This is a genomic window from Paenibacillus sp. FSL H7-0714 (genome assembly GCF_038003765.1).
Taxonomy (GTDB): domain Bacteria; phylum Bacillota; class Bacilli; order Paenibacillales; family Paenibacillaceae; genus Paenibacillus_AQ.
In genome coordinates this window covers 3,286,927-3,748,299 of record NZ_JBBOPT010000001.1, presented here as the reverse complement: position 1 = coordinate 3,748,299, position 461,373 = coordinate 3,286,927, and the positions used below count along the sequence as shown (strand labels likewise).

Below are 461,373 nucleotides of genomic sequence, written 5' to 3'. Positions count from 1 at the left end.
GAGTCCAAGAATCGTGACGTTGCATTGCCGTTTGCTTTTACTTTAAATGTATCATTTAAAGTCGGGGACAAAGCCGCATCATTGCTTGTTGCTGCAATCGGGCTTCCTTTAGCCACTCCATTACTGAAGAGTTGAACCGAATAGGCAGATGCGTTAGCGACGCGGTCCCATGTAGAGTATGTGCCGTTCCATCTGACATTTACCGGTACAGGCAATTTCTCGATCTTTAATATTCCGGATGCTGCAACTTCTTCACTGATGTCCCCCGCATTATTAATGACAATGGCTGTAACCGTGTAGTTGCCCACTCCCAGTGCCCTTGCATAGGGCAGAACATGATGCCTTTCGTGATTGTTAGGCTGGTCGGGTCCTCCATTTTTCGATAAATAATAACCAACAGGTCCACCGTCTTTGAACAGTGTTACAAGGGTGTCACCGTAATTGGAAGCGCCACTATAAATGCCCGTGTCCGAGTCAAGCGTCGGTTTAATTGGCGCATTCACCTGTGTATTGGTGGTTATCAACAACGGTGCAGCATTGGATTTCACCACAATTCCGTCTGCCGAAGACACTTCGCAATAATAGAAATTGCCTTGTTGTGAAGCTGCGTCCACATTGGGAAGCGTTAATAGCGCCTTATCAGCTCCGCTGACTTTTGTCCCGTTCAAGCCAGACTCGTCGTCAGATACATACCATTGATATGCTGAAGCAGCGGCTGATGCCGCAACGCTAAATGTTGCTGTCTCACCTTGTTTCACTTCTGCCGCTGTTGGCTGAGTGATTATTTCTAAATTTGGCAATCCACCGGGAGGTACCAAATTCAATGTTAATGTTCTGGTTCCTGTTGTTGTAGCCACATCTTTAACAACATAAAAATCGTCGATTAGATGTTTATTTTTAATATAAGCTTTGTTGCCTGACTGGTTGTTCCATCCTCCAGCTATTTTAGGCTGAATGGTTGTACCGCTCTTCATAGCTTTGTAAATATTACTTTGCGCTGAATCGGATATTAATGTTCCGTCTATTTGTAAAGTCGCACCATTCGGTGTAATGAGCCACTCGAATTTATGCCAGCCTGTGGAACGTAAAGCCCCGCTATCTTTCCAACGGTTGCCTGCTGTACCCGCTGATGATGGTGCATATGCCCAAGTATATCTAGTCGGGTTATGAATAACATCAGCCTCTGAACTTTGATAGAATGTCCCGGCAAAGGTGGCATTTTTGCCATCTACAATAGCAAATTGAGTTCTATCCGTCGCTGTCTTCTCCTCATCAGGATACGGGTCAAAATACCATGCCGTCATCTTATAATTGCTTCCTGCCGGCAATGCCACGTCTTGGGCTACATTTTCATTATTCGTATCATTCGAAGGTGTAATCGCTTTCAATCCAGAACGGGACTGAGCATCGGAAAGCGTGTATGACGAACCTAATTTGCCAGTTGATGTCATTGGACCATTGTTGTTCTCGAAATCCTCCATGAATAATACATCTGAGTCATGGTAATAACTCGCCGCGGCCGTGATTGTCACCGGGATGCCTGGAGCATCTGGCAACGCAAATGTATAACCGCTAGCTAAAGTAATGTTCCCCTGATTATTAACAGTTAAAAGATTCGCATTGCTGGAATCATAATTAACCTCGTCAATAACCGGTCCTTTCACGAGACTGCTTAAAGGCGAACCTTTATAGGTAAGATTCACCCTGCCTGCCTGACCTGCCGCTTGTGTCAATTCTAGTACAACAGAGTCAAAAGATTCGCCCCCTCCCGCAGCTGACACTTCAGATGAAGGCGCCAAACCGAACAGACCAGGGAACACCAACGAAGTTGCCGTAATCATCGACAAAGCTTTTTGCATCCATTTCGATCGTATCATCCCAAAACTTCCTCCCTTTGAAATTAATAATTTAATACTTTATAAAAAATCTCCATCTATGGAAGCCTCAATAGACATAGATTTTTATAAACTTAAAAACATAACTATTCTAGTTCACTACTAATTCACTAAATCGATTACCGTTATATACGATCTTCAACTTATTCGTATTTGCAATTAACGCTCGCAAGTCAGACTCCGCCGATCCGTATAGAATGGAATCTTTCACTTCTTCCAGTTTAAGCTTGGTGATTTCCGGTTTTGTGGTTAATGTGGCAACGACATCCTCGCCCATATATTTACCGATTACTGTCTCACCTACAGAAGCAGCAGCTAAAGACTCCCAGAACTTAAGAGACTCGGTTTCTTCTTTGGATATATCCAAACGGTTTAGCACTTTCTCTTCCTTGGCCTGTCCCGCTGTCGCTAACGCAGCCGTCAATTCATTTGCAACACGAACATATTCCGCACTTTTTGATGCATACTCAACTTGCAACTCTGCTTCGCTCATTTTCGTTTTTTTAACCTGCGTTTCTACCAAATCCGGCCAACGGGCGCCACTTAAATATTGCATGTATTGATTTAAATCAAACTGAGGCAATCCATAGTAAGTCCCTTCTGAATCTTCCATCTTAGCTCGCTTAACATTTTCATCTTCCATGTCGGATTTTAGCTCATCAAAGCTTTTGTAAGGGGCGATCCCCCGCTCATCTGCAATAAATTGCTCCTGCTTGGTCTTTAGCAATGCAGTCATTGCAGATTTTTTGGCGTATTCAGTTGGGGTTTCATGGTTTTCTCCGTATTGACGTGTCCAGAAGCCCTCATCTACTTGGACCCCATAAATTCTGAAGAAATAGTCTGCCGTTATAGCTCTTTGCTCCTTGACATAAAATTGAAATTCGTCCTCTGTTACGGCGTATCCATCTACAGTAAATATCCAATCTTCAGGTAGCTCCGCCTTTTTGTTAGTTAAGCTCAACACGAGTAAAGCAAGAACAATCAGAGTGGTAAACAAAATAATCACGGTTGCTTTTCGTCTAGTAAGCCCCATGACGCCCCCCCTTTCAAATATTCAACCTAGCTTTGCAAGAAAGCTTATGACAGTGAAATTCATCGCCGTTGCTGGAGAAGTTCCCAAATTTAAATGGTTAGACATAATTGTAAGTTTAGCTGCCCTCTAATGTAAGCGCTTATTTAGACTGAATTAAAACAAATTTGACTAATAAAAAAACAGTTCTAGTTCGCAATTTTGTGTATGCTAGGGGATTAATATCTTATAAAGGAACTGTCGTTTTGACAAAGTAACACCTCAATTTTGGTTTTCAAAAGACAGCCTAAAGCGAGCTGTCCGTTATAATCCCCAAAACACTAATGGCTTCGCCCTCTGAAAACAAAGGACGAAGCCATTAGATATTAACGTTTAAATGTAATTATGGGTGATTATTTTAATGTTGATATTTCGTTCTGATTCATTACTCCAGGAAAAATTGCATCGTCCGGTCGGACGAACCTGGTAAATACTCATGTCCAAAGTCAGGATAAATAACAAGCTGCTTCATCGTGTTCATTTTATTGTATGCTGCAAATTGCGTAGATGGCGGGCATATGGTATCTATTAGCCCGACGCTCATCATGACCTCGCCACGAATTCGATCAGCTAGAAATTGTATGTCAATGTAGCCGAGCTTCTCAAATACATCATGTTCGCGTTGATGAAGCACATCATAGTAGCGAAAATACGTACGCAGCTCGCCATAAGCTTCTTGATCTAAATCCATGTCCCATGTACGCTTGTAATCACTAAGAAAAGGGAAAATCGGTGCAAGCTTCTTCACTCTCGGCTCCAATGCAGCACAAGCTATCGTAAGTCCACCTCCCTGAGATCCCCCTGCAGCGTAAACGCGTTCAGGATCGACTTCAGGCAGCTTCATCGCTATTCCGGCAAGCTGTGCAGTATCTAAAAAAATGTGACGAAATAGCAGTTCATCCGGGTGATCATTTAACCCGCGGATAATATGTCCGTGATGCGTATTTCCCTTTACCCCTCCTACATCCTCCGAGGTTCCCCCCTGGCCGCGGCAATCCATGGCAAGAACAGAGAAGCCTAACGATACATAAGCCAGTTTCTCGCTCCAATCCCCGGCATGGCCGGAATAGCCGTGAAACATAACGACAGCCGGATGAGGGGTTTCCATATTCTTGGGGCGCACGTACTTCACATGAATTCGCGCTCCCTTCACGCCCGTGAAATACAGGTCAAAGCATTCGGCATGGGGTACTTGAAAGCTGCTAGGCACCAGCTCAAGCTGCTGATCAACAGTCCGCATCTCTGCCAGAGCACGCTCCCAATATTCATCGAAATCCGCTGGGCGTGGATTCGTTCCTTCATAGGTTTTCAATTGTTCTAACGGCATATCAACAAGTGGCATAGTTCTTCTCCTTATTGCTTATTGGGTCGGCATCATCCACTGCATGGAGCGGAATAAACTCGGTCTTTTCTCGGAACCGATGCCGCTTGCCCATTCGATCCAGCCTCGTCGTCCCTGTCCGTCATTCTCATTCACGAGCAGCGAGAAGCTCATCACATCTCCATGCTGAGGTGCAATCGGTGTCAGCTCCGACCAAGGCAGAGCTAGCTTATAAATCGTCAGCTTCTGTTCCTCATTCCTGGTTACCGATGCTTCACCATGTTGCACCAGCCCTACTGGCAATCCCCCCAACGCCGTCCAGCGATAGACTTGCGGACCATTAGGAGAATCCGATATGCCATACTCATACCATCCCCGGCTCTCACCCGGAATTCCCGGAGATAACGCAAACTGAATGCTGTCATTATTCCATATATTAGCATCGGAAGCTGCAGCCGAATGAACATTATCATTAATTTTGGCCGTCAGGTACAGGTGATCCTGATCAAAGTGAAGCCAGGCTTGACCGCTCACGCCAATGGTTCCGCTATGGCCGGAGAGCAAGACAGGCTTACCCTGCGACAAATCGATTGTAGGCGCCAAAGCTTCAATTTCCGGTTCGATATGGTCATTGACCGCAATCGTCCCCCGGTTGACCGGATTAAAACTAAAATTCCCTTTATAGACGTATGGCTCCTGCTCCGCAAACTCGACGCGGATGGACGTCGGCTGATCTCCTCCTAGCGCGATCGGACTAAGCGGGATACTGAATTGCTGTTTGCTGCCTGGGAGTACGACCGTGTTGATAAGCTCTTGATCGGACTGTTCCCCAACCTGCCAAGTCACCCTGTCGACAGTAAGACCGGCGGCCTTTCTGAAGTTTTCTACATCGATATTTAGCGTTTGACTGTACTGTCCTTCCTTCTGTTGCATCGCAGGTCTGACCGTAACCTTGTGTGGTACGCCGGTTGCAACGCTATGCTGTAGCTTGCCTATCTTGTTGCCAGCCTCGTCCAACAAGTGAATGATTACCGAACGGAAACCTTCTCGCGTCTCGTTAATACTTAGAGTAAGCGCTTCTGTTTGACCTTGCACCGCTTCAATCGGATAGCTATTCTCCTCCATCTTCGCTGTTATAGTCAGGTTAGGCAGATCATCGTTATTAATCGTTAAGTTGAACGCATGCGGATCTCCTACTGCTGTTTGCCCTCCAGCGATTGTAAATGTGCCGTCCGTAACGATCCGGTTGATGCTTCCTTTGATATAGAATGGCTCTCCCGTTATCGTTATATAGATCTTGCCATGATGCGGGGAGTAAATTTCTGTATTTCCCATAAAATCAGTAATTTCTAGGTTGTTATCCGTTTCGATAACGGCTTGAGTGTCACTCTGCGCCCAGACAACTCTTAGATTTTCGCCACCTTTTGTGAATAAATTGCTTCTGATCGGATCTCCGAATTGCTCAATTTCCTCAAATACTGCACCGGCAAGTTGTCTGCTCATTGCGGCATAACTCGCATAGGCCGGCTTCGGTGTATAGGCCCCCATCGGGTCATTCTTATGTCGGACCAGTCCGAAATTATCCTCATTATAATCATCTCGAAGTCCGTCATTCATAAAATCATACCAAGACATCCGCTCTACGCCGAGACTCAATCCCGATACAAAACCACGCGGCAAATAATTGGCCTGGGTCTTCTCATCGACGCCTTTTGTAGATTGGTGTGTCGGTGATCCGAATTCTGTTACCCAGATCGGTACCAGATTGCCGTTATTGTATTGCTTAATCAAGGTTTTCAGACCTTTCAATTTTGCAAATACGTCGTCAGGTGCGTTCGGGTCCATATAGGTCTGTACAGAGACAGCATCCAGATATTTCAGTCCTGCGTTTTTGTCCTCGCCTTCTCCTACGCCTTTCAGTACACCTTCAATCCAGTTCAGGTCGACGCCTCCTGAGACGATACCGACAACCGGCACATTCGGATGGACCGGTTTAACGACATTATAGGTCTCTTTCATCAGATTGAAGTAATAGTTCGGCTGCGAATTGGCAGGACTGTTGCCCCTTTTGCCGAACCCGCCATTGAACTCATTGTATACATTGAAACCGATGAGCTGATCCTTGTACTGCTCTATATAAGCTTTAGCGTATTCCGCAAGTCCCCTTCTTCCTATATCCGTGTAGGGTGTTGCATTATTATCGTAGAATGGGTTGTTAAATGCCGCCACAAAAAGCAGCTTAAGATCATTCTCCGCAAGCTTCTGCATATAATCATCCGGTGAAGGGGCGAAGGTATAGATGCCTTTTTGTTTCTCGATGCTGCTCCATTCCATGCCATCCCGAACGAAGGATGCGCCCATATAACGGATCAGTTTACTCAGCTCTTTGCTCCATCCGGAGGCAGTCCAGTTCAAATGCGTGCTGACACCAAACGGTGACTCCCCATTACCGGGTGGCAATGCTGAAGAAACAACGGCGTAAGCTGTACTTCGGACCAGTGGTTCACTGCCGGGTCTCTCCGCAGTAACTTCAAGCGTAAAATAGCCCAATTTGCTGAAAGGCACCGTGATCTGAGCTTTCCCGGCGACCGGACTCTCGCTTCCCGAAGTAATCTGTGCGCCATAAATATCATATGTGGCCCAACTTACTGATGGTCTGCTTGTTCTTACAATAAAAACGTTCGGTTCAGAATCCAGGAAAATATTGCCAAGTGCTGTTTGCTGAATTTTCAGCTCTGGCTGCCAATCACCCATCTGAGCCGTCATGTGGTCAACCAGGATAGTGGCCGGTAACGCGGCGTTCTTCATATCAAATCGGTCGAAAAGGATTGTGATGGCGTTTGCCGGTTTATGCCATACACCGTCATTTGCTCCATTCCAGTAAGTAAATGTGTTCGATCCCATCTGACTTACGACAACTTGCTGCCAATCCGATGTATTTTGCAATGTAATGCGCTGTTGGAATGTTTGCCCTGTCGAATCTGTCGTTCGGATTCGCAGTGATTTCAAGTCCGAGGTTTTGACCCAGAATGTTAGTTGTTCAATATCTAGCTCATCCACCTCTTTTTTTATGGATGCAAATGGCGATCCCGTTGGTCTTAGGCTGAAATCTGCTTTTATTTGTCCCATATGGGCTCCGTTGTAACTCTCAGCTGATTCGATCCGATTGAAGCTTCCCTTCACTTCAGGCGAATCCCCCATAGCAAAAATCCAGTTATCGTCTCCTTGCTCAAAATCACTCAGTACATGATTAAAATCCGCTGCTGCATGCGCAGGACTGTAGAACAATACCAGATTGGACAATAAAACCACGACAATCACAATCGATATCCTCTTCATACAGACGAAATTCCTCCTCAAACATTTTTGTATGCGCTATCATAAATCATTTTGAATGGACCCCGAGGCGTCTTTAATCTCCGTCTATCTCTATTGTTCGTATCGTTGTTTATCCTTTGACAGCAGAGCTTGAGAAGCCTTGAATAATATACTTTTGGCCCATGAAGAAGACAATGAGAAGCGGCACGACTCCCGCTGTAGCGGCAGCCATCATCATGTTATAATCCACTCCCGCTTCCAGCATGAAATTCTGCATGCCTAGCGGTACCGTGAACAATCTTTTGTCTAACAGGAAGATCAAGGAATTCTCGTAATCGTTCCACGTCCATGTAAAATCAATAATTGCGAAGGTTGCAAGCACTGGTTTGGATAGCGGCAGAAACAGTTGAAAGAATATCCGGAAATGACCGGCTCCGTCAATGAAAGCCGCTTCCGATATTTCATGGGGAATGCTCATGAAAAATTGCCGAATCATGAAGACGCCGAATACCGTAAATAAGCCTGGGAGGATGAGCGCCCAATGGGTATTATAAATTTTCATCCAATCAAACATGATGAATTTCGGGACAAACAACACTTGCTGTGGAATCATCATCAGACACAGATACAGCAAAAAGATGGCGTTCCTTCCCTTAAATGGAATCCGACTGAAACCATATGCGGCAAAAGCGGCCAACAAAGGAGCTCCAATCATCAAAATCAAAGATATTTTCAAGGAATTGAAATAAAAAAGCGAAAATCCGTCTCCAGTCGTCCAAACCTTAAAATGGTTGGTCCATACAGGATCGTGCGGAATCCACTGAATCGGATAGTTAAAAACGTCCTTCGGCTTCTTAAACGAAGTGCTGATCATCCAGATCATTGGTGACAGCAGCAGCAGACTGGCAAGCGCCATGATGATCGTATTGAAGGTTCTCATCACCCGTGTTCTGATTACTCTTACATTTCTCCTAGCCATTGTGCGTCTCCCCTCTGTTAGTAATGGACCCATTTTTTCTGACCAACCCATTGAATAAGCGTGATGCACAGGATGATCAGGAACATAGTCCACGAGACAGCCGACGCGTACCCCATTTCATAGAAGTTGAAGGCTTTTTTATATGCAAAAATCGAGAAAACCGTCGTACTATTGCCCGGCCCGCCTTGGGTAATCGCATAAATCATGCCAAATCCCTTGATCGAGCCGATAAAACCAGTAATCATTAAGAAAAACGTCGTTGGACTCACTAATGGAAAAATAATGAGATGCAGCAGTTGCCCAAATGTTGCTCCGTCTATCTTCGCGGCTTCCAGTTGCTCGGCGGACAATTCCTGCAAGGCAGCTAAATAAATGATCATGTTATAGCCAATGCCACCTGCGGTCATCATAATCAGCACTGCATACATTGCTGTATCCGGGGAAGCAAACCATTGTGGAGGATCAGTTATACCAATGGAGTGCAGGAAGGCATTTATCGGACCACTACTAGGCTGAAATAGTACCATCCAGACGAAAGCAATGGCTATGCCACTGGTAAAATACGGAGCGAAAAAGAACGCTCTAAGTGTCTTTTGAAAATACGTCCGATTATTAAGCATGACAGCAATCAGAAACCCAAGCATGATAGAAATCGGTACAGGGATCAGTAGCAGCAAGGTGTTTTTGACCGATACTAGGAATAAATCGTCTCTCACCAGCATCCTGAAATTATCCAATCCAACGAAATGCGGGGCTTCCCCACTAGCGAATACCCAATCCGTAAACATTAAATAAAAGGAGAACAGGGCTGGAATGAGCATAAACACGGTCATTCCGATAAGATTGGGAGCGATAAACACATAACCAATCAGCCTCTGTCGCTTCATCCAGCTCACGATCGGTCACCGCCTTTCTCTCTAAATAAGGTAACTTGCATCATCAGGCAGCTAGCGGTGTATAGAGGGATACGGTACGAATCACCCGCCCCTCCTTGGCCAGGTTGTGCTATTTGGATGATGCCTGCAAATTCTTGTTATGCACCCGCGCTAATTCTTTCGCGCCATCTTCAGGTGTCAGCTTCCGAGAAAACACGTTGTCATAGATAGCTTGTTGCTCGCTTCCTGTCTTCCGGTCCAAACGGCTCAGACCCAGCGGCAGATCACCGAACATCACCCGTTTGATTGAATCCAGATCATACGTGTCTTCCACACCTTTGAACATTAGCGCGACAGCCTCATCGACCGGGAAGTCCTTGGAGGAAGGTACTCTTCCGCCCGCCGCCATCGGCAGCATCCCTTCATCCGCATACCACTGTATAAATTTCCAGGCAGCTTCCTGATGCTTGGAGCTCGGATTGATGGAAATCACATCTCCCAGGCCACCGGCGTTAATATAATCGGTCTGATCCTTGTTCACTTTGGGAGCTGGTGCCGCTGCCACCTTGAACGACCGGGGAAATTCAGCTATATTATTCGTCGTGCGGAAGATCTGGTTCGTGGAGAACAACATTGCGGCTTCTCCTTTCACGAACATCTGGTCCAAGGCAGGCTTCGAAGTGATCTGCTCCGTATGAGGCATCAGGCTCTTATCGGTGAACATCATGTCCGAATAGACCTGAAGCGTCTTGACCGTTAGCGGGTTATCAAAAGCGGAAGTTCCATCGTCTTTGGTCAGTTGCAAACTTTGCTTCTGTAAGGACCCGTTGATAGGCACGGTGAAGTAATAATCGCTCTGTGCCAATCCCCATACCTTGTCACTCTTCAGCTTGGCAGCGTAATCTCTGAACTCTTCCAGCCCCCAATCCGTCGGAACCGGCAGTCCTTTTGCATTGAGCATATCCTTGTTCAACCAGACAAAAGACAAGCCTTTTTGGGTAGGCAGACCATAATACTTGTCGTCTACTTTCCATAGCGCAGCGCCTTCCCCCATCTTATCGTCCACGTTGTAATCGGAGAATTTGCCCAAATCAAGTGCGTTGCCTGCTTTAATCCGCTTCTCGTAAAGGCTGAAATCATAGTTGACGTACATGTCCACGGGCTGATTAGAGATGAGAGCTGTATCCAGCTTCAGGTTCCCAGCATCGTCATTGACGAACCGCACATACTCCACCTGAACATCCGGATGTTGCTTATTCCAGTTGTCTACGACCTCTTGTGGGCCATTCTCGGATGGTACCGCTCCCCACAGGGTAAGTTTGATCGGCTCACTGCTGGTCTTAGTTGCCCCAGGAGAAATAGCTCCCTCTGCTTGCTTCCCGCCCCCGCTTCCACCACAGCCGGCGAGTGCCAGAGGCACGGTCATAAACAGAGCAAACCCTGTCATCATCCATTTTCTGTTTCTCATCTTCCCTGCAACCTCCCTTTGATTGGATTGTTTGATTCCACCCAACTATACCAATCAATCCCTTGCTTCATCAGGGTTGAAACTTACAGATGAATAGTACAAAACTTAGGTATTATTCTCACGCCTGAAGGAGCTAGGCGTTTGTCCAACCATGCGCTTGAACACCTTAATGAAGTATGCATCATCGGCAAAACCTGTCTGAAAAGCGATCTCCCCCATATTCAGTTTGGAATGCAGCAGAAGACGCTTCGCCTGCTCGATCCGGATGTTTTGCAAATAGGCTATCGGTGTCAGTCCGGTTTTTTTACCAAAAACGGTGCTTAGATAATCGACGTTAATGGATACCAGCTTGGCTAAATCCGCAATCTTGATATTTTCTTTGAAATGCTCCAGCATATATTGAATCACTCGATTCACCTCAGGATGATCTGTAAAACTTACATGTTCTTCCTTCATTTGCTGGATTAGCTTATGTATGACTTGCTGTACATGAACAAGGAGCGACGCATGGCTGATGGCTGAGTCAAGTTCCTGCCGGTACTCCGATTTTCGTCCTGCTAGCATGGCTAGCATATGAACAAGATGGGCAGCCAGTATTTTCACTTCTACATGGGAGAACGAAGAGGCTTCCATGCTCTTCCACATTAAAGCTGTCACTTCGGTGCATTGGCGTTCGTCGCGTACTTCGAAACGCCGGATCAGCTCTGCTTCCAGCTCTGCGATCGGCGGCAGTTCATGCCGCTCCTTCACCTGACCTCCCATTGAGCCGTACCAATATCTGTTCAACTGATTCAGTGCTGAGCGCCAATCCTGGGACAGCTGGCTCAGACTGCTGCCGGAAGCCATTCCAATCGAAAGGATATGTTTGTGTCTGTTCGCACACGTTGCCTTCTTTCCAAAGCCCCAGCAAAAGAAAGTTGTCAGTCCTCCTTCATGGAAGGGTTGAACCAACAGATAATCCTCTGTCTGAATATTCATCTTTTCCGCAGCAGCGGGTACAGCTCCACTCAGTATGGTATAAATTTCAAGTTCTAAGCCGTGGAATTTCTCCGTTACCGCAATTGTTCTGGTCTGATCTTGATCGGCCGCTGCGACCGTTCCCCGGATACCCGACCAAATACGGTGAAAATAAGGATAAAGTGCCTCACTAGCTACGCTAAGCTCCTCAAGCAGTTCTCCCTTAATCCGCGCCAGATTCTCGAGCAAAACTTCATCATTCAAGGAAAGCTTCAAGAGATAGTTGAAGGCCCCGTATTGAAGGGCATCCCGGGCATATTCAAAATCGCTCATAGCCGTCAGCATAATAAACCGGCTGCGGATTCCCGCTTTCCGTGTCTCCTTCAACAGTTCAATCCCGTCCATCCCCGGCATAACAATATCCGCGATCACGACGTCAGGCTTAAGCTCCAGAATAGCCGTAAGAGCTTCCTTACCGTTCCCAGCCTCACCCACAACGTAAAATCCGTGCCGTCCCCATTCCACCGTATCTCGTAGGGTCTCCCGGACAAATGCCTCATCTTCCACTAGTAAAATCGCCCACATGCCCATCGCCTCCTTCCTGTGAATAAGGTGTTGCTATCAGTAAAGGCAGCCGGAGCCGGACAAGGGTCCCTTCCGCGCCTGAAATAATCTCCATGGAACCTTCCCGCTTAAAAAGCAATTGTAGCCTTTCTCTCAGATTACTCAGTCCGATGCCATGACCGCTACGTCTTCCCGGTTTTAGTGCGGCCGCTTCCATGCCGATACCATTATCCTCCACCTCCAGGATAAGTTCTCTACCCTCCGCTCTCACCCTCACCCAAATCGTGCCACACCCGTCCGTCATGTCAAAGCCATGGACGATAGCATTCTCCACCAGAGGCTGAAGACTAAGTTTGGGAACGAGAGCATGTTGAACCGGCTCATCCAATTCATAGCGGACGATGAAATGATCCCTGAAGCGAAAGGACTGAATGGATTCGTAGGAACGCAGCAACTTCATTTCTTCTTTAAGGGGAATCAGCTCTATTTCCGAGTTCAGGCTGGCCTCCAGGATTAGCCCCAAAGAAGTGCAGATGCCAGCGATCGCTTCCTGCTTTTCTTTTCTGGCGATCCATTTGACCGTATTCAAGGTGTTCAACAGAAAATGCGGGTTCATTTGGGAGAGCAGCATTTGAAAACGTACCGCCTGCTTCTGCCGCTCCTCCAGCTTAAGCTTGTTAATGAGTGCGATGACATCATCTATCATGTGGTTAAAGCTGTCACCCAGGGAACGCACCTCGTCAGTTGCCCCCTTTCCGATACTGATTTTGACATTCAGCTTTTTGTCCAATGCCTCCTCCATGCTCCGCTCTAAGACAACCAACGGCTTCGTCATACGAGCCGATAGGATGATGGTTACTAGCACGTAGACGATGACCAGAATCGTCAAAAAGAGGAATGCGATAAACCTTAATTGCCGGATTTCCTGCTGCAGTTCGCTTAACGGCATTTGACTGACTACATACCAATCCAGATCTTCAAGATAGCTGTAATTGACTAGGGATGAGGAACGTTTATCCTCATAGTGTCCTTCCTTTGCCTGTAGCGACGTAATTCTATGTAACATATCCATACTGAAGGTTGTTTTCTTACTTTGGAGAATAGTCTCTCCTTGTCCCGTAAAGATGGTCAAATCCTGGTTAGCCGGACTATCCTTTAATGTGCTCAGGAACCATTCCTGAATATTGATGCTGATGCGAGCCAGTCCGAAGTTTCCACGCAGTGGGTCATCCAGGACTATGTACAGGCTTAAAACCTTGCTTCCTTTACTGCCTATTACGTCATTCCAATCATCAGCCACCCATCGGTATGAATGTGTCCCGCTATGTAGCTTATCCTGCCAATCTTGTAAGGTTTTGAGCTCGTTAGTCAACCGGCCGGCAGGTGCATAGGAGGTGTATACATTGCCCTTCAGGTCGATGAATCTAAAATACAGTTCTGTCTGATGGAAGAAGAAACTGTTGTTGATGCCAAACATCTTACTCTCGATGACTTTCTTTCGCTCAAGGGGATCGTAATTGTCCGGATCGTGCATAATTTGGATCAGGCTCTCGTCCTGGCTCAGCATAATATTCGCCTTATAGGCGAATGCCATCATATCTGTCAAGGACACATGAACCTGCTGCATGTGCTCGGACATCCGATCCATCATATCCTTCTGACGAATCGATTCAAAATGCTGGAACAGATAAAAAATAGCTATGCACAAAGGAATCATTAGAAGGGTGATATAAGCCATGATTAGCCTGTACTTCAATTTGTTCGGAAGCAAATAGCGCCAGTTGAACATCGTGTAGGATCCACTCCCAAAAATGTAGTTGAATGTTCTTATCGTCTGAAGAGTTTCCAGATTTCTCGAATAGGCAAAAAAAACCTCTGTTTCAAGAGGTTTTTTTCCACAGTCAATCGTGGGTATTGGTTTATGGAGTATGGTTAACAATACTAGCCTTGCAGAGCCAGTTCCGATACTTAAGTCAGGCTCATTCATTGATCTTGTGATGAATCTTTCTTTATTCATTCGATTATATCATCTTAAAACGAATCCATAAGATATAAAACTTGTTGATTCATATAACGATTCTTGGGAGTTGCAGAACTGCAGACAGGTCTTTGTTGTCTGCTATTCGTATACGCGAATCTCGAAGATCTCGGCTCTCGGGCAACCGTTCGTCGCTTCTACCACAACGCGGAGACGATCAGAGGAAACCAGCTGATCTAATGAATGGACAACTCTTCGTTTACGGTTGTTTTTGCCTTCGGCAACGGTAATCCATTCGCCATCCACATCAACCTGCAAAAGGTAATCCTTGACCAGTTCAGGAATTGTTTCGAACGGTGTACGGTGATGATGAAGATTGATCAGATCCTCGTTCACATCGTCGTTAAATGTGATATGCACCGTGCTAATGTTAACTGGTGCTGGCCAATTGAGCTCCAGCCACTCCGGAGAGTCTTTCCGAAGCGAGTCTGACGACCACAGATGCGGCCCAGCAAACGGTCGGTGATATCCGTCGATTACCTTTTCCGCTGCGTATGCTTGCGTTGGCGAGAGGAGGCGGAAGCAGATCGGTTTGCGGTTAAATGGACGCATATTCCACTGCACGACCGGCTGACTTGGCTGTTGATCCCCGAGATTAGGGGAAACAATGGGGCGCTGCCCTTTCGCAAACGCAAGTACACCAAATTGTTGCTCATTAGACAGATGTAAGGCAAGCCGTTCGTTGGCTTTGACCACGAGGAATGCGTTTTGTGGGGTGGCCGGCTTCCAATGGAGGTTCATGCTCACATATTGTCCTGTGCCTTTTGCTACCGGAGTCAATGTCGCCAGTTGTTTCGTATGCGGGACATAGTTTTCACCGCGACCGGTGTCCCATAGCTCCAGTTCCAATGTCGTGTTCTCTGCCGCATCGACGAGTAGAGCGATTCCTTTCAGCTCCGGGTCGACCGGCAAAATCAGGCCGGTGTCGGAAGCAAGTGGATAGGTTTCGATCGGCTTCTCCACAACTAGTTGCGTCAATGTACTGGAAGCTTTTAATTTTGCGCTCCGTGCCAAATCGGTCACATCATCATTGCGTAGACCGATGATGGACGCACCTTGGTGAAGCAGTGTTTGCTGAAGTTCACGTAGATGAGTCTGGTATAGCTCACGTGGGACGACCCCTTTCTCAGCGCATAATGCAGCCCCAGTGCCGGCAGCCTCGCCGATGACGGCACATGTAGCCATGACACGGGTCGTTCCGAAAGCCACGTGCGATGCGCTGATGTTGCGGCCGGCCATGATCAAATTGTTCACGTTGACAGAATACAGGGAACGGAACGGAATATGATAGACTCCGTCTGCATGCAAATGCTTGGAGCCACTTTCAGTCGAATACATCCCTTGTGGCGGGTGCAAATCGATAGACCAACCACCGAAGGCCACACCGTCTTCAAACTCGCGCTGAGCAACGATATCGTTCTGGTTGAGCATATAATCACCAATGAAACGACGGTACTCCCGCTTGCCTGGAATCGAGCCCACCCACTCCAGCGTCATGTTGTCGGCATTGAAGTTGCCGGAATTTTTAATATAGTCCCATAAGCCATAGATCACCGCCCATAACTCGTCACGGATACGTTCGTTGTCGAGAACCGTATCCATTTCACCGCCCCACTCGATCCACCAATAAGCGCATCCATTATCGCCACTGCGGATGACGCGCGTCATCGGAATGGTCGTCTTCGTGATATCCTTCGCAAAACTTGGCGGTATAAACTTGACCTGATGGCCTGCATCCTTCGTATAGAAGAACATTGTACTTCCCAGTGTAATGTCATCCGCAACGGGCGGTGCCCAATCCTCGTTGTACTCTTCCCTCGCTTCTCGGCCGATACGATGCTTGGCCCCGGCCAGAAATCCAACCAGTCCGTCGCCCGAGCAGTCTAGAAACATGCCACTTTCAAAACGAATACGCTGCTCTGACCCCATCATCCAACCGGTAACTGAACGGATGACCCTATTGTCTGTATCGCCGTCAGCTTCCACCTCATGAACATCGGTATTCAAAAACAAGCGGATATTGGGCTCTGCGCGAACCGTTTCAAGGAGAACCATATCCCAAATATATGGATTCCCGTCGATATTGCAGTACTGGTTTTCAATTAAAAGCTCACCCATTATGCCGGTTTCTCGCGCATACCGATTCGTTCCGTGAGCGGTAGCTCCGCACACCCATACACGTACCTCGCTGCTTGAATTTCCGCCTAGCACAGGACGATTCTGAATAAGTGATACGGACCTTCCCAAACGGGCTGCAGCAACAGCTGCACTTACTCCCGCCAAGCCGCCGCCGACGACTGTAATATCTGATATGATAACTTCCTGCCTCATGATTGAACATCTCCTTTTAAAGAACTATAATATCCATGATTTCATCGTATGTTATCAACTTTTCAATTTCCATACACCATGTTACGATAAGGCATATACTTTATTTCATAACATTGGTGGCGATAAAATGCGAAGTGACTTTGCGATCCGGCTAGTGACTCACTTTTATTGGGACAAGAAAGAGTCGTTTGCTCTCGACCGGGATATTTATTCCTATTGGACAATATTGGCTGTGGAAGAAGGCCGATTCACTTACCGCATTGAAGATCAAGAAGGCGAAGCAGGGTTCGGCAGCTTGGTGGTCTGTCCTCCAAACACCTGGTTTCATAGGAAGACACTTGAGCCTTTGACCTTTCACTTTATTCATTTCACATGGAACACGGAGCCTTCGCTTGAAGAGCAGCGCTCGTTGACTGGCAATCTGATGATCGCGGACATCGAACGCCTTTGCTCCGACTACCGCTACTTGCGACTAATTGCGTTGGAACAGGATAAGGCCGCAATAGAGCGAAAACAACACCTCGTAAGCGATATGTGGCGTTTGTACGAGCTGGAGAGGAACGTGCCGAAGGAAATAGGGTTAACAGTGGTGATTGCTGATGAGGAGATGCGGAAGGCGGCCCACTTCATCACCGCCAATATTTTCGGTCCGGTCGATATGAAGAGCTTAGCGCTCTCGCTACAGCTTACCCCGGTGCAGTTGACGAGACGTTTTCGTGCGGCTTACGGAATGACCCCCTCTGAATATATGACTCGGCTACGGCTGGACAGGGCTAGCAAATTGCTGCTAGAAACAGAGTTTAGTATCGACAAAATTGCGCAGCTGTGCGGATATGAGAACGGCTTCTATTTAAGTCGTATATTCCGGAACAAACGGGGGATGCCCCCTTCACAGTATCGTAGCCTGCCTCGCGTCTAGGCTTAGATCCGACGGATGAATTCTCTTGCACAAGCAATTTAGGGTATATGGCGATAATGAATACAATGCAGTGGTAACATCAGTTAAAATAAGAACGACAATCGGACCATAATCTTGGCTCTTTTCGATTGAATAAAAAAACCGCGATTTACGCGGAAATTAATCGGTATATGTTGTTGCCGCTCGACACTCGGATCTTGTTAGGTTGTTTCTCTTTCAACTATCCTGCCCTTGGGACTTGATCCCGAGCGCCATAATGTTCACCTCTACTTCTCATGACCATAAATAAAACGGACCGCCTTCAGTAGACAACACTGGAGTTGGTCCGTTCTCCATCTAATATCCGACGCCTTCTCCCTCATCCGGGTGCAATCCTGCTTGTTTCAATTCCTTAGCTAGGATTTCTGAAGCACTACTACCTGTTCGTGTAAATATCACTCAGTTGAGAGCCTTGAAAGATTAGCATTTTGCATAGTTCAATACTAAATTCCAAGAAATAAAAAAGCCGAATGGATCGTTCTCATCCACTCAGCTCATAGGTTTATTTTACAATAATCTGTATAGTATCACTTTCCGTTGTTCCACTTCCATTCATAAACTCACAGCGATATTGATAGATGCCAGGCGATTTCCCTGAAATTTGTGTAGTGGCCGATTGAGCATTTGGTGTTTGTGAAGATAAAGATTGCGTTTCAATAAGTTCGCCATTTTCATATAATCGATACTGTGTTGCGTTCGTGCCCCACCACATATTAGCAGCAATGTTATAGTCCCCATCTTGATCCCAGTTGTCACTAGACAAAACAGGTTTGCCGGGCTTCGCATCAGTCACGGTGACGGTGTGTGGATCACATGAAGTCGTTCCATACAAATTCGATAACTCACATGTATACACATAGGTTCCATTCGGCTTTCCTTGAATAGGAATAATGGAAGTCTGGGCAGCTGGCGAAACATCGGCGAGTGACTTCGTTTGGATCAATTGGTCATTCTCGTACAACTTATACAATGTGCCATTGTTTCCCCACCACATATTCATCGTAACCTCATAATTACCATCACGTAAGCCTGTCGCAACACCGCTATTATTCGATAGTGTCGGTTTATCTGGCACCCCATTTGCAAGCAACGGCAGACTACTGGAATGCCGTTCGAACTTGACTGCATCAGCCCTGGTATAAATCATATCGGCAGGTAGAGTTGGCGGATCTACCGTTGTCGGAGTAACCCTTGTTAAACGAACATACTCGCTGCCGTCTCCAGTAAAGTCGAACGTTCCTAGATTAACCCAACCCGACGAGCCAACGGTTGCATCGATATACGTGACCTCGGTAACCGACTGATGCTTCACTTCCACTTTGACATAATTATCGTTTGCCGTCGTATGGACGAGCTTGTAGATGGAGAGCGTATATTTCCCCTCTGGAAACTGGCCTTTCCACGTCGCTGAAGATCCTTGAACGGTAGAGTAACGGGACTTAACCCCAATTTTGTATCCGGCTAAATTGCTTTGGCTCCAAGACCCTTCTGTCGTGTACAACCCAGTCGTATTCGTGCTGTCGACAATAACCGTTAGGTCCCTGATCGCAATTGTCAAAGGCGGTGTTGTTAAGGTCACCCCGTCAATCGTTACAGTGGCCCATACCTCAATGTGATCCGTTTCTCCGTCGAGACTTAGAAGGGTCAACAAACCGCTACTGTCCACTTTAGCCAGATCGGTTCGATCAACGAAATACTGCACATTTGCCTGTGATAGATCACCAATCAGACCGTTATCCAAATAGCCGGTTACGCTTAGTTGTGCGGTTTGAGTCATCTGCAGTTCGTTCCGATCCGACAGGATCACCGCAGACTCCAATTGCGGCATCTTGTTCGGGTCCACCCACATCATCGCATCGGCAACTACCCGTGACTTATTGGCCTTATTGGTTAATTCCACGTACCCACTATCGCCTGCTGCAAAAGGATAAGCACCCAGGTACACCCAAGTCCCATTGGCCGCTGTCTCATCTACTGTAACCGTCTCGGAGCCTCCGCTATAATAAACGGTAAATGAGGCATTCGTTGCCCAATTTTCACTGGCAGCGGTTATTTGCGGAAGCTTATAGTAGACACTGTAAGTAACACTTTCCGGCAGCTCAGGTCTCCATTTAATTCTGCTTGTCGCTGTGCCGGCAGTCGATTTGGCATACACATAGTTATCATAGTAATAGTCGTTAGCCGTTGTATCCCGTATCCAGACGCCTGCTGTCTCTGCCTCCGTATTATCCACAATGATAGTTGAACCCTCCTGCCAATCCGGTTGAACTGGAGTTTCGGTTACCTGATCAGGCAGATAGAGTGTCCGCTTGCGGGTCTGTTTCCCGTCCGATTCCACATAATAAGTGAAGGTTTGGGATAAATCGTTTACCCGTATCGACCATTCCATCGGATAGATCTTATCTGGAATGGTTGTATACGTAGCCCCGCCATCCAAGGAATAATGGATCGTCGCTGGTTTCGTCGTTTTTGCCTGCACATAAGCATCGTAGGCCGTTTCGTCGGGCTTGACGATCAGCATGCCTTTAACCGCATCTATTGGACTGTGGATATCGAAGAAATAGCTTGCATCCGATGTATCAGTAGTTCTGACCTGGTGCAGCGGCACTTCAATGTTGAGTCCTTCCACAATGATAGCGGTTATTCCCTTGCTTGAAACCGTGGCTTGAATGATTCCGCCACTCATAACCGCTTGCTCTGGTGTGCCATTGTCGCGGATGATGGTTACGGTATAATCTTGTGCCGGGTTGAACCCAATGATTTGCGCATTCAATTCGATCGGAGTCTGGACTTCAGCTGCCGATTCGTTGCTTAACCCGATGTAGAATTTATTCCCGCTCTCTCCCGTTATCCAGTTCAATTGAGGATGGTTGGTCTGAATTATCCCCTTAGGCATCCAGAGCCAAACGTCGGAATTACCGTAAAAATTCCCTGGTTTATTTCCATAGAGGTGATATTTGAACCATAAAAAATTAGTTTCAAATACAGAAGGAAATGTAATACTTCCATTCGATTTCAACGATTGCTCGCTGATCAAATAATCCATCGTTTGCCCGAGCTGTCCCGGTATATGGTGATAATAGATGGATGTAGCCCCGCTTGGGCCTTCCAGAGGAAACTCCGGTTCAAGTTGACTAACGGCGAAGCCCTTATAGTAATAACCTGGATAGCTCGAATATCGACCAATAACCGCATTATGAGCAATATCCTGCAGTAGTTTATCACCTGTATAGAGCGACAATCTCAGCATGAATGGAGCTTCCTGAGCATTCATCCGATAATAACCAGTTGTACTTCCCGCTTCAAACGTCAATCCATTGGGAGAGACAAGCCAACTATCCGCTTGTACGCCTCCGGCTACATCTTCTGGGAGCTTGATCCGAGGATATTGATATTTACCACTTTCCGGCCAATGGAACGACTCCGCGTAATTATACGTCTCAGGCTGCGGAATCGTAACGGCACCTTCAGGAACCGGACGAGCAACGAACATAGTTGCATATCGTTTGGCTTCCTTATAAGCAGCATTCAAGTATTTGGGATCCTGAGTTTCCTCGTAAAGCTCCAAGATCTCCATCCACAGCTTGCTATAATAATAAATGAACTCATTTTTACTCACATTTACGGATGCAGGCGTATCAATATGCTGCATGATATAGCTGTCGGCTGCATCCTTGGCAGCCTGTAAATACTGCGTATCTCCCGTCATACGATACATCATCAGGGGCTGAATGACAGGACCCCGGTCTTTCTGGTCAGGATCACGCACGAGGTACTCTTCCTGTGCCAGCGCTCCAATTCCTGCCGTAGTCCCCATCATCTGATTGACAGCGGCTACGCTAGAAAAATCAAATGGCAAGGTTGCCATTTTCCATAACGACGGCACACCGTATACTGGCTTCTGCGTCGGCGACCAACCTATACCATTTCGCGATAAGCCGTACTGGACGGACGGCAATGCTCTCGTATCGTAAAGCTGGTCATCCCCAGTCAAATAGTAAGCCCCCAAAAGAACCGCATTCGAGCTTGTTCGAATACTATCCTCGTTTTCGATGTCAATAAAGCCCTTGGCACGGCTCCACCATCCGCTGGGTGACGGGACATAATCAACAGAGTCATCCCCTTGCGGCTCTATCTTAAGTAAATCGATCATATTGAACATCGCGTCAGTAAGCGACTGATCTGATACATTTTCCCGGTATGCGGAATAACCATACTCATTGCGAAGAATATCCGCGTAGGACTCATACAAATTGATTTTTTGAGCGATTAGTCCCATATGAAATTGATAAGTGCTTTCTGCGGCCATTTGCGAATAAGTCCCTAATTGAGGAGCATACAAGATTGGCTGCACGCTGCCTTCGTTGTTGACAAGACTCATGCCAAGCCTTTGTTTCGTAACACCTCCCGTCGGTTCAAATTCAACCGGAAGCTCATCCGAAGGTACAAATACCCCATACGTCAATGGATTGCCCGAACCGTCATTCTTTTCAACCAGACTCATTGGAGCGCTTAGCTCCCTTAAGCTTGTTGATTCCACCGAACCTACCATTTTGGCGTGTGACCTGAAACCATTTAATACTTCATTGACGCCAGAGATCTGCTCTGTTGTGAAAGACTGATAGCCGATCACGTAATTGCCATCCCGGCGGGGTGTAAAAGCGAAGGAAACATCAGGTTTGTCCCCTGACATGGACCAGTTCACTTGTAAATCGTAATCGCTTCCATGTGAAGAATCGGTTAATATCGCCGTGTGGCTGTCAGGGAAATCAATCTCGTCGAATGTAATCCAGCGTTTGTTCATCGTATCGTAGTAATTGGTTAGACTCCCCGCATTTCCATCCATTAAGACCCATTGCTCTTCAAGTCTTTCCGCCACATTATTGACAGGCACCCAGTTCCCCGTATCCGTGTCCTTGTAGAACATATCACGAACGATGGATTTGCCACCATCCCAAGCTGCTTCATAGAAGGTTACTTTGTAGCTGGCATTCTCGATGCTGCCTTTTTCCGTGTAACTGAGATTCGCCAATGTACGGCTGCGCAGCGGAGGCAACGGCGGAGCTTGCTGCCGGATATTCCCTTCAAACTTGACCGCATCGGCCCGCGTAACGATCTTTCCGGTCGTAGGTTGCGTTCGAGTCAGTCTGACAAATTCGCTATCATCACCACTGAAATAATAGGACCCCAAATCAACCCATCCGGCCGATGGGCCCGACGAGGGCCTCAGATCCATAAACATGACATCCGTAATCCCATTGTGAACAATTTCAATTTTAACATTACTGTCTGCTTTATCCGCCCAATCAAGCTTGTTGAATGAAATTTTCGCCGTCCCTGCTTCCAATCGCGGATTCCATGTGATGCTTCTTCCTACTGCATCGGTAAATTTGGAACTGGAATTATTATATCCCTTCACTCCCGTACTTGTAGTCCAATAAGGAGCGGAGAACCCGTTATTTGCGTTATCTACATCAGTGGTGACGACATCATCAATCGTGATGCTTCCATCATCAATGATGATCGTCTTATGCGGCTCTTTTTGCTGAATATTCCCTTCGAACTTGACTGCATCAGCTCGCGTAATTATCGTGCTGGTTGTGCTGGTAGACCGAGTTAATCTAACGAATTCTTTACCAACTCCGGAAAAATAGTACTCTCCCAAATCAACCCATCCCGCAGGAGCACCAAATGAAGGCCGCAAATCCATATAGAGAACATCGGTCGTTCCATTGTGGACGATTTCAATTTTTACATTGCTATCTGCTTTATCTTCCCAATTAAGTTTGTATAACGAAATTTTCGCCGTTCCCGCTTCCAATCGTGGATTCCAGGATATCGCTCTGCCTGCTGTACTCGTATATTTAGAACTGGAGTTATCATATCCCTTCACCCCTGTACTTGTGGTCCAATTCGGAGCTGAATATCCGTTGTTCTCGTTACCCACATCAGGTGTCACAACATCATTGATCGTGATGCTCCCGTCATCGATGATAATCGTCTTATACGGTAAGGGCTCCGCGTATGCGGTCCTTATTCCGACTAGGCTGAAAGGAACTAATATCGTCACGATGAAAACGATTAAGAAAAACAGCTTCCTTTTTATCATATAACTCACAGCCTCCCTTGTGTTGATAACGCTTTCAAAATAATGTTGCCCTCCTTTGTTCGAAGATCGTATAAAAGCAATTAGCCTTATCCTTCTGACTAAGCCCGCTCTGTCGGTTTTATCATAGCATGTTACAGAACTGTGAAATTTCTTTAATTTTAAGAATTTCTTATAAGATTTTAAGCAAGAAGAAACGACTTTGTCGTCCTTTAAAAAAGAGACCTACATCATAACTGTCCGCTCAACTGCAGTCAGTTATGATGTAGGTCTACCAATTGTACAAAGCCTAATGATTAATTATAATGGCGGCTGCACTAATAACAACTTCCCAAGCTGAATCACCGTTTGATCATACCAATCTGGATGCTGCCTAACGTGCTCTCTACTTCGTTCATTGCCGCATGCCTCAAACACGGCCGCTTTGTCTGTCTTCTCGGTATCGATTTCAAAGCGAACCGTATGTTTTCCATTCGGGAGCTCCGGCAAGAATACATACTGATTTCGATTATGATCGTTGTGTAGTGTGAATCGATCGATAATAAAGGGTTCCCCACCATCCACCGACACCTTCAATCTGCCAGAATCAGGCCCCCCGATATCGAATAACCCGATATGGGTGCCCTCGAACTGCACCGTGATAGCCTCTCCAGGATCGACTGCTCGCCATAGGCCGGGGAACAACCAATTGTACTCGCGCACTAAAGCAAAATCATCGGGCGTCATGTAAGACCATCCTGCGGAAAAAGTAGTAAGACTATCCAGTGACAGCATGGTCGCATACTCCCAAGGATTAGCCGGAACCAACGGATTCTGAGGTAAGTGATGTACTAACCTTCCCTGATGACCTCTGAGTTCGATAATTACCTCAAATGACCGGGTGATCGTATCCGTGTAAATCTGGTGTCCTTCGGGAATAGTCGGATGGATCGAATCATGCGTAAAAACAACTGCTCCAGAAATGGACACGTCTTCCCTTGAGGTAAAAACGAGTTTTCCCTCCGACACCAAGTGACTGACCGCTACGCCCAGATGAATCGAAGGAATACCATAATAGTCGGCCACTTCCTCTTGCATTAGAGCCCCCTTCTGGTATTCCCCAGACTGAAATAAGGCCACATCCCGCTCCTTCAGCGTATAAACGAACAGGATATCGGTAAACCGGCTCCGCTTGCGGATCTGACGGACAATCCCTTCGATCCGCGCCTTGGATTCGGGATCTCCGCCATCGTTACCGACAAATTCAACAAATACTAGATCAGGCCGATGACGCAGTACATCTGTCTCCAAACGTGCACAGCCCAAATCCGATCCTGTTCCATTAATGCCTGCATTCACAGAGCGGATATCAGCCTTAGGGTATTTCTCACGAAGCCAATCCGCTGTCATAACCCTGTAGCCTTCAGAACGGGTATTACTGCCGCCGAAATAGACGATTGTTACGGTATCCCCATTTTCCAATTTCTGAATTATATTGGGGAGCCCATTACGCGGGAATAATTCCTTCATCGTTACTTCACCTGACCTCATTTATCAATTTTAGGAGCAAACAATTTTACTGCAAACACTTCAAAATAAGGCGAACCATACGTTGCGCAGAAATTAATCCGGATTCGGGTTACATGTTTCGCATCCACCTTATGTTTATTCAACGTGAGATAATTCCCACGAGTTATGATTGTCCTCTCGGTTCCGTCTTCTAAGGTCAAGGTCATATCATAATCTTGGATAAGGGACTCGATCGGGTCGTTGAAATGCTCCAAATCCAACTGTGAATTGAAAACAAGATGGATTTCGTCTACATTTTTGGGGCTTGCAAAACAGAATTCCAACCATTCCTGTTCTTCCGTACGTTCAGAAATCCAGCCGTTCGGTAGACCATAAGGTCTGGAGAAGCCGTTGACGACATTCTCGGGATTATACATACTCTGGGACGGTAACAGATCCTTGAAGCAAATGCTCTTATTGAATTTCTTCAGCCTGGACGGCTCTTCCGGCCTATAATGGAAGCTGACCGCTCCTGTTATTTTTTCTTCATTGCCGTAGACGGCAAGGCTCGCCGTACCTTCCAATACGATGTAGATTTTGTCGTCAGCCGGTTTCTTGCAGCCCAAATTTAGCGTAATCCAGTCGTCATGACCGGCTGCAATATCCAAGCGGTAATCTTTCAACTCGCTGGTGGGAATGTAGTTTTCCTTCCGTTCCCCGGCAAACAGCTTTACATGCAAAGTTTCCGAATGCTCGGACCTATTTTTAATTTTGATCCGTACACTTTCAGCCACGGATGTCTGAATCGGCAAGACCAAACATAACCCTTTCTCCAAGGGAATCTCTTCAGTTGGATGAAGATTATCATAGCTGCGCTGAGACGAGGCACGAATAGTTAATCCGTCAGCGAAGTAAAGATTCAATTCCTCTTGAAGCCCTACAATCGTTTGGCCATCTCGAAGCAGCAGCGCCTGCAGCTCCTCCATATGAGATTCGACTATGGCCGCAGGGTCTATCTCATATTTCAAGCATAACGAAGCTGCCGTTCCAACCGCCTGCCCCATACAACCGCAGGTTGCCATTACCCTAGTAGATCCGAAAGCCACATGGGTAGCACTTATATTGCGACCAGCGAACATGAGATTAGGAATATTTCGTGAATATAAACTGCGGAAAGGGATATTGTACAATCCAGGCACGAAATTCCATGCTGTAGCTGGCCCCTCATCGTAGATGCCCTTATTCGCATGTAAATCCATATACCATCCACCGACGGATACAGCATCTTCGAAATGCGGCTTTGCTGTAAGATCGTTCTGAGACAACATGTGGTCCCCTATGAACCGCCTCGACTCCCGCTTTCCAGGAATCGGGCATACATAATCCAAGATGAGATTGTCTACATCATCAAATTCGCCGCTATTTTTGATATAATCCCAAATCCCGTACACCAATTTCCGCAGTTCCAATGCGATGTCTTCATTATTCTTGATAATATCCATATGTCCACCGTATTCCAGCCACCACAATCCGCCAAGCCCATTGATTTTTCTTGGTAAAGCCCGATGGTTTAAGCCTTTTCTGATACTATCGAAAAAAGCCAACTTCGTAATATCATACGCAAAGCCAGGCCTTTTGAATGGAACGGAATATTCTACGTCACGGGCTTGAAACAGGATCGTATCGCCCATGGTGTAATGGTCCGCCACTTCAGGAGCCAATTCTTCCATGTATTCATGCTTCGCTTCTCTCCCCCAGCGGAAGAGAGCACCTGCTTGAAATCCGACAACTCCATCTCCGGAGCAATCAATGTAGGTTCGGCTTTCGAAACGAAATTTTCTTTCGGAAGCCAATTGAAGGCCCTCCACCCATTTAATTCTGCCGTTCTCCATGCCCGTTTCATGCACGCATGTATTCAGAAATAGAGAAATGTTAGGCTCAGCATAAACCATATCCAACAAGACCGTATCCGAAAGCGAAAGCATAAGCTTCTTGTTGTATAACGGATTATAGTGAAAAATCTTCAACTTGAGTTCTTCCACCAATCCGCCCTCGCGTGCATAATAGGATGGACTGTTTCCGAGATATGCTGACCCGTTGATATGAACCCGGACCTCGCTGCTCGCATTTCCTCCAAGAACCGGCCGATCATTAATAAGTGAAACCTTCAGCCCTTGGCGTGCGGCAGCAATGGCAGCGCATATCCCAGCAATACCTCCGCCTACGACGGTTACATCTGCTTTAATAAGCTCCATTTTGATAACCTCCATGATTAGATCCTTCTATCATGGTAAGCCTTTTGATGCCCTTTTTTTTACATGATTTCGCGAGAAATTTATACATTTTTTGCAACCTTATTTGGATTCATACCGTGTCATTTTTATCCGATATTGCTTAGGCGTATCACCCGTATATTCTTTAAATAATTTGCAAAAATAACCTTCATTCACAATTCCTACTTCCTCGCACAATTCCAATAAAGAATAATCCTGAACATTTAACAGCTCGAGAGCTAAGTGAATTTTTTTGCGGTTGATGTAGCTGATAACGCCCTCGTTCATTGTTTTTTTGAATAAGCTGCTAAAATACGATGGAGCTAAATTCACTTCCTCAGCAATCGCCTCCAGCGTTAATCTCTGTTTCAGGTTTTTCTCTATAAACCGCATAGCACTCATGATTTCTATACGATGTAAAAGTTGGCCAGCGTGTACATATTCGAAGGTGAAGTCGCCAATATAGGCAAGCTGCTCCCGAAATGTCATGAATTTTATGGGAAACTCTGATGCATCCGTGGTCAACGAGTTCCCCGATTTAAATTTCGCAGTAATGTCTCTGTACAAGCCTTGAAGCATAGGTGCCATGATGGACTTATGAATTTTATAATCCGTCACAAATTGGTTTAAAGCAGAGAGTTCTTTTTCCAGCTCTTCCTTGGAAACTTTCCTTTGTACCCATGTGAGAAAATCAGCCAGTTTCAGCTGAAAGTCCTCCTTTTTTTCATTACGGTAATGGAACCGATGCATGGGTGTTTTGACTACTTTCTCTTCATGATAATAGAAATCCTCACTCACGATATTAGCTTCCATGTATGCTTGTTTGATAGATTCCCAGCCTCGGTGCGGACCTCCAAAAGCGACGGATACCCTTTGATTCAAATATTGATGTAAATGGGAGACGATCTGACTACCCAATGAATGGCAAGCATATTCCGTGTCCATATCGCTGCGATTATTTTCCCAGGAAAGAAAGCCAATGAAACGATTATCGGATAGATCCGCTGCTACACCTCTGCCACCATTCACCACAGTTTCTTCGATTATATTCGTAATCGCATATTTCAAGATGTTTTGATCAGACGCTGAATAATCGTTTCGGAAACTTTCATACAAATTCATTTCAACAATGAAGCAGCAATAGTTGGCTTGAAAGAAATGGAATTGCATGCGATTGGCAAAATCCGATGCCCGATGAGAAGGAATTTCGCCTCTGATAAGCTCATTAAAAAATTGCTTGCGGACTCTATATTTATTTTCAAGTACGGATACGTTTAACGATTGAAATTCCGCTTCTTTTTTCTTAACCTCATTTAAAATCCCGGCTGCCTTATCTAAAGCACGATCTAAATCCTTTTCCCTGAGCGGAACCTTAACAATGTACTCCAAGACGTTGGCTTGAATAGCTCTCTGGGCGTATTCAAAGGATGAATAAGCGGTCAAAAGAATGTATTGGGTATGGGGAAGCTTTGGTTTTAGCTGCTCAATCATGGAAATTCCATCCATTCGCGGCATAACGATATCAGATATCACGATATCCGGCTTAAGCTTCTCTATCTCCTCTATCCCCTCCAGACCATTTTTTGCTTTTCCCACTAAATGAAATCGCTTATCCCTTTGGGAGAGCTCGTTAAAAAACAATTCCAATCTCTGAATGATTAGATCTTCATCGTCAACAATGAAGCAGGTGTAGTCTCTCACCATCATGCATCTCCTTTAAACGAGCCTGCTGGGAATAAGGCTTGAACACGGGTTATTTCCTTAGGTATGCTTATGATTTGAAGCCCGAATTGTTCTCCGTAGTGAAGTTTTATTCGGTCATGAATATTATTCAACCCGATTCTTTTCCTTTTCAATTCCACATCACTCGGTTCTGAAATCAAAATATGCTTTATTTTATCAGTTGGAATTCCCTCGCCTAGATCAACTACTTCTATGATGACGATGCCGCCCTCCCTGTACGCATGAATAGTAATAGGGCCTTCGATCCCCCCTCCGTTATAACCATGGAAGATACTATTCTCCACAAGGGGCTGCAGCAGCATTCGAAAAACTGGGAAATCTATTAAATCTGCTTCGATATTTTCAATCAAGTGGAAGTTCCTGTTATAGCGGATGTTCTGGATCGAGATATAGTCCGATACATTTTGTAATTCCTGACGCAGTGATACCTTCTCCGAAGCATCAGCTATCCCATATTCCAATATTGAAATGAGAGACTCGATCACCACATCTACTTTCTCTATTTGTCCGAGTCGTATGACATTGCTGATAGAACCAAGCGTGTTATACAGAAAATGAGGGTTTATTTGAGACTGAAGCACTTGGATTTCCAGCTTCCGCTCAAGTTCATTATGTAGCTCTGCTCCCCGTATCAGTTCCACAATTTGCTGAAGCATACGATCGAATGCTCGGGAGAGATCTCCAAACTCATCGTTTCGGTTAATCGATATTGTAGTTGTGAGGAGGCCTTGCTCCACCCGCTTCATTTTTGTTTTGAGCGCATAGAGAGGGGTCCTTATATATTTGGCAATAAAAAAGGAAATGAACAGACTTAAAAGAAGACCTGCAGCTAAAAGCCCGATATAATAGGTTTCCAATCTGGACAAAGCAGCTTTCAAGCGTGATTCATCGTTGATCGAGATGATGGTCCAGTTGAATTTCTCCGTCGGTTTTTTCAGAAGGGAGACTGGAATACCATCCTTGGTATGTAGTTGAAGGTTTGTTTCTGCAGTATCCAGAATTTGTTCCGCCGTCGTTTCACCGATTGAAAAAGTATGATCTTGAATATTCATGGGTCCTTTATTTTCCGAGAATCCGGCAATGATTTTTCCCGATGCGGTGATTAGAGCCAAATCCATTTGTTCTTTTTTATTAATCTTGAACAAGGTTTCTTCAATGGCATTTAGATCCAAATCTACAGCAATGGCCATAGGAAACGGAGCACTGTTCAGATATCGAACCATCGTAACTGTCCAGCCGGAATATTTAGATTTGTAAGGATCACTGACAAATGTAGTCCTTCTGTTCTTGTCAGCCGCATCAAACAAAGGTTCTCTTTCAGCTAAAGGTTCATCGAATATTCGGGTAGGTGTACTCCCGCCTAGAATGGATAAATCGCTTTTGATCAAATAAATATTACTGACGTAATTACTGTTGAGTTCATACAGCTCTCTTAATTGCTTTTTAATCACTTCTGTATTGTCAATGTTGGCTTTCACCGATGTTTCGACCGAGAACAGGATCGTCTGGAAAGAGGAAAAATTAACTGTGAAATACTGATCTACCTTGTCTAGTATTTGGTTGGTGTAATAAATGTCAGTTTTTCTTATTTCCTTTTGGACATAGTGATAAGACAATTGACTTATCAAGATTATGCAGCTTAATACAAATGCAAACACGATAAAAAATAATTTTAAAGGCAAGCTGATTCTTCTACGCATCTATCATCTTCCTTTTAAATCTCTATTAAACAAATAATATCATATGATAAGAAGAAACGCCTTCGGCGTCCTTTTTAAGGACGATAAGCGTTTCTTCGAAAAATAGAAGGATAAAGTATAAAGTAAAACTTATACTTTCTTATATTTCAATAAAGAGAGGGGCTATTTATAGCCTCTCTCTTTATTGAAAAGATAAGAATTTATATGCTTCGCGCATAAATGTTCCTTATCTTTCTCGCTGAAACGGTACCGTCCTTTAAAAGGACGGCGAAGCCGTTTCTACTTGATTTACTTGATTAAGCCCGCTTCTTTAAATTGCTTGATTACTGTGTCCTTATATTTCTGCATGTCAAACTTGGTATCCAACGTATTGAGGAAATTCTCCCAGTTAGAAAGAGGATCTTTGCCGGTCATAAATTTGACCAAACTTTCATTAATGAAACGTTGGCGGTCAGCTGCCAATGTATCGTTCGGGTCTTCAGTCAATAAATTCCCGGGCAAAGTAGGCGCCACGTATTTCTGATTGTTCTCAAAAGCTTCTGCCGTCTTAGGATTCTGGAAGCTGAAGTACTCAGCATCATCACCACGACGCGGCATTCTATAATGGTCAACCCATAGGTACTTTTCTTTCATTTCCTTTGATAATTCGGAGGTTTTATTCTTGATCTTGCCGTCCACTAAATCCCAATGAATTCCTTTAATTCCGTATGCAAAATTCGGATATGCTTCTTTGTCCGTAAAGAGATAATTCAGCATGGACAAGATCCGAATGATTTTGTCCTTATCCGCTTTCTTGGATATGGCCCATGAATTGCCTTGGAACGATTTTCTCTCTACAATTTGATCACCATAAGGACCTATCATTGGAGGAATAACGATCCATTCTGGCACCTCTCCACTGATTTCTTTCATTTTCTGCTGATAATCCGGTTCCAGCCTGCGTGCATCTCTTATCATGAAGCCAACTTTACCCTTAAATAACTTTTGGTCCAACAAATCGGGAGTATTCATTGTCACCCAGTCTGGATCTACAACTTTGGCTTCCATCATTTTATTGATATAAGCGAGCGCCTCTTTCATTTTTGGGTCGGTATACAAGAACACCGGTTCATTGTCTTTCACATCAATGGCTGATGGAGGATTGACGCCAAACATCCACATCAAACTATCGAAGCCGTAGGTTTGCAGATTGCCTTCTTTATTCATGCCGCCTATGAATCCGTAAGTATCGTTTTTGCCATTACCGTCCGGGTCTTTCTCTGTAAAGGCTTTCATAACTTCGAATAACTCGTCAGGTGTCGTTGGCACTTCCATATTCAGCTTTTTCAGCCAATCATTGCGAATGAAGAAGCTTCGACTGATACCATTTACATTATCATAACCTGGAACCCCAATGGTTTTTCCTTGATAGGACATCGCCTCCCAGGAGTCGTTGCTAAAACGTTTCTGTAATTCAGGAAATTGATCCAGATACGGTGTCAAATCCGCAAGAACGCCTTGGTCATAATATTGCGCGAGATCAGCCCGGCTTTTCAAGAAAATCAAATCTGGAATATCTCCTCCAGCAATGAGCGTATTTAATTTAGTCGTTGCTTGACCTGATTGAGGAATCATCATTTCCAAGTCGATATTTACTGCTTTCTCCAACATTTGGCGTTGGATATCTTCTTCACGGGGAGGAATCGGAGCAGCAGCATTGAAAGTGCCTTGGTTAAACATCGAAATTTTCAATTTTTTTTCAAAGGGACTAGACTGACCTTGTGAATTACCCGTAGCTGACGATGTAACCTCTTTTTTGTCCCCACATCCTGACAATACCGTTCCCACACCGACCATTGCTGTCAGAATAGCAAATGTAATCGCTTTACGTTGCATAATGACCTCTCCTTTGCTTCTATATTATCACGGTTTCCCCGTAACAACTCAGGTTGGAATTTCTTTTTAACCTTTAACAGATCCCAAGAGTACACCTTTGGTAAAATGCTTTTGCATAAATGGGTAAACGATCAAAATCGGAACTGTAGTCACGACAACTGCTGCCATTTGTATAGCGAACGTACTAACAGCTCCGGTATTGGCAAGCGAATCAGCACTTTGGGTTGCGACGTTAAGCAGGATGTTGCGCAAGATCACTTGAAGCGGTATTAAGTTGGAATCATTGATATAAACAATAGCATCGAAATAACTATTCCAATGCCCGACTGCGTAAAATAAGGAAATTGTGGAAAGGACGGGCAAGGACAAGGGTAAAATGATCCGCCATAACGACTGAAGCTCACTTGCACCGTCTACCCTCGCTGATTCCTCGATTTCAGCAGGCAATTGCTCGAAAAAGCCTTTAATGATCACCAGATTAAATGCACTAATGAGATTTGGAATAATCAATACCCATGGACTGTTTAGCAATCCCAGAGAGCGGACTAGTAAATAAGTCGGAATTAATCCTCCCCCAAACATCATGGTAAAGACAATGAATAGTAAAAATGGGCTTCGACCCGGCAAATATTTTTTGGATAACGGATATGCCGCTATTACCGTAAAGAACACATTGAGAGCAGTGCCTACTATCGTTCGAAACAATGTAATTTTATACGCCTGCCCGATACCATGAGAAATGAATACTTCTTTATAGGCTAGAAAGGTAAAGGTTTCAGGTATAATAACAATTCCTCTTCTTAACACTTCCGATTCTGGCGTCACTGAAACAGCAACCACATATAGAAAGGGTAGTAAGCAAAGTAGAGCTAGCAAAATAAGAATAAAATAAACGACTGCTTGCCAGACTTTTTCTCCGATTGTCAAATTGATCATATTGATAACCACCTCACCAAATTTGCCCATCGAATTTTTTGGCGAGCTTATTCGCTGCCAACACTAAAACAAATCCGATGACCGCTTTAAACAATCCCACAGCAGTAGCCAAGCCAATCTTAAGTCGCTCGAGCCCTTCACGGTATACCCATGTGTCGATAATGTCGATCTTCTCCTGATTAAAGCTGTTGGCAAACATGAATATTTGGTCAAAACCAGCATCCAGAATATGGCTTAATTTAAGGATCAGCATCAGAATCATCACACCTCGAATGCCGGGAAGTGTTACATGCCATAGCTGTCTCCATTTTGAAGCGCCATCAATTCTAGCTGCTTCATATAAGCTTGGATCGATTCCTGCTAATGCTGCAAGGTACAATATCGCTCCCCATCCAATATCCTTCCATATTTCAGATAAGATGATCAGCAGTCTGCCCCAGGCAGGTTCCGTTAGGAATGAGATTGGTTCAACTCCAGCTTCCTTCAAAATCATGTTAAAAAGACCATCCCCTGGGGCTAATAATGCCACCATCATTCCATAAACAATGACCCATGATAGAAAGTGGGGTAAATAAGTGATCGTTTGTACGATTTTCTTAAACCATTGGGTATAAACTTCATTGAGCAGCAAAGCAAGTATGATAGGAGCTGAGAAACCGAACAATAGCTTATACAGCGATATGATTATCGTATTTCTCATGATGTCCCAGAAATAAACGCCGTTCATAAAATCTGTAAAATTTCTAAATCCCACCCATGGACTATCCCATAGTCCCAATGCTAGGTTATAGTTTTTAAAAGCAATAATGATTCCCGCCATAGGAACGTATTTGAAAACGGCAAAGTAAAGTAATGCCGGGAACAAGAGAGCGTACATCACTTTATACTTTTTTATCGTTCTTATCCATGAATTTCGCTTTTTGGTGAGGGGAATGGCGTCCGCTGCCAATTTTGCTTGCATATCATCACCTCGTCTTTATTTATATTTGTATAATAGCATCCCACTACCCCAATAAATTTCTGTGATTTCAAGAATTTCTTATAAGATTTTAAGTAAGTACAGCCTTGGATAATTCCAATACAATAGGCATGATTGTCTTGATTTAAAGCTGTACAATAACTCTGACTCGAAAGTTTGAGTATAGACCAAATACAATCCTGAGGTCCCAAACAAAAAAAGCCCTAGAAAAAATTGGGCTTAATTTAATGAGACATGTTTTTTATATAATGCATCCACGTATTTTATTTTCCATTACTAAAAACTACATTCATGAGCAAAAAAGGCATCCTCCAGCGTGGAAGGATTACCTTTTACTTCTCCAATGTTCCATCTGCAACGATTGTTCCATGCTTAATAATCATCACATCATCAACCGTCGCTGCATGCTCTTCCATTAGATGAATGGATAGTAACACCGAGTTTCCAGCCTCAGCCCGTTCTCGTAAGTTTAGACTTCTCATTAAATAAATCAATAGTGCTTATGACTGAGCCAAAATTCCTTTAACAAACAATGAGACACTGTGCTTGTAGAACTCTTCCTCGGTGACGAGTTGGGATTGATATTGCCGGTGAATCAGCTCGCTCATCTGAAATCCGTAGCACATCGAGAGAAAAGACATTGCGACAAGACGCTCATCCTGTCTGGCTATAACTTTTTTATTCTGCAAGCGTTGAAAATATTCAACCAGCAAGGAGTGAAGCTTCGCCGGCGGATCGGCTAGCACTCTGTCTAATTCGGGAAGCATTCCTTTGTCGCGGATGCCAATCAAAATGATGTCCGCATTTTTATGGAAAAACATACGGTACTGCTGGCTTACATTCAGCAGATCAACTTCCGGATTATCGGTCGCGTCCTCTTTTAACAGCTTCTCAAATTGCGGGATATCCGAATGTCTTTCAATGATGGCTTCCAATATGCCTTGCTTGCTTCCAAATTGCCGAAAAATCGTAGATTCATTGACTTTAGCTTCCGTTGCAATGGCTTTGGTGCTTACTCCCCGATAGCCATTCTTTTTGATGAGCTGTGTCGCGGCTTCAATGATTCTGTCTGAAGTTTGCATTGTACTTCTCCTTTTGCATATGTTAATCCTATTCTACTACAAGTTTTGCATATGCAGCAGGGTCGGGGTTCATCATTTTGATAAACGTTTTTTTAAGGCAAATCACTTCTTTTTTCCCAGCGGCTTGGTTCCGTAATCTTGACATGATCAGGCACCAATTGCGTGAGCGTGCCTAATTTATCAAATGTAATCTGGATTCGGTCAGAGGGCAACAGCCATTCTTCGGTCTCGATTGCGCAGCAATCCGGTATCGTCCCCATTCCTATAATTGTGCCCGGGAGTGGCGTGAAAACTTTGAGAACCTCCTCCATCACTTTTGCAGGGTGTGCAGAATACTCGGATGTGCTTCCCTTCCAGTGCAGTCTCTCCCCGATGCGTACATCCACATCCAGTGCCAGCGGGTTGTCGATTTCATCCGGCGTTACCAGAAATGGTCCTATTCCTTTGCTGCGATCGAAATCTTTGCAGCGCGTCGGTCCGGTCATCGCCTGGAAATCCGGCCACTGCACATCGCGGACAGTACTGTCGTTAAAAATAACATAACCTGCAATGCAGTTCCCCTTCCCTGTAACAAAGGCCAGCTCCGGCTCGATATCCAGGTAGGAAGAGTACGAAGGCCAATGAATCGTATCCCCATCGCCAATTAATGCATTATGGTTACACTTATAATAACTGAAAGTTACTTTATTCAGATCTTGCTGGAATTTTTCGGAAATTTTACGTGTAAGCTCTTCTCTTTCCGGCCCTGTATATTCTCTTTGCAGCAGATTTACGCCAGCATTTCTCAGATGTCTTGGCGTCAGCCCGAAATCGATAAGCGCAGCCGGATTCGGAACCGGCGGTAGCAGGTTTACCGCTGCAATCGGGCTGATTTCATTTTCATTGAATTGATGCAACTGTTCGACAGCATATTGCATCATTTCCTTAGCGGCATCATAACTTGCCGGCAAATAATGAAGATAGCTGTCCATACTTTCAAGACTGTCAACGAATGTTCCCTGTTTTTTCATGATTGCGGCAAAAGACACGACAAATTTCTCGTTAATTACAAGCCCAAACAAAGGTTCCTGGGATATTTTGGTTTGAAAGGTTACTAGCTTCATGTTGCAGCGCCTCCATACATGTAGTGTGATGTTGTTCTGTTACATCATATTACATGGAGCAAATGCATGCAAGTACTTGCTTGCAATTATGTTTTCCACTCTCTATAATAAAGGCATGCTTTACCCCAAAAACATATACGCAAAGGAGAATTTTCATGAAGTATGGACGTATTATCCAAAAACCTCGCGTTAAATTTTTTGAAGTCGCAGATGGCGTCTTTGCCGGTATTTCGCCGTATCGCGGCATCAGTTGGGCCAATGCCGGGTTCATCAACAAGGGTGAAGGGCTGGTGTATGACACGTTCTTCGATTTGTTCCATGCACGGGAAATGCGGGAGGCTTTTAAGGAAGTAAGTAACGGTGGCTCTCCCGAATATGTGGTGAACTCGCACTATAACAGTGATCATGCCTGGGGAAACAAAGTGTTTGAAGATGCTTGCATTATTATGCACAAGGAAGCGTCCAGAGAGCGTCTCACCGAAAATATCGCCTGGATGGATAACGTCATCAGAAGAGGAAAGGATTCTCCGGAATCGACTTCGGGCGAGCGGTTTTTTGCAGCAGAATTTGAAGGATTCGACCTGGAAGGCGTAGAATGGGTGCTCCCGAATATTGAGATAAAGGACGATATCAACATCCGTCTTGGCGATACGGAAGTTATGATTTACAACGTAGCTCCGGCCCACTCTGACAGTGACTTGCTGCTGTGGATGCCAAAAGAAAAAGTGCTGTTCGCCGGCGATGTCGTGTTTAACGGGTGTACGGCATACAGCGAAGAGGGAACCCACAATTGGGTTAAAGTGCTTGACCGCATTATTGATGAAATTAAACCCGAAATCGTTATTCCAGGACATGGCGCCATCTGCGGCCTGGACTTCGTGAAGGAGCAGAGAGACTACCTCCTGAACTTGATCAGCGAGTTCAACAAGCATTACAATGACGAAATTGATGCCTTGTCCCTGACCAAGCAAATTGATATTTCCCGCTTCCTTCATTGGATTCAGCCAGAACGCTTGTATGTTACAGTGGATATCCTATTGAAAAGCAAACGAGGGTTACCCCCCTTTCCAATTTGGAACGAAGTGCCTGCTAAGCTGGAAGACATGAAAGCTTTTTTGGCTGGAAAATATGGCAATCAGATCAAGCCATGGGACCCTATGAGTGTTTGGCAAGAATAGCAATTTACAGCTAACCTATGAAAAACAAAAAACGGCCCTGTCGCAAACGATGCGAACAGCGGCCGTTTTTTTGAATTGTTCAACGGAATTAAATGGGCGCTTAGAACCGATTATGATCAACCCCAACTAGATTTGGAGATGATTCCCGTTGTTTTAGAATTATTATTCCAAATAGCCTTCGGCAAGTTTCATTAAAGTATCTTTGCTTACTTTATTTATGTCTCCACGTAAAGTATAGGCGTATTTCACCTTTTTGTCTGGGCTCTCGTATACCCATTTCAGCTCGTGCGTCTGCGAAGGAGCAAATTCTGTATGCAGCATTTCTACTCCCTTCACTTGAACCTTCTCCTGCTTAAATTCAACCTTCTCGTCAATATACATTGTAGGATCGCTCTTTCCACTCAGATTAGTGATATTAACCCCGATTTTATCTTCGCCATTTTGATACGTAGCAAAGAGAAGGAAAAACTGATCTGTCATTTCAACCGGCATCATGGCATATCCCTGATTGGATTCTTCCGCCTGCTTTCTCAGCTTTTCTGCCATTTTCTTTTTTTCTTCCGAAGAAGGAGGATTCACTTCCTGAGCATTTTTAAAGATTACGTCCGCCTTTTGGAATGTATAATTTCCATTGACTTTGTCTGCGATCTTAATGGATTTATCCGTAATCTTATCTCTCAATTGAGAAAGATCTTGGAAGATAGTCACCTTCGTTCCAAGAATTGTTTCATGATTCGGATTATTGGCAACCATATAGAACAGCCCAGCTTCCCCGTTCTTTAGCGCCTTATCCTTAAGTTCATAAAATGCCTTGTAACGCTCTATCTCATCTTTCGATTCTGTTTTTCCGTAATCTTTCGTCGATTTAGTCTCATATACGACTTCGCCATCCTTATTCGTCAAAGAATGATATTGAACTGCCGCATAACCTGTGGAGGCCATTAACATCATCCCTACACACGCAGTCAAAACAACTTTATATTTCATAAAAAACCTCTCCTTTTCTTTTGGCTTAGCATGTAATATTCTCATTACTTTTCCTGTCAAGTCGGCGTCGGGAATGCGCGGGTCATCAAACAGTTTTTTCAAATCCCGATCCCTGTCCATATTCATACACTCCCACTCCCTTCACTTGAGCATAATACTTTCGAAATTTTGCAGATGCACGTTCGTATTTTTTACGAAGGCTGGCACTGTTTTTGCCGAGAATCAATCCGATCTCCTGGTAGCTTTTATCCTCGACACAACGTAAGATTAACAAATTACGCTCTTCCGCCGATAATTTTGCCATGGCTTGATGTACGGATTCATCAAAATAGTTGGCTTCAATATGCAAGTCGACTTCATTATTTTCTTTCTCATCCTGGTAAAAGAAAGGCAAATATTTCACCAACTTTCGCTTACGGATGATGTCGATACATTGATGGTAGGCAATCTTGTATACCCAGGCGCCAAAATCTATTTGATATTGGGTATATTTCTTCAAGGTGCGGAATGTCTTCAAAAATACTTCCTGTGCGTTATCCTCGGCTTCGGCGTAATTGCCCAGCATATGATAACAGTAGAGAAAAATCGGCTTTTGATAAACCTCCATGATTTTTTCGAATTTTTCTGTGTCCCCATCCAACACATCTGCAATGATCTGACTTAACTCCGTATCATTCAAGCTGTCTCCCCCCCTTTCACTCTATACAACGAAGAGCTCGACCCAAAATGTGACAACACCAAAAATCACTCCCATCTAAATCGAGCTTCGCAAGGAGCTTGTTCATCCTTTTCCGTAAACCGACCAAGTGCTCTACGTCTTGATTTCGAAACACTACACAGTCAATCACTCATTCCTTCGGTATTTTGGACAGTATCCTCGCTAGAGTCAAAGAACTATCTGTTTAGCGATGTTGGATGACTGTTTCTGGCACGGACCAAGTTTTTGTCTTTTACGGCAATAGTACCATGTCCTTGTCCATCATCGCGCTAAAATAAAAAATCCGCGCTCAGCGCGGATTTCAAAAGGACTATATTCTTGACACTTACAATTTTTCACTATACAACTATCGCCAATCGGACAATGTTCTTGTCCCCCGGCAATTACATTTGGTGATCTATTCCATTAAAACCAAGTTAGAGGCGGTACTGATCTGTGTTGGTCAAGTTCGAAACTTTGTGGCTTCACACCATAAATGATCTCATTTAATTCTTCCATCTGAGCAATTGAATGTTCATCACTATGTGAATGTACCGGCCCATCCCATGGGCGATCATTTAAAACCCATTTATCACTTTTGAACCACGGGACACCATCAATCTGTATTCTTTCAATCTGCCCTTTATGAACAGTTTCATGAGCTTCAAACCAGTCATTTATTCTATCGTCCACCCAACCGTGTAGTCTCCAGAAAACAGGGTTTACGTGAGCCGAATAAGTGTCCCCTAAAAAATCATAACTGGTTCGATCCCATTTTAATGCGTTTATATCGCGCTCATCACGGCCAGTTGGAATCGGAACTAGATCTTTGTCACTAGGAACTGAAGCCCATCTTATGTGCATGTCGTTATGCACTGACCACTCAATTAATGAGCCCAGTTCATAAAGTGTCAAAGTTGCAAGATATTGCGGATTTTTAAACTTCCGATCCCACCATTTCATTCTTGACCAATAATGTCCATCACTTTTTAACTGTGCGTTGCGTCTATCGAACTCTTCGTTTCCTGTAATCCATAATGGTGGAACTGTGAACCCATTCGGATTACCTGGTGGAAAAACAGAAATGTTACCGTTATCAAATTTCGGTTCGATCAAGTAAGGACCAGGGGCAGGAATAACGCTCCATCCTTTTATTGGTTCTGTCATCATCGAGTTAACATGCATAATCATTTTGCGATGCATGAACAGAAAATCCTCACCGGAACCATTTAACACAATAGGATCTTCATATGGTGTTATGGATGGCCGTTCGTCATCTATCTCACCAGGTTGCCATCCTCTTTTTCTAATTTCATTTTTCTTTGTTTCATCCAGTCTGGTCCATCTGTCTCTTACGCTGTGCCAAACACTATGATGTAATCTGTGCATTCTTGTTGAAAGCATAGACAGCACATTCTCCGGTAAGGGAATTACTTGGCTAGGCTCTAAAAACTCACGCTTCACAGCAATAAATGAACCAACTACTCCAGCAGGCTTTCCATCATGAGGTACACTCCGAATAACTGTACCAGTCATTATCGTTTTCTTCTCTGTCCCGTCTATCCAGTTTGGTGTAATCTCTCCATTATAATCATAGACCCAATCTTCAGCATCAGTTTTTTTAACCCCTGTACCTTGGAATCTAAAATTACTTTTCTCAATGTAACCATAAATAAATAACCTTGCATCTTTCGGGTCCGGTTTCTCAGATCGAAAGGCTAACTGGCCACGAATCGTGCCTGGTTCAGACTTCATTTCGAACACTAGTTCACCTTCGCCAAATTTTATTTTGTTAAAATCTCCAACTTCTTCAGGAACATTAAGAAAGCTACGGTATGTCCATACTCCTGCAAGCTGTTCATTTATCATTTTTATAGCATCCCTTCTCGTGAAAGATAATAAACCTTTTTATATCCTTATTGTGCTGTCGGATGCGGTTGTCAAAAAGGCTCACTCAAACTTAAGTGAGCCATTTTTCATGTAAGCCAAGGGACTGTTTAGATATTCTGTGGCAGTTCAAAATCTGCAGCTATTCCATTTAAGGTCGCTCCATTACTTCTTGCATTAGGACCCATACCAAATTTACAAAAAGCTTTCCAGGCACATTGATTTGCTGTTATAAAATCATCTTCACTGAGTTGATTAATTAATCTTAGGTCTCGAATAGCATTTAACATATTATCTCGTGCATCGATTAGACTTGGGTTTGCACGAGAAATTTTTAAACTGTCAATTACAGTTCTCCAAGTCAAGTTATAACCTTTATCCTTCCCAAATTTTTCTACTAATCTTCGATTTAAATACATTAAAGTAGCGCACCAGATTTCACCAATATTATGTTCGTCATCTTCAGTGTACCGTCCCGTTCCGAGATCGCCAAAGTGATCGGGAAAATCATCATCATACTTAAATTCACGAATTCCTCTATTATTATTAACTACCCAAGCTCCTGTAACCACTTTTTCTTGTGTACGACTGAAATTTTGGATTGTAAGAGCAAAGTAATCACTCCAACCTTCACCCATTCCACTACTTTGTGCCATATCCAAAGAGTTTTGATCCAACGGTCCCCCAACAAGTCTATTCGTTACACCATGAGTGTACTCATGGAATATAACATCAGCGTCTAGCGCCGTATGGCGATTAGTAGAAGACACGACACCTAGGTTCATTATCGGATTTCTTCCATCAGCAGGTGTTCTCATGTTAGCTGTCCCGAATACAGGTCCAGAAAATACATTTACTTTAACATGGTCTTTCTCCAAACCTAATTCAGTAAAATTTTCATCTTGAAAATTCCCTGATTTTTCATCGAAACCAAGTATATAAAAAAAATCATGCATGTAGTTGCAAAAATAGAAGGCATTTAGTATTTTCTGATCATCTCCAGAATCATCAGAAGGAATAAATGTAACCTTTTCATGGTCTAGCTTTCCTTCCATTGGTACAGCCGGCGTGCATTCAGCGGTTGAAACGTTTGAATCACACATCAGTGTCTGCGTGCTGTTTCCAATGGTCTTGGTTTCCTCTACCCAATCAACAGGAAACGTATTAGGAAGTGCTGATGATGGTTTGACTGGATATTCAGTTATGGGTCTCGGGAATGGAAAGAGTCTTCGCTGTTCCCCACCGTTAAACTCGTAGACACTTCCTTCAGCCTTCATATGAAAACTTTTCCTTTGACAGAGTAAAACCTCGCTCGATTGTTTCTGATCAGCTGCTACAATGAATTCATACTGCTCCATAGTATCTTGAAGGGTAATTGCAAAGTGCCAAGCTAAACGTGATTTTGGATACTGTGGGAATATCGTTAAATGTGCTGTGATGTTTTCTTCAAACACTCCTTTGTCTAATACCGTGTACTGTGCAGGGGATGGAAACGTAGTTAATACTTTAGGGGAATATCCTGCCGTATTAATTTTTACATTTGGAAGTGGTTGCCCCCACCCATCAACTTGACCTTCAGTTGAAGTCTGGTTAGCAATAATATACTCATTTGCTGCTACTATTGCTGAATCCACATCAGTTTCAGGTATGAGGTTGATTTCTTCATTTAAACTCACATTATCCCCAACAATGTCTTCAAGAGTGCCATTTTCCTTAAAACGACAGGTTCTAGACATTTGATAAACCGGTACCCCGCGATAAACCTGATGCAAATGAACAACAGATGTATTTGCACTTGTTTTGATTACCCTAGGATCCGGAACAAATTCCATTCCTTCCGTTACTGAATCCCTAGAAAACCCCAAGACAGAAGAATTATGATTAACCGCTTCTATTGCCCTTGTTATGAATGACTCATCAGTATTCGACGCCTCAAGATTCAACATTACAAATTTAACATTCCCTGTTAGCGGATTTATTGTGGATTTTGAGGTGTCTTTCTTCAACTCGGGATCACTGAAAGATTCGTCCGGTCGATTAAGATGCGGCTCGTTAGTAAAGTGGTAAATTCTTTTATCAATTTGTTTAATCATAATTCTATTATCTCCTTAAGCGATATATTGTTGTTTAATCATCGAACCTTATTTTTTACAAGTACTTACAAAATAACCGATGAAATGAAATCCAATTAGACCACTTTTTAATTATCATAAATATGAATAAGGTTTGAAATATTAATTGCGAATACATATTGAAAGGGGATAACTTAATGTCAACGAATATAAGATCAATTATTTTTTTGTTTGACCAATCATTCGGCATGCTTCGTTTTAGTGAGAAGAGTGAAGTAGTTGGAGTTGATTTTTTACCGGGGATCATTACATTGATGGAAAGTTTACAACGTTTTGATGTAGAAATGTTTTTGTTCTTGCCTGAAGCATCTGAATCTGTGGAAAATTTGAATAATTATTTTCCTCAATTCAATCGAATTGTCATTTATCAAAATAAAAACGTGCTTCAGCAAGAGTTAAACCCATATCTTGTACATGCTAATTCAACGATTTTAGTTTCTTCCGATCGTGTCTTGAGAAGTTTAGCTGCTGAATTAGGTTTTATATCCACTCCCCATCCCCAAGTAGCCTTAAATATATTGAATAATAAGATATCTGAAATGGTTCTGATTTTTGGATCAAAAGAACAATGTAGAAGTATAAGTGACGGGTTACCCTATTTTTATTACAAAATTGAAGATAATCGTTGGTGTATGCTTTCAGTTATGGTGGAGGAGAATTTTTCAGAATTACAAAAAAATGGGATTAGAGTAGAAAAGTTATCTATAGATTTGTCAACTGAAGATCCGATCTTCGTAGAGATTGAAGAATGGAATAAGGAAACGGTGGAAATTCTGAAGAAGCATAAAGTACTATCCATCGAGGGTAGAAAGATCATTGTTGCGTTAGGCCCCACTGAACTCAATGAATCCCTACATGTACATGGGCCGAACGGTCATGCACATCCACAACTGCTTTTACCCAGTCCAGAAATGTTGTATCCAGTAAACGACTTTAGGAATGATAATAAAGTTGTTAATAATACCGATTTTAGTGAATTGAACATGGAGAACATTACAGCTTCTACTCCAGAATCCTTTGAAGCTATAGTAAAGCGTTACAGTGGAAAACTAGACATAGACCATGACGGACCCATTAAATCTCGTCATGTTTTACATCCTGATAATGTCAGAGTAATTAATGCACTTCAACAGGATTTATCTGAACTCGGATTATGTCCAACCGTACATCGTTTTAACCTCAATGGGATTTCTTTAAATAACGTAATTGCTGATTTACCCGGTATCGTACCTTCCTCTTTTGAACTAAATGTTAAAGAAAAACTAAGAGAACTGTTTCAACAATACCCAAACCCTATGCCCATTGAAAATTGGTTACCTTCCGTTAAAAATATTGTTGGAAACGAATGGTTCACATCTAAAATCACAAATGATGCGAATCCAATTGCTCTAAGAAGATCAATAGAGGATTCGGTTGGGCTAAGTCCTTGGTATCCTTGGTGGTTACAATCTTGTGCCCTTCCAGACTCTGCGGCTAAATTAATTATTGTAGGATGTCATTTGGATTCTACAGCTGCTAATGATAGCATCTACCATCCTGATTCTGATCCCGCGCCTGGAGCAGATGATGATGCTTCTGGAATAGCAGCTGTTTTGTCAATTGCTAAGTGTCTATTGGAGTATAAGGAGCGGCTAACTCATACCGTCCGATTTTGTTTTTTTAATGCTGAGGAGTCAGGACTTGTTGGCAGCAAGGTATATGCATCTATGCTTAAAGCGACAGGCGCACCCGTCAAAGCTGCAATATGTATTGATATGATTGGCTTCAACAGTGATCAAAACCATCTGTTTGAAATCCATGCAGGTCATATTGATGCAGATATTCGGAATGCTTCTTTACCTATAGCTCAAACTATAGCAAATCATGTTGTTGGAGTACCATCTCTGTCCCCACCTCAAATCTATCAAGGGACAAGTACTGATACTAACCCCGACCGAACTTTATTCGATGGTGCGATCGGTAGAAGTGACCATGCATCTTTCCATCAACAAGGGTATCCGGCTGTTGTTGTTTCTGAAGATTTTTTTATCAATTTTCCATCTGAACCTGTGGATGACCCAAATCCAAATTATCATCATGCAAGCGATTTGTTTATCGATGCTTCTTATGGGTCGAGCATAACAAATGTGTTAGCCAATGCAGTTTTAGAACTCGCCAGAAAATAAATGAGGGAGTGTTTTTATATGGATCAAAACTCAACTATTTACGTTATTCGACACGGTGAGGCAAGTTCTAACGAACCAGATGCACCGCTGACTGAAGTTGGCCAGAAGCAGGCTCAACAATTGGCTGAATTTTTATCTCGGTTCACCAATATTGAAAATAGTCGATTAATTAGCAGTCCTTATTTGAGAGCAAGCAAAACGGCTGAAATTGTTGCGGCACGAATAAACCAAACTTTCTCCAAAGATAAAAGACTACAAGAACGCAATATAGGCGATTACCAGGGAAGTAACTTATTTGAAGATCTAAAAAATCACTTTTCCGATACGAATCATAGATTTCCAAATGGTGAATCTAACGGAGAAGTACGTGTTCGTGCAACCAGCCTAATAGATGAAATAAGGCATGATAATCAACATCCCACTTTCTTGTTTACCCATCGTTTGACAATGATGATCTTGTTTAATTATTACGATCAAAATTGGGATTTTGATAAGGGAGTGTCAATAACGAACCCTGATGTGTATGAATTACAATTTGTTGATGAAAGACCTAGCATTAGACGAGTTTGGAGTATGTAATTAATTTTTAGAAGGAGCAGAATTTACTTTCACATTAATTCTGCTTCTTCTTATCCTACTATGAACGATTAACCAGTAATATGAAGCGTAAGTCATGTAACTCTTGCTCCATAGATCCTGCTCCCCGAATTGAATCGAAGCTGGAGAACTCAACACGATTGTGCCCTTATCTCCGAATATATCCATTTTAAGTCCAGTCTGATGTTTGAATCCACCTTGAAAATGAACGCTGGCTGCTGCAACGTTAGTTAATTTTCCTGTAATCATTATTTGATCATCCGTCGTTTTCTAAATGAATTTATGAATATCCACCAATTTGAATTTAGGAAACTGTTGTACTGTGACAGCAGAGAGTTCTGTAAAGTTCCCAAGCATGTATGTAAATGCATCAAGATTATATATCTTTAAATTGGCTGACAAACTTTTCCAACATAGCCTTCCACCAATTGACCATTCTCTGATATGTATTTTATGAAGGTGAAACTGTTGTTTCATTTATAGGTTCGTAAAACAGAAAATCCAGTATCTTTACTTTCCCTTTCGATTTTCACCTCGATATGGATAATATCAAAACTTCTTCCCTACTTCACCTAGCTGAATTTTTCATGAGAGGTTGTATATCCTCTCCCTTCCCTCCTAAGAATGCTGAAGATGAGCCAGAGCGTTGTAGAATATTTTGGTATATTCTTCTTGCAAGTGTAGAGTGTTTTTTGACAGAAAACTGGTTTTGTCCGTTTACGATCAAGCGCTTACATTCTATTATAGCTATAGAAAGAAGTGAGTGAAGCTTACTAATCAATGGAAAACATCCATAAAAGGAGGAAAAATGTGTGATCAAGAACACTTTCTACACATCCGAACAATTTCAGGGGAAGTACGAGACTTATGAGATCGGCAGTCTGGAGCTTGAAGAAGGCGAAACGCTGCACGGCTGCAAACTAGCCTATCGTACGTTTGGTCATCTTAATGCTGCCAAAGACAATGCGATCCTTGTGACCACCTGGTTTTCGGGCACCGGCAAAATCATGGAGGATGTTTATGTGGGCCCTGAACATGCGCTCGATCCCAACAAGTACTTTATCGTCATCGTGGATCAGATCGGCAGCGGCACTTCTTCCTCACCACAGAACACGCCTGCTCCTCAGTCGATGGCGAAGTTCCCGAAAATCCGAATCGGAGACGACGTGCGCGCACAGCACAAGCTTTTGACCGAAAAATTCGGCATTACCCAGCTCGCTCTGGTGACCGGCGGTTCGATGGGTGCACAGCAGACGTATGAATGGGTCGTACGGTATCCGGATATGGTCAAACGCGCGGCGCCTATTGCTTCGACCGCTCGAATTTCGCGGCACCAGATCATTTTCACCGAAACCTTGCAAGAAGCCCTGATGTCGGACCCCGCTTGGAAAGATGGATGGTACAAAGACGGAATGCATGTTCGAAGAGGCATGGATCAGATGGCAAAAATTGTGGCTCTACAGGGATGGAGCCAAGAGTTTTATCAAGAAGAACGCTTCCGCACCATCTTGGGCATGTCTTCGCTCACGGATTTCATGAACGGCTTCATGAAGGCCTATTTTGAACCGATGGATCCAAACGCCCTGCTGTGCGAAGTATGGAAATGGCAGCGGGCCGATATCTCGCGAAATACCGGCGGCGACCTTGAAACAGCCCTGAAAAGCATCAAGGCTAAAACCTTCGTGTTGGCCATCAGCCATGACATGTTTTTCCCTCCGCATGAATGCGAAGCCGACCAGAAGCTGATTCCCGACTCCCAATTCAGATTGATCGAGTCCAAGGAAGGTCATTTCGCGTTGAACGGATTAGAGCCGAAATACATGGAGCAAGTCGACGCCTGTTTGCGTGAGTTGCTGTCTTTGTAGGCGCGTGAGCGGTACGCGGATCGAAAAATCTAAAAAATAAATGGGAGACTGAAACTATGACAAAAGGAAAGTTTTTCTGGATCGCATTTTTTATAGGAGCCCAAGCTTTCTTACTCCAAATCATCGATCAGGTGCTGGCTCCGCTATGTCCACCGGATGGAAATGTGGGTTTTGGCTGGATTGCTTTCCAGGCGTGGGCAATGTATTTTTTGTCCGGGTTAAATGTTGTTGGAGCCGTCAAGGCGTTTTTCAGCTACGGAATCGGAATTTTAGCTTCTGTAGCGATCATGGTTAGCGGCGGAATGCTATCGGTTCTTGGATTTTTCACAATACCTGTTATGCTTCTGATCGTTGTGCCGATTGTCATTTACTTTGAGCTTGCACCGTCCCCACTAAGTTATGTGCCTGCCATGTTTGTGGGAGCGGGCGTATACTTCGGATTTATGAGCTATATCGAAGCCGCTACCTATACCGGCGCGGCCATCACCGAATTAATCTATTGCGCTCTCGGACTCTTATTCGGATATGTCACCATCACGTTCAGAGGCTGGTATGAAAAGCACTTTGTAAACAATAAAACAAACGGAATCCAATTTAATTGAAAAAAACCAATATGTAAGCGCTTGAACAGGGTTGTAAGCGCGTGTATGATTCAAATCTCCTATGCTGCGGTTAATCGCCGTGTCCTAAGCATAGGAGATTTTTATTTACCCATCGTGAATTGAGTCTTCCAACTACCAGCTTGATACGCAAACATCCGCCTTCAACCATTTTTCCCAGTTGGGATCTTCGATCTTTAGCAGACTTAAGGAAATCCCCTTCATATCCATGGATGTCAGGTGCGAACCCACTTTGAAGAATCTGACATCGATGCTTTCTAGTTGTGTCAGACGCCTGATGTCATTGGCAAAAATATACTGTTCCATCAAGGGTGTTGCGCCTAATCCATTGATTAAGAAGGCAAACTTGTCTCCTTTTTTCCAACGGTAAATGCTTTTCAGCTTGTTCATCAATTCAATCGCCAGTTTTTCGGATGAATCGAAAGTCTCTTTGCGGTATCCTTTTTCGCCATGAATTCCGACGCCAAAATAAACTTCGTGATTCTCCAGAGTAAACGAAGTCTCTGTTTGAGTAGGGTTGTTGGCAGGGGTCAGCGCAACGCCCAAGGTATGCAGATTGCTAACGACAGAAGAGCCAATCTCCTTCAGCTCCTGCAAAGAATAGTCTTCCGTTGCTGCCGCACCAACTATTTTATGCACAAAAACGGTGCCGGCTACCCCTCTTCTTCTTTTGTTAAACGTTGCGTCATTTTCAATGGAAACATCATCGTTTACAAGGATATGATCGACAGATCTGCCTTCTTTTTGGGCGATGGATTCGGCAGTTAAGAAGTTGTCTACATCCGCTTTGAAATTTTTCACAACCATCAGGACGCTTTTATTTTTGTCTGCCTTTCGAATCGCAGCCAATATTTGTTCCGGTGTAGGCGGAATAAATATTGGTCCGCTAACCGCTATGGAGAGCATTCCGTCTCCAACGTAACCGAAATGCGCGGGTTCGTGGCCACTCCCCCCACCGCTTAAAAGAACGACGTTTTGTTGAATGTCTTCCAAGTCTTTCCGATAAATAATGTGATGTTTCGAGTCATAATAAACCCTGTCTTTATGTTCAAAATAAAAACCGTGCAACATATCTCGAACTATATTTTGAACATCGTTTTTAATCGTTTTCATCGTTTCTCCACCTTATGATTTGCTGATTGCCGCAGGGATAATATCAATTGATCATGAATCATTGTTTTCATCAAAGACGACATGACAGACGGATTGACCATGCAAGCATTCTGGATCCAATCTTTGATCGTGCCCCCAAACCCGTGACTATAAAAAGAGGCCAATAAACTTTTTTTCTCTTCGGAAACGCTAATTCCAAAACCCAACGACAGTTCATCGATAATTTTTAAATATAAGTTCTTTGTATGTTCATATAAATACTCGTTAAACGAATTTTGCTCGACAACTTTAAACGCATTTCGATAAAAACGCTGATTTTCATAAAAATACCCGAATAACTGATTAAAAATATTTTCCCACTTCTCATATTCAATAAAGTCGGTAATATTCTCCTTCGTTTCTTCTTTATAGATCCAACCCAGCAATTCGTATTTATCCTGAAAATGATAATAAAACGTTTGCCTCCGCATCTGACAGTTTATCATGATGTCGCTCACTGAGATTTTTTGGAACGTTTCCGTCTCCATTAGATCTTTTAATGATTTTGCAATCATTTTTTGTGTAATGATCGATGAGGTCATCCCAATCATCCTTGTCACCATATTCATTCTATCCTTATAATAACAAAATCTGTTAGTAAAGATAAACAGGTTCGTTTTTGACAGATGCGCTTTTTTGTCCGTTTACCATGAAACGCTTACACTCTAATATGAGTATTGACAATAAGCATTCATTCGGACTTCGTCCATGTTTAAATAAGGGGGAAACGCAAGTGAAAAAAATAATGAACAAACCCGAAAATCTCGTGGTGGAGATGTGTAACGGAATGGTGATGGCGCATCCGGAACTGGAGTTTCTGAAAAAGTATAAAATCATCAAGAAAAAAGCAATCAATGTAAATAAAGTAAGTCTGATCAGTGGCGGCGGCAGCGGACATGAACCAGCTCACGCGGGATTTGTGGGGAAAGGCATGTTGGATGCTGCTGTATGCGGCGACGTATTCGCTTCTCCATCGCAGATCCAGGTGTATCAAACCATCAAGGCAACTTCCGGCCGCAAAGGCGCTCTGATGATTATTAAGAATTACAGCGGCGATATGATGAATTTTAAAAATGGCGCGGCATTGGCGCAAGAAGAAGGCTTCCAGGTAGAATACGTTCGGGTGGATGACGATATCGCAGTCGAAGACAGCTTGTATTCCGTTGGGCGCCGCGGTGTTGCCGGAACCGTGCTGGTTCATAAAATCGCCGGAGCTGCGGCGGAAGAAGGCAGAGATCTCGGGCAGGTTAAGGAAGCAGCGGAAAAAGCGGCCGCAAACGTACGAAGCATTGGCGTCGCCCTTACTTCCTGCACCGTTCCCGCCAAAGGATCGTCTACATTCGCGTTGGGTGTAGACGAGATTGAATATGGGGTCGGCATTCATGGAGAGCCGGGAATTCGAAGGGAAAAGATGATCTCCGCCGACGAATTGGCAGAACGAATGACGAATGACATCCTTGAAGATTTAGGAATAGACGGCGACGAATCGACGGAAATTGTCATCCTGGTCAATGGCTTCGGCGCAACTCCGCTACAAGAGCTCTATTTGTTTCACCATTCGGTTATGCGAGAAATGCATCGCAGAACGATCCGAATTCACCGCTCCTTTGTCGGAAATTATATGACAAGTATCGATATGGCAGGCGTTTCGTTAACCGTGATGAAGCTGGACGAAGAATTGAAAACGCTGTTATCTCGAGAATGCATGACGCCTGCTTTTAGAGTGGATGGTCCGGTAGAGAGTACTGCGTACGTCGAAGTTTTAGATAGCGATGAAGAACCTCCCGTTGTCTTTGAGACAGAGACACCAGAAACATACGCTGTCATCAAAGACGACGTGCTTTCTCTGGAAAATATGATCTATCTTGTCGATAAAATGAGCGAAGTCATTATCAAAAATGAAGTACCGTTCTGTGAACTGGATTCACATGCGGGCGACGGAGATTTCGGCATGAGTCTCGCCAAAGGATTCAAGCAATTAAAGCGGGAGTGGAGCGAAATACTGGGCCATCCTCAATTAAACATCGGAACTTTCCTTCATTCTTGTTCGATGGTCATCATGGAATATTGCGGAGGCGCGTCCGGTCCCATCTGGGGTTCGGCCTTCCGTGCCGCCGGTAAAGCTGTCGACGGTAAACTTGAATTGTCTGTCGGAGAGTTTGCCGATATGCTACAGGCTGCTGTCAAAGGAATACAGGCTACTGGAGAACGCTCTTTCGGGAGGGGAGCAGTGGTGGGTGATAAAACGCTTGTGGATGCGCTAGTGCCTTGTGTTCACTCGTGGTTGGAAAGCGAAACGGCGGGTGATCATTTTAAGTCCGCCTTTGAAAAAGGAGCGGCGGCGGCTGTCGAAGGTGCAGAAAAAACAAAGGGAATCGTGGCTCGAATGGGACGTGCCGGCACTGTAGGAGAAAGAAGTCTGGGTTATCCTGACGCAGGGGCTTACAGTCTAGGAGTTATTTTCACTGAGCTCTCACGTTCTCTAAAATAAGTTTAATTGGGAATTTAAATTAGTACTCAAAAAAGATATATATGGAGGAGCGGGCATGATTCGGGGTTGCGCTTGTTAGACTTCGCTTAACTTATGGCCGCTTCCTCGAACTCCTTCTATTCATATCATTTCGGATGAGGCTGAGAACACTCCTCTCGTAATTCAAGCGAAACTTTGCCTTCAATGATTTGTTTCGATTCACTTGCCTTTTTGGCTTATCTGAAAAGTTTCTCACTACCATCCCGTCCGTCGTATAACTGCTTACCTTCTATCCTCCTGTCTTCGTCTTCTTGACTTTGACCAAAGTTTACCTTCGTACGAAGGTAATTAGCCCTCCCTTCCCCGTTTTTATGGCGGGTCGCCGACATAGCCGACACCTCTGGTTCACTGCATTTCGGTTTGGACTTTACCTGCAGGCCCTTCAGATTCTTCCTCGTAGAAGACACCCTGCCTATCCGTCAATCTTCGATTATAGGATGTCTGCTTCGGCTACGGTACTTTATAGGGTAAAGTTACCGGGTGGATTTGAACCACCTAGATAGTGCGACTGTGAGGCGAACATAAAAATCCACGTTTAGCACGGTTGCTTTCGATATATATTCATGTTTTTTATATTACTGATTTTACTTAATTCTTAAATCTGGAATCATCAGGAAAATTCCTGGTTATTCGTGATGGAATGTGTGCAACATTATAGTTAGGTCTTATCTCTTGATCCCTGAACATCAAATCCAGAGGTTTAAGGATGCCTTCTTTAGCTGTGGGTTCGTCAAGCAAAAGGATACTTAAAATAGTGTTGTCATCCAAGTTAGGACCCTAATCATTATTTTGGGTCTTTTCATCTCACACTCCATCCTTCGAGTGTTAAAAAAAAGATCTCCAAAATTCGAATTGGATAGATCGAGCATAAGAAAGTTGCCCGGCAAGGTGGGTAAAATAGGTAGGGTTATTAAACCTTTGCGAGGCTTACAGAAAATGTTATTTTGAAAAACAAGGCTAGGGTATAGTATACGGTAACCAAGATGATGAACCTAGCAAATTTAAAAATCATCAGAAGCAACCTGGAGATATGTTTCCTTCGGGTTACTTCTGATTTCTTCAAGTAAGATAGTTATAGGAGGTTATCACACTCCAACTTCTCCGATCATTTGCTGTTCGATTTGTTTCATCTCATAAAAATAGCCTTTTTGCCCCATCAACTCCGAATAGGAACCCGTTTCGACTACCTTGCCTTGGTCCATGACCACAATCCGGTCCATCTCTTCCAATCCGGTTAGCCGATGACAAATCATGAGAAGCGTATCATTAGCCGCCTGTGCGTAGAGATGCTTCAAAACGTGATGCTCTGTCACATAATCCAGCGATGAAGTTGGTTCGTCCAGAAGCCATACCCGTCCTTTGCGGAGCATCGCTCGCGCCAGAGCCAACCGCTGCTTCTCGCCGTCTGACAGATTCTCTCCTTTTTCATACACCATATCGGTCAACGATGTATCGGGCAGCTGCATTTTAGCTAGCACATCCAACAATTGTTCGTCAGTATGTTCTTCTCCATTTAGCAGCAGGTTTTCCCGGATCGTTCCCCGGAAAAAATGACTTTGCTGAAACACTACATTAGCCGTTTGCCAAATGCTCGTCTCATCCAGTTCCTTCACCGAAGTGCCGTTTAATCGTATATCTCCAGCCGTTGGTGTTCGCAGTTTGAGCAGCAATTCGATAATTGTTGATTTTCCTGACCCACTCGGCCCGACAATCGCCGTTTTGGAGCCAGGTAAAATGTGCAGGGAAACATCCCTGAGCGCCGGTCTCCACTCCCCTTCATATTGAAACGTAACATCGGATAGCTCCATCGTAACGGCATGTTCAACTGACAATGTGCCACTTGGCTGCGAAGACTGCTCATCAAAGGTCTGAACTGTTTCCGTCAGTCGTTTGGCTGCGTGTTCGCTATCCTCTTTATACGCGGGTAATGTGGCCATAGCCGTCGCTTCTTCAAATACGGTTTGTGATGCCATAACCAACATGGCAAGAAATACGCCTGCAAGCGCTCCTTCCATAATTAAATAGGCGCCGAGCGTCAGCACTCCCCAGGAAACGAGAAACGTAACAAAAGTGTGCATCGATTGCCCGCGCAACAAGTGCCCGGCTGCTCGTTGCTGTTCAGTTGCCAATACAGCGGAAGCGTGCTGAAGCTGCTCCTCCCGCTGTGCCAATTGACCGTATACTTTTAAATCCCGGAAACCGTACAACACTTCTGTAACTTCCGTGGACAGCTGCGCCCTCTGCTCACGAACGCGTCCATGTATTCTCCGCTGCCCGAGTAACACAATTCCCGGTACAACGAATGCCGTTATCAGCATACCTAATACAAACAAAACGGCAATCCAGATCGAATAGGTAGAAGTAAACAGCACCGTAGCCAAAAACACCATGACGACCATGATCGGAGGATAAGCGACTCGCAAGAAATAATTTTGTAAACTTTCGACATCCCCAACGATCCGCGCAAGCAGATCCCCGCTTCGATTTTTGTTCAATATACCAGGCGTTAAAGGAATAAGCTTGGCAAAAAAGGATGTACGTAAACGGCTAAGCATGGAGAATGTCGCCCGGTGAGAATATAAGCGTTCTCCATAACGACTCGCCGCCCGAAGCAGACCAAGCAGTTTGACCATCGAGGTGAGTACAATTAAAGTATAAAGCGGCGGCGCAAATACCGTTTGCGAAATTAGATACCCGCTCGCAGAAAAGAGTGCCACACCGGCTATGCCGGCGATAAATCCACCCAAAATCGAAAGAATGATATCCTTACGCTCCTGAATCATCGCCTTTGACAGAACGGCCAGTTCATTCATGAGGATATCCCCCCTTTCCGCTCTACATCAATCATCTCGGCATATTGAGGCAGGCGCCCCAGAAGCTCTTCATGCCGTCCGGAGTCCACCAACACTCCATTGTCCATAAACAAAATCTTGTCGGCTTGTTGAATCGTATATAATCGGTGAGCCACCGTAATCATCGTAGCCGTTTTTGCCAGTTTGGCTATGGAGCGTTGCAGTACCCGCTCGGTGTGCAAATCCAGTCCAACTGTGGGTTCATCAAACAAAATGATAGCAGGACGCTTCAAAAAAGCGCGTGCTAAGGCAAGCCGTTGCTTTTCCCCACCAGACAGTCCCCTGCCTCCTTCACCAACAAAGGTATCAAATCCATGCTCCAATTGGGCTGTAAGCGCAGTGAGTCCTGCTTCCTCCCCCGCCCGCTCAATTTCTGCCCTGGAGATGCTCCCACGAGCACCAATCGCAATATTTTCAGAAAATGTGCCTGCAAAAATATACGGATGCTGTGTAATGTAGCTAACATGTTCGAACCATTCAGTTTCATCGTATTGCGAGAGTGGACTACCATTCACCAGAAGCGTTCCAGATTCTGGTTTTAGCAGACCGGCAATGAGATGGAGCAAAGTCGTTTTACCGGAACCACTTTTACCTACAATCGCAATATGTTCTCCCGGTTTAAACTGGATCCGACCCGTCTCAAGCTTGAATGAATCTGGAGCATATTGAAACTGAAGATGATTTATTTCCATGGATGGCGGTACTGAAAGATCATTGGAATTTGCAATTTCCAATTTGCTTCCCCTGTCGACTCTATCCATGCTGTCGATCTCGTCGAGTCCATCGGTTGTTAATGCTTCTTCAACGCTATTCGCGTCCCTGCTCTCCCCTGCCGGTTCTTCAAGCATCTGTTCCACCTTACGAACCGCACCCATACTTGTCCGGCCACTGTGAAAGGCCGTTCCCGTATTCTTTAAAAGGTTGTAAAACTCGGGAACGAGCAACAACACGAGAAAGGCGGTGTGGAACGTCATAGATTTGAAAACAAGCAATTGGATGGCCAGCTCAAGAGCGACAATGCCAATGCTTAGCATCACGATCGATTCCAGCATGAAGGTATTCGTAAACGCAATCTTCAAAATGCCCATTGTGGCATCACGGTAACTAAGGCTACTGTGTTCAATTTTCTGTTGCTGACGGTGTGCCCGTCCAAATATTTTTAACGTCACCAGCCCTTGAAGAGAATCCAGAAAAGTACCTGAAAACTCGGCCAGCTGCGCATATTTTTCTTCGGATTTGTTCTTCGTTTTCAGCCCTACCAAAATCATGAATAGCGGGATGAATGGAGCTGTAAATAATAGAATGAAACCTGTGTTGGCATGTTGGATAAATGTAACGACCAAAATCAGAATCGGGATGATAGCAGCTTCCATCATACGCGGCATGTACTGACTGAAATAACTATCAGCCTCATCCACAGCATCAAGAGCAATACTGACCTTGCCTCCCGTCTGTCCACGAAGGGTGGAAGGCATGGAAGCATGGGTCAAGTTTTGCAGCACGGCTGCGCGCATATTTGTCTTGGCAGTGGCAGCCATACGCAAGCCAACTTTACCGTTTCCATATGACAACAATGTGCGTACAGCCATAACAGCCAGAAGAATGCCGAGCAACAGGATAACCGATGAAAATGAAGCTCTCTCCACAAAAATCCGTTGGACTGCTTCAGCAAGCAGTCCAGCCTGACTCACAATAGCTGTACCAAGCGCGAGCGAAAGGATCGCGAGGAGGGCCATATTTTTTCTTTGTGAAGACATTTGTTGAGAAATCAGACTGGATTTCCTCGGCACAGATCACACCTCCTTTATATATAGGCTTGTAGAGAAACCTCATACACGCCGTAATGGATCAATTAGCTTTATTTTTTCCCTTTTACATAATCCGCATCAAACAGGAAGAGCTTGAAGACCAGAATAAGGGATGGGATCAACAGGCACAGACCGCCGATAAACACAACAACTAACGCTAAGCCCATTGCTGGTGAAGTTGCACTGCTCTGAATCGTGATATACGGATCGAGAATATAAGGGTATTGCCCAATCCCATAAGCGAAAAAGGCACAGAAAAATTGCAGCATGATGCATATGAAAGCTAATCCGTAACGGCGTCCGTTATATAACAGCCACATCGCGATCATGAAGAAAGCAACGGAAAGTGCCAAGAGCCACCATAAATCCATCATATTTTGAAAATGCCGCTCATTGTGTTGACCCAAATAGATAAATGCTGTCAGTGCGAGAATTATCGTCGGTGTGCTCCAAAACAGGGCGTAGTTCCGCATCAGCTTCAACGCGGAATGATCCTCTGCACGAGATGCGTAAAAAGTCAGAAATGAGCCGCTTATGAACAAAACGGACACGATTGCCAGTCCAACGATGCTCCACGATAACGGATTGGTAAACAGCGCCCAGTAATCCAGAGAAACCGTCTCAGCCTGCTTCACAATAAAGCCGCCTTCAGACAAAGTAAGTGCCACTGACAACGAAGCCGGAATAAGCAGACCTGTAGCTCCGTACAAAAAAAGATATACTATGTTTTTCTTGGAACCATAATTTTCAAAAGCGTAGAACGAACCGCGAATCGCAAGAAGAATAACTGCAATACTTCCCGGAACAAGCAGCGCGGAGCCATAATAATAGGCTGTGTCCGGAAAAAATCCGACGATGCCAATATAGAAAAAGATAAAAAATACATTTGTAATCTCCCATACGGGTGATAAATATCGGGAAATCAGACGATTAATGAGATGATCCTGCTTCGTCAAACGGGCATAAAAGGCGAAGAATCCCGCTCCGAAATCAATGGAAGCTATAATTAAATAGCCGTACAAGAACAGCCAGAGCACCGAGATGCCAATTATTTCGTAACTCATCATTCAGTGCCCCCCTTTTCCACAGATTGATTAGGATGTTCCTTCATCCATTTCTCCATCTCAACTTCTGCCGGATTATTGTTGAACAAACGTCTTAGCACGATTACACACATACTGCCGAGTACGATGTACAAGAGCAATAAGGCGAAGAATATAATTCTTACATTCGGTGAAGTCGTGGCAGCCTCCTCTACACGCATATATCCACGGATAATCCACGGCTGTCGCCCAACCTCTGCATAAAACCAGCCCAGCTCTACAGCTAGAAAAGCGAGCGGTGCGATCAGTGCGATGATGCCAAGCATCCACTTGTTAAGCACATTGCGTTTTTTCCAGAACACAAACAGGAAGTACAGGACCGAAATCGCGAGCAGAGCAAATCCGATTCCAGCCATTAAATCAAACAGGTAGTGAACAAGAAGCGGTGGCCATTCTTCCTTGGGGAATTCCTCCAGCCCCGTTACCTCCGCATTAAAGTCTCCAAAGGCCAGGAAGCTGAGCACTTTCGGCAAATGAAGAGCCCCTATCACTTCATGCTCTGCATTCAGCCATCCCATTAGAACCAAGTCCACACCGCTACCCGTCTCAAAATGCCACTCTGCCGCTGCAAGCTTCTCTGGCTGATGCTCGGCCAAAAACTTGGCGGACACATCACCAGCTAATGTGTTCAGCAAGCTGAACAGCAAAACGACCGCCATCATGAGATTCAAGGATTTTTTGTGGTATGCGGACACTCCTTTTCTCAGCATCGCAAAGGCTGCAATCCCGGCTAACAAGGCAGCTCCTGTCAAATAGGCCGAGCTTAATACATGGAACACCTTGGAGAAGGTCGCCGTATTCAGCATCGCTTGCACCGGGTCAATCGCTGTGAATTGGCCCGCTTCCATGACAAAGCCTCCAGGCTGGTTCATGAATCCGTTCACCGTCGTAATAAAAACGGCAGACATGCCTGCCCCGGCGACAATCGGAATCGTCAACAGCCAATGGATATACGGATTTTTAAACCGATCCCACGTATACAAATAAATGCCCAGGAAGATGGCCTCAAAAAAGAACGCGAACACTTCCATGAATAACGGAAGTGCAATAACATTCCCAGCCAGTTTCATAAAATTCGGCCATACCAGGGCTAATTGTAGTGATATGGCTGTACCGGTCACGACACCAACCGCTACAGAAATGACAAATCCCCGAGACCATCTCTTTGCCATAAGTGTATAATGGGGATCCTTTTTGCGGATCCCGATGAACTCTGCAATAGCGATCATTAGCGGTATACCGACGCCAATCGTCGCAAAAATAACGTGGAACCCGAGAGTCAAGCCTGTCACCAGCCTGCTCCATAGCACCGTATCAATTGCCATTCTTTACTGCTCCCTTCAAACGCTGTTCATTTTTCGTCATAACTTGATGCTTATGATTAGGCCGGCTAATTCTGGGGCTGCATTCAATATCAGGTTTAGCAGGGCTCAGCGACATCGTTGCCTGTTCGTTTTAGTATGACGTTCCTCGTTCTTTGCTATGTAAAAAGAGAAAAATTTCACAAAGCAAGAGTTGGCGAGCCTGATTTACCTGATACTGAGCAGTCAAATTAATAACGTGACCTAATGATTAAAATCATCTTATCTTAAATTGCAAGTAATTCAATCACAGATATCTCTTAATCCCTAAATGTTCAAGAAAGGGTCAAATCTTTCTGACAACTCAGTGAATAACATAAAAAGAACCCAAAAGAGCTATTGATTCAATAGCGTATATATGATTTCACAAGTCTCCTCCTACTTCGATGTTAGAAAAAAACAATATTTCCTCATTTTAACCTCTAATATATACCCCCTTCTGCAACAAAAAAAACACTGACTCAAATCATCAGTGTTTTTGAATTAAAGCTAATGTCATCTTCGTCATGACAAATCTTTCTCCATTTCATATTGCTCGATGTATACGTCAAGACCAACACTTTGAAGGAAACGTATAGAATTTGTATCTCTTTTGTCTACATTATTGACGGTGATGATAGAATGTCTCTCTCCCATCCAATGAAATAAGGAACGCCCAAATCCCTGGTTTCTTTCTTCTCGCAAAATACCGAACTGTACAACTGCTCCGTTGGCCGATTTTATTACCGCGTATCCACAAATCTTATTCTCTTCCCTTATCGTGACCACATCGTATAAATGCGGATTTCGTAAAATTGCATGAACAGATTGTTCCCAAGAAGGTTCAAAATTCCAATAAGAATGTACCGATGTCCAATCGAATTCTTCCAGTCGAACCATAGTAATGAATGTATGTCTATGATCGTCCGGAAGGGTGACATCAATACGCCCCTTGAAACAAGCCAATTCTCTATGAATTTGAAATCCTATGGCGGTATACGCTTTTATAGCTTTATCATTCGTTTGAATTACTTCAAGCAAACACTTTTGAATATGAGCTTCTTTAAGGATGGGAAGAGCATGACGATAAATTTGTTCGACTAGCCGTCTCCCTCTATATAAAGGAACGACTCCTGTACCAGTATTAAATGCAGTACTTTCGCCGTTACGATCCCCGATGCCATGCATAACAAATGCAACCAGCTTCTCTTGATCAAAAGCACCAAACGACATCTGATAATTAACTCCCGCACCTGCAAATTTATCAGCTAAATACTCCGAAGAAACATGAAATGGAATTACATAATCGGAGAAGGCTTCGTTAAAGCAAGTTGTAAACTCTTGTAATTCAAGATCCTTAACACTTTTGATCAACATGTAGTTTTTTTCTCCTTTTTTTTGGTACTAAGTTCTTCATCATCAGCCAATCTCCAATTCATCATTTAGTACGGCCATAGAAAAAAGAATACCCATCTGACTTTCCAAGCTTAGTCGTCTCCGTTCCGTCCACTATCTTGACCGCTTTCAGTAACGATATAATTTGTGTATTCATGAGCTTTGCATCAAATTTGCCCATCTCTCTGTCTTCACTATCCACGAGCAGATAGTCGGGCATTGGAATGAAGCCAATCACCGGTATCCCTGCTTCAAATAAAGGCTGACTCTCTCCAAACTCAAACTTGTTATGTCCACGTAATAATACAGTACGTGTGCCGTCGGACTTTTCAATAGCTTTCAGCCATATGGACGCCATCATTTCATTGCCCGCATAGGTATATTCTGTACTTATTTTTCCAGTTGGTCTATAGTGACCCGTATCATCGTCCTTCCACTCCATACTGCCTAAATGCTCAACCGTAATTCCAGCTACAGCTTTCATATGGCCTTTCTTGCCATCCCAGAGCTCTCGATGCCCCTCCATCCAAGTGGAAGTCGCCTGAGAAGTTCCTTTGAAATCCGGTAATCTAAAATGGCCTGTCACAAAGGTGAAAATCATCGTACGTTCCGGCTGCTCCTGCTGTAAGTAACGAATCATGGACAGCATGCCCACAGCACCATTTTCCTCCACCACATTTATCCCATCCGTATGGGTATTTATGATAATCGCTTCATCTTTATTTTTCCCGTCAATTTTCACATAAAAGGATTCTGTTGGAGCATTTTTTTGTATTTCCGCTTCTAAAATAACCGTACCTTCTTTGTGTTCCTGGGCTGCACTGATCACCTTTTTCCCTTCCGTTTCATTGACCCAGATCGCAGGAATTCCAACATAAGCTGTAGTAAAAGGCACATACTGCTTTTCAACCTTATCGTCGGATACCCCTTTCCAGACAACAACAACAGCTTTCACACCCATTTCCTTCGCTTGCTCCAATTTAGCTTCTTTTAAAGCTGTAGTGAGGACTAGATCGCCTTCATTTGGGGCAATTTGGCTTTCCATTGGAGAGGAATCCCGCATGTTCATAACGATCCCACTTGGGAAATTTCTGAAATTCTCAATTTCAATGACAGCAATTTTTCCGCTGGCCTGGTCATACTCACCACGCTTCGTATATACCAGCTCCCCTGTTACCCCATTTTCGTCAGTTTCCCCGGAATAAGGAAAAGCTGAAGAGACATGAATTGACTGCTGATCAATCATTAAAGAGCTGCTCTTTTCTTCCCATCGGTCAAAAGTATAGTGATCACGATAAACTTTCAGCCCCATATCTGTTACCTGTTGCTCCAGCCATGAAATAAATTGATTATGACCCTCAGAGCCGGTTGTACGGCTTCCAAAAGAATTCATTACTTCAATATCCTTCAGCATCACTGCTGCAGAATCCAATTTACGTTCATCGATCGTCACAGCCGCATCAGCTGCTAATGCCACAGGTGTTGTAATAGGTTTTGAATAGATTCCAATACCCCAAAGTGCAGTAACGATAAGAGCAGCAATGCTGAATAACACTTTACGAACCACTATTAATGGAGTGACTCTTCTGCGCACCTTTTGTCCAAAGAGTCCTCTCCATATGCCCGCTACGATCAGCAGCAAGATAGAAAGCGCAAGCAGCCAAAATTCTCTTGTCAGTAAGTACAACCCTTCTGCCACCATCGCACTAATTAACACCACATGTAACTTTTCACGCTTCTTTAAAAGTAAAAAAGAGATGCCTAATTCCGCTAACAAAAGGGTAATGGTCACTATCGAGATTACCGTTTCTTTGCCAATGAATACCGTAGCACAAAGTGCTAGGATCAAAAGCAGCCCCGCTGACAATCGTCTATATAAGTTTTCTAACATGACGCCCTCCCATTTTATCTACTACTATTTTGACATTACATTTGTAATGCCTTATGGTTTTAGCATATTGAAAAGACTCATGTAAAACAATAAAACGAACACCAGAATGTACAAACGGAGGGGATATGTCATCTCAAATCATGAATTATACAGTCCGAATACCTCTCAGCATCGTTCCAATAAAGAAACCAACCGTTTGACAAGAGAAGCCATCTGCACGGCATTAGTATACTTGATCCAGGAACAGCCTTTTAACAAAATCACCATCACCGATATTGTGAAGCGTGCAGGGGTCTCTCGAACGGCCTATTACAACAACTATTCCTCCAAGCAAGAGATCCTGGTGGATTTGGTCGATTCGCTTATTTTCGAAATTAATCAAAAACTCTTACCTTACACCAATGAATTAACAGGCAAAGCTAAAGAACCTCAAAAATTTATCAGAGTGCTTTTTGAAGTTGTTTTTCAGCAGCGGAACATCTACAAAGCACTTCAAAGCGCAAAATTTGATGATGTGATTCTGCATTGCTTGAATGAAATGATGCTCTCTACTGCTCACGACAAAAGCGATGAAAATGTGTACCGAATATACTTTAAAGCGGGGGCCCTCTATAATGTTCTCCTCAAATGGATACAATCCGACTTTGCAAAATCCATTGATGAGATGACCAAGATTTGTCTCGATGTATACCAAACACCAATGTCCCAGGAATAAGGGGTATTATCAGCAAAAAAACGTTCACTCATCAATCGATGGGTGAACGTTTTTTATACTCTGTAACGCAATGGGCATAATGAGGTGTAAGAGTGCCTTTAGCTTACTGGCATCAGGTCTTGCTCATATCCTGTTGACGATACGAACACTATCCCCAATCTCTTCCATTGAAAAAAAACAAGGCCGTTCAAAACTCACTGTATTGGGTTGGTGAATGGTTAGCATTAACTCGTCTTGCCAGGTATAAAACAGCATCCCGTGGCCTCCGTCCTGTGCAAACAGCGGTTGAGGCTCATGAATCCAAGGTCCCTGGATATGACCACTTTGCGATCTAGCAAGCCCGATTGCATATCCTGAGCTTGAGTAGCTTGACCACAGCAGCAGAAGTTTCCCGCTCAGCGTTCGATGTAAGAAAGGTCCATCTGTGACATAGTTTTCACCTGAATGAACAATAACATCCCCTGTATTAGATACGCTCCAGCCTGATTGTGATGCCGTAAACATATACTGCGGCGGTGCTAAGGCATGACGTAAATCGATGGATAACGGCATGCAGCAAATCGCACCATCTGATATTTGAGTCCATTCATGCGAGAAGACTATCCACGGTTGTTGATCTTCGTCGATATGCAAGGTTCCATCCAGACATTCCCAGTCCGGTGGTGTGATCGGTGTTTCACTGATGGGAACGAACGGACCCAAAGGTGTTTGTGCTTTTAGAATTTGAACGCCACGTGGCTTGTTTTCTGCCTTGAAGCTAGCGAGCATGTAATATGCATCCTGGTATAGATGTACCTCTGGTGCCCAGAATTGTTGTTCTGCCCAAAATCCAGGTGGTGGCGTAAACACGGAATACGGTCCTTCCCATTCCTCTAAATCATGACTTCGATAGGCTTGAAATCCTTGAGCCTTCCCAGTCCAAGGATTTGCATCGGTTGTTCCGTAAAGATAATATAGCTGCTCCTCGTCCACACGCAAAATAAACGGATCCCGTATTTGAATTTGTGTCGTATGCATATGATGTTCTCCTTATCTATCGTATTCATATCGCTAGTGGTTCAATCTATGAAAGTAATCTCAGGTGTCCACTTGGTCGAATCGTAGTCGGTTGTTCCGCGCTTATCCACCCGAAATGATATCACATCGCCTTTATTCAAGATCGTAGAGGCCGCTGTTTCATGTCCCATATTGTCATTGTACTCAAGGACTTGCCACTGACCATTGGAAGGCCAAATCATTTGGTTGTTCTTCCAAATGCTTACCGTCACCCCATCTCCACCATTAACGACCGATTTCTTAACGATCCCGTTAATCTCAATCTTCCCTGCACGTGGAGACACCCAATCTAACAGAATCTGCGTTACATCCGGATGAAAATAGAGCTCTCCATCCGCTTTCCATATCGCATCCCAAGCTTTTGGACCGTGCCAATGCATTGAACCATCTAAATTCCATACCATATCCCTTGTACCAACACCTGCCTGCCAAGTTCGATAAAACCAATGGTTCACTCCCTGTTCCATGGAAAACTGTTCAGCCGCATGATGAGTGGAACCATCAGGGAGTATCGGGCCGTCTGTCGTAATTCCATTTGGGTTCTCCGGTGAGTACAACTCCAGATTACGTGCAAATGAATTGACTCTGAAATATGCACTTTGGAAGGCTGATACGAATTGATCGCCTATTTGGATATTTTCAAATGTAATGTTTTCAATAAGGTGTGCTGCATCTCTACCATAAATACGAATCTCGTTCGAACCATCCGACATCGATGTTATATTTTTATAATGAACGTTGCGGATGACTCCAGGCCATTGCCAGTTTCCTGGTAAACTACCGAACCAGAAATCGTCTTCCATTGTAATATTAATGAGACGTTTGGCTTTCTCCACACGGATATCTTCGAACGTGATATTCTGGATCGTAGTCGCATTCAGCGCGCAAATATTGATTGCCGCCCGCTCTGTAAGCTGATCCGGGTAATTGATATCATCAAAATTTCGTAAGATATCGATATTTTTAAATTTGATATTGTCAAAGGTACTTGCTAGTGTTTCCGCCCCGATACCGATGGCATTGTTCGCATCACTCCAGAGCTGAGAATTTTGATAAGTTATATTGTAGGTCGGTGGTGCTGTTGCAGGATCCACAGCCGGATCATAGCCTGCATTACCTGTACCTTTGATCGCTACGCTGTCATCACTTGTATGAATAAAAGCATGGTCAAACAATACATCATGACTGTTTGCGATATTAAAGCCATCCGACGAAGCATAACGCGCATTAATCGCTTTGTAATTAAGCACATCTACTTGTGCGGACTTCCACATAAAAGCCGTCCACGCATTTTGGTCACGTGCTACGATCAGGTCGCGAATTTCTATATTTTTGCTATTTTTCAAAGCAAGTGCGACTTCGTCAAACCCATCACCGCTCACGTAATCGTTCAGCAATATGCCGCGTCCGCGTATCGTTACATTCTCAGAACCCTGCACGAGAAAGCGCCCCCGCACAATAGCACCCCCTGAAATATATACAGTCTGACCTGAAGTGATTTGTACGGGTCCTTGCGCAGACAGATCATAGTATCCAGGTGGGTAATAGATCACATGGCTATCCTGCATCGAAGGGATATTGGTTTCAGGTGAACGAACAAATAAATGAAGTACACGACCGTTATAATCACCATCCAGCAGTAACGTAACGTCGGTGTCAGGATTAACTTGTACAGATACGCTATTACCATTCCGTGTCCCTGAAAGCCCGAGCGAATGTGGAAGTAACTGATAGGAATTAAAAGGAAAATGTACGTTGATATTCACGTTGGTCAAACCCGAAGTATCCAATGCTGCATAGGAGACATTGTTGCCCCACGCGTTTTCTCCAGAAACATATACTGGAACAGATGTATTCCCCGCAGTTATCGTAAAATCAGAAGAAACATATTTTGACGGCAGACCACTTGGTACAGGGTAGGCCGTAACCATAGCATCCTCGGACGCCTGTGCGTAGCCAGCTGGTATGTTTGCGCTAAACAATACAATGAACGACAAAGAAAAAAACAGTACAAAAACAGCTTTAGGTAAATGAAACTTAGAATGAGCCATGATGATCCTTCCTTTCTTTGATGTGTATGTTGTTTACGTATGGATTTGTTTCTAGCCACAGTGTATCTGACGTGTGAGCAATGCCATCAGGTGTGTAGATGTGATCAAATAATATATCCTCTACCCGATGTTCTTCATCATAGCCCCATAACCGAACCGGCGCATTGGACGGTATACGTATATTTCGAAAACAAACCCTTTTGATTTGACCTGCATCGTTGTCAGTTGACCAGCGGTCGCGCATCAAAATGCAGTTCACCACACTGGAATCCTCCTGGTGAATCGTAATATCTTCAAACAGAATATCGGATATGGTACCACTGTCACAAAGTGCGATACACAACGCACCCAACTCATACGCCCAGCGAGCAAAGCTGTGGAATACCGTGCAATGGCGGAATGTCACGTTTCGAATATCACTCTTCGATTCGCCTGCAATGCCAAGTCCTCGTACTTTGTCATTCCACACCTCACAGTACTCTACGACAATATCATCACCACCTAGGATCGGAGCCGGTAACATTGCTTTCACGCAAATCGCATCGTCACCCGTACGAACAAAGCAATGACGAACACGAACATGTTGAGAACTGACGATATCAATGCCATCACTATTCTCGCGATAGCCAAACAAGGAAAGATGTTCGAACAATACATTTTTACAATGGAACGCCTCTACAGTCCAATGCGCAGCTCCAACCAGGATCGGCCCATCTACGATAACGTCTTCACAATCTGTAAAACACATCGTCCGGCGCGCATGCCAATCTAGTGCTGATGTATCAATGATCCCGCGGCCCAGAATACGAATACCTTGTTTGCCTTTAGCGAAGATAAAATCGTTGAAATTCGGCTTGCCAGCCCAATCAACACCCAGGATAGGTACCTCATCATTCTGAGGTGGAACAGCTCTTATTATAGCGCCTCCAGCGATATAAACCGTTTGATGATCACAAAGCTCCAAGTAACTAACCTCATGCACGCCCGGTCCAAAATATAGAACATGAGGTGACGCCAGATCGGGTATGCGGTTTTCAGGTGGCATTACAAAAATCGATAGAGGCGTATGGACCCGTCCGTTCACTTCCACAAGCAAATGACATGCTCCAACGACGGAACAATGAACCTGATTCTCCTCAACACGGTAGGTAACACCTTGTTCTTGTGAAAACACCGTCGCAGAGTGAAGTTTCCCTTGAAAAGTCATGCATAAATCAATGGCAACGTCATCGCCTAGTAGCTCGATGGTACAAAAGCTGTGCGGGCCACCAGACGTGACGGGTACTGCATATACAGGCACCTTTTGACCTTGCACATGAACATCCCAATCCAGAGAAAGTGCTAGACTATCGGTATAGGCATTGTAAGCGTCAGCGCCACGACGCATAAAATCTAAACGATTCTTAATGGGCTTAATTTGTGATGGCACTTCGAAAATGCGAAATGCTGTTTCCATACTCTAACTCATCCTTTCACTGCCCCAGCCGTCATCCCCGAAATAATCTGCTTTTGGGCAAGAAAATAAACGATAACAACGGGAAGCGATATGATAATGACATTCGCGAACACAAGATTCCAATCCGAGCTGTGCACACCGAAAAAATTAAAGATCGTAAGCGTTAATGTGAAATTTTTGGTACTGTTCAAAAAATAGATCGTTGTTCCAAAGTCATTCCAAATCGCCATAAAGGTAATGATAAAAAGCGTGACTGTGATGGGTTGAAGCAACGGAAAAATTATTCTGAAAAACAGCTTTATCGGATCACAACCGTCGAGTATTGCAGATTCATCAATTTCTGCCGGAATACTTTTACAGAAGCCCATATATAGAAAGACGCCCATGGGAATATTCGCTGCAATCAAGACGAGAGCAGCTGCAGTGAACGATGAAATATTTAAGTAGTGACAGATGAAATACGTAGGAATGATCTGCCCTGGGATAAAAAGTCCTAGAATAATGAGTGAAGACATGATCGATGATACCCTATGTTTACGTCGTTGCAACACAAACCCGGTCATTGCACACAAAATGATGATTATAAGAACACTCGGTACGGTGAGGAGCATGCTGTTTTTAAACGCTGTCCCAATTCCGCCCTCTTTGAACATCGTTGTATAGTTTGATATCGCTTGCCATTGCGATGGAAAGTGCAAGTTAATCAGCGCAGCGTCCTCTTTATTCTTAAACGAGTTGATAAGGATCATATAGAATGGAATGATGACGACAAGACTGAACAAAAGTCCGAGTGCTTCGACTCCCCAGTGTCCTTTTTTTCGCTGCATCACATTTCCACCTCCTTGGTGGACAAAAACTTATAAACTGGCAATACAACAAGAAGCACGACGATACACAAGATAATACTTGCTGCAGAACCCTCGCCGTAGCGGCCGCTACCAAATGATTTGTACACGAGTGTACCAAACACTTCGGTTGCCGAACCAGGCCCTCCTTGCGTCACGGACTGTACAATATCGAACGCTTTTAGCCCACCAATTAGATTAACGACCATTGCATTAGTAAAGGCAGGCATTATCAGTGGGAAGGTCACATATTTAAATTTCATCCATGCCGTTGCACCATCAATTTCTGCCGCCTCGTAATAACTTTCAGGTATGGTCTGCAGTCCTGCAAGTAAGATCACCATCGTAAAGCCTGTCCATTTCCATACCTCAATGAACGCGACGGAGAATATAGCGATTTGTGGATTCGTCAGCCAATGTTGTGCGAATACATCCAGCCCAATGGTATCCAAAAAGACATTCATGATACCTCGAGTCGGATGCATGATCGCTGTAAAAATAATACCCACAGCAACACTGCTAAGCACAGCAGGCAAGAAAAACACCGTACGAAGAAAATTGGTTGTTCTAAGTTTGTTATTTAAGAACACAGCCAATAACATACCAAATACGACTTTTAATGCTGTGGTGACAAAGGCAAATATAAATGAATTTTTAATCGCAATATTCAGATAACTGTCCGTAAACACATTGATATAATTCTGCAACCCCGCGAAGGAGGCTGCAGAAAATTCAAAGTTACGTATATTTAAAAAAGAGAATCCAAATCCCATCATGGAAGGCAGTAAAAAAAACAGTCCATAGATCACAAAACATGGGATAACCATCCAGTAAGCATAGATATTTTTGAGTTGTTTTGGCATTAGATCACCCATTTCAAGTATTTCGATATCAGTTACGTTTATTTCCAGTTCGGATCTTGGGCTGCTGTTGCGTTTCTCGTGGTTTCTTCATCCATTGATTGGAGAACTTGATCTACGGTTTTAGAGCCCACGTAATAATCTTGCAGAAACTTGTCGTAAGAGCCGTAACCATAGTTATTTCCTGTTCCTTGCCATAAGGCTATACTCTTACCTTCTTTCATCAGATTCAAGAGATCTTGGTGTCCTGGTGAAAGATTTACTTTTACATTTTTATTAATATAAATACCTGTTTGAGCATCAGCATAAATTTGCTGTCCTTTGGTAGAGCTAATAAAATCAATTACTTTCTTCGCAGTGTCAACATCTTTTGCGCTGGTCGTAATATGAAGGGAGGCTGGCAAAGAAGAGTCCGTGAAATTTTCACTCTCATTATACAAAGGCAATGCAAACGCCCCGATATCCTGTACTGCATCCGGATACTTACTTGAAATTTCATCAATTACCCAAGTTGCATTGACATACATACCAGCATCGCCCTGTGCCAATGCGGTCTGAGCCATATCGTATGTATCCGATAGGTAAGTTTCATTAACATAACCTTTATCTATCATTTCTTTAGACTTTGCTATGGCATCAGCAAAATGTTTATTTTCCGCATAATTACGTTTGTTCGTATTCATTTCACCCCAAAATTGACTATATGATTTTCCACTTTCAAATACTTCTTTATTAAATCCAAAATGTGTGAAGGACTGAAGTGTCCACGCATCCTTACCGGAATAATAAAGAGGTATTTTTTTGATCGTTTTTATCTTTTCAGAAGCAGCTAGAAATTGCTCCCAGTTCGTAGGGATTTCTGTGATACCCGCTTCTTCGAATACTTTTTTGTTGTAAAACACACCTAATAGGTTGGTTGTATCGATTGGCATGCCGTATAGTTTACCGTCGTAGCGATATCCACCTTCTTCAAGTGTAGCAGCGTCATACTCCGATTCACTAGAAAGTGAGCCCATATCCACGATTTTATCCAGTGCGTTTACCTGTGTATCAATCCACTTTGCGCCATAAGTTTGAATTATGTCTGGTAAATCTCCTGTGGCAAACCGTGCTTTGACCACATCTTCGCCTTGAGAGCCTCCTGCTATTTTTTGAATATCCAATTTAAATCCAAGCTCCTGAGAGTTTTCATTGACATAGCTTTCAAGCGCTTTCCATCCATCCTTATACCATTCTGTAAATGTAAGAACGGTAACAGTTTTCACATCATTTGTTGCGTTTGGACTAGGATCCGATGATTTGGATGAATGAGCCCCCTGCTGTCCGCAACCAACCATGGATAGCGCCATGACGGATGTAAGCAGGATCACAAACATTTTTTTGGATTTCATTTTGTAACCTCCCTTATGTAATGTACTTTCATCTTATCAGCATCTGTCATGCGAGGAATTGTTCTTTTTTAAACTGAACTGTCCTTTTTTAACTGATTTTCACGTTCTGCTCTACCATCAGGGATTATGCATTGACTTCTTGAAAGATGGAGTGATAAGTTCGGAATACGAAGTTCAATCATCACATCATTCGCTTCAAGAAAGGGAGATACAGCCCGTGCATAAACTTCTACGACATACCTTACATAGCCTGCAATTTAAGATAATAGGTGTAACATTGACGCTGTTTTGTATATTTACGACGGCTACGACTTATTATTGGTACGATAGCTTGACCAAACAGGCCACGACCACATCTGTAAATAACTTGTATGCCATGCTGCAAATATCCAACAACAATTTTGAAACCGCTCTCAAGGATATTGACCGCGTGACAGCACTCATTTCCAGTAATTTTGGGAACAACCTGAATAGTCGGATTTTTAATTATTTGAAGTATAAGAATGTTGGGGATGCTACCTTGTTGCAATACCGTCGCGAAGCTGAAGACTATATGATTAGCTTGTGTAATTTTAAATCTTACCTTAATGGGATGGCGGTGTATGATCTGGAAGGCAATAGCTTGTCCTATGGACCCACCATGAATGGAAAGGAAGTTTTGAAGCAAGATTGGTACGAAGAGTTGAAGGCATCAGATACTGCAGTGAAGTTTATACCGCCTCATTTCTATAGTTCATATCGTAGGCAGGACTCTGATCTTGTATTTTCAATTGCACGCCCAATCAAGTACCATGGAGAGTTGATAGGTCTTGTGATCGCCGATATTAAGATATCCATGCTTAACGACATGTTTGGTATTGATAATATCAATGATTATGCGGTGTTCGTAATGGATGAGGAAACCGGTACGCCTATCTTTCCTGCTGGGTCCGATGCCCACAAGCTCAATGATACGGAAATGAGCTCACTAACAGACAAAGCGTCTGTAAGTGACGGACGGTTTGTCACTATGTTACGTGGAGAAAATAGTCTTGCCGTTTCACAGAAAATGTTCCTAACAGGATGGAGAATCATTGGTTTCGTCCCATTTAACGGAATACTAGCTGATTTTCTCAATACACGCAGTCAAGTCGTTATCATTGCCTTACTGTGTGGCGTAATGTTTATATTATTGGTTTCATTGTTTACATTTTTTCTGTCCCGTAATTTACGTAAGCTTTCTCGTGCAGTCACAACAATTGACCATGAGAATCTAAATCTCGACGTAGATATCCGTTCAAAGGACGAAGTTGGGCAGCTCTACCAGCAAATCCGTATTATGATTATGCGTATTCGCGAATTAATCACAGGTATACATAATAGTGAGCAAGAGAAAAGAAAATCAGAAATGCGCGCCCTGCAAGCACAGATCAACCCGCATTTTCTGTACAATACTTTAAACACGATTAAATATCTCGCTACGCTGCGTGGCGCACAAAATATTGAGAATGTATCCATTGCACTTTCCGATATGCTACATGTGAATTTGAGCAACGATCGTTTTATTACGGTTAAAGAGGAAATTCATTATTTACAGCAATATCTTGAAATCCAAGAATATCGTTACAGTGGAAAATTCACATGTTATTTTTCGGTGAGTGAAGATGTTCATGATAAGATGGTTCCTAAGCTCTTACTACAACCAATTGTGGAAAATGCTTTACTCCATGGTCTTGTGCCACAAAATGAAGTTGGAATTCTTCAAATACGTGTATTCACTGAGGACGATTTGTTACGAATACGTATTAAAGATAATGGGAAAGGGATGACAGAGGACGATCTCACCGCGTTACTCGCTTTCACAGCTTCAAACACAACTCATATCGGACTTGCCAACGTCCGTGCCAGGCTTCACCTACTCTTTGGAGAACTTAGCAGCTTTACCATGTGGAGTGAGCCTAATCTATATACAACCGTTGAAATTGGAATTCCAATGATCACAAAGGGGGTGCAATATGATTAAAGTGATGATTGTGGAAGACGATGTCCTTGTACGCAACAATCTCAAATACATGCTCAGTACGGAGCTGGTGAGTGCGGTAGGCAGTGCTGAATACATATTATGTGGTGAAGCATGTGACGGCCAAGAAGCTCTCGATAAAATCTCGAAGTGTTCGCCTGATATCATACTCTCAGACATGAAAATGCCGAATATCGATGGGCTTGCCTTGTGTGAGAGACTACATATCGAGCATCCTCATATTCAATTTATTGCGCTTAGTAACTACGATGACTTTAACTATGTGTATGGTACACTGCAAAATGGAGCCGTCGATTACATTCTCAAACATAAAATATCAGCTGTCACGTTGAAGGAAGCGTTGAATAAGGCAAGTCGTTCGCTGACACAGAGCCCCAAACAACCTGACCACATGCTTGACACCAACAATATCAATGCGTTGAAACAAGAGTTTCTTATTCAGTTGCTGACATGTTTTTATATCGATGATGATGAGATCGCCGCACATATCCAAACCCTTAAGCTCAATTTAGATCTCTCTCAAGTGTTAGTTATGATCATGTGCATCGACGACTACCAATCCATGGATCTGAAAAAAACTACACTGTTGCGTTTTTCTGTTAACAATATTATTTCCGAAATTCTTGAAGATCAGCAGAACGGAGCGGTATGCCCTATTGTCAATGAAAAGTATGCTGTTTTTCTCTCATTCGCGAATATCGTTAGCCAAAAAAAGATTCAGGATATTATACAGAATACGATGACACGAATCTCATCTTGCATGAAGAACTTTCTGAATCTTTCGGTCAGCTTCAGCATCGGCAACATATGCAGTCACATCCAGCAACTTCCGCAAAGTTATCAGCAAGCCGAGAAAAAGCTGAAAACCAAGTTTTATTACGAGGCTGGAGCTGTATTCACTAGCTCGGATGAACAGCAAGATGCGGCGATGCTGAACTACTTTGACATCCAGAAAGAATCAACGCTCACTCATCTGATTTCTATTCAGGACCGTGAAGGAATCTGCACCATGCTATCTCATTTATTCAGCGAAATTCGAGCAAATAAACCACCGCTTGCGATTGCACAAATGGTCTTCACCGATTTACTCAGTCTTATTAACAAGATTTGCAAAAATCATTCGATCGATCTACGTGAGGTTTATGCAGACCCAATTTTGCCTGATAAGCATCTGAGTGATTTTTCATCTCTGTCATCCGTACAGGAATGGCTATTATCGCTATTCGACAAGCTCTGCGATGCGCTTGCGATGCATGAAGCATTGCCAACCTCAATCTATGTAAAAGAAGCACTAGCGTTTATCCATGTGCATTATACAGAAGATATTTCACTAAGCCTGATCGCTGACAAAATAAATATTAGCAACGTTTATTTGAGTAAGCTTTTCAAACAAGAGATTGGTATTGGCTTTGCTGAGTATTTGATAAAATACCGATTAAAGCTAGCACAGACACTCTTGGATCAGCATAGGCTCTCAATTCACGAAATTGCCACGGCAAGCGGGTTCAAAGATTATATCTATTTTTTAAAAACATTTAAAAAGCACGTTGGTGTCACGCCGACTGAATATATAAAAAAAACCTGCAACATTTGATCGATGATTATCAAACTCAAAAATAAACTAAAACGCAGTCACAGCAGCTGCGGCAGAAGCCCGAATGCTCAACATGTTGAAGACGCCAATACCACGTGATGTATTGGCGTCTTTGTGATTTAGCGGCTAAGGATTATTGCACGTGTACGGTGATCGTATTACTCGATGTCACGCCAGCTTCGTTCACAAGCTCGCATCGATATTCATACATGCCCGCCGGTAGATCACGGATCTCCGTTACTGCCGATTGCGCTTGAGGTGTCTTATTGGTGAGCGTCTGGGTATCGATGAGCACGCCGTTCTCATAAAGCCGGTACGACGACCCATTTGTTCCCCACCACATGTTCATGCTCACTTTGAAGGTTCCATCCCCATTCCAGTTATCATGTGAGAGAACTGGTTGGCCTGGATCAGCATCGGTCACGCGCACAGTTAGTATGTTGCTTCGCGTGGTACCGAATGCATTTGTCAGTTCAGCGATATAGCGGTACGTACCGTTTGCCTTGTATGTCACGGAGGTGACTGTGGATTGGGCTTGAGGTGATGCGTCTTTGAGTGTTTGTGTATCGATGAGTGCATCATTCTCATATAATTTGTAAGTTGTACCGTTGTTTCCCCACCACATGTTCATCTTTACGTCATAAGTTCCGTCAATTAAGCCTGTATTATGGCCGTTATTGCTTGATAGTTCGGGTTTACCGGGACCCCCAGAAGCATTCGCCACGATGTTGCTTACCTCCGCTTTCGCCGTACCCGTGTTCCCTGCTGCATCAACGAATTCGAATGTGAAGATGCCATTCTCCTTAAACGTATAGCTATCTGCTCCCTCATTGTTCGTTATCGTAACCGGCTCACTTGCCGTCATTGTAGCGATGACCTCTTGTTTGGTCGGTTCCGTAGTGCTGTATACAATTGATGCCGTTGGTGTAGTCTTGTCTATGCGGAAGGTGATTTTCTGGTTTGCCTCCACATTTCCTGCTCGATCCATCGATCGATACAGTAGGGTATACATACCGTCTTGTTCAAAAGTCAGAGGAATCGTGTACGGCAGCCATATTTTCCCGCCATCTAAACTGTATACCACGGATGCTACATCGGACTTGTCATCGGTTGCGCTCAGTGTCGCTTGTACGCTGCTCATATACCAACCGTTACGTTCCGTCCCTTCGAGTGAAGCGATCGTCGTCGGAGGGGTCATGTCAGTAACAATCCACTGCATGGAACGAAACTTGGAAGATAACTTCCCGTCGCCGATTCCTCCTCCCCATTCAATGAACCCTTTTCTGCCGGATCCGTCATTGTCATTAACAAGCAACGAGAAGCTGATGTTCCCGTTCTTCTCCGGCTTAATCGGTGCGACTTCCGACCAAGGGAGAGATAGTTCGTAGATCGTATTCTGCTCTTGATCTCTTGTAATAGCTAGCTGACCATTGGTGATGGGTCCTTTAATCACGCCCGGAGGGGCATTCCAACTGTATATTTGCGGACCATCAGGTGTTTGAGAAATTCCGATTTCGTACCAATACGGTTCTTCACCCGGAAGGCCATTCGCAATGGCAAACTGAATGCTGTCGTTGTTCCAAATATCGGCACCCAGGAAAGAAGAATAATGCACATTGTCCTTTACTTTCGCAGATAGATAGAGTTGGTTTGTATCGTAACTGATCCAGACATTTCCGCTTAAATCTCCTGCACCTTGATAGCCTGTCATTTTGACCGTACCCTTCGACAGATCGATCGGAGATGCGCTGGCTGCCGTGTCCGGATCCAGCACTCCATCTACTGCAACAGACCTAAGGGGCACAGGATTAAATTCGGCAGATCCCGTGTAGGTATACGGATCAAAACCATCGACATTAACTGTCACTTTAATTGTACTACTAACACCAAGGCTAATGGCAGATAGGGGGAATTTCACGGAGGTAGATGCATCAGCTGGAATCGAAACATTCAGAACCTCCGATCCGGATTGGGTTCCGAATCTCCATTCCACTTTATTAATCTGAATCGGCTTGGTTGTGGATTCGTTCTTAATTGTAACCATAAGTGCTTTGCTGCTATCCGATTCATTAAGAGTAGGTCGTACCTGAACGTTATACGATGGAAGTGTCGATGCCGAACTTCTCAACAGGCCGACTCTCTCGCTCCCATTCATCAATACGCCTGTAATAAGACGAGTACCCGGTTCGTTACCACTCGGCACGCTGATTGTTTCCGTCGTTTTCTGACCGCTAGGTGTAGACACCGAATAGTGCTGTCCTTCTACAACTAGATTGAAATCAAAGTCATCGGACATCTTGTTATCCGTCTCAAGGGCGAGTGACATCGAATCACCTACGTGTGATGACTTACTTGTTAACGTAAATGTGGAATCCTTCTCAATACCTCTAACTTCTCCTGCCACAAAAAAGGGTTCATTGCTTAATGTCACAAATACGTTGCCATTATACGGCGTGTATGTGTGCGTATTTCCCATCATATCCGTGATCTGAATCGGACTCGGCGTACGTATGACGACTGGCGTCGATGTGCTTGTTGTCCATAAGACACGAACCGGTTCACCATTTTTATCGAACGTATAGCTTCGAATATCTTCTTCCGTGACATCCCGCGCAACGAACTGTACGTTGTTCAGTATCCTTGTCATAGTCGCAAAACTCGTATAGGCGGGCTTTGGCGTAAGGCTCCCTAACGGATCGTTCGGATTTCGCAAAAGGCCGAAGTTATCTTCATTAATATTTTGGATCCCGTCATTGATCAGGTCGTACCATACAACCTGATCCACACCATTCGCGATTGCAACGACATAAGCGCGAAGCAAATAATTGGCTTGGGTCTTCTCATCCACGCCGCGGGCATCAAGCTGGGTTGGCCATCCGGTCTCATTAATCCAGATCGGCTTCAGATTTCCGTTGTTGTACTTCAGAATCAAATTTTTCAAATCAGCAATCTGGGTTTCATACCCTTCCGGCGCACCGGGATATAGATAGGGATGAATCGAGAACCCATCCATATATGACATGCCGCCCAGCTTAAGCACATCTTCAATCCATTTGAGATTACCCACTGTCGATGTGCCAAGAACAGGCAGTTCAGGGTACATAGGTTTGATCGTCTCATACGTTTTCTTCAAGAGTGGATAATAGAATTCTGGTTTGGAATCGGCTGGCCCATTGCCGCGATCTCCGAAGCTGCCATAAAATTCGTTGTATACTTCAACGGCATCCATCTGGCCTTGGTAATGATCGACGTAAGCCTTCATATAATTGGCGAATCCTGTCCGCCCGGCATCTGTATAAGGGGTACTGTTATTGTCGTAATTGGGGTTAGTGTATCCGGATACATAAAGGAAATCAAAATCGTCTGAATCTAGCATATTCATGTAATAGTCCGGCTGAGGGGTAAAGGTGTAGTTCCCCTGCTGTCGCTCGATGCCAGGCCACTCATAGCCGCCCCGCACCATGCGGATGCCGGCATCCTTCATCAGCTTCACGATATCAGGAGTCATGGCCTGTGGAAAACGATGCAAATGAGTCGATACTCCGAACGGAGCATGTTCATTTCCCGTTGCATCACGAGTGGCAAGTACAGTGAATGGTGTTTTAATTAATACAGGATCGCTCCCTGCAAGATCGGCTCTGACATGCAGTGTGAAATATCCATACGTGGAATGTGGAACAGTCCATATGGCTTCGTTATGAACCGTTGGTGCCACGCCTTCCGATACAAATGCTCCTTGATAATCGTAAACAGACCATGCGACAGATGGCCTCGCCGTTCGGACTTTGAACTGAATCGGCTCACTGTTCGTATAGACATTCCCTGGACGGGTCTGGATCAGCTTCGTCGTTGGTGTCGCTGCTGTAACATACGGACCATCATTGCTCCATTGATTCTGGGCGTTTCCGGCTTCCACTTTGAACGTATAATTCTGACCTAGCTGCAATCCCGATACGGTGTAAGAAGTCGTTGTTCCATTCACCGTCCCTAAGATGCTGCCATTTCGATACACCGTATAACCGGTCACGCCAACTGGGTCGGTTGCTGTGGACCATTCGAGCTGTAGACCAGACTCCGTTATATTGGTGACGCTCAGTGCTCCACCACCTTGCCAACTCGGTGCATTTGCATTCGTCCTATTGGAAGAAATGTCCAGGTAGGGCTGGTTGACGATGTTCTCCCTGCTGTTGATAGAGACCGAATGGCCTTGCGCCGCCTGCTGTATCAATGCTAGGCTTGCTATACCGTCTGCAGCCTTTTGCTGTTTGACAAAGGCCGTTACATCCCATTCTTGCCAGCTTGCCGTCTTACCGACATTAGCGGAGGACAAATAATGATTGATGTCAGGTTTATTGTTCCAGGTCACTGACTGCTCTTCCCAGGTGTCGTCCTCCATGCCATACGCTTGAACGCCGATCGTCGAATTCTCTGTATCGATTGCATATACCTTTATTTTGGCCGTGCCAATCTCTCCGGTAATGGAGCTAAGATCGAATTTTAAATACGTTTGCCGATTTAAATTAATATCCGCGTTATAATTTTTGACAATGAGCTGATTAGAGGTCCCATAATTTTTACTCGCATTCCCTCCAGCATTGACATAGGTATCTTCGAGCGGATTCAACTGGACAACCGTGGGAGCAGTATTAGCAGAGGCGATAGAAGACGTTACGAACATCGGTGCGGGCCATGGCAGTACAAGACTATGAAGCAAGGCTAACGACAATGCTAATCCCAAGATACGATTGGAGGCTTTCGTTGAGCTCTTATTGAACACCCTTCTCACCTCAATTATTTATTGTTAATCTACTTGATTTCACGTTCACAAACTTCAGAACTTACGTCCTCCTTATTTGTTAATTATGAAATAATACGACCCGTTCGGATGGCTTCTTCGCTAGCTTCAATGTTAGTGATTGGTCAGGCGACTCCAACGATGTTTGAACTTCATGTTCCGAGATAGAGAGCGACGACCTTCTGTCGGAATCCTCGTCCGGTCCGCAAAGCGTCAATGCAAACATGAACAACGCTTCGTTCATCGCATGGAAGTCAATCATCGAAGGTTCTCCTTTGTAGAGGACGTAATCCAAGCTAACAACCGGACCCTCTTCGACCAATTCCCAATGAAACGCACTGAATTCATCCATCGCGCCATATAAAGCCTTGACCGATAACGTCATCTCTCCAAGATACGTTTGGAATGCATCTTTGCCGATCTGTTTCCATGCAGGTACATCACCAGTACTGCCAATTTCAAGCCGGATTCGCAGATCTGACGCCGTCATTCGACCGTGGATAGGATCCAAATTCACATGTGTATCTCCGCCGTCCAGAGCGAATTGGATGCCATATAGTACGGAAGCTTGCTCCTGTACACTTGTATACACCGCCGAACAGAAGTCGTAACCGTCATGCAGCACCCGAAGCTGGATATAACTTCGCCCCTGATTTCCGGTGTGAACGTAACCCAGCAGATTTCGGCACTGCTTCCACATCACATTATGATTGAACGTGCCAAGCGTGAACTCAGAAGTCATGTACGTATAAGCCTTCCGCGTCCGGAACTCGTGATAAGAAGGCAAATCCTGCCTCAGTTCCCGCTCAACAATACTGGTGAACAGTCCATACAGCCGCTCCGGACAGACGATGCCTTGCGCATACCATTCCAGTCCATATACGAATTCGTCATTGCTTACAAATGACACGTCACCTTTACAGGCCATCTGAAGGAATGAGAGATGCGAATTACTTAGGAATGTCTGGTATGAACGGGCGTGGGGTCCGGACCATTGCTTCAGCAGCGGGTGGAAATGCTCGGCAACCATCAGCCAGGTCGCCTCTAACATCTCGTTCGCCAACCGCTTGGCCTCTGCTGTATTCGAATACATCACAAGTGCGGATAGTTCCAGAATGGCTACCGTACTGTACGCCGGGCTATTATATTCGAGGAATGCGCCGGTCTGCATAGAATAATCGTATAGGCGCGTGAGTCGTTCCAAGCCATACTCGAAATAAGTGCGGTTCTTTAAGCGTTCGCCTGCAATCAATGTAACGAATGCCCCCATAATCGCAATATTCGTGTAATCAGGTCCGACATTTCTTTTGATGATGGCTTCGCAGCTATGGGAGATCGCCTGGCTTGTTAATTGCTCAAGATCGCCCGGAAGTCGGTTGCTATGACGTATCAACACTTGCAGTAGTCGCCTCCCGATGAAATCAGCCCAGTTCCAATCCGGCGGTGACATCATGGACAGAGGCTCCTCAAAGTACCATGACCATATTCCGAAGGTAGGCGAATCCAGCTGCTGATCCTGAAGGGATAGAATCGTTCGCAGTATTTCGAACGCCCGATCTTTATAAGCATCTTCATGGCAATCCAGAATGGCCAGGGCATAATCCAGAGACTCCCGGATGGGGTGAACATTTTCTACATTTCTAAGCTTCGTATGATACCCTGGACTCGTAAACGGTGTGCGAAGCAACTTGATCTCATCATTGTAATTCACATGTTTGGGTTCCAATGCTTTCTTGAGGAAGGGAAGCCACTGGGTTTCCTCTTCGTGTATTCTGCTGAATTTCGTGCTCGACATGTTTTTCCTCCTTAGCTTTACCTGGTTACGGTATACTTCTGATCCTTTAGGCAATCAGAAGTATACCTACCGAGTGTTTCAACAGCGTTCTAATTCAGATTATCTTTGTTTGCGTCATACCACGCTTGCGCGAGCCTCTCCACATTGTCGCCGCCAAGACGCTTCCATTCTTTCTGTAACTCGTTCAGACCTTGTGCAGGCGTCATCGAGTTTCCGCCGGTCACAACCTTCGCTTCAATCTGTTGTGCGATCGGATTAAATGTCGCGATTAATTGGGTCAATTCCGGGAAATCAGGATTAAAAGGGATATCTCTGCGGTATTTATTTTTCATGACCAGTTCAAGCGACTTACCCTTCTCTTTGGCATAATTTTGTGACTGCTCATCCTTGGCCGCCATAGCGAGGAACGTCTCTGGACGTAACACATTATCGAGCATGATCGCATATTCAGAAGCATAGGCAACTTCATTCTTGAATTTATCCGGGTCGGTTTTCTGCCGGACGCCGTCGACTATGTTAAAGTGGACGCCTTCTTCGCCATACCTGAGCGGTTCCCAACCATCCTGCAGCATCCAATCGATAAATTGAATTGCTGATTTAATCTGATCTTCATTCATTTTGCTATTGAACGCGGTGAATACGCTCGGCGGTGCCTCTTGATACAATCCGTTTTTGCCATATTTGCTGCTGATCGACTCCAATGGAACTAGCTTTGCTGTGGGATCATTTTTTATTAAGTTATTATTCAACTCTTCGATATCCCAGTTGGCAAGGTAGATGCCAGCTTTGCCTGTCGTCAGCAGTTGACCTGAGCGCTGGAAATTCGTATCCGTGATATATTCCTTGTCGATTAATCCTTCGTCGAAGAGCTGCTTCTGGAAGGATAACGTATCCACATACCGATCTAGCGTTCTGCCGAATTGCAGTTTGTCATCCTCGACGTACCATTGGTTCTCGCTTGTAAAAAAGAAAGCTTGATCAATCGAGTTGGAACTCACGCTTAATGCGATCGGTACGGTGTCTGCTTGACCATTGCCATCCGGATCCCCCTCCTTGAACTTTCGGGCAACATCGATGAACTCTTCCACGTTTGTCGGCGCTTTCAGTCCAAGCTTATCCAACCAGTCTTGACGTATCCACATCCCGTGGTTGGCAAGCGTTTCCCGTGCGAACGACACCGCATAAATTTTTCCGTTAAAATTCAAGTAGGGCAGTAGCTCAGGATGCTTCTCTAGATACGCTTTGTACGTCGTACTATATTTGTCGATATAATCGCCAATCGGTTGGATTGCGCCTTGATTTGCCAACTGACTGATGTAATTCCGATCGTATTCCCAGATTAGATCAGGTGCTTCCCCAGCGGCGATGAGTGCGTTCAACTTCGGCTGTGCTTGATTCCGCGCAATAGGAACCCATTTCACATGGACGGGTGATTTCTCATTGATCCACTTCGTCCAGCGATTATTCTCATACGTCCCTTCCTCTGTCGGCACTTTCCCACGATCAAACATCGAAATGCTGATTTCTTTCTTGTTTTCCTCATTTACTGTGGTAGCTGTGCCCGATGAATTAACCGGTTTCTCTGATACAGTTTTGTTCGAGCTGCATGCGGCCAACATCGTCACGGACATCGTGATCACCATCATAGTCATCATGGCTTGTTTCAGCTTCTTCATCGTTTCATCCCCTTTTTCCTATTGAACTATATCAAGAGCCTTCAGCCCTGTGATATCAGTCGTCAACCCTTGACCGACCCAATAAGTACACCTTTAACGAAATGCTTTTGTAGGAATGGATACATACATAAGATCGGCGTGACAACGATGACGACGGCAGCCGCCTTCAGCGCCTCTGGTGTCAGGAGTACCTGCTCCAACGCCTCATTTCCCCCCATGTTGTTCAATAAGTTACTGTCCACCAGACTAATCATCTGATATAGCTTGACCATAACGGTCAGCTTCGTTGATTCTGTGATATACAGCATCACGTTGAAATAACTGTTCCACCAGCTGACAGCGTAGAACAGAGACAACGCCGCCAAGATCGGCTTGCACAGCGGCAAATAGATTTGTAAAAGGATCCGCCAGTCGCCCGCGCCATCGATGGATGCCGACTCCTCAATTTCCTCCGGCAAGCCTTCCATAAACGTCTTCATCACGAACATGTTATACGTACTGATCAAGCCTGGAAGCCATACCGACCAATATGAATTCATAAGCCCAAGCGACTTAATCAAAATAAAGTTTGGAATCAACCCAGCGACAAAGAGCATTGAAATTGTAATGAACATCAGCAATACGCTTCTTCCCACCAATCTCTTCCTTGAGAGCGGGTATGCTGCCATAATTGTCATTACTACGTTTAATATTGTTCCGATAATCGTAACGACGACGGTATTTCCCATCGCTTTGATGAGCTGTCCATCATCGAATAGCCGACCATAAGCAACGGTATTGAATTCAATTGGCCACAAGAACACTTCACCGGACGTAATTGCCCTGCTGCTGCTGAAAGAAGCCACGATTTCGTACCAGAAGGGGAATAAGGTTAACAACGAAATAACACCTAGGATTGCGTAAGCGCTTACCATTGCGAGTTTATTTAAGAGTCTTTTTTCGGTTCGTATCATTGGATCACCACAACCCCCGTTCCCCGAAAAGTCGGATCAGTCGATTGACGCTGAGAATAAGAATGACACCAATGATGGATTGAAACAAACCGATGGCTGTCGTGTAGCTGTAGTTCATGTTCTGAAGCCCTACCCTATACACATAAGTACTAATGACATCGGCCACATCCAGTACGGAATTATTCTGGAGGACAAGGGTCTGCTCCAATCCGACATCCATCATTTGTCCCATTCGGAGAACGAGCAAAATGGCTATAGTACCGCGAATGCCGGGCAATGTGATATGCCAGATTTGCCGCAGTTTGGCGGCGCCGTCGATTTTAGCTGCTTCATAGAGTTGAGGATCAATCGAAGCCATGGCCGCCAGATAAAGAATGGTTCCCCAACCAGCTTCTCGCCAAATCCCTGCAAGGGTATAGGCAATAGGCCACCAGAACGAATCTGCCATAAAATAGATGCTTTCCCCGCCGGTTATTTTCTTCAATAGAAGATTCACGATTCCCGTACTCGGCGATAGCGCAGCAATAACAATGCTCCCTAGCACTGCCCACGACATAAAGTGGGGAATGTACAGCATATTTTGCACGATCCGCTTATACCAGTTACGACGTACTTCATTTAATAAGAGAGCTAGTAGTATCGGAACAGGAAAGCCGAACACCAGACTATACAAGTTAAGAACAAGCGTGTTTCTTAGAATCCTCCAAAAATCTGAGCTTGCGAATATCATTTGAAAATGTTTGAATCCAACCCAAGCGCTGCCGAATACACCGTCCGAGAATCTGTAATCTTTAAAAGCAATGACCTCTCCGACAATCGGCACGTATTTAAATAGAAAATAAAATCCGATGACAGGCACAAGCATTAGATATAAATGTTTGTCCTGCAGCATTCTACTCCAGATCGACCGCCTGTGTGTTCCGCTTCGTACTACATGCGATCCGGCCTGCGATTTCGCTGTCGCTAACCTCCCTTTCATATGTTCTCATCCTTTCATATCATCTCGCCTCACCCTTTCGCATGAAAACATGCGACTGATGAATGCTACGATTCAAATTGTAGGATAAGAAGCCTTAACCCGGAAAGAGACGCCTTATGCTATGAGTGACTTTTCTTACAAGATGTCGGGTCGCATTTTTTATGCTTCGTTCATTTTTTTGTGATGAGTTTCGTAAAAATCTTATTCCACGGTGATTTCGGCATTCGTATCTAGCATCCAATCCCGATGTTCCGAAGGCGTCATGCCTGTATATTTCTTAAATGCCCGTAAAAAGCTTCGAGTATTGTTATACCCAACCTCTTCGGCAATATCGTTGATTTTGCGATTCTTATCTATGAGCAAACCAACAGCAGCTTTAATCCGTGTCTCAATCAAGTAATCAATGAAGTTCTTCTCGGTATGCTCTTTGAACAATTTGCTGATGTACGTAGGAGTGAGCTCAAACTGATCAGCCAACTGTGCAAGTGAAAATTCGCTTTCTCTATAATGCTCCTCGATATAGATCAACATGGCCTCGATCAATTTATTACTGCCCCGCTGCTCCCGCTTCTCTTTTACTTTGCTTGCTATCTGCGTAAGCACGTCCAGCACGATCTGCTCCAGTACCTTCCAATCATGACAACGGTTCATTCGTTCGTGTAGATTGCCCATGCTATCTAGTACTTCGTCTGTTTCAATGCCTGTCACAGCAATGGCCTGCAACGATTTTATCACCAGCTCATAGGATAAATGCCGGATGAGTTCCGGGGACAGACTGTTCCCAATCGCCTCCTGGTATAAGAGTGCAACAGTTATCCTGATTTTCTCGATCTCCGTGTGCCTAAGCGCTTCAATAATGCGCTCTGTCATTTTAATGAGCCGGTAATAATATTGATTATCCGAGCCGATCAAATCTTCAAATGAGATAACGGCATGGCTGCCGAACACCATGCGATATTGCAGTGCTTTTTGTGATTGCTCATACGATGTCGGAATATCCTTCATATCGAAATAACATCTACCTACCCCTGCCGTTACGCATAGTCCGAACTGATGCTTCATAATGTCCAGAATGAGTTCAAGAATCGTTAGGGCATGCAAATGGTTCTGTTCCACATCTCCTTCTGCGAAGCTAAAAATAATGGCAGATCTACCTGAACCTAAATCGATTGCAATGCCGGCGGTCTCCATATTGATCAACTCTTCGGCGACATTACAGAACACATAGGTATATAGCGTCTCATCCTTGGAGCTCATACTGCCTTCTTTCTCAATCTCAGCTGTACAGACGACAAACATGCTCGGATGCAATGGAAACCCAGTAAATTCTAACTGGATGCTTACGGACGAATACTCAGTTCGATAACCCGCTAACATATCCATCACGATTCTCCATTTCAGGATCGGCTTGGAGTCCCGAACTCGCTGCTCCAACTGCTCGCGATCCATGAACATTTGATCAAATACCGTCTCTAAATAATCAAGTCTGGCGGCGTGCTCCGGCTTCATTGGTTTGAATGCGCCAGTCATTTTATTTGCCAAGCGATCCAGCGGTCTAAAGGTTCGACGGTTCACGTAGAACAGCACGGATAATGCGAGTACGACCATCAAGACAACAATCCCGATCATAAGATTTCGAATCGATGCTAATGGATGGTACAACTGAGTCTCAGGAATAACGCTTACAATTCTCCAACCCGTATAATTGGACTTCGTATAGAAGATGGACTGCTTGCCTCCATTCCATTCGACTGCGAATTGCCCACTCCCCTTCTCACCTAGTATCCGGTTGATGTAAGGAATGTCTGTCATATTCTTATATAATTGTGATTTGTCATCATGCGTCACGATGTTCCCTTTGTCATCGATGATGAACGTATGTATTCCTTCTTGATTGCCATCGAACACATCGCTAATCATGCGGTAGAGTACCTCTTCATTAATATTGACAGCTACAAGACCTTTCCGGTAAGCCGGACTACTAATTAGCGGATAGGGTCGGATTAATGTGACGACATCCTGCATTTTCTCCCCATCCCATATCTTGTGCGTCGCGATCCACTTCGTATAACCATCCATATCTAGATAACTTCCTAACCAATGATCTTCTGACTCGTTTTTGTTGATATAAGCTTTATCCGTTAATACATCACCGCTCGTATTCGAGTAAATAAAGACGGAGGAAAATTGATTGTTGGCATGAACCATCGTTTTCAATTTGTTCGATAAACCGAAGAAATTCGCATACTTCTGTGAGACATCATCGTAACTGTCATACATGAAATACACGTATTCAAGTTGTTCAGATAAATTCAGCAAATCTTTCTCTGTTGAGCGAAACACGAGTTCGATCTTATCGTCGATCTGCTTGAGTAGCGCAATATGTGTATCTTTCAAATCGCTACGCAGACGTCCTACCATCCCGAAATAAGACAAGCTAAAGGTAAGGATAATAACGATGATAAAGATCGATCCATAAATCATCATAACTTTCCCCGAAATACTTAAGCGCATAACATATCCCTCCCTCAGCAGATGATTGGATGTCATTCATTTCGTCGTGAATTCCTATATCACTCTTTAAAATTCTAGAAATAGAAAAACTCCCTCCTGTTCCATCGTTTCTCTCTAGTTAAGAGCCTTGATGGACAAAAGGGAATCTATCTTGATTACGAATTCGTTGTTTGCGTGGTCAGATTACCGTACCAGTATTATTTGACTTCCGCCTTTCACTTCAATGACTTCACCATTCACTTCCAGCCATATCGAATGATAAGAGGGATTGTATACAAGATCCATCGCAGCAGAAAATCGTAGGCTCTGATAGATTCGCATGTAATCTACGATTTCGATGTTCGTCGCGTACCATATATCCTCACGACCACTAACCGATTCACAAAAGCTCTCGATTAGTTCCCAATTACTGTCTTGATCGAACTCGTAGCTGTGTCCCCAGATATACATCAAATAAAGATGCTGTCTTCGACCAAGCTGCTTGAATGTCTCGGTCAACGCAAGAAGGTTTTGGTTGTGGTGACAGGTCGGGTTCCACGCGAAGTAATCATCTGGCAGGTGAAAATTCCCATGACTTAGGACGTTTCTGGCATATTCGATCCCGAGGTGTGGGAGCATCTCTTGGATCTGGCGGTTGAATGAACCGTTGGGATAGGAAAACCCTCTGATCGGGTAGCCTGTGACTCGTTCTATAGACTTCCTGTCTTCAATTATCTCACCAACGATTTGCTCCCTTGAACATCGTGTTAGTGTCGGATGCGTAACCGTATGCACCGCGATTTCATGGCCTTTGTACAGATCCTTGACTTCTTCCAAAGGAATTCGTTCGTGATGTCCGGCCAGGCCTGAATTTAAATGGAAAGTTCCTTTAATGCCATATTGATTGAATAAGTGCAACAATCGTCTATCGGCTGATCTTCCGTCATCATAACTCATCGTGAGTACCTTATGTTTCCCCTCAGGGAACGTCAGTTGTACATTAGGCATAGAATTTTCCACAGTCTGCGTGTGCGAGTGATAACAGAATAAGAGTTAGCCCTTGGCCATACAGGGTCGGAATGCACGGAATTTCATCATAGGCCGCAATGCTCGGCATAACTGGCGTTCCTCCAGATACCCCTTGTACTGTACCGTCAGGGTCAATCCGATCTATAACGCCATGCAATGCCAGATTAATGGCTTTCTTGTATGAATCATCCAGCCAACCTAATCGCATACCAGCTAACCAACCCGCCGCGATGCCTGCGCTCCCGGATGTCTCCTTATAAAATTCGGATTGATCCATGACGGTACTCCACATGCCAGATACCCCTTGGAAATGCCGTAGTCCTGCTGCAAGCCGCTGGTATCGTTCTACAATCTCATCTGAAAATGGCGTCGTGGTACCAATCTCCTCCGCAATCCAAGGAATTGCGAGGATGACCCATGCATTCGCACGCGTCCAACGAGCGGAGGACATATGATTCTTCTCCTCACAATTCCAGCCATGGAACAATACACCCGTTGACGGATCCTGAAGCACACGTAAATGGCTAAGTAGTTGGAATTCCGCTTCTATCGCGTATTTGTGATCACCAGTTAGCTTTGCAAGTCGAGCCAGAAAGAGTACGGTCATAAATAAGCTGTCCGCCCACACTTGTTCGGAAAACTGAACATTCTCCGTGACTGTATGCTCAAAAGTACCTTCCCGCGTGCGTGGTGCTTCCGTTAGCATCCAATCCCCGACATTGAGCGCGGTATCCAAGTACCAATGTTCGCCCCCCAGCCGATACAAATCAGGGAAGATCGCATACGGCGCCATGGAATTGATGACATTTACTTGTTCACTCAATTGTTTATTTCGAGCCGTCCATTGAAGCAAATATTCGATGGCTTCATGATTGTTCATTAATTTGCCGTAAGCCAGAATTGAAATGACGCCGACGCCCGGAACCCAATCCCAGCTATCGATACCCATTCCCCAATCATTCGTCGTCTTATCGATCATCCGATGATAGACGCGATCCGCTAGTTCAGCTAGTTCATCTTTTCCCAACATCTAGATCCTCTCCCCTGAACAAGAATCATACTTTTGTTGTTCCCTTTCAAAAGGCTCTATTGTAAATGTAAAGGATATCCCCCTTAAAACTTGAGTAAATGTTCAGGTTTTATGGGGAATTTCCAAAATAGCAAGAAAGCATTGGAATAACACATGGTAATATTCACTTACTGCTCATCATTCCTTTTGGAACAGAAGCGCATATCATGGGTTTGTTTTCCGTGACGGGTTTATTGGACAAAACAAGATGTTTTTGCCTGGAAGGTGAGGGCAAGCTGCTAGTTGCGCCGATCGCATGTATTCTTTACATCCTGGCTCCATTGTCATCATCAATTTATTACACTTGATAAGCCGATACCTTCAAAACAGCACTTTTTTCATAAAACGTTCGGATTGCCGCTGTCTCTACCTCCGTCAGTTGCTTTAGCGGCTGCCTTGCTCTGTACGAGCGGATAATGCCCTGTGCATAGCAAATATACTTCTCATAAGGGATCACATCGAAAGACACCATATTCGCAATGACCTCATTCGCCTCGCCCTGCAGTTTTGAAAGACTTGACCAGTTCCCATGTTCCGCTTCTTGATACATCTGAACGAATAACGGAGCCATCATATTATAGGTGCTGCCTATAGCGCCGTCGGCTCCAGTGAGCGCGCCAGCCGCATACACCTCATCATGTCCGTTAAAGATTAGAAAGCGGTCTCCGCAGCGGGCACGAATTTGCTGCATCTCGAACAGGTTGAGGGATGTGAATTTGACGCCGATGCATTGGGGATACTGGGCCATCTCTTCGTAGAAATCCATCGATAATTGGACGCCTGTCGCTCCCGGGTAATGATAGATAAACATCGGCAGCGGGACAGCGGCCATAATTGCAATATAGTGTTCCTTGATCTGTTCAACTGTCGTCTTGTAATAAAACGGCACCACTGCCGACATCGCATCGACGCCCTGCCGTTCGGCATGACGCGCCAACTCGATTGAAGCTTCCGTACCTATGGCTCCGACGTGGGCAATGATCGTTGACTTCCCCTCCGCCGCGCGGACGACTGTCTCCAGCACCTCTTGCCTCTCCACCGTATTCAGGATGAAGCCCTCACCAGTACTTCCGCCTACATAAAACCCTTTAACGCGCTGGCTTTGCAAATGTCGAACTAGACGGGCAAGTGACTCATGATCAATACTACCGTCATCGTGCATCGGCGTAATAAGCGCGGTATACACGCCTTTGAAATCATAAGAATTAGTCATCTCTATCGGCTCCTTTTTTTAAAAAAACTATCAACCCTTTACGCTCCCTGCGGTCATTCCCTCGATCAAATATTTCTGAATAAATGCGAAAATGACGATAATCGGTAAAATAACGATAACCCCGCTTGCGAGCAATCCGCCCCAGTTGGTCGAACCCATGCTTTCCATCAATTCGGCGATGCCGACCTGAACGGTCTTTGCGTCGATAGAGCTGGTTAAAATGAGCGAGTACTGGTAGTCGTTCCATCCGAGAATAAATGCATATAGTGTGATTGACACCAACCCCGGCAAACTAAGCGGAATAATGACTGTGAACAGCGTCCGCCACTTGCCTGATCCGTCAATCGCCGCTGCTTCCTCCAGCTCGGGCGGTATGGTACGGAAAAACCCGCTCATAATCCACACACCAACAGGTATCGTCAGTGTCCCGTAAATTAAGACCAAAATCGCTTTCGTATTCAGCAGTGAAAACGCTGCCGCTATTTTGTACCAGGGAATCATGATCAACGGACCCTGAATCATCTGGGCCAGCACGATTAGCACGACGACCAGGCTAACGCCGGGTACCTTATAACGGGCCAGACCATAGCCGCTAATGCAGGCGATGGCTCCTGTAACCAGTGCGGTGATACCGCATACGATAATTGAATTGAGCAGCAGTCGGGGCAGCTGAAATCCTACATCGCCAAGCGCCCATCTGTAATGATCCCAAGTCAAATTGTCCACGATCCAGGTCGGAATCGTTGAGAACATTTCCGTGTCCGACTTCAGCGTCGTGACGATCAACCAAGCGAACGGCAGCAGCGTGAATACCATCAACAGCGCCAGCCAGACATAATTTGCCGTTCTTTGAGCAAAAGACTCTTTCATAAGTCGCACCTCGAATCATGCATCGTTGTTAGTGGTACTATCCTGCATAGTACAAGCAGGACCAAGACTCGTTAGAACATCGTTTTAATCGGGTATAATATCGTTCCTCTGATGCCTATTCTAGGTTTCGGCCGAACAGACGCGAGTAAATACCGACGAGAATCAATACTATCGCCATCGACAGCGTAGCGATGGCCGAACCTTTGCCGAGATCGAAGTAAACGAATGAATTCGTATATAAATACGTCGGCAAAATACTGGTCGAATAGCCCGGTCCACCGTTCGTCAGCGCCCATATCATTTCGAATTTTGTCCAGGAGGAGACAATGCTGACAAGCCCGGTCACGTACATGATCGGCTTGAGCATTGGCAGCGTAATCCGGGTAAACCTCTGCCACGCGGAAGCCCCATCCATATGCGCCGCCTCAATCATTTCTTGGGAGATGCCCGTGAGTCCAGATAGCATCATCAGCGTAATATAGGGGAATCCCTTCCACGCCGACGTTAGCAGCAGTGCGGGCCAGACCAGTTGTTCATCTCCAAGCCAGACGATATTTTCCGAAATCAAGTGAAACATTTTTAAATAATGATTGAATAGTCCGTAATGACCGTCGTAAATCCACTTCCAGACAATGCCGATAATGACGACCGGCGATACCCATGGAACCATCATCAATCCACGCCACAACCCTCTGAACCGTATCTTGCTGAACAGAATAATTGCGGCGGGTATTGCAATCGCGAATTGAAGGGCAGTGGAACCCAGAACCCAGATGAAGCTGTTCCAGAAAATTTGCCAGAAAGCTCCGTCATTCACGAGCAGCTCCTTGTAATTGCCGAAGCCGTTGAATGACATGCCACGTCCGGAGATGAGCGAATAGTCGTACAAGCTCAGCCGGATCGTTTCCACAAGCGGATAAAATTGAAATACCACAATATAAAGGACGACGGGCGCCAACAAAAAATACCCGAAGCCGAATTCCCGAAAAAACGCCGAAACGCGTCCCCGCTGTCGGTTGAGCGGCGGATCCTGCCTATCTAGCCTCAGTATGTCGGACATTTCTTACGCTTCCTTTCCTTCACAGGTCCCATAACATCCTGTGAAGCTGCAATGGCTCGGCATGCAGCTCCAACGGAGTCTGGCCTATTCCAGTTTTGCCTTGATTTTGTCAATGCCGTCTTTGATGGAGGCATATGCCTCTTCTACCGTCACTTTGTTGTTAAGCAGCTTGGCCATCTGTTCCTGAACGATGACTTCCATCTCGCTTTGTCCCGGAATTTTGTCCATCGGAACGCCGGATTCATCCAGCAGCTTGCTGAAGTCGTTCAGCATCGTCTTGTGTCCCTCTATCGCTTTTGGATAAATTTTTTCTGACTTCTTGATAATTTCATCGAGGCTTGTACTCTTGATCGCCGTCACGTTGACGACGGACGCTGCCGTGCTGTTGAATTCCTGGGATGACCATTCCTGAATGAGTCTCCAGGCGACTTCCTTGTTTTTACTGTCCTTGAACATCGCGATACCGACGTTCGATACCGGCGCTTTGGCTGATGTGCCTGAAGGCCCCTTCGGATACGCAATCGTACGGGAGACATTGACGATGTCTGGGTTAATGCTGTATACATTGGCTGTAAAGAACGTTCCCGCCGCAATCATGCCAACCTCGCCATTGCTGTATGCGCGAAACATTTCCGGGTACCCCCAGGTCAGATGCGCTTTCGGCTGATAAGGCTCCAGATTTTTGAAATGCTGAAGCGTTTCCAGGTATTTGTTTTTGCTCTCAGCTGACGTATCGCTCAGCAGCAGATTATTGCTATATGCGGCCGTGAACGGCACACGGAATGCGAACCGGGCTGTTCCAAGCGGATAGCCGAAACCGTACTTGCCGTCTTTCGTCATCGCCTTGGCTGCTTTCTCAACATCCTCCCACGTTTGCAAGTCCTCCAGCTTCATGCCTGCTTCGTTCAGCATTTTCTCATTGACGATCATCGTGAAGGAGTTCGCTAGATTCGGTACAGCGTACAGTTTGCCGTCCTCTTGGGCATATTCCATCGTACCCGGCAGAAAATCGTCCTTCTTCAAATGCTCGCCTTCTTGCTCAAAATAGGGGGTCAAGTCTTCCAAGCCGTTCAATCGAACCAAATTGGTGATGTCTTGCGTTTGTGTGAGATCCGGGACGTCCCCCGAATTTAACATGACGGATAGTTTTTTCTCCATATCGGCCCACGACAGATACATATACTCGATATTGACGTTCGGATATTTTTCCTTCATTCTCGCCTTGAACTGTTCAGCCAGCTCTTTCTCCGCCTCCGAAGTTCCCGGATAGACGAACCGGATGTCAGCCTTGACTGTGTTCCAGTCGATGGCCTCTCCGCTTGCCGCCGTCGATGGCGGCTGGCTGTTCTTTCCATTCTCTGCCGCGTTATTCCCGCCAGATGTTCCGCATCCGCTCGCTAACAGCGACAGTGCAACAACTACCGCGCCGAACCCAAATCTCTTTTTCCCCCTGCGCATATCTGATCATCCTCCCGTTTGGACTTGTCTTGCTTGTGCACAATCCCATCTTACCCGCAGATTCGATACGCAACAATGCGGCAATTTCAAGGTTTAGTGGACTTCGTCAAGTAACTGGTTTCGATCTTCTACCTCCATATTGAATGTAGAGAAAGGATTTGCTAATGTAACAGTATAAATTGCTTATAACATTATTTTCCTATGCGGATGATCAAGCGCCGCCTGTTGGGAGGCTTTCCATGTTCGTATTCAGACATCTGCAAACGAAACTGTTCGTATCCTTTGTATTACTCGTCCTCATTCCGCTGCTGACGCTCGGCTTCTTTTCGTTTCGGACCGCCACCTCCTCTCTAGAGAAGGAAACGGAGCAAAATCAAGCCCAGACGGTACGCTTGATCGGCAATAACATCAAGCTGATGCTAGACGACGCCGGAGACATTACTTCCTACATTATGAATAACGTTAGCTTACAAAGCTTGCTCAGTCGGGATTATAACGGACCGGTCAACACTGAACAGGCTGCCGCACTTGCTTATCTCGACAACATCAAAGCCGCCAAAAAATACGTTAGCTTCCTTGTTATCTACGGCCAAAACGGCTTTTTGTACCGCGATTTCAGCGAGTTTTTCCGGCAGGTCATCCCTTATTCAGACTTCGCTGAGATGCCGCTATACACCGCTGTTGCTTCCCGGGACGGCGAGGCATTCTGGACGTATTACAGCACCCCCCTATTTACATTCGGGCACAGCTACAATGAAATTATGATTGGACGGCGGATCGTCGATTTATATGACCCGGACAACAAGCTCGGCTTGCTTTTTATGGGTGTTAATCGTGACGCTATCGGCAATATCATTCAGGACATTGAGATTGTGCGCTCGTCTAACATCTTTATTTTTGATGACAACTACAATCTTGTATCGAGCAAAAGTCAGGACAACGGATTAAAAAAAACACTGATGGACGATCTGAAACTCAAGCAGCAGCTTTCACTTAAGTCGCATTCGGAGATCTATGATATTAACGGAAAGCGTTATTCCGTCGCCAGTACGGTCGTGGAACCATATCTTTGGAACATTGTGAGCCTCACACCGCTGGAAATTATCCGTAGCCAACACCGAATCATGCTAAATGTAACTCTCGCCCTATCGGTATCGCTGCTCGCTCTCGTCGGGTTCTGCTCGGTATTCCTATCGCGCAGTATTACAAAACCGATTAAGAAGTTACTCCGTTCCATGAACAACTTCAAACGGGGCGACTTCAACCAGAATGTCGAGGTCACCTCACGAGATGAGATTGGATTGCTTACCCAAAAGTACAATGATATGGTCATGGAAACGAACAGTCTCATTCAGAAAGTGTACATTAGTCAAACAAAACAAAAGATGATTGAACTTAAGACGCTTCAGACTCAGATCGAACCGCACTTTCTGTACAATACGCTGGACTATATTTTCCTTAAATCGAAAATGAACGGTGATGATAATACAGCCCAGGTAACGCAATCCCTGACTGAGCTCTTCCGTCTTTCTCTTAACAAGGGTAAAGATTATTATACGATTCGTCAGGAGCTGAGCCAGGTCAAGGCCTATATTCATATCCAATATGCCCGCTTTCCGAACCGATTCATTCCTTGTTATGAGATCGATCCTGACATCATTCACTTCTATATGATGAAGCTACTGCTGCAGCCATTGGTGGAAAACGTGATTCTACACGCCTTTAGTACAAAGCGGGCACAGCCCGGCACGCTCTCGATCAGAGGAAGAAAACTGGACGAGCAGCGGGTTGAATTCGTCGTCGAAGATGATGGATGTGGCATGAGCCCGGAGATGGCAAGTTCTCTGCTTGAAAGTGATACCAGCGGCACCGGTTATGGCATCCGTAACGTCAATGAAAGACTGACGATGATGTTCGGGCCGGAATACGCACTACGTATTGAGAGTGAACTGGGGCATGGCACGCGTGTTATGCTGGTTATCCCGCTCATATCAGACGAAAACCAATGGAGGCTGCTTTATGAAAATCATGGTCATTGACGACGAACCCATCGTACCTCAAGCCCTTCGTGCCCTTATTCCATGGGAGGAGCATGGTTTTACTTGGCTTCCGCCTGCCGATAACGGAGATGAAGCGCTGGAGCTTATCGAGCGAGACAAGCCCGATCTGCTGTTACTGGATTGCCGGATGCCGGGCAAAACTGGCCTGGAGCTGTTGCAGGAAATCCATGCGCGGGAGCTGCCGGTTAAATCGATCATCTTGAGCGGACACGACGAGTTCACGTACGCACAGCAGGCGCTCAAGCTAGGCGCCCTGGATTATTTACTAAAGCCACCGGATCTCGACCAGCTGCTGAATGTTGTCCTATCCATCCAACAGCAATGGAAAGATGAGCAAAAGCTCAAAAGTCAACTTAAGGACCATCTGCCGCTGATCCGTTTCCGTTTTCTTACTTCTTTGCTTGAGGGCGCCTGCTTCAACGACGATCTGTTCGTGGAAAAAACGGAGTTCCTACACATCCCTCTACGGATCGGTCCCGTATATCTAGCAATCATCGAGTTGGACGAAGATCCAGACTTTCCGAAAAACTACTCTTACGAAGATCAGCAGTTGATGAACTTTGCTGTTATGAATATAGCTGAGGAGACGCTTGCGGCATGGCCTGACAAATTCTTAATTTGTCCTGAGCACAACCGATTCATTCTGCAGGCCAATGTCACACCGTCGCAGAAGGCTCAGTTTCGGGAGGATTTGTGCAGACTGGTAAGTAATCTGCGCGAGGCGCTTCACTATATGGTGATGATCGGGGTATCGGTGCAAGGGATGAGCCTCAATACGGAGGGCAAACATCTCTATCAATCGGCTCGGACGGCGTTGGAGTACAAATACTATACCGGTCAAAACCAGGTCGTGTTCGTTGAGGATCTGGAATGGGAAAATACCGTCTCACCGAATCAGAAGTTTCCAGCTTCCACTCCAGTTGACGAAGCGCTTCAACTTGCGCTCAAAGTCGGTAATCCCGATCAGCTCACCCGATGGTTAGAGGACTTTATCCAACATTTGAAGAGCCGCGACTATCCTGTACAAGTGACCAAATCCATTGCACTCCAGCACATGGTGGCAGCTGCGGACTCGCTGATGGGCATGCACCCGAAGCTGGCACTCGACGAACTGCTTCCCGCAGGTCAAATTACGATGTTCTTCGAGACGTCTACGCTGGAGCAGTTAGTGGAAGAAATGCGACGCTATCTGGACGTACTTCTGCGGCGGACCCTCGATTTTCGCAAAGTCGGTAAAAACGCTATCGTGGAAAAGACAAAGCGATTTATTGAGGATAATTTTAGGGAGTATGTGACGCTGGAGACAGCAGCACAGGCAGTCTACTTGTCGCCCGTCTATCTAAGCTTTTTGTTCAAGCAGGTCCAAGGCATCAACCTGTCGGATTACTTGACCGAAATACGGCTTGCCGAAGCGAGACGATTACTTGCGGAAACCTCTCTGAAAACCTATGAGGTGGCACTCCGCTCCGGCTACCAAGACGAGAAATATTTCTGCCGTCTGTTCAAAAAAAGGACTGGCCTGACACCGACCGAATACCGCAATCGCCAAAATTGATCAGCCATACCGCTCAAAAGATTAATATAATCTACCAAATCTAGACTCTATCCAATAGGTTAGAAAGAGTTGATTTGGTATGATTCTTAATGTAAGCGCTTTATATTTTATGTCCAAGGAGCTGATGATTCTTTTGAAACAAGCTGTTTCCTGTTTGCTGCTCGTTTGTCTTATGGCGGCTTTGGCTGTGCCAGCAGCCGCTACTGGTTACCGTGTCGATCCGAAACGGATCTATGCAAATGATGGCACCAATGATTTCTGGTGGTCTCATACGCGTTGTGCCACCCTGCCGGGACAAGGTCAAAATGGCACTCCGGCGATATTGTGCACGGCATCCAAAGATTTGAACGACAACCACTCTGACGTGTTTTATGACATCGCCTACACGGTCAGCACTAATCTTGGTGACAACTGGACGCCTTACAACGTTATCCCGCAATACGATTGGAAGACACTTCCGAATGGCTACAGGGGCATGCTCATCGATCCCGTTCCTGTCTATCATGCTGCAACCGGCAAGATCATACTGCTTGGCATGGCGCAGTCGTACGACGCCAATTTCGGCAAAAAGCAAACCTATCCGGCATACGCCGTATTCGACCCAACTATCGAAGCCTGGAGTGCAGATTGGCAACTCTTTGATTGGCCACAAGTATTCGGTCATGCGGGAAGCTCTTATCCACACATAGACGAGCAGACGGGCAAGGTGTTATGGCCGATCCATTCGACCTCCGGCTCTGGCGCGCTGCAAGTTGTGACCGCCTCCTTCGACGGGACCTCGTTGATATACGAAAGCATGAGCGGTACGGTCCCGAACACCGGCGTACACGGCAATCGTTCAGGTATCGAGGCTTCGCTGACCATGTTCGGCGGCGAATACTTCCTGACGAGCCGTGATGACACGAATAATCGTTTGACCAAGAGCGTCAACGGTATCGACTGGCAGCCCGCCGTTGATCTACAGTGGGAAGACGGCACTCCCATCGTCGGTAGCATGAATACGCAGATGCATTGGATTACGCGACCGGACGGCTTGTATCTCGTTTATACTCGGCAAGATTCCGTCAATTCGGATGTGTTCCGATATCGGGCGCCTCTATGGATGGCCAAGATGAATCCGGAAACGCTTAGGCTTAAGAAGGAAACAGAGCACAACGTGATGCCGAACACGACCGACCGTGCGCAGCTCGGGAACTTTGGCACGCTGGATGTTACGCCAGAGCTGAGTATTGTGACCAGCAATGAGTGGAATTCGCTCCAGCCTAACAGTACCATCGTGTCGCGTATCTGGTGGAACCGTTCATTGCTCGGGAGCTGGCCGCTGAACGAAACAGCCGGGATGACGGCCGTCGATACATCAAGTGCAGGACACGACGGCTCGATCTCAGGTGCAGTACCGGGCGCGGAAGGGCACTTTGGTCCAGCACTGAGCTTCTCCCAAGCTGGCGATCACGTCAACCTTGGCCATTCTGCGGACGGCTCGTTTGACTTCGGCTCGACGCAAGACTTTACTGTCTCGGCATGGGTCAAGACAAGCCATACCGGATCGATCCAATATATCGTGAACAAAGGCGATACCAACGGCTCCTTCTGGCTTCGCTTCGAAGCGGACGGCTCACTCCGATTCTTGCTCGATTACGGGAATACGTTCGATGCAGTACAGTCCGCCGTTTCCTTAGCGGACGGTAAGTGGCATCATGTCGCTGGCGCGGCAGACCGCGATGCCGGACTACGGCTGTACGTCGACGGATTGATTGTCGCGCAATCGTCTGCGTTCCTGGGAGGCGACATAGCTAGCAACCTCCCCCTGACGATTGGTTCTAATTCAGCTTTGACGTTAAAGGGGCTGATTTCTGAGGTTAAATTATTCAATTATGTCTTAGAAGAACATGAGATGCTTGCTCTTGGTGGTGTCGCTGGCAGCTGGAGCTTTGACGAACCGACGGTGGGAAGCGGCATTATCACAGCCAACGATATAAGCGATTACGAATACGGGATGCTTTTGAACGGCGTGGCTCACAGCTCATCAGGTAAATCAGGTGGAGCTGTCCAATTCTCGGGAAGTGGACAATTCGTCAAGCTTGGTGATCCGGATTCCGGCTTGTACGACTTCGGCACAGATCAAGACTTTAGCCTGACCGCTTGGTTTAGAACCAATGTTGTCGGCACGCCGAAATACATCGTAAATAAAGGGGATACTAACGCTTCCTATGCCCTGCGAATCGAGAGCAACAATACAATTCGATTCTGGCTCGATTACGGTAGCACCGCCGATGTCGTACAATCGACGCAGACGTATACAGACGGCAACTGGCATCATGTCGCGGCTGTAGCGGATCGGGACACGGGACTGAGACTGTATGTAGACGGTATATTAGTTGGAGAAAATAATTCGCTGCTCGGAGGTAACATCTCGAACAAACTGTCGTTGACCGCCGGACATAACTCGTCCTCCACAATGAACGGCCTAATCGACGAGGTTCGGCTGTACCGCTATGCGTTAACGGAAGAACTTTTACTGAACGAAATTGTAGGTGATTAAATCGGTGTACAGTTCCTTGTAGGACAAGTACTTGGACCTTAGCGCTGATTCTCTCTTGATCGGCAGATGTGACACAAGAATTGGAATCAAACAAAAACACCCTAATGCATTATGAAGTGCACCCCTTAGAATAGACATCGGATAAACCCCCTGGTTTATCCGATGAAATTCTAGAGGGTGCACTTCAATTTCGGCTCCGCAGTTCAATTATTAACCCTACAATTGGATTTGTTTCATGTAAGCTTTGAATTCCTCAGCGATTTCTTTGTATTTTGTATGATGCAGGTAATGAGAACCTTCCATCGGGATCATTTTTCCCTGTGCGGATTGTTTGACTTGCTCTTCATGAAGCGGAATCCACTGTTTATTGTGCTCATTATTCGATTGAACGAAGAGAAGCAACGGCAAGTCTTTTGGCATTGTGAGTTTTTCTCCATTTTTAAAATTGGAACCGAGGTGGCTCAGTTCATTCATCAACGTTGGATTGGTCGCGACTTGATTCGAAATCAAACGCATCTGTTCTTTGGTATGCTCATCGAATGCAAGCGATTTATACGCATCTCCGCTCACTTTTTGGAACAATCTCATCAGACCTGATTTTTGAAGAAATTGCATGGATTTCAAAGGTAATTTGACATCCATCCCGGGTTGATTGGGAACGCTGCTATCGATGCCGACAAAAGCAAGAACTTCATCCGGATAAGTGTTCACATAGGTCGCTCCGTAAAGTCCCGCGATGGAATGTCCCATTAGAATGTAACTGTCAAGACCCAGTTGCTGCAGAGCTTCGTGAACCTCACTTACTATATTCTCCGTCGTTCTTTCCTTCTCGGTTTCATCGCTCAAACCATAACCGAAAGGCTCGACCAACACGACTTTATAATTAGGGGTAATTTCATCGATCAGCAATTTGAAATCAAGTGCAGGCGACGGGGTTCCTTGTCCTGGTAGAAGTACAACGGTTTGTTCTCCGCTGCCTTGAATGAGCACATTCATCTTTTTCCCATCCACATTGACATACTGGCCATAGGATTCGATTTTCTTTTTCTCTACTCCATCGCTGATTGCATCAACGATAAAAACGATGCCCATGAACAGCACGAGCGCCCCTACAATACCTCCGATTATTTTTAACCATAGGTTCCGTTTCTTGTGGCTCTTAGTCCCAGTTGTTTTTATTTCTACCTTATTTGCCACGTTCATCTCTTCCCTTCCTTGTCTCTGTATCTGAAGTGCCGCCTTGACGACATATTCAAAGTGTAATCAACTAAGATGTACTCATCGTGACGACAATATGAACGGAATATGAACAAGTCAAAAAGGAGGCGTTATATCTGAAAGATATAAGCACCTCCTGGAGACATATTTAGATCAACAGCAAATCGGAATGCAACACCTTGGAATACTTCTTACAAGATTTAAAACGCTCATCGTATTATTTGTTGACGGTTACCTTGATGATATCACTTAGGGTCTCTCCCGCTGCATTAACCAGCTCCGCCCGGTATTCATAATTGCCGGAAGCGCGACCAGTGACGTCAGTTGTAGCGCTCTGCGCCGAAGGCGTGTTGGCGTTTAGCGCTTGCGTGTCGATCAGTTGCCCGTTCTCATAAAGGCGGTACTCTGTGGCATTAGTGCCCCACCACAGATTCATCGTAACTTTATAAGAGCCATCTCCGTCCCAGTTGTCATGGGCCAGGACCGGTTTGCCCGGTGCGGCATCGCGGATCGTCACCGTGAGCGGCTGGCTCTTGGTTGTGCCGTATTTGTTGGTTAGCTCCACTGTGTATATATAGGTGCCATTCGGCTTACCGTAAAGCGCTGTGCTTGCCGTCTGCGCGGAAGGAGATACATCCTTCAGAGACTTGGAATCGATCAGTGTGCCATTCTCATAAAGCTTGTAGCTGGTAGCGTTATTGCCCCACCAGAGGTTCATGGTGACGGTAAAGTTACCGTCACTGAGTCCATAACCGTAGCCGCTGTTCGAAGACAACACTGGCTGTCCAGGTTTGTCAGTTGCAAGCGCCGCTCCGCCAGTAATTTGGAACGTGTAGCTCTTTTCGGCAGTGTTGCCTGCGGCGTCGGTCACGACGTAGTTTACAGTATGGGACCCGGCACCCAGCTCCGCAGCATTCAGGGTCTGTCCGTCAGCTACGGGCTGTCCATCCAGCAGAAGCTGCTTGGAGGTGACGCCAGACAGATTATCTTCGGTAGCCAATACAAACTTAAGCTGGGCCTCCTCCTCCACATCTCCGACCGCATGACCGGACTCCGTCAGCTCGGCTGTCGGTGAAACCGTGTCGATATTAAGGCTCAGTGTCTTAGTTTCTTCCGCCTTTCCCTTGCCCGAAACCGCATGATAAGACAGCGTATGCCGTCCATCTTTGCTTACGACCAACGGAGTGCTGTATACGCCTTCCGCACCGCCGTTCAGCGAGTAATAAACTTTAGCTGTATCGGAGTCGGCCTTCAGGGTTACTTCGGTGGGCTGGTTCAACCAGCCGGCAGCGTTCGGATTTGCCGACAGGGTTGCCGTCGTTACCGGAGCCCCCACTTCTTCCACAATGCTGAAGTCTCCGAGACTTCTAGGTTTTAGTTGGTATACGTCTTTGAAGATCGCGGCTACGCCCGTAATATCGAGCTTCTGTCCTTCCGCATAAGGGAAGCTGTCTTTCGTGATGCCCGTCCGGGCATCCACCCGGATGTGATTGCTTGTCCCGTCATCGGCGATGGCGTCAAATTCAAAGGAACCGCTTGGAGTGGCTGTGATAATATTCGTCACTTTCACGTCTTTAAGCTTGAGCAGCTGACCTTGATTGGTATCGTTCACAGCCGGCACGTCAACGGACTCGGGCAGCTTCGCAGTGCCGCTCTTCTCGATCTGCACAACTTCGGTCAACTCTAGCTCCGAATTGTACAGCGCCGTGGACGCTGTTACCTTGACCGTGTCGCCGGCATGGAAGCCACTTTGGCTCTGGTAGACATAAAGTCCGCCGGTCTCATCCTGCAGATAAAAGGTTTGCCCGCCGAAAATACCCGGCTCAGTCGTTACGATCCCCTCAACCGTCACCAAGGATCCAACAATCTTGGTCCGGGCTTCGCCGATGGAAACGGTCGCTGGAATCGGATCTTCCTCGTCCGGAAGCGGTTCTGCTGGGACGTTACCGAGCGTTACTGATTCGGTCTTCAGGTTCGTTCCGTTCTGGCGCAGACGCAGATTGGATGCAGCCGTGGTGCCCGGTTTGATCTGTACGGTCAGATCTTTGTAGGCATGGCCGTTCAAGTCTGAAGTCAGGCTAAAGTTGGCGCTGTAAGCATAGCTACTCGGCCAAGTGCCGTCACTGTTCTGGATCTTGGCGATCTGGGCACCGCTACTCACCTGGTAGATACCCAATTGGAAGCCTGATACGCTCGTATTGGCAGGGAGATTATCTGCGCTGACACGAATCTGGAAATCCTGCGCGTTCGGCAGCACCGTTTGGTGCGTGAAATTGTACACCGCACTTGCAGTAGCTGCCGGTCCGCCGTAAGAGCCCGCCTTGTAGCTGGTGCGGTCAAACCATTTGTAGCCGGCATTCGGAGCGGCCCATGGCTCTGGCTGAGGCTCAGTGGAAAGCGCCGGCTCTTCGAACGGCAGCAGCTGCGTCGGCTGATCCAGCGTCAGGCCACTTACCTTGGTGAAATCCGTATAGCTCTCTTGTTCGGCGAGCCAGTTAACCGTGTTCACCAGGAGCTCAGCATCGTCAGCCTCCTTGAAGCCATCGTAAGTCGTTTTTTTGGCACCGGTATCCTCGCGCAAATACTTCGGCGTGGCATCCTCGACTGGGGAGGAGTCGCCGAGAAAGGCGGCTTTGCCGGCACCTTTTTTCGCCACGGCCACATAAGGACCTTCCGCTACGCCGCCGCCATTGTAGACACCTTGGTCCACCGCGTTGCCCCAAGCATTGTTGGTTTTCGGCAGATAGACGATGCCCTTCGCTCGGGTCGGGTCGAGGATTGCCAGCGTGGAGCCGGCATGCATGGCTACACTTGATACTCCTGATGTAATACCGAAGGCCTGATCGGGAGCCACGATGTTGGTGGCGTTAATGTCACCAAGCGCATTGAAGCGGAACCGGACACCGAACTCTTCCGCCAGCCAGTCGGAGCTGACCACGCCTTGCATTGCCGCGGAACCGGCCTCTTCAGTGCTCATGCCTTTGGCCGGGTTGTCCCAAGCTCCGCGGCGGTAACCGTTGAATGCCTCATTGCCGTCCCAGCGGTTCTTATTGCGGTCCGCATTGTAATGATCGCCGATGAAGAAGATGCTGCCGCCGTTCTCCACGTATTCCGCCATAGCTGCCTGCTCGCTGGATTTATATGGAATGTTAGATTCGGCCACGACGAAGACGTCATAGCTGGAAAGATCGCCTAGCGTAATCGGAGTGGTCTTACGAAGCTCTTTGACGTAATAGCCTTCTTGCGCAAGCGCATTACCAAAATCGGAAAAAGCGCCATCAATAACCCAGTCGGCCGCTCCGGCCGTCTGCGCGTGGGTATTGTCAAACAGAATTTTCTGGCCTGCATGCTCGTTGACCACTTTGGCTTCAATGAATGGGGCGGGGTCGCTTGGCCCCTCAGCGTATATTGCCGAGCCGGCTCCGAATGCGAACAAATGCAGGGGTACGGCAACAGATGCAACCAGCATGCTTTGTAGCAGCTTCTTATTCCAACCTGAACGCTTCTCCTTCATATTCATCCTCCTTAAGATATAGATCGGTGGATTTTTCCATAATTGTCCACCGCTTTCGTCTAATATGCTATCTCATAAGGATTAGGAAAAACATAGATTTTTGTAAAGTGTTGTAAATTTATACTTTCGGCCTATACAGTGGGTGAAAACAAGGTCGAATCTTGGAAATAAGCTATGAAAAAAGTCTTAGTGATACTGGAGTTTAGGTCCGGAACGTCCTAAGTGATTCTACAAAAATATAACAACTTTCAGCGGCAAGTAAAGTAATAGACTGACCCTAGAATTAAAACAGCGACAAAACAGCGACAGCAAAGGACGAAAAATATAGTCCTAGACTGTCGCTGTTTAATTGAACTAACGTTTCATGTTAGTTTAGCACTATTTGATATATTAGCCCCTGAATGATTCAAATTATTGGAATCAGAAAATATAGAAGATGAGACCTTTGCCCTTCGCTACAGTTTGACTGTAGAAACGCCGGATTTCGTTAAAATGCTGAAGCATGTAAGCAAAGAACTCGTCCTTATCCTCGTCTGAAACAGTATCAGGATCTAGAGGATATACCTCGTTCTTGACCATGGCCGGGAAATTATACCGCAAACGGAGCTGTGCTTCAACCAGCGTAGACATAGCCTGAAGCGCTTCTGCAACTTGCTCGGCACGTAAGGAAAAAGCCCCGTATGAGCCAAAATCGATGGCTCTTTCTGACGTCAGTGGAACAACATAGCCAAGAGGCGCATCTCCATCGGAGATATCTCCACAAAGCAAGTAGTGAATCGCCTCCCAGGATCTATCAATGTCCAGTCCGGGATAATCGTCTATTTTCAAACTCTTCAATGCAATGTCTCCTACTGCGATTTTCTGCACCAGATTGTCATCCATTGCAAAGTAATAACCACGCATTCCCATGTTCTCAACCTTCTTTCCATTTTTAACCCCATAAATTTCCATGCACTGTTATTGTAAACTGCCTGTTAGCTGAGTGAAACATCGTCTATTGAAAAACGGTTATCACAACCAATATATAAAATCCCACTTTTTTCTCTTTTGAATGTACTTATAACAAATTTTACTGTGCTGAAGTACTGATTCATGAACTGTGTCCTACACTAGACACTAAAAAATCCCCCCATGTATACAGGAAGAGTTCACAATCACGTGATCTCATATATTCCTGACTATCATGAAGGGATTTTTGGCTAAAAAGTAGGCTCTGCTTGATGGAGCACATACTTCATTCGATTATTTATTGAAAGTAATCTTCTCCGAACCGTTCTCAAGAATGATCGAAGTGTCCCGCGGCTTTGTTTCCGCGATTTTGCGGCCGGCTCTGAACGAATAAAGTACTCCGGCCTGTTTACGAATGGTCTCATACTCGTTCTCTGCTTCAAGAACGATGAAGTTGGCAGGTTTACCTACTTCAATGCCATAGATATCCTCGATATTCAACGTTCTTGCGCTATTTTTCGTAATAAGATCGATTGAATTTACGATTTGATCGTATCCGAGCAACTGAGAAGCATGAATACCCATGTGCAGCACCTGAAGCATATTGCCTGTGCCAAGCGGATACCATGGATCAAAAATGTCATCGTGACCGAAGCATACATTAAGTCCCGCTTCCAGCAGTTCTTTGACGCGAGTTAACCCTCTTCTTTTCGGATAAGTGTCAAAGCGTCCCTGCAGATGGATGTTAACCAGAGGATTGGAGACGAAATTTAGGTCAGCCATCTTCAGTAATCTAAACAATTTGTACGTATATGCGTCATTGTATGACCCCATCGCCGTCGTGTGGCTTGCTGTCGTACGGGAGCCAAGCCCGCGTTCGTAAGCTTCTTTGGCTACAACTTCCAAGAAACGGGATTGCTCGTCATCGATTTCGTCGCAATGGATATCGATCAGACGGTCGTATTTTTCAGCGAGGTCAAACGCAACCTTCATCGAGTCAACGCCATATTCTCTTGTGAATTCGAAGTGTGGAATACCACCCACCACGTCAACGCCCATTTTCAGCGACTCTTCTAGTAATTCCACGCCGTTCGGGAAGGAGTGAATACCTTCCTGTGGAAAAGCGACAAGCTGGATGTCAATGAACGGTGCCATTTCTTCTTTTACTTCAAGCATCGCTTTTACGGCGGTCAAGCTTGGATCAGTAACGTCTACATGTGTTCGTACATGCTGGATACCCTGCGCGATCTGCCACTTCAATGCAGTTTTGGAACGCGTTTTGACGTCTTCATGCGTCAGGAAGGCCTTGCGTTCTGACCAACGCTGGATGCCTTCAAACAGTGTTCCGCTCAAATTCCATTCCGGCTCACCTGCTGTTAACGTTGTATCCAAGTGAATATGAGGTTCAATGAACGGTGGCAGCACAAGTGAGCCGTTAACATCAATTACTTCCTCATTCGCAGTTAGTTCCATTGATTGCGTGATAAGCTCAAACTTCCCATCTTTCACAACAATATTCCATAAACCTTCTTTACCCCGCAATTTTGCGTTCTGTATAATCATTTTTATTCCCCTTTTCTTTGGATTCTTTCTTAGCAACGATCAGCATTATCACGGTGTATACAACCGCTGTTCCAATCAGTGCATTAAGTGGTGTTATTCCTGGAGCCAGCTGGGCGAAGGCCACGCCGATAACCCAAGCTACCATCGCGATCCAGTTTACATTTTTGAAGGTCATGTCGGCAAATGGTTTATAGTTTCTGCGCTTCACAATAAAATAGTCTGCGATGATGATGGCGCCGATGGACGGGATCGCCGCGCCCAGCACATTCAGGAAACCAACGAAATTGTTGTACATCCACATGGCAAATACGGTACCCACGATGCCGTTAACGATAACGAAAAACTTTTTCGAAATTTTAGTGATATTGGCAAAGCCCAGCCCGGAAGCGTAAAGTGCGTTATCGTTAGTTGTCCAGATGTTCAGCCCCAGTACGATGATCGCAGGAATGAGCAATCCTTGCAAGAACATGACCTCCGAGATATCTGCCAAATTATAAGCCATTGCGCCGACTGCACCGAAGAGAAACATAAGTGAGTTCCCTAAAAAGAACGAAATGACCGTTGCAGTAACCGCCTGCCGGGATGTTCTGGCAAACCGGGCAAAATCGGGCGTCAACGTTCCGCCGCTAATGAATGACCCGATACAAATGGTCAATGCTGCTGCTGCGGTGAGCGACTCTGTTGGTGAGTAATCGAGCAACCCTTGCATACCACCCAGCGTGTTTACTCCTTCGAACACGGAGTAACCACCGAGAATAGCAATGGCCGGAACTGCTATATAACCCAGAATGACGAGCGACTTCATGCCGAAGATGGCTGATGCCGTCATTGCGAGACCAAACACGAAGATCAAAAGGTACACATTCCAGTCCATCGCTCTGGCGACCGGTACCGCGAACATGGCTACACCGACACCGAACCATCCGACCTGTGTGAAGCCCAGCAGGAAAGAAGGAAGGTACGAGCCTTTTTCACCGAACGCATATTTTGCAAGCAAATGCGTGGAAAGACCTGTTTTGGCAGCGATATGTGCCAGTGCTCCGGTATAGATGCCGAGTGCCAGATTACCGGCAAGCACGATTCCAATGAACTCCATGAATGTCAAACTGACCCCTAACGTTCCCCCTGCCAACATGCTTGCGGAAAAGAAAGTGAATGCTAACATGACGGAGAACGTCTTTCCAAAATGATTTCTCTGCGTTTTCGGCACCGCTTGCCACGAAAACTCTTGATCTTGTTTACTCATCAGAATACCCCCAGTATAAAGTGTCCTGATACCAAAAAAGCAGAAACAAAAGAGGCTACTCGTCAGATCAAACTGACAAGTAGCCTCTTTTGTTCATCATAATCCGCGCTAAGACACAGAGCATCCCTTGACGGAATATGCCCTGCTTCTCACGTGATTATAAAAATCCGCTGTCCTTGTCAGCCTCTCTGGACTGAATTAAAGGTACCAGTATTCAATTACATTCTATTATTTTAGAAAAACCTATAGATGTCAATGTCATTAATATCCATTGATATAAATCCTCTTTTGAATGCTGCGCTTGGAATTATTATGTGGATGAGGTCGACCAAGGCACTTGCTCATAGTACAAAGCCTTATGTGGTACCGGACAACCTCACTCTCGGAGTTCCTCCACTTCCTATCAGGAACGGCCTGATCCACAGTCCAAACGGAGCGGTTATTTAATTTATTCAGGAGGTGGATTCCGTTTCGCTCAGATGTGCCATATCTATTAAATTATTTAGTAGTGCCAAGTAATAAATTAACAATCGTATCCAGCTGAAGCTCTAATGAAAAAGGATCCTCCATTACGAATTCATCATGATAATTATCGCCATACAAATAAACTTTGCCATTTTTCACTGCAGGGATGCCTTTCCATATGTTACTTTCCATTGCTTTATTGGTTGCATCCGCATCGCCATTATATACAAAAACATAATCACCTAAATATTCTGGAAGCACTTCAAGTGAAATGGATTCAAACCCCTCTGCCATATTTTTGGCACTTTCTGTTGGAGGCAGCTGCAGCATATTGTATATAGTGGAAGAACCATAATTTCCGCCCTTTGCCGCTAAGACGTACACGGCCTTTTGTGAAAACTGAACAATCGAAACGGTTTCCCCTTCCTTGATAACCCCGGTAAGTTTCGACTTTGCTTCAGCTACTTTCTGTTCATATTCCGTAATCCATTCTTCTGCTTCTTTTTCTTTTCCGAATATTTTGCTTACACTCCTAAATTTATCAAGCGGCCCTGCGGTTGTTAACCCCTCCCAATAAGGCAGAAAAACAGTCGTTCCAATCTTCTCATATTGTTCTATGTTCTCATCGATTGAACCGATAATTAAGTCCGGATCTAGCATCGTTAATTTTTCCAGGTTTAAAGGAAAATCCCCTAAATCTTCAATTTTCTCGATCGTTTCTTTCGGTATGTCCGCCTTTTCCATCCAGCCTTCATCCAGCATAAACGTTCTTGCTCCGATGGGTACAATTCCTAATTTCAATAAATGTCCCATATATTGGTCAGCCGCTACTCTTTTCGGCTCTGCAGGTACTTCCACATCTCCCTTTGGCGTTGATACTATTCGAGTCTTCGAACTTTCTTCTAATACTGTTTGATTAACGGTTCCATTCCTAGTACTCTGCTCCTTCGCAGCTGTGCCCGTCCCGCTTGAGCAAGCGCCTAATAATAGAGAACCGCAAAGCAGCAAAGCTGCCGTCGTCTGAGATTTTGTCATTTTAAACATATGTAATTCCCCTTTTTCCGTATTATGATAATGATTATCATTATTAATATACTGTTGAACGATGTGTTCAAAAATAGAGGATGTGGGGAAGTTTGATGGACTTTCAGCAACTTTATGTGCCTGTAACTCTCTTGTTCTAAAATGTGCAGGGGATACACCTTTTCTTTTCTTAAAAATTCGGCTGAAATAATAAACGTCTTTATAACCAACGCTTCCTGCAATTTCCCCGACAGAAGCCTCTGTTGTCATTAAAAGCTCTGTTGCCCGTTCAAGCCTAAAACGAATTAAGTAATCAATCGGACTCATACCTGTGTACTCTTTAAACAATGATGACAAATGATAAGCACTGAAATTAAATACTTCCGCAAGAGAATCTAATGTGATTGGCTCCGCATAGTATTCCTGGATATAGGTGATGACTTGGACTGCAACACTTGTTTGTTTCACCTCAGTCTCTTGTCTATGTAATTCTTTTAAAACCTGATCAATGAATTGATAAAACAGTGATTTAACATGGAGTCTCTCTTCTTGCCTGTTCCATTTTTGATGCATCATTTGAATTTTGTTATAAAGTAAAATGGGTGCATCAGGGGAAAAACAATATTGTATTTGGAAGGGATCCTCTTCATGAATCCATGCACGGTAGTAAATGATATAGTAAACAAATTTTTTGCTTGTCGGAACAATATTGAGGGTCGCCCCTTTCCCGCTATGGAGGATTTGAAATCCTGTAAAAGAAAATTCGGCCTGATCTAACTGAACTTGAGCGCTCCCATGTACCGAAAGTAAAAAAATACTGGCAGGAATCTTATATTTTTGAAGAATTTCGCCTTGAACCATTTCAATTTGGCGTACATCCAATAACTTGACGGTCGCTTGATCCCAAAGAAATATTTGATTGTTGATGTGCATAATGACTACCCCTCCGTTATCTGTCTAATGATCATCATAAATGATAACCATTATCAATAACAGTTGTCTAAAGATAATAAAGGTCTAGACTGAAGAAAACTGCTAAAATGTAGTTAATGTATAGTGTAAATATCACTCATGAACAAAGGAGAACTGAAAATGAGAAAACTCGTTCTATTTCTTCACGCATCGCTTGACGGTTTTGTAGAAGGGCCGAATGGTGAAATGGACATTGGCTGGGTTTCCTATGATGCTGATTTGGAGAAACATGCGAAAGAAATTCTGAGTACTGCCGACACTGTCCTTTGGGGACGTGGGACTTATCAGATGATGTATAGCTACTGGCCATCTGTGCCTTCGAACCCATCAGCTTCGCAGCATGAACGGAATCATGCCGAGTGGATCGAAAAGACAGCTAAAATCGTTTTTTCCACGACGCTGGAGAAAGTCGAATGGAATAATTCCAGACTCGTGAAAGAAGATGTCGAGAAAGAGATCAATAACCTCAAACAGCAGCCAGGCAAGGATATGGTTATCCTCGGCAGTCCTAGGTTCGCACACCACCTCATGCAGCTTGATTTAATTGATGAGTATAAAATTACGGTTTCTCCCGTTCTGATCGGCAAGGGATTGCCGTTATTCCAAGGTCTCAAGGAGAAGATCAATCTTAAGCTAATCGAAAACAAAACCTTTGATTCTGGAGCCATAGGCCTCGTTTACCAGACGGTAAGATGACCTTGTCGCTTAAGGTGATTATGCTAACGGGGAACGTTATTGGAACGACAACAGCTGCAATCTAATATTTTATTTTCACCAAACAACAGGTCAAGATATTTATCTAAATAACAAAAATCCGATTGCGCCCAGCAGCGTCAATCGGATTTTTGTATAATAAATTATTGTTCAGCCGCCAATTGCAGGAAATGATCTGCAGCTAAACGGACAGCCAGGATACTTGCGCTGTTTAGTGAATTATCAAAGATAAGAACATGATTGTTTTTTACTGCTTCCAGTGAGTTCCACGCTTTTGAAGTTTCCTTCTCCTTGATGGCCGCCTTTGCGATATCCATATCATGCTGGATAATAATATAATCGGGATTCATGCTGTATAGACCCTCCAGAGAAAGAGCCCCGCCCTCCTCGGGATATCCCTTTGGTGGCAACAACCCAAAGCCCACAGTTTGATTGTAGTACATCGTGTTTTTAGAGCCTTGAGCATTAAAATTGGCTTTTCCATCGACCCGTAGCAAGGCAAAGGTCTTATTTTCAAGACTATTTAACTGTTTTTTCGTATTGGCTATCATTTCTTGTGTTTCCTTAATGGCTTGTTCTGCTAACGTCTCTTTTCCAACAATCTGAGCACACAGCATCGTCGTTTTTTCCCAGGTATCGGTGTAGTCAATTAAGATGACAGGTGCAATCTTATTCAACTCATCATAATTGCTATCAACAGAACCCTTGAAGGTTACAATCACATCAGGCTTTGCATCCATGATCATTTCCAGATTCGCATTGCTATTGCCCAAATCAATAATCTCAGCAGTTCCGGCATAAGGCTGTAAAGTAGCGAAATCTTTCATTGCTTCTGCTGCGTTAGTTGATGCGATTGGAGGCGTATCTAGAGCAAAAAAGTAATCCAAATACAAAGGATGAAGAACCGCTATCCGCTCAGGTCGTGTCTTGAGCACCACTCCATTGTCGCTGGCATCTGTAATTGTTCTTGGCCATCCCGCTTCCTCGATCTTGCCGACTTCAGGTGCAGATGTGACTGAAGTTTCGGAACATCCAGCCAGTAATCCTGCTATTATAATTAAGGATGCAATCCATCCAAATAGTCTATTCATTTGGCTCCCCCTTGAGTTGTTATCATTACTATCTGTATAAATGCTTCATTAAATCACGATTTTTCTGTATGAACAGGTCATTGTGCGAAGACACCATCCCGGTCGAATTTGCCTCCGGCGTGATGTATTGTTTGGCCTGGTTTACTGCATTGGCAGAATCCTGGAACGCTCCCGCTATCAGGTGCAGCTTTCCTTCATGATGCAGAACATCACCTGCCGCATAAATGCCCGGCACGGATGTCCCGCTCATTGCTGATCCTGAAATCCGATGTTCCCACAGATCAATTTTAATTTCACTGTTCACCAGCAGTTCTTTGTCGCGTTCATAACCGTGATTAATGATGACCTCATCAACGGACAGCTCAAATGCTTCTCCGTTGTCATTGCTTTTTAGCAGTACTGTCCCTATTTTTTCGTGATCCGGTGTGGCAATCAATTTTTCGATTGAAGTATTTAACAAGCACACTACGCCATTGTTCGCCAAGCGTGAAATATCGGCTTCATGCCCCTTTAAGTTCTCTTTCCGGTACGTTAAATACACCTTCTTGGCAATCAGGGCCAGTTCGTTCGCCCAGTCAACAGCAGAATGTCCGCCACCCGATATTAGAATAGTCTTCTCTTTGAAGCGGGCAAGTGACTTCACCGTATAATGCAAATTTGTAATTTCAAATCTTTCGGCACCCTCGATTTCAAGCTTGATCGGCTTCAGAATGCCTCCTCCAATGGCCAATATTACAGTTCTAGTGAAATGCTTCCGGTTTGCGGCCGTGTGCAATATAAAGTAACCTGCTTCATCTTCCGAGATGGATGTGACCTTTTCATTAAAAGCAACCTCCGGCTGGAACGTCATCCCTTGCGCAACCATTTGTTCAATAAGCTGCGAGCCAAGAATAGGTTGTAAGCCTCCCACATCCCAGATCATCTTTTCCGGATAAACATGCACCTTGCCGCCAAGTACAGGCTGAAATTCAATGATTTTGGTCTTCATTTCGCGGAGTCCACTATAAAATGCAGCAAATAATCCGGCTGGACCGCCGCCAATAATCGTAACATCAAACATTTCCTCTTCATGCATCGTTCAATCGCCTCAACTCTCTTTTTTATATCCCTAGATGCTCACGAAAAGTGCACCCCGTATATTCACTTCGGAACAAGCCTCTCTCAACCAGCTTCGGTACCAGCTTCTCAAAAAACAGTTCCATAGATTTTTCTGAACCGCCCGGCAAGGCGATGAAGCCATCCATAGCCCCCGCTTCAAACCGCTCAATAATATCGTTCAGTACATCCTCGACTGTCCCGACAGATACCCAATGAGCAGATCCGACAACCTCCGGCCTGTCCAGGATCTCTTTCACTGTAGGCTGGTTTTTGATAATATACCGCCGCAATAGTTCGGCATGTGTCCGGCTGCGGACGGCCTGATTTGAATCGGGTAACATATCAGCAGTTACGCGCCTATCTATGGAATAATCGGTTAAATCAAGACCTAACACCGATTTAAGCGAAGCATGTCTTCGCTCAAGACTTAAATTCGCATGTGCGGTCTTATGTAATTCAAGCGCTTCTTCGCGCGTATCAGCCAGGAAAAAATATAAGCCCGGCAAAACTCTGATGGCATCCGGATCACGTCCCTGCTCTGCCGCTCTTTTTCTCAGATCATTTCTTAGCTCCACTCCTGATTCGATATCCGGCATTGCTGCAAAAATAGCATCTGCAACGGAAGAAGCGAAATTCCGTCCAATATCCGAAGCGCCGGCTTGAAATAGCGGAGGCGTTCCTGACCTGTGAGCAGGCAAAGTAAGCGCTCCTTTTACACTGAAAAATTCACCGGAATGATTTATAGCAGTTACTTTATCCTTATCCGAGAACATACCCGACTGACGATCGATAACAATCGCTTCATTCGGAAAACTCTCCCACAGCTTGCATACAACATCCGTGAACTCTTTTGCCTTGGCATATCTCTCTTCCGGTGAAGGCATAGGTGAATCGCTGAAATTATCGGCGCCTTCAATAGAAGTGACAATATTCCAGCCAGCACGTCCATTGCTCAGCCAGTGTAAAGACTGAAGCTGTCTTGCTACAACATAAGGCGGATTAAAAGTGGTAGAAATCGTCGTCACTAGTCCGATCCGCTCGGTTTCACGGGCTATCGCTGCAAAAAACAATGCAGGGTCCGGACTGCCGAAATTAGAGGAATCCCCTAACATCTGCGGGCTAACATACAGATAATCAGCCCTGAATAGAAAATCGAGCTTAGAATTCTCCGCCATTTTTGCCAAATCAATATAATATTCGATAGACCCCATCTTTTCGACTCCGCTATCCGGGTGCCGCCAGCCGTCTCCTTTCATCCAGGTTGCATTTAAGGACAACCCAATACATAATTGTCTGTTTCCTGTCATATCTACCAGCCTTTCATTTATAAATCAATTTACTGATAATGATTCTCAGTTACAAGGGTGAGTTTATCAAAAATTTAAATAAATTCAAATGTACAAATCTTAAATTCTACATGCATCATTATTTAATCTAAATAAAAAAGTCTGCACTTCTGGTTCATCACCAGTAGCTGCAGACTTAATTCAAGTATAAGAAACTCGATATGTATATTATCTAATTATCTATAGGCAGATGGAGCAACACCGAATTTCTTTTTAAATAATCGGCTGAAATAGAGCGGATTGTCATAACCGACACGGTCCGCAATCTCGTGAATAGGAAAATTGCCTGCTTTGAGTAAGTCACAAGCTCGTTCCATACGATAATTAACGACATAGTCGATTGGACGCAGCCCCGTGTATTTGTGAAAGAAGTAAGAGAAGCGGTTCGTACTCATTGCATGCCGTTCCGCTAACTCACCGAGTGTAAGTGAATTCATATAATGGAGTTTAATGTATGCAAGGGCTTCATCAACCATCTTTTGATTCGGTGAACTGTCGTTCTCTCTGTAACTGCAAGCAATCAGAACCTGATGCATTAGGCTTAAGAACAGCTCTTTGATACGCAGCTTTCCAATTTCTCCGGATGGATGGGTATTCTGATGAAGCATGATTAGTAATTCAATAATTTTTAGATTGGCTCCTGGCTCCAGCTTGAAATGAGAGTCAAATTCGGTAGTACAATTCATTTCTTCTGGCATATCCAATTTATAAAAAAGGGAGTAATACTCAAGCTCTGATTGTCCTATAACCTGCGAATCCATTTGCATACCTGGAGCCGCATGAAAAACTGACCCTGGCCGTAATTCATATACGGTTCCATTCACACGTATTCTGGCTCCCCCGCGAATGATAAACAGAAATCCATGCTTAACGGTGGTAAATTCACTTAATAAACTTTTCGGCTGGATGACTAATCTGCTTCTATCTTCTATATCATAGACACCTTTAGTAAATGCCTTTGCTAATTTGTCCAAATTTATCAATGTTCTGCACCTGCTTCTGTTAAAATCAGATCCCATTCTGATATTTATTTAAAATAGTATAGACAAAAGCGTGCGAAATTGCTAGAAGTGTAGTAGATATTCTACTGTACATTGCACTCAAGAAGATGCTCAGGAGATTTTGGTTGAAAATATGCCGTCTTCATTACAATCAATTTGAAGAAGTTCATCCTGTAAAATCCAAACATCAGTGTTTTCAACAAAGAAATGAAATCCGCTAATAGATTGAACCCATGCGGGATCGATCGGTGTAGCACTTGCATTAATTCCAACAGTGAAGGCATCTGAACCTCCACCGGAATATTTTGCATAAATTCTTACATATTGGCCCTCTTCCAAACCCCATTCATTCTTAAATGAATCCAATGCTTTTTCGGATACTGCAAATGATATCATTCCTCTTCTCTCCTTTCTGCTGTTTAATCACATTTTTTTATTTCGCCACGATAATTGGCCATTCTGAAACTGGCTCCGCATCCACATGAAGCTTTTGCATTAGGGTTATTCATAGTGAATCCGCCTACCATTCCACTCTCTTCATAGTCAATTTCAAGACCGTCAATATATGGGATACTATTCGGGTGAACCAATATACTAAAATCCTTTTTATTTAATACAATGTCCTCTTCTGCCTGCTGTTCATCTACGACTAGGGTGTAGGATAATCCACTGCATCCCCCTTCATCAACACCCACTCTAAGGAATGGATTTCGGATATTCGCACTTAATAAGATTTCGGCGATTTTTTCTGATGCCTTATCACTGACCTCGATGATCATTGTGAACTCCTCCTTCGGTTATTTGTTTTTCAAACCTAAAGATTGGATACCCGTTCCTATCTTGGTATACGTATTGCCTGATGTTGCGGCAGCGATCAGCCCAATGATAATCAAAAGAAGTGCGATAGTGTACGGTACTGCAGGTCCTCTTCTATCTATGATTCGACCGACGACCAGAGTCCCGATAATCTACGCAAGCAGATACGTACTTAATATCCAGCCAAACATGCTAAGGCCGTTCAAATCTACAGCACTTGAAGGGGCAATGGTGGTTACACAGGCCTTCGAATCCAATGGCCATCACTGACAGAATAATACCTATGGATAGTACAAAATAACGTGGGCTGAAAATGCTTTGATGATTAGACGGCATGAAATGTGACTTCCAAGAAAATTGGTATGTATACATCGTATCCGGACACTTAGTAAACATTTTTGTTTATAATGTCTAAGCTACAGTTCAGCTTTGACTTTGTCAACATTTTTGTTTAAAATGTAGTCTGTGATGTAGATTTAGTAGCTTCAAAAGGAGGTGCACCTTGAGCCGGAATCATACCAAAAAGGATGTCTCAACCAAGACCCGAAGAGCGATCATTGATCTATTAAAGCAGCAAGGGGGAATGGATGTTATGGCACTCTCCTCCCAGTTTTCGCTATCTGGAATGGCTATTCGTCAACATTTGAATGATCTGAAAGAAGAAGGGCTGGTTACTAATAAAGAAGAGTCCCGTCCCATGGGGCGACCCACCAAGCTATGGATCTTAACACCTGCGGCCGATCGATTTTTTCCAAGCGGATATTCGGATTTATCCATCAGTTTGATCAATTCCATGAAAGAAGCTTTCGGAAATGAGGGGCTGGACAAGCTGTTGGCTGTTCGAAATAAGAATATGCAAGAACAATATCTTCGGCATCTTGGTGATACAGCAGACGTTAGAGTGAAGCTGGAGAAACTGGCCGAGATTCGAACAAATGAAGGTTATATGGCCGAGGTTAAGGAGCAGGATGATGGCAGTCTTTTATTCATTGAGAAACATTGCCCGATCTGTGAAGCTGCTGCTGTATGTACCGGGTTATGCAAGAATGAGTTACATCTATTTAAAACTGTTCTAGGAAATAATGTTCATATTGAACGGGGGGAGTACATTTTAGCGGGAGGAAGAAACTGTGTATATACGGTTAGGCAAAATAAGCTGCTGTTTTAGCGACTTTTAAAGGGACTATGTTCTTGTCCCTCGATCTTAAAACCAGCGGTACGACGGATGAAAGAACCAGCCGCCTATGAGATTTATGGGAAGTATCTCATTTTTTCAGATTATCGAATACACTACCCCAATGTCCCAGGAATAAGGTGTATAATCAGCAATCACGACCCTCAGATACAAACCCCAAAATCAGCTTCTTCCTTACCGGAAGAAAGCTGATTTACTGGCAATCTCTAAAGATAAGGGTTCCTTGTTAACCCTGCTACCGGTATGCGTTCTTCTGCTGCTGCCCCGCTGTTGCCTTCTTTCTTCTGCAGTACAATCGTGAATTCACCTATGCCCGGAACGTAGATACGTGCTACAGAATGCTCTTTGTCCATGCTCGACAACAGAATCATGATTTCTTCTGCCGATGTTATTTCCATCGTATAATTCACCCCCTGCGGTAAGATGAAGAACAGAATTTAGAGTGTACTAAATTCTTTGTCCTTGCCTCCTACGGATTGACACCGATTGAGAACGGACGTGCACCTACAGGAATAACACTAATCACAGCCTGGGTAACCCCATCAATGACCGATACCGTGTTATCATCCTGATTGGTGATATAGATGCGGTTGGTCAATGGATTAACTCCTGCACCATTTGGGTTATTCCCGACCGGAATGGTAGTAATCACCGTATTCGTTAATCCGCCAATCACCGACACATTGTCGTCATCCCGGTTTGGCACATAGATGGCATTGGTTGATATGTTCACTCCCAATTCAGCAGGAGTCGTTCCTACAGGCAAGTTAGTTATCACTGTATTGGTGGCTCCATCAATGACTGAAACGGTGTTACTGGTGAAGTTCGAGACATAAATCCGGTTCGTTAAGGGATCAACACCGACCCGGAACGGGTTAACCTGAACGGGAATCTGTGTAATAACCATATTCGTAGCCCCGTCAATGACGGTAACAATATCCGAGTTGAAATCAGCTACATAAATAGTATTGGTTAAGGAATTCACGCCGATCCCCGTTGGAAAAGGAGAACCGCCGGCGGGAATAATGGTAGTCACGACAGTGTTGGTTAATCCGTCAATGACAGTAACAGTATTATCATTAAAATTGGCAACATAGATAGCATTGGTAGAGGTATTGACCGCGACTGCACCTGCTCCATCCCCGGCAGGAACGGTGGCCAGCACCGTATTGGTCTCTCCGTCGATAACGGATACGTTGTCGCTGTTCAAATTAGCAACATAAATACGATTGGTTAACGGGTTTATGGCTACTCCCGCAGGATTCACGCCTACAGGGATGACTACTATCACCGCACCTGTTACTCCGTTGATCACAGAAACATCATTGCTATTGAAATTGGAAACATAAATGCGGTTAACGGAGCCTGTGGCTCCCCTATTTTCAGCTCCTAGCAGCTCGGATGAGACAAGACGGTGGGCGGTAACCAGCTCCCCGGCTGAGTTTTTGCCCCACACGGAGATTTCCGTTTGCAATTCAGCGAGACCTTCCGTTGTAAAGACAAACTCAAAGGCATCCAGATTGGCAAAGTAATTTCTTGTGATCACCTCGTCTGGAGAAGCCGTAATAAGCTCGCTTACATACAAAGTCCTTGTGAGGGTTAAATTGTACCCTTGGATCAGAATAGCGGACTGATTCAGCGCATCCCGGTTATCGATCTTGACCGTCACCTGCTCAGTAGGCCTGACACCGCTCACAGCACTATTATCAATAGGTCCTGATGATAAAATTGCCATTCTAACGAATCCTCCCTTAATTCCCATAATTAAAGATTTAAAAAACTACCAGTCTCTCTTTAACGTATGTATGAACTGTAGTTGGGATTGGACTATACTATAGCTAGAATTTAATTTCAGCAAAATTGATCTGTTCTCCCATGGAAGAAAACTACCAGAGGATTATTTTGACTTTGTTTATTCGATTTATGCTATAAGCTGGACAACCGACCTTTAGCCGGAGTGCTTCTTACCTTAAAAAAAGATGGTCTCACCCTATACACAAATGTGTTTATACAGAAAATGAAATGCTAGTTTTTAAAAATTGTTATTTCGATGAATCTTGGTATTCAGTATCTCTTGACGAAAGTACGTTAACATTATCGGATCCATTTGTCATTGAGCAAATGATTGAGCAATCTGATGATAACTTATGCAGTCGCGGGACGATAAAAGCGATTTTTCAAAAAAAAGCAAAGATGCTTCCTGTAACTTCTGTAATTAAAGCAAGAAAACTCTAGCATCCGATACCTATTGAAACAACACCTTACAACGTAATAATTATAAAATAAGCCGATCCAGAAAAGGATCGGCTTATTTTATAGTTTTTTCATGGTCAATCTTGTCTGTTCTCAACAGATTTCATGCGGTTTTGATCGTCAGGCACTCGGTCATTACTGAATTCCTGGCCTGCTTCTATTTCACCATGACCGGAAGCACTTCGGGCAAAATTTGTGAACTGCCTTTTTTGCTCATCTAGCTTGTGTTTACTCTTAAGAAGCTCCTGCGGATCCTGATTTGTCATATTGTTATCCTCCCAAAATGGAATCATGCAGTTTATTCGCACTACAGAAGTTTTCCATAATAGAGCGGTGCTTATGCAAGAATTTCAAATACTTTATTCAAAACAATGTATTCTAAAACAACGATCCCAACACAAAGAATAATAAAAAACTGAAGTCTTGCCGTATTCATTCTATCCTTCCAATACTCTCCTCGGAATAATGAAACGATGTTAGGTGTAAAAGTATGTCTAATCGATTCGTTATAATCATCATTATCCACAAAGAACACGCGAAACAATACTTTATATACTGGAATATTTAAGAACAGTAGAAAAAGGATCATCACAAGATCGAGACTCAATTTACTCGCCTCCCAAGATTCACTTATCCTAATTTTACCACATAAATAACTGTAGACATTGGAGGTCGATGACATTTTTATAATTGCTCTATTCAAAAAAGCCCTTCCTTATATAGGAAGGGCACTCATCGCTAATCTCCTTTGTCTACCATACTTCCATCATTTTTGCTGTCAAGTTTGCAGAAGATTGCTTATCTCGTTCAAGTTTTCAGAGAAACCAACGAACACCTTGTCTTGAATGACAATGGTCGGTACGATCTGCTTACCTGTCAGCTCCAGCACTTCCTTCGCATAATTCACATCTTCTTCGCAGTTGAATTCGATGTAGGGAATTTGATGCTCATTAAAGTAGCGCTTGGCAAATCGGCAATCGCTGCAAGTTGGAATCGTGTAAATTTTGATCGGTGTTTTCGAATCGATTTTCAGCATAAATGTTCGCTCCTTTACACGTTAATTTGTTTTAACTGCTCGATTTAATTCGGTCCACAACATGCTAAACTTTTCTTTCCCTTTCGCCTGCTCCTTGTATAAATCGATCGCGTGGATACGACAGGAACAAATCATAACTATCTTGGTAAGCAGATTCAGCGTAAAGCGACTTCCCCCGACTTGAATAGCAGATGATACCGCCAGCATCGTCTTTTATCCCATGATCATTCGCCTTACCTCACATCAACGACGAATGGTACGGTGAACACTTCCCCGTTATGCTGAAATTGTCCCCATAATTTATACGTCCCGCTTTGCGGAAAAGAAGTCGCGAATTTCGCATCCGGTCCCGTAGCTTTCTCATCGATTGGATGAACATGAAGATATTGATTCGCATCTTTTGATAGAATCACAACATGGCCGACCGCTCCTAAATAAGGCTGCAGGTTATCAATCACCTTCTTCGTCTTCGCATCGCGAATGTTGAAGGTCAATGTCACTTCTTCGTTTGGTTTCGTATCACTCAAGGCCAGTTCAATTTCCTTGACACCCACTTCTTTCACCAGTTTCCCTTCGGGCGTAATCGCGGCATGTTTGCTTTCCTTGCCTTCCACCTTCACCCACTCGCTAAGCGTGGAATTGGCACCGCCAGTAGGAATAAAGTCCGCAAACACCTTGTACTCACCTCCAGCCGGGAACGAAGTGTTCACTGTAAATGTGCCGTCTCCCTTAAACTCGGGATGAATGTGGTTAAAGAATGACAAATCGTGATTGACGATGATGAGATGAAGCAATTTCTCGTGATTGATATCATACTTATTGACCGTTTTCCCGTCCTTATCCGTAATTTGAATAGTCAATTCCGTTTCTTCGTTTGCTTTTGCGGCGCCTGTGGGGAAGGTAAACGATACGTTAAGATCCTCCAATGCAGGCTTCGCAGCTGCGCTATGATCACCGTGGCTGCCTCCGTGCTCCATGTCTCCCGCCTCCTCTTTCTCATTTCCTGTATGCTTCTCGGCGTTCTCTTGCCCGCTTGCTGCATGCCCGGCATGGTTATTTCCGTTTGCTGGCTTCTTGTCCTCCGCTTTGCCGCATGCAGCCAATACGCTAAAAGCGACCACCGCAGCAGCGACGAGGAGTATCTTCTTCTTCATGGTTATAGCAACTCCGTTTCAATCTAAATTCGAAGATGCAGAGCGCATCTTGACACGCTGCAGCCGCAAAGCCTCCCCTTACCCTATAATAATGATGGCATAAAAGCCGTATCATTACTGAAAGCGGTCCGACCTTTATTTCATCAGTTTATTGATCGTCTTCATGAATTCCGTTAATACTTCCGTATCCCCTACTTGAATCCGTTCGATGACACAACTTTTCATATGATATTCAAGTACTAGCTTCCCGACATCATTCAATGTTGCTTGCACCGAAGAGATCTGATTCAACATATCGTCACAGTAAATATCTTTCTCAATCATGTCTTTAATGCCACGGACCTGTCCTTCGATTTGATTCAATCGGTTGAGCAGATCGCTATTGGCTTGATCGGAATGATGGCTCTTGCGCTTATCCTCTCCAGGTGAGCAAAAGCCCGGATCTTGCTGTATCACTTGTTCAAAGAGTATCGATTCTTTGCTCATCGGAATCCCCCTTTCTTTTAAAATACTCCACACCCCTATATACATAAAATATAAGTTGTTAATTCGATGGAGTCCTGTCAACTCCGTTGATTAGGCACTGGAGCTCGATTCATTGGTTACATAGCTACCTTGTCACTTGCTTCACCCTGCTTAGGTGAACGGATAAATAGAAACGCTAGCACAGCACCTGCAAGAGCGACTATACCGGACCACATAAAAGCTTGTTGAAAGCCTTCGTTTAGCACGGAGACCGGGTCAATACCGGTTTGGGAAGCAGTTGTTGAACCCGCAATCGCAACCATGATGGCCAAACTGATAGCTGACCCAATCTGGTAGCTCGTATTGGCGAGACCCGATGCAAGCCCTGCTTCTTCGGGTTTAGCACCCGACATGGCGGACATCGTAGCCGGAATATAGGCAAGTGACATGCCAAGTGCACCAAGCAAGGAAGCTGGAAGCACGTTGGCGATAAAGTTTCCATCAACCGGCGTATTGCTAGCGAACAGAAGCATCGAACCCCCGAGTGCAATCAATCCAATGACCAAGTTTGTTTTTATTCCGAATTTTCCGATTAATTTACCGGTAATCAAAATCATGAAGATAGTAATTAGGACCGTCATCGGCAGTAAGCCGACTCCGCCGGCAAAAGCAGAAAACTTTAGCACCTGCTGCATATAGAGATTGAGGAAATACCACAGCGGAATCCAACTCCCTGCCAGCATAATGAGCGCGATATTGCCTGCAGCCAGATTGGGTGTTTTAAAAATCTTCAGTGGAACAAGCGGTTCTTTTTTAGTTGCCTGAACGATCAGGAACAGGATAAATAACACGATTCCTGAAATAAGCGTCCACAACGTGGATGGCGCTCCCCATCCATTGTGTTCCGCAGTAACAATGCCATATACCACCAAAACCAAAGCCGCTGTGACGAAGATGGAGCCAATGACGTCAATGCTGCCTTTTCTTCGCATTCCCTTGGCTAAAAGTCCAGGCGACAGGAGTAATGCAATAATGCCAACGGGTACATTGATGAGGAAGGTCCATTGCCAGCTGAGCCACTCGGTAATGACCCCGCCAAGAAACACGCCGGCTGAACCGCCAGCAGCAGCTGATGCGCCCCAGAAGCCTAATGCTTTCCCTAGTTCTTTGGGGTTGCCACCGAAGAGCATCATAACAATCGTTAACGCGGATGGGGCTATTAACGCGGAACCAAATCCTTGTAGGGCGCGACCAACATTAAGCGCTTCCTCGTTCCAAGCGAGTCCTGCCAGCAAGGAAGCTAACGTTAGAATGGAAAATCCCCACATGAATATGCGGCGCTGACCAAATAGATCGGACAATCGACCACCAAGTAACAATAATCCGCCAAAGAATATGACATACGCATTAAACACCCACTGTAAACTTGCCTGCGTATAGCCGAGCGCTTCTTTGATGGCTGGCAGTGCAACGCCGATAATGGATGTGTCCATGATCACCATAAAATTGGCAAGACATAGTAAGGCCAACGCCATCCAGCGTTTGGGATCGGCTTGCGGTAAAGTCTGTGCTTGATTATTCATAACTTTCTTTCTCCTCCTTTGGTAACCAATAATTAAAATTTTTAATACCAACGTAGCAATACTATACCCCCCTACCCTATAATGTCAAGAGTGGATTTTCGTATTCTCCTCAGTACCAGAAGAATTTCAAAACTGAACTAGGAAAATGTTCATTACAAGGCTGTTTATTGGCACCCAGAAGACGATTCATGGTTTTGCCTTCAACCATAAGAAAATTGAAATCAACTTTCCTTATCCACGTCATTACGATTTAGGCGTTTTGTTGTCTCTATCCATCTACCTCATTAAGAGAAAGACTGAAATAAATCTCTCTTCCTCTTATTTTTCACAGAAGCGATTAACTATAATTATCATATAAAAATATGAGAGATGCTTTATGAGTAATGAGGAATGAGGAATCGCCAGGGGTAGCTTGTTGTTTAGAACGCCATATAAAAAAGCTGCCTCTGAGGGCAGCCTTTTTCTTAATATATCGTTATTTGCGAACGTAGGAATGAACTTCTCAAGCCTTCTTGTATCGGTAATATAGTGCCTTTTTGGAAAAAAAGGCGTATCCCAAACTGGGACACCCCTCTTTAAGCTTAGCTTAACGTTTCACCCTTCGAGCAAAATCCACGAACTGAAATTTATCCAGTCGATGCCTGGACTCGGTATATTGGAAAAGCACCGTGTTCTCCAAATAAACATAGTTTCGTACTACTACAATATGTGTGTAACTCTTCAAATCAAGCAGTCTATGATCCTCCTCGGTAGAAGGCTCAACGGATATCAGCTTCTTCGCATAACTGATTTTAAGCCCCAATTCCTGCTCCAGATATTCATAGAGTGAGCCTTCCGCGATTTCCTCGCTTAGGAATGGAACAATATCCGCCCGGAAATAATCCTTATCCAAAATGATCCGATCGCCTTCAATCTCTCTGGCACGAATAACTTTCCAAACCAGGGTTTCAGGCGGAATCTGTAGATGTCTGGCGAGCGTGGAGCCTGCCGGCTCATTTATCGTCCGCTCTACCAGTGTCCGTGAGGCAGTACCCAGTGTATCGGCCATCTCTTTAAATGAAATCAGACCGGTAACGGGGAAATCCATTCTCGTCATATCAAGCACAAAGGAGCCTCTGCCCTTAATTTTGTGAATGTATCCTTCACGGAACAGCAGGTTCAGCGCTTTGCGAACGGTCTCTCGTGAAGTGCTGTAAGCTTCAGCAAGTTCACTTTCAGAGGGCAGTTTGGTTCCCGGTACCAGTTGTCCAGAAAGAATTTGGTTGCTGTACTCATTATAAATTTGCAAATATTTATTTTCTCTCAATTTTGATCACCGCCCTTTATTGTATCACGTCATGCCTTTAGAAGCATCGATTCAATTGGAGGGGAATTTATAGCGTGGAACATATGAATTCTTATATTTACAGAAAGACAGCCCCCAGGGGCTGTCTTTCTGTAATATAAAGTCTTTACCAATATAGCCTGTATCAACCCTTGAGATGAATAGTCAGGATGCTAGATTGTCTAGCTGCAGCTGGTCCAGTCTTCTCCTCAATCTTCTCCACCATATCCTGACCTGCAGGAATGATGATTGGAGTAATCAAAGGGTAACCTGCTGCGCGGATAGCTTCCATATCAAATTCCAGCAGAAGCTCACCTGCCTGCACCTTGTCGCCAATATTCTTATGGGTGGTAAAACCACTGCCTTTAAGCGACACCGTATTAATTCCAACGTGGATGAGTATCTGTACACCACTGGCATGCTCCAATATAAGCGCATGTTTGCTCTTGATCACATGAGCTACTGTAGCATCAAAGGGTGCATATACTTTACCCTCAGAAGGTTCGATTGCAATGCCTTCGCCCATCTGCTTCTCGGCAAAGGCAGGATCAGGCACCTGTTCTAGAGATACTGCAGTTCCACTGAGCGGAGAGATAAGCTCCAGAATATTCACGGAGTCCTGTGACTCTTGAACTATAGGGCGGCTGTTCAAATTGTCTGTCTCGCTCACAGTAGTAGTAGCCTTTGTAGCTGTGTTCTTTTCGGAACGCCCCACCACAGATCGGCCGTAGAGTACAGTAGCGACAAATGGCACTATGAGAACAATAAGCATGCCAATGAAGAACACGCCCCACTGGTTCGGGAATATCGAAAGGAAGCCGGGAATCCCGCCTACGCCAATGGAAGAAGCGCGAACCTGATTAACGGTAAGAAGCATACCGGCAATCCCTGAGCCGATCATCCCGAAGATGAAAGGATAACGATAGCGGATATTCACTCCGAAGATCGCCGGCTCCGTCACGCCGAGGAATGCAGAGACGGAAGATGTAGCTGCTAAGCCTTTTGCCTTCTGTTCTCTGACTACGAACATCATTGCAAGTGCCGCGGCACCTTGTGCAATATTGGATAATGCTAACATCGGCCAGAGGAAAGTGCCGCCCTCGCTGCCGATGAGCTGCACATCAACCGCCAAGAAGGTATGATGCATACCAGTGATGACTAGAAGCGCATAGAATCCGCCGTAAATCAAGCCACCAAGAAGCGCAAAATGATCAAATACAAAGATCAGGCCGGAGGTGATGGCATTGGCAATGCCAAACGTAACCGGACCGATAACGGTGAAGGCCAGAAAACCGGTAATCAGTAGAGTCACTGGCGCAACAACCAGCAGTTTAATGGAGTCATGCACCCGGCGGTTGAGGAACTTCTCCAGCCTTGCCAGAATATAGGCCGAAACCAGCACTGGCAATACTTGTCCCTGATAACCGATCTTCTCCAAATGCCAGCCGAACAAATTCCAGGTTGGAACAGTACCCTCAGTGGAAGCACTTGCATAGTTATAGGCACTTAATAGATCTGGGTGCACGAGAATGAGACCCAAAACGATCCCGAGCAGAGGACTGCCGCCGAAACGTGTAACAGCTGCCCAACCGATAAGTGCTGGTAAAAAGGTAAAAGCTGTGCTGGCAATCGTATTAATAATCGCAGCAATGTCTTTCCATGCGGGATAGACATCCACCAGCGACTGATTATCAAAGAAGATACCAGGCCCGGTCAAAATATTATTGATCCCAAGCAGCAAACCTGCGGTTACGATAGCTGGAAGAATAGGAATAAATATATCAGCCAGCGTCTTGATCGCACGCTGCAGCGGATTCTGTTTTCGGGCAGCAGCGGATTTCACTTCATCTTTGGAAGAACGAGAACCGCCAGTGATCTGAATCATTTCATCGTATACTTTATCTACAGTTCCCGGTCCGATAACGATCTGAAACTGCCCTTGGCTAGAAAATTGTCCCTTTACTAGTTCGTTGCGGTCCAAGGCTTCCGAATCCACCTTGCTCTCATCATACAGCGAGAATCTCAGCCGGGTTACACAATGTGTCGCAACCTCTATATTCTCCTTGCCCCCAACTGCCCGTACAATATCCTCAACATTTTTGCGGTCTATAGCCATATTTTCACTCCTTACATAATTGATTTGTGCTCCTTCTCAAGTACACCTCGTTAGCGGATTAACCACATGTAGGAAGCATAAGGACTAAGCTGAAGCTCTTGTGTTAATGCAGGTGTTTCTGTTGTATTTCCAATCAGAAGCTCGTCTTTACCACTTGATGATAACTCTGCCCAGTGACTATCTTCAAAGCGGAAGGTAATCTCTTTACTGCTGAAGTTCGAGACCACTACAAGCGCCTCTCCATCACCTGTTCTGGCGTAAGCGAACACTTCAGGATGACCATCATCGAGTCTCTTGAATACACCTTCAATGAATATCCCATAATCCTTGCGTAGCGCAATCAGCTTGCGGTAATGATGGAAGATGGAATCGGGATTGGCTAGCTCCTTCTGCACATTGATGTCCGAATACCGCTCATCAACTTTCAGCCATGGAGTACCTGTGGTGAATCCGGCATTTCGGCTGTCATCCCACTGCATCGGCGTACGGGAATTGTCCCGTGAACGTTCCTGAAGAATACTCAGGGCAGTCTCAGGGCTTTTCCCCTGTTCACACAAAATACGGTACATATTCAGTGACTCAATGTCACGGAACTCATCGATGCTCTTCCATACCGGATTTGGCATCCCGATTTCTTCCCCCTGATACACATAAGGTGTTCCCTGAAGGCCATGCAGAGTTGTTGCAAGCAGCTTGGCACTCTCTACACGGTAGACCTTATCATCAGTGAATCTGGAGAGGGCACGCGGTTGATCGTGATTGTTAAAAAATAAGGCGTTCCAGCCCTGACCTTTCTGCATTCCGGTCTGCCACTCTGTGAACAAGCTTTTCATCGCCTCAAAATCATAGGGCATTAGCTCCCACTTCTGTCCATTCGGATAATCGACTTTTAAATGATGAAAATTGAAAGTCATGGAAAATTCCCGCTCTTTAGGACTCGAGTATCGGATGCAATGCTCCAATGTAGTTGAGGACATCTCTCCGACTGTCACCATCTCATACGGACCAAATACCTCTTCGTACATCGCTTTGATGTATTCATGAACCCGTGGACCGTCAGTATAGAACTTGCGTCCATCCCCCGGTGGAACACTCCCGTCATCGTTAGGGAAGCGTTGATCCTTGGAGATTAAATTAATTACATCCATGCGGAAGCCGTCGACACCCTTTTTAGCCCAGAATAGCATCATATCATTCACTGCTCTACTTACCTTCTCGTTCTCCCAATTCAGATCCGCCTGGGTTTTATCGAAGAGAGTAAGATAATATTGTCCCGAAGCTTCATCAAACTGCCAGGCAGGACCTCCGAACTTCGACTGCCAATTGTTGGGTAAGCCACCGTCCGGAGCGGGGTCCTTCCAGATGTAGTAATCACGATAGGGATTGTTCCTGCTTGAAATGGACTGTTTGAACCACTCATGTTCTGTTGAAGTATGGTTAACCACGATATCGATCATTAGCTTCATTTCACGTCTGTGCAGTTCCTGTACTAACTCGTCGAAATCCTCCATCGTACCAAAATCCGGGTTGATATTTTCATAATCCGCAACATCGTAACCGTTATCATGTTGTGGCGAGACATAGACCGGCTGTAACCAGACAATATCAATTCCAAGCTTCTGCAAATAATCTAATTTTTCAATAAGTCCTTTAATATCTCCTGTTCCGTTGCCTGTAGTGTCCTTAAAGCTCTTCGGGTACACCTGATACACCGTGGACCGGCGCCACCACTCCGAATACTGGGACTGACTCAAGTTGAACACCTCCAAAAGAATTACTTTATGTCAAATATTAAACCTGTATATACAAGTTCAAACACTTCACACAGTTTAAACCTGTATATACAGGTTGTCAATACTTTTGCTATCTGACTCGGAAAAAGAGTAAAAACTGGCGGTTCTTCTTTAATTAACCCATTTGATAATCAATTATTCTTTTTCCTATTTCCTATCTTAATCATTGTTCTATAATCACAACAAAAAAAGCCGCTAAGTAAGCGGCTTTTTATATACAAAGATGTCTTGTGCAGAATTCATAACGATGACGAAAATCCGCTAAGTTTAACTAAAAAATGATACCGATGATCAGAGCGGATAAAACGCTTACAAGTGTGGCGCCAAATAACAGTTTTAATCCAAATCGAGCCACAATATTCCCTTGTTTTTCATTTAAGCCTTTCACTGCACCCACAATGGTACCAATGGACCCAAAGTTAGCAAATGAGATTAGAAAAACCGAAACAATGGCTGTAGTACGCCCACTTAAACCATCTTGGATCTTAACAAAGTCAAGCATAGCAACGAATTCATTCGCAACAAGCTTTGTCGCCATGATACTGCCTGCATCAACAGCTTCATGCCATGGGACACCGATAAGAAAGGCAATGGGTGCAAAGACATACCCTAAAATTCCTTGAAACGAGATACCGAATACTCCGCTGAAGACCCCGTTAATTAATGCAATGATCCCAACGAAGCCAACCAACATTACACCAACTACTATGGCTACTTTAAAGCCATCCATAATATATTCGCCTAGCATTTCAAAAAACGTTTGTTTTTCTTCTACCTGAACTTCAACAATATCTTCTTCAGGTGTAACTTCATACGGATTAATGATGGATGAAATGATGAATCCACCAAATAGGTTTAATATCAATGCAGCTACTACATAACGAGGTTCTAGCATCGTCATATATGAACCAACAATTGACATGGATACCGTCGACATTGCAGACGCACATAATGTATACAAGCGATGTTTTGGTAATAATCCAAGCTGGTTTTTCACCGAAATAAACACTTCATTTTGTCCTACAATTGCGGCTGCAACTGCATTATAAGACTCCAATTTGCCCATGCCATTTATTTTACTTAGTACCAAACCAATATACTTGATAATGAACGGGAGAATTTTGTAATGCTGCAATATCCCAATTAATGCCGACATAAAAACAATTGGCATCAAAACATAAAGGAAAAATGTATGGGCCCCTTCATTTGCAATCCCACCAAAAACAAAGTCAGTCCCTTCATTGGCGTATCCAAGCAATTTTGCAAAACTATCGGCAAACCCTTTAATTAAGAATTCACCTATACTTGTTTTTAGTATAATTAATCCCAAACCGATCTGAATAGCAATCATTACAATGATTGGTCGATATTTAATCTTTTTCTTATTGTTACTTCCTAGCCATGCCAGTAATAGAACAATGACCAAACCAGCAATAGAAATTAGATAATGCATTTTTAGCCCTCCAAATTATCGGTTAATTTTCTTGGAATCCTCATATCGAAATGCATCTTTCCACATTAACCCTTGTTCCAAAATAATCGCCAACAGACTTCCGCATATTAATCCATTATTTAAAATGGCTATCACGATCGGAGATAAATGGGCCGTAGCTGATGAAGGGATAAACATTAATCCCACACCCACTAAAAGGGAAATTCCACTAACGATAAATGTTCGTTCTTCATGAATGACCTTCTTCAATTCCTTTAGCGCTAGTCCGACCATCTTCACAAAAATGACGAAGGTAACGGAATAGCCTATGGGAGCTGGAATCGCTGATATAACATTCATCATTGGCGGAAATAAGGATATTGAGATCACAAAGCAACATCCAATTAAAAATGATCTGCGCTCCTTCATCCCTGTTTGTTCAACATATCCCGCCGCTCCCGAGATAGGGACAGAACCGACCGCTCCTAAACCGCCACTAATAAGATGCGTAATTCCAGAAGTAAACCCGGCGCGCAAATAACGACGATGATCCACTTGCTTTTGTTTCATAACGGTCTCCATCAAACGGATCGATGCAACTGCATTGGTTATTAATAACAGCGTTAATAAAAATGCAGTAGTGATTGTCCCGGCATCGAATTGAGGTCTGCCAAATGGGAATATTTTCGGTAGCTTAAATAGAGTATCCGCATGAGAAAACACTGGTATATTACCGCAGATAATAAATAATAGGCAGCCTATCAATATACTGAAAATTATTGAAAACTGGCTGAGTACTACAAAGCGACTTTTTCCTAACCAAAAGGTAATGCAAACCACAATCACACTAAGGATGAATACTTTAACATCTAACGTGGTGTGGGCTATGGTAATCCCCATCATCCCTTTCATAAAAGATCCACTTAATTGAAAGATCAATAAAAGTAAATAAATAAAAGTGATGGTGGGAGTAAATAGACGAGCGATTTTATCCATTAGCTTAAATGCTGAAATTAGGATAAATAACACACCACTAATGATCATTGCCCCACTTAAAGCTTGTAAAGCACCATTGTTAGAAGAATAAAGTCCCCCCACTAAACTTGCGTAAATCGTAAAAATACTCCACCATAACCCTGCCGGACCTTCATGGATAGGGAATTTATGACCCATCAGGCCTTGTAAAAATCCAGCTATCCCTAAAGTAATCATTGTGCTCTGGATAAGCCCGGAAGTTTCAATGGGTGTTAAGTTATATAAATCTGCGATAGCAATGGGTGCAGCAATTGCACCAGCGATCATAAAAATCATCCACTGCAATCCTGACAGTATTACCTTCATTTCTTTCTCACTCTCTTTTCTAACAACACTGCTCTTATCCATAAATCAGCCATCAATGACTGTGTTAAGGGCTATTTCGACCATTTCATAAAAGGATTGTTCACTTTCTTTATGAGTCAGGTGTTCCTGTCTTAGCAATTGACTGCCGACTGTTAAAATCGATAACGCTTTTACACCATATTTAGCGGCTAAAGTGTATAGGGCTGTACTTTCCATTTCTACTGCTAATACACCAAAATCCATAAACTTGTGAAGTCGATCTAAATTTTCACGATAGAATTCATCAGAATTATAAATGTTACCAACAAAAACATTTGCATTCTTAGCTTGTGTTTGTTGATACGCTTTCATTAACAATGAGAAATCTGCTGTAGGTGCAAAATTACAACCATGAAAGATCTTCTCCGTCATATTACTGTCTGAAGACACCGCTTGGGCTATTATAATATCGCGGATATTAATTTCACTTTGCATCGCACCACATGTACCAATGCGAATCAATTTCTTAACTTCATAATCGACGATCAATTCTGTAGCATAGATACTCATCGATGGATTTCCCATCCCTGTCCCCTGAACTGACACCGGTACACCCTTGTATAATCCAGTGTATCCATACATCCCTCTTACTTCGTTATAACAATTAGCCCCCTCTAAAAAGTGTTCTGCTACAAATTTTGCACGTAAAGGATCTCCTGGGAGCAAAACGCGCTCTGCTATTTCTCCCTTATTTGCACCTAAATGCCTACTCATAGTTCTTCCTCCAACTTTTAATAGTAAACTGAGGTTTACCGAAATCGCTTTCCACTTGCCCTCAAGTAAAATCAGTTTCGAAACTAGATTGAGCATAAGGTTTTTTAACATTACAAACTAGACCAAAAACTTACGTAGGTAACGGAAAATAATTGGTCAAATTATAAAAGCAATTCTTTACGGATATTGTCCAAATCTCTTTTAGAAGGGATCGTAGAAATAATAACAACAGGCACGGTCTTTAGTGCAACCGGGATATTACTAATGACAAGATCAATATTATTTTGCTGCATGATCTCGTCGGTTAGCCCTTTCATAATGGAGGTATTAAGGATCAACTGATCCCCTATTTCCTTCTTTATCAAATCTGCTATGTAATGACGAATTGAAAATTCCTCTCCGATCACTAAGAAAGCCCTCTTACTCTTATAACGTAAACTCGAACGGACAATTAAGGTTAGTTTTGTTAAATGAAAATTATTGAAGAGAACGGAAGGGTAAGTTTTATTCCACGTTTGCATACAGGTTTGCATTTCTTGATAAATCTGCTGGCACTCCTGCTCTACATATGTAGTTAAATGACTTTTCGAAATCATCATCCATTCCGGAATGGCATTTTCGATTAATAACTTGTCAAAGAACCCGTAAATCTCCAAGATAAATCGTTCATGCATATCCAAGTTCGGGTATACCTTTGCCAACAACATTAGAAGCAGATTCCCCATTTGATATTCTTCTTTATTTTTGTGTAATTCGACTTCTTTAATCGGAGTGATCTCTGACCCTTCATAATAATGATATTGGCTGAGACTAACCATGGATTGCATAAAGAATATTTCACTCTTTGGAAATTCGATGGACAGCTTTTCTTCAAGACGCTCTGCTATGGCTCTCACTGGAATATAAAACATCCCCTTTTCCCAGGGGTATGCATTTTCGTCGATGGTTACACAATTTCCTTTCCCAGCTCTTTCTATTACAATTGCCAACAAAAAGGACAATTTCCTTTTGGAATTGATAAAATATACAATGTTATTCTCAATCTCTATATTTGTGATCAACTGATTTATATAAGCAAAATCGATATTCGCAAAGGGCCATCCTGTAAACTCATACGCATCACAATATAAATTCCAATAAAAATATCGAATATTCATTTCATTCCCTTTGATCACAGGTGTAGAGTAACTAATGCGTAACTTATACGCTTTTAGATCATTATTATTTAATTCCACAATCAGCTTCTTCAAAGACGAGGTACTCATAAACATGGCTTCAGAAAGCTCCTCCACAGACATTCGACCAGCATTCGTAAACAATAGATGCATCAGCCGATAAAAAATGGTTTGTCTGAACATAGAAGAAATCACTTCACTTATCGTACTTTGCCCATCACGTAGAAGAACGATTCCCTTACCTCTAGAAACTTCAATGGTTACAGTAGAGGGTAGTTGCTCGCTGATTTCCTCCACCATCTTCCGTATTGTCTTATCTGATATCCCTAAACTTTTTTCCACTTCGGCTAAGGTAAACCATCTTTGCTCCGTATCAAGCAGCGTTAGTAGTTGGCTAGCTAAATTAAATCCCTTATCCATTGTTATCCACCCTATTTCAATTTCATTTTAATTTTTATAGTATAAACAAATTCACATCTATAACCATATTATTTTTCAATAAAAAAAACTCGGGTTTCATTTACCCGAGTTTTAAATCACTTTATATTTGTGTTTTTTCTTCAATAGGGCTAATTGCTTTCAGCTGCATCGTTATGACGGCTGCTATAACGGCTTTGATGATGTCCCCCGGAAGAAAGGCTAACGCTCCGACAAGTCCAGCCCAGATCGACGTATTGGTTATTAATGCCATGACTGGTGCACCAATCAGACTCACTAGTAATACACCAAAGATTACGTTGATCGCTATCAGCTTCCAAGTTCGGACCTTCGGCCAGATTTTTTCAGAATACCAGCCGATAAGGCCGGCCGCGATCGGGAAGCTAAATATGTATCCTGCAGAAGGACCAATGAGCACTGCGATTCCGCCGCGGCCACCAGTCAGTACAGGCAGTCCAATGGCTACCAGAATGATGAAAATGACTAGACTGAGGGCGCCCATCCGTTTCCCCAGAAAACATCCAGCTAACATGACGCCAAGCGTCTGGGCAGTGATCGGAACGGGGATGAAGCCGAGGGGGATGGGTGGAATCATGCCCAGCACCGCGATAAGTGCTGCGAATAATGCAGCATAAATAAGTTCTTTTGTCTTCAAAAAATTGACCTCCATTGGATATAAATAATTGTATTCTGGTTAGTAAATACGTCCAGTAAGCTGAATTATAATGGAGATATTCATGATTGTAAACCAAAAATTAATTTATAGTTCACAATAGAATGAAATACCAAGCTTGAGTTTTTCCAATTGTTATATAAAATTAGAGTATTCAGTCGCAATCGTTGGATGTTATTATATTCAATGGGTTTTGGTCGGAGAGTTATACTTTTGGAGGTTTAAGTTCATGACAGTAAAAGAACATATTCTTGCCTTGCTCGACAGTAATAAGGGTGAATACTTTTCCGGCGAGGAAATAGCCGTTCAGTTATCCGTGACGCGCAGCGCTGTCTGGAAAGCCATAAAATCGTTACAGACAGACGGATATTCCATACAAGCTGTAACTAATAAAGGATATTCCATGTCACCTCAAACAGATATCCTATCTGCAAGTGCAATTTCAAAATATCTGGATACCCAGGGGCAAAAGTTACGTTTAGAAGTCTTTAAGACACTATCTTCAACGAATGAAGCCGTAAAAAGCCTTGCCTCAAATGGAGAAGCTGAGGGTAAGGTGATCCTTTCCGAAGAACAGACCGCTGGACGCGGGAGAATGGGCCGAAAATTCTTTTCTCCACCGGGAACGGGTATCTATATGAGTATCCTACTGCGTCCCAAGCTGTCAGCAACAGATTCCGCTCTGCTGACCACTTGCGCCGCTGTTGCAGTCGCCCTTTCCATCGAGAGCGTATCCGGTAAAGAAACGCAGATTAAATGGGTGAATGATGTCTTCATGGAAGGTAAAAAGGTGTGCGGGATTCTTACTGAAGCATCCGTGTCACTGGAAAACAGCTGGCTTGATTATGCCGTTCTTGGTATTGGTATCAATGTAGCGCTGCCGTTCGACGGCTTTCCTAACGACCTTACCGAGATTGCAACAACTGTAATTTCTGAAAACAATTCTTATGGTGATCTCCGCAACCGACTGGTAGCAGAAGTACTGAACAATTTCATGGGATATTATGAGCAATTAACGGACAGATTGTTTCTTTCCGAATATAGAAAACGGTTAATTTCACTTGGCAAACCCGTAACAGTGATAAAGAATAATGAACAGCTTAAGGCAACAGCCATTGATATCGATAACGATTGCCATCTGAAAGTCAGATATGAAAATGGTGACGAGGAATATCTTTCAAATGGAGAAGTCAGTGTTAAAATTTAGCTATTGTTCTTTTTAAGATAGGCTAGCTTATGACGTTTTTCGCAGAAGAAGCCACCTTGTAGGCGGCTTCTTTTGCGTATATGTTATTCGTGGTGATCGTCAAATTTAAACATGGAGAAATCATTTTTCAGTGGTTTATTATTGCAAATTATTTTTTATCCAGCTAAGCAGCGACTCTTCCTTCGGAGCCCAAGCAAGTAGATTTCTTGCATGGGTGGCACGCACACGGCTGTTCGAGGCGATAGCAAAACGCGCCCAGTCTCCAAGTTCTGCTATCGCTTCGTCTGCGGGCCAGCTTATGGTCTTGCCCCCAAAGCCTAACGCCTCGCTGACAGATTTGGCGATGTCCCCATAAGATTCCTCCCCATTTTCGGCAAAGAAATACGATGCAGACGGTGCTTTTTCAAGTGCCAATACATACAGTTGTACCAAATCTTTGATGTGGACATTAGACCAGCGATTTACGCCTTTACCTACGTGAACGCCTGCCTGCAGCTCTCTCGACTTGCGAATAATTTGCGGCAATTGATCGCTTTCCACAGGCAACGCTAGTGCATCACCATAAATCATAGATGGGACTATCACGATGCTTCTCACCCAATCCTCAATTCCAGCCTTGCGTACGAGGTTGTTTATCGCTACGCGGTTTTCCCTAATATCCATAGGTACAAATGGTGTTTCCTCGTCAAAAATTTGTTCGCTCGCCGTTTCGCCACGGGCATCATCTCCAACTACACTTGAACCCGATGTATGCAAAAATGGTTTTCCACTTCCACGTAGAGCAGCTATAAAAGTTTCAACTGCCAGCAAATGATCTGAATCGGCTGTGTGAATTACTGCGTCGCTGAGCTTAGCATATTTCGTTAGCGTATCCGTATCTTCCAACGTGCCGAGTATAGGCTCTATACCAATGTCCCTTAATGCTTCCACCTTATCGGGATTGCGAACCAGACCGAAGACAGTATGCCCGGCATCAAGTAAACCTTTAGCCACCGACCCGCCGATATAGCCTGAAGCTCCTGTGATAAACACTTTCATAATAATATTTCCTCCTCATCTATGCTGTTGATGCTTGTCCATTCGACAATGTGTGGTGCCAGTCTCAATTATTTATTAATTTTGCTGCTTCTTTATTGTAAGCTCCAAAACATAAATAAAACAAATTATGAAATAGCCACTTATTAATAAATAATTTTATAAATAATACTAGCTAATCCATCTTCTTTTCCCTTAGGACAGATATGATCTCATGAATCAGAGGCAAATGCTTATTCTTTAACTGATAAGCGATATATAACTCGTTTTTTACTTTTAAATGCTTAAAAACAACTTTTGATTTGCCTTCTTTTAACGAGTTTCGCAAGAGGTATGTAGGTATGACACTCAAGCCCACCCCGAGCTCAACTGCCTTCAGGATCATGTGTAAATTAGGAATGATATGAATAGGTCTAATTTCAGGACGTTTCTTAAAATGTTCTCTCCAAATTCTTCTTATTATCGGCAATTCCAAGCCATAGCTGATCCATTTCTGTTCAGAGAGCCATTGCTCTTCAAGCTTCAGAGTATCAAATTCAAGGATTTCATAATCGCTTGGAGCTACTATAACAAACTCTTCATCCATTAGTTTCAGATATTCGACACCGGGAGTTTGGAACCTTTTTGACATAATGAGGATGTCTAGCTTGTCTTCCTTCAGGAGCTCTAGCAATTGCTCGGCGGTTCCAAAATGCGAAATGGTGCAAGTATTAAATTCAGGAAGCAGTGGCAATATTTTTTCACTAAAAAACTCATGCGCCGCTCCCAGCTTGATTACACTCAGCGTAGGCAAAGAAGCCGATTTAAAGCTTATTGTCGTATTCTCTAATGATTCTATAAGTGGAGCGAGCTGGGAATATAACTCCTTTCCCCGCTCTGTTGGGGTGATTTTTCTAGTCGACCGAATAAATAAAGTTTCTCCCACCTCCGCCTCCAAGGCGGCTAAGTGCTGACTCATGGCTGGCTGCGTCATCATGCGGGTTTTTGCGGCTTCAGAAATCGATTGATACTTATATATTGTGCAAAAGCTTCTATACCATTCAAAATCAACCATACTCTAGGCTCCACCTTTATACTGTAAAATTTATATTAGAAGATGAACTTAATATATCAACTTAAGACTCTGTATTCTACTGTGCTAAAGCATTTAAATCCGGCTGCATCTTGTTCCGCAGAACATACAGCATGATGGCACCAACAAGGAACGCAACGGCATCCGAAATGACGAGCGACCAGACCACACCATGGAAACCATTCATTCGATTGGCTATATACAACACAGGAATCAGAGTAACTCCTTGAATAATTGACATTATAAATGCAGCAGTTCCTTGCGCTGTAGCTTGGAAGATCCCGGTAAACAACGAAGTCATTCCTGTAATGAACAAGGATAAGAATGTCACATGCAGAATGTAGCTGCCCATTTCAATTAATTGCGGGTCATTCGTAAATAAGCCAATTAAATGGTCGGAAATCAGATAGACGATAACGCCGAACACGACAGCTAAAGCTATTATCGCTTTGATCGTGAATCCGATGGTATGCTTCATGCGTAATTTATTTGCTGTAAAAGAGAAGGCAATGAGCGGCACGACACCTTCGCATAAACCCATCAGAATACACTCAGGTAATTGTAATAAACGGGATGAAATTCCGAACCCCGCTATGGCTTGGTCTCCATATTCGACAAGAAAATGGTTCAATACGAGTGACATTGCACCCAAGAAGATACTCATAATAAAGACGGGAATTCCGATTTTGAATACATTGCTCAGTATTTCCTTGGTAGCTTTGAACCATTTTAAAGAGACAGTTAAGAATTGGCTTTTATAACCCAAATGGTAGGCGTAGAATGCACTCGCAACCAAGTTAGAGATGACCGTAGCAGTCGCAACGCCAATCACGTCCCAATGGAAGACGAAGATAACTAGCGCATCGAGAATAATATTCACGACAACACTTAGAATCATCCCGATCATCGATGTGATTGCTGAACCTTCCGAGCGCACGATATTCTCCAATGTGAAGCATATTACAACGAATGGTGAGCCGATAAGCATAATCGTTACATAGTCCTTAGTAAATCCGAAGGAGTCGGGCGTCGCTCCCAGACCATGAACAATTGGATCAATCAACGGGAGGCCAACAGCCATCACGATAAGACCGATAACTAAACTGCTGTAAAAAGCGAATGAAGATACATGCTTAACATCATCATATTTTTTCTCCCCTAGCAAGCGGGAGATGAATGTACCACTGCCCATGCCAATCAAATTTCCTAGCGCCATAATGATCGCGAATAACGGCAAGGTTAGTGCAAGTGCGGTTAACATAGCCGTATTGCCCAGTGTGCCAAGGAAATAGGCATTCAAGATGGAATATATGACACTCATTGACATGCCTAACATCATCGGTATACCGAAGTGAGCTACAGCTTTTGAGATGGGTGCTTTTTCAAAGTAATGGAGGTTTTCTGCATCCATGTGGGTCACCACTTTCTTCATCTATTTAGTATTCAAATTACTTAGAATTCTAACTATTTGTTGAATATGAACCATGACGCAGCAACAAACAACCCCGTACCGTAACATCGACTTTACGGGGTTGGTGTGCGAAATTAACTGTTCTTCAGTTTCCAAGAAAGTACGTCATGCGCCGCCTTTGCCGTTCAGCTTTCCTTTGTAAAAGGCACGCCACTGCTACTGTTTGACGAAAAGACTTTGCTTACTTATCGTCCGGATCATGTGACTGGTCTGGTGACGAATTTCTTCCATCTCTGGAAGGCCAGCCGAATCCGCGCATATCACGATGCCCTTCCCCGCCAAAGCCAGGGAACCTTCCGCTAAAGCGTTCGTCCCTAGAATTCCCCCACATTTTTTGCATTTGTCCACGCATGGCCATTAGTTTTTCGAATTCCTCTGTACCCATACGCTCCTTTGCAGCCTCCATCCACATAGCCATTACATCACGTTCTCCGTCCGTTCCAAGCTCTTCTTCTAAAGCCATAATTACGCGGGTTAAGTAATCCCCGAAAGCAACCTGCTCTTCTGAAGATAGGCTAGAAAATATGTTGACGCTGTCTATCTCTTGCCCCTCTTCCTCTTGTCCTTTTTGGGTTAAGTAAATCAACATGATACGTTTGTCTGTTTCTGATGGCTTACGGGTGATATATTCGGCTTTTTCCAATTTTGCAAGCAATTCATTGAGGGATGATACACGGATGTCCAGCATATAGGATAAATCTTTGGTGCTGATACCATCTTTCATCCGGAGAAATGCCAGTATCCTGCCTTGCCCGCGGGATGTGTCGGCCATAGGGCCAACAGCAGCATGTGTTTTTAAGTGTTGTCGTTGCAGCAGCCATTGCAGTTTCGCGAGTTTTTCGTATAATTCAGTATTCATGTCCATATTGAATCCTCCATAAAGTTTGTATGGTACCTGTTAATCTTTGTGACGGTACCTGTTGGTTTTTATTATAACGGTACCTGTTAGATATGTCAAAATGTTTTTTACAGGTACCGTTAGTATATTTTTGATTTTTACCAGAACCTTTAATGACTCGTAGTATGTAGCGGGCAAAATTACTTACATCCTTATTACATTTTTTATCATATACTTACTGTAAGTTCGCTTGCACGATCGTCCAGCCCTCACAAAAGATCAAGTATTTCAGCAGAAAACGGAGTTTACAGCAGGTAATTATGGCGACTATTTAAAATATATACTAGTAGTGGGCAGGATTCTAAAATAAGTAAATACAATTCACGAAACGCAAAACGAGCCTAAAAGGGATTTTAGAGGCCCGTTTTTGTCTTATTTTACAAGGAGGGTTATTAATATATGAAACACCCCATTCTAAGTAAAAAATCGCTCATTCTAATAATTTTTTTGATATTCCTTATAGGAATATACTTTTTGTTCTTCGGATTACCATGGAAGTCCATAGCCCATAAAAAACAATTCGAAGTCTATTTAGAAGATAAATATCAAATTGACTTCAAGTTAAAAAAGATGGACTATGATTTTATGCACCGAACATACCTTACTTATGCATATCCCGTGAGTGACCCAACTTTAGTTTTTTTTGTAGGTCAAGATATTGAAAACAAAGAAATTCATGATCTTTATCTATATGAACTAGAAAAACGTATGTTCAAATAGGTTACCAGAATAATCGTTGAGCTGTGATCAGTTTTCTTTTTTTATATCTTCAAGCAATCCTTCAAACCATTGAACATTTACTATATGGTGGGAAAGTGAATTTTCTAACATTTTTTTAAAATAAGCAGTGATATTTTCATCGTTCTCAAGAGATAGCTGTATTAAAGAAATCTTATTTTTAGTTTGTTCGATTTGTATTTCTATTAATTTAGTTAGCTCTTCTTTTTTATATTTATCTGAAAATAACATTGCTACATAAAAAGATAGGTTTATATAGTCTGTCTTAGACCCATATTTGAACATCAACTTTTCAAACTCTTTTTCCCCTAATTCCGTGATGTTATAATTATGTGTCTCTCTGGTGCTGTCTCTTTGGTCAACTTTTACAATATACTTTTTCTCTACTAATTGCCCAAGATTATAATAAAAGGACCCTTTGGTGAAATTCACTATATATTTATAGTGTTTTTCTTCCATTAAGGATAACAATTCATAACCGTGAGCCCCTGGATTTTGTTTTAATAATCCTAAAATTAGTAATATTATCAACTCAACGCCTCCGTCAAAATGCTACTAGGTTTAATCATTGTTGATTTGTATGAACTTGGCTTGAAATTCGTCAAATGATATTTTCCCCAAAGCAAAATCCATACTCAATATATACATTTTTTCCGCTTTAGTGTGTGTTCTTGCATTATGGAGACTTAACAACTCCTGTTCATTAATTAGCGGCTCAAGTACATGTTGCTTATTAATAAAAGCTTCAAAATATCGCAACCCAAATTTTCTTTGAGATATTGCATCGATATGAATACCATCCGGATTAGAAGTTAAACCTGAAGCTGTAACAAAGTAACAATCATCTTGTTCAAAAGCAAATTTTTGTAACTCTTGATTCATCAACTCGTATTCAGTGCAATGTTTCCCAAATCCTTCTTTGCCTAAAAAATCCCCTAAGCCACCAATTATAAATGGAATATTTGGAGCATCTGACTCTTTTCTAAGGGCCGTAACCATTAAAAGTAATTTCTGATAATAGACTTTGTAGCTGCCATTACTACTATCACTTTCTCCTTGATGCCATAAAATCCCCGTTAATTCACTATTTTGCATAGCAAATTTAGTTTCTTGCAATGCATGTTTAAAAAGTGCCCCATCTACAGCCCATTCATCAATGGTGCTCCCACCCTCAGCACAAGGAATTAACCCAATGATGTCTTCTTCATTTTCACGACACCATGCATCCGCAAATGATCCTGCCAGACTTATTCCTGAAACAGGACGGTCATAATTAATAGGTTCAGCCATCATTTGCCATCTACCATTACGTAGCATTTGTATTCTCTCGTTATAAATTGGGGGTACTTCATGTATAAATCCTCGTCCAGCCATATTTGACTGTCCAATCATTAGAAATGATTTGATCATTATTCTCATCCTCTCTACAATAGTCTAATTAGACTGTTTATATTATTAGTCTAATTAGACTATTTGTCAACAAATACGCTTTTATTCTCTCCCTCTTTATGAAATCAAAAAAGCTGATCTTCAAAAAGATCAACCTTTGTATGAAGTATTAACATCTCAGAAGTGAGGTAATACCATCTAATTCTGATACGATTTCATATACTCGCGTCCGTCTGCCTTTCTTTGAATAGGGTTCCAAACCTGAGCAAAGAACGGTTCACGCTTCGCACGTTCTTTGTAATTCCAGCTTTCGAGCTCACACTGCGGGCAGAAATGTCCACCTTCTAGCATAAGCTTGGGGCTAGCCGTAAAGGTATGGTCGAACGCACATTTGAAATCAAGTTTGCCTGCCCAATTCCCCGTTTCCATATCTGTTGAAAGACATTCACCACCACGAAATTTCGCAGCACCCTTGATATCTTCAAGATTTAATTGCGATGTTGGCTTATTCTCATCATACCCGTGGTCAAGTTTGATGACTTTATCCCAATCTGCGAATTTCTTCATTTCAGACACCTTTGCAGGAATCGCCTCCCAGTTGTTCTTGCTGCCCCAATAAGCGTCTATTTTCTCAATGTCATTTTCCTCGATAAAACGTATCGTTCCTCGCTCTTTTACTGCTTGCTTTTTCATCGTCCGCTTAATCATCGCACCCATCAATTTTTGACCTCCGGGCAATTTAGTGATGACTTTCGCAACAGGCACAAGTGCGCCTAGATTATCAAGGTAGCTTTGATAGAAATAATCTATTGAATCTCGGCGAAAGTGAAAATACTCCTCCAGCTTATCAGAGTCCAGATAATATTGTCCGTGAAAATTCCGTGTTGCATACCATTTAGGATCTATCACATAATCAAGATTTGTTAAACCTAACTTACCATAAAGCACCTGATACATCTCAAGCGTGCTGACTCGACAGCTCTCGCCCCCGCCAATGTTGTAAATATGTTGCCAAAATCCTTCATTTAATTCTCCGTCTATATCCGAGATGCAGAGGTTTCGCATTAAACGTCCTGAATCCCGATCTGATACGTATTCAAGCACATTTTCTAGACAGTTATGGAACATAATAGGGTCTTCTATCTTGCTCATCGCTGGCCCCATAATACCTGTTTGGCGGAGGCTCACCCAATAGCGTAGTCCTGATTCAATTACCATACGCTCGGCGGCAATTTTCGAAACGGCATAGTAGTCATAAACACTTGGTTTGAGAGGGTCGCCCACACGTCCCCAATGGATCGGCGGCATACGGTCACCCGTTTCCGCAATTGTACCGATATTTACGAAACGCGTTACATGGGCACGATCGCTTTTCTTGATGGAATCGACGATGTTCTTCGCTGAACCATAATTAATCTGCATCGTTCGTTCGGGAAACTCATCTGCAGCAGGAGATACAAAGGCTGCTATATGAAGCACAATGTCGGCATCTTTCACACATTCATAGACAAGGTCGCAGTCTAGTAAATCGCCATAGACTACTTTAACGCCACTTAGTCTCTCATATTCTTTCAGCTTTTGGCGGCTGGTTGAATTGTCTAAATCAAAGAGTAACAGCTCGCATTTCGCTAAATCGTTTCTAAGAAATTTCAATGTTTCGCCACCCATATTGCCCGCTGCACCTGTTATCATGACTCGTTTTTTCTTTACCATATTCTTCACCTGCATTATAAGATTATTGACAAGTCATTCGTCTCCCTTCAGAATACAGACACAGTGTCTATTTCACAACCACCAGTTGATTATCAAACTGATGTAATATAGACAGTCGAAGATATTCTGTCCATTAGTTTTCAAAAATTTTTATAGGGGGTGAATCAACAATGAATCAACGTGAACGGTTAACCAAATTGCTGCTGAAGCAAAGCTTGATTCGTCTGCTCAAAGAAAAAAACATAAGCCAAATCAGCGTAAAAGAATTATGCGCTTCAGCAGGCATCAATCGCTCTACCTTTTATTTGCATTATGCAAATGCATACGATCTGCTTGAACATGTTGAGCAGGAGATTATTGATAACACAAATGCATATCTAGAAAAAATCGAAGCTAATGACAATGGCATCACTTATATATTGACCTTCTTAGACTACATCAAAAAGAATGATGATTTATTTGCCATCATGCTACTCAAATCAAATGAAAACGAGTTGTTTTCAAAACGTTTGCTTAATGAAGTACTGATGAATATTGACACTTTCCTTCAGCTTGACGTTCCCGAAAATATGAAGCGTTTTACTTACGCTTATTTGGTTAATGGAAGCTTAGCAATTATACAGGAATGGATATTAGAAAATTTCATTATATCAAGCGATGAATTGGCTCAACTTATTTTCTCTTTGGCGGATCATTCCTTATTAACGTTTAAGTCATCGGAAACTTGAAGTAATAGTCACCAGATCCAACTAGTAGTTTAAGGCCTTCTGACATTTGTTCCACACTGGATAGACCTATGACTTGTTCTATTGGTGTCCCAGACTCCAAGATACTGTCCTGATTCATCGTTGGAATAATAATCTCAGCTGTTGTATTGGATGGAATCAGCACTTGCATTTCTACTGAATCTTCGTTCTGTTTTTTCCAAGTTACCTTGATCGTTCCATGGACAGATTCAAGCGAAGCATCAACCCACGTCAAATGTTCCCCGATCTGCGGCTGGATCCGTATTTTTTTATAGCCTGCTTCTAATAGTTCGATGCCACCGGCAGTGCGATAGAGCCAATCTCCAATAGCACCGTAAGCATAATGGTTATAGGAGTTCATATCATCGCTCCAGAACGAACCGTCCTGTTTTATTCCATCCCAATGTTCCCAAATGGTTGTAGCCCCTCGGATTACAGAATATAACCAGGAAGGATACTCTTTCTGCAGTACCAATTGGTAGGCTACATCCGTATTACCAAATCTAGAGAGAACTAGACACAGATAGGGAGTTCCTACAAAGCCGGTCGTTAGGTGCACTCCATTTTCTTCGATATGGTCGGCTAGCATCTTGGCCGTCCGATGACGATCCTTTTCCTCTAATAAGTCAAACATAAGGGCAAGTGTATACGCAGTTTGTGTCGGTGAGGCCACCCGACCATTTGGCGTTACGAACTCTTGACGGAATGCCAGAACAATCTTCTCATGCAATGCTTCATATTTTAAGGCATCTTCGGGTTTTCCAATGACAGCCGCTGTCTTAGCTAGTAATTCCGTTGAATAAGCATAGAACGCAGTAGCGATCAACTCTTTTAGTGTTGCTCCGACGTAGCTGTTTTCTTTGGCATCCAGACCTAACCAATCTCCGAAGTGAAAACCTGTATTCCAAAGATATTCGTCTTCACCTTGGGCCCGAATATACTCGACCCATGCTTTCATACTTGGATATTGCGTTTTCAGCACACGAATGTCCCCATAACATTGATAAAGCGTCCAAGGACAAATCACTGCGGCGTCTCCCCAAGCAGCAGAGCCGTATCCTGCCGCTGGCACATCGGGAATAACATGCGGAACTCTTCCGTCTTCTTCTTGATCCGCGGCCAAATCCTTTAGCCACTTTTCAAAGAACGGGACGACATTCATGTTGTAGGCAGACGTGCGAATAAAAACTTGAGCATCCCCCGTCCATCCCAATCTTTCGTCTCGTTGAGGGCAATCTGTTGGGATATCTAGAAAGTTCCCCTTTTGTCCCCATAAAATGTTGTGCTGAAGCTGATTCAAGAGTTCATCTGAACAGTTGAAGTTTCCCGTTTGCTCCAAGTCCGTATGGATGACGCAGCCGATGAATTGTTCCAATAATTGATCTAGCGTTATGCCAGTCACTTTTACATAACGGAATCCTTGGAAGGATAAATACGGCTCAAACGTTTCTGCCTCCCCGCCATGGCATATATAAGTAACAGTCTGCTTTGCAGATCGTAAATTTCCGATGTAGAAATTCCCCTCGCGGTCCAACACCTCAGCATGTTCTAAAGTAATTATCGTTCCAGCTTCAGCATGAACCGTAAATCTTACCCATCCAACCATATTTTGTCCCATATCCAGCACGTGTTCGCCTTTAGGTGTAGTAATGACTGCAATAGGCTTGATGGTTTCTATAACCCTGGTCGGTTCGTTTTCCTGAGCAACCAATGAAGTCTCTGGACGGTCCTTGAGAATAGTCTTTTGCCACTTTACATCCTCAAAACCGGGAGAAGACCAACCTTCTACCTCGAGCCTCGCATCATACGTTTCGCCATGATACAATTCTGACATCAAGAGTGGACCTGTAGAAGTACGCCAGTTGTCATCCGATACAATGATTTGTTCAGAATTATCAGATAATGTGACGTGTAGCTGGATAAGCACAGCACGATCCTCACCAAAGATGTCTTTCTTTCCTTCCCAAGCTAAATATCCTTTATACCACCCGTTTCCCACCATGCAACCAAGAGCGTTATTGCCAGCAGCAATCAAAGAAGTCACGTCATAGGTCTGATATTGAAGCCGTTTATTATAACTGGTCCAGCCAGGGTTAAATAACGTGTTATCTGCTGGTTTACCGTTTATATATAAGCGGTACATCCCAAGAGATGTTGCATACACACGCGCTGATACAACATTATCAGGGATTGAAAATTCCGTACGAATATAGTCACAAGGATCAGCCCCATTCTCTTGATGACTCGGAGGTGCTGCTATCCATTTTGCCTGCCACTCATCTACCGATAACAATGCCGTTTCCCAGAACACAGGTTCACTCCATTCTGAAACTATCCCATGATCGTCCCAAGCTCGAACCCTAAAGTAATACCGAGTGCGGGATTGTAAGGCGGGACCTTCGTATTCAATATGCACATTGCTATCCGATTCTACCTTTTCAGAATCCCATATGATTTTTGAAAAGAATTTGTGATCATTCGCGACTTGAACTTGATAGGCTGATTGGATAAATCCCCGTATTTCTGTTCTGATCCACCAACTAAGCCGCGGATGTAAATCATCAATCCCCAACGGATTCTTTCTATAGTTCACTTTAAGATTTGTAACTTCAAAATTGGACATTTGTATCAACCTCCTATATTCATCCAGTAACCTGCCGGAACACTTTGAACTGTATTCATAGATCTTTGATCCGGCAGCTATTTCTATTGTATGAGTTGAGAGAATTTAGAATTGGGGGTGTTTCAGACATTTTTATAGGTGGATCTAGACATTCATTCATTAGTTTCGTACGATATGTCTAGCCTTAGCAATTTGAAAGGGGCCACGATTATGAGTATCAGACGCAGCACTTTTGTCATGTCTGGAGATAGCTTTTTCGAGCCTGGTGTGCCAATTTATGTGAACAGGGCTTACGAAACGTTCGAATTGAATGCGCATTCCCATGAGTTTATCGAAATTACTTATATCAGTGAAGGAGCAGGCGTTCACTACATTGACGATGAGGCTGTTCCTGTCGAGCACGGTACGTTATTTTTTATCCCCATTGGGCGCAGTCATGTATTTCGACTTAAGACCCCGATGAAAGACCGCCCGCTCATCGTTTATAACTGTTTATTTCCAGTAGAGTATTTATCAGAACTTCAGGCTACCTTTCCTCACGCTACAGATATTTGTGAATTTTTCACAGACATGCAATTGCTATGGTTCTCTATGAAAGATGTCAATGGCGCATACCATATTATGTTTCGTGAACTGTTTCGTGAATTCTCGGCAAAACCGCCAGGATATCTAGCTGTCCTCGATGCTCTTTTCGTACAAATATTAACAGGCTTGTTTAGACACCGGTTGCAGATTGTTGCGCCGTCAGGGGATAAGCCGCAATGGATGGCAGTGGATGATGCGATTGCATTTATAAATTACAACTATGCCAATGGGCTTAAACTTAGTGATCTCGCCAGTAAAGCGAACCTTAGCGAACGGCAATTCAGTCGCCTTTTTCAGCATCAGACTGGAATGAGCTTTACAGATTATACGCAAAGTATTCGAATGGATGCTGCATGTCGTATGCTTTCAGGAGGTCATAGAAGTGTAAGCGAAATTGCCGCTGCAGTTGGATATGCTGACCTCAAATTTTTTCACCAAATATTTAAAAAAAAGATAGGAATGAGTCCCCGACAATATAGTAATTCTATCCGAAGTGAGCACTAGCTTCTAACATTCAAGATAATAAAAGCTGCCTAGCAATTGCTAGGCAGCTTATCCTACTTATCACCGGCAAGTGTAAGCCACTTACGATTGTGATGCTCCTGAACTTCAACGGGGGTATCAAAGAAATCACTCAACACATCCGACTGCAAGCAGTTTTCTGTCTCATCCCCTTTATAGATTTCTCCGTTCTTCACCAGCAAAGTATGTGTAAAGCATGGTGTTATCTCCTCGATATGATGCGTTACATACAGCAAAGTTGGTCCGTTGGTTTGCTTCGTAATCTTCTCAATCATTTGCAACAGCTGTTCTCGGGCAAAAATATCGAGTCCTGTGCAAGGCTCATCAAGGATCAATAGATCTGGATTGGCCATAAGTGCGCGTGCAATGAGGACTTTTTGACGCTGACCTTGCGACAAGGTATCGTATGTACGAGCGGCTAAGGAAGAGCAGTCTAGAAATTCCATCAGCTCCTCGGCTTGCTTTTGATCCTCTTCATTCGTCTTGTCGTATAAACCGATAGTTGCGAATTTTCCGCTGAGGACGATGGTCAGCGCAGTCTGATGGCCATATAGCTTCTGTTGCAGCGAGGTGCTGACCCAACCGATTCGTTTCCGTAACTCTCTAAGATCCACATCGCCAAAGCGGTGGTCTAACACTTCGACTTGCCCAGTCGTCGGCCATATATAGCCGTTTACTACGTTCAGCATCGTCGTCTTGCCTGAACCGTTTAGTCCGACGATACACCAGTGTTGCCCTTGTTTCACTTCCCAATTCATATCGCGTAAGATCATTGTTGTATCACGTTGCCATGATACATTTTTGAGTGATATAATCATGCCCAAATTCCTCCTCTACATGAATGTCTATATTGAACTTAAAGCTCAGAAAGTGTTCCATTTAAAATTTTGAGCGTCAATTGTACTGCTTGATCTGAATCCCCATTTTTAATAGATTCATACACTTGTTCATGGTAATCGGATTGAGGATCATGGGAACTATAATTACGGTTTAATTTACTCATTGCATCTGACAAAATATGAGTAAACGTTCTATATAAGTCAATGATTACAGCGTTTTTACTTGCCATCGCTACAGCCATGTGGAATTCTATATCCGATTTGGCATACAGTTCACGATCATTCTGCTTTAGAGCCATATCTCTTGTATCCAAATGTTTTCGCATGTTGAATAAGTCAGTGTCATCATGCCGTAGAGCTGCTAATCTTGCGATTTCTAATTCAATCATTTTTCGAGCTTCAAAGACCTCAATCAATTCTGCACGAAGTAAACGATGGGTAAGTGGTTCTTGAATAATAGGACTGGATTTTAAGTAAGTTCCAAAACCCTGCTTTTTCTCCAATAGACCAGCATGAACTAACACACGGACTGCTTCTCTTATCGTTGATCGCCCTACATTAAATAATTTCATTAATTCAGGTTCTGGAGGTAATTTGTCTCCTGGCAGGATTGTTCCTGTTGAAATTTTTTGTTGTATTTGATTAACAACATCGTCCACTAACTTAGTGGCTTGAACGGGTTGGAACGACCCCTTTTCAAACATCTGATCATCTCCTCTTTTTGCAGAATAACATGATATTCTTTACTTAACAAGTAAGATTTTGAAGTTTATAACGGTCATTATGGGTATGAAAAAGCAGCTAATCATTTTGATTAGCTGCTGACGTAATTTATTTAACTATCCCCTTATTGCATGTTCATTCAATTTTATTGTCCTTTTTCCATTACAGCAAAGTAGTTATTTTCACCGTCTGCGAAATTGAATACTCTTCCACCAGGAATTTCTACAATATCTCCAACCGTAACATTTTTGTCCTTCAACTCTCGATTCAATTGATCAAAATTATCCGAAAAGAACATTAAAGAAGGTGTTCCGAGATTCATTTCAGGATTCATTTGGGCAACCAACTCTTTATTATGAAGAACAATGCTAGTCGCTGCACCTTTCGGAGCAAGCTCGATAAATCTCATAGGGCCATTTGTTTCGTCTAAAATCACTTCGAATCCTAGCTTTTCTGTCCAGAATTTTTTGGATTCCTCTTGGTTATTTACATATAACATAATTTGTCCAATTTTATTAATCATAAGTTATACTCTCCTTCTTAGTCGGGATAATTTATTGCTTTTACAATATACCTCATGAAGAATATTCACGTCAAGGAATATTAATTCGAACTCCCCTTTTGCAAATATAAGTTGGCTTTGTTTCCGGAGGTTGTCCATATCCCCATATTATTTACTTTCTTTTCCTACATTAAACCGAATTTCAGACCAGCGAAAGAGAACATCGATAATTATTTTTATTTTTAAATACCTCTACAATATTTCAATATAACCTTCTGTTCCATTCACACGAATTCGTTGCCCGTCTTTTATCAGCTTGGTGGCATTTTCCACTCCGACAACTGCTGGCAAGCCATATTCACGAGCGATAACGGCTCCATGGGTCATCAGTCCGCCAACTTCGGTGACCAGGCCTTTAATAGATACAAACAATGATGTCCAGCCAGGGTCAGTAAAGGCGGTGACTAATATATCGCCATCTTCCAGATCTGCCTCTTCCATGTTTAAGATGACACGAGCTCGTCCCTCTATTACTCCGGTAGAAACAGGGAGACCTATAATCGCGTTGTCTGGCAAATTTTCTCGTTTGTATTCACCTGTAATAATTTCACCATCAGATGTGATTACACGTGGCGGAGTAAGTTTTTCAAAAAAATTGTAATCGTCTTTTCGTTTACTGATGATCTGATCATCCAGTTTATTTGTGCGTACGACTTCGTGAAGTTCTTCAAAAGTGAGATAGAATATATCTTCTTTTTCATGAATAACGCTAGCTTGAACAAGTTGTTCGGCTTCTTTCAGTAAAGCCTGCTTATAAATGAAGTAGCGGTTAATCATTCCGTATTTTGGATATTCACGGTAACCGATATAATTCCGGATAAAACTGATTACTCGTTTTGTCTCTTCAGCTTTTAGTTCTCCATCCGGTAATTGCTTCAATCGATCTAATAACTCTTGTTCTTTTTCTAAAGCCTCCTGTCGGCCTTGCTCAAATTTTCGATTGCCAGCATTAGGCTCAAAGTTTTTGATATTACTGAGAATCATGGGGACAAGTGTAATCGGCTTTTCACTCCAACGAGTTCTCGAAATATCGATTTCACCGGCACATCGCATTCCGAATTTGTTGAGATAAGCATAGATTGCATCTTGAGTTGCCTGTCCACCATCAAACTTAACCAGTTTATCCAAAAAACCATCATCTTTTACATGTTGTAAATAATCAACTATTTCCGGGTAAGGACGAATCACATCTGCAACATCCAAAAGCGCCAGACCCATTTCTGAGGTAATGTTGTTTGGTACAGATTGAGAAAGCATATCTGCTGCGTTTTTTTCACCTAACCACTCGTACATTTTTTCATTAATCCATGACGAAGCGTTCATAGCAGTCATAAAAACCTTTGTACTTTGTGGGTCAGATAAGAACTTTTTTAATTCCTGGAGATCTTCAAGAATAAAATCAAATAGATCTGCTCCTGATTTCGTTCGGATGTTTTGTCTTAATTCTTCTATCGACGTTTGACTGTTCTTAATCAAATCAGAAACGATTGCCGGATCATTTTCGATTAATGCTTGAAAACCTTCTGACGAACTATCTTTACTGCTATTAACGGGACTCTGTTCTTTTCTATCGTCTGGTAACGATTTTATATATTCTCGTTCTATTAGGGTCATAAATGCGTCTTTTATGAGCGGATCGGATTTCCCAAGGGTATTTATGAAATTTTCTCTGCTGACAGGTGAAGCCAGCATATGTGTAACATCAACAAACAACCTTCCACCGGCCTTACGCATGGGTGCAGGAGTGATTAACAGGTAAAAAGACAATCCTAGTGGTTTCATGGGATCCGTCATCATTTGTTGATGACCGACAGATACGTAAACGTGATTTTCTTGATCATTTACTTCAGGGATCGGGTATAAAGTAGTGATTGGCCGGCTTTGAACAATATAAAAAGTATCATGATCCAAACACCATTCGATATCTTGTGGACAACCAAAATAAGCTTCAATCTCTCTACCTATGCGTGCCAGTTGTAAAATTTGTTGTTCGGAAAGGGTTTGAGTCTTTTGCTGATCGAGATCGATTTTCAGGGTCTCTGTTCCACCTTCTTTTAATCCATAGATAGCCAATTTTTTGGTTGCTATCATCATATCGACGATTTCCTCTTCCTGTACTTTATAACAATCGGCAGATACCAAGCCAGAGACCAGAGCTTCGCCAAGCCCAAAACTGGCATTAATAGATAGCAGCTTTCGATTAGAAGTCATCGGATCAGCTGTGAATAAAATTCCTGAAGCCTGAGGGAAAACCATCTTTTGCACGATAACAGATAAATATACCTGTCTGTGATTAAATCCATTTTGCATGCGGTAGATTACCGCGCGATCCGTAAATAGAGATGCCCAGCATTTGCTGATGTGCTGCATGATTGCTTCTCTTCCGATGATATTTAAATAGGTGTCCTGTTGACCGGCAAATGAGGCATGTGGTAAATCTTCAGCAGTTGCACTAGAGCGTACTGCATAAGCCTGTTCTTCACCAAGTTGGGAGAGATAGTGAGTAACTGCCGTCACAACATCGGAAGGAATTTCTACTTCCATGAGGAGTTGTCGAAGCTTCTTACTGATTTCACCAATTTGCTCTCGATCGTCTACGTTTAATATGGATAGTTGATCCAATAAAATATGATACTTTTCGTTCTTTTCGATGGCTTTTTGGTAGCCCACTGTTGTAACACAAAATCCTTCTGGTACTTTTATTCCTTCGATAGTTGATAATCGCCCTAAATTCAACCCTTTTCCGCCCACGAGCAAAAGCTGTGTGGTTTCTATTTCCTGAAAACCAAGAACCAATGAACGCATACAATATCTCTCCTAACCATTAAAATGAGAAAAAATTTGACAAGAGTTTAGCTGCATGGTATATTATAAATATAAGATGCATTTTCTATGCCTTTATATTTTTTTGTAGTCGTGATCCGATTATATCATCGTGTCTTTTTATATGCAATAAAAAAGAACCTGAAAGCTATTCAGGTTCTTTTTTTGTGTTTCCCGCTATTATTTGTTATTCAAAGACCATGGTTCGAACCGAACTACAACCCATAGACTTCAAACTCATAAATTCGTGCTGCTGTATCGGCTCCTTGTGTGGGCTTAAGAGTTATTAATTTTACATAGCGAGCTTTCACCAATGCAATCGCGTCTGTCGACTCAGCTGCCGAGTTTCCTTGCACGTTTACAACATCCGTCCAGTTCGTTCCGTCGTTACTCACCTGAATGGTATAATCGCTTGTATTAAACCCGGACCATTCTCCTCCACTCTGAGCATGCTTGATGATAAAAGTGCTGATTTGATGCTCGGCTCCTAGATCGACTTGTAGCCAATGAGGCAGATTTCCAAGTGCACACCATTTGCTATTATCCGTCACTTTACCGTCAACTGCGTTTGGTGCGCCTTCTTTGTCTCCACATGCATGATCGGCTGTTGCAGGTTTTCCAAGTGCTAAATTCCTCACCGCACCAGCTTCCTTACTCACTGTAATGAGCGCCTTTTTCATAATTGTGTCTTGGCCCGAACTGTTGGTTGCAGTTAGTGACACGTTATATATGCCCTCCTGATTGAACGTTACAACCGGGTTCTTCGATGTGCTGACAGCTGGGCTACCGCTTTCGAAGCTCCATGACCATTCTTCTGTCACTTCGGTCGACAGGTCGGTGAAGTTTACGCTTTCACCTGGAGTGACCAAGGTCCGATCAGCCTTGAACTCTGCAATCGGCTTCGGATAAGCTGGCCAGCTGATCTTCACGCTGGAGGCCTGACCTTGCTCGTATCTCCCATTGATTGCAACGACCTTTAATGCTGTGAGCGTTTCTTTGTCTATTCTTCTCATCTCAGGAACGTAAAACACATGATTTGGCGTTGCGCCCAATAATACCTCACTGCCATCTGGCAGTACTCGATAGATTTCGTATTGCTTCATCTGCTGGTCAAGTGGTTTCCACTCTAATCTAGCATCTCCATAAATTCCATCGCGGAAATCGGATTGGGTAACCTTCAGATCGCGAACCGCTGGTAGCGTTTTGATCGGGTCGTTGGCATTTTGGATGGAGAGCTGGCCAATTTGAATACTATAATTATTAATCGTATCCTTGGAATCAAAATAAAGTGACAATGCTACGATTCGTTTCCCTTTGTATGGGGTCAAATTCAAAGTTTCGGTTGTCCAGTCTGGTGCTGTCTTATCCTTCACGTTAAGAAAGATAAATTGATCTGGTTGGTCTGCAAAAGCAAGACCTACCTTCATGCTAGGCTTGTTCAGTGTTTTATAAGTAACCGATAGCTTTGTGCTTGCTTCGATTTTAAGGTCTGTCTTGTAGAGCTTCAGATGCGTTGCATTGTTATGGCTCAGATCACCTGAAATCTTCAGCGAACTGCCACCGTAATACGCATCAGACCAATCGAGCTCTGGAGTAAGTGAAGTTCCTTTGCTGTCTGCGATCCAGCGCCATGTTGGCAGGATATCCTGCAGGCTCCGGTTATTCCATCCCTTATCTCGTACCTGCTGCCCTCGGACATAATATTTCTGCCCGCTTCCTGTATTGAAATTGGTGATGAAAGGTAGCTTATTTACAGGGGATGATTCTACCACATTGTTCGCGATTCCTTTCCAGGCCTGATCGCTCACGGTGTTACCCGGATTCCCGTTTGGCCCCACCCAGAATTTGTTCTCGCGTGCGAAGAAATCCTCCATGCTTTCTGCGCTGTTGAAAGCCCAGTCTGGACGGTAGATACCAAGGGAAGTGACGGCAGGTTGACCATCCGGAAACAGCAGATTCCAGTTCACATTCGTATCGTAGCCCTTGGCTTCAACATCTATCCCTGCATACAGGTCATACGGACTTCTATCTAAACTTTTGGCCTTCTCTGCCGAGCTTTTAAGATCTTTCCACCAGAAGTTCAGGAACATATTGTCTGTTATTTTCTTATTATTGTCTTGCAGGAACATTGCATTCTTGTCATTTAGCGCATTTTGCCAACTGATACTGCCCTCCTTGGTCATGGAGTCGTACCATACGATTTGCATAGATGCAGATTTGTGCGATTCTAGATAACTTAGGAAAGCTTTCATTTTCTGGGCATCAGCTGGTGTTCCACCCTCAGTCTCCTGGTTAATAAACCAACCATCAAATCCGTAATACTTCGCAACCTGGATCAGCTTATCTGCGGCAGGAAAGGAACCGTCGCTGTTCTGCTGAAGCATTTGCTTCACCCATTCAAATTTCCCTCCATAAACAGTTGGCGGGAAGAACACCGTTCCGACGATCGGTACGCCGTTTTTATGTGCTGCGTCGATCGTATCAGCGCTTGGTGGTACGATAATTCCTTCACCGGCAGATCCGCCCCAATAGACCAGCTTGTCAACATATTGCCAATAAGTAAACGTATTAGCTCCAAATTTGTCTGATCCCTGTGATGGCACACCACTTGTTCCCGAGTTCAGTGCTGATAAAGCCATAACTTTTGGCGCTTTTGTCGCATGAGCATTGACTCCATCTGTCACAAAGCGGTCTTGCAACGGAATTGTACTTCGGTTGAATATCGCATCCGGGTCGGATGCAGGACTCCACTGAAGCAATTGCTCTGGAAACCAGTAGGATGAATAAGGCTGTTTAGCGAACGCAGTAGTGGATAATGCTACGCACATCACAAATAAGAATATAAAACCTGCACCAATCTTTTTCATGCCGTACTCCTCCAATCGATTATTTTATGGTTGCGCTTACATTTTATCAAGTTGGACAAAGCTCTAGATAGTGGATTAATGACAAGTCCAGGTGCAAATATTACAGATTGTAAACCTGAAGCTAGTATCAGACAGCACTCCATAAATAAAAGAGCCCTCATTTAAACAAATGGGGGCTCTCAATCTTTTTATGTCATTTAGAATCAATACTGGACTTGTTTGGGATTTCAAGTTATGTATCCTGACGTTAAGCATTCAGGTTTAAAAGAAATTGCCGTGTGTTCTGATAAGCATCGTTCCATCCCATTTTAGCATAGAAGCGTAGTCCGTCGAGCCCCTTGAAATAATAAGCTCCCATTAGTCGCTCTTTAAAATAAGGTATCTTTATGCTGGCTTTCTCTTGATTGATTTGATATGTCTTAATGACATCACTCCATGGCATATGCCGATCGAGAATCGCAAGGTCTATGAGAGAATCACCGTACATGCAATTCCCATCGATGATGCCGGTAATTCGTGTTCCATCGGACAAAATATTCCACTGTTGAAAATCTCCGTGTATAAAGCTTCTGTACGATTCATTATAGGGTACGTAGTCCATCAACCGACCGTATATTTCTTCATATACATCTCTCTCCAAGCAAGAAGTACGGAAGAGATCATGCCAGTTCTCCCAGAACGTTCCCCTTTGATCCTCCGCATTTACGGCAACGACGAAGTCTTTCCATGATACATAGGATCCGTTGCCATCAGCAGTGATCCACCCATAGCCGTTAGTTGACCCAATATCTGCTTCAGCCATTTTTTTCAAAATACTAATAATCTCAGGCAATTGATGAGCTTGTTCCTCTGCTGTGTAATCGGATAGATTCCGTCCTTCCATTCGTTCCATGATTAAATAGGTTAACTGGTTAATTCTCCCTAACGCCAAACATTTGGGGAATGGGATGCTTTGACCTGAGAGCAAATGGGATACATAGTGTTCCGTTTCATATGCTCCTTCCAGATCACTGAATTTCATAACATACCCCTTCCCTTCGTGGTTGAATGAAAACACATTACTTATGTTGCCGCCAGAAAGCGGTTTAATCTCAGTTGGACCAGGCCCAAGATGATTTTCTAATACTTTTTCAATTTCACTTATGGCCAATTTCGGTTTCACATACATCACCATTGCTTCAACTCCTATAAATCGAATAGTCTCAGATCTGTATCCTTTGAGGACTACTTCAAAATTTTCTTAGCCTTTCGTTTCCTAATACGATCAATTTACGTACAGCTTACCAGATAGTATTGATAAACTGGATAGTAAAAACAATTATAATTGAATTATCCGCAACTGAGCATTATTGAACAGAGGGGACATTTTTAGGGGACCAACTAGTTAAGTATTAGACTTAATTATATTTCTGGAAAATCATCCTATGGGTGTTCCATTAGGCAGTTTCATATCTGGCTTCAATAGAATTACGTCACCCTTTTCAGGTACACCTCCAAGGACTAATACCTCTGAATTAAAGCCTGCAATTCGTCGAGGAGGAAAATTGACTACCGCAATTACTTGTTCTCCCATGATATCTTCAGCCACATATCTTCTAGTAATTTGTGCACTAGATTTCTTTATTCCGATCTCATCTCCAAAATCAATCTCAAGCTTGATCGCAGGAACTTTTGCTTCGGCGAAGAATTCAGATTTAATTATTGTTCCAACACGAATATCCAGTTTCAAAAAATCATCAATAATAGCCATATAGCATTCTCCCTTTAAATGATATTTTCTTAATTTATTTGCTTATCTACTTTGATTCTGATATTTAACAGTAGTGTAATTGAAGGCTTTTACCCAGAAATACATCCCCATGCCGAGTAGAGTCATCATCCCTCCTATAAATTGAAAGCTAGTGATTGTTTCTCCCAAGAATAGATAAGCTAGTATTATGGCGAGAACAGGCTCACCAATAATCCCTACAGAAATAGTAGTTGCACCTAAAGATTTCAATAACATATTAATAATAGACTGTCCCAAAATAGTTGGGATTAATGCGAGTAAAAAGAAATAGATCCAGTCCGAAGAATTATAATCTATCAAAGAGAAATGGTTTGATAAATTGTAGATTAACAAGACGCTTCCGCCAAGGAAAAAAACAATAACACTGTATAAACTTGCTCCTATTTTATGACTTACTTTTTGTCCTGCCAGCATATACGCTGATACAAAAACAGTTCCTAATAATGATAAGCCATCCCCTATTAACGCCACTTTAGAAACTCCAAAGTCTCCCCAAGCGATAACTATTGAACCCAGAAGTGCAATCACTAAACAAAGAATGTTTACCACATTTACCCGTTCTCTGAAGATGAAGTATGAACCAATCATTACAAATAAAGGCTGCAATGATAATATCACCATAGAGCTTGCAACTGAAGTATAAACTAAAGACTCCATCCAAAATAAGAAGTGTAATCCAAGAAAGAGACCCGCTAAGAAAACAATACTCCAGTCTTTTTTACTCATCTCCAGACAGCGAAGCTTTTTCCATGATACAAAAGGAAGCAATAAAATTACAGAAGCAAACAATCTATACATGCCGGCTACAGAGGTGGGAGTATTTGAAAATTTTATCATGATGGAAGAGATCGAAATAGATAAAATACTAATAAAAAGCAAAATGTACGGATATGACGGTTTATTTGATTTCACATATAATCCTCCAAAATGTTCTATCTACTTCCTGTGCACAGAGTGATAAAATCAAGATTGGATATAATAATATCATCATCCTTGTTTAAATTGTGTCATTATATCGTTGTATTATATATAAATATCATCATTTTAGAAGGGACCTCATTAGATGTCAAAACTGCTGCACGAGAACATTCTTTTTCCTGATGCTTCATTTCCATACATTATGTACACAGCTAACTCTCGGAAAATTATCCCTGAAGGACGAGGATTTAATGACTTACATTGGCACGAAGAACTTCAGATCACTTTGGTTACTCAAGGTAAACTAGTTATACAAGTGAATGGTATTGATTATGAATTGAAAAATGGCCAAGCCATTTTCATCAATAAAGGTGCCCTTCATGTTACGACGCACCTGACTCCTGACGGTCAGTATGTGAGTTTCAATTTTCCTGAAAAGCTGTTGGTCTTTTATGCAGATAGTGCTATGGAAAAAAATTATGTATCACCTTATACGAACTCTTCCTTACTGTCTCTAGTAATTAAAGGAGATGCTGAATGGCAAAGAGATGTACTAAACATGCTTTTGGAGCTGAAGAATAGATTTGATATGCCAAAGAAATGGGGATGGGAATATGAGGTTTCTATCAGAACCGTACAACTCTGGTTAACCTTGATATCTAATATTTCTCTCTCCTTTGAGGACACAGCTAAATACGTAAAAAGGCAGCAAGAACGACTTCAACTCATGCTTACTTTCATCCATCAGCACTATGCAACTAATATAACTTTGCAAGATATTTCTGATGCTGCTCATTTAAGTGTTTCAGAATGTACCCGTAGTTTCAAAAAGACCCTTCATATCACACCGTATGAATATTTAATAAAGTACCGGATTAAGAAAAGTATGGAGCTATTAATTTCAACTGATTATACAGTAACTGAAATTGCCCATAGAGTTGGTTTTAATCATGTTAACAACTTCATTCAGTCCTTTAAAAAACATCAAACAAGAACACCTAAAGATTTCCGGAAATTAAGAAATGAAATCAAAATCCAAGATACTTTGCCAATAGATACTCCTGGACGGGGGCCGGAATTGTTTTAAACTATATAAAAAAAGTGGCAGTCACGAAGGCTTTTTTGCCCTGTTTGACTACCACTCACTGTTTAATATCCCATATCCTTTAATATTTTGGATAACGTGCTCAGACGCTCACCGATCATTTCATCGTCATCGCTAAGAACTTGATTAAACAGCTTAATATCTTCATTAATTCGCTCATTATCTGTACATACCGCTACAGTCATCGCATCCCCTTGCAAGCCAACTCTGTCGATGACGGGCTGCTCCGGGTCATATAAATTCTCATATCGATACGCTTCGCGGAAATGTTCTAACGACCGGCAAATTAGAATGGACAAATCAAGCACGCGATGAAGAGGCAGTTCCTCTGATTGTCTGGACCATTTTTCCCCGGTATATCTCCATACCTTAGCAGAAATATCGACCTTTCCTCGATCATTCCACTGCGCCAATCCTAAGGAAAGACCTTTCGCATCTGTGTTTCCAGCCATTCGGCCGTCAACCTTCTCATAATTCTCCGATACGACAACAGGCTTATGTTTTAAAGTTGTAGGTATTTTCATGTTTTTTTTCTTCCTTCCAGTTACTATTTTACTAATTTACTAAACGACGGTTTCATCTTATCTTGGATTTCATCGTTAGTCAATTCGTGGTTTGTTATAACCTTTATCTCCGTAGGGCTGTAACTTCTCTAACCATGGCTTTAAGATTTTCTTCCGTTCCCAGCGCATATCAGTTACCTTATCTATCTCCTTCTGTTCTAGTACCTCATAGGTAAACGCATCCGCACCGAATTCTTTCCAATCCTTCTGGAGCTGGGCATTTGCAAATCTCCCTGAATCCAACTGCATTTGCAGAGTAAGCCATTTGTTTTTCAAATTAGGATAGCTGTCGATAAATATTTTGCCGTTGATTTGGTTTTTGATTTGAGCAACACCCATATAAATCTTAATTTGTTTGTACTCCTCGATCAGCTCTTTGCGTTTATTCATATCCATATCTTTCTCTCCTTATCGTAGATAATAAATTCATGGAAATTGTAGTTGGATTTTCATTTTCCCAGCGATTTCAGCTCCACTTTACTTCTTTTCTTAACCACAATAGGAAGCAGAAAAAGCGCACCGATAATCACAAATACACCACTCGCCATAAATACGCCCATCAAGGAGAACGTATCCTTTAGGTAGCCGGAAATGAACATGCCAACCACCATCATTCCCATAAAAATAGGCATGATTGCTCCTGAAACTCGGCCAATAAAGGCCCCTTCGGTATTTCGCACAAGAAGTGTCTGAATCCCTCCTTGAATGCAAGGGTAAAACAAACCACTGATCACCAAGAAAATAATCGTCAGCCAAATTTGCTTAGAAGCACCCATTCCAACCGTACAGACGGCATTGACGAGTAAGCCTATCAAAAGCAATAGCTGTGGCCTTACTTTTTTGGCTATCCCGATTATTGCAGCTCCGCCTACTAACATGGCTGCCCCACTAGCCATCACAAGCCACTGAAGAAATTGTTTGTCCTTACCTAAGTTCTCGATGACAAGAAAAATCTGAAGTGGCTGAGTTAGTCCTGATGCCAAACCCACCGCCGAGAAAGTTAAACTAAGTGTTCTTAAGGGTTTACTCGACCCGATGTATCGCAAGCCAGCCGTTAACTCTTTGATGAAGCCGCTGGCTTTACCTGACTTCGGTTCTTCTTCATCCCGAGGAAGGGAAGACAATATAAGCGAAGAGCCCAGAAACATAACGGCTGTCAGGATCAGAGATACGTGAATTCCAAACTTAATAAAAATAAACGTACCGATAACAGGTCCCAAAACCATAAAGACAGCGACAAGGGTTTGGGACATCGCCATAACGCCTTGCAGCTGTTCAGCTTGCACATGTCTCTTGTACAGTTTCATCGCCGAAGGCTGAGAAAATTGAGATAAACTGGCAGATACAAAAGATCCGATAAGAAGCGCAATCCATCCGCCATTCATGACCGCAATCAGCACCACCCCAACGGACAAGCCAGATAACAAATCGCTCCATACCATGGTTCTCTTCGGCCGCCATCGGTCGGCAAAGGTCCCACCAATAAGACCAAAAAGAAAGATCGGTGCAAATTCGGCAACCGATATCAGAGATACATCTACCGGATTATTATTCGTCAATTCAGATACATAAAGAAGGACGGCATAATTCCGGATCCATATTCCGAGCTGCAATAACACACGGGAGAGGATAATTGTTCGAACATAACGATTAGAAAACATTTTAATTCCCCATATCCTTTACTATTTTTTGCACCTTCTCAAAACTCTCCAACATGACAACAGGATTATGTTTAAACGTTGTTGATATTTTCATTGCACCACTCCTATTTACTAATTTACTCATTTACTAATTTACTAAATCACTGCTTCATTTTATACAGGATAGTGTCGTTCGTCAAGCCGTTTTCAGTCTCGATATTCCACAATCCTTTTTTTAAAGGTGTTAATTGATTCTGTAAACAAATAAAAAAGTGGAGCAACTGCCGTAGCATTTGCTCCACTTTTTTACGTTTATCTAATATCAAAAAATTCTTTAGCGTATTCGACAACGCCATGGACATCTGAGAGACCGTCATCTATAAGCTCAACGGCCATAAAATTATCGTCTGAAACTTCGAAAGGTGCATCTATACCAAATTGACTAGCTTTTTTATAACCAAACTTCGGATAATACTTATCATGACCCAAAACGACAGAGCCTTTATATCCAAGCTGTGTTGCGATTTTGTGGCCTTCAGTAATCAGTAGCTTCCCTATACCCTTGCTTTGCATTTCTGGTAGTACTGCAACAGGTGCAAGCGCAACCAGAGTTTGATCACCCACTAGAATTTCTGTAAAAAGGATATGACCGACGATCTTATTCTCATATTCAGCTACAAGAGATAACTCCGGAATAAACTTTGTCGAGCTCCTTAGTCTATTTACCAAATTGTGCTCATCATGATCTGAATGTTCCGCATTTTCAAATGATTTTTGGACTACATGGTAGACTTCGTTAATATCTTGAGCTTTTTCTTGTCTAATGATAATGTTCATTAAATTAACCTCCTGATCATGGATTTGAGCTCATTGCTTTCTATTCTGGGTCTTGGATAACCGTTAATCGTTACCTGAATCATAGCTCGTCCCAATTGTTCCGATGTAATGACACTGTTTAACTTCTTTAGCATGGGATAAAGTGGCTTCATCACATCATAAAAAATCTGATACACTTTTGTTTTGGATTGTATGCCATATAGGGGTAGAATTACACCTGGTCTGAACATATAAGCGTCCTTAAAAGGTAGCTTCAACAGATCGTTTTCTGTCTTCCCTTTCACTCTTGCCCACATAGAGCGTCCTTTTTCCGAACTATCCGTCCCACTTCCAGAAACATATATAAAGGTCATTTGAGGGTTCAATCTTGCTAATGTTGTTCCGGCGGATAGCGCGATATCATATGTTACTCTTTTATATTCATCTTCCTTCATACCAGCAGAGGAAACCCCAAGGCAGAAAAAGCATGCATCATAACCTGTGATTTCATGTTCTATACTTGATAATTCAGCTACATTGGATAGTTGAATTTGTCTTAGTTTTGTATGTTGATGCTCTGTCTTTTTACGCCCAATCGTAAGTATTTCTTGAACTCTATCATCCATCAAACATTCACGCAACGCGCTTTGACCAACCATACCTGTAGCTCCAAAAATAATGACCTTCATATCATTGACTCTCCAATCTAAAAGATGATTCTATTTCCAATATTAACAGGCATTTCCGAAGCCAACAATCTTTTGACGTAATCATGGATTGTAACAATGTGCTTGCTTCTTCATCCTTTATAATCATGCAACGACAACAGAAGGATTCCCAATTTCCGCTTCACCTAATATAAAGTCCTAGAAAGCTATACTATAAATCTATTGAAGTTTGACCTTGTTTAGGATCAGTGAGACGAGCATATTCTATCGAGATTGATAATAGAATGAAAGAAATGAAACCCGCTCCAAGCCCTTCAACTGAACTATGATGCCCTAACCCCAGCTTGGTCTGGGGGGAATAAGTGAAACGATTAACGGAGGTGTTTTTTATATGCAATGTATTTTGTGTGGCCCTGCTCCAGCTATTACCGTATTTCATGAGTATCATTCGTTTACGTTGATGCGGTGTAGCAATTGTGGTCTTATCTTTAGAGCGAATATTGCGGAGGTTGATACAACCGGCTTAATCACAAATATTTATAATACAGAATGGATTGCAATGCGTGAAAAATATGCTCAAGCTACCTATTCTGATCATGCTCTGTTTAATTTAATGCTGCTGGAAATGTTCAGTCCAGAAAAAGGAGCATTGCTAGAGTTTGGTTCTGGAACAGGTGAATTTTTACATGCTGCTGAAAATGGCGGCTGGAGAGCGGTTGGCATTGAACCCTCACAATTGTCACGAGCCTATGCCAAATATAAATACGGTGTGGATCTGGTTAAAGATGAATGGAAAAGCACCCAAGACGATGACTCGGCTGAAAATCCTGATCTTCCTCGTTATGATGCGGTAGTGTTCTGGCATGTGCTTGAGCATATTTCCGATCCATTTGCATTTTTGAAGGATATTCGTAATCTTTTGACAACGCAAGGGACAATATATTTCAGTATTCCTAACAGCCATTCATTAACCAACGAAGTCTACGGACCTGAATCACCGTTATTTATTGAACCCGATCACCTGTATCATTACACGGACGCTAATGTGCGTGAATTACTCAATCAGGCTGGATTTGAGATCATTTCGATATTCACGCGGCAGCTGGTCTCTGTTTCGGATGTATTGATCGATGCACATCCTCACTATGGGCCGAATACTCCATTTGTAGAGCGAATGGCATTATTGGCCAAATGGCAAGGCGAACGTCGCGGACATGAGATATGTTGTGTGGCCAGCCTGAAGGAATAATTTATTATACTTGCAAGAAAAAAAGCTGGAGCCAAATACACTTGGCTCCAGCTCTTTTGTGATGATTACAATCCCATAATTCTATAAATCAAAGCAGCAGCCTCCGCACGGGTGGTCAGATTTAGTGGTCTGAAGGTTCCGTCGGAATAACCATCGATTATCCCTGACTGCTGCAGGTACTCAACTGCTTCCCTGGCATAAGCTCCGATTTGCTTCTGATCAGCAAATACTACGGTTTTGCTGAAGTAATCCGGCTGAAGAGCAGCTAAACTCCGAGCGCGAAACAAAATAACAGCCATTTCTTGGCGAGTAATCGGTTCTTTTGCGCCAAATAAGCCTTCGCTGCGTCCGTTAACAATCTTTAGCGCCTGAGCTGTTGAGACAGCTTGGTAATACCAAGCGTCTGGACTCACATCTTCGAAAGTATTGCTGTTCTCAGCCTGAAGGTCCAGTGCCGATACCAGCAGTTGAACAAACTCTGCTCTGGTGATTTGGCGGGCAGGCTCATATTTGCCATCGCCTGTGCCGTGAACCAAATCACGAGATGCCAACGCTTCTAGGATAGCAGCGAAGTCCGAATTGACATCAGAGAAGTGTATATCTCCATTCGCTGTAGCGTATAATCCGAAGTCCCGTGTTGTGAAGGTGATGCTCTCTGTACCTGAAACGTATTTGGAGTTCTTGACCACTTCCGCCAGCCCCTCGCGGGTAATAGAATAGACGATGGCTTGATTCGGCGCTTCACTAGGATTCAATTTATATCCAAACGATACCTTCATTGCCGCGGATTGACTTAATGTTTCTATTTGCTTTCCATCAACCATCAAGGAGATCCGGTACACGGCATGCGTTTTCCATTTCTCTTTTAATGCAACAGAAAGGGTTGAAGGATCAACAAAATGAATGGACAGCTCCAACTGCTTGGAACCCTCCGGAATATTGCTACCCCTCTTGTCAATTGGGAACGTTACGGTGGTTGCACCTGCTTTTATTGTAAGAGAGGTAACATTATCTTTCAGTTCGGTAACGGGCAATTGAAAGGTTACACCCTTAGCTGTGGCATCTAATTTAGTAAGCTCAAGTACCAATGCACCATCTTGCACACCCTTCATCGCTTTTTGAATTTCTCCAGTAGGAAGCTGTGCAAGGCGTATTCCTTCAGCATCAGGTGAAGCCTGAATCTGAATACGGCCGGCTGAGATTATATTCACTGGATTAGCTATTTTCCCTCCACTGTTACTATTGTTCCCGCCATTATTGTTGCCGGACGAACTGCCGGGCGTTTCTGTTCCCCCGCGGTCTTCACTCCGTACCACTTTCAAAGTGTAGGTCTTTGTTGTTGTTCCATTTGCGGCGGTAACTTTGATGCTGACGCTATTTTCTCCTACTTTTAGTTCACTTCCGCCAGTTACTGTTAATTTGGCTTTCGGATTTAAAGGTATCCCTATAACAGTCACGGCTGTTTTAGAAAAGGGTACATTTATTGTATAGGTCAATGTATTACGGTCAAACCCGGGAATATCTGTACCGTCCATACTCAAAAAGCTCAAATCAGCATTATCACTTGGTTGTGTCTCCTCCTCATCTTCGACATTCATAAACTGGAAGGTGCGGAAAAGTGCCGGATCCTTCGCAGCGCCTATGCCTGATCCCCACTCAATATACCCTTTTCGGCCAGCACCATCATTATCGTTAACCAACATCGAGAAGCTCAAGATATTGCCTAATGCTGCCCGAATTGGACTTACTTCACTCCAAGGTAGTGCCAGTGCATATGAGGTAATCTTAGTCGCTTCATCTCGGGTTACACTTAGAGTTCCTTTGGTCAACACTCCGGTAGCGGCACCCTTCATAGACAGCCAACGATAAATTTGCGGCCCCTCCGGCGTTTGCGATATTCCGTATTCATACCAGGATTGGCTATCGCCCGGTACACCGGGAGCAAGGCTGAATTGAATACTGTCATTTTGCCAAATATTAATCCCGGATGCATTATGGCTGAATACATCATCACGGATGTCGGCAGTCAAATAAATGTTATCCGCGTCCCAGCGTAATTGCGCTGTTCCGCTAAGATCATCCGTACCGTTATACCCGCTCAACAAAGGGGTTCCGTCTGCAAGATCAATCAGCGCGGGAGTTCCTGTGTCTGACTGATGCTTCATCCGGTTAATATCTATGTTTTGCTTGAGGTGAACTGTCTCATAGCCTTCAAGGTCAACGGTCAACTCTAGTGGATATTTAACGCTTTCAGAGAATCCCGGCAAAGGAATTGGATAAGTAAATCCGCTATTCGGAGCGATTTCAGCTAGTTGCGACTGGCTACCACTGAGCTGATCACTTCCTTCTCCTATTTTCCAGGAAATTTTGTTAATTCTCAGAGGGTCTACTCCAGAACTGTTTGTAAACTGAAGTTGAAGGGATATGCCTCCGTTTCTACCATCTGTAATATGAGGAGCAATTTTTAAGCCTTGAAAATATAATCGCAGATCATCCACAGGTGCTTCAGGCAGTGTGGCAGGATCAAGTCCGGGTCCATTATAGGCTCCGATATTCGGTGGATTTTCTGCTGAAACAGCATTTCCCCAATAGTCACGGCCTCCGTTGTCTGCAATGATTGCACCAGCCCCAAGCGCAGGGGAGCCTTCTCTTAACTTGTAACCGTCCACTGTATTCCAGCCAATTCCACCGCTGCCCTGAGCAACCAAGAGCGGATTCGCTGTGACGGGATTCGTATTTTCCGGCTCGCTTACTGGATGATTTCCATACAACAGGTTGTGGTCGAAGCTGCCATTTACCCCGGGCAGATTATAACCTCCCTGTCCAAGGTTGTAGACCAGATTGTTCCTGAACGTATAGGGAGCGTTGATATTTCCTGCGTCGTCCCATTCATGGTCGATTATTTTGGTGTTTTGCCCAGTGCCGATATAGATCGTATTGTTATAGATTTGCGTATCCGGCGTAACCCCACCTGCAAAATTAAACGTATGCGTCAGATCATTCTGGCTGATGTTGTATCTGACTACATTGTTAGAGGAGCCGGTCAGCACTCCTGGAGTTAAACGGGCATCGACAAAAAGCATGAATCCGCCCTTATTGCCATGGCTGTAATTATATTGAACTACACTGTCCATAGTATCAATATCCAGATTGAAGCCCTGACCATCTCCCTCTGGTTTATTTGTGTTAAAGGACTCATTAAACTGCACGATATTATTCTTGCCCCGGGTCGGCCAGATTGCGGCTGAGCCGTTAAACTCGCCTTCTTCGGAGTAGTTCCCACCTTCTTCTGCTATGTTATGCTCAATTAACGCTCCGTCCGCACCGAAGGTGAGAATGCCGTCGCTGTCTGCTTGTTTGACATAATTTCCGCGGATCGTAACATTGACCGTAGCATAGTCGGCTCCGTTGAAACGCTGATCCCATACGACAATTCCTGTCCGTCCAATTCGTTCGACCGTGTTGCCTTCGATCCATACCCCATCGAATTTGTCCGTGCCCGTCGTTCCGCCCACATATACGGAGATTCCACCGAACGCATGTGGACCCCCTTCTGCACCGGAAACTGTCGGATAACGGAAGCTGCTTGATACATCATGTATATAGTTATCCTGGATGCGGATATTTTTTAAAGTTCCTCCGTTTGCGTTCTCCACCATTATGCCTTCCCGGTAAACGGTTCCTCTCTCGGAAGCATAGTTAGTGACCTCCAGATCCCGAATGCTCCAGTTTGAGGCGTTGCGCAGGTATACAGCTGCTCCGGCCATGCCTCCACCATTGATAGTCGGTTTACTTCCGCTGCCATAGGCAGTGATTGTTATCGGTTTATCGTCTGTTCCGCTACCCTTAGGATATAATTGTTCGTTCCAGATTCCGCCCTTCTTTAACAAAATTCGGTCTCCAGCCTCAAAGGTAGTCTGGTTAACTACAGAGAAGGACTTCCAGGCGGTCTCCGGTGTTTTTCCATCATTGTTGTCGCTGCCCGCAAATGAATCGACGTAATAATCTCCGTCTCCTCCGCTGTTCCCTCCTCCTTCAGGCAAGCGGTTGGACAAGGAGACCGATCCTAGCTGCATCAGCCAGGGGGCGGAATCGCCGCTGAGCTCGATTTTTAAATAATGAATGCCGGAAGGAATCCCTTGTGCTGGGGTATAAATCGTCCCGGTCCAAGCTGCATCTCCTGTGGATTGTGGAGCTTCATGTTTTGCTGAAATCTCTGTCCAGGTGGATGCATCCGCCGATCCATAGAACTTGATGCTTCCGCTAGACCCGGCAAAGGAATGCAGACGGACGATGAAATGCTGCAAATTATGCAAATGGTACACAAGTGATTCTGCCGAATCTGCTGTTCTCACTGCACGAGAATGATCTCCGCCAAAAAAAGTGGGATTGCTTGTATCTAAAGACCAATTTGTACTAAATGCATAGAGCTGTGAAACGTCATCAAGCTCATCGTTAATCGTTTGGGGTGCAAGTGATACATTGGAGAGCGTAAGGTGTCCGAGCTGCATCAGCCAGGTGTCGAGGTCGCCGCTGATCTCGATTTTGAGATAATTGATATCATTCGGAAGTGCACCGGCGGGCGTGTATACTGTTCCATACCAACCAGAACCGGTTGCTGTGGGACTCTCATTAATGGCCGGAAGCTCCGTCCACGCTGTCGCATCACCCGATCCGTAGAACTTGATTATGGCTGTTGAGCCAGAGAAATAATAGGCTTGAAGCGTAAACGACTGAATTCCTGTTAATGAATAAACGGCATAACCGGTATCCGTGGATGTCCTGACCAACCGCGTAGCATCTCCGCCGAAGAATTGAGGATTGCTGCTGTCAATCAGCCAATTCTCCGAACGCAGCTCCGCTGCTGGCAGAGCAGAGAAATCATCGGCATACGTCTCTTCAGCATGGGCAGAAGCACCCATTACTGGGAACACTGTCGTAAAGATCAGAACCATCATTAGCAGTGATTTTGCAAGTTTTTTTAACATTGTTGTGTTATTCCCCCTTGAACATTTATTGAATGGCTTGGTTTGCGAGTCTTTCAGCCATTGGGTAATTCCATTCTGGGACAGCTTTGGATAGCTTATCGTCCACCATGGATCTAAACTTCTGTTGCGCCAAATGAAGTGTGATAGCATCCTTCACTTGATCGAAAGGTATAACTCCTGCATCCTCTACCGATAGACAGTAAAGTAGATGGATGGCCCCATTTTCAGCAAACAAGCCACTAATCTGTCCAAGTACAAGCTGATCTGCAGCAAGCAATACCTTAGGATTTTCCAGCGCTGCTGTTCGCCGGGAAGCACTTGTTATTTTTACTTCGCCGACGTTTATACCCAGCTCTTTTGCCTGCTGATGGATGCCTGCGTCTGATCTTATTTCTGCTGTTGCTGCTGCCCGGAGCAATTCCATTTTCTCCATGGCCTCCTGATGATCCTTGTATTCTGTTTCCGGACCAAAGGGCAGTGATGCCCATTCAAGATGTATAGCTCCCGGCCGAGAATATTTAGCAGCTTGCTTTGCTTCATATTCCAGCCTTACCTGTTCATCTGAAATCACGATGCCTCCGTTGCTGCGCATTGCTTCAATCGTGGCATCCTCAAGGTTGCTCATGTAATAACTGTAATAGGCCTGCGGTTCCATATGAAGAGGACCATACACCACTTCCTTATTCGCTACCGCCTGACTCCGCCGTTGATTCTCGTGCTCCATTTCTTTTAGAAAACCTTCATAGCTGATATCCGATACCACACCTGCTTCTTGAGCAAGCTGCAACTCCATCCGCTTCGTCAGTAGCTGCGTCTGGGATTCTTTTATCCACCTGTGGATTGGTTTTTCGCCGGAATAGTCGGTAGACCAGAATTTCTCTGAGTAGTCGGCTTCGTAGGTCTGTTTGAAGTAATCAGCAGTCAGTGCCCGATTCATTTGAAGATGCCAGTTGAACTCCGCTGCAGTGACCTCCTGTCCGTTAAGGGTCAGAAGTGGTTCTTTTGCTTGTGGAGCCTGCACATTCATCGCGCCAATCAGCAGCAGGCCCGCAATCAGAGCGAACAGTCGATTTCTTTTGGAATGAAGTCTTAAAGTCATAAGTTGATTCCTCCTCTCCGCATTCTTATTAAGCGCTTTCATTCTCTTCGATATTAGACATGTTACCCTTGAAAAAACAGGCGGGAATGCTGCGAAATGGTTTGCCATTTCACGATTTGACCAAAAAGAGCAATTTCACTCCATTCAAAAAACAAAAACAGCCCGAAATAATCCGGACTGCCTTGCATTGTTTTTAGGACGGGACTACCCCCGGACACATACTGAAGCTCAGGACGCCGCCTTTGATAATCTCTTCATGAGGCAAAGAGTGGTGCTCCCAAAGCGTGTGGTTCCAGTGGATTGATTTACTGTACACATTGGCGGGGCTGTTGTTTTGTGCTTCAATGACCCATTGCCGCCCATTTTCAAGCCGAATCGTTACTTTATCAAATAGTGGGCTGCCCAGTACATACTCGGGAATCCCGGGACTTAACGGATACAGTCCGATGGCGCTCCAAATATACCAGGCACCCATGCTGCCATTATCCTCGTCGCCGGGTAACCCATCCATTCCACAATTGAACAGTTTAGCCATGGTTTTGCGAACCCAGTACTGTGTTTTGGACAACGCCCCGAGTCTGGCGAAAATATAAGGAATATGGAAGCTGGGTTGATTGCTGATGGCAAACTGCCCTAGATCGGCCGCAGCCATTTCCGACATTTCATGAATTTCCAAGCCATAAGATCCCACTTTGAATATCGGTTCCTCGGCCATTAACTGGTCCAGACGCCGAACAAAAGCTTCCTCGCCACCCATCAGACTGGCTAATCCCGGGAAGTCATGGGGCACTGCCCAGCTCCCTTGCCAAGCTCCACCTTCACAAAACGGATCACCCCACGCCAAAGGATCAAATCCTTCCTGCCAAGTGCCATCCTCGTTACGGCCTCTCATAAACCCAACCTCGGGATCAAACAGCAGCTTGTAATTTTGCGCCCGGTCCATAAAACGCTCATAATCATCCATTTTGCCGAGTGCTTTGGCTATCTGGGCTATACAGAAGTCCCCGTATATATAATCCAGCGTGTTGCTTACACTTTCATGAAAACGATCATGCGGCAGATAGCCGTGCTGCAAATACAATTCTAGCCCCCGTCTACCCAGCTTCTCGTCTGTAGCCGGACGATCTGCATGTTTCAGCAAACCTTCATATATTAGCTCTACGTCGAAGCCGCTGATGCCCTTAACCACGGCATCCGCAGCTGCCGCATCGATCAGTGTGCCGGGCATGGCACTGCGTTCGCCTGGTGACAGCCATTTTGGCAGCCAACCACTTTCACCGTAAGCTAATGTCCAAGCCTGCATGATCTCACCGAGCAAGGATGGAAACAGGATACTGTATAACGGGAAGCTAGTCCGGTATACATCCCACAGTCCGATATCTGAATACATTGGACCCCGGCAAATGCTGCCGTTAAAAGGACTGTAATGAATTTGCTCGTCCTGCTCGTTATATTCATGCCATGTTCTAGGAAACAGGCAGATCCGGTACATACAGCTGTAAAAGGTACGGAGGTTCTCTTCATCCGCGCTTTCGACAACAATGCGGCTCAGCCGTTCTTCCCAGCCTGCCTCTGCTTTGCTCAAGATCTCTCCGAAGCTGTGCCCACCGACCTCCCGATCGAGATTCAATTGCGCTTGCTCCCCACTAATAAAGGAAGTGCCGCATTTCACTTCTATTACACCGGATTCCGGTATGTTTAATTCTACGTATGCGCCCAGCTTATCGCCGGTTCCTTCATACGTCCTTAGAGGTTGGTACTCCCCGTCAAAGATTCCCGAATCCTCCATGAGGATGTCTGTGTCGAATTGGAAGACGAAATACATCGCGAAATTATCGGGTACCCCGGCGGTATGGCCTCTTGTAAAGCCGATGATCCTGCGTTTCTCCGGTTGAAAGGTGAGTTGAGATTCGCCTTTTAGCGGTGCTATTATGAGCCTGTTCTGCTGTCCCTTAGCGTATGTTATTCTAATCACTGCACAGCGCTCTGTAGGGGTCAGCTCCAGTCGGGTACGATATCGCTGAAGAGACACACCGAAGTAGTGTGGGGACACTTGCATCTCTTCCGGTTTAAAGGAAGATGAGCGCGAATCAGGACTGAGTAATAACGGTCCAGTCTGCGGCAACAGTGTTAGATGTCCATAATCTCCGATCCAAGGACTGGGCTGGTGAGTTAGTCGTATGCCCTCCAGGTGGCGATGGTGCGGATGGAAGAACCAGGTCCCCCCTGCTTCGTGGGTTTGTGGGCTCCAAGCCGCCATGCCAAATGGCATCGCTGTAAGCGGCAGCGTATTGCCGTGTGAGTAGCGGAAATCCGACTTAGTCCCCTGTAATGGATTAACATAATCTAACAAAGCCAAATGGATACACTCCTTTGGCTGGCTTACACCAGCTCTATAATCTCCGACCTTAACTGCTGCCGGCTAAGATAATCGAAATACTTGAACATCTCCAGCTTCTACCCGTATAGACAGGTGAGTTGTTGAAGGTTCAAACGGATTTATTGGCTGAATTTTGGCATTCCCATCGTCAAACCATGGCTCTGCTGAAGTATAATTGGCAGGCAGCGTAACTTTGGCTTCTGCCAACGTCTTCCCTTCATTATGCACATAGAGGAACGCACCTCTGTCTTCTTCAACTTCCCACTCGGAAAGATCAGCGCGGACACCTCCGCTTACTTGCACATTCGGCTGTAGCTTCAATTCCTGCTGTAAAAGATCGCGCACCAACTGGAGCGTTCCGGTATGTCCATCCTGCCAGTAGGCAGCCGCAAGTAAGGTACCGAACCACACAGCACGCCCATTTCCATAAGCAGCGGCCGTCAACACAGGCATGTTGTCCTCGGCAAATTCGGCTAGGACCTTCACATGACTTTGCAGCGAAATATCTGATTTGTAATAGGAGCCGTGTGCCTTATCATCTGCGGCTGCTTCCCCTTCCTTGCTGTGCTCCATTACATTAAGGAGTGGGATCGCCGTCCGTGATTCGAATGCTACCTGATGATAGCTATGATCCAGATTCTCGGCAGAATGAATCCAAGTCTCCCGAACCCCAAAGACTTCATCAAATCCGTAACCGGGAACTGTATAGCTGTGACAGCCATTCTCTGCCTGAAGCGCGCCGAAGGAGCATTCCGAAATCAATATGCCTCCCTTTTCTACCCACTCACGCAGGAGGTCACACAGTTTACGGTTCAGATACAGTGGATAAGGCATCCACAGGCAGCGGTATTGCTCCAATGTCTTTTCCGTAACATCCGACTCATGCAGAAATTCCACTTTATAATTAAGATCATGTAGCAGTTTATGGACGCCTTGAAGGGAATCGTTATAGGTGTCCAAATGATCATGGGCAGCAAAGTTTGCGATTTGGTTCTGTGGGCTGAATAGAATAGCAATCCCGTCCCCACGCCGTTTTGCCTGTAAAAGCTCTTGCTTATTGTCTTGCACAAGCTTATTTAGTTGGGCCATATCCTTGTACCATGGGGTTGGACTGCCGTCCAAATACACACTACCCCAAGCCGGAGCCTCCTGTCCTAATACCTCCGGTCTATACTGCCAGAACAGATATCCCGTGATGCCACGGGCGAGCGGGGTCAGAATATGCTGCTTCATTTCTCGCAGCTCCGGCTGGAGCGGTTTCATTGCCGTATTGCCAGGCAGCGCATGAATCTCTGAGTTGATGATCGGTTTGCCTTTGGCGGCAGAGATCAGTAGATCAGCCGACCAAGCTGAGGACCCTAGGCTATTGCCTGTCAGGTCACAGGGCTCAGCCAGCTTAAAGTCGTCTGAACCTGCTGTAATCATATTAAAAATAGGAGCTGGCACAGTATGTGCCATAACAGGATGCAGCAGATCCAGTGACTTCACAGTATCTACCCGGCTCCGCAGCTCATCTGTTAAAGTACCGGACATGTACAGCCGCCAGTCCACCAAATCATTGAATACGCCTTGCCCACGCGGTGCCTCTACTTCCTCCCAGCTTCTGTAAGTCCGCTGCCATGATTCGTTCAGAGCTTCCAGAGCAATATATTTATTTTTCAGCCATTCTTGGAATGCCAGCACTGAGTGCTCGCAATAACATACCTGGTTGTCAAATGACAGCTTGCGCTTAATCCCTGTCGTCAGCTCAGGCTCATTCCATAAATCCCACACCCAGAGTGCAGGATGATCTTTGAAAGTCTTCACTGTTTCCGCCAGAAATTTCGCCTTCTCCGTGGCTGCAGCTGCATGGTGATAACAAGGTCCAGGAGCTCCGCCAATCTGGCGGCAGTTAATTGCCCTTGGTTCCAGAACGGAACCGTCTGCTGTGATCATTTTGGAATCAGGATGTTTTTTATAAAACCAGGCTGGCGCCACATCGAAAATCACGTTCAAAATGACCTTTAAGCCATTCTGTTCAGCAATATCCATCAGCTCCTGAATATCATCGAACTGGTAGATCCCTTCTTTGGACACGCTGGCGCGCCACTGCACCCAATACTTCACACAATTGAAGCCCTGCCCGGCAATATTGCTTAGGTCTTTCTCCCATTGATCCCGGAATGGGGTTGGGGAACGGTAATATTGAAACCCGAATGGAATAAATGATTTTTGTATCAAGGGTACTCCTCCTACAGCGTTCAATTTCGATGTCATGTATTTATAAAAGCGCTTACCGCTCTTTTACGGTTAAAGTCTATCACAGTACATTTTGCAAAAGTTAGGATGGAATCCTATGAAACGGTTTGTTAAGCTGTTGAAATGTTTAGAACTTCCGCTATGCGGACATTTTTGTACTTAGCCACCGGTGAACATACTGCGAAATCGTTTGTGATCCTGACAACTGAGAAATTACCGCTCCTCTAAAAGAGGTTTCATGTTTATAATGACTGTAAGACATATTAGAAACTACTTCGAGGTGAGGCCAATGTTGAAAGCGCTTATAGTAGATGATGAATATCTCGTCCGTATGGGCATCACCCAAACCATAGACTGGGCAGAATACAACGTCGAGATCATAGGAGAAGCCAGCAATGGTGAAGAGGGTTTGGAGCTTGCACTACAGCACCGCCCGGATGTGATTATTACCGATATCCGTATGCCGTATATGAACGGTCTTGAACTTATCGAGAAAATACGGGAGCAGGACATGATCGTAGGCATTGTCGTACTTAGCGGTTATGACGAATTTCAATATGCGCAGGCTGCATTACGTTATGGTGCCTCCACCTATTTGCTGAAGCCCATTAATATAGAAGAACTCGCAGATACAGTACGAAGCGTTGGCGAAGAAATTCTGGGGAAAAAGCAACTCTCCAAGCGATATTCACAGCTTAATGAGGAAATTGCCGCGATATCCAAACAATTCTGGCAGGATTTACTGCATGGCCAGCTGCATAGTGAGGAATTCATTACCAGCAAAATAAAGCTGCTGGAGCTGCAATTGGAACCAGGAAAAGCTATGCTGCCGCTGTCCATAGCCTTCCCTGCTGATAATGGTCTTCAAGGAACTGATGTAGGCAAAGCGTTGGAGGATGAAGCAGCGGTAATTCTGGAAGCATATTCTTTTGAACAGCTCTGTCTATTCCGCGATAGTCATCTGGAGTGGGTTATGATTCTCCGAACCGATGAACCTGAGCTTGCCGGTGATTCTGCCCGCAGATTAGGTAAGCAGCTATCGGAATGGAGCCAGCAGCACTTCGGCCAGGCTCTTAGCGTTGGCATCGGCAAACCAACTGAAAAATGGAACGGAATCGTAGATTCATACAAACAGGCTGTGCTTGCTGCGCAGCGTGCCTTGTCTGGTATTGAACGCGTGTTGTACGCTGAGGAAGAGGCCGGAGCTCGATGCCGGCGTGAAATCAGAGACGCCCTCGCTTTTATCCGGGAGCATTATTCTGGGAACATTACCGTGGAGATGGTTGCTGCTGCGGTGTTCGTCAGTCCAACCCATTTAATGCATCTATTCCGCAAAGATTTGAACAAGACGTTCTATGAATGTCTGACGGAATATCGGATTGAAGAAGCCAAACGTATGCTACGCAATCCGATGTACCGGGTCTATGAGGTAGGCAATCAGGTTGGTTTCACCGACTCCAAATACTTTAGCCAGATTTTCAAAAAGATGACGGGCATCCCACCGAGCGAATATGCAAAAACCTATGGTTAAACTAACGATGGCCAACCGGATGGATTCTTGGATGCGGAGGTTCAAGATCAAAAGTCGGATTGTTGTTGTCCTGTTAGTGGGATTGTCTCTGCATCTGGTGCTGATGCTTGTTATTTTTAACTTCTATTCCTATACCTATCTGCAGAAGGATCTGTATCGCCATGTGGTCCAGACTCAACGCCAAATTGGGCTCAGTGTGGAGTTGATGGTCGATGACATTCAGATGTTGTTCCTGCGATTTCTGGTGAACAGCGACATTTACCAGATCATTAATAACGATTCCCTGCCGGCAGCAGACAAGGAATTACGGATCGGGGCTATCATCGACGGTATGCTGGCACAGAATGATCTGGTGGGCAATGTAATCATCAACACCAATGATAATATGCTTTACTCTTATCAGTCCAAGGAGCAGATGCTCGAGGTTCCCGAAGCCTTGTTCATTAAACGTATACAGGAGAGCAGCATGCCTGTTGTCGGTGAAATCAAACGGGATGGGGACGGCAATGCCTATATCCCCTTCGGACAGCAATTCCGGAACTTCAATACGGGGCAAAATATCGGGGTCGTCATCATCTATGTCAGAGAAGCCGCCTTGGCAGATCTTTATTCCTCCAGTTTCACTGGCATTGGCTACTCCTTCCTGACTTCCAGCGACCGGATTATATCTCACCCCGACAAGCGGCTCTTGGGCAATTTTTTGGAGGAGAACGCCCCTCTTCGTCCGGGTCAGAAAGAAGGCTACCGCACCTGGTCAGATAACGGGAATTCCTATATCATTGCTACTTATCCTTTGAATCCTAGGTTGGAGACGCTTGGCGTTAGCTGGGAGTTCACCAGTGTGATTTCTAGCCACAAGTTGCTGGAGGGAATTGCCAAGGGTAACCGAAATGCCCTTCTTTTCGCCAGTGTTACCTTCATTGTCCTACTGATTCTTTCCTTTTATCTGGCGGCCAAAATCACCCGACCACTACTGAACTTGAAGAAGAAGCTGAGTCTGTTTGGCAAAAAAGACTTAGCAGCTGTCTATGAGCAGCGGGCACAGGTCGATGAGATTTTCCAGCTAGAGAACAGCTACTATCAGATGGTAGAACGGATCAGCCAATTAATGCTTGAAAAAGATGAGGAAAAAGAGAAGCAGCGCAAGGCGGAGCTGACTGCGCTACAGTCGCAGATCAATCCTCATTTCCTCTACAACACGTTAGATGCGATTGCCTGGATTGCCCGGCTGAAGAAGCAGCCCGACATTGAGCGGCTGATTTCTTCTCTGGCGACCTTTTTTCGGATTAGCCTGCATAAAGGCGATAAATTCGTTACTGTCGACGAAGAAATCCGTTTGGTGGAGAGTTTTGTGACGGTCGAGCAAATGCGTTTCCCGAATAAATTCGAGATTGAATACGATATTGAGGAATCGCTGCGCAAAGTCCGCATTCTAAAGCTGATTCTTCAGCCTATCGCAGAGAATGCGATCAAGCACGGCATCAGCGAGAAACGTGGCATGGGCAGAATCTGGATTAAAGGCGAGCTGCTGGAGGATGAGATTCGCTTTACAGTGACGGATGATGGAGTCGGCTTTGCCAACGGCGCGACACTTAGCCAAGCTAAGGAAGATGTGCTATTCCAGAGCGGATATGGGTTGCGAAATGTGGACGAACGGATCAAGCTGGAATACGGTCCTCAATATGGGCTAAGCATTTCCAGCACTCCGGGGCAAGGCACAACGGTTACGATTAGCTTGAAGAAGGAGCTGCCCAATTAACTAAGATTGTTAATGAATGCGGACACTATAAAGAAATCGATCTTTTTGAGAAATAGGTGGTAATTTCACTTTACTCATAAAGAGCGATTTCTTTTTTTTTACGTTTGAGTAGTGTAAATAGTTATTCTGTTCAAAACGGAGGAGAGAACGAACCGTCTGTGGGCTAGCGGTTCAGCAGAAAATAACGTAGTAGAATGCCCCTAGAAATAGAATCAGCGACAGCAATGGACGAGAAAATAAAGCCCTGGACTGTCGCTATTACGTTTTAGTAACGTTTCCCGTTTGCTCAATGCTGTCAATACTGGTTTAGTAAATAATATCGTGTTGTTCCCCGTCTTTGGGATCGTTAATAACAACCCACTGTTCCTCAACTATGTTTAGTTCCTCATTGCAGAATTCCATTGCTTCTTCTAATGTTTCATAACAATAGTCAGCATTTGCACCCTTATTTTCATGAGTTTCAAATAGAAATAAATAAACACGATACTTTGATTCATAAATCATTACCTTACTTATGTCCCCTATTGGTTCTGTAAGAAGAGCATACATTCTCATATTTTCACCCCATATGTTCTATTGCATTATCTTACCATAACGTTATCCAGCCCAATAGTTGAACAAGCCCCTACGAAGTAGATTCGCTGTGATCGGTTCCCACCCAAGTAGATATAAGCACTGCTAGCCAGTGACCTTTTGCAGATTTTAGCGGGTAACCTGAAATTCCAATGCTTCATAGATTCTGTCTGCCATTCTGCTGCCATACAGACTACCAATCTTAGTCTTTCATCGTGGAGTTAATTTTCAAGTACAACTGTTTCAGCGGATTAACAATACTGCCACTAAGCATTGAGATCAGCAACCAGAACACTATGAACACGACGATGTTTAAAACGATCATTAAATACTTAAATGTCCGCAGCTCTGCATTCATGCCGTCTGCAGAGATATAGGTGACGATCCGCTCGTCCGATTCGGGCAGCGGATAGAGCAAAATCAAGCCGTCGGCCGTTTCACGCTCCAACAAATCCATAGCACCGCTACTTGAACTATCTTGTTCTTCCGGCATAGCTGGATTATCCTTCTCCGGTGTGGCCAGCGCAGCTCTAATTTTTTGCAATCGCTTCATAGGAACATCCGCCGCACTCAGTAGCTTTCCGTTACTTGTCAGTAGATAAACTTCATTCTCTCCGTAGATCGTATTTTTGCCTGACAGGTAGAAGCTGTACAGCTTGTCAATCTCAACTTCGAGTGAGAGCAGACCTAAAATTTGCCCCTCCCCATTCTGAATTTTCACCTCAAGCAGCAGACGGTCGCGCAGATCAGAAGGTGCGTTCATTAGATGTTCCCGGTTCAGCACCGTCCAGCGCAAAGTCTGTTCCCGGTTATCCAGAAATTGTTCCATCCCCGGAACCTTCTTGATCTCTGTAAAGGGGAGAAGCCCGGATACATTGCTCGAGGAGTACGTCCCCCCTGCTTCACCCCAAATATAAATGCCGAGAATGTCACTGCTAGAGGAGCGAATGCCCTCAAGTATAGGAGAAATCGCTCCGTCGTACGCTGGTTTTTTCAACGCATTCTGTACCACCTGATTGTTGGAGATAAGCTTGGAGGTCTCCTCTAGCCAGTTCATGAACAAAAGAGTATTCTTATGCTGCTGGCCAGTGTATTGAACAGATAACTGCCGCAACATATCCAAGCTTCTATGCTCCATAGTACGGTACAAAATAAAACTTGAAGCAGCAATGTAAACGGTAATAAACAGCACCAGGACAAGGCGGATGTTGCGGCCGAATGATCTGAACATATAACTCCCCCATCCCCCTCCGGTGTATGAATCAACAAAAACGAAAATCAATTGAAATCAGACTATCAGCTAAAGTGACTAATGTCGATCTCCTTATAAAAAGAACCTGCATCTGTCAAAAGCACTTCAGTATTCGGCAGGATAATTGTAATCGCCGAACCGGCTGGCCAGTTAGCTTCAAAATGGAAGCTTTTATGTCCCGCTTCTGAATGGATTTTCCATTTTACATGTATTGGACCCAGACTTGTGCTTACGGTTCCACTGGCCTGTTGCAGTTCTCCGCAATGTGGCTTTATGGTTATTCCCTCTATCCCTTGCCGGACACCCAATATCCCTCTGGTGAACTCAGTGATCGGCAGCGCACTCCAGGCGTGACAGTCACTTCTGGTTCCAACAGAGTCCATTTCTGGGAGAGTAGTGAGGTTCAAATCCAGCTGCTTCATCCAGCGTACCCATAGTCCGAAGGAGCGGTCATACAATCCGCAATGCTCCAGCGCGCGGAATAAATAGTAGCTCATCGGCAGTGAAAGCTTAGCCAGCGATGTATCTGTCAACGTTGCTTTTAGCAATACCGCCCCCTCTACAGGATCTACCGTACCAGCTAAAACCGCCCAGACCTGCGTATGCTGGCTAAGCTGTGTTTCTGTAGTCGCCTCCGGGCTGTCGCGGAACATCATACTGTTCGTTTGGCGGCAGCAATCCAGTACCGCAGCATTGACCACGGCTTTGCGCTGACGTAATTCTATTGCAATCTGCGTCCACCCGCTGGCGGCAAGCAATTCAGCCGCTTGCTCCAACGCGGCCGCATACATCAAGCTAAGCACGGTTGCAGGTGCACCTTCCGTACAGTCTGGTGCACCGAGTGGCCATTCTTCCACCCAGTCAAAATAATTCCAATATTGGCGAGGCGTTCTGTCCACCAGACCTTGTGGTGTCAGTCGCTGATCGAACCAGTCCAATACGGATAACAGTGGCAGTCGGTACCGATTTACCAGTGCCAGATCTCCAAAGGATCTGTAGTGGTCATGAAGCATCCCGATCCAATATAAGGAGAAGGAGGGGATGACCTGTGGCAGTACGGAGGGGTAGCGGCTTTGCAACATACCGTTTGGCAGCTGCGAAGCCCTATAATCTTCCATTGCCCTCCGTGCCAATCGGTCGTCTCCTGATAACAGGTACGTAAATTCCATCATCAGTTTGGTATCCATGGTATATTGCAACTGTTCATAATACGGTGTATCCTCGTAGGTCTCATGCATGCAGCGTTGTAGTGTTCGGACACTCAGCTCCCAGAGCTGGTTATATCGTTCATCGTTGCAATGAAAGCTTCCTTCCGCCAGTAACGGATACCCAGTCTCTCGATAACTGAAGCCGGATATCGTCAAAGGTTCAGCTCCAGTATGCACCTCCAGTCGGACATACCGGAAGGTACGAAACCAGAACGGTTCATAGGTTTCCACCTGCATCGAGGTGCCATAACCGGCTGGGTGGTAGCTGTCATATCCGCCTCTTAGTACATGCTCCCGCATATCATCGCGGACAGCTTTGCGGCGGATCTCGTCATCCCCAGTCTCTTCTTCGTAGCACTCGGCGTAAAGCAGGGTGATCCGGCTACCTTTACCCCCAAGGAGCTTAAGCTGCGGATAAGCTGTGATTAGCTCACCTGCATCCAGCTCCAGCCAAAGCTGCTGCCCCGCTTCCACATGTATTCCTGCTAATGGCAGGGCAACCTCACTAGCTTCATTCCGCAGCTCCAGACAATGCCCTTTTTCAAATAGGGCATCTCCTTCACCACTGCTGCTCCGCATCAGCTTTAGGAAGAGCTGCTCCCGCTCATACAGCAGCGGAATCGGACGTTTGTCCAGTTGCCATGGGGTCAATTGGCCATAATCATCCCGCACCGGTTGTACAATACCTGCGGCTAGCCAGGCGCTGTCGTCATATTCCGGCAGTGTCCAATCCAGCAGCGCTACGTCCCCATCCACCTCTTCCAATCCGCCCATCCAGCGCATAATCGGAAACGGCTGAAGTCTGTAGCTGTGGTCCCTAATGCTTTTCCATGAGGTATCTGTATTCAGTTCCTGCACAAGCTGCCCATTGTTCATAACTTCCGCTTCTACAAGCAAGCCGCCTTTTTGCGAACGCCAGATGGATAGAGGTCCGTCTTCCCCCAGCTCAAAGGGAGATGTCCCTGCATAATGAACTACCACAACAGCAATCACATTTATACCTGGTTGCAAAACGTCGTCTAAACTGAATTCCTCATAATATTGTACATGGCCATGACCCTTACAAGGACCGGCCCATAAACGCTGCCCGTTAACAAAGAGTCTGTAGCGGCTGTCAGCAGTAATGGCCAAATTTAGACTATAAGCCTTCCCGGCTCCAGCTGGCAGCTCAAACACTTTGCGAAAATATACTCGCTCGTGTTGCTGTTCCCAACTAGCTGTTCCTTTCTCAACCAAAGGCCAGATCCAGCGTGCGTTCCAGTCTCCCCATTCTTTTGCTGCCATGTAATGCACATCTCCTTTATCAATTAGAGTAGATTTCGCAATCTACGCAGAAACGGCATCGCCGCCCTTCAGAAGGACGACGCCGCCGTTTGACTGTGCTTATTTCACCTTGTCGAGATAATCACGTTGGAATTCTTCAGCAGCCTTAGTCAAAATCTCCAGTGGGTCTGCGTTTTTGTCCGTAAGGACAGTTTGCAGTACAATATCCAGCTTCTGGTACAATTCCTGAGCGTTGACCGGCTCTTCTGCCCGCATGCCTTTGCTGCCGTTGTCCATATAATCACGGAACAAATCCAGGTTCACATTGTTGTATTTGTCGAGAATCTTCTGTTCTTCACCAATCCGTTTCTCATCTGTCCAAATCCGCAGGCCGTAAGGGCCTACGATCAGCCCCTGATCACTCAGTGTCTTTTTCTCGATATCCCAACCAGTTAATGCCTCTTCTGAGGACTCCGGTGTGAAGCCGTAGGTTTTTAGCCATTTGAATCCAGCATCAATCTGCTCAGGGGTTACATTAGGCGAGAACATATATAGACCACCGCCGAGCAGGGTTACAGGCTTCCCGATGGGCCCGATTGGAAGTGCGGACATTGCCACATTGTCTTTAGACATTTTGGTCTGCTGCTGGATGACTGGAGGCCAGTCATTCATGCCGAAGCTCATAGCGACTTGATCGGTTCCGAACATGCGGAACATGTCATTCGTAACATCCACCAGATTATTGTCCGGCAGGACATCATATTTCCATTTCAAGTCCTTCACATATTGCAGGGCCGCCGCTGCCTCTGGAGAATTGAACACCGCTTGCCATTTTCCATCCACCTGTTTCTCGAATTCCGCGCCGTAAGCCCAAGCAATGTTCATGAACATCCAGCCGCCCTGGCCGCTTTTGGTTGGCAGGAAGATTCCCGCCTTACCGGTCTTTTGCTTAATGATCTGCGCAGTTTGTGCCAGCTCTTCATATGTTTTAGGGAACTTTGGTATGCCCTTATCGTCCAGCAGTCCAGCTTCCTTGAAGAGATTCATATTGTACAGCATCCCCATCACGTAGCCGTCCTTCGGAATCCCGTAATATTTGCCGTCCTTGGTCACCATCTTCAGCAGATCTGGATTGATCGCTTTGTCATAGCCATATTTTTTCATCGTATCCGTGATATCTGCCGCGTAATTTGCCTTAATGATTTTGCTAGTTTCTGTAAAAAAGGTCTCGTAAACCGTTGGAAGCTGACCGCTGGCCGCTTTAGGCAGGAAAGAGCTGACGTCATAACCCCATTCATCCTTGTCCACAGTGATATCTGGATAATTAGCTTTCATCTTCGCCATGAGCTGCTCATACTGGGCAATTTTGGCTTCCTCATTCGGCTTCGGCCAGTTGCTGACCTTGATCGTCACCTGTTTGTTGCTCGCTTCCTCCGTATTCACTCCGGCGTTCTCTTCTTTGGAGCCTCCGCAGCCAGCCAGACCGGCCGTAAGGAGCAGCGTTAGCGCCAGTGTAGCTGTAATTTTTTTGGTGTGTTCGATTCTCAATGTAATTCCCCCTAGTCTTATTGTTAAAGCATTCTTCACAACATGTAAAGCGCTTTCTTTTAAATCTGAAATCATCTTACCACGCACCTTCTGCAGCACCCTACGGGGCAAAACTGTGAAATGGTTTGTGATCGGGTGATGTTACCCTTTAATGCTGCCGCCCATGGATTGTCCGTTCATAATGTACTTTTGGAAAAAAACAAACAGAATAATCGGCGGCAGAATCGCAAACGTCAGCGCAATAAACTGAATGTCCTGCGGCAAAGTCGCTTTCAGATTATAGATGGCCACAATGACCGACCAGGTCGATTTATCCTTCAGCACCATAAAAGGCCAGAAGAAGTCCTGCCAGACACTGTTCATCGTTAGTATCGTAATTGTGGCCATAACTGGTCCGCTAAGCGGGAGGATTATCCTGATAAAAATGCCGATGGTGCTCGCTCCGTCAATTTTGGCCGCTTCCAGCAGCGCCAGTGGGATGGTATCAAAAAAGTTCTTGAAGATCAGAATTACCACTGGATTCACGGCAGCCATAAACCACATCGGCCAGTAGGTATTGGTCAGATTTAAGTGCAGCAGTGGAAAATCAATCAGGTTTTTGAACAGCGGCACCATACCGACTGTATTCGGAACCATCATAGTCCACACGATCAGGGCAAACATCAGTGCACTCCCTCGAGGCTTCAGCTTAGAAAAAAAATATCCTGCCAGCCCGTTAAACGTAAGACAGAACAGTACAGAACCGACAGCTAAGTAAGCCGTATTCAGATAGTAACTGAGAAAGTTAAATTCCTGCCAGGTCTCCCATAGCTTGCTTACATTGAATGAGCGAGGAATCAGGGTAGGCGGGATCGCATAAAACTCTTTGATGTCTTTAAGACTCGAAACCATAATCCAGACCGGAGGCAGAATACAGACGGCGGCAAGCACAATCATCAGAATGAACATGCACCAATACAGCACGCGTACCCAAGGTGACCTGTATTCTATATTGCCGATAATGCCAAATGCTTCTTTTGTTTTCATAGCTTCTACTCCCTGTTCAATTTCTTATCCAGCCGGAAATATATAATAGTTAGCACCATCAGGACAAGGAAAGTAATAACCCCCAGCGCCATGGAATGGCCTGCTTCAAAACTCCGGAACGCATAGTAATAGCTTTGGAGCATTAACGTCATAGAGGCGTTGTTCGGCCCACCTTCGGTCATAACCAGAGGCTCGTTGAAAATCTGGAATACACCGCTGATCTGCAAAATCATCATCAATCCGATCATGCTGGAAATTTGCGGAATGGTGATGCTTTTAAATCTCCGCCATACATTCGCACCATCGATGGAAGCCGCTTCGTACAGATCATGATTAATGCTTTGCAGACTGGCTAGATAGAGCAGCACCGTTCCCCCGAAATTCCGCCAGGTAATCGTGAAAATAATCAGCATAATCGTCATGTCCGGGTCCTGAAGCCACTGCTGCACCGGGAATCCCAGAGCACTCAGCATAATATTCAGCACGCCGCCCTTCCCAGGCTCAAACAGAAACATCCATAACATCGAGGCAGCAATACCGGGAACCATGCTCGGAAAAAAGACCGAAAAGCGGAAAAACGATTTCCCATGCCTGAGCTCATTGATCACAACTGCGACTATAATGGGTACAGCAAAACCGATCAGCAGCGACCAGAACACATACACGAAAGAGTTGGTCAGTGTCTGCTGAAACGCTGAGTTCTGTATCACATCCTTGTAATTCTGCAGTCCGGCAAAGCTTACGGCATTATAACCCTCTGTATTGAAAAAAGAGAGCACAATGCCCTTGACCAGCGGCTGCCAGGAAAAAAAGAAAAAGGCAAACAGCGTAGGGACAATTAATATCCAAGATGACCAATCTCTAAATAGACGCCGCACAGGATAACCTTTCTTTTTCTTAGTCATTAAAGGATTTAGTTCAGTGGTTTTTCCAATCATGCTCCTGTCCTTCCTTCCTCCCGAAGCCAAGAATTCACTCCGGTCAGGCGTTGTATAGTTGTTATATTTAAATGATAGCGCTTCCTACAAAACCTCGAAATCCGGTAACCCTGCGAAAGCGTTTGTAAAGCTACTTATTTTGCTGGCAAGCAATCATGCGAGAAATATAAGAGATTGTGTATGGTATGAAACTTATACTTTCTTATATTTCAAAAAAAGCGATGTACGCACCGGAATGGTCGTACACCGCTTATGTTCAAGGTATGATGTTTTGTTTAGGCCTCACTTAGCCCTGAGCTAATGCATAGGACAGCTGCTTCCGCTCGAAATGCTTCGCTCGCCGGATTGGGCTGCTCCTCCAAAATGCGGAGTACCGCCTGCTGCTCCACGCCGGGCTGCGGCACACGGGATGGAGATACTACGTTCCAGTCCTGTTCACCCTTGAACCTGTAAGATAACTCATAGAGATAATAACCCGTATGCTGCCCGTCAGCGAGTTGACTTACCCCATCCTGCCACGAGCAGAGTTCAAGAGGATGCTGTTTGTCAGCTAAAACACCGGACGCGAGGGTAATGCACTCATTACGGACTACCTGCTGCTTCTGTTCCCAAGCCTGCTGATCTAGGATTCCCAGCCCTAGGCGGTATTCCATTCCCGGCTCTCCATAAAGAGTCCAAGCCACTGGACTACCCACCGCTACGAACTTCGGTGCCTCCAGAAAAACTGGCTGATGAACCGGAACAAAACGTTCCGTCTGCTCCCACTCGCCCGCAGCTGGACTGCGTCTGCGATAATGCACCGTCCCCGCGAATTCAAGCTCCTGATCCTGTAGTAGAGCTTTTAGACATAGCGCTGCCTGCTCGTAAAGGTCCGTGCAGTTGTTATGCCCGAAGCGGTAGCCGACCTCATGGCGAAGTGGAATGCCACGACTCCGGACCAAGGCTGCGAAGGCAAAGCTGAATCGGCTGAGAGTAAAGGCATCATGCGTGCCGTGGTTTATCAGCAGCTTAGTGCCGCTCGCTTTAAGGCCCTCAAGGAAGAAATCGGACTCCAGTCCGGTCGTTTCCTCCAAACTTGCGGAGTCACTAACACCCGTCAGAGTCTGTAGCAGAGTCTCGATACCTGATCTTCCGGTCTGTGGATGCCGCCAATCCTTCCTCCAAATGTCACGGTAACCGGAGTCCACCTCTGCCACATGCCAGATCAGCGGACAAGCCCCTTCCGCAAACTCACGGGTAAGCCCGTTCAGAATTAGCGGAGGTGCATAACACAATGTGTACCGCACCCGGTACGGCAGCCTGAGAGGATTGCCTCCCGCCAGCAACGCGGTCAGCCCACCGCGTGAGCCACCCACGGCCACAACCTGATCCGCATCACCAGCATAGCTATCTTGACCTTTGGCAATTGCCGCCCCAATGCCGGCGTAAATGGAGCTTTGCAGGGAGCGGCTGCCGATGTAACCTCCACCGTTCCAGAGAACACCAACAACACCTTTGCCTGTGCTGGCCAGAGTCTTTCCGATGATTTCCAGAAATGAGGGACCTACAGTGCTGAAGGTATTTTCATTGGCATCATAATAACCGTTGAATAACAGCGGATAGCCCTTAACGTTTTTCGCACTCCAATTGGGCGGCAAAATATAGGACGCAAGGCTATGCTGACCGTTCTTCGTAACTAACAGACTGCCGCTGATGAGCTGAAACACAGGCGCATTGCTTAAAAGAGCCCCATCGTCAGCGGATTCATTACAGAAGACCACCGGATACCCGAAGGTCTTCAGGATACGGTCGCTCAAGGAGATGGCAACTAAATCATCTACTGCATAGAGACTGTAGCGGTCACCAATATAGCGTTCAAATTGCGGGGTTTTAAGTTCTTTATCCCCTTCGTTACTGCCGAACAACTGATAATCTTCGGTATTGTATACATAAGGGCTATCTGGATCGTTATTATAGAGCCGTACATGCTCAGCTACAACCTTCTCTCCAGCTTCGTCCATCCGCAGGGTCCCGATGCCGTCGGTCCCACCATAACGGAAGCCGCCTTTCCCCTCAGCAGCACTGTTATCCCAGTGTGACACTACTGGAAGCGTATTGATCAGTAACGGACTGACCAATACGAACACTCCTTCCTCTGAATTCTGGGTTCCTTCCGCCTTTTCAGCCTCGACTGTATCCTCTCGCAGGGTTGACCAACCGGCTTTGTGATAAGTTACTTCACCGCTCCGCAAGCAGGCCAGTAGTAGTTCTGCATCGTGCATTTTTAAGTAATCGGCCACAGCCCTAGTAATGGGTAGAGCAATGGGTTCAGATCCGCCACTCAGAATAAAACGACTTAGCGGAACGTATTTCCCCGGTACAAAACACAATGATTTACTCATAAATTCCTTCTCCTTCATCTGGTATCGTATCGCCATGTGCTGTCAGAAACGAGCAAAATTTAATTTCTGGCAGACCGTCGGTACTACAGTAATTCTCCCCAGCCAGAAATCCTCCCGACAGTTTTGGTGTGCAAGTAACCGTCACCGTCCTTTTTTCTCCTGGAAAAAGGGTGAGGAACTGTTCTTCTGCTTCCATCCAGTAGCGGTCCCCCTTCTCCTCTGCATGTACATGTAACAGTACTTCACTACCAGTATTATGGAGAGTGAAGTGAGCTTGGTGACTTATCTTTCCTACACCAGTAGGTTGCCATAAGCTTTCCTGCCGCACCTGAAGGTTGCCACCTGTAAGATCAAGTGCTGGGGCATAAAGATGTTGGTTAGCGGTAGAGAACACATATAAATTTTGCTGCGATTCTTCTTCAATGTTCCGGAATGACAATCTGACAAAATATAATAGATCCTCAGGCTCAGGCACGCTGAAATTCAACTCCCCAACACAGACAGCACGATCTTTGTCTCCTTCTGCCTCGAAGGTTTGCCGATATAGGCTTCTGCCTGTTGCATCTAGCACTTCTGCATCAACCTTTACCTTGCCTCCATCCACACCATGCACGAATACATTTCCATGAAATCTAGTACCAGGCGTTAAAAGTAGGCTGCGATAATCTAGCGAAGCATGCTGTGGACGGAAGGCTTGTTTCACCCAGTGGTAGGCCATTTTAGTTTCACCATAATAATCTACAAGATTGGTGCAAGACACATTCGGCCATGGCTCGTTGAACTGCCAGACAATGCTGCCGCTGTTCCGGAATTTGCGGCGACGGTTAGCCTCCAGCACGAAGCGGATTCCTTCTGCCTGCATCCATTGGCTGCAAGCGGAAAACTGCTTCAAATCATTCATGCTACCGAACATTTCTTCTTCACGGCTTAGCGTATCCCACCACTCCCCGTGATGTCTCCATACGGCGCTGTTCTCCATCGAGACAGGCTGCTGGTTGGCTTCATTCAGAAATTTCTCTAGGCTTTTGAGAGAACTCAGACCGTCCACTCCAAATTCGCTATGCAGCAGATTATCGTTACTGCCATATAATTCGTAGTGATAGGGGTTGCCCATATACTTCCAGTAGCCATGAACATCATGACCCTGGCCCTTGGCTTCCGTAATATACTCCACCGGACCAGATGCCGAGGTCGGCAGAAAGAGCCGCTGCGGATCATACTGCTCTACCAGCCCCTTTAGCATAGCCAGATTGGAATCACTGAGGTCTGAAGGCTTGTTTGGTTCACTCATTAATTCATTTCCACCGCTCCATACCGTTAGTGATACATGATTGCGTTTGTCGCAGAGTGCGGTGCAAGCCGTCTTACGCAGCAGTTCCAGGAACTCAGGCTGCTTGGATGGAATATTATCAATGCCAGAACTCGATTGGATGAACTCCTGCCAGACCATAATGCCGTTTACATCACATAAGTCGTAAAACGCTTTCTTCTCAATGATTCCACCGCCCCATACCCGAACGAGGTTGATATGTGCCGCTTTCATCAGATGGATCATCTGCTGATACTGTTCGACCGTCACATTTCCGTAGAGATGATCCAAGGGTGTCATATTTACCCCTTTTATATAAATCTTGCACTCGTTGATCACAACCGTATAAGGTAGCGCGTTATCGGGGCTTCCTTCATTAAGGATATAATTAAGTTTGCGGATGCCTGTCTGTAAGCTTCGTGTATCGAGCTCCATATCGTCTTCGTCCATTAGCTTCAACTCAAGGCTGTAGAGCGGTTGTTCTCCGTAACCGTTTGGATACCATAGCTGAGGTTCAGGTATTTCGAGCTCCGCGTTCACAACTTCTCCCGCAAGAACCGAGTACGACTGAACCACCAGCGGATTCCCCTCCGGATCAGAACAAGTGATACTCGCTGTCAGCCTTCCTGTATGTTCAGGACCAGCCATCTGTTTGATGCTTGCCTGAATAGAAATTCGACCAGACACCTGCCCGTCATTTTCACCAAGCTCCGCATCTGTAGTGATTGATACGTCTTGCCAAGAACAATCCCGGTGAACCCTTAGTACCACATCATCCCAGATTCCGACGTTAACTAACCTGGTGGAGAAATCCCATTTATAATTAAAACGGCTCTTCTGCGTAAAGGTGGCCGAAGTTTTGCCGATTTGCCCCATTTCATCCGGTGCTTGCTTCAGTAGCACTGAGATTTCCAGACTCTCCCGCTCCGAGAGGAGATCTGTAACATCAAATACAGCAGGCTCGAACATTCCCTTATGTTCACCCAACAGGATATTGTCGGCGTAAACAGCTGCTTCATAGTCTAGCCCCTGAAAGACCAGTTCAACTCGGGATGCCTTCAGCTCAGGATGTTTCAAAGTCGTGCGGTAAACCCACCAACGGTTCTCTACCCATTCACAGCTTAAGCTGTTCAACTCTTCATAAGGATTGCTAATCCAGCCCTGTCTGTAGAGATCATAATGAACTCCACCCGGTACAGTAGCTGGCATCCAGTCTGTAACTCCCATCAATTCCTGCCCCAGCTCCATGCTGGTGCCCTTTAACGGCACCCAAGGCCAGTACCCTTTGACTTCCCACTTTAGATCGTTCAATAAAATTTGTTTCATGTCTTCTCCCGTTCCCCCAAATCCTGCTTAATTTGGCGCTGTTCATGACTAAGAACGGCTCTGGCGCCATCGGTTAATGCGCTTACAATTCTATTCATCTAGCTTCATTACCAATGATAGCATCGGGTTATCATTTTCGAAGGCCCCTAACCCTGTGAAATCGTTTGTTAATCTGCGCAGTTGCAGCTAAATACAAACAACCATTCTCGAACCAAGCCGTTTGTAGAACGCGAAAAAGGAGTTCCCTCAAGCCGTGAAAGGCCACCGGGGATCTCCTTTGCTTTTTGTTTGGACTGAGATTCAAGAACTCCTGCAACGACGTAGCACCTATCGGACTGAGATGACCCTAAGCGCAGTATTATTACACTTTTGGAATGCTAACGGACCCCGAGTCGCTATTCGCATAAAAAACTCTGTAATTGAGCCTCTTTCTGAGCAATAGGTTCACTGGAGTCCGAAACTCTCACAAGCTAGAGGATGATTACACTGTTGAAGTTGAAGTCTGCTCCCTAACTAGCACCAAAAGAGCAGCGGTTCTCTCGTAACTTAGAGAATCGCTGCTCTGCTGTTAAACGGTCCATCGTATATAAAGAAGCACTGTCTCTGTGTTCTGTACATCCATATGAAATACAATGAAGAGTCTTAGCAACCCCCTACTTGATTAACTCAAGAAGCTCGTTAACAGTTGCTTTGTATTGTGGTTTGAACGCTGCGGATTTCATGTAACCCGCAAGGCTTGATAAGAACTGTCTTCCTTCAGGCGTATCGCTTACCTTGTCTGCATCTAAAGCGCACACTAGTAAGTTGCCTGCTCCTACGCTGCATTCCACGAGGAAACTAAGCTTATGATTTCTTTCAAAATTGTCGATGGTCTGCACCACGGGATTCCAACTGCGATCAGCTTCATCCATGATAATGGATTTTGAGTGCTGAACGATATTCCACCATGGATAGGTTGAATACTCCTCGGTAGGGAACTCGTGGAATACAGGATGGCTGTTATCAATTAACAGCCCCATGGTACCCACAGGAACTGGCCGGTTCATGCTCTCTGAGATAGAGCGGAACATTGGGTAACACCAGAAATCTGTGCAGTAATAACCCTCGACAGCATTTTGGAGAGTTTCCGGTTTCGGCATCAGCAGCACGCTCTCACCTTGCTCCAGCAGTGCAAACGCATCACTAGACAGCTTGTCGAATACATGGATGCCTTCCAGCATATTGCCGCTCTTTTCTGGGTAAATCCATTGATCGTAGCTCTTGCGAATATCTGTCCCCTGTATCGAGAGAGACAATACGATTGTACTCATCCGGTCAACTACAGGCAGCGTTATTTCCAAATCGCAGATATCGATGTAATTCGTTCCTGCAGGAACGTTCACCTCGGTTGTCCCTTCTGCCAAAATACCATTATCCACAGTCAGTTCCCAACGTAATTCAAGTGTATCTTGCAAACCGCTGCGGAAGCAGCTTAGCTCTACATGAGCATCGAACGGTTCACCGGAGACATAGTTATACTTAGGAAATCTCGCCAGCAGAACGGCATCATTGCAAAAGGTTCGCCATTCCTCAGGGCTAATCATTCCTTTGGAATCCATAAAGGCGTCGAGGACACCTACTAATGCTGTTCCCTGACCGCTGAAATCCTGGAGATCCAGGAGCTGGAAGCCGGCAAGCCGCCGGGAGCGGAATGCCGCCTCGAGTTCCTCTTTGTAACAGGCTACAGCCAGCTGCCCTGAACATTCGAAGTATTTAGCGGCTAAATGCCCCAGTCCCTTACTTTCCAAGCGTTCACGGAAAATTTTGAAATTCTCGGCCTTGAGTGGTCCGTTGTATTTTTCGATCTCTTCAAAATTTGGATAGGTTGCGTATTGTCCAATCTCATGCGAAACAACAGGAATGTGCGGTATCCATTCTCCGGAAGCCTCATCTGCCTTCACGGTCTTTGCTTCGGTACCATACTGAATCTGGATCTCACCGCCAGCTGTATCTTCCATCTTCTCTCCATTCAAGAGATCCAAAGGTACGATTTGATCATCATAATCCTTCATTGTACTCGGCAAGGCAGTCTGTACATGTCCTAGTGGTGCATCACACATGGCATAAGAGCCTCTAAATAGTCGTTCTCTGGAAAAGCGTACCCCACTGAAGAAATCGTCATGTTCCAGAATTTCCGGTACCCATTGGTGGTTATTGGAGCCCTGTGTATAGAGAATCCGTTTATCGAACGCTTTATAGTCCTTCAGGAAAGAATCAATTTTAGCTTTACTGCCCCATAACTCATTACCAAGGGACATCATCACGAAGGAGGGATGATTGCCGAAGGCCTGGAGAATGGCATAACCCTCACTGATCAGATAATCCTGCTCTGCTTGATTATGGCCATCATCGGTTTTTTCCGTGATTGTACCCCAGAATGGAAGTTCTGGTTGCATATAGATCCCAAGCATATCCGCAGCGGTAAATGCAGCCTCCGGTGGACAGCAGGTATGGAAGCGATAATGATTGATACCGTAGGACTTGGAAATGCCAAGGATTCTTACCCATTCCTCGACATCAGTTGGGGCATAGCCGGTGAGCGGGAAGATCAGGCCGTCATGTTTGCCGCGGAGAAAGGTTTTCTCACCGTTGATTGTAAACTTGTCGCCCTCTGCTCGGAATTCCTTCAAACCAAAGATAAGCTCCTGTTGGTCAGTAATATGTCCATCCCTGTCTTTCAAAACAAGGGTTATATTATAAAGATTGGGAGCGCCTTCACTCCAGAGCAACGCGTTTTGTCCTAGCACATAATCGACGGAAAAAAGCCCCGGTGAAACAGGAAACTCACGCTCGTCCACCGCGTGTGTCTCTTCACTATTGAAGCTTTGAGCAGACACCGCAAGCGTAGTTTCACTGTTGCTGTCCAAGGTTGCTATAATACGAACCGTACGTGCAGCCAGATTCGACTCCAGTCGGATATTAGTAAGCTGCGATTCCCCATAGAACTGAAGCTCCATACGACCGGTAATTCCATTCCAGTTGGTCTGGGTATCCTGTGAAGTCAAATGTCCGCCTTTGGTTGGGTAATCGGTATTGTCCACACGGACGGTGATTGTATGAATTCCAGCTTGTAGCTTCGGCAATTCATATATATGCGGGGTGTTCAGACTGTTACGGCTACCGATCTCCGTATTGTCCAGCCAAAGCGTCGTAAGTCTCGTCCGTTCCAAAAATAGATAACAGAACTTTCCTGCCAGCTCATCCGGAATGAATACCTCTCTTGCGAACCAGACTTGCCCTTCAAACAAATATTCATCGGTTAGAGCGCTTACTAAAACTTCCTCGTTCTTTGGTCCTTTACGTGCGTATGACGTTGTTCCCGGCAGTGTGATAACATCTGTAAAAGGCAAGGTTAGTCCCTGTTTTGTCTCATCCAATTGCAACTTCCATTCGCCTTCAAGGTTGATCTTTGTCTGCAAAATATCACTCCTATTATGGTAATCACTGATCTCTAGCAGTATAATGCTCTACTATATAAAGCTTAGCATATTAAGCCAGATAATTCAGTAGAGTGGTTAACACTCATTTGAATGACGACAGGTCTAATCTTACAATATAGCCGGAGCATGAATGTGCCTGATGACAAGATTTAATAGTGATTTCAGAACAATAAAAAAAGCCGCAATGAGCGGCTTTTAAATATTATTTATTACACATTCTCCAGCATGAAATTCCCAATTTCAATCAAACTATCTTCCGCTTGCGGTGTGACGCCTACCTGATCGGCAAAGCCGTGAGAAAGTCCTTTGTACCGTACCGTTTTCACTTTGACACCCGACTCCTTCAGCTTTAAGGCATATGCATCATCTTCAATACGCAGAAAGTCATATTCGCCAAACAAAATAATGACAGGCGGCATCCCTTTCAGATCTCCTCGCAGCGGGCTCACATAAGGGATTGTATCATCGGACACGCCCAAATATTCGCCTAAGCCCACCGTTCCTAAACCACCGCTCAACAAATTCAGTATAGAACGAATCTCTTTATCCTGAGACGGGGATATTTCATAAACATCTCTGCGCTGCATATGTTCCTGCATACCTGCTGCGTCCACGCTTGGATATAGTAGTGCCTGTGCCTTTACCATCTGCGTTCCTTCATCCCGATCTTTCATTGCGCATACCGTGGCTAAATTCCCACCTGCGGAATCACCGGAAATACAGATGCGATTCGGATCACCATTAAATTCTTCGGCGTGAGCATATATCCATTTCAACACGGTATAACAGTCGTCGAGCCCAGCGGGGTATGGGTTCTCCGGAGCTAAGCGGTAATCAACCTGAATCGATACACAGCCCGTATTTGCAACCACAAGCTTGCACATCTCCTCTACTACTTCGGGTCCTCCTGCTACGAAACCGCCTCCGTGGATGTAATAGAACACTGGCTGCAACTCTCCACTCTTCTTCTGCGAAGTGTAAATTCGCACCGGGACAGCAACATCACCGTTTTGAACGGTAGCATGCCTCACATCAACACCTTCAGTAATCGGAATGCTGTTCACGCCATTCATCATCTTGCGCATTTGAGCTGCACTTTTTTGGATATTTTTCTTTCGGCTGCCTTTCAACATCATCTTAACCAGCATTCCCTTGAAACCTTTTAGGAATGACTCCATACTTTGATAAAAGCGAGGATCCAGCACACTAGGCTCATCGGTTTCAGGAATAGGCTTAATCAGGATATCCAGTCCATTTTCATTAATTACATGTTGCCTTTCAAGCATCGATGTAAGAAGCTGTTGCGAATATTTACGTTCCATGATGATTACTCCTTTTCAAATGTTGTATGGTAAAATGATTTGCGGCGATTTGTATTGATTGCCATAACTCAATTATAGGTTTGGGTTTGTAGAAAAAATATCGCATTATTTCTTTTGTTATATCCTTCTTTTATCATTATTATTGAAAGCGATTTCAAAAATGACGTCGAGAGCAAAAATACAATATGAAAAACAAAAAAGGACAACACTAAAGTCATCCTTGTTATACATTCTCTATTTAACGTGTTAACCTAATCACTTGTACCTCATGTGGTTGTACAACAGCATTTACCACAAAATTTGCTGTCACCTGCAGCGAACGCATTTGAAATAACGGCAGGGACCGACCTTCAAGATAAGACCATTCTTCTGGACGCATGTCCTTAGGTGCCCCCATATTCAACCATTCATCAAAGGCGCTTCCCCCAGCCGGACCTACTGAATACCTTCGCTCTGTATAAACACCCGGCGTTAAGCCGTCTAGACGAATGTGATACTGACGGGTATTGCGTATATTGAACACGTTGTAACGTTCGGTTTGAGTCAAGTGAGTGGTATGACGGTAGCGATATAGAGTATCATAATGACAATAATTATATAGAAATATCTGTATTTCACCTTTCGAGGAAGTTATAAAATACCCATCACCTTCAGCTATCAGACCGCTTCCTGCATAACGCAACAATTGTAGCGCCCGATAACAGCTTTTGGGCAAACCTCCGCGAGTGAATAAACCAAACCCGCCATGAAAAAGATCCGACGAAGGAATAATTTCCTCCATATGGTCACTAAGCGACCAGTATCCCATAGCCTCAAAGTGGTCGTAATTCTCCAGAATATTTTTGAAAAGAAAAGCAGATTTGTAGGAGGTATCATTACACAAATCACGCTGCCATATGTTATTACTCCACTCTTCAAGAATCACAGGCAGACTAGCGAAACCACGTTGACGCAACAGCTTTTTGACCTTATGTAACGCGTGTTTCATAAACTGTTCATCGCCGCTTACCGCAAGTGGAAAAGCTTCATCCTCTGCCATGAGCTGAAGACCAGTGTCTTCCTGACCCGGTAAGATGCTGTGATAAGCACGTAGAGCCAGAGAGTCGGGCAAACAATTCCCCTTACTGCAAGACACTAGGAATTCGCTGATAAAATTACTAGAATCAATGTTGCTTCCTGGACCAACAATATGTACCTGCGGATCGATAGCACGGATGGCGTGGCTGGTTTCACGGTAAAGCACCCAGTATTCTTCCATGGTAAACACACCATATCCTGAGAACTCTGGACTCACGAAAGGAGCAAACCTCCATTCCCGCACGGACTCAATCCCATACCGATCAATGAAATGCCTAACAAGGGAAGTCACAAGGTCGAGCCATTTTTCAAGATGCTCAGGCATAGAAAGGATGCTTGGCCTCTTAAATGGAAACACGGCTTCCCTCGCTAATGCAGAAGGCATATAACTAAATTCAACATAAGGCTTTAACTCGACTGAAAGCATGAAGTCCATTACCTCATCTACATAAACAAAGTTATAATCTGCGCTACCAGACATTTTCCTGACATACAGCATCATGTCATCGTCTAACAGACCTTTGCAGCGCATATAGCGAAAGCCAAGCTCCTTTTGCAGCTTTCGTATTTGCGCCTGTACCGCGCCATTCAACAGATCCTTGGCGTAACCTGCATTAATCAACGTCCGCCAGTTATGACTCAGCGTCCGAATCTTACGGCCAGTGTCCACATGAAGATCATATCCCTCATTGACCTGAGGTTGGACAATGGAGTGTTCGTTGTGATGCAAATGCCGCATTAGTGAAGTGAAATCGGTCGAAAATCCCGCTGTGACCATTATGTTCTCCTGTGGATCTGTCGCATCATGCTCATTTACTAGACGGTATTGCCCTGGTGTAACACCAAAGCGCCGTTTGAAGGCGTCGATCAAAGCGTTGGTACTTGGAAATCCAACTTCTGAGGCGATGTCCGTGATCGTTCTTTCACTACGAAGAAGTGCCACTGCCTGACTCAGTCTGACATTTGTAAGGTAGGCAGTAAAAGTAAGGCCTAGCTGTTTCTGAAATAAATGGGACAGGTAGGAGCTACTTAAATAGATAGTAGAGGCTAGTCCACTCAGAGTAATATTTTCCCGATAATGTCGGTGGAGATAGTCGGTTGCTTTGCGCAATCTTTCCTTACTTGAGGATTTGGAGGGATCCTTCTGCTTGTTCTGCTCCAGAAAAGTATGCACTAGACTGTTCAGCAGTACACCTACACGACTACGCATTAGTATAGGTAAACGAGATTCGTTTTTGTAATAGGCCTGGAATACACTGGCGAACTCACTTCGGATTACATTAAAGCGAGCTTGTTCGTCCTTAGGGTATAGAAAAGACTTACACTCTATAATTATACTTTCAATCTCAGGACAAAAAGCTGCCAAAAATGCCGGCGAGATAAACAGCGATAGCGCCTTGCCCGAACCTTTCATATTTAAAGCGTGCAGTTGGTAGCTATTCAATACAATAATGTCATCCTGCTGAACTTCATAGGTAAACTGATTGTCATCCAACTGTAGTCCCCCAGTTCCCTGCAAGATGTACATTACCTCAAGTTCTTGATGCCAGGAAGCGATAGCGTCTTCAGGGAGATTAATTGAAAACCTGAAATCCGATGCTATCAATGTATTTTCTTGCATACCCAACCTCCTATTCTTAATCTTAATAGAGCCTTGCCTCATCCAAAATCCTATCATATAAACCCATGAAATCAAGTTTACTGTCTTATTGATAACGAAGGTTCAGGTTGTTTTTAGTGTCTTTTTTACAATCAATATAAAAAGCACCAGACTAATAAACCCAGATATAGCACAAGTAATAAATACCATCTGATATCCCATAAGCTGTGAAACAAATCCAAGTAGTATAGCTCCTAAACCAATTCCTAAATCAAAAGCAGTAAAGAATGTAGCGTTCGCTACACCTCTTTTCGCTGGTGGGGCTAATCGAATCATCGCTACTTGAAGCGCTGGTTGAGCTGATCCGAATCCAATTCCGTACAAAATAGCTGTAATAACCACTCCAGCAATTCCTTTAGTCATTGTTAGGACGAATAGTGCGACTATCAATATGAAAAGAGCAGGTACAATAATGACCCCTTCCCCATACTTATCGGATATCTTCCCTGTAAGTGGTCTAATTACTGTAAGTGTGACTGCATACACTAAGAAAAAAGTACCCGTGTTAACTTCAATATTTGCCGCAAACAGTGGTAAAAAAGTTGTAATACCACCAAAAGTAAATGATAAGAAAAATGTAACGATAGCGATAGGTAAAACTGTTTTTTCATAAAATGATATTGTTTTTTTTGATGTGTTTTGTACTGTTGGAATTTTTGCACCAAATCCAAGTATGAATGCAATCAAAGCTAATGCTGTACATAGAAGAAATAGGTAATGAAATGAATAAGATTTTGTTACCCAAAGACCAATGATTGGTCCTAACGCCATACCTAATGTCATTGCTAGTCCATACCATCCCATTCCTTCTCCACGACGAGATTGTGGAATAACATCAGTCACAGCCGTTCCTATCGAAGTTGTAGCAACTGCCCAGCTGACTCCATGAAGGATACGTAATATTACTAAAAATATAATGCCTGTCACCCAATCATAAAAATACATGGTTATAGCAAAAAAAAGTAATCCGCTTATTATAAATGCACGTCGACCAAACCGATCCATTAATCCTCCAATAATAGGACGAAAAATTACTGCCGATATTGTAAACACTCCAATTATTAATCCAACTTGAGATTCACTTCCACCTAGTTGTTTGATAAACATAGGCAATGTTGGCATTAGTAAATAAAATCCACTAAATAGTAATAAAGCTGTAAGGGTCAGCATGATATAGTTTTTTGTCCATAAACGTTCCATTGTAATGTAATCCTTCTTTCTATCGACTTTACGTACTCCCCAAAAATAGTGAAATAGGCGAATAAAAAAGCAGCACCACCGCTATAAAAGTGTTGGTACTGCCCTATATAGACTGATACACGCTTGGTTAATTAGAACGTCCTTGATACTTTAACAGCTTTTTCAAGCCCTGCGACAATAATCTCTTCTGCCTTATCAGGGAATTGGCTGTGCCCTTCAATGATAATAGTCTCTATATTTTTCACACCAAAGAAGTTCATCATACTTGTTACATATTTAACAGCCATCTCTAAATCAACTTTTGGTCCCTCAGAATACACACCACCACTTGCGTTTAATAACACTATTTTTTTATTTCCAATAAGCCCTACTGGACCTTCTGGCGTATATTTAAATGTTTTGCCTGCGCGGTTTAAGTAATCAATATATGTGTGTAGTACAGCTGGGATGGTTAAATTCCATAAAGGGAACCCAAATACGACTTTATCCGCTGCAAGGAATGGATCTAAATACTTATCAGCAACAGCTACTGCTTTTGCTTCTTCTACTGTTAAATCTAATCCTCTACTAGACTTAAATGTTCCGTTAATCATATCTGCACCTACGTAAGGCAATTCCTCATTGTATAAATCCAGCGCTACTACAGTGTCATTTGGATGTGATTCTTTATAGCTCGCTAAAAAAGCTTCAAATAATCTAACACTTACCGACTGATCTGCTGGTCGATTGTTTGCTTTTACAAATAAAACGGTTGTCATTCCTTGTTCCTCCTGATGTACACTCTAATGTTGTTTATAATATTTTTTTGAAGCTATACTCCATTTCTCCAGCCATAGCTTCAGGAGTATCACCAGTTACTCTGTAATCATGTGTATAAATTTGTTCGAACGTTCCAAAGTTCACTTGTTTATAAAATTCAAAACAAGGAAATCCATCATGTGCTCCTTGCATATTGACAGTACCATCCTTTTGAATATGAACTATTAAAAGATAGTCAACTGGAGGTGCAAATGCATTTAATGGATTGCTAGCACTTGCACTCATTTGAAACCTAACGTCTTCAGAGCCCCACACAATATCAGTGCACAAAATACCTTCTGTAGTAGCTTTTCCTGTTTTTTTATTAACAGAACCATCTGGAGTAGTGACTCTTTCTGTTGTAATACCAGTATTTGCATATGTGAAAATATCTTTTTTGTAAAAATCTACAACTACTTCTTGTTCCACTCTGGAGCGCATAGCGTTGACAGCATAGGGTGTGAATTCACGTGAGTCACCTTCAAAATGGATTACGTTTCCTGTTGCTTCATCCTTCCTAGGATCAGTCCACGGTGTTGGAATAAATACACTTGCTCTAACTTTAACAATATTAGTCATGAGAACCCTCCATAATTTATTAATTCTGTTTCAGTGATTCCTTTTTCTTTCACAACACAAAATATAGTCAACTTGATTGACTACTTTTCGCATAGTACAATGTATTTCGTACAAAGTCAACTAAGTTGACTTTATTTAAGGAGGTTTTATGTATGACTCAGGAAGTCTTTAGTGAATTGGATCTGACAACACTTTTATCATTATCCTTTAGTACATCAATTAATGAACTACATGATAGATTGCGTGAATTAGGATTTGCAGATATTAGACCTGTACATGGTTTTATGTTTAAGTGTATTGCTCCAAACGGAGCAACAGGTATAGAATTAGCCGAATATTTAGGAATTACGAAGCAAGCCGTAAGTAAAATGGTAGATTATCTTGAGAAAAGTGGTTATGTAATTCGCGAAAATCATCCCACCGACAAGAGAGGAAAAATCATTGTTTTGACTGAGCGAGGTTGGTTAGCAGTGAAAGCAAAAGAAGAAATACTAACTGAGATTGAGCAACGTTGGATTGAAATCATAGGTACTGAACGACTGCAGATGCTCAAAGATGATTTAACAACACTTGTATATAAAGCAAATGAAGATAAATCTACTATGAGATCAAGACCTGTCTGGTAAGTGTATGGTGAAGATTTGGTGTATGCTGCGATTCATCAAACCAAAAAGGGTAGAAGACTTAAAGATCTGTCTTCTACCCTTTTTGAAAGCTGATTATCTGCAGCATACATTTAGTATTTGTTCTGGGAAATTACTACTCTAAATACCCTTTGACTAAGCCCAGCAGCAATGGCTTGGGCTGCTCGCAGCTGGTTACCAGTTGAGCATATTGCTTAGAATCGGAACTTGTATGGAATGCATGCATGATCTCAAGTACGTGATTGGCGAGTTCTCCGTTTGCACGAGGAGTCTCCCCCGTGTCGATGCAGTGTGCCATATCTGCTACTCCTATGCCTCTACTATTATCTGCATAATTGTAGATAAGTGGGATCTCTTGGAATTCCGAGCTGTGTGCTGGGCGTAAAAGGATCGGCCCTCCAAAGTTGTTAGGGTCCGGTACGATCAAGGTTCCTTGCGATCCGTAGATTTCGATCCTCGGTAAAGTACTGTGCCAAACATCAAAGCTGGTAATCATGGTTGCCACAGCGCCACTGTCAAACTCAATCGTTCCAGCAACATGTGTGGGCACCTCTACATCAATGACTTTGCCAAACTTTTTGTCGCTCGTGATCGTTCTATGAGCAAAGGAGGTTTTAGTGATGCCGCATACTGTTTTAGCTGGGCCTAGCAAAGATACTAACGCAGTTAGATAGTAGGGTCCCATGTCAAACATGGGTCCTCCACCGGCTTTATAATAAAATTCTGGATCAGGATGCCAGCTTTCATGTCCATGACAAAGCATAAAGGCAGTTGCTGCCACCGGCTCCCCGATATAACCATCCGCAATCAGCTTACTGCAGGTTTGTAGACCGCCTCCAAGGAAAGTATCTGGTGCGCAGCCAAGGAACAGGTTCTTTTCCTTCGCCAGACGAACTAGCTCAGTGCCATTTTCAAGGGAAAGGGATAAGGGCTTCTCCACATACACATGCTTGCCAGCTAGCAAGGCTTGCTTGCACACGTCAAAATGAAAATTAGGCGTTGTTAGATTAACGACTATTTCAATCTCTTCCGAAGCAAGTAATTGTTCTGTCGTCCATACATGAGGAACGCCATATTTCTCCGCCGCTTGCTCTGCACGACCTTTATCCAAGTCGGAACAAGCATAAACCTCAGTATTAACGAAAGTCCCGTTCAAATTTTCAAAATAAATGCTGCTGATGTTACCGCAGCCGACTATACCTACCTTCACTTTGCGCAAGATCATTCCCACCTTATCTCAGTTTTAGTTAGCCGCCCACAAAAAGCCTTTTCGCATCAGTTCCTTGGCTTCCGGTATATCGAAAACGTCTGCATGATGGCCAAGTGAATTATAGAAAACCTTCCCTTTTCCCCATTTCTTCGTATATACAACGGGCATCGTGATGACACCATTTGCTGAATGCTCACCCTCACTCATTACAAACGTAGTTGTTGCCAAGACATCCACTGCAGGATCTACATGTAAATAATATTGTTCCGATTTCACCTTGAAGTCTTGGATACCCTCCACAATGGGACTGGAGCCAGAATGTACGATATTAACTTCGTACTCTACCCCATCGTTAAATGGATGTGCTACCCATTGTGACCCGGTCAAAAATTGCCACTCTGTATTGTTACGGAAAGAGTCGCACATCCCTCCATGACAACCGGCAATTCCTACTCCAGAAGCTACTGCCTTCAGAACTGAGGATACCTGATCATTACTGATTTCTCCCATGGTCCATACCGGTACAATAAGGCTTAAATCCGTAAGCTTCTCTGCACTGTTGAAGCTCTCCAGCGTATCAGACACTTCAACTTCAAAGCCTTCAGCCTCTAAAATGCCAGCAAAAATTGCGGCTACTTCATTTGGTTCATGCCCATCCCATCCACCTTTTACAATCAATGCTTTCTTCGTCATCCTGCAATCTCCTTTTCCTTTATATATGTAATCAACCTTTCGTCCATCTGATGAAATTGTAATCCAGATCAGAGAGGTGTGCTCGCCATTTCACTTGTAGGAATGGTCATTTTTTGCTAAGTTTTAGAGGTGAACCTAAAATTCAAACCACATGAACAGGAGATCTCATGAAAGCCTTTCACGAAAATAGAACTTACCATTCGACTTTCCCCTTCACTGTAATAATGTCTAATGATATTGATTTTCTAGCCCACTGGCATAACGATCTTGAGATAGTCTATGTATTTGAAGGTTCAATTCGGATGGGAATTAACTCCGAAACGAGGATCTTGAAAGCGGGAGATATGGCTATATGCAGCAGCGGAGACATCCACTACTATGACAGTAAAGACAGCAGCTCCAAGATAATGATGGTGATATTCAATCCTTCATTAATCGGTTTTCCTGGTGGATGGCCTTTGAATGTGAGGCTGACTTCCCCATTTATGGAGAAACGAGCTATACGAGAAGAAGAAGTGCGTATCAACAACCGTCTTTCTCAGATCCTGCAGGAACTTATGGACGAATATAATCAGAAGCTGGAATATCATGAACAGGTAATCATTGGCCTTTTGCACGAGTGGAGCGGACTCATTTTACGGCATGTTCCCTTGGATAAGATTAATCCACAGAAAGATAAAAGGCGCATCACTAACATGAAGATTATGCAAGGGGTTCTTGAATACCTCGACGTCAACTACATGCATCCCATCACACTTGCTGACGCCGCAAGGCAAGCCAATATGAGCCTCTTTTATTTCTCCCGCTTCTTCAAGAGTCTTTCGGGTATGAGCTATATTGCATACCTTAGCAACATCCGAGTCAACCAAGCAGAACAGCTGCTGCTGACCACAGACAAATCCATTTTAGATATCGCACTGGAATGCGGTTTCACTAATATCCGTACCTTTAACAGAGTATTTAAACAGATTAAACAACGGACTCCAAGTGAATTACGTTAAGAGATACATGGTCCGTTATCTTATTAAGCAAACAAAAAACCGATGATCTTTTGGTTTAGATCATCGGCTTTATTTTAATATTCGAATGCACAAAGACGGCGAAAAGGTCTACGTTTAAGTGACAAGCTTAACAGTCTTCATTACTGAGCTCCAACTATTAGATGTGGAACATACAACTCTTCAAGGAATGAAATTTCTTCAGGTGATAATTTCACCGCTAGAGCATCTACTGAATCTTCGAGCTGAGCAATTTTCGTCGCGCCCACAATTGGAGCAACTACAGAAGCTTTTTGCAACAGCCATGCAAGTGCGATATGAGTACGTGGTACGCCTCGTTTCTCTGCTAACGACGCTACTCGCTCAACAATTAATCGATCTACATCAGCGGTTGAATCATACTTTGATTTTTGAATGAGATCGGTTTCGGATCTGCGTGTTGTTTCCGACCAATCGCGAATCAATCTTCCTGATGCCAGAGGACTATAAGGAGTTACCGCAATTTTTTGATCCTGACAAAGCGGCATCATTTCCCTTTCCTCTTCTCGGTAGATGAGATTAAGGTGATTTTGCATGGATACAAAGCGAGTCCAGCTATTTGTCTCGGCCACATGTAATGCTTTTTGGAATTGCCAAGCATACATAGCAGACGCACCGATATATCTAGCCTTTCCAGACTTCACCACATCATGCAAGGCCTCCATGGTTTCTTCAATGGGTGTGTTATAATCCCAGCGGTGAATGATATAGAGATCCACATAATCGGTCCCAAGTCTCTTCAAACTGTTATCTATTTCGCTCATAATAGCTTTTCGAGAAAGCCCACCACCATTAGGACGACCTGGACGCATCTGGCCCCAGACCTTCGTGGCAAGTACAATTTCATCCCGATTCGCATAGTCCTTAAGCGCACGTCCGATAATCTCTTCACTGGAACCACTTGCGTAAATATTAGCTGTATCAAAAAAATTGATGCCGAGCTCAAGCGCTCTTTTAATGATAGGACGACTGTTCTCCTCATCGAGCACCCATTGGTGCCCTCCAGGCAGCACTTTTCCAAAGCTCATACAACCAAGGCAAATCCGAGAGACGTCCATTCCCGTATTTCCAAATTTGATATATTCCATAAAGCAAGCCTCCATTTCTATGTTTAAATGAGTTTTAGTTCTTACAGTGCTTCAAACCATTCATCCTCGACAGCTTCAAACCATTCTGTTTCGCCTGGAGTCATAGCCAAGTGAACAAACCAACTATCCTTTGTCGCGCCATGCCAATGTCTCACATTAGCTGGAATGTTGACCACATCACCTATTTCGAGCAATTGAGCAGGTTTTCCTTCTTCCTGATACCAGCCATTTCCACCAGTGACTAACAGAACTTGTCCAACCTGATGAGCATGCCAGTTATTGCGTGCGCCTGGAGCAAAGGTTACATTACCAATTGCGGTATTATGCGGCTTCGGATCTGTAAACACCATTTGCAAATAAGCGTCACCCGTAAAGTTTGCTTTAACCTTTTCCCCTAAAGGAAAAATAGTGCTGCTACTAAGTTGTTCATTTTTCATCGTTCATTCCTACTTTCTGCCTATAGTTAATGTTTATTAGAGCCCTGCGATCCTCTTACTCTCCCGCTGGAAAATCAGTAGAAGCTGCCAGTTCAGTCTGCTTCTCATAGTCGGCAACACGAGCTTTGAGGGTCGAAATCGTGCTTGCCAGTACATGAGATCCAAGTATCATTCGTATCGGTGCCGGTTCTAATTCAACACTTTCTATGATTCGGGCAGCCATCCGCACAGGATCTCCAGGAGCTAAACTCTTAGAAGCGTCCAGCATGTTCAAAAAGTTATGCGCTGGGTTGCCTTCGTATTCTGTCATGAGTTTCGTTACCTGTGCGCTCCCATAACGGAACTCGGTACGGGCTCCTCCCGGCTCCACCAATGTAATACCGATGTTAAAAGCTTCAACCTCCTGAGCAACGGACTCACAAAAGCCCTCTATCCCAAACTTGGTCGCATGGTACATTGAATTTCCTGGGAAGGCGATCTGCCCGCCATAGGAGGAGATCTGAATAATGCGTCCACCACCCTGAGTGCGCAAATGCGGGATAGCTGAACGAATAAGCTGGATGGACCCCGTTAGATTCGTGGCAATGATATGATTAACCTCGTCGTCAGAGAGTTCTTCTGCAGCCCCGAAAAGTCCATAACCAGCATTGCTTATGATAACGTCGATTCGTCCAAACTTTTCAAAAGATCTATCGACAAGATTTCGAATGGCAGGAAAATCGGTCACATCTAGAATCTCGCAACTGAAGGTTTCGGGATAGTTCTCAATGAGGTCAGCGACCTTGCTTTTTTTACGAACAGTACCGATAACCTTATTGCCCTTTTCAAGAAGCTGTCTCGTCATCTCATAACCAAAACCACTGCTCACACCGGTGATAAGCCATGTGCGATTGTTCATAATCATTTCCTCCTAAACTTCATATTCCGATTTTGCTGCTGGAATACTTAGCACATGAGTAGTTGTGACGAATATTTAATACGCATAATTACAATAATGATCACATGTCTATTATTATAATCAGATTAAATTTGGTGCCAATTGTTAATTTGATGCGTTTTGTACATTAATAAACAAAACCATCGAAATTGTTTATTTCCTACTGCGTATTCGCGATTCTTTTATATAAATTTATAAACAGATGTCCCATTGATGAGCTCGTTATAGTATGTTATATAATGAATTCTTACTCTTTTGTTGATGAATAAAGAAAGTTCGGTGAGCAAATTGTCTAAAGTCGATCGAAGAATCTTAAAAACACAAGAAGCCTTGAAGACAGCAGTCATTGAACTAATGACTGTGAAAAATTTTGATGATATAACCCTCCAGGAACTCTCTGATAAAGCAAACGTGAGCCGTGGTACTATTTACCTTCACTATATGGATAAGTATGATCTTCTTGATAAGCTTATCGAGAAGCATATCAATGAACTTCGTGAAAGATGTGAAGCAGCCTCTGATTTGGATTTTGTAACGGGGTCTGTGATTTGGACGGAATACTTTGAGAGTAACTATGCCTTTTTCTCCATGATGTTAGCTAGTAAAGGAGCCCCTTTCTTCCGGAGTCGTTTTCTGGAATTTCTTATAGAAGAGTTCAAAGACGAAGTGGATATCACAAAGGGTAAAAACGAAGGTTTAAATAAGGATCTAGTCGTACAATTTGTAGCTTCTTCGTATGTAGGTGTAGTTGAATGGTGGTTCACGAACGAAAGACCAGTAACCTATCAAATATTAGCAGAACAGCTTGGAGCCTTATTGGAACGAAATTGTACAAATAACCCCTCATCCTAAAGGATGAAGGGTTATTTGGAAAATAGTAACTAGTTTGCGAAATGTTAGCCTATTTCGATCTTTCTTAGAAACCATATTTAGCTTCTTCAGCCTCTCGAATTTTGGCATAGGTCTCAGAGAGTACATAGGTATCTTCCACTAAGCGGTCTATACGGAATAGCACATCATCATTTACTATTTCTTTTCGATAAAAATCCTTCTCTTCTATAAATACATACGTTTGAACAATTTGCGCTTTCATATAGGCCAATATCGGTTTCAATTGCTGCTCAGCTACCAGATAGTGACGTGCAGAACCTGCCGTGACGAGCATACTTACAACCTTGTGTTGAAATGCTTTTTCGGGTGCTAAATCGAATATATTCTTTAGTGTTGCTGGGATGGAAGCTTGAAATATTGGCGTTCCGATTACGATTACATCTGCTTCCATGATCGTTTGAATTACGTACTTGGTGTCCCCTTCGTATTCCAGATAATTGCGACCATCACTGAATTGAACATCATACTCCGCCAGATCTAGAAGCGTAACTTCTGCATCTTTGTATTTTTCATGAAACGAATTTATTGTGTAATTCATAGCGATTCTGGTTTTCGATCCTATCTTTGACCCTGATAATGCTACGATTTTCATAATTCTGACCTCCTGGAGTTTATTTTTTTGCCGTATATTTTTTAATAGCTGGTAGAATTTCAGAACCGATTAAATCTATGTTTTTCATTAAATTTTCAAAAGGTACGCCACCAAAATCCATTTGTGCGATATATCGTTGATGGCCGAAGAGTTCATGTTGATATAGAATTTTTTCAATGATTTCCTGTGGGCTGCCAATATTCATAACATCGCGCGGATCGGCTCCTTGAGCAAACGCCTGTTTAGGAAAACCACGTCCATTGGTTAATTTCATTCCTTCGTTTATATATGGATAATAGGCTCTTTGTGCCTTCTGTGTTGTTTCATCCGCGTAAAAGAATCCAGCAGTCGCTACAGGCAGCTTCGACGGATCGAATCCGTTCTGGCTTGCAGCTTCACGATAAGCATCAATGGATCTTTTAAACAAGACTGCGGGACCCCCTAAATGGGCCAAAAACATAGGAACACCTGCAATGCCTGCTTTGATCGCACTGGCAGAAGTTCCCCCTACAGCTCTCCATATCGGTAAGTTTCCCTCAGGACGGGGGAGGATTCTTGCATTTTTGAGAGGGTTACGAAATTCTCCCTTCCAATTCATAACTTCGTTTTCATTTATCTTTAATAACAAGTCGAATTTTTCTTCAAATAATTCCTCATAATCATTAAGATCATAGCCCAATAGTTCATATAACCCCACTCTAGAGGCACGGCCAGCTATTATTTCAGCTCGACCATTTGAGATCAAATCAATTGTAGCGAAATCTTCGTACACCCTAACCGGATCAGAGGTGCTTATAATCGTAGATGAGCTACCTATTTTCATTTTCTTAGTAGCCTGTGCAATAGCTGACAGCACAACGGTATGCGCCTGAGTAGCAAAATACTCTTGATGACTCTCTCCTACACTAAAAAAATCAATTCCTGCTTGCTCCGCTAATTGAGCCAAGTCAATAATTTCACGTATGCGTTGTTTGGCAGATATTCGGCTCCCAGTTTCAGGGTTCGCTAGATGATCACCTAATGTATAAAGTCCAAACTCTAAGCCGTTGTCTGCATTGATCCGATATTGTTCCATGATTACCCTCTTTTCTTTAAGAAGTTAGAATTCATTTATGATTTGTCGATTCAATATATTTAAGTAAGTCACTATAATAAGTATAGTGAAGTGCTTGCATAATGTCAAACTAATGATCCTGTTAAGAAAAAACTACTCGATTTAAGCCTTGTGCTAAGAATCCCCTATACTAATCTCCACATGGTATATTTAGGATATTGATTTGATTATTAAAGTGATAAACAAAAAAAGGAGAATTGTATTCATGCACAACCGCCGCTTCATGAACGTATTACTTATTCTTTTCTTATCAGCTTCCAATTCGACTCCGATCTTCGCATCGGCTTCTGTTGTACCGAAGTTATCCGATTCTATCCAACGTTCTGCAATCCAACCCTCCGTTACAATTAATGGCATAAACTTTTCCTTTCAAGATGAGTTGCCTACTTTAATAGAGGGAAAAACCTTCGTTCCAACCCACATTTTTGAGCATCCCGACATTCAAGCCGATATTACGAAGTTTATAGATAACCCTTATCCACATGTGTTTATTTCACATTTTAATGGAGCACTTTCTATTTATCCGGATAAAAGTGATTATATGTTTAGCGATTACAACGAAGATATAGAGGATTCTGATGTTTGGATCAATTGGAAGAGTCCTACACCTTATCTCTCCGGCAGTGATATTATGGTTCCATTGCGTGCTATTGCCGAACGAATCGGGATCTCCGTTGATTGGGATGTAGCAACTAGAACAGCGATCATTACCACGGATGATGACTTTCGTGCTGAACTCGAATCTCCTGAGGAGTGGGAAGATTGGCTAGGAATGAAACCTATCGAGATGGATGATCCCTCAGGAGAGGCAATAACAGAGCAGGAGTTAACTGAATTTGCTATTTTGAGCGGACTCCCAGTTCTGGATTCTCGGATTATTGATAAATATACAGCTGTACTCTTACATATCGAAGAGGAAGATGGCGTAGAATCGCTTACGTTGAAATACGTCGATCGTTTAAAAAACGGGAGTTTGGACTGGAGTATGGATTTAGGCATGGGGGATGATGGAGACGACGTCCAAGTGAAGAGGAGCGGACAACTCGTTAGTGTCGGTATGTTCGATCAAGGTCTTAAGAAGCAATTCAGTCATTTCGAGGTAAGTTACAAAGTTCATGATAAGAGAGTAACTCACACCTATGATATCTCGGGTAAACAAGGCATGTTTTTTGACATTCCTGAGAGCGTGACAAGCGGGGAGATAACATTCTTTGGGAAAAACGGTTACACATTCGGAACGTATTTCTGGTGAGTTGACAAGCCTAAACAAAAGTAAAAGGTATCCCATTGGGGTACCTTTTACTTTTGTTTGCCGCTGGCCGATCCATTATGCTGTATTGCGAGTCTAACCAGTATCCTCGCACCATGACCTAGCATCGCTTCATCGATATTAAACTGTGGCTGATGGATAGCATGGAGAATTCCCTTCTCCTTATTGCCGCAACCGATAAAGGCGAAGGCACCAGGAACTTTATCAAGATACCAACCAAAATCCTCACCAGCCAGACTTGGCTGCTCCAGAAGTATTACCTGATCCTCACCTAGAACTGCACGGGCTGCATGAAGCACCTGCTGCACCGCTTCCGCATTGTTCACTACTGCAATTCCTTCACGCAGCTCCAGCTTGTATTTCCCTCCATAAGACTCAGCTATAGCTGAAGCATGGCGCTGTAAACCATTTGTAATTGCAGCTACCGTCGTCTTGGTAAACGCTCTGAACGTTCCTGTCAGTTCACTGTGTTCAGCGATCACATTAACAGCAGTACCAGCCTGCAACGTTCCGAAGGCCAACACCGCCGCCTCCTGCGGATCGATTCGATTAGCCATCATTCCGTTAATCTCTCCTATATATCGTGCCGCCATCTGGATCGCATCTACAGCTCTGTGCGGAGCACTATGATGACCGGATGTCCCCTGAAATTCCACCTTAAAATGGCTTGACGCTGCCATGGCATCATGAGGGTGAATACCAAGCGTTCCTACCAGAAGCTCTGGCATGACATGTAGCGCGTAGGCATAGTCGACACCTTCCAGCACGTTATCCTCAATGAGATCGCGGCCGCCTGAGAGTAATCTTCCATCAAGCGGACTCTTGACCGCGCCTTCCTCAGCTGGCTGGAAGACGAAAATGATCGTACCCATCAATCGCTCCCGGAAGGCTGCCAAGGTTCGGGCAGCCCCCAACAGCATAGCGGTATGGGCATCATGGCCACAGGCGTGCATGATGCCGTCATTGACTGACTTGTAAGGCAACTCATTGCACTCTTGTATCGGCAGGGCATCCATATCTGCCCTAAGAAGAAGAGTAGGCCCACTATTGCCATTGTCTGCTAAGCCTTGCAGGAGGCCGACCACTCCCATTCCGAAATGTTTGCCGACATTTCTCCGTACTGTGATCCCCCACTCCTCTAACAATTCTGCTACTTTATTAGAAGTGCGGACGACATCATACAGTAGCTCCGGATGGGCATGCAAATCACGACGGTATTCAATCATTTCATCCTGCAGCTGGCCGACGTAATGCATCATCTCCGCAATATTCGAGTTTTGGTGGATTGCGAATACTGGATCAACCGTCAAATTTGCCCTGCTGGCTGAGAAGCTTTGGAATAACGGTTCTCCGGCAACGGTATGCCGAGGTTTCCACGCAGCGTGTCACTTTCGTATTCAGTGCGGAACAAACCCCGCTCCTGCAGAATCGGCACCACCCGATCGATGAATTCCTCCAGTCCGTTAGGGACGGCAGCCGCGATCATAAATCCATCTGCCCCACCACTCTCAAACCAAGATTGAATCTGATCAGCTACTTGCTCCGGTGTGCCAATGAAGCTGCTGCGTGGTGTAGCCGATTGTAAGGCAACCTGTCGAAGCGTCAAGCCTTTCTCCTTCGCATCCTTTTTGATTTTATCCGTGCCGCTCTGAAAGCTATTGCGCCCCAACTCGCCAAGCTCAGGGAACGGCTCATCCAGCGGATATTGCGAGAAATCATGATGCTCGAAGAATCTGCCTAAGTAGTTCAGTGCATTCTCAATCGTTACAAGGCCAGCAACCTCCTGGTACTTGCGCTCTGCCTCCTCCGGCGTGTCACCGATGATTGGAGCAATTCCAGGGAAGATCAGCACTTCATCCGGATTCCGGTCAAACGAAGCTACCCGTTTCTTAACATCGTTATAGAATGCTTGGGCATCTTCTAGCGTTTCGTGTCCAGTGAAGATAGCATCTGCTTCCTTGGAGGCGTAATTCTTACCGACTTCCGAGGATCCTGCCTGAAATACGACAGGCTGCCCCTGTTTCGAACGAGCAATATTCAGCGGTCCCTTCACAGAGAAGAACTCTCCTTGATGGTCCAGGGTATGCATTTTTTGTGGATTAAAGAATACACCTGATTCCTTGTCTCGTACAAACGCATCATCCTCCCAAGAATCCCATAGTCCGCGTGTCACCTGCAAATATTCGGTGGCAATGCGGTAGCGCTTGCCATGGTCAGGATGCTCTTTTTTGCTGTAATTTGACGCAGAACCTTCCAGAGGTGAAGTCACCACATTCCAGCCGGCCCGGCCGCCGCTGATTACATCCAGTGAGCCGAATTGACGCGCTACGGTAAATGGTTCACTGTACGAGGTAGACAAGGTACCAACTAAACCGATGTTAGTGCTGACGGCTGCGAGTGCGCTAAGAATAGTCAGCGGCTCAAACCGGTTAAGGAAATGAGGAATGGACTTTTCATTAATGTACAGACCGTCTGCGATGAAGATCAGATCCAACTTGCCTTCTTCTGCCTTCTGTACCCACTCTTTGTATAATTCAAAGTTTACACTGGCATCTGGTTTGGCATCTGGATGGCGCCACATCGACGTGCTGCCTCCTACCCCATGCAGCAGTGCACCCAGCTTCAGTTGTCTTGGTTTGGTCATGTTCATTCCTCCTAAAAGTTTTGTGAGCATACGCTTCCTAGATTTCATTTCATGCAAAACTGACTTCGGAAGCAATCATTGCACAAACGATGCATTAGCTGCGCCTTGTTTGATTCGCTCGATCTGGCCAAGATGTCTCTCCACATGTCCAGTGAAGCCGTGCACGATATCGGAAATTTTCACGGTCTCCCCCTTGAAATTAATTCCGCTTTTCTCCCAATCTTCTTCGCTAAGCCGTTCAAACAAAAGGCTGTTATAGTAAAGCAGGCTGCGGAACAGCTCCAGATTGTCGGAAGCATTGCCGCTGTTGGCGTACTGACCGCTGACCCAAGCATCCTGATTGAAGACTGGAAGCTGTGCAGTCGTAGCAGCGAGAATATCACGAATGCGGAACGAAACTACGATGCTGTGATCAGCCAGATGAGTCAGTACTTCAGTCACACTCCAACTGGCGGGTTCTGCCTTCCATTTCAGTTGTTCCTCCGTTAACCCGGCGGTCGACTTTACTAATTGATGATACGTCCTTAGATAATCACTGATTTGAACTCTGCTCATTAAATCCCCTCCAATATAAGACTTGTTCGCGAATGATCCGGTGGTGCGAAACGAGATAACGAAAAAGGCTGGATGTTATGAGTTGTAACTCCGCCGATCGCTAAGTCAGCCAGTATTTCACCCACAACACTAGAAAATTTAAAACCATGCCCCGAAAACCCTCCAGCTATCAGCACATTGGAATGGAGCGGATGGCAGTCTATAATGAAATCTTCATCAGGCGTATGCTCATATTTACATGCAGAACCTTTTAGCAATCGACCAGCTGCACCGGGCATGTAAGACTCCAGTACCTTGCGGAGATCACCCTCATCGCTGGCTTCACTGCCGAACGGGGAAAGCTGTGTACCCGGCTTCCATTCCAGCCCTGTATCATGCCGGCCGATCTTCAGGCCAGCTCCATCAATGCTGGGAAATCCGTAATAGCCACCTTCCTCTGCTCCTAACGTAAAGCCAGGGAAATTACCAGCAGCAAAAGCAGGGGAGCTCTCAAACCAGCCCACAACTTTGCGGATTGCTTTAATCGGCAAATGTATAAAAGGTGCCAATTTGCCAAACCAAGCTCCGGCACTAAGAATAACTGCCGCTCCGTGATAATCGCCATTTGTCGTATGAACCGTAACGCTGCCTTCGCGAGCGGTGACATTCACTACTGGAGTGTTCGTCAACAGTTCCGCACCATGTCCAAGGGCAAGCTGACGGTAGGCGGAAATACAGCGTTCGCTGTACAAATATCCGGCATCTGGTTCATACATTGCCGCGAATGATTCCGGTATGTTCAATGCCGGCCAGCGCCGCCGGATCTCTTCGGCATCCATATGATGGACCAGCACCTTCCGTTTCTTCGCTTCTTCGAGTCGACCGTTGAAGGAATACACTGTGCTATCCGCGAGATTCAACACGCCTGAGCGGACAAGGAGTTCTGTTTCGCTCAACTGTTCCGCTTCTTTCCATAGTGTATCTGCCCGCAAAGCTAAATCAATGTAGGCGGGATCACCGCTGTAAGCATGCCGGATCAGCCGGGATTCCCCGTGATGGCTGCCCTGTGTATGTGGAGGATCGAAGGCATCCACTAGTAGCGTCTTCACTCCGCGCCTCGCAAGATTGTAACCAGCGCTCATGCCCATCGAGCCTGCGCCTACGATAATTACATCGTAACTCTTATGTTCAGCTATAATTCTGCACCTCCACCGGAATTGTAGTACTCAAGGGAACGTACAGCCGCATCCGCAAGGAAACGTGCTGCCGCAGGCAGTGCCTGTTCATCCAGATTGAAGGCTGGATGATGCCATTCTTGGCTTCCTTCAGTACCTATAAAGACGAATAATCCCGGTACCACGCGCTGATAGAAGGCAAAATCCTCTCCGGCCAGTGAAAGCTCTGGTTTGACCGCTCGGTAGCCAAGAGCTTCAGCCGACTCTACCCCTAACGCCGCTAAGGCGGCGTCGTTGATGACCGGAGGCGGCCCTTCGATCCAGCGGACAGTGGCTTTAGCTCCAAGAGCAGCTGCCACACCAGTCGCCACTTCCCGAAAGCGGTCAAGTACTTTGCTGCGCACCGTTTCATCAAAGGTACGGATTGTACCCTCAAGCACGGCTTTTTCGGGGATGATATTCCATGAATTTCCGCTGTGAATCTGCGTCACACTGACCACCGCACTTTGTAGGGGACTGACATTGCGACTTACAATGGATTGAAATGCAGTCACGATATGCGAAGCAGCTACAATCGGGTCTATCCCAGCTTCTGGAACGGCAGCATGAGAACTGCCACCCTGCACTTCAATCACAAACCCGTCAGCCGCTGCCATTAAAGGGCCCGCCGTAATACCGATCGTTCCGACTGGCAGTTCCGGCTTGTTATGCAGCCCGATTACTGCCCGGACTTCTTCTAGCGCCCCGCTAGCAATGATCCGCTGTGCCCCTTGCGCCTTCTCTTCAGCCGGTTGAAACAACAGGCGTACCGTTCCTAGTAACTGACCCTCTCGCTGCTTCAATTGATAGGCGGCACCGATCAAGGCAGCCGTATGGAAATCATGTCCGCAGGCATGCATTTTGCCGGGATACAACGAAGCATAAGCTGCTCCAGTTTCCTCCTGGATTGGCAAGGCATCGATATCTGCGCGCAGCGCGATGACCGGACCGGGCTGCTTGCCCCCAATTTCTGCGATCACTCCGGTAGACAGACCGTAATCTACGACCCTGACTCCTGCCCGCTCCAGCAGGGAAATAATATATTTTGTTGTCTCATATTCTTCGTTCGACAGTTCCGGGTGCCGATGCAGATGACGGCGTATCCCGATTAATTCTTCTCCAAGCGCTTCCACACTCAGCTCTTTAGCTTTACTAGTCATATACAGTCACCCTCCTTTAAACGATTTCCCGTGTGATCCTGATCCGCCCGCTTATGCCTCTGCCGGCACTTCAGCGATTGCTTCGCTCAGTAGCTCAAAGGAGCGGAACCGTTTGTCAAAAGGCTGCACATTCGTAGTTATGATGAACTCCTCAACACCGGATGCCTCTGAAAGTGCCAACAGCTGTTCACGTACAGAGTTCTTTGTTCCTTTGGTAATCTCTGGTTCCAACTCTTCAATCGTGTATGCTTCATTGCTCTGGCGGGCAAACTCCTCCGCCTGTTCCCGGGTTCCAACGGTTAGCTTCTTCCCGCTTGCCAGCTGAATCCGAATCAACTTATGTGCGCCCGCCAGTTCTTTCGCTTCCTCTTCGGTCTCAGCCACCACTAGTGCTAAAGCGATAATTGCTTGCGGTTGTCTGCCCTGTGAAGAAACAAAACCACTTCGGTAAGCACGAATAGCATCTAGCGCTACTGTCTTATCGCTATTAATAAATAGGGAGAACACATAAGGTAATCCAAGTTCAGCAGCAATCTCTGCACTGCCTACACTCGCGCCAAGCACATACAGCTCAGGCGGAATACCAGGAAGGGGACCTGCCTTCAACCCAGCCAGCGGGTGGTTTTCTTCGAGCCGGTTATGCACATATTTCTCCAACTCGATGATTTTGTCCGTTAAGCTAGGGGATTCGGTTCTTTCCTGCTGAAGCGCTTGTGTGCTGCGCGGGAGTCCACCGGGAGCGCGTCCCACTCCGAGATCCACTCGGCCAGGAGCCAGTGTAGACAGCACATTGAAGTTCTCCGCCACCTTGTACGGACTGTAATGCTGGAGCATGATGCCACCGGAGCCAATGCGGATGCGCTCTGTTTTGGCCAGCAGATGTGAGATAAGGACTTCAGGAGAAGAACCAGCTACCTGCTCAGAGTCATGATGCTCGGAAACCCAGAATCGATGAAATCCAAGCTCCTCAGACAGTTGTGCCAGCTTAATGGTATGCTGGAATGCTTCCTCTGGCGTTTCTCCCGGATAGATCGGACTTTGATCAAGTACGCTGATTGTAATTGCCATTGTTTTTCCTCCTATATGGAATAGTTAAATTCAGGTGTGATTCGCTTCAGGAACTGCTTCGTTCTTTCTTCGCGCGGATGATTAAACAGCTCAGTCGGCGTTCCTTCTTCAACAATGACGCCTCCGTCCATAAAAACCACATGATTCGCCACATCGCGGGCAAAGCCCATTTCATGGGTGACTACAATCATTGTGATGCCTTCCTTGGCAATTTTTCGGATAACAGCCAGCACCTCACCCACTAGCTCAGGGTCCAGCGCCGATGTTGGTTCGTCGAACAAGATAACCTCTGGCTCAAGCGCCAAGGCTCGGGCAATCCCTACACGCTGCTGCTGACCTCCGGACAGCTGACTCGGGTAAGCGTCCAGCTTGCTGGCAAGACCAACCTTTTCAAGCAGCGCTATGCTCCGCTTTCTCGCTTCGTCCTTCGGAAGCTTTTTGACAATTAACAACCCTTCCATCACGTTCTCCAGCGCGGTTTTATGACGGAACAAATTGTACTGCTGAAATACCATTGCCGTTTTTTGCCTAAGCTGATGAATCTCCTTTTTGCGGGCATGTTTGCAGTTCACTTTGAAATCGCCAATGACGATCTCTCCGCTGCTTGGCCTCTCCAGATAATTCACGCAGCGTAAGAGAGTCGTTTTGCCTGAGCCACTGGGGCCGAGAATGACGACAACCTCTCCCTTCGTCACCGTTAAATCTATATTGTTTAACACCTGATTCCGACCGAATGACTTCGAAATTTGCGCAAGTTTGATCATGCTACTCCACCTCGATTGTACAGATTAATCCTTTTCTCAATGACCGACGTCACGCGTTCGATCAGAAACGTTAGTGCCCAGAAGATCAGTGCTGCCGCCAGATATGCCTCGAAAAACTTCCAGTTCGTTGAAGCCACTATCTGTGCCTTAGCATTGATATCCACCACCGAAACCGTAAAAGCAAGGGTAGATCCGTGCAGCATACCGATTACTGAATTCGAAAGATTAGGCAGACTTGCCGCCAGCGCTTGAGGAAAAACAATCCGCTTTAGTGCTTGGGGCGTAGTCATACCGATAGAGTGAGCCGCTTCTAGCTGACCACGATCCACAGCGAGCAGACCGGAACGGACGACCTCGGACATATAAGCTCCAGCAGTAATCGAGAATGAAATATAAGCAAAACCGATCATCGGAATCGAAACCGACCTAAAGCTCCAGCCGAAATGCGCCGCCAGACCATCAATGAGCACAGGAAGCCCAAAATATATAAGCAGCAGATGCGTCAGCATCGGTGTCCCGCGGATGAACGTAACATAACCGACGGCCAGCGGATGCAGAAGTGGAACTCTGTATAGCCGGATCAAGGCTACAGCCACTCCAATCACAAAACCAATCAATACAGAGACAACTGTAATATATAAGGTCGTAGGAATTGCACTCAGAATTTGTACCAGAGCAGTCCATATAAACGAGGGGTCCAGTTTCATAATCCGGTGCCTCCTTTGCCCGATCCCAGTTCTGCAATGATGCGTCGGTAGGACCAGCTTTTGTTGATTTTAAACAATTTTTTCTCAGGCGTATTTCGTCTTTCATGCCGTAGCAGATGGTGTTCTGCTACAAGCAGCAGCTTCTCAATCGTAAAGCTGATAACCAGATAGATAAGCGCAAGCGCGATATAGGTTTCAATAAAATGCTGTGTTAAGCTGCCAAGCGTCTGAGCTTTACCTGACATTTCCATCACCCCGAGGGTAAAAGCTAATGATGTATCTTTCAGTAGTGCAATTACTAGATTAGAGAATACAGGAACTGATATACCTAGCGCTTGGGGCAGCACGATTCGTGTAAAAGCTTGAAACCCCGTCATCCCCGCAGCATATGCAGCCTCCACCTGCCCCTTATCCACCGCCATCACAGAAGCCCTAATCATTTCAGACATGTATGCTCCCGTATGCAGACCGTAGGTTAGAATAACAAAGACAAGTACTGGAGTTCGGGTCATATCCACATGGACCAGCTTCATGATTTCAGGCAGACCATAATAAAACAAGAAGAGCTGGATAAGAATCGGAGTTCCCCGAAAAAAAGAAATATAGATTTCGGAGAGGGTCTTTAACACAGGCACTTTATAAAGTCTTGGCAGAGCTACGAGAAAGCCGACAATAATTCCTGTCAGTAGAGAACAGGCGACAATCAGAAGCGTGGTGCTTAAAGTCCCTAGTAACTTAGGCAAAAACGAAAATACAAAACTGATATCAAACTGTGCGCCCATATATTCCCTCCCTTCCCGTGCTCACCGGCTCAATCATTTAACCGAATCCGCTGTAACATCCGCACCCAGCCATTCCGTGCTCAGCTTACCCAGTGTTCCGTCCGTCTTCAGCTCTTTAATCGCACTGTCAATCGCATCTGACAGCTTTTGTGAATCGGCATCATCCTTACGGAAAACATAGAGAATGTCCGCGGAGGACAGCTCGTCGCCCGTAGCTTTTAGCTGACTCTGCGGATCAATGATCGGCAGGACAAAATCTGCAGCCAGCGTAGCGTCCACACGCCCAGTACTAATCTGTGCGACGGTATCATTCGCTGCACCGTTCTGATACACGATATTAATCGCATTGTCATGCTCTTTATTGTAGTTCTCCAGAATTTGCGCTTGTGCGCTTGTCGCACCGACTAATACCTTTTTTCCTTTAAGATCATCCAGTGATTGGATCGAATTATTATCCTTCGCCACTACGATGCGGTTTCTCCAGTGGGCATAGGCTTCTTTGTTAAAAGAATATTTCAACTCCCGCTCTGGATTTTTCTCCATGACATGGGCAACCAGGTCGATTTTTTTAGTTTCCAGACTCAGCAGTAAATTGCTGAAATCCATGGTTTGAAACTCGAATTCATATTCAGGCAGCTGCTTATCGATTTCTTTGAGCAGTTCCACATCGAAGCCTGTAAGCTTGCCGTTCTCATCTATGAAGCAGACCTTCGGAAAAGCAGTACCCGTGCCTATGATGATCTTAGTTACCTTTGTCGAACTATTTGCCGTTGCCGAAGCTTCGGCTGCATTTCCATTCTGACTACTGTTCGTGCTGTTATTTCCGCAACCTGCTATCGCCAGTGTCAATAACGATGCAATTACTAATGAAATGGACTTTTTCATTGTTCTATCCCCTTTGAATGATTTGTGATTTATCTATAAGTGTTTTTTTCATCAGATACATAATGCCGTCACCATTCTGCTGATCCAGTTCCAGAAACCGTTCATACCCCCGGCGTTCATACATTTGAACTAACCATGGGTGCTTCTTCGCCGTTGCCAGCGTGACCGCAGCCGAACCCAATTGTCCAGCAATAATGTGCTCTTCCACCCAATCCAGAAGCTTTCCACCATAACCTCTGTTACTGTAATCCGGATGAGCAGCAAACCATTTAATAAAAGGCAGTGGGCTAATCTTCTTAATCTCTTCTTCTTTTGAAAGTGTTATCGTCGCAACTATCGTTCCATCAACTTCAAGCACATAACACTCATTCGTAGCAATATTGTCTTCAATAAGTGCCAAGTCAGCTGTAGCCGCCGGCCAATGCAGCCCGAGCTCACGAATCAGCTCATACGCACGATATGTAACCTCAAGCAAAATCTCCGTATCTTTCAGTTCTGCCAGTCTGTATGTCTCACTCATCGCAAGCCCTCCATCCTTCCGAAATTAAATTTATAATTCCTATCGAAATAGTCGTCATTATATGCAATTAACTTTATCACTGCATGTGTCCATGCGCTAATAGAGTTTTTTAATACATCTATACAATTAGTCGATCTCCCGTTTTACCAATCCCGAGTTCAAGTAGAGTTTCTATGAATTCAGCGTTCTCCCCATTTAGTGAAATCAGGCTGGTACGTAAGGAGATGCCTTCCGTCTCCGCAATATCCACCCGTACTAACGTCCCAGCTGCTACTTCCTCTTGCACACTAAGTGCCGGAAGGAAACAGATACCTGCTTTTTTCAACACCAGCTTCTTGGCTGTCTCCAGGTTATCCACCTGATATTCAATTTTCGGCGGCTGTTCCATGCTCTCAAATACACGATGCAGTCGCATCCAATCCAAAGACCCGCATTCAAAAAAGACTAACGTCTCCTGGCGAATATCCTCCAGCGATGTACGTTGTGCCTTAGCTAAGCGATGCCCCTTCTCTACATACAACGAAATGGGGTCTTCGCAGAAAGGAAAGGCTTGAATGGCTGGATTTACGACCTTACGAATAAAAGCCAGATCTAGCTCTTTCGATTTCAGCTTATCAATCAATACTTCCGTAGAAGCTGTCGTCAGCTTGATCGTGATATGCGGATACCTACGCTTCAAATGAAGCATCAGATGCGGCATTAAATAATTGGATACCGAGACAGTACTGCCGATCCTCAGTTCATTTGGAATAAGCCCCTTGGCCTGAACCTGATATTTACCGTTCTGATAGATCTGGAGAATCTGCTGGGCATAGGGAAGAAATTGCTTACCTTTATCCGTTAGGCTAATCTGCTTACCTAACCGATCAAACACTCTGCAATCCAATTCCCTTTCGAGCGATTGAATCCGTGCCGTAACTGTCGGCTGAGAGATATATAGGACTTCGGCCGCTTTATTGAAGCTTCCATAATGGTTAATGTAGACAAAAGCCTCAATATTTTCAATGTTCATCCCTAATCCCCCTAAACTAATATTATTTTTACTATTCCGATGAAAAAACAATGAAATAGAACGATGCTTTCCTATAGATTTTGTTTATATCTTATGCACCCCCCTATTTTTTGTCAACTTAAATTCCGTGTAAAATAATCGGATTTCCACAAAATTTCATTCATAAATGATTAATAATTTAAAATTCGAAACTACAGAAGCTATAGTGAATCCCTTTATAATCGACTGTTATGTTTATTTCATATAGAGCTTTTCTATTCATTTATCAAAATAATAAAATACCCCTTATATAACTCGGAATTATCGTTTATAATGACTTCATTCGTATGAACTATACATTAACTGAAAGGGGATCGCGAGATTATGTCACAAAAGATTATTATCCGTGAAGCTGAGAATAATGACCGTGATGCCATCGCTGAAGTGATACTGAACGCTTACCACCAATACTCGGAAATTATGCCCGAGCCGTTGTGGCTAGCGTACCGGAAATCACTTCTTGAATCTGTCCATGGCGATGCCCCGATTATGCGGATCATCGCTGAAATCGACAAGAAAATCATTGGTAGCGCACTCTTGTTTAGCTCCTCGGAAACGGCTTACGGTAAACCAGAGTTAGGCATTCACTCCCCTATCCTACGCCTGCTTGCCGTATCCCCATCCGCTCGCGGCCTCGGTGTTGCAACCCATCTAATTCACGAAGCTGCTAGGAGATCTCGTGAGTTAGGAGCCACCATTTTAAATCTGCATACCTCAGAAATGATGGCTTCAGCAATCAAGCTCTACTATCGCTTAGGCTTCAAACGGGCGTATGAGACCGATCTTATGAACGGGGAAACCCTGGTACAGGGTTTCCAACTAGACCTACTAACCTCAGTCCGTACAACAGCAGGATAAATATAAAATTCGAGACAGACTTACTCGATGAATATAACGTCTTCTTAACCGTTGTCTTGAAATTAAAAAAGAAGCCTCGGGAAGCTTCCCAATGATCTTATGTGATCATTGCGGCGAACTTCCGAGGCTCATTTAATTTCCTTTTTTATAGGTAATTTCTTTAAAACTCACAGTGATATTGCCTTCATTATCAGCATCATCCAGGCGATGATCTAAAATTACAGTTGCTTTGGCGGGGATGGACGAAAAGCTAGCCCCCTTCTGCTTCTTCTTTACATCATAGAGATAATAAGAAACATTCTTAACCTTCAGCCCTATAGTATCCTTGTACAAAAGTTCTACGGAATAGGATTTTATCACAGCTACATTAGCGTCCATCCATCCTACAACTTCAACCGCTGCATCTTCTTGGTCGCTTTCAGTCTTAATGGAGCCGATGGGAAGCCCATCCTGATTATAAAAATCAATTTTTTGGGGAGCGATTTTCAAATAATCGATATCGATGTCATGGATTCGGTTTTGGTTCATCTCTGCTGTATCCATCCAGGCAATCGTGCCCGCCGGGTTCCACTTTATTTTCTCAGAAGGTACATATTGCTCTTGTGGTAAAGCTACAGTGTGTAGCGAAGCTCCTTTATTATCGTAAAAGGTTAATTGGCCGCTCTCATCATCATGTACAAATCTCTTAAAGGTTGGTGAAAGAAACAGGGATGGCGCACCGGTCGTCGAGTGAGGGATTACCGGATATTTTAGAAGATGCACATCGTCCTTTCCTTTCCTCAGATCAAACAACCATACATTGCCGAGGTAACTTTGCATAAATAATATTTGTTCATCCGCATTCCACTGGAATTTATAGATATAGTCAGAATCATCAGAAAGCGGCCAAAAGTCTTCCCGAAGTCGCTCAATATCTCCTGTAACAACATTATAAGAGGACAAATGATATTTCCCAGCTTCTTTCGTCAGATCCGATTCCAGAAATAATAGATGATACTCGTCCAACTTGATTAGCATATTATAGTTGTTCATAAATGCATTGTTCCAACGGTTATCGGTATCGATCAGCTCATCGCTCCATTTCACCATCACCTCATCCGTAGCAGGATCATGGGCTAGTAAAGCGTTAACTGCATTATGGTCGCCATAGAAAAAATGAATGGTATGATATAAGATTCCTTGTAATTCAACCACTGCCCCACCGTTTAATAGATAGTTATTTTCGGTTATGCCAATTGGTTTAGCCACCAGTTCTCCATTTGAGCTCCGTACTGCATTAAACTCCAGCCCCTTAAAGTTTGCTTCCAAGAATATAAGCTTTTTTAACTCGATAGTTGATTCCATAGTAAGTGTGTAGCCTGTGCTTGTTTCGTTCACATTCATTAACATGCCTTGCTCGCTTGTTTCGTTAATCCATAGATGAAAGGCATATTTATTATTAGTTGAAATTAGAACAATATCATAGTTAGGCGTTGCGGTATTTAAATTTCCTGGTATTTGTACAGCGGTACGGATGGCTCGGACGAAAGTTTCTATGCTTTCATGATCTATGTATTCAGCCTTTATGTTAGCATTCACTGAACCATGTGCTAGAGATTTCGCTACTGTGATTCGCTTAATTTCCTCGTCAATTTTTAGATTATCGGCTTCTACTTGTTGCTCATTGGGTTGAAATAAATCAAGTAAAACTACTTTTTTTGTTTCCGGCAGCTTGTAATGACCATTTTGTCCTGATTTGGTGAAAAGACCATTATTCTCGCCATTAATCCAGAATGAGAACTTTTCGTTTTCTTTATTCTTCAATTCAACAGTAGCTTCATAATCGGGTGCTGCAATATCAAGCTTGGCGCTGTCATACTCAGCAGTATGTATGGCTTCATTGAATTGTTCTATTAAATTATTGTCCGTTATGGTCATGGATTCACCGCTATCGTTCTGGATTGTTATGGAATTAACAGAGCTCAGATCGATCAGGGTTTGATTCACTTTATCCTTATTCCCTGTATTGAAACATCCAACAATGATTACTGAAATGACTGCTAAAAGGGCTAGTAGATTTATCTTTTTCATATAGGCTCCCCCTTCGTATTCTCTCTTCTTTAACGCCAAATAGAGGATAAAGTTGCAATAAATGAGATTAGCAATTGGATCAGATTCTTATCCTGAACTATGTAAAATTGTTTGTAGCAATAAAAAAAGCCACCGTACAGGCCTGTTCTCCTGTAAGGCAGCTTCTCTTTTATCCCAAAGGTTGGATGAACTATTTAATCATTATTACTACCATGCTCAGACCCGAAAAGCCTTTAAAAAATTCACAGCCTGGCGGATATCTTCCTCTGGATTAGTGCCAACTTCCCGTTCTATGGTCAGGAAACCTGTATAACCGATGTCGTTCAGCGCTTGCAGATAATTGTTCCAGTCGACAGAACCTGCTCCAAGTGGAACTTCACGGAACGCCGAGCCGGTCTCGGCCATTTCAGCCATCTTCTCATGGTCTAATGCGGGTGCTTCATAACCATATTGACCGTAAACATCGCGCGGATCGATATCGGCAAGTTTGAGACCATCTTTAGCATGGGTGTGTACAATGTAGTCTTTTAGTGTATGAACACCTTGCACGGGATCATCACCAGTCACCATCACCATGTTGGCCGGGTCAAAATTAACAGAAACCCCTTTGGAACCCAAACCGTCGAGGAACGTCTTCAGACGCGCAGCGGGTTCTGGCCCAGTCTCAATCGCAAAGTAAGAATTCATCTCATGCGCGTATCTGCTTAGTTCCTCACAGGCGATGTGCATGGTTTCATAAATTTTACTGGTGTGGTCAGAGGGAACAATACCGATATGTGTAGTTACGATATCTGTACCTAGCTCCTTGGCCAGCTCCATAATGCGTTTGGACTTTTCGATTTTGGCACGGTTCTGTGCAGGGTCCTGAAATCCATGTCCGCCTAAATCTCCAACAAGGGCAGAGATTTCGAGACCCAGTGAAGCGATGTATTCCTTCCATTCACGGCGGGCTGAAGGAGAAAGGTTAGCGGGATCAAATTCACCTTGTACTGCATAAATCTGAACTCCATCAGCCCCTGCTTCTTTTGCCTTGCGCAACCCCTCTTTTACTCCGACCTGAAAACTGTCTACGATAACGCCGATTTTGTTAGTGATAATTGGTTTAACCATGCTATAATCCTCCTTTAAAATGAATTAGTTTTGGTTCCAAACCCGCTTGATGTATTGGAGCCCAAGTCTTGTCCCCTTACGGCACTCTTCCATTCCCTCAAATTCTACAGAGATATATCCGTCGTAGCCACTTTCTTTAACGGTTCGAATGACACTCGGCATATCGATGTCTCCTTGACCAACGATGGCACCCCTCAACCAGTTCCCACCAGTAGACTGGAACCAGCCTTCGCCAGGCTGGCGATCCTGCGGACGAATATAAAAATCTTTGAAATGTACCATCGAAGCAAGCTTAATATTGTTAGTCACAGCAATAAGCGGATTCTCATCTGCGCACAGGAAGTTACCAATGTCGAGTGTTGTACGGAAGTTATCTCTTCCTACTGCGTGAACCAACGCCTGTACACGATCGCTGTGCTGAATAAAGTATCCATGATTCTCCACACTGGTTGTGATGCCCAAACCTGCGGCATAATCGGCAATTTCCCGACAGGCTTCAGCTAAATGTGGAAGCTCTTCCAAAAAGTGCGTAATTGATAGATCATTTGACGAGGCTACATCATGCCGCATCCGCTGAATGCCTAATGCCGCACAGACGTCTACTTCCCGCTTTACCCGTTCGACTTCACGCTGTCTTTCCGCTGTCTCCAGCCCGGCAAAATTCGCCCCGATAGCATAATTAGACAACTCTAGTCCACGACCTGCTGCCGTACGTACAATCTGATCAATTAGCTCAGGATTCTCAACCAAATTGATGCCCAAGGGTACAATCTCCGCATGCTCCGCGCCCAGATCGGCGATCGTATCAATGACTCCTTCAAGCGTAAGCTCACCCGTTGAAAAAGCTGAATGCAAACTGTAGGTACTGATTCCTAGCTTCATAGTTTCACCTCTTCGCCTTTGGCAGCGGATTCATAGATCGCGCCGAGAATCTTCATGATTGTAACGCCGTCCTGCACAGGACTAATCGGTGTAGAGCCGTTGCTGATGTTGTTCGCAAAGTGATTAATCTCATTCTGGAATGCACTGTTGAACTCAAACCCCTTATGATCGGTCTGCGGATAGATATTGACGATCGTATCCGACTGTTCTTTGACGAGGACTATCTCAGGATCAATTTCAAACCCACCCTTGTCACCGTACAGGCGGACCGAGCGCTCGTCTTCTTTGGCATGCAATGTAAAGCTAACATCAACCATCAGCGAAGCTCCATTCTCAAAACGAATTAGTGCATTTGCTAAATCTTCCACCGTATTGTTCGCTGCGTCGTAATCAGCGGCTTTATAGAAAGAAAGGTTCTTGATATTGGAACGATTGCCGAGCTTCCGGTAAGTATTGGCGCTTACTGATACTGGATTCGGACGGCCCATCAAATACCAGCATAGATCGATCACATGGACGCCGATATCAATCAATGGTCCGCCGCCGGAGCGTTCAATATCACTGAACCAGCCGCCGGGATTACCAAGTCTCCGGAACGTCGTTGCCTTCGCATAGTAGATTTCACCGAATTCTCCTTGTTCCACCAATGTCTGAAGAAGCTGGGCATTAGAGTCATAACGTCGTACAAAGCCTACTTGCAAAATTTTACCGCTCTTTTCCACTGCCTGCTGAACCTGAAGCGCTTCTTCAACCGTGCGGCAAAGGGGCTTTTCCACAAGTACATGTTTGCCTGCCTCAAGTGCCGCGATGCTAATCTCAGCATGAGAGTTGTTCCATGTGCAGATGCTGACTGCATCTATTTCGGAATTAGCCAGCAATTCACGATAATCCGTGTATACGTTCTCCACGTTATACTCAGCAGCAACAGCTCGTGCACGCTCTTCATTCAGGTCACAAACCGCATATATGATTGTCTGCGGATTATTCCGATAAGCACTTAAGTGCATGCTGGAGATAGAGCCGGTTCCTATTACGCCAATTTTGATCATATCCATAAATACTCTCTCCTTTATTTTGCATAGGTTATGATTCGTATTATAATGATTTCAACCCTAAACACCATGCAGAACCTTGCGGTTTCATTTGTACAATTGTGCTATAGGAGGTGCAGTCAATAAATGTTGGACTATGATAAACATCTACAGGAACCCATGGACATGCCGGATCCCGAGTTTCCGATTAAAGTACATACCCAGCGCTTCAACCAAGAGGGAGTTTTGTTGTTCCCACATCATTGGCATGAGCATCTTGAGTTTCTGTTTATCGAAAGCGGTGAGGCTGTTTTTGAATGCGGACGAACACCGATCAACGTACGGGCAGGTGATTTAGTTGCTGTGAACAGCAACGAGCTGCATTATGGGGTGAGCGCTTCTTCTGATTTATTGTATTATGCGATCATTGCAGATACTTCTTTGCTGCATAGTGCGGTAAGCGACGCTGCCGAGACCAAGTTCATCGCCCCGATTCAGCAGAACCAGCTGCTGTTACGTAATCATATCCGGGGAGATCAGCACATTACAGACTGTGCGCTGGCGATTATTCGGGAACTGGAACTTCGCGAATTCGGATATGAGCTGGCCGTGAAGTCCGAGCTATACCGCCTGCTAACGCTGCTACTACGCAGACATATTGTCACCTTTCTCTCACAGGCTGAGCAAGAAAGACGTATTCAGACCGTTGAACGCTTCGCACCTGTTTTGCGTTATATCGATACACATTACCAGGAGCCCATTCAAGTTGACGAACTTGCGGCTCTAACAGGGCTAAGCCGCTTCCATTTCAGTCGTCTCTTCAAGGAATTAACTGGTCATACGATTTCGGAATATATAAATGCTGTCCGTTTAGACCGTGCAGATTATTTGCTAAGGCATACCCAGTTAACGATTTCTGAAATCGCTACCACAACTGGCTTCAGTGATATCTACTATTTCAGCCGGACTTTCAAAAAACATAGAAAAGTACCCCCAAGCAGTGTGAGAGGGTTCTAGTTAGGGTGAACAAAGGAAGCAGTCTTCTACTTGCTATCGCTCCTTAATTTTAACATCAAAAAGGTCAGGAAAGGGTAATCCCCTCTACTGACCTTTTTTTATTTTATTAATTGCATAAAAGAAACTATCTTCCATCTTATGGGTATAATTAACATAACAAAAATATAGGAGGAGATTTCATTGAGAAAAATAATTAAACTGACTATATTAGCACTTTGCATAATGATTCTACCGGGAACAATGATTTATGCCGCATCGAACCAATCAGAAGTTTCATTATATTTCAATAATGTGGTACAAAAACAGGCAGCAGTAATATCCGAGGGGGAAATTCTTTTACCTGTTGAACAGCTCTCTAAAAATTTGTTTGCTTTAATCGCTTTAGATGAAACAAGTAAAACGGTTCGAATCTACAAGCCAAATGTGAACATGGTATTGCTTGATAACAATGGAGAGATTTTCGGTAAGGTAAAAAGCCCTGCGCGGTTTGCCTTTTCAACCTTATTACAAGTAGATCATTTAAAAACAGAAATTTCAGATATAAAACTTACGATCACTGATCCCGCAGATAAAACAGAAACTATCGACAATCAACAAATTAAGAAAAGTGAAGAAAACTTTTGGTTCAAAACTAACGAATTTACTTATTCGTTTAATACAAAAGGCACCTATACTATTCAAGTGTTTTTTAAAGACGTAAATTCAAAAACATGGTATCCTGTCTCTGAAATCGATGTATTCGGCATATGAATTTCCGATAGTTCAATTCCCGTTTCCGTACTTCCTCACTTCTTATTATTCTTAATCACTTCATTAAAACGGTCAGGAAAGTTGGTATGTACCCCGTCTACACCCCAAACCACGGCTTTGTCCATATTCACTTGATAATTCACTGTGTACGGAAATACCTTTAGACCCGAATTTTTCACCTGTGCGACATAGGAGGAATTTATTCTTTGAAAGTTAGGGCTAATACCAACTGCATAAGTTTTCACCCGATTGATAAAAGATTCTGGTACTTTGTAAACCGGAATATTATACCAAACAATTTGATAAAGCGGGATCTCTGGGTTAATCGAATGAAGCTTACGTAAACTCGCCTCACTAAATGAATGTATGGAAACATGATCTGACAGATTATATTTTTCAATTTGTTCGTTTAATATGGTTTCGATATTCGGATTCAAAGCGGGATCTTTAATCTCAATCATATAGTCCACTTCTTTTCCAAACCTTTCAAATACCTCTTCTAAAGTCGGAATACGTAATCCAGCATATTGATCCCTAGCAAACATGGGATATTGATCGTTAAACCAAGAGCCAGCGTCTAATTTCGAAAGCTGCTCTAAAGTATAATTCTTAACATACCCCGTTCCATTTGTCGTACGATTAATAGTTTCATCGTGAATAACAACAGGAATACGATCCTTAGTTAACTGAATGTCTAACTCGATATAATCGGTATCCATATCAATGGCTAGTTCGAATGCAGGTATAGTATTCTCAGGAGCATATCCCGAAGCGCCACGGTGAGCAATGGTATAGACTTTGTCCGCAGGCTCGAGAATTTCCTTCACTTTAGTACGAATCCATGGAGAATAGGCATACATTGAGGTACACAATAAGATCAATAAAAATATGTGAATAAATATAAAGTACATTTTAGAATTTTGAATCCTTTGCATAAAGCTTCCCTCTTCTTTTCAATAATTTATTGTTGTTTACTTGGTGCTGTTTTCTACATCATATCCAGTTAATTACCATTCATAATCCTATCAAATCTCCTCTTGATTTATAATTATGTAAAACCTGCGGATTATTCTAAGCTATATCGCAATGATGGCTGCAATAACCGCTTTAATGATATCACCTGGAAGAAAGATCACCACACTTGTTAATCTAACCCAAATGGAAGTATTCGTAATCAATGCCATGATAGGCGCACCTATCAGATTAATCAACATTACACCAAAAATCAAATTTACGACAATCAGCTTCCAAGTTCTGACTTCCAGCGAATCATGCAGCATATACAAATTCTTTGATTTTCATGAAGAAACCCTTCATAGGAAAATTGAATGTATTGATTAGATTCATAAAGTTGGAAGAATCTCGAACTTAAAAAACACTGATCCAGATTGGTCAAGCCCCCATTTTATAGACACTGAAAAAAGACCCTAGGCAATAAGCTGTTTCCGGTACTCTACCGGAGGCAGCTTATTTAGCTTTCGTTGTGGCCGATGTTGGTTATAAAATCGAATGTAATCTTCAATTTTCCTTTGTGCCTCATCGATATTTCGGATATCATAAGGATAGAGTCCTTCCGTTTTGAGATGCGAGAAGAAGCTCTCCATAGAGGCGTTGTCATAACAATTGCCTCGGCGAGACATGCTGATTCGGGCGCCAACCTTTGGCAGCATGTCGTGGTATGCATGAGACGTGTACTGGAACCCCTGATCGCTGTGAACGATCAGTCCGGTCACGTCTTTTTGTTGACTCCACGCCTGCTGAAAGGTCCGGAGAACCAGTTCATTGTCGTTCCTAGCGCTCATTTGATAAGCAATAATTTCGTTATTGAACAAATCTTTAATAGCTGAAAGATAGAGCCACTTTTCGCCTATGCGATATTGCGTAATGTCTGTCACCCATTTTTGGTTGGGAGCATCCGCTTTGAAATCCCGTTTCAATATATTTTTCGCCACACGATCTCCTTCGGAAGTAGCATAATTAAAACGATGTTTTCGGCGGATCCTCGAACGAATGCCTAAATCCTGCATAATTCTGAGTACCTTCTTATGATTCATCCAAACCCCATGGTCTTGTAGCAAGAATAATTGAATTTGGCGATAACCGTAGACTCCGTTATACCGTTCATATACCTTTTGAATGAGCGCCTTTGCTTCCTGATCCCGATCTGTTCCTTTGCGCTTCAAGAAAGCGTAGTATCCACTTCTGGAGACCCTAAAGAGTTTACACAGGTCGCTAACGGCATACTCTTTTGCAGCGCTCTCAATGGCTCTATATTTGTGCGTTTCACCTCCTGCATCCAGATTTCCAAACACTTTTTTAGCATTTCATTTTCCCGTCTGAGCTTTTGAACATACCTATCTTGATCGATATATTTTTACGACGCCCCCGTTGATCTAGTAACCCAAATTCCCCTAGCTCTCGGTATTTCTTCATCCATTTCTTTACCCGCCCTTGGTCTTGAATCTCAAAATGCTCCGTAATTTTCCGGTAAGTCCATCTTTCCTCCACATGTAAACGAATGGCCTCTTTTTTAATCTCATCCGAGTAAGTTTTGAACTTCTGTCCTTTAATCGCCATAAAAATACACCCCCTAGAATTTCATCGGACAAACCAGGGGTTTTATCCAATGTCTATTCTAAGGGGTGCACTTCAGATTAGGATCAGTGTTTTTTAGCTACACAATTTTAAACAGAATAGCTTTACTTGTTGATATGTTCATTGATTTGTTCAGCGATTTGTTCCAGTAATGCCTCTTTCCCTAATGCAAAGAATGCTTCATTGTAATTTTGTCTGCTTGTCATGCGATATATATTTTTCGATTTTACAGCTTTTAAGCTGCTCCAGACCTTACTTTGGTCTAGAACATTCGGGTCATTATCAGATAATAAAATGATGTGGTCTGGATTAAAGGTAGACAGTGCTTCTAGACTTGTTACTTTTCCTCCCCATGGGTCTGGTTCCGGTGTACCTGGCGCGATGAGTAATCCAAGATCATTAAAAATCATATCTGCAATACCTGTGCGGGAATAGATCCGGATTTCTTTCTCTGTAGCTTCGATTACTGCAAACGTTTCTTCTTTAGTTATCTTTGTGATTTGATCATGCAGTTGTTGAGCACGTTGATCATAGGCCTTCAGCCACTCATCCATTTCTGTTTTCTTATCAAGTACCTCTGCAACAAAGGCAAACCGCTCTCTAAAAGCATTAAAGCCATAAGGAACCCTCACTGTTGGAGCGATCATATTTAGTTGATCATAGATTTTCTCTTGCGTAGGCCCTGCCAGTATCAAGTCAGGACTTGCTGCACTAATCGCTTCCAAGTTAACTTCCGTTTGAAACCATCCAACGGGCGTTACATTAGGCAGTTCTTTTTTTAGAATAGGTGTGATTTCCAGTGAATTAGCCATGTCTGTATTCCCGGTAATCACAGGTTTATATCCAAGCACTAAAAGTTCTTCAGTTGAGCCAGATACATCGGCAATTCTAACCGGGTTTACCGGTATTTCAACATCTCCCTTGGCGTCCTTAATGGTACGTGTTTCGGAGGAATTCGTAGCGACGGATTCAGATTTCACCGCAGGTGGGGAGTTCTCCCCTTGAGCCTCCTGCCCTGAATTCCCACATCCGTACAACATCACCATCATGAATAAGGCGATTCCAACATAAGAGATACGTTTTAAACTGAACATTTTTTCCAACCCTCTCCAATCTATTGATAATCATTCTCACTACTAGCAAGTCCGATCATACACTTTGCTGATAGGGCTGAACTACCGATAGAGGGATTGAATAACGGTTTGGCGGATATTTATTTGTTGTCTAACGTTTTTTTATTATTTCAGAAGGATTTATTCCATATTGCTTACGAAACGCCTCCGCAAAATGACTAAAGTTGTTGTAACCTACCATCGTCGCTGTTTGACTAACACTACTCTCCCCGGAACGCATGATTTCCCATGCTTTTTCTAAACGTTTGTTCCGTAAATAGGCAAATACAGTCGTACCATATTCTTCCTTAAAACCAACTTTTAATTTGTATTCGTTAATACCCGCCAGCTTGGACAGCTCTATGAGTGATGGAGGGTTTGCCATTTGCTCGAGTATGATTTCCCTGGCTCTCCGAATGCTTTCCCGGTCAGTGCGAGATAAATGCAAGCTACGTTTAGTATGACTCTGCTCAAAAAGAAAAGCGCCCAAATATGCGGAAAGGAGTTCTAATGCCTTACCCTCTGCGTATAACCTGCGCATTGAGGTTTGATATGGGCAATCTCTCAATTGAACCAATATTCGGGAGGTTTCTGGAAGAATAGGCATACGGAACATACGAAATGATTGTGTATCTAACAGCCCGGATAAACTGCAAATATGTAGAGATCCTTGCTCTACCATCCATGAATCGAACAGTGTTACCGGTACACCAATGGACAGTAAACGGATGGGTTCAGCACTGCGATAGTGAAATTCGGCTTGGAAATCTCGCATGAGCTGCAATGAACAACTGTCGGGCACCAACTCGTGACTATTGCCTGTTACATGAACTTCTCCGCTGCCCTGTAGACAAAAGCTTAGCTCAATCATAGCTGCTTCGGATTGAACTCGGATTAAACGATCCTCAGTGAAACGGTAATCACTATCTACAATTTCGATCCCGGAAGATGTGATAACCCTATCGACGTATCCATGGTTACTAGGTTGTGAGAAATGCATTCGCTCTGTGGTGTCCCTTATAGCCGGAGTCTCAAACAATGCATTGAAATACCCGTTATAGATGTTATGAATTGATTTTCTTGTCATTAATTCATACTCTCAGCAGATCTGTAGTATGCTGTAACCCCAATGTAGTGTTTTATCATGAGGAGATCACCTTTATTCATGTATTAAATGATAACGATTATCATTTAGATCATTATATCCGAGACATTAGCTAAACTGCAACGAACAGTTTATGAGGAGTGTTAGCGTATGATTCCAAATACAAACACCCCCTCATCCTAATGGATAAGGGGGTGTCGATTTCTGTTAATCAGCTTTTAACTTTCGTAGCATTATTCAGATCTGGATTCAGTTTATATTATCTCTTATCTCATCGATTTAGCTAGCTCTGTGAAAATAACTCCAAGCGCGTAAGCTCCTGCATCCGGATAACCAATGCTGCGTTCACCTACTGTGCCTGCTCTTCCCATACGGGCGACGATATCGGAAGTCTTCCGGGCACCGAGAACTGCCGCCTCAGCAGCTTTGATAGCTGCCAGCTTTATATCTTCTCCTTGTTCTGCGCTTTGTGTCCAGGCATCCGCAAAAGGTACAAGCGCATCAATTAAAGTCTTGTCACCAACGACAGCACCTCTCCCGAAAGACCTTTCGCCCGTATCTTGAATTCCTTTGACGACCGCTTGCATCATATTGGCAAATTCCTGAATGGATAACTCCTGCTTCTGCTGCGCAGTCTTGCTCGCAGCGCGGAAGCCCGATCCCCAGATCGGCCCGGAAGCTCCTCCACAATGCTCCATAATGATCAATGAACAAGCATCAAGGAAGTCACCGATATCGCTGTGATGATTAGCTAGAATATCTTCCCATTCTACTTTCAACTGCTTAAAGCCCTTGGCTACGCTCATCCCAAAATCACCATCTCCGGCGTGGGCGTCTAGCTCGCAGAACGGTACCTCATTCTCGATAATGACCTCACTCATTTGATCGATCAAAAATACGATATTTTGTAAGGAAAACTGGTTGTTCTTAATTACCGCTGCTTCAGCATCCGTATTATTCTTGAAGGATACCGTGCTGTCTGCCTTCTCTTCCTTGATGACTTCCGTATATTTCACAGGCTCAAATGAACCTTTAACCGACAATGCCGGTGTATCACACGGAGCAGACAACCATTTCTTCAGCGTCTCATCCAGCTTCATAATCGACACTGATGCGCCAGCCATATCGATGCTGGTCATATAGTTGCCAACAAATACTTTAAACACTTGCTTATTCTTCGCCGTCAATTCACGGATCACAGAATTATTCAACAAATAAAGCTCTTGCAGTGGTGTTCCACCAAATCCATTGATCAAAACAGCAACTTCTTGCTGCGACTCATCGTTCATTTGCAAGTTGCTCAGCAAGGACGTAACCATTCGCTGAGCGAGTTCATCCGCTGACACGGCTTTTTCTCTGCGAATTCCAGGTTCACCGTGAATTCCAACACCGTATTCCATCTCATCCTCTTCGATATGAAACGTCGGGGTTCCTTTGGCAGGAACGGTGCAAGATGTAAAGGCGAAGCCGATGGTGCGAACATGGTCAATCGCATGTTGCGCCGCTTCTTTTACTTCCGACAGGGACAGCCCTGCTTCTGCCGCAGCCCCGGCTACTTTATGAACGAGAACAGTTCCGGCCACCCCTCGTTTCCCTACGGTATAGAGACTGTCTTCAACGGCAATGTCATCGTCTACTTTGACATATTCCACTTGTATGCCATCTTCACTTGCGAGATGAGCCGCATTTTTAAAGTTCATGATGTCACCGCTGTAGTTCTTAATAATAATCAGCGTTCCCTTTTTACTAGCAGAGCTACGGATCGCTTGGTAGACCTGAATCTGGGATGGAGAAGCAAACACATCGCCACACACGGCTGCATCCAGCATACCACTGCCTACGAACCCGGCATGGGCCGGTTCATGCCCACTTCCGCCACCGCTTATAAGTGTAACTTTATCGGTGTTGATCTCTTTTTTAGAAATCACTTTGAATTTATCGTTGAAATCCAGCTCAGGATGCGCTAAGACAAGTCCATTACACATTTCCCGGACTAGCGTTTCCGGCTTATTCATAATTTTCTTCATCTTAAAGCTCCTTACTTAATTTGTATTGACGGCCTAATTGGTCGGCAGCCATAATCGCCGATGCTACGGCTTCTTCTGTAATGGGGAACGGCATCGAATGAATCGATTCCTCAGCAATACAAGCTTTTTTAGCAACCTCAAGAAGTTCTTCGTAAGTTACTTGCTCCACTCCGATATCTGCTAAGCACACCGGAAGCCCAATAGACAGGCAGAAATCCAATACTTCTCTTAATTCGGTACGGTCTGCATTTTCAAGCACCAATTGAGCAATTGTACTGAAGGCTACCTTCTCACCATGATAATAATGATGTGTTCCTTCTAAAGCTGTTAAACCATTATGGATCGCATGAATCGCAGCCAATCCTCCACTTTCAAAGCCTAGTCCCGATAACAAAATATTCGTTTCGATGATATTCTCCAAGGCTGGGGTTACGATATTCAGATCGCAGGCCTGCTTCGCCTTGAACCCATTTTCAAGCAAAGTGTCATAACACAGTTTGGCAAGACCTAGTGCGGTTATTGTTCCTTTAGCTTCCCCACAAACACCCTCACGAACCCCGCAAGGCAATCCCGCATTCACATTGGAATAAGAATTTGCTGTAGCTCTTGCTTCGAAATAAGTGGAGAGTGCATCTCCCATCCCTGCAACAAGAAATCTTGTTGGTGCTTTGGCAATGACTGTTGTGTCGATCATGACTACACTTGGGCTTTGCTTGAAATAAGCATAATCATCAAACTCACCTTCTGGGGTATAGAGTACTGCGGAGTGGCTTGTTGGTGCATCAGTGGCTGCTATCGTTGGAACGATAATCAACGCTTCTCCTTCTGCTACGCATTTTGCCGTATCAATCGCCTTACCTCCACCCAAACCAATCGTACATGCACATCGATGTTCCTTAGCCAGAGCCTGTAATCTTGCGACTTCTTGTCTTGAGCATTCCCCATGGAAGCCACTTTCAACAAGCGTTATATTAAATTTCTGTTTAGTTGACTCCAATTTATCTTTCACACGTGTAACATCATCTGGATGTGCAATGAGCAGTGCGGAATCACCGAATGTTTTTACAAAATAGCCTAAATTCAAAAGTTCATTCTCACCTTGCACATATTTCGTCGGACTGATAAACGCTCTTCTCATTTTCATTCCTCCTAGGTTGTATATAGTTATTATTATAGATTGCTCTATTTCGGTATGCATGAAACAATAAGATCAGAATAAAGCGTTTTCTTATCGAGTTTTTTTGTCTTCTTATTAAGGAATAGTATTATCTTGTCCTTTTGAGCAAAAATTCGCTATAATGTTCAATATGTTTCTATAACTTACCTAGGAGAATATCGTGATGTCCAAATCTCGATTTAATTTAGAAGAAATAATTGATTTGAAGAAATGGGAGAAACTGCAGGATTCTTTATCACTCGTGACTAAAATGGCGATTCTTACCGTAGATTATAAAGGCGTTCCCGTGACTAAGCACAGCTTCTGTCAGCCTTTCTGCCAAGGCGTTCGCCAAGATTCTAATCTCTCTCCTTATTGTCAAAAATGTGATGCTCGTGCCGGCATTGAGGCTGTACGCCAGAACAAGCCTTATATTTATTTATGCCATTTCAATATTATCGATATCGCGATTCCAATTATTATTGACGATCAATATTTGGGTGCAATTATGGCTGGACAGCTTAAGCTTCGTGAACCTGATGTGTCACAGCTGGAGCAGATAGTATCTAGGCCACCTAATGTTGAGTCGAACATGAAGTTTCAAGCGCTTAAAGAGGATTACGAAGCACTTCCTGTCCTATCCTACGATGAAGTAACCAAGTGCGTGGACCTACTTCTACAGTTAAGTACTTACATCGTGGAAGAAGCCATTCAAAAGCGTACCACCGTTGATTTGTACAAAAGAGTACTGACCACAGATATCGATATATCTGCTTCAGCAGAATCTTTCGAGGAGACAGACCTTACTTATCGCAAAATTCAGTCTCTGCAGCAAGAGTTGTCAGGAGCGCTTATTGAGACCAAATTGAAAAATGGAGCACAAAAGTTGGTCTCTTCAAATGCAGTGCTTCAGCCTGCGTTCGATTACATCTATGCGCACAAAAATGAAAATTTCAGCCTAAAAGAAATGGCCAAGCTTTGTCATATCAGCCCCAGTTATTTCAGTCGCATATTTACAAAAGAAACAGGCGAGAACTTCTCCCTCTTCGTTGCCAGGCTCAAAATTGAATGGGCCAAGCAGTTGCTGGAAACCACAGACGCACCTATTAATCAAGTGAGCGATGATTTAGGATTTTGTGATACTGGTTATTTTATTAAAACCTTCAAACGGTTCGAGAATCTCACTCCAGCTGTATACCGGAATATGTATATGAGTTGATTAGCTGCATTAAGGGGAAATCTGTGATTTCGCCTAATATAGCCTCTTTGATCTTTCCCTCTCCGTTTATAATAAACGTAGCAGGAAGCGCACTAACTCCGAATGAAGTAGATATTTTTCCGGTAACATCGATGACAACTGGAAAAGAAAAACTGTGATCCTTAAGATATTCTGATACTGTCCCTTTAGACTCACCAACATTAATAAACAAGGTTTCAATTTGAGAACTAGTGGATTTGTGAATGTCCTTCAGAAGGAGCATTTCACGCACACATGACGTGCACCAGGAAGCCCAAAAGTTAAGCACCACAATCTGTCCCTGAAAATCGCTTAGTCGAACCTTTTTACCTTCTATAGTAGTAGCTTCAAATTCGGGAGCGATAGAGCCCACTGCAATCCTCTCAGATGAATCTCTTGTTTCATTATGGCTAAATATCCATACAACAGTCGTGACAGCTGCGATGATCACCAGCAAAGCAATGATTCGACGCATGCTCATTTCAGACCCAGACTATGATTAAAGGCTGTATACAGAGAACCAAATTTCGCATGAAATTCTTTGGTCGGACCTGAACCAACATTTCTTCCATGACTTAAAAAGACAATCTGATCTGCGATCTTATCAGCGATTTCTAACTGGTGTGTGGAGAAAATAACAGTATGCCCTTCTTCCTTGATTCTTTGGAGTAGGTCTACAAATTCATTCATCCAGAAAGGGTCAAGACCGTTTGTGGGTTCGTCCATAATTAGCAACGAAGGTTTGGCCAGCAATGCCTGAGCAAATAAGATACGCTGACGCATTCCCTTTGAAAAGGTGTTGACCAGACGATTTCGTTTATCCTGTAGACCTACTAAGCCAAGGACTTCGTTTACTCTCGCTTTGCGATTGGGTACCCTACGGAGAGCGGCCCAAAAAGTCAGAGCTTCCTCTGCCGACAGCCCCTGATTGAATTGATAATCATCCGGCATATAACCAATTTGTTTCGAGAATTGTTTGCGTGATTTGTGCCAGTATAAACCTCCCACTGAGATTTCGCCCACCGAAGGCTGAAGAATACCCGCAACCATTCGCAAAACGGTACTTTTGCCAGCCCCGTTACCGCCACATAGTGCAAGTATGCTCCCAGTGGGGATTTGAAAGCTAATCTCTTCAACTATTGTTTGCTTTTTAATAACCTTAGAGATTCCTCTTACATTCACTAAGGGGTTATCCACGAGAGCGCCCCCTTTCCCATATCCAATATACAAACAGGATCGAGCTCAACATCCAGACTAGACAGACTCCCATAAACAACAAACTACCCTTTGAACCATTTATCCATTCTACCCATTGGTAATATTCAGGTCCCAGCACTGAACCTCCGCCCAGCTTAATTACAACGAATAACCGAACAAGCTCTGCTGGGTTGAGTATTGTGAATACGACCAGCAAGGGCTTAATCCAGAGATAAGGCATTAAACCTAAAAAGGCGATCAAAAAGGTCGGCCACCCTATTACTGTGAAAAACCACACAGCAACAGAAACAGTCAGCGCCTGCCAGCGGTTTCTTGATAATGAACCGATAAACAAGGCGATGGTCAAGAATAGTAAAACAAGTCCTGCGGAAAACAACAAAAATAGAAAGTAAGTAGTAGAATCATAGGCCATGCCCAAGATTCCACTAATCATTCCCATTAAACCATAGCCGAAAGCCACAACCGTAAGTAATACGACAGCCAGCCCCACATACTTGCCAAGAATAAATGACAATGTTCCTATTGGATAAGTAGATAAAAGCTGCCAACTACCTTCTTCCTTTTCTGAGGTCAGTGAAAAAGAGCCTAGGAATAAGGTCATAAGCGGCAGCAGATACAAAATCAGACTTAGCATGGAACCTGTAACTGCGGTGTAGCCTTGAATCTCATTTTGTTTATTAATCAGCAGTAAGCCAAGACTAAACGCACAAAATAATGCCAAAAAAGAATAAGCCCATGGATTTCGAAACCCCATTTTAATCTCTCTGCGTGCGACTTGCAGGATATCAACCATTACATATCCATCTCTTTATCCGATGTCATACCTTCCATTTCCTCAGACTTATGCTCGTCCATATGACCTTCTCCGCCATTCATATCCATTTGCATCATATCCGTATTTTGTTTCCATTCATGCTTGGACAGATCACTTGCTGACAGAACGCTGCCAACCCCTTGTTCCTTCACAAAAGCTTCGGCTGAAGCAGTGTCCTTGAAGCTGATAACTCCATAAGCCATAGGTGTGCGTAGTGTCTCATCATAGACAAAGCTTGCCTTACTGAATTCCACCCATTCTTTGTCGTTATAGTCACGGACATAATCCTTTCCGATGTTTTTGGTTCCATTCTTGTTCTTCCATTCATTCATACAACCAATATCATCAAACTTATAATTCTTCCCGTCTTTCGTTGTTAGCTGAGTAGCAAAGGCATCGTCCTTAACCTGCATATTGCAAATCGCGCAAATATCAACTTCTTCATTAATCGCCAAAGGTTCAAACTTTTTGGAACCACAAGCCGCTAGAATTAACAAACCCACCATCAACATCAGCATTAAACTCCATTTTTTCATAACCGTAATACCCCCATATATAGTATTGTGATCAGAGAGAAAAACAAAAGCAGCCAACCGGCTACCATCACCGACCCTTGCCCCTCACTAACTTGTCCAACATCTGCATGAACTGAATCCAATTGCATAAGCGGCTCTGGATCGGTGGACCATTGTTCTTTATCATTTGTATACAGATCGCTTAAAAATGTCATGCCCGGTGATTGAAAAAAGAGCTGATAAGCAGCATTTTCTGTAACTAATTGCTGATAAAATGGATTAATAGCATATGGCAGATCACTTAAGCCATCACCCGATACATCCAGCCCTTCGAATGAATCCCAAAAATTTCTCGTCATCTTATTATTCTTAGAATCCGTTGCCTGTGCTTCAATCACATTGGCAATAAAAGCATTCTTCTGAAAGCGGTTTCCTTCAGAACCCTCAAATTGAATCCCAATATAATTTCGGAGCACCATATTATTCTGGAGAGTGTTGTCGGAGGATTGTTGCATATAGATTCCTACCCGATTTCCTTCCACGAGGTTATTTACAATCTGAGAGGTACGAACGTCAAAGAGCAGGATTCCTTGAGAATGAACATTCTGATTTTGTTTACGAAAAGAGTTTCCTGATACCATAACGTCGCTCACTCCCATCACCATCGCGCCAGTAATATTGTATTCTCCAATATTGTTCGTAACAGATGATCCATTGATATACATACAGTGAACACCGTATCGTAAATGATAGAGCCGATTGTGATCAACCTTTGTATTGCGACTCTTCTCTAAATAAATGCCATCTCGGAGATAAGAGATTTCATTCTCTCTGATATCTGAACCATGAGAGTTATAGAGATCGATGCCATTACCTCTTTTTCCCGAAGCAGCACCTTCAGGTATAAACCAACGGATTTTATTGTTTACTATAACTCCACTATCAGACTCACGTAGCATAATGCCAAAGCCAAATGTATGTATGACTAAATCTTTCAAAGTTACCTGATCGGCTTCCACCCGAATCGCTGCTGCTTCTCCCCCGTTATGCTGCTGTATATTAAGTCCTTGAAGCTTTACCCCATCAGCCTGAATCATAACTGCAACCTCAGCATCGGGAGATGAATTTAATAGTGTTGCCCTTCCTTCCCCGCTAATCGTCAGCCTTTTATCAATTTGAACCGGACCCAGGTAAGTACCTGGAGCTAAAGTAATCGAATCTCCGATTTGGGCCGCATTAATAATCGGCTGGAGTGGAATCGCTTTCGAAGTAGTATTTGCACTGGCACTCCCACTGTAGGTCGTGATTATTAAGAAAAGGCTGAATAACATCATTAGCATTACTCTGAGGTGACAGAAACTTTTGCGTATAACCATTGTTCACCCCCTATCAGTAATTCATTCTCTAATCTATCATTTGCCTAATTGTAAAGAAAAGGAAGTTGCATGCCTATAGCTCAATGTAGCTATCCCTATTAATAAGATGTGTCTAAATTGTGAGTTATGTCACATCGTTTGCTATCCCAAATGTGTGTCCATATAATAAAAAACCGCGCATAGCGCGGTTTCATTAGGTTAACTAATTATTTTCAAGGTAATGATAAACGGCCATCATTTCTTGTTTATTTAACTCCCGAATACGATTGAAAATTGGAATATCTGCTACAGCCTCAATATTTGAGCTTTCAGACATAACATCACTTACATTGCCAGTTAGCCAAGTTTGTACTTCAATGCCTTCGACAATTTCTTTACGCCCTTCATCATTAATGCCACTTGCGTAACAACTAACACATGGAATCGTTAACTTATAAACGCCATCGTGAAGTCCATCTTCGGATATGACTTTCTTTCCTTTACAGAATGGACATGGCTGACTAGCTTTTATTTTATTAATTTGAGTGACCAGTTTTTTGTAACCAAACGCTTCATAAACATAGGTCAGCTTTTTGTATTTTCCATTCGTGAAAAACTTATCAATGATGTATTCTCTGGTTTCGGTGATATTCTCAAAATCACAAATCGTAATCTGATTATTCAAGCTAATAGATTCAATACTGCCGCTAATATCGCCCCAGAATGGCAGTGCATTTTGCAATACCATTTCATAGTGTGCAAAGCTCGCTACTTCAAGTTCAAGCATTTTTAGAGCAACTTGTATTTCCCTAGGTAATAGAGAGACATCCACTGTTAGAACCATATCACCGCCGACAATAGCTTTCATTTTTTCAAGCATCGGTAATTTGCCAACGGTACTGATCACTTGATCAAGAGGTAGTCCAATGATCTCACGAATATCTGTGTCGCCAAACTTTAGCTTCTTATGATGATTTAGTACGGTTCCTTCACAGATTGGACAGGTAATCAGTATTTTGGACTGTTTAATATGCTCTTTAATAATCGCTTTTGATATCACCATGTAGTTCCCAATGATGTAATTAAAGCCTTCCCAAGTTCTTGTTGCCTTGCTTGCTTTATCATAAAATGACTTTTCCCAATATCCGTACCAAAAAGTATGCTTTTCTGCATCCGTCATCTCATTATAGCTCTTACTGATATCTTGTCCGAGTTCATTCTTAATCTCATCAAAGATGAATTTTATTTTGGGGAATTGATAGAATTTCAGAATATCCATTGCATCTGGATGTAATAAGCCATCCCAAAATGGCACATTTTTATCCTGAAGAACAACTTCAAAATCAAATTTTTCAATGACTCGACGTCCCTTGCAGCATGGACAATGATTGTCTTGATTATAGAAATCGAAGCTATTTGTATCTTTATTAGTTGGATGTGCCGTTACAATTTGGTTGATCAAGCCACCAATTTCATATAGAAAAGTATATTGACTATATAAGTGTCTTTCCAGATCAATGGCGATTACAGGTGCAATGGTATCTGATTCATATTCACCATATATCAAACGCGCCATAGAGGATAAGCTTTTTAAGATGCCACCTTTATAAACGTTTTCCGCATTTTTAAAGTAGGCAATTTGATTTTCTTTTAAATAGTTAATGCCATTTTGTTGACGCAGTGTTGAAGAAATTTGCAATGGGGCGACATGATCTTCACTGTTTTGCTCGAGATAATAATTTTGATGACCGACAACTTCTAGATGCTCAACAGGTTCAAGCTGTCTTTTACCAAAATCAACGATAAAATCAGAGTTTTCCAGCATATACGAGTTATGTTCAATCATCATTATGGAGACCGATTCGTCCTGAAGAATGACTCTAATGCTATCAATGAATTGATTTAGAATATTTTGTGATAACCCTTTGGAAGGCTCGTCAAAAATGAAAAGTGTATTTGGGTTTCTTGAACCTGCAAATAGTTCGGAGACTAAATGAACACATTGAAATTCACCTGTGGATAAAGACTGTGTTTTTCTTTCCAACGTTAAATAACCCAGCCCAAGCTTGATCAATAAACTTAAACGTTTATGAGCGATGTCTTCATTTGGCAGTTCATCAATAATATCTTCAATTGAGCGCTGAAAAATATCATCAATCTCTTCGCTATATTTTGTGAGCTTTCTCTTAATATCAAGAAAAGTCGCAACCGTAGACCGGCTGGTAATCGATTGATTTCGATCCTGCCCCACAATCACCAGCTTATCCTTGGGATATCGCTTCACAAAATCCTTGGACATACACTCATTGACCAATGTAGATTTACCGCAGCCAGATTCCCCTGTGAACGTTACAAGTCTATTACGAGGAATCTGAATTTCGGCGATTTGAATATTACGACAGTAAAGATCATGAAAATGATAATATTCAGTTGGAGCTGCCTGATTTATTTCTCCATTGATCGGCGCAGGACGTGGCGATTCTTCAACGATTTTCCCGCCATATTTACCACTTCCTGGTCCAAAGAACAATCGCTCGTCCGTTATGTCTAATACAGTATCCGAATGATCAATAAGCCAAATTTGATTCTTAAATCCTAGTTGTTTTATCTGCTCTAATATTTTCAAAAGGGTTTGGTGATCCAGACCCACAGAGATTTCGTCAATGATAATTACTGTATTTTCACTTGTTGCCATGAATTCTGCCAAGTAAAGTCGTGTTAACTCTCCACCTGACAAGGTACCCATTATACGATTTAAGGTTAGATAACCAATATTCATATGGATTATGTTCTTTAGAATGTTTTGTTTACCTTCACTAATGTTTAGAACTTCTGCTAGAGAAAAAATGGTTTCAATGCTTAAGTCATTAATATCGGAAATACTCTTGTCTTGGTCTAATAACTCCATTTTGTATTGTTCAGCTTCGTGATTATATCGCTTACCCTTACACTTTTTACATTCGACATTTTTAGTAGTGCCGCGACCTTTACAATCTGGGCACCAGCCTAATTCATTATTAAATGAAAAAACCTCTGGCGATAGGTTATATTGTTCAGCAATCGCAACTCGAATCTCTGTGAACACACCCGTATGTGTGCCAATGGTTGAACGAGGATTGGAAGAAATAGATGATCTCCCTAGAAAAAGTACAAGTGGCATTTCTTCCATCTGAATCGCACTGAAATTAGTCTCCATAATGTTAGGGAATAAATACTGATATTCTGCCTTTGGCAATAAAGAAACGAGACGTTTCTTGGATTCTTCGCCGATGGTTTGACAAAAGGTGGTTTTACCAGATCCGGATAAACCAGCAATCCCTAGGGATTGCTCAACTGGAAGTACTGCATCTAACTTATTAATATTGTTCGCAATCAATCGATTGATTTTCATAGTGGTATCATCTCATCTCCATTCTCTTCATTTAGTATTGCCATCATTTATTCCATTAAAAAGGGCACTTTCCATTTTCAGAAAAGCGCCCTATTCTTGAAATTACAGTTCTGCTAATACTTTTTCAAGCTGACTGCCCATATTCGCCCAAGCATATTTAGCTCCTTCAATAGCGCCTTGGCGAGCTTTGGTCTCCTCACTAAATCCAGATTGAGCAAGATGCAGATGAACCTTACCATCTTCCTCTTTGCTCAAAGTCCAAGTAACTGTTGTACCTTCTCCGGCACTATGCCAAGTATAGGATAATGTATGTGGCTCATCTACTACGAGAACCTCGCAATCTACAATACCATCCCACCATTCATTTGGCTCTGCACGAAATTGAAATTTATGCCCTACGACTGGTTTAAAGTCATTGCTCCAAATCCATTTCGCAAGTGTATCTGAATCCGTCAAAGCGTTCCATACCTTCTCGATGGAGCTTGTAAATTGATAATCTAAGGATACATCTGGTTTCATTATTCTTCCTCCAATAAAAGTTTTAGTTTATCGATTCTTTCTTTCCAGAAGCCTTCGTAAAAAGATACCCAATCCCGAATTTCTTTCAATGGATTGGCATTCAAACGATACCTCGTTTCTCTACCAACCTTTCGAGCAACTACAAGATCAGCCTCTTTAAGAATAGACAAGTGCTTAGATACTGCAGTACGGCCCATATCAAAATGAACTGTGATTTCATGTAGGGGTAATTCATCAACATCAGCCAGGATTTGAAGTAATTTTCGCCTTGTTGGATCTGCAACAGCGTCATATACATCCCTCACTTGACTATTATCGTTCAAAACCACCCCCACCTTTTCCGTAATATTACCTGTAGTGTGACCGATTATACTTCATCAGCACCCAATTAGACACCATTTAGTGTCATATTGATTATAGGACACCAAATGGTGTCGTGTCAAGGTCCTTAAAATTTTAATATTTGATCTTTCAATGGAATAAGGCGTAAATATCGGTGCCTTGTTATTTTATTGCTCCCGTTCCCTGTATAGAAACTTTAACATTTACATCAAAAACAGCTTCGGGATAAATAGACTGCCATTGCTCCCATTCCTTATCCCCTTCATGCCGGGTAGCTCTATAGAGTAATCCAAAACCGAACGGATCTATCCCGTTTTTTTGCAGCTTTTTCAGCAAACTTGATATCTTCGTCTTTTCTTCCTGTTCAACATGCTTTTCAAATTTAGTCCAATTTTCTTCATACACCTGATTTACGAATTCTTCTACAACTCCACGCATTTGAATAGATACACGAATAACTGGTTTATTCTTATTGTTTGTATCAATCGTATAACGTCTCTTCAACTGTTCAATTGCCAAGACAAAAGGTTGACTTACCATTTTTGTGGTGATTTCGAAATGAGGATAGCTATGAAGAAGTTCTTTAAAGACGCGCGTTTCATCTGTTGTCAAAATCGTTTTTATTTTATGTTTGTCTAAAAGAGCAACCATATCAATTTTGTATACCTCTTTTTCGGTCTCGATAATAGGCAAGTAGGGGTCCATGCCCTTTTCCGTCGTTCGACGATAGAAATCATAAAGGTGTTCGGGAACCGTGAACGATGAGATTGATCCCGATTCGGACAGACTTAATAACAATGCATTACCTGAAAAATTTTCTGATTTTGGTTTCATTTTAAGAACAGTCTCCGCGTTGGGCTTCCCTAATGCCACCATCCCCTCCATCGGAATATCGAATCTTCTTGACAGCCAATTAAGTGGCTCGTTGATACTCTCATGGGCTAATGATTCACCCAAAATACATATTTCTAAAAGACCAAAATTAAGATCTTTCGATGATTTTGACCTTATTCGTCCGATCGCGCCTGATATCGTTTCGGAATTTTCGCTTATAATTTGAATATTATTCACAGAAGGATCAAATTTTTGAGCAGGTAAAGCTAATTTCAATGTCACGCGATATGGATTTTTTACATCATCTGATTGATCTACTCCGATGGCGATTACGAATATTCGTTTGTCGATATCCTTGAATGCACAACCCGATTGTATAACCACTGTAAAGCAGAGAACCAATAGGATAATGTTTCTCATACTTTACGCTTCCATTTCATTACAGCAAACAACGCAACAAGCGCGACCATCAGAAATTCGGTATAAAATCGCAACTCTAGCCAATTGACTGTATGGTTTATGATTTGTTTTAAAGTGAATGTACTGAAGTAGATTACTGTAACAATGGTAAATAGGCAACAAATTGCCCAAGATAATAGTTGTTCCTTTCGAAGATTATTTTGAAATTTCATAGAGAAGCATCCTTTCAACAGCTCAATTCCAACATGAATGGTTACAGACGCATACACTAAGAGCAAAAAAAGGACGATGAGAAAATAAGGCATAATCGTACGTGAGAATAACCCTGACATCATACCAATTGAATCTAATGCAGAATACGTGGGGGCTATATAATTCCCCACCCCGTATGTGCCATGAATTCCAATGGAAATAATCAAACCAGTGACTAATATATGCAAATTAACAATAAGGACAATGGGAGTGTATTTCCATTTGATTTTGCTGGGAACAACTCGATTAAATACGATTAAGCCAACAAATCCGGAGAAAACACTATTTGCAGCCGTAATCGTTCCCCATTTCGGCCAAATGAATGCATAATCTGCCATTGCTTTAATGGAATTCCACTCTATTCCTTGACTAAAGATGGCTTTTGTAAATGCATAGTATATTAAAGGAATGCAAATAAAAAGAACGATCTCAAGCGTACTTAATATTGTTTTGCTTGACCTTGTAGCTCCCCAAGATACTGCAAGAAAAATAAATACCATAATAGTAATTGTGTTTACATCTGTTAGATATAAATTAAAAAAGGTTGATGCGTACCCTATCATGATGCATCCTTTTGTTATAGTCATAATTGAAAAGAATATTAATAATGATATTCTTGCTCCTGCCGGCAAAAACATCCGAAAGATTTCAGGCAAACCCTTCCTTGGAAAATAACCAAGTGACTTGGTCATTGTTACAAGAAATATCATGCCGCTAACCGCACTTATCACAATAGCCAGCATGCTTCCATTAAACCGTTCATTCAATAAAAGGGTATATAATAAAAGACCTGTGATGGTGATCCCATCACACCATAAAACATAAAAAACATATCGATTCAAGGAAAAATATCCTCCTTTCCTTTATAATTTCCCGAATTTTTCTTGTTCTCCGATAAACACTTTTAAATAAGGTTTCCCAAAGCTTTTTAAATCGTTCAAGTAAAGGATCAAACAAAATAGTCCTGCGATTAGACCTACATATCCAAATAAACTAGCTAACAAGATGAAAGGATATTTGACAATCCGTAATGCGAAACTCATAGCATTGATCGGCACGACAAAATTGGCAATGCCAATGGCGGAAGTTACGATAATCATGATATTGCTAACCAGATTTGCCTGCTGCGCAGCTTGTCCTAGAATTAGTCCACCAACTGTCGTTGCCGCTGCGCTGATCGACTTGGGAAGCCGTATACTAGCTTCGATTAAGGTATCGATTAAGAACATCATAATGAGCACTTCAATGTACGACGGATAAGGGATACCCGCACGACTACCGGCAATAGAGAAAGCGAGCTGGGCTTGAAACAACTCAGGGTTGAAAGAGACCAGAGAAATATAAATGCCAGGAAGTAACACAGTAATGAAAATGCCGATATAACGAAGTACCACAAGACTAAAACCGACCCATAACTGCTCAAAAGTATCATCCATTGAGGAAATGAAATCATAAAAAGTAGCCGGAGCGATTAGAACGAATGGGCTACCTTCCACAAGTATAACGATTTTGCCTTGTTTCAGATTTAACGCGACACGATCTGGTCTTTCCGTAATCATCAATATAGGAAAAAGCGAGTATTTTCGACTAGTAAGTAATCTTTGAAGGTGTGCCGCCGAAAGAATGACATCTGGTTTGACCGAAGCTAGCTGCGTTTGAAGTTCGCTCAATACTCCCTTATCAACTAGTAGACTGTCATAAATTAAACCGACTTCTGTCTGTAGTAATCCACTAACCTCTCTTTTCTCATAAACAAGATTTGGGGAGGGATAACGATTCCGAATCAAATTGAGATTTGTATCAATCACATCGCTGAATGAACGTTGCGAGCCATATATCGCTGTTTCCGAGCTTGCATCCCCAAGCTGATTATTGATCACTTTTTTCGCACTGAACAAGAAAAGCTCATTTTCCATTTGAATACAGGCATGACCAATCATCAACTTCTGTAAAATGTCTTCGTCCTTCTCCGGTTTGCTGATGTCAAGAAGAGAAGTAAGATAATCGTTGAATTCCTCTTTTCCTGGGCATTTTAGTATGGAGATGATCAGATCATCCTTAATTTTCTTTTCATCGCAAACGCTGTCCAAGTAGAGGATCTCCAACTCGATATCCTGAATTCGGACGATTTCCTCCTTCATATCACTTGAGGAAGAAAGCTGCTTCTTAATTAGTTGAAAAGTTTCGATCATGATGTAGCAATCCTCCAGTTCGTTTTTGATATCATTTCCTTTTATTCTCAGTTTTATCCTATGTAAATATACTAGTAATTGAAGGAACCATGTTCATACTCCTAGTTCTAAAACAAAAAGGCAGGAACAAGGTTTATCACCTTAGTCCTTGCCTTTCAATTACCACGTCAATTCAACTCATTACATTTTTACTCAATAAAGCGGCAACACTTCTTGTTTAAGCCCTGAAAAAAGTTCTCCAGATTGTTCAAAAAAGGTGTCAGGCAAATGATAGTAAGCATCTCCCATAGATACGACTTTTAGTTCAGGAATGATATACATGCCCATATAGGTTCCATCCTTGAGGTTGAACTTTAACTGATACGATTTTCCTTGGGATTGCGCCTCTGCAATAGCCTCGTATTCTTTATTACTTAAATCAGCTGTTTTTGCGCTGTACAGCCCATCAATGATAGACTCCACAGAAGCATGATCTGTCATTTTCTTTAACACGTCATTTCCCACATGATTAAGAACATGGATATCTTTTGCATGCTCTTTTAGATTAGACATATCCAGATATTCCTTAGCGGCCATCGTAGAATCGTTAGTCTTCGCCACGATTTCTGCCAAATAATAATGCTCCTCAACTTTAACAGCGATGCGGAATTGGGATGGGTACGTCGGAATTTCATATAACTTACCTCCAACAGCGAACGTAGACGAGAAATCCTTTTCTACAACTTCTCCTCCATTGTTCTTCCCGATCTCTTGGTTAATATCAAAATCTATGGTTCCAAGTGATTTTTCAGGCTTCATTCCTGTGAACTTAAACTGAGCACCATCACTTACAAATGCATAACGAAATCCGTTGTAATTTAAAATTTTCCGAACTCCGGTAGGAGCTGAAACTGGCGTTTGCTTCGAGATTTGTGGTGAATTCGTTAATGATGTCTTTAGAGGAGATGTATAAATGGCCACTCCTAACACAAGTGCAGCACAAGCAGCCATGGTTCCCCACTTCGCATATGTTCTCTTATTAGTACGCCTCGCTGTGTTGGCCTTTTCCACCAGATTGCCGTCTACATAACCAATAGTCTTAAATAGATCTTTATTATTCATAGGATATAGCCCTCTTTCATAAGGTATAATTGGAGTTTTTTTCGTGTTCTAAAAAGAATCGATTTCGTTTTACTTTCACTTATTGAGAATCGAGTTGCGATATCAGCCAAAGAATCGGAATACCAGTAACGTCTCAGAAAAATATTCCGATGATCTTCATTAATCTTCAGCAGAAAATTGCTTATAGATTCAGCGATTTGTTCTTCCTCATATTGACTTTCGACATTGTCTGGAGAGGATAAGCAATCATTTAATTCATCAAGAATCGTATCGAATGTTTTATTCCGCTTTTTGGCCATGTAATAATCGTGTTTATTTAACGCGATATTTCGTGTGATTCTCCCCAAAAAAGATGAGAGCTTAGCAGGCGTCTTCGGCGGTATCGTTTCCCACGCTCCTAGAAAGGTATCGTTCACGCATTCTTCCGAATCTTCAAAATTAGACAGAATGTTATGAGCAATCTTGGAACAATAATTTCTATATTTTTTGGATGTTTCTTCTATTGCTGTTTCATTGCGGGCAAAGTACAGCTGTATGATTTCACTATCGTCCACTCCATCACTTCCGTTCAGTTTGATTAAGGCCTCACTTATAAAGTAAGAAAAAAAGGGTTTTGGTTGCAAAAATATTTTTTCTTATGTACTAGTGCGGGAAATCATTTTATGTCTTCATAAGCTTCGACATTCAATGCCAATAATATGACGTGTGATCTTATCCTTTTGATTCCTATGAAAAAAGCCGGTGTACCCTATAATGGGCAACACCGGCCAATATATTAAAAGTAGAAACTATAGAAGAATTGCTGCAGCTTCATGATAGAAGCATAGACGCTCCGCGATTTCGTGAACTGACCTTTTTTTGTTCAAATCATGCTATTCAGCCACAAACCGTTTATTGTTTAAATCCAATTTGTAAAAGATATCTTTTGCCTCTGCTTCTTGTGTACCTGCTCCAACTGGTGGATGGACTACTAAGATATTATTTTCCACACTTGGTAAAGGCTCAGCTTCTGAATAAAGAAGTGTTTTCGAGACTTGATCCTTCTTTACGATTTCTAATGGGAATACATCTTCATTTTGCTTATCAATCGCGAAAATATATCCTTCCACGCCATGACCTGTTTGATATTGAGGAGTAAGGATGTAAACCTCAGCTTCTTTAAAACTCAGCTTCTCAAAGGATATTTTTTTGCTGGATGGTCGGAAAAACAAGTAATTGGGTAGTTCCATTAAGACTTTGTCCTGATCTCCCTGTCTGTAGATAATAGAGTAATTACTCTGAAACGTCTGATCACCCTCTTGTCCCATCGTGCTCGATACGACCAAATGCCCAAGTTCTTCTCTACCTTTGGCTATCATCAATAATGTTCCCTTTTCCGTTTGCTGTTCCGCCCGAATTAATTTATCCTCATTTACTGCGTCAATTACAATGGAATCCATGAGATCGTTTTTTGAAAATAAGCTAACCTCTGATGGTTTTTGTTCCTGAGTAGATGAGTTGACTTGTTGATGGTTACAGGCAACGAGTAAACTAAATGCTAAAACCGATGATGCTACTTGCAAAATAAGCTTGTTAATTGTAACCCTCTCACTTTCATTTACAGCTGGGTACAACTACTCCCGAATTACAGTCCAGTCTGTATTCATAATTGTTTTATAAACCAGGGCTTAATTAATGGTATTACCATGGCTGGTTGCATAGCTTTTGTATGATCCATTTGGCTTCCCGTTAGCACTTCAACATCCCAGCCTAAATCACACAGCTTCGTCGAATTCTTCTTTAATATCCCAGCAATATCAACGGTAACATTTCCAAAATTCTCACCATATACGATAGTATCATTTTCTCCTGCAAAAGCTAATTTTGGAAGACTAAGCAATTGGTAAATACTACGATCATCAAAAGAAGTGAGGCTCTCGTATAAGGCAACAAATTGAGCTGTTACACGGGTATCCATTGATACTTTGATGTTGTCCCAGTCTATCTCATCAGGATTCTCTGTTTCAATGGAGTTTTTTTCAGCTACCTCATTTTGATTATTCAAAGCTTGGGTATGTGTTTTTTGAGTTACAATCAGCATCTCTTGATAGGGACCATTATATGGCGGAAAACCTCCCATGACCAAGCTTTCCAGACGATTTGTTCTGATAGCCAATTGTAGTCCAATTAAAGCTAGCCAGGAATAACCGTAGTAGCTAAAGCTCTTAACGTTCATTTCATCAGCAATAAGGAGCAGATCCTTCACAATATGGTCTACGGTTAAGTTGTCCACTGGATGTTGAAAGAGATGACCTTCATAATCAAAATAAAGCACTTGAAACGTATCTGCGAGACCTTCAACAAAATGTTTACCTAATTCAGGATCTACGCCCCATAGCTTTAGATTTTCTGCCTCCTGATTGTACACGGATTTTTTAGCGATAGGTAACATAATGGTTGGACGATCTGATCCTCCTGTCAATCCTACTTCTATTGCTGAATGGTTGGTTAATCGTATGATTTTTTTCAAACAATCCTCTCCTTACTGTTTTATAAAAATATCATATAACATTCATGCAATCTTTCGGTTTATCCCATACTAATCCTTGATATATCTAATTAAATTAGATTTAATGTTGTTGTAGCACTTGAAGGTTTAACTTTAATGTTCTGGGGCGATGACGATTATGGGAGATAATTATACACCAACAATAATAGCTAAGAAATTAAATGTAAGTACCACTACATTAAGAAGATATGAAGTTCAAGGCTTAGTTCCAGAAGTCCCGAGGACTCCTAGCAATCGCCGGTGTTATACAGACATTCATGTCCAAGCTTTTATTACGATTCGGGAACTTTTACAAGGATATGAGATTCCAGTTGTGTACGATGTGATGAGAAAGATTAAAGCTCGGCAAATTGAGGATGCACTTTGGTCAATCAATCAGGAACAGCATAATGCACAAACGGAAAAGCATAGGTTAGAGGATGTGTTACGCATGTTCCGAAATGCAGATTTATCAAAATACAACGATTTAGAGGTAACAAATGCAATGACTATTGGTGAAGTTGCACAAATGGCAGGCGTTAAGCCTTCAGCCATTCGACATTGGGAACAAGAAGGCCTTATTACTTCTAACAGAAATAAAGACAACGGCTATAGGCTCTATACTGTAACGGAATTAAGAAAGATTATACTAATCAGCAGTCTAAGGAAGACCGTGTATTATATCGAGAATATGAAACAACTCCTGAATGAAATAGAGACACAAAACTATAAAAAAGTAGAAATGTCATTCGAGCTTGCGTTACAAAAATTAAATAGTCAATTAATGAAGCAGTTTTTAGGGATCGCTGAGCTTATGAAATATGTGAAATACTATTAAACTTGATAACTTGATATCAACAAGCAATCTTTCCAAAAAGAAGAAAACTTAACTCAAATTCCAGTGCACCTGCATCCCCCTTTTTTCGGCAAGAAGTCCTTACAGCAATAAACATATTTTGGCTCAGAATTCGATCGAAAGCATAGATTTTTTGGAACATTATTAATCCTTCTTAACATCATTTATAAGAACGCAAAAACTCCTCCCTTAAGGGACGGAGTTGATTTCGCGTTACCACCCTGATGGGTGTATTCATGAATACACCCTCTCTGTTATCGTCTAATAACGATGCTCCCTTGTAACGGCAGAATCCCGGAACTATTTAGACAGCCGCTAGTTTATTGAACTAACGTTCCCCGTTAGCTTAACGACATGACAAGCGGATCCGACGGACTTCGCCATGCAGAATTGTCTACCTGTTTGCTCTTCCTAGAAATGCTTCGGACAGCATCAAGGAGTGAATGCGACTCAGCAGGAAAACGATGTTACAGAATGTCAACGCCTTCTTAGGGTTACTACTATATAAATCACAATAATAAAGTATCGATGATTTGGTGAAATTTCATTCTATTCTCGTCTAATTCAGATATTCCATATCCTTTCATAAACTCATCTATTTCTTCTTTCCTATCTGTATAATAAGTAAGACTTTTTACAAGATAATAAATATCATAGTATGGATCTGATATCCCTGATCCTCCTAAATCAATAAATGCTTCAATATGTCCATTATTTATCATAACGTTTCCAGATCCATAGTCACCATGGGTAAAAACTAGTTCCTCTGTCGACGCTTTATTCATCTCCAAAAAATCAATCAGTTGCTCAATAGTATGATTGGGAAATGAGTTATTAATAGCCTCCATGACTTCATGTTTTCTCTCATTAATATTGTTTTTGACCATATCAATCAGTTTTTCTGGCAAAAAATCATTGAAAAAGCAATTATCAATGGGAACATTGTGTATTGTTCTTAAACCTTTTCCTAAAATATAGCCTAGACTTTTATCTCCCTCTTCCTGCTGGTATTCTTCCGCAGTACAACCTTCTATATAGGTCATAACTAAATATTCCTTTCCATTCTCCACCTGATAACTTATTACTTTAGGAGAAGGAATCACATCATTTACCCATTTCAGCCTTTCTGCTTCGTCCATTAAACTTCCAGAATCTTTAACGTTTTTTTCTTTCAGTACATATTTTACAGAATTATCAAACTCTAAAATGTACAAAGATTGATAATGTCTTCCTTTTTCAATGATTGTAGTTTTAAGTAATTCTGACTGATTTACTAATTTACTTGGCATTGAGAATTGGTTATTCATCATTTTGTACTCCTCATTTGTGTATCTTGGCGTTATTTCCAATAACGTATTATTCACGGACTCTATGAATAATTTCATATGTAGGGTATTCGCGAAACTTTTAAACTAACCTGCCCGTTTGATTAACAAAAACAGCCGATCACGTTGAGACCTGCTGTCTTCTTGTTTTTATTGAGCTAACGATTCCCCGTTAGTCGCAGACTACTTAATTCCGATCCAATATCTCTGGATTTCTGTTCCAGTATCAACATTCTTGGGTGATTCATTTCCCTCGCTTTAATGAGTGATTGTCTTAATAACTCAGTTGCATATCCTTTCAACCGCATGCTTGGTCTAACACCAAAACCAATATGCCCACCCATTTGCAATAAACGATCATTTAGTGAATGTCGCATATTAACTGCCCGTTAGCTTAATAAAAAAGAGCAGGATACGAAGCACCTACTCATCATTGTGTGTTATTGAACTAACGTTTCCCGTTAGTTGAGAAAATAATCATCCTTCAATTTCAGTTACATTAACCCAGTCTAATTTTACATCAAGAGTTATAACAACTGGACCTTCTGGTGGGTTATGAGGACCTACTTATGAAAAGACCATAATTGTTTTTGCGAAAATTTGTGAATGGAGTTTTTGTTTTTCATCCATGTATTTCCTTTCACTATTAAAATATAAACAGCTATGGCAAAATAAATTGCACTCCAAATCCAGTCTGAGAGGGTTATTAAATGATGCTCATATAAGTAGTTGATGTACCAGATCCCCACCGGTAAATGTACAATAATTGCGGAGACTAATCCTGGATTATACATGCTTTTTGCTCTTATATTAATGACGACTCCATGGAAAATGATTTGGAAAAAGCCCATTAAAACAGGTGCCATCCCCAGCCATACTACTGACGGGAAGAATACAGGGAGCAAGTAGAACACATAGGCGATGACCACATTAATAATCATTGCCGACTGTTTATTTAATGGATAGTTGTTAGGGGATTCACTTTTAAAAAGGGCTATATTGAATATGCCTGGAAAGTACCCTGGCCAGCGGTATTCCTCAAACTGATGAAGAAGGATCGCCACAAAGCTTAACCATAATATGCTGTTTATCCGCGGTATTGTTTCCCAGTTCATTAGAAGATAAATGCATATAACAATGCCAATGAATAGTCCTATATCCTGCCAATATTTTCTCAAAAAATTCATTTAATCACCTCAATCTGAGTTTCTTAATGAAAGTATCTTGCAAAGAGCAAGTCAATCTGTTCCTCTATAGGTGCAATCTTCACGGAAGCTCCTGTTTCTAGAATAGGACTCATAAGTGCCGGTAGAAAAAGCGCTCCAAAAATCTGCATCGTCATGGTCATCAGGTGCTCTGGCTGCTGTTCATCGGTTAACTCTCTTAAAGTATTTTGTATCTTAGGAAACCCCAATAGATTCAAAAATGATCCATATTCATGCTGAGAGGAGAAAACGGTATTGCCCATCAGGATGATTCTGGAGAGCAATTCGGGATATTGACGGATCACTTGCAAATAATCTATTAAAAATTGCCTCAATCTATCCCGTGAGGATATAGAGAAATCGTCAAGTATGGCAAAGGTATGCTGAAAGCTGTTCAATATCAATTTGATGGACTCGCTAAACAAGTTTTCTTTGGACCCAAAGTAATAGTTAACTAGAGCGACATTCGTGCTTGAGGCTTCTGCAATTTTTTTTATAGTGATCCTTTCAAAGCCTTCTTGTTTGGTCAACTCCAGTGTGGCACGCATAATCTTCTCTTTTGTTTCCAACTTTTTGTCTGTCTCCATACGCAACCTCCAAGTATATTTCCTCTGATTTAAACAACATTTTAAATAACGTTTAAAATAACGTTTAAACTTAGTATAGCAATATTTTTCCTTTTTTCAACTTTTATTTATCCGAAATCAAACCAAGTCTCAAAGTCTCATTGTGACTATCCTGCCCGTTCGTATTATGAGATCAACCAGTTCTTTCTGGTTGATCCTTTTTTCATTTGCATAGAGGATTAAAGTAGCCTGGTCGAACGTACCTGCCCGTGGGACTTGATCCCGAGAGCTATAATGTTCACCCCTACTTGTCATGACCATGATTGAGGCTGATTGGGACGTAAGATCCCGTATAACAAGCGATGCTATGGAGCGACAAGAAGAACCTTAGGCGATGCCGGTGAATCTAAACTTATAGGGAGAGATAAAATGAATCCAGTTATCGGTCTAGATATTTCTAAAGAAGAAAGCCATGGACAAGCCTTTCTAGAGCGCGGAAAGCCATTCCAAGTGACATTCCACTTTGAGCACACTCGAGATGGTTTAGCAAATCTACTTCAAGTTTTATCAGAAGTTGAATTTTCATCTAAACAACGCCCTTTGCTTATTCTAGAAGCAACCGGTCATTATCAAAGTCCCATTGTTCAGTTCCTAGAGGAACATCAATATATTTATATTGTTATTAATCCGCTCATCTCAAATCGGCTTAGGAAGTCACAACTTCGTAAAGTAAAGACGGATGCTGCTGACGCTTACCTATTGGGAGAGCTGTACTACAAAGAAGAGTTTGAACCTTATAAAAAAAGAGGTGTGCAACTTCTCAATCTGCGCTATCTTACAAGACAATATGAATCTCTTTCAAAGATGTGTGTACAAACTAAACTACAATTCCAAGCTGTTTTAGATCAGATTTTCCCTGCTTACAAAGGTGTCTTTGGAGCTATGTATTCCGGTATTTCATTACAGTTTTTAAGTGAATTCCCAACCTCATATTCAGTATTACAGACGGATGAAAACACACTCAAATCTAAGATGAAAGAACTGCTTTCTTCAAAACGGGGGCGTTCAGAGGACTGGATTAACCAACGGGTGCAACGGGTGCAACGGCTGCTAGTTGCGGCAAAACAAAACCCATTTCAGCAAACCATGTATGCAAGCCACTTAATCAATTTGAAAGTCCTTATTACCCTCATTCTTCAGTACCAAGAGCATCTTACTGGATTGGAACAGAACATAGAGCGATGCTTTTCTCTCCGCCTGTTCAATTATTGCAGTATTTCTGCTTTGTTAGTTATACGCCTTTTCCTTGCGTGAAGTAAAAAACAAACGGCACGGGGCTTTCCCATGCCGTTTTGAATTCCATTTTTATTCCCGTTCTTACCTTTGAGCTTAACTTAATGACATTGCCTGTTTGGGTGTCCTTATTGTTTTTCTAAGTTTTGCTTGCTAAGCGACTCTATTCAGCATCATTCTGCTCTTCCAGCCATCTCAAAATCGCTTGGTTTGTTTCTTCCGGCTTTTCTTGCTGGATCCAATGACCGCAATCCAGATTGACCACTTCCGCATTAGGCACGAACTTTGTCAGGTTTTCAGACCTCTGGACCGTATCCCGGTCACCATAGATCATGAGGGTCGGCTGTACCATAAAAATGAAGGGGGTTGCGATTTTGGATGAGCTGTTTCATCCCTTCTTCATTTAGCGATTTGATTTATGCCTCGCATTTAAAACGTTCTGACTTTTGATGAGAATTAAACCCTAATTGATTGAGAAATACAGTAGCTCCTCTCTCCTAAAGATCAGGGAAACAATAGACCCAGATTTATGCAGTACCAAAAATCCTTTTAACGATTCTTTTGTTATTTATATTTCCTTATTCTGTAATATATTTTTTGCAATGTTGAAATTTTAGCCCTTCTTCAGATGAAGCGATCAATATTCCAAGCCTTCTTAATCGTGTTTCTTCTTTCTTGGCGCTCATTACCCACCAGATAGAATCTCTTTTATAGGATGGTGATAAATTAGTGAAGAATAACCAGGCTGTTTGATTTGCCTTGATTTGTTCTTCATATTCTTTGGCAAGTTCCACGTTTCTTTGTTCAGAGGAATAGCCTTGTGCATCGGTTCTGTTGTTAAAGACGTGCATTCCTTCTGGTCTCATCTTTCCAAGCTGTATTAGTGCTTTTACCTTCTTTACGTTCACAGCACTCCATACACTATTTACTTTGCGCGGAGTAAAGCGAATCTTATAGCTTTGTTTATCAATGGTTTTTCGTATACCGTCAATCCACCCAAAACAAAGAGCGGCATCTACTGATGCAGACCAAGTAAGGCTTGCACGCCCTGTACTTATCCCAAAATAGCCCACCCAAATTTCACTAGCTTCAGCATGATGTTCTTCTAACCAATCGTTAAACTCTTCTTGGTTGTTGAAAAAAACTACATCTCCCATTGTTCCAGCCATTTTAAAATCGCTTGGTTTGTTTCTTCCGGCTTTTCTTCCTGGATCCAATGACCGCAATCCAGATTGACCACTTCCACATTGGGCACGAACTTTGTCAGGTTTTCAGACTTCGCAACCACATCCCGGTCGCCATAGATCATGAGGGTCGGCTGATGGATGATTGGGTTCACTTTCGCCAATAAGCGCCAGTTGCGGTCAAGGTTCCTGTACCAATTTATGCTGCCCGTGAACCCTGATGTTTCAAAAGCGGAGACGTAAACGGCCAGCTCGCTTTCGCTCAATACGGGCTCACCGAGCGGTGTTTCTGCTCTGGCGAGATTGATCAACGCCATACCTGGCTCAGGTGCTCTGAGAGGCTCGTTCTTCCGGTACAGGTTGCGAAGGAACCTGTATGTATTGTCTTCGAATACGGCGTCCGCGACGCCTGGCTGTCGATTGAAGTGGACGAAATAGAAATCGCCGCCAAGTATTTCTTCCATGAACTCGATCCAGGGTTTTTCTCCGCGCTCTTGGTAAGGCAAGCTCAGATTTATCACTTTATTGACGCGGTTTGGATGCAACAAGGTCAGTCCCCAAACGACGAATGCACCCCAGTCATGACCGACAAAGGTAGCGTCCTCGTATCCATAGTGATCGAGAAGCGCGATGAGATCACCCGACAAGTGTTCAATGTCATAGTCTGTTACTTCGGTCGGACGGGATGAGTTGCCGTAACCCCGCTGGTTGGGGACGATGACATGGTAGCCCGCTGCGGCAAGTGCGTCCATCTGATGGCGCCAAGAAAAGGCATGCTCTGGCCAGCCGTGGCAGAGTACAATAGGTTTTCCTGCGTTTTCTCGGCCTGCTTCAAACACTTCGAGTTCCACACCGTTGGCTGAAATAAGGGTGGGCTTGGGAAAATCGGTTGGATTAAACATTGAATTAAAACCTCCTTCTTGTGATACTTGTAGTATAATGAATAAAAGGTGACATCTAGGTGTCACCTTTCTGAAATCATGTAAAAAAAGAGGGCAATTATGGACAAAGTGGAGAGACTCATTTCGATTATCATGATATTGCTGAAAAAAGAGGTTGTTTCTACAACGGAATTCTCACAACTATTCAATGTCTCCAAAAGAACGATCCTTCGCGATATGGAAACATTGAGCTTATCGAACATCCCGATCTACTCTATCAATGGGGTCAAAGGGGGCTACGGCATAATGGATGAATACAAGGTTGATAAACGCCTTTTAAGCAGCTCCGATTTACAGAATATATTAACTGCGCTCGGCGGATTGGAACAAATCCTCCGTACTGAAGAAGTTGAAAGAACGATAAAAAAAATAGAGGCAATGGTTAGTCCATTGTCTCTAAATCGTTCCATTCAACTGTCGTTTTATGATTGGGAAGGTCGGTCCGAGATTCTTGAAACCTTAAAGACATATCAAGAATCCATTTCAAAAAAGAGGCTGGTTTCGTTTGATTATACAGATAAGGACGGGGCTGTAACGAATAGAATGGTCGAGCCCTATGAGCTGCATTTTAGCGAATCGAGTTGGTACTTGAAAGGATTCTGTTTACATCGACAGGGATATCGAACTTTCAAGTTATCTCGGATCGATCATATTACTATGGATGAACGCGCGTTTCATCCTAGAGACGATTGGTCAGAGCAAGTACACGAAGCAAATTATCTACCTGAATTCGTCACGATTAAGGCCTGGATATCGCCTAGCATAAAAGATCAAATCATCGAAAGGTATGGTCGAAGAAGTATTGAAGACCATAGTTCTGGATTTTTATTAGCAACCATTTATGTCCCACAAAATCGTATGGGATTTCAACTTTTAGCAAGCTTCGGCACTCATCTAAAAGTTGTAGAGCCCAAAACCTATGTTGAAGACTTTCGAAATTATTTATATAAAATGATGGAGAACTATTCCTGATATATTTAGCATTAAAGCTTCAACCTTCAACTCAACTTTTCGCCGTCACTTATGGTAAGGTTCCCCGCGCTATCTGTAACGGCAAGTTTTTAGGCCATCCTTTACAGGATGGCCCATTAACCAACTCATACTTTATCGACATATATAAATTTGTTTCCGTAGTATTTCATGAACCTTTTATACTCGGCATTTCCTTTCAAAACGATGGCGGTGGGATAAGCGTTTATTTTGCGTCGTTTTAAGGAAGCTAACAACTCCTGTTGCGCTGTGTAATAAAACTTTCCTTCCCCATATTCAATAAGAAGCGGTGGCAACGCGAATACATCATCTTCACTCTCGTCTGCAATGTTCTCCCTGATATCGTATTCTTCGAGCTGGATGAGACGCAATGGAAACTTAATGATTCCCAAATAGAGAAAGTCTTCATTCATGAGATCCTGTACAGTGAGAGCAGCTTTTCGGGTAAACAGCAAATAGCATTGGATCCACTCTTCGATCATCCCGGCATTCGCATAGTGTACAGCAGATTCTAATGTCGGAGAATAAATTAAATACTCACCATCACTTTTTGAATATATAATTTTCTTAATAGAATCCAAAGATAAGAAGTATTCGTCTGCAAGTTCCGAAACCGTGAGTCCATGTGCATACTTATTGCGAATCATTCGATTGCGCTTCTGTAGATGTTCTCGGTAGCCGGACGTTTCGCCCCAGGCCCTTTTCTCCACCCCGGCAGGAATATAAAGAAGTTTCCCTCCTGCGTATTTCTGGATTTCTTTCAGTAGTTCCTCAGTTAATATATCGTTCGCATTTTCGTATTTCATAGCTTCACCATCTATAAAGCGTATATTCGATTTTTCAGTTCACTAATAGATTTCATGATGGACGTGCAGGACTCCGTGTCATCAATTGACGCATGCCAACGCAAGGTATCAATCCCTTTATAATAAGCCATACATAAGAATCTTTCTTTAAAATGCGGTATGACGATGCCCCTTTTTTTGCAATACTCAAACAACAATTCCGGGATGTGCAAATACGGTTTATTCAAGTCCATAATGGCAAAATCAAGAAGGAAATCGCAGATGCCGGATCTGCTCCAGTCAGGGAACCCGACTGTTGTTTTACCGTCTGTGATCATATTGATGAAGAACGTATTGTTATACACCAAATAACGTTTTCCTTCACAATACGGAATTCTGTCCTTCATTTCCTGTAAGTATTTTTCGAAGAATTCACGTTCAAGAACCGTTGTCTCGAACATCTCCTCCCAATTATACCAATAGCCCTCTTTATTTTCTGCGAATGTATCGATCAGAAATTCCCTACAGGTCCCATATTCCGTTTTACATTCCTCGTTAAACTCGCCATAGCCCTCTACTCCCGTTATATCGGAGGAATGAATATCAAAGATCTTGTCAAAAAACAATTCATGGCGATCTACGAACTGTTCTGGGTTTAATTGATCTGCGACGAATCCACTCGGGGTCATACTAACCTTTTCAGAAAGCATCGATCTTATGATAATGTCCTTACCCATCCTTTTATCTCCCTTTCCATTTTAATCTAGAATACATCAGGTGCGCATCTGATATAGGATAAGGATATCATTGGAATTACGCGGCATATAGGCAATGAATATCTTAAATAAACTTTACACAGTCAAAAAAACTTGCCGTTACTTGTGATAAGATTCCCCACACTATCTGTAATAGTAGTTTTAGGGCCATCCTTTGCAGGATGGCCCTTTCATTGATTTGACCTTGTTCAACTATCATCTTCGTTAATACATATCTGCATTTCACTTGAGTAAAAAAGTTATTTTTTCTTTACAGGTATCCAGATTTCCCCTGTAACATTGACTGCCATGCCATAATACATTTCGAAACTAGGACCATCAACCTGTTCGTAATCAGATGTCGGAAACCACTCGGAGTATATACGTTCCCACAGTTTTTATAAATCACATTGCGGCTCCGGGAAAATAGCCCATGTTAATGCTGGGACAGAAAGCTTTGTAAATCTCTCTGGAATTTCAAGGCCCTTAGGTAAATTGTAACAAATCATATACTTGAAAGATTCTCCTGTATGATCATATAAGGCAGCATGCAATACGGTGTCACCAAAACGTCCTAATATTTCGTTCATAAGATCAACACTGCCATCATCATCACATTCTCCACGAAATTGAGGAACTTCTGAGAACGCTGTTTTCATGTCTAAATTAATTAGACCATACACCCCGAACACTCAAAAAGTCCTCTTTGTTCAATTCGGTAATTCATCTCGACATCTCCTTTTATAGAAATATGAAAGGACATCCGAGGATAGGCTACGAGCAATCTTTTTTACCATAGCCCTCCCTCCATCAGCGAACGCTATTACTCATATTTCGCAAGGCTTCTAAAAATTTTGCCCTACTTGTGATACGGGCTCTCGTCCTCATGAACCGATATGCCCAATCGCCGTCACAAAGAGGAAGAGAAAGACAGCCATTGATCCATTAATGATTTCAAAAAGTATAAGTGGCTTAGACATTTTAGTCGGTGATTTCGGAAAAATACCAGCTAAATCGATAATGTACACGATAAAGTATAAAACAGCGATAATTTTCGTGATGAAAATCGCATTAGGATGTGCAATCAACAAGAGATAACACGTGATAAACGACATAACACCAAGTAAGATAAGAAACAGATTAAATCCCCAAAATACAACCCCTTTTAATTTTGAAAAATCTCTATTCTCAATCGACCCTCCCGGAACCAATATCGCCAACAACATTACATTAAAAAACACTAGTAAACTTGCTATGATCATAATATCCTGCATCGTTATTCCTTCCTCTCATCTGTTAGTGTCTCAAGATTAGCAGGAAGGAATAACAGTGTATTGTAAAAAATCAGCATCTATATGATCTGGCGTTCATCACTTCTGACCATGCCAGACATATCGAAGGGTTAATTCATGTGGAAGTTTCTCTAACTCTTTGACGGTTTTGCCTGCAAACTTTTTGAATGTTTTGATGAGGTGAGACTGATCATAGTAACGATACTGCATCTCCTCCCTCAATCTTTCATCCTCAACATGTTTTCTAAACTTCACAATATCCCCATAGGTCTTTGGGGTAAGCCCGACATGCCTTTTGAAGAAACGCTCTAACGTACTTACTGAAATGCAAAAAAATTTTGCCATACTCACAATATTCAAGTTTTCATACTCTCGTTCTACATAAGTAAGCATTTCCTCTATGCGGCCAGTATCCTTCTTATTCAACACCATCTTATCGAGTAAATAATGATTGATTACTGTGATATTTTGTTCCACATCTTTAAATCTCATCATCCGGTACAGTTCATCTAGATCAGGGTCCACATCGGTGGCTTGTAGGATTCGCTCTTCCAATTCGAGGCCGGGCACTTGAAACAAGTGTATAAATCCTAACGGAGTTAATGAAATCCCGATTTGATACAACTGTTGTCCATATCGAACATATTTCGCGCTTTTCATTTGACCAATCACAACCGTATTGGGGATCACCACTTCCTGATCTTCTCTTACCAGACTGTAAGCAGACCCGTAATTGAAAATGATATTGATATACCCCAGCGGCATAATAATATCTTCTCTATTGTCATCAGCGAGAAAGTCGAAGTCTACGACCCAAATATAGTCCACTATCTTATGTAAGGCATTTATAGGTTCAAAGATTCGAATCATCGTATGCATCTCCTTCTAAAAAACTGGTGAATTCTCTTTTGTCCACGTTTTATTCACCTTGTGGGTCGGCAAGGTCCACGCCTTTATTCCCAATAGGTACGCGAAGTACAGATAAGTCATGCTAGGTTCCCCTATTATTAAAGAGGAGTAGTTTGCTGCGGCAACTGCTCCTCTTTAATAATAGTATCTTTGAAAAATTCGACCAAGCGCGCCATCAAGGTTGACCTGTCGATCGTTACTTCGATTCTCCCCTTTACCATTATTTATGATAAGGTTCAGCATATCATCTCTTAGGTGAAATTTTTTGGGCACCCAGTTGGGTGCCCATTTATCTATATTATGTATGGATTTAGTACTGTTGGACATGTGCTAATTCGCTCGTAGTCGCCGCTTCCACATTTGATAGATTTCCCAACCTATCTTTGTTAAATATACTGACGATATTGGTTTAAGTAAATTGTTAGGTTCAATTGTTCAACAAATATCATGCGTGACAAACCCTAATTAATGAAATCGCTTGCAAAATTAAATATTCAGGATATAATACTTGTATACAAGTATACCATATTAATTATGAGGTGAATTTATGACCGAATCAAATAGATTTCTATATCCCTCCAAATGGCTTTCAAAAGCTTCTGCTGGTGATCGTGTATCCTGCGAGCTTAGAATGCGTATTATTTCCGGCGAAATTGAAAGCGGCACCATATTATCGGAAAATAAATTAGCTGCAGATTTTGCTGTAAGTCGCTCACCGATCCGTGAAGCGTTAAAAATACTGGCATCCGAAAATATCATCCGTTTAGAAAGAATGGGTGCCGTTGTTATTGGTTTATCAGAAAAAGAAATAGAAGAGATTTATGATGTCCGTTTACTCATAGAATCGTTTGTATTTGAACGAATTGTAAAGATAGACACTAATGAATTAATAAAGGAACTTAGTAAAATTCTAGAAATGATGAAGGTCGCAATCAAATATAGTGATGCTGATGAATTTTCCTATCAAGATGTCTTGTTCCATGAAACGATTATTCGTACAGCTAATCATTCATACATCCTGATGATCTGGAATAATTTAAAACCCGTTATGGAAAGCTTCATCCTTTTGTCGATGCGTATGCGTTTCAAAGAAAAATATGAAGACTTTACACGGATTATAAAAAATCATGAACTTTATATTGAAGCGATCCACACAAAAGATAGAGACCTCATGAGTAAGTCCTTGCATGACAATTTTGATGATGTTCAAGGAAAAGTAGAAGACCTATGGATATCGCAGCAAATGCTCTCGAAAGGAGTAGTGCAGCAAAATGACTAACTATATGTTAGGTATAGATATCGGAACCACAAGTACGAAAGCAGTTTTATTTAGTGAAAAAGGCGAAGTCATCCAACAAGAAAATATGGGGTATCCGCTTTATACACCGGATATGTCGACAGCTGAACAAGACCCAGAAGAGATTTTTCAGGCAGTCCTACAAGCCATTTCGAATATAATGAAACATCATTCACACAAAAAGCTATCGTTTGTTTCATTTAGCAGTGCCATGCATAGTGTCATTGCTATGGATGAAAATGACCAGCCGCTGACGCCTTGTATTACTTGGGCAGATAACCGAAGTGAAGCATGGGCACATAAAATAAAAGATGAGTTGAATGGCCATGAAGTCTATAAACGCACGGGAACACCGATTCACCCCATGTCACCATTAACTAAAATAGCTTGGATTGTGAATGACCTTCCCGAAATCGCTTCCAAGGTTAAAATATATATAGGAATTAAAGAATATATTTTCAAAAAGTTCTTTGATCACTATGTTGTTGATCATTCTCTGGCTTCAGCCATGGGCATGATGAATCTCAAAACACTAGATTGGGATGAAGAAGCATTACAAATTGCTGGTATAACACCTGCTCAATTATCTGAACTGGTTCCAACAACCAAGTTATTTACCAACTGTGATTCAGATTTGGCAAAACAGATGGGTATCGATCCACAAACAGCATTTGTCATTGGTGCCAGCGACGGAGTCCTTTCTAATCTAGGTGTAAATGCGATAAAAAAAGGCGAAATTGCCGTCACAATTGGGACAAGCGGTGCCATTCGAACCATTATTGACAAGCCGCAAACAGACAAAAAGGGAAGAATATTCTGTTATGCCTTAACGGAAAAGCACTGGGTCATTGGCGGGCCGGTAAACAATGGCGGGATGGTCCTTCGCTGGATCCGTGATGAACTTGCCTCATCAGAAGTAGAAACAGCAAAAAGACTAGGAATTGATCCATATGATGTATTAACTAAGATTGCTGAACGTGTAAGACCAGGAGCAGATGGATTGTTATTCCATCCATACCTCGCTGGTGAACGTGCGCCTTTATGGAATCCAGACGTACGTGGCTCATTCTTCGGTTTAACGATGTCACATAAGAAGGAACATATGATTCGCGCAGCCCTAGAAGGAGTCATTTACAATTTATACACCGTATTTTTAGCATTAACCGAATGCATGGACGGTCCTGTGACCCGAATTCAAGCTACCGGAGGCTTCGCAAGATCAGAGGTTTGGCGGCAAATGATGTCCGACATATTCGACTCTGAAGTAACCGTTCCAGAAAGCTACGAAAGTTCTTGTCTAGGTGCTTGTATTTTAGGCTTATATGCCACCGGAAAGATCGAATCATTTGAAATCGTTTCTGAAATGGTTGGCAGTACCTACAAACACACACCAAACGAAGAAGCAACGAAAGAATATAGGAAATTACTGCCGATATTCATTAACATATCTAGAGTGTTAGAAGATGATTATACAGGGATTGCCAACTATCAAAGAAGCTTAATCAAACACTAACAAGATAAATATCAGGGGGAAATTACAATGCCATTAGTTATTGTAGCAATTGGAATTTTAGCATTATTAGTTTTAATAATGGGCTTCAAATTAAACACCTTTATTTCATTAATCATTGTATCGTTCGGTGTCGCTTTAGCACTTGGAATGCCCTTGAATGAAATTGTCAAAACCATTGAAGCCGGATTAGGCGGAACACTTGGACACTTAGCGTTAATCTTTGGCCTTGGAGCGATGTTAGGCAAGTTGATCGCTGATTCAGGTGGCGCTCAAAGAATTGCCATGACTCTCGTTCATAAATTTGGTGAAAAAAATATTCAATGGGCGGTCGTAGCTGCTTCATTCATTATCGGTGTGGCGTTATTTTTCGAAGTAGGATTAGTATTATTAATTCCAATTGTATTCGCCATCTCAAGACAATTGAAGGTTTCTATTCTTTATCTCGGTATTCCGATGGCTGCAGCTTTATCCGTAACACACGGGTTCTTACCTCCTCACCCAGGTCCTACAGTTATTGCAGGTGAATATGGCGCGGACATTGGTGAGGTTTTACTTTACGGTTTCATTATTGCAATTCCAACAGTTATTTTGGCTGGACCTATATTTACTAAGCTTGCCAAAAAACTCGTACCTGCATCATTTACGAAAACGGGTAATATTGCCTCTTTAGGAGAACAAAAAGAATTTAAATTAGAAGATACACCTGGATTTGGTATCAGTGTATTTACTGCAATGCTTCCTGTTATTTTAATGTCTATTGCAACGATTATTACTTTACTTCAAAAAACAATCGGATTTGAAGATAATAGTTTACTAGCCGCTATCCGTTTTATTGGTGATGCATCAACTTCCATGTTAATTTCCTTACTGGTTGCTGTCTATACCATGGGATTAGCTAGAAAAATTCCAATCAAAACTGTAATGCAATCTTGTACAACTGCTATTACTCATATTGGGATGATGCTCTTAATCATTGGGGGCGGCGGAGCCTTCAAACAAGTATTGATTAATGGCGGCGTGGGTGACTATGTAGCCGAACTATTCCAAGGAACTTCATTATCACCCATCTTGCTTGCCTGGATCATCGCTGCAATCTTACGTATTTCCTTAGGTTCTGCTACTGTTGCATCTTTAACAACGGCTGGTTTAGTTATTCCAATGTTAGGACAATCTGACGTTAATCTTTCTTTAGTCGTACTTGCAACGGGAGCGGGTAGTTTAATAGCTTCCCATGTTAACGATGCTGGTTTCTGGATGTTTAAAGAGTATTTTGGTCTAAGCATGAAAGAAACATTTGCAACATGGACATTGCTTGAGACAATCGTTTCTGTAGCTGGATTAGGATTTATTCTATTACTAAGTTTATTCCTATAACAACAATATTTGTGGGCAGTCCCCCCACTTATTCTCTTAGAATCTCCTGAGTCAATAAGTGAGGGTTTTTTCTACCTATTAATTAGAAGGAGCAGGACAAAATGTTCAATACAATTGGTGTCATTGGGTTAGGGGTAATGGGCAGTAATATCGCTTTAAACATGGCTAGTAAAGGTGAGCAGGTGGCTGTCTATAATTATACGAGGGACTTAACCGATAATCTTGTTGGCATAACGGAAGGTCAATTAATCCATCCCTACTACAAAATTCAAGACTTTGTTCACTCCTTAAAAGCCCCAAGAAAAATCTTCCTTATGGTCACAGCGGGCAAACCGATCGATTCGGTGATCAGTACATTAGTACCTTTTCTTGAAGCAGGCGATGTGATTATGGACGGTGGTAACTCCCATTACGAAGATACTAAACGTAGATATAATGAATTGAAGTCTAAAGGAATCGGTTATTTAGGAATCGGTATTTCCGGAGGCGAAGTTGGAGCTTTAAAAGGACCTTCGATCATGCCAGGTGGAGATAAAGCCGTATATGATAAAGTAGCTCCTATTCTAACAAAAATAGCAGCCCAAGTGGACGACGACCCTTGCTGTGTTTATATTGGTCCAACAGGTTCCGGTCACTTTGTGAAAATGGTCCATAATGGAATCGAGTATGCAGATATGCAATTAATTGCAGAAGCCTATACATTTTTAAGAAAAAGGTTAGGTTTATCTGTTAACGAAATTGCTGTCGTCTTTGAAACATGGAATCAAGGTGAACTGAACAGTTATTTAATCCAAATCACCGCAGAGATTTTACGGAAAAAGGATGAAATAACAGGCTTACCGCTGATCGATGTGATTCTTGATAAAACAGGGCAAAAAGGCACAGGTAAATGGACGAGCATTCAAGCAATTGATACCGGGATCCCATCATCCATTATCACAGAGTCATTGTTTGCCCGTTACATCTCCTCTTTAAAAGAGGAACGAGTTTATGCAGACAATATCCTATCCGGGCCAGAGATGGATCAGCGGAGTTTAGATAAAGATTTGTGGATTGAGTACGTTAGACAAGCATTATATATGGGCAAAATTTGTGCCTACGCACAAGGATTCACACAATATAAAATGACTTCTGAACTTTACGGATGGGATTTACCTTTAAAGGATATTGCCCTTATTTTCCGTGGTGGATGTATCATTCGTGCAGAATTCTTAAACGTCATAAGCCAAACCTATCAAGCACAGCCAAATCTCGCTAATCTATTAATCGCCCCCTATTTTGCTGAAAAGGTTAAAGAATATCAAATAGGATTGCGAAAAGTTGCCTGTGAGGGTATTAATTCTGGTATTTCGTTTCCATGTTTAAGTGCTTCACTTACTTATTACGATAGTTACCGGACAGGCATTTCAAATGCTAACCTTTTGCAAGCACAACGGGATTATTTTGGAGCCCATACTTATGAACGAAGTGATTTAACAGGATTCTTTCACACAAACTGGCAGTGATCGATAGTGTTAGTAAAAGGTTCATTATTTCTTAATGATACCCGTACTATTTCGTAAATCAGTTTCCCTTATTTTTGACATAACTCTTCTTGGGAACCAGTCGATGTCTTCATCCGGGTTCTACAGGGCAGTACTTTCCTCAAAGAGTTTTAAATCAAATCATTCTCTTTTTGTAAACGGAATCCTGCGCACCTCTATAAAAACTTGCCCCTACTTATGATACGGTTCCCCGCGTTTGATCTTCAACTCTCCTGCCCGTTCGTATTATGAGATCAACCAGTTCTTTCTGGTTGATCCTTTTTTCATTTGCATAGAGGATTAAAGTAGCCTGGTCGAACGTACCTGCCCGTGGGACTTGATCCCGAGAGCTATAATGTTCACCCCTACTTGTCATGACCATGATTGAGGCTGGTTGGGACGTAAGATCCCGTATAACAAGCGATGCTATGGAGCGACAAGAAGATCAACCTTAGGGGATGCCGGTGAATCTACACTTACAAGGGAAGATGAAATGAATCCAGTTATCGGTCTAGATATTTCTAAAGAAGAAAGCCATGGACAAGCCTTTCTAGAGCGCGGAAAGCCATTCCAAGGGATATTCCACTTCGAGCACACTCGAGATGGTTTAGCAAATTTCCTTCAAGTTTTAACAGAAGTTGAATTTGCATCTCAACAACGTCCTTTGCTTATTCTAGAAGCAACCGGTCATTATCAAAGTCCCGTTGTTCAGTTCCTAGAGGAACATCATTATATTTATATTGTTATTAATCCGCTCATCTCAAATCGGCTTAGGAAGTCTCAACTTCGTAAAGTAAAGACGGATGCTGCTGACGCTTACCTATTGGGAGAGCTGTACTACAAAGAAGAATTTGAACTGTTTAAGAAAAGAGGTGTGCAACTTCTCAATCTGCGCTATCTTACAAGACAATATGAGTCTCTTTCAAAGATGTGTGTACAGACAAAACTACAATTCCAAGCTGTTTTAGATCAGGTTTTCCCTGCTTACAAAGGTGTCTTTGGAGCTATGTATTCCGGTATTTCATTACAGTTTTTAAGTGAATTCCCAACCTCATATTCAGTATTACAGACGGATGAAAACACACTCAAATCTAAGATGAAAGAACTGCTTTCTTCAAAACGGGGGCGTTCAGAGGACTGGATTAACCAACGGGTGCAACGGGTGCAACGGCTGCTAGTTGCGGCAAAACAAAACCCATTTCAGCAAACCATGTATGCAAGCCACTTAATCAATTTGAAAGTCCTTATTACCCTCATTCTTCAGTACCAAGAGCATCTTACTGGATTGGAACAGAACATAGATGCTCTGGCTGAAGACATTGAAGAATATGAATTAATTCAGTCGATTTCTGGTATTGGGCATAAAATTGCGGCAACAATTTTATCTGAAATTGGAGAAGTCGACCGATTTGATCATCCTAAAAAGCTAGTCGCCTTTGCAGGCATTGATCCAAGTGTCTTTGCTTCAGGTAGGTTTACAGCAACTCGAAATTGAATCACGAAACGTGGTTCCAGGCAGTTGCGTTACGCGCTGGTTTTGGCTGTCCAATGCGGATTAATTCGCGCTCGTAATATACGAATCAAAGAATTCTACAATCGTAAGAAAGCCAAAGGAAAACCACATAAAGTGGCTCTAGTCGCATGTGCCAATAAATTGGTGCATTGGCTATATGCCATCATGAAAAACAAAAAAACATTCCGGATTGCTTAATACGAAACCAATGGTATAACCTTCCAAATACAATACAATTGGGGGGGTTATTTGGCTTACCTACTTTTAAATATAACATATGATTGGGCTTTACTTTACTGGTAATCTTGACAAGCTATTAGCTGGTATAGTTTAAAATTAAAAGGAGCTACCCTATAGGAAGCTCCTCCACTATCGTTTCATGATTGTTTAACAATCTAGATTTCTGCACGCCGTGATCGTTTATCTAATGTCCATGAGCAAGGATGTTGATAAGTTTGCCAAATGGGTCGCGGACATAGAATCGCCGAACACCCCAAGGCTCATCAACAGGTCCATATTCAATCGTATATCCAGCACTCTTCATACGTTCAAACACTGCATCGACATCATCAACTTCAATCGATAGATCAGGAGTAGGCGTATTGGAGCCGCCCTGTGATGCGAAGCTTATTTGAATGTTCTCCTTCCCCAGTAAGCCGTATGTTTCAATCCAACCATGATCCATCAATAAATCAAGCTCGAGTACGTCCTGGTAAAAGCTTTTTGCTGCCGAAACATTCTGAGTTTTAATATTTGTGACAATTCGTTTTACTCTCATTCTCAGACCTCAATTCTAATGGTATACTTTTTTAATTTTATTCTATGATCCTGTCCGTGAGCGGAATATCCGAATTTTATATCCAATCTTCGAAATGATCTGTTACAAACCTAATCTCACTCTCATAGTGGGCCAAGTGACCCTCATCAACCATTTTCTGAAAGGCAGGATTCCCATCAGCAGCACCATTTCTCAACGTATCACACAGTACTATCAAACGTTGTATAATCCACTGTCGCAGATTATTTGGAACGGGAATTCCATAAGCTTCAAAAAACAAATGAATTCGCCGACGTCGCTCTACGTCATGTATTTCACATTGGTATGCTACTATGGTTCCAGAAGTATGGTCAGGTGCAAAACTCGCTAGTGGAACAGATGTGTAAAGGGTGTACGCAATGTCCCACATACGCGGACCTGGACCTGCCATGTCAAAATCAATGAGCGCCACAGGAGCCTCCTTTTGAAAGACAACATTATACAACGCTGCGTCATTATGACAGATCACTTCATGTTCGGCATCCTCGGCATAGCTGAGCTGCCATCTGTCCTCCATATTGGGCCTGAACACTGTAGTCACATCATGGAAACGACGTATAAGGTGTGCCAGACCCACAAGCGTTTCGTCCGTCCACATATACGGTTCAAGGTTTGGATAATTATTCCCTGGAACTTCTCCAGGAATAAATGTCAATATTTCACGACCAGAATCATCGATTCCGAGGAATTTTGGTGCTCCCTCATAGCCCTGTTGTTCCAAATGTTTGAGTAGTTCATGAACATTCGGACTCCAATAACCTAAAGGGCGGCGAACAGTGTTCGCCATACGGACTATATGATTTACATTACCGCCTTTTAACACTTCTTCCTTAGGCATTAGGTTCATTCCTTTTCTTTTCAGTGCATTACCTGTTGCAGATTTTGACCTGTTAGCGATGAAAACTCCCTCTCTAATAATAACAATATTTACAAGTTATTGTTTAGAAAGAACAATTATAACTATACTGTCCTTTAAGATCATTGCTGGCATTTGCTCATCTTATATAAATAAAGCCATTTTAGAATCTAGATTAGAATTATTTGCTATAATGTTCTCATGAAAAATAATACGATCCTAAACAAATTAGCTATCATTCTACTTTTTATCAGCGTTCTCTTTGGCTTACGCTGCATTTGGTTCAGCATATTTAAGGTTTCCAACAATGTACCTATGATTAGCAACGGTGTACTGGATTTACGTGGTCAGGATCTGGAGAAGGCTAACTTAATCAGGCTAGATGGTGAATGGAGCTTCTATCCTTCGCAATTCGTTTCGTCCAAAACTTCGACTATACCAAAGCTAACCCATTCGCTTCAAGTTCCCGGAAATTGGAACCACGCCATGGGAACTGATCAGACAACTTCATATGGATACGGGACTTACCGTCTGCGTATTTTGGTAGAACCGCTTCAGGAGCCTATCTCGTTCTGGATCAAACAAATTTATTCCGCGTCCAGTGTGGAAATTAACGGTACCCCTATTCTCAATAATGGGACAGTTTCTCTCGATGCCAATACATATGCACCAAAAACCACCTCATTTACAGCATCATATTTTTCGAAAAATATGACAGAAATAGATGTACTTATTCAGGTAGCAAACTTTGATCACCCCTATAAAGGCGGTATTAGTGGGCCTATTTTCTTTGGCTCTCAGGAAGTGGTTAACCGGACAAATTTTTATACCGTTGGATTTCAAATACTTACTGCAATCATCCTGCTACTACATGGGCTGTATGCCTGTATTCTGTATTTATTTAATCCTAAAGAACGTGCCCTGTTTCTTGTAGGGCTAATGACATTATCTGTAGCCGTAATCCTTTTAGCCCGAAATGACAATTTAGTTCTAGCATTACTGCCGATTAATTACACTTGGTCATTAAAAATCCGTTTAATCGCCTTCTTATGGCAGAACCTTTTTATTCTGCTTGTTTTCAGGAAATTCACCTCAGGTGCCGAAGTCAACAAGTGGTTACGTGTTTACACGTGGTGTCTTTTCCTTTATACCTTATTTATATTTATCGTTCCTGCTTATTTGGTCAGTACATCGATTCACTGGGGAATCATTCAAGTGTTTCAGTATATCCCCTTCATCTGGTTAATATATAGCTTGGGGCGCTTATTGTTCAAAAGGCAAGATGAAAAAGATGTTGTTTTTCTACTGATATCAGGTGCGGCCATCATCTCTAATTTGTTATGGAATTTGTGGGATAATAACGGCCATTATTCAATTGTTTACTATCCTGTGGATATTATTGCCGCCATCGTTGGCTTCTCAGCTTATTGGTTTAAAAAGTATTTTCAGAATGCCAAAGAGAACATGGAGCTAAATGAACAGCTGAAAAAAGCGGACAAACTCAAGGATCAGTTTCTCGCCAATACTTCTCACGAGCTGAGAACACCAGTTCATGGAATTATGAATATCGCGCAAAATATAATAACGAAGGAAAAGGATAGACTCTACGAGAGTAGCCGGCAAGATATGGAGTTACTGATTACTATCAGCCGCCGTATGTCCCATATGCTTGGTGATCTACTGGATGTAGTACGTCTTCAAGAGCATCGCGTTATTTTGCATCAGGAGCCTATTTTGGTTCAATCGGTGGTTCCCGGAGTCATCAATATGCTTCAATATATGATTGAAGGCAAACCGGTACGGCTATCCATGAACATACCAGAATCTATGCCTCCTATTCTTGCGGATGAGAAACGACTAGTACAAGTATTATTAAATCTAGTGCACAACGCGCTCAAATACACCGAGCAAGGACTTGTTTCTGTTTCAGCTGAGGAAAAAGACGCTCATGTCTTTATATATGTAACAGATACCGGAGTAGGCATGACCGAAGAGACCATGGCGCGGGTATTCCTCCCCTATGAGCAAGGCCCTCACGGAATAAATGACGGGCGTGGAATTGGACTGGGACTAAGCATTAGTAGGCAGTTGGTAGAACTACATGGTGGCAGCTTGAGCATACATTCTGAACTCGGCAAAGGTTCAACTTTCAGTTTTGCACTACCCCTTGCTGATTCCTATAGCGAACAGATAGTAAGAGAGGTTTCACCTATAACAACGTATACACCAGATGAGATTTATAAGCAGATGGCTGAATGGGGGATTTCCGAACAAACTAATCAACACACTGACAAAATCCCGCCACTCTTTACAGATGCGAAGGTGAATCTCTTGGTCGTAGATGATGACCCTGTTAATCTGAATGTGCTAAAGGGCATTCTCGAAAACGAACCTTATCTCATTACGACAGTGAACTCAGCACAAGAGGCACTGGATTGGCTAGATAAAAAGAGTTGGGATTTACTGATTAGTGATGTAATGATGCCGCATATGTCAGGATATGAATTAACGCAAAAGGTTCGCGCTCGTTATTCCCTATATGAGCTCCCAGTGCTATTGCTGACTGCCCGCAGTCAACCTGAGGATATTTACACTGGATTCTACTCCGGCGCAAATGATTATGTTACCAAACCGGTGGAGGCAGTTGAACTCAAATATCGCATTCGAGCCTTAACAGCGATGAAAATTTCTTTTAATGAACGGGTGCGTATTGAAGCGGCTTATCTACAGGCACAGATACAACCCCATTTCTTGTTCAATACATTGAACTCTATTGCGGCACTCAGTGATATGGATACTAAAAAGATGCAAGAGCTCATCACTGCATTTACTTCCTTTTTGCGAATCAGCTTTGACTTTTTAAATATCGGAGAACTCGTGAACCTTTCTCATGAACTAGAGCTGGTAGAATCTTATTTGTATATTGAACAAACACGATTTGCAGAACGAATTTCCGTTGTTTGGGAGGTAGATCCAGACATTAATATCCTGTTACCCCCTCTATCCATCCAACCCTTGGTAGAAAATGCTATCAAGCATGGTCTGCTCAAGCGTCAACAGGGGGGTACCGTTTATATTCGGATCTCACGTCTGAACAATGCTGTAAAGATCGAAGTGGAGGATAATGGGCAAGGTATGGATCATAGAACGCTCGCGTTGTTGCTGGAACCGACCATAAAAGCTAAAAGTGGCATCGGACTGGCTAACACCCATCGAAGACTGATGCAATTGTATGGTCAGGGTCTTTTTATTCAAAGTAAACAAGATGAAGGTACTTTGGTATCCTTTGTTATACCGGAGGACAGTGAATAATATATCAAATAAAAAAAGCCATTCCATAAGGAGTGGCTTTTTGTGTATCGATACTACATTTAGAAAATAGTAGGTACCATGCCCCCATCCATACGGATCGGAGAACCTTTAAATGCAGAGGCATAGGGACTGCTCAAAAATGCTGCTAGTCTACCTATTTCATTAGGTTTAATAAATCGCTGTATTTCAGATTGAGGTAAGTTTTTAGCCATGAAGTTTTTCTCTTTTTCTGAAAAAGTCAACGCTTCACCTGGGTACATTCCATCAATGATTTGGTGCACGTTTTCAGAGAGTGTTGGTCCTGGCATGATAGTATTGACGGTAACTTCTGTTCCGATTGTTAATTTTGATAAGCTTTTTGCTAATGATAATAGCATTGATTTTGTCATTGCATACTGTGGCATTTGAGCTGACGGCATTATTGCTTCTTCACTAGCGATAAAGATCACGCGACCAAAATTGTTTTCTAACATTTTTGGTAAATAAAATTTTGTTAATCCATTTGCAGCAAGAACATTCGTACGGATGTATTTTTCAAATATTTCATCATCAACGTCGTCATAGCTCATCAGTTCATAAATCCCCATATTATTAACTAAAATATCGATATGGGAGTGTTTTTCAAATAAAGCTTCTCTTTGCTCCATATCTACAATATCGGCTGTAGCATTCAGTGGAGAAGTTTCCGGAAATTTTGCTTTAATTTCATTTACTGTTTGTTCTACCTTTTCATAATTACGTCCATTTATTAGTACATTAACGCCTTCATTGGCAAGTTCAAAGGCGATAGCTTTACCAATACCTTTTGTTGATCCTGTAATTAAAGCTGTCTTATTGTTTAATCCCATATCCATATTTCATTTCTCCTTTAATCATGGCGAATTAATTAGCAGTTTCTCAAGAACTGTACTGAGCATCGGCTAGTATTTATACTATCTTACCGGGATTATTCAGTAACTAGTGTCTTGCGCCAAACTTCTTGTTTAACACGCCAATTTGAAGGAGTATCTCCTTCCCAAAGTCGGAAGGCACGGTAGAACGAGTTCTGATCTTCATATCCGATCAAGAAAGCCACCTCTTTAACATCGAGGGAAGGATCTGCTAAATATGCTCGCGCCTGCTCATGTCTGGCTTGTGTCAGCAAATGCTTGAAGCTCGTATTTTCTTCAGTAAGCCTCCGCTGTAAGGTACGAGCACTCATCCTTAGCTCTTTAGCAACGGTTTGAATCTCGGGTTGGCCTACGCTAAGGCTGCGTTTCATAATCCATTTGACCCTTTCAGTAATTGAGCGACTGCCCTGCTGTTCAGCAAGTGTCCGATCCAAAACGGGAGTCAGAATTTCTAGCAACTCTTCGTTATACGAGATAAAGGGCAGATCCAAATCACTTCGTCGTAGTGTTAAGCGGTTAGTCTCAGCACCGATCTGAATTCGACAGCCGAAATAAGCCTCAAGAACCTGTAAATTCCCTATGGGTTGTGAAAATTCTACAAACTGCGCTGTCATAGGTATACCAGTTCCCCGCCGCCCAAGCTCCAATAAAAACGCCAGTGTAAGACCAAGCAGCAGCGGTGGACTGGAATACTCGGGATGCTGCCAATTCAATTCGATTGCACACAACTCTCCCTCCTCGACGATATGCAAGCTTTCTGGAGGGCACATTCGTTTATAGCGCACCATTCGGTTTAGAGCGTCGCGATAATCTTTAGCATGATAAGTGGCTAAGACGGTCGGCGGATATTGTGTGGTTTCAAAAACGGTTGCTAGCTTGATGATTCCCTCAGCAGTGTCTCCAACGAGATCCGAATATGCCTGCCAGATAGCGAAATATTGGGCTGTGGTGACTGCTGACTCCGTGATAAGGCTCAGGGGAAGACTTGCTTTACTGGCTATATCTTGAGCGGTTATCCCTAATTGAATTAATCCAGCCCAAAATCCGGGAGGGATTTTAATGGAGTCAGAGGTATGAGTCTGCATCTATGTGGACCTCCTTTAGCATCATTGCATGAAGAAAGGGCTAGTTAGAATTCAAGCAAGCGCGGGCAAGCAACTCAAACGAATGCAACCGTTTCTCATAGTCTGGAATCATAGTAACGATAATGAATTCATCAACTCCATACAAGTGAGATAACTGTTCCAGCTTTTCTTTGATATTTTTGGGTGTGCCTATCAGCAGTTTACGTTCCAAAAGCTTGGATTTCTCTTCGGCTGAGCCTTCTTGTTGAAATAATGTCATACCGGAAGAGGCTAGCCGCTCTGCTTCTTCCTCAGTCTCGGCGCAAATAACGCCAACAGCTACGATAGCCCGAGGGCTAGCATTAACTGAAGAAGGGATAAAAGCTTCACGGTAAGCTTGCAAAATCTCTTCCCCAGCTACATCGCTCATGAATTGACCAAACACATAGCCTGCTCCAAACTCGGCAGCATATGCCGCACTTTTCTTGTTTGTACCCAGCATCCACAGCTCTGGCGATTCGGGTGGAGTCGGACGGGCGGTTATCTTACGTCCTTCATATGAATAGTTCCCCTGCAACAATTCGGTGACTCCCTTAAGCAGTTCCGGCATTTTCCAAACATTTTCGAGAAAATTTCCGCTCAGCGCTAAGCTTACTTCAGCAGCACCGCCAGGAGCCCTGCCTAACCCAAGGTCGATGCGTCCCGGATATAAACTTGCCAGCAAATGAAAAGATTCCACTACTTTTAACGGCTTATAGTGCGGCAGCAATAAAGCTCCCGATCCGATGCGGATATGCTGTGTTCTCGCTCCGATATGCGATAAAAACACCTCTGTGGAGGTACACGCTAAACCCGGCATATCATGATGTTCGGCAACCCAATAACGAGTATATCCCAGTCTTTCAGCTGTTCGAGCCAGTTCCACCGCTTGTCCTAATGCAAAGCTTGCATCCACATTATCAAATACAGGTACAAGGTCCAAAACGCTAAGCTTAATGGATGTCGTTGTCATGGCTACGTCCTACTCGAGGGTTTCGGTAAAATTCAATCATATCAATAAAAGTAACCTTGTAATCGCCGGCAATCGCTGCCAGATTATACATTCGTCCATGGCCGTCTTCTTTGGACGCGAACACAACATCATGCCGCAGCTTATCCATAATCACTTTGCCGATGAACTGGTGCTCGTATTCCGCATATTTCTTTTTAAACTCTTCATTAAATTCCAGCAGGTCCTGATAAGAACGCTCAAGCATTGCATTTACCAAGGTCAGTTCATTGCCCTCTTTTTGTACCGCTACGTAATAATTCCCACGCTCATCCTTGATCAAATCCTTATACAACTCAACGTTCAAAGTTAATTTCTCCTCTCTGATTCCTAAGGGATAACTCCTTTAGAACTTAACCTTACATACTTGATGTTAGCACTGTTGGCTCTGTGGTAATTTGTACGTTTCCTGCTACAGCTCTGGAAATCATACAAGAGCCTTCTGCTTTATGGGCAATACGAATTGCTTTATCAATATCGTCCTGTGACGCATCTTCGGTAAGTGTGATGATGGGTGAATGTTTGATCGCTTCATATGTAAAAATGTTATTTGTTACATCCACTGTCGCCTCTGATGTTAACGTCAGGCTGGAAGTCGTAAGCCCTGATCGCTCCAGCATAGCTGCTAGTGTAATGAGATAGCAGGTTGCCGCCGCACCCAGTAGCATCTCATCCGGATTCGTTCCAACTCCTGGCCCGCCCATTTCTTTCGGAATGGAGATTTGAGTCTTGAGTTGTCCAGCTTCAATCGTTCCCTCACTATTACGACCGCCGTTCCATACGGCATTTAATATAAATGGGTGTTTCATTTCTAGATGTCCTCCCTATCTTGAAATTGCATGACATATTTTTAATCGAATACTTTACATGCTAACATAGAAGAATGCGGTGAACAAACAGGCTCAGGCCTACTGTTCGTGAGATTTATCTATAAATTAAATTTCGGGAGGCTCTATCATCATGTTAAACGATACCGATATCAAACATCTTCAGCGTTGTATTGAACTTGCCCGAATTGCACTCGAGGTTGGGGACGAACCTTTCGGCTCCATCCTGGTCTCAGCAAATGGAGAGGTCTTGGCCGAAGACAGTAACCATGTAGGCGGTGGTGACCATACTCAGCACCCCGAATTCGCTTTAGCTCGCTGGGCAGCTCAGAATATGTCACTGGAAGAACGTAAGCAGGCAACTGTGTATACTTCCGGGGAACATTGCCCTATGTGTGCGGCGGCTCACGGTTGGGTTCAATTAGGAAGGATTGTATATGCCAGTTCTTCGCAGCAATTATCACAGTGGTTAAGCGAAATAGGCATTGCAGCATCACCTGTCCGTAATTTGACCATTCAGGAAGTTATCCATTATGCAGTCGTAGATGGCCCTGTAACGGAGCTTGCAGAACAAGTGCGGGAACTTCATCGACAATTCCACGGACAAAGACAGTAGTAAAAAAAGAACCTTTGAATAAAGGTTCTTTTTTATGTTCTAAACTTTGTGGGGTATAAACTATAGTTGCTATATATACAGAGTCCTAAAGTTCTTATACCATTAACTTTGTAAGCGATTAACTTTATAGGAGGAAATGATTTGACAAAGCCTGTGCAGCCCAATGAACCTCTCGTAACTCATATTTATACTGCGGATCCTTCCGCTCATGTATTTGAAGGTAAAATTTATATTTATCCCTCACATGACCTGGATCACGAAATGATCTCTAATGACAACGGTGACCAATATAATATGGAGGATTACCATGTTCTTTCTATTGATGGAGATGGCTCCCCTTGTGTTGACCACGGTGAAGTGCTTCATGTGAAGGATGTTCCATGGGCTAAGCAGCAAATGTGGGCTCCGGATGCAGCATACAAAAACAATACCTACTATTTGTTTTTCCCAGCTAGAGACCATGACGATATTTTCCGAATTGGGGTCGCCACCTCAGCTTCACCTTCCGGACCCTTTACACCTGAACCAAGCTACATTCCCGGCAGTTATAGCATTGATCCCGCCGTTTTCGTTGATGATGATGGCAAATCATATATATACTTTGGTGGTCTTTGGGGAGGTCAACTTGAAAAATGGCAAACCGGCTCATTTGTTCCGGATGCTGAGGGGCCGTCTGAAACGGCACCAGCTCTTGGACCTATCGTAGCGGAGTTGAGCGAGGATATGCTGAGCTTTGAAGGTGAACCTAGAGAAATATCCATCATCGATACAAACGGAAATCCGATTCTTGCTGGAGATGAGGAGAGAAGATATTTTGAAGGTCCATGGGTTCATAAATACAACGGGTGTTATTATCTTTCTTATTCCACTGGTACTACCCACAATATTGTATACGCTATCAGTAAAGATCCGCTTGGACCTTATGAATATCAAGGAAAAATCCTTTCTCCAGTGTTAGGCTGGACAACGCACCATTCTATTGTTCAGTTTAAAGAGAAATGGTATTTATTTTATCATGACAGTTCTTTGTCTGGTGGAACTGACAACAAGCGTTCTGTAAAATATACAGAGCTGAGATACAACGATGATGGCACCATTCAAACCATCCATCCTTAGTTTTTATTAAAATGGACTGCATGCTGTAGTTCACAGGAGGGCGTTTTTGATGACAATGAAACAACAAGGTGCTTTTTATACAGGGGAATATCGCAATATATTTAAGGAGCTCGGCTTTTCTGAAGATGATATCAACGCTAAACTCAATGAAACTTGGAATGATTTGTTTTACGGAGATCCGAACGTACGAATATACTATCCGCAGGACGAGGATAAAAGCTATATCCTGGATACAGGTAATCTAGACGTTCGGTCGGAAGGAATGTCCTACGGGATGATGATGGCCGTTCAAATGAATAAAAAAGAAGAGTTTGATCGTCTATGGAACTTCTCAAAGACGTTTATGCAGCACAAAGAAGGTCGCTATGCCAATTACTTTGCTTGGCACTGCAAGCCTGACGGTACAAGGATTTCTCAGGGACCTGCACCGGACGGCGAAGAGTTTTTCGCCATGGCTCTGTTTTTTGCCTCAAAACGTTGGGGGAACGGTCCGGAACCTTATAATTATTCTGAGCAGGCCCGAACGATATTGCATGCTTGTGTACATAAAACTGAAACAGGAGATGGCGACTCAATGTGGGACGCGGAAACGAAATTGATCAAATTCGTACCGGAATCCACCTTCAGTGATCCGTCTTACCATCTCCCCCATTTCTATGATTTGTTCGCCTTGTGGGCTGACGAACGTGACCACATGTTTTGGCGAGAAGCCGCGGAAGCCAGCCGCACATATCTGCATACTGCATGCCATCCGATAACTGGCCTTGCTCCCGAATATGCTAATTTTAACGGGTCCCCGGCAGAACCCCAGCCTCATGGTGATTTCAGCCATTTTTTCAGTGATGCTTACCGGGTAGCGGCTAATATCGGTCTGGACTGGGCTTGGTTCCAAAAGGACATCTGGCAGGTCGATCAATGTAACCGGATTCAGGCTTTTTTTAGGAATATCAAAGTTTCCGATTACCGGCGGTATACCATTGAGGGACAGCCCTTCGACGAACCGGCGCTGCACCCGACAGGTCTGTTGGCGACCAATGCCATGGCTTCCCTTGCTTCTAATGGCCCGGAGGCAGAGCATTTTGTCCGTTTATTTTGGGATACACCATTGCGTACTGGACTCCGCCGTTATTATGACAACTGTCTGTACTTTTTTTGTTTACTGGCTTTGAGTGGAAATTATCGCATCTATTGAAGGAATGATCAGTTGATTTTTACTATTAAATAAGGAATGAATATTACCACTTCATAACTTTACATATGTTTCTTAATAAAGTTCTCTACAAGATCTAATTCCGGTTTCCTTCATTTTTTTATACAATAGTACACTCTGCTGGAACGGTACCAGACGGTCCTTGCTCACATGAACAATCAGCATTCCAATTCATTAGTTTGAGAAGATACGTATTTCCTGGACCAAAAATCTGCGCCCGGTTCAAGATTTGCTTGACCGGGCGCGCACATGCTGCTTGTTGTCAGTTGATCAATTGTAGATATTGCAGCGTTTGTCTGATTAAAGTCGCTGCCTCGGCGCGAGTGGCCGTATCTTGCGGGGAAAATAACGTATCCGTCTTGCCGTGAACTAAGCCTTTTCTGTTCGCGTCCACAACCGCACTGCGTGCATAGTCCGTTATCTGATCATTGTCTGCGAAGGAAATATGAGCTTGGACTTCATCCTTGGAGGTTCCCTGTACGAGCTTTACTGCATTCATCATCATCACGACCATCTGCTCTCTCGTGATCAGAGCATCAGGATTGAATCTGCTTCCGCCAACGCCTTGGATTAAGTCATAATGAACCGCAGTGTTGACTTCTGCCGCATACCACTCGGTAACAGGTACATCTGTAAATACGCTCGAACTTGTCTCGATCGCCAAGCCAAGCCCTCTAACGATGAGTGCCGCGAATTGTGCGCGTGTGACTTGCATCTCCGGCGTATAAGTACGTTCGGTCGTCCCGTTGACGATTAACTTGGAAGCTAATATCTCGACGTCTCTCCGCGCCCAGTGTCCCGTCATGTCGTCAAAGGCTTTCTTGTTTTGAACAACTGCGTACAAACTATTCGTATTGCGGCTAATCTTTGCCTCTGTCTTGCCATTTCTCACGGAGAACACAGACGGCACAAACCGAATCTTTCCCATCGCCGGATCGTATACGACCGCGGTCGCAGCCGACCAATCTGGAATAACTCCGTCGATTTGCAAGATACGCTTCACGAATTGGCTACCGAATTGATGAATTACTTTTTCTTTGTTATTCGACTTCAAAATGACTTTGAAATCGATCAGTTCGCTGGCTCGCTCCATCCCTCGATCCGTAACGGATTGCTCGAACTGATGTTTAAACTGAGATACCGCTTTATCCATGCGGATAATCAGGATCGTCCCTTCGACTTGAGCCACGTCCGCGACATCTTCGCGATCCAGAATAGATATCGGAAGTTCATAGATCCCTAAGTGGCTTCGCAGTGTCAAGACCGTCTCCGAATTAGCATTCAAGCTGTCTAGCAAAGTGTTAAGCGGAAGTTCTACGGCATTCCTCACATGCTCACCCGGGATGTCCAGTTGGAGAACCTGACGATCTGCTGACTGAAGACTCTTTAGCTTTCTGGCGAGCCGTTCACGGTCGATGACAACCGTAACGCCTGTTTGCTCATCCTGTACTTCTATACGCAATTCCTTTTCTGTGGGCACATATTTGTCGAGCTCCTCTATGATTGGCGGTTCTTTCGGTTTAACGGAGCCGGAACCGGTTCCACTGTTAGTACCCAGTCCGGAATCTGTACTTTCGTCTTGTCCGTCAATCGTAATGCTCTGTACTCCGGAAACCGCCGAGCCGTCTTTCGCCGTAGCCTTCGCTTTGACAGTTCCGTCCTTGACGGCCCTCAACAAACCACCTGCATTGATAGTCGCCTTATCCGTGGGGGTCACACCATCCGCCTCATATACAGACCATGACACCGAAGAATTCGTTGCGTTCTCCGGAAGCACCTCAGCCGTCAACTGGAGACTGCCTCCTTTTGTATGAATGGATGACGAATCGCTCCGGATTGCAATCGACTGAACAAGCACCGCTTGTATCCTCGATTGTTCGAACGCTTGCAGCGTAGCGTGCAAAGTTTCCGCTGCTGTTTGGAATTCTGGCTCGGCCGCAGTGCCGCCGTCCACAACTAGCTTCGCTTGCTGGATCGCCGACAACAACATGGCTTTCGAGCTCGCTGGAAATTGGCCAACTGCCGTGCCCGCTACGACCGCATCATACTTGGTTTGAGCAATCTCGATTAGCGCGATTAGCTCGCCACGGAACCGATACACATCGTCCGTAACCGTTATGTTCGCAATGGCAGGAATCGATGTGCCGTATACGGCTCCGCTTACACTGAAGCTGCCGGACTCGGCATATTTGACAGGATCGATCGAATCCCAGTCCACTGGCTTATCGGCTGTTGCCGAATTGTTGTATACAACAGTTACGGTTCCCGGCAGAATCGGCGGCGAAGACTTAACCGTAGAGACGCTGACCGGCAGCACCTTCGTAATGACCGATTCTGAATCTGTTTGATATCCCAAAATTATTTTTGCGGATGTTATCCTGGATTTGTTATCCGTATTCCCCGGAAACGTAACTTCGATTATATTGTTGCCTTCCTTTATTGCTTCGAGCGGTATCGGCATTTCTTGAACACTATAGAACTGAACGATTCCTTTACTATAGGTAATATCAAAATCCGTAAGCGCTTTACCATTAACTTTTATTATCGGATTTTCTTCAAAGCCATTCGCTTTATATAACCCCAACCCGAGCGTAGCGAATTTTTTATGACCCTCTCTTTCAGGGATATGGACAGTAAGGGTTGTAGGTTGAGAAGCATCTAATAAGGTCTGGGGTGCATAGAAAACTTCCTCCGTCTGAACTTTATCCAATCTTATATTTTCAGAAAGCGTCAACTTAATAATAGAGGTTTCCATGCCCACCATGCTAATTTCCGAGAAATCATTTAAATCTTTAAACTCTTTATCGATAGTAAGAAGGCCATCGGGATTGGGATTGTTATGCGGATATGGAATCTCACCTTGCCATTTCATACGCTTAATGCCTGCGCTCAATACTTCTAACGGCTCGCCATTCTTACCTTTAGGTAAAATAGTTTCCAGATTAACTTTAGTCGTATTTTCTATTGGATATTCATTATTGTGTAACCATACATATACATTTTCTCCATCCTTAAATGCTCTGGCCATAATATTTCTACTGCTTGATTTCATACTGTCCTCAACGGTTAGAGGAATTCTCTCGCCCTTCAGATCTTTTACCATCTCATAAAAGTCTTTAAATCTTGTCCAGCCCCCGTAGGTCTTGTTCAGAAGGGCCATTCCTCTTAGTGAATTGGGGCTCTCGGTCAATATAAAAGGAATAGATAATTCCACTTCAGGTCTTTCAACAAATCTCATCCAATTGTCCATAATCGTATTCATGAACATAAACGGTTTAAATTCATTTTCCCATGGTCCCGTCTGGGGTTGGATACTTTGGTTGCCGAACTCAGTTGCAAGAATCGGCTTGACAGTACCCCATTTTTCAAATTGATATGCTTCGATTAAATCATAAAATAGCTCAAGCTTCCCAGTTTCCCAAGTGTCTACTTTTGTTTCTCTTTCACTAGCAAAGGTAAAAGGATCTTTTACTCGACTGCCATCTTGTGCCCAAAAAGCCTTAGTATACATATGCATATCATAAAAATCAACACTATTGCCTACACCATCGATGTATTCTTTTATTGTATTTTCCCATTCTTTAAAACTGTAATTTAAATCAGTGTGAGGCCATGCATAAGTAGGTCCGCCAATTTTTATATTCGGATATTGTTCTTTCAACATATCTGATAGTACTCTTGTAGCCTTGGCAAGTTCTGCGCCTGACCAGCCAGACGGCTCATTAAAAACAGTAACCCAGTCTGGGAGCATATAATTCTTATTTTTCAGATAATCTACCCATCTCTTTGTAATATCAGCCATTGCCAAATAGGCGTTTTCATCTGGTATTGGTTCATGCTTCCCTGGTAAAGCCCACCACTGGGGCACGATTTGTTGTGTGGCAGCGAATTTTATATTGGGCCAGTTGGCCTTGGCATAGGAAAACCAGTTATCATATCTTTGGAAAACCGCTTCAAGTGTAGCTGGATCAACCATTCCCGGTCTGGCGGGATCTTCTGTCAAAGGAATGTTACTTGAGCTCATGATTCCCCTTGCCAGGGGAGCATCTACACTTTTCAACCACTCTCTCGCTTCTGTACGCAGTGGTTCTTGTACATTGTCAAATTCTAATCCCGGCCAATTGTACAATCTAAAATACCTTTGTCTATCAAGTTCTGCGATTTCCATTTCATCGAGCTTTAGCTTCCTAGCTTGTGTCGCATCAATAGTTACGCTTACATTAGAGCTTGTATAGGACGGGATTTTTCTACTCTGCGGCTCAAGCATCTTCACTATCATGGTTGCAGTCTCAGCTCTAGTGACTGGCTGATCGGGTTGGAAAGTTCCATTTTGATTACCTGAAATAATACCTTTACCAAAAACACTTAAGACAAAAGGTTTAAATTCATCTCCAACTTGCTCATAGTCGGAAATCAATTTTTTTGCCTGCTCTACATTAGAACGCTCCGGTTCGCCTAAAGCACGGGCAACTACCCTCGCTATTTGTTCCCGAGTTATTGGGCGGTCATATTGTTGAAACTCCTCATCATAAATCAGTTTCATTTCCTTTGCTTTCTCTATAACGTACTCTTCCCCCTCCGGAAGAAACTCATCGATTGAGGCTAGCACTATTCTGAGACTTTCACCTACATTTATGATGCCGTCAGGCCTGAAAGTACCGTCCTCAAAACCCTTTACAATTTTCAAGCTTAATAATTTATTGATATCATCTTCAGCCCAATGATTGTGTATATCAATGAATTCTACCGGCTGTGAACCTGTTACAGCTCCCTCGTCCTTAATCAATTCAAGTTTAATCGCACTCAAACGTGTATAGTCGGTTGCAGCAGTATGCTTAATCTGAACACTTTCACCCTCAATACCTGCAAAGTTATAAGTTCCTACTTCAATCCAAGCCCCATCTTTCGGATAATTTATGGTTTTAATTTCTGTTTTATTGTTGTGTTTAACAATTATGTTTTGATTTTGATTCTCGTAAAATCCATATACAAACACTTTATAATCCCCAACTCTAGATAACATCGGCGACCAAATTGAAATCGCTTTCAAATCCTCCGTATATTTAGTCGTCCCTCCGTTATATCCTTTTACACCAGAATCGATCCAAAGCCCTTTTAACTTAAGCTGATCCTTGTTATTTTTGATATCCAGAATGATAGGAGCCACAATTTCGTCTTCAGACACAAACTCAAATTTTAATGCACTGGTACGGGTCATTGACCTCGCTGTTATGTGCTTGATTTCGGCTTGCTCATTACCATTGGCTGAGAAATAAAAATCACCAATTTCAATAAAATCCTTCTTATCTTCGGATAAATCAAGTATGATCGTATCTATCCTATTATTATGTGTAATCTTTATTTCCGGTTTGTTTGAAACGTCTTTTTGAACCTGATAGTAAGATACTTTATATGTGCCTGACTTTGTTAAAGCAGGCACCCACTTTGCCGTAGCTCCTACTTCATCTGTATACCTTGTCAACTTGTCTTGATAACCTCTTAAGCCTGATGCCTTCCATGTACCGACTTCCGAATATCCATTATCACCATTGTTTACGATAATCGGTGAAAGTTCTGCCGCGGATGCTATAGCAATTATGTTAAATAAGAAACAAAAGAGCAATACACACGAAAATACTTTCCTTACGCTCATCATTTCAATTCCTCCTCATAAATAAAATAATCACACGGCATTCGCAATAACAGAAAAGGTCCAAACGCGATTGTGGCATCCCCCTTCCTTGTAAGCGCTATAAAATAAATAATTTCTAGGAATCACCCCCTTTTAAAGATGATGGCCAGTAGTCTGTTATCTTAATTAAAGCAATTCACACGTCGTTATATTTTTGATATATATTGAATTTATTTTAAAAATTATTGAATTTCGCCATCTTCAGCATTAAACAACAGGGTCTACAAGACTAGCTCTTGGCGACATCGGATTTCGTCATGTATTGGTGACTTATCCTGCAAGCTGGCCGCACAATAATAAGAAGCCTGTGTGTATACACAGGCTTCTATCACTTTATTGAACATGTATTTCCGTTATATTGTTAGCTCTTCAGCTCATACAGTTTTGCGCTACGCGGGTTCAGTTCTACTTGCATAAATCCCGATTTGCTGCCCATATACTCATTGTTCCAGAAATCATAGACCTCATACGAACCATGCAGTTCAACCTCTCGTACAACCGGATCATCCTCCCAGTTAAACACAGCGATCATTTGGCGGTCGTCAAAGGTCATCCTGCCAATGGTAAATTCGGTTGAATCGAATACGGCGGGCACATCTGTCGGCTTAATTATCTTCCTAAGTCGAGTCTTCGCTACCTCGGTCATTTCCGTCAAGACATCTCCGGATAGGAGCATGCCTCCCGAACAAAAGATATGCGTCGCATGAAAGAGAAACTCATCGTCCGTTAACGCGCTATCCGTAATATAGCGCTTCCCGTCCGGTCCGAGAGGATTTATCTTCCAATTATGAGTCAAGAGACAGTCCGGATCGTTGACCCAAAGCGTATTGTGCTGCCAGTTTCTCCAGAAGCACTCTCTAGCGACCCTTGTAAATGCCTCCCATTTTCGATAGGTATCATCCGTGATCCGCATGCCATGGACAACGCCCAAAGAAGGCCACATAGGCGCGTTACAGCCCAGTATAAAGCTGTCGATCCCCGCTCCCTTGATTACAGCTTTCATACCTTCCCGGTATGCCTCTACTCTCGTTGAATTTGGACGATAGTAAACGCCTCCGTGAAGAGCTCCCCACATGTTGGCATCCAGTTTAAAGTAGGTGCAGTTCCACTCTTCCCTCATAGTTCGAAAGACTGTAGTCAAGTATTGCTGAGCTTCAGGATGAGTTCCATCCAGCATGTACCAAGGTCCGCAGCGCCAGCCGCCGAAGGAGTGAACACCCGATGAGAGGGGATTTCCTTGCTCATCCTGAATAAACCAGTCCGGATGTTCTCGGAACAATACGGAGCTCTTCTCTGCAATAAAAGGCGCAACCCAAATGGCAGGCTTCAGCCCCTTGTCCTTAATGGTTTGACATAGCTCTTTCATATCCTTGAAACCCGGCTTGGCAATTAGCCAATCCCCCATATAGGCCTGAAATCCGTCATCGATTTGAATATAGGTTAACTCCGGGTAATGATTGGCGATTTCGGTCATATTGACAAGAATATCTTCTTCCGTCACCTCAGGACCATAGGAATACCAGGAACACCATCCCGACGGCGTTTCCGGCACCGGCAACTGCGGATGAAAACGAGAAATTGTTTTACCTAATTGTTCAAGCAGTTCGGATTGGCAGTCCCCTTCATAAATGACAAAATGCTCCAACTCCCAAACATCACCAGGCATCATCTGTATGCCATCCGTCACGAGCGCGATCTCGAACTCAGTCTCGTTAAATCGGATTTCTCCATTGAAACGAATGCATGATGCGAAGGCCGCGAGAACCGCCTCTGGTCCATCCGGCGAAATCAGGGCAAGATTAAAAAGCGTCTGAAAGCTTTTAGTACGAGGAATTTTATAATGATCAAAGTCGCAACGAAGCGTTAAACTCTTAATCTCCCCGATAGTTCCACCATATTGGGAAAGCATGCTATACCCTTCCCCGTAAACAGGCGTATGAACGTCAAGCTCATGCTTTCCCTGGAAAAGCAGAATCTCTTTGATTTCGAATGCCTGTGCTCCCTTGTGAATCAGCTTGAAATCACAGCCGCTTCCAGACCAGTTCCTCTCCAGCACGAAACCATCTTGATCTCTAACCTGTCCGTCTTTCAGCCTTACCGACCACTTCGACGATTTCAATTTTGTTCCATTAAATAACATGATGAATTTCCCTCCAAATCTTTAGTGTATTGAATCACTTTAGATACTCGCTAACCGCTAGAGCTCGAAAAGCTTTGACAATAAGCACCCCCTCTCGTCGTACCGTTCCGAGTCGATCTTGATCGCGAAGTCGGAGGGAACACCAAGTCCTCCCGATGTAACCATAGCCTGCTTGCGGAATGCACGTGCCAAATCCAAAAACGGCACATATAGTTGGTTGTTATACCAACAGGCTTCGACAGCCATTTCCATGTCTTGTGTCTTGACGTTCATCACTCGCGCTCCGACACGGACCTATCGGAGTATCCATCGATTTGATGAACCGCTCATCGAAGTTTTTGTTTTTATTGAACTCAAAGCCCGAATTCGCAACCAAATTGACGCCAACTAGATCAATCTGATAGAAGCGGAAGTAATCCCACGAATTTTCCCCCGGCAAGCAGTTCGTATCGATATGCTCATCGAATACATCGCTCCCGAGCGCCGTAAGCCATACGTTTGGGGGCCCATAAAATAGCGGATTGTCCAAGCTTCTTATCATCCGGCCATTTAAGTACCTGTTCACTTGATTGGGAAGCCATTCATATCCAAAGACAAAGTCTTCAACAGACGTGTCGATCGTTTCATAGGGAATTAGTCCGAATGGAAAACTTCTTCCATGGAAGCCCACCATTCCCCAGCCTGCCGGTTTTCAAACGGAATCTGACATGGGGCGGTTAATTTCCACCACTTTTGCGTTGCCGGATCGGTCGCCATCTTCGCCATATCCTGCGCGTGATTTTCACCTATATATTCAAAATAACTAAACAAGAATCCATCTCTGTAAAATATGGAGTAATTCCTAATATTGCAAATGCTGATCATACTCAAGACTTCCGGCCAAACATTAGCGTGCAGCTTTTTGTACTCCTCCAGTTTTTCTGCTTTTACCTGAATGACACTTCCATATCGCCGCATTCTAACCACACCTTCCTAATAAGATAATATTGATCCGCTAGAAGTCATCATAACCTGTTATCATCGCTTCATGAGTACACGAATTATTGCGATTCTCTCATGCCTTCATCTCTACATTCTCGCGAGGGTTAAATCCTCCGAGATGCTATCCAATTCGTAATTCAGCCAGAGGAATCGCGACGTTAAAGGCAACTTCCCGGTTCGGGTTAACCGCTGCAGCGCAGTACAATACGGCCGGGTGGCCGTTCTCAAACAGCAGTTGCGGTCTTTCCAACGCTTCCACAGGCTGGACGACACCGTCCTCCCAGACAATCTGACGCAGAAATGCAAGCGGATGTTCGGCAGGCTCCCAATCGGTACCGTTCATCGATTCAAACAGAGCGACAGAGCTCACCCCAGTCTTTGTAAAATATCCTTGGAAATCTTTAACTAATGCATAGAAACGATCGCCCTGTGACCAGATAAAAGGATCTTCCACCGACCAGTCGTTATCAGGATTCACCATGATCGGCCCGGCAACTTTACGGAATGGCCCAAGCGGGTGATCGGCTTCGGCAACACCGCACACGACCGCTCCACCCTTGGGCAACGGTCCCTCTCCAACACCTTTGTAAATCATCAAGATCTTGCCTTGCGGTGTTACGGTTACAGTCGGATTGTTCACTATTAGATGATCCCATGCCCCCGGCGTCACATCGATGGCGGGCTGGTGAACCCGGCGCCAAGGTCCGCCGGGATGATCGGCTTCGGCAACACCGATCCTCTGATGATTGCGATGATCCCAATAGTCGCCATTGCCGTAGTTGCCTGTATAGAATAAGTAGTACTTATCTTGATAGCTAATCATGGTCGGATTATGTATGACGTCGGCATCCCAGCCTTCTCCTCTGCCATCAAGCACGAACCGCTGAAATTGAAAACGCCCCAGCGGATGATCGGATACGGCGTAACCGATAAGCGATTTCGAGACCCAGCCGTCATGCTTGCTTTCGATGGGCCAACATGAGAACAGCATATGGTAAAGCCCATCCTTGCCCTTAACAACAGTCGGGCACCAGACATGGTAGCCTTCCAGTTGAAAAGTTGCGCTTCGGGGTACCGGAAGCAGCATTGATTGAAAGTCCATTAAACCTTCACACCTCTCCATTTATGTTATTTTTCTATTGTACGATGAGCTTTTGGCATGAAATTCAATTATTTTGCGGCTTTATTCCAAAATATTCGGATGTTGCTGCAGGTTCATTCTCTCCGAAGGAATCTACCGCCATCTTGTAGGTCAGCAAATCAATCGCCTCGTCGAACTCCACTTTAATGACGGTGCAAATATCGTCTGTATCTTTCTCTTCGATTTTCAATCCAGATCGCACCTGGGATATTAAACTATGCCGCTTCGACGTACATCACTTCACTTTCATCATTTCTGCATATTCGACTATGAAATTAGAAAGCCGTCAATCTATGACGGCTTTCACGCTGTTCTACTGTAATAACCCTAAATCCGAAAGCTGCTTGATTACATTTTCTTCGTATTTCTTTTGATTGAATTTAGACTCCAACGTCTGGAGATACGCATCCCAATTGCTGATCGGTTCTTTGCCCGTCACGAATCTAAGAAACATTTCGCTCGTATACTTTTGGCGATCCGCAATCGACTTGTCTTCAGGATCCGCGGTTACACGTTGATTATATGGATTTGAATAAACGTACTTCAAGTTCAATTGACGATATTCGTCAGTCTTCGGATTTTCGTAATTGAAATAAATCGGATCGTCGCCTCTGCGAGACAATTGGTAATGCGCAATGTATTTGTATTTATCCTCAATTTCTTTTGTCAGCTCCAGCTTCTTAGGTTTACCGTCAACAATATCCCACGTTTCACCCTTTACTCCATATGCAATGTACGGATAGGATTCCTCGTCAGTATACCAATACTGAAGTAGCTGCATAATTCGATCCAGCTTTTCCGGATCTTCGGCCGCTTTTTTAGAGATTGCCCACATATTGTTTTGGGAGCCCGCAACAGAGGAGATTTGATCGCCAAACGGTCCTTTCATCGGTGGAATTGCAATCCATTCCGGTGTTTCTCCGCCAAGATCCTTCATCTGCTGCTGACTGTTCGGTTCCAAGGAACGCCAATCAGTTATAGCAAATCCGCTCTTACCTTTTAAAAATTTCTGATCCATTCCAACTTTGTCCGTTATCGTAGCAAAATCGGGATCGATGACTTTAGCCGAATAAAGTTTGTTGAGGTAAGCGAGCGCTTCCTTTGTCCGATTATCGGTGTTGTAGATAACAACCTTCCCGTCTTTCACATCGATCTGGTTTGGAAACGTTCCAAACATGGCATAGAGTCCGTCAAGACCTAAAATCGTGTTGCCATCTTTCAATACGCCGCCGGTAATACCGTAGGTGTCATCCTTACTGTTACCGTCAGGGTCGTCAAAGGTAAACGCCTTTAATACTTCGAGCAGCTCGTCCGGCGTCGTCGGAACGGAAAGGTTTAATTTTTTCAGCCAGTCGTAACGAATCCACCAGCTCATTGTGCCCGATGTAGGGTCGGATACAGGGATGCCGATCGTCTTCCCGTTATATTTCATGGATGACCATTGTTCTTCGGTGAACCTTTCCTTAAGCGCGGGATATCGGTCTATGACCTCATCGAGATCGGCCAATATTCCCTGGTCATAGAACGAATAAGCCCGAGTCAACAATCTGAAATTCATGAGATCAGGAGCATCGTTGGACGATATGAGCAAATTCAATTTTGTTACATCTTGTCCCTGAGGAGGAACTGTCATTTTGAAATCAATGTTAAGCTCCTTCTCAAACATTTGTCTGATGATGTCATCTTCTTTCGACGGGATTGGCGCCGCCTGATTAAATGTTGCAGCATTGTAGACGGTTATTGCGATCTTCTTATCCGACTTCCCCGGTTCGGATGCTCCTTGTTCCGGCGAAACGGCGTTCGACGATTTGGGCGAAGACTCTGGATTATTGCCGTTCTTTCCGCTGCATGCAGATAAAACCATTGAAAATGCTAATAATACCACTAGTGAGACAATTGATGTTTTTTTCTTCACTGATTTTGACCTCCTAATATTTGATGATTTTTTTGGGGGATAAGCACATTGTACAAAATAAATTGTCTAACTATTATCAATATTTATCGATAAAATATTGATTTTTTTGGTTATATATCATAAGAGAGCTAACCTTTAATCGAGCCCAGCAACACACCTTTCGTAAAATGCTTTTGGACAAACGGATAAATAATCAGAATAGGAAGAGTTGCAACAACGACGGCAGCCATTTGCTGAGCAATCATACTAACGACGGTTGAAGTGTTAAGCGGGTCCGTATTCTCCAGCTGTACATTCAGTAAAATATTGCGAAGAACAACCTGTAAGGGCATTAAATTCGTATCGTTAATATAAATGACGGCATCGAAATAAGCATTCCAATGGCCAACTGCATAAAACAAACCGATCGTTGCCATAACCGGCAGCGACAATGGCAAGATGATCTTCCACAAAATGATCCATTCGCTTGCTCCGTCCACCTTCGCCGACTCATCCAGTTCAGTTGGCAGTTGTTCGAAGAAGCCCTTAATAATAACGAGATTAAACGCGCTTATGAGTCCGGGAACAATCAGCACCCAGATGGTATTGATCAGATGCAGCTCTCGTATTAGCAAATAGGTCGGTATCAGACCTCCAGAAAATAACATGGTGAATACAATGTAGAGCAAGAATCCGCTTCGGCCCGGCAGTTTACTGCGGGAAAGTGGATATGCGGTAATAACAGTGAAAAATAGATTAAGCGCTGTACCTAAAACCGTACGAATAATTGTAACTTGGTAGGCACTGCCCAATCCGTTACCGCTCAATATTTCGCGATACGCATCAAAGGTAATCGAATAAGGGATTAATATAACTCCTCTTTTTAATGTTTCGGTCACCGGAGTAAGCGAAACAGCAATGACATAAAAGACAGGCAAAACACATAAGAGTACGAATACAAAAAGTATAACGGCAATGATTGTTTGATTCATTTTGTTCATCCAAGTATTGGTCATTATTTCAATTCCTCCTACCAGATTTCAGCTTCGAATTTTTTGGCTATCCTATTGGCCAGAATAACCATGATAAATCCGATTATCGATTTGAATAATCCGACAGCGGTGGCAAGGCCAACCTCCATACGCTCAAGCCCTGCCCTGTAAACCCAAGTGTCTATAATATCGATCTTTTCCTGATTAAAAGCATTGGCCAGCATAAAGATTTGCTCAAATCCGGCATCCAATATATGGCCGAGCTTCATAATCAACATTAAGATCATGACCGTTCGAATGCCGGGCAGAGTCACATGCCACAACTGCCTCCACCTCGATGCTCCGTCCATTCTAGCTGCTTCATAGAGACTTGGATCGATTCCCGCCAAAGCCGCCAAATAGATGATCGCTCCCCAGCCGAGATCCTTCCATATTTCCGACGCGACCACTAAAAATCTTGCCCATTGAGGTTCCGAGAGGAAGGATATAGGCTGAAATCCACTGTCTTTGATCCATTGATTGATCAAGCCGTCTCCTGGCGACAATAAAGCGACCATCATTCCGTACACAATGACCCACGATAAGAAATGAGGCATATACGTAACGGTTTGAACGAATTTCTTATACCAACTCGCTTGAATTTCATTCAGCAGCAATGCCAGAATAATCGGTGCAGGAAATCCAAGCAAAAGCTTGTATAAGGAAATAATAATGGTATTTCCTAATATTTGCCAAAAATATACACCTTCAATAAAAATACGAAAATTTTCAAACCCGATCCAATCGCTGTGCCATATGCCTTGTCCTAAATTAAAGTCCTTAAATGCGACAATGATACCTGCCATCGGCAAATATTTGAAAATCGTAAAATAGAGAAGCCCCGGCAGAAGCAGCAAATAGAGCGCTCTATTTGCATTTAAGGCTTTGAATCCCCGCTTCCATAATGCAGGCCTAGCGGAAAATGACTCTGGGTGAATTTTCATCTCTGTCTCTCCTATCTATTGGTTTAACTCTATTTTAGAGTTTGTTAAGTCCGGTGATTTTCACTATCTTTTGAAGTTGTTTTGAAATCTATCGAATTTTGCGGACGCAAACGAATATCACTAAATAAATAAAAAAACAAGACTGCTCAACGAGCAGTCTTGAAATTATTAGGATAAACGATTGCGATATTGTTTGGGTCGTCTCGGGTAACTCCAAGCGCGGATGATAACGTTCAATTGTACTTGCTAATTGTTCCAGCAGTTCGGATGGACTGCTACCATCAAGAATAAAAAAAAGCTCCAATTCCCACACTTCACCGGGCAACCTCCTAATACCATCCGCCACGAGCATGATTTCGAACTCTTTCTCATTCAATCGAATTTCACCGTTGAACCGAACGCATGATGCGAAGGCTTCGTGAACCGATTCTGGCCCGTCTGGTGAAAGCAGGGCAAGATTAAAAAGCGTCTGAAAGAATTTTATAATGTTAATGGTCACTGCGATTTGCGTCCCATTGTGAATGAACTTGAAATCGCAACCGTTTCCAGACCAATTTCTCTCCAGCACGAGTCCGTCATTATTCTGAACCTGTCCGTTCTTCAGCCTTACCGACCACTTTGACGCTTTTAATTTCGTTGCATTAAATGACAAGATGATTTCCCCCTCTAAATTCGCGTCAGCTGAATGTATTTTGCTTTAGATCTCTTTACATGGTGTTGCCTTATCTTATTCTTTTTCTTACCTTTTCTCTGAATATATGTACTACTATATCACCTTTGCTCGCGTCCATATTTCGATATATAACGGAAAATCCCCGATAATTCACGATCAAAAAACCACAATCAGTCATAAACGATCAGCCGCATGAAAGGTAACCAACATTGAATGAGAATCCATTTCGTTCTAAAGTTGGTATCGAGAAATCGCTACCATTTGACTCTATACTCGACATTTCCTAACTTGCAAATTTATACAAGCCCCTACCGAATGAATGGCAGGAGCCTGATAAGAAACATTAATAAAGCCTATTTGTACAAAATGGTCTAATTACCATAAATTAATTGAAATATCACGGCATCCGCGCGAATATTACATCCTGCCGTATTCAGCGTATTCTGAACGAAGCCGGTGCTGCCAGCGTCAAAGTAGTATTCACCCAGCTCTACAAACCCAGTGGCTCCTGTTGTGAAATCTACATATTGGGTATCAGTGACTCCTCCATGATAAATCGTGATTTTGGCGTTGGGGTCGGAGGAAGTATCCGGGTTGGATGCGGCATGTACCTTGTACAGATACACTTTATAGGTACCGGCTTGCGAAAGTGTCGGCTGCCACTTAACGGTTGCACCTGTCGTGCCGCTGTATCGCGTAGCCGATCCGCCATATCCCTGCAAACCGCTATTATTCCATGTGCCAGATAACTCCGTATATCCCTCTGCGCCATTATCGATGACGATGGCCGGCGGCAGTGCCATTAATTTGAGGGCGTCCGCCCGCACTGTACCTGAGCCTGCACCATTCTCTAGCGTCACGTATTCAGCTCCGCCGCCATCAAAATCGTAAGAACCAATTCGAATCCATTGGTTACCCCCGGTAGACTGATTCTTTGTTACAACATCACTTTTGCCATTATGATAAATTGTATATTTGGCAGAAACCGTACCGTCGCTTGCGGTAGGCAGCCAGGCATAAATCTCATAATAGCCATTCGCTAACGACGAAGGCGTCCAGGAGGCTAAAGCGCCTGAGGAATTACTCTTTCTGGTTGCCGAACCCTGCCAGCCGGTTACCGCAGTGTCATCCGACCAAGCTCCTGTCTCGGTATATCTGCTTTGCACGTCCCCGCTGTCAATTTCAAGCGGAACCAATTTAATCGCATTAGCTCGGATAAATCCGGAGTTGGCAGCATTTTCCAGAGTGACGCTCACATCTGAACCGCTGAAATTATAGCTGCCCAAGGATACCCAGGACGCGCCGGTGCCATTCTGACTAATCACTATATCCGAAGAAGCGGCTGCGCTCGTATGAATTGTGTATCGGGCAGCCGTCGAGGCATTGCTTGTTTTGGCCACCCAAGCAAACACTTCATACGCACCTGAAGTCACTCTCGGTTTCCAGGTTAACGATGCGCCAGTCTCATTCGTATACACCGTATTTCCAATGAACGGCGTGAGTGATGAGCCAATCCATGTACCGGTAACTTCAATATCCCGATAACGTAAATCTCCGTATGCGACAACCGTCTGATTAATCGGTACAGCCTTGACTGCACTCGATTTGAAAGACTCGTTACCGGCCCGGTCTACCCCAGCCACTTCAAATGTATGCGCAGTCCCGTTTGTTAAGCCAGTTACAACATATGGAGTACCTGCAGGTAAGCTATTGACTTTAACACCGTTCATATAATAGTTATAACCTGCAACGTCCTCTCCTTGACTTCGTGTCCCAATCTTCAAATGGATATTTCCGGAGCCGGCGCTTTCAGCCGTCAAACCTGATGGAGCGCTTGGCGCAGTTGTATCCATATCAGTTGTACCTGTAAAAGTTCTCGGAGCAGATTCATTGCCGGAATAATCTACAGCCGTGATTGCGAGATTATAGTTGGTCTGAGCCTGTCCCTTGAATATTTTATAGCTGGTTTGTTGAATCGGTGTTCGCGTGAGTTTGATGCCGCTCAAGTACACATGATAACCGGCAAGATCGCTTTCGCTATTTGGTGTCCAACTGAAAATAAGGTTGTAGCGTCCAAGTGTTGGATCGGACTCTGGCGTCACCATAATGTCAGCCGATGGTATCGTCGGTGCAGTCAAATCCTGAGCTGCTAAAGGGAAAAATTTGATCGCGTCCGTCCGAATATTCGCCGGATCGGAGTTGCCGTTCTCTACTTTCACATAGTCACCGGCACCCGCCATAAAATCAAAGCTGCCCAGCTTCACCCAACGACTGCTCCCTTGCGTCTGATTGACATAGACAGTATCCGTAACGCTGTTATGCGAGATCGTATATTTCGCCTTGTTGCTTGAACTGAGATGTACCGGCAGCCAGACATACACATCATGCCACCCGCTGGCTGCAAGGTTTGGAGACCACTTGGCGGAACCGTTGGTGGAATTCCATCGGGTTGTGGAACCATCCGCACCTATAAACTCTGTCGAATTGGTCCACGTGCCGGATTCACTGTAATTGGAGCTGTTTTCGTCGATATAACTACTTACCGGAACAAACATGACAGCGTCCGTGCGCAGCGTTTCCGCTGCCGGACTGGTAGCGTCTTTGGCAGCTTTGACATAGTTATTGGCATCTGTTGTAAAGTCATAAATGCCAAGGCTTACCCAGTTCTGACCAGCTGTACTTTGATCGACGTAGATATCCATGCTCGCCCCTTTATAGACAACGGTATAATGCGCGTTTTTAAGCGAGTTCTGGTTGTAGCTGGGGTTCCAAGCGAACACTTCGTATTTGCCGCTTTGTGACAATCCTGGCGTCCATTTGGCCCAGCTATTGCTATTTACAGCTTCTCGCGTGTCTCGATCCTGATAGCCAAAAGCCAGATCGGAGCTGATCCAATCGCCTGAGGACTCCGAATACTTCGGCGAATCATTGTTCACCAGAATCGCGTTGTAAGGCGCCTGCATTACATCAGCTTTGTAATCGGAGGGGGTCTGATAGTACCTGAAATAGTCGAAGTAGCTTGCACCGAGCACACCATTGGCATCCATCGTTGACAGATCCACCCCGCTCGGGTCGTAGGTTAACTGCTGGGCGGTCAGCCATAAATTCTGGAGACCATGAGGCCCTGCATAGTTCGACTCCCGAATCATCAATCCGTCTACATACCAACGTACTTTGTCAGGTAGCCATTCGAAGCCGTAGACATGATAAGCCTGGGAAGAATCAGCAATCGTATGCACCGTAGCATTCGGATACGGTAGAAAGTGACTAGGCACATAATTGTGCAAATTGGAACCTAGGATCGTCGGCGAATGCCCATCAATCTCAAACATATCAATTTCGTTGATTTGATTATTGAAGCCAAGATCACTCAATCCCATGTTCCAGAAGGACGTGTGCAGCCCGCTGTGCGCATAAATCTTGGCGCTGATTTCATAATACCCGAACCCGAGCAATCTCTTCGAGATGATACCCGCATTGGAGAACGGCACGCCGCCGTTCGCTTCAACATTAGTTTCTTTTTTGAATTGCAGTTTCAGTACTTTTTTGGCGCTGTCCTGCGGATCAGTTGTTATGGTAACGTTCTCAGGCTTGTTATTGCCAAAAAAACGGCTGCCGGTCCGGTAGTTCCACTCATCGGTATTCAGCGCTGAACCATTGAAGTTATCCTCAAATTTCAATACATAATCATCGCTTGGAGGCGCTGCAGATACATGCGCTGCGATTAAACAACTTGCCGCCGTGGCAACTAAAAAACCGGAAAGCTGCATTCTAAAACTTCCGATTATTTTTTTCACTTTGCAATTCACTCCCGTCTCATCAATCAGTTGAATGGTATCATTAACTCGAAACGCGATTTTTTGAAAACGCTTCCACCACCTCTCGATCTTAGTGTATCTCATTCTTTTAATAACAAATTTTAATATTTTTCGATTTAATTACATTATTTTTGGAATATAACAATAAGCAGGCTGAACTGTACCCCATTTGTTAGCATTGGAGGTACAGTTTAAAAGCATCAAGTCAAAATTAATAGGCATGAGCCCGGTACATTACCGAGCCCACGCCAACAACTTGCAAAACTATTTGTCTAACTTTTAGGGGTCACTTTAAATTGCTTGCTTTTTGTTCGTAAACCATGTGCTTTCGTTATGGTTATTTCTTGTGCGCCTGCACAATTATACGTCCTTGCTTGCGAAAAACAGTAACTTCAAAGATACTTCCCTGAACCGCAGATTCGAAGTGTGACAACAGATCGTCTACCGTATCGATCTCAGCTTCATCGAACTTGACAATGACATCATCAATCTCGAAACCGCTCTCGTTTTGCCAACTTCCCCATGGAATCGTCTCAATGATTACACCGCTCTCGGAAGGTAGTCCCCCCGCGGAAACTTCACCCATGCCTACGATGTTCTTGACTTTACATTTTCCCCAGTCCGTCCGTTGCGCGATTCTGCCCGAGGTGCTGACCACTTCGCCAATCTGAGGAATCTTTGGCGTTCTTGCTCGCTCCTTGAGAGAAGCCTTTCGCACCCCGAATTGATCCATCGGGAAGTTAACAAATCCCAACTTAAGTGCGGGTGAACCCTCGCGGACACGGTAGTCGCCGCTTGCAGGGTCTACAAACAAAGCATCAGCTACAAGCGACCCTTTATCTCTTCCGCTTTGCTCTTGCAGCTGCGAGGCGGACTCCGGACAAGTCATACCCTGCAAGTGCAGGATATTGTTGTCGCATTCGCTCCCCCAGGGTGGAGGCACGCGGATCGGCGCATATTCCGTGAACATAATATTGCGGCGAATCACATCCCGACTGCCTTTAAACCAGACGTGCGGGTGCAACGTATTATTGACCATAATATTGTTTTCGCAATTTCTGTAGAAGCCTTCCCGCAGCTTAATACCGCCGGCCAAACACAAATTGTTATAAATTTCATACCAACTGGAACCGTCGTCAAGATCAATGTCCCATCCATAATCACAGCGCCAACGGTTATTTCGAATAACGATTGGCCGCACGATATCCAAGAGAGGCAGCTCGGACAGCGGCGCTTCCGCATTCCGATTAATTTCATCCACCTCTACATCCTCTAGCATCCAGTACCGATCGCGTCCCCATGAATTAAAGGAACCATGATCGCCGGTTTCCAGTACAGTCTCGAACACATCGCAGAACTCAATCAGGTGTCCGCCAAACGTGCCTTCGGAAATATTAATACCTGCACGGGGCACGTCATAGATGCTGCAGTGTCGCACGGTAACGTCCAGAGACATAGAAATTTGAATAGGAGCGGATTGCTTCTCGACTCGCCCGACTTTAGTAATAAGACAGTCCTCAACATAGCATTGAGCAGGATAGTTGTTCGTTTTCGGGCCGGGCATACTGTCTAGATTCGCAAGTTTCTGCCGTTCCTCATACCCAAAGAGCGGACTGCGTACGCTATCCGGCCGACCGACGAAAGCGATACCATTTGAACCAATCTCCTCAAGCAGACAGCTTGTAACGGTAATATGCCGATTGTAGCCGTCTACAAACAGCGCATTGCCGCCCAAATCAACAAACGTACAGTCTCGTATCGTGCAGTGCTCAGCTCCCCGGAAAAGAATGGCTCCACCTCTGTATATCGTCCAATCGCTACGAAGCAGCGACTCACGGTTCTCCATAAAGGTTCGATTCGTCTGAGTAAAAGTGAGTCCAAAGAATTCAATGTGCCTGACTGGTGCTTCCGGACTTCCCTGAATCTCAATAAGGTGTGCCAATTGCGTACCAACAACGAGAGCATTCGAAACCTCTGTTCCCTCATACGGGTACACATAGAGAATATTCGTCTTTTGGTCGTGATACCACTCACCAGGAGTATCCAACTCTTCAAATATGTTCTCGACATAGCGGTATTCGTGGTGCATCCCCATTTGTCGATTGTTTTGCCATCCGCCTTTGAGAATGAGCTCATGATCCTCATATTTACCCATGATGCGATAACGGTAATCTCCCCAGAGACGACTGTGCATCGCATGTATATAGCCACCTGTCGGATCGGCCCAATTCGCAGCGCGTTCACGACTCACAGAATCCGCAGCGAATCCGTTCATAATGCGTATATTCGCGTTATAGTCGGGATAGCGAGCCATATGATATTGCGTACCGTTGATAAAAAGCCGATCAAGCTTCAATCCAGGAGGAGTCTTTGCCATCCGAATTTCGCCCTCATAGGGGAGCCATTCCAGCCGCAGCGCATGCCCCCCGCTAATAATAACCTCGCCCTCTTGATCCGCTTCGTAGATCACTGGGGCATCCTGCGTGCCGGAATCCTCTGAGCCGAATTGTAGCGGCTGGTCTAAATAATAAGTTCCTTGCTGAATCCGAACGCGGACGGCTAACCCCTTTCTAACAGCCGCTCTAGCAGCCCGCTGCGCCCTCGCAATTGTGGCAAAAGGGAGTTCCGCGGTCCCCTCGGCATCATCGTATCCATGCTGGGCAACATACATAATTTGAATGTTCGACATGTTTGCTTTCTCCTTTCTTTACATGCTAGCCGTTCTAAGACAATTTCTAACAACGACAAGAGTTAAAGACTTTCTTCCTCCTCACAACAGGCTTATATTTTAACATTGAAAAAGCATTGCAATCCTGTGCAAATCTTCAGCTCTTCGCTGCATTTCGAATTCAATCGAAAAGTCAGAAGAAATGCCAAGCCCTTCCGGTGTCACCATGGCTTCTTTACGAAAGGCACGAGCCAAATCTTGGAACGGCACATATAACTGGTTACGATAGATGCAAGCAGCCGCTGCCATTTCCATGTCTTGCGTATGGACGTTCATCACTCTGGAACCTATACGGAAGCGAATCATATAATCACTGTAGAAAATCTCCATCGTTTCCATCGCATCATCTACCCGGATAGATCCTGCCCCGAAGCTGACTGCTATGCTCCCCGCCGGCACCAACAGGATGCCGTCTTGCAGAATCGGGGTCTTATCTGGATGTTTCCTATCCAATTTCTCCTTTCTGCCTTCGACCAGCATGCCGTTATATCCCGCCAGTACAATACAGGATCTATCAACCGTTTCTCGAAGCACCCCCGTTCCAGGAGGTTCAAACTTCACCGTATCTGCTGCAAGGTTGCCGAATCGAGAATCTGGTGCAACCGTCAGCTTCACATAATCACCCGGCTCCAAATCATACGTGCCAAGTTCGATCCAGCCCGATTCCCCCTGCTGGCTGATCCATCTGGATTCCCGTCCACCAGCATAGATAAGCTCGACCAAAGCCTTTTCCGCCCTGTTATCATAGCAAATGTTGTAAAAAGAGACCTTATAGGAACCTGCCTCGGTAAGATGAGGCTTCCATACAGCATAGTTATCGGCAGAAGGTGCTGCATAACGGCTGCCTTGCACGAACCCGGGCAATCCACTGCTCAGCCATGCCCCGACTTCCTCATAACCGCTGCCAGGCAGTTCGTTATCGACCAGAATCTCGCCGAGCGGGAGCCATTCTTTTGAAGCTTCTTCCGGATAAGGAGCGAGATCTATATGCGGTGCCATGCCTGTCGTCTGAACGAAGGCTACTTCGTCCACCTCCAGCGGCGTATTCCTGTCCGAATCGGAAGCAAACACTAGCTTGCATACTCCGCTCAAGATTTGAATGTCTTCAATAACGACTTGCTGCCACTCCACACCCTGGGTTGCAGGTATGCGCAGCGTACGCTCTTCACCTTCTGCCCCGATGACTTTCATGAAGTGACAGCCGTTTCTGGGATTCCGAACCATTGCGGAGAACGTATACGCTGCTTCCGGCAGAAAAGGAACCTCTACCCAGGTTTCAACCTGGAATGGAACAGGACCGTCGTGCCGAAGTACACATTCGCCGGAGAACGCTTCTTTAGTCTCGTGAACGTAGGAGAATTGCGGGGTGCACCCGCCTTTATACCAGCCTAAGGGTACCCCCATATCCTGAATATAGCGCTTATCGAAATTTTTGTTCTTGTTATACTCAAAACCGGGATTTACGACTAGATTGACGCCTACTAAATCAATCTGATAAAAACGGAAATAATCCCAAGAGCTTTCCCCCGGCAAACAACCCGTATCGATATGTTCATCGAACACATCGCTGCCCAGTGCTGTAAGCCATACATTCTGCGGACCATAAAATGACGGATTCGGCAGGCTTCTTATCAATTCGCCATTCAAATACCAGTTAATCTGGTTCGGAAGCCATTCATAGCCGAATACAAATTCCTCCTCTGACGCATCAATCGTTTCGTAAGGCAGCGCTCCTTTATAGCCCCCGACAGTCTTGTGTGTCCCAACATAATAATGAACGTTCTGCCCAATATGCGTAGGCTTGCCCGAATCAACTTCATAACCGTCAATTTCAATTATAAGATTGCTGCTTGGCGCCTGAATACCATCCCCTTCCTTCCCCATTGACCAGAAGGAGGAATGCAGGCCTCCGCTCTTCCCCCATAACTTTCCTTTGGCTTCATAATACCCGTAACCGAATAATGGCTTGGAAACGATGCCTCCGCCGGTATACCGCATGTGCCCGTCGATATTCTCATAATCGAAACGAATGACTAGTCGGCTGTCCCTAAGTTCTACATTTTCACGAAGATTAAGTCCTCCCAGACGCTCTCCGACCCGGTAATTCCAATACTTTTCATCCAGCTTATTCCCATCAAATTGATCCTCAAATACAAGCTTATAATTAGCATGAGGGGGCCTGATGTGCAGCGAATCGTTCTTCAATTGAATTCCTCCATTTAGAACAGTTTTCGTCTCGTTAGGTAGCCCGCAAACAATGATTTGCAGCCTTCTGACAAGATTAATTTCATATGGTAATATTATCAGCTCAGCGGCTATAGGCTTGTTCAGTCAAAGGAATCGCGACATTAAAGGCGATTTCCCTGTTCGAGTCTACCGCAGTGGCACAGTACAATACGACCGGGTGGCCGTTCTCGAACAGCAGTTGCGGCCTTTCCAACGCTTCAACGGACTGAACTACACCGTCCTCCCAGACAATCTGGCGCAGAAAAGCGAGCGGATGAGCGGCAGGGCCCCACTCGACGCCGTTCTCCGATTCGAACAGAGCGACAGAGCTCACCCCAGTCTTCGTGAAATATCCTTGAAAATCTTTGACCAGCGCATAGAAACGATCGTCCCGTGACCAGATAAAAGGATCCTCCACCGACCAGTCGTTATCAGGATTCACCATGATCGGCCCGGCAACTTTACGGAATGGCCCAAGCGGGTGATCGGCTTCGGCGACACCGCACACGACCGCGCCACCCTTGGGCAATGCCCCCTCTCCAACACCTTTGTAAATCATCAAGATCTTGCCTTGCGGCGTTACGGTTACGGTCGGATTGCTCACCATTAAATGATCCCACGCCCCCGGCGTCACGTCGATGGCGGGCTGGTGAACCCGGCGCCAAGGTCCGCCGGGATGATCGGCTTCGGCAACACCGATCCTCTGATGATTGCGATGATCCCAATACTCGCCATTGCCGTAGTTGCCTGTATAGAATAAGTAGTACTTATCTTGATAGGCAATCATGGTCGGATTATGTATGACGTCGGCATCCCAGCCTTCTCCTCTGCCTTCCAGCACGAACCGCCGAAATTTGAAAATCCCCAGCGGATGATCGGATACGGCGTAACCGACAAGCGATTTCGAGACCCATCCGTCATGCTTGCTTTCGATGGGCCAACATGAGAACAGCATATGGTAAAGCCCATCCTTGCCTTTAACAACAGTCGGGCACCAGACATGGTAGCCTTCCAGTTGAAAAGTTGCGCTTCGGGGTACCGGAAGCAGCATTGATTGAAAGTCCATTAAACCTTCACACCTCTCCTTAAATGTTATCTTTCTATTCTACGAAGAGCTTTTGGCATAAAATTCAATTATTTTGCGGCTTTATTCCAAAATATTCGGATGTTGCTGCAGATTCATTCTCTCCGAACGAATCTACCGCCCACTTGTAGGTCAGCAAATCAATCGCCTCGTCGAACTCCACTTTAATGACGGTGCAAATATCGTCTGTATCTGTCTCTTTGATTTTCAATCCAGATCGCACCTGGGATATTAAACTATGCCGCTCCGCCGATGATGCGATGTTTCAGTTCAGCACCACTTGCAAGACTGTTAACTTTTTTAATTTCGGCAGAGACAGCAAATAGAGCACATTATTGGCATTCAAGGCTTTGAATCGCTGAATTTACATCTCTGTCCCTCCTATCTATTGGTTTAACTCTATTTTATAGTTTGTTAACTCCGTTAATTTTCACTATCTTTTGAAGTTGTTTTGAAATCTATCGAATTTTTCGGACGCAGACGAATACACTGATTAAATAAAAAAACAAGACTGCTCAACGAGCAGTCTTGAAATTATTTGGATAAACGATTGCGATATTGTTTAGGCGTCAAATTCGTATATTGCTTGAAAATGGTGCAAAAATAACTTTCACTATAAATGCCGACGGCTTCCGATAACTGTTGAATGGTATAATTGCCTGAAACGAGCAATTCAATCGATTTATCAATTTTATGCCGGTTAATGTAGTCAACCAATCCTTCGCCCGTTTCCCTCTTAAAAAGTGTACTGAAATAGGACGGCGTTAAATTTACATGATCGGCGATCTCTTGCAACACTACGCGCTTGTCGATATGCATCTTAATATACGTTTTGGCTTTTTGGACTTCCGGTCGTAATAAATTCTCTTCCTGTGCCGCAATGGATTCGCGGAAACCGTTTATAAGTCCAGCGCTCCATTCTTGGACAGTTACGGCTTTCATCACTTGCTGTACGGCTTCGAGCGAAAGTCTTATCCGCATACGGTTGCTTATTCCGTCTTCAATATGCTTCATCAATGAAGCCAGAGCTTTAGGGGGCACCTTATGCTGGTGAAGCAATTGATTGATGGCAGCAATTGCCGGCCTACCCTTTATTTCCACCAGCAAGTCGACTATCAAAGCTGCCAAATGCGATAAATCTTCATTACGGTAAACGATTCTGGTAGTAGGTGTAACAACGGTCCCATCCAAATAAAACAAATCGCAGGCAATCTCCTTGGCCTGTAGAGCTGCCGTCATCATATTAAACGTGTCGTGATAGATCGAACTAACGGTTAAGGATACAGGCCATTTCAAATATTCCTTAATGTTAATTGCGATGTCAGAGCATAGACCGTAACTGATCCGTTCATACTCGTGCATGCTTCTCGTCGTCGGCCATGATAAATAAGCGAGGAACAATTGATCTTCCATTTCCAATACGAACCCGTTGCCATGCAATCCGATTACTTCTTCTATCACGTTCATCATGCCGTATTTAATGGCGCTTTGATCGCCAAAGGCATAGGTTTGACAGAACGCTTGATATTGATTGATCGTGATGGCGATGGCGCAATATCGATCGGCATCGAATTGAAGGCCCAGCCGAGAGATGATGGATTCAGCAAAAATCGCTTTGCCTCCGCCGCGGAAAAATTCCGAAAACAGTTGTTTTCTTATCCGATACTTGTTTTCCAGAAGCGACATATTCAGTTCCTGAAGTCTGTTCTGATTATTTTTGTTCTGATCTAGCCAATAAGCCGCTTTGGTGAGAGCCCGCTCCAAGTCCGATTCGTTCAACGGAACCTTGACCACATAATCGATCACTCCACTTGAGATCGCCCGTTTGGCATATGCGAAGTCCGAGTAGGCGGACAACACGATGAAAATCATATTGGGATAAAGCTCTCTCATCCTTTCGATCATGGTCAACCCATCCATAACTGGCATGACGATATCCGAAATGACGATATCGGGGACCTTGCTTGCCGCGAACGCCAATCCTTCCTCCCCGGAAAATGCTTCACCAATTAACCGAAACGGTTGTATGCCGGAGCGCTCGGCAAAAAAGTACTTTAATCTTTCCAATATGAGATCCTCATCGTCGACAACTAAACAATTATAAACCGTCACTACGCCCACTCTCCCTCTATGGAGGTTCCCGGTAATTGAATCTTTACGCTCGTCCCGTTTCCAGGTTCGCTTCCTATCGTCAAGCCGTATGGTTCCCCGTAATATAAACGAATCCTCTCATGAATATTGCGCATACCGATCCTTTGGCGGCCTCTTATGTTATCCCCGCTTGTACGGGATGGCATCTGTCCGGATAGAACGACATCCCTTATCTCATCAGTCATTCCGATGCCGCGATCCGCCACCTCGATGCATACCTTGTCATCCAGTCGATACGCCCGAATATAAATCGTTCCCGCTACTCTACCACCGTTGTAGCCGTGAAACAGGCAGTTCTCTACCAAAGGTTGAAGGAGCATTCTGAAGGTGAGATATGTATGAAGCCCTTCCTCCACTTCTTCAATAATTGGAAACTCCTTATTATATCGGATGGACTGAATCCGTATATAATCTCTGACGTTGTTAAGCTCCTCCATTAGCGGAACCTGCAACGAAGCGTCCGAGAGCCCATATTCCATAATGGATATGAGGGACTGAATGACCGGATCGACATTGTCCAGTTTGCCCAGCTTCACTACATTACTGATCGAACCTAACGTATTGTACAGAAAATGAGGATTCATCTGCGATTGCAGCATTTGAATCTCAAGACGGCGCTGGTTTTCTTTATTTACATCGAGCTGATTCATAAGCTCCATAATGCGTTTCAGCATATCGTCAAAGCTTTGCGCAAGCTCTCCAAACTCGTCCTCCTTTTTATAAGAAACGACAACATTTAGGTTGCCTTTTTTGACTGCGTTCATCTTATGGGTCAGATAACCAAGCGGCTTACGAATAAAGCGGGTAATCAACAGCGCGCTTACAAGACTGATGACAATACCTATTCCTAACACTGAAAAATAATATTCCTGCAATCTCGTTAGTGACTCTTGAATGCGCGAATAATCATTAATCGAAACGATGGTCCAATTAAAATCGCTTGCAGAAAGCTTGGAAATATTGACTTCGTCGCTTCCGCTTCCAACGGTTAGCTTGGGATCGGTGATCTCCATAATGCGTTTGCCGGTCAAGTTGGAAACCGAGAAAGTATGTTCATCGACCTGCAGCTTCCCTTTGCTTTCGGGAAAACCCGCAACGATTTTGCCGTCATTGTCTAGCAGAGCAAGATTCAGCAATTCTTTTTTGTTCAGCTCAAGCAGCGTATTCTCACTACTTTGGAGATCCAAATCCAGTGCAATGACAAGGGGAGGATTGGAACCCGGTAGCAACCGGGTGATCGTTACGGTCCACCCCGAGTAAGTGGAGGAATACGGTCCGTTTACGAGCGTCGTTACCGGATTCGTCAATGCGTTATTATAAATAACTGCTCTCTCCGGCAAAGGCTCGTCAAATACGCGATTTAGCATTCTTCCACTAAGAATCGAAAGATCAGGCTTAATAATATATACGTTCTTCACATATTCCATATTTAATTCGTATAGCTTTGTAAGCTGCTGGATCGTGTTGGTTGAAAGTCCCGAAGTTTCGACGGCAAAGATGATCGTTTGCAGAGATGTGAAGGTAAGAGAGAGATACTGGTCGACTTTATACATCATTTGTTCGATATAGTATTCATTGTTAGCATGGACTTGATGCCGAATATAGCGATACGACAATTCGCCGATTAGGATCACTCCGCTGAGAGCGCATACAAAGCAAATCATAAACAGTTTAAAAGCAATGCCTTTAAAACGTATTCGCACTCTATTCATCTCCTCTGCGTGTAGAACTATATTTTACATAGAAAGTATCGATTCGGCATCTATTATTTTTTAATTTTATATCAATATTTTTGGAACTTCTATACAAACGACCTCCGCATTGTCAAACTGAGGTTAAATATTATGGATTGATTTCGCTTTTAGGAGAATTAGGTGCTAGAACAAAAAACATAAAATATTAGACTAAATGAATTAAATTAAGGGATGTTGCTAATTGATTCCAAGTTATGATAATGAGGAAGATACTTCAACTTCAATCATTTTAAAAAGGGAGCGGTCAAAATGAAGAAAAAAAGAATGATTCTGGTTTTATGTTTGGCGGTTGTATTGGCGCTTAGCGCATGCAACAGCAATAAGCAGGCAAACAAGAACGAGTCTACCTCCGAACCGAGCCAGTCGGCATCGGCGGAACCGGGCAAATTTGACAAAAAACTTACGATTAAGGCGTTTAATGCGGGGGCGTTCAATCCGACAACGCAAATGCCCGACCGTGAGAACGATCCCATTCGCCAAATGCTGGAAAAGGCAGTCAACGTAGATTTTCAGATGACGATATTGCCTCCCGACCAGCAGAAAGCGAAGTTAAATTCGATGATTGTGGCCGGCGACATTCCCGATATGATCTTCATGACGGATCGCGCTTCGGCAGTCGAGTTTTATGATCAAGGAATTATCGCCGGTCTTGACGAAACGCTAAAAAACTATTCCGAGCTGCAAAATCGGTTCAAACCTGCAGAGTGGGAAGCGATGAAATACAATGGCGAAATGATCGGCACCCCCGGATATGAATTTGTAAGTGGGGTTAATGGCTGGTATATCCGCAATGACTGGCTGACGAAATTAAATTTAAAAGCACCGACAACGCCGGATGAATTGTTGGAAGTGATGAAAGCTTTCACCTTCAACGATCCGGACGGTAACAACAAAAATGATACGTATGGTTTTGCTCCAGGCTTATCGAAGGAAGGCATTATTAGCCCTGTCAATAACGGGGGTACCAATGCCGCTCTCGGCTGGTCAGCAATCTTCTGGATGTTCGGTGTCAATCCGGGTGTCGTGGATCAAATTAATGGAGAGCTTGTATTCGGCAGCACGGATCCGCGGACGAAAGAAGCGCTGGAGTTTATCAATAAAATGCTGGACGCTAATGTCGTGGATCCAGATTGGGTATCCACTACAGACGGAGTAGCGATCGAAAAGAAATTTTTAGCGGGAAAATCGGGTATTGTCATTACGGATTGGCGTTCGATGGAGCCGGCAGGTCAGGAAAAGATAAAAGCTGTCATTAACGAAGTTCCGGACTGGACAGTCATTGCTCCTCCCAAAGGACCGCATGGCGATCAAATTCTTAGCCTGAAGCCATTCCAAAACAATTCGTGGGCAATTTCCAAAGAAGCGGCCAAAGATCCCGAGAAGCTTAGCCGTATTATGGAACTGCTTCAATATTGGTACACAGACCAAGAATTTTACAAATGGGCATGCTATGGCGTGAAATCGATCTTCTGGGATGAGGTAGACGGAAAAGTTCAAATCAACCAGGAAAATAAAGCTGACAATGAGACCATAGAGAAATATAGATGGGCGACAAACTACGCTTTACCACGTAAAGCTAACGATGCGACATACTTCAACTTTCTAAACCCGCAAACGATTGAATTCCAAAAAACCAATCAGGCGAGTACAAAAGAGAACACAACAAACCCTTATGTATTGCCGGATCCAAGCGATACCAAATATGCGGACAGAATCAAATATATGAATGAAATGCTCCTTAAGTTTATGATAGGCAAAGAGCCGCTTTCGAAATGGGACGATTATCTAGCGACTCTGGACAGCAAGTTCGACTATGTGAAGTATAAAGAACATACGACAAAGCAGTTGCAAGATGCAGGCGTGTTGAAATAATGGCACGCAGCAATCATTAATAAAAAGACATCTGTTCGGCAAGCGCTCGAACAGATGTCTTTTCCTTGTCAATTTTCTCCGCCAGAGTTTGCGCTGCTATGCAGCGCCACCAAATCAATCTCTCCGTCGAACTCTACTTTAATAACCGTACAAACGTCGTCCTGATCCTTCTCATCGAGTTCAATCCATATCGACCCCGGCAAATTGAGCCAGACGGCTCCTCCGATAATACGATGCTTCAGTTCGGCTCCGTTTGCAAGACTTGTTATTTTTTTAATGGATGAACGGATGCCATTCAGCATAACGTACTTATGCGGCCGGTCATACACAAAAAGATAGAGCACCTTTTTGTCCTCGCTTAATGTAGAACCGCCTAGGAAATATTCCGGCTCGATCCCTCGTTCAGTCGGATATATAGCTTCTGCATATTTGCTTGTCCATTGTCCCAATTGAATGAGTCTTTCTTCGTAATCGGCATTAATTTCACCCGACTCGTCAGGACCTAGAGATATGAGCATATTGCCGCCCTTCGTTATGCACTCGCACAACATTCGAACGATTTGATGAATATCCTTGTAATTGTTGTCGTCAAACCTGAAGCCCCAAGAATTATTAAATGTGGTGCTTAATTCCCATGGGTTATGGATTGGCGTTAACGGGATATACATCTCCGGCGTTTCATAATCCCCGTACCCTTGAAGCCTTGAATTAATGACGGTATTCGGACTAAGTTCGTCGATCATTTCCCTGACCTCTTTGGCATTCCAAGGGTATCCTCGTCTTTCCAGCATAACATCGAAATACATTAAATCGATATCGCCGTACTGGGTTAGCAGCTCTCGAATTTCCCCTTTATATCGTTCCAGGAAGCGAGCCCATGCTTCCTTGTGAACAGGCGTTCCGACAATAACATCATCGCTTAGACGGCTCTCACTTCCCCTCAATTCTCTCCATATTTTCCTATATTCCGTCTTCACCTTATGCAGCTGTGCAAGTTCTTCGGGTGTTTTATCCAGAACAACGGAGAAATGATCGAGATCGGCCCAATCAGTATTCGTAAAATAAAGCCCCACCTTCAATCCCGCCTCCCTCATCGCTTCGCAATAAGGCTTAACTAAATCCTCTCCCGCAGGACTGCTTTTTACCACATTTAAATCCGTATACCGGGTATCAAATAGAGCTACACCATCATGGTGCTTAGCGGTCAATACTGCGTAATTGGCTCCCGACAATTTAAATAGCCTCGCCCATTTCTTAGGATCGTATTGGGAAGCGGTGAAACCGTTCAACTGACTCATATAGTCGTCATATGAAATTTCGCCTGTCGCAATGGACCACGATTCCGGAATGCCTTTTACAGCATAAATGCCCCATGTTATAAAAATTCCCAGCTTGGATTTTTTGAACCATTCTTGCATCATATCATTTAGTCTCCTTTGCATCACTAGTCATTAATATTTCATCCGCGTCAGTCCGACCTGCAAAAACCATAGGTGTGTTGAATTAACGGCACGCAGCAATCATTAATAAAAAGACATCTGTTCGGCAAGCGCTCGAACAGATGTCTTTTCCTTGTCAGTTTTCTCCGCCAGAGTTTGCGCTGCTATGAAGCGCCACCAAATCAATCTCTCCGTCGAACTCTACTTTAATAACCGTACAAACGTCGTCCTGATCCTTCTCATCGAGTTCAATCCATATCGACCCCGGCAAATTGAGCCAGACGGCTCCTCCGATAATACGATGCTTCAGTTCGGCTCCGTTTGCAAGACTTGTTATTTTTTTAATGGATGAACGGATGCCATTCAGCATAACGTACTTATGCGGCCGGTCATACACAAAAAGATAGAGCACCTTTTTGTCCTCGCTTAATGTAGAACCGCCTAGGAAATATTCCGGCTCGATCCCTCGTTCAGTCGGATATATAGCTTCTGCATATTTGCTTGTCCATTGTCCCAATTGAATGAGTCTTTCTTCGTAATCGGCATTAATTTCACCCGACTCGTCAGGACCTAGAGATATGAGCATATTGCCGCCCTTCGTTATGCACTCGCACAACATTCGAACGATTTGATGAATATCCTTGTAATTGTTGTCGTCAAATCTGAAGCCCCAAGAATTATTAAATGTGGTGCTTAATTCCCATGGGTTATGGATTGGCGTTAACGGGATATACATCTCCGGCGTTTCATAATCCCCGTACCCTTGAAGCCTTGAATTAATGACGGTATTCGGACTAAGTTCGTCGATCATTTCCCTGACCTCTTTGGCATTCCAAGGGTATCCTCGTCTTTCCAGCATAACATCGAAATACATTAAATCGATATCGCCGTACTGGGTTAGCAGCTCTCGAATTTCCCCTTTATATCGTTCCAGGAAGCGAGCCCATGCTTCCTTGTGAACAGGCGTTCCGACAATAACATCATCGCTCAGACGGCTCTCACTTTCCCTCAATTCTCTCCATATTTTCCTATATTCCGTCTTCACCTTATGCAGCTGTGCAAGTTCTTCGGGTGTTTTATCCAGAACAACGGAGAAATGATCAAGATCGGCCCAATCGGTATTCGTAAAATAAAGCCCCACCTTCAATCCCGCCTCCCTCATCGCTTCGCAATAAGGCTTAATTAAATCCTGTCCCGCAGGACTGCTTTTTACCACATTTAAATCCGTATACCGGGTATCAAATAGAGCTACACCATCATGGTGCTTAGCGGTCAATACTGCGTAATTGGCTCCCGACAATTTAAATAGCCTCGCCCATTTCTTGGGGTCGTATTTAGAAGCGGTAAAACGATTTAACTGACTCATATAATCGTCATAAGAAATATCGCCAGTTGCAATGGACCACGATTCCGGAATGCCTTTTACCGCATATATGCCCCAATGCACAAAAATTCCCAGCTTGGCTTTTTTGAACCATTCTTGCATCATATTATTTAGTCTCCTTTGCATCGCTCGTCATTAAAATTTCTCCCGCGTCAGTCCGACCTGCAAAAAACATAGTTATGTTGAATCGATATAGGCGCTCATCTTGTTAGATCTGTCCTCTCAGTAAGTTTGGATTTTATTAATTATATAAAGAAAGCGCTCGATAGATTTTAGTTATTTTACGCAAATATTCTAATATATTATCGAAACAGCAGATCGCCTTTCGCCTGCAAATAGGCATTAGAAAGCAATCTTGGACTCTCTGCTAATTTTTAACTACTCTGAAATTATCAATTCCGAGAAAATAGGCGCTGCTGCTTGCATTTTTCCCGGTAACGGTGAACAGAATGTATGTTTGCACGACGTGAGTGTGACCGCTTCAAACGGGGATATTCTGAAACCCGATGCAGCTTGGTATTGGTCGTACGGTGCTCCTACGTCGACTCCATCCACAGAGAGCTGTAAATACCTTTATTATTAGCTTCTCTGTGCTCGCGTAAATCGAGTACGTGCCTTGCTCAAGAATAACTATTGAATATTCGATGTATTGTCCAAGGCCTGTTGCGCCCAAGTGCTGCCATACTCCGCCGCTGGCTGCGCCATCGTTGCAGTCCGTGAACGAAGGAACTGCGATTGGAGTCAGGCTCAACGCCTCGTTGTACACCTCTTGCGATTTCACTAGCCGAATGTTATCAAATCCGAGTGTAAATCCGCTGCTGCCAGCGTTTTTCCCTGTGACACTAAATCGGAATGTATGGTTACCCGCCGAGTTCAGTAGAATATTCCCGATAGGAGCCTCCTTGAATCCGGGCGTCGATTGAAACTGATCATTAGGTATACCGACAGAGGTTCCATCCACGGAGACCTGATAAATTCCTTTGTTGCTCGCTACTCTGTTCGTTGCATATACCGAATACTCCCCCGACTTCGGAACTTGGACCGTATATTCCATGTATTGTCCGACTGCCGTTGCATTTAAGCCTTGCCAATATCCGGCGCTTGCTCCCGAGTCGTTGTAATTATGAACGGGAGGAACGGAGATAGTGGTCAGGCTCTCCGCCTCCGCTAGCAGCTCCGGAAATGCTTCTTGCGTGCTACCCTTTAACCGAACCCAACATAACTCCTTTGGCAAAATGTTTCTGAATGAATGGATACACGCAAAGGATCGGAACCGTCGATACGAGAACTGTAGCCATTTGAATCGCAATGATGTTAACCGGCGTACCTGACGAGCTTTCGCTTGACGTAAATTGTGCGGCCATCAAAATATTTCGAAGCACGACTTGAATTGGCATCAAATCCGGTTTTGTAATGTACATGACGGCATCGAAATAACTGTTCCAATGATATACTGCATAGAATAATCCGATTGTTGCAAATGAAGGAAGCGACAGCGGAATGACGATTTTCCATAGCATCTGCAGCTCGCCCGATCCGTCGATTCGAGCCGCTTCTTCCAGCTCCAGCGGCAACTGCTCGAAGAACGTTTTCATGACCAGAAAATTAAATACGCTGACAAGGCCCGGTAAAATGAGCACCCATACGGAATTAAGCAATCCTAGCGATTTGACTAAAATGTATGTCGGAATCATTCCGCCGCTGAACAGCATCGTAAATACGATAAACATAAGTAAGCCGGATCTTCCGGGGAGCGCCTTCTTCGATAACGCATAAGCCCCTAACGCTGTAAATAGCAAATTGAGCGCTGTGCCAACAATGGTCCGAAACAAAGTAATCGAATAGGCTTTATTGATTCCGAGACCGGAGAATACTATCCGATATGCCTCCAGCGTAAAATCCTCCGGAATGAGCACAATGCCTCGCCGCAGCATCTCAGACTCTGTCGTAAATGAGGCTCCTATTACATAAACAAACGGAAACAACGTTGCTGCTCCAATGAGAATTAGAAGGATATAGTTCGTGGTTACAGCGATGGAAGCGCCAAGGGATCGATTCTTCATATTTATCCTCTCCTATCTACCAAATTTGTCCGTCAAACTTTTTGGCAAGCTTATTGGCTCCGAGGACCAGAATTAATCCGATCACCGACTTGAACACGCCGACTGCGGTCGCCAATCCGATTTGCATTCGTTCCAGCCCTTCTCTATATACCCAAGTGTCGATGATATCTGCTTTCTCCGCGTTAAAGCTGTTAAGCAGCATAAATATTTGATCGAAACCCGCATCGAGAACTTGACCAAGCTTAATAATAAGCAAAATAATGATGACATTTCGGATCCCTGGCAACGTGACGTGCCAAAGCTGTCTCAGCTTGGATGCTCCATCCATACGGGCAGCTTCGTATAAGCTTGGATTGATTCCCGCTAAGGCCGCTAAGTACAGAATGGCTCCCCATCCGGCTTCCTTCCAAATATCCGAAGCAATGATGAGCGGGCGAATCCAGTTCACATCGTTCAAGAACGCTATTGGCTCAAAACCGTATTCCTTCAATAATAAATTGACAAGCCCCCCTCCAGGGGAAAATAAAGAAATCATTAGTCCGTATGCAATAACCCAGGAAATGAAATGCGGCATATATGTAATCGTTTGAATCGTTTTTTTGAACCAGTTCGAGCGTACCTCATTCAACATTAATGCAAGCCCTATAGGAGCCGTAAATCCAAACAACAACTTGTAAAACGAAATAACAATTGTATTTTCCATGATGTCCCAAAAGTAGACGCCTTGTATGAAGTTTTTGAAATTATCAAGACCTACCCAAGGACTGTCCCATAACCCGAGTCCGAAACTGAATTGTTTGAAGGCTACAACAATACCGAGCATCGGGATATATTTAAATACGAAAAAATAAACTAGCGTTGGCGTTAACAATAAATAGATAAATTTGTATCTTTGCCATTTGGCCCACAGCTGGCTTCGCTTTTTTTTGGAACGTCGTGCCATCGTGTCCGATAAAGTGGTTGTTGGTGTGTTCATTGCTTGTCTCCCCTAACTAATAAATTATTGGTGTGCCTCCATCTTACTTTTTTTCTAGAACCCGGTTTCCCAATAAATCAATCAGTTAATCCAAAATTTTATGTTTAACAATCAGTTATTATTTCCCTGTCACCTGTTTGCGAAATTTTTGAGGCGTCTGACCGTACTGTTGCTTAAACAGCGTACAAAAATATTTTGTATTCGCAATTCCAACCGATTCGCAAATCGCTTCATTCGAATAGTCCTGCGCTTTTAACATATCCATAGCTACCTCCATCTTTCGGCGGTTGATATAATCGATTAAACTTTCGCCGGTTTCGCGTTTAAACAAATAACTAAAATAAGACGGAGCCAGATTCGTATATTCAGCAACTTCATCCAATATAAGCCTTTGAGAAATATGATGTTCAATATAATATTTGGCCTTAACGATTTCTGGCCGCACGGATACAAGATCGATCAGAATGCAGTTTCTTACGTATGCCGAGCAGACCGTTAGCTGATCGTTGCACTTTTGACCACTAAGCTGCTTTAGCGGTATGGGCGGCAACTCTTTTTTCCATGATGTAATTTTCCTCTTCGCATCATACAAAAAGCATTGTATCCAAGGTTCCATTCTTTCACGCCCAACCTTCCTTTCGTTTGCGAGCTTCGCAATTGCAGCAAAGTCATCTTCAAGCCACTCCGGTACGGAGGCTGGTTGCAATTGGTTTAGAATGTGACGGAATTGGTCTTGAATGTCCGAATAGGGTTGTCCCTTGTTGTAAGTGCTACGGTATGCCGGCCCAAACAGCGCGCCGTCTTCCATATGATACGTATCCTCCAGCTTCTTGCATGCCACGTTATAAGAATCGGCAACCGTATGCCAACCGAACGCCGAATCGCTGAAGGCGATATTGCACTTCCGGTCAAGAAAGCTTCTTATGTTAAATGCAATCGCCAGTCCAAGGTCCATCGACCGTTTTTCGTTAAGCGTCTGGCTTGACATGCAAGGCCAAGCTACAATTCCCATCATAAAATGTTCATTGATTTCGCAAGCGAAGCCTTTCGCATCGATACCGATCGTCTCTTCTACAATATTGAGTGCTGCGTACTTTAACATGCTTTGTTCTTTGGTGGTCAGATTCTCTTGCCTGTTTGGGTCATCGCATAATTCTAACACAAAGCAGTTATAGGCTTTCAAATGAGAATCAATTCGCAGCACTTCCCAAAGCGTAGCAATCTGACTGGCAGGCGTCTCCCCGCGAATGATTTCGTTCATGACTTGTTTGCGCATCCGATACCGATTTTCCATCACCGATCGTTTATACTTTGTCAATTGCGCTTCTTTTTGTTTCATTATCGCAACTTTATTTGCCGCTTTATCGAGCACTTTTCGAATATTGAAAGGGTCTAATGGCACTTTCATTACATAATCCAACACATTTTGTTTAATGGCTCTCTTCGCATAATCAAAGTCCGTATAGGCAGATAATATAATGAACGCAGTTTTAGGAAGCTTGTTTTTCAATTGTTCAATCATCTCAATGCCGTCCATACCCGGCATAACGACATCTGTCAATATAATATCCGGTTTGGTTTGCAAAGCAATGTCTATCGCTTCTTGCCCGGAATATGCTTTGCCAATTATCGGGTACCTGTTCCCGAAAGCTGCAACTATTTTTTCCAGACGCTGCAATATGAGATCTTCGTCATCGACAATTAAACAACGATAAATATCCATTTGCTATCGATCCCTTTCTTATCAATTTAAACAAAACGGTTGATCCGCAAAATAAAGTATATCAACTAAAAAATCGTAAAAACTTCAATAATATTGTGTAATCGTTCAATATTTTTCGATCTTAATAAAACAAAAAGGCCTCATCCCGGATTCTAGGAATGAGGCCTTTTCTTAATTCCGTATAAATTGTTTGCGGAATTTTTGAGGCGTTACGCCGTAATGCTGCTTAAATAACGTACAAAAGTATTTTTCATTATATATGCCAATCGCCTCGCAGAGAGTCATATTGGTGTAATCTTTTTCTTTTATCATCTCCATTACTTTTTCCATTTTACGCCGATTGATGTAATCGATTAAACTTTCTCCTGTTTCGCGTCTAAACAAAGAACTGAAATAGGTTGGAGTCAAATTCGTACTTTCTGCCACCTCATCCAGAGTAACCTTTTGCGAAATGCGATCTTCAATGTACTGTTTCGCTTTCACAATTTCAGAACGTGAGGAGGCAGGTTGAAATAGAAGACATTCTCTTACATAGTCGGAGCATGCCTTTAGCTGTTCATTAAACTTCATTCCTTTCAATCGTTCGATCGGGAAGGCTGGAAGTTCATTTTTCCAAGAAGACACCTTCGATCTCACCTCTTGTATACAGCTTCGTATCCATAACTCCATTCGCTCGCGTTCAACCTTAGCCTCGTCTGCAAGCTCCGCGATTCTGATGAAATTTTCAGTAAGCTGATCGGGTGCGATATTAGGCTGCAATTTGTTGACGAGTTGATGAAATTGCTCTTGTATGTGACCCGATATGTTCTTGTTTCGGGTGGATTGATAGGAATTCCCTAACAAAACTCCGTCCTCCATATAATAAGCATCCTCCAACTTCTCGCAAGCTATACGGTAACTGGCCGCCAGGGTACTCCAACCAAATGCAGACTCATTAAAGCAGATGTTGCACTTTCGCTTTAAATATTTTTTGATATTACTCGAAATGGCTTGCCCAAGCTCCAAAGATTGCCTTTCGTACTTACTTTGACTGGACATGCTCGGAAATGCAACGATTCCCATCATATAGCTATAAGTCATTTCGCATGCGAAGCCTTTCCCTTCCATGCCAATCGTTTCCTCAATAATATTAAGAGCCGCAAATTTAAGCATAGTCTGGTCTTTGGCTGTATATGCATGCAGCGGCTCTTCGGGGTCGCACAATTCAACGATAAAGCAGATATATGCCTTTAATTGTGGATCCACCTGAAGTTCCTCGCTTAGTCTTTCAATTTGAGATACGTTAGTTTCCTGACGAACCAGTTCATTCATCAGTTGCTTGCGTATACGATATCTATTTTCAAGAATGGAACGCTTTAGTTTTGTTAGCTGTTCATCTTTTTGCCCCATTAACGTAATCTCATGAGCCGCTTTATCAAGAGCGATCTTAATATCCGATGTATTGAGTGGTACCTTCACAATATAATCCTGTACATTTTGATGAATAGCTCTCTTCGCGTAAGTAAAATCGGAATAGGCTGACAATATGATAAAGGCGGTTGTCGGCAGCTTGTCTCTAAGTCGTTCAATCATCTCGATGCCATCCATGCCTGGCATGACGATGTCAGTCAATATGATATCCGGCTTTAATTCCATGGCCATATCAATCGCATCCTGACCGGAATAGGCTTTTCCGATAATAGGATACTTGTCCCCGTAGGTTTCGAAAATTTTTTCTAATCGCTGCAAGATCAGATCTTCATCATCCACAATTAAACATCGATAGCTTCTCATTGACATCAGCTCTCTTCCTATTCTGTCTCATGTAATGGAAATACAGCTCTGACGCATGATCCTTTACCTTCTCTGCTCATAATTATCAAGCCGTAGCTTTTCCCATAATAGAGCTTAATTCTTTGATGAATGTTGGCTAAACCTATACGTTGTCGGGTCATCTTCGTCTTGTCGATTACTTTTTGCAAAATGCTTGATGCAATAGCATTGCTCATGCCGACCCCTTCATCAATGACTTCGATGAATATGCAATCCTCTTGCTTATACGCTTTAATAATGATAGGCCCCGTTTTTCTTCCGCCGCTATACCCATGGAATAAACTGTTCTCTACGATCGGCTGCAGCAGAAGTCTGAATACCGGAAATTGCTCTAGCCCTTCCTCAATATGCTCCCACACGACAAATGTATGATTGTAACGCACATTCTGAATAAAAATATAATCTCGTACGTTGTTCAATTCCTCTTGAAGTGTCACTTTGCTCGAGGCATCGGCGATCCCGTACTCCAACGTATTAATTAATGCGCGAATCATAGGATCAACTTTATCATATTGTTCCAAACCAACTACATTCGCAATGGAACCTAATGTATTGTATAAAAAATGCGGATTAATCTGGGACTGTAAAACTTGAATTTCTAATTCCCGTTTCAACTCGTTGCTCGCGTTCAAATTATCGAGCAGCAGACGAATTTCTTTTTGCATAATGTCAATGGTTTTCGCCAGCTCTCCAAACTCGTCGTTGCGATTCCAAGTACTGCTCATATCCAGTTGACCAAGCCGGATAAGCTTCATTTTGGAAGTGAGATACAGTAACGGCTTACGTATATATCGGGTAATGACGATCGCTACAATGATACTGAGGACAACGCCTACGATAAGCAAATACGAAAAGTTGCGCTGAAGCTGCAATTCCGATTTTTTGAGCCTCACTCCCGTATTGATCGATATAATCGACCAATTAAATTTGGAAGTAGGCATTCGGCTTAACATAATCGGGCTGCCCCTCCTATCTTTGGTATTCATCGTATTTTCATTCATTGCCGCAATCTGTTTGGTTTCGATATCGCCAAATGAAAATTGGCGATCTGCGGTTTGGAAAGCTATATCGGCAAGGCCGCTTTCTCCCGCAATGACCAGCCCTTGACTATCCACAATAATCATATTCATTAAATCGTCGCGGATCATCTTAAGCAAGTTTTGATCAATGGCTGACAAATCAAGATCGACCGCAATAACGGCCGAAGGGTTGCTTCCTCTCAAATATTTGAGCAAAGTAACGGTCCAGCCAGAGGTTGATGATTTATAAAGATTGCTAATGACTGTGCTTTTATTATTGTCAAGGGCTTGCTCATACAATGAACGCCGTTCTTCGCGAGGCTCATCCAATACGGTGGTTAAAATATTTCCGCCTACAATAGACATATCATCTTTAATAATATAAATATTGGAGACAAAATTCCGATTTAAATCAACCAATTTGCTCAAATGGGATTTAAGCGATTCCACCACTCTCCGCTCAAAAGGAAAGATCGAGTCAATTGAAAACAATATATTTTGATAAGATTCAAATGAAAGTGATAAATTCTGATTAACCTTCGAGATCATTTGCTGCTCGTAGAATCGTTGGCTGTTGTACATTTCCTTTTGCAAGTAGCGTAACGAAATTTGACTTACAATCGTTGCCGTAGCAAGTACGAATAAAAAACAGATGAAGAAAAGTTTGACGGACATGCTTAATTTAAACTTTTTCATAACTTCTTCCTCCATAGTTTCATTCAGTCATGCCGGCTCGGAAAGATATTTCTTGTTTCTTACTTCAAATATATTGTATTATGGCATATCTTGGCAACCATCTATTGCCCCGCAATTCAGGCGTACATCAAGTCTCCGTCAGATCAAACTGCTTTTATTAAAAGAGCTTACATATTTATTGTTAACCGTCTTTTGCCTGAACACATATTACTTTTGCTGCAAAGCTAAGGGTATCGCTACATTAAAACTCTGAACTCTATCTGAATCAACTTATTACTTCGAATTGAACCGCCGTTCCATACTGCATTCAATATAAATGAGTGCTTCATGCGTTGAACAAACTGAGAATACGTAAAAAAAGAACCTAATGATAAAGGTTCTTTTTTTACAATTTAAAGATACATAGAGCTTTGCTATTACTTAATAACTACATATTCCAAGTTTACAAGTTTTGCATAAGCAATAATTTGGTCTGTTGTAAGCGTTAATGAAACTACGGTGTGGTGACCGCCACCATTTTCGATCCAAGCTTTAACCCCATCTTGGAAGTTAGGCTTAACATTCCAAAGTACACGAGCTACTGGAAGGTTGGGAGCTGGAACCGTTGGTTCGAAAGCAGTAACTTCATTGATCAACAGTTTGTAATGAGTCCCAAAGTCAGCCATGGAAACAACCACACCGTCTCCTGCTTTACCGTCAAATACTAAACGTGCTGGATCGTCTTTACCACCAATACCCAGTGGAGATACGATAATTTTTGGTTTGTTGCTTGCCAAAGTAGGATCTACTTCAAGCATATGGGATTGAAGAATGGATTCTTGACCAACCGTCAATTCATAAGTGTAATCTTCCATAAATCCAGTGGATTGGTTATGGCTCATCACTTTAAGCAAGCGATCGAGAGCTGCAGTCTTCCAATCTCCTTCTCCAGCAAAACCATAGCCTTGTGCCATCAGTCGTTGAACAGCAAGTCCTGGAAGTTGTTTCATTCCGTGTAAATCTTCGAAGTTCGATGTGAAGGCGTTGTAGCCACCTTGATCAAGGAATCGTTTAATAGCAATTTCATAGCTTGCTTGAACTCTCACGCTAGCTTCCCAAGCTTCTTTGCTGTTAGTCCCATAATCAAATTCATACAGCTCTGAATACTCAGCGAATAAGGCATCGATCTCTTCTTCTTTAACTTCATTAATGATTTGTACTAGATCGCCAATACCAAAGTAGTCAACAGTCCATCCAAATTGAATTTGGGCTTCAACCTTATCTCCTTCGGTTACGCCAACGTTACGCATATTGTCACCAAAGCGAGCGACCTTGATATTAAAGCTTTCGTTATAAGCAACGGCTACGTCCATCCATTCTGCAATTTGCTTTTGGACTTCAGGACGTTCCCAGTAGCCTACTACCACTTTGTTTTGTTTGTTCAAACGGGCGTTAATAAAACCATATTCACGGTCACCATGAGCGGCTTGATTTAGATTCATGAAATCCATATCGATCGTTGCCCATGGGATACTTTCATTATATTGCGTAGCTAGATGTAGCAAAGGCTTTTGCAGCATTTTAGTTCCGCGGATCCACATTTTTGCAGGTGAGAAGGTATGCATCCAAGTGATAACACCGGCAACTTCATCGCGGTAATTGACTTCTTTCATGATGTTTGTGATTTTATCTGCGCTGACAGCCAAATTCTGTAACACTAGAGGGTAAGGTAAAACTCCGCTTTTATTCAAAGCATCTGTCATCGTTTGGGCATGCGCCTTAACTTCAGCCAATGCTTCTTCCCCATAAAGATGTTGTGAACCTACGACAAACCAAAATTCTTTTGCTACTGCTGTTGACATATTCATCCTCTTTTCGTAATTTTGTGGTTTAATTATTTTTGTCCGTAATAAGCGTCTTTTCCATGTTTGCGCAAGTAATGTTTATCTAAAATACGTTGTGGCAACTCCTCAGCAAAATGATTCAGCTCTCTTGCAAACAAATTCATTTTGGATACTTCATCCAAAACTACGCTGTTTATTACCGCCGATTTCGCATTTTTCCCCCAAGTAAAGGGTCCGTGTCCTTTAAGTAAAACACCAGGAACCGCCATAATATCGATCCCACGTTGTTCAAAGGTCTCGATGATTACATTACCCGTTTCCGCTTCGTAACCACGATCGACTTCTTCTTGCGTCAAGAAACGCGCACAAGGAATGGAACCATAGAAGGTATCAGCATGGGTCGTTCCCATGACAGGAACATCTAGTCCTGCTTGAGCCCAAATGGTCGCCCAAGTGGAATGCGTGTGCACGATTCCCCCGATCTCGGAGTAATGCTTATAAAGCACGGCGTGAGTAGGTGTATCGGAGGAAGGTCTCATATCTCCTTCAACCACATTGCCATCCAGATCAACAACTACCATATCGCTGGCTTTCATTGTTTCATAATCTACACCACTAGGTTTGATTACGAATAATCCACTTTCACGATCAATTGCACTCACATTTCCCCATGTATATTTAATAAGTCCTTGTTTCGGCAATTCCAGATTGGCTTGAAAAACCTCTTCTTTAAGTTGTTCTAACATCTTGCTACCTCCACTTTCACACTAAATTGTCAACAGCGGACTGCTCAATCGCCAGACCCTTTTTATAACGTTCGATAAAGGTTTCAAATCCTTTAATGTCGGTTGCCTCTGGATGAATTTCTTCACCCTTAACATCTTTGAACACTTTTTGATCGAGGAAGTCTTCTAAACTTTCTTCCTGATTTTTATTCATCATGTAAGCGGCAAGAATAGCCATTCCCCATGCACCGCCTTCACCGGCAGTCGACATTACGGAAACAGGAACATTCATTGAAGCTGCCATCATTTTTTGACCCACTACAGGAGTCTTAAATAAGCCGCCGTGGCCTAAAATACTATCAATGGCTACATTCTCTTCCTTCGTCAAAATGTCCATTCCAATTTTCAAAGCACCAAAGGCGCTGAATAGATGTGTACGCATAAAGTTGGACAGATTGAATTTGCTCTCCGGCGAGCGGACAAATAGCGGACGACCTTGTTCTAACCCAGTAATATTCTCTCCTGAGAGATAACCATAGCTTAGTAATCCACCGGCATCAGGATCTGCTTCCAAAGCTTTATTTAATAGCACGCTGTACAATTTATTGGCATCCACTTTGTGTCCCATGGCTTCATAGAATTCGCGGAATAACCCTAGCCAGGCGTTGAGGTCACTTGAACAGTTATTCGCATGAACCATGCCCACTGGACTTCCGTTCGGAGTAGTAACCATATCAATTTCCGGATAAACCTTGGAAAGTTCTTTTTCTAATACAATCATGGCAAAAACAGAGGTTCCTACAGATACATTCCCGGTGCGTTTTCTTACGCTATTCGTTGCAACCATCCCGGTTCCAGCATCCCCCTCTGGAGGACTAAGCGGAATACCTGATTGTAAATGCAGCGATGGATCCAGAATTTTAGCTCCCGCTTCGCTTAAAATACCTGCTTGCTCTCCTGCAACATACACCTTAGGAAGTAAATCACTGGTCTTCCACGGATAAGCTTTGCTTGCAACCAGTTCATCAAACTGCTGTATCATGGAAGCGTTAAAATTTCTTGTAGTTTCATCAATTGGAAACATACCGGATGCATCACCAACACCAAGTGCTTTATTTCCAGTCAATAGCCAATGAATGTATCCTGCTAGTGTCGTAACAAAACGTATCTGTGGCACATGTTCTTCTTCATTCAAAATCGCCTGATAAAGATGAGCAATGCTCCAGCGTTCTGGGATATTAAACCCAAACAGCTCGGTCAATGCTTTGGCAGCCGCACCTGTAGTTGCATTACGCCAAGTCCGGAATGGAACAAGCAGTTCATTGTGCTCGTTGAAAGCCATGTATCCATGCATCATTGCAGAAAAACCGATTGAACCAACCGTTTGAAGGGTGATTCCGTATTTTTGAGCAACTTCTTCCTTCATCTCGCGATAGGCGTCTTGCAGACCTTTGATAATATCTTCCAAGTTGTACGTCCAAAAACCGTCCTTCAACTGATTTTCCCATTCGTAACTTCCAGAAGCGATCGTTTGAAAGCTATGATCGATAAGTACAACTTTAATGCGCGTAGACCCAAATTCAATACCAAGCGAAGTTTCTCCCTTATTAATCGCTTGTTCGATGCTTAATCGATTCGATATCACGTTTGTCACCTCTCTGAGAGCGCTTTTTTAAAAGGTCATGATAAGAGTTTGCTTTCTTAATTGACAGCTTTAGTATAATTTTTTGTACGTACATTTGTCAATTGATTAGTTATATATACATACAAATATGGAGATAATAATGATTTAACTGTATAAAAAAAGAGCCCCTTTCTATTTTTTTTGTAGTCATGCTATAATTTGTACATACAAATTTACCGAATATACGAATAACTTAGCGAACAAGAATGGAAAGAGGAATTACATGAAACCAAAGTATCAAGTGATATTAGATGACATAAAAAGCAAAATCCTTTCGGGAGATTACAATGTTGGTGAGCAAATCCCTACTGAATCTGCCTTGCAGTCCATGTACGAAGTTAGCCGGCAGACTGTTCGAAAAGCAATTTTAGAACTTTCCAACGAAGGCTTCCTGCGAAGCGAAAAAGGTTCTGGTACTTATGTCAGCAACCAATATCGTTCGAAGACCGGCGGGAGTTCCCATAAGAAGACGATCGGTGTAATCACGACCTATATTTCCGACTATATCTTTCCTTCCATTATCCGTGGGATCGAGAGCCGGCTAAATGAGGATAATTATTCTCTACTATTAGCTAGTACAAATAACGATGTTGCTCAAGAAAAAAAGGCCCTTGAAATGATGCTGTCCTACGGTGTAGATGGTTTAATTATTGAACCTACGAAAAGCAATCTATATAACCCCAATATTGCTTACTACCTTTCTTTTAAGGAACAGGATATTCCGATTATAATGATTAATGCCTTTTATGAAGAAATAGAACTGCCGTACCTTTGTCTTGATGATGTACAGTCCAGCTATTTGGCAACAAAAGAGTTGATAACCAAAGGGCACACCCAAATAGGGCTCATTGCAAAAATGGATGATTTACAAGGAAAGTATCGGATGAAAGGGTATATTAAAGCACTCGGAGAATCCAAATTACGATTTTATCCTGAGCAGATTTTTTCATTCAATACGGAGACAAAACAGACGTTATCTACAGACTTGAAGGATTTTCTGAATAAAAATAGAGATACGCTCACTGCTATTGTTTGTTATAACGACGAGGTTGGGTTGGAAGTGGTTCATGCCTGCAGACAGCTGGACATCACTATTCCGGAGGAATTATCGATTATCGGACAAGACAATTCCTATATCGCCAAAAACGCGAACATCAAACTAACCACCTTGACACACCCACAAGAAGCCATGGGACGCGATGCAGCGGATTGGGTCATTAAGAAACTACAAGGAAAAAAAGACCTTCCAAACAACACTTATTATCAGCCTGTGTTAATTGAAGGTGAGACTGTTGTTAAAAGATAAGTTGTAATTTAAACAGATAAATAAATTTTCCGTTTATACAAGGCAAGCAACCCACCAGTCATGGCTGGTAGGTTGCTTTTTTTCATTTTGTCACTACATTAAGCAGTCCGTCTCCATTTTCCGTGTTTGGAATATTACTGGATTTCCAGATAATCAAGATAAGCATCCCATGTCCCGTTATCAGCTGTTACGACGAGCTGGATTTCTTGATTTCCGGTTCCATGACTGACATTGTTTAGAGTATAAACGGCGGGACTGCTTCCCCCGAAGTAAAAGGTGCCCTTGGTCACTCCACCGATTTTCATATCGACTCTCGCCATATTAGAGTTATTCGAAGCCCCGCGGAGTGAAAAATTATGGGTACCGGTCGTAAAATTCTGTGTGTATTTCACTAGATCATTGTTGGCGTATAAAGAAACTCGGAGAATGGTGAGCTTATATTGGAGGTATACTGACCACTTTTAGTCATGTTTTCAGCTTCTATTTTTGTGCTTGTGCCTGGATTTGGTGTGGAGGTTGGTGTTGGGTTTGGCGTTGGCGTCGGATTCGTACCTCCGCTACCTCCGATCGTAATTGTATTGCTAGTCACGGTAGCTGTTCCACTACTTTGATAACCCTTTACCGTAAGCGAAGTTTCATACATCTTCCCCATTGACATTCCTCTGCTCTCCCACGCTTTAAAGTGTTCACTAACAGATATGGTTCCGCTTGTACGTTTGGTCGTCCGGACACTCCAATATTGTTTAAAGGTTGCTGTGCCTTTAATTGAAGGTTGGTTGACTCTGGTAGTCTCATATATGTCATATGTTCCCCCATCAACGGTAATGGTACCTTTAGACGTTCCACCAGGCGGACGCCAGCTCCCCCAGCTATCAACGATGTAATATTCGATTAGTGGATCAACGGTCCATCCGTAGACACATAAATACGAATTTCCGTTTGGTTGGTAGTTGGCACTGTAGTTAACAGTTATGTTTCCAATTTGCTGGTGTGTCTGGGTCTCATCGAACTTCTTACCTTTACGGAACAGAGCATTTCCGATGTTGCTCCACTGAGCACTGAATGTACCTCCACTATCAAGAGTCATACTCGTGGTACCGGAATCCTTCCATAGCTCATAGTAGTAGCCGTCTTGGGTGCCGCTTTGATTAGATGTGATCGTTGTTGCGGCATTTACACTTACTGCAGGCAATGCAAGCATAAAACAAATAATGATTACTAAAAATAAACGCATTCTCTTCTGTTTTATTTGCTGTCCTCCTCTTGGTTATACTGCAACTAGTCTTACTAAGATGCTGTGCAACCCGTTTGATTAACCTCCTTTTTATTCCATATTTATTAATATAAGCGGAAACAATCAGATTCTATCATTGTCCTAATTTTTTCATATGCATAAACTAAAGCTTATACCGTGAAAAGTTTAGATCTTTTGTAGTTGGAAATAAACGAAATTAAATAAGCTGCTTCCGGTAGAGTACCGGAAACAGCTTATTGGCTAGATCATTTTATCATTGCCTACGAAATGGAGTCTTAACTTAAAAGAGAATAACCTTCCCGCCGTTTACTCACCACGACTCACACGAAAGCCTTGATCAGGTCCCATGCCATTTGCGTCGAACTTGCCTTGAAAAGATATCTCGTTGTTGGTGATGTTGCCGATCCAACCGCCGCCCTTCACAACCCGGTAATATCCGACATCGCTTCCCCTATCCCCATACCAGTTCCAACACCATTCCCTTACATTCCCTGACATATCATAAAGTCCTAACTCGTTGGGCTGTTTGACACCAACATTTTTTGTTTTATTATTGTTGTTTTCAATGATAGGCCAGTTCCTTTCTCCCGATAAGTATTTATCTCCAGCGTTTTTCCAATACCATGCTACCTCATCTGCATTATTGCTTCCACTGTAGGTGTAACTCTTGCTTAATTGACCTCCACCTGCAGCATATTCCCACTCTGCTTCTGTCGGTAATCGATAACCATTAGCACCTTTATTGATCGTTACGGTCCATTTTATATTATCGTTTTCGCTCTTATTATTTGTATCTATTTTATTCTTATCTATATTGTAATAGGGTGTTAAACCCTCTTTTATACTCCGCTTATTACAGTACTCAACAACGTCATACCAGCTAACCATTTCAACCGGCAAATTGTCGCCCTTGAATTCTGAGGGATTACTTTCCATTACCTCAATCCATTCTTTTTGAGTTACCTCATATTTACCGATATAAAAGTTCGATAGGGTTGCACCATTGTAGTTGGACTTTGTGTCTATAAAAGTCCCTCCCTTTACAAATACATTGTCATTACTCGTTTCAGGCTTTTCTTGTGAGCAAGCGCTGATAACAACTATTGTTGCTATGAATAGGAAACTCAATAGTTTTCTCATTGATTTATCTCCTTTGAACGGATAGGAACATAATAAGTCGTTAGTAGTATGTAAGTCTTCTTTCGGAATAAATAAGGCCGCCGGTTGTGAGACCGGCAGTCCTTAGTATTATCATCGATTAAGAGGCTACAGTTTACCTGTTACCACACCGTTACGTTAGAGCTCCCACTACTTTGATATCCTTCAGTAGCTAACACTTGGTAAGCCCAACTACTTCCCAAATTCATTCCATATTTCTTCCATGCATTAACGTGATTGCTAAAAGTGATAGCAACATTACTCCCAGTTGCTCTCTTCGACTGTCTTACACTCCAGAACTGAGTGAAAGTTGCAGTGCCGTCAATAGAAGGTGCGTTGGTTCGGGTAGTCGTATAGATGTCATATGTTCCACCATCACTGGTCACGGTACCTTTAAATGTTCCAGTTGGTCTATAGGTGCCCCAGCTATCAACGACGTAATATTCTATGAGTGAGTTTCTCGTCCACCCATAGAGTGTCAAATATCCATTACCGGACGGCGCCCAGACCCCGGCATTGTAGTTTATTGTCCTTGTTGGTGATCCGGTATTCCAGCCTTTACCAACAACAAAGTTCCCGGTGTTTGACCATGTAACACTGTAATTCCCACCTGATCCATTCGTAGCATTTACTGTTCCTCCACCATCAGTCCAATTTTGCCAATAATCTGTCGCTGCATTTGTAGTTGCTGCAAACAAGCTAAAGCTCATAGTAGCTGCGAATAATACAGTCAAGATTTTCTTATTCATCTTAAACATAATCTACCTCCTAAGTTTTTTTTGATTACATACTACTTGACTGACCTCTAGTATTCCAAGCAATCGTCTGTGGTTTTCTTTGTTGTTTGGTAAAACTCCCGAGATCACCACATCCTTCCATTTATATAATTGTAAGCGATTTCAAATAGAAGTTTATCATAGCTTACGTACAATTTAATCTGTTCAAATTAAAGGTTTTACCCCAAAAAGTATTGTTCTTTTGTGGTTATAAATGGAAATATAAAGAAATTACAGACAAAAAAAGAGGACTTAGCGTCCCCCTTTTACTTGTCATATATTAGATTAATTATGTTCATTACAAGCCCCTCCACAATACTATAATATTTTAACAAAAAATTACTGAACATGTATTTCCGATTTGATATCATGTTGACTTAAAAATTTCATTAAATCATTACTCAGCTGCACAATCTCATTGTTAGCATTATTCGCATAATCCGGCAACATCATATCCCTAACCATTTTAGTCCGTAGCCATGTCATAAAGAAAAGATCCAAAAATAAGTTTGGAAATTTAAGCACCTTTTTAAGCATTGGTGGATCAATTGAAACGCCAGCTTTTTGTATTGCCCTTAGATACGCTTTCAATGTGAATGTTATTTTGCGTGCCGTCTTTCTAGTTTTGGCTGTTTTTTTGTCAATGATCATATTCTCAGAATGCAAAAAGCTCAACATGGCAATGTCTGATACGGAATGTGTGATTAGATACGCTTGCATATCTTTTTTAATAACGTAGGGAAGCTTTGCAGTTTTAAATAATTTTGCAAGGTTTTCTATGCGTTCTGTCACTACACCATTAATTTCTCCAAATGCAGTTGCCGCTATAAACTTTGGTAGAAATCGAGCATGCAATACTCCATCTTTAATCTGTCCGCCGAAGCCGGGAAAAGCTGGTAAAAGTCTATCCCCTACGATATCCAGCCACGAAGAAAATCCAATTGAATTACTAGTCATCGTAACTATATTTTTGCTTTGATTATCTTTTAGCGCTAACAACGCTGCTTCGGACCGATCATAACGAACGGTAACGAAAATAAAATCGTATACATCGTCATTTTCGAGCGTATCAATGACATTCACTTGTATCGATCTAACTGTACCTTTTTCTGTATACTGCAGGCCATTTTCTCTTAATGATTTATATCTATTCGAATGTGCAAACAGGCTAACGTCAAACCCTGCTTCAAGAAGCTTAATTGCGTACATGCTCCCGATGACACCTGCACCAAAAATTAAAATTCTATCTTGTTTTGCTGACATATAAACCACCCCTACTTATTAATATTCCCTTTTGATTATCCGACAACATGTTGTATGATGTGATTATAAATCTTCATTATTCCTTGATCAACCATCAGTTTTTTATGATTTGTCGGATGATATTCTTATTCACTAATAGGAGGGAAACATGAAAAAGCAACCCCAAATAACGGAGAAAACAAAACAAAAGTTTGTAGAAGTTTTTTGTGAGTTATATAGCCAAAAGCCGATTGAGAAAATTTCGATTCAGGAAATTTCGAATAAGTCAGGATATAACCGCAGCACCTTTTATCAATACTTTACTGATATTTACGAATTGTTAGACTCTGTTGAAAATGACATATTGAATGAAATGAAAAAAGAATTGGCAAATAAAGAGCTATCGATGGATAAGGTTCAAGATACGCTCTATTGTCTGGATAAAAAAGAACATCTCCTGGTTCTCAATGCCCTTTTGGGTGATTATGGAAGTGCCCGTTTTTTAAAACGCTTAAAAAAAGAAATCACTTTGGATCAATTAGAATTAAACGTTCCGCAAAACCAATCCTTAACGCCATACTTCATTGAGTTTTACCTGACAACTGCCCTTTCTTTATTTCGTCTTTGGCTCCAGCGTCAAAAGGATTTATCGTCAGAAGAATTTTTCAAGTTAGTAGAGAACCTATATTCAAAAGGGATTACACCCTATTTTAAAGAATGAGTCTGTCATTCAAACCAAATCCTCATAAGGGTCCGCATTCTGGTTTTAGAATTATTCTTCGGTAAAGAAAACCGAGACCATTCAATTGGATAAAATAACCACTGATCTAGTTGACTAGATCAGTGGTTTTCTATTTTTTTGTAGATTTTTATATAATATATCCTCTTTCCAAAACTCCATAACAGAAGACAATAAATCCCTATATGATCACATATAATGGAAGTTCGTTTAACGATATACTTTTATGTAAGCGTTAACATTCCGTTGCAGGAGGTGGCCCTTAGTCGTGTATGCTCGTATCATCACTCTTATGAATAATCTAAGACTCAGAACGAAGTTATTTCTGTCATTTGGCTGTGTTGTTCTAATCCCGGTCTTAATTGTAGGGCTGTTCCTTACAAATGAACTACGGAATATGGCAATGGCTAATGCGCTTGAGCAGATTACAGCCAACGTGGATCGAGTGAAAAAACGGACTGGCGAAATGCTCAACATCCCGCTTGATATTGCTTATCGCCTATCGAATGATAGCCGGCTTGAAGAGGTTGCCAATCATCGTTATGAATCTGTCTATGATGTTGTTGAAGCTTACTGGAACTATCCTGATTTCCGTGATTTTGTTCGACTATACAACGAAGTTTCCAGTATCCGCTTATATATCGATAATCCAACGGTTCTCAACAACTGGGAGTTTCTACAGACGAATGAGAGTGTTACGCAGGAACAATGGTACCAAACCGCACTAGCCCAAAGGGGACTGGTCTGCTGGAATTATATTCGAGACAACCGTAATGGACAATATTATTTAAGTCTAATCCGAAAGGTCAATTTTTTTAAGGCGAGAACCACCGGTGTGCTAGTCGTGAATGTGAATACCAAAAAGCTCAATGCGATCCTCAACCAAGAATCCTTTGAAACTCTTATTATGGATGAGAACGACAATATTGTCGCCTCAAATCGTGTAGATACACAAGATAAATCACTGTCGAATATTGACCTAGCAACCTTATCCGCTACAGGGCAAGGTCCCCACGATGTAACCATTGATGGCAAACCCTTCAAAATGGTGATCGATCACTGGCAACCCGGAGGAAGCTTGAATAGCCTGCGTATCATTTCCATTTTTTCTGTAGCAAGCATCGTCGATGAGCCCAACCGAATTATCTTTCTAGCTTCAATTGTAATTCTTTCAGCAATGATTATGGCTATTCTCTTGATTTACTATGTCTCACGGCTACTCACCGGAAGGATGCTACATTTGAGCAAACATATTTCTAAGGTCGCTGCGGGAAATTTAGGAGCCACGCTTGTTATTGACGGTAAAGATGAAATCGGTCAGCTTGCCAGACAATTCAATCATATGGTTCGGAACATTAATGAACTAATGAGTGAGGTACAAGAATCTAATCGACAGAAAAATGCGACTCAGCTTAAGCAAAATGAAATTAAATTCAAGATGATGGCCAGCCAGATCAATCCTCACTTCCTCTTCAATGCCCTAGAATCAATCCGAATGAAAGCTCTTGTCAGAGGACAAGCGGATATTTCTCAAGTCGTTCGACTGCTGGGAAAAATGATGCGTAAAAACCTTGAGGTCGGCAATGGGAGGATCAGTCTGCAAAGTGAGCTAGAAACCGTGAACAGTTACCTAGTCATCCAAAAATTCCGCTATGATGACAGACTCACTTATGAGCTACTTGTGGACCCAAAGGCGAATCCTTTTCAAATTCCCCCTTTAATTATTCAGCCCCTGGTAGAGAATTGTGTCATCCACGGATTGGAGAATCGAATTGAAGGCGGCATGGTTCGGGTGGAAATCCGCTTAGAAGACAGTTATCTAAAGGTTCAGGTATCTGACAATGGAGTGGGTATTTCAAAAACACGGATACAAGAAATTAGGAAGATGTTGAATAACAATGATGACTATGAAACTAATAATATTGGGATGCGCAATATTCATTTGCGGCTGCAGCTGACCTACGGTCCACAATTTGGGCTGACCTTAGCAAGTCAAATCGGATTCGGAACGCAAATCAGCTTTGCGATTCCATTAAGGAGTGATTCTTATGTATAGCGTGTTGATAGTGGATGATGAGCTGGCGATCCGTGAAGGACTAGTTGCTCTGCTAGACTGGGAGAGTCTTGGATATCAAGTCATCGATTCCGCCGCAAATGCCATTGAGGCTAAACATAAATATGAACTTTACTCCCCTGATTTAATGATCGTAGATATCCGTATGCCCGGTAGAGATGGTCTAGAGCTTGTTGAAGAGCTGAGAGCACTTGATCCGGAAATGCACATCATCATCCTCAGTGGCTATGCGGATTTTAACTATGCTAAGCGAGCGTTATCCTTTGGCATTGATACCTATTTGCTCAAGCCTGTAGATGAAGATGAACTACAGCTATACTTGGAGAATCTGTCCATTGAGCTGGATGGACGTATTACTGATCGTAAGAAACAGGCCGCAATCAAAGTATGGAACCGGGAAATGCTAGTTCAATCCTTGTTAATGGATCGAAGTGCGCAGAATCCGTCAATAATGGAGGCAACCGTTCTTGAAGCAGAACTACTATGGGATTCCTATCAAGTGGTTCTGATTAGGCTGATACTTCAGGACAATGCGGATCATGGACCTTCAACAGTCGTAAAGGCGAGACTTGCAAAAAGCTTTGAAGAAAATGACTGGGGCATAGTATTCTTGCTAGATTCTTATTTGGGGGTTCTGCTTCAGCCCTCATTTCAGAAAGAACTTGTACATAAGTTAATGGTCCAGAATATACAGCAAGTAGTATTTGACCATGAACTTGAATGTATCATCACCGCAGGTGATATGGTGAACTCTCTGGAGGATATCTCCGTCTCCCACCTATCGGCGCTGGCAAGGATGAAAGAGCATTTCTTCTATGACGAGACGGGGATGATTGGACCGGATTCCATGAAAATAAAGAATGGGCTGACAGTTAGTCCAGAGGAAATAGAGAATAGGCTGGAGTCCGTTTTAGAACGGATGTTTTTTTGTATGGATACCGGCAGTTGCGCGTTACTCTTCACCCTGATTCAAGAAGCTGGAGAACTTATGATTACCGCCGATTACTCCGAGATGGCCGTGAAATCGCGTTATGTGCGTATCGTCTCTTATCTACTCAACAAACTCTCGTTTCAATATAAGGAGCTGAGTCCTCTGCACAGCAACATGGATGAGCAAATTGAACAAATCTATAAACATACCTCTCTGCCTCAATTGCAGCGCTATGCCTCCACTCTTCTTGAGTATTATGCAAAAGGCATTACCCGCGACGATATGGAGGTCTTCCTAAAGCGGATGCTGGACCTCATCCATCGACATTATAATAAGAATCTTAAGCTCGACACGCTAGCGGATGTATTTAGTTATAGTAGCGCTTATCTAGGGAAGCTTTTTAAGAACAGCACGGGGTATTCCTTTAACAGCTATCTAGATAATGTCCGCATGGAGAAGGCCAAGGAACTGCTTACTCAAGGCTACAAAATCCATCAGGTCGCAAACGAAGTGGGCATCAGTGATGTAGATTATTTTCGTGAAAAATTCAAGAAGCATGAAGGTGTCTCTCCCTCCGACTACCGCAGAAAGAATTGAAAAAGACTCAATATTTTTCAGAAAACGCTTACGAAAATAGCAAATATAACCCTGTTTTTTATATAAAATATTCGGGTGTTTCTTTCACTTTCTGTAGATTATGATTATGGCATATCGAAGGAGGGACATAAATGAAAGCGATTACCTCAAAAGCTCAACCGGAGCTGAAGAAGCCTGCTTCACGCTTTTGGCCAACTTTTATACAGCAGAAATACCTCTATATGATGGCCTTCCCATTTGTGCTCTGGGCATTTGTATTTAATTATTTGCCTTTATGGGGCTGGACGATGGCTTTTCAGAAATACAAACCCGGGAAATCCTTTTTCGATCAAAAATGGGTCGGCTTACAGTACTTCAGAGAGCTTTTTCAAGATGATCAATTCTTTAATGCACTTCGCAATACACTCGCTATGAGCATCATGGGCTTGTTGGCTGGATTCATTATTCCCATCATTTTTGCTATCCTTCTGAACGAGCTACGGCTTCAGTTTCTGAAACGGTTTGTACAGACAGTCTCCTATCTCCCCCACTTCGTATCTTGGGTGGTTGCTGCCGGAATTATTACCAAGATGCTCTCTACCGATAACGGTGCGGTAAACGACCTGCTGCTAAGTCTTCATCTAATTAGTGAACCTATACAATTCATGGCTAAAGGTCATTTATTCTGGGGGATCGTCACAGCTTCTGATGTTTGGAAGGAAACCGGGTGGAACACAATCATTTACCTTGCAGCTATCTCAGGTATAGGTCCAGAGCTTTATGAAGCAGCAAGAGTAGACGGTGCAAGTCGCCTGCAGCAAGTACGAAACATTACACTTCCAGGTATTCAGACAACCATCATTATTCTGCTCATTATTTCCATCGGACATTTAATTAGCATTGGGTTCGAGAAGCAGTTCCTGCTAGGCAATAACCTGGTGCGCGACTACTCACAGACGCTGGATCTCTACGCATTGAACTACGGGCTTGGCATGGGCCGCTTCTCCTTCGGTACAGCCATTAATATCTTCAATTCTGTGGTAAGTGTGATTCTGCTGTTTGTCGCCAACGGGATATTCAAAAAAATAACCAAAGAAAGCATCATATAGGAGGCCCTTATGCTAAGTAAAAAACTGGCCGCCGTGTCATGGTCGGACCGCATCTTCGATCTGGCAGTCTATATTGCGATCACTGTAGTGACCATAGTTACGCTATATCCTTTTCTGAATGTGTTGGCAATTTCCTTTAACGACTCCACTGACAGCATTAAGGGTGGAATTACGATATATCCACGCGTCTTCACTATTAAGAACTATGAGACGATCTTTGCCTATTCCGGGCTGATGACCGGACTCAAAATCTCTATATTACGTACGCTGATTGGCACGATTCTTGGGTTGGTCAGTGCCTCCATGTTAGCTTTCACTCTGAGTCGGGTAGACTTCCAAGCCCGAAAGTTCGTCTCTACATTTCTCGCGCTTACGATGTATGTCTCAGGTGGTCTCATCCCTGGCTACATCCTGATTAAAGATCTTCATATGATAGGAACCTTTGGCGTGTATGTCCTCCCCGGTCTAGTCAGCGCATTTAATGTATTTGTCATCCGTTCCTTTATCGATGGCTTGCCCTATGCGCTGCAGGAATCCGCTAAGTTGGACGGGGCTAATGACTTCACGATTTATTGGCGGGTTATTCTTCCGCTGACCAAACCTGCGCTGGCAACCATCGCTCTCTTCCTCGCCGTTGGCCAATGGAATTCATGGCTTGATACTTATCTTTACAATGGTTCCAAGGATGCGTTGACTACCCTCCAATTCGAGCTAATGAAGGTCATACAGAGTACGACAACTAATGCAGACAATTTCCGAGGTCGCAATATGACAGAGGTTATGGCACAAATTTCTCCGGAATCAGTCAAAATGGCAATCACGATCGTAGTCACTGTGCCTATTCTAATCGTCTATCCGTTTTTGCAGCGCTACTTTGTTAAAGGTATGACTTTGGGTTCAGTAAAGAGTTAGTACGCTAATGGTATAAGCAGGCTTAGCCTGTATACACAATACATTTTTTGACCAGAAAAAGGGAGGGTTTCTATTCATGACAAGAAATACAGTAAAATCGCATGTGATGTTGATGGTCTTGACTTTACTAATTAGTGTGCTGGCAGGTTGTAGCGGATCAAGCAACAAAACAGCTGATAACAACGAAGGAACTAAACCAACGAATGAAGTTAGTGCCACTGCAAAGGCTACCGCGGAAGCAACTGCACAAGCCGAAGATTTAAGCCCGCTTACACTCTCCTTCTTCGCTGAAGATCCAAATCCGAACTGGAACAATATGAAAGACGACATCAGTAAAGTGATTACAGAGAAAACAGGCGTCACACTCGATGCGGAATTTGCGGTAGGTGATCCACAACAAAAAATCGCCTTAATCGCTGCTGGTGGTGATTATCCGGATATCATCTCTGCCAAAGCTGATATCGGTAAACTTGTAGATGCTGGAGCAGTCATCGATTTAACGGAGTTAATCGACAAGTATGCACCAAATATTAAACGTGTGCTTGGTGACAACCTTGCCCGGGCAAAATACACGAATGAAGACCAATCGATTTATGCCATTCCTACCTGGGCAGCGGTTGATGAGAAGAAATTCGTGGCTGGCGGTGGATTTGAGCTTCAACATCGCGTCTTGAAGGAAGCCGGATACCCTGAAATCAGAACAGTCACCGATTATGAGAATGTAATTAAAGCATATCTTGAGAAACATCCAACTGATGAGAACGGCAACAAGAACATCGGAGTCTCCCTTAACGCGGATGATTGGCATATGTACATTTCCGTCACTAACCCTGCTGTTGCAACGACAGGCGGTTCGGATGACGGGGAATATTACGTAGATCAACAGACACATGAGGCGATCTACCACTTTCGCCGTCCGGAGGAGAAAGAGTATTTCCGCTGGCTGAATCATATGAATGATATCGGATTGCTAGACAAAGAGAGCTTCGTGCAAAAGTATGACCAGTACAAAGCTAAAGTAGCCACAGGACGTGTGCTTGGCTTGATTGATCAAGATTGGGATTATAATGATGCTCAACAAGCGTTGAAAACGGCAGGAAAGTTCGATCAAACTTATGGTCATTATCCGGTAACATTAACGAAAGAATACAAGGAAACTAGCTTCTGGCCTACCGGCTTCATGGGTGGTTATGGCATCTCGATCTCCAGCACAAATCCGGATCCGATTCGTACAATTAAGTTCCTGGATTTTCTCGCTTCTGACGAAGGACAAATCTTGAATAACTGGGGAATTGAAGGTAAGCATTATGTGGTAGAGAACGGCAAACGGATCGTTCCGACAGATGTACAAGATCGCATCAACAATGACAACACAGCCTTCACCAAGGAAACAGGAATCGGCTTCTACTGGAATATGATGGTTCATTACGGAGACGGCGCTAAGGATGCAAGTGGGAATTATTACACTAAAAACTTCCCGGAACAACTTGTACTTGGGTATAGCGATGTTGAGAAAGAAACTTTAGCTGCCTACAAGGCAACCACTTGGAAGGATCTATTCCCGAAAGAAGAAGAATTCACTGAAAAAGCCTATGGTGCAGCATGGAATATCGCGATTCCAGGTGAAGATGAGGTCACCATTTTAGGTAACAAAATGAGAGATATTACATGGAAACGTATTCCGGAAGCCATTCTTGCCAAACCAGCAGATTTCGATAAAATCTGGGCTGACTACATGGCAGCTTTGGAGAAAGCCGGAGTAGAAAAAATGGAAAAAGGCTACACCAAATATGTGCAGGATCGTGTTGCCTTATGGAGCGCTAAATAATAACACTTTGAGCCGAGCGGATATCCGCTCGGCTCTTTACGTTTTGCACTGCTCAATTCTCAGAATAAATCACCTCCAAGAATGGCATTATAAGGTAGACGGTGTGTCCGGTTTATTTAGGAGGATGAGGAAAATCAAAACAAATATTACGTTTATTCAATCCATCATGATTATTATGCTGAGTACAGGCCTTCTAAATCATGTCATTATCATCCCCATCCTATTGGACGCGGCAAAACGTGACGCCTGGATCTCAGTGCTGCTTGCTGGGGCATGTGCGCTAGTTTGGATCTTTATCCTGCACATTAGTACTACCAAAATCAAAAAACAGCATCTTTTCGCTTGGCTGGCTAAAGCTTACCCTCCTATCGTGAGCCGTATTCTTGCGGTAATCGCTAGTGTATATTTGTTTGTCTTATGCATGATTACAACTAGAGACACTGTATACTGGGTGCATCTAACCTTCTCACCAGAGACACCTATACTGGTCCTTACGTTCGTATTACTTTTGATTTCTGTGATAAATGCTTATTTAGGTATTCACTCCCTCGCGAATACCGCTGCTATTTTGCTGCCTTTTGTTATTATATTGGGTTTTTTTATAATGTTCTCTAATACAACTCATAAAGATTATTCCTTATTAAGACCGATGCTTGAGCACGGTATGCAGCCCGTTTGGAAAGGGACCGTGTACGTAGGAGCAGGTTTTGTTGAGGTCATCATGCTTTTCTTTATGCAACATCACATCAAATCGCGATTGTCATATCTATCGTTTATGATCATGATCCTGCTTATCTTAGGTCTAACCATGGGTCCGATAATTGGTGCAATTGTTGAATTTGGTCCGGATGAGGCTAATAAACTCAGATTTCCCGCGTATGAAGAATGGAGATTGCTGACGATTGGACGATACATTGAGCATCTAGATTTTTTTAGCGTTTATCAATGGTTCAGTGGTGCTTTTCTGAGAATTTCTCTAACAATGTTTCTAATTCTCGATATACTCCAAATTCAAAGCAAAAAAGTGAAAATGTTGGTTCTTGGAAGCATATCTTTTGCTATTGTAGTGTTCACAGCCATTCCATTTAGTGATCAATTTTTTCTGAGTATGTTAGCTCACTATGTACTTCCTTTTTCTTTATGGGGGGTACTCGCTTTTTCTGTAATTATTGCAGGGCTGATTAGCTTGGCTCAACGAAAGGGGAAAGCAACATCATGAAAGAGCCTGAGCAAAAGGAATCCAATACGTTCGAGGATGTGTTCACACGAGTATTTGGTTCAAGTTCAGACATTAAGAGACTAACAATCTCTTTGTCTGACTCGGACAATGCCGTTCAACTGGTGTATTGCCAGGGGTTGTGCGATGAAATCAAAGTGGAAGAATATATCATCCCGGAATTAAAAAAGATCCCGGAATCTATTCTCACATCACGTGAACTCGATCTTATGCAAAAGGTTCCGTTTCACATGACCCCCCTTCCATCAAAAGAGATTAATGCTTCAATGATTGATACTGTGCTTAATGGTGATCTTTTCCTTCTTTTTACGCCATCGAATCAATACTATGTTGTGAAATTGGCTGATCCACCTAAACGGCAACCTGAAGAACCCAATACAGAAGTGTCCACAAGAGGGCCTAAGGATGGTTTTACTGAAGAATCATTTACCAATATTGCCCTTATTCGAAAAAGACTTAAGACAGAATTATTGGCTGTTGAACAATTCAGTATTGGAATCCAAACCGCGACTGAAGTTCATCTTTTATATCTCAAGGAGACGATTAAACCTCATGTACTAGATGAGATCAAGTCAAAACTAACCAACATTCAAATCCAGGGATTGGTGAGTAGCACCCAGCTTGAAGAAAGTCTGACTGGGTTTTCATTTTTTCCATTATTCGCATATACGGGCAGACCTGACTATGCTGCGAATTCACTGCTTCATGGCAAATTTGTGCTTTTGACGAATGGTTCGCCTACTGTGATTATAGCGCCAGTGAGCTTTAGCTTCTTGTTGAATACTTCGGAAGATGCACATATGGTAAATATCTTTGTTGCTTTTACTAGGTTATTAAGAGTCCTAGGGGTTATGCTTTCCTTGTTTTTGCCGGGCTTTTGGATCGCGCTTACTACGTTTCATCAAGATCAAATCCCCTTTACGCTGCTTGCAACGTTAGTAAATTCGAGACAAGGCGTGCCTCTTCCGGCTCCCTTGGAGGCGATTGTGATGCTCATTTTGTTTGAGATTTTTCGGGAAGCAGGGATGAGATTACCTACTGCTTATGGCCAGACCTTATCGGTAGTTGGAGGTTTAATTATCGGTCAGGCAGCCATTAGCGCCGGCATTGCAGGTCCAGGTACGATTGTGGTAATAGCCATTTCAGTATTGGCTACCTTTACATTGGTCAACCAGTCATTAGTTAGCGTTGTTAGCTTGCTTCGAATTGCTATTCTCATCATTAGCGGGTTTCTGGGGTTGTTTGGTACGATGACATGTCTGCTTGCACTGATCCTCTTTATGGTCAATCTACGTTCTTTCGGCACCTACTATCTTTCCCCTCTATCCCCGCCTCACTGGAAGGATTTTTATAAAGTTATTTTCAGAATGCCGTGGGGAAAGGGAAAATTCACGGACAATACGGGAAATAAAGGACGAGAGCGATCATGAAATTGATCCGATGCATGCTTGTTACTGCTCTGCTCTCCATGCTGCTTACAGGTTGTTGGGGATCAAAAGAAATTGAGCATATGATCTATGTGAATACATTAGGCGTCGATTATGTAGATAACAAAGTCGTTGTTTATATTCAAATGGTTAACTTTAGTGGCATTGCGAAAAAAGAGGCGGGGCAGAGCCAAGAACAAAAAACCTTCATAGGGAAAGCAGAAGGAGATTCGTTTGATGCGGCAATATTTAATTTATATGCCACTAGTCCACAAAGAATTATCTGGAGTAATGTGAAAACAATCGTATTTAGTGAAGCAGCGCTAAAGAAGGGTAGCGTCATCAATCAAGTATTGGACGTTTGGGATCGATATTATGAATTTCGATATACCGTTTGGACCATGGCAACTAACGATCCTATGGAAGAAGTGCTGACTACCCCGTCGATCGCCGATCTGTCAGTGATCTACTCGCAGCTTAACAGTCCCATGCGAACCTATGAACAGAGCTCGGTTGTCGCTCCGTTGTATCTGTACAAGTTTATATGGAAATGGAGAGAGAAAGCCGAAACGGTTCGATTACCTTTTCTTGAAATTGCGCCAGACTGGACCAGTAATAAGGAACCTTCCCCTAACATTAGCATGACGGGGATCTGCTTTCTGCAAAATGAGCAATTTCGTGGTTGCCTGAAGTCTAAAGAGATATTAGGGGTTCGATGGCTGGAAAAAAAGACGCAACGAACGCCTCTGATAATCAAAGATGACAAAGAAGTACTTGCTGTGATCGTCATGAACAAAGTTAAATTCTCTATTAAACCCAAGATGAAGCATGGCAAACCTATTTTCGATATTAAAGTGTCTATGCAGGGCACTCTTCCGGAATTGAGCGCAAACCTTAATCGAAAAGATATTGAACTGAAAGCGATAAAAGTAATTGATGATCAGATTAGGGAAACTTACTTGAAAGGTTTAGAAATAAATGCCGATGTATATGGACTCTCAGGAATATTCTATCGTAATCTTCCAAAAGAGTGGAACAAACTGAATGATAAAGGAATCTTACCGCTCGATTCAAGCAGCATCGAAAAGATTGATATCAAGGTGAATCTGATCAGTGGTGGGATATCTAAGATTGAGTAAACTCAGATGAAATGATCAACTAAAGGCTGATGAACAACTTTTAATTACTAAAAGTTGTTCATCAGCCTTTTTACTTGAAATGATTAAACGACAGGTTTCGCACGCACAGTATAATTCTTCCTGTATATGTAACTTTCTTCTCAATAGTTATTTTTAGTGCCTTCACATCGCTCCCTCAGAAGGAGGAATTCATAGTCACAACGAATAAACAGTATATCAAATTCTTTCTAAACTATTGGGAGGGCTAATATGCTGTATGTTAAGGATATTTTACTGCAATTATTGTTTGCCCTAACCCCTTTTGTCCTTTATACCATTTACTATCGTGACAAAGCCGAAAACTATTCAAAACAATTTATTACGATTGCTTGTATGTTTTGCCTTTTTATGTCGATGACCTTTCCTGTTAGTGTACAAAATGGAATCATATTCGACATTCGTTACGTGATCATGTTTTTCGGAATGGTGTATGGCGGCATAACTACTGGAGTGTTTCTTCTCGTTGAGTTTCTAGTATACCGCTTGCTTATAGGTGGCCAGGGACTATTTTCCGCGATAATTATTCTCTCCATCACTTTCTCCTTATCCGCATTGTTATCCAATCTATACCGTCGTCGTTCCGAGTACCGAAAGCTTATTACACTCATTGCAGGGATATGCTTTTCCATTATTCCAATAGGTACTATGTTTGCAACGGAATACCAATACACGATACAGCATTTAAAGTTCAATATCCTCGTTATGCCAGTACAAAATTTCCTCGGAATTTGGATATTGATTTCCCTTTTTAATAAAGCAGTTTCTGATAAGGAATTATATCTCAGGTATCTTCAAAGTGAAAAATCGGAAACGATTGCTCATGTCGCAGCCTCTCTAGCTCATGAAGTCCGTAATCCACTTACAGCCGTTATGGGATTCTTAAAATTATTGAAGGATGATTCGATCACAAGAGAAAAGAGTCAGAAATATATTGAAATTTGCCTTGAAGAGATTAAGCGGACAGAAGTTATTCTTTCTGAATATTTATCGATAGCTAAACCCAATCATTCTATGGTAGAGAAAATTGAACTTGTGCAGCAAATCTACTCAATTGTAGATATCATAACGCCGTACGCCAATATGAATAACGTTACTTTGGAGATGCACCCCTTGGAGGATAAACTATATGTATCTGCAAATCCTACTGAAATCAAACAACTATTCATAAATTTCATCAAAAACGCGATAGAAGCTTGCACTGTTCATTCAACAGGTATTGTGAGCATCCGTATTGAGCGTCAATCCCAATTCGCAAAAATAATAATAATTGATAATGGGGTTGGAATGAGCAGCGAGCAGATGGATCGACTGGGAAGCATTTATTTTTCAACTAAAAGCAAGGGTACCGGATTGGGACTTACGCTTTCTTATCAACTGATCCGTTCGATGAACGGTGATGTAAATGTACGAAGTAAATCAGGAGAAGGAACTGAATTCATTCTCTCAATTCCATTAACTGACTGAGTACTTAGATGCTCCAACGCAACAAAAAAACTCGGCTCAAACTTATCGTTTGAACCGAGCCTATTTAATATTACTTAATTCATAAACTTCAAATATTGCAAAAGCTGTTTAATCATCACTGCAGCCTCAGCGCGTGTTGCTGCATCTTGCGGAGCAAATGTTGTTTCTGTTTTACCTTTGATTAATCCTTTGCTTGCCGCTTCTGTTACTGCTTGGGTAGCATAATCAGAGATCTGGTTCTGATCAGCAAATGGAGTACGTTGTTGCGCTTCAGTTCCGTTATCACTTTGCACGAGATGAATAGCTTTCATGATCATCACGACCATTTGCTCTCGTGTAATCTGTGTATCCGGACTAAACTTCCCTTCGCCAACGCCTTGAACCAAACCGAGTTTCGCTGCTGTATTCACGTCCGGCGCATACCACGCTGTGGCACTAACATCTGTAAACACATTTGTTAACGAATCCGTTGATAATCCCAGCCCTCTAACTAATAGTGCTGCAAATTGAGCTCGTGTGACCTGGCTTGCTGGAGCAAAGGTCCGCTCCGTCATTCCGTTAATGATCAGTTTGGATGCCAACGTCTCAACATCCTTTTGCGCCCAATGTCCACCCATATCATCGAATGTTTTCTTGTTCTGAACGATGGTGTATAGACCATTTGCATGTCCGAAGATCGAAACTTCAGTCTTGCCGTTCTTCACATTAAACACCGATGGTACGAACCGCAATTGTCCTGTAACAGGATCGAATATAACAGCGGTCGCAGTCGATGGATCTTGAATAACACCATCCATATTTATGACACGTATCATAAACGGATTTCCGAAACGTTGAAGCTCTTCTTCTTTATCATTCGATTTAAGAATGACTTTGTACGCGATAATGTCGCTTACTCGTTTCATTCCTTTTTCTACTATGGATTGTTCAAACTTCTGCTCATGCTGTGAAGTCACATTATCCATTCGAATGATTAAGGTTGCACCCGCAACTTTAGCTGCTTTCGCAAGTTCTTCACGATTAAGATTGGCAAGCGGAAGTTCATAACTGCCTAAATGGCCTCTTAGTGTTATGATTGTGTCCTTATTTGCTTTCAAGCTGTTGTACAAGACATCCAGTGGAAGATTCACTGCATTCCATGAATTCACTCCTGGAATCTCAATATCGAGATTAGGGGTTCCTGTAGTTTTGTTAAGTGCTTCTAATTTCTTCGCTAAAGCTTCCTTATCAATGTTAATGGTCAGGCTCGTTGTTCCATTCTGTGCAGTTTCACTTTGCAGTTCTTTTCCCACTGGAACATAACGATGTGGATCTTCTTTCGCCGGTGGTGTCGTTGGATTGCCTGGATCTACGCCCGTTCCTGGACCTGTACCTGGATCAATAATTTGCATTTGACCACTTATGGTAATAACCATGTCACCTTGAGCACCAGAACCATCCATTGCTGTAGCTACCACTTTCACAGTTCCATCTTTTACAGCCGTGAGCAAACCGGATACATCAATGGTTGCGATATCCGTTGCTGTGATTCCATCTACTCCGTATACAGCCCATGTTACTGACTTATTCGTAGCATTTGCAGGCAGTACGGTAGCGCCTAATTGCAGGGTTCCGTTCTTAGAAGTAATCGTGGACACATTTCCTGAGCTTGTGATGTTTATCTTTTCAACATTCACTGGATCAGTGCCTGGATCGATAATGTCCGTTTGACCACTTATGGTAATATCCATTTCATCATGAACACCTGAGCCATCCGTTGCTGTAGCTACAACCTTCACGGTACCATCTTTCACAGCCGCCAGCAAACCGGATAGATCGATGGTCGCTTTGTCCGTTACTGTTTTACCATCTACTTCATACACAGCCCATGTTACGGATCTATTAGCATTGGTAGGCAGCACGGTAGCGCCTAATTGGAGCGTTCCGTTCTTAGTCGTTATCACTGATGATCCACTTGTAATCCTGATCGATTGAACCATCTCATGTTTATTGATACTCTCCTCCATCACTTGCAAGGCAGCAATTAAGTCATTCGCCGCTTGCTGCAATTGCTGCTGGGTAACAGATAAGCTATCGCGCACTTTCTTCGCTTGATCAATAGCTTTTTGCAATGTTTGTTTTGAACCTTCTGGATACTGACCCTCTTCATTCCCTTCTACAGCACTATCGTGCTTACTTTGCACACTTGTAATGAGCGCTACAAGGGCTTGATAGTCCTCCCCCATCTCATTCTTCATGATGTTAATCTCTGCTGCGGAAGCCAATCCACCATGACCTTCAATAGCAGTAAGTCTCAGGTATCTACTAGCAACCGGAACGAAATCCGCGACTTTCTCAGTACTGTCATCATCCCAGCTTCCGCTTGTAACAGGTGTAAAGTTAACTCCGTCCAAACTTGTTAATATCTCATAAGAAGTAATATTTCCGTTTTGTGCCCCATTTTGTCTTGGCAAATACTTTAGTTTCGAAATGACATGCGTATTACCAAGATTAAGGGTGATCGACTGTGGCAGCGGATTAGACAAATCCCACTTCGTATGCCAGATTGTTGACGAATTACCGTCGATGGCTTGCGAAGCGTCATTATTCTCGCCGCTTGTCTCTTCACTCGTTGCCGTAGCTGTCATTTGCGATTGTGGAATCAACGACGTATCAACCGGAACCGCGCCATAAACATCAAATTCCCAGAAGCTCGCCCAACTATCGGACAACTCCGTCACTTGGATTCGAACATATCTTGCGTGTGTAGTGAAATAGTCAAACTGTACTTGCTGTGAGCTTGACTTTTTCGCTACTGACACCCAGTTTACATCATCATCCGAAACCTCGATTTGATATCCATAATTCTTATTCTCCATTTCCCATTTCACCCTGGTACCCGATAAGTCATAAATCGCCCCAAGGTCAACCTTGTACCAGTGCCCAACATTACCGTCGGCTACGCTCCAACGAGTCGTTTCATTTCCATCGTTACCTGCCGAGACAGGGTTATTATTTTGCGAGCTGTCAGCGGTAGCAGGCTTATTAAGCGCAATGTTCTTAGGATCGCTGTAGACTTGAATTTCTTTGATCGCTGGCTTCTCCGTACCACTGCCCCCTGCAAGAGAATCTACAAATACTCGTACATATCTAACGCCAGTTGCCGTGTAGTTGTCTGGTCTCATATCTTGACCTGAAGCCGAGCGGCCCGCCACTTGCGACCATTCTTTACCGTTGGCGGATACCTCTAATCTGTAGGAGTAATAGATGTTATCCCTTCCCCAAAGGATTTTACTGCCTGAAAGATTGTAGGAAGCACCCAAGTCGACCTGCCACCATCCAGGTGCATTGCTGCTAGCCTCCCACCAAGTGGCATTGATTCCGTCGTTTGCATTGTAAGCTTCGTTGCCAGTTACCGAACTGCTTGCACTGACGGACTTATTTAATGCGACATTCACCAACTCTGGATGCCGCGTCGCCTGATTTTGAAACGATGCTACTCCAAATACTTTTATCTCATTCAAACCAGCCTGACCTGTTTGTGCACCCGTTAACGTTACTCGCACATACCGTGCGTTAGCAACGAGCTTATCCCTTTGCAGCGCCGTTGCCGTCTTATATTGGGTTTTATCCAAAATAGTCGTCCAATTTCCCTGATCTTCAGATACATCAATTTTGTACTGATTATTGGAGCTCTTATTCGCCCAAACGATTTCAGATCCCGTAATGTTATAGGCTTCTCCTAAATCGACTTCCCACCATTGATCCGAGCTGCTATTTGAAGCTGTCCATCCAGCATTTTCGTCTTCAGCATTGCCGTTTGTTCCTGGATTACCGCTTTGCTCGCTACTTGTTATTACAGGTTTGTTCAAAGCAACATTCTCACCTTCAAACCAGTTGTCACCTCCATCACTTCCACCAGGAACGAATACACTTTGACTTGAAATACTGGTGATTTCAGCGCTTCCAGGGAGCAATCCACTCGCTGATGCCGTTAATTTCAAAGTGCCATCCGTAAGTGAGGATTTCACGATTGCAGCGGCAACGCCACCTTCCACGGCAACAGGGTTGGCAAACGTTCGCGTTACACCATTACCGATAAGTCCCCCCGGACCGCTCAAGTTTAGGGAAACAGAAATAGAGTTTGTTGGAACAATGTTATTGTCAGCGTCCCGCACCGTAATATAAGCCATCACTAGGTCGGAACCGTCTGCAACAAGATCCTTCCCTTTCGTATCGTAATCAACAGCCAAATGATGTGGCTTTCCCGGTGTTTTCACGGTATGAGAAGCCACGATCTTGCCGTCAATCAATCCGTCAGCTCGTAATGTTCCCGCCGCCCAGGACACATTGTTAAATGTAAATGTCGGATGGGTAACATACTTTAATCCACTATCGGGACTTTGGGTAGCGATGAGTGTATCGTTCAAATAAAGCTTAACTTGCTTCGTATTACTAGCGACTGTGACATTTCTTGACGAAGATGGTGTCCAATAATTAGCGATATAGACCATCGGTCCAGATTCGACACCACTTAGCTTCACAGCAGGATTACGCTGGCTCTGGAAGAAATAATAATTAAATTTCGGATACCGATCCAGATCCACTAGGCCTGAATATGCCGGGTCAGAATCCATACCCCGGTTGTTATCGCTAAAGCTCCAAACCGAATGTCCGGCTATACGTGAATTGGCATTGAGGCCCGCCCAGTCGAAGTAGCCTTCACCATTTAGCGCCTTTTGACGCATGATCATGGAGTTGAGCATATCGGTTTCGCCTACTTTGCGTACCGATCGATAACCCGTTGGACTTGTTGCGCTTTCCGACCAATCGTCTCCCCATTCCCTCGTAAAGAGTGGTTTGAATGCTGTATCTAATTCTTTGTAGTTTACATCATAAACTTCTTTACCGAAGAATCCGTATTCTGCAGATGTGTACGTCTGATCTCCCGGATATTCTTCATGGGTAGCTTTATGAGCATTTTGTGCATACTCCAGCGAGTATGTCGTTTCATTCAAGCTGGATTCCCACATAATAATACTCGGATGGTTTCGATCACGGCGTACCATATCCCGAATGGCTTGATAGGAACGCTCTTGGAAGACAGAATCTCCGAAGAACTGCCAGCCTGGCGTTGGGGAGATGACAGTCAATCCAAGCTCGTCTGCCGCATCAAGGAATGCTGGATCCTGTGGATAATGACCCGTTCGCACGTTATTAAAACCGCCTTCTCGAAGCTGCACAGCGTCTCTGTACTGTCCAGAATTAGGCATTGCATTGCCGACATACAAATACTCTTGGTGGCGATTTGCGCCATTTAACATTAATTTTTCTCCATTGATGAGAAAGCCTTGATCAGGTGTAAATTGAATATGACGAATTCCGATACGGGTCTTGTAGCTATCTACATAAGCAGCCCCATCATTCACAGCGGTATACACCGTATACAAATTAGGATGGTCAGGATGCCAAAGCTGTGGTTTGGATATCTTCGTCGATTGGATAAATGTATAATCGCTTCCCGCTCCTATTTTCTGTGGATCACTCACCATTGTAGCAACCACTTGATTATTGCTGTCTACAATTGTGGTTTTTACACTGGTGTTCTTAGCGATCATGTATTCATTGATGATATTTGTCTTCACCTGCACCGTCGCTTCCTCTTTACTCACCTCTGGGTAAGTAACAAAGATGCCACCGTCCGCCACCTTATTTGCGTATATAGCATCGGAGACGTGTAAATTGTCCATGACATGCAGTTTAACATCTCGATAAATTCCTCCGAAATATTGAAAGTCCAAACCACTTTGCGGCTTGCCAGGTGGCGTTTGTGGGTCATCTCTGTTATCAAGCTTGACTGTAATGACGTTTGTTGCCCCCTCTAATTGAACATAGTTCGTGATGTCGAATGTAAAAGGGGTGTAGCCTCCGTGATGGTTTCCTAGATAAGTGCCGTTTATCCACACTTCAGCATTGATCATCGCACCTTCGAATTCTATAAATAGCTTCTTACCGCTGTAAGAATTGTCGAGCGTAAAATGTCTTCGATACGTTGCAAAGCCTTGATAGCTTTGATTAGAGCCGCCGCTGATCTTCGGCTCCAGACGCACACTATGAGGTAGATTGACTCCCTCCCAGCCGCTATCGTCAAAATTTGCCTCTTGGGCTCCGCTTACATCCTCACGTTTGAATAACCAACCTGTGTTGAAATTTAGTTCCTCTCGATTTGTCGAATCGGATGACAGATTCAAAAAGTTATGCTCTGGGATAGCAGATAATCCCGTAATAACGCTTACATTTTTTGCTTCAGCTTTTGGAACATTTATAGGTTGCTGTACAATTAAACCTACCGTTAATAAGCTGACAATCAAACGTTTGGCTAAAGATTTGATTTTGAACAAAATCATACTCTCCTCTTTGTTTATGAAATAAGTAGATAAACATTGTGCTCGGCTCAATCTAAATAATTCAACCGAGCACAATATATTAATCTTTTACTAATTCATAAACTTCAAATATTGAAAAAGCTGTTTGATCATCACTGCAGCCTCAACACGTGTGGCTGCATCCTGTGGAGCAAAGTTTATTTCTGTTTTACCTTTGACTAGTCCTTTGCTCGCTGCTTCTGTTACTGCTTGGCTAGCATAACCAGAGATACTAGCTTGATCGGCAAATGGAGTGTGCAATTGAGCTTCTGCTCTATGATCTCCTTGAACGAGCTGAACAGCGTTCATGATCATCACAATCATTTGCTCTCTCGTAATCCGTGAATCCGGACTAAATTTCCCTTCACCAACGCCTTGAACTAAGCCTAACTTCGCTGCTGTGTTCACATCCTTCGCGTACCACTTCGTAGTACTAACATCTGTAAATACGTTCGATAATGAATCCGTCGTTAGCCCAAGACCTCTTACCAAAAGCGCCGCAAATTGAGCACGGGAAACCTGGCTTGATGGATTAAACGTCCGATCCGTCATTCCGTTAATGATCAGCTTGGAGGCTAAGGTCTCAACATCCTTTTGCGCCCAATGTCCAACCATATCATCGAATGTTTTCTTGTTCTGAACGATGGTGTATAGACCATTTTCATGTCCGAAGATCGAGACTTCAGTCTTGCCGTTCTTCACATTAAATACCGATGGTACGAAGCGCATTTGTCCTGTAACCGGATCGAATATAACAGCGGTCGCAGTCGATGGATCTTGAATAACGCCATCCATATTTATGACACGTGTCATAAACGGATTTCCGAAACGTTGAAGTTCTTCCTCTTTATCATTCGATTTTAGAATGACTTTGTACGCAATGATGTCGCTTACTCGTTTCATTCCTTTTTCTACTATGGATTGTTCAAACTTCTGTTCATGCTGTGAAGTCGCATTATCCATTTGAATGATTAAGGTTGCACCCGCAACTTTAGCAGCTTTCTCAAGTTCTTCACGATTCAGATTGGCAAGCGGAAGTTCATAACTTCCTAAATGGTTTCTAAAAGCTATGATTATTTCCTTATTCGCCTTCATGCTGTTGTACAGAACATCAAGCGGCAGATGTACTGAATTCCCTGCATTCACTCCTGGAATCTCGATGTCAAGATTAGGACTTCCAGTTGTTTTGTTTAGTGCATCTAGCTTCTTCGCTAAACCTTCCCTATCAATGTTTACTGTCAAGCTCGTTGATCCATTCTGTGCAGATTGACTTTGTAGTTCTTTAGCTGTTGGAATATAACGATGTGGATCTTCTTTTGTAGGAGGGATCGTTGGTGTAGGTGATAGCGTTGGTCTGGTTGATGTCGTTGGGTTACCTGGATTTGTTCCTGGATCTGGAGTAGGCTCTGGACTTGAAGTAGGGTCAGGAGTGTCATTTTGACCGCTAATCACAATCTCCTTAAATCCATGAACCGCAGAACCATCCATTGCACTGGCAATCACTTTTACAGTTCCGTTCTTCACAGCTGTCAACAACCCGTTTACATCAATAATTGCTTTATTCGTAGGTGTGCGGCCATCGGCTTCGAATACAGCCCATGTTACCGACTTATTAGTTGCATTGTCAGGTAACACGGTAGCGCCTAATTGAAGGGTTCCGTTCTTAGCGGTAATCGTCGACACATTACCTGCGCTTGTGATGTTAATCTTTTCAACATTCACAGGATCAGTGCCTGGATCAATAATGTCCGTTTGACCACTTATGGTAATAACCATGTCACCTTGAACACCAGAACCATCCACTGCTGTGGCTACCACTTTCACAGTTCCATCTTTCACAGCCGTGAGTAAACCTGATACATCAATGGTTGCAATATCCGTTTCTGTTGTGCCATCTACTCCGTATACAGCCCATGTTACCGACTTATTGGTTGCATTGTCAGGTAGCACAGTAGCGCCTAATTGGAGAGTCCCGTACTTAGCGGTAATTGTTGACACATTTCCTGAGCTTGTGATGATTATTTTTCCAACATTCACTGGATCTGTGCCTGGATCGATAATGTCCGTTTGACCACTAATGCTAATATCCACTTCATCATGAACACCAGAGCCATCCGTTGCTGTGGCTATCACCTTCAAAGTTCCATCTTTCACAGCCGTTAGCAAACCGGTTTGATTAATTGTCGCTTTGTCCGTTGCTGTTATGCCATCTACTTCATGCACAGACCATATTACCGACTTTTTCGTTGCATTAGCAGGCAGTACAGTAGCGCCTAATTGGAGAGTTCCGTTCTTAGCAGTAATCACTGATGATTCACTTGTAATCCTGATCGATTGAACCATCTCATGTTTATTGATGCTATCTTCCATCACTTGCAACGCAGCAGTTAAGTCACTCGCCGCTTGCTGTAATTGCTGCTGTGTAACAGATAAGCTATCGCGTACTTCCTTCGCCTGATCAATGGCTTTTTGCAATGTTAGTTTTGAGCCTTCTGGATACTGACCATCTTCAGTCCCTTCTACAGCACCGTCGTGCTTGCTTTGGACTCTTGTAATGAGCGCTTTAAGGGCTTGATAGTCCTCATCCATCTCATTCTTCATAATGTTAATCTCTGCCGCTGAAGCCAATCCACCATGGCCTTCGATAGCAGTAAGTCTCAGGTACCTACTAGCGACCGGAGCGAATTCTGCGATTTTCTCGGTGCTGTCATCATCCCAGCTTCCGCTTGTAAACTGTTTAAATGTTGTTCCGTCTAAACTGGTTGATAATACATAAGAAGTAATATTCCCGTTTTGTTCCCCGTTTTGTCTTGGCAAATACTTTAGTTTAGATATGATTCTCGTATTTCCAAGATCTAGGGTGATCGATTGCGGCAAATCCGCCATAGGATCCCATTCAGTATGCCAGATGGTTGAAGGGTTTCCATCTATGGCATTATCCGCTTCGTTTCCACTGCGATTACTGGTAGATGAAGCTGTCATTTCACTTTGCGGAATATCATTTGGATCTGTAACTGCAGGTGTATAATCATTCGTTCGCGTGACAATAAATCCTTGAGTTGCTTCTACGGAATCCGTACCAGGGATCATGCGATTGAAGTTGATTTTCTTGTCAACATCACTTTCTTTAAAACTATTCCCCGTGACAGTAACAGCTTTAGAGGCATCAAATGTAAGTTCAATACCACCTTGATTTGCAGTATTGTTCGTAAACGTTAACCCGTCTACACTCTTTGCATAAATCTCAGAATTGCCGCCCACCTTGTTAAACTGGTTGCCGTCAATCTCAATATGACTATGCACGGTCTTATCGGGATTCGTCAGGGAAGTATTCGGATCAATACTGATCACCGCGTTACTGTTATTATTAAACCTATTGTTACGGATCAAGACGTCCTTCACCATTCCTGATTCGTACCAGCTACTAGCATCATGTGCGATCAAGATCGCACTCATCTGCATGCCATTAAACGTATTGTTCTCGATTCGAACAGAGCCGCGCGTTGTTACGAGGAGGCCTCTTGTCGGTATCGATTCAAACGTTGAATTCTTAACGGTGACATTCGGCGTCCATGTGGCATTTTCAACGACATACTCATTCGCAGTTATCGAAGAAGGCACCGGTTTATCTAGCGTAAGAACAATTTGAGTATCATTTAGGCGTGTCACATCGGTGACCACTGCACTTTCCTTCGAAAGTAAAGTCGACTTGTTGATATATTCGATCGTATCTCCGACGGCAAATGCATCAAAGCCCCAGCTCTCAGGATGCATAAATTGTACTTTGACCTGATTGGATGACGTTACTTGCACAATTTGCAGATGAGTGCCGTGAATGTTAATCGCATCATCGTGAGCTCCGGAAAAATAAGAGTTTAACACCCGAATCTCACCCTTGCCTCCAGAAACTTGCAGGAAGTCTGCCATTGATGCGTTCGTCCGTCCACTGCCTGTCTTAGGTGCAAAGTTCAAGTTATCGAGCGATACATTTTCACTATATTGGCTGATAATTCCAAGCCCAGGTGCAGCATAGAAGTCAACATCTGACCACGCAATATTCTTGCTTCGATAGATCAACGCACCTTGTTCTCTTCTTGTTGTATCCCGAAACTGAAACGTGTTTCCTACCGACAAATTTGGGCTCTTAGTGAAGTTGAATTGCACCTCACGTTTACCGAGATCCTTCGTGCTTGTTGTGCCGTCTAGAGGATTGGCCACTCTCCATGTCTGTTTCGTAGCTGGGTTATACTCTTGCACAGCGCGTACATTTTGTGTTCCGTTCTCTGTCCAGTTCTCCTCACCGAACCATACTAATTGATTATTCTGAATAGAGTACCATGAATCCGGATGTATACTCGCTTTCATGTAGTTGTTGCCTACTTCAGTAACAGTCATCTCCGATACGACAGGACGATTGAAATCGATGTTAATTCCGTTCACTTTAATATTTGTTGCATGGTCGAATACGATAGGTGTCATCACACCATGGAATAACAAGGTCGAACCATTCCCTCGAATGGTAAGATCATCGATATCCTTGAATATAAGACCTACCTTACGAGTGCTACTAGGTGTCTGTTCTTTTGTGGTTGTATTTGAAATGAAATATTGCACTTGATTTGCGGTTAATGCTTTAAAATGATACGTTTCTGTAGGAAAGTCTAGGATGACAGGCTTCTGCGCCGCTTTGGCAGCCTCGATTGCCGCTCTTACTGCATCACCTGCGTCTTCACCATTATAATTCAGGGTGATTACGCTATGATTAACTCCGTTAATTGTTTCTATAGTCTGTATATAATAATCTTCGGCTTTGTCCACGCTCTTAACTACACGAGACTGAATATCCGCTCGATCAACTGAAATATATGTGTTGTTCGAATTGTCATTCTTTTGATCTGTCACCCGAATTTTGAGTACATGCTCCTGATTCAACATCTCAGAGCTTTCAAAGAGCAGTTGTTGATCTAAACGTGAAGAGGCGTAAGTATCAACCAATTGTTCAGGACCATCATCGATAGAGAATGCAACGATACCCTGATTATTGTTCTTAGCCCCATACAATTGCACTTTAGAGCCATTAAAACGCAAGAACGCATATGAATCCGTCTCGTTTGAATAATGATTGTCACGATTGTATGCCCCGGATTCGAATCCGCTATACTCCCATCCCGAGCCATATACAAACTGGTCATTCCCTGATCCGGTTGCATTGTCGTTCACGGTTCTATCTAATGAAAAAGCAAACTTCTGGTTACTCCCCTTACCGGCTTTATTTTGTACGAATTGTTCACCACTAGAAACACTGTTATTTGGCATGTCGATCACTTTGCCGCTAGCCCGATTTCTCAATTGATAATAGCCATCACCAGCATCTACGACTGACCATTCATCATTGTAGGTTGCATCATCGGTGAATGTGGCTTGAATTATCCCTGCACCATCCGCTGTTGACGCATTCTCTACAGCCAACACTTTTGAACTGCTCATTGAGATAATTTTGTAATAACCCGGGGTTGTCTTCATAAACATCCATTGTTGATTTTGACCCGAACTTTCGGACCATTGTATGATAGCGGCGCCATCTGATTTAGAATCCTCGTTCACGTCCATACGAAGATTGCTGTGTTGGATGGTTAGATTGAACTTTTGCTGATCAAAAAAGTCTCTCACAGGATCGATTCTCACCAATTGCTCATCAGAATCTGTGATTGAAGATTGGATCAACTCTATCCCAGTCCCTGTGCTAGTGTTTGAAGCTGTAATCGCTTTACCACTACCACGATTAACCAACTGAGAATAACCGTTCCCTTTATCAACGAGAAGCCATTCATCATGATAAGAGTTGTCTGAAGTGTAGGTTTGTTGAACGAGCTTTGCACCATCAGACATTGATTCATTTAGCACAGCAATCACTTTACTGCTCAAGCTATTTGTGATTTTGTAGTATCCATCACTTACGCTTTCTGCATACCACTGCTGACTCTGTGATAACGATCCTGCTGTCATTTGAACAACCGCTGCTTGTTCTTGCTCCGATGCCCCTTCAATATCTAGCAAATGACCACTATTTTTCATTGTCATTGTCAACAATTGTCCATCTTGTAAAGGAATTGAACCAATCGTGTAAACGTCTCCAACTTGAGTGTCGAAAGAAATCTGATTGTTATTGTCTACGGAATACTTTACATTTTGTCCCGCTTGATTCATGACAGTTGCTCCAGCTATGCTTGGATAAGAAACAACTGCACGATTGCCTTTATTAGATTTGACACTGATGCTTGTAGCTCTAGCATTGTTCCAATTCACACTAACCTCAAATCCCCCGCGGGCAACCAAGCCCGAATAACTTCCTTTCGGCCATGAAGCAGGGAGCGCTGGCAAAACATCAATATTGTCCAAATGACTTTGTAGCAGCATTTCAGACATGCCGGACGTAGCTCCGAAGTTGCCATCGATTTGGAATGGCGGATGCGTATCGAATAAGTTGTTTAATGTACTTCCAGTATGCTGACCCTCTAGAATCGTATGTGCATGTGTGCCATCTTGCGCACGAGCCCACATGTTAATTTTGTTAGCTTTGCTCCACCCGGTACCCTCGTCTCCTCGATGCTGCAATGACACTCTGGCAGCTTCCATAAGCTCAGGTGTATTTTTGTTAATTTGCTTGCCTGGATATAAGGCAACTAGTTGGGACAAATGGCGATGCTTGTTATTCGGATCGTCGATGTCCTCTTTCCATTCTTGAATTTGACCGTACTTTCCTATTTTAATTGGAGACACCTGATTTAATTTACTTTGTACTTCCTCACGAAAATCGGAATCGACAGCTAATGTTGTACTTGCCTCCAAGTAGTTAGTAAATAAATCTTGTACAAGCTGCTGGTCATAGGCACATCCTGTACTGATCGTACCTTGCTCTGGTGAGTAACATGGTGTGGATACCAATGTCCCATCCGTATCTTCTACTAAATACTGGGTCCAAAATCGCGTCGTTTCCTTCAATATTGGATAAACACGTGACTTTAGTAGATCGACATCTCCGGAAAATTTATAACTCTCCCAAATGTTATTCGAGATAAAAGCATTGGATGCTGGTGACCAGCCCCAATCAAAATTCCAACCCGGCGCAGTATATCCGAACGGATTGTTTGCCACTCCAATCGACCACGCATTAGTAATGCCATAATATTTTTCGGAAGAAATACGCCCAGGAGTACGCAGCGAATCTATGTAATCGATCAGTGGTGTCATTGTCTCCGAGAGATTCGTTACCATCGCTGGCCAATAGTTCATTTGAATATTGATATTAAAATGATGATCGCTGCTCCAAGGCGCTCTATTAGAATTATTCCACACGCCCTGTAAGTTGGCCGGTAGTGAACCGGGACGAGAAGATGAAATCAACAAATATCGGCCATATTGATAAAATAAAACCTCAAGCGCTTTACTTTTCGTTCCTGCATAGGTGGCTAAGAGCTCGTCTGTCGGAATCGTAGGCTTAGACTCTCCCAAATCTAATTTCATACGATCAAATAATGACTTATAATCTTTCTTATGATTCTCAAGTAATGTTTCGTAAGATTTACTCTCAGCGGCATCCAATATCGCAACTTCCTCATTATGCGGATCAGTGCCTCTATAATTAGGATAGCTGTTGGCATAGTTGGTGCCTAATGATGTAAGGATGGTTAATGAATCTACATTCGCTGCATGGATCTTTCCGTTACCTGATGTTATATTTCCACCTTGATTTAGGACGCGGAAGTTACCTTCATATAGCATATTGTTGTCTAGTACATTACCCCTAATATTAATGTTGTTGCCATTCGCCGTGACGGTCCCTCCCTGAGCACTTGTCGGGCGTACATCCAAGGACAGCTTACCCGGCTGATTGGCTGTCAGGCGAGTAACCATTACTTTATCTGGATAACTGACAAAGTATTCTCGTGTATACTCTACTCCATCCAGCGTGTATTTAACTCGAGATATCGCGTCTTCAAGATCAAGCTCCCGGCGATAATTCTCTACATTGGTTGTTGAGGACTTCTCAAAGTCCAGGTACAAGTCACCAAAGGTTAGATAACTTCCTAAGCCTTCATTCAAGCCTGTAAGATTCTCATCCGCTTCTTTGTGAGCACCATCGATATCCCCCGCGCGGAGTTTAGCTCGGACACTCTCTAAATGATCCGCACCACCCTCACGATTACCGAATGTATATGGGATAGAAGTCGTTGGATCATCCGTGGAAGGCCAAGTATATACAAAAGAAGAACCTGGACCACCGGACCACAACGTTTTCTCATTTAACTGAATGCGTTCTTGCTCGATGCCACCAAAGATCATCCCTCCCATAAGGCCATTGCCAATTGGAAGCGCATCCGTTTCCCAATTTATCGCTGGTTGTCGGTACCATAGGGACAATTTATGTTCCGGTGCATCGGATAATCCAGTGATAGCGCTTACAGGATTTGCTTTAGCTATGGGGATAGATAAAGGATGCTGAATAATTAAGCTCAATGATAAAGCGCTCACAATCAAACGTTTAGCTAAAGATTTGATTTTAAACAAGATCATTCCCTCCTCCTTATATAACTAGTTGATAATTATTGTGCTCGGTTCACAGATCAGTGTGAGCCGAGCACAATTTTTAAACATTTATCTAGTTCATAAACTTCAAGTATTGCAAAACTTGTTTGATCATCACTGCTGCCTCAGCACGTGTGGCTGTATCTTGCGGAGCAAAAGCTGTTTCTGTTTTGCCTTTGATTAATCCTTGGCTTGCTGCTTCTGTTACGGCTTGGGTAGCGTAACCAGAGATACTAGCTTGATCGGCAAATGGAGTGCGCAATTGAGCTTCTGCTCTATCATCTCCTTGAACGAGCTGAATAGCGTTCATGATCATCACGACCATTTGCTCTCTCGTAATCCGTGAATCCGGACTAAATTTCCCTTCACCAACGCCTTGAATCAAACCAAGTTTCGCTGCTGTGTTCACATCCTGTGCATACCACGCAGTTGTATTAACATCTGCAAACACATTCGTTAACGACTCCGTCGATAACCCCAGTCCTCTTACCAGTAGTGCCGCAAATTGAGCACGTGTAACTTGGCCTGCTGGTGCAAACGTCCGATCCGACATTCCGTTAATGATCAGTTTAGAGGCTAAGGTTTCAACATCCTTTTGTGCCCAATGTCCAATCATATCATCGAATGTTTTCTTGTTCTGAACGATGGTGTATAGACCATTTTCATGTCCGAAGATCGAGACTTCAGTCTTGCCGTTCTTCACATTAAACACCGATGGTACGAAACGCATTTGTCCTGTAACCGGATCGAATATAACAGCGGTCGCAGTCGATGGATCTTGAATAACGCCATCCATATTTATGACACGTGTCATAAACGGATTTCCGAAACGTTGAAGCTCTTCTTCTTTATCATTCGATTTAAGAATGACTTTGTACGCGATGATGTCGCTTACTCGTTTCATTCCTTTTTCTACTATGGATTGTTCAAACTTCTGCTCATGCTGTGAAGTCACATTATCCATTCGAATGATTAAGGTTGCACCCGCAACTTTAGCTGCTTTCTCAAGTTCTTCACGATTAAGATTGGCAAGAGGTAGTTCATAACTGCCTAAATGGCTACTTATTGTAATGATTGTGTCCTTATTCGCTTTCATACTGTTGTACAAGACATCCAATGGCAGATTGACTGCATTCCATGAATTCATTCCCGGAATCTCGATGTCAAGATTAGGGGTTCCTGTAGTTTTGTTAAGTGCTTCTAACTTCTTCGCTAAAGCTTCCTTATCGATGTTAATGGTCAGGCTCGTTGTTCCGTTCTGTGCAGTTTCATTTTGTAGTTCTTTACCAGTTGGCACATAACGATGTGGATCTTCTTTTGTAGGAGGGGTCGTTGGTGTAGTTGTAGGACTCGTTGATGTCGTTGGGTTGCCTGGATTTGTTCCTGGGCTTGGAGTAGGCTCTGGGCTGTCATTTTGACCGCTTATCATAATCTCTTTTATTCCGTAAACTGTGGTGTTATCAACGGATGTTGCAACGACTTTCACAACGCCGTTCTTCGCAGCCGTTAACAACCCATTTGTATTGATGATTGCTTTATCCGCTATAGTTTTTCCATCTGCTTCATAGACCGCCCACGTAACGGATTTGTTCGTAGCATTAGCCGGTTGGACTTCCGCTTGTAACTGCAGAGTTCCTTTCTTCACTTCAATGGACGACGAAACGCTCGTGATTGAGATAGACTGTACTTTAACATGTTGATTCTTTGAAGCCTCTAATACTTGAATTGCTGAATTCAAATCATTTGTTGCTTGTTCTAACTCAGACTGTGTAGCTGAATCATTGTCAAGCACTTGCTGTGCCTCCATGATCGAATCCATCAGTTTCTGTTTCGAACCTATTGCATACTGACCAACAGCCGTTCCTTCCACGACTAAATCATGAATGGCTCGTGCATCTGCGATTCGTGCGGCAAGTTGTGCTCTATTAACATCATCGCTTACGATCACATTCGCAACAGCTGGGATCACTGTGCCGTCTACCGCTCCACTTACGCTAAAGACACCCGCTTCGGCATACTGTGAAGGATCAATTACGTCCCATACAACTGGTTTATTTTGGCTTGTTCCATCGCTGTACACAGCCGTTACAACTGTAGGCAGTACAGGTGGAGTTCCAATCACCGTAGCTACATTGACTGGCATGATATTTGTAATCACTGGTGCAGCTACAGGCTCCCATTTCGCATAGAGAGTAATATCATTTGCCGGAACCGTATCAACAGTAAAATCCCATACTGTATTCAAGGCTGCGTCTTGATACCAATTCACAAATTTAAATCCATCACGAGTCGGTTCTGTAGGCGCAGTAATTTTCGTACCGACTTCAACCCCATACAAGGAAGAAATCGAACTTCCTCCATTACTATTGAAGTTAATAGTCGTACCGGTCTTGAATAGAGAAGTATCCCACTCATCATGCCAACTTACCGCAATTCTGCGATTCTCGTTATCGAGTTCAATCGGAAGCCAAACATATCTGGAATCACTCAAATTACTCGGGTACCAGCGATCGGCCATAAAGATAAATTTATTCGGTACCAGAACACCATTACCATCCCGATAAGGCAGTACAAACGTGCTTTGGCTCCTGAAGGTATTTCTATTGTCATTAACCATAGGATTTCCTTTATTTTCCCACGGTCCAAACATTCCCTCAGTGGAGACGCGGTATTGGGCTTCGTTAGGATCCCAACCGGACAAACCGGACGTAATCATATAATAGACTCCGTCTTGCTTAAAGATCGTTAGTGCTTCTCTCCAATCTTTAAACGCTCTCACATAGTGAGTTCCTTCTAAGGATTCACCCTTCTCATTCTGGGCTGGACCAGTATAATCATCGTTCAACATCATGATTATGGTCGTAGCATTTTCTTCGGAAGAAAAAATCAAGTAGGCTTTGTCATCCGTCGCTTCATTACCATCGTCATCGACATACAAGGTCATATCACGAAGCATTCCTTCATTGCCATGTTCATCACCTACATTTGGCAATCGGGATGAGCCGAGATATTTAAATGGTCCAGTCGGCGAATCACTGACAGCAACACCACCTTCGGCTGTCCAATATTCGCCAGCAATCGGTCCGTCTTGATGCCACCACAACACATAATTGTTGTTCTTCTTGTTGTAGACGACTTTAGGACGCTCGACAACTTTATCCCAGTTGAAATCTTTATACATCTTTTGCTTCTCTTCATTCGAATAATTCGCATACAGCGCATTTAGCTCAGCGATTCGAGCTGGTGAATTATGTTTACTGAGCGTATTGTTTGGTGCTTTCATGTTACCTGTATAATCTTCATCTTTACTTTTAATTTCTACTTTCCTATCCGGATCGTATGGAACCCCGCTATTCTTGTACGTTTCAGAATTTTCATCTAGATATAATGGCAGGTCATTTCCAGCCGGCACTACAGCTTCGCCAAGTTGAGGGTTATTGAAGACAGGCAATACAATGCCTTCATTTTGCCATTTGTACAAATCTTTGGACGAATATGCGTGAACTCCAGTAGGAAGATAACCTTCCGTCTTGTCTTCACCGTACCAGTAATATGTCTTATTCTTCTCGTTGTACAGAATGCCTCCGCCATGTGCTTGAATCGGCACGCCTTCCGTATCCAACCATACTTCACCGCTCTTAATGGAGTTTCTGTTATTTACAGTCAAATAGAGATTGTATAAGTCATTTATCTGTCTGGTGTATTGCGAAATGCTTTCTTCGGTTAAATCACTAAGATCACCGATCGTTGTAATTTGCTTTTCTATCGCAGCTTCCACTTTTGGACTAATGTCTGACAACGTACGCAATTGATCGATTGCTGATTGTAGTTTACTAGTATCAAAAGTCGCTGTTTGTTTCTGACTAACTGCAATTTCTGCAGCGCTGAGTGTGTTACCGTCACCGCCAGTAGTTATAGCCTGAATCGCGATATACCGAGCTTCAACGGATTTGAACGTTGCGGATTGAACACTCGTGCTATAGTCATCAAAAGAGCCATTTGCTGCAAATTTGAAATTCTTGTCCAAATAATCTTGCGTACCGACAGCGTCAGCAGGTAAATCCTTCAGATTCACATCGCTGTAATAGATTTTGAATTGTTTGATGCGGCCGTTTGCCTTGTCTTGTCTTGGTGTAACAAGCACCTTACCAACGTCACGCATGCTCTCACCCAGATCTACAACGATATAATCGCCAGATTTATACTTCACTCCATTCTTGTCCCAGTTCGATTCGAAGTAGGTAGATATGTCGTTATCCACCATTAGATTGGCTGGATTCGCGTAATAAGCTTCTGGTGTATAGAAAAGGCTCATTCCCTTAATATTTGGATCACTGTTTTGAATATTGGATATTTCAGTTAAGATACGGCTGGCAAATTTCGCGATCTCTTCTTGTGTCGCTGTTGCGCTATTTAGCAGAGTACTAGCTCGACTAAGGATCGCGTCCAGATTCTTGAAGTAAGACTCATCTTTCCCAGAATCTGTTTTGAACTTCTCTGCAGCTTGAATTGCGCTGTCTAAGCTGGAGAAATCCACTTTATATCCCTGCTTGTTAAAAATATTGATCTCTGCAGCAGATGCATATTGCTTACCTGCATCGCTTCTCGATTCAAGTGCAGTAAATCTAACATATTTAGCACCCTGAGCATTAAAGGTTGCTGTTTTCTCTGTCTTATCGGCATTCCAAGTTCCTTCTGCAACTACTTTGGTGAATTTATCACCATCGTCACTTACAGAAACTTCGAACTTAGTGACTACACCATTCCAGTCTACATCCTGTCGTGGCAAATATTGAAGTTTATAGATACCGTTATATGCTTTACCGAGATTATAAGTAATGGAATGCGGAAGTGTTGAATAATCGTTGTTATATGCAGTATGCCATTTGGTCCAAAGATCGCCATCAATAGTCTTCTCCGGTCCATCCTCAGATGCGGAATTGTCAGACGCTGCCGTCATCTGGCTTTGTGGGATAAGTCCTTGGCCTAAAACGCTATATTCGACGTTCAGTTTGTAAAGGATTTGTGTGATCTCTTCCTGTGTTGCTAAAGTGTTCTTTTGAACAACTTTGGCTTCAACCACCAACTTTTGCAAATCCGATACATTTACATTTGCGTTATTAGCTGAGATATAGTCTTCTGCTCTAGAAATTGCATTAGCGAGTGAAGTCGTATCCACTGTGAAATTGGACTTTCTCATAATATTTATCTCTGCAGCCGATGCGTACTGTGCTCCAGACCCATTACTTTCATCTACGTTTAACCTTACAAACTTCGCTTTCTGCGTAGAAAACGTTGCAGTTTTTTCGGATTTATCGTTCTTCCAGGTTCCTTTCGCAACCGGTGTGAAGTTATCGCCATCGGAACTAACTTCGATGGTGAACTTCGTTACAATACCGTTCCAATCGTTATCTTGTCTTGGCAAATAACTCAGCTTGTTGACATCTTCATAGTCAGCTCCAAGATCATAGGTAATCGTATGTGGTCCCTCAGCTTTAGGGTCCCACGAAGTGTGCCATTTGGTCCAGTTATCTCCATCCAATGTTCTCTCAGCTTCTTCACCTGACTGAGCGCTACTTGCTGTTGCCGTCATATCACTCTGAGGAATTAGAGAGTCGCTTGTATAGGTAGCGCCATCAATTACGAAGGTTGTGATGGATTTTGCTCCAACAGTCGTTTGCAACATATTATCCAGAACAGGAACTTTAGTCTTCTGTACGACATTCTCTGTCGCGGAAGAAACATAAGGCGTTGCATCTCCAGTGACCGTATCAAACTGTGACAAGTCTAAAGAAATATTTTGACTGGTTACGTTAGGATTTCTATATACAACATGAATTTTGTTAGTTGAAGGATCATAAGCGGCCAACGTGTTATCGTCTGTATCCCCTATGAAGCGTGAACCCTGTGGAATAAATTTGCTAAATTGCTGCATAGCGTAATACTTCTTCGTGTACCACCATTCTTGCGTGTCGAAATCCGCGTGAAGGAGACCCCAGTTACTGTTCTCCTTATCCTTCTGCATGTTCTTCTCGCTTTCAATCGCTTGCCAAGTAATCCAAGCCTTAGGTTCAAGCCAAGTAATGTCCGTCATAATTCTTTCTGCCAATGCTAGTGCTGGTTCGAAATCTTCATGGTCGTGGGCAATCCCGGAAGGACCTAAATCCACTTCAGACATCCATAACGTTTTGTCTGCAGCTTTAGCGGCATCTCTGATCTCAACTCGCTTTGAACCACCGTAGGAGTGGGTATTCATTTTACCAACATTAGCTTTGGTTGTCTCATCATAAGAGTTCCAGTTACTTACAAAGGTGTCCAGAATAGATTCATCCATGGCAGCAATTTGTATAGATTGTAGATTTGCCGCATCCAATTTAGCACGTGTCGTATTAATGATCTTCATCTGAGAACCAACATCCCAGTGGGAACCTTCCTGTCTCCCGCCGAATCCCCAGTAATTCGTATTAGGTTCATTCATTGGTGATAGATAATTAAAGTCAATATTCCAATTTTCTTTGAAATGCTTCACTACATCAGTTAAATAGGTAGCAAAGTTCTCGTACTCATCCGGCTTCAAGTTGTCTTTCCCCGAATCCCAATGACCAGTCGTACTTCCGCTTTCCGTCATATAATACGGAGCAGAGTTCGAGAACGCTTCCAGAATATTGGCGCCTCGATCTTTAGCTGCCTGCAGCCACCAACGTTGATTAGCATCTTGCGTCCAATCGTATACTCCTGGAGATGGTGAGAAGCCAGGTACTTCCCCCCCTTGACGCATCGTATTGTAGGCAGGATTCTCACCGCCACCTATATTATATCTGGCAATATTAAAGTTTAATCCTTCTGGAGAATATAGTGCATCAGCCATTGCATTTTTGACTTTATCGTTCCAACCACCAGTGATATTACCGAACCAGGCAAGTGAGGTTCCCCATCCCTCCCAAGATTGCTTCATATGGTTTGGATCTAATTTAATCGTAGTATTCGCTGCATCTACCTTCTGACCTGTTAAACCCATAAACATAGGTGCGACTAAAGAAATAGAAAGAAAAGACATGGTCAACCTTCGTTTAACTGTAGTAATCATCCAGATTACCCCCTTCTCATAAAAATAATCATAGAAACCACTTCTTTACTATCTTCCGATCAACATTGCAAACTATTTTTTAGATTACAAACACCTCCTTCATAAAATGTAAACGATTACAAATATGTATAAATAAACTATTACATCATTCACAAATAGGATTTGGTTGCCCCAACCTTATCCATTGAGGCAACTGCTATCCGTCTCTAATTATGCTCTGCGAATTGTAAATTCAAAATCCAAATCTATTGATGGATCAATTAAATATTCATCAAGAACTGGTGCTCCCCAGCTGTCATCACCGCCAACGCCCATTTGACGACCGGCAATCGTAACAACGGTATGATGAATGTTCGGCAGCTCATAATGATGCGTCGCATTCTCCAGCTCCATTGCCGAATATGGCGATATGTTGGCTTCAACAGGGGCTGAGACTGGTGAGGATATAATAATCCCTTGACCAAGATCGTTGGTTACGGATACTTCGCGCACACCTGTACGGTTGCCTGATTCCTGCGGTACCAAATAGGACGATACATTGTCCACCGCATGATTCTGAAAGCGACACAATCTCGCGCCAAACGAACGGTCAATATAATTTTCTTCTGGCCCATTCGCATACCAATTCAGTTGGTAATAATCCGCTGGCACCTTGAAGGTTAAAGCAAAGAGGGGAAACTTTGGTAAACCCGGCTCTCCATGGTAGTTTGATTTTACCTTTATGCTCCCATCAGAGAACACCGTGTAAGTTACACTTACTCGTACTCCCTCTGACACACTCAGTTTATACACGTAAGTCACAGTCGCGCGGTCTTCTTCTTCCATAAGCTCGAAGCTTAAGGTTCTTCGGCTCAAGCTTGCAGCATACCAAGTGGAAGAGTCGAAATGCATTCCCGCCCCCTTGTCGTTGTCTGTCATCGCTCTCCAGAAGAGCGGTGCCGGCGGCGAAGAGATCATTTCCCGTCCTGAATATTTGACGGATATTAGTGTACCAGCCTGCTTCGAGAACATTACAGAGAAGTCACGACCGTGAACGCCAATATTTACATCCCCTTCAACTACGCGAAAATCATTTACATTAGTGCTTACCTTAGGCTGTGTTGTAACCTCATCTTCTGACTTGTTCTCCACTTGAAATACATACTGTCCAAAAGCGATTTCATAACCAGCGCTTGCCCATAACGAATCTTCTTTGAGCACAAGAGAAACATCTAAACTATACTCACCAGACAGGTTAGTCTCTGGTAAATCAAGTTCTACATATCTTTCTTCTCCGGGTTTAACCTGGGCGAATACAATGCCACGATGAAATTCCTTGCCCTCATAATTCAGATAATAGTTCAATTTATAAGCATCCAAGCCAACAAATAAGTTCTCATTTCTGATGATAACCCCATAACAATCAGGGGAAAGTTTGACGTTCTGATATAGAAATTTCACTTCCTGCATTTTCGGAGACCATCTGCGATCCGCATACACAATTCCGTTTCCTGAGAAGTTGTAATCGGTTGAACGGTCATCGAAGTCTCCACCATAAGCCATATAAGGTTTGCCATATCGATCATTTTTTACGATGACCTGATCCATGAAATCCCAGATAAATCCACCTTGATACATTGGATACTTCTGCTCTAGCTCTGTGTATTTATGCAATCCTCCAACGGAATTCCCCATCGCATGCATGTATTCGCAGCTAATATATGGCTTTAATGGATTCTCTTTTAGATACATTTCAATATCTGCTGCTTTCGCATACATCCGGCTTTCCATATCACTCGCATCATCATAATCCCGGTTATGGAACACCCCTTCGTAATGAACCAGACGCGTAGAATCCTTCTCACGAAAATAATTCGCAACGTTCCGAATGACTTCTCCGGCAAAAGACTCGTTGCCACAAGACCAAATCAGAATCGATGGATGGTTTTTGTCTCTCTCCACCATGGAAATCGCACGATCCATTACGATATCCTGCCATTCAGGCTTACTGCCCGGTATGTTCCAAGACGGTTCTATAACACCCATTTTTTGCCATGATCCATGCGATTCTAAATTCATCTCGTCAATAACATACACACCGTATTCATCACACAGCTCATACCAGAGTGTTTCATTCGGATAGTGCGACGTCCGTACAGCGTTGATATTCGCCTGTTTCAAAGTCTTTATATCCCACAGCATATCTTCTTTCGTAATACTGCGTCCGAAGCGCGAATTAAACTCGTGCCGGTTGACACCTTTGAATACAATACGTTTACCATTTAAGTGCATAATCTTATCGATCATCTCGAATTTTCGAAATCCAACCTTTTGCGGCACAACTTCCACAAGATCCCCGGATGCGTTGAAGACAGATACGTAAAGGGTATACAAATTAGGATCTTCTGCGCTCCACAGATGAACCTTTGATGCCTCAAGCGTAAGCGAAACGGAATCTCCTGAAACTCCAGTCTCACTACGAACTACAAGATTACCTGCCTTATCCTTAAGTTCAAGGACCACTTTCGAAGCAGGCTTACCCATCAACTGCAATACAGCCGTTAGCGTTCCCTGCTCAAACTTCTCATCCAGATCGGTCTGAACGTGGAGATCCCGCACGTGAACATCAGGCACAGTATATAGATACACATCGCGAAAGATTCCGGAGAAGCGCCAGAAATCCTGATCCTCCAACCAACTTCCGGTACTGCGCTGATAGACCTCAACCGCCAGCTTATTCTCACCTGCCGTCAAGTACGGTGTCAAATCAAATTCACTCGGCGTAAAGCTATCCTCGCTATAGCCAATAAACTCCCCATTTAACCAGATATAAAAAGCGGATTCAACTCCCTGAAAAGAGATATACAGTGGACGTTGTTCCCAGCCTACAGGCACTTCAAAATATTTAACATAGCTGCCTACAGGATTGTGATCCTCAGATATCATCGGAGGTCTAAGATGCTCATGACCATCCCATGGATACATCGTATTCACGTACTGAGGCTGCCCAAAACCCTGAAGCTGGATATGTCCAGGAACCTCAATATCATCCCACCCTCTACAGGACACGTTCTCCTTATAAAAATGCGCCTGTCGTTCCATAGCATTGTGGGCGTAGCTAAATTTCCAGCTTCCGTTCAGGCTATGGCGCCAACGCATATCTCCAAGCCCTTCGGCTTCAAATTTCGTCTCGTAATACCGATGATCGGAGTGCGCGTGTATTCTGCCTACTGCATAAATGGAAGGGTCTGACAACCATTCCAGACTTGGAGCGACGCCCCGTTCAACCTGCTGCTTCATCTAATTTTCCTCCTTCTGCTTTAAAATGATCGTTAGCTTATTTAACTGAACCCGTCATACCAGCCACAAATTGCTTTTGCATCATGAAGAATACAAGTGCAGTCGGCAGAGTCGTAATGACAATCGCGGACATAATCAGACCATAGTCAGGCGCATAACCCGATCCAAGATTCGATATTAGCAATGGCACGGTCATATTTTCTGGTGATTGCAATACGATCAAAGGCCATAAATAGTTGTTCCAGCTGTTAAGGAAGGTGATAATCGCCGCGGCAGCATAAGTTGATTTCATCGTTGGCATGTATATGCGGAAGAATAAACCAAATTCCGAAAGACCATCGATGCGACCGGCTTCCATCATTTCTTTAGGAAACATTTTTGTATTTTGACGGAAAAAGAAAATTAAGAATGCTGTTGTAAATGTCGGCATAATAACTGCTGCTGCTGTATCGATACCAAGGAACGGCACAACACTCGATACTTTGGCGAACATTTGAAATAGAGGTACCATGATTGCCGCAAACGGAATCATCATAGAGGCTAGTAAGATATTAAATACGATATCTTTACCACGGCTGCGGTACATTTCAAAACCATATCCAGCCGCCGATGCTACCAATAGGGAAAGTAAAGTAGTAACAACAGAGATTTTTGCGGAGTTCCAAAGAGCTTGCCACATATCTACGGAATTGAACAGATTGTCAATATTTTTAAAGAGATGTGCACCTGGTAGTAATGTCCCTTTAGTTACATCAACCGACTGATTCGTGGCACTAATAACCATCCAGATAAATGGAAAGATAGAGATCAGCGCAGCGATGACTAGAAACAGGTAAGTAAACATGCGTTTAGTTTTCATTATCTCTTGTCTCCTCCTACTTTGTTCTGAATCAGCGTCAGAATGAGTACCATTACAACAATCGAGTAGGAGACGGTTGCAGCGTATCCAAAGTCAGGTGTGTATTCAAAGGAAAGGTTGTAAATATATTGGGAAATCGACATGGTTGCATTGCCGGGTCCACCTTTCGTGATGTTAACCACCTCATCAAACAACTGAAGTGTTCCAATGGTCGATGTTATCGTCGTAAACAAGATAATCGGTTTCAATAGAGGAATTGTGATTTTGAAAAATTGAGTAAATGCACTAGCGCCATCTATGTGAGCAGCTTCATAAATAGATTTGTCTACATTTTGCAGGGATGATAAATAGAAAATCATATTATAGCCAGTAAAGCGCCAGGTGATAGCAATGATGATCGTAACTTTGGCCCAGAAGGGGTCAGTAATCCATTGAATCGGTTCGCTGATTAGATGAAGATTCACCAGAAATTTGTTAATGATCCCTTCGGCTCCAAACATGTACTTGAAAACAACGGAATACGCTACAAGTGAGGTTACCGTCGGCAGAAATATAGCCGTTCTGAAAAAACCCTTAAATTTCAGTCTATCGTCATTTAGCAGGACGGCGATAAAGAGCGCCAGTACCAGCATGACTGGAACCTGAATAATCAAATAAATAAATGTATTTTTGACGGCAGTAAGAAAAGTAGTATCGCTAAACAATCGAATATAGTTATCTAGTCCGGTAAACTGAAGATTGTTGCCTCTACCCGTCTTAAAGGATAGAATTAACGCTTGGATCATTGGATAAAAATAGAAAATACTGATCATAATGACCGGCACAAGGACGAATAACCAACCCGTCAGACGGATCTGCCGTGACCCTTTAGAGCTCTTATGTTTTTGCGGGCTTAGCCCTGTCTTTATAGTTTCCACTCCACTCCGCACCCTTCTGTCTTATATATTAGAGATGAAAGCCCCTGCTACCTATCCTTCTGTATAAATCCAATTTACAGGAGAAGAAGGAGCAAGGGCATCGGTTGTACAGCCTAAGTGCGATTAGCGAATTTGAGTATCCGCTTGCTTCTGCGCATCTTTCAGAACAGTGTCTACATCTTTGCCACCTAGATAAGATTGTACTGCTACAACCATAATGTCCTCGATTGCGTAAGTGTTCATGCCATAGTTGACGTTAGGAATTTGCTCGGTCCATGCTGCAAAGTCTGATACGACCTTTTGGCCTTTGAAAAATTCATCCGCAGCTGAGTAAGCTTCACCGCTCGCCGCAGCTTTCAAGGTGCCGATAACACCAACTTTTGTATTCAACGTCTGATACAGTTCAGCATCAGAGGCAAAAGTCTTAGATAGGAACTCAGCTGCTGCTTCTTTACCATCTACATTCATTACGTACCAGGAACTACCTCCAAGGTTGGAAGCGTGAACAGAGCCTTCTGTTGCTCCTAACTTAGGTAGTGGAGCTACTGCCCATTTACCAGATTGAGAAGCTTCTGCTTTAATCGAAGGTGTAATCCAGTTACCTGTAGGTACACTAGCCACTTCACCACCATTGAATGCACCTACAAACTGACTCCAGTCTGAAATTACTTTTACGATACCGGAATCCATCATTTCTTTGTACATTACAAGTGCCTCTTTCAAAGCAGGGTTGCTTTCTATAGTCGGAGTCTGACCATCATCTCCGGTATACCATGCGCCCGCCGATTGGATCATCACTCGGATAAGTCCTAGATCGTTCGGATCAAGTGTTAGCATGCTTTTGCCGGTTTTCTCTTTTACAGCTTTACCGATCTCGATATATTGCTTCCAGTCGATATCCTGTAATGCATCCAGGCTGTAGCCTGCTTGCTCGAGATAGTCTGTCCGTACATACATTCCAGTTACGCCAGAGTCAAACGGAACACCGTATTGTTTGCCGTCAACACTGGTAGGGCCAATCTTATAATCCGCAAAGTCAGCAGCCTTTACAACATCCGTCAATTCATAAAAAGAATCTGGATAAGCTTGTAAGAAGCTCTGTGCACGATAATCTTCGATCAACACAATGTTAGGAAGACCCTTCGTGGAACCAGAGTTTAGCCCCGTATTCAGCTTTTGAACGATATCAGCTTGCGCGTTCTCAACGACATTAACCGTTACGTCCGGATTAACTTTCGCATAAGCATCTTTGGCAACATTCATAGCGGCAATGTTAAACGCCGGGTCCCAAGCCCAAACTGTAATCTCTTTTGGCTTGCTGCTACCTTCGGCACCGGAGTTACCAGAGTTGCTCGTTTCATTTTTCGTTCCACCTGTGGAACATGCCGACAGTAGAACCACACTAGCTAGCATTACGGATAATAATTTTTTCACTACGTAAACCCCCTTGATAGTCTGAAAAATAATAAAGATGGAAGCGTTTTCTCTGCTACGCCTCCATCTTATCATTTTGTATTCGTTTTCTTTGGCAGTATCTTTGTTAGGTTTGGTGATATTATTGGGTCCTATTTTGATTCTCATATCGACTCTGGTACTATTTTTAGATTCATGTAAAATTTTTAGTTTTTTAACAATGGAAGCGTAACAACGATTTGTGTACCTTCATTCCGTTTGCTTGTAATATTAATCCCGTATCTCTCACCGTATAACAATTTGATTCTGTCATCCACATTCCGTATACCGATCCCGGAGAACAGTTGGCGTTTGTGCTTCGAAGCTGGTAGCTGCTCCTCTTCCAGCAAATTCGGGTCAAGATCCATTCCATCACCGTTATCTACAACTTCACATACTAGTTGCTCTTCCTGCACGGAAATCATGATGAGAATTCTTCCCTCATCTTTAAGGTTGAATGCATGAAAGAATGCATTTTCGATAAAAGGTTGAAGAATTAGCTTCGGCATATGATAATCCAAGCTCTCTGGCTCCACAAAGTAATTCACACGGATCTTCTCACCATATCTCACGTGATTGATATACACATAATGCTTCAACGACTCCAATTCTTGACTAACAGGAATGGTAGAATGAACATCGCTTACTGTATTTTGCAGGAGTGAGATTAGTGAATTTATCGTTCCAGCTGCTTTTTCCTTATTGCCCTGCTGCACCAGAAATTTGATAGAAGCCAGCGTATTATATAAAAAATGTGGGTTAATCTGCATTTGGAGTGCCGCCAGCTCCGCATTACGTTGTTGCTTTTGAGTCTCCATCAGCTTATCAACATAATCATGAAGTGAATCAAGCATAAAATTGAAGGCGTTACCTAACTCCTTAACTTCATAACTACTATTAGTGACATCTACATGATTATCGAAATCACCTGTAGGAATACTCGACATCTGTTTAACGAGTACACGCAAGGACTTCGTCATTTTTCGGGTAATCAAAAAAACAATAATGAGCGATATTGCCACGATAGCCATGATTGTCAGTGTCACCGCTTTGGCATTCACCATCTGTCCGGTCACGGCGTTCTTATCTATCAGGTTCACCATATAAAAATCAAATTCAGGTAAGTATTCCGAGAAAACAATTCGTTCATTCCCCATCACATAGGTAGAATCGCCATTTTTACCTCCATCCTCTACTTCTTGCAGCAGCTTTTTATCGCGGAGCCCAATCATTTCTGTCTTGCTGCTGGATACAATTAATCCCTTCTTATTCAGCAACACGACGTCATTACCCTCACTCGTAAAGTTAGCATAAAAGGGCTTGAAATCTCGATCACGAATGGCTACGTACATGGTGCCATAAATTCTTCCGGTCGAATGATCAAATAAAGCTTTGGAAGCTACCAGCATAGGCTCTTTCACGTTCTCTTTATTTTCCCTTAGATCGAGCTGGTACAGGATTTGATCAGGATGGGATATGGTTTCCTTCGTTATTGGGTGAGCCATTAGTTCATCTGCAGAAATGTCCCAATACCAAGGATCTGTTGAATAACTCCTGCCATTTACACCCACGATCATGATACCAACATCAATGGCGCTGAGGTTAGAGCGGATTGCCCGCATGCCCTCTGTCATGTGATATGTTTTGATCGCAAGATTCACTGCATCCGTCTCTCCGCTAGATAAATAATTCCGGATAGCTTCATTTTGAGCCATCATAGTAGCACCGGTAGCAATAATGTTGTTATACGATTCCAGGTTTGACTTCATCTGATTCAGCAGTTTGCCGTTTGTAATACTAAAGGTCTGTAAAAATAATTTCTCCGACATACTAATTGTAATAGCCAGCGTCAAGAGTGATACAGTTACGATGCTAATTAGGGTCACGAGAAACAGCTTGAGGAATAAGCCCTGCTTTCTAATATTGTTAATGAAATTTCCAATCATGGCTGCTCTACGTCCCGTCTCCGGTACCGGCTTGGAGAAATGCCAGTCTGCTTTTTAAATACCTTGGTGAAATAACTCTGATCTGAATATCCCACGCTTGCGCTAATATCGGAAATTGATTTTTCTGTTGTCTCGAGCAATTCCATAGCTTTTTCCAAACGGACTTTATTCAGGTACTCACTAAAGCCTTCTCCATTATGGGCAGTAAAATAACTCGATAAATAAGAAGCATTGAAGTGGAACTGTCTAGCTACCCCTGTCAGTGTGATCGGATCTGCATAATGATTCTGAATATATTCGAGTAGCTTTGTCATATTGGGGTTAACCGATGAATTCGTCTCACCAATCGTGCGCTCAACTTCTCGAATGAATGCTTCGGTAACAGCAATAGCATCACTTGCATACATCGCTTCATCTATTTTTCGGAAGTAGTCGTATTTGGTCTCCTCCAGACCTCCGATCTCACACTTCATTTTTCCAAGCGTGGTCGCTACGTTAAATATAAAGTTGCCCAATAGCGATTTAAATTCGAAAATATCAATGCGATAATCCATTGAACGCAGATGGACATATTCAAGAAACTCTGTAAATGCCTTCTGGAATTGCTTACGTCTCAACTGGTCCATTAATTCTCCCATATCAATTTCCTGATATGCTCCCGGAAGACCCGGCAAATGATCATTCTCAATCAGACTTCGTTCTGGCAAGTAGAAACTGTATCGTGTAAGCTTCAAGTAATTGTCTCGATAAATCTCACCAAGTCTCTCAAAGTGCGCGAAGCTCTGACTGATAATAAAATGTGTTTCACTCACACGATGTTCTATTTCTGAGATCAGATAACGGAGTTCAATCACAAGCTCGTCCCAATGTTCTGGATTAACGTTAAGCAAATAAATGACCGAGTCGTTAACAAACTTTAACCGAATAAACACAACATCGTCCAATGCTAACTTTTGAATTCCTCTTTCGATTTCATTTGCGAACGTTAACTTATCACCAGAATCTTTAATATGCTTCATATCTGCTCCGAAAAATGCGAATTGTGCGTGTGGAAACTTGGAATGAAGCAAAGCAGGTTCTAGCACTGACTCATAACCCGTCATGAGCTTCTCGATCGCGAACAAAAGCTGCTTTTCCTCTGGATCAGCCCCTGGGTCGCTTATCTTCATCCCTGCCATCTTAGCTGTAGTTTTATTTAGGATGGACAACAGATAATCAGCTTCCAGCTTCGGCTTAAGGATGTAATCTGCTACCCCACTCTGAAATGTGGAACGGACATAATCGTATTCACTGAAGCTGCTTAAGACGATTACTTCAATGTGTGGGTACTTCTCCTTAACGATCTTGACTAGCTTCTCCCCGCCCATTATTGGCATTACGATATCCGTAATAATAATATGAGGATTCAGCTCATCCATCATACTCAATGCTTCAACACCGTTAGAGGCCTCTCCGACGATTCGATACCCTTCTTGTTCCCAATCCAAAAGATGTTTAATTCCCTGTCTAACCAGCATCTCGTCATCCACAATCATAATCTTAAATATTGGTTTCATATCTGCCCCCTTGCAGCTGTTCAACCTGTTATTATGTTCATTCACTGATTGAACAAATTTAAAAAGTCATACAAATGATCAGAACGTCGTTCCTCCATACTATCGAAGCATTCGATGTAACCGTTTTCTATTTATCTGTTACAGTTCAATCCTTCCGACTTGGAGCGACCTTCTATACAAATAAAGCCTTGAGACTTACTTAAATTTGTTTAAACCAAATAATAGTCCTCACCAGCAATTATGGTCAAGTCCCCATTTTCAAATCCAATTCCTAGCACAAGTTAATTCATTTGATTTACAATAATGATATATCGAATTACAATAAATTAATGTTGATTCGCGAGTGTTTTTTGTGTATTATATGGTTATCAAGCAAAGGAGAATGTCATATGAAAAAGAAATATCTATTAGCCGCTTCACCATTATTATTAAGCATCATCAGTTTAATGATCTCACGTATGGTGGGTTCAAGCGTGGGACCGGATGGAATCTTGCATGAGCCGGCTTTCTTCTTAATTCCGCTTAGTTACCTATTTTTTTTCTGCAGTATTGTAGCATTTCTATTCGTAGGTCTCGGGTCAGTCCTCAATAATAGAAAAAGGATTTCGTAATAGCGTTGTGTGGGGACATTAACTTTCATAGCAAAAAGAAAGAAGCCGCAATCTATCGTGGCTTCTTCTGTGTTGGATGTTCATTTTAAATTTGACATGAACTCTATAAACTCAATTTCTGCTGGAGTAAGACTACCAGCTCTTCAGCTGTATCCCAAACGATTGGACGGATATTCTTCACTTGTACGAAAAGATCATTAGCATCGCTGCTGTTCACAGTCCAAATCACTGGAATGTTCAACCCGAGCGCATATCCTGCAGTAAAATACACTTCAGGGGATTGGCCGGTTAAATCAGCGATAATCAGTTTACTCTCCTCTATAAGCTCTAAGGAATACGGTTCACGGTTATGCATTGAAGTATGCCTTAGTAACCGTGGTATATAACCAAACTGCTCGATTTTAGGAAGCAGCTTATCCACCCACTCCGTGTGCAAATCCTCTGCATCTGACAATAGAACGATACAGGGTTTTAATTTTTTGCCTCCTGCGATTGCGGCAGCTTCATTCCATCCCTTATCCGTCAGCTTAAAGGTCATGCCTTCCCTGATCATAAACTGCTCGTTAATCAGCTTATCTATGATATATACCAGTTCTTGCAGATTAGGCGAATACGTTAGGTTATAGCTACTGGAGAGTGGCTGAATAACAACGGATTCCCCAGGGGCTTCAGAATGTCTGTATAAGTATTGCAGTAAACGGTTTCCTTTATCTTCAATCGTCACTGGAATTTTCGAGGAGTTTACAATGGATTCTAAATCGTCGGCCGATAGACTGACCTTTTCTCCGCGATCTGTCAGCTCCCGTATATAAGCCGATATCACATGAAACATATCGCGTTTCTTTGGATGCGCGAGAGAGTTTATAGGCTCATAGCTGTCTCTCAATAAGTTATAGAACCCGTCAGGAGAACAATTACAGCCTAAAAATCTATCGTAATCACCTTCCGATGTAATGGATACCATCTCATCACAGAACAAGCAGTATTTCTTAATCATTACAACTCATCACCTCTTATTCATTGATATCCCCTTACCTTACCAAGAATATCTTAAAAAGTAGACAAGAAGATATTTCCTTTAGCACTGAACATAGAAGTGAAATATCAGGAATGTCCACAAAAAGACACTGACTTGTATCCGTGTCTTTTTATGTTCCGATGAGTATTTTTGGTTTTTGAAGTGCTCATTTAAAGCTGTTGATAGTATTATTTTTATATAAATAGAGAAAAAAATCATATTGACTCATTATTTGATATTAAAGTATATTCTTAGCAAATGAACCATTATTTATTTATATTTTATCTATTTACTTTTGAGGATAGAGTCCTTTTTCAGATTCTATCAAATGACATGCAATACATTTACTGATTTAGGAGGTGGTTAAGTTGAATACATAAAGCTTGTTTTTAAATTGGACAGGCCGCAGGTTAAGAAATTAAATTAAATTGAAGAAGGAGTGTATTTTCATGAAACGATCTCTCATTCGGTACGGTTTGAAAACTCTTTTGGCACTTGTGTTAGTTGTATCTGCATCATCACTCGCACTAACTTCAACGACGTACGCTGGAGTGCCAATTCCTCTCAAAATTATTAATGAACACAGCAATAACGTGCTGTCAGTCAGCGGAGCGGATTCACAAGCAGACGGTGCGCTTATCGTACAATACATCGATCAAGGAGCAGAGTATCAAAAATGGTATCTCGAAATTGCAGAAAACGGATATTATAATTTCAGAAACATTGCTAGCGGAGATTTATTGGATGTCAACGGAGCATCTTCATCCGATGGGGCCAGTGTTATTCAATGGCCGAGCAATAACGGGTGGAACCAACAGTGGGAACTTATTCCAACTGGTGAAAAAAACATGTATAAAATTAAAAACCGAGCCAGTGGCAAGTTATTGGATATTTCGGGACAAGATAAAACCAGCGGTGCGCAGGCCATTCAATGGAGTGATAACGGCGGTCACAATCAGCACTGGTATATAGAATATATACGGAAAAATTAAGCTATTGCCAAATACAAGAAATGGCGGTGCAGGGAAACATCCCGAGCATCGCCATTTCTTAATTTAACATATTTTAGGATTGTTATTCCTTTTGATAGCGGAACCAATCATAATATGCGATTGTTCGGTTGATAGAGTAGTTATACATCCCAAAGAACACTCCGGTAAATCCACCTGCCACTTCAGTAGAGATCAAGTGTGTCTCCGCTTCACCTAGTGGATGCCATAACTGATCTGCACCTCGATAAGAGAACAAATATTTCTCAGGTAATGCTTGAATCTTCAATTCTACGACTGTGTCTTCCAATGGAGAAGAATATTTTACATCACTTATGCTACCCACTTGTCTTCGCAGCGTAATCACATTTTCACCTTCTACCTGGGTTAGTCCGATTTCGTAGTGATACATCTGATCCATAAACACAACGAGACCCGCTTCATCACCATCTAGTGGGTTGAATTCCATTTTAGTGGAGATTTCACAATCCAAGTGACGCTGTCTACAGCCAATAAATGCAGGCGTTCCCTGTTCGCTTAATCTCACATCCGCTCCATGTAATGCCAACCACCCTGGTCGCTCCTGCAAAGACCAATCGACTTTTTTAGCATTGCGAATAAAATTCCAGCTCATTCCTAAATCAGATCGATTAAAATCATCGGTCTCAGGCTCGTCTTCCCATAGCACTGGTGGTGGAGTGTCAGCTTCCATTTCTAATCCAACAACACCGTGATCTCCAATCATCGGCCATCCATCTTCACTCCAATGGACCGGAGCAAGAAATGTCTCTCTGCCAAGATGATGTCGATATGGATATCCTACTGGTCGAATCCCTAGAAATACCGCCCACCAGCTGCCATCCTGTGCTTCTACCAGATCGCCATGTCCCGTAGCTTGTATAGGGTAATCCGAGCTCCGGTGAGTCAAAATGGGGTTCCGGGGTGAGGATTCATAGGGTCCATAGGGTGATTTACTTCTTGCTATGGTTTCCATGTGTCCATATTCTGTCCCGCCTTCAGCACACATTAAATAATAGTAGCCATTTATTTTATAAAGATGTGGTCCTTCAGGAAATTTACCGCCACTGCCTGTCCATATCAAACGAGAATCGCACAGCTTATGGCCCGTTTCAATATCAATCTCACATTGGTAGATTCCCATACCATCCTTGGTGCCAGTGCTTGTAAAATATACTTTTACATCGTCAAAAAATAAGGATGGATCAATCCCTTCCTGATCCACATAAATAGGATCCGACCACTCACCTGCTGGATCCACCGTCCAAACATAGAAATGTCCACCGCTATCCTGATTTGTCGTCACCATGTAGAATCGACCATTATGATGACGAATGGTTGGTGCCCACACCCCTCCAGACACTACCGATTTATCAAATTGAAGCTGGGAATCACGTGTTAAGCAATACCCGAGCTGCTTCCAATGGACTAAATCTTTACTATGCCAAATGGGTATTCCCGGAGAGTAAGCAAATGAACTGTTTACCAAAAAGTAATCCTCGCCTACTCTGCAAATGCTTGGATCTGGATAAAAACCTGGTAATATCGGATTGTTATATTTCATGAAGCATTCTCCTTTTGTTGAACATTTGCATCTATGTCAAGGATTATACTCCACCAGCTAAACGATAAACCTTGATTATCCAGTCGTAAAATAGCATGATATAGACATTCATTCATCTAGACATGCTTTTGGAGGGTTACGAATTGAGCGAATTTTATTTGAATTGGTTTACATCAGATCAGAAATTCCCATTCTTTATTCAATACGGCTTTCACGACAATGATACTGACCTTCATAGACATGTGGACTTTTCAGAGCTCGTAATCGTCTTGAGTGGTACTGCTACTCATATTGTGAATACCGAAGAATCATTCATCAAGAAGGGGAATGTTTTTGTGATTAACGGTTCAACCCCGCATGCTTTTAAAGATCCTCAGGATTTTAAGATCTGTAATATTATGTACAAGCCTGAAATGCTGTCGACGGCTGGATCGGATCTGCGAACTTCGAACGGCTTTCAGGCGCTGTTTGTATTGGAACCGTTGTATCGTCATAAACATGCCTACACAAGTAAACTAAGCTTGCCAATTCCCATGCTGGAGTTTGTCACTGCACTCATTGCCGGTATGATTGAAGAATATAGCCACAAGCTTCAAGGATATCAGACGTTGCTCGTCTCACGGTTTATGGAACTGGTTGTCTATTTATCAAGGCATTATGAAAAGCAGGATAAAAGCAGCCAGGATAATCATCTAATACATTTGGCGAAGTCGCTCTCTTTTATGGAAGACCATTATCTTGAAGCGTTGTCGCTGGATCAAATCGCCGTACACGCAGGGATATCTGTTAGACACTTAAACCGGATCTTTCGCTCTTACTATCAGACGACTCCTATCTCCTATCTCCATCGATTGCGTCTGGAACGGGCTTGCAGCTTGTTGAAGCATTCTAACTTCAGTATTACTCAGATCTCACATGAAAGCGGGTTTAGCGATAGCAATTACTTTACACGACAATTTACCAAAACCTACGGTATGTCTCCTAAGGCTTATCGGAAGAAGCTATAAAGGAACTGTTCACTCGCCCTTTTCAGAAGGAATTGTGTCGTTAAGTTCCTTGTTCCATAGAATAGCTTAATGATGTTTCTGGAGTTCAACTTGGCCAAAAGAGGTGAAACGATGAGTTTTTCTGTGAACGGGGGAGCGCCCTCTGGATATTACCGGAGTGTCTTGGAACTTGAAACAGAATGGGGACAAAAAAGAACTATCCATGAAGCTGGACAGGTTATTCCGTTTGATTTCGGTCAGGTGGCCGAGTTCACCGCTCCTAAAAGCATTGAATCGAGTATTCATTCTGCACTGACGCCTTATTGTTTACAGCCGTTTGGTGGATACGTAGCCACCATCTCGAGTGGAAGGGTATGGGGAGAATCTGGTGCTGTTCTATCTCCGGAGGGAAAGCTGATCTTTGATCTGTCACAGGAATATGACGCCGTTCAAAATAGAATGCTAGAAGCAGAGGAACACCCTGTGTTCCACCGGTGGAATGATCCAAAACTTCAATACTTAGAAGGAACCGTGGCTGTGTTGACGTTTTGCGGAAGCCATAACTATTTCCACTGGTTGTATGATGTGCTCCCTAGGCTGGCGATGCTCAAAACGAGTGGAATTCCTTATACCTCTATCATCATGAATCCAAATCCATATGGACCATTTGTGGAACAAACCTGGGCTATGCTCGGTATATCAGAGTCTTCAGTAATCCGGACAAATCCTGAAGCTTACTTTGAAGCTGATCAGCTACTTGTCCCTTCTTTGATGATGAATTCCCACTATCCCCCGTGGACCACGGATACGCTACGTAAATTATTACTGCCTCATAGGGAATCAACACTCGCTACACCTGAGCGTATTTATATTTCTCGAAACAAAGCAAGCACCAGGCGCTTGGTCAATGAAGAGGAAGTTATACGCTGCCTTGAAGAATATAGCATTCAACCTATTTATCTTGAGGATTGGACAGTTGCCCAGCAAATCCAGTTATTCGCTTCGGCAAAGGTAATCATGGGAGCACATGGCGCTGGACTGGCCAATCTGGCTTTTTGTCAATCTGGAACACAAGTTATTGAAATTGTTCATGAACAGCATGTCGTTCCAACGTATTGGATGATCAGCAACCATAACGCTCTTGATTATTACATGATGTATGGTCAAGGCTGGCCAGATCCTGCTATTCGTTTTCCGGGATTCGAAGATATCTATGTGGATATAGATCGTCTGAAGCAGATTTTGCATTTGGCAGGTTTGAATACTTAGCCTATCGTCATTGAGCTTGTCTACGCTTCTTAAAGAGAAATTTGCGGGTTTCTGGTTTTTTAAAGCGATGTGTGTGTTTTGTTCAATACTGAACAGGTCCTATAAAAGTGTTCATTTTTTTGAAAGTAAGGAGAAAATCAAATGTCTAAAGTGGATAGAAGGATTCTTAAATCACAAGAAGTACTTAAAAAAGCTGTTATTGAACTGATGTCCGAGAAGAATTTTGACGACATTACCATACAGGATCTCTCCGACAAGGCAAATGTAAGCCGAGGAACCATTTATCTACATTATCAGGATAAATATGATTTGTTAGACAAGCTTATCGAGGAGCATATAGAAGTTCTTAGAGTACTTTGCGAATCGGCAGCAGAATTAGATTTTATCGAGGCCACGTTGAAGTGGACGGAATACTTCGATAATCATTATTCTTTTTTCTCTATGATGCTGGCGAGCAAAGGCGCCCCTTATTTCCGTAATCGGTTCTTAACCTTTCTTCAAAAAGAGTTTAGACATGAAGTAAATGTAACGGAAGGGATAAACCACGGATTAAATGAAGAGGTTATCATTAGTTTTGTGGCATCGGCTTATGCAGGGGTAGTGGAATGGTGGTTCAAGAATGAGAAGCCTGTGACACATCAAATCTTGGCTGAACAACTTGGGACTTTGTTGGAAAGGAATTTATAGCTCCACCATCGGAAAACCGTTTGATATACAAAGCACCGCCTGATAAATTCTTCAGGCGGTGCTTTGCTTTTATTTTTCCGCAGAACGGTTCTTATTTCCGGTAATTCTTCGTTCTTTCATCCTCTATAACACCATTCCAATTCATTCCAAAGGCAAAATCATATACATTTCCTTCTGAATCCGCATGACAATCCATGTCATGTGCCACATCTTCCAGCTGCTCTTCTACCGTTTGCATACCTGATGGCATTTGTACTGGGAGCAATCCCGAAGGCTCCTCGGCACCCGTTAACACCTCCATAAGTGCTTGATCCTGTAACCCAAAATTAACAAGTATAGCATCAGCCTCTCCCTCAAATTCGGCAACAACCGAAGGATTGGACAATAACATCGACACAATTACCGGTTTGTCTTTCATCAGCTTGCGAGCTTCCAGGACACGATCCAGATCGCTCTCATTATGCGTAACAACGGTTTTTCCTTTATAAGAACGGTTAAGTACATCGTTATCTCGCGCATCTCCAGCTAAGCTCTGCTCCCGAGCATGTTCCGCAGTGTACGGTCTATATTGCAAGCTAATGGGCACATAGCCGTTACCGCCTTGCTCAGAATCTTCCTGACTAAAGCCTACTCCTGATTTAGGACTGCTTATGAAGACAAGAGCAAAGTCTGCTTTTTCCGGCTGATCTGTCACATGATAATATTTAGACACAACATCCAGGTTCACCGGATATTCTGTCTTTTCCGGCGTTGGGTTGCCGAACCAATCCTTTCCTGCTGGAGTATAACGCTTCGGAACATATACGGTTTGTTTCGCTGCCAACGGCAATACCCGATTTTTGTTTTTCAGCAGCACGATCGACTTCAGCTGTGCTTCATAGCCTGATTGCATAAACTCAGGATTCCCAACAATCTGAGCGCTCTCCTCAGGCTTCAAATACGGGTTCTCGAAGAGACCCAGACGGAAAATATTAAGTAGAAGCCGAACAGCTGACCGCTCAAAGCGATTCCGCATCCATACCTCTCCATGCTCAGCTACTCCCATTCGGTATGCTTCAAGGACGGGCTCCATCTCATTATTGCCGCCGAATTGGTCAACGCCTGCCATCAAGAGCTTGTAATGCCGTTCTGCGACGGACATACCCTCTACGCCCCAAGGTTTACCACTGAGAAAGGAATCCTTACTATCTGATTCGTCTGCTGTAATGAGCCAATCTGTGCACACAACGCCATCGTAACCGTATTTTTCCCGAAGCAGATCGGTAATAAGATAGGAACTATAAGAATTCCCGACATTCTCCCCGTTCAACTGATCTTGATCTGTAGAAATTGTGTAGTATGGCATGACCGCTGAAGCCTGCTTGGTTGGGCCATCCAGCTTAAAAGCTCCTTCTGTAAAAGGAATAAGATGTTCATCAAAGTTACCGCCCGGATAGACAGCATATTTGCCGCAAGCATAATGTGCATCCCTTCCGCCTTCCCCGGAACCACCGCCAGGCCAGTGTTTTACCATAGCGTTCACGCTGTCATATCCCCAGCCTTCGTTAACCTCCCTGTCATCTTCCGAGCTCTGGAAGCCGTCGACATAAGCCTTTGCCATGTCAGCAGATAACTTCGAATCCTCGCCAAAAGTGCCGTTAAAACGAAACCATCGTGGATCTGTAGCAATATCGATTTGCGGCGATAGCGCCGTCCCTAGACCAAGTGCACGATACTCACGTGAGGCAACTTGCCCGAAACGATAGGTGATCTTCGGATCGAAGGTTGCCGCAAGGCCCAGCGTCTCCGGCCACATGGAGATTTGCCCACCAGCGCCAGCATTAAACTCTGAATTAGAATCTGAGCCATGGCGTGGGTCGGAGCTGTTGTTGGCTGGAATCCCAAGGCCGGTTCCTTCTGCAAATGCCTGCACCTGGTTGTTCCACAGGGCAGCAATTTCCGGACTTTCCACGGTGGTCACCAGAATATGTCTTAGATGGTCCTGTGCCAGAAATGCTAATTGTTCATCGGTAAGCTCCCATGGCTTAGCTCCGCTCTCCTCATAGGATTTACCGTTATATGTTCCTGAGAACCAGCTGCTACTAAGTGCTGGGATGGATTGATGACGACTATACAGCATGAGTCCAGCAATTTGTTCAATACTCATTTGTGAAGCTAGATCTTCAGCCCGCTCTTGCGGCGTCAATCGCCAGTCCTCATATTTATCCAGCTTGCCATTACGATTCAGATCTTTGAAGAACAGTCCGTCCTGCTCGAGAATCTGCACTCCAGAATCAGGGGAATAACCCAAGGTTGGACCGCCCTTATTGCTTACGTAAGAAATGGTATGAAGGCTTTTAGTGTTAATAGTCTCTCTCTGATTCATATGGTTTCCCTCCACTGTTTTCTTGTTTGTTTTTTCTTAGACCAGATTGGCTTTTTGTGATTGCGCTTCGACAGCTGTTAGTTCAGCAGTTTGAGCACTTTTCTCTGTTCCCACTTCTGGAAGTGGCTTCACTGCCAGCATACCGAGTATAGTGCAGACGGCAAGGAAGATGTAAAAGAAGGTCCAGCTGCCAATGCCTAACAGCACAGGAGCGATTGCTGGAACAATGGACTGAGGCAACGCATTAGCTACGTTCATAATCCCGAAGTCTTTGGCGGAATCCTCTTTACTTGGAAGAATCCGTGCAACGAGTGCCATATCTACGGCTGAGAAGCAGCCAAAACCCAATCCGATCACTGCAGCTCCGGCAATGTAGGCCGGATAACTTGGCACAAAGGCAAACAACAGAACCCCAATAGCAATGATGAACCCTGAAACAATCAGGAATGGTTTTTGCTTACCAAATTTATCTGACAACACCCCACCGAAGATACTTGTAATTGCAACACCCACTAACATAACGATATTAATCGTAGCAACCTTTGCGGTGGCCAGCTCTTCCGTAAGTCCCATCCGGTTTACCAGCATGACTGTGAGGTATAAAGTGCTACAATATCCCATCATGATCAGGAACTTGGATACGAAAGCCCAAGAGAATTCCGGGAATTTACGTGGACTAGGAAAAATCGTACTCAGCTTCTTACCCAGCGATATTTGATTATGTGTCTTGGGAACAAGTTCTACTTTACCTTCTTTAATAATCAACGTACTGAGAAGTGGACCTATGATGCCGATTACACCTAGCAAAAGCCACTTAATTTCTGAAGAAACTGAAGTCATCACTGTCATCATGATCATCCCTACCGTCATAGCGATTGGAATAGTGAGACCGATTAATCCGGAGATTGTCCCTTGTTTCTCCTGAGGTACTTGGTCTGGAATAAGCGCTGTATAGGCTGCCATCCCTACATTGAAGAAAAATTGTGCGACTGCCCAGCTAATCATGATCTGCCAAGGCTCGTTGGCGAAACCAGTACTTACCAGCGCAGCACAGCCAACAAGTGGACCTAGGATAATCCACGTGCGCCGCCGTCCGAACGAAAGATGGGTTCGGTCACTGAGTGCACCGCCAATCGGATTTCCGATAAGAGCAAAGAATGCACCTATTCCTGCAACCAGTCCATAGGAAGAGGTATATCCATTCGGATCCACTTCAATCATTTTAAAGGTCAGCAGCAAGGTGGCAGGTGTCATCAGTGCCAGCATCATCATGCCGTAACCAAGCAGAATACCAAAGGTCAATCTACGAAAAGGGGTGTGAACCTGCCCTTTAGACGATGCTCCAGTCATTGTAATTCCTCCTCGTCCTTTTAGAAAACGTTTACAATTTGATTATAAAATAAACCACCTCTTGGAGGAGAGGTGGTCAATTACACACTTTTAGGTTCATTTTTAATCTAAATGAAAGCGTTTCAATATCATTCATCTAGATGAAGCTTAAAAATTGACTCATTTTCTCAAAACAATGGAGTCAGCTCAATAAGCTCTACGCTATGAGGTTCCATTCTAATGACAACAGAAAGCTCTTCACCTACTTCAAGAAGCTGAATCTGTCTGCCTGGAAGAGAGGCAGCTTTTATATAAGCAGTGTCCTCTGCAGTCAGAACGGGTGGAGCCCCCATTTCTACCCACTTGTCAAAGCTGCTGCCATGTGCCCTGCTGATCGTATGGTTCACTTGCTTATATCTGCCAGATGGTAATCCAGTTAATGTGAGCTCAATTTTAAGATGCCTCTCGTTTTTGAAGCCATTATAACGACTAGTAGGTGTAATGAATGAAGTATCACCAAGCGCGTACAAATCATCAAAATGACAGTAATTATAAGCCAAAATCTGATAACCACCTCTTCCAGCCGCCACAATATAACCCTCTTCATGTGCGACTAGCCGATCCCCCAGTTTAGCGAGCATTTCATAGGCATGCATAGCGGCTTTCGGAATTCCATACTGAGCCATAAGTCCAAGACCACCATGAAATATCCGGGATGAAGCCGCCGTTTCTTCAATATTGTCACTCAGTACCCAATATCCGAACCCGCTGATGCTATCGAGATTTTCGATGATATTTTTTACGATATATGCAGCTTTATATAATGTGTCATTGGTCAGTTCACGATGAAATGCCGTTGAATTCCATTCGGTTAAATATAACTCTTGTCCGTTAAGTCCCAACTCAGCGAGCAGTCCGATTTCACGCTCCAGTGATTCCTTCAAATAATCGGGGTTTGGGGACACTTTGTTGAACCCCTCTACTGTAAGTGGAGATATTTCTTTTTCACTTAATCGTTCTTTAGGCTCCCAATTTTTACTAAGCAGATCATCCATGTCCTCATGCGGATAAAAATGTAACGGGATAAAGTCTGGAAGACAACCCCGTTCTTTGCAGAAAGCGAAAAACTGTTCACAAAATGCATTGGAATTCAGAGTAATAATTCTACCGGGAGCGCCAATCTGAAGGTTCGGAGAGATGGCTTTGAGGGTGTCGAACGTTCGGGCATACAATTCGTTGTACGCTTCTTCCGTCGCAGGCCAGAACAAACCATATTCCGGTTCGTTCCAGAATTCAAACTTCCAGCTTTCCACCTCTTCAAGACCGTACCGATTGAGACAATGGCGAATAAACCGATCTACCAATTCACACCAGCGGTCCATGGATTTAGGCGGACTCACGTAACTCTTTTCATAAAACACATGTTTACTGCTGTCTGCTGCGAGATCAAAAGGCATAAATCCCAGTTCTATAAAAGGCTTCAAGCCGATCGATAACAAAAAATCAAACAACTGATCTACAAAGCGAAAATTATAATGTGCCTGCCCTTCGTGATCTTCCCGGTACACCATCATTGAATCATCAAAAATTCCATGAAAACGCAAATAGCGAAACGGACACCGCTCTTGTACATATTTCAAATGAGCTTGTACATCACTTTGAAGTCCTTCATTTGCTTTACTAATCGTAATGATATTTTTCCAGCTATGCTGGATTTGCCGCTGAATCCTGTCTAAAGGAATACTCGCAGACAGCTGAACAACCGCATGTACGGGTTCAAGCTGGTGCGACTGACTACGCCGGAGGAATTGCCGAACAATGCCCAGTGCGCTGGATTGATTAAATGCTAAGTAGCCGGAAGCAGAACCTTCCTGTTTCGCATGAGTTTGAGGCCGATATTTTTTGCGATATTCATGTGGTGTAATATGATATCGGCTTTTGAATGCAGCGTAAAAAGATTTTGCGTTTGGAAAGCCCTGCTCAAGTGCCAGCTCAGCAAGCGAATGATCTTGATCTCTTAAAAGGGCTTCTACGGTATTTTTTAAACGAATGCTGGTTAAGTAAGTCTGGAAGTTGACCCCAATGTTCTCGCTAAAAAATTTGGACAAATACGGCACCGACAAATACTCTCGTTCTGCGATTGTCTGCAGCGACACCGGGTCTTTATAATGTTCATCTATATAAGTGATGATGCTCATCATTCGTTCCATATATTTTATATTCATCGCTTCACCGGAATTTGGCAGCTTGAACTGTTTGACCAAAACAGAGAATAACCCAAGCATACGTGCTTCCATCCCCAGTTCATAGGCTTCTCCGCCTTTGTACTTCAGCTGTACCATTTCAGCCATGAGCTGACGCATGTTATCTAAGCCATTTTGCTTCTCAGGACCGACTTCAGCAGAATAACATTCAAAGCTGATCTTCTCCACATTGTGGATATGCTGCTTAAGATAGGTTGTTGGGATTTGAAAGGTAGCGATGATATTCTGATCTAATCCGATAACTTCATGCACGTAACACTGGTTAATGAGTAGCATATCGCCTTCTTTAAGCCTATATTGACGGTTTCCGGTCGAAACCTCTAGATTGCCGGACAGCACAAAAATCAGCTCCACACTCATATGCCAGTGATTCGGCACAAAGTTGACACTATGTAAAGAAACATCAAACGGTAGTTTGCCTTCGGTCTCAAGCTGTTCATAGCTGGAATGGCTCAAATAATCACTTCCTTGTTTACATTATCTTGTAGTAGCATACAATGTAGCGTTTCGGCGGTCAATTCGATGGTCTGTGGTCACCTCGCTAACAAAAAAACACTGATCCAAGTCAGTGTTTTTTCATAAGCCATACAAATGTTTCTTTAAATCGCTCGTTTGAACTGGGTATTGTATAACTCGTAATAGGCGCCCTGCATCGCAAGCAGCTCCTCATGACTTCCTTGCTCAGCAATTCCTCCACCCTGGATCACGAGTATGCGATTGGCGTCCTGGATCGTACTAAGCCTGTGGGCGATTACAAAGCTTGTTCGACCCTTCATCAAATTCTTCATTGCTTGTTGAATGTGCATTTCCGTACGTGTGTCCACGCTACTGGTTGCTTCGTCAAGAATTAATATGGCAGGATCAGCTAAAATTGCGCGAGCAATCGTTAACAGCTGGCGCTGGCCATGACTCAAATTACTGCCTTCTGCATTGAGGAGGGTCTCGTAACCATGCGGCAATCTTTTGATAAAAGCATCCGCATTGGCTAGCTGAGCCGCCTGCTCAATCTCTTGATCGGTCGCATCGAGTCGGCCAAACCGAATATTCTCACGAATCGTTCCCAAGAATACATGCGCATCTTGCAGCACCATCCCTAGTTGACTACGAAGTGCGTTTTTATCCAGCTCTCGGATGTCGCGACCATCAATTCGTATGGAACCGCCATTCAAATCATAGAATCGGATCAGCAGGTTAACGATGGTTGTTTTACCTGCTCCTGTTGGGCCAACGAGTGCAATTTTCTCCCCAGGTTTTGCTTCAAACGTAACGCCCGACAAAATCGGGGAATCCGCTTTGTAAGCAAAAGAAACGTCCTGAAAAACAACCTCCCCTGTTAATCTTGGGAGATCCTCACTTTCTTCATCCCCGTATTCGGACGGCATCTCCAAAACCTCAAAAACACGCTCTGCACCGGCGATTGCAGATTGAATTAAATTGTACTGGTTAGCAAGATCAGAAATGGGTCTACCGAACTGTTTGGAATAGGTAAGGAAGCTAACGATTATACCAACCGTAGCCATGTTATGGAAAGCCATCCAGCCCCCAACCCCGGCAATGATCGCAAATCCAAGGTTATTAATCATGTTCATCACGGGTCCTACTAATCCTGATACGATTTGTGCCTTAATGCTGACCTTATTCAGTTCTCCGCTTATTTTTCGGAATCGTTTAACTTCTGACTCTTCCCTACTGTATTGTTTGACCACCTTTTGTCCGCTGATGGTTTCTTCGATGAACCCGCCAAGTTCACCTAAATGTCGCTGCTGATTTCTAAAATAAGTGCGGCTTAAACCAATGATTTTTCGACTAGCCAATAATACGAGCGGGATCGTGATTAATGAGACTACAGTCAAGGGAACGTTCAGCATTAACATAATAACGAGGGAGCCGCTTAGTGTAATCAAACTATTTAACAATTGGGTCACACTCTGATTGAGTGTGCTGGATACGCTCTCAATATCGTTAGTTGCCCGGCTCATCAATTCTCCGTTAGCCCGAGTGTCAAAAAATTTAATGGGCAGCTGCTGATACTTGCTGAACAGATCACGGCGCAGCTCAAAAACAGTATTCTGCGAAACAGATGTCATGACGTATGCTTGCACCCAGGCAACTACACTGCCTAGCCCATAAATGCCAATAAGGAGTATGCAAAACCGAATAAGACCCTGATAATCGTGTGGAATAACCGCAGTATCAATCGCTTTACCGATGAGATACGGTCCGATCAATAAAAGAAGTGCATTCAACACAGTAAATACATATACAATGATTAACCCGAACCGCTGACGATTCAAATAAGTCCAGATGCGTTTAAGCGTGCTCGCTTGATTTTTGGCGCGCACGATTGGCACAGCGCCGCCGCGTCCGGGGCCAGATCCCGGTCCTATTCCTGTTCCGAATCCGCCTGGTCTATGGATAGGGGGAGTGTTCATGCCGTTGTCATGCTTTGACATAAGGAACCTCCTCCCCTTTCATCTGTGATTTCCAGATGTCTCGATAAATTTCACTGCTACTCATTAGACCATCATGTGTACCTTGTACAGCAATTCGGCCGTTTTCTAGAATTAAAATGCGGTCCGCATCAATCACAGATGTGACACGCTGAGCAATCATAATATTAGTGCTACTACTCAGCCGTTTTTTTAACATTTGCCGAATTCGCGACTCTGTCGCCGCATCAAGTGCGCTAGTACTGTCATCCATAATAAGAATTGTTGGCTGAATTAACAACGCCCTTGCAATCGAAAGCCGCTGCTTCTGCCCACCGGACAAGTTGATGCCTCGTTGGCCAAGCACTGTATCATAACCCTGTGGCAGCTCTAAAATAAAAGGGTGCGCTTCAGCAGCTTTTGCTGCTTGTTCCACTTCTTCATCCGTAGCCTCCGGTCTGCCATATCGGATATTATCACGGATTGTTCCGCTGAACAGAATGGCTTGCTGCATAACGTAACCGATCTTGCGACGTAAATGTTCCAAAGAAATTTGCCGAGTGTCGGAACCATCAATTGTGATTGATCCAGAAGAAACATCGTAAAGGCGTGGAATGAGGCTCACCAAGGTTGATTTACCAGCACCGGTTGCTCCAAGGATGGCTACAGTTTCACCTGGCTCAGCAGTGAAATGGATGCCATCTAACACGAGGTTCTCATCCGTAGGATCATAAGCGAATGAAACGTTGTCAAATACAATTCGACCGTTTTGTAGCTTATCTTTTTCAGCTTCGGTTACATCTGTAATCTCGCTGATCGTAGAAAACACTTCATTCTCCCGATCTGCGGAGACCTTTGCACGCGAGAAGAATGTGAGCATATTGCTCAACATCAGCATGGACATCAACAATTGGGTGATATAGTTAATGAAGGCAATTAACTGACCGACCGGCAGGGAGCCGTTCCAGCTCTGCAGCCCACCAAACCAAAGCACAGCTACGATACTGACATTGAGCACAAGCATCATGAGCGGCATATTTAACGACATTAATCGCACCGCTTTTATCGCAGTCTCAGTGTAATCCTTGTTCGCTGTATTAAACCGTTTCTGTTCATGCTTAGCACGGACGAAGGCTTTGACTACACGAATACCCGATAAATTTTCCTGCAATACTGTGTTGACGCCGTCTAATTTGACCTGCATTTTCTCGAACAAAGGGAAAGAAAGTCGAATTAACCCATATAATATTGCAACCAGCAATGGCACGGCAACGACAAGGATAAGGGTCAGCGAAGGACTAATCCGTATAGCCATTATCAAGCTGCCGATTAATAGCAATGGAGAGCGAATATTCCGCAAAATCATCTGAACAAAGGTTTGTAGCTGCACCACATCATTTGTTAGACGAGTAATCAATGAACCCGTCTTCAATTGATCCAGATTCTTGTTTGAGAATTTCTGAATATGTTCAAACAGGTTAATCCGTAAATCATTCCCGAAATTTTGTGAGGCGATGCTCGAAAAAACGGTGCAGCCCACCCCACCAATTAGACCGAAAAATGCTACTCCAAGCATGGTCAATCCCGTCGAATAAATATGTGATAAATCTTTCGTCATAATCCCATGATCCACAATGCTCGCCATTAGTGTAGGTTGAAGCAAATCCATAAACACTTCGAGCATCATCATAAGTGGTGCTAACACAGACCACAACCAATATGGCCTTAAGTAACTCTTAAGTTTCCACATTCCATCACCTTTTAAGATAAATATGTGATTTTTGATTTCATCGGTGTTCTTGGCTTAGCATTTGGAACTTCCTCCGGATATCCAATGCCAAATAGTCCAATCACATCGTAATCTTGCGGGACACCTAGAATTTCACGATTATGAGGTAAAGCACCTAAAGAAGCCCAATAGGCTCCAACTCCCACTTCATGTGCAGCTAATAAGAAGTTCTGTGCGAAACATGCGGCAGCCATAACATTCTCATCACGTTCAAACGCTGTTGCACCAGGTTTAGATAAGATAGCAAGAACGACAGGAGCGCTTCCAAAATTCGTCTTATGCTTTAATTTAGCTCTAGTCTCAGGCCCGATAAATAGGAGTTCCCAAGGTTCGTTCATACGATGATTTGGAGCATAACTAGCTGCTTCCAGCCAATTCAATAAATCATCCTCATGAATCGAATCCGCCTTAAATTGCTAATACTTCTACGGGTTTTTATAAGATCAATGGTTTTCATTTTTTTGATCATTCTCCTCTTTTTTAATTTCGCCAACAGTCTTATCTTCCGGCGTTACTTCATGAATCTGAAAAATATGGATAAACTCTTCAATGATCGCTTCCGTTGCCTTCAATTCACCGCTAATCACTTGCTTAATCGAATCCAGCTCCGGTGTTTGCAGCTGCCGCTGTAAAGTGGCTCGATTCACATTCAGCTTTTCCAAAAATGCTAGAGCTCTGCCGCGACGAAAAGTTTGAGCACTTTTGGGGGGACCATCCATAGAATCCATCCCATGTCTGCTCATATGCTCGCGATCTCTATGCTCTCCACGGTCTTTGTGTTCCCCATGTTCTCTATGACCGCGTTTTCCGAAATGTCCATCACGCATATTTACTCCTCCTTTTTTGTATACATATGTATACGTTTCGTTTATGTATACAAATGTATACGAGATGATCTAATCCTGTCAAGTTTTATTTTTCCATTTTGTAACATCAGCATTATTCATTTGTGAATCCCAAAAAACAACAAAAAAACCCGCGTAAAGCGCAGGCTTAAAGAGAGAAAAGAAATACAAGACAACTGTATTTCTTCTTATTAATTCTTATTAATGTGTAATCAATGCTGATTGCTTATTGACTTTTATCTTTTCTAAAAAGCGTTTCTTCAGCAACCTGCGCTAGTTCCTCCGCTTTTAAGCTTATCTCTTGAATCGTTGCAGAAAATTCTTTAATTGCTCCTGATTGACTACCGGTAAGCGCGTGAATATCAGAAAACGTATGATTTAACCGTTGCAACAGTTCCTGAATATTCTTAGAAATTCCATTAATCTGGTCCACATTTTCCTTGGAGCTCGTCGCCAGCTTCCGAATTTCATCGGCAACGACCGAAAATCCTCTCCCAAATTCTCCTGCTCTTGCCGCCTCAATAGAAGCGTTAAGTCCTAACATGTTGCTCTGATCCGAAATCTCTTTAACTACAGTCGAAATCTTTCCGATCTGCTGAGCACTGGAGCTAACATCCTTCATTTGGTTTGTTACGTCTGTCACACGACCGGTAAGATGAGAAACCGATTGGCTGATGTCATCAATAGATGCCGTTGTCTGTTCGACAATAGCGGAAAAACTCTCTGCCATTTCAAAAAGCTTATTCGCTTTCTCGAGGCTTGTCCCCATACCGATACCACCGATTACCTTGCCCTGCTCGTCATGAAGCGGTATCGCACGTGCAGCAAGCGGAAAACCAAACAGCTCTTTCGGAACGACAGCTGATAATGCTGTATCATTCCTAATCGCATTTGTTACAATATCCCCTTCCATCAGTGGATCACCAGGATTGACATTCAGCGAGAATGTTTTCCCCGGAATGTTGATGATCAGTTTTTCCGTGTCATAAATGCCAATTGTAATGTCATCGTTATAGAGACTATTCAGTAGTGGAGCCACTTTTACGAAAGCATTAATCAGTTCATGCTGTGTTTTTTCTACAGTTATCTCATTCACATTTTATCCTCCAAACCCTTAATAAGGGAGTTTTCTTTGTCCATAATTAACTGAAATCCATTTCATCGTTGTAAATTCATCCAAGCTCCATTCCCCATTTAAACGGCCTATACCGGACTGTTTCTCTCCTCCGAAAGCTACAATCGGCTCATCGTTAATCGTGACATCATTCACATGAACCATTCCAGTGTGGACCTTCTTAGCCATTTCTACACCACGCTCAAGATTGGAAGTATGAATTGCTCCGCTTAGCCCAAAACGCGTATCGTTGGCAATTTCAATAGCTTCCTCATCCGTTTCGAACGGAATGATACATACAACTGGTCCAAACAGCTCCACTTGTGCAACAGCCATATCCGTTTTAACATTAATAAGGATAGTAGGCTCTACCATTCGGCCGGTAATCTTACCATGCAACAGAGGAACAGCGCCTTGTTCTATGCCCTTCGCAATTAACTTTTCCAGTGTCTCTGCTTGGCGGTGGTTGATGACTGGTCCAATGATGGTCTGTGGATCACTCGGATCACCTGTTGTAAGTGTAGATACCTTCTCTTTGAATTTATTTACAAAATCCTGATAGATCGTCTTATGTACAATGATTCTGTTGGCAGACATACAAATCTGACCTTGATGTGTGAATCTGCTGAATGTCGCAGCTTGTACTGCGTAGTCGAGATCCGCATCTTCCATGATAATGAACGCGCTATTGCCGCCAAGCTCAAGTAACGGCTTTTTGAAGTTCTTGATTGCCAGTTGACCTATATAGCTTCCAACCTTAGTCGAACCCGTGAAGGAAATGATTCTCGGAATCGGATGCTCGACGAACGCGTCGCCAATCTCCTTTATATCCGTCACTACAACATTTAATAGCCCCTTCGGTACACCTGCTTCTTCAAAAATTTTGCCGATCAGAGTTCCACCCGTAATGGGTGAATCCTCGTGTGGTTTAAGTACCACACCATTTCCAGCACCCAGCGCAGGAGCAACCGACTTCATAGACAAGAAGAAAGGAAAGTTAAAAGGACTAATCACCCCAACCACGCCTGCAGGGATGCGGTACAGCCGATTCTCCTTACCATCCTCTGTAGAAGGCAGGATCTTACCCTCCATTCTAAGTGGGAACGTTGCCGCTTCTTTTACCATATTTTTTACAAGACCAATCTCAAATGCTGCCTTCAGCCTCGTTCCACCCAGTTCCTTAACAATAATGGATGTAATTCCTTCCTCATTCGCTTCAATATATTTAACAGCGTTCTCAAGGATGTCACGTTTAATATACGGGTTAACCTTATCCCATTCCAGCTTTGCTTTATAAGCTGCTTGATAAGCATCGTCAATGTCAGCAACGCTGGCAATTTGAAAAGTATGGATTACATCATCATTATATGGATTGATGTCTGTCAGTGTTTTACTACTCTTCCCTTCTCTCCATTCCCCACCTATAAATTGTTTTCCTAGTTCTGAATAGTTCATAATATCCCTCCAGTGTATATAAATACCAAACAATCTATATATTTATCGACATAATAGAGATAGTTGTGAAGTCAATTTTCATATTCACGTAAACGTCATTTCAACGACACATTATCTACCTCCAATAAAACAAATCAAGTATTGACAAGGTACAAAGAATAGAACTATAATCTAAACAATTCCTAGAAAAATACTATGAATTACATAAAATTCGAAACATCTAATCATAATTGGGTTGTCCAGAAGAAGGAGTGTAGACAAATGCCAAATGTTCAAACTTTCAAAGCAACTGCCCATTTACAAGATGGGGTTAAAGTCATTACAAAAGCAAGACAATTCGAGCTCGTCATCGATGAACCACAAAATCTTGGGGGTACGGATACAGGAATGAATCCTGTTGAAGCTTTGCTTGCTTCTTTAGGGGCCTGCCAATCTATTGTGGCTCGAGTTTATGCTTCCAAATTTGAGGTAGAGCTTGAAGATTTCAGAGTAGACGTGGAAGGTGATCTGGACCTCGATGGATTTTTTAACCGTTCTGAAGTCCGTCCCGGCTATTCAGATATTCGCTATACATTCTACATAAAGACCCCATCCCCTGCCGAGAAGGTCGAAGCATTCGTACAATTTTTAGAAAGCAAATGCCCTGTGGGTGACACGATTGCTGCCCCGGTAAATCTTAAGCTGAACCGTATCGTGATTGAAAATTAACCGATTGATTAGCTAAATATTATCAAGGGCTGTGAGGTTGCATAAAGCAACTTTACAGTCCTTTTTCATTTCAACCTCTCATCCATCATATAATACTAAAAATGAAGGACCTCGGAGGTACCTAAGGAATGAATCCTATACTGAGCACAGTAGATAATGAGATCGAGCGTTTAACGGCATTCCTGATTGATCAACAGCAGCAAGATGGATCTTGGCACTTTTGTTTTGAGAATGGAATCGTTATCGATGCCTATGTCATCATTCTCTTTCGGATTTTGAACGTACAGAATGAAGCCCTGATTCGACAGCTACATGATCGCATTCTTGCTGAGCAGCAATCCGCTGGATTCTGGCAATTGTATAGAGATGAAAAAGATGGTAACTTATCCACCTCGGTTGAAGCCTACTACGCCCTTCTCTATTCTGGGTACAGTAAGGTGACAGATGAGCCGATATTGCGCGCAAAGCATTATATTCAATCCAAAGGAGGAATTGGAAAAGTAACTAGCATCCTAACCAGAGTCATTCTCGCAGCTACTGGACAGAGCAAATGGCCTTTATCGATCTCTTCGATTCCCCTAGAAGTTCTGTTGTTCCCGTCTTATTTTCCTATTAACTATTTTGAGTTCTCTGGCTACTCAAGAGTGCATCTCACGCCTATGCTTATTATGGCCGATCGACGTTTCTCGATCTCAACAGCGAATGCTCCCGATCTATCTGATCTCATAGACACACGCATTGAAGATACTGAACCCGCTTCCCGTGGATATCATGAGCTGCAGGACGTTATTCAAACTGGCCTAAGCAGACTTCTTGGAAGCCCTCGCTACATTCACGAAGTTGCCCGAACTAAAGCAGAACAGTTTATTCTCCAGCGGATTGAATCCGACGGGACTCTATACAGTTACGCAACTAGTACAATTCTTATGGTGTATGCCCTTCTGGCTCTGGACTATGACCAGCAGCATCCTCTGATTACGAATGCCATAGATGGGCTTACCTCGATGCAATGCCGTTCGGAAAGTAAAACAACAATTCAAAACTCTCCGTCTACGATATGGGATACGGCTCTAATCGCTTATGCTTTACAGGAGGCACAAATTCCCGATCATCATCTCGCGATTCAACGTGCTACTCCTTATCTGCTGACCAGACAACAGCATAAAACTGCTGATTGGAGCATTCATAATCCGGATACGACTCCGGGGGGATGGGGTTTCTCAGAATCTAATACGATTAATCCGGATGTGGATGATACGACCGCTGCTTTACGAGCCATTCGAAGTTTATCAATAACTCAGCCATCCTATCTAGAGTCATGGAATCGTGGACTGAACTGGGTCCTATCGATGCAGAATAAAGACGGTGGCTGGCCAGCTTTTGAAAAAAACACCAATAAAGAAATGCTCACTTGGCTCGCAATCGATGGGGCTAAATCTGCTGCTATTGATCCCTCGGAGGCAGATCTAACCGGGCGCACCTTGGAGTATCTCGGGAACTTTGCCGCCCTTGATACGCGAAACGAATTCATCGGGCGAGGTGTGAAATGGCTGATTCAGCATCAGGAGAAGGATGGCTCATGGTACGGAAGATGGGGCGTTTGTTACATCTATGGGACTTGGGCTGCCTTAACAGGATTGCAGGCCGTTGGCCTGCCACTGGAACATGAAACATTGCAAAAAGGAGCAAATTGGCTCCTAAGCATACAGAACTCGGATGGGGGTTGGGGGGAATCTTGTCATAGTGATCGGCTTTTGAAATATGTGCCATTAGGCGAAAGTACGCCTTCCCAAACCGCATGGGCGCTTGACGCACTCATCACCATTCAGCCGAAATCAACAGCTGCGGTGGAAAAAGGAATTGAAAGATTAATCATGTCTATTCATGAAGAGGATTGGAAAACTTCTTATCCAACAGGCGCTGGTCTCCCCGGTAATTTCTATTCCAATTATCATAGTTATCGCTATATCTGGCCGTTACTTACACTGAGTCATTTTAGAAAAAAATACGGTCAAGGATAATACTCGGTAATAACTAGCGTAGTCCTGCTTCACTTCTCAAGGTGTCTCATAAAAGCTAGATCGCGCCTTATGTAGTCCTTTTTGAGAATCTAGCTCCCCTTTCCAATACCCCGCTCCGGTATGTATTCATCAGTTCAAACAAAAATTCGTAAAAAACATCAGAGCAGCGATCATCCGTTATTGGAGAATCGTTGCTCTGATGTTATGAACCGGGGGTTGAATACTTTTGTCCGTTACACTTCCTTCTAAATCACCCATCCATTTATAGCTGTACAAAATACAGTTAAACACCTCGCTGCTCCCGTTACCTTCATCCGCCTCCATACTGTTACACAGAGGGTTACATCATTACTCGATTTACTTTTTGGAGCATGATACCGAAATATTCCCTTTCAAGAAACAGGCGTAATCGTCGGTGGTTTCGGTGACCGTTCCCAAGCATGGGTTACCTGCAATGTTGCAGCATAGGTGATCAATGAAACGATTAGAGTTCCGGACAGTTCAATAATCTGCCCCAGGTCCATTCGTTCCAGTATACCGTGAGCCGTCATCCCGCAAATCGTCATGATAATTCCTCCCGCGCCCACCTTGATTACAACGCGAAAGTCAAAATAAAATCCGATCGTTCCTGCCACAGACATAAAATTCAGCAGTGTCAGCAGCAAAAGCCCCAGTCCGAACCCTATAGCAACCCCTTCGATGCCAATATTAGAACCGAGAACAAAGATCGCAATCACTTCAAAAATATTCGTAAGAATATGGTTCCACATGACGGTTGATGCTTTCCCCAAACCAAGCAGAATCGCTTGCAGTGGTGCTCCAAAATAATAAAGGAAAAATAAGGGGGCAATCAACCTTAGCAGCTCGCCCGCTTCTGGCGAATGATAGATCAAAGTAGTTAATGGTACAGCCCATAAGTACAGGATGATTGTACATGGAAGACCAACAATAAGCGCGGATCGCATAGCCATATCCATCCGACTATGCATAAGCTTGCTATTATTGCTCACACTTGCTTCGCTGATCGCCGGAATTAATGCAGTGGACAACGATTGTGTGAAGAAGCTGGGGAGAAACAACATGGGGAGAGCATATCCCGCTAAAAGTCCAAATTGCTTAGTCGCCATCTCAACCCCCACACCAAACAGGACTAGACTTTTCGTAATCAGCAATGGGAGAAACGCATGATAGAGAGAATGAATAAAACCGCTGCCTGTCATCGGTAAGCCGATGCGCAGCAGATCTCTCAACGTACTGTCTCCTTTGGGTGAAAAACTTGAATTAGGCGGTGGGGTGGGTTTGATCTTCCCTCGATTTGCCCATTTGAAGACAGCAAACAAATAGAGCAAACCAAAACCTTCGCCGATCACGGAAGCCGCCATAGCGCCCGCAGCTGCATAAGTAATCCCATAAGGCAGCAAAACGTTCACAACACCGATAATGACAATGATTTGCGCCAAATTCTCAATAATATCGGAAAAGGCCAGCGGGTTCATGTTCTGTTTTCCACGAAAATAACCTTTTAATACAGCTGACATCGCAATAATTGGAATGATCGGCGTAATAGCGACCATAGCATAATACGCCCGCTGATCGGCTAAAAAAACCGACGCGATCCATTTGGATCCAAATAGAGCCACTAAAGTTAGTATAATACTCAACGTACCCGTAATACTTAAAGATACTTTGAGAATTCGCTTTACTCGCGCTTCATCCTGCTTAACCTCAGCTTCTGAGACAAGCTTTGAAATCGCAACAGGAAGCCCCAGCTCTGTCAGCGTAATAAACAAGGGTAGCAGCGGATGAGCAATCATAAGCAGCCCTACCCCCTCGGCTCCTAAGAAACGTGCCAGCAAAACGCCATTCAAAAATCCGAGCCCTTTTGTAAAAAATGACGACACAGTTAAAATGAACGTGCCACGAATAAAGCTTTGTTTACGCATCCCCATCTCTACGCATCTCCACCTATGGTTTGTCCTGGTCCTACTTTCTAACTTATTCGAACAAACACAAGTACATGCAGACAAGTATTTGCAAAGTATATAATCTGCAAAAAGCCCGACACACCATAGTTGGTATACCGGGCAATTTCCTCATATTCTAGTATCCGATAAAGGAGTTGAAATCCCCCCTCCATACTCATGTGGAGTAGTGGAAATGAAATATATGATCCCCCCGCAACAATAAGTACAACAAAAAAACCGCGAAAAATATCGCGGTTTTTAGAAATGATTAATATTAACGATCTATCTAACATTAACGCATGACACCTAGTCGATTTTATTGAATTCAATCCAATCGATCTGCAAACCTGGTTTGATGAACTCCAATTTCATATCATAAAGACCTGCTTCGAGTTCAACTTTCACAAGCTTTTGTCTGATCCACTGACCTTCAGTACCATTTGTTTGAATGGTTGTCATCAATTGATCATTCACTGATACATTGCACGCACTTTGAGCCAGCTCAGGTTCCGTTGACATGATATGCACCAGGATACGGTATTGACCAGCCTGTTCCACTTTAAAGCTAGTCGATCCTTCTACGACAGGTTTAACCTGTGGATTCTGTGATAAGGATTGAGCTTGTTCTCCAGTAAGTGAAGGATTAGCTTTAAAGAACTCTACAGTTTCTACAATTTCCTGTTTTCTCGAGAATACAGGTGCATTCATGATAAACTCACAAATGTTTATGGCAGAACGTTGGAGCTCTCCACGGGTTAACGTACCATTTTCCAAGGACTCAATGGTGTTATCATTCCATCCGTTAATTTCTGCACCATAGTTAGGTACAACCATGTAGAGGTCGTTTTGTGCACGAACCATCCAATTTGTAAATTTCCGATCTGCTGGTCCACCATTAACTACATCATTCATGATCGCCCACCAGTCAGTCATTACAATGCCTTTAAAGCCCCACTCCCCACGAAGAATCGTGGTGTTCAAATCATAATTCGAAGCCGCCCAGTGTCCATTAACTGGATTGTAGGAGGTCATTATAGAATTCGAACCGCCCTGCTTCACGGAGATTTCAAAACCTTTCAAATAAATCTCACGAAGTGCACGTTCAGACACCACGGCGTTTACTTTACTACGATGTTTCTCCTGATTGTTACAAGCGAAATGCTTCATCGTAGCGGTTGAGCCGCCTTTCAAGATACCGCGAGTACATGCAGCAGCAAACACCCCAGAGATCAAAGGATCTTCTGAAAAATACTCAAAGTTACGTCCATTAAGCGGACTGCGTCGGATATTAAGGCCAGGTCCAAGCAAGGAATCCACGTTATTTCTTAACAACTCTTGCCCTTCCATAACATAAAGCTCTTCTACCAAATCCGTATTCCAAGTAGCTGCAAGAAGCGTTCCGATAGCAACTTGAGTCGCCTTTGCTCCGCTGTCCATACGAATCCCTGAAGGACCATCAGCTGTACAAGCCACTGGAATTCCGAGATTAAATAAACTGTCACTTACGCCTCCAAATGCAGAAGCTGTGCCCGGTGTAACTAAAGGACTGCTCATCCCTTCACCACGTACAATTGCAGCCAAATCCTCATCACTGAGCTGTGCAATGAAGGCTTCCATGCTAACCTTCTGTTCATATACGTCTCTTAATTTATATCCTTTATTACCTGTTTGTGAGATCGTCTCTGGAAGATTAGTTTCAATTCGCTCAGCCAACGAAATTTTACGTTTAGGAACTTCAACATAAACAATCTCGTACGAACCGTCCGCCTTCTGAGCACCTGGCATCATTCTCGTAAAGCTTTCTGTAGGCGCGAGCGCTTCTTGCAATTGCTCCACAACTTGAAGAGTTTCAACGACATAGCTGTCTTTACCCTCAACACCGACTGCCACCACTTGTTTAACACTAGTTCCCACATACAAGCGGTACGTTCCTTCTTCGAGAACATAGGCAGAAGCATGTCCTGTTACGCCTGCGTCATCATAAGAAGCCATAGAATGAGCTGAGAAACTCACGGTAAGGCGCTGTGCTTCACCCGGTTCAAGAACTTTCGTCTTACCGAATGACACCAGAGCTTTAGCTGGTTTACCAAGCTTACCTTGCGGAGCTTCATAATAGACCTGAACAACCTCTTTACCAGCAAAGGAAGTTCCTGTATTGGTAACGGTTACGCCGATTTCAATGAAAGACTCGCCTTCTTTGGTAATCAATTTGGCTTCTTCTGGCTCGATACTAAAAGTTGTATAAGATAAACCATAACCAAATTCAAATTGAACCTTATCTGGGCAAAATGTCTCGAAATAACGATATCCTACATAGATATCTTCCTGATACAAGTTCGTAAATTCATTGCCGTAATTCTGTGTTGATGGGTAATCATTGATGGAATAAGCGATTGTATCCGTCAGTTTACCACTTGGAGTTACCTCTCCAGACAGCACATCTGCAATCGCATTTCCGCCTTCCATACCACCCTGCCATGAATAAATCACAGTTGAAATCGGATATTTATAGCTTTCATCGTTCATCCAGTTCATATCAATAATGTTGGAGACATTCAGTACAACGATTGTTTGCTCAAAATATGTAGTTACCTGCTTCAGCATTGCCTGTTCATCATTTGTTAATTGGTAGCTGCCCGGTGCATCAGCATTATCCTGATCTTCCCCTGCCGTGCGTCCAATTACAAGAATGGCTTTATTCGATTTGTTTCTAGCTTCGGAAACCAATTCATTGCTCAAAGACATTTCCTTCTGATGCCAAGGTTCTGCAGCCCATGCGCCTCCACCATTATCAAATGGATTCTGTTCAATCCACTTTTCATAGACAGCAGCCAGCTCTTCGTTAACTGTAAAGTTCTTCTTAGTGCGAAGACCATCCAATAAATTGGTCGTATAAGTAACATGGACACTACCGCCGGAACCTGTACCACTGCGATAATAATTCACTTGGGATCTGCCAAAAATCGCAACATTATCGCCTTCGCCAAGCGGAAGTACCTGATTATCATTCTTCACCAGCACCGCACCTTCAGCGGCTACTGTCCGGCTAAATTCTGCAAAACCTTCTAATGGAATTCCCACATTCTGTGTGCTCAACTTATTTCCTCCTGTTGTTCAATTCTATAGGTTGTTTCTTGAAATCTTCATTCCTTTAACAACATGCTAACAATGCATCTATATCATTATAGTACATTGGAAAACTGGAATATATATAATAATTAACTTTATTAATATAATTATATTGGTCTAGTGGTTTTGAGATTAACTATCTTTGGAAAGAGTTCTTAGTGGAGTTCAACGATTTTCGTAGCAACATTGTTGCAAAATTCCCGATCATGCTCCACAAAAACAAGAGTTGGCGTGTATTCAAGCAACAGCTCTTCAATTTGCATACGTGAAATGACATCAATAAAATTAAGCGGTTCATCCCAAATGTACAAATGAGCTTTCTCACTAAGGCTTTTGGCAATCAGCACTTTTTTCTTTTGACCACCACTATAAGTGGATATGTCTTTATCAAATTGGATTCTAGAAAAATCAAGCTTTCGTAGAATAGATTTAAACAGACTTTCATCGATTCCGTTGTCTCTGGCATAATCCGTTAAATTCCCCTGCAGATTAGAAGTGTCTTGGGATACGTAGGAAATGATAAGCTGATTATCCTTTGTGAGAGTGCCTGTGAAATCTATATCCTCATCACACATCAATTTGATGACACTTGATTTACCTGAGCCGTTTTTACCCGACAGAGCAATACGCTCACCCTGCTCGATAGTGAAGCTTACGTCTGAACATACCTTTTTTTCACCGTAAAAAATCGAAATATTGTCTAGCTCAGCAAGTTGACGTTTATGATAGTCAAGCTGTGTAATCTCTAGATTCTCAGAATTTTCGATATTTTTAAGAAGCTTAGACTTTTCGTTGATCGCAGAATTTTGTCTTTGTTCAATGGCTTTAGAGCGTTTCATCATTTTAGCGGCCTTGTGTCCAATGTAGCCTTTATCTACCTTTGAGCCGGAATTTCTCGTTCCGTTTTTTGTTTTTTCCACTTCATGTGACCAGTTGCCTGTCCGTTTTGAAGAAGCAGATAAGCGTTTAATATCTCTTCTGAGTTTCTCGTCCTCTGCCAGCTCAAAGTTATCTTGTCTGACTTTATTCTCCCACCAGCTTGAAAAATTGCCTTTTTGAATTTCTATATTCGTCTTATTTATAGACAAAATATGGTCTACACAATTATCAAGAAAAGATCTGTCATGAGAGACCAGAATATATCCACTTTTCGTATTGAGATAATCACTGACCAGCTTTCTTGCCGTCATGTCTAAATGATTGGTAGGTTCATCGATCAATAGGAAGCTATTTTCCTTAATGAATAGAGTGGCTAACAGCACTTTCGTCTGCTCTCCGTTAGACAATGAATCAAAGGGCCGATATAACACATCTTCAGACACCTTTAATAATGAAAGTTCACGCATTAATTTCCAATGAATATAATCCGGAAAAATCTCGCTGATCACATCAATGGTATTAAGCTCCTTGTTATCCACCTGAAAAGGAAAATATTCAAAAGTGACATGGGCAGAAATATTTCCGCTGTATTCATATTTTCCGAGTAATAAACTCAGAAAGGTGGTCTTTCCTCTACCGTTTCTTCCGGTAAATCCTAATTTCCAATCAGTATCGATTTGAAAGTTTACATTCTCAAAGATGTTATCGTAGCTGCCCTCATAGGCAAAGGTTAGATTTGTAACATTTATTAATGACATATAAGTATCCTCCTGTATGAAAAAAATAAAAGCCACAAGAAAGTTACTTTCTTGTGACTCAAATAAATACAGCAAATCTAGCCCCAAATGGAGTTAGATAAGGATATATTGTTCGAGTGAAAAGAAGTAGTAACTTTCTTGCATACAAAAAATAAAACAAACGAAATAAACCGTTTTTGTTGTTTTATTCATCATGTGTCGCAAGAATAATTACTACACTATACTTTTCAACTCCGATCATTAATTTGTATCCATGTTATCATGCCGATTTGTTTTTTTCAACTTTCCGATCCTTAACTCATTAAGAAATTCATTAATTAGGCGTTCGCTAATTCATCTGCAGAGGGTCCATAAAGGCCCGGCACTGGTATATTTAGAAGTCGGAAATATACCCCAAGCTGTGCCCGGTGGTGAATCATGTGATTCAAGCCGATGGTACGAAGCGCGACTGCCCGTGTCTGACGGCGGATAACCGCTGTGCCATTACGCAGTGTCCACTCCGCACCAAGCGTCTCCACATTGCTTTCAGAAATTAATTCTTCAATCTTGCGAGCGCTCATATCGAACTCTTGCAGAACCGCGGCGGGGCTCTCCAGCGCTTCTCGTCGATATGGCACAGATGCCAAATCAAACTCCGAGTGAAGAAGAATGGCTGATTGCCAGTTTAGCAGATTGACGAGATGTGTGGATAGCCCACCGAGACTCATTGACTTTTCGTGTGGTTTCCATGTCATATGCTCCTGCGTCAGCTTCTCCAGCATACGACGCGTACCAGCTAACTCCTGCAAAACATCCCCGATGATCAGATCTTTATCCATTCCTCTATCTCCTCTCAAAAATGAAGTACCAACTAAAATTTATCATAGAGAATCACCCTTGAGTTTTTCGACGATACCCTTCTTCAAGGAACACTCCCTATAAAAGCTCGATTCTTGATATCCATTAGATTATACCATTTCCAGGAGGTGGAAAATTACTATAATTAAACTTTACCTTATTCTTACATAGAAAAACCCTCCCATAATTCGAACCTATTAGATCAAGGTTTCATGAAATGGAAGGATTTAAAATGGCAGGTCCGATATGGAATTTTCAGAGGAAGTAGTGACTTCGCTGTCTCTGATGCTTAGATACTCTCTACTAATTGCATGGTCGTAACACATGTATTATCACTCTTAAAAGTGGAAAGTGCGGCTTTCGCTTTTACACCATCCTGTTCAATCGTTACATTATATTTCTTATCACGAGGTAACCAAAGATCAATGAATCCGTTAGATTGGGACTTCATAGTTTGATCCACAATCACATTGCCCGCAGTGTCCTCGACATATACATCAAACATTTGTTCTGTTAATTCCCCTTGGCATCCAGTCAAGCTATGTGTTGCACACGGGTGTGTATTCTTAACATATGGTGCGATGGAAACAAAAAACTCATCTTTGGGTAAGTCATATTTGGTTGATTGATTGTTGCTGTCGGTCACAATAAGCTGCTCTGAAGTGATGGAAGCAGAGAGGTCTTTCATGCTGCTTGAACTATATTCCTGCACTAATTGTTTAACGTTAGATGTATCGGTTGCTGCGGGTGATTTTTTATCATTTCCCCCCACAAATAAAACTGCCCCTAAAGCAACAACAACTACTGCACCAGAAGCCATCCAAATTTTTGTCCTCATTGATATTCATCCCCTTCTCTTCGATTCAATCATTTTCATTACACCAATAGTTCACATATGTTTCCTATTATATCATTATTATTACTTCACGAAACCTTTATCAATGATGTTAAAGATGCACAAAAAAAGGCCCCTTCTGGTTATTCACCGAGAAGAAGCCTTGAATCTTGCTATATTATTTAAGCTTGCAGACTATTTACAAGATCACTGATAACATCCGCTAACGGAGTGACTGGACGATTCAGTACTTTCTCTAGATCGTCACTTTCAATATCCAGCCATCCTTCGCGAATACCACGTTGAATCGCAACAACGAATGGCAGAGCAGCTTCTGGTACACCAACCTCAGCCATGATTTTCGCATAAGCTTCGTCGTCAACTTGCAGCACTTTAATTTCTTTACCTATTACGCCACTTATAATTCCAGTCAATTCTTCTTGTGTTAAAGGCTTGCCAGACAATTCATAGACAGAATTCTCATGTCCTTCCCCAGCTAGAACATTAGCAGCAGCTTCTGCATAATCTCCTCGTGCTGCCCAGCCAACTTTACCACTACCAGCAGAAGTTACCCATGGGGCACCTGCTACGGCGCCTTGGATAGATCCAACCTCGTTCTCCATGTACCAGTTGTTGCGAAGGAAACTGTAAGGAATTCCGGTAGCTCGAATGGCTTCCTCGGTTACACGGTGTACTTCAGCAAGGAACAGCTCACTCTTCTCAGCATGTCCTACGCTTGTATAGGCAATGAATCCAACACCAGCTTTAGCGGCTGAATCAATAGCTGCCTTATGTTGGCGAATCCGAGTCTCGTTATCTCCATCTGAAGATACAATTAGCAGTCGATCCACACCGGCAAACGCTACATCCAATGTTTCCGGCTTATCAAAGTCACCATGACGGACTTCCACACCACGCGCTTTAAGATCACTTGCTTTATCTGGATTCCGGACACTTACTACAAGGTCCCCTGCGGGTACAGTTTTAAGTAGAGACTCTATCACCAATGATCCGAATTGACCTGTTGCTCCTGTTATAGCTATTTTCATTTTAAAATCCTCCTCAAATTAGGATGAATTTCATCCTCTTAATAATCGCTCACCTGTAACTATTGTAGTTACATTAAAAAAAGATGTCAACTCCTTTATTTTTATAGCCTTGACTCATCCTAATAAATACAAACAACCCTCGCGGTATCCGGTTGGAATACAGCGAGGGCTTGAATGAAGATATCAGCTCCATATTAACTTAATAACCGTTCCTTTACCTACGTGACTCTCGACAGTAATCCGGCCCCCCATACATTCGATCAGTCCTTTAGAAATCGCCATGCCGAGCCCAGAACCGTTGGAGGTAGACGCTGTATCCGTTCCTCGATAATATCGTTCAAATAGCCGGATCATTGTTTCTTCATCCATTCCATCGCCGTCATCAGCAAATTGAATGATAAATCCGGTGTCCCTATCTTTATGAATAAGCGAAACGGTCAACTTCGTATCCGGTGGGTTGTGGAGCAGCGCATTCGCAGTTAAATTGTTGACAACCCTTTCTAGCCATGGCGTATACAATTGAGCTCTTACTTCGGTTTGTGCAGGCAGAAATACTATTCGCTGCTTCCCGTAGGCAGGATTGGCAGCAGCTTGTTCGAGAGCTTGTTGCAGCCAAGCGTTCAATTCAACTTCCATCGTCTCAGGTGGTTTAATTCCTGACTTTAGACGATAGGTCATTGCAAGATCACTGATCAGCATGTCCATATGGGCCGATTTATCTAGCATAGTCGTTGTAAACTTACGAACTTCCTCTTTCGACCAATCGTATTTTGGTTCGGCCAGTAAATGAGCATATCCTGTGATTGAGGATAATGGGGTTTTCAAATCATGAGTAACACCGGCGATCCATTCCTCGCGTAAGCTCTCCGTCTCTTCCCGCAGTACTTGATCACTCTTCAAGGTTGCCGATAATTTCTCAATTGAAACCATCACATCAGCAAAAACACGGTATCTTCTCCTCCATTTACCCACGGCTGTTCGACTGCGACGAAGTCCTTTACGATCCGTTGGCTCTGTATAGATGGCATTTCCGATGGAATCGAGCCACACGAGCATATGCAGCATAGGTGCACCGAAACGATGAGCTTGCCATAAAGAGAGCAACACAAACGCGATCAATAAAGCGATAAGCATGGCAAATGAACCGATGATCACGACCTTTACTTCCTCTGGTATCCACACTTTTTTACTTGGATCTGTCCCTTTGATATTGGGTTCTCCCACGATCCAAGTACGACCTGAGTCCTTATCAAAAGAAGAAAGAACATGGTACCCATATCGTTCACTGTACAGGGTGCGAAGTGCAAGCTCTTGAACGGAGTACTGAGTGGGTATCATATTAGGTCTATTATAAGAAACCACTTCATTGCCTGATGAATCTATAAGTTGAACAAAAGCTTGGGCCGATTTAATTTCTTTTTCAAGTTCATCAGGAAGTACTGGGTCCCCTTTCGCAGCAGCGAATGTCCCCTCACTCACTTTCTTTAATAGTGGACCTAATACATTAGGCGCACCATACACCAGTGCGAGCTGTTTACCATCCTTTTCTTGAATCCATAGTGCCAGATTATAAGGAAACGGCTGAGTGCCCGTCCAATAAGCAACTACTTCGCCAGGGCCATATTGAATGGGTACATCTTTAGGTGTATTATAGGCACTCTCAACTTGCCCATCTTCATTTAGACTTTGTAGCCAGCCTTTATTTTTCTTCACTTGCTCCAGTAAACTCGGAGAAAAATGTATGCCATCCTCATCAATCTTAGAAGATTCTACCAATTGTTCAAGACCCACATTGGCAAAATCACGCGAGAGACTAATATCAAGAAACCGCAGCAAAATCCAAGTAAATGTTATGGCAGAAATAGCGAGTACTACCATGCCCGTAATTGCGAGCTGAAGAACAAACTTTAACGTTAACCGGCGCTTAATATTCATGGCGCAGACAACTCTTGACGTTCTACTTTAACCAGTTTGTACCCAAGACCTCTAACATTAACAATAAACTTCGGATCGGATGGGTCTGCTTCTATACGCTCTCTTATACGGTGAATATGCACCATGACCGTATTATCATCACTTAAGGCTTCTTCACCCCAAACCTTTTCATATAATTCACTTTTGCTGAATATTTGATTGGGATGTTTACATAAGAACAGCAGCAATTGGAATACAAGTGCCGGACAAGAGACCGACTCACCCTCAACCAGCAGCTCCCCTGCCGTCTCATCCAGTTTAAATCTCCCGTAATCGTAAACGTTCGCAGATTTGCTGTGAACTGTCGCTGTGATCTTATCAGTATCTGATGGAGCAGGTGAACTTAAGTACCGCCGCAACTGCGCTCTTATTCGAGCGACAACTTCAAGTGGATTAAAGGGTTTAGTGATATAATCATCTCCACCTATAGCAAATCCGGTCAGCTTATCAAAATCAGAGGTTCGAGCCGTAAGAAACAGGATAGGTGCGTCCGTCGTCTGCCGAATAAAAGGACAGATTTCAATTCCACTGCGCCCTGGCAACATCACATCCAATACAATCAAATCATATTTTTTGGCTTCGCAGGCGCTTATCGCTTCTTCACCCGTCACCGCAGTATCAATATTTAAATAACCTTCCTTGAGTAATACAGTCTCCATAATCTCCAAAAGCGATTGTTCATCATCTACAAGTAAAATCGATGCTTCATTCATTGTGAAATTCCCTTTCCAAATAGCCCTTGTTTTTATCATCATAGCATGATTCTTGACGCTATCAATCGCACTAACCTTAACAGAAGCTTAATTCGTATTCGTCTACTACACCAAAAGTTAAGATCGTATTAATACTGTGTTTCAGAAGAGCTAAGACTCATTTGCTATAATTTGACTATTGGGAGGCGATATTCTTGAAAAAAAGCTCTAAAAAAATAATCAGCATACCGGGAATGTCAGCAAAAACAGTTTTGGCAATAGGATCACTTGCCTTACTATTAACAGCTTGTGGAGGAGGAAAAACGGATATGAACAATAATGCGAAAGTGGAGCAAACATCCAATTCAGCTGTAGAATCAAACGAAATAATGTTCCTGCCTGATGATCTGCCAAATTTTCTGCTTAAAGGGAACTATAAAGAAATGTACGCCCACTTTAGTCAGCCTTTGAAGGATGAGGTAAGTGAAACTGAATTAGCTGAGACCGCTAAGGAATTCACTAAGGATATCCAGACACTGAACAAAGCATCTGATATGCAGCTTAATGGATTTGATCGACGTACTTGGTTGAGTGATACAGGTAATAAAGGGCTCATCGGAATGTTTGATCCGGATGGAACCATTTCATTAATCCAGATTCAAGAACTGACATCTTCCCCTGAAACCGATACAAAACTTAGTAAGCATGAATACGCATTGCCTTTCGAAGGTGACTGGTTTGTATTTTGGGGCGGAGAAAATGTTCTCGTAAATTATCATTATGAAGTAGAGATCCAGCGTTACGCCTATGATTTCATTCAGGCCAAGGAGAACTATTCTTATAAAGGGGATCCGCTAAAAAACAAAAGTTATTATGCCTTTGGGGAAAAAATCTTCGCCCCTGCAGATGGTACAATCGTATCGGTTATGAATGATATTAAAGATAATGAACCTGTCGGTGTTATGAATCCAAACCAGGCAACCGGCAATAACGTGGTCATCGATCACGGTGGTGAATTCAGCCATCTAGCACATCTCAAAAAAGGTTCGATTACAGTTAAGCCAGGCGATAAAGTCAAAAAAGGTGATATCATTGGGCTGACGGGTAACTCGGGCAACTCTAGTGAGCCCCATTTACATTTCCAGATCTCTGACGGAGTGGATTTATTCAACTCTCGTTCTATCCCTGTTAGGTGGGGGAACGGATTGAAGCCGATCCAAGGCGAGACGATCACCGCTGCTGAATAACGATCATTCTGGGTGGGTAAGGTTGTCTCCCTTATGAGATAGACGGACGAGACAACCTAGCCTGCGCTGAAATACATATAATTAGGGCCTTCTACAAATATTAATAGACATGTAGTGACTAAATTTCGGTCTCTTTCTCTGAAGAAAGGAAGCGTTGAACCAGATGACTTTACTCCTAGGGTCACATGTATCCATGACTGGACCAAAAATGCTCCTTCGAGCTAGTGAAGAGGCAGCATCTTATGGAGCGACCACCTTCCTAATATATACCGGAGCTCCTCATAATACTCGCCGTAAGCCCATTGAAGCTTTGAATATTGAAGCTGGACAAGCTCACATGAGAGATAACGGCATTTCAAATATCGTTGTACATGCTCCATTTATTGTTAACTTAGGGAATACGCTATCCGCTCAGGTCTTTGAACATAGTATTGAGTTTCTTCAATCAGAGATTATTAGAACGGAAGCTTTAGGCTCTACACAAATTGTCCTGCATCCCGGGTCCCATGTTGGTGCGGGTCCACAGGCCGGAATTTCTCGGATCGTAGAAGGTTTAAACGAAGTGTTAGCCAATAAACGAAATGTTCAGGTTTCATTAGAGACCATGGCTGGAAAAGGTAGTGAATGCGGAACTACATTTGAGGAACTTGCGGCTATTATTGATGGAGTGACGCACAATGAGCGCCTGTCTATTTGTATGGACACTTGCCATATCCACGATGCTGGTTATAATGTGAAGGAAGATTTTGATGGCATATTGGATCAATTTGATCACATAATTGGAATAGAGCGCCTAAAGGTCATTCACGTAAATGATTCAAAGAATATCATCGGCTCGCGAAAAGACAGGCACGAAAATATCGGACATGGATATATCGGCCTTCAGGCGCTTCGATATGTAGTCCACCATCCACAGCTAACAACCATTCCCAAGCTCCTGGAGACCCCCTCCATCGGTGAAAAGAAATATGTCAACCCGCCCTATAAGCATGAGATTTCATTGTTACGAGGAGAAACGGATGAGCCGATAAAACAAGCATAAACGCCTTCGGCGTCCTTATAAGGACGGTAAGCGTTTATGCTATAAACTATAATCAATTTATCCTTTTGCAGGATCATTCGTAACAGGTGCGGTTTCGTTCATTTGAAGTTTCTTTAGCGAGTTTTTCTTTGCGGTTAATTCTTTTGACAGATCAGCTTGCATACGATTTAAGGTTTTTATCTCATCATTCAGCTTTTTGATTCGCGACATTTTACTGCTCAAATCTGTGTGAGACTTGCTAAATTTCATATCCTGTTCTAATTGGTTAATTTTGAATTTAGATTTTTCTTTTTTGTTCTGTGTGCTCTTGATTTTGTTTTCGAGCTCGGTAATTTCTTGTTGTAATTTAGTGATCATTGGTTTAGTAAAATTAATTGCCATTCTTACACCTCATATCATATTGTGTTGCTGAGAGATTATTCTACTATAAAAAGAGCAAAAAAGCACACTCATTAGAGTATGCTTCAAAGGTTCACATATTTTAAAAATAATCAGAGAAATAAGGATGCTCTGGTCTAATCAGTCCTTCCAGCAAATGAATCGTGGCATCATCCGTCTGAATACGTCCGATGCGAGCCAGGTAGGTTGGCCGCTTATAGCCCATTAACATGGTTGTTAAGGTAGGAATATCAATCGTGAGTGAAGGATTTAATCCCCCTTTTCGCAGGGTCCCCTTCCCTTCTTTATCTACAGTTAGTGAAAATGTCCCTCGATTCCATTCCAGCATCGGATCGCTTAAGTTAAAAATGAGCTCACAGTCTTTGTCCTGCCGTTTAAAAGGATACTGTTCGATAAATAAACGGACATCTACAATCCGTGCCATAAAGTATGGAGCGATCGTTTCTTTAATATCCCCATCATCTAATATGAATGACAACGGTTCTCCTTTATAAATATCCCCTTTAACCAGCTTAATCATTGAAAAGTGCGCACTAATAAAATTCCACAAGCCCGTTCGAGCCTCTTCAACAATGTATACCATCTCTTTGATATAAAATATTTCTTCGGCGACCCAATACAACAAGTACCCCATGGGTTCATCGTTGTTATTGTAATAAATACCTACCGTCATATCATCTAAATCCCACCGCAAATATTCTTCCCAAGCTAACTCATTACGAATCATCGCCCCATGATGCTGCACGGCAAACTGATCATAAATCACTTTGATATCTGGATGTTCAATGGATACACGTTCCACATTTCCTGGGACATTTCTCATTTTTGGCAACTGTGTATCCGGAACTTCAAATGAGATTTTATCAGTGATGATTTCCCAGCCTTTTCTTCTATAATAAGGGATTGAATACGGATAAAGATAAGATATCGATTGTTTACGATCCCGCATTTTAGTTAAAGCATGAAGCATCAGTTTATTCATTAAACCTAAATTGGCATATTCGGGATAGGTTCCAACACCCGTTAATCCACCCATCTCATAGATATGCCCAAAAATATTAACCTGAAATGGGTATACGGCTAACTGAGAGATGAGCTTGTCTCCATCAAACCAACCTACAACATCAGCATACTTAAGAACTGGCAACTTAGCCTGAGTGATTTCACGATTCTCCCAGCCAAAGATTTGCAGATCACGATTGGTCACTTGAAATACATAACGTAATAGATTATTAAATTGTTCTGCGTGCTTAGTCTCGACATTAGCTAATTTGATTCTATCCTGTAACTTACTGCGACTCACTGTTATTACCTCCGATAAATTGACCACTTTTTAAGCTTAGATCACTAGCTTGATCACATTGACTCAACGCATAGTATTCTTTATATACGTTGAATCAATGCATTAGGTGTCCATTATCTTGAGATTTCTTAATCTTTACCCAATGAGTTCCTTTGTAATCTAGGGATCAACGCGTAAGCAAACGTGATGAATGGACTTAACCATAAGAAAGTTGCATACGGCGCATATTCTATCACGGGTACACCCAGAGTCACTGCGAAGAAGGCACCACTGACACCCCATGGAATCAATGGATTAACGAGAGTGCCGCAATCTTCTAGCGTACGGGACAGTGTCTTCGCTGGAATGCCACGGCGATTATATTCATCTTTGAACATTTGACCTGGCAAAAGAATCGAAAGATACTGTTCACCCGTCATGCCATTTACCGCAATGGATGACGCTCCGCTCATCAGTACAATGCTGCTCTTACGCTTGAGTGGTTGAATGAGTTTACGGAAAAAGGCCTCAATGACACCGCAATGCTGAATCAAACCACCTAAGGATAAGGCAATTAAGATTAGAGATACAGACCACATCATCGATTGCATTCCTCCGCGGTTCACGATAGAAGCAACCATTTCATTCGCGATATTACTGTTATATCCACTCTGCATTACACTAAACCAGACATCGATTTCAGTCTGCTGCTGAATCAAAGCCGTCACAAGAAGACCACTGACAATACCAACAACTAACGTAGGCAGGATCGGTATCCGCTTGATCGAACAAGCGATGACAGCTAGCGGAGATAGCAGCGTTAACCAATGAATATGGAATCCATCTTGTAACGCAAGCTTAATGTCTTTAATCGAGGATAAGTCGATCGAATTCCCCTTTGGAGCGAACAGAAAAAAGAGAGTGGTGATAACAAGCGCCGGCACCGTAGTGTATGCCATATTACGAATATGTGTAAACAAGGATATACCCGCTACTGCAGGTGCAAAATTCGTTGTATCGGAAAGTGGCGACATTTTATCACCAAAACAAGCCCCACTGATAATTGCTCCAGCAGCCAAAGTTGGGGAAATCCCCGTAGTTACTGCAATTCCCATTAAAGCAACGCCGATGGTGCTTACTGTCGTGAAGGAGCTTCCAGTGAACATCGAGACGATGATCGTGACATATAATGCGCTCACCGCAAAATAATTCGGATTAATATAATCCATACCATAATATAAAAGCGACGGTACTGTACCGCTCATCATCCACACAGCGATCAGAATTCCAATCAGCATGAGGATAAGAATTGGCATTATGGCCGTTTGTATCCCTTGAATAATTGCTGATTCGATCTTCTTCCAAGAGAAACCAAACATTCCTAGTAAGACGGCCGTGCCTATTGTAGTTACGAGAAGCGGTAGATGCGGCTCCGCTTTCAATAGAAAGATGGATACAAATAGAAGTGCTAAAATAAAAACGATGATGATCATGCTTTTTGAGAAACTAAGCTGTCGTTCCATGAAAATAATGCTCCTTAACATTGTATTGGGTATAAAATTAATGATCGAACGCTTCCGCACTTTTAAGCTTTTTTGCTTTTTGGCATTGAAGCGCAGAGGTAATCTTAACGAAAAGACTGAGAACAGTCAATGTAAAGAACATACATTGAAGGAATTTCCATAAAAAGTTCATAAGTATAGGCGAGAAATAAAAAAAGTGCTGGCAATTATGCCAACACATTTGACTTGGTTCTTAACCCAGCTCACTACAATTTTAATTGTCAATGTTTTTAGTTGTTCTCGGTTCCGATAAAACGTAATTTAACGGGTAAGACTGACTCCCTAACAACATCCTATGACCCTGAAATTCATCATATAAATTTATACGGAAGCTTCCTCCCCTTAATTTATTGTAAAGGTTACTATTAAATGAAGTTGTGTATGACTTATTTTTGCCCATTGGCAAATCAGTCCCCATTACCAAAGTCTTCTCCATAGATTGTCCGTAAGGGTCAATAAGCTCTAAGACTAACTTATGCTCATAGGCACCTGCTTCAAAATCCTCTTGTTCGGATAAGCTATAATTTACAGCTATATCTAATGTGTCCCTTTCTTCAGTAATGTAACCCACTGCATTTGCAACCGAAAGGTTGTAAGGGAATAGATCAACACTTATTAGATTATTCTGTGAGATTACTGCTTTAGGGGTAAGTGCTAATTTAACACTATTGATAAATCCAGTTGATGTCCCCCCTAGATCTGTAAGCTTACCGTCAGCAACCCCTTCTCCAATATATAGCACAAGCTGAGAGGTATCCACACCTTGGGGAAGCTTACTCCAGATGGTAACCAATTTTTTACCATTTGGGCTAGTTGGCGTTGTCGATTGGCTAACCATCGCGTTGAAAAATTGGTTATCAGGTGTTTTGTAATAAGCTACCAGCTGTGCCTGTTTCGACTGGCGTGGTTCTTCGCTAATCATTTCCAGTTCCGTATAGATCAAATTAGATTTGTTAGAATTATATGTGGTTGTCCGACGCTCACGGACTTCTGCTTTTTTGCCTAACGAATTCATATGATGAGATTCACCTGCAGCAATCGTATGGATCACATTATTTAGCGAGTTTGAATACATGGAGAGAAACTTCGTGACTTCATCTCCAGAGGTATCTTGTAGTACAATTTTCAGCTGATTGAAGCTATAAGAATATGGCACTTTCGCTATCACAAATATCTCTTTTGTTTCATTAGGAGCTAGTGACGTTTGCGAATTTGTGGTCACGATCTGGGCTGTACTGCTCAGATCACTCATTCCTGCTTTGACTATAGCTTTTAAAGAAGGTAGCTGTACTGAGGTTAAGCCTGTGTTCCGGATGCTGATATTAGTTACGATTTGATCACCATCATCCCAAGGCAACCGCTGATAGGATCCAAGCTTCACCATGAACTTCCCGTACCTGTTCTCGACCATATACTCTTGTCCCATCAGATTATTATATTCTAGAGCATACGGAATGTTATACAACACAGTTGGAAAAACAACCTTGTCATCAACAGCGGGTTCCGTCCACTCCAGCTTTAACGTACCTTGATTAAGTGTTAATGGCACATCCGCACTGAGACTGACGATCTTTTCTTCAAGTGGTTTCAATATTACATTCGCAAGTGCTTTTGAATCTACCGGAATACTTAATCCTTCAGCAGCTTTAACCGTAAGCTCATATGCAGGTAGCGTGACAGGTTTATTCCCAAGATTCTTTAGGCGGAATTGAAGATTCCATTTCGCAAAGTCATTTTCCGAATATACGGAAGCACTCTTCAATTGTGTTTCAACCGTGTTATTCTTGATAGAAATCTTTTTCACAGCATAATTAGCCACAGCGAAGTCAGAAGTTGTTACTGAAGGAAGCTTAAAAGATTTAACAGGTAGCATTATTTTCAAAGCTTCATCTTCTTGTGCAAATTGCAAGATCATATGTTCAGTCTTCATATAGGAAGGAACTTCAGTTAAATAATAAATCGTCTTCTTTTCTTGGGACTGTACATCGAAACTGCTGCTAGAATCCTCCTGCTTAAGTTCGAACACCGAACCACCAGCTGATCTCAGGTACGCAATATAAGTAGAATTGCTTAGCACTTTTTTACCCAAATTCGTGTAACTAACGCCAACTCTCATATAGACTTTTCCATTCCTTTTAAGCCTTTGCATACTTTCCGCTTTGATATCAACTTGCAGATTATCCAGCGTGATCTTCTTGCTCTGGCCTTGAGGAACGACAACTGAATAACTTGCCGGAATGGAGAATACACCCAGCTTTTTCTGATAATCCTGGCTACTGAAATCCCACTTAAATAGGGTCACTTTGGTGCCGTTTAATTTTGTAGACTCTCCAATATTCACGTAGTAAGTTACAATTTGACTACTCTGTGGAGGAATATTTTTTTTAGTAACATCTCTTGTGACAGGTTTACCTTGTATGACTGTCCCCCCAGTTGTAGTAACCCTTGAGAAATAATCTACGTAAGCTACACTATTGGTACTACTATTGCTATAACTAAGTGTGTATATAAGTATATTACCGCTCGGTTGCTCTAAAATATCCATATCTATTAGCTTCACGTTGACATTGTTCTTTATAGCGATCGACCCAAGTTTATCAAGAGTGAATACCGCTGCAGTTGAAGCACCTGTCGATGCTGCGTATATGCTGTTTGCAAGAGGTTGGCTTAACATCATTGCACTGAGCAGAACTACAGCGTATGTCTTTAATGGTTTGTGCATGAGTCTCCCTCCTTATACAAAATCCTGTTTAATACATCTATTCGTTTAGAACGATTGTTACTCGATTCTGGATCAACTTTGCAACAGCTTCCGCAGATTTTTGTCCACTGAAGAATGATGAGGACTCCTCTCTAATAATAGAAAGCACTTTAGTATTCAGTTCCGCATATTGATCTACTGTATGAATGATTTCTTTAAACTTAGTAAATTCTTCATCAGAAATCTTAGCTGCTTTTCCGGTTGGAAGTTTATATGCTCCACTTTTCATCTTTTCCTGAATATCGTTTAAATTCTTATCGTTCACTGATTGGAGCAGAGAGAATCCTTCTCTATCTTGCAAGGACTGTGCTTCTTCAGATAACAAGAAGGTCATAAACTTATAAGCTTCTTCTTTCACCGGAGTATTGGCTTGTATGGCAAGCGAAGATGAAGGAATGATTCTCATACCACCAGTCTGACCTGCATGTGGCTTTTGAAGGTACACCGGATTTTCAAAGTAAGAATATGGACCATCGATAAAGTCTGTTGGTGACCATATAACGATGGAGTTAAATAGCTGATTCCCTATCTCCGCTGGCTCCGAAGTCATAACTTGTTCTTTATACATTTTCTTGACTTGTTCCAATAGCTCCACAAAATCAGGCGAGTCGAACTTCGCTTGTTTCGCTTCACTATCAACAAACAAATTATAATTATCAATAGCCATTTCTTGGAGTGTCATTTCCGCTGGGTACTCCGTTAGGGCATAAAGTTTGTTTTTAGCGTCCTTCCCAGTCAGTTGTATAATTTCCTTCGATTGCTCCCCAAACTCTTTCCAAGTCCAATTCTTATCGTCAATCTTCACATTTGAGTTCTTAATCATATTCCCATCACCTATGAACGCTCTAAAAGCGAACCCGGTAGGAATGAAATATAGGCCGTCATTTACCTTCATTGCGTCCAAAACATTCATTTCTAAATCACTCTTATTTACCGTTTTATCGTGTTCAAATATATCATTCATGTTCACAAGCAACTTTTTACTCACATAATCATTGATTGAAAAGGCGCTTACATCAAAAATATCTGCACCTTTTCCAGAGAGTAGGGCTGTATTCGTTGTTTTTTTATATTCTACATAACCATTCTCTCCCCACTCATTTCCCACTTCTTTATATGCCTTAATTTGTAGGTCGATATCCGGGTATTTCGCTTCAAACTTTTTCTCTAGCGCCTGATAGAATGCACTCGATTCTGCTAGGGATAGAGTCAAGATTGTCTTTCCCTCTTCAGTTGTCGTTTCCCCCTTGCTTTCCACTTTCTCATTACCTCCGGAATTACATGCCGTTGTCATTATCAAAGCACCCATTAATAGTACAAAAATAGACCTTTTAATCATTTGATTTCCTCCTCCTATTTTCTCGTTTATATGATTTCTTATTGCAGTCGAACTCGATTCCCGTCTTCAAGAGGTTCATTACTTTCCAGAATAATTGAATCCTCCTCATAGAGAATATCCGATTGAATCATCGTTTCTTTCTCGTTTTTTTCACTGGAGTGAATACGAACTTTTTGAGCGACAAAGACATTGCCTAATGCCCCCCGCTGCTCGTCAACTTTATAAATAAACAAACCTTCGCGATCCTCATGAATAGCTTCATTTGATAGGAGTAATCCCTCTTGGAGTGAATGTTTTTCGATTTTGATCCGAGCCTGTTCACCTCCTTTAAGTTCTGGATCAACGACTTTTATTCTCAGATTCTTTTGAGGAATGGTTTGAGTCTTCCCGGTCTCATTACTAGAGGGGCTATCAGTACGTGACTCTGAATTCGCAATTTCTTCAATGGAGCCGTTTAGGATCCGGGCTTCTTGTCCGTGATTCATATCAACCTCAACCTCTATCTTTTCTCCAGCAGAAATCCCTAAATTGGACAAATGCACGGAATCCATAATAATATCCAATCTGTAACCCCGACTACTGTTGGATACAATTACATCCGGTTCTCCCATTGAAGCTAACCCTTCGACGGCATTCAGTTTTGAAATCAGACCATCGAAAGGAGAAAAAAGTTGTTTTTCAGTTGTTAGACGATTTCTTAGCCCGCTAATCTTATTTTCCTGAGCTAATATATCTAATTTACCTTTTTCGATATCACGTCTTGCATTTCTGATTTTGAATTCATCCTCCTCCAGCGCGGATTGGATGTACTGATCTTGCCTATTCTGTTGATCAATTTTCTGCTTTTCTAAATTTGTTATTTCATCTTTCAATTCTTGCTCAGCAGTTTTGCTCTCATAGATAATAAGCTTTTGTCCCTTTTTTACACGTTGTCCTTCTTTCACTAGAATTTGTTCGACCTTTAGTCCGGAAGTATTCGAAAGTTTAACTTCAGCAAGTGGCTGCAATATCCCACTACCTTCAATCGTAAATAAAAGATTTCCCTTTGTTGGTTTTTCGGTTCTAACTTTCGGCAAGGTCAAAGTTTGTATCGTGTTACTGAACAATGTAAAAAACAACAATAATCCCATAAAAACCATGAAGACGACTTGAATATTTCGTTTACGTCTACGATCAGTCGGCTCTATACCTAACTCCATATCCCGTCATTCTCCTCCAATCAACCTTTGATACCAGACAATTGAACGCCTTCAATAAAATACGATTCCGCATACAGAAACAGCATCACCATCGGAGCCATATAAAGTATGGATGCAGCAAAAGCAATGCCTCGCTCGCCTTCATTGATCCTCGATAAAAAGACTGACAATGGCTGTTTAAACGGATCATCAAGAAAAATAAGCGGCTGCTCCACCATATTCCAATAATCCACGAACAATAATATGACTAGTGCTGCCAGACCAGGTTTAATCATCGGAATTATAATCTTGTAGAAAATCAGAAAATGTCCAGCACCATCCATTTTGCTTGCTTCGATATACGCATACGGTATATCTAGCATGAACTGTCTGAGCATAAACACACCAAAAGCTGCGAAAATTCCAGGCAATATAATTGCATATGAACTATTTAATATTCCTAGCCTATCCGCCATAATATAGTTCGGTACTAGCGTCACTTGGAAAGGCATAAGCATCGTTAGGACATAAATAAGAAACAAAGGATCTCGTCCCCGGAATTTCAGCTTCGAGAATGCATAGGCAGCGAGTGCTGCTACTAATGTTTGTCCTGCAATGATGGGCACAACCATGAATACTGAGTTCCAGAACATCGTCAGATATTTAGGGTTGTCTAGGAGAACCTTAGTATACTGGTCCAAGGACACTTGATCCGGCAGCAATTTTAAATTTACAAAAGGATCTTCTCTCCCTTCAATCACCTCATTCATCTGCCCGATAGGTCCATAATTGATCTCAATTTCTTTCTCTGTCATAAGCGAATTTGTGAATGTGATCACAATCGGGAATAATAACAAGACTGCAATAACAGCCATGACGAGTGTTAATGCCCCTTTTCGCAACACTTTGACAACTGGCACAACCTTTTCACCCCTATTCCATGAATTGTCTATGCCTCCGTTCAAATGCAAACAATCCCAACACAATCAATAAAATACAACCAAACATCAAGGTCGCCGCGGCAGTCAGCTTCTGAACATCGAGCGACATGAACATATTGTTCATATAATGCTGCAGCATGTAAATGCTGTCGTGCGGATAATCACCAGCGATTAAATACGTTTCTCGAAACACTTTGAATGAATTAATAATCGACATGATGATTACAAAAAACATCGAAGAGGTTAGATAGACAAGCGTAATACTGCGAAACTGCCGTAATCGTCCAGCACCTTCAATTTGAGCCGTTTCATAATAATCCTTTGGAATTTGTTGCAATCCCGCCAAGAATAAAATCACGTTATAACCGATGTTCTTCCATAAATAAACAACAATGATTACATTTCTAGCTGCATCCGTCTTCATCCAATCCACACGATCGATACCGAAGTTGTTCAGCCAGGCGTTAAGCGAGCCATTCCAATCGAAGAGCATCTGCCAGATCAGAATGATAGAGGCGACAGGTACGACAAGCGGCAACACGTATCCAGTCCTCAGCCAATTCCGAAGATATGTATTTTTATTCAATAGCATTGCTAATCCTAACGAGAGCACAAGCATTAGTGGAACACTTATCACGCTAAAATTAAATGTATTAGATGCTGCTTTACGGAAAGAATCGCTCTCTAGCAGCTCTCGGTAATTATCAAACCCTACAAAGTGGCCCTCTATCGTGCTGTCCATAAAAGAATAGAATACTCCCATAACAAACGGTATAAGGTAAAACATCGCGAATCCGATACCGCTTGGTGCCAGGAACATTATTGCCGCTGAGATATCCTTTCGGAGCCATTTCTTCATACTTGGGTTTATCATTCTTTCAGTAACCTCCTTCATGTACTAAGAATAAGTAAAACTTTTTAAAAAGAAGTACGGTATATATTAAGTATTTCTTAAATTTCAAAGAATGAAGATGTGGGGTCACAAAAAAACCGTTGATAGAATTATCAACGGCTAATGAGTTAATATAAAATTCAATCTTTTGTTTAATGATTCATTGCTTTCTAATTCTTCGAGTACAACTCCACAGCCTGCGTATCCATAATTGGATTTGTATATTTCTCTAACGTTATCGTTAATGGCTGAGGATAGTTCTTCGCATCCGCGCCAAAATTATATCCAAACTCGTTCACAGCTGAGCCATCCTTAGAAGTCGTATAGCTGCTGAAGCTGCTTGTGGAAGGTGCTCTATTATATACTTTCCCTTTTGCGTCAGTAAAAGTCTCAGCAAGTCTAGTAGAGCCTTCTAAATATTGAGCATTCTCAATATTACGTCTTAGGAGGATTTCTCCTTCCTCTACGTTATTCTCTGGCGTTGGCGTGACTAACTCAAGTCCAGTTCCGGGCGCTTCAATAAGCTGATATTTGTTAAGATCCACGACAATTTTCATTTGATCCTTTTCGACAGCCGAAATTCCGAATGCTTTCAACGTCACAGAATCCGACTGCTGGCTGCCCTTACTATTCTTGAACACTAACGTGAACATGGAGTTGTCCGTATAGACTTCAGAATTGTCAGAATTGATGATATCGGGGTAATACAACTTCTCAACTGTGTCCCCTTTTTTACTAATCAGTACTGGATTAATTAATTGAAAAATCTGTTTATCATTATTCTGATTATATTCCAGATCCACATAGGTGCTAAGCGGAGTATACTGCACTTGATTCACTCTAATCTTTTGCCCGTCCACTGTCAGTGTTCCGTCTGTATCCAGCATACGTTCCTGTGCTTTAAGCATGTCAGGGTCAAGCTCGAAAGCAACATCTAGACTAGTCCGATACTTATTACTACTGGATAGGAGAGCCTTATCTGAAGTTTCTGTAAGAATTATATTATAGTTGACTTTCTTTGGATATTTAACCGTTGGTGAAAGATTAGTGGAGTATATAAAATCCATAGACTGTCCGGGTTGAATTCGGCTCTCACTAGCGAGCATACTTAATGATGCACCTTTGTGAAGAGGCGACTCCTGTATCCCTTCAAATTGAAGCTCAAAATCTGCGTGTATAACTACTTCGTCCGTATTGTTCTGAACACTGTATAAAACATAAACCTTCCGTCCATCCGTAACGGCACCTGTCACATCTATCCGGTATCCTTTGTTTTCCGCACTTTGACCGACCGGCACAACGAGATTCTGCTCAAGGGCACTGGCTAATGCAGGCTCTAACCTTGAGAACGAGCGATAAGCTTTGAAATTATCCGTATTTTTAGTGCTGGCCGACTGTACTGAAGGTTGTACCGCTCCCTTATTCGGTAATCCAATTGTTGAATATGTAACCAGTAACGCAACCGCTGCAGCTGCAACGACACCCATTCCTGTAGTATAAATGCGCCGTTTCTCTTGTTTTTTCCCTTTTGCTATTCCTTTTCTCATGGCGTTGTAAATTTTCATCTCCTGTATTGCTTCGACATTTTGTTGCACTTCATCGATGTTCTTATGTAGAATACGTTCTTCTTTTTCTGTCATCCCGTTCACCTCCAATATTGCTATAAATAGCTCCTAAGCTGTTTGAGTCCCTCACGCAGCCAAGTCTTAATCGTACCTTCTGGTCTTTTTAGCACTTTGGCAATTTCGGCAGTGGTCATGTCATGGTAGTATTTAAGCGTTACGACATGCCTATATCTAGGCTTTATCCGATTCATCGCACGCTCCAGATCAATTCGGTCATTACTCTTCATTTCCTGTGCCGCTTCCTCCACCATCTTCTCCGCTACAATCACACGCTTTTTGTGCCGTAGCTCATCCATGCAGCAATTAATCGTTATTCGGATCAGCCAAGGTGTGAAGGACTGTTCATCCTTTAATTTTTTGCGTTTCATCCATGCCCTGCATGAAGCTTCTTGGATCACTTCCAGCGTGTCTGCCTCTGTTCGCAGATAACTGTAGGCAATAGCGTACATTTTTCGATGCTCCACATACAAACGACTAAAAAAAGCTTCTTCATCCATTTGCGCAAAATCTACCATTCTGACTTCATCCATTGTGTTTTCCACCTTCCACCACCCCCTCTATCTTCTATCAGGAAGATGCCTCCACCTCATATATCTATAAGTAAGACGGAGTTGAACGTAAAAACGATTGATTTTTTTCAAATTCATTTCATATGTAGTAAAATAGTAACGTTAAGTACAACCTTTAGAGCATTTTATGAAAAGAGGTGGATCAGTGCTAAAAGCTGACAGACAGGCGTATATCCTAAAAAAAGTAGAGACCGAAGGCCGCGTCGTTGTCCAAGAATTAACACAGGAATTAAATGTAACAGAAGATACCATACGAAAAGATTTACAAAGCTTGTCGAAGCTGGGACTTCTCAAACGAATTCATGGTGGTGCTCATAGCCTTATTAATGACATGAAAGATTTCAATTCACGTGTAGAATTTAATAGCCAGACCAAAGCTGACTTAGCTAAACGAGCTTGCACACTTATTGAGAATGCAAAGGTTATTTTTATTGATGGAGGGTCCACAAATTTAAAAGTAGCCGAGAACATCCCTGAGCATTTTGATGGAAGAATTATTACCAATTCCCCCTCAATTGCGTTATCGCTGTGCCGATTGTCCAAAGCTAGTGTAACCTTGTTAGGTGGCGACCTCGATAAAAAGAACCAAGTGTTATTCGGAGCCGCAACGCTTAGAGCGATACAGCAAATCCATTTGGATCTAACAATCCTTGGCGTATCCACGCTGGATTCAAAGGTGGGCATAACTGTTCCCTCTTATGAGGAATCCATCATTAAGAATCAACTTTTTGAACAATCTTCCATGGTTATCGCCATAGCTACGAAAGAAAAGCTGGAGAAAATATCCACTTTTTTTGTAGCCAAGGTATCCGCGTTAGACTATTTAATCACTGAAGGTACAGTAGACAATAAAATTGTTGATACATATAACAAACTCGGCGTTAACGTAATTACAGTATAGATACTTTCTAAATTTGTACAAAAAAAGATGAACACCTTTGAAGCTTGTGCTCATCTTTCATTTAAAAAGTTCTCAATAGCCTCATAAGAATCTTGATTATGTTGCTTATTACTGATCGTTTTCGAAGTAATCTCAATAAATTGAGCGTTTGGGATATATTCTGAGAGTAATCGTCCGTAGGCGTATGGATGAATTGGATCAAGTTGACTAGCAAGGATCAATGTGGGCAGCTTTAAGTTCTTCCAAGCCTCACGATCATGATTAGGACAATCCATTGGCAGCTTCACAAACTTCATCGAGGTTTCTTTTACATAAGGATATTTAAATTGCCCTAATAGGGATTCAGCCGCATAAGTAGATATTGAATTTATGGATTTATAGATCTCTGAATTTTCGTATCTATTTTGAGCGGTCAGAGGATCTGTATCCTGCAGTACATCATGAATTCTTGCAAAAGCTTCACGAACCAACTTCTCTTGCGGTTTATCTTCCCAAGCTGGACGTGACAGAATAAGCTTCTTAACGCTATCCGGATATCTCAATGCCAAATGTAGCGACACCCCAGCACCTGTGGAAATCCCTCCAATATTAAATGGACGGATATGCAGGTGTTTCGTTAAAGCCATCACATCTTCGGCGAATTGTTTAAAAGAAAAATCATTCGCATGTCCAAACGTTACAGTCTTTCCATGACCTCTAAAATCTAGTGAGATCCTTCGTATGTGATCTGTTTGCTTCATTAAACCGAAAGTTTGATTAACGTCTCCGCCCAGACCATGAAGAAAAATAAAAGGCTCTCCATCCCCTCCATCATCTTCATAATAAAATCGAATGTGATCGTAGGTAAAGTAAGGCACAAGATTCCCTCCTTTATAACGGACCCGAAACGTCACTAAGGTAAATCGTATTTCCGGTCTTAACCGATTCTTCCACAGCGAGCATCGCTCTCATCGTAGCAATCCCATCTTCAATCGTTGCACCTACACCTGGCTTATTATGCAGAATTGAATCTGCAAAACCTTCAATCTGCAATCTATAAAAATGACCATCTGCTCCAAGCGGTCTATGGTAGCTGTTATCACTAGCTTTGAAAATTTCTACATCGCTTGATTTTAATGTCCACGGGTTGTATGTCTTTCCTACTACTGATCCGAATTCACCATAAATTTGGAATCCTTCATGCCAATCCATCCGAACCGCAATGGTCAAATCCAATTGAGCTACAAAGCCGCTTTCAAACTCCGCAGTAATAAACCAACAATAGGCACCGAACTTTTGCGTATTCCATGCTTTCACACTTACAATATTTCCACCTAGATATCTTGCGGTATCGAACAAATGGCTTCCATGACCTAAAATATAATAGCGTTCCTTGTTCGCTTTTGGATCTCCAGCAGGTCTCTTTATATTTTTACCGGATATAATCACTGGCTGAACATTCTCGGTAACGGTATACCGATAGGTGGAATCACAATACCAAGCTTTTAGGCCAATAATCTCACCCATTTCATGATCTACAAACTCTTTAGCTGCTACTATACCGGGGTCAAATCTCTTCATATTCCCCACTTGCACTTTGAGATCGGTACGATCCACTAGCTCTTTTAATTCTTCCACTTCTTCGATGGATACACCTAGAGGCTTTTCTACCAAGACATGTTTACCTGCACGCACCGCTTGTTTAGCTGCCTCCACATGAAATTGATCGGCAATCCCAATAACTACAGCATGTACGCTCGGGTCCGCCAGCATTTGATCATAATCCGTATATACCTTGTCAGGTTCATATATAGCATTCATTCTTTGGAGCAAGTATTCGTCTACATCACATATTGCGTAAAGGAGAGCATTACGTGAACGCCTTATAGCGTCAAAATGCGCCGCTTGTGAAATCTGACCGCAACCTAATACGCCGATGTTCAACAATTGGTTTTCCTTTTTCATATTCATGTCCTCCTATTCTAGTTAAAGAAATTCAAAGCAAGTGCTACATCGTCCTCAGCTAACCCATGCATAATAACAGGACCGTCATAAACCTTACTTAATTCATTTAGATATTCCTTTAAGGGCAAGTTTCCTTTTCCCACCGGTGCAAAAGTGATCTTCTCTTCGGTTACAAAAGCATCTTTGCAATGTGCAATGGCAATGTACTCCTTCAGCGCTGTTAGCGTTTTTGAAATCTTACCTAAGAGGTCCTTATGATCCTGTGGGGTTACTAGATTTGCTGCATCATACAAAACCTTAAGATAAGGTGAATCTAGATCTTGTAATAGTCTCAAAGCATCTTCTGCCGTACTCACCACATTGGCTTGTTCAGGTTCAAATATTAGCGTTACTTGGTTGTCTTCTGCAATTTTCAGCATCCACGCAAGACTTTCATGCAATAGTGACCATGCCCTCACTGTATGATTGTCAGGATGAGAACTCCAGAAATCTTCTTGGTTCAAACTACCCGTAGAAATCGAAACATACGGAACAGCTAATGCAGCTGCAGCCTCAACTACATTTTTAAAACACTGCTGATTTTCAACTTTCTTCTCCTCATTTAGCTCTAGCGTATTAAACGTTCCCGAGATCACAGCAATGCTAACTCCACTGTTCATTACTGCTTCTCTGATTTGATGGATGGTCTCCTGACTAATCTCTTTAGGCAAGCTTTTCAGTCCTACATTAGCAAAATTGAATTGAACGCTACTCATGCCTTGCGCTTTGATTTTGTGTAAGGCGCTCTCCAGTTCATAGTTCAAGTATACTTTTGAGAAAATTCCTAACTTCACAAGTTACACCTCCTTTATCTATTTTCAACTTCATCATACACGTAATTTCGATTATAAACAATAAAATTCAATTACAAAATAAGAACTAATAATCTGCAAAAAAAATATAAAAAAAGTGCTGGCAATAATGCCAACACTCTACAAACAATTATCGATTTCGATTAATCATGTAATTCAATAAATGCTTCAGAAAAGCAATATTACGAGGGATCTCCTTTAACGCTTCCATAGCGAGACAGTAGTGTTCCCACATCTCTTTTCTTGCGCCGTCAGCACCAAGGATAGATACAAACGTTGAATTGTTATTCTCCACATCCTGACCTATCGGCTTACCTAGTAAATGATGATCTCCTTCCAAATCGAGCAAATCATCTTTAATCTGAAAGGCAATCCCCGCATGATAGGCAAATTTTTTCAAAGCCAGAACTTCAGTTTTCTTAACCTGAGCCAGAATCGCTGGCATCACTAGTGAAGCTTCAAATGCAATTCCGGTCTTATAAAAGCAAATCATATTTAATTGCTCTAGCGTCAATGCTTTTCCCTTAGAATTCAGATCCATTGCCTGACCCATACATGTATCTTCTGCTTTTTGGGCTGAATATTGCATCAAGGCTAGCACCGCTTTTGCATCAAAAGAATGAAGTGACGCCTGTTCCTCGATCGACTTCTGAATCAGAAATAGTCCGGTTAATTCCGCCGTTGAACTAGTATACATTTCGTGTAGAGTTGCACGACCTCTTCGGGTTGAAGCATTATCCTGTGATGGAAGATCATCGAAGATTAGAGAAGCGGTATGCATATATTCCAAAGATCTTAGAAGCGGCACAATTGCGGATGCATCTAGACCATATTCGTTAACACCCATGACCCAAGTCAATATAGGTCTTATCCGCTTGCCGTCGCCTGCTAGACTATAATTAGCCGCATCAATAAGCAACTCTTTCATTTCTGGCGTCCCGTCTGGCTTGGCTATCAGCAATTGTTTATTGATTTGATCGCGAACCTTTTGGATCGTATCTCGAAATTCCACTTTTTCCTTCTTGCTGTTTTTTAGATTCAAAAGCAACTGATCCCGAAGCAGTTTATCGAAAAAATCCACATCGTCCGCTTTCTGCACCATCTGCTGGACAAGCCGATTAAATGCTGGTTGACCAGAAGCAAAAATCTCCATGATCTCTTTATACTTCTCATTTCCTACACGTTCTTTACATCGCTTGAGTCCATTAATGGCGCGATCTAATATTACTTCACGGGTTTTAGGATCAGAGCGATACACAGTGTGTATTAAATGGGAAATGACCGTCCAGTATAATTCAAAAGGATTGATCAGATCTGTACGTTGACTACGGTATTGCAAATAATAAGTATAGGGGGTTACCGCTCCCGCTTTCATATCGTCAAACATATCCGCAAAATCATCAGCCAGCTGATTATATAACCCATAGAAAAAGGTACGTTGATCAAATCCGTCATCTGCTGGAGCACTAATTACGGATCGGACAATTAAACGGGAAGAAGAGGATTTTAAAATGATGGGTATGAAAAGCTCTTCATTGCTGTATTCAGAGTTAGAAAGATCCTTCATACGATCCAATTCCTGAGAATGGAAAAATACAAAAGACTGCTCGAAAAATGCATCCTGCATTTCTTCCCGCTGATACCCTCTAATATACTCAAAAGCCTCCTTGAGCTCCGAATGTACAAATCGAATGAACGGCATGTTCTCTCCGGACCATTCACCCAATTCCGGTACAACTCTATTAAGGATCGCAGTGCGTATCATATGAGAATACTGTTCTTTCTCTTGGTCGGTTAAGACACTGGAATCAAGGAGATCATCAATGAATGGATAAGTTAGGCCATATGAATAACCAAGTCTAATGGCTTCACCAATCCTCTTAGATCGCTCCACAGGTGGTACGTCATCGTCCATCTCTTCCATCACATGGAGAATCACCCCAATAATGATCTTGATTAATTTACGTTGCGCTTGCTCGGGATTCATTTCCTTCGGAAGATGTGCTGATACCCGCTTAAGTTTGTCTATCACCCAAATCGTGGCCGTTTCAACGCCTTCCTTCTGAGCCCAACGGTAAATCCCGGTGAAATTCATGAAATCTGACTGATCCTCCGAACTTGTGGAGCCTGGAAGAATCATTTGATTTCTAATGTCGGCAACCATACGCTTAATCCGGAGCTGTGTATTCGGTGAATCCAAAGCTTGCCCCAGATCTCTCATATAAAGATAGGAAACACTTCGATCCAAATAATCATCCAATTTACCGGTCTGATTCAGCCATCCTAGATATCTATGATAATCCTGAGAATCAGGTTTCCTCTTGCCTCTTGATAAAAAGGACAACCATGAACGGCGATGAATATGGTTCTTCTTCCACAATTGAAAATCTTCAATCAAGGTAGACACATAAGTTCTTTCTTTGAACTGTTCACGAAGAGATGCAAAATACTGAGCTGCCTTCTGCTCAGCGATCGAATATCCTGTATCGGCGTAATCTGTAAATTTTTCATTCATAGGTGATGACCTCAACTTCTCTTTTTGTTAACATGACCCATTAGGGAAGAACAGAATTTCTTCCTGAATGAAATGTTCATCAGTTAATACGGTCAAAACTCTTTTGGGTTACGAAAAAGAAGCTTGATTAATCAAGCTTCTTTCAAAATAACTATACACAAATTATTCTATTTAGATTAATCTGCATTATGCTCCTTTACTTGGATCTTTAGCGAGAGCGTCGATCCTAATTCCTTTTGTATATATGCTAAATCTGTTATCTGCTCGATATGATAAACGCCGCCTGGAAATGAAGAATCATAGAGGAGCTTTGATACTGCTGCTGTCACTTTTGCAGTGATGATGGATTGATTCTTTCCTTGCAATATTAAATTAGCATGCATTGGCTTCCCCTCTCGATTTCTTCCACGAGCCTCAACCTTGATAGCGAACTGGTCGCTCCCAATATGCAGCCGCTCCATAGCACTAACCATCCACCTGTTCACCCAGCTTGTCTTTAACAAACGAACGGCTCCTGTTTTTTTGGCTATAGCCAGCATTTTAGTAACGAAAACTGAGTCCAGACAAAATCGTGTGGAGATGGACGATGCTTTGAGCGTTCGGGCAAGCGTCTGTTGATCTGAGAATGGGAAACGATAGGCATGGCGATTCCCTAAATCGTCACCAAAGTGATATGACTTTCTATCGGTGAAGCTCTCCACCTCTACCTGACGATTCTTCTGCTTAACTTCAAACTTTTCTCCTAAACTATTCACTGTCCATTCGATCGCCGCCTTACCATGAGAATCACCAAGTCCGAGCATAATCGCGATTTCGATTTCCTCCGTCTGTTCTATCAGTCTTTCCGCTTCAAGAGCCATTAGATTGGTTATACCGGGTGCAAGCCCTACACTAAGAACGGCACTAGATCCATGTCGTGCAGCCTCTTCGTATAACGCCTCAATTTGAGATAAAAACGGACCGCTCGCTGATACATCCACATAATACGTACCGCTAAGAAAGCAGGCTTTTACAAAATCCGTATTCGTTTGATCCAAACACATAATGATTAGCTTCACTTGATCTAGTAAATGTGGAGGTATCGGCTTATTAATATCTAACTGTAACGGCTTGATCCTGCCGTGGGTAGATTGACTGAACCGCTCTGCTTTTTCAAGACTTCTCCCTGCAGCAAATACTTTACCTGAATACTTCTTCTCTAATATTTCACATATGGTACGCCCTACATGTCCATAACCACCAACGACAACAATATCTTCTTTTTCCTGCATTTTTATCACCGCATCCTATATAATAGAGTTGATTAAGAATCATTCTCAATTATACGGATTTCGCTTCCGTTCACTATCCCACAAATGTGGGAGTTCGATATAATCCATTAAGGACTAGAGGGCTACTCAATGAATACCCATAAACAATTCATTCTAATAAAGAAACAAATCGTTAAGCTAGGTATGATTACTGATTCATCTCACAACTACCGTACTTCCTTGCTGTCTCTCTTACGTGAAGCAGTTCCCTTTGATGCTGCCTGCTGTACTCATGTTGATCCACAGACATTGCTTTCGACAGGTGCGGTTACAGAAGATAACGTAGAGTCCATTCATCCCCACTTGTTCCAGATCGAATACGGTGAGGATGATGTTAACACCTATGAGCAAATGGTTCATAGCAAACTCCTCGTCGCTACAATATATGAGGCAACCAAGCAGAAACCCGAGCGGAGTGCACGCTATCAAAAGGTTTTGTCTCCTGTAGGTTTTGGGGATGAACTACGTGCAGTCCTTATTCTTGGCGAATCTTGTTGGGGATATTTGACGCTGTACAGGAATGCAGATCAATCGGAATTCTTACAAGAGGAGTGTGATTGGATCACCTCACTCATCCCTTTGATTGCAGCCAGAATGCGGGCTTTCAGTCTTGAACTTCCGGAGAGAGATGAGACTTGGCTTGAGGATCATTATGGTTCCGGGATTGCAGTACTATCTGATGACTTGGCTCTTCTTTCCTCCAATCCCACAGCGGATCGCTGGTTAGGCAAACTCCGATCATTGGAAATGATCGATGTTCATGTTCTGCCTCGTCCAATCCGTGCTGTAAGCACGCAAGCGTTAAACAGCCCTTCCGAATCTATCGGGATAGCGAAGGCATGCATTCGTATGACTGAGGGGCCCTATTTAGTCGTTCGGGCAAGTCTTCTTAAGGCTTCCAACGGTCAGAACCAAATTGCCATTTCATTCGAACCCGCGCGTCCTGCTGACATGCTCCCCATCATTGCTGAAGCTTATGGTTTGACGGAACGTGAGCAACAGCTATTACACGGTGTAATTCGAGGATTATCCACTAAAGAATTGGCTTCTGCACTCCATATTTCTGCATACACCGTCCAAGATCATTTAAAATCTATTTTTAGCAAATCAGGTGTCAGCAGCCGTAGAGAACTTATTTGGTATTTGCATTCACGCTACAATATTATAGAAGCATAAGATGAACGCCATCCATTAATTATCAATAATAAAAACAGACTGAATCTCGTTAAATAGAGAATTCAGTCTGTTTAAACATTGCAACCTTTAATGCGAAGCCGTATACTCTCCCAATTCAGAGGCCGGATCAAACTTTTCCTTACTCATCACAAATGCAGCCAGTAGAGCGATAACAGACGGAATAATTGCCCAAGCAAAAGTGTGAACAAGCGATGAGGATAAACCTTCGGTAATCTTATCCAGAACCTCTGTAGGAATTTTTGCCCGGGTATCCGGAGTCAAAATTGTATTTGGATCGCTTAGATTGACACCTTCGGGTGCCGCACCTCCGCCACTGAACATGGATGCTAATTTATTCGAAAACACATGACTTTGGATAATACCGAATACTGTTATGCCGAGTGTCATTCCCAGCTCCCTTGTAAAACTAAGTGTCGAACTTGCAGAACCCCGCTGTCTTGCACTAAATCCATGAATCGCTGCATTGCTTAGAACAGAGAACGACGAACCTATTCCAAGACCTACTAGAAACATGAAGATGGTGACCATGAACCTTGAAGAATCAGGTGTTAATGTGGTTAGCAAAGAGATACCTAAAACAAGCAGTACTAATGACGATATCATGATGGTACGATAATTGAACTTCGAGAGTAAGAATCCGCCGCCCGCAGCAGTAATTACGGAACCGACCATCATAGGAAGTAGCACAAGCCCCGAATTCGTTGCTGAGCCGCCAATTACCCCTTGAATGTAGATTGGAATGTACACCGAGGCTGTAATGAATGCTGCTCCGCTAAATATAGCCATAACATTACTCGTAGAATAGAGACGATTCTTGAACATGCCGAAAGTAATGATGGGTTCTTCTGCACGACGTTCGATAAAAATAAACCCTACGATAAACACTACAAAAGCTAAAAATAATCCCACAATCATAGCAGAGTCCCAAGCATATTTTTTTCCACCAAGCTCAATCGCAAACATGAGACACAGGATTGAAGCTACAAGTGTAAACGCACCTAGGTAATCGATCTTTTCCTTGGAGTGCTCGACAGACTCTTTATAGAAGAAAGTTATCAAAAAGAAGGCAATAACACCTATAGGTAAGTTGATATAAAAGATCCAAGACCAATGCACATAATCCGCTATATAAGCGCCAATAAGAGGTCCAAAAATACTTGATATACCATAGGCTGCTCCGAATAATCCGCCGATCTTCCCCCGTTTTTCCGGAGCAACCACATCGAACATGATGGTGAACGCAATTGGAACCAGTGCTCCTCCACCAATACCCTGAATCGCACGATAAATACTCAGCTGAACTATAGAGTTTGCGGTACCACATAAAGCAGATCCGATCATAAATACAATAATTCCAAAAATAAAGAAACGCTTGCGGCCATACATATCCGATAATTTTCCGAAAATCGGCATTCCTGCCATCTCAGCGATCATATAAGCAGAAGTCACCCACATCAGTTTGTCAAAACCGCCAAGATCCCCTACGATTGTTCCCATTGCAGTTGCTAATATAGTGTTATCCATGGATGCCATAAGTGTGGCCAGCAATAGAGCCGCTATAATAATCCCTACATTATTTTTCTTCTCCAAGTTCTTTACCATTCTCTTTTGTTCCCTCCACTTTTCCTTAATTTCGAATTTAGTCTTATCGTTACAAGATCGCACACCAACCTCTCTCTAAACTTCTTGATGCATTACCTTTTGCAAAACTTTAATAATTCCGATAAAATGAATTCAATTAATCGCACGTTCATCGAGTATCTTTATTGTCTTATATCTCGATGATCAAGATATCAATATTTTAAAAGGAGGGCTCTCTTTTGTCAAGAGATCGACACAATCAAGTGAAAAATCAGCAGGAAGACTTCACCTTGCGTATGCGGGGCCTAGGAAGTCGAACGATACTATATCAGCAAAATGTGGCAGCCTCACTTGGGTTATATAATAATGATTATCTATCCATAGATATCCTCCATGAAAGAGGTCCCATCACCGCTGGTGAACTGTCCAAACTAACCGGACTGGCTACAGGCAGTGTTACGGCATTAATTGATCGACTTGAAAATAACGGTTTTGTTCGCAGACAAAATGACCCCAGTGACCGTCGTAAGGTAATTATTGTCCCTTTGTATGAAAATAATGAGGTCGGGAATGCCTACCTTCCCCTGCATGCCGAGATGCTTAAATTAGCTTCCACCTACTCGGATGAAGAGCTTGAACTTATTACACAATTTGTTGGCAAAGCAAGTGCGGTTCTGGAAGAGCAAATTCATCGTCTAAGCTCCGCAACAAACAATAATTCTTCCTCTTAAGCCTTAATTATTCATCAAAAAAGGACGATACCCATTGTCTAATTACAATGGGTATTGTCCTTTTTTTTCTCACATTATTCGAATGTTACTTCGTATCTATGGAAATAGACAGCTTTCCATTGGATTCAATTAAAGAAATTTTGGCATTATCCGTCTGCCATACCCTACGAAAGTTTGTACCTTCGCCTTCTTTTTCTATATCTGCTGTGTTACCTTCACTCTTAGTCGTAAGCTCTCCAAGCTGTTGCGTTATCTCTTGCGTTAATTTTTCCTTGGTAGCTTCTTCAAAATGAATCGTCTCTCCAATCACTTTTCCAGTGTGATCATAGGAGACCTGAAGATTTGCTTCGTGATTCACAATCTTCTCGTTATATTCGCGGGATAAAAGAGTAGAATTCGTACCTTCATTACGATTAGGTTCGCCTTTGCCGAGAGCTTGGACAACTTGAGCATCCTCTTTTCCAATCAAAGTGGCAAGTTCCTCAAGGCTAAATCTTTCTTCAGCTCCACTTGGCACAACCGTTGGAGGTGGTAGCTGGGATTTATCTGCTACTGGTCTTGAGCATGCACTAAGTGCAAGGACCGTAAGCAGTAGCAAACAAGTTTGTTTTAATATCTTCATGGGTTTCATTCCCTTCATTGCTAGCTCTTGATGTATTTTTCACAATTTATTGAATGATTATGTATTGATGGAGCCAAATTCGTCCAAAAAAGACGATATCCCATGAAGTCAAATGACTTTGAGATACCGTCCTACATCATGAATCTTGCAATTAAAGGGAAGCTGAGGATTGGCTGACCCAAGCCACTAATTGAGACGTATTCACTGTATCCCCTTTTCGTAGTTTCAGTGTTTTTCTCTCCGGAGGGCCCTCGATCATCCCTTCTGGAAACTCAAGCTCATTCGTATTAAAAATAACAAAGCTTACCGCATCTTTCGAAGTTGAAATAGCTGCTGCGTATTTACCATTTTTCAAAAAATGAGGCTTCTTATACTGAATTCGTTCCTGTACATCTGGGATTGCTTGGTGAACAACCTCACGAAGATTAGTAGATAACTCCACCTGCCATGGTTCTTTTAATGCTTCAATAAAATCGATGACTTCTTGATTCATATTTTATCTCTCCTTTATGTACGTATCGGTTTAAAATACTATTGAATTAACTACGATGTTCCTAAGTTACACGCTTCCGCCCGATTCAGCAAAAGAATCCTTTCACGTTCATTCTCGGTTAAGGCTGCGGCACGTTCAAACTCTGTACGCGCCTCATCATATCGACCCAGCTTCAGCAGAAGATCACCACGAACGCTGGGCAGCAGATGATAATCCCTCATGGATGGTTCAGTATTCAGCTCATCCACAATTTGCAGTCCAAAGGTTGGGCCAAACGCCATGGATATGGCGACCGCTCGGTTTAATTCGACGATCGGCGAAGGCATGACTCTCGAGAGCGCTTCGTACAGTGCAGAAATACGGATCCAGTCTGTCTCTGCTGCAGTAGACGCCTGTGCATGACAAGCAGAAATCGCAGCCTGAAGCGAGTAAGGTCCAGGCGGACGTCCAAGCTTTCGGCTACGCTCTAATGCAGTCAGGCCACGACGGATCAGTAATTGATCCCACTGTGTCCGGTTTTGATCCATAAGTAGAATAGGCTCCCCTTTGCTATTAACCCTCGTCCTAAAACGCGAGGATTGAATCTCCATAAGGGCGACCAGTCCATGAACCTCAGGTTCATAAGGGGCAATCTCAGCTAGTACCCGTCCTAATCTCAGTGCCTCCTGGCATAACAGCGGACGGATCCAATCCACTCCAGAGGTTGCAGAATATCCTTCATTAAACATAAGGTAAAGGACTTCAAGCACCGTAGACAAACGGTCTTTAAGCTCTTCTTGAACGGGTACCTCAAAAGGAACCTTGTTAGCACTTAGGGTTCTCTTCGCCCGAACAATTCGCTGAGCAATCGTTGATTCGGCGACTAGAAAAGAACGTGCGATTTCATCTGTCGTCAATCCACATAACAGTCGAAGGGTCAGGGCTACTCTGGCATCTTGTGACAACACCGGATGACAGGTCATAAAGATCAGACGAAGGAGATCGTCACTGATCTCCTCATCTAACGCATCATCTATATCTACCTCAGTGTATAAATCCATGCTATGTGCAACCTCTACGTATTTCTGATCTCGAAGCTTGGTCCTGCGAATAAGATCAATCGCACGCCGTTTCGCGGTGGTCATCAGCCAAGCACCTGGATGATCTGGAATCCCCGTCTCTGGCCATCGATTAAGGGCAATTACTAATGCGTCCTGAGCAAGATCTTCTGCGAGACCTACGTCCCGTACCATGCGCGTTAAACCCGCAATGATTTTTGCCGATTCCATTCGCCATATTGTATCAATCGTTCGATGCGTATGGGAGAAACTCACGTTTGCTTCTGCTCCTCAACCTGTTTACGAAGTGCTGCTTCTTTCGCCAATGTTTCGGGATCGTCCATTAATTCCTCCGGCTCGAATACCTGCCTTAGCTCAATCTCTCCTTGGCCAAATCCATGAGGGTCCGGCATACGTAAAGCCCATTCAATGGCTTCTTCTCTTGATTTGACCTCAATCAGCGTATATCCAGCGATCATTTCTTTAGCTTCTGTAAACGGACCATCCATAACTTTCGGTTTGCCGCCAGCTTCCGGATATGAAATTCGAATACCACTGGAACTCGGTTGCAATCCATCGCCTGCCAGCAACACACCTGCTTTCACCAATTCCTCATTATACTTCTGCATAGCATCAATCAGTTCTTGACTAGGCATAATTCCCGCCTCTGAATCTGTGGTAGCTTTAACAATCATCATAAATCTCATAGGTGTATCCCTCCTATTTTTAATTTCCCATAAAGAATGCAGTAAGCTCAGTTGAAATGATCCTTGTATTGAGTTTCTTCGTATGACCGAGCCCCTTTTTACTTAACAGTTTCGCATTAGGTAGTACTTTAGCAATTGCCTGAGCACCATGCCGTAAGCCAACAGGACTCTCCGTACCTTCGAGGACCAGCGTTGGAATGGTAACTGCGCTCCACAATGTGGCAGGAAGTGGCTTTCCGTCCATATACCCATCCAATAAAACAGCATCATAGGGAAGAGTGTGCGCTACAGCCATTAGGTTAGACCATACACTTGGCATTAAGCGCATCAATTTAACAACAAACGCAGGTGCTCCCATACCTTTAGTCATAAAATACTTAATTGCCTCAGATCGGCGATTTGTAGCAATAAGCTCAGTAACATTCATAACGAAATCTAGAGGCGGCTTAGGATCCGAAGCATCGACAACAAATGGAGGCTCATGCAGAGCTAATTTTGTAATATTTGCTCCATCCGCTGCTGCTTGTAGAGCAAGAACTGCTCCAGAAGACAATCCCCAGACATATGCCGATCCTCCGGCCGCATTAATTATAGCCTGCAGATCTTCGATCTCACGAGCTATTGCGTATGGCTGAGTGTCTCCGCTATCGCCACGACCTCGTCGATCGTAATTGAAGACTGTGAAATTCTCAGACAACAGATCAGATAACTGTACTTGACCTGGGAATTTTCGGTAACTAAATGCACCTGTCACTAATATAAGTGCTGGCCCTTGACCCATTTTGTCATAGGCAATCTTAGTTCCGTCCATTGAAGTTACTAAATGCATTTCATCTCTCCTTCGCTTTAACGTCTGATATCCGGACTTCTATTTAAACGACGAACGGAAGATGATGAAATCGACACATTCCTAAAAATTTATTTCTTATGAGATAAATACTATATCCTACCATTTATTTCTTGCTCATCAAGTCAATATCCTTCTCCGAAGTTTTAAATTTTCACTATCCACAATATAAAAAAAGGGAAAAGTTCCGAAGAACTCCTCCCTCACACTATCGCTTAATGAATCGTCAGATTAAAACCGCTCTGAATATAATTCAGGTTGGGGTTAGCGATATTCGTAGTCGTCAGGTTGTTAAACGTTGCTGAACCATTGCCTGTATAGGTATAGATTGCCGAACCCTGATGTGGCCCTGAGAAACGTGAAGTAGTAATACCATCAAGCCCAGTACCATTAATATTGATGTTGTTAAACACGATATTCTCAAATCCACCACCATAACCGAACTGGATTGCATCGCGTTGTGTATTGATGATATCGATGTTGGTAAAGGTGACGTTCTTGATGGCATCATTCGATGCCTCTAAATCGATGGCTCCACGTTCTCCACCATACAGATCTTTACTGGTACCACTTGTGATAATCGTAGTATCTGAGAAAACAATGCCCGCATTATTCTGGAAATGGTAACCAGGGAAAACGGTGTTCATACGAATACCAGAACCACCTACAGTGTCGATGATGTAGTTGTGATCAGCCTTATGACCGCCGCCTCCAAAGAACGCTATGGCTGCTGCACGCCAGTTATTCTCAATCGTGTTGTAGGAGAATGTGTTATTTACACCCGCCGGAGCACCATTGGTGTTACTAGTCCATACTGCAAGACCATCGTCACCGTTATTTCTTACGTTGGTGTTTCGAACAATCGAATTGCTAGTGCCTTGGGAGTAGTTGATACCATCGGCAAGATTGTTCCGAATCCGGCTGTTTTCAACCACAAGCCCACTGGCATAAATAGCAGGTGTATGAGCATAGTCGCCTACCCACATGCCACATTCAAAATGTTCTACCCAGACATCATGGATAATTGAATTAGTACCAAAGTTATCCATAAATCCTTTGTAAATTGCATTTTGTCCATAACGGGATCGCAAATTCGAATTCATGTAAACATTACTAAAATCTAGCTTGCCGCTAATACGGAGTGAAATACCGCCTCCCGCCGCATTAGGATTAGTAAACTGGAGGTTCGTATGCCAGATTCCAGCACCTGTCACCGTAAAGTTGTTAATCATATTGCTGGCAGAACCAATTTCCCACATGCTGCTAAGATTAAATGTTCCGGCAGGAATATACATGCTCTTACCGCCTGCAACAGCTGCATTCACCGTTGCTTTAAAAGCTGCAAGGTCATCCTGACCATCATTTGCTACAGCACCATAATCTGTCACTGACACGGAGTTCGCCGGGCGAGCGACTGCAGTAGGAACGGGTTCGATTTCGAGGAAATCAACACCATACTCCAAGCTATCTCCATTGTTCTTCTGAATACGGATGATATCTCCAGGCTGAAGAGGAGTATCCAATTTCCAGTGGACTTCGTCAAATCGGAAGAGCGGACGCCCAGCACTAGGAGTATCACCAGGCATATCGCCCGAAAAATACTGCCAGCTGTAGTAGGATGTCAACGATACCGTTTTGACTTTTACTCCATTCACATACACGTCAAGTGAACCATTCAGTCCCATACCATCCGAAGAGTCAGGCATAGTAAATCTCATAGTCACACCCGCGCCGCCTTGTCCTTGTCTGACTGTCCATCCCACGTTCGAGCCGTTTGAAGGAAGGGCTACATAACGCTGACCAGATGCTTCTGAAGCAATTAGTGCTTGATCAAACGTAGGTGCTGATTTCAACGTAGCACCACCACCGAGAGTAGCATCTTCGGTATCGTACCGACTATAAGGCATGCTTGCACCACGTAAAGCATAGACCACCAGATTAGTTGTGCTTATATTGTTTGATTGCTTCGCTGTTACCTCATTAGCATCCACTTCAACAGTAGTGGTTACAGTGTAATTACCGTTGACTGCTGTCCATGTCCCTGGAATCGTGACGTTAACGGAAGCTCCAGCAGCAAGGGTCCCGGAATAGGATCCATTAAATGCTTGAATCGTGGTACCCGCTGAGTTTTTAAGAGCTACAGTAACACCATGAGAACCGCTTGCAGAAGCAATGGTTCCTTGATTCTTGAGATTTACGGTAAAAGCTACTGTACTATTAGCCACAGGATTACTTGGTGTCCATGTAGTCACACCAACTAAGTCAGAGCTGGAGACTGGAGCGATAACAAGAGATGCCCCGTTCGTATAGCTGTTATTCCCTTCGTTCTGCTCGAAAATCACATTGTTCTCATCTACTTTAGCGCTGAGAGCATAGGTCGCAGCGGTTTTGGCCCCAGCGTTTAATGTCATTGAGGCTGTTGTTGATGCGCCTGCAGTTAATAAACCTACTGGAGCAGATCCAACGAGCTCATTGTTTAAGTAAAAGTTGACAGTGGTTGCTGCGGAGCTAGCATTACCGTTGTTCTTAACAACTGCATTTAATGTAATTGCACTTGTCTCGACAGGAGTAGTAGGTGACCAGGACATACCCGTTATCATTAGATCAGGGTTCGCCCCTGGTGTACCGAATACTTGAAACTCCGCGATTTGCCCAGCAGGGGCACCAGAGTTCGAAGTGATATTCAACTGCAGACGTTTAACCGTTGCCGTAACCGGGATGGTTACTGTGTTGCCCGAAGCTGGATTAAACGTATACGATTGAGCCGATACCAAATTACCGAAGGTAGTCGTGTCTTGATTGTGACCGAGCACCTGAATCGTTTGTGTGCGAGTACTCCATGCAGAGGCTGGATTCAGCTTCAAAACGATTGACGTAATGTTGTGGTTCGCCCCTAAGTCGAGGGTGAGCGAACTTGGATTGCTGCCACCTTCCCAGTACGTGCTTGTGTCATTATCGTTCGCATTTGTTGCTACGAACGTTTGTGTACTGGAAGAAGCGGTAATCGTCTTGCCGACAGCAATATTGCTACCCGGTGCAGGTGTTGGGGTGACCGTCGGTGTTGGCGTTGGGGTTGGTGTTACCGTCGGTGTTGCTGTTGGTGTTGGTGTTGGTGTAGGTGTTGGTGTAGGAGTTGGCGTTGGTGTAGGTGTGACCGTTGGCGTTGGTGTTGAGGTAGGGGTTATTGTTGTCGACGCTACAGTGATTTGGTCAAGGTTAACATTGCCAGAATCACCAGCATCATATTTATATGCGATGGTGTTGTTACCCGCATTTAGATTAAGAACTTCTACTTTAGTGCTCCATGAATCCCAATTTGGTAAGTTAGATAATGAGGTCTGGCCAATTTTAGCACCATTGACATAGACACTTATTGTCTTTGCACTGCCACTTGCATTAGCGTATTTCAATGTCACTTCACGACTACCTGCTGCTGGCACGTTAACCGTGAATGTCGTTGTTGCACCTTGTGTCAAATATCCATCCACGAAGCCCGCGCCGGAGTAACCGGCATGATCCGTGTTCACTTTAGCTCCTCCAGACAGTGAAGCAGATTCAGCTTCATAAGTGCCAGAAGGCGATGGAGTTGGAGTAGGACCACTAGCGCCATAAATCTCGAATTCAGAGAGCTGAGCTGCCGGCCAACCTGTGTTGCTCGTTACATTCAGACGAACATAACGCGTACTGGTTGAGGCAAAGTCGATGGTAACACTGTTCCCTGCCACTGATGGATTGAATTCATAATTCGCAGACCCTACAATATTCGTGAATGTCGAACCGTTTGTGCTACCTTGAACAGCCAATGTTTGCGTCCGCGTCTCCCAACCAGAAGGAAGCTTTAGAACGATTTGATCAATATTCGTATTTGCACCTAAATCGACTTGAATCCATTGCGGGAATGCATTATTCGTACTTTCCCAATACGTGCTTTGATTACTGTCTTTAACATTTTCAGGACTATAAGTTTGTGATTGACCGCTCGCAGTTACATTTTTGCCGAGTGTCAGGTTTGGTCCTCCGGAGGCTGAAACAAAATTAAGTGGGCCCGCAGCCAAGAATAAACTTGAAATCAGCATGGATACTAACAGCGACCATATAACATACTTGTTACGCATTTTAATTTTAATCCTCCTTAAATATGTTAGATTCTCAAAAATTCACGAACCTATCAGAGTGCTCAAATGGTAGCGTTTTCAATAGAGATCATCCAGAGCACATTAAAAAGAACCACACCCTCCCTTCACTTTCAGACACACTCATTATAGATAAATAGTAGCTCAAACTATAAGATGTAATTCTACGGAAAAGGTAAGTGATACCATTATCGCGAAACTATGCGATTTATGGAATCTATGACATCCGTTTAAAAATAAAAAAAGAGCCTGATTTATCAGGCCCGTACTTTGTCTTCACCTTTGGCAGGAGAGTTTAATAATACCACTCCTCCTACTATTAATACTATTCCGGCAAAAGTAAGAATACCAAATGGATCTCCCCACACGACAATACCCACAATTGCAGTTAGAACAGTACCTACACCCGACCAAATCGCATAAGCTAAGCTTAACGGTAATTCTCTAAGGCTTATGGATAAACTATAAAAAGCAATAATAAAACCAATAATAACCCCTATAGAAGGGAGTAATTGCGTGAATCCTTCTGACATTTTCAACATAGTAGTACCTACGACTTCGCTAGCAATCGCTATACTTAGAGCAATATATCCTACATTTCTTTTCATGCTGCAGCCTCCAAATTCTAATGAGCCCCACCTGAGAGCTTCATAATGATTACACCACCAATAATAAGTAGTAGACCTAGTAATTTCTTACGATTAAAATTCTCCTTATAAATAACTACGCCAATTATAGCTGTCAAAGCTGTGCCCACCCCTGACCAAATCGCATAAGCTGTACCTAATGGAATTGTTTTTAACGCTAAAGAAAGACTATAAAATGCTAAGCCCATACCAAGGATCACGCCAATGGATGGGAATACCCTTTTAAACCCGTTAGACACTTTTAGCATTGAACTGCCAAATACCTCACAGATGATCGCTGTTGCAAGTAATACATATGAATTCAAAGATAACCTCTCCTTACTTCGTCATATTTATCAATTCTTGAATGACTTTCGTGCGTAATTCATCATCTAACACACCTAATCCGAACATTTCGGAATACCATAACCCATCTGCTGCCAACCTAATGATAGTGGAGCGTACAGGATCAATGCCATCGTTCTCTATGTTTTGTTGCCACGTTGCATATTGACTTTGAAATTTGTTAAGAATATCTGGATTTGTGAAAAGAGCAGCAAGAAGCGCGGTACCAATCTCTTTGCCCTCTTTAATATCATCATCCATGGCTTTAGTAATAGCACGACTCCACTTCCCTTTTTCAACCGTTTCGCTCATTGCTCTATCTTGAACATTGGTAAAAAAATGGTTCGTTAGATCTTCGACCATCCCTATGATCAAAGCTTCTTTATTTGGAAAATGGTGCAGTAGCCCGCCCTTACTGACCCCGGCTTTTTTAGCCACAGCTTCAAGCGTAAGCTTCTCTACTCCATTATTTTTAACAACTGTGGAAGCCGCCAATAAAATAGTTTTACGTTTAGAATTACTGTTCACATTGATCACCCCTGATATTTACTATACCGTCTGGACGGTTTTGTTGTCAAATAAAAAATAAGCCTGTTAATCCAGGCTTACTAAACCATAATTAAATTAACTCTTTAATATACCAAGCATCACATGCGAAATGCTCTGAGCCAGCTAATGGGGCATCTAAAAGTTCGAAGCCGTTTTTCATATAAAAACGGTTAGCTGCATGCATGTTCTGTAATGTCTCCAAATAACATTTATTGTAATGAAACTTGGCAAAATCCAGCGCCGTATTTAGGAGTTCAGAAGCTATCCCATTACCTCTAACGGACGGAGATAAGTACATTTTTTGCAACTCACATATGTCGCCCTCATTGCCGAAAGGCGCAATGCCACACCCGCCCAATATATTTCCATCTTCTTCCACAACCCAATAAGCCTGATTATCGCTTTGATTGTAGTACTCATATAAATGATGCAGGCTGTCATCTTCCCACGCAAGCCCTGCCCTATTCCCGCCAAACTCAATCAGACAGCTCCTAATAATCTGTTCAATCGCACGATTATCGTTCTTATATATTCTTCTGATGTTCATGATCAATCTGTCCCCTAACTTTTGAATATCAATCTATTGTTATACTATTGTACCACCTCAATGAAAGGATAATTATAAGGGATTTCATACATAATATAGGTGAATTTATAAAAGGAGGGACTTTAATGAAAGTGGCAGCTAAGCAGCTCTGGATTGCAGCATTAGGCGGTGTGAATGAAATTGGTAAGAATATGTATTTCCTGCAATATGCTGATGATATTATTGTCATTGATTGCGGTTCTAAATTTCCGGACGAAAGTCTACTGGGGATTGACCTCATTATTCCTGATGTTACGTATTTATTAAGCAATCTTGATAAGATTCGAGCATTAGTAGTTACACATGGACATGAGGATCATATTGGAGGAATTCCGTATCTACTCAAACAATTAAATCTTCCGATCTACGCATCTCGGTTAACCTTAGGTCTAATTGAAAATAAACTGAGGGAACACGGAATATTACGTCAGACCAAGCTTCATGTCATTGATTCTGAGTCTACTTTACAGCTAGGAGCGATTACTACAACGTTCTTTAATACCAATCATAGTATTCCGGATTGCCTTGGTGTTGTATTCGATACCCCAGAAGGGACCGTAGTTCATACAGGGGACTTCAAATTTGACATGACCCCTGTTAATAAGCAGTATCCCGATATACATAAAATGGCTGACATCGGGAAGAATGGTGTAAAGTTCCTGCTCTCAGAGAGTACCAATGCAGAACGCCCAGGCTTCACCCCCTCTGAAAAACTCGTTGGCGCTCATATAGAAGAAGCATTCATGAAAGCTGACCGTAGAATTTTTATCTCTACCTTTGCTTCAAATGTACACCGTCTACAACAGATCATTGAAGCTGCTCGTTTAACCGATCGTAGATTAACCTTACTTGGCAGAAGTATGGTTAATGTTGTCCGAGTAGCCCAGGAACTCGGGTACTTGAGCATTCCAGATAACATGCTGATCGAGCCTACTGAAGCTGCCAAACTCCCTCCAGAGCAAGTAACTGTATTATGTACAGGCAGTCAAGGAGAGCCCATGGCTGCGTTATCGCGACTGGCTAACGCAAGTCATAGGCAGATGGAAATCCAGGCAGGAGACACCGTTCTGATAGCAGCTAATCCCATTCCCGGGAATGAACGCAATGTATCTAGAATCGTCGATAATTTATACGTGCTTGGCGCTAAAGTCATCTATGGATCACGCAGCGAGCTTCATGTATCTGGGCATGCAAGCCAAGAAGAGCTTAAGTTAATGTTAACCTTGATGAAACCTGAATATTTCATACCGATTCATGGTGAATACCGTATGCTACATCATCACAGCTTGTTAGCCGAGACAGTTGGTGTTAACCCCAATAATATCTTTATTCTAAAAAATGGAGATATCGTCGAGTCATCATCAGGTGTCGTCCGCCAATCTGGCCGAGTGGCAGCTGGACAAACCCTAGTGGATGGCCTTGGGATTGGAGATATTGGGAATGTCGTTCTTCGCGATCGTCGCCAGCTGTCAGCAGACGGTATTTTGATTACAGTGATTACATTAAGCCAAGAAGATGGACGTTTATTAAACGAGCCGGATACCGTATCCAGAGGATTCATCTATGTCCGTAACTCAGAAACTTTAATGGAGGAGATCAACAAGCTTGTAACCTCTACCCTTCAAAAGATGAGTGAGGCTGACCTAGGCGAGTGGAATATCATCAAGCAGACCATCAAGGAGACCCTAAGTAGATTCCTGTACGAAAAAACGAAACGACGTCCAATGATTCTCCCCATCATTATTGAGGTGTAGCAAAAAGGAGCTCCTGTAATAGGGGCTCCCTTTTCATATCTAATGAGAATTAAGAACTATGTTGTCCATAATTTCAATGTCTCTGCTTCTAGCGTCATTTTTTGATGAATAATAATGATTTGCTCTAGCCGATTAACCCGCTCCTGAAGATTAGCGTTTAACAGGTCAGATTGTAGCTGAGCATTCAGAGAAAAGTATTGTGGCACTTCCCAGACACTACGTAAAGCAGTGCTTAAACAATAACCATATCTTGCAAGGGATTCGTCCCCCTGCCATCCGCTAGCCTTTAATCCTTTTATATACGAATGGAATAAAGACTCTTTGAATTCCTTGTAACGATCGATAGGAATCACACCAAGACTCATATTTACGCCAAACATTTTACCAAGATCTTCACCTAAACCTGATATGCTCATAAATTGCCAGTCTATCAAGACTAACTCTCCGTTTTGAGTTAGCAACATATTCATTTGACTGAGGTCCTGATGGGCTAATACTCTTGGCAAGCGATAGAGAGCATTCAAGTTACTGTCTATCCGCTTCGTGAAGTCTTGGAACCAAGCCCAAAGGCTTCGGTCATTGTCTCTATGTAATTGATGAATATATTCTTCAGGGTTAGGTGCATACATTTTACTCGAAGTAGTCCATGATCTAAGCCAGCTTCTACATATCCATTGGTCATTAGGAGTGTTCTTTCCTGAAAGATAAGCTCCATTAAATCGGCCTAACCGTTCAGCGATAATATCAAACTGCTCCTTCGTATGTGCAAATTCTCCTTCAATACGTTCCATCCATAACCATACAGTACCATCTTCTTGCTCCTCAACAAGATAACACTTAGGAGCTTGGATTGAGACCAGAAGCTCATCCAGAATCTTAGATTCAAAGACTAGGGCTTCTCGTCGCCAGTAATTGTGATGTGCTGGATCCTCTTTTTCTGCACTATCAGACTTGATGATTTTTAATATGATTGACCATGGAAGCTGCTCGTGATTAACTATTGCCAGACCATGAATAGAAAAGATGCCTGCTGTAGTAAAGTTAGGCGTTTTATAATTTAAATTTTCACAAGTGAAACTGATTATTTCTATTTCTTGTTCTCCAAAAATTCGTTGAACACTGATGTTAAGCTGATCCATTTTATTCTCTAACACATAGACCCTCCCCACTATCCATAAAAAAGCCTATAAAGCGTAACTGATTCGTTAACACCTCATAGGCTTGTTCAATAAAGATTTGCTTATTAGAATACTTTTGTTGTCCAATCTTCGCAATTCCAGATATCGGTGACAATGTCTTGATAAAAATCTGGTTCGTGAGAGATCATGAGAATGCTTCCCTTATATGCTTTCAGCGCACGTTTCAGTTCATCTTTGGCATCGATATCCAAGTGGTTCGTCGGCTCATCTAATACGAGAATGTTGGTCTCACTGTTAATGAGTTTACATAGACGCACTTTAGCTTTTTCTCCACCACTTAGAACAGCAATCTTACTTTCGATATGTTTCGTGGTCAGTCCACATTTGGCAAGGGCAGCACGTACTTCGAATTGTGACAGGGATGGGAATGTATCCCAGATCTCCTCGATACAAGTCTTGTAATTGCCTTCTTTCATTTCTTGCTCAAAGTATCCAATCTCTTGATGGTATCCACGTTCTACCGAACCGGACAATGCTTGGATTTCGCCTAAGATGCTGCGAAGCAAGGTGGTTTTACCGATCCCGTTCGCACCGACCAACGCGATCTTTTGTCCACGCTCCATTAACAAATTAAGCGGTCTGGACAACGGTGTATCATATCCGATAACCAATTCTTTTGCTTCGAAAATCATCTTGCCCGCAGTTTTACCTTCTTTAAAGTTAAACTGTGGTTTTGGCTTCTCTTTTGCAATCTCGATGATTTCCATCTTGTCGAGCTTCTTCTGTCTGGACATTGCCATGTTACGGGTAGCTACGCTTGCTTTGTTACGTGCAACGAAGTCTTTCAGCTCTGCGATTTCTTGTTTTTGACGGTTATAAGCAGATTCAAGCTGTTGTTTTCTCATTTCGTAGACCTGCTGGAATTGCTCATAATCACCCACATAACGAGTCAGCTTTTGATTTTCCATATGGTAGATCAGGTTGATAACGCTGTTCAAGAAAGGCATATCATGTGAGATCAGAATAAATGCATTATCATACTCTTGAAGATAACGTCTCAGCCATTCAATATGCTGCTCATCCAGATAGTTCGTAGGCTCATCTAGGAGCAAAATATCTGGTTTTTCAAGCAACAGCTTCGCAAGCAAGATTTTGGTACGCTGACCACCACTAAGATCAGCTACGTCACGATCCAATCCAATATCTGTGATTCCTAGACCGCGCGCGGTTTCTTGTATCTTCGCATCGATCATGTAGAAATCTTGATTTGTAAGCGTATCTTGGATCGTACCAACTTCTTCAAGCAGCTTTTCCAACTCTTCAGGCGACACGTCACCCATTCTGCCGTACATATCATTCATCTCTTGCTCAAGATCAAAGAGGTATTGAAAAGCGCCTCTGAGTACATCTTGAATGGTCATGCCTTTGGTCAACACTGCATGCTGATCGAGGTAGCCAACACGCACCCGTTTGGACCATTCGACCTTACCTTCATCCGGTTGAAGCTTTCCTGTAACAATATTCATAAAAGTGGATT

The 461,373-nt window shown here is 43.2% G+C and carries 340 protein-coding genes and 5 pseudogenes (2 of these 345 cut by a window edge); 69 read left to right on the top strand and 276 right to left on the bottom strand.

The genetic code is table 11. The features are described from left to right. The 10 genes from NST34_RS16485 to NST34_RS16440 all read right to left on the bottom strand — a co-directional run. A protein-coding gene (locus NST34_RS16485; protein ID WP_341128305.1) for a stalk domain-containing protein crosses the window boundary here: on the bottom strand, positions 1-1,877 show its 5' end (the start). It extends 4,897 nt beyond the left edge of the window; only the first 1,877 of its 6,774 coding nucleotides appear in the window; it begins with the start codon at positions 1,875-1,877; its stop codon lies off the left edge, out of view. Positions 1,878-1,986: 109 nt separating this feature from the next. Continuing rightward, positions 1,987-2,928 carry a hypothetical protein gene (locus NST34_RS16480; RefSeq protein ID WP_076283672.1) on the bottom strand — a complete coding sequence of 314 codons (942 nt, stop codon included), beginning with the start codon at positions 2,926-2,928 and terminating at the stop codon, positions 1,987-1,989. Between the two features lie 421 nt (positions 2,929-3,349). After that, positions 3,350-4,306, bottom strand: coding sequence for an alpha/beta fold hydrolase (locus NST34_RS16475; RefSeq protein ID WP_341128304.1), 957 nt, complete (start codon positions 4,304-4,306; stop codon positions 3,350-3,352). A gap of 18 nt (positions 4,307-4,324) precedes the next feature. Next, a complete protein-coding gene (locus NST34_RS16470) occupies positions 4,325-7,624 on the bottom strand; it encodes a sugar-binding protein (RefSeq protein WP_341128303.1) in 3,300 nt (1,099 codons plus the stop codon). Between the two features lie 109 nt (positions 7,625-7,733). Continuing rightward, complete coding sequence (locus NST34_RS16465) at positions 7,734-8,582, bottom strand: carbohydrate ABC transporter permease (RefSeq protein ID WP_076283675.1); 849 nt, start codon at positions 8,580-8,582, stop codon at positions 7,734-7,736. Positions 8,583-8,599: 17 nt separating this feature from the next. Further along, entirely contained in the window at positions 8,600-9,469 is an 870-nt protein-coding gene (locus NST34_RS16460; protein ID WP_341126750.1) for a carbohydrate ABC transporter permease, read from the bottom strand. A gap of 118 nt (positions 9,470-9,587) precedes the next feature. Next, a complete protein-coding gene (locus NST34_RS16455) occupies positions 9,588-10,925 on the bottom strand; it encodes an ABC transporter substrate-binding protein (RefSeq protein WP_341128302.1) in 1,338 nt (445 codons plus the stop codon). A 105-nt stretch (positions 10,926-11,030) separates the two neighbouring features. Then, positions 11,031-12,467 (bottom strand): response regulator, encoded by a 1,437-nt coding sequence (locus tag NST34_RS16450; RefSeq protein WP_341128301.1) that lies wholly within the window; start codon positions 12,465-12,467, stop codon positions 11,031-11,033. Continuing rightward, positions 12,439-14,463 (bottom strand): cache domain-containing sensor histidine kinase, encoded by a 2,025-nt coding sequence (locus NST34_RS16445; RefSeq protein WP_340969712.1) that lies wholly within the window; start codon positions 14,461-14,463, stop codon positions 12,439-12,441. The genes NST34_RS16450 and NST34_RS16445 overlap by 29 nt, the downstream gene beginning before the upstream one ends. Positions 14,464-14,565: 102 nt before the next feature. After that, positions 14,566-16,815: an FAD-dependent oxidoreductase gene (locus NST34_RS16440; protein WP_341128300.1), complete on the bottom strand. Its 2,250-nt coding sequence runs from the start codon at positions 16,813-16,815 to the stop codon at positions 14,566-14,568. 127 nt (positions 16,816-16,942) lie between these two features. Between NST34_RS16440 and NST34_RS16435 the strand changes: the two genes are divergently transcribed. Further along, on the top strand, positions 16,943-17,734 hold the full coding sequence (locus NST34_RS16435; RefSeq protein ID WP_076283679.1) for a helix-turn-helix domain-containing protein: 792 nt from the start codon (positions 16,943-16,945) through the stop codon (positions 17,732-17,734). Positions 17,735-18,275: 541 nt separating this feature from the next. Here NST34_RS16435 and NST34_RS16430 read toward each other — a convergent pair. From NST34_RS16430 to NST34_RS16380, 11 genes are all read right to left on the bottom strand, one after another. Continuing rightward, the gene (locus NST34_RS16430; protein WP_341128299.1) at positions 18,276-23,882 is read right to left on the bottom strand and encodes a golvesin C-terminal-like domain-containing protein; all 5,607 of its coding nucleotides are present in this window, start codon (positions 23,880-23,882) and stop codon (positions 18,276-18,278) included. A 297-nt stretch (positions 23,883-24,179) separates the two neighbouring features. Beyond that, positions 24,180-25,388, bottom strand: coding sequence for a GDSL-type esterase/lipase family protein (locus NST34_RS16425; protein WP_341128298.1), 1,209 nt, complete (start codon positions 25,386-25,388; stop codon positions 24,180-24,182). A gap of 17 nt (positions 25,389-25,405) precedes the next feature. Beyond that, positions 25,406-27,637, bottom strand: a complete 2,232-nt coding sequence (locus NST34_RS16420) for an FAD-dependent oxidoreductase (protein WP_076299843.1) — start codon at positions 27,635-27,637, stop codon at positions 25,406-25,408. 84 nt (positions 27,638-27,721) lie between these two features. Then, complete coding sequence (locus NST34_RS16415) at positions 27,722-29,344, bottom strand: response regulator transcription factor (protein ID WP_076283683.1); 1,623 nt, start codon at positions 29,342-29,344, stop codon at positions 27,722-27,724. Continuing rightward, the gene (locus tag NST34_RS16410) at positions 29,344-31,083 is read right to left on the bottom strand and encodes a sensor histidine kinase (RefSeq protein ID WP_341128297.1); all 1,740 of its coding nucleotides are present in this window, start codon (positions 31,081-31,083) and stop codon (positions 29,344-29,346) included. The genes NST34_RS16415 and NST34_RS16410 overlap by 1 nt, the downstream gene beginning before the upstream one ends. 288 nt (positions 31,084-31,371) lie before the next feature. Next, positions 31,372-32,958: an extracellular solute-binding protein gene (locus NST34_RS16405; protein ID WP_076283685.1), complete on the bottom strand. Its 1,587-nt coding sequence runs from the start codon at positions 32,956-32,958 to the stop codon at positions 31,372-31,374. 66 nt (positions 32,959-33,024) lie between these two features. Next, positions 33,025-33,894 (bottom strand): carbohydrate ABC transporter permease, encoded by an 870-nt coding sequence (locus tag NST34_RS16400; RefSeq protein WP_341128296.1) that lies wholly within the window; start codon positions 33,892-33,894, stop codon positions 33,025-33,027. Between the two features lie 13 nt (positions 33,895-33,907). Continuing rightward, positions 33,908-34,855: an ABC transporter permease gene (locus tag NST34_RS16395; RefSeq protein ID WP_042188436.1), complete on the bottom strand. Its 948-nt coding sequence runs from the start codon at positions 34,853-34,855 to the stop codon at positions 33,908-33,910. A gap of 350 nt (positions 34,856-35,205) precedes the next feature. After that, on the bottom strand, positions 35,206-35,355 hold the full coding sequence (locus NST34_RS16390) for a hypothetical protein (RefSeq protein ID WP_231573272.1): 150 nt from the start codon (positions 35,353-35,355) through the stop codon (positions 35,206-35,208). A gap of 18 nt (positions 35,356-35,373) precedes the next feature. Next, entirely contained in the window at positions 35,374-35,955 is a 582-nt protein-coding gene (locus NST34_RS16385) for a TetR/AcrR family transcriptional regulator (protein WP_076283687.1), read from the bottom strand. Positions 35,956-36,047: 92 nt separating this feature from the next. Further along, on the bottom strand, positions 36,048-37,058 hold the full coding sequence (locus NST34_RS16380) for a fumarylacetoacetate hydrolase family protein (RefSeq protein WP_340969691.1): 1,011 nt from the start codon (positions 37,056-37,058) through the stop codon (positions 36,048-36,050). A 155-nt stretch (positions 37,059-37,213) separates the two neighbouring features. Here NST34_RS16380 and NST34_RS16375 point away from each other — a divergent pair, with 155 nt between their 5' ends. Further along, positions 37,214-38,236 (top strand): MBL fold metallo-hydrolase, encoded by a 1,023-nt coding sequence (locus NST34_RS16375; protein WP_076283689.1) that lies wholly within the window; start codon positions 37,214-37,216, stop codon positions 38,234-38,236. A gap of 162 nt (positions 38,237-38,398) precedes the next feature. Here the strand turns inward: NST34_RS16375 and NST34_RS16370 are convergent, their stop codons facing one another. From NST34_RS16370 to NST34_RS16355, 4 genes are all read right to left on the bottom strand, one after another. After that, the gene (locus NST34_RS16370) at positions 38,399-39,223 is read right to left on the bottom strand and encodes a hypothetical protein (protein WP_341128295.1); all 825 of its coding nucleotides are present in this window, start codon (positions 39,221-39,223) and stop codon (positions 38,399-38,401) included. 85 nt (positions 39,224-39,308) lie between these two features. After that, on the bottom strand, positions 39,309-39,902 hold the full coding sequence (locus NST34_RS16365; protein ID WP_042188431.1) for an RNA polymerase sigma factor: 594 nt from the start codon (positions 39,900-39,902) through the stop codon (positions 39,309-39,311). A gap of 444 nt (positions 39,903-40,346) precedes the next feature. Further along, positions 40,347-41,789 carry a hypothetical protein gene (locus NST34_RS16360; protein WP_341128294.1) on the bottom strand — a complete coding sequence of 481 codons (1,443 nt, stop codon included), beginning with the start codon at positions 41,787-41,789 and terminating at the stop codon, positions 40,347-40,349. Positions 41,790-41,917: 128 nt separating this feature from the next. Next, positions 41,918-43,900: a M36 family metallopeptidase gene (locus NST34_RS16355; RefSeq protein WP_341128293.1), complete on the bottom strand. Its 1,983-nt coding sequence runs from the start codon at positions 43,898-43,900 to the stop codon at positions 41,918-41,920. Between the two features lie 176 nt (positions 43,901-44,076). Between NST34_RS16355 and NST34_RS16350 the strand changes: the two genes are divergently transcribed. Together NST34_RS16350 and NST34_RS16345 are read left to right on the top strand one after the other, a co-directional pair. Then, on the top strand, positions 44,077-46,104 hold the full coding sequence (locus NST34_RS16350; protein WP_341128292.1) for a M28 family metallopeptidase: 2,028 nt from the start codon (positions 44,077-44,079) through the stop codon (positions 46,102-46,104). Positions 46,105-46,122: 18 nt separating this feature from the next. Then, a complete protein-coding gene (locus tag NST34_RS16345; protein WP_341128291.1) occupies positions 46,123-46,683 on the top strand; it encodes a histidine phosphatase family protein in 561 nt (186 codons plus the stop codon). Here NST34_RS16345 and NST34_RS16340 read toward each other — a convergent pair. Next, a pseudogene (locus NST34_RS16340) lies at positions 46,684-46,959 on the bottom strand (hypothetical protein); the annotation flags it as partial. Between the two features lie 554 nt (positions 46,960-47,513). Between NST34_RS16340 and NST34_RS16335 the strand changes: the two are divergent. Both NST34_RS16335 and NST34_RS16330 read left to right on the top strand, forming a co-directional pair. After that, positions 47,514-48,566, top strand: coding sequence for an alpha/beta fold hydrolase (locus tag NST34_RS16335; RefSeq protein ID WP_341128289.1), 1,053 nt, complete (start codon positions 47,514-47,516; stop codon positions 48,564-48,566). A 56-nt stretch (positions 48,567-48,622) separates the two neighbouring features. Next, positions 48,623-49,168 (top strand): DUF1097 domain-containing protein, encoded by a 546-nt coding sequence (locus NST34_RS16330; protein ID WP_341128288.1) that lies wholly within the window; start codon positions 48,623-48,625, stop codon positions 49,166-49,168. A 132-nt stretch (positions 49,169-49,300) separates the two neighbouring features. Here NST34_RS16330 and dhaQ read toward each other — a convergent pair whose 3' ends face one another. Both dhaQ and dhaS read right to left on the bottom strand, forming a co-directional pair. Next, positions 49,301-50,299, bottom strand: a complete 999-nt coding sequence (gene dhaQ, locus NST34_RS16325) for a DhaKLM operon coactivator DhaQ (protein WP_341128287.1) — start codon at positions 50,297-50,299, stop codon at positions 49,301-49,303. Further along, positions 50,296-50,880 carry a dihydroxyacetone kinase transcriptional activator DhaS gene (dhaS, locus tag NST34_RS16320; RefSeq protein ID WP_341129556.1) on the bottom strand — a complete coding sequence of 195 codons (585 nt, stop codon included), beginning with the start codon at positions 50,878-50,880 and terminating at the stop codon, positions 50,296-50,298. Before dhaS ends, dhaQ begins: the two co-directional genes overlap by 4 nt. 191 nt (positions 50,881-51,071) lie before the next feature. On the opposite strand from dhaS, the gene dhaK (NST34_RS16315) reads away from it, so the two are divergent. Continuing rightward, positions 51,072-52,829 carry a dihydroxyacetone kinase subunit DhaK gene (gene dhaK / locus NST34_RS16315; protein WP_341129555.1) on the top strand — a complete coding sequence of 586 codons (1,758 nt, stop codon included), beginning with the start codon at positions 51,072-51,074 and terminating at the stop codon, positions 52,827-52,829. Positions 52,830-53,953: 1,124 nt separating this feature from the next. Here the strand turns inward: dhaK (NST34_RS16315) and cydC are convergent. From cydC to NST34_RS16285, 6 genes are all read right to left on the bottom strand, one after another. After that, positions 53,954-55,681: a thiol reductant ABC exporter subunit CydC gene (gene cydC / locus NST34_RS16310; RefSeq protein ID WP_076299834.1), complete on the bottom strand. Its 1,728-nt coding sequence runs from the start codon at positions 55,679-55,681 to the stop codon at positions 53,954-53,956. Then, on the bottom strand, positions 55,678-57,477 hold the full coding sequence (gene cydD / locus NST34_RS16305; RefSeq protein WP_371915718.1) for a thiol reductant ABC exporter subunit CydD: 1,800 nt from the start codon (positions 57,475-57,477) through the stop codon (positions 55,678-55,680). Before cydD ends, cydC begins: the two co-directional genes overlap by 4 nt. A 101-nt stretch (positions 57,478-57,578) precedes the next feature. After that, positions 57,579-58,595 (bottom strand): cytochrome d ubiquinol oxidase subunit II, encoded by a 1,017-nt coding sequence (locus tag NST34_RS16300; protein WP_042188427.1) that lies wholly within the window; start codon positions 58,593-58,595, stop codon positions 57,579-57,581. Next, positions 58,592-59,956: a cytochrome ubiquinol oxidase subunit I gene (locus NST34_RS16295; protein WP_076283693.1), complete on the bottom strand. Its 1,365-nt coding sequence runs from the start codon at positions 59,954-59,956 to the stop codon at positions 58,592-58,594. Before NST34_RS16295 ends, NST34_RS16300 begins: the two co-directional genes overlap by 4 nt. A gap of 540 nt (positions 59,957-60,496) precedes the next feature. Continuing rightward, on the bottom strand, positions 60,497-61,348 hold the full coding sequence (locus NST34_RS16290; protein ID WP_076283694.1) for a GNAT family N-acetyltransferase: 852 nt from the start codon (positions 61,346-61,348) through the stop codon (positions 60,497-60,499). A 61-nt stretch (positions 61,349-61,409) separates the two neighbouring features. Beyond that, entirely contained in the window at positions 61,410-63,257 is a 1,848-nt protein-coding gene (locus NST34_RS16285) for a hypothetical protein (RefSeq protein WP_341128286.1), read from the bottom strand. A gap of 196 nt (positions 63,258-63,453) precedes the next feature. Between NST34_RS16285 and NST34_RS16280 the strand changes: the two genes are divergently transcribed. Then, complete coding sequence (locus tag NST34_RS16280; protein WP_179086711.1) at positions 63,454-63,972, top strand: TetR/AcrR family transcriptional regulator; 519 nt, start codon at positions 63,454-63,456, stop codon at positions 63,970-63,972. 123 nt (positions 63,973-64,095) lie between these two features. Here the strand turns inward: NST34_RS16280 and NST34_RS16275 are convergent, their stop codons facing one another. The 6 genes from NST34_RS16275 to NST34_RS16250 are packed head-to-tail and all read right to left on the bottom strand — an operon-like array spanning position 64,096 to position 71,631. Continuing rightward, on the bottom strand, positions 64,096-64,989 hold the full coding sequence (locus NST34_RS16275) for a glycoside hydrolase family 43 protein (protein WP_076283696.1): 894 nt from the start codon (positions 64,987-64,989) through the stop codon (positions 64,096-64,098). Positions 64,990-65,030: 41 nt separating this feature from the next. Further along, a complete protein-coding gene (locus tag NST34_RS16270) occupies positions 65,031-67,079 on the bottom strand; it encodes a glycosyl hydrolase family 28 protein (RefSeq protein WP_081393027.1) in 2,049 nt (682 codons plus the stop codon). Continuing rightward, positions 67,066-68,535, bottom strand: coding sequence for a glycosyl hydrolase family 28 protein (locus tag NST34_RS16265; protein ID WP_341128285.1), 1,470 nt, complete (start codon positions 68,533-68,535; stop codon positions 67,066-67,068). Before NST34_RS16265 ends, NST34_RS16270 begins: the two co-directional genes overlap by 14 nt. A gap of 8 nt (positions 68,536-68,543) precedes the next feature. Then, positions 68,544-69,362 (bottom strand): carbohydrate ABC transporter permease, encoded by an 819-nt coding sequence (locus tag NST34_RS16260; RefSeq protein WP_076299829.1) that lies wholly within the window; start codon positions 69,360-69,362, stop codon positions 68,544-68,546. After that, positions 69,362-70,255 carry a carbohydrate ABC transporter permease gene (locus NST34_RS16255; protein WP_341128284.1) on the bottom strand — a complete coding sequence of 298 codons (894 nt, stop codon included), beginning with the start codon at positions 70,253-70,255 and terminating at the stop codon, positions 69,362-69,364. Before NST34_RS16255 ends, NST34_RS16260 begins: the two co-directional genes overlap by 1 nt. A 26-nt stretch (positions 70,256-70,281) precedes the next feature. After that, positions 70,282-71,631, bottom strand: a complete 1,350-nt coding sequence (locus NST34_RS16250) for an ABC transporter substrate-binding protein (RefSeq protein ID WP_076299828.1) — start codon at positions 71,629-71,631, stop codon at positions 70,282-70,284. Between the two features lie 217 nt (positions 71,632-71,848). On the opposite strand from NST34_RS16250, the gene NST34_RS16245 reads away from it, so the two are divergent. Next, positions 71,849-73,633 carry a sensor histidine kinase gene (locus NST34_RS16245; RefSeq protein WP_341060862.1) on the top strand — a complete coding sequence of 595 codons (1,785 nt, stop codon included), beginning with the start codon at positions 71,849-71,851 and terminating at the stop codon, positions 73,631-73,633. After that, positions 73,626-75,245 (top strand): response regulator, encoded by a 1,620-nt coding sequence (locus tag NST34_RS16240; protein ID WP_076299826.1) that lies wholly within the window; start codon positions 73,626-73,628, stop codon positions 75,243-75,245. The genes NST34_RS16245 and NST34_RS16240 overlap by 8 nt, the downstream gene beginning before the upstream one ends. A 133-nt stretch (positions 75,246-75,378) precedes the next feature. Here the strand turns inward: NST34_RS16240 and NST34_RS32140 are convergent. The 13 genes and pseudogenes from NST34_RS32140 to NST34_RS16180 all read right to left on the bottom strand — a co-directional run. Continuing rightward, positions 75,379-75,909 (bottom strand): annotated as a pseudogene (locus NST34_RS32140) (chitinase N-terminal domain-containing protein); the annotation flags it as partial. 285 nt (positions 75,910-76,194) lie between these two features. Beyond that, positions 76,195-79,923, bottom strand: a pseudogene (locus NST34_RS16235) (CBM96 family carbohydrate-binding protein); the annotation flags it as partial. A 178-nt stretch (positions 79,924-80,101) separates the two neighbouring features. Next, positions 80,102-81,835 carry a hypothetical protein gene (locus NST34_RS16230; RefSeq protein WP_076299824.1) on the bottom strand — a complete coding sequence of 578 codons (1,734 nt, stop codon included), beginning with the start codon at positions 81,833-81,835 and terminating at the stop codon, positions 80,102-80,104. An 89-nt stretch (positions 81,836-81,924) separates the two neighbouring features. After that, positions 81,925-83,511, bottom strand: coding sequence for an extracellular solute-binding protein (locus tag NST34_RS16225; RefSeq protein ID WP_341128282.1), 1,587 nt, complete (start codon positions 83,509-83,511; stop codon positions 81,925-81,927). Between the two features lie 62 nt (positions 83,512-83,573). After that, positions 83,574-84,464: a carbohydrate ABC transporter permease gene (locus tag NST34_RS16220; RefSeq protein ID WP_076299822.1), complete on the bottom strand. Its 891-nt coding sequence runs from the start codon at positions 84,462-84,464 to the stop codon at positions 83,574-83,576. A gap of 4 nt (positions 84,465-84,468) precedes the next feature. Continuing rightward, positions 84,469-85,443 (bottom strand): ABC transporter permease, encoded by a 975-nt coding sequence (locus tag NST34_RS16215; protein WP_076299821.1) that lies wholly within the window; start codon positions 85,441-85,443, stop codon positions 84,469-84,471. Positions 85,444-85,644: 201 nt separating this feature from the next. Then, on the bottom strand, positions 85,645-87,957 hold the full coding sequence (locus NST34_RS16210) for a helix-turn-helix domain-containing protein (RefSeq protein WP_076283709.1): 2,313 nt from the start codon (positions 87,955-87,957) through the stop codon (positions 85,645-85,647). A gap of 183 nt (positions 87,958-88,140) precedes the next feature. Then, positions 88,141-88,944 (bottom strand): polysaccharide deacetylase family protein, encoded by an 804-nt coding sequence (locus NST34_RS16205; protein WP_076283710.1) that lies wholly within the window; start codon positions 88,942-88,944, stop codon positions 88,141-88,143. After that, the gene (locus tag NST34_RS16200) at positions 88,937-89,995 is read right to left on the bottom strand and encodes a glycoside hydrolase family 88/105 protein (RefSeq protein ID WP_076283711.1); all 1,059 of its coding nucleotides are present in this window, start codon (positions 89,993-89,995) and stop codon (positions 88,937-88,939) included. Before NST34_RS16200 ends, NST34_RS16205 begins: the two co-directional genes overlap by 8 nt. A gap of 337 nt (positions 89,996-90,332) precedes the next feature. Then, entirely contained in the window at positions 90,333-91,247 is a 915-nt protein-coding gene (locus NST34_RS16195; RefSeq protein ID WP_341128281.1) for a dihydrodipicolinate synthase family protein, read from the bottom strand. Positions 91,248-91,277: 30 nt separating this feature from the next. Then, positions 91,278-92,033, bottom strand: coding sequence for a carbohydrate ABC transporter permease (locus NST34_RS16190; RefSeq protein ID WP_179086710.1), 756 nt, complete (start codon positions 92,031-92,033; stop codon positions 91,278-91,280). Between the two features lie 199 nt (positions 92,034-92,232). Next, positions 92,233-93,177 (bottom strand): carbohydrate ABC transporter permease, encoded by a 945-nt coding sequence (locus NST34_RS16185; RefSeq protein ID WP_076283714.1) that lies wholly within the window; start codon positions 93,175-93,177, stop codon positions 92,233-92,235. Positions 93,178-93,261: 84 nt separating this feature from the next. Next, positions 93,262-94,635 carry an ABC transporter substrate-binding protein gene (locus tag NST34_RS16180; RefSeq protein ID WP_076283715.1) on the bottom strand — a complete coding sequence of 458 codons (1,374 nt, stop codon included), beginning with the start codon at positions 94,633-94,635 and terminating at the stop codon, positions 93,262-93,264. Positions 94,636-94,874: 239 nt separating this feature from the next. Here NST34_RS16180 and NST34_RS16175 point away from each other — a divergent pair, with 239 nt between their 5' ends. The 3 genes from NST34_RS16175 (at position 94,875) to NST34_RS16165 (ending at position 100,792) form a co-directional block, all read left to right on the top strand. After that, positions 94,875-96,674 carry a sensor histidine kinase gene (locus tag NST34_RS16175; RefSeq protein WP_076283716.1) on the top strand — a complete coding sequence of 600 codons (1,800 nt, stop codon included), beginning with the start codon at positions 94,875-94,877 and terminating at the stop codon, positions 96,672-96,674. Further along, positions 96,655-98,250, top strand: coding sequence for a response regulator (locus NST34_RS16170; protein WP_076283717.1), 1,596 nt, complete (start codon positions 96,655-96,657; stop codon positions 98,248-98,250). Before NST34_RS16175 ends, NST34_RS16170 begins: the two co-directional genes overlap by 20 nt. A gap of 79 nt (positions 98,251-98,329) precedes the next feature. Continuing rightward, positions 98,330-100,792 carry a LamG domain-containing protein gene (locus tag NST34_RS16165; RefSeq protein WP_341128280.1) on the top strand — a complete coding sequence of 821 codons (2,463 nt, stop codon included), beginning with the start codon at positions 98,330-98,332 and terminating at the stop codon, positions 100,790-100,792. Between the two features lie 216 nt (positions 100,793-101,008). On the opposite strand, the gene NST34_RS16160 is transcribed toward NST34_RS16165, so the two are convergent. From NST34_RS16160 to NST34_RS16135, 6 genes are all read right to left on the bottom strand, one after another. Next, on the bottom strand, positions 101,009-101,995 hold the full coding sequence (locus tag NST34_RS16160) for an alpha/beta fold hydrolase (RefSeq protein ID WP_341128279.1): 987 nt from the start codon (positions 101,993-101,995) through the stop codon (positions 101,009-101,011). 232 nt (positions 101,996-102,227) lie between these two features. Continuing rightward, a complete protein-coding gene (locus NST34_RS16155) occupies positions 102,228-105,524 on the bottom strand; it encodes a chitinase N-terminal domain-containing protein (RefSeq protein WP_445667666.1) in 3,297 nt (1,098 codons plus the stop codon). A 420-nt stretch (positions 105,525-105,944) separates the two neighbouring features. Further along, the gene (locus tag NST34_RS16150; protein WP_076299813.1) at positions 105,945-106,433 is read right to left on the bottom strand and encodes a YfbM family protein; all 489 of its coding nucleotides are present in this window, start codon (positions 106,431-106,433) and stop codon (positions 105,945-105,947) included. A 333-nt stretch (positions 106,434-106,766) separates the two neighbouring features. Continuing rightward, positions 106,767-108,035 (bottom strand): cytosine deaminase, encoded by a 1,269-nt coding sequence (locus tag NST34_RS16145; protein WP_076299812.1) that lies wholly within the window; start codon positions 108,033-108,035, stop codon positions 106,767-106,769. Then, a complete protein-coding gene (codB, locus tag NST34_RS16140) occupies positions 108,004-109,281 on the bottom strand; it encodes a cytosine permease (protein ID WP_341128278.1) in 1,278 nt (425 codons plus the stop codon). The genes NST34_RS16145 and codB overlap by 32 nt, the downstream gene beginning before the upstream one ends. 498 nt (positions 109,282-109,779) lie before the next feature. Next, on the bottom strand, positions 109,780-111,702 hold the full coding sequence (locus tag NST34_RS16135) for an AraC family transcriptional regulator (protein ID WP_341128277.1): 1,923 nt from the start codon (positions 111,700-111,702) through the stop codon (positions 109,780-109,782). Positions 111,703-111,861: 159 nt separating this feature from the next. Between NST34_RS16135 and NST34_RS16130 the strand changes: the two genes are divergently transcribed. Then, the gene (locus NST34_RS16130) at positions 111,862-112,437 is read left to right on the top strand and encodes a dihydrofolate reductase family protein (protein WP_076299809.1); all 576 of its coding nucleotides are present in this window, start codon (positions 111,862-111,864) and stop codon (positions 112,435-112,437) included. Between the two features lie 161 nt (positions 112,438-112,598). Here NST34_RS16130 and NST34_RS16125 read toward each other — a convergent pair whose 3' ends face one another. From NST34_RS16125 to NST34_RS16100, 6 genes are all read right to left on the bottom strand, one after another. Beyond that, positions 112,599-113,546 (bottom strand): ABC transporter substrate-binding protein, encoded by a 948-nt coding sequence (locus NST34_RS16125; protein ID WP_076299808.1) that lies wholly within the window; start codon positions 113,544-113,546, stop codon positions 112,599-112,601. Between the two features lie 28 nt (positions 113,547-113,574). Beyond that, positions 113,575-114,621 (bottom strand): NAD(P)/FAD-dependent oxidoreductase, encoded by a 1,047-nt coding sequence (locus tag NST34_RS16120; RefSeq protein ID WP_076299807.1) that lies wholly within the window; start codon positions 114,619-114,621, stop codon positions 113,575-113,577. A gap of 25 nt (positions 114,622-114,646) precedes the next feature. Beyond that, complete coding sequence (locus NST34_RS16115) at positions 114,647-115,951, bottom strand: NtaA/DmoA family FMN-dependent monooxygenase (protein ID WP_341128276.1); 1,305 nt, start codon at positions 115,949-115,951, stop codon at positions 114,647-114,649. Positions 115,952-116,166: 215 nt separating this feature from the next. Then, a complete protein-coding gene (locus NST34_RS16110; protein WP_341128275.1) occupies positions 116,167-116,964 on the bottom strand; it encodes a helix-turn-helix domain-containing protein in 798 nt (265 codons plus the stop codon). Between the two features lie 138 nt (positions 116,965-117,102). After that, positions 117,103-117,387: a HesB/YadR/YfhF family protein gene (locus NST34_RS16105; RefSeq protein WP_341128274.1), complete on the bottom strand. Its 285-nt coding sequence runs from the start codon at positions 117,385-117,387 to the stop codon at positions 117,103-117,105. Between the two features lie 23 nt (positions 117,388-117,410). Then, complete coding sequence (locus NST34_RS16100; protein WP_370510539.1) at positions 117,411-117,770, bottom strand: HesB/IscA family protein; 360 nt, start codon at positions 117,768-117,770, stop codon at positions 117,411-117,413. Between NST34_RS16100 and NST34_RS16095 the strand changes: the two genes are divergently transcribed. After that, positions 117,763-118,077 (top strand): hypothetical protein, encoded by a 315-nt coding sequence (locus NST34_RS16095; RefSeq protein WP_341128273.1) that lies wholly within the window; start codon positions 117,763-117,765, stop codon positions 118,075-118,077. The two genes, NST34_RS16100 and NST34_RS16095, sit on opposite strands and share 8 nt — an antisense overlap. A 232-nt stretch (positions 118,078-118,309) precedes the next feature. Next, on the top strand, positions 118,310-118,975 hold the full coding sequence (locus tag NST34_RS16090; RefSeq protein WP_341060852.1) for a helix-turn-helix transcriptional regulator: 666 nt from the start codon (positions 118,310-118,312) through the stop codon (positions 118,973-118,975). A gap of 233 nt (positions 118,976-119,208) precedes the next feature. Here the strand turns inward: NST34_RS16090 and NST34_RS16085 are convergent, their stop codons facing one another. From NST34_RS16085 to NST34_RS16005, 16 genes are all read right to left on the bottom strand, one after another. After that, complete coding sequence (locus tag NST34_RS16085) at positions 119,209-119,400, bottom strand: hypothetical protein (protein ID WP_076299803.1); 192 nt, start codon at positions 119,398-119,400, stop codon at positions 119,209-119,211. A 71-nt stretch (positions 119,401-119,471) separates the two neighbouring features. Next, positions 119,472-120,737, bottom strand: a complete 1,266-nt coding sequence (locus NST34_RS16080; RefSeq protein WP_341128272.1) for a YncE family protein — start codon at positions 120,735-120,737, stop codon at positions 119,472-119,474. Between the two features lie 595 nt (positions 120,738-121,332). Further along, a complete protein-coding gene (locus tag NST34_RS16070) occupies positions 121,333-121,521 on the bottom strand; it encodes a hypothetical protein (RefSeq protein ID WP_341128271.1) in 189 nt (62 codons plus the stop codon). Between the two features lie 71 nt (positions 121,522-121,592). Further along, positions 121,593-121,862, bottom strand: coding sequence for a hypothetical protein (locus tag NST34_RS16065; RefSeq protein ID WP_341128270.1), 270 nt, complete (start codon positions 121,860-121,862; stop codon positions 121,593-121,595). Between the two features lie 171 nt (positions 121,863-122,033). Beyond that, entirely contained in the window at positions 122,034-122,291 is a 258-nt protein-coding gene (locus NST34_RS16060; protein ID WP_060623601.1) for a glutaredoxin family protein, read from the bottom strand. Between the two features lie 233 nt (positions 122,292-122,524). Beyond that, positions 122,525-123,445 (bottom strand): hypothetical protein, encoded by a 921-nt coding sequence (locus NST34_RS16055; RefSeq protein ID WP_341128269.1) that lies wholly within the window; start codon positions 123,443-123,445, stop codon positions 122,525-122,527. Between the two features lie 135 nt (positions 123,446-123,580). After that, positions 123,581-123,931, bottom strand: a complete 351-nt coding sequence (locus NST34_RS16050) for a metal-sensitive transcriptional regulator (RefSeq protein WP_341128268.1) — start codon at positions 123,929-123,931, stop codon at positions 123,581-123,583. Positions 123,932-124,047: 116 nt separating this feature from the next. After that, positions 124,048-125,493 (bottom strand): MFS transporter, encoded by a 1,446-nt coding sequence (locus NST34_RS16045; protein WP_076283737.1) that lies wholly within the window; start codon positions 125,491-125,493, stop codon positions 124,048-124,050. Between the two features lie 586 nt (positions 125,494-126,079). Then, positions 126,080-126,799 carry a trehalose operon repressor gene (treR, locus tag NST34_RS16040; protein ID WP_341128267.1) on the bottom strand — a complete coding sequence of 240 codons (720 nt, stop codon included), beginning with the start codon at positions 126,797-126,799 and terminating at the stop codon, positions 126,080-126,082. 163 nt (positions 126,800-126,962) lie between these two features. Next, positions 126,963-128,933 (bottom strand): PTS system trehalose-specific EIIBC component, encoded by a 1,971-nt coding sequence (gene treP / locus NST34_RS16035; protein ID WP_341128266.1) that lies wholly within the window; start codon positions 128,931-128,933, stop codon positions 126,963-126,965. A gap of 50 nt (positions 128,934-128,983) precedes the next feature. Further along, positions 128,984-130,687 carry an alpha,alpha-phosphotrehalase gene (gene treC, locus NST34_RS16030; protein WP_076299797.1) on the bottom strand — a complete coding sequence of 568 codons (1,704 nt, stop codon included), beginning with the start codon at positions 130,685-130,687 and terminating at the stop codon, positions 128,984-128,986. 310 nt (positions 130,688-130,997) lie between these two features. Next, entirely contained in the window at positions 130,998-132,179 is a 1,182-nt protein-coding gene (locus NST34_RS16025; RefSeq protein ID WP_042188403.1) for a NupC/NupG family nucleoside CNT transporter, read from the bottom strand. A 15-nt stretch (positions 132,180-132,194) separates the two neighbouring features. Then, positions 132,195-133,541: a purine/pyrimidine permease gene (locus NST34_RS16020; protein WP_262495603.1), complete on the bottom strand. Its 1,347-nt coding sequence runs from the start codon at positions 133,539-133,541 to the stop codon at positions 132,195-132,197. Between the two features lie 3 nt (positions 133,542-133,544). Beyond that, positions 133,545-134,252: a purine-nucleoside phosphorylase gene (deoD, locus tag NST34_RS16015; RefSeq protein ID WP_076299796.1), complete on the bottom strand. Its 708-nt coding sequence runs from the start codon at positions 134,250-134,252 to the stop codon at positions 133,545-133,547. 161 nt (positions 134,253-134,413) lie between these two features. After that, positions 134,414-135,847 carry a helix-turn-helix domain-containing protein gene (locus NST34_RS16010; RefSeq protein ID WP_341128265.1) on the bottom strand — a complete coding sequence of 478 codons (1,434 nt, stop codon included), beginning with the start codon at positions 135,845-135,847 and terminating at the stop codon, positions 134,414-134,416. Positions 135,848-135,968: 121 nt separating this feature from the next. Further along, on the bottom strand, positions 135,969-136,520 hold the full coding sequence (locus NST34_RS16005) for a biotin transporter BioY (RefSeq protein WP_341128264.1): 552 nt from the start codon (positions 136,518-136,520) through the stop codon (positions 135,969-135,971). Between the two features lie 247 nt (positions 136,521-136,767). Between NST34_RS16005 and NST34_RS16000 the strand changes: the two genes are divergently transcribed. Beyond that, entirely contained in the window at positions 136,768-137,745 is a 978-nt protein-coding gene (locus NST34_RS16000) for a biotin--[acetyl-CoA-carboxylase] ligase (RefSeq protein WP_076299795.1), read from the top strand. Positions 137,746-137,883: 138 nt separating this feature from the next. On the opposite strand, the gene NST34_RS15995 is transcribed toward NST34_RS16000, so the two are convergent. The 4 genes from NST34_RS15995 to NST34_RS15980 all read right to left on the bottom strand — a co-directional run bounded on the left by NST34_RS15995 (position 137,884) and on the right by NST34_RS15980 (position 142,188). Further along, a complete protein-coding gene (locus tag NST34_RS15995; protein ID WP_076283745.1) occupies positions 137,884-138,783 on the bottom strand; it encodes an NAD-dependent epimerase/dehydratase family protein in 900 nt (299 codons plus the stop codon). Between the two features lie 172 nt (positions 138,784-138,955). Beyond that, a complete protein-coding gene (locus NST34_RS15990; RefSeq protein ID WP_341128263.1) occupies positions 138,956-139,834 on the bottom strand; it encodes a LysR family transcriptional regulator in 879 nt (292 codons plus the stop codon). Positions 139,835-139,910: 76 nt separating this feature from the next. Beyond that, positions 139,911-141,263 carry an MATE family efflux transporter gene (locus NST34_RS15985; RefSeq protein ID WP_341129553.1) on the bottom strand — a complete coding sequence of 451 codons (1,353 nt, stop codon included), beginning with the start codon at positions 141,261-141,263 and terminating at the stop codon, positions 139,911-139,913. Between the two features lie 241 nt (positions 141,264-141,504). After that, positions 141,505-142,188, bottom strand: a complete 684-nt coding sequence (locus NST34_RS15980; protein WP_081382919.1) for a MarR family winged helix-turn-helix transcriptional regulator — start codon at positions 142,186-142,188, stop codon at positions 141,505-141,507. A gap of 432 nt (positions 142,189-142,620) precedes the next feature. Between NST34_RS15980 and NST34_RS32135 the strand changes: the two genes are divergently transcribed. Then, the gene (locus NST34_RS32135; RefSeq protein ID WP_076299791.1) at positions 142,621-142,941 is read left to right on the top strand and encodes a YfjL-like protein; all 321 of its coding nucleotides are present in this window, start codon (positions 142,621-142,623) and stop codon (positions 142,939-142,941) included. Between the two features lie 27 nt (positions 142,942-142,968). On the opposite strand, the gene NST34_RS15975 is transcribed toward NST34_RS32135, so the two are convergent. From NST34_RS15975 to NST34_RS15965, 3 genes are all read right to left on the bottom strand, one after another. Next, positions 142,969-143,490 (bottom strand): PadR family transcriptional regulator, encoded by a 522-nt coding sequence (locus NST34_RS15975; protein ID WP_341128262.1) that lies wholly within the window; start codon positions 143,488-143,490, stop codon positions 142,969-142,971. 30 nt (positions 143,491-143,520) lie between these two features. Next, on the bottom strand, positions 143,521-144,369 hold the full coding sequence (locus NST34_RS15970) for a sialate O-acetylesterase (protein WP_341128261.1): 849 nt from the start codon (positions 144,367-144,369) through the stop codon (positions 143,521-143,523). A 177-nt stretch (positions 144,370-144,546) separates the two neighbouring features. Then, positions 144,547-146,061 (bottom strand): NAD-dependent epimerase/dehydratase family protein, encoded by a 1,515-nt coding sequence (locus tag NST34_RS15965; RefSeq protein ID WP_341060844.1) that lies wholly within the window; start codon positions 146,059-146,061, stop codon positions 144,547-144,549. Positions 146,062-146,231: 170 nt separating this feature from the next. On the opposite strand from NST34_RS15965, the gene NST34_RS15960 reads away from it, so the two are divergent. Continuing rightward, a complete protein-coding gene (locus NST34_RS15960; RefSeq protein ID WP_076283751.1) occupies positions 146,232-146,789 on the top strand; it encodes a TetR/AcrR family transcriptional regulator in 558 nt (185 codons plus the stop codon). Here the strand turns inward: NST34_RS15960 and NST34_RS15955 are convergent. After that, positions 146,770-149,430: a family 78 glycoside hydrolase catalytic domain gene (locus NST34_RS15955; protein ID WP_341060843.1), complete on the bottom strand. Its 2,661-nt coding sequence runs from the start codon at positions 149,428-149,430 to the stop codon at positions 146,770-146,772. The two genes, NST34_RS15960 and NST34_RS15955, sit on opposite strands and share 20 nt — an antisense overlap. 210 nt (positions 149,431-149,640) lie before the next feature. Between NST34_RS15955 and NST34_RS15950 the strand changes: the two genes are divergently transcribed. Continuing rightward, the gene (locus tag NST34_RS15950) at positions 149,641-150,519 is read left to right on the top strand and encodes an AraC family transcriptional regulator (protein WP_341128260.1); all 879 of its coding nucleotides are present in this window, start codon (positions 149,641-149,643) and stop codon (positions 150,517-150,519) included. Between the two features lie 53 nt (positions 150,520-150,572). Here the strand turns inward: NST34_RS15950 and NST34_RS15945 are convergent, their stop codons facing one another. From NST34_RS15945 to NST34_RS15910, 8 genes are all read right to left on the bottom strand, one after another. Beyond that, entirely contained in the window at positions 150,573-151,355 is a 783-nt protein-coding gene (locus tag NST34_RS15945; protein WP_076283754.1) for an ABC transporter ATP-binding protein, read from the bottom strand. Between the two features lie 38 nt (positions 151,356-151,393). Beyond that, positions 151,394-152,080, bottom strand: a complete 687-nt coding sequence (locus tag NST34_RS15940) for a FadR/GntR family transcriptional regulator (RefSeq protein WP_076283755.1) — start codon at positions 152,078-152,080, stop codon at positions 151,394-151,396. 164 nt (positions 152,081-152,244) lie between these two features. Next, the gene (locus NST34_RS15935) at positions 152,245-152,622 is read right to left on the bottom strand and encodes a VOC family protein (protein ID WP_042188380.1); all 378 of its coding nucleotides are present in this window, start codon (positions 152,620-152,622) and stop codon (positions 152,245-152,247) included. Between the two features lie 231 nt (positions 152,623-152,853). Further along, positions 152,854-155,466: a phosphoenolpyruvate synthase gene (ppsA, locus tag NST34_RS15930; protein WP_341128259.1), complete on the bottom strand. Its 2,613-nt coding sequence runs from the start codon at positions 155,464-155,466 to the stop codon at positions 152,854-152,856. Between the two features lie 233 nt (positions 155,467-155,699). Beyond that, positions 155,700-158,351 (bottom strand): endo-beta-N-acetylglucosaminidase, encoded by a 2,652-nt coding sequence (locus NST34_RS15925; RefSeq protein WP_341128258.1) that lies wholly within the window; start codon positions 158,349-158,351, stop codon positions 155,700-155,702. Between the two features lie 247 nt (positions 158,352-158,598). Beyond that, complete coding sequence (locus tag NST34_RS15920) at positions 158,599-159,525, bottom strand: aminoglycoside phosphotransferase family protein (protein WP_341128257.1); 927 nt, start codon at positions 159,523-159,525, stop codon at positions 158,599-158,601. A 243-nt stretch (positions 159,526-159,768) separates the two neighbouring features. Further along, on the bottom strand, positions 159,769-160,101 hold the full coding sequence (csaA, locus tag NST34_RS15915) for a chaperone CsaA (protein WP_076283759.1): 333 nt from the start codon (positions 160,099-160,101) through the stop codon (positions 159,769-159,771). Between the two features lie 42 nt (positions 160,102-160,143). After that, the gene (locus tag NST34_RS15910; protein ID WP_076299783.1) at positions 160,144-161,052 is read right to left on the bottom strand and encodes a DMT family transporter; all 909 of its coding nucleotides are present in this window, start codon (positions 161,050-161,052) and stop codon (positions 160,144-160,146) included. Between the two features lie 151 nt (positions 161,053-161,203). Between NST34_RS15910 and NST34_RS15905 the strand changes: the two genes are divergently transcribed. Further along, positions 161,204-162,145 (top strand): AraC family transcriptional regulator, encoded by a 942-nt coding sequence (locus tag NST34_RS15905; RefSeq protein WP_341128256.1) that lies wholly within the window; start codon positions 161,204-161,206, stop codon positions 162,143-162,145. A gap of 62 nt (positions 162,146-162,207) precedes the next feature. Here NST34_RS15905 and NST34_RS15900 read toward each other — a convergent pair whose 3' ends face one another. From NST34_RS15900 to NST34_RS15880, 5 genes are all read right to left on the bottom strand, one after another. Continuing rightward, positions 162,208-162,687: a DUF6530 family protein gene (locus NST34_RS15900; RefSeq protein WP_341128255.1), complete on the bottom strand. Its 480-nt coding sequence runs from the start codon at positions 162,685-162,687 to the stop codon at positions 162,208-162,210. A gap of 75 nt (positions 162,688-162,762) precedes the next feature. Continuing rightward, complete coding sequence (locus tag NST34_RS15895) at positions 162,763-163,122, bottom strand: GIY-YIG nuclease family protein (RefSeq protein WP_042188371.1); 360 nt, start codon at positions 163,120-163,122, stop codon at positions 162,763-162,765. Between the two features lie 53 nt (positions 163,123-163,175). Then, the gene (locus NST34_RS15890) at positions 163,176-164,387 is read right to left on the bottom strand and encodes an MFS transporter (protein ID WP_341128254.1); all 1,212 of its coding nucleotides are present in this window, start codon (positions 164,385-164,387) and stop codon (positions 163,176-163,178) included. 291 nt (positions 164,388-164,678) lie between these two features. Next, positions 164,679-165,203, bottom strand: coding sequence for a GNAT family N-acetyltransferase (locus NST34_RS15885; protein WP_339264710.1), 525 nt, complete (start codon positions 165,201-165,203; stop codon positions 164,679-164,681). Beyond that, positions 165,203-165,871 (bottom strand): epimerase, encoded by a 669-nt coding sequence (locus tag NST34_RS15880; RefSeq protein WP_341128253.1) that lies wholly within the window; start codon positions 165,869-165,871, stop codon positions 165,203-165,205. The genes NST34_RS15885 and NST34_RS15880 overlap by 1 nt, the downstream gene beginning before the upstream one ends. 370 nt (positions 165,872-166,241) lie before the next feature. Here NST34_RS15880 and NST34_RS15875 point away from each other — a divergent pair, with 370 nt between their 5' ends. Then, positions 166,242-167,099, top strand: a complete 858-nt coding sequence (locus NST34_RS15875) for a class I SAM-dependent methyltransferase (RefSeq protein WP_341128252.1) — start codon at positions 166,242-166,244, stop codon at positions 167,097-167,099. Between the two features lie 65 nt (positions 167,100-167,164). Here the strand turns inward: NST34_RS15875 and NST34_RS15870 are convergent, their stop codons facing one another. The 4 genes from NST34_RS15870 to NST34_RS15855 all read right to left on the bottom strand — a co-directional run bounded on the left by NST34_RS15870 (position 167,165) and on the right by NST34_RS15855 (position 177,786). Then, positions 167,165-172,087, bottom strand: coding sequence for an S-layer homology domain-containing protein (locus NST34_RS15870; protein ID WP_341128251.1), 4,923 nt, complete (start codon positions 172,085-172,087; stop codon positions 167,165-167,167). A gap of 25 nt (positions 172,088-172,112) precedes the next feature. Further along, on the bottom strand, positions 172,113-173,186 hold the full coding sequence (locus NST34_RS15865; protein WP_341128250.1) for a hypothetical protein: 1,074 nt from the start codon (positions 173,184-173,186) through the stop codon (positions 172,113-172,115). A 193-nt stretch (positions 173,187-173,379) separates the two neighbouring features. Further along, a complete protein-coding gene (locus NST34_RS15860) occupies positions 173,380-175,545 on the bottom strand; it encodes a GH92 family glycosyl hydrolase (RefSeq protein ID WP_076283768.1) in 2,166 nt (721 codons plus the stop codon). Positions 175,546-175,608: 63 nt separating this feature from the next. Continuing rightward, a complete protein-coding gene (locus NST34_RS15855) occupies positions 175,609-177,786 on the bottom strand; it encodes a beta-galactosidase (RefSeq protein WP_341128249.1) in 2,178 nt (725 codons plus the stop codon). Between the two features lie 307 nt (positions 177,787-178,093). Between NST34_RS15855 and NST34_RS15850 the strand changes: the two genes are divergently transcribed. Both NST34_RS15850 and NST34_RS15845 read left to right on the top strand, forming a co-directional pair. Continuing rightward, positions 178,094-179,335, top strand: a complete 1,242-nt coding sequence (locus NST34_RS15850; RefSeq protein ID WP_341128248.1) for a response regulator — start codon at positions 178,094-178,096, stop codon at positions 179,333-179,335. Continuing rightward, on the top strand, positions 179,328-181,094 hold the full coding sequence (locus tag NST34_RS15845; RefSeq protein ID WP_341128247.1) for a cache domain-containing sensor histidine kinase: 1,767 nt from the start codon (positions 179,328-179,330) through the stop codon (positions 181,092-181,094). The genes NST34_RS15850 and NST34_RS15845 overlap by 8 nt, the downstream gene beginning before the upstream one ends. 306 nt (positions 181,095-181,400) lie before the next feature. Here the strand turns inward: NST34_RS15845 and NST34_RS15840 are convergent, their stop codons facing one another. The 15 genes from NST34_RS15840 to NST34_RS15770 all read right to left on the bottom strand — a co-directional run bounded on the left by NST34_RS15840 (position 181,401) and on the right by NST34_RS15770 (position 204,033). Beyond that, positions 181,401-181,649, bottom strand: a complete 249-nt coding sequence (locus NST34_RS15840) for a hypothetical protein (protein ID WP_042188352.1) — start codon at positions 181,647-181,649, stop codon at positions 181,401-181,403. 26 nt (positions 181,650-181,675) lie between these two features. After that, positions 181,676-181,855, bottom strand: coding sequence for a hypothetical protein (locus tag NST34_RS15835; RefSeq protein ID WP_341128246.1), 180 nt, complete (start codon positions 181,853-181,855; stop codon positions 181,676-181,678). Between the two features lie 14 nt (positions 181,856-181,869). Beyond that, positions 181,870-182,898 (bottom strand): cache domain-containing protein, encoded by a 1,029-nt coding sequence (locus NST34_RS15830; RefSeq protein ID WP_341128245.1) that lies wholly within the window; start codon positions 182,896-182,898, stop codon positions 181,870-181,872. 65 nt (positions 182,899-182,963) lie between these two features. Continuing rightward, complete coding sequence (locus tag NST34_RS15825) at positions 182,964-185,411, bottom strand: alpha-L-rhamnosidase-related protein (RefSeq protein ID WP_341128244.1); 2,448 nt, start codon at positions 185,409-185,411, stop codon at positions 182,964-182,966. 99 nt (positions 185,412-185,510) lie between these two features. Further along, positions 185,511-186,938 carry an ABC transporter substrate-binding protein gene (locus tag NST34_RS15820; protein WP_341128243.1) on the bottom strand — a complete coding sequence of 476 codons (1,428 nt, stop codon included), beginning with the start codon at positions 186,936-186,938 and terminating at the stop codon, positions 185,511-185,513. Between the two features lie 141 nt (positions 186,939-187,079). Then, entirely contained in the window at positions 187,080-187,964 is an 885-nt protein-coding gene (locus tag NST34_RS15815; RefSeq protein WP_341128242.1) for a carbohydrate ABC transporter permease, read from the bottom strand. A gap of 5 nt (positions 187,965-187,969) precedes the next feature. Then, on the bottom strand, positions 187,970-188,902 hold the full coding sequence (locus NST34_RS15810) for a carbohydrate ABC transporter permease (RefSeq protein WP_218640913.1): 933 nt from the start codon (positions 188,900-188,902) through the stop codon (positions 187,970-187,972). A 275-nt stretch (positions 188,903-189,177) separates the two neighbouring features. Continuing rightward, positions 189,178-191,283, bottom strand: a complete 2,106-nt coding sequence (locus tag NST34_RS15805) for a hypothetical protein (RefSeq protein WP_341128241.1) — start codon at positions 191,281-191,283, stop codon at positions 189,178-189,180. Continuing rightward, on the bottom strand, positions 191,276-193,918 hold the full coding sequence (locus tag NST34_RS15800; protein ID WP_341128240.1) for a glycoside hydrolase family 2 protein: 2,643 nt from the start codon (positions 193,916-193,918) through the stop codon (positions 191,276-191,278). The genes NST34_RS15805 and NST34_RS15800 overlap by 8 nt, the downstream gene beginning before the upstream one ends. 653 nt (positions 193,919-194,571) lie before the next feature. Beyond that, complete coding sequence (locus NST34_RS15795; protein ID WP_341128239.1) at positions 194,572-197,376, bottom strand: glycoside hydrolase family 2 TIM barrel-domain containing protein; 2,805 nt, start codon at positions 197,374-197,376, stop codon at positions 194,572-194,574. 230 nt (positions 197,377-197,606) lie between these two features. Continuing rightward, positions 197,607-198,719, bottom strand: coding sequence for an alpha/beta hydrolase (locus NST34_RS15790; protein WP_341128238.1), 1,113 nt, complete (start codon positions 198,717-198,719; stop codon positions 197,607-197,609). 238 nt (positions 198,720-198,957) lie between these two features. Continuing rightward, positions 198,958-201,417 carry a GH39 family glycosyl hydrolase gene (locus tag NST34_RS15785; protein ID WP_341128237.1) on the bottom strand — a complete coding sequence of 820 codons (2,460 nt, stop codon included), beginning with the start codon at positions 201,415-201,417 and terminating at the stop codon, positions 198,958-198,960. Between the two features lie 102 nt (positions 201,418-201,519). Continuing rightward, the gene (locus NST34_RS15780; protein ID WP_076286764.1) at positions 201,520-202,656 is read right to left on the bottom strand and encodes an MFS transporter; all 1,137 of its coding nucleotides are present in this window, start codon (positions 202,654-202,656) and stop codon (positions 201,520-201,522) included. Between the two features lie 131 nt (positions 202,657-202,787). Then, complete coding sequence (locus tag NST34_RS15775) at positions 202,788-203,414, bottom strand: FMN-dependent NADH-azoreductase (RefSeq protein ID WP_341128236.1); 627 nt, start codon at positions 203,412-203,414, stop codon at positions 202,788-202,790. Between the two features lie 34 nt (positions 203,415-203,448). Further along, the gene (locus NST34_RS15770) at positions 203,449-204,033 is read right to left on the bottom strand and encodes a DUF3238 domain-containing protein (RefSeq protein ID WP_149645641.1); all 585 of its coding nucleotides are present in this window, start codon (positions 204,031-204,033) and stop codon (positions 203,449-203,451) included. Positions 204,034-204,185: 152 nt separating this feature from the next. Between NST34_RS15770 and NST34_RS15765 the strand changes: the two genes are divergently transcribed. Beyond that, on the top strand, positions 204,186-204,659 hold the full coding sequence (locus NST34_RS15765; RefSeq protein ID WP_076286766.1) for a MarR family winged helix-turn-helix transcriptional regulator: 474 nt from the start codon (positions 204,186-204,188) through the stop codon (positions 204,657-204,659). Positions 204,660-204,792: 133 nt separating this feature from the next. On the opposite strand, the gene NST34_RS15760 is transcribed toward NST34_RS15765, so the two are convergent. Together NST34_RS15760 and NST34_RS15755 are read right to left on the bottom strand one after the other, a co-directional pair. After that, on the bottom strand, positions 204,793-205,896 hold the full coding sequence (locus NST34_RS15760) for a Gfo/Idh/MocA family protein (protein WP_341128235.1): 1,104 nt from the start codon (positions 205,894-205,896) through the stop codon (positions 204,793-204,795). Between the two features lie 24 nt (positions 205,897-205,920). Further along, the gene (locus NST34_RS15755; RefSeq protein ID WP_076299763.1) at positions 205,921-206,580 is read right to left on the bottom strand and encodes a ThuA domain-containing protein; all 660 of its coding nucleotides are present in this window, start codon (positions 206,578-206,580) and stop codon (positions 205,921-205,923) included. Between the two features lie 224 nt (positions 206,581-206,804). On the opposite strand from NST34_RS15755, the gene NST34_RS15750 reads away from it, so the two are divergent. Next, positions 206,805-207,581 carry an AraC family transcriptional regulator gene (locus tag NST34_RS15750; protein ID WP_339302308.1) on the top strand — a complete coding sequence of 259 codons (777 nt, stop codon included), beginning with the start codon at positions 206,805-206,807 and terminating at the stop codon, positions 207,579-207,581. Positions 207,582-207,721: 140 nt separating this feature from the next. Here the strand turns inward: NST34_RS15750 and NST34_RS15745 are convergent, their stop codons facing one another. From NST34_RS15745 to NST34_RS15735, 3 genes are read right to left on the bottom strand one after another with little or no spacing between them, the layout of a single operon-like run. Beyond that, entirely contained in the window at positions 207,722-208,705 is a 984-nt protein-coding gene (locus NST34_RS15745; RefSeq protein WP_341128234.1) for an aldo/keto reductase, read from the bottom strand. A gap of 41 nt (positions 208,706-208,746) precedes the next feature. After that, positions 208,747-209,142 carry a cupin domain-containing protein gene (locus tag NST34_RS15740; protein WP_341128233.1) on the bottom strand — a complete coding sequence of 132 codons (396 nt, stop codon included), beginning with the start codon at positions 209,140-209,142 and terminating at the stop codon, positions 208,747-208,749. Positions 209,143-209,197: 55 nt separating this feature from the next. Beyond that, positions 209,198-210,040 (bottom strand): SDR family oxidoreductase, encoded by an 843-nt coding sequence (locus tag NST34_RS15735; RefSeq protein WP_341128232.1) that lies wholly within the window; start codon positions 210,038-210,040, stop codon positions 209,198-209,200. A gap of 327 nt (positions 210,041-210,367) precedes the next feature. On the opposite strand from NST34_RS15735, the gene NST34_RS15730 reads away from it, so the two are divergent. Then, positions 210,368-210,931: a TetR/AcrR family transcriptional regulator gene (locus tag NST34_RS15730; RefSeq protein ID WP_341129552.1), complete on the top strand. Its 564-nt coding sequence runs from the start codon at positions 210,368-210,370 to the stop codon at positions 210,929-210,931. A 64-nt stretch (positions 210,932-210,995) separates the two neighbouring features. On the opposite strand, the gene NST34_RS15725 is transcribed toward NST34_RS15730, so the two are convergent. Together NST34_RS15725 and NST34_RS15720 are read right to left on the bottom strand one after the other, a co-directional pair. Then, positions 210,996-211,562 (bottom strand): NADPH-dependent FMN reductase, encoded by a 567-nt coding sequence (locus NST34_RS15725; RefSeq protein ID WP_042188313.1) that lies wholly within the window; start codon positions 211,560-211,562, stop codon positions 210,996-210,998. A gap of 19 nt (positions 211,563-211,581) precedes the next feature. Next, on the bottom strand, positions 211,582-212,637 hold the full coding sequence (locus NST34_RS15720) for an LLM class flavin-dependent oxidoreductase (protein WP_076299756.1): 1,056 nt from the start codon (positions 212,635-212,637) through the stop codon (positions 211,582-211,584). 244 nt (positions 212,638-212,881) lie between these two features. Here NST34_RS15720 and NST34_RS15715 point away from each other — a divergent pair, with 244 nt between their 5' ends. Next, the gene (locus NST34_RS15715) at positions 212,882-213,928 is read left to right on the top strand and encodes a stalk domain-containing protein (protein ID WP_341128231.1); all 1,047 of its coding nucleotides are present in this window, start codon (positions 212,882-212,884) and stop codon (positions 213,926-213,928) included. Positions 213,929-213,975: 47 nt separating this feature from the next. Here NST34_RS15715 and NST34_RS15710 read toward each other — a convergent pair whose 3' ends face one another. The 12 genes from NST34_RS15710 to NST34_RS15655 form a co-directional block, all read right to left on the bottom strand. After that, a complete protein-coding gene (locus tag NST34_RS15710; protein WP_341128230.1) occupies positions 213,976-215,256 on the bottom strand; it encodes a M20 metallopeptidase family protein in 1,281 nt (426 codons plus the stop codon). Further along, on the bottom strand, positions 215,253-216,590 hold the full coding sequence (locus NST34_RS15705) for an LLM class flavin-dependent oxidoreductase (RefSeq protein WP_341128229.1): 1,338 nt from the start codon (positions 216,588-216,590) through the stop codon (positions 215,253-215,255). The genes NST34_RS15710 and NST34_RS15705 overlap by 4 nt, the downstream gene beginning before the upstream one ends. A 75-nt stretch (positions 216,591-216,665) precedes the next feature. Next, a complete protein-coding gene (locus tag NST34_RS15700; RefSeq protein ID WP_042188306.1) occupies positions 216,666-217,145 on the bottom strand; it encodes a DinB family protein in 480 nt (159 codons plus the stop codon). After that, positions 217,145-218,320 (bottom strand): N-methyl-L-tryptophan oxidase, encoded by a 1,176-nt coding sequence (solA, locus tag NST34_RS15695; RefSeq protein WP_341129551.1) that lies wholly within the window; start codon positions 218,318-218,320, stop codon positions 217,145-217,147. The genes NST34_RS15700 and solA overlap by 1 nt, the downstream gene beginning before the upstream one ends. Continuing rightward, positions 218,317-219,498, bottom strand: coding sequence for an amidohydrolase (locus tag NST34_RS15690; protein WP_341128228.1), 1,182 nt, complete (start codon positions 219,496-219,498; stop codon positions 218,317-218,319). Before NST34_RS15690 ends, solA begins: the two co-directional genes overlap by 4 nt. 51 nt (positions 219,499-219,549) lie before the next feature. Then, a complete protein-coding gene (locus NST34_RS15685; protein WP_341054943.1) occupies positions 219,550-220,566 on the bottom strand; it encodes an LLM class flavin-dependent oxidoreductase in 1,017 nt (338 codons plus the stop codon). 11 nt (positions 220,567-220,577) lie between these two features. Next, entirely contained in the window at positions 220,578-221,330 is a 753-nt protein-coding gene (locus NST34_RS15680) for an amino acid ABC transporter ATP-binding protein (RefSeq protein WP_341128227.1), read from the bottom strand. Next, positions 221,327-222,037: an amino acid ABC transporter permease gene (locus NST34_RS15675; protein ID WP_042188296.1), complete on the bottom strand. Its 711-nt coding sequence runs from the start codon at positions 222,035-222,037 to the stop codon at positions 221,327-221,329. The genes NST34_RS15680 and NST34_RS15675 overlap by 4 nt, the downstream gene beginning before the upstream one ends. Continuing rightward, on the bottom strand, positions 222,034-222,819 hold the full coding sequence (locus NST34_RS15670) for an amino acid ABC transporter permease (protein WP_341128226.1): 786 nt from the start codon (positions 222,817-222,819) through the stop codon (positions 222,034-222,036). The genes NST34_RS15675 and NST34_RS15670 overlap by 4 nt, the downstream gene beginning before the upstream one ends. 33 nt (positions 222,820-222,852) lie before the next feature. After that, the gene (locus NST34_RS15665; protein WP_341128225.1) at positions 222,853-223,704 is read right to left on the bottom strand and encodes a transporter substrate-binding domain-containing protein; all 852 of its coding nucleotides are present in this window, start codon (positions 223,702-223,704) and stop codon (positions 222,853-222,855) included. Between the two features lie 4 nt (positions 223,705-223,708). After that, positions 223,709-224,224, bottom strand: coding sequence for a GNAT family N-acetyltransferase (locus tag NST34_RS15660; RefSeq protein ID WP_341128224.1), 516 nt, complete (start codon positions 224,222-224,224; stop codon positions 223,709-223,711). 118 nt (positions 224,225-224,342) lie between these two features. After that, positions 224,343-225,236 carry a LysR family transcriptional regulator gene (locus NST34_RS15655; protein WP_042188290.1) on the bottom strand — a complete coding sequence of 298 codons (894 nt, stop codon included), beginning with the start codon at positions 225,234-225,236 and terminating at the stop codon, positions 224,343-224,345. Between the two features lie 363 nt (positions 225,237-225,599). Between NST34_RS15655 and NST34_RS15650 the strand changes: the two genes are divergently transcribed. After that, entirely contained in the window at positions 225,600-226,133 is a 534-nt protein-coding gene (locus tag NST34_RS15650; protein ID WP_341128223.1) for a GNAT family N-acetyltransferase, read from the top strand. 132 nt (positions 226,134-226,265) lie between these two features. Here the strand turns inward: NST34_RS15650 and NST34_RS15645 are convergent, their stop codons facing one another. From NST34_RS15645 to NST34_RS15630, 4 genes are all read right to left on the bottom strand, one after another. Then, positions 226,266-228,203: a hypothetical protein gene (locus NST34_RS15645; protein WP_341128222.1), complete on the bottom strand. Its 1,938-nt coding sequence runs from the start codon at positions 228,201-228,203 to the stop codon at positions 226,266-226,268. A 216-nt stretch (positions 228,204-228,419) separates the two neighbouring features. Beyond that, the gene (locus NST34_RS15640; protein ID WP_076299742.1) at positions 228,420-229,313 is read right to left on the bottom strand and encodes a sugar phosphate isomerase/epimerase family protein; all 894 of its coding nucleotides are present in this window, start codon (positions 229,311-229,313) and stop codon (positions 228,420-228,422) included. Between the two features lie 24 nt (positions 229,314-229,337). Continuing rightward, complete coding sequence (locus NST34_RS15635) at positions 229,338-230,195, bottom strand: sugar phosphate isomerase/epimerase family protein (protein ID WP_339248293.1); 858 nt, start codon at positions 230,193-230,195, stop codon at positions 229,338-229,340. Next, positions 230,192-231,250, bottom strand: a complete 1,059-nt coding sequence (locus tag NST34_RS15630; RefSeq protein ID WP_042188278.1) for a Gfo/Idh/MocA family protein — start codon at positions 231,248-231,250, stop codon at positions 230,192-230,194. The genes NST34_RS15635 and NST34_RS15630 overlap by 4 nt, the downstream gene beginning before the upstream one ends. 123 nt (positions 231,251-231,373) lie before the next feature. Between NST34_RS15630 and NST34_RS15625 the strand changes: the two genes are divergently transcribed. Together NST34_RS15625 and NST34_RS15620 are read left to right on the top strand one after the other, a co-directional pair. Further along, positions 231,374-232,243, top strand: a complete 870-nt coding sequence (locus NST34_RS15625) for a helix-turn-helix domain-containing protein (RefSeq protein WP_149645622.1) — start codon at positions 231,374-231,376, stop codon at positions 232,241-232,243. 180 nt (positions 232,244-232,423) lie between these two features. Continuing rightward, entirely contained in the window at positions 232,424-232,993 is a 570-nt protein-coding gene (locus NST34_RS15620; protein WP_341128221.1) for a hypothetical protein, read from the top strand. A 35-nt stretch (positions 232,994-233,028) separates the two neighbouring features. On the opposite strand, the gene NST34_RS15615 is transcribed toward NST34_RS15620, so the two are convergent. The 8 genes from NST34_RS15615 to NST34_RS15580 form a co-directional block, all read right to left on the bottom strand. Continuing rightward, positions 233,029-233,928: a glycerophosphodiester phosphodiesterase gene (locus NST34_RS15615; RefSeq protein ID WP_341128220.1), complete on the bottom strand. Its 900-nt coding sequence runs from the start codon at positions 233,926-233,928 to the stop codon at positions 233,029-233,031. A 141-nt stretch (positions 233,929-234,069) separates the two neighbouring features. Beyond that, entirely contained in the window at positions 234,070-234,273 is a 204-nt protein-coding gene (locus tag NST34_RS15610) for a biotin transporter BioY (protein ID WP_341128219.1), read from the bottom strand. Between the two features lie 147 nt (positions 234,274-234,420). Beyond that, positions 234,421-235,305, bottom strand: a complete 885-nt coding sequence (locus NST34_RS15605) for an IS3 family transposase (protein WP_143759617.1) — start codon at positions 235,303-235,305, stop codon at positions 234,421-234,423. 4 nt (positions 235,306-235,309) lie between these two features. Beyond that, positions 235,310-235,570, bottom strand: a complete 261-nt coding sequence (locus NST34_RS15600; RefSeq protein ID WP_341128218.1) for a helix-turn-helix domain-containing protein — start codon at positions 235,568-235,570, stop codon at positions 235,310-235,312. 122 nt (positions 235,571-235,692) lie between these two features. After that, positions 235,693-236,682 (bottom strand): ABC transporter substrate-binding protein, encoded by a 990-nt coding sequence (locus NST34_RS15595; protein ID WP_341128217.1) that lies wholly within the window; start codon positions 236,680-236,682, stop codon positions 235,693-235,695. Between the two features lie 130 nt (positions 236,683-236,812). Further along, the gene (locus NST34_RS15590) at positions 236,813-237,787 is read right to left on the bottom strand and encodes a helix-turn-helix domain-containing protein (RefSeq protein WP_341128216.1); all 975 of its coding nucleotides are present in this window, start codon (positions 237,785-237,787) and stop codon (positions 236,813-236,815) included. 284 nt (positions 237,788-238,071) lie between these two features. Beyond that, on the bottom strand, positions 238,072-239,832 hold the full coding sequence (dhaK, locus tag NST34_RS15585; protein ID WP_341128215.1) for a dihydroxyacetone kinase subunit DhaK: 1,761 nt from the start codon (positions 239,830-239,832) through the stop codon (positions 238,072-238,074). A 1-nt stretch (position 239,833) separates the two neighbouring features. Beyond that, positions 239,834-240,970, bottom strand: coding sequence for a glycerol dehydrogenase (locus tag NST34_RS15580; RefSeq protein WP_341060798.1), 1,137 nt, complete (start codon positions 240,968-240,970; stop codon positions 239,834-239,836). Between the two features lie 202 nt (positions 240,971-241,172). On the opposite strand from NST34_RS15580, the gene NST34_RS15575 reads away from it, so the two are divergent. After that, on the top strand, positions 241,173-242,207 hold the full coding sequence (locus NST34_RS15575) for a PocR ligand-binding domain-containing protein (protein WP_341060797.1): 1,035 nt from the start codon (positions 241,173-241,175) through the stop codon (positions 242,205-242,207). Here the strand turns inward: NST34_RS15575 and NST34_RS15570 are convergent. The 15 genes from NST34_RS15570 to NST34_RS15500 form a co-directional block, all read right to left on the bottom strand. Further along, complete coding sequence (locus NST34_RS15570; protein WP_341128214.1) at positions 242,170-242,706, bottom strand: redoxin domain-containing protein; 537 nt, start codon at positions 242,704-242,706, stop codon at positions 242,170-242,172. The genes NST34_RS15575 and NST34_RS15570 overlap by 38 nt on opposite strands. Beyond that, entirely contained in the window at positions 242,703-243,422 is a 720-nt protein-coding gene (locus tag NST34_RS15565; RefSeq protein WP_076299731.1) for an ABC transporter ATP-binding protein, read from the bottom strand. The genes NST34_RS15570 and NST34_RS15565 overlap by 4 nt, the downstream gene beginning before the upstream one ends. Next, a complete protein-coding gene (locus NST34_RS15560; protein ID WP_341128213.1) occupies positions 243,415-244,236 on the bottom strand; it encodes an ABC transporter permease in 822 nt (273 codons plus the stop codon). The genes NST34_RS15565 and NST34_RS15560 overlap by 8 nt, the downstream gene beginning before the upstream one ends. Continuing rightward, complete coding sequence (locus tag NST34_RS15555; RefSeq protein ID WP_076286794.1) at positions 244,236-244,793, bottom strand: nitrous oxide reductase accessory protein NosL; 558 nt, start codon at positions 244,791-244,793, stop codon at positions 244,236-244,238. The genes NST34_RS15560 and NST34_RS15555 overlap by 1 nt, the downstream gene beginning before the upstream one ends. Next, positions 244,790-246,148 (bottom strand): right-handed parallel beta-helix repeat-containing protein, encoded by a 1,359-nt coding sequence (locus tag NST34_RS15550; RefSeq protein ID WP_341128212.1) that lies wholly within the window; start codon positions 246,146-246,148, stop codon positions 244,790-244,792. Before NST34_RS15550 ends, NST34_RS15555 begins: the two co-directional genes overlap by 4 nt. A gap of 202 nt (positions 246,149-246,350) precedes the next feature. Next, positions 246,351-249,518, bottom strand: a complete 3,168-nt coding sequence (locus NST34_RS15545) for an ATP-binding cassette domain-containing protein (protein WP_341060794.1) — start codon at positions 249,516-249,518, stop codon at positions 246,351-246,353. A 102-nt stretch (positions 249,519-249,620) separates the two neighbouring features. After that, the gene (locus NST34_RS15540; RefSeq protein WP_042127759.1) at positions 249,621-250,037 is read right to left on the bottom strand and encodes an SRPBCC family protein; all 417 of its coding nucleotides are present in this window, start codon (positions 250,035-250,037) and stop codon (positions 249,621-249,623) included. Continuing rightward, the gene (locus NST34_RS15535) at positions 250,037-250,366 is read right to left on the bottom strand and encodes an ArsR/SmtB family transcription factor (protein WP_081951121.1); all 330 of its coding nucleotides are present in this window, start codon (positions 250,364-250,366) and stop codon (positions 250,037-250,039) included. The genes NST34_RS15540 and NST34_RS15535 overlap by 1 nt, the downstream gene beginning before the upstream one ends. A 175-nt stretch (positions 250,367-250,541) precedes the next feature. Then, positions 250,542-251,633, bottom strand: coding sequence for a Ger(x)C family spore germination protein (locus tag NST34_RS15530; protein WP_339248262.1), 1,092 nt, complete (start codon positions 251,631-251,633; stop codon positions 250,542-250,544). Then, positions 251,630-252,727 (bottom strand): hypothetical protein, encoded by a 1,098-nt coding sequence (locus tag NST34_RS15525; protein ID WP_341128211.1) that lies wholly within the window; start codon positions 252,725-252,727, stop codon positions 251,630-251,632. The genes NST34_RS15530 and NST34_RS15525 overlap by 4 nt, the downstream gene beginning before the upstream one ends. A gap of 21 nt (positions 252,728-252,748) precedes the next feature. Next, positions 252,749-254,077, bottom strand: a complete 1,329-nt coding sequence (locus tag NST34_RS15520; protein WP_341128210.1) for a spore germination protein — start codon at positions 254,075-254,077, stop codon at positions 252,749-252,751. A gap of 192 nt (positions 254,078-254,269) precedes the next feature. Continuing rightward, entirely contained in the window at positions 254,270-255,178 is a 909-nt protein-coding gene (locus NST34_RS15515; RefSeq protein WP_341128209.1) for a hypothetical protein, read from the bottom strand. Next, complete coding sequence (locus tag NST34_RS15510) at positions 255,175-255,732, bottom strand: RNA polymerase sigma factor (RefSeq protein WP_341128208.1); 558 nt, start codon at positions 255,730-255,732, stop codon at positions 255,175-255,177. Before NST34_RS15510 ends, NST34_RS15515 begins: the two co-directional genes overlap by 4 nt. 318 nt (positions 255,733-256,050) lie before the next feature. Further along, positions 256,051-256,740, bottom strand: a complete 690-nt coding sequence (locus NST34_RS15505; RefSeq protein WP_341128207.1) for a hypothetical protein — start codon at positions 256,738-256,740, stop codon at positions 256,051-256,053. Between the two features lie 80 nt (positions 256,741-256,820). Continuing rightward, positions 256,821-257,687: an alpha/beta fold hydrolase gene (locus NST34_RS15500; RefSeq protein WP_341128206.1), complete on the bottom strand. Its 867-nt coding sequence runs from the start codon at positions 257,685-257,687 to the stop codon at positions 256,821-256,823. Between the two features lie 157 nt (positions 257,688-257,844). Between NST34_RS15500 and NST34_RS15495 the strand changes: the two genes are divergently transcribed. Next, a complete protein-coding gene (locus NST34_RS15495) occupies positions 257,845-258,543 on the top strand; it encodes a MerR family DNA-binding transcriptional regulator (protein ID WP_341129550.1) in 699 nt (232 codons plus the stop codon). A gap of 527 nt (positions 258,544-259,070) precedes the next feature. Here the strand turns inward: NST34_RS15495 and NST34_RS15490 are convergent. The 4 genes from NST34_RS15490 to NST34_RS15475 form a co-directional block, all read right to left on the bottom strand. After that, positions 259,071-259,871 (bottom strand): phosphotransferase, encoded by an 801-nt coding sequence (locus tag NST34_RS15490; protein ID WP_341128205.1) that lies wholly within the window; start codon positions 259,869-259,871, stop codon positions 259,071-259,073. Between the two features lie 173 nt (positions 259,872-260,044). Then, positions 260,045-260,263, bottom strand: a complete 219-nt coding sequence (locus NST34_RS15485) for a GNAT family N-acetyltransferase (RefSeq protein ID WP_341128204.1) — start codon at positions 260,261-260,263, stop codon at positions 260,045-260,047. A gap of 186 nt (positions 260,264-260,449) precedes the next feature. Further along, positions 260,450-261,073 (bottom strand): HXXEE domain-containing protein, encoded by a 624-nt coding sequence (locus NST34_RS15480; protein ID WP_341128203.1) that lies wholly within the window; start codon positions 261,071-261,073, stop codon positions 260,450-260,452. Positions 261,074-261,096: 23 nt separating this feature from the next. Continuing rightward, complete coding sequence (locus tag NST34_RS15475; RefSeq protein WP_341128202.1) at positions 261,097-261,678, bottom strand: TetR/AcrR family transcriptional regulator; 582 nt, start codon at positions 261,676-261,678, stop codon at positions 261,097-261,099. A 408-nt stretch (positions 261,679-262,086) separates the two neighbouring features. On the opposite strand from NST34_RS15475, the gene NST34_RS15470 reads away from it, so the two are divergent. After that, positions 262,087-262,971: an IS110 family transposase gene (locus NST34_RS15470; protein ID WP_341128201.1), complete on the top strand. Its 885-nt coding sequence runs from the start codon at positions 262,087-262,089 to the stop codon at positions 262,969-262,971. A 142-nt stretch (positions 262,972-263,113) separates the two neighbouring features. Here NST34_RS15470 and NST34_RS15465 read toward each other — a convergent pair whose 3' ends face one another. The 3 genes from NST34_RS15465 to NST34_RS15455 form a co-directional block, all read right to left on the bottom strand. After that, on the bottom strand, positions 263,114-263,302 hold the full coding sequence (locus NST34_RS15465; protein ID WP_053781983.1) for an alpha/beta fold hydrolase: 189 nt from the start codon (positions 263,300-263,302) through the stop codon (positions 263,114-263,116). 226 nt (positions 263,303-263,528) lie between these two features. Beyond that, a complete protein-coding gene (locus NST34_RS15460) occupies positions 263,529-264,119 on the bottom strand; it encodes a YdeI/OmpD-associated family protein (protein WP_341128200.1) in 591 nt (196 codons plus the stop codon). Beyond that, entirely contained in the window at positions 264,095-265,036 is a 942-nt protein-coding gene (locus tag NST34_RS15455; RefSeq protein WP_341128199.1) for an alpha/beta fold hydrolase, read from the bottom strand. Before NST34_RS15455 ends, NST34_RS15460 begins: the two co-directional genes overlap by 25 nt. A gap of 99 nt (positions 265,037-265,135) precedes the next feature. Between NST34_RS15455 and NST34_RS15450 the strand changes: the two genes are divergently transcribed. Continuing rightward, positions 265,136-266,047, top strand: a complete 912-nt coding sequence (locus NST34_RS15450; protein ID WP_341128198.1) for a helix-turn-helix transcriptional regulator — start codon at positions 265,136-265,138, stop codon at positions 266,045-266,047. A gap of 125 nt (positions 266,048-266,172) precedes the next feature. Here the strand turns inward: NST34_RS15450 and NST34_RS15445 are convergent, their stop codons facing one another. The 6 genes from NST34_RS15445 to NST34_RS15425 all read right to left on the bottom strand — a co-directional run bounded on the left by NST34_RS15445 (position 266,173) and on the right by NST34_RS15425 (position 269,767). Further along, positions 266,173-266,871, bottom strand: a complete 699-nt coding sequence (locus NST34_RS15445; RefSeq protein WP_341128197.1) for a CD3324 family protein — start codon at positions 266,869-266,871, stop codon at positions 266,173-266,175. An 11-nt stretch (positions 266,872-266,882) separates the two neighbouring features. Next, entirely contained in the window at positions 266,883-267,587 is a 705-nt protein-coding gene (locus tag NST34_RS15440; protein ID WP_341128196.1) for a hypothetical protein, read from the bottom strand. A gap of 278 nt (positions 267,588-267,865) precedes the next feature. Beyond that, entirely contained in the window at positions 267,866-267,988 is a 123-nt protein-coding gene (locus tag NST34_RS32130; RefSeq protein ID WP_445667693.1) for a GyrI-like domain-containing protein, read from the bottom strand. A gap of 15 nt (positions 267,989-268,003) precedes the next feature. Next, positions 268,004-268,264: a hypothetical protein gene (locus tag NST34_RS32125; RefSeq protein ID WP_445667665.1), complete on the bottom strand. Its 261-nt coding sequence runs from the start codon at positions 268,262-268,264 to the stop codon at positions 268,004-268,006. A 225-nt stretch (positions 268,265-268,489) separates the two neighbouring features. Then, the gene (locus NST34_RS15430; protein ID WP_341128195.1) at positions 268,490-268,879 is read right to left on the bottom strand and encodes a hypothetical protein; all 390 of its coding nucleotides are present in this window, start codon (positions 268,877-268,879) and stop codon (positions 268,490-268,492) included. 96 nt (positions 268,880-268,975) lie between these two features. After that, positions 268,976-269,767: a helix-turn-helix domain-containing protein gene (locus NST34_RS15425; RefSeq protein ID WP_341128194.1), complete on the bottom strand. Its 792-nt coding sequence runs from the start codon at positions 269,765-269,767 to the stop codon at positions 268,976-268,978. A 586-nt stretch (positions 269,768-270,353) separates the two neighbouring features. Between NST34_RS15425 and NST34_RS15420 the strand changes: the two genes are divergently transcribed. The 5 genes and pseudogenes from NST34_RS15420 (at position 270,354) to NST34_RS15400 (ending at position 277,224) form a co-directional block, all read left to right on the top strand. Further along, entirely contained in the window at positions 270,354-271,085 is a 732-nt protein-coding gene (locus tag NST34_RS15420; protein WP_341128193.1) for a GntR family transcriptional regulator, read from the top strand. After that, on the top strand, positions 271,078-272,616 hold the full coding sequence (gene gntK, locus NST34_RS15415; protein ID WP_341128192.1) for a gluconokinase: 1,539 nt from the start codon (positions 271,078-271,080) through the stop codon (positions 272,614-272,616). The genes NST34_RS15420 and gntK overlap by 8 nt, the downstream gene beginning before the upstream one ends. A 27-nt stretch (positions 272,617-272,643) precedes the next feature. Next, on the top strand, positions 272,644-273,990 hold the full coding sequence (locus tag NST34_RS15410) for a GntP family permease (RefSeq protein WP_341128191.1): 1,347 nt from the start codon (positions 272,644-272,646) through the stop codon (positions 273,988-273,990). A 101-nt stretch (positions 273,991-274,091) separates the two neighbouring features. After that, positions 274,092-275,495, top strand: a complete 1,404-nt coding sequence (gnd, locus tag NST34_RS15405) for a decarboxylating NADP(+)-dependent phosphogluconate dehydrogenase (protein ID WP_341128190.1) — start codon at positions 274,092-274,094, stop codon at positions 275,493-275,495. 511 nt (positions 275,496-276,006) lie between these two features. Next, a pseudogene (locus NST34_RS15400) lies at positions 276,007-277,224 on the top strand (IS110 family transposase). Positions 277,225-277,450: 226 nt separating this feature from the next. Here the strand turns inward: NST34_RS15400 and NST34_RS15395 are convergent. Together NST34_RS15395 and NST34_RS15390 are read right to left on the bottom strand one after the other, a co-directional pair. Continuing rightward, positions 277,451-277,804 (bottom strand): VOC family protein, encoded by a 354-nt coding sequence (locus tag NST34_RS15395; RefSeq protein WP_076286966.1) that lies wholly within the window; start codon positions 277,802-277,804, stop codon positions 277,451-277,453. Between the two features lie 76 nt (positions 277,805-277,880). Further along, a complete protein-coding gene (locus NST34_RS15390) occupies positions 277,881-278,681 on the bottom strand; it encodes a phosphotransferase (RefSeq protein WP_339271321.1) in 801 nt (266 codons plus the stop codon). 333 nt (positions 278,682-279,014) lie between these two features. On the opposite strand from NST34_RS15390, the gene NST34_RS15385 reads away from it, so the two are divergent. Further along, positions 279,015-282,011, top strand: a complete 2,997-nt coding sequence (locus NST34_RS15385) for an ATP-binding protein (RefSeq protein WP_341128189.1) — start codon at positions 279,015-279,017, stop codon at positions 282,009-282,011. Between the two features lie 59 nt (positions 282,012-282,070). Here the strand turns inward: NST34_RS15385 and NST34_RS15380 are convergent, their stop codons facing one another. The 5 genes from NST34_RS15380 to NST34_RS15360 form a co-directional block, all read right to left on the bottom strand. Then, the gene (locus NST34_RS15380; protein WP_341128188.1) at positions 282,071-282,865 is read right to left on the bottom strand and encodes an SDR family NAD(P)-dependent oxidoreductase; all 795 of its coding nucleotides are present in this window, start codon (positions 282,863-282,865) and stop codon (positions 282,071-282,073) included. Positions 282,866-282,957: 92 nt separating this feature from the next. Further along, complete coding sequence (locus tag NST34_RS15375) at positions 282,958-283,986, bottom strand: AraC family transcriptional regulator (protein WP_341128187.1); 1,029 nt, start codon at positions 283,984-283,986, stop codon at positions 282,958-282,960. 40 nt (positions 283,987-284,026) lie between these two features. Continuing rightward, positions 284,027-284,977, bottom strand: a complete 951-nt coding sequence (locus tag NST34_RS15370; protein ID WP_341128186.1) for an LLM class flavin-dependent oxidoreductase — start codon at positions 284,975-284,977, stop codon at positions 284,027-284,029. Next, on the bottom strand, positions 284,958-285,320 hold the full coding sequence (locus NST34_RS15365; RefSeq protein WP_042188220.1) for a hypothetical protein: 363 nt from the start codon (positions 285,318-285,320) through the stop codon (positions 284,958-284,960). The genes NST34_RS15370 and NST34_RS15365 overlap by 20 nt, the downstream gene beginning before the upstream one ends. Before the next feature lie 52 nt (positions 285,321-285,372). Then, positions 285,373-285,822: an OsmC family protein gene (locus NST34_RS15360; RefSeq protein ID WP_076286972.1), complete on the bottom strand. Its 450-nt coding sequence runs from the start codon at positions 285,820-285,822 to the stop codon at positions 285,373-285,375. A gap of 151 nt (positions 285,823-285,973) precedes the next feature. Between NST34_RS15360 and NST34_RS15355 the strand changes: the two genes are divergently transcribed. The 3 genes from NST34_RS15355 to NST34_RS15345 all read left to right on the top strand — a co-directional run bounded on the left by NST34_RS15355 (position 285,974) and on the right by NST34_RS15345 (position 288,764). Continuing rightward, on the top strand, positions 285,974-286,456 hold the full coding sequence (locus NST34_RS15355) for a nucleoside deaminase (protein ID WP_341128185.1): 483 nt from the start codon (positions 285,974-285,976) through the stop codon (positions 286,454-286,456). Between the two features lie 141 nt (positions 286,457-286,597). After that, complete coding sequence (locus NST34_RS15350; RefSeq protein ID WP_341128184.1) at positions 286,598-287,572, top strand: glycoside hydrolase family 43 protein; 975 nt, start codon at positions 286,598-286,600, stop codon at positions 287,570-287,572. Between the two features lie 49 nt (positions 287,573-287,621). After that, on the top strand, positions 287,622-288,764 hold the full coding sequence (locus tag NST34_RS15345) for a glycosyl hydrolase family 8 (protein WP_341128183.1): 1,143 nt from the start codon (positions 287,622-287,624) through the stop codon (positions 288,762-288,764). Positions 288,765-289,044: 280 nt separating this feature from the next. Here NST34_RS15345 and NST34_RS15340 read toward each other — a convergent pair whose 3' ends face one another. The 17 genes from NST34_RS15340 to NST34_RS15260 all read right to left on the bottom strand — a co-directional run bounded on the left by NST34_RS15340 (position 289,045) and on the right by NST34_RS15260 (position 316,988). Next, on the bottom strand, positions 289,045-294,438 hold the full coding sequence (locus tag NST34_RS15340) for an S-layer homology domain-containing protein (protein ID WP_341128182.1): 5,394 nt from the start codon (positions 294,436-294,438) through the stop codon (positions 289,045-289,047). Between the two features lie 397 nt (positions 294,439-294,835). After that, positions 294,836-296,614, bottom strand: a complete 1,779-nt coding sequence (locus NST34_RS15335; RefSeq protein ID WP_341128181.1) for a glycoside hydrolase family 36 protein — start codon at positions 296,612-296,614, stop codon at positions 294,836-294,838. A gap of 220 nt (positions 296,615-296,834) precedes the next feature. Next, positions 296,835-297,287: a hypothetical protein gene (locus NST34_RS15330; protein ID WP_341128180.1), complete on the bottom strand. Its 453-nt coding sequence runs from the start codon at positions 297,285-297,287 to the stop codon at positions 296,835-296,837. Then, positions 297,248-297,571 (bottom strand): L-rhamnose mutarotase, encoded by a 324-nt coding sequence (locus tag NST34_RS15325; protein ID WP_341128179.1) that lies wholly within the window; start codon positions 297,569-297,571, stop codon positions 297,248-297,250. Before NST34_RS15325 ends, NST34_RS15330 begins: the two co-directional genes overlap by 40 nt. Positions 297,572-297,716: 145 nt before the next feature. Further along, entirely contained in the window at positions 297,717-298,697 is a 981-nt protein-coding gene (locus tag NST34_RS15320) for a glycoside hydrolase family protein (RefSeq protein WP_341128178.1), read from the bottom strand. Between the two features lie 64 nt (positions 298,698-298,761). Beyond that, positions 298,762-298,926: a hypothetical protein gene (locus NST34_RS15315; protein ID WP_341128177.1), complete on the bottom strand. Its 165-nt coding sequence runs from the start codon at positions 298,924-298,926 to the stop codon at positions 298,762-298,764. A 123-nt stretch (positions 298,927-299,049) separates the two neighbouring features. Next, positions 299,050-300,651 carry an extracellular solute-binding protein gene (locus tag NST34_RS15310; RefSeq protein ID WP_341128176.1) on the bottom strand — a complete coding sequence of 534 codons (1,602 nt, stop codon included), beginning with the start codon at positions 300,649-300,651 and terminating at the stop codon, positions 299,050-299,052. Positions 300,652-300,779: 128 nt separating this feature from the next. Beyond that, positions 300,780-301,646 carry a carbohydrate ABC transporter permease gene (locus NST34_RS15305; RefSeq protein WP_341128175.1) on the bottom strand — a complete coding sequence of 289 codons (867 nt, stop codon included), beginning with the start codon at positions 301,644-301,646 and terminating at the stop codon, positions 300,780-300,782. Positions 301,647-301,660: 14 nt separating this feature from the next. Continuing rightward, entirely contained in the window at positions 301,661-302,605 is a 945-nt protein-coding gene (locus NST34_RS15300) for an ABC transporter permease (protein WP_341128174.1), read from the bottom strand. Positions 302,606-302,693: 88 nt separating this feature from the next. Continuing rightward, entirely contained in the window at positions 302,694-303,257 is a 564-nt protein-coding gene (locus NST34_RS15295; RefSeq protein ID WP_341128173.1) for a hypothetical protein, read from the bottom strand. Positions 303,258-303,649: 392 nt separating this feature from the next. Next, complete coding sequence (locus NST34_RS15290; RefSeq protein ID WP_341128172.1) at positions 303,650-307,180, bottom strand: golvesin C-terminal-like domain-containing protein; 3,531 nt, start codon at positions 307,178-307,180, stop codon at positions 303,650-303,652. 253 nt (positions 307,181-307,433) lie between these two features. After that, complete coding sequence (locus NST34_RS15285; protein ID WP_341128171.1) at positions 307,434-309,785, bottom strand: hypothetical protein; 2,352 nt, start codon at positions 309,783-309,785, stop codon at positions 307,434-307,436. Between the two features lie 99 nt (positions 309,786-309,884). Beyond that, positions 309,885-312,029 carry a golvesin C-terminal-like domain-containing protein gene (locus NST34_RS15280; RefSeq protein WP_341128170.1) on the bottom strand — a complete coding sequence of 715 codons (2,145 nt, stop codon included), beginning with the start codon at positions 312,027-312,029 and terminating at the stop codon, positions 309,885-309,887. A gap of 103 nt (positions 312,030-312,132) precedes the next feature. Further along, entirely contained in the window at positions 312,133-313,116 is a 984-nt protein-coding gene (locus NST34_RS15275; RefSeq protein ID WP_341128169.1) for a glycoside hydrolase family protein, read from the bottom strand. Positions 313,117-313,180: 64 nt separating this feature from the next. Continuing rightward, positions 313,181-313,345: a hypothetical protein gene (locus NST34_RS15270; RefSeq protein ID WP_341128168.1), complete on the bottom strand. Its 165-nt coding sequence runs from the start codon at positions 313,343-313,345 to the stop codon at positions 313,181-313,183. 323 nt (positions 313,346-313,668) lie between these two features. Beyond that, the gene (locus tag NST34_RS15265; protein WP_341128167.1) at positions 313,669-315,246 is read right to left on the bottom strand and encodes a response regulator transcription factor; all 1,578 of its coding nucleotides are present in this window, start codon (positions 315,244-315,246) and stop codon (positions 313,669-313,671) included. Next, positions 315,246-316,988 carry a sensor histidine kinase gene (locus NST34_RS15260; protein ID WP_341128166.1) on the bottom strand — a complete coding sequence of 581 codons (1,743 nt, stop codon included), beginning with the start codon at positions 316,986-316,988 and terminating at the stop codon, positions 315,246-315,248. Before NST34_RS15260 ends, NST34_RS15265 begins: the two co-directional genes overlap by 1 nt. A 300-nt stretch (positions 316,989-317,288) precedes the next feature. On the opposite strand from NST34_RS15260, the gene NST34_RS15255 reads away from it, so the two are divergent. Continuing rightward, positions 317,289-318,911, top strand: a complete 1,623-nt coding sequence (locus NST34_RS15255) for a hypothetical protein (protein ID WP_341128165.1) — start codon at positions 317,289-317,291, stop codon at positions 318,909-318,911. A 68-nt stretch (positions 318,912-318,979) separates the two neighbouring features. Here NST34_RS15255 and NST34_RS15250 read toward each other — a convergent pair whose 3' ends face one another. From NST34_RS15250 to NST34_RS15200, 11 genes are all read right to left on the bottom strand, one after another. Beyond that, positions 318,980-320,332: an alpha-L-fucosidase gene (locus NST34_RS15250; protein ID WP_341128164.1), complete on the bottom strand. Its 1,353-nt coding sequence runs from the start codon at positions 320,330-320,332 to the stop codon at positions 318,980-318,982. A gap of 154 nt (positions 320,333-320,486) precedes the next feature. Next, on the bottom strand, positions 320,487-321,839 hold the full coding sequence (locus NST34_RS15245) for an alpha-L-fucosidase (protein ID WP_341128163.1): 1,353 nt from the start codon (positions 321,837-321,839) through the stop codon (positions 320,487-320,489). Positions 321,840-322,215: 376 nt separating this feature from the next. Continuing rightward, a complete protein-coding gene (locus NST34_RS15240; protein WP_341128162.1) occupies positions 322,216-322,968 on the bottom strand; it encodes a hypothetical protein in 753 nt (250 codons plus the stop codon). Continuing rightward, positions 322,931-323,797: a carbohydrate ABC transporter permease gene (locus tag NST34_RS15235; protein ID WP_341128161.1), complete on the bottom strand. Its 867-nt coding sequence runs from the start codon at positions 323,795-323,797 to the stop codon at positions 322,931-322,933. The genes NST34_RS15240 and NST34_RS15235 overlap by 38 nt, the downstream gene beginning before the upstream one ends. A 16-nt stretch (positions 323,798-323,813) precedes the next feature. After that, positions 323,814-324,773, bottom strand: a complete 960-nt coding sequence (locus NST34_RS15230; RefSeq protein ID WP_341128160.1) for an ABC transporter permease — start codon at positions 324,771-324,773, stop codon at positions 323,814-323,816. Positions 324,774-324,891: 118 nt separating this feature from the next. Further along, positions 324,892-326,496, bottom strand: a complete 1,605-nt coding sequence (locus NST34_RS15225) for a response regulator transcription factor (protein WP_341128159.1) — start codon at positions 326,494-326,496, stop codon at positions 324,892-324,894. A 171-nt stretch (positions 326,497-326,667) separates the two neighbouring features. Further along, complete coding sequence (locus tag NST34_RS15220) at positions 326,668-328,275, bottom strand: response regulator transcription factor (RefSeq protein WP_341128158.1); 1,608 nt, start codon at positions 328,273-328,275, stop codon at positions 326,668-326,670. An 11-nt stretch (positions 328,276-328,286) separates the two neighbouring features. Next, the gene (locus tag NST34_RS15215) at positions 328,287-330,023 is read right to left on the bottom strand and encodes a sensor histidine kinase (RefSeq protein ID WP_341128157.1); all 1,737 of its coding nucleotides are present in this window, start codon (positions 330,021-330,023) and stop codon (positions 328,287-328,289) included. A 416-nt stretch (positions 330,024-330,439) separates the two neighbouring features. Further along, positions 330,440-331,864: an L-arabinose isomerase gene (araA, locus tag NST34_RS15210; protein ID WP_341128156.1), complete on the bottom strand. Its 1,425-nt coding sequence runs from the start codon at positions 331,862-331,864 to the stop codon at positions 330,440-330,442. A 32-nt stretch (positions 331,865-331,896) separates the two neighbouring features. Beyond that, positions 331,897-332,592 carry an L-ribulose-5-phosphate 4-epimerase gene (locus NST34_RS15205; RefSeq protein ID WP_042188210.1) on the bottom strand — a complete coding sequence of 232 codons (696 nt, stop codon included), beginning with the start codon at positions 332,590-332,592 and terminating at the stop codon, positions 331,897-331,899. Between the two features lie 16 nt (positions 332,593-332,608). Next, positions 332,609-334,216, bottom strand: coding sequence for a xylulokinase (locus NST34_RS15200; protein ID WP_341128155.1), 1,608 nt, complete (start codon positions 334,214-334,216; stop codon positions 332,609-332,611). Between the two features lie 262 nt (positions 334,217-334,478). On the opposite strand from NST34_RS15200, the gene NST34_RS15195 reads away from it, so the two are divergent. Further along, positions 334,479-335,561: a GntR family transcriptional regulator gene (locus tag NST34_RS15195; protein ID WP_340969418.1), complete on the top strand. Its 1,083-nt coding sequence runs from the start codon at positions 334,479-334,481 to the stop codon at positions 335,559-335,561. 134 nt (positions 335,562-335,695) lie between these two features. Here the strand turns inward: NST34_RS15195 and NST34_RS15190 are convergent. The 4 genes and pseudogenes from NST34_RS15190 to NST34_RS15175 all read right to left on the bottom strand — a co-directional run bounded on the left by NST34_RS15190 (position 335,696) and on the right by NST34_RS15175 (position 340,013). Then, positions 335,696-336,810, bottom strand: a pseudogene (locus NST34_RS15190) (glycoside hydrolase family 11 protein). 312 nt (positions 336,811-337,122) lie between these two features. Beyond that, entirely contained in the window at positions 337,123-337,956 is an 834-nt protein-coding gene (locus NST34_RS15185) for a formylglycine-generating enzyme family protein (protein WP_341128154.1), read from the bottom strand. A 140-nt stretch (positions 337,957-338,096) separates the two neighbouring features. Beyond that, the gene (locus tag NST34_RS15180; RefSeq protein ID WP_042188200.1) at positions 338,097-338,732 is read right to left on the bottom strand and encodes a glycoside hydrolase family 11 protein; all 636 of its coding nucleotides are present in this window, start codon (positions 338,730-338,732) and stop codon (positions 338,097-338,099) included. Between the two features lie 357 nt (positions 338,733-339,089). Next, positions 339,090-340,013 carry a ketopantoate reductase family protein gene (locus NST34_RS15175; RefSeq protein WP_341128153.1) on the bottom strand — a complete coding sequence of 308 codons (924 nt, stop codon included), beginning with the start codon at positions 340,011-340,013 and terminating at the stop codon, positions 339,090-339,092. A gap of 148 nt (positions 340,014-340,161) precedes the next feature. Here NST34_RS15175 and NST34_RS15170 point away from each other — a divergent pair, with 148 nt between their 5' ends. The 10 genes from NST34_RS15170 (at position 340,162) to NST34_RS15125 (ending at position 353,467) form a co-directional block, all read left to right on the top strand. Beyond that, positions 340,162-340,713 (top strand): TetR/AcrR family transcriptional regulator, encoded by a 552-nt coding sequence (locus NST34_RS15170; RefSeq protein ID WP_341128152.1) that lies wholly within the window; start codon positions 340,162-340,164, stop codon positions 340,711-340,713. 310 nt (positions 340,714-341,023) lie between these two features. Further along, the gene (locus tag NST34_RS15165; protein ID WP_262495507.1) at positions 341,024-342,787 is read left to right on the top strand and encodes a cache domain-containing sensor histidine kinase; all 1,764 of its coding nucleotides are present in this window, start codon (positions 341,024-341,026) and stop codon (positions 342,785-342,787) included. Beyond that, complete coding sequence (locus NST34_RS15160) at positions 342,780-344,333, top strand: response regulator transcription factor (RefSeq protein ID WP_341128151.1); 1,554 nt, start codon at positions 342,780-342,782, stop codon at positions 344,331-344,333. Before NST34_RS15165 ends, NST34_RS15160 begins: the two co-directional genes overlap by 8 nt. Positions 344,334-344,464: 131 nt before the next feature. Beyond that, a complete protein-coding gene (locus NST34_RS15155; protein ID WP_340969408.1) occupies positions 344,465-345,421 on the top strand; it encodes an ABC transporter permease in 957 nt (318 codons plus the stop codon). A gap of 9 nt (positions 345,422-345,430) precedes the next feature. Further along, on the top strand, positions 345,431-346,333 hold the full coding sequence (locus NST34_RS15150) for a carbohydrate ABC transporter permease (protein ID WP_341128150.1): 903 nt from the start codon (positions 345,431-345,433) through the stop codon (positions 346,331-346,333). Positions 346,334-346,409: 76 nt separating this feature from the next. Beyond that, complete coding sequence (locus tag NST34_RS15145; RefSeq protein ID WP_341128149.1) at positions 346,410-348,161, top strand: ABC transporter substrate-binding protein; 1,752 nt, start codon at positions 346,410-346,412, stop codon at positions 348,159-348,161. Between the two features lie 124 nt (positions 348,162-348,285). Further along, the gene (locus NST34_RS15140; RefSeq protein WP_341128148.1) at positions 348,286-349,380 is read left to right on the top strand and encodes a GerAB/ArcD/ProY family transporter; all 1,095 of its coding nucleotides are present in this window, start codon (positions 348,286-348,288) and stop codon (positions 349,378-349,380) included. Beyond that, the gene (locus NST34_RS15135; protein ID WP_341060767.1) at positions 349,377-350,828 is read left to right on the top strand and encodes a spore germination protein; all 1,452 of its coding nucleotides are present in this window, start codon (positions 349,377-349,379) and stop codon (positions 350,826-350,828) included. Before NST34_RS15140 ends, NST34_RS15135 begins: the two co-directional genes overlap by 4 nt. Then, entirely contained in the window at positions 350,825-351,964 is a 1,140-nt protein-coding gene (locus tag NST34_RS15130) for a Ger(x)C family spore germination protein (RefSeq protein WP_076287027.1), read from the top strand. The genes NST34_RS15135 and NST34_RS15130 overlap by 4 nt, the downstream gene beginning before the upstream one ends. 249 nt (positions 351,965-352,213) lie before the next feature. Next, on the top strand, positions 352,214-353,467 hold the full coding sequence (locus tag NST34_RS15125) for a HAMP domain-containing sensor histidine kinase (RefSeq protein WP_341128147.1): 1,254 nt from the start codon (positions 352,214-352,216) through the stop codon (positions 353,465-353,467). A gap of 74 nt (positions 353,468-353,541) precedes the next feature. Here NST34_RS15125 and NST34_RS15120 read toward each other — a convergent pair whose 3' ends face one another. From NST34_RS15120 to NST34_RS15080, 9 genes are all read right to left on the bottom strand, one after another. Next, entirely contained in the window at positions 353,542-359,847 is a 6,306-nt protein-coding gene (locus tag NST34_RS15120; protein ID WP_341128146.1) for a discoidin domain-containing protein, read from the bottom strand. Between the two features lie 96 nt (positions 359,848-359,943). Further along, complete coding sequence (locus tag NST34_RS15115) at positions 359,944-368,439, bottom strand: glycosyl hydrolase family 95 catalytic domain-containing protein (RefSeq protein WP_341128145.1); 8,496 nt, start codon at positions 368,437-368,439, stop codon at positions 359,944-359,946. A 91-nt stretch (positions 368,440-368,530) separates the two neighbouring features. Continuing rightward, on the bottom strand, positions 368,531-375,544 hold the full coding sequence (locus tag NST34_RS15110; protein WP_341128144.1) for a discoidin domain-containing protein: 7,014 nt from the start codon (positions 375,542-375,544) through the stop codon (positions 368,531-368,533). A 210-nt stretch (positions 375,545-375,754) separates the two neighbouring features. Beyond that, entirely contained in the window at positions 375,755-378,823 is a 3,069-nt protein-coding gene (locus NST34_RS15105) for a glycoside hydrolase family 2 TIM barrel-domain containing protein (protein ID WP_076299058.1), read from the bottom strand. A gap of 37 nt (positions 378,824-378,860) precedes the next feature. Continuing rightward, complete coding sequence (locus NST34_RS15100) at positions 378,861-379,682, bottom strand: carbohydrate ABC transporter permease (protein ID WP_076299057.1); 822 nt, start codon at positions 379,680-379,682, stop codon at positions 378,861-378,863. Further along, a complete protein-coding gene (locus tag NST34_RS15095) occupies positions 379,682-380,494 on the bottom strand; it encodes a carbohydrate ABC transporter permease (protein ID WP_371915743.1) in 813 nt (270 codons plus the stop codon). Before NST34_RS15095 ends, NST34_RS15100 begins: the two co-directional genes overlap by 1 nt. A gap of 228 nt (positions 380,495-380,722) precedes the next feature. Beyond that, entirely contained in the window at positions 380,723-382,033 is a 1,311-nt protein-coding gene (locus NST34_RS15090; RefSeq protein ID WP_042188169.1) for an ABC transporter substrate-binding protein, read from the bottom strand. A 185-nt stretch (positions 382,034-382,218) separates the two neighbouring features. Next, positions 382,219-383,997, bottom strand: coding sequence for a sensor histidine kinase (locus NST34_RS15085; RefSeq protein ID WP_341128143.1), 1,779 nt, complete (start codon positions 383,995-383,997; stop codon positions 382,219-382,221). Then, the gene (locus NST34_RS15080) at positions 383,994-385,553 is read right to left on the bottom strand and encodes a response regulator transcription factor (protein WP_341128142.1); all 1,560 of its coding nucleotides are present in this window, start codon (positions 385,551-385,553) and stop codon (positions 383,994-383,996) included. Before NST34_RS15080 ends, NST34_RS15085 begins: the two co-directional genes overlap by 4 nt. A 389-nt stretch (positions 385,554-385,942) precedes the next feature. Between NST34_RS15080 and NST34_RS15075 the strand changes: the two genes are divergently transcribed. Continuing rightward, positions 385,943-386,164, top strand: coding sequence for a DUF3955 domain-containing protein (locus NST34_RS15075; protein WP_341128141.1), 222 nt, complete (start codon positions 385,943-385,945; stop codon positions 386,162-386,164). Positions 386,165-386,267: 103 nt separating this feature from the next. Here NST34_RS15075 and NST34_RS15070 read toward each other — a convergent pair whose 3' ends face one another. Further along, a complete protein-coding gene (locus NST34_RS15070) occupies positions 386,268-387,161 on the bottom strand; it encodes a hypothetical protein (protein WP_042188161.1) in 894 nt (297 codons plus the stop codon). 470 nt (positions 387,162-387,631) lie between these two features. Here NST34_RS15070 and NST34_RS15065 point away from each other — a divergent pair, with 470 nt between their 5' ends. After that, positions 387,632-388,174: an RICIN domain-containing protein gene (locus tag NST34_RS15065; RefSeq protein ID WP_052404286.1), complete on the top strand. Its 543-nt coding sequence runs from the start codon at positions 387,632-387,634 to the stop codon at positions 388,172-388,174. An 82-nt stretch (positions 388,175-388,256) separates the two neighbouring features. On the opposite strand, the gene NST34_RS15060 is transcribed toward NST34_RS15065, so the two are convergent. Continuing rightward, positions 388,257-389,753 (bottom strand): glycoside hydrolase family 43 protein, encoded by a 1,497-nt coding sequence (locus NST34_RS15060; RefSeq protein ID WP_341128140.1) that lies wholly within the window; start codon positions 389,751-389,753, stop codon positions 388,257-388,259. A gap of 143 nt (positions 389,754-389,896) precedes the next feature. On the opposite strand from NST34_RS15060, the gene NST34_RS15055 reads away from it, so the two are divergent. The 3 genes from NST34_RS15055 to NST34_RS15045 all read left to right on the top strand — a co-directional run bounded on the left by NST34_RS15055 (position 389,897) and on the right by NST34_RS15045 (position 392,695). Beyond that, on the top strand, positions 389,897-390,760 hold the full coding sequence (locus NST34_RS15055) for a helix-turn-helix domain-containing protein (protein WP_076285734.1): 864 nt from the start codon (positions 389,897-389,899) through the stop codon (positions 390,758-390,760). 111 nt (positions 390,761-390,871) lie between these two features. Further along, entirely contained in the window at positions 390,872-392,008 is a 1,137-nt protein-coding gene (locus tag NST34_RS15050; RefSeq protein WP_076285735.1) for a glycosyltransferase family 61 protein, read from the top strand. Between the two features lie 141 nt (positions 392,009-392,149). After that, entirely contained in the window at positions 392,150-392,695 is a 546-nt protein-coding gene (locus tag NST34_RS15045) for a TetR/AcrR family transcriptional regulator (RefSeq protein ID WP_341128139.1), read from the top strand. Positions 392,696-392,786: 91 nt separating this feature from the next. Here the strand turns inward: NST34_RS15045 and NST34_RS15040 are convergent, their stop codons facing one another. From NST34_RS15040 to NST34_RS15000, 9 genes are all read right to left on the bottom strand, one after another. Beyond that, positions 392,787-395,060 (bottom strand): glycoside hydrolase family 3 protein, encoded by a 2,274-nt coding sequence (locus tag NST34_RS15040; RefSeq protein ID WP_341128138.1) that lies wholly within the window; start codon positions 395,058-395,060, stop codon positions 392,787-392,789. A gap of 36 nt (positions 395,061-395,096) precedes the next feature. After that, a complete protein-coding gene (locus tag NST34_RS15035) occupies positions 395,097-396,410 on the bottom strand; it encodes an MFS transporter (RefSeq protein WP_341128137.1) in 1,314 nt (437 codons plus the stop codon). Positions 396,411-396,577: 167 nt separating this feature from the next. Further along, positions 396,578-399,109, bottom strand: coding sequence for a GH39 family glycosyl hydrolase (locus NST34_RS15030; RefSeq protein WP_076299045.1), 2,532 nt, complete (start codon positions 399,107-399,109; stop codon positions 396,578-396,580). Between the two features lie 143 nt (positions 399,110-399,252). Continuing rightward, positions 399,253-401,106 (bottom strand): ABC transporter ATP-binding protein, encoded by a 1,854-nt coding sequence (locus NST34_RS15025; RefSeq protein WP_341128136.1) that lies wholly within the window; start codon positions 401,104-401,106, stop codon positions 399,253-399,255. After that, positions 401,093-402,832: an ABC transporter ATP-binding protein gene (locus NST34_RS15020; protein ID WP_341128135.1), complete on the bottom strand. Its 1,740-nt coding sequence runs from the start codon at positions 402,830-402,832 to the stop codon at positions 401,093-401,095. Before NST34_RS15020 ends, NST34_RS15025 begins: the two co-directional genes overlap by 14 nt. An 11-nt stretch (positions 402,833-402,843) precedes the next feature. After that, positions 402,844-403,251, bottom strand: a complete 408-nt coding sequence (locus NST34_RS15015; protein ID WP_341128134.1) for a nitroreductase family protein — start codon at positions 403,249-403,251, stop codon at positions 402,844-402,846. 63 nt (positions 403,252-403,314) lie between these two features. Then, positions 403,315-403,698, bottom strand: coding sequence for a hypothetical protein (locus NST34_RS15010; RefSeq protein ID WP_052404285.1), 384 nt, complete (start codon positions 403,696-403,698; stop codon positions 403,315-403,317). A gap of 244 nt (positions 403,699-403,942) precedes the next feature. Beyond that, positions 403,943-404,812: a methyl-accepting chemotaxis protein gene (locus NST34_RS15005; protein ID WP_076299042.1), complete on the bottom strand. Its 870-nt coding sequence runs from the start codon at positions 404,810-404,812 to the stop codon at positions 403,943-403,945. 18 nt (positions 404,813-404,830) lie between these two features. Next, a complete protein-coding gene (locus NST34_RS15000) occupies positions 404,831-406,288 on the bottom strand; it encodes an aldehyde dehydrogenase family protein (RefSeq protein WP_341129549.1) in 1,458 nt (485 codons plus the stop codon). 258 nt (positions 406,289-406,546) lie between these two features. On the opposite strand from NST34_RS15000, the gene NST34_RS14995 reads away from it, so the two are divergent. Both NST34_RS14995 and shc read left to right on the top strand, forming a co-directional pair. Then, complete coding sequence (locus tag NST34_RS14995) at positions 406,547-406,993, top strand: OsmC family protein (protein ID WP_042188137.1); 447 nt, start codon at positions 406,547-406,549, stop codon at positions 406,991-406,993. A gap of 128 nt (positions 406,994-407,121) precedes the next feature. Further along, on the top strand, positions 407,122-409,014 hold the full coding sequence (gene shc / locus NST34_RS14990) for a squalene--hopene cyclase (protein WP_341060753.1): 1,893 nt from the start codon (positions 407,122-407,124) through the stop codon (positions 409,012-409,014). A gap of 177 nt (positions 409,015-409,191) precedes the next feature. On the opposite strand, the gene NST34_RS14985 is transcribed toward shc, so the two are convergent. The 9 genes from NST34_RS14985 to NST34_RS14945 all read right to left on the bottom strand — a co-directional run bounded on the left by NST34_RS14985 (position 409,192) and on the right by NST34_RS14945 (position 421,152). Beyond that, the gene (locus NST34_RS14985) at positions 409,192-409,338 is read right to left on the bottom strand and encodes a hypothetical protein (protein WP_341128133.1); all 147 of its coding nucleotides are present in this window, start codon (positions 409,336-409,338) and stop codon (positions 409,192-409,194) included. A 68-nt stretch (positions 409,339-409,406) separates the two neighbouring features. Further along, positions 409,407-410,963 (bottom strand): stage V sporulation protein B, encoded by a 1,557-nt coding sequence (gene spoVB, locus NST34_RS14980; protein WP_341128132.1) that lies wholly within the window; start codon positions 410,961-410,963, stop codon positions 409,407-409,409. A gap of 321 nt (positions 410,964-411,284) precedes the next feature. Continuing rightward, positions 411,285-414,074 (bottom strand): glycoside hydrolase family 3 C-terminal domain-containing protein, encoded by a 2,790-nt coding sequence (locus NST34_RS14975; RefSeq protein WP_341128131.1) that lies wholly within the window; start codon positions 414,072-414,074, stop codon positions 411,285-411,287. Positions 414,075-414,262: 188 nt separating this feature from the next. Then, positions 414,263-415,744 (bottom strand): Lsa family ABC-F type ribosomal protection protein, encoded by a 1,482-nt coding sequence (locus NST34_RS14970; protein WP_341128130.1) that lies wholly within the window; start codon positions 415,742-415,744, stop codon positions 414,263-414,265. A gap of 317 nt (positions 415,745-416,061) precedes the next feature. After that, positions 416,062-416,562 (bottom strand): DinB family protein, encoded by a 501-nt coding sequence (locus NST34_RS14965; protein WP_076285748.1) that lies wholly within the window; start codon positions 416,560-416,562, stop codon positions 416,062-416,064. A 308-nt stretch (positions 416,563-416,870) separates the two neighbouring features. After that, complete coding sequence (locus NST34_RS14960; RefSeq protein WP_340969360.1) at positions 416,871-417,419, bottom strand: CueP family metal-binding protein; 549 nt, start codon at positions 417,417-417,419, stop codon at positions 416,871-416,873. 179 nt (positions 417,420-417,598) lie between these two features. Continuing rightward, positions 417,599-418,465: an SDR family oxidoreductase gene (locus NST34_RS14955; RefSeq protein WP_076299027.1), complete on the bottom strand. Its 867-nt coding sequence runs from the start codon at positions 418,463-418,465 to the stop codon at positions 417,599-417,601. 183 nt (positions 418,466-418,648) lie between these two features. After that, complete coding sequence (locus NST34_RS14950) at positions 418,649-420,400, bottom strand: sensor histidine kinase (RefSeq protein WP_076299026.1); 1,752 nt, start codon at positions 420,398-420,400, stop codon at positions 418,649-418,651. Continuing rightward, positions 420,397-421,152: a response regulator transcription factor gene (locus tag NST34_RS14945; protein ID WP_339271221.1), complete on the bottom strand. Its 756-nt coding sequence runs from the start codon at positions 421,150-421,152 to the stop codon at positions 420,397-420,399. Before NST34_RS14945 ends, NST34_RS14950 begins: the two co-directional genes overlap by 4 nt. Before the next feature lie 308 nt (positions 421,153-421,460). Between NST34_RS14945 and NST34_RS14940 the strand changes: the two genes are divergently transcribed. Next, the gene (locus NST34_RS14940) at positions 421,461-422,378 is read left to right on the top strand and encodes a M23 family metallopeptidase (protein WP_341128129.1); all 918 of its coding nucleotides are present in this window, start codon (positions 421,461-421,463) and stop codon (positions 422,376-422,378) included. A 163-nt stretch (positions 422,379-422,541) separates the two neighbouring features. Then, a complete protein-coding gene (locus NST34_RS14935; protein WP_341128128.1) occupies positions 422,542-423,420 on the top strand; it encodes a deoxyribonuclease IV in 879 nt (292 codons plus the stop codon). A gap of 57 nt (positions 423,421-423,477) precedes the next feature. Here the strand turns inward: NST34_RS14935 and NST34_RS14930 are convergent, their stop codons facing one another. From NST34_RS14930 to NST34_RS14885, 10 genes are all read right to left on the bottom strand, one after another. Beyond that, a complete protein-coding gene (locus tag NST34_RS14930) occupies positions 423,478-423,801 on the bottom strand; it encodes a hypothetical protein (RefSeq protein ID WP_076299024.1) in 324 nt (107 codons plus the stop codon). 100 nt (positions 423,802-423,901) lie between these two features. Then, positions 423,902-425,122, bottom strand: coding sequence for a GNAT family N-acetyltransferase (locus tag NST34_RS14925; RefSeq protein ID WP_076299023.1), 1,221 nt, complete (start codon positions 425,120-425,122; stop codon positions 423,902-423,904). 128 nt (positions 425,123-425,250) lie between these two features. Beyond that, complete coding sequence (nhaC, locus tag NST34_RS14920) at positions 425,251-426,624, bottom strand: Na+/H+ antiporter NhaC (protein WP_076299022.1); 1,374 nt, start codon at positions 426,622-426,624, stop codon at positions 425,251-425,253. Between the two features lie 253 nt (positions 426,625-426,877). Next, positions 426,878-429,385, bottom strand: coding sequence for a hypothetical protein (locus tag NST34_RS14915; protein ID WP_341128127.1), 2,508 nt, complete (start codon positions 429,383-429,385; stop codon positions 426,878-426,880). A gap of 37 nt (positions 429,386-429,422) precedes the next feature. Further along, complete coding sequence (locus tag NST34_RS14910) at positions 429,423-430,763, bottom strand: ABC transporter substrate-binding protein (protein WP_341128126.1); 1,341 nt, start codon at positions 430,761-430,763, stop codon at positions 429,423-429,425. A gap of 38 nt (positions 430,764-430,801) precedes the next feature. After that, the gene (locus NST34_RS14905; protein ID WP_341128125.1) at positions 430,802-431,902 is read right to left on the bottom strand and encodes an efflux RND transporter periplasmic adaptor subunit; all 1,101 of its coding nucleotides are present in this window, start codon (positions 431,900-431,902) and stop codon (positions 430,802-430,804) included. A gap of 80 nt (positions 431,903-431,982) precedes the next feature. Beyond that, a complete protein-coding gene (locus NST34_RS14900; RefSeq protein ID WP_179086678.1) occupies positions 431,983-432,816 on the bottom strand; it encodes a carbohydrate ABC transporter permease in 834 nt (277 codons plus the stop codon). A gap of 58 nt (positions 432,817-432,874) precedes the next feature. Then, positions 432,875-433,741 (bottom strand): carbohydrate ABC transporter permease, encoded by an 867-nt coding sequence (locus tag NST34_RS14895; RefSeq protein ID WP_341129548.1) that lies wholly within the window; start codon positions 433,739-433,741, stop codon positions 432,875-432,877. A gap of 203 nt (positions 433,742-433,944) precedes the next feature. After that, a complete protein-coding gene (locus tag NST34_RS14890; RefSeq protein WP_341128124.1) occupies positions 433,945-435,414 on the bottom strand; it encodes a DUF4179 domain-containing protein in 1,470 nt (489 codons plus the stop codon). A 20-nt stretch (positions 435,415-435,434) separates the two neighbouring features. Continuing rightward, positions 435,435-435,929, bottom strand: a complete 495-nt coding sequence (locus tag NST34_RS14885) for an RNA polymerase sigma factor (protein ID WP_341128123.1) — start codon at positions 435,927-435,929, stop codon at positions 435,435-435,437. A gap of 184 nt (positions 435,930-436,113) precedes the next feature. Between NST34_RS14885 and NST34_RS14880 the strand changes: the two genes are divergently transcribed. Beyond that, positions 436,114-436,869, top strand: coding sequence for a DeoR/GlpR family DNA-binding transcription regulator (locus NST34_RS14880; protein WP_042188080.1), 756 nt, complete (start codon positions 436,114-436,116; stop codon positions 436,867-436,869). Between the two features lie 50 nt (positions 436,870-436,919). Here NST34_RS14880 and NST34_RS14875 read toward each other — a convergent pair whose 3' ends face one another. The 5 genes from NST34_RS14875 to NST34_RS14855 all read right to left on the bottom strand — a co-directional run bounded on the left by NST34_RS14875 (position 436,920) and on the right by NST34_RS14855 (position 443,450). After that, a complete protein-coding gene (locus NST34_RS14875) occupies positions 436,920-437,726 on the bottom strand; it encodes an alpha/beta fold hydrolase (protein WP_341128122.1) in 807 nt (268 codons plus the stop codon). Between the two features lie 13 nt (positions 437,727-437,739). Then, positions 437,740-438,813: a Gfo/Idh/MocA family protein gene (locus NST34_RS14870; RefSeq protein ID WP_341128121.1), complete on the bottom strand. Its 1,074-nt coding sequence runs from the start codon at positions 438,811-438,813 to the stop codon at positions 437,740-437,742. A gap of 17 nt (positions 438,814-438,830) precedes the next feature. Then, positions 438,831-439,646 (bottom strand): sugar phosphate isomerase/epimerase family protein, encoded by an 816-nt coding sequence (locus NST34_RS14865; protein ID WP_341128120.1) that lies wholly within the window; start codon positions 439,644-439,646, stop codon positions 438,831-438,833. Between the two features lie 148 nt (positions 439,647-439,794). Beyond that, positions 439,795-442,179: a polyprenyl synthetase family protein gene (locus NST34_RS14860; protein ID WP_341128119.1), complete on the bottom strand. Its 2,385-nt coding sequence runs from the start codon at positions 442,177-442,179 to the stop codon at positions 439,795-439,797. Between the two features lie 176 nt (positions 442,180-442,355). Continuing rightward, positions 442,356-443,450: a saccharopine dehydrogenase family protein gene (locus NST34_RS14855; protein WP_341128118.1), complete on the bottom strand. Its 1,095-nt coding sequence runs from the start codon at positions 443,448-443,450 to the stop codon at positions 442,356-442,358. Positions 443,451-443,579: 129 nt separating this feature from the next. Between NST34_RS14855 and NST34_RS14850 the strand changes: the two genes are divergently transcribed. Then, positions 443,580-444,665 (top strand): helix-turn-helix transcriptional regulator, encoded by a 1,086-nt coding sequence (locus tag NST34_RS14850; protein ID WP_341128117.1) that lies wholly within the window; start codon positions 443,580-443,582, stop codon positions 444,663-444,665. A gap of 87 nt (positions 444,666-444,752) precedes the next feature. Here NST34_RS14850 and NST34_RS14845 read toward each other — a convergent pair whose 3' ends face one another. Beyond that, positions 444,753-446,288 (bottom strand): MDR family MFS transporter, encoded by a 1,536-nt coding sequence (locus tag NST34_RS14845; protein ID WP_339271184.1) that lies wholly within the window; start codon positions 446,286-446,288, stop codon positions 444,753-444,755. Between the two features lie 275 nt (positions 446,289-446,563). On the opposite strand from NST34_RS14845, the gene NST34_RS14840 reads away from it, so the two are divergent. After that, positions 446,564-446,998: a MarR family winged helix-turn-helix transcriptional regulator gene (locus NST34_RS14840; RefSeq protein WP_339271643.1), complete on the top strand. Its 435-nt coding sequence runs from the start codon at positions 446,564-446,566 to the stop codon at positions 446,996-446,998. An 85-nt stretch (positions 446,999-447,083) separates the two neighbouring features. On the opposite strand, the gene NST34_RS14835 is transcribed toward NST34_RS14840, so the two are convergent. The 10 genes from NST34_RS14835 to NST34_RS14790 all read right to left on the bottom strand — a co-directional run bounded on the left by NST34_RS14835 (position 447,084) and on the right by NST34_RS14790 (position 456,904). Continuing rightward, complete coding sequence (locus tag NST34_RS14835) at positions 447,084-447,596, bottom strand: hypothetical protein (RefSeq protein WP_341128116.1); 513 nt, start codon at positions 447,594-447,596, stop codon at positions 447,084-447,086. Between the two features lie 175 nt (positions 447,597-447,771). Further along, positions 447,772-448,113: a DUF1801 domain-containing protein gene (locus NST34_RS14830; RefSeq protein WP_341128115.1), complete on the bottom strand. Its 342-nt coding sequence runs from the start codon at positions 448,111-448,113 to the stop codon at positions 447,772-447,774. Positions 448,114-448,163: 50 nt separating this feature from the next. Continuing rightward, positions 448,164-449,426 carry an RNA polymerase sigma factor gene (locus NST34_RS14825; RefSeq protein WP_341128114.1) on the bottom strand — a complete coding sequence of 421 codons (1,263 nt, stop codon included), beginning with the start codon at positions 449,424-449,426 and terminating at the stop codon, positions 448,164-448,166. Further along, a complete protein-coding gene (locus tag NST34_RS14820) occupies positions 449,423-449,857 on the bottom strand; it encodes a YciI family protein (RefSeq protein WP_042188051.1) in 435 nt (144 codons plus the stop codon). Before NST34_RS14820 ends, NST34_RS14825 begins: the two co-directional genes overlap by 4 nt. A 19-nt stretch (positions 449,858-449,876) precedes the next feature. Next, positions 449,877-450,686, bottom strand: coding sequence for an alpha/beta fold hydrolase (locus tag NST34_RS14815; protein ID WP_341128113.1), 810 nt, complete (start codon positions 450,684-450,686; stop codon positions 449,877-449,879). A gap of 233 nt (positions 450,687-450,919) precedes the next feature. Beyond that, positions 450,920-454,819, bottom strand: a complete 3,900-nt coding sequence (locus tag NST34_RS14810; protein ID WP_341128112.1) for a discoidin domain-containing protein — start codon at positions 454,817-454,819, stop codon at positions 450,920-450,922. 275 nt (positions 454,820-455,094) lie between these two features. Beyond that, on the bottom strand, positions 455,095-455,445 hold the full coding sequence (locus tag NST34_RS14805) for a DMT family transporter (protein ID WP_042188045.1): 351 nt from the start codon (positions 455,443-455,445) through the stop codon (positions 455,095-455,097). A 17-nt stretch (positions 455,446-455,462) separates the two neighbouring features. After that, positions 455,463-455,789, bottom strand: a complete 327-nt coding sequence (locus NST34_RS14800) for a DMT family transporter (protein WP_042188043.1) — start codon at positions 455,787-455,789, stop codon at positions 455,463-455,465. 13 nt (positions 455,790-455,802) lie between these two features. Then, the gene (locus tag NST34_RS14795; RefSeq protein ID WP_341128111.1) at positions 455,803-456,336 is read right to left on the bottom strand and encodes a TetR/AcrR family transcriptional regulator; all 534 of its coding nucleotides are present in this window, start codon (positions 456,334-456,336) and stop codon (positions 455,803-455,805) included. Between the two features lie 91 nt (positions 456,337-456,427). Then, the gene (locus tag NST34_RS14790; RefSeq protein WP_341128110.1) at positions 456,428-456,904 is read right to left on the bottom strand and encodes a GNAT family N-acetyltransferase; all 477 of its coding nucleotides are present in this window, start codon (positions 456,902-456,904) and stop codon (positions 456,428-456,430) included. Between the two features lie 125 nt (positions 456,905-457,029). On the opposite strand from NST34_RS14790, the gene NST34_RS14785 reads away from it, so the two are divergent. Then, positions 457,030-458,697, top strand: coding sequence for a ribonuclease J (locus NST34_RS14785; protein WP_076299001.1), 1,668 nt, complete (start codon positions 457,030-457,032; stop codon positions 458,695-458,697). A 56-nt stretch (positions 458,698-458,753) separates the two neighbouring features. On the opposite strand, the gene NST34_RS14780 is transcribed toward NST34_RS14785, so the two are convergent. Then, on the bottom strand, positions 458,754-459,851 hold the full coding sequence (locus NST34_RS14780; RefSeq protein ID WP_341128109.1) for a phosphotransferase: 1,098 nt from the start codon (positions 459,849-459,851) through the stop codon (positions 458,754-458,756). An 89-nt stretch (positions 459,852-459,940) separates the two neighbouring features. Then, positions 459,941-461,373, bottom strand: the 3' portion of a protein-coding gene (locus tag NST34_RS14775; RefSeq protein WP_042188035.1) for an ABC-F family ATP-binding cassette domain-containing protein. The gene runs 124 nt beyond the window's last position; the window shows 1,433 of its 1,557 coding nt (coding positions 125-1,557); its start codon lies off the right edge, out of view; the stop codon is at positions 459,941-459,943.

Excerpts from the sequence above, each read along its gene's own strand:
- NST34_RS16480 (WP_076283672.1), bottom strand. The coding sequence starts at position 2,928 with ATGGGGCTTACTAGACGAAAAGCAACCGTGATTATTTTGTTTACCACT.
- NST34_RS16475 (WP_341128304.1), bottom strand. The coding sequence starts at position 4,306 with ATGCCACTTGTTGATATGCCGTTAGAACAATTGAAAACCTATGAAGGA.
- NST34_RS16470 (WP_341128303.1), bottom strand. The coding sequence starts at position 7,624 with ATGAAGAGGATATCGATTGTGATTGTCGTGGTTTTATTGTCCAATCTG.
- NST34_RS16465 (WP_076283675.1), bottom strand. The coding sequence starts at position 8,582 with ATGGCTAGGAGAAATGTAAGAGTAATCAGAACACGGGTGATGAGAACC.
- NST34_RS16460 (WP_341126750.1), bottom strand. The coding sequence starts at position 9,469 with ATGAAGCGACAGAGGCTGATTGGTTATGTGTTTATCGCTCCCAATCTT.
- NST34_RS16455 (WP_341128302.1), bottom strand. The coding sequence starts at position 10,925 with ATGAGAAACAGAAAATGGATGATGACAGGGTTTGCTCTGTTTATGACC.
- NST34_RS16450 (WP_341128301.1), bottom strand. The coding sequence starts at position 12,467 with ATGTGGGCGATTTTACTAGTGGAAGATGAGGCATTTGTCCGGGAGACC.
- NST34_RS16445 (WP_340969712.1), bottom strand. The coding sequence starts at position 14,463 with ATGAATAAAGAAAGATTCATCACAAGATCAATGAATGAGCCTGACTTA.
- NST34_RS16440 (WP_341128300.1), bottom strand. The coding sequence starts at position 16,815 with ATGAGGCAGGAAGTTATCATATCAGATATTACAGTCGTCGGCGGCGGC.
- NST34_RS16435 (WP_076283679.1), top strand. The coding sequence starts at position 16,943 with ATGCGAAGTGACTTTGCGATCCGGCTAGTGACTCACTTTTATTGGGAC.
- NST34_RS16430 (WP_341128299.1), bottom strand. The coding sequence starts at position 23,882 with ATGATAAAAAGGAAGCTGTTTTTCTTAATCGTTTTCATCGTGACGATA.
- NST34_RS16425 (WP_341128298.1), bottom strand. The coding sequence starts at position 25,388 with ATGAAGGAATTATTCCCGCGTAATGGGCTCCCCAATATAATTCAGAAA.
- NST34_RS16420 (WP_076299843.1), bottom strand. The coding sequence starts at position 27,637 with ATGGAGGTTATCAAAATGGAGCTTATTAAAGCAGATGTAACCGTCGTA.
- NST34_RS16415 (WP_076283683.1), bottom strand. The coding sequence starts at position 29,344 with ATGGTGAGAGACTACACCTGCTTCATTGTTGACGATGAAGATCTAATC.
- NST34_RS16410 (WP_341128297.1), bottom strand. The coding sequence starts at position 31,083 with ATGCGTAGAAGAATCAGCTTGCCTTTAAAATTATTTTTTATCGTGTTT.
- NST34_RS16405 (WP_076283685.1), bottom strand. The coding sequence starts at position 32,958 with ATGCAACGTAAAGCGATTACATTTGCTATTCTGACAGCAATGGTCGGT.
- NST34_RS16400 (WP_341128296.1), bottom strand. The coding sequence starts at position 33,894 with ATGATCAATTTGACAATCGGAGAAAAAGTCTGGCAAGCAGTCGTTTAT.
- NST34_RS16395 (WP_042188436.1), bottom strand. The coding sequence starts at position 34,855 with ATGCAAGCAAAATTGGCAGCGGACGCCATTCCCCTCACCAAAAAGCGA.
- NST34_RS16390 (WP_231573272.1), bottom strand. The coding sequence starts at position 35,355 with ATGAGAAGTCTAAACTTACGAGAACGGGCTGAGGCTGGAAACTCGGTG.
- NST34_RS16385 (WP_076283687.1), bottom strand. The coding sequence starts at position 35,955 with ATGCAAACTTCAGACAGAATCATTGAAGCCGCGACACAGCTCATCAAA.
- NST34_RS16380 (WP_340969691.1), bottom strand. The coding sequence starts at position 37,058 with ATGAAGCTAGTAACCTTTCAAACCAAAATATCCCAGGAACCTTTGTTT.
- NST34_RS16375 (WP_076283689.1), top strand. The coding sequence starts at position 37,214 with ATGAAGTATGGACGTATTATCCAAAAACCTCGCGTTAAATTTTTTGAA.
- NST34_RS16370 (WP_341128295.1), bottom strand. The coding sequence starts at position 39,223 with ATGAAATATAAAGTTGTTTTGACTGCGTGTGTAGGGATGATGTTAATG.
- NST34_RS16360 (WP_341128294.1), bottom strand. The coding sequence starts at position 41,789 with ATGATAAATGAACAGCTTGCAGGAGTATGGACATACCGTAGCTTTCTT.
- NST34_RS16355 (WP_341128293.1), bottom strand. The coding sequence starts at position 43,900 with ATGATTAAACAAATTGATAAAAGAATTTACCACTTTACTAACGAGCCG.
- NST34_RS16350 (WP_341128292.1), top strand. The coding sequence starts at position 44,077 with ATGTCAACGAATATAAGATCAATTATTTTTTTGTTTGACCAATCATTC.
- NST34_RS16345 (WP_341128291.1), top strand. The coding sequence starts at position 46,123 with ATGGATCAAAACTCAACTATTTACGTTATTCGACACGGTGAGGCAAGT.
- NST34_RS16330 (WP_341128288.1), top strand. The coding sequence starts at position 48,623 with ATGACAAAAGGAAAGTTTTTCTGGATCGCATTTTTTATAGGAGCCCAA.
- dhaQ (WP_341128287.1), bottom strand. The coding sequence starts at position 50,299 with ATGAAAACGATTAAAAACGATGTTCAAAATATAGTTCGAGATATGTTG.
- dhaS (WP_341129556.1), bottom strand. The coding sequence starts at position 50,880 with ATGACCTCATCGATCATTACACAAAAAATGATTGCAAAATCATTAAAA.
- cydC (WP_076299834.1), bottom strand. The coding sequence starts at position 55,681 with ATGAATGAACTGGCCGTTCTGTCAAAGGCGATGATTCAGGAGCGTAAG.
- cydD (WP_371915718.1), bottom strand. The coding sequence starts at position 57,477 with ATGTCTTCACAAAGAAAAAATATGGCCCTCCTCGCGATCCTTTCGCTC.
- NST34_RS16300 (WP_042188427.1), bottom strand. The coding sequence starts at position 58,595 with ATGATGAGTTACGAAATAATTGGCATCTCGGTGCTCTGGCTGTTCTTG.
- NST34_RS16295 (WP_076283693.1), bottom strand. The coding sequence starts at position 59,956 with ATGGCAATTGATACGGTGCTATGGAGCAGGCTGGTGACAGGCTTGACT.
- NST34_RS16290 (WP_076283694.1), bottom strand. The coding sequence starts at position 61,348 with ATGTTGATCAAAAGTGTTAAGGATCTTGAATTACAAGAGTTTACAACT.
- NST34_RS16285 (WP_341128286.1), bottom strand. The coding sequence starts at position 63,257 with ATGTTAGAAAACTTATATAGACGATTGTCAGCGGGGCTGCTTTTGATC.
- NST34_RS16275 (WP_076283696.1), bottom strand. The coding sequence starts at position 64,989 with ATGCATACGACACAAATTCAAATACGGGATCCGTTTATTTTGCGTGTG.
- NST34_RS16270 (WP_081393027.1), bottom strand. The coding sequence starts at position 67,079 with ATGGCTCATTCTAAGTTTCATTTACCTAAAGCTGTTTTTGTACTGTTT.
- NST34_RS16265 (WP_341128285.1), bottom strand. The coding sequence starts at position 68,535 with ATGGAAACAGCATTTCGCATTTTCGAAGTGCCATCACAAATTAAGCCC.
- NST34_RS16260 (WP_076299829.1), bottom strand. The coding sequence starts at position 69,362 with ATGCAGCGAAAAAAAGGACACTGGGGAGTCGAAGCACTCGGACTTTTG.
- NST34_RS16255 (WP_341128284.1), bottom strand. The coding sequence starts at position 70,255 with ATGGGTGATCTAATGCCAAAACAACTCAAAAATATCTATGCTTACTGG.
- NST34_RS16250 (WP_076299828.1), bottom strand. The coding sequence starts at position 71,631 with ATGAAATCCAAAAAAATGTTTGTGATCCTGCTTACATCCGTCATGGCG.
- NST34_RS16240 (WP_076299826.1), top strand. The coding sequence starts at position 73,626 with ATGATTAAAGTGATGATTGTGGAAGACGATGTCCTTGTACGCAACAAT.
- NST34_RS16230 (WP_076299824.1), bottom strand. The coding sequence starts at position 81,835 with ATGTCGAGCACGAAATTCAGCAGAATACACGAAGAGGAAACCCAGTGG.
- NST34_RS16225 (WP_341128282.1), bottom strand. The coding sequence starts at position 83,511 with ATGAAGAAGCTGAAACAAGCCATGATGACTATGATGGTGATCACGATG.
- NST34_RS16220 (WP_076299822.1), bottom strand. The coding sequence starts at position 84,464 with ATGATACGAACCGAAAAAAGACTCTTAAATAAACTCGCAATGGTAAGC.
- NST34_RS16215 (WP_076299821.1), bottom strand. The coding sequence starts at position 85,443 with ATGAAAGGGAGGTTAGCGACAGCGAAATCGCAGGCCGGATCGCATGTA.
- NST34_RS16210 (WP_076283709.1), bottom strand. The coding sequence starts at position 87,957 with ATGCGCTTAAGTATTTCGGGGAAAGTTATGATGATTTATGGATCGATC.
- NST34_RS16205 (WP_076283710.1), bottom strand. The coding sequence starts at position 88,944 with ATGCCTAATGTACAACTGACGTTCCCTGAGGGGAAACATAAGGTACTC.
- NST34_RS16200 (WP_076283711.1), bottom strand. The coding sequence starts at position 89,995 with ATGTTGGGAAAAGATGAACTAGCTGAACTAGCGGATCGCGTCTATCAT.
- NST34_RS16195 (WP_341128281.1), bottom strand. The coding sequence starts at position 91,247 with ATGACTAATTCTTATGATTTCAAAGGCGTGTATACCGCGCTTATTACG.
- NST34_RS16185 (WP_076283714.1), bottom strand. The coding sequence starts at position 93,177 with ATGTCCGACATACTGAGGCTAGATAGGCAGGATCCGCCGCTCAACCGA.
- NST34_RS16180 (WP_076283715.1), bottom strand. The coding sequence starts at position 94,635 with ATGCGCAGGGGGAAAAAGAGATTTGGGTTCGGCGCGGTAGTTGTTGCA.
- NST34_RS16175 (WP_076283716.1), top strand. The coding sequence starts at position 94,875 with ATGTTCGTATTCAGACATCTGCAAACGAAACTGTTCGTATCCTTTGTA.
- NST34_RS16170 (WP_076283717.1), top strand. The coding sequence starts at position 96,655 with ATGAAAATCATGGTCATTGACGACGAACCCATCGTACCTCAAGCCCTT.
- NST34_RS16165 (WP_341128280.1), top strand. The coding sequence starts at position 98,330 with ATGATTCTTAATGTAAGCGCTTTATATTTTATGTCCAAGGAGCTGATG.
- NST34_RS16160 (WP_341128279.1), bottom strand. The coding sequence starts at position 101,995 with ATGAACGTGGCAAATAAGGTAGAAATAAAAACAACTGGGACTAAGAGC.
- NST34_RS16155 (WP_445667666.1), bottom strand. The coding sequence starts at position 105,524 with ATGAAGGAGAAGCGTTCAGGTTGGAATAAGAAGCTGCTACAAAGCATG.
- NST34_RS16150 (WP_076299813.1), bottom strand. The coding sequence starts at position 106,433 with ATGGGAATGCGTGGTTATTACTTTGCAATGGATGACAATCTGGTGCAG.
- NST34_RS16145 (WP_076299812.1), bottom strand. The coding sequence starts at position 108,035 with ATGATTATACAGAACGCAAAATTGCGGGGTAAAGAAGGTTTATGGAAT.
- codB (WP_341128278.1), bottom strand. The coding sequence starts at position 109,281 with ATGAGTAAACAAGATCAAGAGTTTTCGTGGCAAGCGGTGCCGAAAACG.
- NST34_RS16135 (WP_341128277.1), bottom strand. The coding sequence starts at position 111,702 with ATGCACATCAACAATCAAATATTTCTTTGGGATCAAGCGACCGTCAAG.
- NST34_RS16130 (WP_076299809.1), top strand. The coding sequence starts at position 111,862 with ATGAGAAAACTCGTTCTATTTCTTCACGCATCGCTTGACGGTTTTGTA.
- NST34_RS16125 (WP_076299808.1), bottom strand. The coding sequence starts at position 113,546 with ATGAATAGACTATTTGGATGGATTGCATCCTTAATTATAATAGCAGGA.
- NST34_RS16120 (WP_076299807.1), bottom strand. The coding sequence starts at position 114,621 with ATGCATGAAGAGGAAATGTTTGATGTTACGATTATTGGCGGCGGTCCA.
- NST34_RS16115 (WP_341128276.1), bottom strand. The coding sequence starts at position 115,951 with ATGACAGGAAACAGACAATTATGTATTGGGTTGTCCTTAAATGCAACC.
- NST34_RS16105 (WP_341128274.1), bottom strand. The coding sequence starts at position 117,387 with ATGATATCATTTGCAGTATCCGAAAAAGCATTGGATTCATTTAAGAAT.
- NST34_RS16095 (WP_341128273.1), top strand. The coding sequence starts at position 117,763 with ATGATCATTGTGAACTCCTCCTTCGGTTATTTGTTTTTCAAACCTAAA.
- NST34_RS16100 (WP_370510539.1), bottom strand. The coding sequence starts at position 117,770 with ATGATCATCGAGGTCAGTGATAAGGCATCAGAAAAAATCGCCGAAATC.
- NST34_RS16085 (WP_076299803.1), bottom strand. The coding sequence starts at position 119,400 with ATGGAAATAACATCGGCAGAAGAAATCATGATTCTGTTGTCGAGCATG.
- NST34_RS16080 (WP_341128272.1), bottom strand. The coding sequence starts at position 120,737 with ATGGCAATTTTATCATCAGGACCTATTGATAATAGTGCTGTGAGCGGT.
- NST34_RS16070 (WP_341128271.1), bottom strand. The coding sequence starts at position 121,521 with ATGACAAATCAGGATCCGCAGGAGCTTCTTAAGAGTAAACACAAGCTA.
- NST34_RS16060 (WP_060623601.1), bottom strand. The coding sequence starts at position 122,291 with ATGCTGAAAATCGATTCGAAAACACCGATCAAAATTTACACGATTCCA.
- NST34_RS16055 (WP_341128269.1), bottom strand. The coding sequence starts at position 123,445 with ATGAAGAAGAAGATACTCCTCGTCGCTGCTGCGGTGGTCGCTTTTAGC.
- NST34_RS16050 (WP_341128268.1), bottom strand. The coding sequence starts at position 123,931 with ATGAGCAAAGAATCGATACTCTTTGAACAAGTGATACAGCAAGATCCG.
- NST34_RS16045 (WP_076283737.1), bottom strand. The coding sequence starts at position 125,493 with ATGAATAATCAAGCACAGACTTTACCGCAAGCCGATCCCAAACGCTGG.
- treP (WP_341128266.1), bottom strand. The coding sequence starts at position 128,933 with ATGGCTATAGACCGCAAAAATGTTGAGGATATTGTACGGGCAGTTGGG.
- NST34_RS16025 (WP_042188403.1), bottom strand. The coding sequence starts at position 132,179 with ATGCATTATCTAATTTCTATTGCTGGTTTGGTCATTGTTCTATTACTG.
- NST34_RS16020 (WP_262495603.1), bottom strand. The coding sequence starts at position 133,541 with ATGGATAAGAGCAGTGTTGTTAGAAAAGAGAGTGAGAAAGAAATGAAG.
- deoD (WP_076299796.1), bottom strand. The coding sequence starts at position 134,252 with ATGAGTAGGCATTTAGGTGCAAATAAGGGAGAAATAGCAGAGCGCGTT.
- NST34_RS16010 (WP_341128265.1), bottom strand. The coding sequence starts at position 135,847 with ATGGATAAGGGATTTAATTTAGCTAGCCAACTACTAACGCTGCTTGAT.
- NST34_RS16000 (WP_076299795.1), top strand. The coding sequence starts at position 136,768 with ATGACAGTAAAAGAACATATTCTTGCCTTGCTCGACAGTAATAAGGGT.
- NST34_RS15995 (WP_076283745.1), bottom strand. The coding sequence starts at position 138,783 with ATGAAAGTGTTTATCACAGGAGCTTCAGGCTATATCGGCGGGTCGGTG.
- NST34_RS15990 (WP_341128263.1), bottom strand. The coding sequence starts at position 139,834 with ATGGTTGATTTTGAATGGTATAGAAGCTTTTGCACAATATATAAGTAT.
- NST34_RS15985 (WP_341129553.1), bottom strand. The coding sequence starts at position 141,263 with ATGGATGCAGAAAACCTCCATTACTTTGAAAAAGCACCCATCTCAAAA.
- NST34_RS15980 (WP_081382919.1), bottom strand. The coding sequence starts at position 142,188 with ATGGACATGAATACTGAATTATACGAAAAACTCGCGAAACTGCAATGG.
- NST34_RS32135 (WP_076299791.1), top strand. The coding sequence starts at position 142,621 with ATGAAACACCCCATTCTAAGTAAAAAATCGCTCATTCTAATAATTTTT.
- NST34_RS15970 (WP_341128261.1), bottom strand. The coding sequence starts at position 144,369 with ATGATCAAATCATTTCTAATGATTGGACAGTCAAATATGGCTGGACGA.
- NST34_RS15965 (WP_341060844.1), bottom strand. The coding sequence starts at position 146,061 with ATGGTAAAGAAAAAACGAGTCATGATAACAGGTGCAGCGGGCAATATG.
- NST34_RS15960 (WP_076283751.1), top strand. The coding sequence starts at position 146,232 with ATGAATCAACGTGAACGGTTAACCAAATTGCTGCTGAAGCAAAGCTTG.
- NST34_RS15955 (WP_341060843.1), bottom strand. The coding sequence starts at position 149,430 with ATGTCCAATTTTGAAGTTACAAATCTTAAAGTGAACTATAGAAAGAAT.
- NST34_RS15950 (WP_341128260.1), top strand. The coding sequence starts at position 149,641 with ATGAGTATCAGACGCAGCACTTTTGTCATGTCTGGAGATAGCTTTTTC.
- NST34_RS15945 (WP_076283754.1), bottom strand. The coding sequence starts at position 151,355 with ATGATTATATCACTCAAAAATGTATCATGGCAACGTGATACAACAATG.
- NST34_RS15940 (WP_076283755.1), bottom strand. The coding sequence starts at position 152,080 with ATGTTTGAAAAGGGGTCGTTCCAACCCGTTCAAGCCACTAAGTTAGTG.
- NST34_RS15935 (WP_042188380.1), bottom strand. The coding sequence starts at position 152,622 with ATGATTAATAAAATTGGACAAATTATGTTATATGTAAATAACCAAGAG.
- ppsA (WP_341128259.1), bottom strand. The coding sequence starts at position 155,466 with ATGCGTTCATTGGTTCTTGGTTTTCAGGAAATAGAAACCACACAGCTT.
- NST34_RS15925 (WP_341128258.1), bottom strand. The coding sequence starts at position 158,351 with ATGAAAAAGATTGGTGCAGGTTTTATATTCTTATTTGTGATGTGCGTA.
- NST34_RS15920 (WP_341128257.1), bottom strand. The coding sequence starts at position 159,525 with ATGGTGATGTATGTGAAACCGAAATTGGCCATAAGTGAAATTGAAAAA.
- csaA (WP_076283759.1), bottom strand. The coding sequence starts at position 160,101 with ATGGCTATTATTGATGATTTTTTGAAACTGGATATTCGTGTTGGAACA.
- NST34_RS15905 (WP_341128256.1), top strand. The coding sequence starts at position 161,204 with ATGTCAAAACTGCTGCACGAGAACATTCTTTTTCCTGATGCTTCATTT.
- NST34_RS15900 (WP_341128255.1), bottom strand. The coding sequence starts at position 162,687 with ATGAAAATACCTACAACTTTAAAACATAAGCCTGTTGTCGTATCGGAG.
- NST34_RS15895 (WP_042188371.1), bottom strand. The coding sequence starts at position 163,122 with ATGGATATGAATAAACGCAAAGAGCTGATCGAGGAGTACAAACAAATT.
- NST34_RS15890 (WP_341128254.1), bottom strand. The coding sequence starts at position 164,387 with ATGTTTTCTAATCGTTATGTTCGAACAATTATCCTCTCCCGTGTGTTA.
- NST34_RS15885 (WP_339264710.1), bottom strand. The coding sequence starts at position 165,203 with ATGAACATTATCATTAGACAAGAAAAAGCTCAAGATATTAACGAAGTC.
- NST34_RS15880 (WP_341128253.1), bottom strand. The coding sequence starts at position 165,871 with ATGAAGGTCATTATTTTTGGAGCTACAGGTATGGTTGGTCAAAGCGCG.
- NST34_RS15875 (WP_341128252.1), top strand. The coding sequence starts at position 166,242 with ATGCAATGTATTTTGTGTGGCCCTGCTCCAGCTATTACCGTATTTCAT.
- NST34_RS15870 (WP_341128251.1), bottom strand. The coding sequence starts at position 172,087 with ATGTTAAAAAAACTTGCAAAATCACTGCTAATGATGGTTCTGATCTTT.
- NST34_RS15865 (WP_341128250.1), bottom strand. The coding sequence starts at position 173,186 with ATGACTTTAAGACTTCATTCCAAAAGAAATCGACTGTTCGCTCTGATT.
- NST34_RS15850 (WP_341128248.1), top strand. The coding sequence starts at position 178,094 with ATGTTGAAAGCGCTTATAGTAGATGATGAATATCTCGTCCGTATGGGC.
- NST34_RS15845 (WP_341128247.1), top strand. The coding sequence starts at position 179,328 with ATGGTTAAACTAACGATGGCCAACCGGATGGATTCTTGGATGCGGAGG.
- NST34_RS15840 (WP_042188352.1), bottom strand. The coding sequence starts at position 181,649 with ATGAGAATGTATGCTCTTCTTACAGAACCAATAGGGGACATAAGTAAG.
- NST34_RS15835 (WP_341128246.1), bottom strand. The coding sequence starts at position 181,855 with ATGGCAGCAGAATGGCAGACAGAATCTATGAAGCATTGGAATTTCAGG.
- NST34_RS15830 (WP_341128245.1), bottom strand. The coding sequence starts at position 182,898 with ATGTTCAGATCATTCGGCCGCAACATCCGCCTTGTCCTGGTGCTGTTT.
- NST34_RS15825 (WP_341128244.1), bottom strand. The coding sequence starts at position 185,411 with ATGGCAGCAAAAGAATGGGGAGACTGGAACGCACGCTGGATCTGGCCT.
- NST34_RS15815 (WP_341128242.1), bottom strand. The coding sequence starts at position 187,964 with ATGAAAACAAAAGAAGCATTTGGCATTATCGGCAATATAGAATACAGG.
- NST34_RS15810 (WP_218640913.1), bottom strand. The coding sequence starts at position 188,902 with ATGATTGGAAAAACCACTGAACTAAATCCTTTAATGACTAAGAAAAAG.
- NST34_RS15805 (WP_341128241.1), bottom strand. The coding sequence starts at position 191,283 with ATGAGTAAATCATTGTGTTTTGTACCGGGGAAATACGTTCCGCTAAGT.
- NST34_RS15800 (WP_341128240.1), bottom strand. The coding sequence starts at position 193,918 with ATGAAACAAATTTTATTGAACGATCTAAAGTGGGAAGTCAAAGGGTAC.
- NST34_RS15790 (WP_341128238.1), bottom strand. The coding sequence starts at position 198,719 with ATGGAACGTAAATATTCGCAACAGCTTCTTACATCGATGCTTGAAAGG.
- NST34_RS15785 (WP_341128237.1), bottom strand. The coding sequence starts at position 201,417 with ATGCAAGAAAATACATTGATAGCATCGGATTTCAGGTTTTCAATTAAT.
- NST34_RS15780 (WP_076286764.1), bottom strand. The coding sequence starts at position 202,656 with ATGGAACGTTTATGGACAAAAAACTATATCATGCTGACCCTTACAGCT.
- NST34_RS15775 (WP_341128236.1), bottom strand. The coding sequence starts at position 203,414 with ATGACAACCGTTTTATTTGTAAAAGCAAACAATCGACCAGCAGATCAG.
- NST34_RS15770 (WP_149645641.1), bottom strand. The coding sequence starts at position 204,033 with ATGACTAATATTGTTAAAGTTAGAGCAAGTGTATTTATTCCAACACCG.
- NST34_RS15765 (WP_076286766.1), top strand. The coding sequence starts at position 204,186 with ATGACTCAGGAAGTCTTTAGTGAATTGGATCTGACAACACTTTTATCA.
- NST34_RS15755 (WP_076299763.1), bottom strand. The coding sequence starts at position 206,580 with ATGACGAAGAAAGCATTGATTGTAAAAGGTGGATGGGATGGGCATGAA.
- NST34_RS15750 (WP_339302308.1), top strand. The coding sequence starts at position 206,805 with ATGTCTAATGATATTGATTTTCTAGCCCACTGGCATAACGATCTTGAG.
- NST34_RS15745 (WP_341128234.1), bottom strand. The coding sequence starts at position 208,705 with ATGGAATATATCAAATTTGGAAATACGGGAATGGACGTCTCTCGGATT.
- NST34_RS15740 (WP_341128233.1), bottom strand. The coding sequence starts at position 209,142 with ATGAAAAATGAACAACTTAGTAGCAGCACTATTTTTCCTTTAGGGGAA.
- NST34_RS15735 (WP_341128232.1), bottom strand. The coding sequence starts at position 210,040 with ATGAACAATCGCACATGGCTTATCACCGGTGTGAGCAGTGGTTTTGGT.
- NST34_RS15725 (WP_042188313.1), bottom strand. The coding sequence starts at position 211,562 with ATGAAAATCGTAGCATTATCAGGGTCAAAGATAGGATCGAAAACCAGA.
- NST34_RS15720 (WP_076299756.1), bottom strand. The coding sequence starts at position 212,637 with ATGGAACAATATCGGATCAATGCAGACAACGGCTTAGAGTTTGGACTT.
- NST34_RS15715 (WP_341128231.1), top strand. The coding sequence starts at position 212,882 with ATGCACAACCGCCGCTTCATGAACGTATTACTTATTCTTTTCTTATCA.
- NST34_RS15705 (WP_341128229.1), bottom strand. The coding sequence starts at position 216,590 with ATGACCAAACCAAGACAACTGAAGCTGGGTGCACTGCTGCATGGGGTA.
- NST34_RS15700 (WP_042188306.1), bottom strand. The coding sequence starts at position 217,145 with ATGAGCAGAGTTCAAATCAGTGATTATCTAAGGACGTATCATCAATTA.
- NST34_RS15690 (WP_341128228.1), bottom strand. The coding sequence starts at position 219,498 with ATGACTAGTAAAGCTAAAGAGCTGAGTGTGGAAGCGCTTGGAGAAGAA.
- NST34_RS15685 (WP_341054943.1), bottom strand. The coding sequence starts at position 220,566 with ATGGCAATTACAATCAGCGTACTTGATCAAAGTCCGATCTATCCGGGA.
- NST34_RS15680 (WP_341128227.1), bottom strand. The coding sequence starts at position 221,330 with ATGATCAAACTTGCGCAAATTTCGAAGTCATTCGGTCGGAATCAGGTG.
- NST34_RS15675 (WP_042188296.1), bottom strand. The coding sequence starts at position 222,037 with ATGAAACTGGACCCCTCGTTTATATGGACTGCTCTGGTACAAATTCTG.
- NST34_RS15670 (WP_341128226.1), bottom strand. The coding sequence starts at position 222,819 with ATGGGCGCACAGTTTGATATCAGTTTTGTATTTTCGTTTTTGCCTAAG.
- NST34_RS15665 (WP_341128225.1), bottom strand. The coding sequence starts at position 223,704 with ATGAAAAAGTCCATTTCATTAGTAATTGCATCGTTATTGACACTGGCG.
- NST34_RS15660 (WP_341128224.1), bottom strand. The coding sequence starts at position 224,224 with ATGAGTGAGACATACAGACTGGCAGAACTGAAAGATACGGAGATTTTG.
- NST34_RS15655 (WP_042188290.1), bottom strand. The coding sequence starts at position 225,236 with ATGAACATTGAAAATATTGAGGCTTTTGTCTACATTAACCATTATGGA.
- NST34_RS15650 (WP_341128223.1), top strand. The coding sequence starts at position 225,600 with ATGTCACAAAAGATTATTATCCGTGAAGCTGAGAATAATGACCGTGAT.
- NST34_RS15645 (WP_341128222.1), bottom strand. The coding sequence starts at position 228,203 with ATGAAAAAGATAAATCTACTAGCCCTTTTAGCAGTCATTTCAGTAATC.
- NST34_RS15640 (WP_076299742.1), bottom strand. The coding sequence starts at position 229,313 with ATGGTTAAACCAATTATCACTAACAAAATCGGCGTTATCGTAGACAGT.
- NST34_RS15635 (WP_339248293.1), bottom strand. The coding sequence starts at position 230,195 with ATGAAGCTAGGAATCAGTACCTACAGTTTGCATTCAGCTTTTTCAACG.
- NST34_RS15630 (WP_042188278.1), bottom strand. The coding sequence starts at position 231,250 with ATGGATATGATCAAAATTGGCGTAATAGGAACCGGCTCTATCTCCAGC.
- NST34_RS15625 (WP_149645622.1), top strand. The coding sequence starts at position 231,374 with ATGTTGGACTATGATAAACATCTACAGGAACCCATGGACATGCCGGAT.
- NST34_RS15615 (WP_341128220.1), bottom strand. The coding sequence starts at position 233,928 with ATGCAAAGGATTCAAAATTCTAAAATGTACTTTATATTTATTCACATA.
- NST34_RS15610 (WP_341128219.1), bottom strand. The coding sequence starts at position 234,273 with ATGCTGCATGATTCGCTGGAAGTCAGAACTTGGAAGCTGATTGTCGTA.
- NST34_RS15600 (WP_341128218.1), bottom strand. The coding sequence starts at position 235,570 with ATGGCGATTAAAGGACAGAAGTTCAAAACTTACTCGGATGAGATTAAA.
- NST34_RS15595 (WP_341128217.1), bottom strand. The coding sequence starts at position 236,682 with ATGTTCAGTTTAAAACGTATCTCTTATGTTGGAATCGCCTTATTCATG.
- NST34_RS15590 (WP_341128216.1), bottom strand. The coding sequence starts at position 237,787 with ATGACAAGAAAATCAATTCATAACATCTATAACGGGTATTTCAATGCA.
- dhaK (WP_341128215.1), bottom strand. The coding sequence starts at position 239,832 with ATGAAGAAAATTATGAATAAGCCGGAAACGCTAGTCCGGGAAATGTGT.
- NST34_RS15580 (WP_341060798.1), bottom strand. The coding sequence starts at position 240,970 with ATGAGAAGAGCGTTTATCAGTCCGACGAAATATGTGCAAGGTGAGAAT.
- NST34_RS15575 (WP_341060797.1), top strand. The coding sequence starts at position 241,173 with ATGTCCAAATCTCGATTTAATTTAGAAGAAATAATTGATTTGAAGAAA.
- NST34_RS15570 (WP_341128214.1), bottom strand. The coding sequence starts at position 242,706 with ATGAGCATGCGTCGAATCATTGCTTTGCTGGTGATCATCGCAGCTGTC.
- NST34_RS15560 (WP_341128213.1), bottom strand. The coding sequence starts at position 244,236 with ATGGTTGATATCCTGCAAGTCGCACGCAGAGAGATTAAAATGGGGTTT.
- NST34_RS15555 (WP_076286794.1), bottom strand. The coding sequence starts at position 244,793 with ATGAAAAAATGGAGTTTAATGCTGATGTTGATGGTGGGTTTGTTAATT.
- NST34_RS15550 (WP_341128212.1), bottom strand. The coding sequence starts at position 246,148 with ATGGTTATACGCAAAAGTTTCTGTCACCTCAGAGTAATGCTAATGATG.
- NST34_RS15545 (WP_341060794.1), bottom strand. The coding sequence starts at position 249,518 with ATGAAAATCAATCGATTGATTGCGAACAATATTAATAAGTTAGATGCA.
- NST34_RS15540 (WP_042127759.1), bottom strand. The coding sequence starts at position 250,037 with ATGAAACCAGATGTATCCTTAGATTATCAATTTACAAGCTCCATCGAG.
- NST34_RS15530 (WP_339248262.1), bottom strand. The coding sequence starts at position 251,633 with ATGAGAAACATTATCCTATTGGTTCTCTGCTTTACAGTGGTTATACAA.
- NST34_RS15520 (WP_341128210.1), bottom strand. The coding sequence starts at position 254,077 with ATGATCGAAACTTTTCAACTAATTAAGAAGCAGCTTTCTTCCTCAAGT.
- NST34_RS15515 (WP_341128209.1), bottom strand. The coding sequence starts at position 255,178 with ATGAATAATAAAGATCTATTTAAGACTATTGGTTATGTAGACGGCAAT.
- NST34_RS15495 (WP_341129550.1), top strand. The coding sequence starts at position 257,845 with ATGGGAGATAATTATACACCAACAATAATAGCTAAGAAATTAAATGTA.
- NST34_RS15490 (WP_341128205.1), bottom strand. The coding sequence starts at position 259,871 with ATGATGAATAACCAATTCTCAATGCCAAGTAAATTAGTAAATCAGTCA.
- NST34_RS15485 (WP_341128204.1), bottom strand. The coding sequence starts at position 260,263 with ATGCGACATTCACTAAATGATCGTTTATTGCAAATGGGTGGGCATATT.
- NST34_RS15480 (WP_341128203.1), bottom strand. The coding sequence starts at position 261,073 with ATGAATTTTTTGAGAAAATATTGGCAGGATATAGGACTATTCATTGGC.
- NST34_RS15475 (WP_341128202.1), bottom strand. The coding sequence starts at position 261,678 with ATGGAGACAGACAAAAAGTTGGAAACAAAAGAGAAGATTATGCGTGCC.
- NST34_RS15470 (WP_341128201.1), top strand. The coding sequence starts at position 262,087 with ATGAATCCAGTTATCGGTCTAGATATTTCTAAAGAAGAAAGCCATGGA.
- NST34_RS15465 (WP_053781983.1), bottom strand. The coding sequence starts at position 263,302 with ATGGTACAGCCGACCCTCATGATCTATGGTGACCGGGATACGGTCCAG.
- NST34_RS15460 (WP_341128200.1), bottom strand. The coding sequence starts at position 264,119 with ATGGCTGGAACAATGGGAGATGTAGTTTTTTTCAACAACCAAGAAGAG.
- NST34_RS15455 (WP_341128199.1), bottom strand. The coding sequence starts at position 265,036 with ATGTTTAATCCAACCGATTTTCCCAAGCCCACCCTTATTTCAGCCAAC.
- NST34_RS15450 (WP_341128198.1), top strand. The coding sequence starts at position 265,136 with ATGGACAAAGTGGAGAGACTCATTTCGATTATCATGATATTGCTGAAA.
- NST34_RS15445 (WP_341128197.1), bottom strand. The coding sequence starts at position 266,871 with ATGAAATACGAAAATGCGAACGATATATTAACTGAGGAACTACTGAAA.
- NST34_RS15440 (WP_341128196.1), bottom strand. The coding sequence starts at position 267,587 with ATGGGTAAGGACATTATCATAAGATCGATGCTTTCTGAAAAGGTTAGT.
- NST34_RS32125 (WP_445667665.1), bottom strand. The coding sequence starts at position 268,264 with ATGAAAACAGCGTTCTCAGAAGTTCCTCAATTTCGTGGAGAATGTGAT.
- NST34_RS15430 (WP_341128195.1), bottom strand. The coding sequence starts at position 268,879 with ATGCAGGATATTATGATCATAGCAAGTTTACTAGTGTTTTTTAATGTA.
- NST34_RS15425 (WP_341128194.1), bottom strand. The coding sequence starts at position 269,767 with ATGATTCGAATCTTTGAACCTATAAATGCCTTACATAAGATAGTGGAC.
- NST34_RS15420 (WP_341128193.1), top strand. The coding sequence starts at position 270,354 with ATGACCGAATCAAATAGATTTCTATATCCCTCCAAATGGCTTTCAAAA.
- gntK (WP_341128192.1), top strand. The coding sequence starts at position 271,078 with ATGACTAACTATATGTTAGGTATAGATATCGGAACCACAAGTACGAAA.
- NST34_RS15410 (WP_341128191.1), top strand. The coding sequence starts at position 272,644 with ATGCCATTAGTTATTGTAGCAATTGGAATTTTAGCATTATTAGTTTTA.
- gnd (WP_341128190.1), top strand. The coding sequence starts at position 274,092 with ATGTTCAATACAATTGGTGTCATTGGGTTAGGGGTAATGGGCAGTAAT.
- NST34_RS15395 (WP_076286966.1), bottom strand. The coding sequence starts at position 277,804 with ATGAGAGTAAAACGAATTGTCACAAATATTAAAACTCAGAATGTTTCG.
- NST34_RS15390 (WP_339271321.1), bottom strand. The coding sequence starts at position 278,681 with ATGCCTAAGGAAGAAGTGTTAAAAGGCGGTAATGTAAATCATATAGTC.
- NST34_RS15385 (WP_341128189.1), top strand. The coding sequence starts at position 279,015 with ATGATTAGCAACGGTGTACTGGATTTACGTGGTCAGGATCTGGAGAAG.
- NST34_RS15380 (WP_341128188.1), bottom strand. The coding sequence starts at position 282,865 with ATGGATATGGGATTAAACAATAAGACAGCTTTAATTACAGGATCAACA.
- NST34_RS15375 (WP_341128187.1), bottom strand. The coding sequence starts at position 283,986 with ATGCAGACTCATACCTCTGACTCCATTAAAATCCCTCCCGGATTTTGG.
- NST34_RS15370 (WP_341128186.1), bottom strand. The coding sequence starts at position 284,977 with ATGACAACGACATCCATTAAGCTTAGCGTTTTGGACCTTGTACCTGTA.
- NST34_RS15360 (WP_076286972.1), bottom strand. The coding sequence starts at position 285,822 with ATGAAACACCCATTTATATTAAATGCCGTATGGAACGGCGGTCGTAAT.
- NST34_RS15355 (WP_341128185.1), top strand. The coding sequence starts at position 285,974 with ATGTTAAACGATACCGATATCAAACATCTTCAGCGTTGTATTGAACTT.
- NST34_RS15345 (WP_341128183.1), top strand. The coding sequence starts at position 287,622 with ATGACAATGAAACAACAAGGTGCTTTTTATACAGGGGAATATCGCAAT.
- NST34_RS15340 (WP_341128182.1), bottom strand. The coding sequence starts at position 294,438 with ATGATGAGCGTAAGGAAAGTATTTTCGTGTGTATTGCTCTTTTGTTTC.
- NST34_RS15335 (WP_341128181.1), bottom strand. The coding sequence starts at position 296,614 with ATGTTATTTAATGGAACAAAATTGAAATCGTCGAAGTGGTCGGTAAGG.
- NST34_RS15330 (WP_341128180.1), bottom strand. The coding sequence starts at position 297,287 with ATGGTGGGCTTCCATGGAAGAAGTTTTCCATTCGGACTAATTCCCTAT.
- NST34_RS15325 (WP_341128179.1), bottom strand. The coding sequence starts at position 297,571 with ATGCGGCGATATGGAAGTGTCATTCAGGTAAAAGCAGAAAAACTGGAG.
- NST34_RS15320 (WP_341128178.1), bottom strand. The coding sequence starts at position 298,697 with ATGGACTTTCAATCAATGCTGCTTCCGGTACCCCGAAGCGCAACTTTT.
- NST34_RS15305 (WP_341128175.1), bottom strand. The coding sequence starts at position 301,646 with ATGACCAATACTTGGATGAACAAAATGAATCAAACAATCATTGCCGTT.
- NST34_RS15300 (WP_341128174.1), bottom strand. The coding sequence starts at position 302,605 with ATGAAAATTCACCCAGAGTCATTTTCCGCTAGGCCTGCATTATGGAAG.
- NST34_RS15290 (WP_341128172.1), bottom strand. The coding sequence starts at position 307,180 with ATGAGATACACTAAGATCGAGAGGTGGTGGAAGCGTTTTCAAAAAATC.
- NST34_RS15285 (WP_341128171.1), bottom strand. The coding sequence starts at position 309,785 with ATGTCGAACATTCAAATTATGTATGTTGCCCAGCATGGATACGATGAT.
- NST34_RS15275 (WP_341128169.1), bottom strand. The coding sequence starts at position 313,116 with ATGGACTTTCAATCAATGCTGCTTCCGGTACCCCGAAGCGCAACTTTT.
- NST34_RS15255 (WP_341128165.1), top strand. The coding sequence starts at position 317,289 with ATGAAGAAAAAAAGAATGATTCTGGTTTTATGTTTGGCGGTTGTATTG.
- NST34_RS15250 (WP_341128164.1), bottom strand. The coding sequence starts at position 320,332 with ATGATGCAAGAATGGTTCAAAAAATCCAAGCTGGGAATTTTTATAACA.
- NST34_RS15245 (WP_341128163.1), bottom strand. The coding sequence starts at position 321,839 with ATGATGCAAGAATGGTTCAAAAAAGCCAAGCTGGGAATTTTTGTGCAT.
- NST34_RS15235 (WP_341128161.1), bottom strand. The coding sequence starts at position 323,797 with ATGAAGAATCGATCCCTTGGCGCTTCCATCGCTGTAACCACGAACTAT.
- NST34_RS15230 (WP_341128160.1), bottom strand. The coding sequence starts at position 324,773 with ATGAACACACCAACAACCACTTTATCGGACACGATGGCACGACGTTCC.
- NST34_RS15225 (WP_341128159.1), bottom strand. The coding sequence starts at position 326,496 with ATGGATATTTATCGTTGTTTAATTGTCGATGACGAAGATCTCATATTG.
- NST34_RS15220 (WP_341128158.1), bottom strand. The coding sequence starts at position 328,275 with ATGTCAATGAGAAGCTATCGATGTTTAATTGTGGATGATGAAGATCTG.
- NST34_RS15215 (WP_341128157.1), bottom strand. The coding sequence starts at position 330,023 with ATGAAAAAGTTTAAATTAAGCATGTCCGTCAAACTTTTCTTCATCTGT.
- araA (WP_341128156.1), bottom strand. The coding sequence starts at position 331,864 with ATGTCAACAGCAGTAGCAAAAGAATTTTGGTTTGTCGTAGGTTCACAA.
- NST34_RS15205 (WP_042188210.1), bottom strand. The coding sequence starts at position 332,592 with ATGTTAGAACAACTTAAAGAAGAGGTTTTTCAAGCCAATCTGGAATTG.
- NST34_RS15195 (WP_340969418.1), top strand. The coding sequence starts at position 334,479 with ATGAAACCAAAGTATCAAGTGATATTAGATGACATAAAAAGCAAAATC.
- NST34_RS15185 (WP_341128154.1), bottom strand. The coding sequence starts at position 337,956 with ATGAGAAAACTATTGAGTTTCCTATTCATAGCAACAATAGTTGTTATC.
- NST34_RS15180 (WP_042188200.1), bottom strand. The coding sequence starts at position 338,732 with ATGTTTAAGATGAATAAGAAAATCTTGACTGTATTATTCGCAGCTACT.
- NST34_RS15175 (WP_341128153.1), bottom strand. The coding sequence starts at position 340,013 with ATGTCAGCAAAACAAGATAGAATTTTAATTTTTGGTGCAGGTGTCATC.
- NST34_RS15170 (WP_341128152.1), top strand. The coding sequence starts at position 340,162 with ATGAAAAAGCAACCCCAAATAACGGAGAAAACAAAACAAAAGTTTGTA.
- NST34_RS15165 (WP_262495507.1), top strand. The coding sequence starts at position 341,024 with ATGAATAATCTAAGACTCAGAACGAAGTTATTTCTGTCATTTGGCTGT.
- NST34_RS15160 (WP_341128151.1), top strand. The coding sequence starts at position 342,780 with ATGTATAGCGTGTTGATAGTGGATGATGAGCTGGCGATCCGTGAAGGA.
- NST34_RS15155 (WP_340969408.1), top strand. The coding sequence starts at position 344,465 with ATGAAAGCGATTACCTCAAAAGCTCAACCGGAGCTGAAGAAGCCTGCT.
- NST34_RS15150 (WP_341128150.1), top strand. The coding sequence starts at position 345,431 with ATGCTAAGTAAAAAACTGGCCGCCGTGTCATGGTCGGACCGCATCTTC.
- NST34_RS15145 (WP_341128149.1), top strand. The coding sequence starts at position 346,410 with ATGACAAGAAATACAGTAAAATCGCATGTGATGTTGATGGTCTTGACT.
- NST34_RS15140 (WP_341128148.1), top strand. The coding sequence starts at position 348,286 with ATGAGGAAAATCAAAACAAATATTACGTTTATTCAATCCATCATGATT.
- NST34_RS15135 (WP_341060767.1), top strand. The coding sequence starts at position 349,377 with ATGAAAGAGCCTGAGCAAAAGGAATCCAATACGTTCGAGGATGTGTTC.
- NST34_RS15130 (WP_076287027.1), top strand. The coding sequence starts at position 350,825 with ATGAAATTGATCCGATGCATGCTTGTTACTGCTCTGCTCTCCATGCTG.
- NST34_RS15125 (WP_341128147.1), top strand. The coding sequence starts at position 352,214 with ATGCTGTATGTTAAGGATATTTTACTGCAATTATTGTTTGCCCTAACC.
- NST34_RS15110 (WP_341128144.1), bottom strand. The coding sequence starts at position 375,544 with ATGATTACTACAGTTAAACGAAGGTTGACCATGTCTTTTCTTTCTATT.
- NST34_RS15105 (WP_076299058.1), bottom strand. The coding sequence starts at position 378,823 with ATGAAGCAGCAGGTTGAACGGGGCGTCGCTCCAAGTCTGGAATGGTTG.
- NST34_RS15100 (WP_076299057.1), bottom strand. The coding sequence starts at position 379,682 with ATGAAAACTAAACGCATGTTTACTTACCTGTTTCTAGTCATCGCTGCG.
- NST34_RS15095 (WP_371915743.1), bottom strand. The coding sequence starts at position 380,494 with ATGATCAGTATTTTCTATTTTTATCCAATGATCCAAGCGTTAATTCTA.
- NST34_RS15085 (WP_341128143.1), bottom strand. The coding sequence starts at position 383,997 with ATGATTGGAAATTTCATTAACAATATTAGAAAGCAGGGCTTATTCCTC.
- NST34_RS15080 (WP_341128142.1), bottom strand. The coding sequence starts at position 385,553 with ATGAAACCAATATTTAAGATTATGATTGTGGATGACGAGATGCTGGTT.
- NST34_RS15075 (WP_341128141.1), top strand. The coding sequence starts at position 385,943 with ATGAAAAAGAAATATCTATTAGCCGCTTCACCATTATTATTAAGCATC.
- NST34_RS15070 (WP_042188161.1), bottom strand. The coding sequence starts at position 387,161 with ATGATTAAGAAATACTGCTTGTTCTGTGATGAGATGGTATCCATTACA.
- NST34_RS15065 (WP_052404286.1), top strand. The coding sequence starts at position 387,632 with ATGAAACGATCTCTCATTCGGTACGGTTTGAAAACTCTTTTGGCACTT.
- NST34_RS15060 (WP_341128140.1), bottom strand. The coding sequence starts at position 389,753 with ATGAAATATAACAATCCGATATTACCAGGTTTTTATCCAGATCCAAGC.
- NST34_RS15050 (WP_076285735.1), top strand. The coding sequence starts at position 390,872 with ATGAGTTTTTCTGTGAACGGGGGAGCGCCCTCTGGATATTACCGGAGT.
- NST34_RS15045 (WP_341128139.1), top strand. The coding sequence starts at position 392,150 with ATGTCTAAAGTGGATAGAAGGATTCTTAAATCACAAGAAGTACTTAAA.
- NST34_RS15040 (WP_341128138.1), bottom strand. The coding sequence starts at position 395,060 with ATGAATCAGAGAGAGACTATTAACACTAAAAGCCTTCATACCATTTCT.
- NST34_RS15035 (WP_341128137.1), bottom strand. The coding sequence starts at position 396,410 with ATGACTGGAGCATCGTCTAAAGGGCAGGTTCACACCCCTTTTCGTAGA.
- NST34_RS15025 (WP_341128136.1), bottom strand. The coding sequence starts at position 401,106 with ATGTCAAAGCATGACAACGGCATGAACACTCCCCCTATCCATAGACCA.
- NST34_RS15020 (WP_341128135.1), bottom strand. The coding sequence starts at position 402,832 with ATGTGGAAACTTAAGAGTTACTTAAGGCCATATTGGTTGTGGTCTGTG.
- NST34_RS15010 (WP_052404285.1), bottom strand. The coding sequence starts at position 403,698 with ATGCGTGATGGACATTTCGGAAAACGCGGTCATAGAGAACATGGGGAA.
- NST34_RS14995 (WP_042188137.1), top strand. The coding sequence starts at position 406,547 with ATGCCAAATGTTCAAACTTTCAAAGCAACTGCCCATTTACAAGATGGG.
- shc (WP_341060753.1), top strand. The coding sequence starts at position 407,122 with ATGAATCCTATACTGAGCACAGTAGATAATGAGATCGAGCGTTTAACG.
- NST34_RS14985 (WP_341128133.1), bottom strand. The coding sequence starts at position 409,338 with ATGGAGGCGGATGAAGGTAACGGGAGCAGCGAGGTGTTTAACTGTATT.
- spoVB (WP_341128132.1), bottom strand. The coding sequence starts at position 410,963 with ATGGGGATGCGTAAACAAAGCTTTATTCGTGGCACGTTCATTTTAACT.
- NST34_RS14970 (WP_341128130.1), bottom strand. The coding sequence starts at position 415,744 with ATGTCATTAATAAATGTTACAAATCTAACCTTTGCCTATGAGGGCAGC.
- NST34_RS14965 (WP_076285748.1), bottom strand. The coding sequence starts at position 416,562 with ATGGATAAAGATCTGATCATCGGGGATGTTTTGCAGGAGTTAGCTGGT.
- NST34_RS14960 (WP_340969360.1), bottom strand. The coding sequence starts at position 417,419 with ATGAGGACAAAAATTTGGATGGCTTCTGGTGCAGTAGTTGTTGTTGCT.
- NST34_RS14955 (WP_076299027.1), bottom strand. The coding sequence starts at position 418,465 with ATGAAAATAGCTATAACAGGAGCAACAGGTCAATTCGGATCATTGGTG.
- NST34_RS14950 (WP_076299026.1), bottom strand. The coding sequence starts at position 420,400 with ATGAATATTAAGCGCCGGTTAACGTTAAAGTTTGTTCTTCAGCTCGCA.
- NST34_RS14945 (WP_339271221.1), bottom strand. The coding sequence starts at position 421,152 with ATGAATGAAGCATCGATTTTACTTGTAGATGATGAACAATCGCTTTTG.
- NST34_RS14940 (WP_341128129.1), top strand. The coding sequence starts at position 421,461 with ATGAACAATAATGCGAAAGTGGAGCAAACATCCAATTCAGCTGTAGAA.
- NST34_RS14935 (WP_341128128.1), top strand. The coding sequence starts at position 422,542 with ATGACTTTACTCCTAGGGTCACATGTATCCATGACTGGACCAAAAATG.
- NST34_RS14930 (WP_076299024.1), bottom strand. The coding sequence starts at position 423,801 with ATGGCAATTAATTTTACTAAACCAATGATCACTAAATTACAACAAGAA.
- nhaC (WP_076299022.1), bottom strand. The coding sequence starts at position 426,624 with ATGGAACGACAGCTTAGTTTCTCAAAAAGCATGATCATCATCGTTTTT.
- NST34_RS14915 (WP_341128127.1), bottom strand. The coding sequence starts at position 429,385 with ATGCACAAACCATTAAAGACATACGCTGTAGTTCTGCTCAGTGCAATG.
- NST34_RS14910 (WP_341128126.1), bottom strand. The coding sequence starts at position 430,763 with ATGATTAAAAGGTCTATTTTTGTACTATTAATGGGTGCTTTGATAATG.
- NST34_RS14905 (WP_341128125.1), bottom strand. The coding sequence starts at position 431,902 with ATGGTTTTTATGGGATTATTGTTGTTTTTTACATTGTTCAGTAACACG.
- NST34_RS14900 (WP_179086678.1), bottom strand. The coding sequence starts at position 432,816 with ATGGCTGTTATTGCAGTCTTGTTATTATTCCCGATTGTGATCACATTC.
- NST34_RS14895 (WP_341129548.1), bottom strand. The coding sequence starts at position 433,741 with ATGAAGAAATGGCTCCGAAAGGATATCTCAGCGGCAATAATGTTCCTG.
- NST34_RS14890 (WP_341128124.1), bottom strand. The coding sequence starts at position 435,414 with ATGACAGAAAAAGAAGAACGTATTCTACATAAGAACATCGATGAAGTG.
- NST34_RS14885 (WP_341128123.1), bottom strand. The coding sequence starts at position 435,929 with ATGGATGAAGTCAGAATGGTAGATTTTGCGCAAATGGATGAAGAAGCT.
- NST34_RS14870 (WP_341128121.1), bottom strand. The coding sequence starts at position 438,813 with ATGAAAAAGGAAAACCAATTGTTGAACATCGGCGTATTAGGTTGCGGT.
- NST34_RS14860 (WP_341128119.1), bottom strand. The coding sequence starts at position 442,179 with ATGAATGAAAAATTTACAGATTACGCCGATACAGGATATTCGATCGCT.
- NST34_RS14855 (WP_341128118.1), bottom strand. The coding sequence starts at position 443,450 with ATGCAGGAAAAAGAAGATATTGTTGTCGTTGGTGGTTATGGACATGTA.
- NST34_RS14850 (WP_341128117.1), top strand. The coding sequence starts at position 443,580 with ATGAATACCCATAAACAATTCATTCTAATAAAGAAACAAATCGTTAAG.
- NST34_RS14845 (WP_339271184.1), bottom strand. The coding sequence starts at position 446,288 with ATGGTAAAGAACTTGGAGAAGAAAAATAATGTAGGGATTATTATAGCG.
- NST34_RS14840 (WP_339271643.1), top strand. The coding sequence starts at position 446,564 with ATGCGGGGCCTAGGAAGTCGAACGATACTATATCAGCAAAATGTGGCA.
- NST34_RS14830 (WP_341128115.1), bottom strand. The coding sequence starts at position 448,113 with ATGAATCAAGAAGTCATCGATTTTATTGAAGCATTAAAAGAACCATGG.
- NST34_RS14820 (WP_042188051.1), bottom strand. The coding sequence starts at position 449,857 with ATGAGATTTATGATGATTGTTAAAGCTACCACAGATTCAGAGGCGGGA.
- NST34_RS14815 (WP_341128113.1), bottom strand. The coding sequence starts at position 450,686 with ATGCATTTAGTAACTTCAATGGACGGAACTAAGATTGCCTATGACAAA.
- NST34_RS14810 (WP_341128112.1), bottom strand. The coding sequence starts at position 454,819 with ATGCGTAACAAGTATGTTATATGGTCGCTGTTAGTATCCATGCTGATT.
- NST34_RS14805 (WP_042188045.1), bottom strand. The coding sequence starts at position 455,445 with ATGAAAAGAAATGTAGGATATATTGCTCTAAGTATAGCGATTGCTAGC.
- NST34_RS14790 (WP_341128110.1), bottom strand. The coding sequence starts at position 456,904 with ATGAACATCAGAAGAATATATAAGAACGATAATCGTGCGATTGAACAG.
- NST34_RS14785 (WP_076299001.1), top strand. The coding sequence starts at position 457,030 with ATGAAAGTGGCAGCTAAGCAGCTCTGGATTGCAGCATTAGGCGGTGTG.